This is a genomic window from Arthrobacter sp. LjRoot14 (assembly GCF_964253905.1).
In the GTDB taxonomy this organism is placed as follows: domain Bacteria; phylum Actinomycetota; class Actinomycetes; order Actinomycetales; family Micrococcaceae; genus Arthrobacter.
Genome location: NZ_CAXURL020000001.1, coordinates 4,155,989 through 4,617,361, shown reverse-complemented (window position 1 = coordinate 4,617,361; position 461,373 = coordinate 4,155,989). Strand labels below are relative to the sequence as shown.

Sequence of the window (461,373 nt, the reverse complement as noted above, 5' to 3'; positions counted from 1 at the left end):
GACCTCCATGCCGTCCGCGAGTTCGTCCACGCCGACGGCGGCGACGACGGCAGGAAGGCCGAGGGAGCGGGCGATGATGGCGGTGTGGGACTGGGGTCCGCCGCCTGCCGTGACGAGCGCCAGGACCTTGTTCGGGTCCAGGGTGGCGGTGTCGGCGGGTGCCAGGTCCTCGGCCACCAGAACGAACGGCGTGGCGGAGGCGGGGATGCCGGGTGCGGGCACGCCGCGCAGCTCGGCGACGATCCGTGCGCGCACGTCCAGGACGTCGGTGGCGCGTTCAGCCATGTAGCCGCCCAGGTTATGGAGCATTTCCGAGACGGAGGAGCCGGACTCCCAGATGGCGCGCTCACTCGAGGCGCCGCGGGCAACGAGCTTGGCGGCACCCTTGATCAGCATGGTGTCCTTGGCCATCAATGCCGTGGCTTCCAGGACGGCCTTGCCATCGCCCGTGGCGTGCGCGGCGCGGGCCTTCAATTCGTCGTGCACGGCCTGGGAGGCCGCCTTGAGGGCGGCTGTCGCGTCCTCGGCCGTGACGCCGGCGGGCAGCTGTTCGCCTGCCGGCGGCTCACTGATGGGCTTGGGCATTTGGCGGATGGTGCCGATGATCCGGCCGGGGCTGACGCCTACTCCTTGGAAGTTCTGCACTGAAGGTCCTCGTTCTCTGCCGTAAGCAGGCCCCGCCATTCGTTGCCCGGGCGATTGCCCGGACCGTCGCGACGGCTACGTCCGACGGCTTTTGCGGTGCCTGAAAAAATTGTATGTGATGCACTTCATATAGCGTTGCTATAGGTGCTAGGGTAGCGGTTATGAGTTTCGATGGCCAGCTTCCGCCCAAAGTTCGGTTGCTGCGTGCAGCCGCCGAACTGCTGGCCAACTCCGGGGGCGCGGCAGTTTCCACCCGCCAGATCACCCAGCTGGCAGGGGTCTCCGCTCCCACCCTCTATCACCACTTCGGTGACAAGGAAGGGCTGTTTGACGCCGTCGTCGCGGCGGGTTTCGAAGAGTACGTGGCCGGCGAACGCGACTTCGCGCCGTCCGGTCATCCGCTGGAAGACATCAGGCGGATGTGGGACAACCATGTGCAGTTCGGGCTGAACCAGCCGGAACTGTACCTGGTCATGTTTGGCAACATTCGTCCTGAGAGCCGTCCGGCCATCGTCGCCGATGCCGAGGCGCTCATGGAGGAAATGCTGAACAAAGCAGCAGTGGCAGGGCAGTTGAACGTGCAGCCGCGTGAGGCGGCCAGAAGCATACTGGCGGCGAACGTGGGCGTGACGCTGATGCTGATTGCGGAACCTGCCGCGGAACGCAACCTTGAACTATCCACCATGACCCGTGACGCCATGATTTTCGCGGTGTCCGCGGAGCAGGCCAACGGCGCCGGTCCCGACACGTCCGGTAAATCGTCGGTTGTGGTCGCAGCAATCGCCTTGAACGCCGCGCTCCAGGCATCGCACTCTGACCAGCTCTCCAGCTCGGAACTCAAGCTCTTTCTCGAATGGCTCCACCGGATCTCCACCAGTTCCACCAGTTAGTCGTCGGAAAATATCGGACCATCCTGCGGTGCAGCAGGAATCACGGTTAGGAAATCACATGGCAACAGAGACAGTTGCAAAACCCCGCACAAGCATGCGGGTCCACGTCCAGAGGTTCGGGACGTTCCTGTCCGGAATGATCATGCCCAACATGGGGGCCTTCATCGCCTGGGGCATCATCACGGCCTTCTTCATTCCGGCCGGCTTCACTCCCAATGAGGAACTGGCCAAGCTTGTCGGGCCAATGATCACCTACCTCCTGCCCCTCCTGATCGGCTTCACCGGTGGCCGGATTGTCCACGGCGTCCGCGGCGGCGTTGTGGGCGCAGTCGCGACAATGGGAGTGATCGTCGGTACCGACATCCCCATGTTCATCGGTGCCATGATCATGGGGCCGCTGACGGCGTGGATCATGAAGAAGCTGGACAAGGTCTGGGAAGGCCGGGTCAAGCCGGGCTTCGAGATGCTGATCGACAACTTCTCTGCCGGCATTGTTGCCGCGGCCCTGGCCATCTTCGGCATGCTGGTGATCGGCCCGGTGGTGAAGGCCTTCAGTAACGGCGCCAGCGCCGTCGTCGAATTCCTGGTCAACAACGGACTGCTGCCGTTCACCAGCATCTTCATCGAGCCGGCCAAGGTGCTGTTCCTGAACAACGCCGTCAACCACGGCATCCTGACGCCGCTGGGGACGGAGCAGGCGCTCGCCAATGGCAAGTCCATCCTGTTCCTGCTCGAAGCCAACCCCGGCCCCGGCGTGGGCATCCTGCTCGCCTACATGATTTTCGGCAAGGGCCTGGCCAAGGCCTCAGCCCCCGGCGCCGCCCTGATCCAGTTCGTCGGCGGCATCCACGAAATCTACTTCCCGTTCGTGCTGATGAAGCCCATCATCATCCTGGCCGCCATCGGCGGCGGCATGACCGGCATCTTCACCCTGGTGCTCACCGGCGCCGGCCTGCGCTCCCCGGCCGCCCCGGGCAGCATCATCGCAGTCTTCGCCGCAACCGCCAGCGACAGCTACTTCGGGGTGGCACTGTCCGTGCTGCTCGCTGCCACGGTGTCCTTCCTCATCGCTTCCGTGATCCTGAAGGCCAGCAAGACCCCCGTCGGTGAGACCGAGGAGGACAGCCTGAGCGCCGCCACCTCCCGGATGGAAGCCATGAAGGGCAAGAAGAGCTCCGTCTCCTCCACCCTGACCGGTGCGGGAGCAACCACGGCCGTTATGGCGGGTCCCATCAAGAACATCGTGTTTGCCTGCGACGCCGGCATGGGCTCCAGCGCCATGGGCGCCTCAGTGCTGCGGAATAAGATCAAGGCCGCCGGCTACCCCGACGTCAAGGTCACCAACTCCGCCATCGCCAACCTGAGCGACACCTACGATGTTGTCATCACGCACCAGGACCTCACCGAGCGGGCCAAGCCCGCCACGGGCAGTGCCGTGCACGTGTCCGTGGACAACTTCATGAACAGCCCGCGCTACGACGAGATCGTGGAGCTGGTCAAGAGCAGCAACACCGAAGGAACGGCTGGGGCAGCTGCTCCGGCTGCGGCCGCGGCGCCAGTTGCGACTGCCGCCCCGGCAGCTGCCGAAGCCGCAACGCCGTCGGACATCCTGGTGGCTGACAGCGTGGTCCTCAACGGCACGGCAACCACCCGCGACGCCGCAATCGACGAAGCGGGCCGGCTGCTGCTGGACCGTGGCGCCGTGGACAGCGGCTACATCGATGCCATGCACGAACGCGAGGAATCCGTGTCCACGTACATGGGCAGCTTCCTGGCCATTCCGCACGGCACCAATGCCGCCAAGGACCACATCATGAAGTCTGCCGTGTCCGTGATCCGTTACCCGAACGGCATCGACTGGAACGGCAAGGAAGTCAAGTTCGTCGTGGGCGTGGCCGGCATCAACAACGAACACCTGCAGATCCTGTCCTCCATCGCCAAGGTGTTCACCAACAAGGCGCAGGTGGCCCAGCTCGAGGCGGCCACCACAGTTGACGAAGTGCTGGAACTGTTCGGAAAGGTCAACGCATAGTGAAGGCTGTCCATTTTGGAGCCGGGAACATCGGCCGCGGCTTTGTGGGACTGCTGCTGCACCAGGCAGGCTACGAACTCGTGTTTGCCGACGTCGCGGATGAGCTGATCTCGCAGCTCGCCGCCGCGGACAGCTATGACGTCCACGAAGTGGGGGACAACCCCACGGTCCGTACCGTGGACAACTTCCGGGCGCTCAACTCCGCGACCCAGGAAGCGGACGTTGTGGCGGAGATCGCGACGGCGGACGTCGTCACCACGGCGGTGGGGCCGCACATCCTGAAGTTCGTGGCCCCGGTGATTGCCAAGGGCATCGCGGCCAGGGCTGCCGGGCTGGCCCCGCTGCAGGTGATGGCGTGCGAGAACGCCATCAACGCCACGGACATCCTGCGGGACGAAGTGGCGGCGCAGTGGGACCCCGCTACCGGACCGCTCGAGGCCGCGGCGGTGTTCGCCAACACGGCCGTGGATCGGATCGTGCCCAACCAGGAGCCGGGCAAGGGCCTGGATGTCACGGTGGAGACGTTCTACGAGTGGGTCATCGACCGCACGCCCTTCGGGGAGAATGTGCCGGTCATCCCGGGCGCCACGTTTGTGGACAACCTGGAGCCCTACATCGAACGGAAGCTGTTCACCGTGAACACCGGGCACGCCTCGGCTGCATACTTCGGGTTCGAGGCAGGGCTTGGCAAGATCTCCGAGGCCATGGCTGACCAGGATGTCGCTGCGGATGTGCGCGCTGTCCTGGACGAGACCAAAGAGCTGCTGATCCATAAGCACGGGTTCAACCGTGAGGAGCAGGAAGCCTACGTCGAGAAGATCCTGGGCCGCTTCACCAACCCGCACCTCCCGGATACCGTGAACCGGGTGGGCAGGGCGCCGCTTCGCAAGCTCAGCCGGCACGAGCGGTTCATCGGCCCGGCCGCGGAACTGGCCGAACGCGGAATCGTGCCGGAGGCGCTGCTGGGAGCCATTGCCGCTGCCCTGCGCTTCAATGATCCCGCCGACGCCGAGGCAGCCGAGCTGGCGCAGATCGTGGCGTCGTCCACGGCTGCGGAGGCCACGGAGAAGGTGACCGGCCTGACGCCCGGACATCCGCTCTTTGCGGCCGTCGAGGCGCTGGTGGAAGAGGTCAAGGCGGAGGTTAAGGCCTAGGGCTCCCAGCGGACGCTCTCTCACTTCCTGCCGCTTTTTCACAGACGCTCTCTCACCCCGCCTCGCCGGGTGAGAGAGCGTCTGTGTTTTTGGCGCAGGAAGTGAGAGAGCGTCTGTGGCAGGCTGGCTGTGTGACCTCCGAGCGCTACGACCTGCCCGACCTGCCCAAGCAGCCCGCCCTCCTGACCCTCGACGTCGAGCGCGGCATCTTCCGCCTCCGCCGCGCGACGCGGGCGGACCTCCCGCAGATCCTGGAGCTGCTGGCTGACGACCGGCTGGGTGCAACCCGCGAGGACACCTCGGACATGGGGCCGTATGAGCGTGCCTTCGAGGCGATCGACGCCGATCCTTGCCACCTTCTGGTCATCGGCGAGCTCCTCGAGCAGGGGAAGCCGGCCGGCCCGGTTGTGGCCACGTTCCAGCTGAGCTTCATCCCGGGCCTCTCGCGGCGGGGCTCCTGGCGCAGCCAGATCGAAGCCGTCAGGGTGTCGGCACAGTTGCGTGGACTGGGGATCGGAGCCGCCATGGTCACGTGGGCAGCGGAGGAGTCCCGCCGTCGGGGGTGCTCGCTGATGCAGCTCACCACCCACAAGTCGCGCAGAGACGCCCATCGCTTCTATGAACGTCTCGGCTTCGAAGCCAGCCATGAAGGAATGAAACTCACGCTTTGACGCCCCGTGAGGCAGCCCGGAGTGAGAGAGCGTTGAGGTTTTTCGCGCCAAAAGTGAGAGAGCGTTCGGGTTTTTCCCGCCAAAAGGGAGAGAGCGTTGGTTGATTTTTAGGTACCCTAACTGTTAGGGTACCTAACTATGAGCAACGTTCAGTCCGCGCCCGTCGCGCTGCAGACCCTCGCCCAGGATTTCCGGGAAGCGCTCCGCCACAGCGTCTACCTGGTCCGCCGCCTCGACGCGGAGGGCGAGCTCAGCGCCGCGCAGCTCAGCACGCTCAAGATGCTGCTTGGCGACAGCGTCCGGGTCGGCGAAATAGCCAGGAACCTGGGCGTCCGGGTGCCCAGCGCCACCGAGCAGATCATCAAGCTCGAGAAGGCCGGCCTCGTGCGCCGCGACCCCGATCCGGACGATTCGCGCGCTGTGCGGGTTGTGCTTACCGCGGAAGGCCGTGCCGCCGTCGACTCCGCCAATGAGCGGCGCAATGCCGTCATGGCCGGAATCCTCGAAACCCTCACCGATGATGACCGGCGGGCCCTCGCCGCCGCGCTCCCGGTGATCGAAAAGATCAATGGAACCCTTCACAACTAATACCCACGACTGAGGAGTGCCCTTCATGGAAGGCCAGCTCGCCGCCACGCGGCCAGCAGTAGAAGAAACCCTGGAAGCCGAGAAGGCCTCCTTGCTCAAGCAGCCCAAGGCGGTGTGGGCCACGGCCCTCGCCGCGGTGTTCGCGTTCATGGGCATCGGCCTGGTGGATCCGATCCTCCCGGCGATTGCCAAGAACCTGGACGCCACCCCAAGCCAGGTGTCGCTGCTGTTCACGAGCTATTTCCTGGTCACGGCGGTGGCCATGCTGATCACCGGCTTTGTGTCGTCCCGCATCGGCGGCAAGAAGACCCTGCTGATCGGACTCGCGGTGATCGTGGTCTTCGCCTCGCTGTCCGGAATGTCAGGCAGCGTGGGTGAACTGATCGGCTTCCGCGCCGGGTGGGGCCTGGGCAACGCGCTCTTTGTAGCCACCGCCCTCGCCGTCATTGTGGGCGTCGCCAGCGGAGGCGCCGGAACGGCGATCATCCTTTATGAGGCGGCACTCGGCCTGGGCATCTCCCTCGGCCCGCTCCTGGGTGCCCTGCTGGGCGGCTGGCAGTGGCGGGCACCGTTCTTCGGCACCGCCGTGCTCATGGCAGCGGCCTTTATCGCCCTCATCGCGCTGCTCCCCACCACCCCGCTGCCGGAGCGGAAGGTCAGGCTCCGCGACCCGCTCCTCGCCTTGGGCCACAAGGGGCTGCGGACGACGGCGGCCAGCGGCCTGTTCTACAACTACGGTTTCTTCACCATCCTGGCTTTCACGCCGTTCATCCTCGGCATGGACGCTTACGGCATCGGCGGCGTGTTTTTCGGCTGGGGCGTGGCGGTCGCAGTCTTCTCGGTCTTTGTGGCGCCCGTGCTGCAGAACCGTTTCGGCGCCACCAAGGTGCTCACCGGGACCCTGGCGGTCCTGATGCTGGACCTGGCCGGGCTGGGGCTGGCCGCCGGGCACTCGGTTCCCGCCGTCGTCGTACTGGTGGTGGTTTCAGGTGCGCTGCTGGGCATCAACAACACGGTGTACACGGAACTGGCCATGGGCGTTTCCGACTCGCCGCGGCCGGTGGCGTCAGCCGGCTACAACTTCGTGCGCTGGATGGGCGGCGCCCTGGCACCGTTCGCGGCCGCCCAGCTGGGTGAGCACTTCGGCCCGCAGGTTCCGTTCTTCGCCGGCGCCCTGGCCATGGTGGTTGCCATCGCGATTGCCTTCGGCGGACGCCGCTACCTGGCGGCCCACGAACCCCACGTGGTGTAGCCGGAGCGACAAACCGACAGGCTGCCTGGACGACAGATAGGGCCCATGTTCGTGGTGAACATGGGCCCTATCTGTCCGCTCGCGCGGTCGCGGTCTCGCGCTCTCGCGCTCACGCTTGAGCGGAACCGGCGAGGAGGCGGCTAGACCTTGACGGTGCCCTTCGGCACGAACAGCGTCTCCGCCTGTTCCAGGGACATCCCGTTGGTCTCCGGGACCTTGAACATCACAAAGAAGAACGACGCCGCCGCGAACAGTGCGTACATGGCGTACGTCAGCGGCAGCGAACCTGCCGCCATCACGGGGAAGCTCAGGGTGATGGCGAAGTTGGCGATCCACTGGGCGGCCGCGGCGAGGCCCAGGGCGCGGGCGCGGATCCGGGACGGGAAGATCTCGCCCAGCAGCACCCACACCAGCGGGCCCCACGAGGCGCCGAAGCTGACCACGAAGACGTTCGCGGCCACGAGCGCAACCGGGCCCCAGGCGCCGGGGAGCGAAATTTGCTCGCCGGATCCCGTGGCCGAGGCGAAGGCCAGGGCCATGGCCCCCAGCGAAACGGCCATGCCCACGGAACCTGCCAGCAGGATGGGGCGCCGGCCGATGCGGTCCACCAGGGCGATGGCCACGAGCGTGACCAGGATGTTGGTGACGGACGTGGCCACCGAAATGGTGAGCGAGTCCTTCTCCTGGAAGCCCACAGCCTTCCACAGGGTGGTGGAGTAGTAGAAGATCACGTTGATGCCCACGAACTGCTGCAGCACGGACAGCGTGATGCCGATCCACACCACGGCCTGCAGGCCGAAGACCTTCCCGCGGAGCGAGCCCTTCTGGCCGGCGAGCTTGTCTTCCTCGATGGCGGTCTGGATTTCGCGGATGTGGCGGTCGGTGTCCTCTGCCGGGGCGATGGTCTGGAACACTTTGCGTGCCTCGTCTTCCTTGCCCTTGAAGACCAGGAAGCGCGGGGATTCGGGCAGGGTGTAGGCGATCCAGCCGTAGACGACGGCGGGCACGGCACCTGCGAGGAACATCCACCGCCAGGCTTCGAGCCCGAGCCAGAGAGGCTGGTCCGCGCCGCCTGCCGAGTTGGCGAACAGCGCGTCGGAGAGGAGGGCAGCGAAAATACCGGTGGTGATGGCAAGCTGCTGCAGCGACGCGAGCCGGCCGCGCACGTGCCGCGGCGAGATCTCCGAGATGTACGCCGGGGCAATGACGGAGGCCAGGCCGATGCCGAGCCCGCCCACCAGGCGCCAGAAGATCAGGTCCCAGACGCCGAATGCGAAGCCGGTGCCGGCGGCGCTCACCAGGAACAGGACGGCGCCGAGCTTCATGGCGGGGATGCGGCCGTACTTGTCGGCCACCTTGCCCGCCAGGAAGGCCCCGGCGGCGCAGCCAAGGAGGGCGACGGCCACGGCGAAGCCGGTGACGGCCTCGCTCAGGGCAAATTCGTCCTTGATGGCGTCCACGGCGCCGTTGACAACGGAGGAATCAAAGCCGAAGAGGAACCCGCCCACCGCTCCCGCGATTGCGAGGCCGATCACCTTGCGGGGAACGCCAGGGCGGCCTTCGGTGCTGGATGTGGACATGGATCTCCCTTGGGCTTTTGATGCGTTGGGTTTTTAGCTGTGCGGACATCGTTGACCACGGAACCGGCCCTGCTGGCCGGCGCACACGCGCTAAACAGTGTGCCACTTCACGCTGTGAGGTTCCACTTAGGGGCGGAAACGAAACGGGAGGCAGCCCAAAAGGCTGCCTCCCGTGGCGTACGCCCGGCCGGGCGGCTTAGTGGGCGGCCACCGCTTCCTTTGAAGCCGTCTTCGGGTCCGTCAGCTTCTTCTTCGGCAGCGCGAAACTGATCAGGAAGGCAATCCCGGTCAGCACGGCGGCCGTGAGCATCACGGCGTCGATCGACTGCGCGAAGCCCTCGGTGATGGGGCGGGTGAGGACGGGGTTGGCCGTGTGCAGCCAGCTGGTGTCATTGAGGGAATCGTTGGTGGCGCCGTTCTGGAAGAACTCGTACAGCTTGGCGTTGGCGGGGTCTGCGGCCACAGCAGGGTCCTTCAGGACCTTCAGGTAATCGGCGTTCTGCATGGCGTCCTTCATGCCCGTGGCGATGCGGTCCGCGGCCAGGCTGAACAGCATGGAGATGAACACCGCCGTGCCCACTGCACCACCCATGGACCGGAAGAACGCCGCGGAGGAGGTGCCCACGCCCATGTCCTTCGGCGGAACGGAAACCTGCATGGCCAGCGTGAGCGGCTGCATGCAGAAGCCCAGGCCCAGGCCGAAGAACACCGCGATGACGCCCGGCACCCAGAGCCCGGTGTCCACGCCCAGCGAGAAGCCCATCACGGTGGCGGCCGCGGTGAGCACGGCCGTGCCCATGATGGGGAAGATCCGGTAGGTGCCCGACGCCGAGATGGTCCGTCCGGCGGTGATGGAACCGGTGAGGATGCCCACGGTGAAGGTGATCATCATCAGGCCGGCCTCGGTAGGGGTGAGGCCCTTGACCAGCTGGAGGTACATCGGGAGCATCGCGATGGCGCCGAACATGCCGATGCCGATGATGAAGTTCAGCAATGAGGACAGGCCGAACGTGAGGTTCCGGAAGAGCCGGAGCGGAATCAGGGCGTAATCGCCGGCGCGCTTCTCGGCCAGCAGGAACGCGATGATGCCCACGATGCCCAATCCGATGCAGAGGAGGGACGCCGCAGAGGTCCAGCCCCAGCTGCGGCCCTGTTCTGCCACCAGGAGCAGCGGAACGATGGCCAGCGTAATGGCTGCGGCGCCCCAGTAGTCGATCTTCTGCTTGACGTGCTTGGCGGGCAGGTGCAGGTAGAGGAACACGACCGCCAGCGCGGCCAGGCCGATGGGCAGGTTGATGAAGAACACCCAGCGCCAGCCGTCAAAGCCCAGGATGTTCGCGGACCCGGCGAAGGCGCCGCCCACCACCGGGCCGAGGACCGAGGAGATGCCGAAGACGGACATGAAGTAGCCCTGGAACTTGGCCCGGTCCTTGAGGGCCACAATGTCGCCGATGATGGTCAGTGCGAGGGCCAGCAGGCCGCCGGCGCCCATGCCCTGGATGCCGCGGGCAATGGCCAGCTCGGTCATCGAGTGCACCGAGCCTGCATACAGGGAGCCCGCCAGGAAGATCACGATGGCGGCCAGGTAGAGCGGGCGGCGCCCGAAGATGTCGCTGAGCTTGCCGTACAGCGGAGTGCTCACGGTGGACGTGATGAGGTACGCCGTGGTGGCCCACGCCTGGAGGGAGAGCCCGTCGAGGTCATTGGCGATGGTGTAGATCGATGTCGACACGATGGTCTGGTCGAGTGAGGAGAGGAACATGCCGAGCATGAGACCCACCATCACTGTGATGGTCTGACGCTTCGTCAGGACGTCCCCGGCTACGGGCCCTGCGGCGGTTTTGGACATGACTGCTCCATTACAAAGAAAAGGGGATCAAGCTTGATAGTTGCTTTCAGTAACTATCTTACTTTGCGATTTGTTCCCCTGATCCTGCAAAGCCCCTGCGAAATGAAGAATTAACCTTGGCGTTCCACCAGGATGCCGTCCGGATCGCACCAGATCATGGCGCCCGGGCGCACCGTGACGCCGTCGATCTCCAGTTCCACGTCCGTTTCGCCTGCGCCGGTTTTGGCGCTCTTGCGGGGATTGCTGCCGAGCGCCTTGACGCCGAGCGGCAGGTCGGCCAGGACCTCGCGGTCCCGGATGGCGCCGTTGATGACGACGCCGGCCCAGCCGTTTGCGACCGCGCTCGCGGCGATCATGTCCCCCATGAGCGCCGTCCGCAGGGAACCGGCGCCGTCCACCACCAGCACGGCGCCGTCGCCCGGGGTTCCGAGCGTGGACTTGACCAGGGCGTTGTCCTCCAGGCACCGGATGGTGCGGACCGGCCCGCTGAAGTGCGAGAGGCCGCCCAGCGACTGGAACTGCAGCGCGATGGAGTCGAGTTCCTCGCCCCGTTCGTCGTAAAGGTCGGCAGTGTTGATTCTGCGGCTCTCGGGGATGCCTTCGTTGTCGGGGGTTTCCGGGGTGGCTGCGGAAGCGGTCATTGGTCCTCCTTGGGCTCAGCTTATCGGGGGGCATCACAACCCGCGTGCGGGCCGTGATGCTCACGATAGTCTGATCGGACACCAATCATCAGTTCCTGGGGGAGCCGCCATGAGCCTGTCAGATCTGCCGGGGCACGTCCCGGACCCTTCCGCTGTGGCTTCGCCGCAAGCGGGAGGTTCGACGGCGGCGCTCGCCGAACCGGAGCGGCGCGTCCGTCCGCTCTGGACCACCGGCGTGGTGCTGGTGAATGTTGGGATCAATGCGGCTTTCTTCGGCCCCATCCAGGTTCTGCTCGGCCAGCAGGCCGCGCACTTCAGTGAAGGCGACAAGGAAGCCATCCTGGCGCTCGTCACGGGCGCCGGAGCCGCTGTGTCCCTGGTGGCCAACCCGCTCTTCGGCGCCTTCAGCGACCGCACCACATCAAGGCTGGGCCGCCGGGTGCCGTGGGTTGTGTTCGGTGCTGTACTCGGCGCAGCCGCACTCATTGCCCTGGCCGGCGCCCCGAATGTGGCTGTCATGACCATCCTCTGGTGCCTCGTGCAGGCAGGCTGCAACGGCGCCTACGCCGCCATTACGGCCGCCATCCCGGACCGCGTGCCGGTGCCGCAGCGGGGTGCGGTGGGCGGTCTCGCCGCGATGGGGCAGACGGTGGGAATCCTGATCGGCGCGGTGATCGCCGCCGTCGTCAGCGGGAACTTCGGGGTGGGGTACCTGGTCTGCGCGGCAGCGCTGATTGCCGGCGTGGCACTGTATTTCTTCAAGAGCGACGACGTGCCGCTGCCAGCGGAGGCGCGCCCGCCATTCAGCCTGGCCGGCTTCGCCAGGGGCTTCTGGATCTCACCCCTCCTCTATCCGGACTTCGCCTGGGCCTGGCTGACCCGGCTGCTGGTGAACATCGGCAACCACATGGTCACCCTGTACCTGCTGTTCTTCCTGACGGATGCGGTGCACCTGAAGGAGACACAGGGGATCGAGCCGGCCTTCGGGGTGCTGATCCTCACCGGCCTGTACGCGGTGATGGTGATCGTCACCAGCGTGATCGGCGGCCCGCTCAGCGACCGCATGGGCAAGCGGAAGCCGCTGGTCATCGCCTCGTCCGTGATCATCGCCGTCGCATCGCTGATCCTCGCGTTCGCTCCCAACTGGGCAGGCGCCATTGCGGGCGCCTCGGTCCTGGGCATCGGCTTCGGCGCCTACCTGGCAGTGGACTTCGCGCTCATCACCCAGGTTCTGCCCAGCGCCCTGGACCGCGGCAAGGACCTCGGCGTCATTAACATTGCCAATTCGCTGCCGCAGGTCCTGGCACCCCTCATTGCGTTCCCGTTCGTCACGCTGTGGGGCGGCTACGTTTCGCTGTACGTTGCCGCCGCCGTGATCGGGCTGCTGGGCGCGGTGTTCGTGGTGAAGATCAAAGGCGTGGACTAAAACAGGCGCACCACGACGGCCGCGGAGCCCACCGTTTTGACTAATTGGCGCCATGACCGGTGCCGTATAGTGGACTCGAATTGCTGCGGCAGTGCTGTGATGGGGATCGCCTGACCGCTGTACGAAACCCACTCCCGGAACGCTGCTGATGCTTGAACTCAATCCAGATCTTCCCCCCATGGCTTCGCCGCCGACCCTGCCCAGGCAACAGATCCGCTACGCCCGGATCCTGGATGCCGCTGCAGGATTCGCCCGGAAAGGGCTGGATTCCGTGAGCCTGTCCGAGGTGTCCGCGAAGGCCAACGTCCCGCTGGGAACGCTGTACCGGTACTTTCCTTCCCCCACCCACCTGATGCTGGGCCTCTACCGGAAGCAACTGGGAGAGCTGCAGGTGGGAAGTTGGCCGGAATCCGGCGGAGGCCGCGGCCATTCCGTTGCAGGCGTGATGATGGAGATCTTCCACATGCGGCTGATGCAGCCGGCCGTGGAGCAATGCCTGAGCCAGTGCGTCTACGCAAAGGACAAGGACACCACGGTGCTCCTGCGAGAGATCGACGTCATCGCCGAGCAGGCGGTCACGGTGGCAACCGGCGACGCCGCCAAATCCCGCGTTCTGCTGCTGACCGTTTCGGGCCTGGTGCAGGCAGTCCGCTGCCGCAGGCTGTCACTGTTCGAGGCCGAAGAAGACCTGAAGAAAGCGTGTTCGCTCCTCACCCGGTGCTAACGAAAGACGTAACCGGTCTAGACCACCAAGGCGTTAGTGACGCCGGATTAGAGTGACGTAGCTCACGTGAAACTATGAAAAAACGTTTTATCATGCCGGGTGGTCGGACCAGTGTCCATTCGGCCGCCACGCATCTGTCTACCATTGCAGAACCGGAGCGGCTAGCAGCCCGTACCTTGCAGGAGCTTCACCGCGGCCCCACCATCCCTTGGGCCGCAGAATTTCCAGCCAGCCCATCTTGAGCCTCCTATGTGCTTGAGCCTTCATGTGCCGTGTGCCCACGGCTAGCCCCAGGAGACAACGACGTGTCCACTGAAACCATCACTCCCGCTGACAGCTCCGCCGCTTCCTCCGAGGAGGCAACCGTGCTGACCGACCAGGAGATCTTCGAAGCCCACCAGGGCGGCAAACTGTCCATCTCCAGCACGGTCCCCCTGTCCAGCAAGCGCGATCTTTCCATTGCCTACACTCCGGGTGTCGCCCAGGTCAGCCGCGCCATCCACGCCGACCCGGAACTCGCCAAGACCCTCACCTGGGCCCAGCGCCTGGTGGTTGTGGTCAGCGACGGCACCGCCGTGCTGGGCCTCGGCAACATCGGCCCCAGCGCGTCCCTTCCCGTCATGGAAGGCAAGTCCGCGCTCTTCAAGGCCTTCGGTGACCTGGACTCCATCCCGCTGGTTCTGAACACCACCGACGTGGACGAGATCGTTGAGACCCTGGTCCGCCTGCGCCCCAGCTTTGGCGCCGTGAACCTGGAGGACATCTCCGCTCCGCGCTGCTTCGAGCTTGAGGAAAAGCTCATCGAAGCCCTGGACTGCCCCGTCATGCACGATGACCAGCACGGCACTGCCGTCGTTGCCCTCGCAGCCCTGACCGGTGCCGCGAAGGTGACCGGCCGCGAACTCGAAGGACTCCGCGTGGTGGTTTCCGGTGCGGGCGCGGCGGGTATCGCCGTCGCGGAGATCCTGCTCACCGCCGGCATCCAGGACGTCGTCCTGCTCGATTCACGCGGCGTCATCAACAAGGACCGCGCGGACATCGCGGCCGACCCTGCCAGCAAGAAGGCCCAGATGGCGCAGCGCAGCAACCCGCGCGGCATCACCGGCGGTCCCGGCGAGGCGCTGCTCGGAGCCGACGTGTTCATCGGCGTCTCCTCCTCGAAGCTGGACGAGGAGCACCTGAAGCTCATGAACCACAGCTCCATCGTGTTCGCCCTCTCCAATCCGGACCCCGAAGTCCTGCCGGAGGTCGCCTCACGCTACGCCGCCGTTGTGGCCACGGGACGCAGCGACTTCCCCAACCAGATCAACAACGTGCTGGCCTTCCCGGGAATCTTCCGCGGGGCGCTGGATGCCGGCGCCCGCCGGATCACGCCCGCCATGAAGCTTGCCGCCGCCCGCGCCATCGCCGAACTGGCCGAACCCGAACTGTCCGCCGATTACATCGTGCCCAGCCCGCTGGATCCGCGCGTCGCACCGGCCGTTTCCGCCGCCGTGGCCGCCGCGGTCGAGGCGGAGTAACTGCGGAGCATCCTCCGCCAGGAAGTTCGACGGCGGTGCCTCCCGTGCTGGGGAGGCGCCGCCGTCGTCGTTTTTCAAGGCAGCCGCCGTCCGCGGCCCGCCCGCAGGCAACCCTAGACTGGGGGCATGAACCCCGAGATCCTTGTGACTGTCCTCTGCGGCCTTGCCATCGTCGTGGGGGTGGCCGGCACCGTCATCCCCGTGCTGCCGGGCAGCATCCTCATTGGACTCAGCCTGCTGGCCTGGGCCATCTGGGGCGGCGCCGGAACCGCCGGTTGGGTGGTCTTCGGGGTGGGGCTGGCCTTCGTGCTGGCCGGAATGGCTGCCAGCGCCGTGCTCACGGGACGCAAGCTCAGGGAGCACCGCATCCCCAGCCGCAGCGTGGCGGTGGGGCTGGTCCTCGGCGTGGTGGGCATGTTCCTGATCCCGGTGGTGGGCCTTTTCGTGGGATTCGCTGCCGGACTGCTGCTCAGCGAATCACACCGCACCCGTGATTTCCGGACCGCCATGACCACCAGCTGGGCAGCATTGAAAGCAACAGGCGTTGGCATGCTGGTGGAGTTCGGCCTGGCCTGCCTCGCCGCGAGCACCTGGATCATCGGTGTCTGGGTGGCCGCGGTCAGTTAGCCTCCCAGCGGCTGCCAAGCGTGCACCACTAGCATGGAAGCATGAGCGCCGGACAGACCTCAGGACCGATTTACCGCGACAGCCGCGACCTCACTCCGTTCGGCGACGCGCAGGTCCGCACCCCTGTGCGGGACCTTGCCGACGGCGTGGGCGGGATCCTGCACAGCGCCCTGGGCGGCCGGAACGGTGCCCTCCTCAGCGTGGACGGCCCCGTCCCCAGGCTCAAGCGGCTCCCGGGGAAGGCTGCCAAGACCGTCTATGACGCGGTCTTCCACAACACCGACCCCAACCGGCTGATCGCCGCCGGCCGTGCCCATCCCGGCTGGGCCGGGCTGTGCTACGTCATGGCCGGGCTGCTCGCCTACAAGCAGGGCGGATACCTGCGCGCCTCCGAGCTCCTGCAGCGGGGCCTCACCACCAGGAACGACGACGACGCCAACCAGTTCGCGTCCGGCTACCTGACGCGCGTGGTCACCCGGGTTGAAGTTGCCGAACGCATTGACGTTCCGGTGCTGTTCAGCGAGGAAGCCGTATTCCTGGCACTTTCGCACTCGCTGCGGGAAACGGGCCACCTTGAGGCGGCGCTGCACACCGTTTCCTCGCTGCCGCCCTCGCTGCCGGCCGCCCTGGCCCGCTGTTCGCTGGCGCACTCCCTGGGACGGGACAAGGAAGTGGTGGTCTGGACTGAAGGGCTGCTCAATTCCGATGACCTCGCAGCTGCGCTGCTGCTGCTCCGCGCCCGTTCGTTGCGGCGGCTCGGGGCCCACGCCTCGGCCCAATCCGCCCTGAAGGAAGTTCTGCGGCGCCGCAAAACCCATCTTGCGCTGCGCAACGATGCCCTCACGGACCGCGCTCTGCTGCTGCTGGACAACGGCCGGAAATCGCTCAATCCCCGGGACTGGCTGCGTGGAAAACCCGAACTGGAAACCTTTGAGGTCATCCGCAAGGACGTTGAGGAGCGCAGGCTCTGGGAACAGGAATGGAAACAGCTGGACCGGGAATGATCCCGCAGGGCCGGTACTGATCCTCCGGGCAGCGGGGGGGCGTTGGCAGCCGGGCCCTTGTGGGCGGTGCCGGGTCGCGGTACAACGTACCAATGAGCGATGCAATCGTGCAGTGGATGGAAAAGTACATCACGGCGTGGACCACCAATAAGCCGGAGGACATCCGGGCGCTCTTTACCGAGGACGCCGTGTACGCCACGCGGCCCTACGACCCGGATGCGTGGCGCGGGCACGAGCAGATCGTGGAACGCTGGCTGACCGCGGCGGACGAGCCCGACGAATGGACCTTCGAGTGGTCGCCACTGGGCTCGGACGGTGACCTGCATTTTGTCCAGGGGCGCACCACGTATCTGGGGGACCGTCCCAGCTATGAGAACCTCTGGGTGGTCCGGCTCGGACCGGACGGGCGCGCCGCGGCCTTCACCGAATGGTTCATGGAGCGCAAGGTCTAGCCCGGCGTTGGCGGGTGCTACTGCCAGGCGATCCCGGCTGCCAGGGGAATCAGCTGCTCTGACAGCAGCACCGTCCCCAGCGCCACCATGATGATCCCGCTGGCGAGGGTCACCCGCCGGGCGGCCCCGGGCCGCGAGTGCAGCAGCTTCCGGGACAGCAGTGCCACGCAGGTGTACACGACAGCCACCAGGAGGACGAACGTCAGGCCCAGCAGCGCGGACTGCACCGGAACGGGCAGGGACGCCTCCGGGCTGACGAACTGGGGAACCAGCGCCACGAAGAACAGCAACCCCTTGGGATTGATCCCGCTGGTGCCCACGCCCTGGAGGAAGGTGCGGAACTGGTTGGACTCCGCTGGCGCGGCAGCGCTGACCGCCGGGCCTCCCGCCGTCGAACTTCCCGGGGACGCGACTCCGGCGCCGAAGGTGGCGCCGCGCCATGACCGGATGGTGCCGAAGCCCAGCCACAGCAGATATGCGGCTCCGGCCACGGTCAGCCAGCCGAGGACGCCCGGAAGACCGGCGAGCAAGGCGGCCAGTCCGGCCACCATCAGCACCGTGTGCAGGACATAGCCGCCGCAGAGCCCGGCCACTGCGGGGACGAAACTGCGCTCTTTCAGGCCGGCCGCGATGGAGTAGGCCCAGTCCACGCCGGGCGTGCAGGCCAAGGCGCCGGCCACCACCAGGAATGCAAGGAACAACTGGGAATTCACGGGCGGCCTCCTACGACGTGCTGATAAGAGAAACTCTAGGCAAATCGTCGGCAGAAGTGTTCCCTGATTTACTCAGGAAATCCGTCATGGCGGTAAGATAATTGCGTGATTGACCACATTGACAGAAATATCTTGCGCCACCTCAAAGAGGACGGCCGGATGACGGCCACCGCACTGGCCTCAAAGGTGGGATTGACGGTGGCGCCGTGCCACCGGCGGCTGCGCGACCTGGAGTCGACGGGGGTGATCCGGGGCTACCGTGCGGACATCGACCCGGCCGCCGTCGGGCTCGGGTTTGAGGCGATCGTTTTCGTGACGCTGCGGCAGGTGGACAGGCCCACCATGGAGATCTTCGAGAACCGGGTGGCGGACAATCCCAACATCGTGGAAGCGCAGCGGCTGTTCGGCTCGCCGGACTACCTCCTGAAGGTGATCGCGGAGGATCTGCCCGCCTACCAGCGCTTCTACGACGCCGAGCTCACCTCGTTGCCCGGCGTGGAGCGGCTGACGTCAACGCTGGTGATGAAGAACCTGAAGTCGAACGCCGGGCCGCCGGTCTAGGCTGGGCCTGCCTCAGTCCGTCGGTCCGGTCTCGGCGATTTGTGCCGGTGGGGTGCCAGTCTCCTCACGACGCTACCCAGGCCATTCTCCCTAGGCTGCCGGGCTGACATGGACGATGATCACTTGGGTGTCCTTGGAGCCGTCGTACCGGAGGTCGTAGTTGACCTCCAGCCCGGTGGACGAGCCCGGGGTGATGGAGAAGTCGCTTTTCTTTGCGGGGTCCGCTTCCGCGGAGGCAATCCACCGTTCGGCTGAGGCGCTGTCGATTCCATAGCGCTGGACGCCGTCGCGGATCAGGCTGAAATACTGATCCGCTGAATCGGCCGTGAGGAAATAGGTGACTTCGCTGAAGTCGGGGCGCTTGTTCGTGGTGTTGAAGCGGATCCGGTCCGTTTCGCCAGTGATCTCGCCGCTGGGTGCGGCGATCGTCAGCGCGATCTTTCCTGAGTCGCGGGTGTTGATTTCCGGGCCGTAGCTCTCCTCGGAAACCCGGACGTCCGCCTTCTTCAGGGAGCCCGAACTCATGTCCAGCCGCGCGGTCTTGGTGGCCCTTATCTGTTCCACACCGGCGGCGTCGAGGGTGGAATACTCGGAGGTGCTCATGGTGCTGCTCCCTTGGGGCGTCGGTTCGGTAGCGTTGGGGTTGCTGATCTGGCAGCCGGTGAGGGCGAGGCAGCAGGCCAGGGCAACAAGAGCGGCGGCCTGCCGGCTAAGGCGCCTATATAACGTCGGCTTCGCGGGCGTCACTGGTGCACCTCCGCGTCGAAGCCGGAGGCGAAGCGGTCCATGATGCCCGGAATATTGTTGGTGGGGCGGTACTGGTCCACGCGGTCGTTGAAGTCGGAGCCGATGATCTGCTGGGCACGCGCGGGGTCGGTGGCCAGGAGGTTCTGGTAGGCCGGCAGGGTGTCCTGCTCGATGAGGGCCCAGCGCTGGTCGGCGTTGGCGATATTGCCGTCCGGAAAGCCCGTGGTGAAGTCCGTGCGGAACTGGGCGGGATTGTCCCAATTGGTGAAGGGCACGTTCTCCGGGCCGGGGCTTTCCACGCTGAACTTGTAGGGGAACACCTCGGGGTAGCTTTTCGCGCCCGGGATGGACGGTTCGCCGGCCAGAGTGACCATGTACGTCACTGCCTCCCCGCCAGCGTGGCTGCGCATGGCGTCGTAGTCGTCGGCGATGATTTCGTTTTGCTCGCGGTACAGGAGTGCGGTGTTGCCTTCCTGCACCTGGGCGGGTTCGCCGGAGTCGATCTGTGACCAGGCGCGTGCTGTCGGGTGATCGATCACACCGGAGTCCCGGAGCCGGTTGATTTCGTCCAGTCCGCCAGTCATATAAGCCTGGTGCTGCCGGGCCTGGTCAAGGAAGATCTCCTTGTTCATGTCCAGCATGCTGGTTTCGTAGAACTTGATCTCCTGGTCGGTCATGCCTGCAAGCTGCTCGATCTGATCCAGCATGGGAAGCGGAATGTCCGACGCCGGGTTGTCCACGATCTGCTGGGCGAGGTCCCGCATCATGGCCATGTCCTTGAATCCGCCGGCAAATGACGGGCCGATCATGTTGGCCATGCCCGCCCACTGGAGGTCCGGGTTGGACAGATACGCCTGGCCGTAGAAATCGTAGACCTTCTTGATGGTCTCCCAGTTGTACTCCGTGCCCTTGGAAGTATCCCAGTCGGCGGGGTCGATGCCCATGTCCCGCATGGCCTGCTGGTTCCAATAGTCAGTGAGGAAGGCCGAATACTCCGGCGAATTGTTGCTGATCAGCCCGGAGTCGGCAGCCGCGTCGAGGGCGGCCTTGGCTGCGTCGGGGTTAGCTAGCGCCCAGTTCCTAAACCCGTCACTGTCCAGGTAGTCATAGCGTTCCTCCGGCGTCATGCCGTTGAGCCGGTCCGTCAGTTCCTGGGCGGCGCCGTCCGTCGGAGAATTGCCACCGGTGCCGGGGCCGCCCGAGCCGCCCGAGCCGCCGCCTGCTGAACCGGTGCTGGCCCGGTCCTGCTGCTCGGCGTTCTGCAGCAGCGCTTTGGACGCGCTGTGGATGCCTGCCGCCGCAGCCCTGAGTGTCTTCGCGTGTGAGCCGTTCCAGTCGCTGCGGAAGCGCTCGCCGTCGTTGCCTTTCCAGGGGATGGAGGCGATGGAGCCGCCCAACTGTTGCCCCAGCTGCTCCAGCCGGCTTGCACCTTTCGCCAGATCCTTCGCGAGCTGGCGTAGCTGTGCGACGTCCGCACCGTAGAAGTTCCCCGCCACTTTTCCCCCTGGTTGAAGTCCACGGCAAGCCTAGCGGCTCTGGCCGGACGCGGCGATGGGGAGGACTCCCCGTGGCGGTTCCGGCTTTCAGGCGTCCAACAGTCCGGTGGTTCGGTACGGGATGACCTCGCGCAGGAACATGCTGGTGGAGGTGCGCACGATGCCGGGGCAGAGGCGGATCTCCTCGGACACCCGGTAGAGGTCATCCGGGCTTTTGGCCACCACCCGGATGAGGAGATCGGTGTCGCCGGCCGGCGCGTGGCATTCCAGGACTTCGGGGATTTTGCGCAGCGCGGCGATGGCCTCGTTCAGGTGGCTCTGGTCAAGTTCAGCGCTCACCGCTGCGGCCACGCCGCGGCCGAGCGCCGAAGGCAGCACACGGCTGCTGTTGGGGCGGAGGGCGCCCGACGCCGTCATCCGCTCCAGGCGCGACTGTACAGTTCCGCGCGCCAGGCCCAGCTTCTGTGCCAGCACCATGATGGGCACGCGGGGGTCGTCGTCCAGTGCGGCAAGGATCCGCCGGTCCGTTGGATCGAGTTCCTGCAATCTGACCATTTCCTGCCTGCTCGCGCCTTGATGGTTGATCAGATTGATCAAAGAAGCACCAGCTCGTTGCGCCTACTGTAGGGCTTCTGTTGAAATGATGGCAACAAGGGACGCAGGCTACCGCCGGATCCCGCAGGCTACAGGAGCCCCGGCACACCACCCGGTCCCTGGACAAGGCTTCCCGCAAGGACGCCGCCGCTGATTGACGCTTGTTCACGCATAGTCTTTCCGCAATTTATATTCCGTCAGCAGTGCAACGGGTCCGGAGCCACGCTCCCGGGCCCGGCACGGCAAGAGCCCCTGAGCCACCGATTCCGGATCACCCCGGGGTGTTCGGTAGTTGAGGGGCTCTTGTGTTGTCCGGATTAGGCTGGTGCCATGACATCAGCCGGCCGTTTCGCTCCGAGCCCTTCCGGCGAACTGCACGTGGGAAACCTCCGGACGGCGATCCTGGCCTGGCTCTTCGCCCGCTCCACCGGCCGGCGGTTCCTGATGCGCGTGGAGGACCTGGACCGGGCCCGTGCGGGTGCCGAGGCGGAGCAGCTCCGCGATCTGGCGGCCATCGGCGTGACCTGGGACGACGGCGTCGTGCGCCAAACGGAACGCGAGCCGCTGTATGCGGAAGCGATCGGCCGTCTCGCCGCCGCGGGCCTGACCTACGAATGCTTCTGCACCCGGCGCGAAATCCAGGAAGCGCCGTCCGCGCCGCATGCCCCGCAAGGTGCGTACCCGGGGACGTGTCGGAACCTGGACCCGGCGGAACGTGAGTTCAAGAGAACCATTCGGCCCGCTGCCGTCCGGCTTCGCTCGACCGTGACCGACTGGACGGTGCAAGACAGGCTGCACGGCACATACACGGGGGTGGTGGACGACTTCGTACTGCGCCGGAATGACGGGGTGACTGCCTACAACCTGGCGGTGGTGGTGGATGACGCGGCGCAGGGGATCGACCAGGTGGTGCGCGGGGACGACCTGCTGCCCTCCACCCCCCGCCAGGCCTATCTGGCTTCCCTCTTGAATATTCCAGTTCCGGAATATGCCCATGTGCCGCTGGTGGTGAATTCCGACGGCGCGCGGCTGGCCAAGCGAGACGGCGCCGTGACCCTGGCCGATCTCGCCGCGGCCGGGATGGATGCCGGGCGCGTCCGCGACATCATCCTGGAGTCGCTGGGGCTCCCGGCCGGACCACTGCAGGGGGCCCTTGCCCACTTTGATCCTTCGGCGCTGCCGTTGGAGCCGTGGGTGTGGCCCGGCTTACCGGACGCAGGCGCGTAGGCTGGAACCATGCCAGAAACAGGAACCACGGACGCAAACGTCCCCCAGCCACGATTCACTGTTGAGACGGCCAAGGTCCTCGCCGAAGTTGCCCATAACCGCCAGAAGGACAAGCTCAAGCGGCCGTACCGCGAACATGTTCTCGCCGTCGGCGATGCGCTGGCGGACTTCGACGACGACATCCGGATTGCCGGCTACCTGCACGACATCGCGGAGGATACCCCCATCACCCGGCAGGCTTTGCTGGACATGGGCGTTTCCGAACGCGCCGTCGGCATCATTGAGCGTGTCACCAAGCGGTTGCATGACAACCCGGACGACTACCAGGCCGGCATCCGTTTCATCGCCGAGGACCATGACGCCACCCTGGTCAAAATCGCCGACAACGCCCACAACTCACTGCCCGAGCGAGTCAAGGCGCTGGCGGAAAAGTGGCCGGACAAGCCGCCCGTCACCCGCTATGACGACGCCCGGCCGGTGCTCTACGACGCTGTGCCCGTTGAAGAAATCCGGTTGATCCTGGCCCGCGTCAACCCCTGGTTGCTGGAAGAACTGGACGACCGCCTGGATGAGGCGGACGACACCGATTACGAGAACCTCTCCTACGAGTCCTAGCGGACGCCGTCCCAGAGGGCCCGTTCCCAGGGCCGGGGGTCGTCAACGACTCCCGAACCGGTATTGAACAGCATGGTGGTGCGGCGTTCGAGATCGTAGCCGGGCCACCCCGGATCGCCCGAAGAGGCGAACGAAATCCACGCGGCGTGCATGGCATCAGCCAGTTCCTGCGGCGGGTCTGTTCCAAGCAGCGGTCCGAAGAGCCTGGAATCCGTGTCCAGGGTGTCGAATACGAACGGCACTTCCACGGCGTGGACTGCGCCAAGGCCGGGGGCGGCCCAGGCAAATTCGTACATGTACGTCCGCGCCGACGTCGTAGACGCCGCCTTCGCGTGGGCATCCGCCAGGCGTAGCGCCGGAATCCGCACCCACCAGTCGGTTTCCACGGCGGCAAGCAGCTCGCCGGGAGTACTGCCCGGATAGTGGGACCGGTATTCGCGCAATGCCGTCCACACTCCTGGACTCGGCCAGGTCCCGCTCCGTGACCTTGGCGATTACCCCGGTAATGGCAAGGAACAGCTTCCAGTCCTCGGTATTGCTGCCGACCATAACGTCGACTGTGGAGCCGGCGCCGGCAGCGATCCGTTCGATGGGGCTGCGCGGAATGATGTCGCCGTCGACTGTCGGTTGCCAGAGCATCGAACTGGCAACCACCTCGGGTCCCCAGCGCGCCGGGTCCGGACGGGCCGCCAGGTCCGCCTTTAGCTCCGTCTGCGCCGCGAGGAATCGCTGAACGGGGACCGCGGCCATTGCCTCCCGGGTCTGCGGAACGCCGAGCTTCTCGGAAAGGAATCCGCCGATCCTTTGGGCCGTCTGGGTGGGAAGGGCATGGTGGGCGGCGCCGCTTTGCAGGATGGCCCGACGGAACAGCCCCTCGGCGCGGGGCATCGAGAGGAGAACGCCGATGCTCATGGCACCTGCCGACTGGCCAAACACGGTGACGTTGGCGGGATCGCCGCCGAAGGCTGCAATGTTGTCACGGACCCACTCCAGGGCCGCCACCTGGTCGAGGAGGCCGATGTTGGCCTGCCCGTCCCCGAGGTCCAGGAACCCGTCGGCGCCGACGCGCCAGTTGATCACCACACAAACGACGCCGTCCCTGGCGAAGTTCGTGCCGTTGTACGCCGCCGTAGAGCCGATTTCGAACGCGCCGCCCTGGATCCAGACCATAACCGGCAGGCCGCGGCTGCCGTGGTCCGGTGTCCAGACGTTGAGGTTCAGGCAGTCCTCGCCGGCCAGGGCCGTGTCCCACTCCGTACCCGCACTTTCCGGAGGGGCAAGCTGGAAAGGGGCCGCGCCGTACTGGATGGCGTCCCGCACTCCGCTCCAGGGCTGGACCGGCTGCGGCGGCCGAAGCCGGTTCGCGCCAGCTGTCGACGCCGCGAACGGAATGCCCAGGAAACGGTGCACGCCGTCGGCGATGCTGCCGCGCAGCCGGCCGTGCGTGGTCGTGACTATTGTGTCCATGCCTAGCACCTCACGGCTCGAGGGTTTCCGGCCATAGGGACACTTTGGCAGCCTGCGGTGGTGCTGTTGAAGGGCCGAAGGTCATCCCTTGGCGGTCTAGCCCGTCGAGACCTTCCGCTCCATCTGTTCCAGAGCCGCGGTCATCTTGTGGGTGCCGCGCTTCTCGTCAATGACAATCGAAACGCCCAGCGCCAGCACGATCACCAGCAAGCAGATGGGCACGGAGACCCCGGCAGCGGCGAGCCCCACGCTGCCCGCCAGTGCCGCGAGGACGCCCGCCGCGACGGCAATGACCGTGCGGTCCACGCAGATCATCACGCTGTACAGCCATGTCAGGGAGAGTTTGAACAGCGCTACGGGGACCGCAATGCTGGCCACGGCCACGGCGGCGCTGATGTGCGCCTCATGGTCGATGTAGTAGGCGGCCACGTGCAGTCCGGCGCCGGTTGCGGCGATGGCAGCAAAGATGGGGATGTGGCCGTAGCCGAAGAAGAACGAGCGGTGCCGTTGAAGATGGAGGGCGCGGCCGGCGGGCAGGATGAAGTAGATCCACCACATGGCGAAGGCCAACGCCGTGCCGCCGAAACCCACCAGGGCGGCGTCGACGCTCCAGCCATGGTTTGCCACGATGGCGCGGAGCGTTTCGATGGCACCGATCAGGCATTCACCGAGGGCGATGATGGCCAGCAGGCCGTAGCGTTCTGCGATGTGGTGCGCATGCCACGGGGTCCGCATGGAACGTTCCGCCACGTACGGCGTCGCCATTTCCAGGACGTAGAGGGGGACGGTCAGCAGGATGGTGGTCAGCAGGTCCGCCTGAATGATCAGCACTGCGATCCACCCGAGCTGCACCACGCCAAGGTAGGTGGCGTAGCGCAGGCAGGTCTGGCGGCGGGCCGGGTCCTGCCGCGCGGCACGCAGCCACTGGAACACCAGGGCCAGGCGCATGATCACGTAGCCGCCCACTATGACGGCGTTGTCCACATGGTCGCCCTCCGCCAGCGAGTGGAACAGCGGCTCGATCCCCATGGCCAGAATGAGGACACCAAGCAGCTGGATCATGGTGACCACCCGGAAAACCCAGTCATCCGTGTCGTACGCGCTGGCGAACCAGGTGAAGTTGATCCATGCCCAGATGACGGCAAACATCGTGAACGAGAACCCCAGCAGCCCGGCACCGAAGTGGGCCCCGGCGATCTCGTGGGCGAACTGGCTTCCGGCCACTCCGAACGCAATCACGAAGGTGAGGTCGAAAAACAGCTCCAGCGGAGTGGCTGCCCGGTGCTGCTCATGCGGGTCGCGGCCGCCCATGCGGGCCATGGCATGCCTGAGGGGGTTGGAAGACATGGGTCAAAGATTACCGCCGGAAGCGGACTTTCGCGCTCGAAGCACAAGCCAGACGTAGGCGAGGTCGAAGACGCTGCAGAGGGCGCCGAGGCCCAGGATGAGCGGTGAGTTCCCGAACCAGCCGAACACGACCGTAGGTGCCAGGGTGCCAATCCACTTCCCAACGGCGATCAGCATCGATTGACCCCGCGGGCCGCCGCGGGCCACGAACATCGCGATGAAAAGCCCGGACATCAGCAGGTTCTGCAGGAAGGCCGCATAGCGGGAAGCTCCGCCCGGCCGAACCTCACGAACGTGTACAGGATGGCGACGTCCGCCAGCGCCCACACAATGTTGATGACGCCCTGGACGGAAAGCACTGTCGCCACGGAACGCGAGGCGTAAATTCCCTCCCACGCGAAGTTCAGCGCCAGGGCTGCTGCCGGGATGGCGTAGGTCCTGTCCCGGAATCCGATCCGGATTGCCTCAACGTACACCGCCGTCCAGGCGACGCCGCTGACAACAGTGAGGAACAGGATCATCATCGAACGCGCGTGGGAGGCTTACACCCGGCCCAGCGAGTCGATGTCCTCAAGGAAGTCCTGGTGGACCTCCTTGCTCACCGTGGTGCGGGTGTCCGCAATAGCGTCGAGGTAGTCCTGCGTCGCGGGGCCCTTCCGGACCGCGTCGCGGACGGATACGTCGCCACCGGAAGCCAGCCCGCCGTCGTCGTACACTGCCTTTTCCAGCGCCCGCTGGGAGGCGCTCCGGGCCGCGTACTCAATGTCCGCGGGGGAGAAACCCTCGGTGCGGTCCACCAGCAGCTCAACGTCCACGTCATCCACCACGGTGGCCGGGATGAAACGCTGCCACATGGCCTCGCGGGCCTGCCGGTCGGGCAGGCCGATGGGGATCACGTAGTCGAACCGGCCGTGGCGCAGGAAAGCGGTGTCCAGCGCGCGGATGAAGTTGGTGGCGCACACCAGCAGGCGGCCCGGCTGTTCGCGGAAGGCCGGGATGATCTTCAGGAGCTCATTGGTGACGCCCTGCAACGGAGACGGCGGTTCGCCGGACCGCTGGGATGCGATCTCTTCCACCTCGTCGATGAACACCACGGCATGTTCCAGCTCGGCGATTTCCAGGAAGGTTTCACGGAGGGCGCCGGCGAGGCCCTTCGGATCGGCCGCGAGCCGGGAGGGGAATACTTCCACGAACGGCCATTCGAGCCGGGACGCGATCGCCTTCGCAAACGTGGTCTTGCCGGTGCCGGGAGGGCCGAAGAGGACGACGGCGCGTGGCGGCACCACGCCGAATTCGTCCGCCAGGTCCGCCTCGGCCAGGGGGAGCACCAGCCTGCGTTCCAGCAGTTCCTTCTCGTTGCGCATGCCGGCCACGTTCTCCCAGAGGTCGCGGGCCAGGATGCGGCCGCCAAGAAGGCCCAGGGGCTCGAGCTCCTGGCGCTGCACGGGGATGGTGCGTTCGAAGTAGCGCAGGTTCTTCTTGAGGACGAAGCCGCGGCTCAGGAAGGCCTCCACCCGGGTTTCCGACTCCGGCATCAGCGCGGACAGTTTGTTCAGCCCGTGCGGGGCCATCCGGTTCTCGACGGCGGCCAGCAGCGAGGTGCCGATCCCGCGGCCGCGGTATTCGGGGAGGGTGGCCAGGAAGACGATCCAGCCCTGGTCGTGCGCGGCGCGTCCGATGGCGGCCCCCACCACCATGTCGCCCTGCACCGCCACCACGGCGTGGTCCTTCTCGCAGGAGGCCAGGACCTCGGAGAGCGCGTAGACGGGCTCCACGTTGCTGGCCTTGAGGGATTCCCAGAGGTGCAGGATGCCGTCAAGGTCGGCCGAATGGAAATCCCTGATCCGCCAGGTGGTCATGAGCGTTTCTCCTGTGGTGGTTCGTCCTTGAGCCAGCGTGAACTTCTCCGCTGAGCATATGCGAACCTGCACCCGCCCGGGGTTGCGGCGGCGTTGCATTACGCCAGCACAACCCCGGGCCGCTAGGAAGGGTCATGGGGACGGAAGCTGACCCCGCCGTCGGCAGACTCCAGGAGCCCGGCTGACGTGGCAGCCCATACGCGGACGGCTCCGCCACTGCCGGCCGCCGCGTCAATGGCGTACACCTCGCCTTGGAGGGTGCCCCGCGGAACCCAAGTGCCACCACCGTCCCGGGACTGGTGGACGGCGCCGCCCGGCTCCACCCCCACAACGTCGTTGTTTCCGACTAAAGCTACAAACCGGAGGATCGGGGCCGCCCGGTTCAGCGCCCACGTGCGCCCGCCGTCAGCGGACCGCTGCAGCCCCTCCGCGGTGGTGGCGAGGACTACGTCGCCGCCCGGGCTGCCCGCCAGGGCGGCAGGAACGAAGGAGACGGGGACCTTTTGCCATGACTTTCCATCGGCGCTGATGCGCAGGGCGCCGTCGAACGCAAAGATCCCGGATCTGGTGGTGGTCAGGGCATGGAAGTCTGATTCCCACTGCCTGGACAGCGGCTCCCAGGTGGCGCCATTGTCGGTGGAACGCAACAGGCCCAGCGGGTCCGGGAGCGGAGAGCCCTTCTCCGGGTGCCCGGACGCGTACAACGTGCCCTGGTCCGGGCCGGCAGTGATGCCCATGAGATCGTGGGCGGGTCCGATCCTGACCGCAGGATTTGCCGAGAGGTCGAACAAGCCGTCGTGGGTGGCAAGGAGCGGCTTGCCGGTCTCGTCGTTGACGGCCAGGCCGTGGACGTGGCTGTTGGGCAGGCCTCGCTGAGGTGCCTGCTGACTTGTTTTCCCGGTAGTCGGCTGCTGGCCGACGGAGCAGCCGGCAAGCACCAGAAGGAGGCCCGATACGACGGCGATGAGGCGGCCGCGCCGGGAAGCGTGGAATAGATACAAGACGGGCTCCAGAGGCTGGGGGCGGGTAAAGGCAGGGGGCGCCGGGCCGGGTGTGGTCCCGGTCCGGCGCCGGGGGCCGGCGGGCTAAAGCGTTGCCAGCAGCTCCTGCATCTGCTTGATTTCGGCCTCCTGGGCGGCAACGATTTCCTGGGCGAGCTTCACGGCGTCGCTGTTCTGCCCGTCGGCTATTTCGGCCTTTGCCATCTGCACGGCGCCCTCGTGGTGCGCAATCATCTGGGTAAGGAACAGCTTGTCAGCTTCCTTGCCCTGGGCGGCGTCGAGCGCCTTAAGGTCGTCGTCGCTCATCATGCCGGCCATGCTGTGGCCTGCCTCGCCGTGCCCGGCCATGGCAGTGGGTTCATTCCAGCCCTTGAGCCAGCCGTTCATCTGTTCGATTTCAGGGCCCTGCGCGGCCTTTATTTTGGTGGCCAGCTCTGTGACGGCCGGGCTGACGCCCTGCTTGCCGAGCATCATGTCACTCATTTCCACGGCCTGTGCGTGGTGCGGAATCATGGACTGGGTGAATAGCGTGTCCGCGGAGTTGTGGCCCATGGAGTCAGGGCTGCCCGCCGGCGCGGAACTGGAGCTCATGGCCCCGTGGTCCGCGGGCATCGTTGAGGAGCCGGTGGTGGAGTTCGAGCCGCAGCCGGCGAGTGTGATGACGGCGGCCAGGGCAGCGGCTGAGAGGGTAATTGGCTTCTTCATGTGAATGGTGTCCTTCGGGAATCCGGCATGGGGCGCCGGGAGGGGCGGCTGCCTGGCTTCGTGCGCGGGGGTTCAACGCGGGGAGCAGGCATCCAGGGGCAGGTGGAAGCACCGGAAGCGTCACGGTGCAGCTCCCGTTTTACGTCCGGCTAATGGAGAGTTCGCCGGGCGTTGGGCTGCCGGGCACGTGTGTGTAGGCGTCCGGCACCCGGCCGGTGTCCGCGGCCGGTTCCGGCCCGGCCAAGGATGTGGCGCCGGGGGGCGGCGCGGACACGGCTGCGGTTGCCGGTGCAGGAATGCAGCTTGCGTGGGGGGCAGACATCTCACCGGTTTCGCCGGAGGAGACGCACGACGGCGGCGGTTCAGGTGCGCTGCTGCCCATGGGCCGGGCGGACGCCGGATCCAAGGTTGCGGAGTGCGCCGTGCCGTCCGCCATGGCATTGGGCGCGGCGTGGGTTGCTGTACCCGGCGCCGCGGCGTGGAATGCGTGGGTGGTGCCGGCGGGAACGGCGGACAGGGCGCCCGGACCGTGCTGGCCGTGCGGGGATGCTAAGACGTGCATGCCGATGAAACCGGCCAGGATTGCGAGGACGCCCAGAAACAGGGCGATCCGAAGCGGACGGCTCAGAGGGAGGGAGCGGGAGCCGGCAATGTGAGGCACAACGTTCTCCCTTCCCTTGGTACCGTGCGCAGTGGCTGTAGAGTCCGTACCCTTCAACGAAGGGTGCAGCTCTTAGATTCCCAGCGTACCCATCGTGTTCCGCAGCGTGGCCGCCGAATGCTGCAGGGCGGCAAGTTCGCCGTCGTCCATCGGTGTATGAAGGACGCGGTGGACACCGCCGCGCCCAACGATGCTGGGAAGGGACAACGCCACGCCGGAGATTCCGTAGGGGCCGTCCAGCACGGTGGACACGGGCAGGACGGCGTTCTCGTCCCGGAGCAGGGCTTCCACGATCCGAGCACCGGACAGGCCGATGGCGTAGTTGGTGGCACCCTTGCCGGCGATGACCTTGTAGGCCGCCTGCGTCACCTCGCGGGCCGTTTCGGCAAGGTATTCAGGGGTGAAGATGCGTTCGCCGTCCACTTCCCAGTCCCGGATGGGGACGGGGCCGATGGTGGCACCGGACCAGACAGGGAACTCCGTGTCGCCATGCTCGCCCACCATGCTGGCATGGACGCTGGCCACGGAGACTCCGGCGCGGCGGGCCAGCAGCCAGCGCAGCCGGGACGTATCCAGCACGGTGCCGGAGGAGAAGACGCGCCCCGGGGGCAGGCCGGAGATCTTTTGCGCCGCTACGGTGAGCACGTCGCAGGGGTTGGTCACCAGGACATAGACCGCGTCCGGGGCATGCTGGAGCAGTTGCGGCATGAGCTGTTCGAGGATGCCGACGTTCGTCCCGGCCAGGTCCAGGCGCGTCTGGCCCGGAGCCTGTTTCGCGCCGGCCGTGATCACCACGACGTCGGCGCCTTCCGTCACCGCGATATCGCCGCCGCCGGTGACGGTGGCCGCCGCCGCGGCGAACTGGGTGCCGTGGGCGAGGTCCAGGACCTCCGCTTCGGCTTTGAGGGCGTTGACGTCGAACAAGGCGATGTGGCTGGCCGAACCCCGGATCAGGGCTGCGTAGGCCAGCGAGGTGCCCACGCTCCCGGCGCCCACCACGGCAAGTTTGGATCCTGACATGAGCTACCTCTTCCCCGGTCCCGGAGTGCCAGGACCCGCGCTGGTGTGCAACTGCCCGCAATGGCTTCATGCTACCGATTTAGCAGCGGTCACACATCAGCGCGAACGGACACCTAAGCCCCGGCTCCCAAGCGCGAACGGACACTTGCGGCCGGTGAATCCGAAGATTTCAGGGCCGCAAGTGTCCGTTCGCGCTGTTGAAATGCCTGGCCGGAGTTAGCTCTTGTCCTTCGCCCCCGGGCCCGGGCGGTTGGCCACGAGCGGGTAGGGGCCGGTGAAGCCGTCGCGGACCGCGGCGATCTCCAGGACGCGTTCCCGGCAGAGGCGCCACCCCAGCATCAGCGCAGGGATGACGATGACCAGCGAAGCGATGGTCCAGGTTCCCACGGGGGAGTCGAAGGCCATGAGGACCAGCACTGCCAGCAGGAAGGCCAGCGTGATCCAGCCGGTCACCGGGGCGCCGGGCATACGGAACGCCGGCCGGAGGAGTTCGCCGCGCTTGGCAAGCCGGGCCAGCTGCATCTGGCACATCACAATCACGGCCCAGGTGCTGATGATGCCCAGGGACGCCACGTTCAGGACGATTTCGAAGGCTTCGGCGGGAACGATGGCGTTGAGCACCACACCGAGGACGGCCACGGCTGCGGTCAAGGCGATGCCGCCGTAGGGGACGCCGGCCTTGTTCATGCGGGCGGCGAACTTGGGCGCGGATCCGGCGACCGACATGGAGCGCATGATCCGGCCGGTGGAGTACAGTCCGGCGTTGAGCGAGGACAGCGCCGCGGTGAGGACCACCAGGTTCATGATGGCGTCCACGCCCTCAACCCCGATGGAGCCGAAGAACGTGACGAACGGGCTTTCGCCGGCTTTGTACGCGGTGTACGGCAGGAGGAGGGAAAGCAGCACCAGGGAGCCGACGTAGAACACCGCGATGCGGAAGATCACTGTGTTGATGGCCTTGGGCATGATCTTTTCCGGGTTCTCGGTTTCCCCGGCGGCGGTACCGATCAGTTCGATCGAAGCGTAGGCAAACACCACGCCCTGCATGACGACAATCGCCGGAAGCAGCCCGTTGGGGAACATGCCGCCGTTGTCTGCGATCAGGCTGAAGCCCACTTCCTGGCCGGCCACGGGTGTTCCGAAGATGACGAAGTAGATGCCCACCAGCAGGAAGGTCACCAGCGCCACCACCTTGATGAGCGCGAACCAGAACTCAAGTTCGCCGAAGACCTTGACGGAGATCAGGTTCAGGCCGAGGACCAGGATCAGGGCCGTCAACGCCCAGGTCCACTGGGGAACGTCCGCGATGGGTGCCCAGTATTTCTTGAAGAAGTTCATGTAAAGCGCGACGGCGGTGATGTCCACGATTGCGGTCATCGCCCAGTTCAGCCAGTACAGCCAGCCGGTAACGAAGGCGGCCTTCTCGCCGAAGAATTCGCGGGCGTAGGAGACGAACGAGCCGGATGACGGACGGTGCATCACCAGCTCGCCGAGGGCGCGCAGGATCATGAAGGCAAAGAAGCCGCACACCGCGTAGCTGATGATGAGGGCCGGCCCGGCAGTGGCAAGCCGGCCGCCGGCACCCATGAAGAGCCCGGTGCCGATCGCGCCGCCGATTGCGATCATCTGGACCTGCCGTGGCTTGAGTCCTTTGTGGTAGCCCTCGTCCTCGCGGTGGAGGGAGGCTTCGGAGGCGTGGGCGTGCGCCGGGATGGTGTGGTCGGTGATGACCTGCTTTTGGGCAGTGTCCTGCTGGGGCTGTGTCATGGGGGTCCTTACAAGAGGGGGTGGGGGCTACTTGCTGAGGTTGGCCAGGCGTTGGGGGCTGAGGAGGTCTTCGAGTTGCTCGGCGGTGAGCAGGTTGTGTTCGAGGACGAGTTCGGCGACGCCTTTGCCGGTGGCGAGGGCTTCCTGGGCGATGGCGGTTGCGGTGGTGTAGCCGAGGTGGGGGTTGAGGGCGGTGACGAGGCCGATGGATTGTTCGACCGTGAGGCGCAGGTGGTCGGTGTTGGCGGTGATGCCCCGGATGCAGCGTGCGGTGAGGGTGCGGCAGGCGGCTTCGAGGTGGGAGATGCTCTTGTGGAGGCTGTGGACGATGATGGGTTCGAAGGCGTTGAGCTGGAGTTGTCCGGCTTCGGCGGCCATGGTGATGGTGACGTCGTTGCCGATCACTTCGTAGGCGACCTGGGAGACGACTTCGGGGATGACCGGGTTGATCTTGCCGGGCATGATGGAGGATCCGGACTGGACGGCGGGGAGGTTGATTTCGCCGAGTCCGGCGCGGGGGCCGGAGGAGAGCAGGCGGAGGTCGTTGCAGATTTTGGAGAGTTTCACGGCGACGCGTTTGAGGACGCCGGAGAGGTGGACGAAGGCGCCGACGTCCTGGGTGGCTTCGATGAGGTCCGGTGCGGTGACCAGGGGCAGGCCGGTGATGTCGGCGAGGTGGCGGCAGGCGGCTTCGGCGTAGCCGGCGGGTGCGTTCAGGCCGGTGCCGATGGCGGTGGCGCCGAGGTTGATTTCGTGGATCAGCAGGTCTGCTTCGGCGAGGCGGAGCCGGTCTTCGCCGATGGTGACGGCGTAGGTGCCGAATTCCTGGCCGAGGGTCATGGGGACGGCGTCCTGGAGCTGGGTGCGGCCCATTTTGACGATTGTGCGGAATTCCAGGGCTTTGGCGGCGCAGGCTTCTTCGAGTTCGGCCAGGGCGTCCAGGAGTTCCCGGGCGGCGAAGATGGTGCCGAGTTTCACTGCGGTGGGGTAGACGTCGTTGGTGGACTGGGAGAGGTTGACGTGGTCGTTCGGGTGCAGGCGGGTGTAGTGGCCTTTGGGGTGTCCGAGGATTTCCAGGGCGCGGTTGGCGATGACCTCGTTGGCGTTCATGTTCGAGGAGGTTCCGGCGCCGCCCTGGATGACGTCCACGACGAACTGGTCGTTGAGTTTGCCGTTCATGACGTCGGTGCAGGCGGCTTCGATGGCGTCGGCGCGTTCGGCGTCGAGGAGGCCGAGTTCGTAGTTGGTGCGGGCGGCGGCGAGTTTCACGGCGGCGAGTCCGCGGACCAGGTGCATGTTGGAGGAGAGCGGCTGGCCGGTGATGGGGAAGTTCTCCACGGCCCGGAGCGTGTGCACACCCCAGTACGCGGCGGCGGGAACGTCCCGGTCACCCAGGAGATCATGCTCGGAACGGGAGGCGGCGGCTGATGCGGTTTCGGTCATGGGTATCCTCGGGAGGCGTGGCTGGGGAGATGAGCTGGGGGGACGGGGCGGCTAGGTTGCCGTGATGAAGTCGGTGGCCGTCAGCTGCCCGACGGGGCGGCCGCCGCCCAGGACGGCTCCGCTGGCGATGCCCGCGAGCGGTGAGGTGTCGACGTCGAGCGCTTCCAGTCCGCGGACGGTCACCGGCATGCGGGCGCGGTCCCCGCCGTCGGAAATTTTCAGAGCCAGGGCGCGACCGTCCGGGAGGCCCACGAGCTGGACCCCTTCGAAACCGTCCTTGGCCACCGCTCCGGGGAGCAGGCGCATCAGTTCGGTGACATCGCGGCCTTCGCCCGCCACCATTTCGGGGTGCTGGATCATGGCCCGGCCGACGGCGGCTTCCGGACTTCCGGGATTGGTCACCACTGCGGCGGCGAGGTGGCCGAAGGCGCGGGCCATCCCGCGGAGGGTCAGTGCGAACAGCGGAGTGCCGCAGCCGTCGGTGCTGGTGCGCTCGGGTTCTTCGACGGTGAGTTCCCGGACCGTGGCGGCGACGAGCTGCTGCAGGGGGTGTTCCGGATCCAGGTAGCCGCGGACCGGCCAGCCGTTGATGACGCAGGTTGCGGCCATGGCGGCGTGTTTGCCGGAGCAGTTCTGGGTGAGCCGGGTAGCGGTGCCGCCGTTGCGGAGCCATTCTTCACGTTCGTCCGGCCCGTACGGCAGGTCGGTGCTGTTTTCCAGCGCCTCGAGCGTCAGCCCGTGCATTTCGAGGATGCGGAGGGCGCCGTCACGGTGCACTGCCGCTCCGGAATGGCTGGCTGCGGTGAGGGCCAGGAGGTCGGCGGGAAGGTCGAGGCCGGCACGGACCATCGCCACGGCCTGCAGCGGCTTGAGCGAGGACCGCGGGTAGAAGGGTGCCAGCGAGTCACCCGCCGAGAACAGCGTACGGAGGCCGCCGTCGGCCGATTCATCCGGGGCGGTGGCGATCACCGAGCCGTAGTGGATGCTTTCCACGAGCCCGTCGCGGGTCTGCACGGCCAGGGGAACGTGCTGCGGCAAGGCGGCATTGTCCGGGGTCTGAGCCGGGGCCTGGGCATGGGCGGGCAAGGCAGGGGAGAGCATGGAGTCCTTGGGATCGGTGACGGGCGTCGGGTTGGGAGTTGCGGCTATCGGCTAAGGATGGATTCGAGGGCGGCGCCTACGGCATGCAGGTGTTCCTGCATCGCGGCGCTGGCAGCGACAGCATTGCCGGATTCGATGGCGGCCAGGATCCGCTGGTGTTCCTGGTCGGAGGCGTGCTGCCGGTCGGCCACCATGTTGAGGGTTTCGGATTGGTGCGCCAGGGCGTCGCGGATATCGGAGACCACGTTTTCGAACACCTGGTTGTGGCTGGCCCGGGCAATGGCTGCGTGGAAGCTGGAGTCGAGGGCCACCCAGGCTTCGGGGTCGTCCTCGGCGGCCATGGCGGCCACGATTTCCCGCAGGCCTTCCAGTTCTTCGGCCGTCCGGCGTTCGGCGGCCAGGCCGGCGGCCGGGACTTCGATGTGCGGGCGGGCCTCGGTGAGGTCCAGGGCCGAGTACTGACCGAGGATCAGGTCCTTGGCTACCCGGTTGGCCACCACAAACGTGCCGCGGCCGGTCTTGGTGGTGGTGAGGCCGAGGGCGTTGCAGGAGCGCAGCGCTTCACGGACCACGGAACGGCTCACCCCGTACTGCTGGGAGAGCGTGGCTTCGGAGCTCAGTTTGGCGCCGACCTCGAGCTTGCCGGACTCGATATCGGCGCGGAGGACGTTGAAGACGGCTTCGGCTGCGCTAAGGCGGGCGAGGGGCTGTCCTGCTGTCCGGCTGTCTGACAGGTTCACGCTTAAAATATGGCACGGGTCACACGGGGTGTCAACTGTGTATCGGACCGCCCCGGAACTGTAGATCGCATATTCGGCACGTTCATTCCGATTCGCTCCTGTACAGGGGCGCCCCCCGCCCCTAGACTTGGATTCAGAAGTGAAACGGTACGTTCGTGCCTATCGGAGGGGTCTTAATGGCCGATATGTTCGCTGACCGGCTTGCGGCCGAAGTCAGGGCCAGACGGGCAGCACTGCGACTGACCCAGCACGACCTTGCCCACCTCTCCGGGGTATCCGAGCGCTTCGTCCGCTTCGTGGAACAGGGGAAGCGAAGTGTGCAGCTCGACTCGCTCCTGGCTTTGCTCGAGACTCTTGGCCTGGAGCTTCAGCTGACCACGCGGACACGCCCCGCGGCCCGCGCCATTGACGGAGCCCGCCCATCCGCGGACGGCCCCGCTCCCACCAAGCCGGCGCTCGGGGACCGGTCATGAGGCACCGGGTCGCCGATGTTTACAAGGCCGGCGTCCTGGCCGCCCGGCTGGAGCGGCACGACGGCGGCACCAGGTTCAGCTACCTGCCGGCGTACCTCACGGCGGGAGGTCCCGCCGTCGCCAGTTCCCTGCCGCTAAGCACTGAGCCGGTGTTGTCCGCGGCGGGGGCCGCGCCGCCGTACTTCACCGGGCTCCTGCCGGAGGGCAGGCGGCTGAATGCGCTGCGGCGATCTGTGAAGACCAGCGTGGACGATGAACTGTCGCTCCTGATTGCCGCCGGGGCCAACCCCGTGGGTGATGTGCAGATCGTGGGCCACGGTGAGCCGCTGGATCCGGACGAACACGCCGTCGAGCTTAACCCGAGGGCGCCGGTCGATTTCGACGCGCTGCTGGGGGACTCCGGGCTGATCGACCCCGTGGCGCTTGCCGGTGTGCAGGACAAGCTGTCCGCGGGGATGATCTCCATGCCCGTGGCCAGTGCCGGCCGGCGCTACATCCTCAAACTCAATGCCCCGGAGTTCCCGCATGTGGTGGAGAACGAGCTGGTGATGTTCCGCTACGCCGCCAAGCTGCGGATTCCGCTGAGCAAGGTGCGGCTGATCCGGGACGTCGAAGGCCGGCCGGGACTCCTGGTGGAGCGGTTCGACCGGATCCCGCTGACCGGCGGTGTACACGGCGCGGTGCAGCGGCTCGCTGTCGAGGACGGTGCGCAGGTGCTGGGGCTGTATCCCGCGGACAAGTACAACGTGGCGTACGGGCAGGTGTGCCGCGCCCTGGCGGAGTACTGCGCGGCGCCGCTGCCGGCCCTGCGGAACCTGGCCATCCAGGCAGCGTTCGCCTGGCTGAGCGGGAACGGCGATCTCCACGCCAAGAATGTGTCGATGGTGCAGCAGCCGTCGGGGGAGTGGTCCATCGCGCCGGTCTACGACATCCCCTCCACAGTGGTTTACGGGGACAAAACGCTCGCCCTTACGCTGGACGGCAAGCGGACCGGGATCTCGCGGAAGCATTTCCTGGGCTGGGCCGGCAGCCTGGGGCTGGCGGAACGCGCCGCCGCGCAGGTGCTGGAGCTGGGATTAAAGGCGTCAGGTCCGCTGGTGGCCGACCTCGAAGCGGGTACGGCTTTTGCCGGAACGAACGACGACGGCGCCTCACCGTTTTCGTCGATGGTCACCAGGTCGTGGCTCAAGGAGCTCAAGCACCGTCGAAGGCTGCTGGAAGCGTAAGGCCTAGAGGTGCTGGATCCCGGCGCGCTGCATCGCGTCCCGGTAGATCTCGACGCTCTTGCTCAGCAGTTCTTCCTGCTTGTTCGCGGAAACCGCGAAGGCCCGGCCGCCTAGGGCGCTGGCCTTGTAGATCTTGATTCCGGAGTTCTTCAGGGACTGGTGGTACGTCTTCTCGAAGAGGGTGAGGAACGTCTGGGCGTCCGTGCCGTGGGCGATGATGGCCGAGACGCGCCTGTTGATCTTCAGGAACTGGCGGAAGGGGCGCAGGCCGTCCGTCTTTTCCTGGACGTTGAGGGCGGAGGGGAGATCGGGGTCCCGCACCCAGGGGTAGGCATTCCAGGGCATGACGTAGCGAGGGTCGAGTTCCACGATCTCGTAGATTGACGTGGCCCGCCGGGCTGCTTCATCGTCATTGAAGTGGGATACGAAGCCCGATTCGGTGCCTTTGCCCGGGCTGACATGGAGACTGACGATCCTGCATTCGTCCTCGTCATGGACGGGGTCAATGTACGGGACTATGGAGCCCGGCTTCTTTTCCATGAGTTCGTCGCAAAGCTGGGTTACAGCAGCGATGTTCGGTTCCTGCAGCAGGGCCTTTTTTTCGTCCCAGTCAATCGTCACGATTTCTCCCTCAGCACACGGCGTCCAGAATCAGGCGTCTGGTCCCACTCTACGCTTTTGGCCGGGGTTGATGTTCTGCGGATTTCAGGAATCGGCAGAGGCGGCAACGCATCCGCGCTCCAAAGCAAGAGGCTCCCGACCTATTTCCTGCCGGACCGTACGGGCGTACGCTTAAAGCGCCTGCAGGTAACCGTTCAGATAACGCGGGCCGTTCGGGACATGAGAATGTCCGGGCCGTCTCATAGCGAGATCGCGAAGGTACCTGCAGGTCTTTGCTGTTTAAGCCGGTCGTCGGGAGGCGAATTTCCCGGTAACGGCGGGGCTGTGGACTGGTAGCCGTGCCCGGTGGGCGTTGTCAGTTGGAGCGTGTGCCGGGGTCCAGACAGGGGACGGGAACGCCAGCCGGGGGCTTCCTTGATGTGGTTGCAGGCTTCACAGAGCCCTGCCCCGTTGCGTTGAGTGGTGGTTCCGCCGCTGTGCCACGGCAGGACGTGATCCAGATGCCTGATCGGAGCGTCGCAAAATGGCGTGCGGCAGGTGTGGTCGCGGACCTGGATGAAGCGGCGCAGTCCTGACGGAAAGAGGCGTGCCCGGGAGTCCATCGCCACGAGATCACCGCTGCCCGGGGCGGTATAGAGCCGCCGCAGCCAAACGTTCAGGGAACGTCCGTGGCCCTGGCCTTGGGCAGCGACCTCCCGGGCCCACCCGGCGGGGACCACGCCGTAGCCCGAAAGCCGGGCCGGCTCGCTGTCGCCCTGGAACAGCGTGCGGTCCGTCATGACCAGCTGGATCTCGACCCCGCTGATTCCGCCTGCCGTTCCCGTGACGCGTTCCACCAGCGCATCGGCCATGAGCTGGCCGCGGGAACGGGCGTCTCCGTCGGATCGGAACTTGTCCGCCTGCCTGGTGAGGGCCGCGTGGACGGCCACGCCCTCGGCAACCGGGAGGAATGCCGTCACGTAGCACATGGTGTCCGGCGCGGGACGAAGACTGACATGGCGCTCCGCGGCAGCGTGGCTGGCGCGGTCCGTAACGGACTTCGGATCGCGCCGATAGGCGGCTGACCGCGCCGCTGCGACGACGGCGCGGTCGCCCGCCCCGCTGAACGCCCCGACGTCGGACGCCAACTCCTCGTCGACGGCGCTGCGGTCGGACGAGGACAGGCAGGCCGTCTCACGCACCAGAAGTGTTGCCCGCCATTCATTGAGCTGGCCCGTCTGCAGGCTGGCCAGGGTGTGCGGCATCTCGGTGACCAAAGCCTTCGCCAGTCCCAGGAGCCGGCCGCCTTTGGCCGGTGATTCGCGCCGGGCGAGGGCGATTTGCGCTGCGACGCCGGTGCCGAGCTCTTCGGCGGGGACCCCTGAGCGGGCCTGGTCACGGCGCTGGCTTATGTCAAAAGCAACCGCGATCCGGGCCTGCCGCGCGGCAGCAGCGGACTTCAGGTCCTCCAGCACCCGGAGCTCATCGATCCAACCGGCAGAATCACCGGCAACGGGCGCAACCGAGAGCAAACGGGCCAGCTCCCTGACCACGTCCACCGCTGCCGCCGGGACCACCCCCGGGCCCTTATTGCCGTCCATAAATCAACTTTGTCAGGGACCTACGACAAAAAAGGCGGACCCCGGAAACGAGCCATGCCGGCGGGCCGGATCGATAGGCCGGATGCATAAACAGACCCCCGCCGGAGCGGGGGTCTGTTCGGCGATATGCCCAATCAGTGCTTATCTGTCTAGTGCTGGCCCAGGCCGCCTGCCGCAGGCGGAAGGCCGCCGTCGCGGTTTTCTTCGTCCCTGCGCTCGGCTGCGCTTCTCGTGTCGCTGTCCGCGGTCTCATCCGAGTCGCCTTCGAAATCGACCAGGCCGTTGGTCTGGTCGAAGGGCTTGGCGATCCGGTCGTCGCTCAAGGCGGAACCGGAGCCGGATACCGTGCCGGCCGCTTCCGCGGGCTCCACATAGCCGGAAGCGTCGGTCGCCGGAACGGCTGTAACCGGGGTCCCGGAAACGGGAGCCGTGGTGCGGGTGGGCTCCGTGTCCTTGTCCCGCATGCTAGCGGCCACGCCTGCTGCCGCTGCCGCGGCAACTCCCACGCCCGCAGCGACCTTTCCGGAGACGCCGGCCTTGCCGGAATCGCCGCGTGAAGCCGCTGCCGCCTCCACTCCGGGAGTCCCCGGCGCGGCACCTTCGTTGACGGTCCCGCGCCAGGCGCCGCTTGCATAGCCTTCATCCTCGATGAAGTCCTTGAACCTCTTCAGGTCCCCCTCAACCTGGCGGTCGACAACATGGAGCTTGTCCCCAATGGTCTCCACAATGCCTTCCGGCTGGTATTCGAGGGACAGCTGCACCGACGTCTGGCCTCCGCCCACGTCCTCGAAGGTCACGGTCCCCGCGTTGGTCGCGCCTTCCGTCGCGGCCCACGCCACCTTGCGGTCCGGGACCTGCTCCAGGATCTTCGCCTCCCACTTCCGGCGGACGCCTGCGATTTCAGCCACCCATTCAAGGCGGTCGTCGCTGAGCTGCGTCACGCTCTTTACGCCACCCATGAAGTGCGGAAATTCCTCGAACTGGGTCCACTGGTTGTACGCCGTGCTTGCCGGGACGTTGACCAGAATGCGTTTCTCGACCTTCGTGCTCATGGTGTCTCCTTTGACTAGGACGGGTTGAACGTTGCGTGGCGAAGTTGATGGTTTCGCCAACTAATCAGCATGCTTACTATAACTTTGATGCCGGCATCCGGCTAGAGTTTCTTTGGCGGCCGCCGCCACTCCACGTGTTCACGAGCCAAGGACCCCCATCATGCAGGTCACCAAACGGGCACTCCGGGAAGCCGGTTTCGCCGGCTTCAGGACCTTCGCTGAAGTCGAGGTCAACCGGATCCCGCAGGCACCCGGGATCTTCGCCGTCCTCCAGCCCGAAGGATTCCAGCCGCAGTTCCTGGCCAGGAGCACTGCCGGGGTATTCAAGAAAAAGGACCCCTCGCTGCCCGCGGAAAAGCTCGCCGCCGAATGGGTGGACGGTGCGGAGGTCCTCTACCTTGGAAAGGCCGGACCGGGGAGCAAGGGCAACCGCGGACTGCGCCGGCAGATCCAGGAATTCCTGGATTTTGGCAACGGTAAGCCGCCCGGGCACTGGGGCGGGCGGCTCATCTGGCAACTCGCAGACGCCAAGTCACTGCTCCTCGCCTGGAAGGAGCTTCCCGCCGGCGGGCTGAATGAGGCTGAGGCCAAGTATCACGCAGACTTCCGGGAGGCATACGGCCGCCTGCCCTACGCCAACCTGGTGCAGTCCCGCGTCAAGGGCTAGGCATGAGCCGCGTTCGCGCCGTACGTTGCTGACGGCGCAGCCGGAGAACGACGACGGCGGGCGGCGCTTGGGGCCTTAACTGTCCGTTCGCGCTGGTCAGGCTTCGGACGCAACCGTCCCGCCGTCGTCGTACGTCAAGCCGTCGCCGTACGTGAACCTGCCGGCAACCAGCGTCGCCGCCACCGGCATCGACGCGAAGACCTCGTCCGGCACGCCGAGCGGGTCGTCGTTGAGCACGGCGATGTCTGCGGGATCGCCCACGCTGATCCTGCGCACTCCCCGGGCGGACGCCCCCAGGGCTTCCTCCCGGGTGATTGCCTGCTCCGGGTGCCAGGGGCCGCGTCCGTCCAGGCCGGACCGGGTGGTCGCGGCGGACATCGTAATCCACGGATCCAGGGGCGCCACCGGAGCATCCGAACCCAGCGCCAGCGTGGCCCCGGCAGCCAGCAGCGACCGCAGCGGGAACGCGCGGTCGGTACGGTCACCCCAGTTGGCGTCGGCGGCGTCGCGGTCATCGAGGGCATGCGCCGGCTGGACGCTCGCCGTCAGTCCCAACCGGCCAAAACGGGCGAAATCCTCCTGCCGGACAAACTGGGCATGTTCGATCCGTCCCCGGATGCCCGCGGCCTCGAAGGCGTCCAGCGCCACCTGGTTCGCGGCGTCGCCGATGGCGTGGACTGCGGGGACGAAGCCGGCTTCCCTGGCCCGGACGAGCAGCGCCAGCAGTTCCGGTCCGCTAACGGTGAGCAGGCCCCGCCCGCCGTGCGGATAGGGGTCCACGCAGTAGGCGGTGCGGGTGTTGAGGGAGCCGTCGATCAGCACCTTGAGCGGGCCCACCCGGAGCAGGCCGTTGCCGCCGTGAATGTCCTGCCCTGTCCGCATGGCCTCGCGCCGCGCACGGTCCAGGTGCTCCGGATAGACGCCCGCCTCCACCCGCAGGGAACCGAAACCGCCGCTGACCCGCCGCAGCCACACGTCGCGGTTCCAGGTCATCTCGAAGTCCACGATCCCCACCACCCCGCGGGCGGCGGCCTTCCGCGCCGCCTCATCGACCCAGCCGTCCACCACCGCGTCAGGCAGCCGGCCGAGCTCCCGGGTCAAGGCAAACGCCGCATCCTCCCGCAGCAGGCCGCCGGCATCCACCTCCACCCCGTAGCGTCTCGCGGCAGCGCTGTTCAGCCAGACGCAGTGAAGGTCGTGGCTGATAAGCGCCGCGGGGTGGCCCTGCGTCGCGGCGTCGAGCATCGCCAGGCTGGGTTGGTCCGCCCAGACGGCGTCGCGGAAGCCGACGCCCACCAGCGTCGGGCTGCCGCCGCCGTCGTTCCCGCCGTGCACCGCAACGCCGAGGCTGCTGCCGGCGAGACGGGACCGAACGACGTCGACGGCGTCACTTGCCGACGCGGCGTGCGACAGGTCGATGCGGTTGGCGGCCATGGCCCACTGGGTCATGTGCACATGCTCATCCCACAGGCCCGGGATGGCGTACCGGCCGCCGAAGTCAACGGTGCGGGCACCGCTCCGGTGCTCACCCGCCGCCGTTATCCGGCTGACCACGCCCCCGGCAATGTGGATGTCCGAACAGTCCGTACCACGGGGCTGCCGGACGGAGGCAAGGACGAGATCGGGTGCAGCGGGTTCAGGCATACGGACAGGCTACTAAGAGTTCCCCTCCGCGCGGGTCCTGATCCCGTGGAGCATGCGCCGGGACATGACGAAACTGGCAACCTCCACCACCTCCACCATGCACCGGGCCCACCACTGCCGGTAGGCGTACCGTTCCCGCACCACCAAACGCGTGGTGCCGCCAGGCTGCGGCTGCAGGACAAACGCCCAGGTGAAGTCGAACGGCCCGGGCGGGGATCCGGGAGGAACGCGGAGTACCAGCGCGTTGCCCTGGTCCACCAACCCGATCTCCAGGTCCGCGGAAGCAGCCGGGGCCAGGTGAAAGCGGTCGCCTGCCTTGATGTCCTGCCACTCCGGGTGGATGCGGTCGGCGCTGTGGATGTCCAGTCCGGCCAGGTTTTCCAGGAAGTCGTAGCTGTAGAGTCCACCGCGTCCCTGCCCCATCTGCGCCAGCCAGGGCCACACCTCATTCGCCGGAGCCTGGATGGTGATGGCCCGCGTGGACTGCAGGTCCGCAGTGGACAGGAGGTCGTCGCCCGGCAGCCCGCCGTCGGCTTCGGCGTCCGTGGCGCCCCAGCGCAACTGAAAGCGCCGGAACAGGAAGGCGGATGCCACGAGCCAGGCGAACACTGCGGGCTTGGAAAAAAGTTTCACGGTCCGTGGCTTCGTCATCGGGCAATTCTCCAGACCGCCGGTTCCCCTGTCACGGGCCATAAGCCCCGGGGCGGCAACCGGGGCCGTCCACGCAGGCCTCCGCATAGGGGTCTTTCGTCCCTTACCGTTGCTGCGCCGCGCCGCCATCCTTGATGTGGGGCATCTCACGCCTGCGTTACTCGCGCACGCACCTTGGGGAGGGGAAATGCTTCGCCGATCAACACCAGGTCTCGCTACAACATTGGGGAAGGGCTGGCGCAGTGCGCCTCCCGGACATAGCAGGAGACCCGGCTTCATGAATCAGCACGCCCGAACTGTCCTGGGTACTCGACCCTCCGTACTCTCCCGTCATGGAGCCCAATCCACTACGCACTACGAGCACTCTGACCACCGGCTTAAAGTGGTGGTCCGCATTGAAGCGGACCTGGAGGCTGCCAGTATCGAAGTCCGTGGCGTCGTGACGGGGGCCAACCTTCGCGCCCTGTACGTGGTCGCGCGGCGCACCACTTCACTGCTGCACGGCAAAGAACTCACCATCGATCTTTCCCGTGCCCGGGTCACCGACACGGTCCTTGAACAACTCCGCGAATGCGCCCGCCTGTCCCGGCTGGCATCCGGAGTGGACCGTTCGGTGGTCGCGTGCCACGTGAAGATCGTGGACCCCGGTTTTATCCACAGAGTCAAGGAGGTCGCATGAAAGCGCTCGTCTACGGCGGTCCCGGCGAAAAATCATGGACCGACGTCCCGGATCCCGCCATCCAGAACCCCAGCGACGTAATCGTCAAGGTGGACACCACCACCATCTGTGGAACGGACCTGCACATCCTCAAGGGGGACGTGCCTGCAGTTCAGAAAGGCCGGATCCTGGGACACGAAGGCGTGGGAACCATCACCGAGGTGGGCTCCTCGGTCACCAGCCTAAAAGTGGGGGACCGGGTCATCATCTCCTGCATCAAGTCCTGCGGCCACTGCGCCAACTGCAAGACCGGCCTTTACTCGCACTGCATGGGCGAGGAAGGGGCAGCAGGCATCGGCTGGGTCTTTGGACACCTGATCGACGGTACGCAGGCTGAATACGTGCGCGTCCCGTACGCGGAGAACTCGCTGCACCTTCTCCCCGAAGGGGTCAGCGACGACCAGGCCGTGATGCTCTCCGACATCCTGCCCACCGGCTTCGAAATCGGTGTGCAGTACGGGCGGGTCAAGCCGGGGGACACCGTGGCGGTTGTAGGCGCGGGGCCGGTCGGGTTGGCAGCAATCGCCACCGCCGGGCTGTACGGCGCGGCAACCATCATCGCTATAGACCTTGACGCGAACCGGCTGGAAAAGTCCCGCGAATTCGGCGCCACCGACGTGGTGCTCTCCGGCGCCACCGACTGGAAGGAACAGGTGCTGGCGCTCACGGACGGACAGGGCGTGGATGTGGCCATAGAAGCGGTGGGCATCCCGGCGACCTTCGGAATGTGCACGGAGATCGTGCGCCCCGGCGGCAACGTGGCCAACGTGGGCGTGCATGGCAAGTCCGTCGAACTCCATGTGGAAGACCTCTGGATCCAGAACATCAACATCAGCATGGGCCTGGTCAATGCCAACACCACGCCGATGCTCCTCAAGCTGGTGGCGCAGAAGAAGGTTCCGGCCGGGAAATTTGCCACCCACCATTTCACGTTCGACCAGTTCATGGACGCCTACGACACCTTCGCCCGCGCAGCCGAAACCAAGGCACTCAAAGTGGTGATCACGGCGTGAAATCGGCGCCCGCTCAAGGAGCGGGCGGATAAGACTCCGGGGGGCCATGCAAGAGGCAAGAAAGGACTGGCCATGAAACCAGGCCGGATAGTCATGCTGGTGCTCGGCACCCTCGCCGCCCTGATGGGGCTTGGACTGCTGACAGCTGCCGGCGCCGTCGGATGGGTCAACTTCCAGCAGCGTGACAATGGATTTTTGACCACACCCACAGAGCGCTACGACGTGGCCACGCGTGCCATCACCTCGCCCGGCCTGAACGTCCTGGTGGACGAGGAACTGCCGGACGTCCTGCCGGTGGACAGTGCGGGCCGGTTGCTGCTGCGCGGCACGGCGGCGTCCGGCCAACAGATCTTCATCGGCATCGGACCCCAGGAGGATGTGGCCCGGTACCTGGACAACGTCCGGCATTCCGAAATCACCGAGTTGAAGTCCTACCCGTTCCGCGTCCAGTACCGTGAGGTCCCCGGAGACGCCGTACCCGCTGCCCCGGGCGCCCAGCCATTCTGGTCCACGTCCGCGCAGGGGACCGGAACCCAGCAGATTGAGTGGGACCTGCGCAGCGGCCGCTGGGCAGTGGTGGTCATGAACGCCGACGGCGCCGCTCCGGTTTCCGTGGACCTGCAGGCGGGCGTCCGGTCCGATCTGTTGTGGCCCGTCTTCATCGGTCTCCTGATCGGCGGCATCGTCCTGCTGGCGGTGGGTGTGCCGCTGATTGTTGCCGGCGCCGCAGGGCTCGGCAGGCACGGCCCGCCGCCGCATTACCCGGCGGCCGCGCCCCCGGGCCCCGGGCCCGTGCCAGTAGGCCCGGACGCCCATGCCCCGTACGCCACGGCCGCAGCAGCGCTACCGCCCGGAGGCGGCCGTACGCCGCTGCCCACGGACCCGCAGCCCTCGGACACCTCCCGCTATCCCGTGCGGCTGAATGGCTACCTTGACCCCGGGCTCTCCCGCGGCATGTGGCTGATCAAGTGGTTCCTGGCCATTCCGCACTACATCGTGCTGTTCTTCCTGTGGTTCGCCTTCTTCGTGACCACCATCGTGTCCGGCTTTGCCATCCTGTTCACCGGCCGCTACCCGCGCTCGCTGTTCAACTTCAACGTGGGCGTCCTGCGGTGGAACTGGCGGGTGGCCTTCTACGCCTACGCTGCGATCGGGACGGACCGTTATCCGCCCTTCACCTTGGCGCGGACCGACTACCCGGCAGATTTTGACGTCGAGTACCCCGAGCACCTCTCCCGCGGCCTGGTGCTGGTCAAGTGGTGGCTGTTGGCCCTTCCCCAACTCCTGATCGTCGCCGCCTTCTCAGGCGCGGCAAGCACCTGGGGCGACCGGCGTACATGGGTGGATGGCAGATGGGTGGACGGCACCTGGGTTGATGGAACCTGGGTGGGATACCAGGGCGGCGGCGGGGTCTCGCTGATCGGCCTGCTGGTGATTGTGGCCGGGTTCAGCCTGCTGTTTACGGGGCGCTTCGGCCGTAGGCTTTTTGACCTGCTGATCGGCCTGAACCGTTGGACCCACCGCGTTATTGCCTACGTGGCGCTGATGCGGGACGAGTATCCGCCCTTCCGCCTCGACATGGGGCCGACGGATCCGGCCGACGCTCCGCCGGCAGGCTATCTGCCGCCGCCGGTCCCTGCCTCGCAATCCGCCGTGCCCCCCGGCCCTCCTGCGCCCCCGGCCACGGAACCGCCTCCGCCTCCGGGGCCCCCGCGTGCGGAGCCTCCGAGTGGGTGACCCTGCCATGCCGCAGGAAAACGCTCCCGGGCCCGGCGGTCTCCTGCAGGGCCGGACCGCCCTGGTCTACGGCGCCGGCGGTCCCGTCGGAGGCGCCGTAGCCCGGGCGTTCGCGGCGGAAGGTGCGGAGGTCTTCCTGGCCGGGCGCACAGAGTCCCGTCTCCGCAAAGTAGCCCGGGACATCCGTGAGGCAGGGGGCAGTGCGGATACCGCCGTCGTCGATGCCCTTGACGAAAACCAGGTGGACGCCTTCGTGGACCGGGCCGCAAAGAAGACCGGGCGCATCGACGTCTCCTTCAACCTGATCTCCTACGGGGACGTCCAGCAGCCGCTGATGGAGATCTCCGCCGACGACTTCAGCCGGCCCGTCATCGCAGCTACCCGGACCCACTTCCTCACCACCCGCGCCGCGGCGCGGCACATGATCAGGCAGGGATCCGGTGTGGTTCTGATGTTCGGCGGCTCGGGTCCGCAGACCCTGCCCGGGCTGGGCGGGTTCAAGATTGCGCTGGATGCCATGGAAGGGCAGCGCCGGCAGTGGGCGCTGGAACTGGGCAAGAGCGGCATCCGCGTGGTCACGATGGTGACGGGCGGGATAGTGGAAACACTTCCCTGGCAGACCGAGGGACGCGAAGAGATCGTGGAGGAAATCACCAGGAGCGCGCACCTGAACCGGACAGCAACGCTGGAGGACGTGGGCAACGTGGCGGTGTTCATCGCCTCGGACCGGGCCGGCGCCATCACCGACGCCACAGTGAATATTTCCTGCGGCGCGATTGTGGACTACTGAGCCGTTGCCCTGCTGTCGCGCTCACGTTCCGCCAGGAGCTGCCGCAGTTCATGGAGGATTTCCAGCTGCTGGTTGTTGATGGCCGTGAGCTTCTGGATTTCGTCCTCCGCCTGAACATCCGTGTCGTAGTCGTGCTGGGCCATGGCGGACGCGATGGCATCCTGCCGCTTGGCGGCGATGAGCAGGATGGCGCCCTGCAGGCCTGCCTTCATGGACAGGATGAAAAGTCCAGGGCCTTCTATGCCACCAGGTTGTCCGCGGCGGTGTCCATGTGTTCGCGGATGGTCTTGCGGGCCAGGGAGGCGTCCCCGGTTTCGATGGCGGCCACGATGTCGTGGTGGCGGTCCACGCTCATGTTCGAGACGCCTTTTTCCAGCCCGGCAAACATGATGGACATCCGGATGGAACCTTCCAGCGATTCCCAGGAGTGGAGCAGCGTCTCGTTGCCGGTCAGGCGGCACAGGGTGCGGTGGAATTCGAGGTCGGATTCGATCCGCTCTTCGAGGCTGCCCTTGGCCGCCGCATCCATGGCGCCGATGGCCGCGCGCAGCGAACCGATGACGTGCTGGCGGTCCGGCAGCTCGCACAGGGTGCGGGCGGCCAGTGATTCCAGCGCCGCACGCACGGAGTAGATATCCCGGATTTCCTTGGCATCGAGGTGCCGGACGGAAAGGCGGCCCCGCGGGCCCGCCGACAAAAGCCCTTCCTGCTCTAGCTGCCGCAATGCTTCCCGGAGGGTTCCACGGCTGATCTGGAGCATGTCCGAGAGCTCAGTTTCCACCAGGTGCCGGCCCGGTTCCAGCTCTCCGCTGGTGATGGCGGTGCGCAGGGCGGAAAGAGCCTGCTCGCGGAGGCTCTTTTTCTGCAGTCCCAGCAGGGGTGCTGTCACTCCGGCCATCGTGGCACTTCCTCACTGTCAGTGGTCGACTGTTTACAGTCGGTGCGTTAACTGTTGATGTTACGGCAGAAGCGCGGACCCGTGTGATACCGGGGTCCGCGCTCCTGCCGGTGGTTCCGGCTAGCCCAGTTCTGCGAGGACCTTCGCCACGATCCGCTGGACGGACAGGCCGTAGCGTTCGTGCAGCGTGGGCAGCGCACCGGCGTCGAGGAACTCGTCCGGCAGTGCCACGGGCACCACCCGCTTGCCCAGTCCGGCGGTGACGACGGCGGACGCAACCGTTTCAAACAGGCCTCCGATCACGCTGTGGTTTTCCAGCGTCACGGCGAGGCGGTCGGTGTTGATCTCGGCCAGGACCGTCGCGGCGTCGAACGGTTTTATGGTGGGGGTATGGACGACGGCGACGTCCACGTTGTGTTCGGCCAGCGCCTTGGCTGCCTGCAGCGCCCGCATGGTCATGAGCCCGCTGGAGATGAAGACGACGTCGTTCCCGCCGCGCAGGACCTTCGCCTTGCCGAGCTCGAAGGTGTAGCCGTATTCGTCCAGGACCGTGGGGACGTTCCCGCGGAGCAGCCGCAGGTACGTGGGCCCCTCGCTGGCCGCGAGCTGGGGGACGGCCTGCTCGATGTCGATCGAGTCGCAGGGGTCCACGATGGTCAGGTTGGGCATGCCGCGGAAGATCGCCATGTCCTCGGTGGCCTGGTGGCTGGGGCCGTAGCCGGTGGTCAGGCCCGGCAGGCCGCCCACGATGTTGACGTTCAGGTTCGGTTCGGCGCTGTCGAGGCAGAGGAAATCGTAGGCCCGCCGGGCGGCGAAGACGGAGTAGGTGGACGCGAACGGCACCAGTCCGGTCTCGGCCAGTCCCGCGGCCGCCCCGAAGAGCAGCTGCTCGGCCATGCCCATCTGGAAGAACCGTTCCGGGAAGGCCTGCGCGAAGATGTGCATGTCCGTGTATTTGCCCAGGTCCGCGGTGAGGCCAACGATCTTGTCGTTCTCCTGTGCAGCCTTCACCAGGGCATGTCCGAAGGGCGCGGAGGCCGTTTTCTGGCCGGGATCGGCGAAGGACGCGATCATGGCCGATGTCTTCAGCTTGGGGGCGGGGCCCTTTATTGCTGCGCCCTGCGGAGCGGTGGCGGTGCTCATGGTCCGGTCGTCCCTTCGAATCCTGCGGTCAGTTGTTCGCGGCATTGCTGCCATTCGTGTTCTTCGATGCGCATGAAGTGCGCCTTTTCGCGCTCCTCCAGCAGCGGTGCTCCGCGGCCCACCTTCGTGTCGCACAGGATGACGGAAGGACGCCCGACGGCGGCGGCCTGGGCGGCTGCGTTGTCGAATGCCGCCAGCAGCGCGCCGACGTCGTTCCCGTCCACCCGCTGGGTGTACCAGCCGAAGGATTCCCATTTCTCCGTGACGGGTTCCGTGCGGAGCACGGTGTCCGTCTTTCCGTCCGCCTGGAGGGCGTTGATGTCCACCATGGCGGTCAGGTTGCCCAGCTGGTGGTGGTGCGCGCCCATGGCGGCCTCCCAGGTGGAGCCTTCGTCCAGTTCGCCGTCGGAGAGGAAGTTGTAGACCCTCGCCCGGGAGCCCTGGTACCTCAGCCCCAGTGCCATGCCCACCGCGATGGTGAGGCCGTGGCCCAGCGAGCCGCCGGAGATCTCCATTCCGGGGGTGTAGGTGGACATCCCGGACATCGGCAACCGGGAATCGTCCGAGCCGTACGTCTCAAGTTCTTCGACCGGAACGATGCCTGCCTCGGCCAGTGCGGCGTAGTGTCCGATCGCGTAGTGCCCGGTGGAGAGCAGGAAGCGGTCCCGCGCCTCCCATTCCGGATCCTCGGGCCGGAAGCGGAGCTGGTCGGCGTAGACGGCGGCCAACATGTCCGCCGCGCCGAGCGCCTGGCCCACGTAGCCCTGGCCTTGCACCTCGCCCATGTTCAGGGCGTGATGACGGATGCGGTAGGCGGCGGCGCTGACGCCGGCGACGCGTTCGGTCGTGGGAGCCATGGTTTCCTGGGTGGCAGTCATGTGGGCTTCTTCTGTGGCGGTGGTCATCAGGCGTTTACTGTCTGCGGCGTGCTTTTGGTGGCCTCATCTGCCAGCTGCCGTTCGCGCTTGCCCCAGGTTTCCCGGGTGACGAGTGCGGCCCAGAGCCCGATGGCTGCGTAGAAGCTGAAGAGGAGGGCGGGGCCCATCCAGCCCAGGCTGACGAAGAGGAGCGTGGTGATGAAGGGAGTGAAGCCGGAGACCATGGCGGAGATCTGGTAGGCCAGCGAGGCTCCGGAGGAGCGGGTCTTTGCCTGGAACAGTTCGGGGAACCACGCCCCCTGGGCGCCGGCCAGGGAGTTCTGGCAGACAGCGTAGGAGATGACGATGGTGGCGATGATGAAGATGAACATTCCGGTGTTGACCAGTAGGAACATGGGGATGCCGAACAGGAGCGCGAAGGCTGTGGACCAGATGTACAGCGGCCGGCGGCCGATCCTGTCGGTGAGCCTTGCCCAGGCCATGGTGGCGAAGATGCCGATTGCGGAGGCGATGCAGAGGGCGACGAGCGTCTGGGTCTTATCAGCCAGATGCTGGGTGTGCAGGTAGGAAATCATGTAGGTGATCGATACGGCGTAGCCCGCGGTCTCGGCAATGCGGAGGCCGATGCCCCGGACGATGCTGCGCCAGTCCGTCTTGATGACCTCGATGATCGGGGACTTGACGATGGAACCGCTCTCCTTGACCTCGTCGAAGACCGGCGATTCCGGCACCTTGGAGCGGATGATCAGTCCGACGGCGACGAGCACGATGCTGGCCAGGAACGGAACGCGCCAGGCGAGTTCGCCGCCCAGGTTCACGCTGACCAGGAAGACGAGGTTGGCCAGGAGGAGGCCAACGGGGAAGCCGGCCTGCACAATGCCGGTGTACTTCCCCTTGGACTTCCAGGGCGCGTGCTCGTAACTCATCAGGATGGCGCCGCCCCATTCAGCGCCGAAGGCGAGGCCCTGGACGACGCGGACGAACACCAGCAGCGCCGGCGCCAGCAGGCCGACCTGTTCGTAGGTGGGCAGGAGGCCGATGAGGAACGTAGCCACACCCATGAGGATCAGCGAAGCCACCAGGACGGGCTTGCGGCCGAGCTTGTCGCCCAGGTGGCCGCCGATGACCCCGCCGATGGGGCGGGCAGCGAAGCCGACGCCGAGCGTGGCGAAAGCGGCCAGGGTCCCGGTGACCGGGTCGCCCGTTGGGAAGAACGCCGTTCCGAAGTACAGGGCGGCGGCAGTGCCGAAGCCGATGAAGTCATAAGTCTCGATGACGGCGCCGACACCGGACCCGATGGCGACGCGCTTAGCGTCCTTTGTGCCGTGCACGTGGCCGCGCATTTTCAGAGCCTCATTGCTCATTGCTGAATCCCTTTCGAAGAGCGGGCAACGCTTCCGCACCGCCGCTGTCGACTGTTAACAAATGATATGCCAGTGTGACCCGGGTCATGCTCCAATGTCAACAGTCAATGTTGGAGGTTGACTGTCAACAATGAAACGCCTACAGTGATTCACATCACCCCGCCCGTTCAGAGGATCAATGAAGATGTTCAACTCCCGACTCGGCTGCTCGTCCATCAGCTTCCGCCACCAGGACCTGAGCGCGGCCCTGAGGACCATCGGCGGCCTTGGCTTCGAAGAAATCGACTTGGGCGCCCTGCCCGGCGTCTGCGACCACGTCCCGTATGAACTGGATGCGAACGCCGTCACGGCTGTCACCGCGGAGGTTGCCGCTTCCGGGCTGCGGGTCCGCTCGGTCAACGGGGACATCGGAGACCTCAATGCCGTGCTCGACGCCGGCGGGCAGGACGCCCGCGAACGGCACCTGGAGGCGCTGCTCACCCTCGCGGCCAATACCGGCGCGAAGGCGCTGGTGCTTCCGTGCGGTGCCCTGGGCCACCATCCCTTCCGGAGCGTCGACGAGGACCTGGACGCCATCGCGGCCCAGCTCATCCATGCCGGGCAGCGTGCCGCTGAATTCGGCGTCGAACTCTGGACCGAATCCCTGCACTTCCTGAGGTTCTGCTGGAACCTGGAGCGCGCCGAACTGCTCGCGCACCGGCTGGCGCGCTCGGGCGTGGGAATTGTCATGGACTTCAGCCACATCGTTGCCGCCGGCGAGGACCCGCTGGAATACCTCGAACGGCACGACGGCCGGATTACCCACGTCCATATCAGGGACGCCGTACCGGGCAATATCAACCTCAGCGTCGGAAACGGCCGGGCGGACTTTGCCGCCGGGTTGCGCTCGCTCGCAGCGCGCGGCTACACCGGCCACTTCTCGCTGGAACTGGAAACCCGGGACGTCACCCACGACGAACGCCCCGCGGCCGCCGCCAAGGCAGCCAGCTTCATCACAGACCTTATCTAGAGCACAGCCTCACCCGAATTGCCACCAAGCAACCCAAGGAGCATCACCATGACCACCACCATCCAGCGCACTGCCGTCCTCACCGGGGCCACCTCGGAGCGCGGCATCGGCATCACCACCGCACGCCGCTACGCGAACCAGGGCTGGGCGGTGGTGATCCTGGACCTCGACGGCGAGAAGTCCGCCAAGGTCGCCGCCGAAATCGGCAACGAGTTCAACGTCCCCGCCTTCGGCCACGAGATCGACGTGGCCAATGAGGGCTCCGTCAATGCCGCCCATGCAGCAGTCAAAGCAGAAGTCACCGCCGGCAACCTTCCCCCGGTGGGCGCCCTGGCCAACATCGCCGGCATCACCTCGCCGGTGCCCTTCCTCGAGACCACCCTGGAACTCTGGCACAAGGTGATGGACGTCAACGCCACCGGAACATACCTCGTCACCAAAGCCTTCCTGCCGGACATGATCGCCAGCGGGTGGGGCCGGATCGTGAACATGTCCTCCGTCTCCGCGCAGCGCGGCGGCGGCGTCTTTGGCAAGGTCCCCTACTCCGCCGCCAAGGCTGCCATCCTGGGCTTCACCAAGGCGCTCGCCCGCGAAATCGGCGCCACCGGCGTGACCGTCAACGCCATCACCCCGGGCGCCGTGGACACCAACATCCGCGTGGGCAGCACCGAGGAGCAGGAGGCCGCCATCAACGCCGGCATCCCGCTGGGCCGCAACGCCACCACCGAGGAAATCGCCGCCGTCATCACCTTCCTGTCCTCCGAGGAATCGGCGTACCTCACGGGAACCACCATCGACATCAACGGCGGAAGCCACATCCACTAGCAGTCTCGCCATTCAGAAGACCGAGCGCAGCCTGGAGAGCCCATCATGACCCGAATTTTCAACGATCCGTCCGACTTCGCCGAGGAAGCCCTTGCCGGTTTCTGCGACGTCCACGCCGACCTGGTCCGCCAGGTTCCCGGCGGGGCCGTGCGCCGCCACCGACCCGCCAAACCCAAGGTGGCCGTCCTCGCCGGCGGCGGCTCCGGCCACTACCCGGCCTTCGCGGGCCTGATCGGTACCGGACTGGCCGACGGCGCCGTGGTGGGCAACATCTTCACCTCGCCGTCCGCGCAGCAGGCCTACGCCGTGGCGAAGGCGGCGGACTCCGGCGCCGGTGTGGTGTTCACCTACGGGAACTACGCCGGGGACGTCCTGAACTTCGGGATGGCCAGCGAACGGCTCGCTGCAGAGGGGATCCAGGTGGAAAACGTCCTGGTGACGGACGACGTCGCCAGCGCACCGCCGTCGGAAGCGGAGAAACGCCGCGGCATTGCGGGCGACTTCACCGTCTTCAAGATCATGGGCGCGGCGGCCGAGGCAGGCGCGGACCTGGCCGACGTCGTGCGTCTTGGCCGGAAGGCCAATAGCCTGACCCGCACCATCGGCAGCGCCTTCCATGGCTGCACCTTTCCCGGTGCCGAGGCTCCGCTGTTCACCCTCAAGGACCGCCAGATGGGCCTGGGCCTGGGCATCCACGGCGAGCCCGGGCTGTTCGACACCGAGCTGCCGGCCGCCAAGGAGTTGGGCCGGGAATTCGTCTCCCGGCTGCTGGCCGAAACCCCGCCTGCCGCGGGCGACCGCATCGCCGTTATCCTCAACGGCCTGGGTTCCACCAAGCACGAGGAACTCTTTGTCCTGTGGCTCACCGTTGCCCCGCTGCTCCGTGCCGCCGGCTACACGCTGGTCATGCCGGAAGTGGGTGAACTGGTCACCAGCCTGGACATGTCCGGCGTCTCCCTCACCATCACCTGGCTGGACGAGGAACTCGAGCCGCTGTGGACCGCCCCGGCTGAAACGCCGGCCTACCGGCGGGGCAATGCGGCGCTGCAGTCCGGTGACCGGATGGCGGAGAAAGAGTCCGACGGCGCCGCCGCACCCGATGCCTTCGAGGCCGCCGAAGAGTCGCGCGGCTACGCGGCCAGCTGCCTGGCGGCGCTCGCTGCGGCCCGGGACTCCCTGCACGCGGCTGAAGCGAGGCTGGGGGACATGGACGCTGTCGCGGGCGACGGGGACCACGGGCGCGGGATGGTCCGCGGCATCGACGCGGCCGTGGCCGCAGCGGGGGACGCCATGGCCCGCGGTGCCGGAGCGGGCGCGGTTCTTGCGGCCGCCGGTGATGCCTGGGCCGACAAGGCCGGCGGAACCTCCGGCGTGCTGTGGGGTGCCGGGCTGCGGTCCTTCGGCGAAGCCCTCGGCAACCAAATGGCTCCGGGACCTTCGGAACTGGCCGCGGCTGTCGCGGCTTTCTCGGCACGGATCACCGGCCTCGGCAAGGCGGACATCGGGGATAAGACCATGGTGGACGCCCTGGTGCCCTTCGCCGAGACGTTCAGCCGGCTGGTGGCCGCTGGCGGCAGCCACGCGGCGGCGTCGACCGAAGCGGCATGGGCCGAAGCCGCCGTGGTGTCCACCGCGGCGGCGGAAGCCACCGCCTCCCTGCGTCCGCTCAAAGGCCGTGCCCGGCCGCTCGCCGAAAAGAGCGTTGGCACGGCGGACCCCGGCGCCACGTCACTGGCCATGATCTTCACCGTCATGGGAGTGCACCTCGCAGCGCCGGTTCCATCCCGCCAGCCCGCTGGGACACCGTCATGACTATGGAAGGACAGGCCGTGGGTATCCGACTCATCCTGGGCGCCGACGAAGCCGGCGTGGATTACAAGGACCGGATCATGGAGGACCTGCAGAAGGATCCCCGGGTCACCGAGATCATCGACATCGGCGTCAACCGCAGTGATGCCCCCGAGCAGTTCACCACGCCGTACCCATATGTGGGGATTGCCGCCGGGGAAATGATCAGGGACGGCCTGGCGGACCGGGCAATCCTGTTTTGCGGCACGGGCATCGGCGTAGCCATCGCCGCGAACAAGGTGGAAGGAATCCGGGCAGCCACTGCCCATGACTCCTTCTCGGTGGAACGCTCGGTGCTGTCCAACGACTGCCAGGTGCTCACCATGGGCCAGCGCGTGGTGGGGGTGGAACTTGCCCGCAGGCTGGCCCGGGAGTGGCTGGGCTACACCTTCGATCCCGCGTCCGCCTCCGCGGGCAAGGTCAAAGTCCTGACCGACTTCGAAGGCTGCTGACGCGGGACAGGACTACTCGACATTCACCTTCACGCGCTGCACTACGTTGTTGCCCATGCCCTGGTAGTTCCAGACCTGCTCCAGCGGCTGCGTTGATCCCGTGGCGTCGGTGGCCCGGCAGGCGAGCTCATGCTCGCCCCGGTCCGCCACCCAGGGCAGCGTCCATTCGCACCACGCAAACGGCCCCGCCGGATGTCCGAGATGCGCGGTCACCCATTTCCCGTCAATCCCCACCTCCACGCGGACCACGGATCCTTCACCGGACCAGGCCCTGCCTGTGAGCATCACCGGGCCGGCGGACAGGACCCTGCTGCGCGTGAAGAAGTCCGGGATACCCGGCGGAATCATCAGCGACCGCACCTGGATCCGGGAGACCGGAGTTCCGGCGTCGTCCGCGTCCTTCTGGTAGCGGTACGCCACCGACTGCTGGAAACCCTCGAACGGGTGGGTCAGCACCTGGATGGACTCGAGCCACTTCACGCTGGCCATGCCGTACCAGCCAGGGACCACAAGCCGCAGCGGGTAGCCGTGTTGCGGCGGCAGTTCGCGCCCGTTCATCTCGTACGCCAGGACGACGTCGGGGCGCATCGCCTCCTTGATGGGCAGGCTGCGCGCATACGTCTGCCGGACTCCCCCCTGGATGCCGGCATCGGCGCCGGTGAACACCACTTCGACCGCGTCCTCGTCAACGCCGGCCTGGGCCAGCAGGTACGCGAGCGGGACACCGGTCCACTCCGCGGTTCCCACGCCCTCGAGCCGCCAGGGCTGGCTCAGCGGCCGCGGATGCAGCAGCGAGCGGCCGTTGCCGGCGCACTCCAGCGTGACCGGAATGCTGATGGTCGGGTCGCGGCGGAGCGCCCGGAGGCTGATTTCGACGGCCCGCTGCACGGCACCGCCAATCCGCAGGTGCCAGGAGTCGGCGTCAATGAACGGGATGTCGAAGTGCGTCAGCACGTAGTGCAGCCCCGGCGGTGTGGTGGCCTCCCGCAAGGCCTCCAGCGGCATCGAATGGTTCCGGACGGCCAGCTGCAGTTCCTCTGCGGTGAGCGGGCCGTGGGTGGGTTCTCCTGCGTGCGCCGCGGGCTTCAAGGACTGACGGCGCCGGGAAATCTGCTTCGTCATGGCACAGGTCTACGCCGCTGCCGCCGGTGCGTCAAGCGTGAGCGCTAGAGGTGATGTGCCTCCTCGAGGAAGTCCGCGAGACCCAGGGGTTCCCTTCCTGTGAGGCCGTAAACGTCCGACGTCGGGCCGGCCAGTTCGCCGTTGGCTATGGCCGTGTATGTGCTCACCCAGGCGTCCACCTGCCAGGCCGGTACACCGTAGGACGCACGGGAGGCATAGGCCTCCTCCATGGTTTCATTGTGGTACGTGACAGTCCGCCCTGTGCCCGCAGTAAGGAGGTCCGCGGCCCGCTGCAGTGAAATGTCCTCCGGCCCGGTCAGGTTGTAGGTCCGGCCCACGTGCACCGCCGGGTCACCCAGCACCGCCGCGGCGCACCGGGCGATGTCCGCGCGAGTCACGGCAGCCATGACGCCGTCGCCCGCCGGGCCGCGGATGACGCCGTCTTCCCCGGTGAGCAACGGCAGGAAGTCGAGGTAGAAGTTGTCCCGCAGCAGCGTGTACTTCATCCCGGAGGCCTTGATCCGCTCCTCGGTGGCGTAATGATCCCTGCCCAGCGTGAACGTGCAGTCTGCGGCCGCGCCGAAAAAGGACGTGTACACCACATGCTCAACCCCGGCCGCGGCAGCCGCGTCAACAAACGCGAAGTGCGTCTGGAGCCTGTCCTCCGCCTCCGCGGCGGACACCATGAACAGCGTTTTCACGCCCGCAAGGGAGGCCTTCGCCAGCACCGGATCGGCATACGTGGAGAGCACCGGCACCCCGCCCTGAAGGTCAGGCGCCCGTAAGGCGTCGCGCACCAGCAGCCGCTGCGGCAGCCCGGAGTCGGCGAGGATCCTGGCGACGAGTCCGCCGAGCTGCCCGGTGGATCCCGTGACGGCCAGATCGGGCAGGTCCCCGTCCGGCGGCGGAGCCGTACCGGTGCCCGCGGCGCCTTCCCCGGCTGCCACGGCTAGGCCTCCCGGGACGCGGGCGACTTGGTCTGGGCCGGGTCCCGTTCGGCCAGGGACCCGATGGCGTCGTCGATCTTGTCCATGATGGCCTGGTCCAGCTTGACGCCGGCGGCCGCCACGTTGCCGGCAATCTGCTCGGGACGGGACGCCCCCATGATCGCCGAGGCCACGTTCTTGTTCTGCAGCACCCACGCGATGCTCAACTGGGCCATGGTCAGCCCGGCCTCCTCCGCGATCGGCTTGAGCTGCTGCACTCCGCTCAGGACCTCGTCGGACATCCAGCGTTCGATCATCCGGGCGCCGCCCTTGGTGTCCGTGGCGCGGCTTCCTTCCGGGGCCGGTTTCCCCGGCCGGTACTTGCCGCTCAGCACGCCCTGGGCCATGGGGGACCAGACGATCTGGGACAGGCCCAGCTCTTCGGATGTCGGGACCACCTCGGCTTCAATGACCCGCCACAGCATGGAGTACTGCGGCTGGTTGGAGATCAGCTGGAACCCCAGGTCCTTGGCGAGGGCGTGGCCGTCCCTGATCTGATCGGCCGTCCATTCGCTGACGCCGATGTACAGTGCCTTGCCCTGCCGGACAATGTCGGCGAACGCCTGCATGGTCTCTTCCAGCGGCGTCTCGTAGTCATAGCGGTGGGCCTGGTAAAGGTCCACGTAGTCGGTCTGGAGGCGCGTCAGGGAGCCGTTGATGGACTCCATGATGTGCTTGCGGGACAGTCCCACATCATTGTGGCCCTTGGGCCCGGTGGGGCCGAACACCTTGGTGAAAATCTCCAGGGACTCACGGCGCTCGTCCTTCAAGGCCTCGCCCAGGACCTTCTCCGCCGCCGTGTTGGCGTAGACGTCCGCGGTGTCGAATGTGCTGATTCCCGCGTCCAGTGCCGCGCGCACGCACTGGGTGGCCACATCGTTCTCCACCTGGGAGCCGTGCGTGAGCCAGTTGCCGAACGTGATTTCGGAGATCTTGAAGCCGCTGTTGCCGAGGTATCTGAATTCCATGGTTTTCACCGTAGCCCACTTGGTTGCTCAGGGTAAGGGCTTTCCTCAAGCTACCTTCGCCGGAGCTCCGCGTACTCCAGGGAGGGGACCACGGCGCCGGCGTCCCGCTCCACGAAGTTGGTGCCCGGGGGCACCAACTCGTCGATGGCGTCCAGTACGGATTCGTCCAGCACCGTGTCCGCGGCCTTCAGGTAGGCGTGCAGGTGTTCCTCGCTCCGCGGGCCAATGATCACGCTGCTGACAGCCGGATGGTTCAGTGCGAAGCCGACGGCCAGGTCCACCAGCGGAAGTTCCAGCTTGTCCGCCAGCCTGGCCAGGGAATCTGCGGCGTGCAGCTTGCGCTCGCTCGCCGGGCCGGAAATGTCGTACCGCCCGGGAAGCGAGTGGACACGCGTGGGCGGCCTCCCGGCATCCAGGACAAAGCTCCCGGAAAGCCAGCCGCCGGCCAGCGGACCGTAGGCCAGCACTCCGAGCCCGTACTGCTGGGCGATCGGCAGGACATCGCGCTCGGTGCCCCGGACCAGCATGGAATAGGGGACCTGGTTGGCGACGGGCGGGATGAGGTGGTTGGTGGTTGCCAGCCACTGGGCCTCCACCAGCTGCGCCGGGGTGAACACGGACGTTCCGTAGTAGAGGATCTTGCCTTGGCGGATGAGGTCGTTCAGTGCCGTGATGGTTTCCAGGACGTCGGTGTTGTAGTCAGGACGGTGCGCCTGGTACAGGTCGATCCGGTCCGTCTGCAGGCGGCGGAGGCTGCCCTCCACTGCCTGCATGATCCAGCGCCTCGAATTGCCGGAGTGGGCCGGGTTGGCGCTCATCTGGCCGTGGAATTTGGTGGCAATGAAGACATCGTCGCGGCGGCCCTTCAGGGCGCGGCCCACCACCTGCTCGCTCTGCCCCTGGGAGTAGACGTCCGCCGTGTCCACGGCGGTGATGCCGGCGTCCAGGGCAGCGTTGATGATGCGGATGCTTTCGTCGGCGCCAGTTGGCGCATACCCCTGGGCTGCTCCGCCGGCGGCCGCCGGGTCTGCCGGTGCGCCTTCGCCGAAGTTCATGGTCCCCAAAGTGAGCGGGCTGATCAATGTCCCGCTGCGCCCGAACACCCTTAGCTGGTTGAGGCTCATTCCCGGTTTCCTCACGTTTGACTCCCACGGCCGATTGCTGTGGATCGTCACGAGGCTACACAAAATCGGCCGGGCAAAGGCCGCTGGCGAAGCACTTCTTAGTCCTGCGTAGTCCGGGGTAACGCAGGGGCCGTCAATGACGAATTGTGAATCAGCCGGCGCGGCGGTGCTCAGCCGGCGGGATGCCTTTCAGCGCGCCTGGATGGCCGGCAAGGGAAACCAGTGAGCCGGTGTCCAGCATGGCCATCCGTCCCGGTGCAGGCGGCTTCTCGAAGGAGCGCGGGATGGCCTTGACGGTGGCGTGCTGGTCCGTGGCGGACTCCACAAGGGGCGCGACCGCGCTGACGTCTTCCACCGGGGCATCCGGGCTGGGGAGATCACGCACGGTGACTTTCACCTCGGGCGGTGCCGCGGCCTGGGCCCGGGCGGCAGCACGGGCGTCTGCCCGCGCGACGGCCGCCGCCCAGTCACCGGCAAGGGCGGGAGTTTCCCGGCGGGGAATGCTGGTGCCCGCCGGGTGTTCCTTTGCGCCGCGCAGCTTCGTTTTGCGTGCGACGGACCCAAGGCCCTTCTTCGGGCTGAATGTCCGGCGCGGCACGCGGCCGGCGTTTTCCGCAGGCGACCGGGCGGGTCGGGGCGACCGCGCGGGGCGGCGGCCGAACAACGCCATGACGGTGACGGCTACCAGCCGGCCCAGCCCCGCAATCAGCAGGGTGGCCACGAAGACGAGGAAGAGTCCGATGAACATGACGAAGGCCACACCGAGCGTGCCAAAAAAGGTCAGGTTCAGGGCAATGGTGGTGGGATCTTCCATTTACCTCTCCTCACGGCCTGCAGCGCCTGTGTACGGGCCGTAGCCACCCGCCGATAAGCACCCCTTAACAATACGGACTTTTGCCGGGCAACACGCCCGCATCGAGTCCCGCAACGGGGTTGTGTCGAAGCTGTTATCGGATATGACACAGCCGGTCCCGGCCCTGTCCGGCATATAGTCGGAGGCAGCCAATGGACGGCCCCCGGCCATCCCGAAAGGACTATCCGTGCCCTACCCCGGAAACTGCCCGTGCCTGTCCGGTGAACAGTATGCGGACTGCTGCGGCCGGTTCCATAGCGGCGACGCCGAAGCCCCCACCGCGGAACAGCTCATGCGCTCCCGGTACAGCGCCTTCGCGGTGCAGGACGCCGCCTACCTGCTCCGCACCTGGCATCCGGATACCAGGCCTGCGGAACTCGACCTGGATCCGGCCATGGAGTGGCGCCGGCTGGACATTGTCTCGACCGTCCGCGGCGGACCGCTGGATTCGGAAGGGACCGTTGAGTTCAAGGCCCACTTCCGGCACGACGGCGAGCGGGGAGTCCACCACGAAACCAGCCGGTTCCTGCGGGTGGACAGCCGCTGGTACTACGTCGACGAGGCTACGCCTTAGCGGTCGGCGTCAGCTTCAACCGGAGTGAACCCGGCGCGGTCCACCTTGCGGTGGAACCGCATGCCGGCCATGCCGCCCACCACCGCACCAATCAGGGCAACCACGGCCACCACGATGGCGGCGGTAATTCCGGTGGTGGACAGCTGTCCTTCGTTGACCGGAATCCGCGGGAAGCTGTTGAGGTTCGCCAGGATGTTGAAGCGCTCGCCGGCGATCATGGCCAGCAGCGCAACAAGGATGGCGAAGATCACGGCCCAGACCCACACCATGAATCCTTGTTTGGCGCCGTTGAAGCGGGCCATGCGTCCGGCCACGTAGCCGCCGCAGTAGTAGGCCACAAAGAGGATGGCCAGCAGCACGATAATTCCCACCAGTCCCACGGTCTGGTCTGCGGACGCCTGGTTCACGGCTTCGTTGACGTCGGTGCTGGTGGCGAGCCCGACTGCTGTCCCGGCTGCCGCGACCAGGGCCGTCAGCAAAACGGCCGTTCCCGTCGCTGCCAGCCAGCCAAAGAAAGCGGAGCCGATCTTGATCCCGCCGAACTGCTCCTTCTCGCGGGCAACCACGGTTTCGCGGGTGGCGGCATTCGGGTCGGCAACAACAGCGGGTTCGGCTGTAACAGGCACCGGATAGGCGCGGGTGTCGTCGTCGTAATCCGTGACCGCGTCGTCATTGCGGGCGGGACGCACAGCGTCAGCGTAACTCCGCCGGCCCTCCAGCCTGTCTTCCACGCCGTTACGGTCCGCCCGGCTGGCGGCGAGGCCGTCGGTGGCCTCGCCGCGGGCGCGTCGGGACTGTCTGTCTTCGGGCCCTACTGTGCTCATCAGGCGTTCTCGCTTTCATCGATCGGACCGGGACCATTGTTTGGGCCGGCCACCGTTTTGCGGAGACGTGCATGGTGCTCTTCCCACCACCTAACCACGGCACACCGGTGGTAGCAAGGATGCTTAGCATCTGGGGCGGCGCAAAAACCAGCGTGAATCAGCGGTATTTGCGGTGCAGGTTCTCTTTCACGGATGCCCGGGGAGACGCGTCGGCGATCCATGGCCCGGTGCCTTCGGACTGGTCCAGGACCCCTGCCTCCAGCCAGGTGTAGTCGCCGGCGAGAACCCTCTCCGTGAGCGCGCGGTCGGCGTCGTCCGTATTCCGCCAGAGCTGGTCGAAGTACTCGTCGACGCGGACCCGCGCCTGTTCGCAGTAGGCTTCGGCGAGTTCGTATGCGGTGGCGGCCTGCTCGGGCGCAGTGTGGAGCATGCCTTCAGCCCGCGAACAGCAGGCCGCCATGGCGAACAGCTCGGCGCCGATGTCCACGATCCGGCCAAGGAACGCCTGTTTGTGCTCCAGCTTCGCCTGCCACCGGCCCATCCCGTAAAACGTCTGGCGGGCCAGCCGCCGCGAGGACCGCTCCACGAAGCGCAGCTGCTTGGCGAGCCGGCCGAACTCGGTGTAGGACCGCGGGTCCATCCCGGCACCCGCCACCAGCTTGGGCAGCCACTTAGCGTAGAAACCTGAAGCGCCGACGGCGGCCCTGGCCTTGTCGGACAGGCTGGCATCCGCGGAGGCAAGGTCCCCGGCGGCGGCGAGGTGTGCATCCACCGCCTCGCGGGCAATGAGGAGCCGCATGATTTCCGAGGACCCCTCGAAGATGCGGTTGATCCGGAGGTCACGGAGCTGCTGTTCGGCCGGCACGGCGCGCTCGCCGCGCGCCTCCAGCGAATCCGCCGTCTCGAAGCCGCGGCCGCCGCGGATCTGCACCAGCTCGTCAGCTATCCGGCAGCTGATCTCCGTGGACCAGAGCTTGGCGAGGGCGGCCTCGATCCGGACGTCCTTCTGGCCGGCGTCGGCCATTTCGGCAGACAGCTCGAACACGGCGTCCAAGGCGAAGGCACTCGCGGCGATGAAGGCGATTTTCTTGCCCACTGCTTCATGCTTGCCCACCGGCCGCCCCCACTGGGTGCGCGCGTTGGACCACTCGCGGGCGATCTTCAGGCTCCACCGGCCGGACGCCACACAGAGGGCCGGAATGGAAAGCCTTCCCGTGTTCAGGGTGGTGAGGGCGATCTTCAGGCCCTGGCCTTCCCGCCCGAGCCGGTTGGCCGCGGGGACCCGCACCTGGTGGAAGCGCGTCACCCCGTTTTCGATGCCGCGCAGCCCCATAAAGGCATTGCGGTTTTCCACCGTGATGCCGGGGGAATCCATTTCCACCACGAAGGCGCTGATGCCGCCCTTGTGGACGGTGCCGTCGGAATCCCTGTGCTCCGGGACCAGGGCCATGACCACCACCAGTTCGGCGATCACGCCGTTGGTGGTCCACAGTTTGACGCCGTCCAGAACGTAGGAATCGCCGTCGTCCGTGGGAACTGCGGTGCTGCCCATCCGGGCGGGGTCGCTCCCGACGTCGGGCTCCGTCAGCAGGAATGCCGTGATGGCGCCGGCGGCGCAGCGTGGAAGGTACTCCCGCTTCTGCCCGGCAGTGCCGAACACCTTGACAGGCTCAGGGACGCCGATGGACTGGTGCGCGGAGAGCAGCGCCCCGAGGCTCGGGTGCACCGAACCCAGCAGGGCAAGAGCGCGGCCGTAGTACACGAGGGAGAGGCCCAGGCCGCCATACTCGCGGGGGATCTTCATGCCGAAGACGCCCAGCCCTGCCAGGCCCGCGATGTATTCGTCCGGGATTTTTGCGTTCCGCTCGATCACCCGGCCGGACATGGTCCTGGAGTAGGCGGTGAGGCGGGCCATGAACTCTTCGCCGCGTTCCACGTCCTCGGCCCTGGCTTCGGGCCAGGGATGGATGAGTGAAAGATCGAAACTGCCGAGGTACAAACCCTTGGCGAAGCTGGGCCGGTCCCAGGAGGTTTCGCGGGCGGCCTCGGTGATGGCGCGGGCGTCGGCCTCGGTGGCTTCCGGCCCGATCTTGTCGGGCGCTACGGGAACATCGGCGGCTGGACTGTCAGTGGCAGAGCTCACGGGGCATCTCCTCTAACCGGGGTGGCCGGCTCGAGCCCTGGGTCCGCCTCGGGTGGGGAACCCTTCAGCTGTCCCTCAATGCTACCCGCGGGTAAGTTCCCGTGCTAGGGGCAGGCTGCCCCTGAAAGTCCCCGGGGAGTTCCACGGTGGAGGCGTGGTGCACCATCCGGTCCCACAGGTGGTTGATGCCGTGGACCAATCCCACCAGGGTGCCGGCAACGATGAACCAGGCCAACCGGCCCACGCCCACGAGCACCATGGCCAGGAATCCGGCCGTCATCATGAAGCCCACGATCAGCATTCCAAACACCAGCGTTCCGATGAACACGAACGTGCCTGTTTCAACTGCACTGAGATCGAACTGCATGGTTCCCCCTGCGTCATTGCCTGGATGGATCAATTGGATGGATCGAGTAGCACGAGCGTAGGGTGCGGGCGGCGCGGTCAGCCAGACTCAGCGCGCCGTGGCGGAGGGGTTGATACGGGATCGAAATGCTACCGGTGCGTAGGTCACGGCGCGGTCACTGAAACCCCACCAGTAACACGCGTAACAGAAGGGCGGGGTGGGAGGTGGCCAGGAACTGAGCCGGACCTGCCGCCCGGGGCACTGCGTTAACCTTGTAGTTGGCAGTTTTCGGGTTTTCCGCTGCCCGACCAGTCCTGTGGCAGCTGAAGGAGAGTGCGTGTCCCGATCCGCCCCGTCCACCGCGGACGCGATCAGCGCCCGGCTCCGGGACCTCGAACTCCTCACCAAAGGACCTGCCTGGGCGCTCACCCGGTCCGCGCCGTGGGTCATCGCTGTGCTGCAGGCTTCCTTCACCCGAACCCGTCCCCAGCTTCCGCTGGAACAGTTCCATGCCGACGTCGATGCTTTTCTCGAGCAGCTCCGCCGCCAGGACCCCGGACTGGGCGGAATGGCCAACGGGAAATCCTTCGGCGACGAATGGACCCGTAAGAACTTCCTGACCCGCCGCAACCAGTCGGGGCAGATCGTCTACGAAGTCACCGAGCCCGCGGCCCGCGTCCTCGCCTTCCTGGACAGCCTCTCCAGCGAACGCTCCACGCTGAACGGTTCCCGGCTCGGGACGCTGCTGGGCGACGTAGAAAAACTCGCCAACGAGACCAACCCCGACCAGAGTGCCCGGCTGGAGTCGCTCGAGGATGAGATCGAGGAGCGGCAGCAGCTCATCCAGGACATCAGCTCCGGGGACTTCGACGGACTGCTGGACGATGACGAAGCGGTGGAGGCCGCAGGAAACATCCTGGACCTCGCCGCCAGCCTGCCGGCGGACTACAAGAAGATGCGTGACCGGATCGAGGAACTGGTGGGCGGGCTCCGCAACCAGATCATCGAGGAGTCGCTCAGCAAGGGCGCCACCATGGCGCAGGTGCTGGAAGCGGACAAACGCCTCCGGCAAAGCCCCGAAGGCAGGACGTTCCGCTCATTCACGGCATTCCTGGAGGACCCCCAGCAGCAGCTGCGGTTCCGTTCCGCAATCGGCGAGGTGCTCAGCCGGCAGTTCGCGGACGACCTCAGCCATGAGGACCGCGAAACACTGAAGAACCTGGTCGCTGAGCTGCGGACCCAGCACAGCCAGATCCAGCGGATCTACGGCAAGCTCAGCGAAAGCCTCAACACCTACGTCCAGAGCGATGATTTCCGCCAGTCCGTGCGGCTGCGGAAGGTGCTCCGGGAGGCTGAACAGGCCATCCGCTCGCTGCCCTATGAACGGGAACGCCCCGGCCTGGTGCCCGGACCCGTGCTCTTTAACGCGGGTTTCGAATCCTTGTCGATGGTCAAGCTCTTCGACCCCGACGAGTTCGCGGCGCCCCCCAAGCTTGCCGACCCCATCGCCTTCAGCGACTCGGACCGCGTGCGCTCGCCGCGCACCGGGAAGGCCAAGCCGGCAGCCATCCGCGCCGCGCTCGCCGGGGCGGCCACCCTGCCGGAGGCATGGGAGCAGCTTCCGCCGGAGGAACGCCACATCAACTCCATCCGCGCGCTGCTGTCCCATGCCCTGCACGACGGCGCCGGCTTCGACCGCGCCGGCTGGGACGCCATCGACTTCGAACAGATAGACGGAACCACCCGCAAGGCATTCCTGCCGGTGGTCACCCTCAAGAAGGATTCGCATGACTGAAGAGATTACGACGACGGCGGATGCCGCCGTCGAGCCCGAAGTGCCGGTGGTCGAGCCCGTAGAGACCCCGGAAGCCCACCCCGCTCCCGAACACATCCACGGCGTCCCCTTCGCGGTCACGCCCAAGGACACCTTCGTCGACGGCGCAGCGCTGTTCCCGGGGGACACCGGCGTATTGCCGATGAAGGTCCGCCAGGCCCTGGTGAAGCTGCTGAAAGGCCCCTACGTCGACGGCGGCCGGGACGAGAAACTCTGGACTACGCTGCTGGACAACCAGCTGATCCTGCGCAGCCGCCTGTCCGAGCTGTTCCTGACGCTGCAGCTTGACCACGAACGAAAGGTGGCAGTGCTGCGTCCGGTGGATCCCGAAGCCATCGGCGGCAGCACCCGCTCCAGCATCCTGCGCCAGCAGCGTGCGCTCAGCCGGGTGGAAACCATCGTGCTGCTGCGCCTGCGGCTCCTGCTGGACCGCCACGTCACGGCCCAGACGGACCCCACGATCACGAAGGAAGAAATCGCCGAGCTGGTGGCCCACTACCAGCCGTCCGGCCAGCAGGACGCCCTGCGGGATTCCGACGTCGTCAACCGCGCCATCACCAAGCTCCTGGCCCGCCAACTCCTCATCACCACCGGCCTCGAGGACGTCTACACCATCTCCAACGCCCTCCCCCTGGCCCTCCCCTTCGAAAACATCGGCGACATCCCCGCCCACATAGAGGCGCTGGTGGCGGCCACCGCCGACCCCACAGGCACGGAAGCGCTGCTGGAACTGGACGGCGACCCGGTGGCTGAGCCTGTCGAAACCGATAACGAGGACACTGACGAAGCGGAGGACACCAAGTGAGCATCGCGACCATGCTGCCGATGGGCGAGCTCACCAACCCCGGCCAGATGCGGCTCGCGCTGGTCCAGGTGGTCAACTGGGGCACGTTCCATGGCGCCCACACGATGCACGTGGACCGCAACGGAACCCTGCTGACCGGCAACTCCGGCGTCGGCAAGTCCACGCTGTTTGACGCCATGCTGCGGGTCTTCGATGCGAGGCCGCGTTCCAACGAGGCCGCCGCGCAGCGCTCCGGTGCCGTTGAGGACAAGCGCACCACGTTCACGTACATGCGCGGCAAGGTGGGAGACAAGGCCGTGGGCGAGGGCTCGGCCAGCGCCTTCCAGCGCCCCGGCGCCACGTGGTCCGCCGTCGCCCTCACGTTCGATAACGCGGCCGGCACGAAGGTGACGGTATCGGCGCTTTTTGACCTGCCCAAGAACGGCACGGAGTCGAGTGTCGGCCGGTACTACCTGATCGACAACAAGCCGCTGGACCTTGCGGCGATCGAGGGCATCGCCGAGAAGCGCTTCACCAAGGCTGCGCTGGACACGATCTTTCCGGACGCGCAGGTCTTCGATGTGCACAAGGCGTTTGCCGAGCGTTTCCGCCGCCTGCTGGGCATCAACTCGGACCAGGCCCTGCCGCTACTCCGCGTGATCCAGGCCGGCAAGGGCCTCGGCGGCAGCGTCAACACCTTCTTCCGGGACCAGGTGCTCGACGCGCCCGCCACGCTTGCCGCGGCGGACGACGTCGTCGAGGAATTCAGCAACCTGATGTCCATCCGGCAGCGGCTGGAGGACGTGCGGCAGCAGCGCGACCAGCTGGCCCCGGTGCCGGGCCTCAACAAGGACTACGCGCAGTCCCTGCTGGACGCGAACCGCCTGCGGGAACTCGCCGGTGAAGAATTCGATGCCTACAAGCAGCAGCTCGCGGTGACGGTCCACGAAAAGACCCTGGTCCGTTACAAGGACCTCGCCCAGGCCAAGGCCAAGGACCTGGCCGCGGAGCGCGCGATCCGGGACGGCCTGGCCAAGGACCTTCGCCAGCTCGAGGCGGACTACAACAACCAGGGCGGCAACGCGATCTCGGCGATCGAGCAGTCGCTGGAGAATGCCCGGGTGGGACTCAAGCTCCGCCAGCAGGTGGAGGAAGCAGCGCGGCAGGCGTTGGCCGATGCCGGCCTGGAGCTCGAGTGGACGGCCGCGGGCTGGGAGCAGGCGCACGCCCACGCCGCCGACCGCTCGGCTGAACTGCAGGATGACTCCGAGGCGCTCAAAGAGCTGCGCTTCGAGGCGTTCGACGGCCACGCCACGAAGAAGCGTGAGCTTGCGGCGGCCCAGCAGGAACTCGTCTCGCTAAAGACGCGCAAGTCCCTGCTCCCGCCGTCGAGCATTGAAAACCGGACCGCAATCGCGGCGGCAACCGGCGTGCCGGAGGAGCAGATGCCGTTCGGCGGCGAACTGATCGACGTGGCCGAAGGGCAGGAACAATGGCGGCCCGCCGCCGAACGCGCGCTGCGGAACCTGGCCACCACGCTGCTGGTTCCCGGCGAGCACTTCGCCGCCGTCACCCGGTACCTGAACGATCACTCCGTCCGCGGAGCGCTCCGTGCGGTGGACGTGTCCAAGCCGCTTGCCGGAGGTGCCCTGGCCGTGGAGGACGCGGCCGACGGCGATCTGCTGGGCAAGCTGGACATCCTCACCACCGGGCCCGCGGCCGACGCCGGGCAGTGGATCCGCGAGCGGATCGCGGTCGACTTCGCCTACCCCTGCGTCGAGGATCCGGACGAACTCGCTGCGCTGGACAAGGGCCTGAGCCTGGGCGGCGTGGTCAAACGCAACCGCCACACGGTGGAGAAGGACGACCGCTTCGCCAGCAGGCAGGACTACGTCCTCGGCTTCGACAACGCCTCGAAGCTGGAGCTGGTGGCCGCGCAGGTGGAGGACTTGCAGCAGGAACTGGCGAAGGCGGCCGAACTCGCGCAAAGCCGCGAAGAGTCGCACCAGGGGATGACCCGCCAGCTGGAGGCCCTGCGCCGCATCGCCGAGGACCACCGGCCCTGGGAGCAGGTTTCCGCGGCTGTGGCGGAGGACGAGCTCGGCAAGATCGAGCAGCGCCTCAAGGATGCCCTTGCCGCCCAGGCCGACCTGGAGCCGCTGCGGGCCAACATCGAGGCGGCCCGGCAGAAGCACCAGTCCAGCACCGAGGCCGCGGCGGTCCTGCAGAGCGAATACAAGGCACTTGACCAGCAACTCACCGCCGCGGATTCGCTGCTGGAAGCGGCGCGCAACCGCCTGCGCCAGGCACCGCCGTCGGACGCCACCGTCGCCGCGCTGGAACAATATTGTGCCGACTTCGGCGGCGTTGGCGACGTCACGGAAATGCATGAGCTGGACAACCTTGCCAACCAGGTCCGGACCCGGCTCCTCGCCGAACTGCACGCTGCAGAGTCCCGCGGCCAGGCCACCTCGGAGCGCCTCACCCGAATCTTCGAAGGATTCGTCCGTGAATGGGGCACGGCGATCTCCGCGGACCACGGCACCTCGATCGGCGCCGCCGGGGAGTTCGAAGCCCGGTACCACGCGATCGTCAGTGACGGCCTGCCCGCGCAGGAGGCCGAGTTCCGGCAGTTCTTCAACCAGCGCACGCACGAATCGTTCAGCACGCTGCTGCACCTGCTGGATGAGGAACGCCGGTCCATCACCAGCCGCATCCTGCCCCTGAACGGCATCCTGTCCGAGGTCAACTTCCACGAGGGCAGTTTCCTGGAACTCGACATCAAACAGACCCTGCCGCCCACCGCGAAGCAGTTCAAGGACGCCATCCAGAATGCGCTCAGGACGCGGCACACGCGGCCCTCGCGCGCTGCGGGAGCGTCAGCTTCCGGCCCTGAAACGGACGACGACGCCGAGCTCACCACCCGCTACAAGTCGCTGGAAACGCTCGTGAAGCGGCTGGGTTCGCAGACGCCCGAGGACCGGCGCTGGCGGGCCGAGGTGCTGGATGTGCGCGGGCACCTGTTCATCCAGTGCAAGGAGCACCGCGAAGTGGTGGGAACGCCGTCACACGGAAAGGGCAGGGGCAAGCGGACCGACGTGTTCATGCACGCGGATACGGGTTCCATGTCCGGCGGCGAGCGTCAGCGGTTCACGGCGTTCATCATGGCCGCGGCGTTGAGCTACCAGCTGGGCATCGCCGAGCAGGGCTTCACCACCTACGGCACAGTGATGATGGATGAGGCCTTTGTCCTCGCCTCGGAGGAATTCGCCGGCGCGGGGATCAAGGCCCTGCACGAATTCGGCTTCCAGCTGCTCCTGGCCGCTCCGGAGAACGTGATCGACCTGTCCAGGCACCTGGGCTCCGTCACGGAGATCCTGCGGGACAAGCGCACTAACCGCTCCGGGGTGCTCACTGCTCCCGTCATCGGGCCGCGGGCCGGCACCGAGGGAACCTGGCGCTCCGAGGCGAACCCGGTGGACATCGTCCTGCGCTAACTCCGGCCACCCACCAGGACGCTCTCTCACTTCCTGCAGGTTTTTAGCGGACGCTCTCGCACTTGTCGCCTGTCGTGGCCAGTTCTCGGCATTGATAACAAATCGATGGGTTTATTGGCGACGGTATGGAGCCGCGCTGTCCCTGCGCGCGATTCTGTAGTGCATCGTCACAGATTCCCCGTGGAAGGCACCGTCATGATTTGTGCACGCCGCGTCCCCTTCATCGCCGCCCTCGCGATAGCCGCCGCCCTCGGCCTGGCCGGCTGCGGGGCTGCCGTCCCGGAGGCTTCCTCCGGAGGGGCATCGCCGTCGGGTACCGGCACACCCTCGGAGCCGGCAGGCCCAACATCCGCCCCCGCCACGGCGGGCCCGACGACGAGCGGTGCCCGGCCGCCGTCGTCCGCTCCCGTTTCCGCTGGCGTCGCGACGTATACGTTCCCGGACGGGCGCCTGTCGTTCAAGTACCCGGCCGGCTGGAGGGTTGAACTGTTCACCGGGGCGGGGCAGCCGACACTGTCCCGCACCGCGACCGTGTTCGACGCGGGCGGAACGGAGCAGGTCACTGTGTATTCCGGGCAGGTGGCTGATGCCGTGAGCCACCGGGTGAGCAGGACCGTATTCGAGTCTGAACCTGTCCCGGGCCTCAGCCGGCAGATTGCTCCTGCCGCCAGCTACTCCTTCTATGTGGAGCGGATGGATGGCAGCGCGACGTACCGCATGGACCTGACGCCAGGAGTGCCCGCGGCCGGGGATGGCACCCGGATTGACGGGATCATCCAGATCGGGGACGAGGTACTGGTGGCGGAGGTCCGGTTCATCGAGAAGCCGTTCGCCAGCGACGCGGCAGCAAAGTTGTGGCTGGCAGGGGCGGAGGGGCAGGCACTCAAAGCGCTGTTGTTGAGCATTTCGTACAGCTGACTTCTCCGGCCGGCCCCCGCGCCGGAGGCCGGGTGGGAAAGGGCCTGGCCCGCCCCTCGCCCCGACCGGCCTAGCGTCCCTGGACCCGGTTGATGAACAGTTCCGTCCGCGCTATCAGTCCGTCGACCTGCCGGAGAACGACGGCGGCCGGGTCGGGGTTGATCTCATTGACCGGCGGTTCCACGCGGACGTTCCCGCTGCACAGGAAGTCGGCGCAGATCAGCGTCCCTATGGTGTTGCCGTTCCGGCCTGACTGACCGGCACGTTTGGCAACCCACAACAGGACGTCGTCCCTGGAGAAAACGTCGCGGCATAGTTCGCACAATACGGACCGGCTCTTCTTGGCTCCGCCCTCCGGAGCGCGGAGCATGATCCCCGTTAACCCCGAGGGTCCCGGGACTACGAGGTAGCCGCGGAGCGGCATCTTGGCGTCCCGCCACCCCAAAAAGTCCAGGCTGTCCCAGTCCAAGGAGTCAAAATCCCGGGGCAGGGTGAGTTTGGCGGCCTCGGAACGGCTGGCATTGATGAAAGATGAACGGATCTGCTGGGCAGTGATTTTTTGCATGACAATGAGCTTTCGAAAGCGTAGGGTCCCCGGGGGGAATAGCGGTCTCTTGTCAGCTGAATCCGGGCGCACCAGGGCCCAATGAAGGAAAGTGCCTGGCGGACGGCTAGATGCAGGTCCGGCGCGGGAAAGCTGACGTCGCTGTGGCCGCAAAGCAGGCCATTCCGGCCGCCCCGCTTCCCGCGGCTGCGATGACCTCGACGGTCTTCGGCATGCTCATTCCCCTCGTTGTGCAGGCGGTCCGATTCGGACCTCCTCATTGCCGGGCACCAGAGGCCCGCCCCGCCATCCTCCCAAATGCGCAACGCGTCGGCAACCGCGGACTGCGGCAGGAAGTGAGAGAGCGATGGGGAAAAGGCGGCCGGAAGTGGGAGAGCGTTACGTTCGGGTCTCGCCGCAGGCGTCGACCTGCGCCTGCACAATCGCCCCGTAGTGGGCCACCAGGTCGTCGAAGTCCCAGCCGTCGAACATGCCGAGCGTCCTCACCGCCTCGCCAAAGCCGGTCATGAGCGCGACGACGGTGGAGGCGTAACGCCGGTCCGGCGTCGCATCCTTCAGCAGAGTGGCCATGGCCGCGAGGTACCGTTCGCGCGTTTCTGCGCGGGCGGCGTCGGGCGTCGGGGAGTCCTGGATGGTGAACGGAAGCATGGCCCACGGCTCTTTCAGCCCGCGCTCCCGGCGCATCAGTACGCGGAACACCAGCGTCGCACCCAGCTCGGAGGCCGGGACATCGAGATCGGACAGCAGCGACTCGTCCGGTTTGGCGGCGGCAAACAGCTTCTCCTTGGAGCCGAAAAGCTTCATTACGAGGGCTGCTGAAACACCGGCGTCGGAGGCGATGTCGCGGACCGTCACGCCGCGGTAGCCCCGCTCGCCGAACAGCCTGCCTGCCGAATCCAGGATGGCGTCGCGGCTGGACACCACGGCCGCGCTCACGCGTCCACCAACTGTCCGGCGGGGGCGTCCATCGCCAGGTCCGCGGTTACCGAGCGGTTGTCCACTGCCAGCTTCCGGGCCATTGCCTGGTGGGTCGCCGGGTTCAGCAAGGTCACGATGTAGCGCCCGGCCAAGGGCAGCGGCAGTGAATAGCGACCGTTGGAATCGGTGCGGACCGTGGCCACGTGCTCGCCGGAGGCCTGCAGCAGGGTTACTACCGCGTCCGTGAGGGCAGCGCCTCCCACGGTGGCGGTTCCGGCCAGTTCCAGGCGGTCTTCCAGGTGGAAATTCTGCTGGAGCGTGCGGCCGTCGAAGTCGAACACCTCCGCCATTGGCGCCCAGCCGGCGGCGTTGGCCACCATCAGGTATGTGCCTGCTCCGGGCAGCGCCACGGAATAGTTGCCGTCGCTGTCCACCCGGCTCCAGTCCACCGGTTCGCCGCTTGTCTGCAGGACGGTGACGACGGCGGGAGTGACCGGGCGGCGGTCGGCCGTCAGGACGCGCCCCTGCACCACCAGCTCGATGGCGGCCGGCGCAGGGACCGCGGCCTTGGCTGCGGCCGCGGCGCGCGGGATGAACACGGCAGCCACCATGGAGGCCGCGGACGCGAGTGCCGCCATCCAGAAGACGTCCTTGAATGCCTCGAAGGACGGCAGCCGGGCCGATCCCACGGTGATGGTCACTGAGGTGAGGACGGCGGCGACGGCTGCACTCGACGTCGAGGTTCCAATGGACCGCACCAGGCTGTTGAGGCCGTTGGCCGACGCGGTTTCCGTGATGGGCACGGCCCCCATGATCAGGGTGGGCATCGCGGCGTAGGCGATGGCGGTTCCGATGCTGACCACCGTGGAGCCGATGATCACCGAGGTAATGGAATCGAAGAAGAAGACGCGGCCCACGTACCCCACCACCATGACCGCCGCGCCCGCGATCAGCGCCGACTTCCCGCCGAACCGCCGGATGATGCCGCCGGAAACGGGCGCGAAGACCACCATGGCCAGGCCGGAGGGAACCATGCAGAGCCCGGCGGTGATCACGCTCAGCTGGAAACCGTAACCGGTGGAGGTGGGCAGTTGGAGCTGCTGGGTGGTCAGCAGCATGTTGGCGAACATGGCGAAGCCCACCAGCAGGGATGCCAGGTTGGTCAGGAGGACAGGGCGCCGGCCGGAGGTGCGGAGGTCCACCATCGGCTGGCTGACCTTCAGCTCGTAGGGCAGCCACGCGGCCAGGAGGATGGCGGCGGCGAGGAACAGAAGCAGCACCGGCTCGGAACTCCAGCCCCACGATCCGCCCTTGGAGATGCCCAGGAGCAGCGCTGCCAGTGCCGCGGAAAGAATCACTGCGCCGAGATAGTCGAACCGGCCCGGCGTGCGCACCTTGGATTCGGGTACCACCAGAACGACGGCGGCGAGCAGCAGCGTGCCGGCACCACCGGAAACCCAGAAGATGGACTCCCAGCCCAGGCTTTCGTATAGCAGCCCGGCCAGCGGGAGGCCCAGGGCGCTGCCGATGCCCAGCGTGGCGCTCATCAGGGCGACGGCGGACCCCATCTTTTCCTTGGGCAGTTCGTCGCGCATGATGCTGATGCCCACGGGAATCAAGGCCGAGGAGAACCCCTGCAGTGCCCGGCCGACGATGAGCCAGAGGAAGCTTCCCCCCACGGCGGCCACGATGGAGCCGGCAACCATGATGGCGAGGCAGATCACCATCATTTTCCGTTTGCCGTACATGTCCGCGCTGCGGGACACGACCGGGGTGGCCACGGCGCTGGAGAGCAGCGTGGCGGTGACCAGCCAGGAGGCGTCGTCGGCCGTCACGCCGAGGATCCCGGGGAAGTCCGGAAGGAGCGGCACCACGAGGGTCTGCATCAGCGCCACCACCGTGCCGCTCAGCGCAAGGGCGGCCGTGATGGCGCCGGGGGACATGGATCTATTGCGGGATGGGGGCATCAGGGCGGAACCTTCTGGGCGTGAGGCGGCCACAAGGGGTGAACGCACGTTTACTGTCTTTCAAGTGAACCATTGTTCACCCCGCACCCTCAAGGAATTTTGGCGTGTGAAGCCTCACGTTTTGGTCCGCGGCCCTGGACCAAACGGGCAAGGCGGCCCGATTGAGACAATTACGTTACGCAAACGTTCCGTAATTCACAGAAGGATAGGCTAGCCTTACTTGGGTTCGCATCATTGACCTAAGGAGTTCCGTGACTTCCCCCCTCTTCTCCGGCCCGGGCGCCGGCCGCAGCGGCTTTGCCGCCGGTCCGTCCCGCCGCGTGCTGCTCAAGACCGCCGGCAGGGCAACTGCCGTGCTGGCAGCAGCCGCACTCTCGCTGACCGCCTGCTCCACCGGTCCCGCGGCATCCGGCACCGGCACTGCAGCAGCCAGCCAGTCCGCCAGCTCGCAGTTCCCCGTCACCATCAAGCACGTCTTCGGCGAGACCACCATCGAGTCCCAGCCGCAGCGCGTGGTCACGGTTTCCTGGGTCAACGACGACGTCGCACTCGCCCTGGGTGTTGTGCCCGTGGGCGTCCCCAAGAACGAATGGGGCGGCAACGAGAAGGGTTCCACGCCGTGGAAAGACGCCAAGCTGGAAGAGCTGGACGCCGGCTTCGGCACTGAAAAGGCACCGGTCCAGTTCTCCGAGGCGGACGGCATCAACTTCACCGAGATCGCCAAGCTCAACCCGGACGTCATCCTGGGCGCCTACTCCGGCCTGACGGAAGAGGACTACAAGAAGCTCAGCGAGATCGCGCCGGTGGTCGCCCACCCCGAGATCGCCTACGGCACGTCCTGGCAGGATTCCACCAGCATCATCGGCAAGGCCCTGGGTAAGGAAACCGAGGCCGCCAAGCTGATCTCGGACACCGAAGCCACCATCAAGGACAAGGTCTCCAAGTATCCTCAGCTGGCCGGCAAGAGCTTCATCTACGGCAACCTGGAGCCAGCCAAGAGCGACGGCGTCAACGTATACACCGCGAACGACAACCGTCCGCGCTTCCTCTCGGAGATCGGCATGAAGCTCGCCCCGGTTGTGGAGGAAAACTCGAAGGGCTCCAAGGAGTTCTTCATCCCGTGGTCCGCTGAAAAGGCCAACGAGCTCGAATCCGACATCTTCGTGACCTGGGTTCCTGATTCCGCCACCACCGATTCCATCAAGGCCGATCCCCTGCTGGGCCAGATCCCGGCCATCAAGGACGGCGCCCTGGTTGCCGACTCGGACAACACACTCACGCTGTCCATTTCGGCGTCGTCGCCCCTGAGCCTGCCGTGGTCGCTGGACACGTTCCTGCCCCAGCTGGCCAACGCAGCGGATGCAGTGAAGTAGGCACCCCACCATGACACCAAGTACGACGACGGCGCGCCGCGAGGGCACGTTCAACCCTCCTTCCGGCCGCCCCGCTGCAGGCAAGCAGGCCGCGTGGCTGCTGGCCGCCGTCGTCGTACTGGTCCTTGTTTCCGCGGTATCGCTGGCCGTCGGCGCCCGCGGTCTTCCCCTCGGCACCGTGTGGGAGGCACTCACGCAATTCGATCCCGGCAACGGTGACCACGCGGTGGTCCATGCACGCATCCCGCGCACCGTCCTTGGCCTGCTCGCCGGCGGGGCCCTCGGCCTGGCCGGCGCCGCCATGCAGGGCGTGGCCCGCAACCCGCTGGCCGACCCCGGCATCATGGGGGTCAACGCCGGCGCCGCCCTGGCCGTGGTCACCGGCATTTATGTTTTCGGGATCTCCTCCCTGACCGGCTACATCTGGTTCGCGTTCATCGGCGCCGCGGCCGCTGCCGCCGTCGTCTACCTTGTCGCCTCCCTCGGCCGGGACGGTGCGACGCCGGTGAAGCTGGCCCTCGCGGGCGCCGCACTGAGCGCCGGCCTGTATTCGCTCATGAACGTCATCCTGGTCTCGAGCCAGGACACCCTGGACCGGTTCCGGTTCTGGCAGGTGGGCGGAATCGCCGGACGCGACTGGTCGGTCGTTCTGCCCGGCGTGCCGTTCCTTATTCTCGGTGCGGGCATCGTGCTGGCTACCGGCCGCATCCTCAACAGCCTGGCGCTGGGCGATGACATTGCGCGCGGGCTCGGCCAGCGCGTGGGGATGGTCCGCGGTATGACTGCCTTGGGCATCGTGCTGCTGTGCGGGTCCGCCACCGCCCTCGCCGGGCCCATCGGCTTTGTGGGGCTCGTCATTCCGCACGCCGTCCGCTTCCTGACCGGGCCCGACTACCGCTGGATCCTGCCGTTTTCCCTCGTCCTGGCCCCGGTGCTCCTGCTCTCCGCGGACATCCTGGGCCGGGTGGTCCTGCTGCCAGGCGAAGTCCCGGCGGGAATCATGACGGCCCTCGTGGGCGCCCCCGTCTTCGTGTGGCTCGTCCGCCGCGGGAAGGGGGCCGGACTGTGAGCAAGGCAGACCTCGCGCACGTCGGGCGCGAGCTGGGAGACAACGCGCCCGGTGCTGAGCGCAGTGTCGGGCGCGATGCTGGGCGCGACGCCACCGGCCTGAGCCGGACCGCCATCCTGGCGTTCGCCGTCGTGGTCCTCTTTGCCGTCAGCGTTCTGCTGGGGAGCTACACCGTGACGGTCCCTGACTTCTTCAAAATCCTGCTCGCCCACCTCACCGGCGGCCAGAAGATTCCCGGCGCAAGCTTCATCGTGATGGAAAACAAGCTTCCCCGCGCGGTCATCGGCACCATGATCGGCGCGGCATTCGGACTTGCCGGCGGCCTCTTCCAGACCATGCTCCGCAATCCGCTGGCCAGCCCGGACGTCATCGGCATCAGTTACGGGGCCAGCGCGGCCGCCGTCACGGCAATCGTTGTTTTCGGTGCGTCCGGTGCCGTGGTCTCCGGCGCCGCCCTCGCCGGTGCGCTGGGCGTGGCCGCGCTCATCTATGCCATCTCCCGCGGCGGGTCCCTGGGGTCCGGCGGCGGAACCAGCGGCAATGCGGCCGGCAGCCGGCTGATCCTGGCGGGCGTGGGCATCGCCGCCGCCCTCCACGCCGTGGTCAGCTTCCTCATGACCCGGGCGGACATCCGCACGGCGGCCGACGCCCTGGTGTGGCTCAACGGCTCCCTCAATTCAGCCTCCTGGGACCGTGCCGGTATCCTCGCCCTTGCGCTGCTGGTCCTCATCCCTGCCGCAGCCGCACTCTCCGGCCCCTTGCGCATCCTGGAACTCGGCGATGACGCTGCCGCCGGGCTTGGCATCAGGGTCGGATTCACGCGGCTGGCCGTGGTGGCCGTCGCCGTGGCCCTCGCGGCGGTGGCGACGGCGGCAGCAGGCCCGGTTGCGTTCGTCGCCTTCCTGGCCGGTCCCATCGCCCGGCGCTTCACTGCCAAAGCCAGCCTCCCGGCGTCGGCCTTCGCGGGGGTGCTGATCGTACTGGCGGCGGACTACTTCGCTGCGAATATCGCGCCCCTGCTGCTGGACGGCACCGTCCTGCCGGTCGGCGTGGTCACCGGCGCCCTGGGCGCCCCGTTCCTGCTGTGGCTGCTGGTCACTTCCAACCGAAAGGATGCCTGAGATGGCTGTTCTGCGCGCCACGGACCTCACCCTCAAATACGCCCAGCGCACAGTTCTGGAAGGGCTGCAGGCGGAGATCCCCGAGGGCAAAGTGACCATGATCGTGGGCGCCAACGCCTGCGGCAAGTCCACCCTGCTCCGCGGACTGTCCCGGCTGCTGAAGCCCGCGGCCGGCACCGTGACGCTGGACGGCAAGGACATCCATACCCGCTCCGCCCGGGACGTCGCCCGGACCCTGGGCCTCCTGCCCCAGCATCCCGCCGCACCGGACGGCATCACGGTCCGTGACCTGGTGGGACGCGGGCGCTACCCGCACCAGGGCTTCTTCCGGAGTTGGAGTGCAGGCGACGACGCCGCGGTGCAGCGCGCCCTGGAGGCCACCGAAACGCTTGAGCTCGCCGGGCGCAACGTGGATGAGCTGTCCGGCGGTCAGCGCCAGCGCGTCTGGATTGCGATGGCGCTCGCCCAGGAGACCGATGTCCTGCTCCTGGACGAACCCACCACCTACCTTGACCTTGCCCACCAGGTGGAAGTGCTGGACCTGATCACGGACCTGAACCGCAGGCGCGGCACCACCGTGGCCATCGTCCTGCATGACCTGAACCTCGCGGCACGGTACGCGGACCACGTGATCGCCATGAAGGACGGCCGGATCGTGGCAGAGGGCGCCTCCACCGCCGTGGTCACTGAAGACTTGGTCCGGGATGTCTTCGGCCTGGAATCCCGGGTGCTTCCCGACCCCGTTTCCGGCACGCCGCTGATCATTCCGCTCGGCCGGCACCACACCACTGCAACTGAACTGGAGTTCGTTTCATGAAGACTCGCGACATTGCCGGCACCGAACCCATGACCCTGGCGTTCGACGTGACCGTCACCGCCGTACAGGAACTCAGCCCCAACTTCCGCCGCATCACCTTCGGCGGGTATTCGCTGCGTGACTTCGGTGTCCACGGCGGAACCCTGGACCTTCGCGTGAAGCTGATGATCCCTTCCCTTGGCGAGGACGGCACCCGGCTGCCGCTGCCCGTGTTCCAGATGGAACAGTCCGGCTGGTACCGGGAATGGCTGGCCATGGACCCGGCGACCCGCGGCTCCATGCGCACCTACACCGTCCGGCAGGAACGGCTCGACGCCGTCTACCCCGAGATCGACGTGGACTTCGTGATGCACTTCGACTCGGCGGGCAACGGCGGTCCCGCCGCAAACTGGGCCCTGAACGCCAAACCGGGGGATGCGCTCACCATCATCGGGCCCAACAACCGCGCCGCGCACTGCGTCACAGCGGAGATCTACTCCGGCATCGAATGGCGCCCCGGACTGGCCCAGCGGGTGCTCCTCGCGGGCGACGAAACCGCTGTTCCCGCCATCGGCGCCATCCTGGAAAGCCTCCCGCCGTACATGAGCGGGCACGCCTTCCTTGAAGTCCCCGAAGCCGGCGACTTCCTGGACCTGAAGTCCGCCGCCGACGTCGAAATCACCTGGCTGGCGCGGGGCGCCTCGATCGGCCGCTCACGCCCGCAGGGCGAACTCCTGCAGCAAGCAGTCCGCGCCGCAGTTCCCGAACCGGGCTGGGTGGGCATCAAAGCCGCCTCCGGCGGGGCCGGCCCGGAACCGGAGGACGTGGACGTGGACCAGGAGATCCTCTGGGAAACGCCCGCAAGGATGGAAACCGCGGCCATCGCGGCAACGAAGAACCCCGGGATGCCCGCCGGCGCCATGCCGTTCTACGCTTGGATTGCCGGCGAAGCGGGGGTCATCAAGGAGATGCGGCGCTACCTGGTGCGCGACGTCGGGATCGACCGTAAGCAGGTGGCGTTCATGGGTTACTGGCGGCAGGGGAAAGCGGAGCTCTAAAGTCTCGCCTCCGGCGCCGGCACTAGTCCCGACGCTCTCTCACTTCCTGCAGGTTTTTTCTGATCCCTCTCGCAGATCCTGTCGCCTCATCGCAAACCCTCTCGCAGATCCTGTCGTTCGCCGTTAACCCTGCCGTTTCTTTGGTTGGTTAGGCTGCCGGGATGGGTTCATTTCCTTTGCTTCCGGACAGGGATGGGCGACGGCGGTTTGTTGCCATGGGGGATTCGTTCACCGAAGGCGTGGGGGACCGGAGCAAGCGGCTGCCCAACGGTGTGCGCGGCTGGGCAGACCGGGTGGCTGAGAAGCTGGCTAAGGCCGAACCGGGGTGGGAATACGCAAACCTGGCCATCCGCAGCAAGAGGCTCCGCCACATCATCGACGAACAGCTGGAACCGGCGCTCGCAATGGAGCCGACGCTGGTCACCCTGTATGCCGGCGGAAACGACATCCTCGACTTCGGCACCGATGTGGAGGCGCTCATGGCCGAGTACGAGTCCCTCGTGGCCAGGCTGGCTGCCACGGGTGCCACCGTGGTGCTGTTCACCGGTTTTGACGTCAAGGTTTCGGCTGTCCTTGAGCCGTTGAGGAAACGCAACACCGCCTACAACCGTCATGTCCGGGAAATCGCCGCCAAGTACAACGCCGTGCTGGTGGACTATTGGTGCTTCGAGGCCTTCCACGACCGGCGGATGTGGGATTCGGACCGGTTGCACATGTCCAAGGCCGGTCATAAATACCTCGCCGCCCAGGTCCTGGACCACCTGGGTGTTCCGCACAAGATCAGCCCGCTGGAGTGGGAACCGCCGGACAAACTGAGCCTGCGGGAGTGGGAACAGCGGCAGCGGCGCTGGGTGCACGACTGGGTGTTGCCGCTCTTTGGCCGCAAGCTGCGCGGTGTGACCCTCGGCGACAGCCTCAGGCCGCGCTGGCCGGAGCCCGTGAAGGTTCCCCGGAAGGGCGGACTGAAGAAACTCCTTGAGAAGGCGCCGGAGGCGGCTGCCCCGGAGAACTAGCTGTCCAGGAGGTTTTCGTAACCCGGAGCCACCCTGCCGGCGTGGAATTCCTCGACGTCGAACTCCGCCACGCCGTTCGTGTAGAACGGGTCTTTGACCAGCGCGGCGTCAAGGTTTGCCCGGTCCGCATTGGACAGCAACAGCGCACCGGTGCGGGGGATCTTCCGGCCGGCCACAATGAAAATGCCCTGGTCGAAAGCGTCCTGCAACCACTCAACGTGTGCTTTGAGGTGGAAATCGACGATCTCTTCGGGAACCTTGTAGGTCAGGGAGACTACGTACATGCGGTCAGCCTACCGGTTCCTGCTAAGGAAGCAGTTTCAATGCGCTGTTCCAGTTGTACTCGGGGTGGGCGTCGCTGGCTTGGAGCCCAATGATGAGCAACTGGAAGGCTTCCAGTTGCCGCGCCCGGCGCAACGGACCCACGTCGACGGCGCGCAAACCGGAATCATTGATGAAGCCTGCCACCGCGGCCTTGGCTTCGGCTGAATCCCCGGCCAGCAGGACATCGAGGGTCTGCCCGGCCACCTCTCCGGCGGCCAGCGTGGAGGCGAAAACCGTGTTGAAGCCTTTCACCACGTTCGCGCCCGGAACCAGCGCCTGGATCTCCTCGGCCGCGGAGCTCTCGGCAGGCACGGTGAGGGAATCGAGGGTTTCGTCGTTGACGGGATTGGAAATGTCCACGATCGTCTTGCCGTTGAGTGCCTCGCCGTAACGGCCGGCGATTTCCTTGGACACGTCAAAATGGGTCGCGAGGACAACGATGCTGCCTTCAATGTCCTGTCCGGTGGTCCCGGGGGTCGCGTTCGTTTCGGCAGCCAGGGCGGACGCGGCCACTGCATCGCGGCTAAGGATCTGGATGCTGCGGCCGGCACTGGCCGCTCGGGCGGCGATTCCTGCCGCCATGTTCCCCGTACCGATGATCGTGATGTCAGTCATGGTGCTTCCTCCGATCTGGACGGCGGTTGATCGGGGCAGTCCGGGCTTGAACTGTCAATCAATTTTTCTCCTAGGATGGATCCATGACCGAACCGCGCTGGCTCAACGCCGACGAACGCCGTGCATGGCTGGCCCAGCTGAGCATCAACACCTTGCTGCCCGCGGCACTGGATACGAAATTGCACGCGGCGGGCAAGCTTTCGCTCTTCGACTACAACGTACTCGCCATGCTCTCCGAAGCGGAAGGCCGGTTCCTTCCCATGAGCGAACTCGCCGCGCGGACCAGCGCCTCGCTGTCCCGCTTGTCGCATGTGGTCACCAAGCTTCAGAACCGGGGGTGGGTGGAACGCCGTCCGCATCCGCGCGACGCGCGCGTGACCACAGCCCACCTGACCGACGCCGGCATGGCCACCATTGTTGAGCTGGCACCCGGCCACGTGGAAGCGGTCCGGATGCTGTTCCTTGATGCCCTGACCGAGCGCGACGTCGCCGACCTGGCCCGCATCGGCGAGAAGATCGTGGGCCGCCTGGACGCCGATCACTGGATTTTGCGCGAGTCCTGACGAGCGACAGGAACCAACGCCGGCCACGCCCGTAGTGTTGGTTCCATGGAATCGCCCATCCAGAGCTACCTGCGCCAGATCCACGCCGAGATCGCCCAGCTCAGGGACGGCAAGCCTTACAGCACCATTCCGGCCATGGCCAACGTGGACCCGGACAACTTCGGCATTGCCCTGGCCACTGTGGACGGGCAGGTTTATGAGGTGGGGGACTCCCGCGAGGAATTCACCATCCAGTCCATCTCGAAGCCTTTCACTTACGGGCTGGCCCTGGAGGACCTCGGCAGCGACGCCGTGGACGCCAAGGTGGATGTTGAACCTTCCGGGGACTCCTTCAACGAGATCTCATTGGCCGAAGGGACGGGCCGCCCGGCGAACGCCATGATCAACGCCGGCGCCCTCACCGCCACGTCACTCATCAGGGGATCCGGCGGCCAGTCGAGCTTCAAACGGATCCTCAGCACATACTCGGCGTTCGCGGGCCGTCAGCTTTCGGTCAACGAGAAGGTCTTCGAGTCCGAGATGAAGCACGGCCACCGCAACACGGCTCTGGCGCACCTGCTGCGGTCCTTCAACATCATCGAGGACGACCCCGCGCCCGTCCTGGAGGACTATTTCCGCCAGTGCTCGGTCATGGTGAACACCTTCGACCTCGCCATCATGGCCGCCACCCTCGCAAATGGCGGAAAGAATCCGCTCACCCACAGGCAGGTGCTGGAGATCGGTCCGGTGGAGCGGGTGTTGTCGGTAATGATGACGTCCGGCATGTACGACGACGCCGGTGCCTGGATCAGCAGCGTGGGCATGCCCGGAAAGAGCGGCGTTGCCGGCGGGATTATCGCCGTCCTGCCGGGCCAGGTTGGGCTGGCTGTGTACTCCCCGCCGCTCGATGAACACGGCGGCAGCGTCCGGGGCCTGGCGACTGCCCAGCGGCTGTCCCGGGACATGGAGCTGCACTTCGTCAGGGCGGCGCGCACCGGGCGTTCGGCCATCCTTGCCGCGTACGACGTCACCGAAACGCCGTCGGGCATCCGGCGCAATGCCGAAGCGTCCGACGTCCTCCGCGCCCACGGACACCGGGCCAGGGTGATCGAACTCAACGGTGACCTGCTCTTCGCCGGGAGCGAATCCATGGCGCGCGAGCTTAGCAGCCTGGATGACGACGTCGAGCTGGTGGTTCTGGACTTCCGCCGAACCGACCAGGTGAGCGAGGTGGCGCTGCGCCTTCTCGAGGCGGCGCGTCAGGGCCTGTCCGGCGGGGGCCGCGAGCTGGTGCTGATCGAAGCGGACGGCGCGGTGGCGGACTCACTCGGCGAACGTAAGGGGCACCCGGACGGGGCGGTACCGTCGTTTTCGACCCGGAGTGCCGCCGTCGAATTCTGTGAAAACCGGCTGCTGGCAAAGTACGGGGACGGGCTGCTGCTCCGGGACCACGTTCCTGTTACCGACTCGCCCGCGCTGGCGCCGCTCGATGAGGCGGACGCGCTGGCCCTGCAGGGCCTCATGACAGCAAGGAAGTACGACGACGGCGACGTCATCCGCCGCATTGGCCTGCGGTTCGGCGGCGTCTACTTCATTACTTCCGGCAAGGTCAGCAGTACGTCGCCCGGGCCCACCTCCGACCGGGTCAAGCTCAACACCCTCAGCGCCGGCATGACGTTCGGCGAGCTGGCGCTGGGCAGCGGCAACCGGCAGGAAACGACGGTCAGGGCGGACGGCCCCGTGGAGGTGATGGTGCTCAGTGCCGAGGCAATCTCCGACCTGGAGTCCACAGACCCGAGGCTTGCCATCGCCCTGTGGAAAGCCCTGACCCGGGATGCATACACGCGGGTGGAACAGTACCTGCGTGAATCGGCCGTCCGGATCCGCGAGTAGCCGCCGCTTGGTTGCTCACGGCAACGGATGGCAGACTATCGATATGGATTTTGCCGCCCGCTATGTTGCCTTGGGAGATTCGTTCACGGAAGGTGTCGGCGACGACGATCCGGCACGCCCTAACGGCGTACGGGGCTGGGCGGACCGCGTGGCCGAGCAGCTCGGCGCGGCGGACCCGGCCTTCGGTTACGCCAACCTCGCCATCAGGGGCCGGAAACTCCGCCAGATCATGGCGGAGCAGGTGGACGCCGCCGTCGAACTTAAGCCCACGCTGGTGACCATTTACGCCGGGGCCAACGATATCCTCCGTCCGAAGATCGATATCGACGACCTTTTGGCGGAGTACGACGCCGGCATCCGCAAGTTGAGTGCCACGGGTGCCACCGTGGTGATGTTCACGGGTTTCGACGCCCGTGGTTCCAAGGTTTTCGGCACCATGCGCGGCCGCACCGCCATCTACAACGAGCTGGTGCGCGGCATTGCGGGCGACCACGGCGCCCTGCTGGTGGATTACTGGCGCTTCAGCGAATACTACGACTGGGGCATGTGGGCCAAGGACCGGATGCACATGTCCGCGGCCGGTCACGCGAACATGGCCAAGAGGGTGCTGACGGTCCTCGAACACGATCACTCCATCGATGTGCCGCCCATGACGCCCGTTCCTGAGCTGAGCCGGGCCGATGCCATCAGGGCGAACGCCCGCTGGGTGCGGGAGTTTGCGGGACCCTGGGTGGTCCGCCGGGTCACGGGGAAGTCCTCGGGTGACGGCCTCCAGCCGCGGTACAGCCAGCTCACCCGGCTCTAGCTGCACCCGGAAGCTACCGCCGGAAGCCGGGCGTCGCGAGCAGTTCGCCGCCGGCCCGCACCGCCAGTACTTCGATGTCCCAGCCGTCCGTTGCCCGGTTCAGTATCTGCAGGCCGCCGGCCACGATCGCCGTCGCCAGCACGTCAGCAGTGACGATGTCCGCCGCCACAACGGAAACCTGGCGGAACACCGGCGCAGCCGGGGCTGGACGGGCGCCACGGCCTGGTCCGCCGGCAGCCCAGATGTGGTCTCCCCGCTCCGCGGAACCGGAAGTTGCCAACGCCGGTTTCGCCCCGGCAAAGCCGCCCAACGGGTGGCCGGCAATAAGGGTGCGGCGGTCCTCCGGATCAACAATCCCGGCCCTCCACGGCTCGCGGTTCCCGGATTCCGTGGCCCCCGGTGCGGGGGATCCGCTGACCAGCACGTCGCCGCCGGCGTTCAGGCACCAGTCTCGAAGGCCCAGCGCCAGCAGGGATGTGCCCGCCTCCTGGATGGCATATCCCTTGACGATCCCGGACAGGTCGAGGACGCCGTCGGGCCGTTCAGGGGTGAAGGCCCCTTCGGTCAGCAGCCGCCAGCCGACGGCGTCGGCGTAGAGGCGGCGCATCTCCTCGGACGCGTCCGGGAGTGTGATCTCGGCGCGCGCCAGCCGGCTGGCCTCCGAGTCCGGGCGGTAGAGGCTGAACGTCTCGTCCAGACCCGCGAAAACCCGTTCGACGACGGCGGTGGCCGCTACCAGCTCGTCCGCGCCCGAGGCTGCGGGCACAGTGAGGCTCACCACCGTTCCCATGCAGCTGAAGGTCCTGGCCCGCAATGCGGGCCGCTCCAGCGGCTGTTCCCTGCCGGCGGCCGGCTCCGGTATGGGCTGCCGGAGTCCAGCCCCGGTCTGGTGATCAGAGGTTCGCTGCATCGATGGCCGCCTGGAGTGAGCTCAGGTAAGCGTCGCTGGTCACAGTGGCGCCTCCAATGGTCTGGACGTCCGCTGACTGCGCAGCGAGGACTTCGGCTTTGAGGAGGGGTGCGGCGCGGTTGCTGATCTGGATGGACTTGCGGTCGTCGTCGGTCAGCTGCAGCGCCACGACGTCCGTGATGGCACCGGACTTGACCGTGATCTGGACCTGGACGGCGCCGAAGCGCGTCTGCACCACACTGCCGGCGTAGGTTCCCCCGGCCTTTGCGGCGGCCCCGGTTGTGGGCTCCGCGGCAGTGCCCGAACCTGTCCCGGTGGTGCCGGTGGAGGAGCCGGTTCCGGTGGAGCCGGAGGAGCTCGAGCTCGAGCTTGAGCCGGAGGAACCCGTTGCGCCGGCAGCGCCGGCAGTGCCGTTGGTTCCTGCCGACGTGCTGGCCGCGGCGCTCGGTGCCTCCGCCACGTGGATGCCTGATTGCCACCCCGCAAGAAGGATTCCCGCGGAGGCAAGTGCTGCTGATACTGCTGCGCGGATTCTCACCAGTCAAACCTTTCGTAGTGGAGTTGGTCTTCCTTGACGCCCGCGGCGCGGGCGTCGGCAATTACGTTTCGGGCCCACGCCGCCGGCCCGCAGACATAGACGTCCGCGTTTGCGACGTCGGGGGCATAGTCGGCCAGTCGATGGCCGGCCCGTGTGGCGCTGTCCGGGAGCCAGCTTCCCGTGTGACGGACCGAGCGGGCGCCGGTCAGATGGAACAGGGTGGCTCCCCGGTTCCGGGCAAGTTCCAAGATCTCGTCGCCGAGGTACAGTTCCTGCTCGCTGCGGCCCCGAAGGATCACGGTCGCCTGCCCTGGCGCGAAAGGCGTCGATTCCAGGAGGGCTCGAAGGGGCGTGATCCCGATCCCGGCGCCGATCATCACCACCCTGTCGCGGCTTCGGGCCGCGGTGCTGAAGATTCCGTACGGTCCCTCCACGGCGACCTTCGTCCCCGGTTTTACGACGGCGAGCTGGGCAGATCCGCGTCCAAGATTGCGGACGGTGATCCGCAGCAACCCGCGCCCTGAGGCATCGAACTGCAACGGCTCGGCGGAGAGGCTGAACGGATGAGGGTGCCACCACAGACCCGGGGCCAGGAACCTCCAGATGAAGAACCTGCCTCCGGTTCCGGCCAGTTCGTCAAGGTGCAGCCCGTGCATCTCAATGCTGACCACTCCGGGTGCCACCTGCACCACGCGGCTGACGGTGAGCTGATGCCGGAACGTGGCAACGACGGGCTCAAGAACGCGGTAGTGCAGGAGCGCGGCGCCGGTTGCGATGCATACGGCCAGCCAGTACCAGCGCTGCCAGGTGCCCTCGGCGAACAGCCCGCCTACGCTGAACTGGTGGGGCAGCGACGTTGCGACGGCGGCATAGGTCAGCAGGTGCACCGCGTACCAGAACTCGTAGGGAAAGCGCCTGCGGATGGCCACCAGGGACGTCACCACAACGGCGATGAACAGCGCCATGGAAACATAGGCCAGCCACATGTCCGGCACCAGCACCCAGAGGGACACGGCTTCGCTGACGGGATCCAGCCCTTCGGCCATCCCGTAGCCGATGGCGATCAGGATCCCGTGCGCCAGCAGGAGGTAGAGCGACGGCTTCCCGAGCTTCCGGTGGAATTCCAGGGCGCGGTCGTGGCCAACGGACTGGTCAATGAGGGGAATCCGTGCCGCCAGCAGCAGCATCAGGAGGACCAGGTCCATGCCGGCCAGCCCGGCCACAATGCCCAGGGCGGTGAAAGCTCCGGCGAGTGTCGAGAATCCCGTTGCGCCGCCGTCGGCCAGCCACAGTGCCACGGCGGCTGCAACGGATGCCCAGGCAGCCGTTGTCAGCAGATCGGCGCGGAACAGGCGACGGCGGTGCGCGGCCGTGAAAGTTCCCCGCCCCTTGCGGGAGCCGTTGGAACCGGCGGGCAAAGCCGGCAGGAGTTGTGTGTTCATGCTTCAACATTGCGGCGGGATCCTTTCATTCTGCTGTGAAAAGACTGCGGCGCCGATGTGACTCGAGTACGGTGAGGCTGGCGGCCTTATACACCCGCGGGCGGGCATCGATGGCTACCCGATTGGCCTTTAATTAGTCAAGCTCGTAGACTTGGTAGGCGCTAGGTGGCGCGGAGCGTGTGCAATTGCTCCGGTTGGCGGGATCTGTCCTCAATATCGACAGTCCTCAAGGCCGGTAGTTAGGGGCTCAAGTTGCGTGCACTCCTGTATTCGCCCAGCATCCCGGTACTTCGCAGTGGTTTCCGCTGCCCGGTACTCGTGGCCAATCATGTTCGCCCGTAGTGCGGAAACAGCCGGCTTTCGCCGACTGTCCACGCCTGCGGACCGCCGAATGTGTGAAAGCTGGATGCGGACGCCACCTGTCGCACGGGACGCGGAACGCTGCGGACCGTTTCATTTATTTTCATGAGGAGAGTCGTCATGGCAGCACACTGCCAGGTGACCGGAGCCGAGCCGGGCTTTGGACACAGCATTTCGCACTCGCACCGCCGCAACAAGCGCCGGTTCGACCCGAACATCCAGAAGAAGCGCTACTGGGTTCCGTCCCTGCGCCGTAATGTCACCCTGCAGGTCTCTGCACGTGGCATCAAGACCATCGACGTGCGTGGCATCGACGTTGTCGTAGCCGCCATCCTGGCACGAGGAGTGAAGCTCTAGTGGCTAAGGACAAGGACGTACGTCCGATCATCAAGCTCAAGTCGACCGCTGGCACGGGTTACACCTACGTCACGCGCAAGAACCGTCGTAACGACCCGGACCGTATGGTTCTGAAGAAGTACGACCCCCGCATCCGTAAGCACGTCGAATTCCGAGAGGAGCGCTAAGCACTATGGCTAAGAAGTCAATGATCGCTAAGAACGAACAGCGTAAAGTCATCGTCGAGCGCTATGCTGCAAAGCGCCTCGAACTGAAGAAGGCCCTGGTTGACCCCGCGTCAACCGACGAAGCACGCGAAGCTGCACGCCTCGGCCTGCAGAAGCTGCCCCGCAACGCCTCCCCGGTACGTCTGCGTAACCGCGACATCATCGATGGCCGCCCGCGCGGTACCTTCCAGAAGTTCGGTATCTCCCGTGTTCGCTTCCGCGACATGGCTCACCGCGGTGAGCTCCCGGGCATCACCAAGTCTTCCTGGTAATCCAACACTGCTGCTAAACCAGCACTGCTGATTCCAGTGGTCTAAGAAGGGCCGGCAACCTCACGGTTGCCGGCCCTTCTTGCGCTTAACCGCTATCTCGTCCGGCCTGGATCAGGGGCGGTGATGCAGCACACAGAATCCAAGGACGACGCCGGCGTCCCGGAAAGTGCCCCCGCGGCCCGTTTGGGCCCGGACTGGCGCGGTTTGGCACCCCGTGAGGGGAGCGTTTGCGGTGGGGCCAAAGTAGGTGTATTGTTTTCTAAGTCGCCGAGAGGGGGCCGGCGAGAAGCTGGTTACCGAAGGCGGCCAAAACCCCTTCTAAACAGCCGAAAAACGGTTCGCCACTTGGCGTGCGGTTCGAAGGCGGGGATGGTCTCGATGACCGGCAGATCGCGGAAACGCTGATTTGCTTTGAGTCTTGAGTTCAGGTAAGTTTGGGAAGTTGCTCCGGAGCGATCCACGGCTGGGATGTTGTGGTGGTGCCGGGTGTGTCTGTTGTTTGAGAACTCAATAGTGTGCCAAGTTTGTTGATACCAATTTATTTTATGGATTGGTTGAATTGACTGGATCCGCCACCCCGTGGTGTGGTCTGGTTTTTACAGCTGGTTTCAAATTTTGTGCAGTCTGGTTCCGCGTTTTCCCGTGGTTCCTGGTTGTGTCTGTTTTTGTTTTACTTCAACGGAGAGTTTGATCCTGGCTCAGGATGAACGCTGGCGGCGTGCTTAACACATGCAAGTCGAACGATGAACCTCACTTGTGGGGGGATTAGTGGCGAACGGGTGAGTAACACGTGAGTAACCTGCCCTTAACTCTGGGATAAGCCTGGGAAACTGGGTCTAATACCGGATATGACTCCTCATCGCATGGTGGGGGGTGGAAAGCTTTTTGTGGTTTTGGATGGACTCGCGGCCTATCAGCTTGTTGGTGAGGTAATGGCTCACCAAGGCGACGACGGGTAGCCGGCCTGAGAGGGTGACCGGCCACACTGGGACTGAGACACGGCCCAGACTCCTACGGGAGGCAGCAGTGGGGAATATTGCACAATGGGCGAAAGCCTGATGCAGCGACGCCGCGTGAGGGATGACGGCCTTCGGGTTGTAAACCTCTTTCAGTAGGGAAGAAGCGAAAGTGACGGTACCTGCAGAAGAAGCGCCGGCTAACTACGTGCCAGCAGCCGCGGTAATACGTAGGGCGCAAGCGTTATCCGGAATTATTGGGCGTAAAGAGCTCGTAGGCGGTTTGTCGCGTCTGCCGTGAAAGTCCGGGGCTCAACTCCGGATCTGCGGTGGGTACGGGCAGACTAGAGTGATGTAGGGGAGACTGGAATTCCTGGTGTAGCGGTGAAATGCGCAGATATCAGGAGGAACACCGATGGCGAAGGCAGGTCTCTGGGCATTAACTGACGCTGAGGAGCGAAAGCATGGGGAGCGAACAGGATTAGATACCCTGGTAGTCCATGCCGTAAACGTTGGGCACTAGGTGTGGGGGACATTCCACGTTTTCCGCGCCGTAGCTAACGCATTAAGTGCCCCGCCTGGGGAGTACGGCCGCAAGGCTAAAACTCAAAGGAATTGACGGGGGCCCGCACAAGCGGCGGAGCATGCGGATTAATTCGATGCAACGCGAAGAACCTTACCAAGGCTTGACATGGGCCGGACCGGGCTGGAAACAGTCCTTCCCCTTTGGGGCCGGTTCACAGGTGGTGCATGGTTGTCGTCAGCTCGTGTCGTGAGATGTTGGGTTAAGTCCCGCAACGAGCGCAACCCTCGTTCCATGTTGCCAGCGCGTAATGGCGGGGACTCATGGGAGACTGCCGGGGTCAACTCGGAGGAAGGTGGGGACGACGTCAAATCATCATGCCCCTTATGTCTTGGGCTTCACGCATGCTACAATGGCCGGTACAAAGGGTTGCGATACTGTGAGGTGGAGCTAATCCCAAAAAGCCGGTCTCAGTTCGGATTGGGGTCTGCAACTCGACCCCATGAAGTCGGAGTCGCTAGTAATCGCAGATCAGCAACGCTGCGGTGAATACGTTCCCGGGCCTTGTACACACCGCCCGTCAAGTCACGAAAGTTGGTAACACCCGAAGCCGGTGGCCTAACCCCTTGTGGGAGGGAGCTGTCGAAGGTGGGACTGGCGATTGGGACTAAGTCGTAACAAGGTAGCCGTACCGGAAGGTGCGGCTGGATCACCTCCTTTCTAAGGAGCACCTACAGCAACCCTGCCCCGTGTATGCGGGTGTGGTGGTGTTGTCAGGAGTACGCCCGTTGCGCAGACGATAGTTCTGCGGCGGGTGCTCACGGGTGGAATATCAGCAAATAGCGGCCGCATGGTTTTGTCCTTGCCCAGTACGGATGCTCTTGAGTGTCCTGGAACGGCGGGGGCGGGGCGCAGGCGGTTTAGTGTTTGGCACACTGTTGGGTCCTGAGGCAACAGGACCGGGAGGGTTTCTTCCCGGGTTTGTTTGTTTCTGGTTTCCTGGCTGCATCGATCATGCATGTTTGTGTGTGTGGGGTGTGTGGTACGGGGTTGTTGTTTGAGAACTACATAGTGGACGCGAGCATCTTTTATAAGAAGCAATTTCCAAGAATATGAACCTGGATCTGTCGCTGTTGTCCTTCGGGGCGGTGGTGGTGGTTTTCATGGTTCTCTCGAAAATTAGCGTTTTTGATCTTTTGTGGTCAAGTTTTTAAGAGCACACGGTGGATGCCTTGGCATTAGGAGCCGAAGAAGGACGTAGGAATCTGCGATAAGCCTGGGGGAGTCGATAACCGGACTGTGATCCCAGGGTGTCCGAATGGGGAAACCCCGCCAGGGACGCGAGTTACCTGGTGACCCGCATCTGAACACATAGGGTGCGTGGAGGGAACGCGGGGAAGTGAAACATCTCAGTACCCGCAGGAAGAGAAAACAATAGTGATTCCGTTAGTAGTGGCGAGCGAACGCGGATCAGGCTAAACCGTTCCATGTGTGATAGCCGGCGGGCGTTGCATGGTCGGGGTTGCGGGACTTTCCGTGCTGTCTCTGCCGGGACAGCGAGGTGTGATGTGCAGGCATAGGTGAACGGTCTTGAAAGGCCGGCCAGAGAGGGTGTGAGCCCCGTAACCGTAATGTTGTGTACCGCCTGGGAAGTATCCCAAGTAGCACGGGGCCCGAGAAATCCCGTGCGAATCTGTCAGGACCACCTGATAAGCCTAAATACTCCCTAATGACCGATAGCGGACCAGTACCGTGAGGGAAAGGTGAAAAGTACCCCGGGAGGGGAGTGAAACAGTACCTGAAACCGTGTGCTTACAATCCGTCGGAGCCAGTCTGATTCTGGTGACGGCGTGCCTTTTGAAGAATGAGCCTGCGAGTTAGTGTTACGTCGCGAGGTTAACCCGTGTGGGGCAGCCGTAGCGAAAGCGAGTCTGAATAGGGCGTTGCAGTGGCGTGATCTAGACCCGAAGCGAAGTGATCTACCCATGGCCAGGTTGAAGCGACGGTAAGACGTCGTGGAGGACCGAACCCACTTCAGTTGAAAATGGAGGGGATGAGCTGTGGGTAGGGGTGAAAGGCCAATCAAACTTCGTGATAGCTGGTTCTCCCCGAAATGCATTTAGGTGCAGCGTTGCGTGTTTCTTACCGGAGGTAGAGCTACTGGATGGCTAATGGGCCCTACAAGGTTACTGACGTCAGCCAAACTCCGAATGCCGGTAAGTGAGAGCGCAGCAGTGAGACTGTGGGGGATAAGCTTCATAGTCGAGAGGGAAACAGCCCAGACCACCAACTAAGGCCCCTAAGCGTGTGCTAAGTGGGAAAGGATGTGGAGTTGCGAAGACAACCAGGAGGTTGGCTTAGAAGCAGCCATCCTTAAAAGAGTGCGTAATAGCTCACTGGTCAAGTGATTCCGCGCCGACAATGTAGCGGGGCTCAAGTACACCGCCGAAGTTGTGGCATTCACATTTTATCCAAGCCGCCTCCTTTGTGGGGTTGGTTCAGGAGTGTGGATGGGTAGGGGAGCGTCGTGTGGGCAGTGAAGTCGCGGTGTAAACCAGCGGTGGAGCCTACACGAGTGAGAATGCAGGCATGAGTAGCGAAAGACGGGTGAGAAACCCGTCCGCCGAATGATCAAGGGTTCCAGGGTCAAGCTAATCTGCCCTGGGTAAGTCGGGACCTAAGGCGAGGCCGACAGGCGTAGTCGATGGACAACGGGTTGATATTCCCGTACCGGCGAAAAACCGCCCATGCTGAACAGGGGATACTAACCGCCCGAGACCTGCCCGATCACCCTTGTGGTGTGAGGGTTTTGGTGGAGCGCGGGACCTGATCCTGGGAGGTAAGCGTATTAACAGGTGTGACGCAGGAAGGTAGCCGAGCCGGGCGATGGTTGTCCCGGTCCAAGGATGTAGGGCGAACGGTAGGCAAATCCGCCGTTCATGATGCCTGAGACCTGACGGGACCCCTTTAGGGGGGGATTCGGTGATCCTATGCTGCCTAGAAAAGCATCGACGCGAGGTTTTAGCCGCCCGTACCCCAAACCGACACAGGTGATCAGGTAGAGAATACTAAGGCGATCGAGAGAATTATGGTTAAGGAACTCGGCAAAATGCCCCCGTAACTTCGGGAGAAGGGGGGCCCCAACCTTGATGGACACGTGCTGTCCGGAGGGGATCGGGGCCGCAGAGACCAGGGGGAAGCGACTGTTTACTAAAAACACAGGTCCGTGCGAAGTCGCAAGACGATGTATACGGACTGACTCCTGCCCGGTGCTGGAAGGTTAAGAGGACCGGTTAGCCGCAAGGCGAAGCTGAGAATTTAAGCCCCAGTAAACGGCGGTGGTAACTATAACCATCCTAAGGTAGCGAAATTCCTTGTCGGGTAAGTTCCGACCTGCACGAATGGAGTAACGACTTCCCCGCTGTCTCAACCATAAACTCGGCGAAATTGCAGTACGAGTAAAGATGCTCGTTACGCGCAGCAGGACGGAAAGACCCCGAGACCTTTACTATAGTTTGGTATTGGTGTTCGGAGTGGCTTGTGTAGGATAGGTGGGAGACGTTGAAGCCCGGACGCCAGTTCGGGTGGAGTCATCGTTGAAATACCACTCTGGTCACTTTGGACATCTAACTTCGGCCCGTAATCCGGGTCAGGGACAGTGCCTGATGGGTAGTTTAACTGGGGCGGTTGCCTCCTAAAAAGTAACGGAGGCGCCCAAAGGTTCCCTCAGCCTGGTTGGCAATCAGGTGTCGAGTGTAAGTGCACAAGGGAGCTTGACTGTGAGAGAGACATCTCGAGCAGGGACGAAAGTCGGGACTAGTGATCCGGCGGTACATTGTGGAATGGCCGTCGCTCAACGGATAAAAGGTACCTCGGGGATAACAGGCTGATCTTGCCCAAGAGTCCATATCGACGGCATGGTTTGGCACCTCGATGTCGGCTCGTCGCATCCTGGGGCTGGAGTAGGTCCCAAGGGTTGGGCTGTTCGCCCATTAAAGCGGTACGCGAGCTGGGTTTAGAACGTCGTGAGACAGTTCGGTCCCTATCCGCTGCGCGCGCAGGAAATTTGAGAAGGGCTGTCCTTAGTACGAGAGGACCGGGACGGACGAACCTCTGGTGTGTCAGTTGTACTGCCAAGTGCACCGCTGATTAGCTACGTTCGGATGGGATAACCGCTGAAAGCATCTAAGCGGGAAGCTCGCTTCGAGATGAGATTTCCATACACCTTGTGTGTGAGAGGCCCCCAGCCAGACCACTGGGTTGATAGGCCGGATGTGGAAGCGAGGACTAACGACTCGTGAAGCTGACCGGTACTAATAGGCCGATAACTTACACCACACACCCCTTTCGTGAACGGATTCAAAAGACGTTCACACCATGAAAAGGGGTAAAAAGAAAACAAGACTGCTTGCGTCCACTATGTGGTTCCCAACCAACAAACCCGTTGCGTTGCAGGAACAAAACACAACAAAATAACAACACCACTAATGTTGTAACCACAAGATTTCCCAACCCCTGGCGCACGTGCCGGGGGTCCGGGTAGAAGGGTTACGGCGGTCATAGCGTGGGGGAAACGCCCGGTCCCATTCCGAACCCGGAAGCTAAGACCCACAGCGCCGATGGTACTGCACCCGGGAGGGTGTGGGAGAGTAGGTCACCGCCGGAACATCATTCAGGTCGAGAGCCCCAACCAGGCAACTGGTCGGGGCTCTCCCACGTTAACCACCAAAACCACACCCACACCCAGCACCCCTCCCGACACACCCTCTCTCACATCCGGCACCCCTTTTGCCGGACCCTCTCTCACATCCGGCACCCCTTTTGCCGGACCCTCTCTCACTACCTGCGCCTTCCGGGCACCAGGACCAGGCAACCCCCTCGAACCCCCGCCGCCACCGGGAGAGCGTCCGGAAACAACCCGCCACAACCGGGAGAGCGTCCGGAAACAACCGGCCACAACTGAGAGAGCGTCCGGAAACAACCGGCCACAACTGAGAGAGCGTCGCCGTGCTTTGTGGGCCGCTCTCGCACTGCCGCCCTAGACTTACAGTTCATGAGCCACACACCGTCCGGATACCCGGCCAAGCCGGCCACAATCCTTGACGTGGCCGCGGCTGCCGGGGTTTCGCGCCAGACAGTTACCCGGGCGATGAATGACATGCCCGGGATCAAGGAAGCCACCCGCCAGCGGGTGCAGAAGTTGGCGCAGGAGCTCGGTTACACCCCAAGCCGGTTTGCTAAGGGACTCGTCCAGGGAGCAAGGACCTCAGTCGGCCTGGCAATCCCTGATCTCACCAACCCCTATTTCCCGGCGTTTGCCTCAAGCGTCGTGGAATTGGCCACGCTCCGAGGATGGCACGTGGTGGTGGACGACTACGGTCACGGGGGTCGCAGCGGTCTGGACGCCGTCGAGCATCTGGCGCCACAAGTGGACGCGGTGATCGGCTACCTTGGCGGTTACGCCAACCAGGCGCAGTCCGTTCTGGGCCGTCGTCCGCTGATTGTCTTGGACGAAACGCCCGGAGGCGCGGCCGGTAGCATCAACTTCGACTACCAGCATGCGGCGAGGGTGGCTGTGGATCAACTGACGGATTCCAAGCGTCAGCACATCGCCTACCTTGAGGCGCGGTCAGCCTCTGAAAGTGGCGAACCTGCCCCGTGCACTGTCCGCGGGAAAGCTGTGGCTGGTCGCTTGGACGAACTTGGTGCGTCATGGTCACTCATCGTTGCCGAAGAGACAGCTGAGGCCGCCAGGAAGGCAGCAGCTGCATTTCTTCAGGACCATCCGGAGACCGACGGATTTCTGGCATTCAACGATCTGATGGCCGCCGGGGTCTTGAAGGCCCTTTCCGGTTCAGGGCGCAGGGTGCCCGGGGACTGTGCGGTTATCGGCATGGACGGTATCCCGCTCGGCGAGCTTCTAAGTCCTCAGCTCAGCACAATGGCGCTGGACCTCCGCGAGGTCGGAAGGACCGCCGTCGAACTTCTTGATGGGTTGCTCTCGGGGGAAGTCAACCCAGGATCACAATCATCCCGGAAGACCTTGAAACATCGGCTGGTCGTCCGGGAAACCACCTGACGGCACACTACTGCCGCCGCAGTGGCGGGAATGCGCCCGCCACTATGTGCCAAAGTGCCCTTCCGGCTGCCCGTCGCAACCGTCAAGCTGGAACGGGACTTAGGCGCAGCTGCCCGGGCTGCCGCAGCCCTGCCGCGCGAGTCGCACCCCGGCGGCTCGAGGCCAACTCTTGGACAGGAGCAGGGATGGGACGGCTGGAAAGCAAAGTAGGCCTCATCAGCGGCGGATCGCGCGGGATCGGTGCTGCGATAGCCCGCCGGATGGTTGAAGAAGGCGCAAAGGTGGTCGTCGGTGATGTCCTGGACCAGGAAGGCGCCGCGCTGGCAGCGGAGCTGGGAGACGACGCGCGTTTCGTACACCTCGACGTGACGAGCCCAGCCGATTGGCAGCAGGCGGTACACGCCGCCGTAGCCGAATTTGGCAGTCTCAGCGTGCTGGTCAACAACGCCGGCATTGTGAATTTTGGCCGGATCGATGAGTATCCCCTTGAGGAATGGAGCAGGATCATCGACGTCAACCTCACCGGCGTGTTCAACGGCATCAAGGCCGCGGCCCCGTCCCTCGCGTTGAACAGTTCCGCGTCCATCATCAATATCTCGTCAATTGCGGGCGTCCGCGGATACGAAAGCCTCGCGGGCTATACGGCGTCCAAATGGGGTGTCCGCGGGCTGACAAAGAGCGCCGCCCTCGACCTGGGAGGAGCCGGAACGCGGGTGAACTCGGTGCATCCGGGTGTCATTGAAACCCCCATGACAGCGGGCATGACGTTCGACACCGGCCACGTTCCGCTGCACCGGGTCGGCCAGCCGCGGGAGGTGGCCGACCTGGTTGTGTACCTGGCTTCCGAGGAGTCCTCCTTTGTGACAGGTTCGGAGTTTGTGATCGACGGCGGTGAAACCGCCGGGACCGTGGCGCCCGAGGACGCCGGAGGCTCCCCGGGCTGACCGCGCCGGCCCGGGGTCTGTGGACCCTTTTCAACCACGCTGCATTCGCGTACGATCGATAAGATCGTGAACGTTCACGAAATCCAGCCCGTCGGAGTCGTACACCCTGTGCGCTCTCCGCAGCCAACCCGACCCGAGGACCATCATGCCCGTTGAGCCCACCACATCCAGCCTCTCCTCCGCAGCAGGCAGCGGCGCTGGACCCGGCTCCCGGACAGCGGTCACGCAGACGGTACACGGCCCGGAGCGGGTCCTCGATGTCGCCGCCGAGCAGGTGGCCGCACTCGCTTCCGTAGCCCCGCCGCTGGGCACGATGCCGGCACGTGCCTACCTTGTCAGCGATGCCCCGCGTTTGCCGCTGAACGGTGTGTGGAAGTTCAGGCTTCACGCCGGAATCAGGCAGGCACCGCAGGACGGCTGGCAGTCGGGCGGGGATCGTCCGGATTTCGGCGACCTTCCGGTACCGTCCAGCTGGCCCATGCACGGCCACGGAACACCCTGGTACACGAACGTTCAGTTCCCCTTTGCCGTGGAACCGCCGCATGTTCCGGACGCCAATCCCGTCGGCGATCTCTTCGTCGAGTTTGAGGCAGGCCCGGAGTACTTCCCGTCAGCCGTGGTCCGCTTCGACGGCATAGAGTCGGCGGGAACTGTGTGGCTGAACGGCACCTTGCTTGGCACCACGCGCGGCAGCCGGCTCGCCCACGAATTCGATGCCACGGGTGTGCTGGTTCCGGGACGGAACGTGCTTGCAGTCCAGGTGGCGCAGTTCTCGGCAGCCAGCTATGTGGAAGACCAGGATATGTGGTGGCTGCCCGGCATCTTCCGGGATGTGACGCTGCAGGCGCGGCCGTCGGAGGGACTCGACGACGTCTTCGTCCACGCGGACTACGACCATCGCAGCGGCGAAGGCATCCTCCGCGTAGAGGCGAGCCGGGCAGGGCAGCCGGCTGCCGCCGTCGTACGCATCCCTGACCTGGGGCTGGAAGTGCCTGCCGGGGAGGAGCATCGGCTCCCGGGCATCGAACCGTGGTCGGCAGAGTTGCCGCGGCTGTACGACGCCACGATCAGCACCCCGGGGGAGACAGCCTCGGTGCAATTCGGCTTCCGCACCATCACGATCGAGGATGCCCAGTTCAAGGTGAACGGCCAGCGGATCCTGCTCCGAGGCGTCAACCGCCACGAACACCATCCCAAGCTCGGCCGCGTGGTGCCCAGGGAGGTCATGGAGAGTGAGCTGCGGCTGATGAAGCAGCACAACATCAACGCCATCCGGACCTCGCACTATCCGCCGCATCCGGACTTCCTGGCGCTGGCGGACCAGCTTGGCTTCTACGTGGTCCTTGAATGCGACCTTGAGACGCACGGTTTCGAACAGGGCGGCTGGCAGCAGAATCCCAGTGCCGACCCGCAGTGGCAGCAGGCCCTCGTGGACCGGATGTCCCGGACTGTGGAGCGCGACAAAAATCACGCGTCTGTGGTCATGTGGTCCCTGGGCAACGAGGCCGGTACGGGCGAAAACCTTGCGGCGATGTCCCGCTGGACCAAACTCCGCGACCCCTCCAGGCCCATCCACTACGAGGGTGACTGGAGCTCCGCCTACGTGGACGTGTACTCCCGGATGTACGCAAGCCAGGCGGAAACGGAGCTGATCGGCCGTGGCGTGGAACCTCCGCTGGATGATGCGGACCTTGACGCCCGGCGGCGTGCCATGCCGTTCGTCCTGTGCGAGTATGTCCACGCCATGGGCAACGGCCCGGGGGGCATGTCCGAATACCAGGAACTATTCCACCGCCACCCGAGGCTGATGGGCGGCTTTGTGTGGGAGTGGCTGGAGCACGGTATTACCCGAACGGCTCCTGACGGGCAGGAATACTTCGTCTACGGCGGTGACTTCGGTGAGGAGGTCCACGACGGAAACTTCGTCACTGACGGCCTGGTGGACGCCAACCGCGTGCCGCGCCCGGGCCTGCTGGATTTCAAGAAGGTCATCGAACCGCTAACCATTGACGTGGCAGCGGACTGGTCCGGTTTCTCGCTCACCAACCGATTCGATTTCGCTGACACATCGGGGCTGGAATTCCGCTACTCGGTGGAGGCCGACGGCGTGACGGTCGACGGCGGTTCGGTTGACGTCGCGCCTGTGGCGCCGCACGGATCGGCCGACGTCCGGTTGCCGGCCGGGCTGCTGGCACGCGCGGGGCTGGCTCCTGCTGTGCTGACGGTCAGGGCAGTTCTCAAGGAAGACGCCGCCTGGGCGGAGGCAGGCCACGAAGTTGCGTGGGGCCAGGAGTCTGCCAATGTGCACGTGGTCCCGATGCCGGCGACCACTTCCGCTGTACAGGTGGACGGTGATCTTCTTCGCCTGGGGCCGGCCGTCTTCGATCGCGCGACGGGTTCGCTTGTCCGGCTGGGCGACACCGCCATCGAGGGGCTCCGGCTCCTGCTGTGGCGTGCACCCACAGACAACGATCTCGGTGCGGAGTGGGGAAGCCCGGATCCCCGCCCCGCCGCCACACAGTGGCTGGACGCGGGACTCAACCGGATGCACGGCCGGCTTGTCGGCATTTCCTCCCGGCCCGCGGCAGGCGGCGGGGATGAACTGGTGGTGCGGACGCGGGTTGCCGCCGCCGGCAAGCAGTTCGGTGTGCTGGCCGAATACGCCTGGACCAGTGACGGCTCCAGCGTCAGCGTGCGGACAACGGTCACGCCGGACGGCGCGTGGGTCAACGCAGGCTGGCCAGTGCCGTGGGCGCGCCTAGGAGTGGAACTCGTGATGGGTTCGGCGACCACGTCCGTGGAGTGGTTCGGCCAGGGACCGCACCACAGCTACCCGGATACAGGCCAGGGCACCAAGCTTGGCTGGTACGGCCTGCCCTTGAAGGACCTGGAAGTGGAGTACGTCCGGCCCCAGGAATCGGGTGCCCGTTCCGGCGTGTACTCGGCAGCGTTGGAGCTCGACGCCGGCCGGCTCACCATCGGCGGTGAACCGTTCGCACTCACCGTGCGCCCCTACAGCCTGGCGGCACTGGAAGCTGCCACCCATCGTCCCGATCTTGTTCCGGATGGCCGCAGCTACGTGTACCTCGATCACGCGGTACACGGAGTCGGCACTGCGGCCTGCGGTCCGGGGGTGCTGGAAGGCTATCGGCTCGCGCCGCGGGAGGCCGAGTTCTCCTTCGTCTTTGGTGTGACTCAGTCCACATAAAGTTGTCAGGCGTCGGGGAGCGCCAATAAGCAGCGGAAGAGGCCGGAAATTCGCGGGATTCCGGGGATTTTTGGTCTTGTCTGTGTGTTTGGGGGTGGATTTGTGTGGGGTGCGGTGGGCGTGTAAAGTAATTCGAGTCGCCGCCGCTGATGCGGAGAGATTGCGACCGACCCCCTTCTGAATGGCCTGGAAAACGGCGCTGTTGTGGCGTGCGGTAACCGGGTGGGGACCCTTCCTGTGGTGCTTGTGGCTGGCGGAACGCTGGTTTGCATAGTGTGGCGGGATCGGGTAAGTTTGGGAAGTTGCTCCGGAGCGATCCACGGCTGGGATGTTGTGGTGGTGCCGGGTGTGTCTGTTGTTTGAGAACTCAATAGTGTGCCAAGTTTGTTGATACCAATTTATTTTATGGATTGGTTGAATTGACTGGATCCGCCACCCCGTGGTGTGGTCTGGTTTTTACAGCTGGTTTCAAATTTTGTGCAGTCTGGTTCCGCGTTTTCCCGTGGTTCCTGGTTGTGTCTGTTTTTGTTTTACTTCAACGGAGAGTTTGATCCTGGCTCAGGATGAACGCTGGCGGCGTGCTTAACACATGCAAGTCGAACGATGAACCTCACTTGTGGGGGGATTAGTGGCGAACGGGTGAGTAACACGTGAGTAACCTGCCCTTAACTCTGGGATAAGCCTGGGAAACTGGGTCTAATACCGGATATGACTCCTCATCGCATGGTGGGGGGTGGAAAGCTTTTTGTGGTTTTGGATGGACTCGCGGCCTATCAGCTTGTTGGTGAGGTAATGGCTCACCAAGGCGACGACGGGTAGCCGGCCTGAGAGGGTGACCGGCCACACTGGGACTGAGACACGGCCCAGACTCCTACGGGAGGCAGCAGTGGGGAATATTGCACAATGGGCGAAAGCCTGATGCAGCGACGCCGCGTGAGGGATGACGGCCTTCGGGTTGTAAACCTCTTTCAGTAGGGAAGAAGCGAAAGTGACGGTACCTGCAGAAGAAGCGCCGGCTAACTACGTGCCAGCAGCCGCGGTAATACGTAGGGCGCAAGCGTTATCCGGAATTATTGGGCGTAAAGAGCTCGTAGGCGGTTTGTCGCGTCTGCCGTGAAAGTCCGGGGCTCAACTCCGGATCTGCGGTGGGTACGGGCAGACTAGAGTGATGTAGGGGAGACTGGAATTCCTGGTGTAGCGGTGAAATGCGCAGATATCAGGAGGAACACCGATGGCGAAGGCAGGTCTCTGGGCATTAACTGACGCTGAGGAGCGAAAGCATGGGGAGCGAACAGGATTAGATACCCTGGTAGTCCATGCCGTAAACGTTGGGCACTAGGTGTGGGGGACATTCCACGTTTTCCGCGCCGTAGCTAACGCATTAAGTGCCCCGCCTGGGGAGTACGGCCGCAAGGCTAAAACTCAAAGGAATTGACGGGGGCCCGCACAAGCGGCGGAGCATGCGGATTAATTCGATGCAACGCGAAGAACCTTACCAAGGCTTGACATGGGCCGGACCGGGCTGGAAACAGTCCTTCCCCTTTGGGGCCGGTTCACAGGTGGTGCATGGTTGTCGTCAGCTCGTGTCGTGAGATGTTGGGTTAAGTCCCGCAACGAGCGCAACCCTCGTTCCATGTTGCCAGCGCGTAATGGCGGGGACTCATGGGAGACTGCCGGGGTCAACTCGGAGGAAGGTGGGGACGACGTCAAATCATCATGCCCCTTATGTCTTGGGCTTCACGCATGCTACAATGGCCGGTACAAAGGGTTGCGATACTGTGAGGTGGAGCTAATCCCAAAAAGCCGGTCTCAGTTCGGATTGGGGTCTGCAACTCGACCCCATGAAGTCGGAGTCGCTAGTAATCGCAGATCAGCAACGCTGCGGTGAATACGTTCCCGGGCCTTGTACACACCGCCCGTCAAGTCACGAAAGTTGGTAACACCCGAAGCCGGTGGCCTAACCCCTTGTGGGAGGGAGCTGTCGAAGGTGGGACTGGCGATTGGGACTAAGTCGTAACAAGGTAGCCGTACCGGAAGGTGCGGCTGGATCACCTCCTTTCTAAGGAGCACCTACAGCAACCTCACCCCGTGTATGCGGGTGTGGTGGTGTTGTCAGGAGTACGCCCGTTGCGCAGACGATAGTTCTGCGGCGGGTGCTCACGGGTGGAATATCAGCAAATAGCGGCCGCATGGTTTTGTCCTTGCCCAGTACGGATGCTCTTGAGTGTCCTGGAACGGCGGGGGCGGGGCGCAGGCGGTTTAGTGTTTGGCACACTGTTGGGTCCTGAGGCAACAGGACCGGGAGGGTTTCTTTCCGGGTTTTGTTTGTTTCTGGTTTCCTGGCTGCATCGATCATGCATGTTTGTGTGTGTGGGGTGTGTGGTACGGGGTTGTTGTTTGAGAACTACATAGTGGACGCGAGCATCTTTTATAAGAAGCAATTTCCAAGAATATGAACCTGGATCTGTCGCTGTTGTCCTTCGGGGCGGTGGTGGTGGTTTTCATGGTTCTCTCGAAAATTAGCGTTTTTGATCTTTTGTGGTCAAGTTTTTAAGAGCACACGGTGGATGCCTTGGCATTAGGAGCCGAAGAAGGACGTAGGAATCTGCGATAAGCCTGGGGGAGTCGATAACCGGACTGTGATCCCAGGGTGTCCGAATGGGGAAACCCCGCCAGGGACGCGAGTTGCCTGGTGACCCGCATCTGAACACATAGGGTGCGTGGAGGGAACGCGGGGAAGTGAAACATCTCAGTACCCGCAGGAAGAGAAAACAATAGTGATTCCGTTAGTAGTGGCGAGCGAACGCGGATCAGGCTAAACCGTTCCATGTGTGATAGCCGGCGGGCGTTGCATGGTCGGGGTTGCGGGACTTTCCGTGCTGTCTCTGCCGGGACAGCGAGGTGTGATGTGCAGGCATAGGTGAACGGTCTTGAAAGGCCGGCCAGAGAGGGTGTGAGCCCCGTAACCGTAATGTTGTGTACCGCCTGGGAAGTATCCCAAGTAGCACGGGGCCCGAGAAATCCCGTGCGAATCTGTCAGGACCACCTGATAAGCCTAAATACTCCCTAATGACCGATAGCGGACCAGTACCGTGAGGGAAAGGTGAAAAGTACCCCGGGAGGGGAGTGAAACAGTACCTGAAACCGTGTGCTTACAATCCGTCGGAGCCAGTCTGATTCTGGTGACGGCGTGCCTTTTGAAGAATGAGCCTGCGAGTTAGTGTTACGTCGCGAGGTTAACCCGTGTGGGGCAGCCGTAGCGAAAGCGAGTCTGAATAGGGCGTTGCAGTGGCGTGATCTAGACCCGAAGCGAAGTGATCTACCCATGGCCAGGTTGAAGCGACGGTAAGACGTCGTGGAGGACCGAACCCACTTCAGTTGAAAATGGAGGGGATGAGCTGTGGGTAGGGGTGAAAGGCCAATCAAACTTCGTGATAGCTGGTTCTCCCCGAAATGCATTTAGGTGCAGCGTTGCGTGTTTCTTACCGGAGGTAGAGCTACTGGATGGCTAATGGGCCCTACAAGGTTACTGACGTCAGCCAAACTCCGAATGCCGGTAAGTGAGAGCGCAGCAGTGAGACTGTGGGGGATAAGCTTCATAGTCGAGAGGGAAACAGCCCAGACCACCAACTAAGGCCCCTAAGCGTGTGCTAAGTGGGAAAGGATGTGGAGTTGCGAAGACAACCAGGAGGTTGGCTTAGAAGCAGCCATCCTTAAAAGAGTGCGTAATAGCTCACTGGTCAAGTGATTCCGCGCCGACAATGTAGCGGGGCTCAAGTACACCGCCGAAGTTGTGGCATTCACATTTTATCCAAGCCGCCTCCTTTGTGGGGTTGGTTCAGGAGTGTGGATGGGTAGGGGAGCGTCGTGTGGGCAGTGAAGTCGCGGTGTAAACCAGCGGTGGAGCCTACACGAGTGAGAATGCAGGCATGAGTAGCGAAAGACGGGTGAGAAACCCGTCCGCCGAATGATCAAGGGTTCCAGGGTCAAGCTAATCTGCCCTGGGTAAGTCGGGACCTAAGGCGAGGCCGACAGGCGTAGTCGATGGACAACGGGTTGATATTCCCGTACCGGCGAAAAACCGCCCATGCTGAACAGGGGATACTAACCGCCCGAGACCTGCCCGATCACCCTTGTGGTGTGAGGGTTTTGGTGGAGCGCGGGACCTGATCCTGGGAGGTAAGCGTATTAACAGGTGTGACGCAGGAAGGTAGCCGAGCCGGGCGATGGTTGTCCCGGTCCAAGGATGTAGGGCGAACGGTAGGCAAATCCGCCGTTCATGATGCCTGAGACCTGACGGGACCCCTTTAGGGGGGGATTCGGTGATCCTATGCTGCCTAGAAAAGCATCGACGCGAGGTTTTAGCCGCCCGTACCCCAAACCGACACAGGTGATCAGGTAGAGAATACTAAGGCGATCGAGAGAATTATGGTTAAGGAACTCGGCAAAATGCCCCCGTAACTTCGGGAGAAGGGGGGCCCCAACCTTGATGGACACGTGCTGTCCGGAGGGGATCGGGGCCGCAGAGACCAGGGGGAAGCGACTGTTTACTAAAAACACAGGTCCGTGCGAAGTCGCAAGACGATGTATACGGACTGACTCCTGCCCGGTGCTGGAAGGTTAAGAGGACCGGTTAGCCGCAAGGCGAAGCTGAGAATTTAAGCCCCAGTAAACGGCGGTGGTAACTATAACCATCCTAAGGTAGCGAAATTCCTTGTCGGGTAAGTTCCGACCTGCACGAATGGAGTAACGACTTCCCCGCTGTCTCAACCATAAACTCGGCGAAATTGCAGTACGAGTAAAGATGCTCGTTACGCGCAGCAGGACGGAAAGACCCCGAGACCTTTACTATAGTTTGGTATTGGTGTTCGGAGTGGCTTGTGTAGGATAGGTGGGAGACGTTGAAGCCCGGACGCCAGTTCGGGTGGAGTCATCGTTGAAATACCACTCTGGTCACTTTGGACATCTAACTTCGGCCCGTAATCCGGGTCAGGGACAGTGCCTGATGGGTAGTTTAACTGGGGCGGTTGCCTCCTAAAAAGTAACGGAGGCGCCCAAAGGTTCCCTCAGCCTGGTTGGCAATCAGGTGTCGAGTGTAAGTGCACAAGGGAGCTTGACTGTGAGAGAGACATCTCGAGCAGGGACGAAAGTCGGGACTAGTGATCCGGCGGTACATTGTGGAATGGCCGTCGCTCAACGGATAAAAGGTACCTCGGGGATAACAGGCTGATCTTGCCCAAGAGTCCATATCGACGGCATGGTTTGGCACCTCGATGTCGGCTCGTCGCATCCTGGGGCTGGAGTAGGTCCCAAGGGTTGGGCTGTTCGCCCATTAAAGCGGTACGCGAGCTGGGTTTAGAACGTCGTGAGACAGTTCGGTCCCTATCCGCTGCGCGCGCAGGAAATTTGAGAAGGGCTGTCCTTAGTACGAGAGGACCGGGACGGACGAACCTCTGGTGTGTCAGTTGTACTGCCAAGTGCACCGCTGATTAGCTACGTTCGGATGGGATAACCGCTGAAAGCATCTAAGCGGGAAGCTCGCTTCGAGATGAGATTTCCATACACCTTGTGTGTGAGAGGCCCCCAGCCAGACCACTGGGTTGATAGGCCGGATGTGGAAGCGAGGACTAACGACTCGTGAAGCTGACCGGTACTAATAGGCCGATAACTTACACCACACACCCCTTTCGTGAACGGATTCAAAAGACGTTCACACCATGAAAAGGGGTAAAAAGAAAACAAGACTGCTTGCGTCCACTATGTGGTTCCCAACCAACAAACCCGTTGCGTTGCAGGAACAAAACACAACAAAATAACAACACCACTAATGTTGTAACCACAAGATTTCCCAACCCCTGGCGCACGTGCCGGGGGTCCGGGTAGAAGGGTTACGGCGGTCATAGCGTGGGGGAAACGCCCGGTCCCATTCCGAACCCGGAAGCTAAGACCCACAGCGCCGATGGTACTGCACCCGGGAGGGTGTGGGAGAGTAGGTCACCGCCGGAACATCATTCAGGTCGAGAGCCCCAACCAGGCAACTGGTCGGGGCTCTCCCACGTTAACCACCAAAACCACACCCACACCCACACACCCAGGCCCGGCACCCCTCCCGACACACCCTCTCTCAGATCCGGCACCCCTTTTGCCGGCTCTCCGTGGTTGATGGTGAAACAGGTTCCGTGTCTTGAAAGCTGAAGGGCTCGTAGCCCTGCTGTGATGGATGTTCTCTACGCATTCATCAAGTCAGGAGCTACGAGCCTTGATCGAGCCTACTTCCCCGCGCCCCGATGCTGCCACCGCCATTTTCAACCTGCCCGACTACCGAGTCACCGATACTGAGGTCCTTGCCTTCGGGCAGCGGCGGATCCGCGTCGTGGCCACCGCCGAGGCCGGCTGCCCGTCGTGCGGGGTGATCAGCACCCGCGTGCATTCCCGCCGGCCGCAACGGCTGCGTGACATCCCTGTCGCCGGGCCGGTCGAAGTAGTCTGGGCCAAGCGGAGATTCTTCTGCGATGAGCACCTGTGCCCGCGCCAGACATTCACCGAGGAAACATCCCAGGTCCCGCGCCGGGCACGCTCCACCCGCCGGCTCCGTGAGGCCCTGGTGGCCGCTGTCATCGGATCCGGCAGGGCAGCCGCCGAGGCCGCCGCTTCGTTCGGTGTCTCATGGTGGCTGGTGCAGCGGGCTCTGGATTCCGCGGCGCTGACGCTGCCCGATGTCGACGCCCTGGCACCGCGAATGCTCGGCATCGATGAACACCGCTACCGGTCCGTGCGGTTCTTTCGCGACCCTGCCACCAAGGCCTGGAAACGCTACGAACCCTGGATGACCACCATCGTGGATCTCGACACCGGACAGGTCCTGGGGATCGTGGACGGCCGCGACAGTGAGGGGGTCGGGGACTGGCTGTTCGCCCGTCCGCTTCAGTGGCGCCTGGGCGTGCAGGTCGTTGCCATCGACCCGTCCGCGGCGTTCCGCAAAGCACTGCGGATGTGGTTGCCGCGCACCGCTGTCTCAGTCGACGCGTTCCACCTGGTCAAGCTCGGCAACGACATGCTCACCGAAGTCCGCCAGCGGCTCACACAGCAGGTGCATGGCCGGCGGGGGCGTTCCATCGACCCGGTGTGGGCCAACCGGAGGCTGCTCCTGCGCGCCGGGGACACGCTCTCGGACCGGGCACGGGACAGGCTCAGCACCGTCTTCGCGACCGACGATGCCACCGGAAAACTGCAAGCGGCCTGGCTTGTCAAAGAACAGCTCCGGACCCTGCTGACCACAGGCTCTCTTGCGGACGCTGCCGCCGCGAAAGCCCGGCTGCAGATCCTGGTCGAGCGGGCCGCGCAGCCCGAGACGAACCGGCTCTGGCGCACGGTCTGTCGGTGGTGGAAAGAGATCGAAGTCCTCATTGTCACCGGAGCGACAACCGCGAAAGTGGAAGCCAACAACACCGCAATAAAGCACATCAAAAGGACTGGCCGGGGATTCACCAACGCACGCAACTACAAAACGCGTATCCTGTTGCGCAGTGCAGCCAGAACAGCCGCATGAACATCCCTCACGGCAGAACGTTCACCACGAACCGTGAAGAGCCCTTTTGCCGGACCCTCTCTCACATCCGGCACCCCCTTTTGCCGGCCCCTCTCTCACTACCTGCGCCTTCCGGGCACCAGGACCAGGCAACCCCCTCGAACCCCCGCCGCCACCGGGAGAGCATCCGGAAACAACCCGCCACAACCGAGAGAGCATCCCGGAAACAACCCGCCACAACCGAGAGAGCGTCGCCCGGGGGAGTGCGAAAGGTGAGAGAGCGTCCCGTACCCGTCCCCAGGCGGGTTGCGGCGGCCGTCCGCTGATGGCGAAATACGGGGCCAAAAGGCCTCAAAACCGGTGATTTACCTCAAAAAATGGCGGAAACACGCGGAATTTGCGGACCTGACCGCGGCAAGCTGGTAAGTTTTCGAACAGTGGCTTGTGCGCATGCCGCGTTCAGGCTCCAGAAATCATGACCGTCCAGGAGGACATAAATGGCTAAGAACCGTAGTGAACTTGTTGCAGAGGTAGCAGGCAAGGCCGGCACCAGCCAGGCAGCCGTCAACTCCGTGCTCGATGCACTGTTCGAGGTTTTCGAGACCTCTGTCGCCGCGGGCGAGAAGATCACCATCCCCGGCTGGCTCGCAGTTGAGCGCACCGACCGCGCAGCCCGTACGGGCCGCAACCCGCAGACCGGCGAGACCATCCAGATCGCCGCCGGCCACAGCGTCAAGCTGACCGCGGGCTCCAAGCTGAAGGCTGCTGTCTCCAAGAAGTAGCATCCGGCGTCCAACGCTTGAAAGGGAGCGGTAACCTGAGGGTTGCCGCTCCCTTTGCGTTTATGCCGTCGATTCGCGGCGCAGGCACCCGTAGCGGACAATGGATAGGTGCCCTCAGCAGCAAAATCCCGCCCCACCCATCCGCAGCCTTCCCCCACTCCGGGAAAGACGGGGGTCTCTGCGGGCGCTGCGGGTATTTCCCGGTCATGGCAGTTCGCCGGCCTCGCAGCGCTCTTCCTGGGGCTAGCAGCGGCCCTCTTGTTCTCCGGAGCAGCTGCCGCACGTGAGGTCTCTGATCCCGGCGCCCTGATCCGCTGGGGACTGCCCATCAGCAAGGCCATCCACAACGTCTCGCTGGCCACAGTGATCGGCGGCCTGATTTTCGCAGTCGGCATCCTGCCGCGCAATGCCAACGGTTCCCGGTCCAAGGACACCGCCACAGCAGAGCACCCGGCGTTCTCCCGTGCCTTGGCCGTGGCGGCCGCCGCAGGCGCTGCGTGGACGCTGTCAGCCATTGCGGTGCTGGTGCTGACCTATTCGGACGTTGCCGGCCAGTCGCTCTCCGGTGATGCGGAATTCACCCGCGCGCTGGTCTACTTCATGACGGACATCGAGACCGGCCGGGCCTGGCTCACCGTCACCATCGTTGCCGCAGTGGTGACCACGGCATTGTTCGGGGTGAGGTCCCTGACGGGCCTGGCCATCACGCTGGTGCTGTCGCTGGCGGGCATGGTGCCCATCGCCCTCATCGGCCACTCCTCTAGCTCCAGCGACCATGAAGGCGCCATCAACTCCCTGGCCCTGCACCTGGTGGGCGTTTCCGCGTGGGTGGGCGGCATCATCATGCTGGCCATCCTGTCCGGCATCCTGACGGGAACGGGCGCCAACGCCGGTGCCAAAGCAGCCGGCAAAACGGACATCACCGAGCCCACGCTCCGCCGGTTCTCGTCCCTTGCCGGGTTCGCCTTTGTCCTGGTGTTTGCCTCCGGTGTCATCAATGCAAGCATCCGGATCACCAGCTGGCACGACCTCTTTGGATCCGCCTACGGGCAAATGGTGCTCGCCAAGGCCGTGGCCACCCTGATGCTTGGCGGCATCGGCCTGATGCACCGCCAGTGGGTCATCCCGCAGCTGAACCGCAAGGGCGCTGCGCTGTCCTCCCGGCGGGTGCTCTGGCAATTGGTCATCGCGGAACTGCTGATCATGGGCGCGACGTCGGGAATCGCCGTCGCACTGGGCCGTTCAGCCCCGCCGCAGCCCACCACTTTCGCTCCTGACGCCTCTCCGGCCTTCATCCTCTCCGGCTACGAACTGCCGCCTGAGCTGACCCCGGAACGCTGGCTCACGGAATGGCGCCTGGACTGGCTCTGGATCGCCGTTGCTGCTTTCGGCCTGGTCTCCTACTTCCTCGGCGTGGCCAAGGTCCTGCGCCGGGGCGACAAATGGTCCTGGTTCCGCAGTGCCAACTGGGTGATCGGACTGGTGGTCCTCACCTACGTCACCTCCGGTCCGCCGGCGGTCTACGGGCGCGTGCTGTTTTCCGCCCACATGGTGGATCACATGGCGCTCACCATGGTGGCTCCGATCTTCCTGGTGCTCGGCGCCCCCGTAACGCTCGCGCTGCGCGCCCTGCCTGCACGCGCCGACGGCTCGCGGGGCCTGCGCGAATGGCTGCTGCTGTTCGTGCACTCCAAGTTCTCCCAGCTGGTCACGCACCCGCTCTTCGCCGCGGCCAACTTTGCCGGTTCAATCGTGCTGTTCTACTACTCGGACGCGTTCGGCTACGCCATGCGGGACCACGTGGGCCACGAACTCATGAACCTGCACTTCGCCCTCACCGGCTACATCTTCGTCCTGACCATGATCGGAACGGACCCGCTGCCCCGCCGCGCACCCTACCCGATGCGGCTGCTGCTGCTCCTGGCCACCATGGGCTTCCACGCTTTCTTCGGCGTAGCGATCATGGGAGGCACAGGGCTGTTGGCCGCGGACTACTTCGGCAACCTGGGCCGGACCTGGGGACCCTCCGCGCTGCTCGATCAGCAGATGGGCGGCGCAGTGGCCTGGGGCATCGGCGAAGTACCCACGTTGCTGGTGGCAATCGGCGTCGCCGTGATGTGGTCCCGTTCGGATGCGCGGGAGTCCAAACGGACCGACCGGGCAGCGGACAGGAATAACGACGCCGATCTCACTGCTTACAACGATATGTTTGCCAAGTTGGCTGAACGCGACGCCAAGCTGGCTGAACGCAATTCAAAGCTGGAAGGACGCTGATGAGCGAAACCGTACGGACCCACCACCGGGTCCGCGCCTCCGAACTGGTGGGCCGTAACTGGCTCAACACGGGCGGGAAGTCCCTGGACCTGGAATCCCTGCGCGGCAAGATCGTGCTCCTGGATTTCTGGACCTTCTGCTGCATCAACTGCCTGCACGTTCTCGATGAGCTGCGCCCGCTGGAAGAGAAGTACTCCGACGTCCTGGTGACGGTGGGCGTGCACTCTCCGAAGTTCGAGCACGAGGCCGACCCCGTTGCCCTCGCCGCCGCCGTGGAGCGCTACGAGATCCACCACCCGGTCCTGGACGACCCCGAGCTGGAGACCTGGAAGGCCTACACCGCCCGCGCCTGGCCCACCCTGGTGGTCATCGACCCCGAGGGCTACATCGTGGCGCACCTGTCCGGTGAAGGCCACGCGGACGGTTTGTCCGTGCTGATCCCGGAACTCATCGCCCAGCACGAGGCAAAGGGCACCCTGCACCGCGGCAACGGCCCGTACGTGGCACCGGAGCCGACGTCGGGCACCTTGCGTTTCCCGGGCAAGGCCCTCTTCCTCCCGGCCGGCCGGGGCACCTCAGCCGGCGGAACGTCCGAAGACGCCGCTCGCGGCGCGGGCTCCTGGCTCGTCACGGACACCGGCCACCACCGCCTGGTGGAGCTGGACACGGACTTCCACACTGTGCTGCGCACCTACGGCTCCGGGACCAAGGGACACGCCGACGGCCCCGGCGCCGACGTCGACTCGGTCAAACCCGCCGCACAGTTCAACGAACCGCAGGGCCTGGTCCTCCTGCCGGAAGACGTGGCAGCGAAGACGGGCTACGACGTCGTAATTGCCGACTCCGTCAACCACCGCCTTCGCGGGCTGTCCCTCGCGGACGGAACCGTGACCACGCTCGTGGGCAGCGGCGTGCAGCGCCTGCTCGAGACAGGGCCGGCGCGGGTGGACGAGGATGCGGCAGGCTTCACCGGACGCCTCAGTGACCATCCCCTGGACGTTGCCCTGAGCTCGCCGTGGGACGTTGTCTGGTCCGCCAAGCTCAATGCCGTGGTTGTTGCCATGGCCGGCGTCCACCAGATCTTCAGCTTCGACCCAATCTCCGGAGCCGTATCAATCCTTGCCGGCAACGGCCTGGAAGGGCTCCTGGACGGTGCCGCGCACGAGGCCTGGTTCGCCCAGTCGTCCGGCCTGGCCGAGGACGCTGACGGCAACATCTGGGTGGCAGACTCGGAGACCTCCGCGCTGCGCAAACTCGTCATTGACGACGACGGCACGGTCACTGTGGAGTCCGCCGTCGGCAAGGGGCTTTTCGACTTCGGCTTCCGTGACGGGCCGGCCGGGGAGGCAAGGCTGCAGCACCCGCTCGGCGTCACTGTTCTGCCGGACGGATCTGTTGCCATCGCGGACACCTACAACGGTGCGGTGCGCCGCTACGACCCCGCCACCGGGACCGTGTCCACGCTGGCCCGCGGCCTGTCCGAGCCCTCCGACGTGATTGTGGACCACACGCACACCGTCGGCTCCGAGCCGCTGCTGGTGGTGGTGGAAGCCAACAAGCACCAGCTGATCTACGTGCCCATCCCCAAGGAAGCCCAGCAGGTGGACGAGGGCGCCGTTCAGACGCACCGGCCCAAGAGTCCGGTCGCACCCGGCACCCTGGAGCTGACCGTTCGCTTCACGGCACCCACCGGGCAGAAGCTCGATGACCGATGGGGAGACCCCACACAGTTGAAGATCTCCTCCACGCCGCCCGAGTTGCTGGTGGCCGGCGGCGGAACTTCGGTGGGCCTGCAGCGGACGCTGGAGCTCTCCGCCGACGTTCCCGACGGCGTGCTGCACATTACGGCGCGCGCCGCAGCTTGCGACGGCCCCGAAACGGCCGACGGCGAGATCCCCGACCACGCTGCCTGCCACCTGTACCAGCAGGACTGGGGCATCCCGGTGGTGCTGCAGGCCGACGGCGACACTGAGCTGGTCCTGGACCTCCGCGGCATGGACTGAGGTCCTCCTCAAAAGCACCACAGAAGGCTGCGGCCCGTGACCACGCGTCACGCGCCGCAGCCTTCTGGCGTCTGCGGGCTATTGGCCGCCGCCCAGCCGGGGCCGGCCTAGTAGCTGAGGAGCGGGGTGACCCTGACGGTGTCGCCGTCAACGTCCAGGCGGGTGGTGAAGCTGAAGTCGTGCTCCACATCCAGGTCGCCCACGATGCCGGTGAACAGGTCGGTTTGCTGCGCCTTCAACCGGGCCTTCCCGTCCAGCGGTGCCACCACCCAACGGCCGCCGAAGGGCTCGATGGACACCTTCGGGTACTCGCTGATGCTCCAGTCGATGGTTCCCGGCGTCACGCGGTTGAACGTGGCGTGGTAAAACGGGCAGTCGGGCTGGAGTTTCTGCTCCTTCACGGCTTCCGCGGCGCAGGTATCCAGGAATTCCTTGACCTTGGCGCCCACGGCGTCCTTCAGCGCGGGGGTGGCTTCGGTCAGGAGGCTCAGCGGGGCGGTGGGGACGTCACGTCCGGACACCGTGGCACGGGTGGGCGGGGCAGAGAAGTATTCGCCGTTCAGGCTGGCCTCGTACTCCCCTGGATAGAAGACGGCGAAGGAATTGCGGCCGTTGGGCATGTTCACCGGAACACCGTTGAGGGTGGCCTGGTTGGAGTTGACCACTGTGACTTCCAGGACGGGAAGCTTGGCCGGCACGAACGCCCACTTGTTGAAGAAGAGCCATTCGGTCCCGGTCCGCTCCAGCAGGAACTCGGTGCTGAGCCGGCTGCCGTCAATGGTGTAGTCCATCGGAACCATGACCTGGTTCCCGGAGCGTTCCTGGGTCTCGCCGAACTTCACGTTCGTCACCCGGGAAGCCGCCGTTTGCAGGGCCGTTCCGTCCAGCATGGCGGCGTCGCTCTCCGGGACGGAGGCGCGCAGGAGGCCCAGCGCCTTCTCGCCCTCGCCCTTCTGCAAGGCGTCCAGATATTCCCGTACCGGCTGCTCGGGACTCGCCACCGAGGCGTTCACCAGGTTGACCGCGACGATGGCTCCGGCGATGGCAAGCATCAGGCCCAGCAGCCATCCGGCCGCGATCCTTACCAACGCTTGACTCATCTGCACGCACCTTACGTTACCTGCAAGGCGCGTGAAAGCAGGTGCGGGCGACCTCAAGCATGACGCCGCCCGGTGGCTGTCAGACAGTCCGACGGCGGCCGGCCGGCACCCTTGCCAGCCCCGCCGCGGCGCTAGCGGCGGCTCTACCGGCGGCGCCGGGAGGACGTGCCGAAGACGCCCCGCAACAGTTCCCGGCCCAGTTGGGTTCCGAGCGAGCGGGCCATGCTTTTGAGGCCGCCGCCCAGCGCGCCGCCCAAGGCTCCGGCGAGATCGTCAGCCATGCTTCCGCCTGATTCCTTCCGGGCCTGCGGCGCTGTGCGTTCGCCGCTGCGTGGCCGTTCCGGTACCGGGGCCGGCCTGCTGCTGGGGCGGCCCAGGATTTCCTCCTCGATGCGCCGGGCATCGGCGTCCACTGAGGCCTGGTCCATGGTTTCGGGAACGGGGCTATTGGGCACAAAAATGTCCGGGTTCGGAGTGGGAGGCTGCCCGGGCGCCGCCGCCCCGGTGGGGGCGGCGCCCTTTCCTGAGATCTTCTCGTAAGCGGAGACGTTGTCCACGGCCGTGCCGTATTTTACGAGCAGCGCGGAACCGGCCACGGTGCTCTTGACGAGGTCCTCCGTGCTGGGGCCCATCACTGATTCCGGGGCACGGAGGCGGGTCAATGCCACCGGGGTGGGGGCGCCCTTTTCATTCATCACCGTGATGACGGCTTCACCGATTCCGGCCGAGGTCAGCGTTTCCTCGAGGTCGTAGTCGCTTATCGGGAACGTGGACACGGTGGCTTTCAGGGCCTTGGCGTCTTCCGGGGTGAACGCACGCAGGGCGTGCTGGATGCGGTTTGCCAGTTGTCCCAGGACATCGGCCGGCACGTCCTTGGGGGTTTGGGTGACAAAGAAGATGCCCACGCCCTTGGAACGGATGAGCCGGACAGTGGTGGTGATCGCCTCCAGGAATGCCTTGGAAGCGTCGTTGAAGAGCAGGTGGGCCTCGTCGAGGAAGAAGACCAGTTTGGGCTTGTCCAGATCCCCGGCCTCCGGCAGGTCCTCGAACAGGTCTGCGAGCAGCCACATGAGGAAGGTGGAGAACACCATGGGCTTGGTCTGCAGCGTGGGCAGTTCCAGGCAGGTGATGACGCCGCGGCCGTCAGGGGCGGTGCGCAGCAGTTCGGCGGTGTCGAACTCGGGCTCGCCGAAGAAAGCTTCCATGCCCTGGGCCTCAAGGGTCACCAGTTCGCGGAGGATGACACCGGCTGTCGCCTTGGAGAGGCCGCCCAGCGCCGCGAGCTCGTCCTTGCCCTCGTCCGACGTGAGGAACTGGATGACCGCCCTGAGGTCCTTGAGGTCGATCAGTTCCAGGTTGTTCTTGTCCGCAAAGTGGAAAACGAGCTGCAGGCTGGATTCCTGGGTGTCGTTGAGCTCCATGATCCGCGAAAGCAGGATGGGACCGAAGGACGTGATGGTGGCCCGGACAGGAATGCCGTTGCCGTCACCGCCGAGGGCCAGGAACTCCACGGGAAAAGTCTTGCCCGCCCAGGCCTGGCCGATGCTGTCCGTGCGCGTTTTCAGTTTCTCGCTGCCTGTGGCGGCGGTGGCCAGCCCGGAAAGGTCTCCCTTGATGTCGGCGAGGAACACCGGCACCCCGGCTGTGGACAGCTGTTCCGCCATCATGTGGAGCGTGACGGTCTTGCCTGTGCCTGTTGCGCCGGCCACCAGCCCGTGCCGGTTCATCATGGCCAGGGGCAGCCGGACGGGGGCGTCCTTGTGGAGTTCGCCGTCGACGATTGCGGCCCCCAGCTCGATGGTGGCGCCGTCCAGGGTGTATCCCTTCTGGATGGTGGCGACTTTATCTGCAGTGGATTTGATGGCCATGCCGATAGCTTAGCCGCGGGTGCCCAGATCTTTGCTGAATGCCAGGAACTTGATGGTCCGCCCTTCGGCAGTCAGTCCTTCGGGGCCTGGGCGATCCGGACCATGTTGCCGGAGGGGTCGCGGAAGGCGCAGTCACGCGGCCCCCAGGGCTGGTCGATGGGTTCCTGCATGACCTCGGCGCCGGACGCTCGGACTTTCTCGAACGTTGAGTCCAGATCGTCGCTGCGGAAGACGAGCATGGGCAGGACCCCCTTGGTGAGGAGTTCCTGCATCATGTCCCCGTCCTCCTGGGAACGTCCGGCATGCGGCTCGGAGAGCACGATCTCGAGGCCGGGCTGGGCGACGCTGCCGAGCGTGATCCAGTGGAATCCTCCGGAGGCCACGTCGTTGCGTAGTTCGAGGCCGAGGGCGTCCCGGTAGAAGCCGAGAGCCTTTTCGGTGTCGTTGACGGTGATGTTGCAGTACTGGAGTGAAATGGTCATGCAACCAAGCTATTTGGCGGGCGTCAGAACCGCTTCTTGAATCCTGCTCACTTGTGCGGGGCGCCGGCTGGGCCGCGTGGCGAGCCTGGCCACGCAGCCCGGCATTGCCTCCACCGCGCTGTGTTCCCGGAGTCGGTATGCGCTCGGAGGTTCCCCGACAAGTTCCGCGAAGCGTGAGCTGAAGGATCCCAGCGACGTACAGCCCACCGCCATGCAGGCATCGGTCACGCTCATGCCGCCGCGGAGCAATGCCATGGCCCGCTCGATCCGGCGGGTCATCAGGTAGCTGTAGGGAGTCTCGCCGTAGGCGGCCCGGAACTGCCGCGAGAAATGCGCCGGCGACATCAGGGCCTTGCGCGCCATGGTGGGCACGTCCAAGGCCCGGGCGAAGTCCCTGTCGATCAGGTCCCGCGCCCGGCGCAGATGCGCCAAGTTGGCGAGCTCTTGCGGGGTCATGCCACGAGCGTACGCCGCGGCGCCCGGGAGCGCCACGGCGAAGTGCAGGGCAGGCGCCGGGTTTGACGGTAAAACGGGCCATGGTTTCCCGTTGAAGCGTCGGATTTCGTGCTTGTGCCAGCAACTATTCGGCAGTGCAAATCCGGCGTTCGCCGGCGTCACGGAAACACTTCCAAGGGCTGCGGCGGCCGGAACGAAGCTGCCCGGCCGCCGCGGCCGTCGGGGGAGGCAGGCCTACTCTCCGAGGGCCTTGATGACTTCCTTTGCCACGTCCTCGCTGGACTGCGGATTCTGGCCGGTGATCAGGTTCCGGTCGCGGACCACGTTGGAGCTCCAGGCGGCGCCGTTCTCCACGATCGCCCCCTTGTCCTTCAGCACGTCCTCCACGAACCACGGGGTGTTGGGTCCGGTGCCGCCGTTGAGTTCCTCGTCGTCGGAGAAAACGGTGAGGCGACGGCCCGCGAACGCAAACTTCCCGTCGTCGTCAACGGCGCTGAGGAGGCCTGCGGGACCGTGGCAGAACGGCGCGATGACCTTGCCGGCGCGGTCCGCCTCAGCCAGGATGCGGCCCAGGGCGGCGTCCTTGTAGAGATCCGCCATGGGGCCGTGGCCGCCCGGCATCACCACGGCGTCGTACCCGGAGGGGTCGACGTCGGCGAGCACCAGCGGAGCGGAAAGTTCGGCGTCGATCTTGGCGAGGTACTCGCGGAAGCTGTCCGCCCGGTCCTGGCCGCCGGCAGACTCTGCGGCGAGGCTCACCTCATCCACAGTGGGCTTGGCGCCGCCGGGGGTTGCGATGTGCACCGTGTGGCCTGCGTCGCGCAGTGTCTGGTGCGATACCACCAGCTCCTCCGCCCAGTAGCCCGTGGGGTGCTGGGTGCCGTCCCGCATGGTGAGGGAATCGGCGGCGGATACCACCATCAGAATGTTTGCCATGATGTTGCTCCTGTCCGGCCGGCCCGTTCGGGTCGGCTCCTAAGGGCGCCAACCCGCTAAGCATGCTGAGTATTCCTGCGGGCCGGGGCGCGCAGTAAGCTTTGGCATGGCCACATCACTGCTGAAGATGGTTCTGTCCGTTGCCTCGGCACTTGCCCTGGCCCTGATGGGCGGCAGTCCGGCGACGGCGGGACCGCCGCGTACGTCCGATCGCGTGGGCATCGATGTCTCGTGGCCGCAATGCGGAAAGACCCTGCCTGAGGGGCTGGCTTTCGCGATCGTGGGCGTCAACAACGGACTCGCGAACACCACGAATCCCTGCCTCGGGGACCAGCTTGACTGGGCCGATTCGACGATTGTGGAAGACCAGGTCACTAGCCAGCCGCGCGTCGCCCTCTACGTGAACACCGCCAACCCCGGGCTGGCCGGATCCTGGTGGCCCAAATCCAACTTCTACATGGGCGCCGTTGTGGACAATCCCTACGGGAAGTGCCAGGGCAAGAACGACAAGGCCTGCGCCTACGTGTACGGCTACGCGAAAGCATACGACGACGCCGTGCTCCGCGGCGTTGATGGCCCGGAAGACTACTTCTGGTGGCTGGATGTGGAGGCGGAAAACAGCTGGCAAGCCGATACCGAAGCCAACCGGGCCGACCTGGAAGGAATGACCGCCTACTTCGAAAGCATCGGCGCCGAGGTCGGAATCTATTCCACCGGCTACCAGTGGGGCAGGATTGCGGGGGCGGTCCCCTCCACCAGCAATCTGGCCGGGCTTCCCAGCTGGCTTGCCGGTGCGCGAACCTTGAAGGGCGCCCAGTCCAATTGCTCGTTGGCGGGGCTTACGCCGGGCAGCACAGTGGAAGTGACGCAGTATGTTTCCGGCGGCCTGGACTACAACTACGCCTGCGAATAGCGGCTCGCGAGCGGCGTTACAGGAGTTCATTAGATTGCTTGGAGTCAGTCTCAGTGAAACATGAGTACTGAAGACAAAAAACAGGTATAGAAACACCAAAGTCGAGTGGAGCCTGCTGATGTTTTTGTGAGTGGACGACCCTAGCATCGGGACTATAGATGCGGCCATTGACGGCCGCATTTTCCGTTCGCACCCGGGGGTCACCATGCAACAAGCGTCCACCACGTCCGTATTCGTCCGCCGGCTGGCTGCGGCCGTCGTCCTCCCTGGCGTCCTGACCAGCATGTTGGTGCTGGTACCGGCAGCCCATGCGGCCAACGACACCGCCAGCATCTGCAACGGAGTGGTGAACCAGCTGGCCCATCGCGGCACCGTACAGGAAAACCTGCTCAAGGCGGCAGCCCGCAAGAACGCCGTGTTGATCGCCTCCCTCCAGGCCGAACGCGCCGCGCTGCAGGCCACAGCAAACAGCCTTGCGGCGGAGATCGCCGAGGCGGACAAGGCGCTTGCTGGACTTGAAGCTGAGGAAGAGCAACTGGTGACGGAGGTGGGCTCGGCGGAAACCGAGCTGGCGGGATTGCTGGTCGCACAGACTATGGCGGCCCAGTCGGTCGCGGACGCGGAGAAGGCGCTGGCCGGGCTTGAGGCGGATGTTGCCGCCACCGAAGCGCAACTCACCCCGTTGCAGGAGGAGCTCGACGTCGCCCAAGCCGCGGCTGTGCTTCTAGCGCAGCAGAAAGCTGCCCTGGAAGCCCAGGAAGCGGCGAAGAAGTTGGAGATCAGCGCGGCCGAAGACGAACTCTCGGGGCTCCAGGCGGCAGCAGACGCCGCAGCCGAGGCCTTTGCCGCCAAGAACGCCGAGATTGCGAAAGCACAGGGCGAACTGACGAATCTCACCGGGATAGCCGACGATGCCGCGGCGGCCGCGACCGAAGCGGCCCAGGCCGTCAGCGACGCCGAGGCCGAGCTCGCACGGCTCCAAGGGGCCGGGGATACCGCACAGGCGCAGCTCGAGGCCCAGCAAACTAAGGTTGCGGACGCCAAGTCGACACTCGTTACCCTGCAGTCGACAGCTGCGGCTGCGGCCGACGCCGCAGCGGCAAAAGCGGCTGAGATCAGTGCTGCCCAGAGTGAACTCATGTCGCTGGAGGCTTCAGCCAGCCGGGCCGCTGACGCACTGACTGCCAAGAATGCCGCGATCGCCGCGGCGCAGGAGGCGCTTTCCTCGCTCGAGGCAACCGCGGCAGCGGCCGCATCGGCGCTCGCCGCCAACACTAACAAGGTCACTTCGGTCAACGCGGAAGTCACGACGCTCCAAGGGCAGATTGCGGCCGCGAACACCGCAATCGCGGCCAAGCAGGCTGAGCTGACAACAGCGCAAAGCCAGCTCGCCACGCTGCAGGCCAGCAAGGCTTCACTTGAGTCGGAGATCGCCGCGCTTACGGCGCAGATTGACGCGATCAACGGCAATTCCAGAGCCAAACGGGATCTGATAGCACAGCGGGACGTGAAGCAGGCCCAGCTGAACGATGTGAACGGCCAAATCAGCACCAAGAATGCCCAGATTTCCGGGTACCAGGGTGACCTGGCCGCTCTTCAGAACTCTGTGGATGCGCTGAACGCCCAGCTCTTGGCCAAGCAGCAGGAAAGCAGCGCACTGCAACAACAGGCTGCGCCGCTCCAGACGGCATTGACCGAAGCGAACGCCGCCGTCGCCACAAAGGAGAGCGAGATCTCGACGCTGAAGGCACAACTTCCGGGCCTCGAATCCGCGGTGAGCGCCGCGAACGCCGCTGTTGCTGCCAAGCAGGGAGAACTCACGGTTCTGGAGGGCCAGCTGCCGGCACTCCAAGGTGCTGCAGCCACGGCCGCGGCGAGCGTCACAGCTCAGGAAAAGGTCGTGGCTGATCTGGAAGCCGCAATTCCGGGTCTGGAGACCGGCGTGGCCGAGGCCCAAGCCGCGGTTGCCGCGCAGAAGGCGGTGCTCGCGGGTCTGCAGTCCAACCTGGCAGAAGCGAACGACGCCGTCGCGTCCGCAAACGCGGCCGTGGAGGCCAAGAGGGCGCAGATCAGTGCCTTGGAGGGTGAGTTGCCGGGTCTTCGGACTACGGCGGATGTTGCCAACACCTCGGTTTCGACCAAGCAGGGCGAGATCGCGAAGCTGAATACTGAGATGGACGCATTGGTCAGCCAGTTAACGGATCTCAACGCGCGGATCGCCGCCAAAGAGGCCGAGGTTCTGGATCTGCAGAACCGTGTGGCTCCACTCCTGGAACAGCTCAACAAACTCAACGGGGAGATCAGCGCGACGGAGGCCCAACTCAAGACCCTCCAGGCGCAGCTGACAGCGCTGGACCAGCAGGTGACGACCGCCCAGGGACAGCTGAGCACCCTCGCGGCCCAAAAGAAGACAAACAAGGACGCCATTGAGGCCCAGCGCATAAAGGTCAAGTCCCTTCAAGACCAGCTCGGCGCCATTCAGGGCCAGATAGCAGCCATCGACGGGCAGATCCTGCTGGGCGGCTGCGTAGCGAAATAGCACAAGCGAGCTAAAAGGAGCGGGGTCGCCGGAAACGGCGGCCCCGCTCCTGCGTGTCCGGCGCCACGGCGACATCGAGAAATAACCCGGGCGCCGCCGTCGTTGTCGCCAGTGTGCCTGTTCCGCAACCGGAACGGTGACCGCAACGCTCCGCTACGAAAGGCCGGCTCCTCCGTGACTGTTCCGCTTTCCATCCTTGACCTGGCCACCATCGCTAAGGGCCAGACAGCGGCCGAGAGCTTCGCCGGCAGCGTGGCCATGGCGCAGCGGGCGGAAGAGCTGGGCTACCGCCGGGTCTGGTATGCGGAGCACCACAACATGTCCTCCATCGCTTCGTCGGCGACGAGCGTGCTGATCGCCCACATCGCGGCCAACACCAGCACCATCAGGCTGGGCGCCGGCGGCGTGATGCTGCCCAACCACTCCCCGCTGACCATCGCCGAGCAGTTCGGCACGCTGGAGACGCTGCATCCGGGCCGCATCGACCTCGGCCTGGGCCGTGCGCCCGGCAGCGACCAGAACACCATGCGGGCACTCCGCCGCGACCCGATGTCCGCGGACAGTTTCCCGCAGGATGTCCTGGAACTGCAGGGCTACCTCACCGGCCCCACCCGCATCCAGGGCGTTGAGGCGACGCCGGGCAAGGGCACCAACGTGCCGCTGTACATTCTGGGGTCCTCGCTTTTCGGGGCCCGGCTCGCAGCGCAGCTTGGACTGCCGTACGCCTTCGCCTCGCATTTCGCTCCCAATGCCCTGCAGGACGCGGTGGCCATCTACCGCCGGGAATTCAAGCCTTCGGCCCAGCTGGATGCCCCGCACGTGATTGCAGGCGTCAACGTGATTGCGGCCGATTCCGCCTCCGAGGCCCAGGAGATGTTCCAGGCCACCAAGCGCGCCCGCGTGTCCCTGTTCTTTGGCAACGGCAGGGTGTTCACCGACGACGAGGCGGACATGATCCTCGACTCGCCGCAGGGCCAGCACGTAGCCCAGATGATGAAATACTCGGCGATCGGGACCCCGGATGTGGTGATGGACTACCTGGATGAGTTCGCCGCCCACGCTGACGCGGACGAGCTGATCGTGGCCCACCAGAGCAACGGAACCGAGGCCCGCCTGCGGTCCGTGGAACTCCTCGCCAGCGCTGCGGGGCTGGTCCGCGCCTAGGGCCGCGTCACGCCGTCGGGCGCTACCTTTTGAAAGCGCTCCCCTTGACAACTCTCAACTGAACCGGTTTAGTGGATATCACTGAACCGGTTCAGTGAGTTGTATCATTGAGCCGCCGAGCGAGTAAAGGCGGAATCCATGGCAGTCACCATCAGCGACGTCGCCCACGCGGCCGGCGTCAGCAAGGGTGCTGTCTCCTATGCCCTCAACGGCCAGCCGGGAGTCAGCGAGGGAACCCGGGAACGGATCCTCCAGGTGGCCAAGGAACTCGGCTGGAAACCCAGCCTGCGGGCCAAAGGCCTCTCGTCCGCCAAGGCCTACGCCTTGGGGCTCGTCGTTGCCAGGGACCCCTCCCTGCTCGGAACGGACCCCTTCTTTCCGGCGTTCATCGCCGGCATCGAAACGGCGCTCGCGGAACACGACTACACCCTGGTGCTCAGCGTCGCTACGGGCGCCGGAGCGGAGGAACGCTGCTACCGCAAGCTGGCCGAGAACGGAAGGGTGGACGGGTTTCTCCTCACCGACGTCCGACACGACGACTCCCGCATCCCGCTGCTGCAGGAACTCAAACTCCCGGCGGTCACCTTGAACCGGCCCGACGCGGAATCGCCGTTCCCTGCCGTTTCCATGGACGACTGCGCCGGAATCACGGCAGCCGTCGAGCATCTGGTGGCGCTGGGCCACACCCGCATTGCGCATGTCGGCGGCGGCCAGGAATACATCCACGGCAGGAGCCGCCGCCAGGCGTGGGAAGACGCTCTGTCCGCTGCCGGCCTCCGCGCCGACCTGTTCGTGGAGGCCGACTTCACAGCCGCAGGAGGCATGGCCGCCACCGCCGATCTGCTCCGACGGGCGGACAAGCCCACGGCAATCGTGTACGCCAATGACCTGATGGCGACCGCCGGCCAGTCTTACGCACAAACCCAGGGCCTCACGGTGCCGGGAGATTTGTCCGTCACGGGCTATGACAACGCCGACTTCACCCAGTACCTCAATCCGCCCCTCACCACCGTCTCCACCGATCCCATGCTCTGGGGCCGGGTTGCCGCCCAGGTGCTCCTCAATCAGCTCAGCAACGCCCACGACGGGCAAGACACGGTTCTCCAGGCTCCGACTCTTTTGGTGAGGGCCTCCACCGGCCCGGTACCCGCCCGTTAGTTCGCCCCGCTCCACCTTGCACCCAGCTCCACCCCATGCCCAGCTACACCCCGCACCCAACCCTCTGTTTCCCTAAATAGGAGTCGCAATGAAGCGCTTTTCAACAGCCGCGCGCGTATTGTCCGTGGCCGCCCTGACCATCATGGGCGCAGGCCTCGCTGCCTGCGGCGGGGGAGGGGGAGGCAGCTCCGCCGACTCGGCCACGGCCGCCAAGGGCCCCATCAAGATCTGGTACTCCAACAACGAGTTCGAGGTGAAGTGGGGCAAGGCAATGGTGGAGTCCTGGAACGCCGCCCACCCGGACGAGAAGATCGATGCCCAGGAAATCCCGGCTGGCAAGAGCTCCGAGGAAGTCATCGGCGCAGCCATCACAGCGGGCAATGCCCCGTGCCTGGTCTTCAACACCGCTCCGGTGGCGGTGCCGCAGTTCCAGAAGCAGGGCGGACTCGTCGCCCTCGACTCCTTCCCCGACGGCGCGCAGTACATCAAGGACCGCACCGGCGACCTCGCCGATCAGTACAAGTCCACGGACGGGAAGATGTACCAGCTTCCGTGGAAATCCAACCCGGTGGTCCTGTTCTACAACAAGGACATCTTCGCCAAAGCCGGCCTGGACCCCGAAAACCCCAAGCTCGGCTCGCACGCCGAATTCCTCGAAACCGCCCGGACCCTCGTAAAGTCCGGCGCCACAGCCAACGCCGTATGGCCCTCCCCGGCCAGCGATTTCTTCCAGTCGTGGTTCGACTTCTACCCGTTCTACGCTGCCAACACCGACGGCACTCCGCTCCTGAAGGACAGCAAGGCCACCTTCGACAGCGAAGAGGGCAAGCAGGTCGCCACCATGTTCGCGACCCTCTACAAGGAGAACCTGGCGTCCAAGGAGGTCTTCCAGGGCGACGCCTTCGGTGAGGGAAAATCAGCCATGTCCCTGGCCGGCCCGTGGGCCATCGCCGCATACAAGGACAAGGTCAACTGGGGCGCCGTGCCGGTGCCCGCCGCTGAAGCCAAGGCCGATACGTCCACCTTCTCGGACGCCAAGAACGTGGCCATGTACTCCGCCTGCGAGAACCAAGGCACAGCCTGGGAGGTTATGAAGTTCGCCACCAGCCAGGAGCAGGACGGCAAGTTGCTGGCCGAGACCGGCCAGATGCCCATGCGCAAGGACCTGACCACTGCGTACGCCGACTACTTCACCAAGAACCCGCTCTACACCCAGTTCGCCGAGCAGGCCGGACGCACCGTCGAGGTGCCCAACGTGCCCAACTCGGTTGAGGTCTGGCAGACCTTCCGGACCGCCTACGCCAAGTCAGTGATCTTCGGCAACGAAAGCATTGACTCCGCGTTCAAGGGCGCCGCAGAAAAGATCGACCAACTGGCAGCGCAGAAGTAGCGAGTGATCCCCAATGTCACTCCGATCTTCTGACGGCGGGCCCGCGGCGGGCAGTCCCGCAACGGGCGTGCCGGTTGGACGGACGGCTGACCAGCGGCCGGCGCCCAGGAAACGCAAGAACATCCTGGGCCGCCAGCCGCTGGGGCTGCTGTTCAGCGCCCCGTACGTCATCTACGTCCTGGCTGTCCTGGCCTACCCGCTGGGCTACGCCGTTTACATCTCCTTCCACGATTTCTTCTTCACTGCCCCGCGGGTCAAGGTGGACCGCCCGTTCGTCGGCCTGGACAACTACATCACCGTCCTGTCAGACCCCGCCGTCCAGCGTTCCTTCGCCAACATCGGAGTGTTCCTGGTCATCAACGTCCCGCTGACCGTGGGATTGTCCCTGGTCCTGGCCAACGCCCTGAACCGCGTGACGAAGCTGCGGACCTTCTTCCGGGTCAGCTACTACGTCCCGTACGTCACCGCAAGCGTCGCCGTCGTCGGCGTCTGGCTGTTCCTGTTCCAGCAGAACGGGCTGGTCAATGCGTTGCTGGGGCCACTGGCCCCGAACCCGTCCTGGCTGACCAACTCCTGGCTGGCCATGCCAACGGTGGCGCTGTACGTCACCTGGAAACAGCTGGGATTCTTCATCCTGCTGTACCTGGCCGCACTGCAGAACATCCCGGACGAGCTGTACGAATCCGCCTCGGTGGACGGCGGAAACAAATGGGTCCAGTTCTGGAACATCACGGTTCCCGGCGTTCGCTCGGCCAGCGTACTGGTCACGCTGCTCGCCACCATCACCGGCGCCAACCTCTTTACCGAGCCGTACCTCCTCACCGGAGGCGGCGGCCCGGACGGCGCATCGACGTCACCGGTGTTCCTGATGTACCAGAAGGGCATCCTTCAGGGAAACCCCGACGTGGCGGCCGCCCTGGGCGTCATCCTGGTGATCGGCGTCCTGCTGATTGCCTTGATCCAGAAACGCCTCGTGGGCGGAAAGGAGGCCTGACATGTCGGTCATCGACGCGGCGACCGCCGCCAACAACGAAAACGAAAAGAACGACGACGACGCCGGACTGCCGGGCGCTCTTCCTTCCGGCCGCGGAGGTTCCACAGTTGAAAAGCGCAGGAACCTCGGCGTTGGCAGCTTCGTGCTGCTGGCCGTTGGCGCCTTCGTATTCCTGTTCCCCTTCTACTACATGTTTATTGGCTCGCTGCAGACGTCCCCGGACACTTCAGTGGCGGGTGCATTCCCCAACCCGGCCAACCTCACCGGCGAGAACTATGCCAACATCAACGGTTCCATCGACCTGCTGAAAGGCCTGGTCAACTCCGGGATCTTCACCGGCGGCGTCATCCTGTTCACCGTGGTCTTCGGCCTCCTGGTGGGCTACGCCCTGGCACAGATGCATTTCCGCGGCAAGGGATTCGTCTTCGGCATGATGCTGCTGGTGCAGATGATCCCGTTCCAGCTGCTGCTCATCCCGCTGTACGTCATGATCGTCCGGGACTACGGCCTGGCGGACAGCTACATCGGCATGATCCTGCCGTTCGCGATCAACTCCACCGCCGTCTTCGTTTTCCGTCAGTACTTCATGCAGCTGCCGTCGACGCTGTTTGAAGCCGCCCGGATCGACGGTGCCTCCGAACTGCGGATCCTGTGGCAGATCGCCATCCCGCTGGTGCGTCCGGCAATCGTCACGGCTGTGCTGCTGACCTTCATCGGTCCGTGGAACGAGTTCCTGTGGCCGTTCCTTGTCACCAAGGATTCGTCCATCCAGCCGCTTGCGGTGTCCCTCGCCAACTACATTTCCAACGTCGCCGCCACGGCCTCCAACCCGTTCGGTGCAATCCTTGCCGGCGCCTGCGTCCTCGCGGCACCTGCCATCGCGCTGTTCATCTTCTTCCAGCGCCAGTTCATTTCCACCAATATCGGATCAAGCGTAAAGGGCTAATCAATGACTTCCCCCCACACTTCCGCACTCCCCACCGTTCCCTTCACCCTCACCCGCGCGGGGGTCATCATGTCCCCGGAAGAGGGCAACGACTTTGAAGCGGAAGGCGTCCTCAACCCCGCCAGCGGCCGGGGCCCCGACGGCGAGCTGTACCTTCTGCCCCGGCTCGTCGCCAAGGGTAATGTATCCCGCGTCGGCCTGGCCAAGGTTGTCATCGAAGACGGCGTTCCCACCGGAGTGGAACGCCAAGGCGTAGTGCTCGCCCCGGACGAGGGCTGGGAACGCGGCCTGAACAACGCCGGTACCGAGGACCCCCGCACTACTTGGGTACCCTCCCTGGGCAAGCACCTGATGACCTATGTCGCCTACGGTCCGCTGGGCCCGCGGCTCGCTTTCGCGCATTCCGAGGACCTCCGCAGCTGGGAACGCCTGGGCCCGTGCTTCTTCGAATACAAGGCCGAGCTCTCCATGGACCTGAACCTGTTTCCCAACAAGGACGCCGTGTTCTTCCCGGAACCTGTCAACGACCCTGACGGCATTCCCTCCTATGCGATGCTGCACCGCCCCATGTGGGACCTGGGCTGGATCCGTGACGGCGAAGGCGAGCACCTGCCGGCCGGCGTGACGGACAACCGACCCGGCATCTGGATCTCCTACGTGGCCGTGGAAGACGTGGAAAAGGACATCCGCAACCTGGTGCACATGGGCAAGCACACCCTCGTTGCCCTCAGCGAGTTCCCGTTCGAGGAACTGAAGATCGGTGGCGGTCCCGCGCCGATCCGCGTCGATGAGGGCTGGCTGCTCATCCACCACGGTGTGGCCGGTGCCCTGGAGAAGTCCGCGTTCGACCACCAGCAGAAGGTCAACTACACCGCGGCCGCCATGATCCTGGACGCCAGTGACCCCAGCAAGGTCATTGCCCGCAGCGACAAGCCGCTGCTGGCACCGGAAACCGAAGACGAGATCTCCGGCATCGTGCCCAACGTGGTGTTCCCCACCGCCATCGAGGAAGTGGACGGCCAGCTGTTCGTGTTCTACGGCATGGCTGATTCGAAGATCGGCGTGGCCAGGCTGGACCGCGTTCCGGCCAACTAGCACCAGCCCGCCTGACCACCCCCACCAGGAGTACCGATGACGAACAACGATGTCCGCTCGAAAGCACGAACCAAACCGTTGGCCATCGCTGTGGCCGCGTCGATGCTCCTGGTGGGAGCGGGTGCGGCCTCCGCGGCACCTGGACCCGCCACGGAAGCCGGACCGGCGCTGACCGCGACGGTCCCGGCCGGCCCCGGCGCCCCGGCCGAAACGGGGCCGCTGACCAACACGGCACACCTGGACTTCCTGATGGATACTGTCCCGCTCACCCCGGTGGCGGGCCACACCACCTACAAGCTGGACGAGATGCCGTCCGCCCAGGCGCCGTGGACCTACGCCGACAAAAAAGCGGACGGAAGCTACGGACGCGTCGGCGGCGGAGACCTCGACCCCGCCACGGGACACTGGACCCAGGGCGCCTACAACGCCGATGACATCGCACGTACCGCGGTGGTCTATCTGCGGCACTGGCAGCAGACCGGCGATGCCGCCAGCAAGGAGCGGGCATTCCAGGCCCTGCGCTCGCTGACGTTCCTCCAGACCACGGACGGCCCGAACGCAGGCAACGTTGTGCTGTGGCAGCAGTCGGACGGAAGCCTGACCCCCAGCGCCAAACCGGTGGAACTGCCGGACCCCTCCGACTCGGCGGAGTCATACTGGCTTGCGCGCACCGTATGGGCACTCGGTGAGGGTTTCACGGCGTTCCAGGACGACGATCCCGATTTCGCCGGTTTCCTGCAGGACCGGCTGCACCTTGCATTAGGCTCGCTCAACAAACAGTCCCTTGCAAAGTACGGCACCTATGACACCGCGGACGGCGTGCAGGTGCCGGCATGGCTCATCGCCGGCGGCGCCGACGCCTCGGCCGAGGCCGTGCTGGGACTTTCCTCCTATGTGAGCTCCGTTCCGGGCGATGAGTTGGCGGCCACGGCACTGGACCGTCTCAGCGAAGGCGTGGCCGCAATGTCCTCGGGTTCCGCCAGCCAGTGGCCTTTTGGCGCCATCATGCCTTGGAACAAATCGCAGACGCTCTGGCACGCCTGGGGCGGCATGGCCCCCGCCGCCGTCGCCACCGCCTCCGAAGTGCTCGACCAACCAGCGCTGCTTGAAGCGGCAGTCAAGGACACCGCCCAGTTCACACCCCAACTCCTCGCAGCGGGCGGACCGGACAACGCCTGGAGTCCGACGCCCGGCGAAGCACAAATTGCCTACGGCGTGGACTCCCGGGTCCAAAGTCTCGTGGCCACAGCCCGGGCCGCTGATGCGCCGGGCCTGCTGGACCTTGCCGCGGTCACTGCGGGTTGGTTCTTCGGAGCCAACCCCAGCGGCGCCCCGGCCTACAACCCTGCCACGGGAACAGCGATCGACGGCATAGAGCCGGACGGGCGGGTCAATCCCAACTCCGGTGCGGAATCCACCATCCACGCCCTCCTCACCATGCTGGCGCTGGACGCTGATCCGGCGCTGAAGTCGGCTGCCGTGGGGATCAACCGGACGGTGTCCACACACGGCCTCAGCGTGGTGGAAGCCGAATCGGGCACCATCACCGGCGAGGGAACCGTGGTCAGGCCGTCCTCCGCCTGGACCGGTGAGGCAAACCTCTCCGGCGGCGCCTACGTGGACCTGAAGGCCGGGGCCTCCCTGGACATTCCGCTCCCGGCCTCCGACCAGCCCCATAACATCTACCCCATCGTGAATCGGGGGATAGCCCCGTCCGGCAGCACCGCCTGGACGTCCGCCAAGGGGCCGCTGGGCACCACGGAAAACGGCGGGGCAGGGGAGCAGGGCATCACGGATGCCCCGGGCATCCTCTTCCCCTACTCCCTCAAGCGCGCGCTGTCCGCCGGGCTGACCGCCGTCGTCGGCACCACCAATGGAAACGTTGCGCTGGACGCACTGCTCCTGCAGCCGCAGATCTCCAAGGTGTCGGTGTCCGGGGCCCGCGGCGATTCCACCCTCTATGTGAGCGCGGCAGGGTCCACAACCGTGAAGGAGGTGGACATTCCGGACGGATGCACCATGGTCCAGCGCCAGTATGATTCTTCCGGTCAGCCGGTCGCAGGCGCGAAGAACGACGCCGGCACGCGGTCGGGGCGCGTGACGGTAGCGCCCGGGGGCTTCACCATGGTGACGTTCCTGGGGCACTAGATCCGGCAGTTGCGGTCCGGTGCCGTCGCGGCACCGGGCCGTGAAGCGGCCCGGCACCCGTGTGACAGGAAGATCCGGCTGAGGCCGATGTGACAACACCAGCCTGCACAGAGTCTAATAAGGGCATGACTCATGAGCCGGACGTACGCCGTGCCCTGGTCATTGAGGACGATGACGACATCCGCGGCCTGCTGGTCCACATTCTGACCAAGCAGGGCTTCCAGGTGTCCGCCGTATCAACCGGGCGGGCCGGAGTCGAGCTGATGCAGCGCGAGGGCGCCGAACTGGTGACGCTGGACCTTAACCTGCCTGACATCGACGGCGTTCAGGTCTGCCGCGAGCTGCGCAAGTTTTCCGATGCCTACATCCTGATGATCACAGCCCGCGGCGAGGAACTGGACCGCCTTACCGGGCTCGACACCGGCGCGGACGACTACCTCACCAAGCCTTTCAGCCCCCGCGAGCTCGGGTCCCGGATCACCGCCCTGTTCCGCAGGCCGCGCGCCAGTGCCGTCCACGAGGCCGCAGCCCGGGACGAATTGCGCCGCGCCGTCGAAGTCCAGCGCAGCCTCCTGCCGGCGGAGGGGTTGTCCCTCGACGGGTTCGACATCGCCGGATCCTTCCGGCCCTCCCGCAACGTGGGCGGCGACTTTTTCGATTGGTACCCCAGCGACGGCGGGCTGCAACTGACGCTGGCCGATGCGATGCGATGGGCAAAGGCATGGGCGCCGCGCTGATTGCCGCCACAGTCCGCGCCGTCATGCGTTCCGTGGCCCACCGGAGGCCGCTCAGTGAGGCCTTCAGCTCGGCCGGCAGGATCCTGGAAGCCGACCTCGAACAGTCCGCGTCCTTCGTCACGCTCTTCCACGCCAGGCTCGACGCGGCCACCGGCATCCTGCAGTACCTGGACGCCGGCCACGGCCTTGCGCTCCACATCAAGGCAGACGGAAGCTGCTCACGCCTGCTCACCGGCGGGCCGCCGGTGGGAGCATGGCCCGACCAGGAGTGGGATGCGCATCAGGTTTCGCTGGAGCCCGGCGATTGCCTGGCTGTTGTCAGCGATGGCCTGCTGGACGTCTACCCCGACGTCGATGTTCTCACGGCCGTTGTGGCCGGCACCGTCTCCGGGCCCGCCAGCGCGCAGGCTGCCTGCGACGCCGTCCTGGAGCTGGCGTCGGGCCGCGACGTTTCGGATGACGCCACTGTGGTTGTGCTGAAACGGGCGCGGGCTTAGGGGCCCGCCGCCGGCTCGGAAAATGGGTGCAGGGAGCCTCGGCAAACCCGGGCCGCGCACACGTTACATTCCCGCAATGACAGGGATATTCTGGTGTAACGACGGCATCGGAGACTGGGGGTATGTCCCTCGCCGGACTTTTCTCATCATTGGGGATTATCCGAAGGACGTCGCCTGTGCCTACTCCGCTCAACCAGTCCGTGGCCGATTCTGCCCTCCTGACGCGCTCCCTGCCGCTCGGCCTGCTCCGCGCCTTTGTTCAGTCCGATGCAGCCGACGACGGCCTCACGCCAAACCTGCTCGCTGAACTCAAGATCCTTGCCCGCACTCCCGGGCTGCTGGTGGCCTGCAACTACGGCGGCACGCTCTGCGACGCGGAAGGGATCTCCACCGAAACCCTGCCGCTGGGCAGCGCCGCGATCGCCCTCCGGGCCCTTGCCGCCCTGCCGAACACCCACGCGGCCGTCATCTCCGGCAGGTCGCTGCGGGACCTGGCGGCAGTTTCCAGGCTTCCCGCGGAGGTTCACCTGGTGGGCTCCCACGGCGCCGAATTCGACATGGGCTTCGCCCACGGCCTGTCCCTGGCCACCGAATCGGTGCTGCAGCGGGCCAGCCAGGCCCTCGTTGAAACGATCGGCGCCTACAAGGGGATCAGCATCGAGCGCAAGCCGGTGGCGGTGTCCGTACACACCCGGCCGGCCTCGCCCGCGATTGTTGCCAAGGTGCTGGAGAAGGCCGAAGAAGTGGCCCGCGCCCATGGCCTGTTCTACATTGTGGACGGCTCCGTGCTGGACCTATCCGTGGTGGAACCGTCCAAGGCCGATGCGCTGGAGCACCTGCGCGCCCGCCTGGGCGTGAGCGCCGCCCTCTATGCCGGCGACGCCTCAAGCGACGAACTGGCCATGGCCACCCTGCGCGGCCCGGATATGGGCATCAAAGTGGGGGAGGGCCCCACCGCGGCCGCCCACCGCCTCCGGGACCCCGAATCCTTCGCGCGGGTCCTGGCCATCCTGTTCGAACTGCGGCGTGCCTGGCTTTTCGGGGAGGACGCCGTTGGCCTGGAGCGCCACTCGATGATCGGCAACGGCTCGTCCACGGCGCTGATCACGCCCGAAGCCAAAGTCTGCTGGATGAGCCACCCGCTGCCGGACTCGGGGTCCCTGTTCGCCCATATCCTGGGCGGCGACGCCGCGGGCCACTTCTCGGTGGAACCGGTCAAGGCATCCCAGGTCCTGGGCCAGCGCTATGTGGACAGCACCATGATCGTGGAGACCCGCTGGGCTGACGTCACCGTGACCGACTACCTTGAGCCGGCCCCGGACGGGATCACCAGCCTGGTCCGCGTGCTGTCCGGCAGCGGCGCAGCCCGGATCGTCTTCGCGCCCCGGCCCGACTACGCCAACGCCCCGTTCAGCATGGAGGCGCGGGGCGAGGAACTGCACGTGGTGGGCACTTCCGATCCCATCATCCTGCTGGCTCCCGGCGTCAGTTTTTCCATCACCTCGGACGGCCGCCATGCCACCGCCACCGCGGACGTCAACCTGCGGAACGGCCCCGTGGTGCTCAACCTGCGCTGCGGCGACACCGAGCCCACCCACACCGGGGTGGGCGGCGAAACTGAGCGCCGCGCCGCCGTCGCCCATCACTCCCGGCGATGGGTCCAGGACCTGGACCTCCCGGGCGTCAAGCCGTCGCTGGTGCGACGATCCGCCCTGGTGCTCCGCGCGCTGGTGCACGAACCCACCGGCGCCGTCCTGGCCGCCCCCACCACCTCACTGCCGGAGGGAATCGGCGGCACCCGGAACTGGGACTACCGCTACTGCTGGTTGCGGGACGGATCCATGACCGTCAATGCGCTCGTGGACCTGGGCTCCACCACGGAAGCGCATGGGTTCCTGCGCTGGCTGGGCCGGATCCTGGACAACGCACCCGGACCGGAATGGCTCCACCCGCTCTACTCGGTCACGGGGGCGCCGCTGTCCACCGAGGCCATCATCGAAAGCCTGCCCGGATACGCGGGATCACGCCCCGTCAGGATCGGCAACGCCGCGGACCACCAGGTGCAGCTGGACGTGTTCGGGCCCATCGCGGAACTGATCAGCGCAGTGAGTGAGCGCGAGGGCACGCTGGAGGATTCGCATTGGGAGCTGATGGTCCAGATGGCCTCCGCCGTCATGGCCCGCTGGCACGAGGCCGATCACGGGATCTGGGAAGCGCGCCGCGCCCCCCGGCACCACGTCTACACGAAAGTGATGTGCTGGGTGACCCTGGACCGGGCGCTGCGCACCGCGGCCAGGCACGGCAGGGCGCCGGAACCCGACTGGGCGCCCACCGCCGCAACCATCCGCGAGGAAGTCCTCCGCGAAGGCTGGGATGACGGCGCGGCGTCCTACACCGTCGCGTACGACAGCCCCGACCTCGACGCCGCCGTGCTGCACATCGGCCTGTCCGGCCTGCTGGATGTGAACGACCAGCGGTTCCTGGACACCGTCACCGCAGTGGAACGGGAACTTCGGGTGGGACCCACCGTTTTCCGGTACAGGTACGACGACGGCCTGCCGGGTTTGGAGGGCGGCTTCCATATCTGCACCACGTGGCTCATCGAGGCCTACGTCGCAGTGGGCCGGATCGAGGAGGCCTGGGACCTGTTCGACCAGCTGGTCAACCTGTTCGGCCCCACCGGACTGCTGCCCGAAGAATACGACCCCGGCACCGAAACCCATCTGGGCAACCATCCACAGGCCTACTCCCACCTGGGCTTCATCCGCTGCGCCCGGATCCTGGACCAGCACCAGAAGAACTAGGGTGTTGGCCAGAGTGGAGGCCTAGGTGAGGAGCAGGGCCACGCAGATCATGGCCGGCACGGCCACCACCGTGGTGATCAGGACGGTGTCCTTGGCGACGGTGATTCCTGTCCGGTAGCGGCTGGCCGCGACGAAGACGTTCTGCGCGGTGGGCAGCGCGGACGTCACGACGACGGCAAAGAGGGCCTGCCCCTCCATGCCGATCAGCCGCGCCACCAGATAGGCGATGGCGGGGTGGATGACGAGTTTGAATGCGCTGGCCAGAAGCACGTCGATGCGGCGGCCGGTAGCTGCCTGCAGCGGCCGGGATCCGTTCAGGCTCATGCCGAAGGCGATCAGCATGGCGGGGATGGCCGCCCCGCCGATCAGGTGGATGGGCTGCATGACCAGCTCCGGCACGCGCCATCCGGTTCCCGCCACCACCAGGCCCAGTGCGGAGCCCACGATCATCGGGTTCTTGAGGATCATGAGGGCAAAACCGGCTGGAGTGGTGCGGTGTGAGCTGGTGGTGGCGTCCAGGGCCATCAGGAAGAGCGGGGTAAAGAAGGCCAGCTGGAAGATCAGCAGCGGCGCCACGTAGCTTGCGTCGCCGAGGACATATACGGCAATGGGAATACCCAGGTTGGCGGAGTTCGCCAGGGACGCGCTCATGGATGACATCAGCGATTCGGGAACGGTCCGTTTCAGCAGGAACCGGACGATCACGAAGAAGACTGCGGCCGTGACCATCGCGCCGGCGGCGGTCACCAGCAGGGGAGCGGCAAAGACATCGTGGAGCTTGGCCTTGCTGAGGGTCTCGAACAGGAGCGCCGGGCTCGCCACAAAGAAAGTCAGCGCGCTGAGCACGGAGCGGGCGTTTTCTCCCAGCACCTTCCGGCGGCCCACGAACATGCCCACCAGGATGATGGACCACACCACGAAGAAGCCCGCGAGAACGCCTAGCACCCGGACGTCCCTGGCGGTTTCCCTGGCAGGCGTGGCGGGCGGGGTTTGGCGTTCACCCTCCCAGCCTAATCAGATTTATTCAGCCTGCGGCCGGAGTGTGGGCAGGATCTCGGTATCCGGACGGAGGCTGTTCAGGAGGAGATTGCCTAGTTCAGGGCGGAGTTGTTGAGGGCGAACGGCGGCCGCATGAGGCCGCGGGTGTGCCCCTCAGCGGGGTCGTTGCCGATCTGGACAATCTTGTTGTCCTTGTCCACATGGACCACCTTGGGCGTGTAGGCCTTGGCCTCTTCGGTGGTCATCTCTGCATAGGTGATCAGGATGACGATGTCATTCTCGTGCATCAGGTGCGCAGCCGCGCCGTTGATGCCGATAACCCCGGAACCGCGCTCTCCGGCGATGGTGTACGTCTCCAGCCGGGCGCCGTTGGTGACGTCAACGATCGCCACGAGTTCTCCGGGAAGAATGTCCGCAGCCTCCAGCAGGTCCAGGTCAACGGTGACCGACCCCACGTAGTGCAGATCGGCATGCGTGACAGTGGCCCGGTGGATTTTGGACTTAAACATTGTGCGATTCATAACGTGCCCAGTCTAACGCCCGGTGCCCTTCCGCGCTGTGACGTAGGGAACTTCCGGCCGCCACTGCAGGGTCCATGCGAATCTGATTTCCCCGGAGATCACGCGGACTTGGCCTCCGGCGGGACCGGACCGGCGGGGGCAATCGAGTCGGCTGTTACGGCCAGCACCTCGCGGGCGGCGAGGATGGCGGGCCGCTTGGCGCTGGACCTCCGCACGGACGTGAAGACGGTGCGGTGCGGGTTGCCTGGCAGCAGCAGCAGCTGGGCCGACGTTTCCCTGCCGGTCCAGACAAGGTCGGGCATCAGGCCCACGGCGTTGCCGGACTCGATCAGCCGGATCTGCGCCTGCAGGTCCGCCGTTTCGTACCGGACGTCAGGCTCGAAACCCGCGCTGCGGCAGGCCTGTTCAGCCCAGTGCCGGGACGCCGCACCCCGGGGTTCCATCACCCAGGCAAGGTCCGCCGTGTCTTCGAGCGAGCGGACGGCCGGCAGGCCCTTGTCCGTTCCGGGTACGGCCAGCCGGATGGCGTCCCCGGTCAGCCGGAGGCGGTCCAGTTCCGCGTAGCGCGGGGCGGCGTGGCCGGGGTACTGCTCGGCGATGACCAGGTCAAAGTCCCGGGCCCATGTTTCGTGCAACGCCGTTTCCGGCTCCCGCTGGACCATCTCGATCCTGACTTCAGGATAAGTTGCCGCCATCCGGGTCAGCATGCCCGGCATCAGTGCAAGGGCGGCGGACTGAAAGACAGCTATCCGGACAGTTCCGGAAACGGTGGTCAGGCTGGCCGCCAGATCGGCCTCGGCCTGTTCCAGCGTTTCAAGCAGGTGGGCAGTGTGCGCCACCAGGACTTCGGCTTGCGGTGTCAGCTGGACCCGGCGCCCGGTCTTGCGCAGCAGCTGCACCCCGGCCTCCTTCTCCAGCAGGGCCAGCTGCTGCGAAACCGACGAGGGACTGTACTGGAGGGCGTCTGCCACCTCGGCCAGGGTTCCACGGATCTTGAGTTCACGAAGCAGCCTCAACCGCCGGACGTCGAGCATCGCTGTTCCTTCGCTAAATCTAATGAATATTAATTAGGAGAATTCACTTTATCTAATGCAATTGGGCTTGCATACTAAACAGACTGAGTTACCCCCATCACAGGGCGGATTGATGGGTCCACATCGAAGCAGGAGTCCCTGATGAGTACAAAAGATTTAGCCCAGTCGATCATGCGGCGTAAGCCGATTGACGACATCGAAGAAGAAAATAAACACAGCGGGTTGATGAAAAGCCTGGGTCTGTGGCAGTTGACGGCCATCGGCGTCGGCGGCATCATCGGCGTCGGAATCTTTTCCCTGGCGGGCCTCGTAGCCCACGGCAGCGAAAGCGAGCCGGGCGTGGGGCCGGCGGTGCTCTTTTCCTTCCTGATTGCTGGCCTGGCCTCTGCGGCCGCCGCATTGTCCTACGCGGAATTTGCCGGCATGATTCCGCGGGCGGGCTCGGCCTACACCTACGGCTATGTGGCCCTTGGTGAAGTGATCGGCTGGTTCATCGGCTGGGACCTGCTCCTTGAGTACATTGCGATTGTGGCCGTCGTGGCCATTGGTATTTCCGGCTACTTTGATGCGTTCCTCTCCGGCATCGGCGTCCACATGCCCGTCTGGATGACATCCACCCCGGACGAAGGCAAGGGCGGAATCGTCAACATCCCGGCAATCGTCGTCTGCCTCATCGTGACCTGGATCCTGTCGCGCGGCACCCGGGCGTTCGGCCGGTTTGAGCTGGTGGCGGTGGCCATCAAGGTTGTCCTGATCCTGTTCATCATTGGCCTGGGCATCTTCTATATCGACACGAACAATTACAACCCGTTCATGCCAAGCGGCTTCGGCCCGGTGCTGGCTGGTTCGGCCACCGTGTTCTTCGCTGTCTTCGGCTACGACGCCATGAGTACGGCGGCGGAGGAAGCCACCGACGGCAAGAAGCACATGCCGAAGGCGATCATCCTCTCGCTCATCATCGCCATGCTGCTCTACGTGGCGGCCACGCTGGTCCTCACCGGCATGCAGAACTACAAGGACATCGATCCGAAGGCCGGATTCGCCTCCGCGTTCACCGGCGTCGGCCTGCCGGTCATTGCCACCATCATCTCCGTGTTCGCGGTGCTGTCCATCCTCACCGTGATGCTCACCTTCCTCCTCGGCGTCACCCGCGTGTGGTTCTCCATGAGCCGCGACGGCCTGCTCCCGGGCTGGTTCTCCAAGACCGACCATCACGGCACCCCGCAGCGCGTCACCTGGATCGCCGGTGTTGCTTCGGCCCTGCTGGCAGGCGTCTTCCCGATCAAGGCCGTCGCAGACCTGACGAATATCGGTATCCTGGCCGCCTTCGTGGTGGTCTGTTTCTCCGTGATCGTCTTCCGCTACAAGAAGCCGGACGCTCCGCGCGCCTTCCGGCTGCCCTTCATGCCCCTGGTTCCCGCATTCGGTGTGCTGGCCTCGGCCTTCCTGATGTTCCAGTTGCACTGGGAAACCTGGGCACGCTTCGGCATCTGGCTGGTGGTCGGGCTGATCATCTACTTCGGGTACGGCCGCAAGCACTCACTGATGAACCCGGACAGTCCGCGGCACGAAGAGGCCGTTGAGATGCACCGCCCCCTGGCGTAGCCACCCAACGCTCTCTCACTTCCTGCCACAAACAACCGGACGCTCTCTCAGATCCGGTGCCATATCGACAAACCCTCTCTCACCCCGGTGGGAGGGGGTTCGTCGTTTCCGGCACGAAGTGAGAGAGCGTCCGTCAGAAAGGGGGCCGGAAGTGAGAGAGCGTCGGGGGTGGTTTCCGAACGTTCGGACGGGGTGCGGAGTCATCGGATTTTCTAACCTGTATTGCTCAGAAAACGTCGCTTTATCTTAAGTTACGGCAGGCTCATACTGGTGGAAAGAAGGTCCTCACCAACGGAAAGAACGAGTGTTAGCCATGACCCATATTTCAACGGAGCCCGGTGTCCTCGCCGGAAAGACGGTCACCGAATCGGCCCCTGCGGGCGGTTCCCACGTACCCGAGGCCCAGGCTTTGGCCGGGGAAGCCATCGGTCTGGTGCGCCACTGGTTGACGGAGGCCGCTAAGGTTCCCGTGGACGCCTCCGCTGAACAGCTCGCCGGCGTGCTGAAGGACCCCAACGGGCTCGACTTTACGGTCGGCTTCGTTGACGGCGTGGTCCGCCCGGAAGACCTGCATGTCGCCGCCCGCAACCTGGCAGCCCTCGCCCCGAAGGTTCCCGCGTTCCTGCCCTGGTACATGCGCAGCGCCGTCCGCCTCGGCGGCACCATGGCCCCGGTCCTGCCGCAGGTCGTCATCCCGGTGGCCCGGAAGGTGCTCCGCGAAATGGTGGGCCACCTCATCGTCGATGCCACGGACGCCAAGCTTGGCCCGGCCATCGCCAAGATCCGCAAGGACGGCATCAAGCTCAACGTCAACCTCCTCGGCGAAGCCGTCCTCGGTGAGCACGAGGCCTCCCGCCGGCTCGAGGGCACCCACACCCTCCTGGCCCGCCTCGACGTGGACTACGTGTCCATCAAGGTGTCCTCCACTGTTGCACCGCATTCCGCCTGGGCCTTCGACGAGGCCGTGGAGCACGTCGTGGAGAAGCTCACTCCCCTGTTCACCCGCGCCGCTTCCTTCGCCGCCGGGGGGCAGAAGGCCAAGTTCATCAACCTGGACATGGAGGAGTACAAGGACCTGGACATGACGATCGCGGTGTTCACCCGGATCCTGGACAAGCCCGAATTCAAGGACCTCGAGGCCGGCATCGTGCTCCAGGCCTACCTCCCGGACGCCCTCGCCGCCATGATCCGCCTGCAGGACTGGGCCGCCGAACGCCGCGCCAACGGCGGTGCCGCCATCAAGGTCCGCGTGGTCAAGGGCGCCAACCTGCCCATGGAACAAGTCGAATCCTCCCTGCACGACTGGCCGCTGGCGACTTGGGGCAGCAAGCAGGACTCGGACACCAACTACAAGCGCGTCATCAACTACTCGCTGCACCCGGACCGGATCAAGAACATCCGGATCGGCGTCGCAGGCCACAACCTCTTCGACATCGCCTTCGCGTGGCTGCTCGCCAAGCAGCGCGGTGTGGAGTCCGGCATTGAATTCGAGATGCTGCTGGGCATGGCGCAGGGCCAGGCCGAAGCCGTCAAGAAGGACGTCGGCTCGCTGCTCCTCTACACGCCCGTGGTGCACCCGGCCGAGTTCGACGTCGCGATCGCCTACCTGATCCGCCGGCTCGAAGAAGGCGCCAGTCAGGACAACTTCATGTCCGCCGTCTTCGAACTTTCCGAAAACGAAGTGCTCTTTGAGCGTGAGAAGCAGCGCTTCCTTGCCTCACTGGCAGAGCTCGACGACGAAGTCCCCGGCCCCAACCGCCGGCAGAACCGCAGCCTCCCGGCTGAGCCGATGCCGCATGACTCCTTCGAAAACACTCCGGACACGGACCCGTCCCTGCCCGCCAACCGTGACTGGGGCCGGGCCATCCTGGAGCGCGTTCCGTCCTCCACGCTGGGCAACGCGTCCGTGGAAGCGGCCACCATCACGGACGCTGAAACCCTCAACACGGTGATCGCCACCGCCGTCGAAAAGGGCAAGGCCTGGGGCGCCCTCAGCGGCGCCGAGCGCGCCGCTGTCCTGCACCGCGCCGGCGACATCCTGGAGGCGCGCCGCGCGGACCTGCTCGAGGTCATGGCCAGCGAAACCGGCAAGACCATCGACCAGGGTGATCCCGAGGTCAGCGAGGCTGTGGACTTCGCCCACTACTACGCGGAGTCCGCCCGAAAGCTAGACGACGTCGACGGCGCCACGTTCGTGCCCGCGCACCTCACCGTTGTGACCCCGCCGTGGAACTTCCCGGTGGCCATCCCCGCCGGCTCCACCCTGGCGGCACTCGCCGCCGGCTCCGCCGTCGTGATCAAGCCCGCCAAGCAGGCCCGGCGCAGCGGTGCCGTGATGATCGAAGCACTCTGGGAAGCCGGCGTGCCCCGCGACGTCCTCACCATGGTCCAGTTGGGCGAACGTGAGCTCGGCCAGCAGCTGATCTCGCACCCCGCCGTAGACCGCGTGATTCTGACCGGCGGCTACGAGACCGCCGAACTGTTCCGCTCCTTCCGCAAGGACCTGCCGCTCCTGGCCGAGACCAGCGGCAAGAACGCCATCATCGTCACGCCCAGCGCAGACCTGGACCTTGCGGCCAAGGACGTGGCCTACTCCGCCTTCGGCCACGCCGGGCAGAAGTGCTCCGCCGCCTCGCTGGTGATCCTGGTGGGCTCCGTGGCCACCTCCAAGCGGTTCCACAACCAGCTGATCGACGCCGTCACCTCACTCAAGGTTGGCTACCCCGAGGACCCCGCCAGCCAGATGGGTCCGATCATCGAGCCCGCCAACGGCAAGCTCCTGAATGCCCTCACCACCCTTGGCGAAGGCGAAAACTGGGCCGTTGAGCCGCGCAAGCTCGACGAGACCGGCAGGCTTTGGAGCCCGGGTGTCCGTTACGGCGTGCGCCGCGGATCCTATTTCCACCTCACCGAGTTCTTCGGTCCGGTGCTCGGCGTCATGACGGCGGAGACCCTCGAAGACGCCATCGCCATCCAGAACCAGGTGGAGTACGGCCTGACCGCAGGCCTGCACTCGCTGAGCACCGAGGAAGTGGGACTCTGGCTGGACAGCATCCAGGCCGGCAACCTTTACGTGAACCGCGGCATCACCGGGGCCATCGTGCAGCGCCAGCCGTTCGGCGGCTGGAAGAAGTCGGCCGTCGGCGCCGGTACCAAGGCCGGCGGACCCAACTACCTTGCCGGACTCGGCGACTGGGTCAGCAAAGCCAGCACCGCGGGCGGCGCTGATGGAAGCCCCAAGGCGGCCGTGACCAACTCCGGCGTCCGCCGCGTGTTGGGTGCTGCGAAGGGCTCCCTGGACGCTTCCGCCGTAGAAGCCCTGGGGCGGGCCCTGGCCTCGGACGCCCTTGCCTGGGCCGATGAGTTCGGCACCGCCAAGGATGTCTCAGGACTCAGCGCGGAGCGGAACATCTTCCGCTACCGCTCCCTGCCGGTAACGGTCCGCCTCTCCGAAGGCGAACCGCTCGCGGCCCTGATCAGGACAGTAGCCGCCGGTGTCCTGGCAGATTCGGCACTGACGGTTTCCACCGCCGTCGAACTCCCCGCCCCGGTGCTGGCGGCGCTCACTGCGCTGGACATCACCGTCACGGTGGAGGACGACGCCGCGTGGCTGGCCTCCGCAGCGACGCTTGCCGACGCCGGAAAACTGTCCGGCGGCCGGATCCGGCTCCTCGGCGGCGACGCGAAGGCGCTGGCTGAAGCCACCGGCGGACGGCCGGACCTGGCCATCTACGCCCACCCGGTCACCGAAGCCGGCCGCGTGGAATTGCTCCCGTTCCTGCACGAGCAGGCTGTCAGCATCACCGCGCACCGGTTCGGAACGCCCAACCACCTCTCGGACAGCCTGATCTAAGGGGCTCGGGGCTGCCCCGTCCGGGCGGGATCCAGCCAGAAAACAATAGCCGCCGACAGGCACCCTCGGGTGCCTGCCGGCGGCGATTTACGTTTGCTGACGTGAAGCTGTGCAGGTGAACTGCAGGAGCCGTTGCTAGCCCAGATACCAGCCGGGCGGCACCCACGAGGCCGGCACAGAGTGTGCCGAAAATTCTTCGCATCCCGTGCAGAAGTATGTGACTTCCCCCGGCTTCCGGAGCGTGCCGTCGTGCCGGAACTTTGCCGGGACAAACGTCTCCAGGTAGATGAATTCATCCGTCCCGCAGCGTTCGCAGTAGGGGCTGCCTACAAACTCGGTGTCCACCAGGGTGGCGGCGGGATGCGGTTCGCGCTGAACCAGGTCAGCGTGTGCGCTTGTTTCGTGGTGCACCGGCGTGTTGTGGTGCGTCCCCATGCCCAACGGGCGTACCGTTTTGAGTGAGTGGACTGGATTTGAGACTGAAAGATGCGGGTGGTTCGTGGTTGGCGTCATAGCATGCCTATCCCGAACTTTGTCCGTCAGGCTCCCCCAAGGCAACGTGGGCGGACACGGTTCGTCATCGAATCGTTGTCAGCGGCTTCTGCTTAACCTTTAACAGAATTCAGCATAATTTACGCACGTAATAACTTCAATCACTTACGTGGAATTACCACTTGCGCGGGGCCGACTACCTACTTACTTAGTCAGCTCGGGTGGCCTCCCCCCGTGCAGGTAAAAACGCCTAGGCGGAGCGCTTAATCGTTCGCCCCACAATCGCCTGGGTGAGCGCCTCGATTACCTCGGCATTCGCCAGCGGGTTCCGGATCAGCGTGAAGTCGACGTCTCCCACGGGCGGCAGGTCAAAGCGGCGGGTGATGATCTTCAGGTCGTCCGGTACGAGCGAGGACGGCATCACGGCGACTCCGATTCCTGCCCGTACAGCGGCCAGGACCCCGCTGATCTGCCGGGTGGTGCACGTGATGCGCCAGGTCCGGCCCCGGGATTCGAGGGAGTCGATGGCGAGTTTCCTGCTGAGGCTGGGCGACGGGTAGGCGATCAGCGGTACGGGGTCCCCGGGCTCCAGCACCGTCTGTTCCAGGCCCACCCACGCGAAGGCGTCGTGCTGGACCACCGTGCCGTCCTTGGCGCCGGCCACCCATTTCACGAAGACCAGGTCGAGCTGCCCGGCGTTGAGTTTCCGGTAGAGCTGATCGCTCTGGCCCACGGTGAGTTCCAGGTTGATCTGGGGATAGATCTGGCGGAACTCACGGAGGATGCGGGGGAGCCCGGTGATCGCGAGGTCGTCCGCGGTCCCGAAGCGGAGCCGGCCGCGCATCGCGGACCCGGAGAAATAGCGGGACGCCGCATCGTGGGCCGCAAGGATGGTCCGCGCGAAGCCGGCCATGGCATCGCCGTTGTCCGTCAGCCGCACGTCCCTGGTATCCCGGGCAATCAGGACCCGTTTGGCCGCGGCTTCCAGCTTGCGCACATGCTGGCTGACCGTGGGCTGGGCCAGCCCCAGCCGCTCCGCCGCCTTGGTGAAGCTGAGGGTCTCCGCGACCGCCAAAAAGGAGCGGAGCTGGGCGGGTTCAAACATGGCACTCCTGCGGGCTGGCGAAGCACTATTGCGGTTCGCAATGTTAGTTATAGGAACAATACGCTTCCATAATCTCTTGGGGCCACCATAGCGTGGACGTATCCCGCCCGCCCGCATCTTTGAGGATTCCCTGTGGCACCCCCTCCGCCTTCCACGGCAACCGTCAGCCAGCCCGTCATCGACTCCGCCGCATCCCCGCCACCCCAGACCGCACCGCGGGCCCCGTCACCGCGCCCGCAGGACGTCACCCAGCCGATCGCCGTCGTCAGCGAACGTCTGCCCTGGCGCCACACCTTCATCTCCCTCCGCGTCCCCAACTTCCGCATTTTTGCCATCGGACACTTCATCGCGGTGATTGCGCTCTGGATGCAACGGATCGCGCAGGACTGGCTGGTGCTGCAGCTTTCCGGCTCCGTCACAGCGGTCGGCATCACCGTGGCGCTGCAGTTCATGCCGTCGCTGGTGCTGGGGCCGTGGGGCGGGATGATGGCGGACAGGTTCCCCAAGCGTAAGATCCTCATCCTCTGCCAGTCGGTTGCCGCAGTCCTTGCCGCCGCCCTTGCCATCCTGGCGCTGAGCCAGCGCATCGAGGTGTGGCACGTCTACGCGATCGCACTGGTCCTGGGGCTGGTCACCGTGCTGGACCAGCCGGCCCGGCAGGTCTTCGTCAACGAACTCGTGGGCCCCACGTACCTGCGCAACGCCATCAGCGTGAACTCCACGACCTTCCAGCTGGGCGGCCTGATCGGGCCCGCACTAGCCGGGCTCCTGCTCACCGCGGTAGGTGCCGGCTGGGCCTTCGCGGCCAATGCCGTGGCATGCTGTTCCACGGTGGCTATGCTGCTGCTCCTGCGCAAGGACCAGTTGTTCATCACAGCGCCCGCGCCGAAGCGCAAGGGCATGCTCCGGGAGGGGCTGCACTACGCGCTGAGCAAGCCCACCATCTACTGGCCGTGGCTGATGGCAGGGTTCATCGCCGTTTTCGCCATGAGCTTGCCGGTGCTGCTGGCCGCCTTCGCGGACCACGTGTACGACGCCGGCGCCGGAGGCTACGGCCTGCTGAACGCGCTGGTGGCGCTGGGCGCGCTCGCCGGGGCGGTTACCTCCACCCGCCGGCGGCAGTTGCGGCTGCGGTCGGTGGTGCTGGGCGCCGGAATGTACGGCCTGATGCTCTGCCTCGCGGCCCTGGCGCCGTCCATGGTGTGGTTCGGCGTCGCCATGGTCCTCTCCGGCTTCTGGTGCCTGATGTTCCTTACCGCGGCCAACCAGCTGGTGCAGATCAGTTCCAACATGGGAATCCGGGGACGCGTTATGAGCCTCTACATCATGGTGCTGATCGGCGGGCAGGCCATCGGCGGCCCCATGATGGGCTGGATTGCCGAGCACGTGGACCCGCACACCGCCATCCTGGTTTCCGGCGGGGTGCCGGTCCTGGCAGCGGTGACTGTCGCCGTCGTACTGGCCCGGCGCGGTGAGCTGACCCTCAAAGTGAACCTCAAGGACCGGCGCCACCTCGTCAGGATAGTCAGCCGGAATGCAAAGAAGCCGGGGGGCAGGCCCTCAGGGCCTGCGCCCCGGCCGGCTGCTACGCGTCCAGAGGGGCGTGCGGGTACTCCGCCTGCCGCTGCTGGAACTGCAGCACGTCCTTGTTGAGGATCTTTCCGTCGCGGATTTCTATGGCACGGGCGATCGTCTCGTTTCCGGCCCAGGCCCCGGGGCCGGAGATGACGGTTTCCAGGAAGGGGAGCAGCGCCTCGCTGATCTCCCAGCTGGAGGAGTTCCACAGGTAGGAGGGACTGTGGTCCACGGCGTAGTAGTCAATGTGGTCGCCCACGGTGAGCATGGGCTCGGTGAACGTGGTGGTTTTCGCCCAGCTGAAGCCCATTCCCTCGTCGCAGGAGACGTCCACGATCAGGCTGCCGGGACGGAACGCGCTGAGGTCCTCCTCACGCAGGTACGTTAGCGGAGCGTTAGGGTCCTGCAGCGTGCAGTTGACCACAATGTCGCTCTCGGCCAGGAACGGCGCCAGCGGAACCCTGCCGCGCTCCGTGATGACCTGGCTGAGGAACGGCGCCTGGTCGTCATGGTCGAACTGGGCGATCCGCACCGAGTGGATGGGCGAGCCGACGGCGGCCACGCCGCGGTTCGTCAGTACCTGGACGTCGTGGATTCCGTGGGCGTTAAGCGCGGTGACGGCGCCGCGGGCCGTGGCCCCGAAACCGATGACGACGGCGGAGAGCCGCCGGCCGTAGACGCCCGTGGAGCCGGTGAGGGCCAGGGCATGGATGACCGAGCAATAGCCGGCCAGTTCGTTGTTCTTGTGGAAGACATGGAGGCCGAAGCCGCCGTCACCTGCCCAGTGGTTCATGGCCTCGAAGGCGATCAGCGTGAGCTTCTTGTCGATGGCCAGCTGGGTGATGGCGCGGTCCTGGACGCAGTGCGGCCAACCCCAGAGGACCTGGCCGTCGCGGAGTTCCGCCAGGTCCTCCGGCTGCGGCTTGGGCAGCAGGACGACGTCGGCGTCGGCAATGATCTCGCCGCGGGTGGCAATCCGTCCCACGAGGGAGGCCAGATGGGTGTCCGAAACGCCGAACCGTTCACCGTAGCCCTGTTCGAGGATGATGTTCCGCCGCAGCTCGGGTGCGATGCGGTCCAGGTGAAGGGGGTGGAGCGGGAGCCGGCGTTCGTCAGGTTTGCGCGTGCTGGCGAGGACTCCGAGGCTGAGGTGGTTCACGGAACCGGTCACTTCTTTTTGGGGCTCGCTGCCTTGGTGGCGGTTGCCTTGTCGAGGGAGCTCGGCGGCGCTGCCGCGGCCCTCTTGTCGGCGCGTTTTTCCTTGATGGATTTGCCGGATTTCGCGGATGCTGCTTGACGCGGGGACTTGTCAGCCATGATTGCTCCTGTAGCGGAACCGAAGGGGTTCCTGACTTCTGACGATACAGGTAGCCGCCTAATGCCCGGCGGAAGGATTGGAGCGGCTGACGGGAATCGAACCCGCGTATCAAGCTTGGGAAGCTAGCGCTCTACCATTGAGCTACAGCCGCAGAGGGACCAGCCACATACCTCGGCCAAGTCCCGGTTGCGTCAACCGGATTTACTTTACCCCAGCCGCGCGCACTCCCAGAACAGGGACACGAGCGCCAGGCTGCAGCACCCTTTCGATAACGCTTCGGTCCTTTCGATAACTGTTCGGTTAAGGCACGGCCGCGGCCGCTCCGAAGCCGTCCAGGCTGACTATCCTGTTGGGGTTAGCTGCAGTATCAGGGGAACGGGCTACGCAAGAAAGCTGTCCGACAATCAAGGGATCCCCGTGGCATTTGCAGAGTACGAGGTCGTCGTGGAACGCGATGCCATGACCGTGTACCAGTTCCTGCAGGACGGGCTGAACCTTCCCTCATGGCGGGAAGGGATCCGGACCATTGAATTGCGTTCAGGTGCGGTGGGCGCGTGCGGCGCGGTGTACCAGCAGACCCTCGCCGGACCGGCGGGCCGCCCCATTGCCGCCGACTTCCAGATCACCCAGCTCCGGCCGGGCGCCGAGATCCAGTTCCAAGTGGTCGCCGGGCCGGCCCGCCCGCACGGCGGCTACTACCTGAGCACCGAGGGAACAAAGACCCGGGTCAGGTTCGCCCTGGAGTCGCGGCCCAAGGGTCTGGCCGGGCTGATGGACTTCATGATCCAACGGACCATGAAGTCCGAAGTCGCGCAGTTGGAACGCCTTAAGGAAGTCCTCGAAGCCCGGCCCGTGGAGCCGTAACCCGCGCGCAGGGCAAGGCCGCTATTGCGCGAGGCGCTGTCCCGCCCACGTTCCGGGGATGGACGACGGCGACGCCAGGCTTCCCGTGCTGAGGTCCCAATACTGCACTACATCGCCGGCTCGTCGAAGGGCCAGCCCCGTTGAGTTCAGGCCCGTGACATCCCGCAGCGGACGGATGGCTGTAACGTCCGACCATCCGCTGGCCACCACCGCCCGGGCTTCGGTCCGCGGTACCGGCGCGCCTGAGCCGCGGAAGAGGCGGACGTACCCGTCCGACTGCCGGGCCAACAGGTCCTGGAAGCCGTCGCCGTCGTAATCCACCATTGCCAGCCGGTTCGCTGACACGCCTGACGCCATCAGGCTCCGCTCCACCAGGTCCGCTTTCCCGCGGTTCGGGTACAACCAGAGGTTCCCGGAGCTGTCCAGCGCCACCAGCTGCGGGAGCCGGTTGTTGGCGCACCACGCCCCCACCGTCAAGGTCATTCCGGCCCACCCGGACTTGCCCAATGTCACGCTTGGAAGGAACCCGCCGCCCGCCGAGCCTGCGTGCAGCGTGACCCTTCCATCAGTCCACTGGGCCATGACGTCAAAGACGCCGTCCCGGTCCCAGTCCGTGACAAAGAGTTCCTTGGCGGAGCCGAATCCGGTCCCGATGACCTGTTGTGCGCCGTATTGCCGGTTCCCCAGGGACGGACGGTTGATGAGTTCGCCGGATGCGTTCACCGAGACGAGGTCACCGGGACCCTTGATCGCGGCTGCCGCCAGGTCCGCCGTCGGCGGCATGTGCCGCACCAGCGGATCGCACACGCTGGTGGGCGGTGGGGGCATCGCCGTGCTGCCGCCCGGGCTGCTGGTGGTTCCCGCAGGCAGCGTGCCGTATCCGAAGAAGTCCACCACGCCCCACATGGTGTAGCGGTTGGGCGTGGTCTGCCAGTTGCCGTCCGTGAAGGTGATCCCTATCCCCATCACGTTGAAGCGCGGGTCCTTCAGGATTGCGTTGTGGGCGGGCGAGCCCTTCCACCACTCCACAAGCTGTGCTGCGTCCCGGTCCCAGCGGACGGCAATGACCTCGCCGGCGCCGTTGGTGGGGCTGAGGGCCCGCGAATCGGTCCAGAAGCTGGAGCGGTGCTCGATCACTTCCCTGGACGCGATGCTGTCGGACCACTCCTGGGCCATGGCGGCCACTGTGGCGTGGTACTTCACGGCGGGCAGTCCGAACGAAGCGCGGTAGCTGTTGATGGCGTTGAACACCGCCAGGATCTGGGACGACGCGTCGTCCCGGACCAGGGCCTGCGTGGTCAGTGATTCGGACCGGAGGGCTTCGGCGCCCGCCGTGGGTGCAGGCTGGGTCTGCGGCCCTGCCGGGGTGAGGGCCGCGAGATCGGCGTCGGTTGCGGACAACGGGGGAACGGACGCCGGCTCGGGCGGGGAGTCCGCTGATGACAGAGGCTGAGTGTCGGTGGAGAGTGCACCGACGCCGCCTGCGTCGGTCGTTCCTGAGGTATCGGCCAAAGCGGCAGTTGTGCCGCCCGGGTCCACTGCCGTGATGTCCGGGTCCACGGCGGGGATGAGGCGCCGCCCCGGCGCGTCATCCGCAGTGCCCGTGCCGCCGTCGTACACGAACGACGGCGGGCCGAGGGCGACGCTCTGCGCCTGCCGTGCCGCCACGGAGGACACCTCGGGTTCCGGGCTTGAGGAAGGTCCCCCCAGCTGGCCGGCCGCAGGCGGTATGAGCGCCAGTGCGCAGATCATGGCTGCCAGTGTCCGTGCCGAAATCTTCCTCAAGCCAACCCCAGATCCGTCGGTGCCGCCTCCTTCAGTGGGGAGTGCAACCGTCACAGCCGCAACATCAGACTCATCCTGTATCGGAGATGACGTTCCTTATCAGCAGTAACAGTAACCCCGGACAACGGGCTCGGCAATGGTGCGGTATTTTTGAGTGTGCTGATCTCTGACCGCGATATTCGTGCCGAAATTGATTCCCAACGGATTGTCCTGGATCCGTATGACCCGGTGATGGTCCAGCCGTCCTCCGTGGACGTCCGGATCGACCGGTTCTTCCGGTTGTTCGACAACCACAAGTACGCGCACATCGACCCCGCCGAGGACCAGCCTGAGCTGACGCGCCTCGTGGAAGTGGACCGCGGAGAGCCGTTCATCCTCCACCCGGGCGAGTTTGTGCTGGGCTCCACCTACGAAACCGTCACCTTGCCGGACGACATAGCGGCGCGGCTCGAAGGCAAGTCCTCGCTGGGCCGGCTGGGGCTGCTGACGCACTCCACCGCAGGGTTCATCGATCCAGGGTTCTCCGGACACGTCACGCTGGAGCTTTCCAACATGGCCACTCTGCCCATCAAGCTGTGGCCCGGCATGAAGATCGGCCAGCTGTGCTTCTTCAAGCTCAGCTCCGCCGCCGAATTCCCCTACGGCTCCGGTGAGTACGGCAACCGCTACCAGGGCCAGCGCGGTCCCACCGCCAGCCGCAGCTACCTGAACTTCCACCGCACCGAGATCTGAGAGAGCGTCGCTGAAAAGGCGGCAGGATCTGAGAGAGCGTCGCTGAAAAGGCGGCAGGATCTGAGAGAGCGTCAGATCGGGCGGGCGGCCGGCCGGGGTTTTGCCGGGCGGCGCAGCATCTTCACGACCGGCTCCACGTAGCGTGCCGCCAGCGGGCCCATGATGGCCATGATGAGCACGTAGGCCGTGGCCAGCGCCGCGAGATCGTGCGGCACCACACCGGAAGCCACTGCCAGGCCGGCGATGACGATGGAGAACTCACCGCGCGCAATCAGTGCTGCTCCCGCACGGAACCGGCCCGGCAGGCCAATTCCTGCCCGCTTGGCCGCCCAGATTCCCGTGATCATCTTGGTGGCGGCGGTGAGGACAGCCAGGATCAGCGCCCATCCCAGTACCGGCGGGATGGATGATGGGTCGGTGTTGAGGCCGAAGACCACGAAGAAGATGGCCGCGAAGAGGTCCCGGAGGGGTTCGAGGATCCGCGTTGCGCTGTGCGCCGTGGCGCCGGAAATGGCGATGCCCAGCATGAACGCCCCCACCGCGGCCGAGACCTGCATGGCGGCGGCGAGCCCGGCAACCAGGAGCGCGGCGCCGAGAAGGTTCAGCAGGAACACCTCGGAATTTTCGCTGTGCACTGCCTTGGACACGTGGTGCCCGTGCCGGAGGGCCACTACCAGCACCACGGTGACCACGCCGAGCGATATTCCGACGGTCTGCAGCCCCACCAGGAAACTGACCCCGGCCAGCGTGGCGGTGAGGACGGGCAGGTAGACGGCCATCGCCAGGTCCTCGAAGACCAGGATTGACAGGACCACCGGGGTTTCGCGGTTACCGATCCGGCCGAGGTCCGTAATCACCTTGGCTGCGATGCCGGAGGACGAGATGTATGTGACGCCGCCCATCACCATCGCTCCCACCAGGCCCCAGCCCAGCAGCACGGCCAGGCCCGCCCCCGGAATGAAGTTCAGGACGAGGTCCAGGACGCCGGCCTTCCACGACCGCCGGAGGCCGGTGACCAGCTCAGCCGCCGTATATTCCAATCCGAGCATAAGTAGCAGGAGGATGACGCCGATCTCGCCGGAAAGATGCGCGAATTCGTGCATGCCTTCCAGCTTGACCAGTCCGCCGGCCCCGAAGAACAGCCCGCCCACCAAATACAGGGGAATGGGGGACATCCCGATCCGCCCGGCCAGCCGGGCCAGCAGGCCAAGGCAGAACACGACGGCCCCCAGTTCGATGAGGGTTAGCGCGAGCGGATCCATGCCGCTCAGCCGTTGCGCAGGATATCGGCTGCTGTATCGAGGCCTTCTTGAGTTCCGACCGCCACGAGCAGGTCGCCGGGGTGAAGGACGACGTCCGGCCCCGGAGAGGGGAGAACCTCGCCTTCCCGCATGATGGCGACGATGGAGACGCCGCTGCGGGTGCGGATGCAGGCTTTGCCCATGGGCTGGTTGTGGAACGGTGAGTCCCCGCCGATGGAGAACTGGCGGGTGACGATCCCCGGGATTTCGCGGTGCTCTTCGGACAGCTGCATGGCCAGGCGCTGCCCGCCCAGCAGGTTGCCCAGAGCCGCCGCTTCGTCGGCGGTCAGCGGGATGGACGCCTGGCACGTGTCGGGATCGTCCCAGGTGGAAACGATCAGCTCGGTCTGACCTTCGCGGTATTCCACCACGCCGATCCGGCGGCCGGAAGCCGTCATGAAATCCTTGCGCCTGCCGAGGCCAGGGAGGTCTGTCTCATCCACGTTCATGGCACCAGCCTAGTCCGCGAAGAGGGCGTTGGGGTGTCGAAACCACGAATTGCCGGCGGGACCTCAGTCCGCAGGAACCACGGCGATTTCCACCTTTCCGGGCGCCTTGACCGGCAGCAGCACCAGCAGCCCTGCGAGGAGCACCACCATGATCCCGAGGATGCCCCAGCGCTGGGCTTCGCCAGGTGCCACAAGCGGTGACGCCACCGCGATGCAGAGCGTGAAAAGTGTTGGTGCCAGGAAGCTGACCGCCCGGCCGGTGGTGGCGTAGAGGCCAAAGAGCTCCCCGGATTCGCCATGGGGTGCCAGCCGGGCAAGGTACGCGCGGGAGGAGGACTGGGCCGGTCCAACGAAGAGGCACAGGAACAGCCCGAAGACCCAGAACGTGGTGGTGCCGGCCCAGGCCTGACCGAAGAAGACATAGCTGCCGTTGCCCAGGACCAGGATGACGGTGCCTGCAACCAGGAGGCCGGCAAGCGAGCCGATGATGACGGCTTTCGGCCCGATCCGGTCGTCCAGGAAGCCGCCGATCATGGCACCCACGGCCGCAACAACGTTGCCGAAGATGGCAAAGAAGATGACTTCCTTCAGTTGGAAACCGAAGGTTCCCGCGGCGATGATCCCGCCAAAGGTAAAGACGGCGGCCAGGCCGTCGCGGAAGATGGCGCTGGCAAGAAGGAAGAAGATGGTGTGCGGGCTGGTCCGGTAGATCGCCTTGATGCGGCGTACCAGCAGGCCATAGGAAGCCAGGAACCCCAGCTTCGCACCCTGCTGCGGCCTGGGCAGTTCCGGCACGGCGAACAGGACGGGCAACGCAAAGATGAAGAACCAGAGGGCGGAGAACACCGCCACGAGGCGGATGTTGAGGCTCTCTTCGGTGGACGCGCCGAACCACGCGAAGCTGGGCTGGACGAACAGCTGCAGCACGATCAGCAGGGCGACGATGCCGCCCAGGTAGCCCATGCCCCAGCCGAAGCCGCTCACCTTGCCGATGTTCTTTGGGGTGGAAATCTGCGCGAGCATGGCGTTGTAGTTCACCCCGGCGAACTCGAAGAAAACGTTCCCCAGCGCGATCAGTGTGACGCCCAGCAGCAGGAACTCCGGCCGCGGAAACACGAAAAAGCACAATCCGGTGAGGACCGCGACGGCGGCCGTGTTGACCCCGAGCCACAGCTTCCGGCGGCCGCCGGTGTCCGAACGCTGGCCCGTTACCGGCGCCAGAAGGGCGATGGCCGCCCCGGCAATCGCCAGCGCGCCGCCGAGCACCGCGGAGGCCTGGTCTTCTCCGCCGAAGGCGTTGGAGGTCAGGTACACCGTGAACACGAACGTGGTCATCACGGCGTTGAAGGCCGCCGAGCCCCAGTCCCATGCGGCCCACGCGAGGACCTTGCCCTTGCTGGTGGCCGACGTTCCGGACTCCAGTTCGGACGGGGGCTGGGTGGCCGCGGAAGCGGCGACGGGGTTCATAGGCTGAATGCTATCCGCCCCCGGCGATACGGCGAACCATTTGCAACGGCGAGTGAACAGTCGGCGGAAACTCCCGGCCGCCGGTGAGAATCCGCCCCGGACAGCACGGGCACGTGGCAAAAGTGTTTGCATCCGCTTGATAAACTGTGTGCACCGAACCTGACGAATGACCGCCTGCTCCAACTTTTGACAATCGAATTCCTGACGTTGCGGAGACACCAGTGATCACAGTCCTTGCCGTGCATTTCGCGGTGGCTGCCGTGGCGCCGTTCTTCTTCCGAAAGTTCCGCAGGAACACGTTCTACGGGCTGGCGGCGGTCCCCGCCGGCTCATTCGTCTGGCTGCTCCTGCAGCGCGACGCCGTGTACCAGGGAGCATACGGGCAGGCCTCCGCGGCCCCACCTTTCACGGGCAGCGCCGTCACGGAAATCCTTCCCTGGATCCCGGAACTCAAGATCGAGCTGGCGTTCCGGATGGACCCCTTGGCCTGGATCATGTCACTGCTGGTGCTCGGCGTGGGTGCCCTGGTGCTGGTCTACTGTGCGCGCTACTTCAAGAATAAGGACAGCAACCTGGGCGGTTTCGGTGCCCAGCTCCTGGCCTTCGCGGGGGCGATGTTCGGCCTGGTCACGGCCGATGACCTGCTCCTGATGTTCATCTTCTGGGAACTCACCACCGTCCTGTCCTACCTGCTGATCGGCTACGCCCGCACCCGGCTCTCCGCCAGGCGCTCGGCCCTGCAGGCCCTGATGGTCACCACGGCGGGCGGCCTGGCCATGCTGGTGGGCCTCATTATTCTGGGCTCCAGCGCCGGAACCTACCGGATCTCGGCCATCCTGGAACAGGCTCCCGGGCTGACCACCGGGCCGGCAGCGGGGGCCGTGGGCGCCGCCGTCGTCCTGATCCTCATCGGTGCCGTGACCAAGTCCGCACTGATCCCGTTCCATTTCTGGCTCCCCGGAGCCATGGCGGCGCCCACACCGGTGAGCGCGTACCTCCATGCCGCGGCGATGGTGAAGGCCGGCGTCTACCTCGTGGCGCGGCTGGCGCCGGGCTTCGCGGAGACGGCGTACTGGCTGCCCATGGTGCTGGGACTCGGCCTGGCCACCATGCTGGTGGGCGGGTACCGCGCGCTGCGGCAGACCGACATCAAGCTGATCCTGGCGTACGGCACGGTGAGCCAGCTCGGCTTCCTCACCATGGTGGTGGGCCTCGGCAAGCCCGATGCGGCCCTGGCCGGGTTGGCCCTGCTCCTGGCCCACGGGCTCTTCAAGGCCACCCTGTTCCTGGTGGTGGGCATCATCGACCACCAGTCCGGAACCCGCGATCTCCGCAAGCTCTCCGGCGTCTACAAGTCCTCCCGCGCCCTGGCCGTGGTTGCGGCCATCGGTGCCGCGTCAATGGCCGGCATCCCCCCGCTGGCAGGCTTCGTGGCCAAGGAATCGGTGTTCGAGGCCTTCGTGCACTACGGCACGTCCGCTGATGCGGCGGGCTCCTGGGGCCTGGTGGTGCTCGGGGGACTGGTCCTGGGGTCCATCCTTACCTTCGCCTACAGCGCCCGTTTTATGTGGGGCGCCTTCGCGTCGAAGCCTGGCATCGACCCCACGCCGTTCAAGGCCATCAAGCCGTCCTTCCTCGCCGCCCCCGCCCTGCTGAGCCTGCTCACGATCGTCTACGGCCTGTGGCCGGCGCCGGTTGACGGCTGGATCCAGCCGTACGCCGCGGGATTCGTGCACGACGGCGGCGATCCGGCCACCGCCGCGGGACACCTCGCGCTGTGGCACGGACTCACGCCCGCGCTGGGCCTGACGGCCATCACCTTCGTGCTCGGCCTGGCGATGTTCTACGGCCGCAACCTGGTCGCCAGGGGCCAGAGCCTGGTACCGGCGTGGGTGGACGGCGACCGCGCCTACCAAATGACCATCGGCGCTCTGGATGACGTTGCCGTGTGGGTCACGGGACGCACGCAGCGTGGTTCGCTGTTCTTCTACCTCGCAGTGATCCTCACGGTGGCGTTCACCCTTCCGCTCACCGCCCTGCTCATCGCCGGGAAGCCACTGCCGGACGGGCTGTACTTCATCGATCCCAATTCTCCGCTGCAGCTGGTGGCCGGGGCCGGCATCGTGATCGGGGCGCTGGCAGCCGTGCGGGCGAACAAGCGGTTCCTCGCCGTGCTGATGGTCTCCGTGACCGGCTACGGCATCGCCCTGATGTTCGCGCTACAGGGCGCACCGGACCTCGCCCTGACCCAGATGCTGGTGGAAACCATCATCCTGGTGGCGTTCGTCCTGGCCATGCGCAGCCTGCCGGCCGAACTCCGGGACCGCACAGGCGGCAAGTACCGGGTGATCCGCGTGATCATCGGGGCGGCGTTCGGAGTCACCATGATCTTCGTGGCCATCTACGCCATGGGCGCGCGGGTCGCGACGCCCGTCGCCCTGGAGTTCCCGCGGCTTGCCTACGAAGGCGGCGGGGGACTGAACATCGTCAACGTCACCCTCGTGGACATCCGGGCGTGGGACACCTTCGGCGAAATCTCCGTCCTGGCACTGGCCGCCACCGGCGTCGCCAGCCTCATCTTCGTCAAGGGGCGCGGCGACGGCATCCGGGCCTCATCCTCCGTGGCCGAAGGAACAGTAGGCCGGCGCTCCGGTGCGGGCCAGAGCTCCCGTGACAGCGCCGCGCTGGCCCTGAGCCGCAAATTCGCGGCCTCCACCCGGGACGCCTGGCTCGTGGCAGGGCGCACCATGGCCCCCGAGCGCCGCTCCATCATCTTCGAAGTGGTCACGCGGCTGGTGTTCCACTCGATGATCGTCTTCTCCATCTACCTCCTGCTCGCCGGTCACAACCTTCCGGGCGGCGGCTTCGCCGGCGGTCTGACGGCCGGGCTCGCCCTGACCATCCGCTACCTCGCCGGCGGCCGCTTCGAACTGCGGGAGGCCACGCCGGTGGGCGCGGGAACGCTCCTCGGAATCGGGCTGGCCACGGCGGCGGCGTCCGGAGTGGTGCCGCTCCTGCTGGGCGGGCAGGTGTTCCAGAGCGCCATCATCGAACTGTGGCTGCCGGTGTTCGGCGACATCAAGTTCGTCACCTCCACCATCTTCGACATCGGCGTCTACATCGTGGTGGTGGGCCTGGTGCTGGACGTGCTGCGCAGCCTGGGCGCAGAAATCGATGAGCACTTTGAAGAGAACCCCGAGGGCGAGACCGAAGGGCAGGAACCGGACGGGATTCCCGCCGAAACCACCGGGAGGGGGAAGGCATGAGCGTCAACCTGACATTGCTGACCGTCATGGGCGCGCTCTATGCCTGCGGAATCTACCTGATCATGGAACGCAGCCTCACCAGGGTGCTGCTGGGCCTGATGCTGCTGGCCAACGCCACCAACCTGCTGATCCTGGCCACCGGCGGCTACGCCGGCCTGGCGCCCATGTTCAGCAAGGACACGGACCCCCGCGACTACAACGACCCCCTCCCGCAGGCACTGATCCTGACATCGATCGTGATCTCCTTCGCAGTGACCGCTTTTATGCTGGGCATCATCTACCGGACCTGGGTGCTGGCCCGCCGCGATGAGATCCAGGACGACGTCGAGGACATCCGCGTCGCCGAGACCCCCAGCTTCGACGCGGAGGATGATTCCGAGATTCCGGTGGAGACCTCAGAGTTCCCGCTGACCATGATTGGTTCGGACGGCAGGGGCATCAGTGATTCGGACCTGTCCGCGGACAACGGTTCCGCCGGCAGCGGTTCGGGCCGCGGCACGTCAGGCGGCGGCCCGGAAGGCGGCGTGGCCACCGTGAAGGCCGGCGACCGCAAGATCAAAGCCAAGGACGCCGCTGCGGAAGAGCAACCCGGCTCCCAAAACGTGACACCCGGCCCGGAAGGAGGCGTGAAGTGAACATCGCAAGCTTTGCCCCGCTCGCCGTCGTACTTCCCATCCTCGGTGCCGCCCTGACGTTCGTGCTGATCCGGCACTCCCGGGCCCAGCGGGCCGTCAGCATTACGCTGCTCTCTCTGACGCTTCTGCTGGAATGCGTGCTGCTGGCTTCCGTCTGGGACGGCGGAACCGCGGCCGTCAACATCGGCGGCTGGCTGCCGCCGTGGGGCATCGTGATGGTGGTGGACCAGTTCTCGTCGCTGATGCTGGTGGTCTCCTCCACGGTCAGCCTCGCGGTGCTGGTGTACGCCACAGGCCAGGGCATGGCCGACGGCGACCAGGACGCACCGCTGTCGATCTTCCACCCCACCTACCTGATCCTGGTGGCAGGCGTGTCCAACGCGTTCCTATCGGGTGACCTCTTCAACCTCTACGTGGGGTTCGAGATCCTGCTGACGGCAAGCTACGTGCTGATGACCCTCGGCGGGACCGGTCCCCGCATCCGTGCCGGCGTGACCTACGTGGTGGTCTCCGTGGTGTCCTCCGTCCTGTTCCTGATCGCCATCGCCATGATCTACGGCGCCACCGGAACCATCAACATGGCGGATCTCGCCGTCAAGCTCGCGGACCTGGACTCCGGAACGCGGATGCTGCTGCACGTGATGCTGCTGGTGGCCTTCGGCATCAAGGCGGCTGTCTTCCCGTTGTCCTTTTGGCTTCCTGACTCGTACCCCACCGCACCAGCCCCCGTCACGGCGGTGTTCGCCGGCTTGCTGACCAAGGTGGGCGTCTATGCCATGGTGCGCACCGAGACGCTCCTCTTCCCGGGGGACTCGCTGAACACTCCGCTGATGGTGGCGGCATTACTGACCATGGTGGTGGGAATCCTGGGTGCGCTGGCCCAGAGCGACATCAAGCGTCTGCTGTCGTTCACCCTCGTCAGCCACATCGGCTACATGGTGTTCGGGCTGGCGATGTCCTCGGTGGCCGGGCTCGGCGCGGCAGTGTTCTACGTGGCCCACCACATCACCATCCAGACCAGCCTCTTCCTGGTCACGGGCCTGATCGAACGCCGCGGCGGAAGCTCGTCGATCGACCGCGTCGCCGGCCTGGCCAAGTTGTCCCCGATCCTGGCCCTGCTGTTCTTCATCCCCGCCATGAACCTGGCCGGCATCCCGCCGTTCTCCGGTTTCCTGGGCAAGCTCGGGCTGCTGCAGGCCGGTGTGCAGCTTGGCACCCCGCTGGCCTACGCCCTGGTGATCGGCGGCGTCGTGACCAGCCTGCTGACGCTTCTGGCCATCGCCCGTGTGTGGAACCGCGCGTTCTGGCGCAAACCCGAGGACGCCGAGAACCCGGACCCCGTGCTGCTCGCGGCCCCTGAGGACTCCGACACGGGCGACCGCGCGGGCAAGCGCAACGTCACGCTGCTGCCGCGGACGATGGTGGGATCAACCCTGGGCCTCGTGGCCTTCGGCGTGGCGCTCACCGTCTTTGCCGGCCCGCTCTTTCGGGTGGCGGACCAGTCGGCCGTGGAAATGCTGGACCGGTCCGCGTACATCCAGGCCGTGCTGGGCGAAAACGCCCCCGTGCCCCCGATCGCGCAACCTGAGCCTGTGCAGCCTGAGCCTGTGCAGCCTGAACCTGTGCAGCAGGAGGGGAAGAAATGAACCGCCGACGGATCTCAATCCGGCAGGAACTGCCCCTGCTGGTCTGGCTGGTGTTCGTCTGGGCCGCGCTCTGGCAGGATTTCAGTCCCGGTAACCTGCTGTTCGGTGCGCTGATCGCCGTCGTGGTGGCACGGCTTTTCTACCTGCCCCCGGTGGAGCTGGGCGGCCGCTTCAGCATCGTGCGGGCAGTCCCCTTCGCCCTGGTGTTCCTGGCCAAGGTGGTGGCCGCCAGCTTCCAGGTGCTGTACCTCGCGTTGGCCCGCGGGCCCAGGGTGACCAACGCCGTCGTCGCCGTCAAGCTGCGAAGCCACTCGGACCTGATGGTGACGGCCACCGGCCACGTCATCTCGCTGATTCCGGGCTCGCTGGTGGTGGAGGTGGACCGCTCCACGTCCACGCTCTACATCCACGGGCTGAATGTGCGGAGCGGAGAGGACATTGTGAACCTGCGCAAAGAGGTCCGGGATGCCGAGGCGGCACTGATCAGGATCATGGGCACCCGCGAGGAACTGGCCGCACTGAAACAGGAGGTGGGCGCATGATGGACGTCGTCCTGACCGTAACGGCCGTGATCCTGTCCCTGGCGGCAGCCGGGGCGATTGTCCGGATCGCCATCGGCCCGTCCCTGCTGGACCGGGTGCTGGCCTCTGACGTGCTGCTGGCCATCATCGGTGCCACGCTCTGCATCGACATGGCCGTCAACCGGCACCTGAACAACCTGATGCTGCTCGTGGCGCTGTCCATCATCGGATTCATCGGGTCCGTGACCGTGGCGCGCTTCGTGGCCGACCGGCGGGAGCAGCCCCATGAATCCTGAACCATCCGCCGTGGACACAGTCATTGATGCAGTGTCGGCCGTCTTTATGGTGGTGGGCGCCCTGATGTCCCTCGGTGCGGCGATCGGCCTGTTGCGCTTCCCCGACCTGATGAGCAGGATGCACGCCGCCACGAAGCCCCAGGTGCTGGGACTCTTCCTGCTGCTGGCCTCGGTGGGCCTGCAGCTGCGGACCTGGTGGGTGTGGCCCGTGCTGTTCGTGGCGTGGATCTTCCAGGTGCTCACCGTTCCGGTGTCCGCCCACATGGTGGGCAGGGCGGGTTACCGCACCAAGCACCTGCACAAGGAACTGCTCACCACGGATGAACTGGAGGCCGTAGTGCTGAAGGCAGCCGACAAGAAGGCCGCCACAAGGCAGGAATCAGAAAAGCGCGCCGCCGTCGAGGGTGACGACGGCGCAGCCTAAGGGGCGCCCGCAAGAAGTTCCGGGCCGCCACCCCCGGTGGAGTTTTTGTCCAGATAACGCGACTTGGAGGTCAATTACCTCCCGTTACCTGGACAAAAACTCTCCCGGGTGGGCCTAGACGATGTCCTGGCTCTTGGCGAAGCGGGTGATGGCACGCTGCGTGCCCCGGTTGGCCAGGACCTGGATGATGGCGCTGACAGCCGCCGAGATCAGCGCAAAGGTCAGGGCGCTGCGCAGGGTGGTGGGGACGTCGTCCTTGTCGCCCTTCGGGGGCTTGCGGCCGGTGATCTTTTCCCAGACGACGTCAACGGCCTTGGTGCCGGCGAATCCGGCAAGCAGGCTCACTCCGGTTCCAAGCAGCTTGATGAAAAAACTCACTCCAGTACCCCTTACAGGTGGGAAACAACGGAAACAGGGCTTCCCCTAGCCTAGCCGCATCAACCCGGCCGCATCACCGCGCATTGTGACACCCTCCCCGGGATTTCGCGGGCCCGCGGGTGTAAACTGATCCACGCCCACAAGGGCGAATTGATACGACAGGGGAGCGTCGCCGTCGGGCATCACTGGAACATTCCAGGGAACCGGAGGCGGGCGCTGAGAGTGCGGACAGCCGCAGACCCTCGAACCTGATCCGGTTAGTACCGGCGCAAGGGAGTCGAGTTCTCAGAGTGTCCGGCAGCAGGCGGCGGAAGCCGCGGACGGTCCGGGGAACACTCTCCCCTCCTGTACCTCAGGAGGAAGAAAATGACTGGAATGACGGCCAAGCAGACGCTTGGCAACAGCAAGTGCAACTGGCGCGTGGTGGACATTGTGGTTGCCGCGTTGATCGCAGTAGCCGGAGGCGTGATTTTCTGGGCCTGGTCCCAGGGGGCTGCCGCAGTTTCGCCGCCCATGAACGCCGTCTACCCGCCGCTGACCGGCCTTATCGCAGGCGGCTGGATGATTCCCGCCGTCCTGGGCATGCTGATCATCCGCAAGCCCGGAGCCGCCCTGTTCTGCGAAACAGTGGCCGCCACGGGTGAGCTGATCATGGGCTCGCAGTACGGCGCGTCGGTGCTGTTCTCCGGCTTCGTGCAGGGGCTCGGCGCGGAGATCATCTTCGCGGTGTTCGTTTACAAGAAGTTCAATCTGCCCGTTTCGCTGCTGGCCGGCGCCGCTGCAGGCCTCTTCTGCGGCCTGAACGACTCGTTCGCACCGTGGGGCTGGAACATCGCCTACGCTGCCGGCGACAAGCTGGCCTACATCATCTTCACGGCCATCTCCGGCGCCATCATCGCCGGCGGACTGTCCTGGCTGGCCACCCGCGGACTGGCCCGGACCGGTGTGCTGAGCTCCTTCGCCTCCCGCAAGGCAGCGACGGAGCCTGTCTTCTCCTGATGAACGGACACTGCTCATGACGCCTTCCGACACCGTCCGCCCGGCAGCGGTTACGGCACGCGGCTGGGGCTGGCGGCATGCCGGCCGGTCCCGGCCCGCCGTCCACGGCCTGGACCTGGACATTCAGCCGGGCGAACGCGTGCTGCTGCTGGGTCCCTCCGGCGCGGGCAAGTCCACGCTGCTGCACGCACTCGCCGGGGTGCTCGGGGACAGCGACTCCGGAGCCCACGACGGAACGCCGGATGCCGACGACTCCGACGAGACCGGTTCCCTGCTCATCGACGGTGCCCCGCCGCGTGCTCAGCGCGGCCGCGCCGGCCTCATGCAGCAGGACCCGGAGACGCAGGTGGTCCTTTCCCGCGTGGGGGACGACGTCGCCTTCGGCGCCGAGAACCTTGCCGTGCCGCGCGCGGACATCTGGACGCGTGTCGGAGAGGCGCTCGACGACGTCGGGCTGGCCCACCTGCCGCTGGACCACCCGACGTCAGCTCTGTCCGGCGGGCAGAAGCAGCGCCTCGCGCTTGCCGGGATCCTCGCCATGCGCCCGGGACTGCTGCTCCTCGACGAGCCCACTGCCAACCTGGACCCTGCCGGCGTCCTGGAAGTCCGTGACGCCGTGGGCCGGTGCCTGGACAAGACCGGGGCAACGCTGGTGGTGGTGGAACACCGCGTGGGCGTGTGGAAGGACCTTGTGGACCGGATCGTGGTGCTGCAGCCGGGATCTGCCACGGACACCGCGGTGCTCCTGGACGGCCCTCCGGACCGGGTCCTGGCAGAGGCGCGGGACGTGCTCGTCTCCGCCGGCGTCTGGGTGCCCGGGTACGTGCCCGCCACCCGGGCTCGAACGGGTGACGCAGGAGTGCCGGGTGCCACTGGAACGCAGGGCGAGCCGGGTGCCGGGAACCTCCTGCTGGCCGCCGAAAACCTTGCCGTGTCCCGCGAACGCCCCCGCCGGCGGCGCTTCAAGGCTGTCCCGCCGGTCCCCGTGCAGTCCGGCATCACGGCGCAGGTCCGCGCCGGCCAGGCATTGACCATCACGGGTCCCAACGGTTCCGGAAAGTCCACGTTTGCCCTGACCCTCGCCGGGCTGCTCCAGCCGGTGGAGGGCTCGGTTTCCGCCACGGTCGACCTCAGCCAAGGTGCCGGCATCGACCCGTACAAGTGGAAGGCGGAGCAGCTGATCTCCCGGATCGGCACCGTGTTCCAGGAACCGGAGCACCAGTTCGTCACCGGCCGGGTGCTGGATGAGCTGATGTTCGGCCCGCGGCACCTGGGCCACGGCGAGGACCGCGTGGACGAACTCCTGGAGCGCCTCCGGCTGACCAAGCTGGTGGACGCCAACCCCTACACACTCTCCGGCGGGGAGAAGCGCCGGCTGTCCGTCGCCACCGTCCTGGCCGCGCATCCCCGCGTGCTGATCCTGGACGAGCCCACGTTCGGCCAGGACGCCAACACCTGGGCCGAGCTCGCCTCCTTCCTCTCCGAACTCCTCGACGCCGGCACCGCCGTGGTGTCGGTGACCCACGACCAGGAGTTCAGCGACGTCCTGGGCGGTACCGAGCTGAAACTGGGCGCGCCCGAACCCGGGCGGCCAGGACTGCGCAACCCGAAGGTGGCTGCACCATGAGGCAAGCGCTGACCCTGCAGGCGAACCACGCCCTGCTCACCCGGGCCAATCCGCTGGCCAAGTTCGCCGTCGTCATGCTGATGACCGTGGTGCTGGCGCTGTCCATCGACTGGGTGTCCGCCTCCGTGGCGCTGGCCTTCGAGCTGCTGCTCTTTCCGCTGGCGGGACTGACCGTCGCGTTGCTCTGGCAGCGTGGCTGGCCGCTGATCCTGGCGGCTGCACTGGGCGGCTGGAGCACCTCGATTCTGGCGCCTGACGCCGGAAGGATACTGCTCGACGTCGGCATCTGGTCCATCAGTGAAGGTTCGCTGGAGCTGGGGCTGGGATTTCTGCTCCGGGGGGTGGCGATCGCCCTCCCCGCGGTGCTGTTGATGAGTTGCACGGACCCGACTGACCTGGCAGACGCCCTCGCCCAGAAAGCGAAGCTGCCGCACCGCTTCGTGCTGGGTACGCTGGCCGCCATGCGGCTCGTGGGGCTGATGGCCGAAGAATGGCAGACGATCGGCATGGCCCGGCGCGCTCGCGGTGTGGGCTCGCACGGCAGTCCGGCGCAGCGCCTCCGGGCCACGCTGGGGCAGAGCTTCGGACTCCTGGTCCAGGCTGTGCGCCGGGCGTCACGGCTTGCCGTCACCATGGAGGCTCGGGGGTTCGGCGGCGCGCAGCGGACCTGGGCGCGTGAGTCCACGTTCAGCAAGCTGGACATCTGGGTGGTCCTCGGCGGCGTGCTGATTGCCGCCGCGGCAGTGTCCGCGGCAGTCGGTGCGGGGACCTGGAACATGGTGTTCCTCGAGCAGCAATAGCCTCCGGGGGCCGGCGCCGCATATCGCACGAAGTGAATATTTTGTGAGTTTGAGTGCACTTTCCGGCGTTTCGAATGGCCAAATAGCTCATGCGTGATATTTTCCTTGTATGACTCAAGAGACTGCTGAACACGTTGGCCTGCTGCTCCGCGATGCCCGCGGGGAGAAGGGCTGGACCCAGGGGCAGCTGGCAGCCGAGCTGGGCACCAGCCAAAGCGCCATCGCCCGGATGGAACAGGGCAAGCAGAACCTCAGCCTCAAAATGATCCAGCGGCTCGAGGCCATTGTTGGCCGCAGCATCGTCAAAGTGGGCCGGCCGCAGATGACGCACCTCCGGGTGGAGGGCGGCCGCACGCTGTCCGGTTCGGTGGACGTCAACAGCAGCAAGAACGCCGGAGTTGCCCTTCTCTGCGCCAGCCTCATCAACCGTGGCACCACCACGTTGCGCCGGCTGGCCCGGATCGAGGAAGTGAACCGGATCGTGGAGGTCCTGACCAGCATCGGCGTCGAATGCACCTGGCTCAATGCCAACGATCTGCAGATCCGCCGCCCCGCCGTGCTGGACCTGGATTCCATGGACGTGGAGGCTGCCCGCCGCACCCGCAGCGTGATCATGCTGCTGGGGCCGCTCCTGGACGAGTCCGCGGAGTACCGCCTCCCGTACGCGGGCGGCTGCGACCTTGGCACCCGCACCGTGGAGCCGCACATGCAGGCCCTGCGCCAGTTCGGCCTGTCGGTGGAAGCCACGTCCGGCTTCTATTCGGTGCAGGCACCGCCGGCCGACGGCGACAACCGCACCTTTGTGCTGAGCGAACGCGGTGACACAGTCACCGAAAACGCCATCATGGCGGCCGCCCACCGCCGCGGCACCACGGTGATCCGCAACGCCAGCCCCAACTACATGGTCCAGGATCTCTGCTTCTACCTGCAGGGCCTGGGCGTGGAGATCGACGGCGTGGGGACCACCACCCTGAAAATCACCGGGCTGCCTTCCATCGACGTCAATATCGAGTACTTCCCGTCCGAGGACCCCATCGAAGCGATGAGCCTCATCACGGCCGGCATCGTGACCAATTCCGAGGTCACCATCCGCCGGGTTCCCATCGAGTTCATGGAGATCGAACTCGCCACCCTGGAGCAGATGGGCCAGGAACTGGAGATTTCCGGGGAGTACTTTGCCCGTAACGGCCGTACCCGGCTGGTGGACGTCACCACGAAGCCCTCCGCATTGCATGCCCCGACGGACAAGATCCACCCCATGCCGTTCCCCGGCCTGAACATCGATAACCTGCCGTTTTTCGCCGTCATTGCCGCGAATGCCGAAGGCCAGACCATGATCCACGACTGGGTCTACGAGAACCGGGCCATCTACCTCACCGAGCTGAACAAGCTGGGGGCCCGCGTCCAGCTGCTGGATCCGCACCGGATCTACGTCAACGGACCCACCAGGTGGCGTGCCGCCGAGGTGGGCTGCCCGCCCGCCCTCCGCCCGGCCGCCTGCATCCTGCTGGCCATGCTGGCTGCCCGCGGTGTTTCGGAACTGCGCAACATCTACGTGATCGAGCGCGGGTACGAGGACCTGGCCGAGCGGCTCAACACCATCGGTGCGAAGATCGAGTACTTCCAGGACTGACCCGTTCCGCCCTGTAAGGCAGGCGCCGTTGCGGCGCCTGTCTTACAGGGCGGCACAGGAGCACAATGTATGCATGCGAACTTTCGGGGTTGAGGAAGAGCTGCTGATTGTGGACCCCGTGACCGGGGAGCCGCTGGCGCTGGCGGACGCCCTGCTGGCAGGGCGGACGCTTGCTGCGGACGACGCTCCGGACAAACCCCGGATCCCTGACCCTCACGATCCAAACCGTCACGACGGCGACACCGGGCTCACTGCCGAACTGAAACTCGAGCAGATCGAGACGCAGACCCGTCCGTGCCTGAACTACGAGGAGCTGCTCCTCCAGATCCGCCAGGGCCGGGCCCTGGCCGACAGCGCCGCGAAGAAACACAATGCGCGGGTGGCCGCGCTGGCGACTTCGCCGATTGCCTCCACGACGCACACCACACCGAACCCCCGCTATGCCACCATGCAGGAGCGCTTTGGCCTCACCGTCCACGAGCAGCTGACCTGCGGGTTCCACGTCCACACTTTCGTCGAATCCCCGGAAGAAGGCGTGGCTGTCATCGACCGGATCAGGGACAAGCTGGCGGTGCTGACCGCGCTCAGCGCGAACTCGCCGTACTGGAACGGCGTGGAGACGGGCTTCGAGAGTTACCGCACGCAGGCCTGGAACCGCTGGCCGACGTCGGGCCCGTCCCAGATCTTCGGGACGCACTCCATGTACCGCCGCGTGGTCACCCGGCTGCTGGACAGCGGCGTGCTGCTTGACGAAGGCATGATCTATTTTGACGCGAGGCTCTCCCGCAACCATCCCACCGTGGAAGTCCGGGTGGCGGACGTCTGCCTGCAGGCCGAGGACGCCGCCCTGATCGCCGTCCTGGTGCGGGGCCTGGTGGAATCGGCCTGCAGGGAATGGCGGGCCGGTGTGGACCCGGCGCCCGTACCGACGGTGCTCCTGCGGATGGCCGCGTGGCAGGCGAGCAACTGCGGACTGCGGGGAGACCTCCTGGATTTCGGCACATTCCGTCCCGCTCCCGCAGGGGAAGTGGTGGATGCGCTGGTGGACTACGTGGCGCCCGTCCTGGCGGAACAGGACGAGCTGGAACTGGCCCGGGAAGGCGTGCGGAGAATCCTGGACAGGGGGACCGGTTCGGAACAGCAGCGCCTTGCCATGCAGGAAGGCCTTGCCGGGACCTCGGACGCCGCTGCCGGGCTGGCCGCAGTGGTCGCCCACGCGGTGGACATGAGCATGCGCCGGACCGAAGCCATCACCGCGCGCGAGAAAGCGCCCGTGCTGTTGCGCGTCCGCCAGTCCTGAACAGGTTCCTACTACCCCGGAGCGCGCCATGGAAACCGAATACGCAACAGTCACGGGACATGATGTCACCACCATCACCTGCGTCTGCGGTAACACCGTCAGCGACGAGGGGCTGATCCAGGCCAACTCCGAAGGCATGCCCGTGCACCTTGGCGAGGGAACTCCCGTGCCTGCCGGACTGGCCGAGTGGCCCGGGGACGAGGATCTTTACACACTGTGCCCGGCGTGCGGCCGCGTCTACCACGACACCGTCATCGAAGAGACCGGCACCGCGCCCGTGGCGTTCACCGTGGATGTTGCGGCCGCCCCGATAGCCGAAGCGATCCGCCTGCACTGGGAGCTGGACACCTGACGTTCGGCGCGGCAGGCCGTCGTAGCTTGGCGCTGATCAGGGGCGGGATGGTCAGATCTGCTTGAGCGCCTGCTCCAGGTCACGGATGAGGTCGTCAACATCCTCGAGTCCTACCGACAGGCGGACCACGCCGTCGCTCAGCCCGATGGCGGCCCGGCCTTCCGGCCCCATGGCGCGGTGCGTCGTGGTGGCCGGGTGGGTGATGAGCGTCTTGGCATCGCCGAGGTTGTTGGAGATGTCGATGATCCGCAGCGCGTCCAGCAGCGCAAAGGCTGCTTCCTTCGCCGTGCGGCCCGCCGACGGCAAGAGCTCCAGCGTGAGCACGGTACCGCCGGCCTTCATCTGCTTGGCCGCCAGCTCATACTGCGGGTGGGACTTCAGCAGCGGGTACTTGACCCAGCTGACCGCCGGCTGGTCTTCCAGCCATTCGGCCAGGCGAAGCGCGGAGGCCGAGGAATGGTTGACGCGCAGCGCCATGGTTTCCAGGCCCTTCGTCAGCACCCAGGCGTTGAAGGCGGACAGTGCGGGTCCGGTGTGCCGCATCAGCTGCTTGACCGGGCCTTCGATGAACTCCTTGGTGCCCAGGATGGCGCCGCCGAGGACCCGACCCTGGCCGTCGATGTGCTTGGTGCCGGAGTAGACCACCACATCCGCGCCGAGCTCCCCGCAGCGCTGCAGCAGGGGAGTGGCAAAGACATTGTCGACGACGACGGTCGCCCCTGCCGCGTGTGCCAGTTCGCTGACCGCGGCGATGTCCACGATTTCCTGCATGGGGTTCGACGGCGACTCAAAGAAGACCGCCGTCGTGGGCTCCGAAAGGGCGGCGCGCCACTGCTCCAGGTCCGGGCCGTCCACGAACACCGTTTCCACGCCCCACCGGGGCAGGATCTCGTTCAAAATGACAAAGCAGGAGCCGAACAGCGAGCGGGCGGCAACCACCCGGTCACCGGCAGCCAGCAGGGCGCCCAGTGCCGTGAAGACGGCGGACATGCCGGACGCCGTCGCAAAGCACGCCTCGGTGCCCTCGAGCAGCCGGAGCCGTTCCTGGAAGGTGGCGACGGAGGGGTTGCCGTACCGGGAGTACACAAACCGTTCGTCCTCGCCGGTGAATGCGCGCTCGGCGGCTGCCGCGGATTCGTAGACGAACCCCGAGTTGAGGAAGATCGGCTCGGCGGTCTCCTGGAAATTGGTGCGGTCAAGACCGCCGCGGACAGCCTGGGTGTCAGGGCTCCAGCCGGCGGCGTCGGGATTGAAGGTCACTTAGTTCTTTCCGAGATTGGTGGGCAGGCCGCGGTTCTTCCAGCCGTTGACGGTGCGTTCGCCGAAACGGTCCGGTTCGCCTTCAAAGCCTTCGAGGACGTTGTAGGCGGTGAACCCGGCCCGTGTGGCGGCAATGGCGGCGGCGACGGACCGCACGCCGGAACGGCAGAGGAACACCAGTTCGACGCCGGAATCCTCGGGGGCCTGCTGCTTCAGCTGGTCGACAAAGTCCGGGTTGGGGATGCCGCCGGGGAAGGTCCACTGGATAAAGAGGGGATCGTTGTCCGTGGCTTTGGTGTCCGGGATGCCGATGTGCGCCCACTCGCCCTCGGTGCGGACATCCACCAGGACGGCACCCTGTTCCAGTTTGGCCCAGGCGTCCTGCGGGCTCAGGTCTCCGGCGTAGCTCATGCGTGGCCCTCGAAGCCTTCGCCCGGGAAGTCGGCGTCGAACTCAAGTTCGTCCACTGCGGTTGCCACTGCAGCGTCGGAGCTGGCGACGGCCTCGGGCAGGATCACGGCCTGGGCCACGATCACGCTGGTGCCGTTGAAGGTTGCCGCCGGGCTCCCGTGCAGGACATAGCCGTCGGCCAGGGCCGCGGAGATGCGCTCGCAGAACGAGCGGTCGTCGGGGCCGGTGATGAGCCGGTAGGCCAGCTTTTCCTGCGGCAGTGCCAGGGCCGGTTGTTCCTGGCCGGCGGCGGCCGGTTCGGCTGCCGGGGCCAGCGGTGCGGGTGCGTCGGACACGACGGATCTCCTTCTCTCACGCTTGCAACTCGAATATCGATATGCCGAGTATTCACCTGAGGCACCCCGCCGTGGAAGGAGGGTTGCCGACCGGCCAGTCAGGGCTTGGCACCGGTTCTCATTACTCCCCAAAAACGTAACACTTACGACGGCGGCCCGCACCGCCGTCGTCGTCATCTTCCGTAACGGGAACGCCCGCACCGCGGCTGCGCACCGGCGCCGCATCCGTTCCTGCGCGACCCCTGACTGCAGTTACAAAAGACCCTGCCGGGAGGATAATGACGGGAGATGAACCGCTGTAACGCCGGATGAAATCAGGCAGCCGTGAATGAATCGAATCGGAATACAGTCAGTCCCATGCTGCACTTCGGTTGGTTTGTGGGTCACGGTTTCGGTGTCCAGGGCTGGGGCACGCCCGGCTACGGCATCGGGTACGACTGGAAAAAACCCGCCCTGTACCAGCACGCCGTGCGGGAATTCGAGCGGGCCGGGCTGGACCTTTTTATCATCGAGGACTCCCTCACGGTGCCGGACACCTACGGCGGGAGCGCCGAGGTGTCGCTGGCGCAGGCATCCTTCGCACCCAAGCACGATCCGCTGGCCCTGGTGCCCTACCTGCTCTCCGTCACGGAACACCTGGGCATTGTTCCCACGGTGAGTGCGTCCTTCTATCCGCCGTTCACGGCGGCACGGCTGCTGGCCACCCTGCAGCATTTCTCCAACGGCCAGGTGGGCTGGAACGTGGTGACCTCCGGCAGCGACCTTGCCGCGCAGAACTATGGCCTGGACCAGCAGATCGAGCACGACCTCCGCTACGAGAAAGCGGAGGAATTCGTGGACGTGGTGCGCAAGCTCTGGCGCAGCTGGGAGCCGGACGCCATTGTGGAGGACGCGGACGCAGGCATCTTCGCGGACCACACGAAGGTCCACCCGATCAACCACGACGGCGAGTTCTTCAAGGTCCGTGGACCGCTGAACACCGCACCGATGCCCGAGGAACCGGTGCTGGTGCAGGCCGGGGCGTCACCGCGGGGCAAGGCCTTCGCGGGCGCCAACACGGATGTCGCGATTGCCCTCGCCAGGGGTGCGGACGGCATGAAGGCCTACCGTGATTCGATCCGGGCCGAGGCAGCCGCGGCAGGGCGGAACCCCGACGACGTCAAGGTGCTGTATGTCCTCAAGCCCACCGTGGTGGGCTCCCGCGCCGAAGCGGACGAGCTCCGGGAGCAGCGCCGCCAGCTCACGCAGCGCGACATCGACAGCCAGCTGAACTCCATCTCCTACCTCTCCGTGATCGACTTCAAACAGTTCGACCTTGACGCCCCGCTCCCCGAGCTCACCACGAACAGCAACCAGGGCACCCTGGACCATTTCGCCAAGGCGGGTCCTCCCGGGTCCACTCTGCGCCAGCTCCTGCAGGCCCGCAGCGGCGGCGCAGGGGACAGCATCATCGGCACGGCCGAGGAGATTGCCGACTACCTCGAAGAAACCGGTGTCCAGGTGGGCGGGGACGGCTTCCTGTTCTCAGGTTTCGTTGACCCGGCCACCGTTCACGGCGTGCTGGACCGGCTGGCCCCGGTGCTGCGGCGCCGCGGGCTGCTCCGGACAAGCTATGGCGACGGCGGCTTCCGCCGGAACCTGCTGGACTTCTAGCGCCATGGGCGGCGGCAGCGGAAACTTCCTGATCGGCACGGCCCACCTGCGTGCCCGGGATATCGCCGAGGCCGCGGCTGATCCGGCTGTCCAGTTCGTCCTGAGTGTGGACGCCCTGGAGCTGATCGGGCTTTCGCGCGAGGTGGTGCAGCAGGCCATCGACTCCGGCCACCGCGTCTACGGACTCAATACCCTGCTGGGATCCGGGCGGGACACCGCCGTGGATGAAAAGGCGGTCCTCGCCTACCAGGTGCAGGTGGTGCGGTACCACAACAGCGGGGTGGGCGGGTTTCTCGGCGCCGACGAGGTCCGGGCCGTCATCCTGGCGCGGCTGGTGGGCTTCAGTCGCGGCGGCTCCGGCGTCCGGCCGGAAACAGCCCGCTTTTACGCTGAGATGCTCAACCGCGGGGTGGTCCCGGCGATCCCGCGTGAAGGGTCCGTCGGTTCCGCCGACCTGACCCACCTCGCCGCTGTTGCCGCCGTCGCCATCGGGGAAGGCCAGGCGGTGGCAACGGACGGTCAGCTGCTGCCCGGCGGGCAGGCCCTGGCGGACGCCGGGCTGGCTCCGCTGGAACTCGCGCCCGGCGAAGCCCTGGCCCTGGTCAGCTCCAACTCCTATTCCATCGGCGTCGGGGCGCTGGTGCTGCACCGCCTCCTCCGCCTCGCAGACCTCGCGGACACCGCTCTCGCGTTGTCACTCGAGGCGACGGCAAGGCACGACGGCGGCGGCAACCTCAGCCCGTTTTCGCCGGCTGTGCAGGCGGCCAAGGCAGTTCACGGGCAGGCGGTCACGGCGGCCCATGTGCTGCGGCTCCTCGAGGGCGGGTGGCTGGAGGACCCGGAGCGGGAGGTATCCGTGCAGGACGCGCTGTCTTTCCGCGCGGCGCCCCAGACCCACGGCGCCATCCGTTGGCAGGTCACGGCCCTGGAAGGCGCCCTGGAAGTGGAGCTGAACGGCCGGGGCGACAACCCGCTGACCGACATCGGCTCCGGGCGGATGGTCTCCGGCGGCAACTTCCAGCCCATGCAGCTGGCCCTGGCATTCGAGGCGCTGCGCCTGGGGCTGGCCCACCTCGGGATCAGCAGCGAACGCCGGATCGCCAAGCTCTACCCGCCGCAGCGTCGGATCCGCCAGCGGCACCTCGAGGCCGCCACGAACGGGGCACCGCTGGAGCCGGAAGAGCTGCCCGGACTGCTCTGGTATTCGGCCGCCGGCCTGCTGTCCGAGCTCAAATTCCTCGCGGCGCCGGCAACACTTGGTGCGCCCACGCTGTCTGCCGATGTCGAGGACCACTCCACACTGGCGCCGCTGGCACTCCAGCAGCTGGAGCGTTCCGTCGATGCTGCCGGGAAGCTGCTCGCCATCGAAGCGCTGACGGCGGCGTACCTGCTGGCCGGGGCGGAGGCGCGCGCGGTGCGGCCGCTGGGAAACGGGACGGCCGCCGTCGTCGACCGTCTTTCCGGCCTGCTGGCCCGGCACCTGCCGGCCGCGGCGCTCGTGGACGAGGCGCGCGTTGAACTGGACGCCTTCCTCGGGAACGGCTTCAACAGTGCCCTGAACGGCGGCCCGGAATCCCATGCCGCCGGCGGCACGGAAAGGCAGTGATGAGCACCATGACAGGCAGGCATGCGGTCCGGGAGGCTGATGTTGCGGCGGACGCCGCAGCTGTCCTGGCGCAGGTGGGAAACACGCCGCTGGTGCCCCTGGATGTCCTTTCCAAGGGCCTCGGCAGCACGGTGTACGTCAAGCTCGAATCGGATAATCCGGGCGGCTCCATCAAGGACCGGACAGCATTGAGCATGGTCCGCGCGGCTGAGCGCAGCGGTGAGCTCCGGCCGGGCGCAACCATCGTGGAGAGCACCTCGGGGAACACCGGGATCGGGCTGGCGCTGATCGGTGCCCTCACCGGACACCCCGTGGTGGTGGTCACCGGGGACACCATCTCATCCGAGAAGCTCGCCGCGCTGCACCGTTACGGCGCCAGGGTGGTGGTGACGGACTGGACCGCGCCGTCGGAGTCGCCGGAGAACGCACGGGCGGTCGCGGCCCGGATCACGGCAGAAAACCCGGGCGCCTGGCGGCCCCAGCAGTTCGACAATCCGGCCAACCCGCTGGCCCATTACGAAGGGACAGCGCCGGAGATCTGGCAGCAGACGTCCGGGAAAGTGACACATTTCGTGGCGGGGATCGGGACCGGCGGCACCATCAGCGGCAACGGCCGGTACCTGAAGGAAAAGACCGGCGGCCATGTTGAGGTAATCGCCGCGGATCCTGTTGGGTCCGTGTACAGCGGTGGCCACCCCGGCGAGATCCTGGTGGACGGCGTGGGCAACTCCTGGCCGGAAGCCGAGTGGCCCAAGATCTTCGACCGCGGCATTGTGGACCGCTTCCTGCGCGTCCCCAACAATGAGGTGTACACCACGGAGCACCGGCTGCTGAATGAAGAAGGTCTGTCCGTGGGGCCCTCTTCCGGTCTTGCGGTGGCTGCAGCGCTCAGGGTCGCGCGTGCCGCGCCGCACGGGTCCGTGGTGGTGGCGATAGCTCCCGACGCCGGCAGCAACTACCTGAGCAAGGCCTTCAATCCGGTATGGCTGGCCGACAACCACATCCATCTGGCCGCGGAATTCGTGGAGGAGTAGCTCGCGTACTTAGCATCACGACTCGGATACAGCTAGAGACAGGCAGCCCGGTCTCGTTGTACGCTTTTGAAACGTTCGCGGTTCCCGCATCCTCGAATCAGTATGCGGTGCAGTCACGGACGGGTCCCGGGCTCAGCCGGGACCAGCACTTATAAAGGAATAACCAATGTCAATGGATGAGACTTCTTTTCCAGCATTGACCGATGGAGAATCGACTGCTTTCCGGGGACCGCAGTCGATACCGCCTTCGGACGTGAGTGATCCGACGATCCGCGGACAGGCACGGGACATCATCGAGTCTGTACTGGGTGACGCCACTCCGCAGAGCGAGTGGGCACGTGAGCAGTTGCGGGACCGGATGGAATCGTACCCGGGTAATCCCGAACGCGCCCTCCTGGAGCACCTCATGGCTACACGGAGCATCACGGACGAGCAGTCGGATGACTCCGAGGATGCCCTTCCCAGCCCGGACTTGCCGACTCCCGATGAGGACTACGGCAATACGGTGCTCTTCACCCGCCGGAGCAGGCGCCGCATCGAGGCGATCCTCGGCGACAGGATGCTCCTCACCGCGTTCCAGCCCATCCACGAACTTCCCAGCCGGAACGTCGTGGGTGTTGAGGCGCTGACGCGTTTCGTCAGTGACGACGGCGCGAGTGCGGACCACTGGTTCAATGAGGCCGCTGCCGTAGGCCTGGGACCGGACCTTGAGTTCGCCGCCCTGCAGGCCGCCCTTGTTGCCGCGGAACAGTTGCCGGCCCACGTCTACGTGGCTCTGAACCTGTCACCGGTCACCTGCCTGGACCCCCGGCTCCGTGCGTTCGTGGAGCAATCCCAACTGGCCGTGGACCGGATCGTCATTGAATTGACGGAACGGCTCGCCGAGCATGAATACGATCCCGTCGTGGCAGCGTTGGCGCCCCTTCGTTTGCGCGGACTTCGGGTGGCTGTCGACGGCGCCGGGGCGGGTTTCGGTTCGATGAGCCAGGTCACGCACCTCAGCCCGGACATCATCAAGCTCGACCGTAGCCTCATCGCGGGAATCGACCATGCCGCGGGCCAGAAGACCCTGGGCGCGGCCATGGTGGAGTTTGCCCGGCAAATAGGCGCGGACCTGGTTGCCGAAGGAATCGAAACCCAGGCCGAGCTCACGGCGGTCATGGACCTGGGAATGGCCTACGGGCAGGGATACCTCCTGGGCCGCCCCTCGGTCCAGCCGCTCGACTGGGCCGCCTGGCGAACCCCCTCCGATCACGAGGCCTCCATTTCAGGGTCCGCCGGCCCGGCCACTTAGACGCTCTCTCAGTTCCTGCCGGTTTTTCCGGGACGCTCTCTCAGTTGTGGCTTCCTGAGCCGGGACGCTCTCTCAGTTGTTGCTGCCTGCAATCCTGCGCAGCACCGTTGGGCGAGGGGTGGGTATAGTGCCCGCTATGGATGACAAGGGAACTTTGCACCGCTACCTGCGCACGCGGCGCGCGGACCTCCTGGCCAAACTCGACGGGCTGGATGAGTACGACGCCCGGAGACCCCTGACGCCGACCGGCACCAACCTGCTGGGCCTGGTGAAGCATGTGGCCAGCGTGGAGCTCGGATACTTCGGCGAGGTCTTTGCGCGCCCGAGTCAGCGGAACTTGCCCTGGGACGCTGAGGACGCGGAACCCGACGCCGACATGTGGGCTGGTCCGGAGGAAACCCGGGAGCAGATCATTGAACTCCATCGGTTCTCCGCCGAGCACAGTGACGCCACGATTGACGCACTGCCGCTGGACGCGCCCGGCGAGGTGCCCTGGTGGCCGGAAGAACGCAGGCACGTGACCCTCCACCAGATCCTCGTACACATGTGTGTGGAAACCGCCCAGCACCTGGGCCACGCGGACATCCTCCGCGAGCTCATCGACGGTTCAGCCGGCCAGCGGCCGGGCGACCCGAACCTGACGACGCGCACCCCCGCTGAGTGGGCTGCGCACCGCTCGCGGATCGACGCGGCTGCCCGCACGGCAGCGGATCAAGTGAGAGAGCGTTCGGGTAAAACCGGCAGGATGTGAGAGAGCGTTCGGTGGGGGCGGCGGCAGCTATTCGATGGTGGCGAACAGCTCGTTGAGCTCGTCGGTCAGCTGTTTCCGGAGCGCGGGCGTGCCGATTTCCTTGCCGTCGATGTGGTTCACGGGAGCCAGCAGCCGGATGCTGGAAATCAGCCACACGGCGTCGGCATCGAAGAGGTCCCTCGGCTCCAGCGGGCCGTAGCCGAGTTCCCAGCCTGCAGCCTTGGCGGCAGCAAAGAGCGCGCCCTGGGACGTTCCCGGGAGGATGCCGCTGTCCAGCTGCGGGGTGATGAGGCGGCGCACCGTGCGGGTGCCGCCGTCGCCGTCGTCGACTGTGTCAAGGTGCGCCAGCAGGACGGTGGACGTGGGGCCTTCGAGGACGCGGCCGTCGGACGAGGTGAAGATGACATCGTCCGCCCCCTGGTTGTGGGCGTACCGCAGTGCCGCCATGTTCACCGCGTAGGAGAGCGTCTTGGCGCCCAGTAGCAGCCACGGCGCCCGTTCACCCACTTCACTGTCGTAGCCGCGGTCCAGGAGGATGACGTCAATCCCGGTCTCGCGCTGGCGCCGGCCGGCGGCGGGGACGGGCGAAGCCTGGACCCAGCAGGTGGGGCGTGCTCCGCCCTCGGCGCCGCGGGTGCAGATCAGCTTCACCACCGTCTCGTCTTCCTCCGGTGTGCCGGCGGGATGCTGGGACCGGTATTCGGCCACCGCCGTCGCGATGGCCCGGCGCCAGGTGTCCTCGCCCGGGATGTCCAGTTCCAGCGCGCGGGCCGAACCCTGCAGCCGCCGCAGATGGGCGTCCAGCTTCCGCGGGTTTCCCCCCACGGCCAGCATGGACTCAAAAACACCGTCGCCGCGGGTGGCACCCTGGTCCGTGGCCATCAGCTGGGGCTGCGACGCATCGGCGATCCGGCCCTCGTCGAACCGGGGGTCAAGGAATACGAGCACGGTGGCCGGGGCAGCAGCAGTCATGCCTCAAGCTTAGCCGCGGCCCCGGAGTCCGGACGCGGGATAGGCTGTGCTGGATGCCTCTCCGGAACCGGTCCGGCGGGCGAGTAACCGTGGGAGTCTGTCTGTGTTGTGGCCGTTTCCGCTGGTGGGCACCGCGCCTTACTGGCTCGTGCTGGCGCTGAGCATTGTTGACCTGATCATCCGGGTGCTGGCGTTGGGAATCATTCCGGGGAACCGCCGTCCCACCACGGCCATGGCCTGGCTGCTGGGAATCTTCTTTGTGCCCGCCCTCGGCCTGATCCTGTTCCTGCTCTTTGGAAACTTCAAACTCTCCCGGAAGCGCCGGGCACAGCAGGATGCCGTGAACAAGCGGGTCCGCGCCGGCACCTCCCAGCTGGCCGCCGTCGAAAGCGAATACGACGGCCCGGAATGGGTGGCGTCGGCGGCGGAACTGAACAAGACCCTTGGTTCGCTGCCCATGGTGGACGGCAACAGCGTGGAGCTGCTGCCCGGTTACCCCGACTCGATCAAAGCCATGGCCGCCGCCGTGCGCGGGGCGAAGAACTTCGTCAACGCCGAATTCTACATCATGAGCACGGACCACATCACCGACGATCTGTTCGCTGCCCTGGAAGAGGCCGCGGAACGCGGCGTCCAGGTCCGGGTGCTGTTCGACCACCTCGGCACCCTGCGGATCAAGGGCTACCGGAAGCTGATCAAGCGCCTCAAAGCGAGCAAGATCCAGTGGCGGCCCATGCTGCCGCTGCGTCCGGTACACGGCCAGTGGCGCCGGCCCGACCTGCGCAACCACCGCAAGATCATGGTGATCGACGGCGAAATCGCCTTCACGGGTTCGCAGAACCTGATCGAGCCCTCCTACAACAATCCCCGGCACCGAAAGGTGGGGCGCGAGTGGGTGGAGCTGATGGCCTGCCTGCGCGGGCCGATCGTCACCACGCTCAACGTGGTCTTCGCCACCGACTGGCTCAGTGAGACGGACGAGTCACTGGAGGACCAGCTGGCCCACCAGCCCGAGACGGCAGCGGGCGCCGTGACCGCCCAGGCCGTGCCCAGCGGTCCCGGCTTCATCACCGAGAACAACCTGCGCCTGTTCAACACCCTCATCTACTCCGCGCAGCACAAGATCTCCATCTGCAGCCCGTACTTCGTCCCCGATGATTCGCTGCTCTACGCGGTGACGACGGCGGCGCAGCGCGGGGTCGACGTCGAACTTTTCGTCTCGGAAAAGGGAGACCAGTTCCTGGTCCACCACGCGCAGCAGTCCTACTACGAGGCGCTGCTGGAAGCGGGCGTGCGGATCTACCTCTACAAGGCGCCGTTCGTGCTGCATGCGAAGCATTTCACCATCGACAACGAAGTGGCCGTTCTGGGGTCAAGCAACATGGACATGAGGTCCTTCTCGCTCAACCTGGAGGTTTCGGTGATGCTCCTTGGCGCCGACATCGTAGCCAAGATGCGCGCCGTGGAGGACACCTACCGGGACATTTCCCGCGAACTGACGCTTGAGGACTGGATGGAGCGGCCCATGGCGGTCAAGTACGTGGACAACGTCGCACGGCTCACGGCCACGCTGCAGTAGCGCCGCCCCTCGGCAGGGGCTGCCCCCGCAGCAGGCGGTGCCTGCAGCACCAGGGGTCAGCTTTCCGGGAAGTCCGCGCCGAGCGCGGAGAGGACTCCGTACGCCTTGGTCCGGATTTCGTCGTACTCCTCCTGCGGCGAGGAATCCGCCGTGATGGCACCGCCGACGCCGAGGCTCAGGTCAGAGCCGCCGGCACCGTTTGCGCGGATCACCAGCGTCCGGATGGCCACCGCGGTGTCCATCGCCCCGCTCAGGGAGAAATAGCCGATGGCGCCCGAATAGACCCCGCGCGGCGCCCCTTCCAGCCGGTCCAGGATGGCCATGGTGCTGATCTTCGGCGCCCCCGTCATGGAGCCCGCGGGAAAGCACGCGGCGACGGCCTCGGCGCGCGGCAGCCCCGGCTTCAGCCTCGCATCGATGGTGCTGACCATCTGGTGGACCGTGGCATAGCTCTCGATCGCGCAGAGCCTGCTGACGGTGACAGACCCTGCCACGGCGAAGTGGCTGAGGTCGTTGCGGAGCAGGTCCACGATCATGATGTTCTCGGCCCGGTCCTTGGGGGAAGACTCCAGGTCCTCGCGCAGCTCCCGGTCCCGGACCGGTTCCGCGGCCCGCGGGCGGGTGCCCTTGATCGGCTCGGCGCGCATGCCGCCGTCGGCCGCTATCCGCAGGAAACGCTCCGGCGACGTGCTGGCCACGGTGAGACCGCCGAACCGCAGGTAGCTGGCAAACGGCGCAGGGTTTCTCCGGCGCAGCGCCAGGTAGGTGCGCCAGGGGTCCAGCCCGTCCGGGCCGGCCGGCACCGCCGCACTGACGGCCGTGGTGAGGCACACCTCGTAGGTGTTCCCCTCGGAGATTTCACGCTGGGCTTCAGCGATCTTCAGCTTGTAGGCGTGCTCGGTATCGCGGCCTGTGAACGCGGGGGCGGGCTTTGTTCCGGGCACGACGGCGGCGCTGGCGCCCGGTTCCGAGGGGGCGCCAGCCGTCGCGCCCGCGGCAGCCGCCGCGACGGCCGAGCGGGCCAGGTCCATCCACTCCGCGGCATCGGGCGTCTCCAGGGCCAGGAGCCACACGCTGCCCTCTTGATGGTCCAGGACCACGGCCCGGCCGGCGAAGATCATGGCGGCATCGGGGATGTCCGACGGAACGTCGCTGCCGCCGGTTTCACGCTTGAGTTCGTAGCCCAGGTAGCCCAGCCAGCCGAGGGTGAATTCGCAGGGGTAGCCTTCCGGCGCCCGGAGCGCCCGGCGCCCCCAGACGGCGTCGAGCCAGCGGAAGAACGGTCCGGCGGTGGAAACAGTGGCGGTGCCGGTGGTCAGCCGGGTCACGCCGGAACGGTGCCGGACGTCCTGGCCGAAGCTGCCGCCGTCGTCCGCCATGATGCTGAAGCGGCTGCGCTCGGCGGGCGGTCCGTCCGTCCTGAGCGAAGAATCCAGCCACACGGCATTCGGCGAGCGGCCGTAGAGGGCGTCGAAGAGCCGGGCGGCGTCGGGAACGTAGTCCAGCCGCTCGGCATGGAGCTGAAGGCCGCGGCGGGCCGAGAGCTCTGGCAGCAGCACGGCCGCAAGGGCCGGAAGGTACTGGAGCGCCCGGAGGACATCATCCGGGGCGGTGCCGTCAGCCAGGTTGAGCACCCGGATGTCGGCATGGTCCTGCACCGGGTCCGTTGCCAGCCACTCATCCTCCTGCGCTGCCCACTGGTCCCAAAACGGTTCGTAGGTGCTGCCGTCACGTGCCAGGGCGCGGCTGCGGCGCTCGATGTCGGAGGACTCTGCCCAGACGACGGCGTCCAGCAGCGGGCGGGCGGATGCCGCCGCGGCGCCCACACCCTCCACGATGACGATCTCTGCCGGGAGTGTTGTGCGCGACTTGCCGTCGTAGTGGTTCTCCCAGTCCCAGCTGACCCATTCGGCAGCTTCGCCGCGGCTGAGAGGGGCCAGCACGGTAGTGACATAACGTTCGATGCCGGCCGCCAGGCCGTTCCAGCCGGGATAGACGTCCTCGAGGTGGAACAGCGACACCTTGTGATGCTTCCGCAGTCGCGCGGCAAGCTCGATTGCGAGGGTGGTTTTTCCTGCGCCGGACCGGCCGTCGACGGCAATGATCACGGGTGCAGGGGTCATGAAATAGAGCGTACCTGCTGCCCGGGCTGCTTCTGTTGCTGCACTTCCCGCCGGACGTGGTCAACGATTCCGGGAACAGCGGCTTTGATGAGGTCCCAGGTGATGTCGAAGTCGGCATGCCCGCCGTACCAGGGATCTTCGATGCCCTGGTCCAGGAGGTCCCTGCCGGAGACGGCCGGGTCGAAGCTGCGCAGCATCCGGATCCGCGCCAGCGCCTCGCCGTCGGGGGCCGTCGCCCGGAGCCAGCCGTAATGGTCCACGTCCAGGGCGAGGATCAGGTGGCGGTCACGGAACCATTCGGGACGCCACTCCCGCGCCACGTGGGCGTTGGAGGCGAGTTGGTGGGCGGCCAGCTTGCGGGCGGCCCGGGGATCGATGGGGCGGCCGGCCTCATAGGCTGTGGTTCCGGCGGAATCCACCACGACGTCGCCGGCGAGCCCCGCTGCTGCGAAGGCCTTGGCCAGCATCAGCTCGGCCATCGGGGACCGGCAGATATTTCCGGTGCACACCGCGATGATCCGGTATGGGCTCGACATTGAGGACATGGAGCAAGCATGGGGGATGGTGCCCCTTCTTGGCTAGTCACAGGCAGCGCGTATTACGCTTCAGTCAATTCTGTTTCGGATTCCGTCATATTTACCGTAGGCACTGCAGATGCGGGAACAGATTGAGTGGCATCCCAGTTATCAGTACTGAGGAAGAAAAATGAGCACTACATGCACTGCACTGGTCATTCCGGCCCGGTTGGGCGATGCCCTAAGGATCGTCGCGTTGGAGGCGACTACCGACGCTCTTCAGCAGCTGGTGGGAGGACACCTGGAGTCCGTCAGCCGCGGTGACTGGCACGTTTACCTGAACGCCGAAGGCCACCTCATGAACCTGCCGCCGAACATCCGCGCAGCCCAACTTATCCGAGAGGCGGGCCTGGACCTGTCCGATGCTGCCAGGGGTACGGCTGTGTTCCTTGGCAGGACTGAGCGCGGCGGCGAAGCGGACGTCCCGGAGCACCTGCTGCGGCGGGCCGCGGAAATGTTCGGTTCCCCGCTGGCCGCCTAGGCCGGCCGCCTGCTCAGAGGCCGGCCAGTCGTGCCACCAGGGCGTACATCCCCCAGAGGCCGGCGCCCAGGAGGAGGCCCAGATAGGCCAGTACAAGCCTGGTGTCGCGCAGGTAGCAGTTCGACTTTGTCAGCCCCTTCCGGCGGGCTTTCCAGTATCCGACGAATCCGATGGCCGCGAACACCGCCAAGGCAGCCGGGCCGGCCAGCCAGCCCAGGAGGGCGATTGTGGCGAAGACGCACAGCCGCAGCGGATCGAATGGAGCGCCGGCCTGCGGATCCGGGCCGGCGTCCGGCTGGACACCGTGGGCGCCGTGCCGGGTGGCGTGGGCGCGCACCAGCTGCGACGGCAAAGGGCCGGAGGCGATGCGCTTCGCGTCGGAATCGGAACTCATCATCATCCTTAGAGCTGGCGCACCGGTAGCAGCTGCTGGCCCGTGGCAGTGCTCATCCGTTGCTTGGACAGGGACGGCCAGGCCTGGACGGCGCAGAACGGAGCGCACTGGTGATCGCCGGCGTCGCTCTTGGTTCCAACGTGCACGCAGCATTGGGTGAGCCGCTCCTCGATCATGGTCGAAATGTCCATAAACGGCTTGACCATGATCCGCGTGATGCGTTCGCCGAGAAGCCGGCGCAGCCGTTGCTGCTGGCCCGGGAGCTTTCCGGCCGCCAGGGTAGTCAGTGTGCCGATGCCGAGGTCGCACTGGGTGCAGATGTTCTTCCAGAGATCCACTGTTTTCGGGTGGGACAACGATGACTGTTCGCTCAGCAGGTCGAGCAGCGAGGACTTCATGAGGGTGCGCAGCTCGAGCGGGATGGTGCTGTCGGCGATGCGGTTGGCGATGCTGTCCGGATTGAGCTCCAGCCAGGCGAGCAGCTGATCGTGCCCGATGAGGGCCGTCAGCGACCGCCACACGCCGGAGTCGTCCTTGAGCATGTAGCCGACGGACGCGCAGTGCGGATGCGAGCACGGCAGGGCTGTCAGGTCATGCCAGGAGACCACCCCGTTGGTTTGCTCCGCCAGCCTTTCGAGCACGCCCGTGTGGGTGAGCCGGTCCAGGGGATCGATGCCGTGTCCGCGGCCGGAGCCGAACACCGGCTGCAGCGCGACTCCGCCCACGAACGGGGTTTCCAGCGCCCGCATGACGACGGCGCCCACCTCGCCGTCGTTGACGCCGAGCGTCGCCGTCATGGTCAGGGTGGTGAAGACGCCCGCCTCGGACAGACGCGAGATCGCCGCATCCTTGAAGCGGGTCAGATCGCCACCGCGGTGATGGATCGATGCCTCTTTGGAGGGCCCGTCGTACTGGAGGTAGACCTCCACCCGGTCGCGGTGCCTGGCCAGCAGCGCCAGCAGTTCGTCGTCGGTCGCGATCAGCATGCCGTTGCTGTTCACCATGATCCGGACGATCGGACGTGCAACCAGCTCCTCCAGAAGCTCGGCGAGATGGGGGTAGAGCGTGGGCTCGCCGCCGGAGAGCATCAACACGTCAAGGCGCCCGTTCTCCCGGGCAAGCCGTGCATCGATATTCGCGAGCACCTCGGTGAGCGGCGCCACCCCCTGTAATTGCGGGCCGGACGAGGTGAAGCAGGTGGGGCAGCGCAGATTGCAGTGCTCGATGATGTCCTGCAGGAGGATGCACGTGTGCTGTGTCTGCATGGCGGGAAGCCCGTAGGCGTAGGCCTCGGGTACCGGGCGGAAGTTGTCCGCCTGGTCGGGGATGTGCTGCTTGGTGGGTGCCTGCCATTTCTCCAGGTAGCGCAGGATTTCCGGCGATTCGTCGTACAGCGTGCGCACCAGGCCGTGGTCGGGGCAGCCGCGTTCGAGCCAGACGCGGTCGTCACGGATCAGCAGCACCCCGGACAGGCGCCGCACCTGGGCAAGCGGAGGGTTGGTCTCATGGCAGCGCGGGCAGAACGCCGTGACGTAGCGGTGAATCCGGTCGCCGCGCAAGGGCTGTCCGGGGCCGGGAAGCGTCCGTCCTGCGGCCAAGGGTGAAGGGCTCATGTCAGGCTCCCATCTGAGCGAGGGATCCGACGCAGAGTCCGCCGCCAAGCAACGTGAACATTCCGAGGCCAATCAGAAGCCCGGCGCCGAAACGCGATGTCCGCCGCCTGAGCGCAAGCAGTATGGCCACCAGCAAGTACACGACGATCGGTATGAACGCGGCTAGCCCGCCGAGGCCGAAGGAGCCCCATGCGTAGGGACCGACGGCCATAAGGGACCCGACGTAGACCACATAGAGCGCCACGGCGCCAAGCACGATGCCGAGCGCCATGGAGCCGCCGGCCGGTTGTTGCACCGGGCCATGGCCGCCAGGTAAGTCGTGACCATCCGCCGGCGGGTTCTGAGGCGGGGATGGGGCAGGTTTCCGGGGCGGGTTCCCGGGAATGTCAGGGGAGTCCTCGCTCATGCCACTCTTCCTTTCAGCTCCGGGCGGAGCGGTTTCCCGAACACCCGCCGGATCCGCCAGCCCAGCAGGGGGAGAACCGCCAGCAGGAACCACTGGGGGCGGCTCATTCCCAGCCAGATCACCTCATTGCCACGAACAAATTCCACCCCGAACCTGAACAACGCGTAGGCGGTCACATAACAGATGAAAAGGTCTCCGGGATGCGGGAGGCGGTCGCGAAAACGCCACATGACGGCGAGCGCGGCGGCGTGGAACACAATCTCGTAGGCAAAGGACGGATGGAGTCCGGCCCCGGCGGGCCCGCCGATCAGCGCAGCCTGCGCGGGGGTGAGCACGATGCCCCACCCGCCGCCGGTCGGAGTGCCCGGCAGTTCGGTGAGGAGGCAGCCGACCCGCCCTAGAACCATCGCCAGCGCGACAGCGGGTGCGAGCAGGTCGCCGGTGGCCTCTTTGTAGCCTGTGAGCCGTTTGCCCAGATGGACCCCGAACCATGCGCCGACCAGGCCGGCGAGGATGCTGCGGTCGCCGTTGCCCCACCAGTCCGCCAGGGAGACCTGCCGGGAGATATCCCAGGTCAGCACGCGTGATCCGATGGCCCCGAAGGCGACGGCGAAGCCTGCGATGGGCCACAACCGGGGATCAGTCAGGCCGCGACGGCGCTTTTCGTAGGCGTAAAACAGCAGGGCTGCGACGATTCCGAGCCCTGTCAAAACGCCGTGCACAAGCCCATCTCCCGCGAAGGGAAGCCCGATCATGTGCAGAGTGTAACAGCGGGTGCTCAGGCTGCTTTGACCACGGGGAGCTCGTCCCAGTGCGTGGTGTACCTGGGCGAGAGCATGGTGCGCTGCATGGACCAGTCCGGCCCGCGCCGGATTCCGGCATGGCCCAGACCCACGGATCCGCGTCCGTAGCGGCGGGTGATGTCCTCCAGCAGGGGGCCGATGCCGCGTTCTTCGTGCGGGTTGGCAAACGCCGGCAGGGGTGACTGCTGGCCCGAGGGGCGCAGGTCGGTGACCATGATGCCCGCGCGGACGTATTTGGTCCCTTCCTGGATCCGGGGGAGCAGGGCATGCGCGGCCCTGGTCAACAGCACCGGATCCGCTGTGGGCATGGGCAGCGTGACGCAGACCGACGGGCAGGACGTGTCCAGCGGGTTGTAGTGCGAGGTGCCGGCGAAGGCTGTGAGGATCTTGGCCTGCAGGCTGTGCTTGGCCAGGCGGGCGCTGGCTTGCTGGCCGTAGACGCTCATGACCTGTCGCAGGTCCGCGGCGGTGGTGATGGGCGTGGAAAACGATCGGCTGAAGATGAGCTGGTCACGTCCAATGCGCTCTGCTTCCATGGGGATGCACGCGGTGCCCTGCAGTTCCAGCACCGTGCGCATCAGCACCACCGAGAAGCGGTCGCGGATCCGGACGGGATCGGCGCGGGCAAGGTCCAGGATGGAATGGATGCCCAGGCTGTTCAGGCGTCTGGTGAGCCGGGCGGCCACGCCCCAGAGTTCGATGACGGATACCCGGCCCATCAGCGCTTCGCGGGCCGGGGCCGGCATGGAGTCCCAGTGGCACACGCCGTTGAGGCCGGGGTTGTTCTTCGCCCATTTGTTGGCCAGCTTCGCGAGAGTCTTGGTATTGGCAATTCCCACGCAGACCGGCACCCCGACGTTGCGGCGGACAGCCGTCTTGATGGTTTGTCCGAGACGCAGGAGTTCGTCCGGGGTGCCTTTGACTCCCAGGAAGGCTTCATCGATGCTGTAAACCTCCAGCCAGGCAGAGTAGCGGCCCAGAAGCTCCATCACGCGGGCGCTGATGTCCCCGTACAGCTCGTAGTTGCTGGACTTGGCCACCAGACCCCACTCCGTGGCCCGGGGTGCGATCTTGAACCAGGGTTCGCCCACCGGGATGCCCAGAGCCTTTGCTTCAGGGGACCGGGTGACCGCGCAGCCGTCGTTATTCGAGAGGACCACCAGGGGGCGGCCTTCCAGGGAGGGATCGAAGGCCCGCTCGGCCGAGGCGTAGAAGCAGTTGACGTCCACCAGGGCAATCTGCCGGGCCGTGTCCTGCGCTCGCCTCTCAGGCATGGCCCGCGACTCAGACATGGTGCAGACACCGCGTGGCCACGCCCCAGATCACCAGGTCCGACAACGCCGGGACCCTGATATCCGGATACCGGGGGTTGTCCGCCTGCAGCACCACTCCGGATGCCGTAACCCTGAGCCGCTTGATGGTCAGTTCACCGTCCAGGACCGCTATGACCACTGATCCGTCCTTGGGGTCCAGGGCACGGTTGACGATCAGCTCGTCGCCGTCGCTGATCCCGGCCCCCTCCATCGAGTCTCCGGACACCCGCACGATGTAGGTGCTGGTGATGTCCTTGATCAGGTGTTCATTGAGGTCGATCCGGCCGTCAAAGTAGTCCTGCGCCGGCGAAGGGTACCCCGCTGCGACGGGTACAGGAGAGATCAATACCGACAGCAGGGATGTGCCCGCGTCTATCACGCGGGGACCGATAACTATGCCCACAACACACCTTTATTCGAATATATGTTCGATACTTCAGTGTAGACCCAGGCTCCGACATTGGATATTCTCTGCGAAATTTTCCGGCACCGACCACTTCACGCGAGTATCAGCGCCTTTCGCGTCGGCGGGTTACCGCGTAGCCACCGTGAGCGCATCTCCCATCCCCGGTGAAGGAGTTCTCCGTTCGCACCCGAGGAAAGACCCCCGCCCGGAAATGCCGGGCGGGGGTCTTGTGCGGTTGGTTCGGCCGTCAGCGTCGGCCGGCCGCGGGATTAGCGGGCCGAAGCCGTCTGTGCCGACTGATCCATAGCGGCCCAGGCGGCGTAGCTGCCGTCGAGTTCGACGACGTCGTACCCGGCCCGGCGCAGCGCGCTGGCGGCTACGGAGTTCCGCACGCCCGACTGGCAGTAGGACACGATGGTGCCGGCGGTGGGCAGTTCATCCAGGTGCCACATGACGCGGCCGCCGCTGAGCTGGTACGAGCCCGGAACGTGCCCCGCCTTGTGCTCGGTCTTGTTGCGGACATCCAGGACCATGGCGGCGTCGAAGCCCTCGAGTTCCTCGGGCTGGATCAGCTTCGGCGTGAAGGTGGGCAGCCCGTCGATGCCGGTCAGGTAGCCCGCCACGTTGTCGATGCCCACGCGGACCAGGTGGTCCCACATGTCCTGGGCCTGTTCCTGGTCCTTGGCCAGGAGCACCAGCGGGTTCTTATCCGTCTCGGGGTTGACCACCCAGGCGCCGTAGCTGGCAACGGACTTGCCGGCCGGAACGTTGAGGGACCGGACCACGGTGCCCCGGTGGACCTCGCCGTTGGAGCGGGTGTCGATGAAGGTCAGGGTGTCTTCTGCCAGGCTCCTTGCGACGTCGGCCGCGTCCAGTTCCTGCAGCGGCGCGCGTTCGCCCATGACGGCGGGGCCTTCGCGGTTTTCGCGCTTCATGCGGCCGAAGTAGGCGTGTGCGTCCGGCTGGCCGTCGAGCAGCTCGTCGATGAATCCCTGCTCGTCGTTGGCGGCGAGGTAAGGGCCCCACCAGGCGTAGAGCCGCTCGTAGCCCACCGTGGATGACGGGATGGCGCCCAGGGCCTTGCCGCAGGCGCTGCCGGCGCCGTGTCCCGGATAGACCTGGACGAAGTCGGGCAGGGTCAGGAACTTGTCGCGCAGGCTGGCGAACAGCTGCTTGGCACCCAGGAAGCGGGTGTCCACGCCGCCGACGGCTTCGTCCAGGAGGTCGGGGCGGCCGAGGTCGCCGGAGAAGACAAAGTCGCCCGAGAGCAGGTATCCGGCCTCGCTGCTGAATGCGCCGTCCGTGATCAGGAAGGACAGGTGTTCCGGGGTGTGCCCCGGAGTGTGGAGCGCCTGCACGGTGATGTTGCCGATGGTGATCTTGCTGCCGTCGAACAGGCGCTCACCGTCGAAACCGTACTGCCAGTCGGGGCCGCCTTCGCCGGAGACGTAGATCTTTGCCCCGGTGGCGGCCGCGAGTTCACGTGTGCCTGAGAGGTAGTCGGCGTGGATGTGGGTCTCGGTAACGGCCACAATCTTCATGCCGTTGGCTGCGGCGAGGGAGCGGTAGGTGTCGATGTCACGGCGGGCGTCGACAACAACTGCCTCGCCCTTCCGCTGGCAGCCAATGAAGTAGCTGGCCTGGGCGAGGTCTTCATCGTAGATGCGCTCGAGAAGCATGGGTTCTCCTTCGTAAAAGTTGGGGGGTGGGGGAGGGGAATTCTTGTTGATCTACTCAAAAGCATAATACCCCTGGGGGTATACCGCAAATGGTGTGGCGCTGTGGTTTTGAAACCGTCAGCCGGTGCTTCGGGCGCGCCATTTCGCCAGTTTCTCCAGTGCAGATCTCCAGCGTCCGGACGGAAGTTCGTCTGGCGCCGGTGGTGCATAGCTCACCGGGTGGCCTTCCCGGTACCACTCCGTGATGCCGCCCGCGATGTTGACCGCGTCGTGGCCCTGGGCAGTGAGGAGCGCAGTGGCCTTGCTGCTGCGCTTGCCTGAACCGCACAGGACGTAGAGCGTGCTGTTTGGCAGGTCCTGCTGCCGGAAGGGCAGTTCATCGAGGGGGATGTTCAGGCTGCCCGGGATATGGGCGACGGCATATTCATCCTGGCGCCGCACGTCCACCACCACCGAGCGGGGCCAGATTGCCGCCAGATCGCCGGGCGTAATACTGCGCATCGGCTTCTGTGGATATTCGTCAGGACTGATGCTGCGCTGCTTGCGCGCGCAGTTCCGTCATATCGAGGTTCTTGACGCCCTGGATGACCTGCTCCAGTCCGGCCGCATTGAGTGCGCCTGGCTGGGAGAAGACGAGGGTCTTGTCCCGGAAGGCCATCAGTGTGGGGATGGACGTGATGCCGGCAGCGGCCGCCAAGGCCTGCTCGGCTTCCGTGTCCACCTTGGCAAAAACGACATCCGGGTGCTTCTGGGACGCTGCGTCGTAGGTGGGGGCGAACATGCGGCAGGGGCCGCACCAGCCGGCCCAGAAGTCGATGAAGACAATGTCGTTGTCCTCAAGCGTCCGGGCAAGCGATTCTTCCGTGATGTCGATGGTTGCCATGCTGGATTCCTTAGGTGTGGCTTGTGGCTTGTGGCTTGTGGGTCAGGGGAGGGGCTGTGGCTGCGGATGAGGCGGGCCGGTTAGGCGGCGGGGAGTCCAGCGCGGCTCCACGCGATCATGCCGCCGGTCATTGTGTCGGCGCTGAATCCGGCGCCGTTGAGGGCATCTGCCACGCGGGCGCTTCTGTTGCCGCTGCGGCAGACGACGATGATGTGAACGGCGGGGTCCAGCTCGGACAAGCGGGCCTGCAGCTGCCCCATGGGGATGTGCATGGCGCCGGGGATCATGCCTTCGGCGACTTCGAAGTCTTCGCGGACGTCGAGGATTTGTGCGCTGGCGCGCCGCTGTTCAGTTTCGGTGACGGTGATTTCAGCCATGGCGGGTTCCTTTCCGGGGTGTGGGGTGGATGGTTAGCGGACGGGTTCGCCGGCCTGGCGCCAGGCCCCGATGCCGCCGCGGAGCGAATATGCCTCGAAGCCCTTGCTGGCCAGCAGGCGCGCAGCGGAGGCTGAGCGGACTCCCGACTGGCACATGGCGACGACGGGACGGCCCTTTTGCAGGCCCGTTACGTCGGCCTGCAGCTTGTCCAATGGCAGGTGCCTGGCCTGGGGTGCGTGGCCGCTTCGCCATTCCTGCGCGGAGCGCACGTCGATCAGCACCGCCCGCGATGCCAGGAGCTCCTTGGCCTCGGCCACCGAGACGGTTTTGTACGGTTTGCTGAAGGCCTTCTTCAGCGAGTCGATCAGGCCCATTGGGTTCTCCTTCTTGGGGGTTTTTTGCTGGCGGGCCGACGGATGCCGGTCAGGCTGTGACGGTGCTGGCCGTGACCCAGGCGGCCACAGCGAAGATGAGGACGGCGAACGAAATGCGCACGTGCCTGTCTTTGAGTAGACGGGCCAGGCGGGCAGCGCCGAGCGATCCGAGGATGGCCGGCACCGTGAAGGCAAGGACCGTGGACCACTCGATGGTGAAGCCGGCGGCGTGTGCTCCGAAGCCTGCGGCGGAGTTGATGACAATGATGGCCAGCGAGGAAGCGACGGCCTGCTTCATGCGCAGCCCCAGGAAGAGCGTGAGGGCCGGCGTGATGAGGAATCCGCCGCCAACTCCCAACAACCCGGTCAGGAAGCCGACCAGCAGCCCGACGCCGACGGCCTTGGGGGCGCAGGAGCGGAAGGCCCGCGCTGGACCGGTGCTACAAGAGCCCTCCAGTTCTTTGGTGCGCATCAACATGCGGACGCCGGCAACCACCATGATGCCCGCGAATGCCAGCATCAGTACGTTCGGATCCAGCAGCCGACCCACGGCCGCGCCTCCCCAGGCGGCCGGGATGCCGGCCGCTCCGACCAGGAGGACAACGGGCCAGTTGATGCCTTCGCGGAACCTTGGCAGGAGTGCCGCCAGCGAGGAGAGGCCCACCACCAGCAGGGAGGTGGGGATGGCCTCCGCGGGGCTTAGGCCCACTCCGTACACCAGGGCAGGGACGGCGATGATCGAGCCGCCGCCCCCGACGACGCCGAGTACAACCCCGACGAGTAGCCCCAGGGCCAAAGCTGGAATCATGCCGCCTGCGCCCGGTCCTGATTTGCCTGCACCCCTGCCGATGGCAGCTGCAGGATGGCGGACTCACGGGTGGGTTCCTTGGCAGCCTTGTTCCATGGCATCGCCGAGAGGGCCTGGCCCATGGCGCAGGTGTTGGTTGCTGCGGAGAATGTCAGGCCCGTGCCGATGGCTCCTGCGAGCAGCCGGATTTTGGGCGAGACGAATTTTCCGCCGGCCAGGCCCAGCACTACCAGGGAGCCGGCCGCAAGGCGGACCTGGCGCTCCAGGTCCCAGCGGGCCTTGCCGCGGACAACGTTTCCGCCGGCAGCTGCGAAGCCCGGCACGCCGCCGGTCAGTACGTAGGCGGTGCCGATGCCGGCGCCGCCGAGGCGCTGCCGTGCCTGTTCGGCCCGCGCGCCGGACTGGCAGACAAGCACAACACGGCTTCCCAGCCGGGTGGCCAGTTCGTCGGTGTGCTCAGAAAGCAGTGGGAGCGGAACGTTGTACGAACCGCGGATGTGCAGGGATTCGAATTCTGCGGCCGATCGTACGTCGATCACCACGAGGTCCTTGTGTTCCTGAAACCACGTCTGCAGCGTTTCCGGATCAAGGGCGGTGACCGCGGGGGCCGGTGAAGCGGAGGCGGATGCCGAAGCGGAGGGGCGTGTCATGGATGTCCTTTCAAGACGGATCAGGCAAAAGCTGAATACCCCACCGAGTATTACAGATACCCCCAGGGGTAGTCAAAACACCCCGGGGGGTATATCCTGAAGTGCATACATCCCTTATCCGGAGGCACCATGGAACTCGATTCAACCGACCTCGCGCCGGTCATCAACCGGCTCAAGAGGGCCCAAGGGCAACTGGCCGCAGTAACCCGAATGCTTGAAGAAGGCCGCGAGTGCAAAGACGTCGTGACCCAGCTGGCCGCGGTGTCAAAGGCACTGGACCGTGCGGGATTCGCCATCATTGCCAGCGGGCTTGAGCAATGCCTTGTCCGCAAGGATGCGAGCATGGACACGAAAGAGCTGGAGAAGCTCTTCCTCTCCCTCGCCTGAGCCGCAGCCAAGCCGCAAAACCACCGACAAGAACACCCAACCGTTCGGGCCTGCCGGCCACGTCCAAGGAGACAATATGACCTATGCCCACACTGTGACCGTCCCGCTGTCCTGGAGCGACGCCGTCGAACAGACGCGGGAGGCGCTCGCCGCACAGGGGTTCGGCATCCTTTCGGAGATCAACGTCCGCGCGACCTTTGAGGCCAAGCTTGGTGCCGAAGCCGCGGAAGCACTCGGCGACTACGTCATTCTGGGTGCCTGCAACCCTGCCCTGGCCAGCCGTGCGCTTGCTGCCGAGCCGGACCTCGGCGCATTGCTGCCCTGCAACGTCGTGGTGCGCCGCGGCCGGGACGCGGACATGACAACCATCCAGGCCATTGATCCGCAGACCATGGTGCAGCTCAGCGGCAGTCCCGCCGTTGCGGAAGTGGCCAACGACGCCGACGCCCGGCTGCGCGCCGCGCTGGAAGTGCTGGCGTCGGTAAAGAGCCCCGGCTGAGCAGTTCCCGGCACGGACTCTGGTTATTTTCGTCACGGTTTCTGCGTCCTGCCGGAATCCTGGTTTGGCTGGCCCCATACTGAGATTGACGCGGTGAAGTCCGGCGCCAAACCAGTCAGGAGGAAGAGCATTGAACACTGTGATGACCGTAGTGACGAACGAGTATTTCCCTGCTGCAGCGGTGCTCTTCGGAGTCGTTCTTTTTTGGACAGTGGCCTTCTTCGGCGGACTCTCCCTCCTCAGTACCAGCCAGCCGCCCATTGCAACCCTCACGTGGCTGCTCTTCGTCTACACCGCAGCGGTTCTTTCGCCCTTGGCAGGACTCCTGGCCATGGTGGACCTCGTCCGCCGCTGGTGGCGCAACCGCTCCGCACGCGCCGCAGGCCGCGTGGCCGGAACCCCGTCTGCATAGCGCAACCGGGGGAAAACGGGTAGCGTCCACTCGCACGCAGCGGGGCGTAATCTCCTAAAATTGTTATGGGGCCGGCGGCGAAAAGCCCGCTGAGACCCGGGCTGTCCCCAGTCGCCGTCGGCCCTTCCGAACGGCGTGGTTACGCTGTGGGGCGGGATGCCCGGCGCCGGTTTCGTGCGTCACCGGATGCCTGCCTGCCGTAAATGCAGACCACGCTTTCGGAACCCAAGGAACAGACCCATGACCCCCGGCAACACCTCCCCGAAACACCGGCCCGGCACGAAGAGCGCCATAACCTTGGGCCTGCGGCAAAATCTTGCGCAGTTCATGATCCTGGTGGCGGTCAACGCCCTGGTGGGCGGGACGCTGGGCCAGGAGAGGACCGTCCTGCCCCTCCTGGCCGGTGAGGTCTTCAAGCTGGACCTGTACACCAGCGCATTGACGTACATCCTGGCGTTCGGGGTGGCCAAGGCGGGCACCAACTACTTCGCCGGAACCCTGTCGGACCGTTACGGGCGCAAGCCGGTCCTGGTGGCGGGGTGGCTGGTTGCGCTGCCCGTCCCGCTGATGCTGATCTTCGGGCCGTCATGGGGGTGGATCGTCGCGGCCAACGTCGTCCTCGGCATCAGCCAGGGGCTGACCTGGTCCACCACGGTGATGATGAAGATGGACCTCGTGGGTCCGTCACGCAGGGGCCTGGCCATGGGCCTCAATGAGGCGGCCGGCTACCTCGGCGTCGCCGGGACCGCCCTGGCCACCGGCTACATCGCCTCCACCTACGGGTTGCGCCCCGGCCCGTTCCTGCTAGGTGCTGCGTTCATCGCCGTCGGCCTGGGGCTTTCCGTGCTCACCGTACGGGAAACGCACCACCACGCCCGGGCTGAGGCCGCCAACCATGTTGCGGTCCACGAGGGGGCGCACGGACAGCTAAGCAACCGCGAGGTGTTCACCCTGACGAGCTTCCGAGACAAGTCGCTGTCTTCCGTGAGCCAGGCGGGCATGGTGAACAACCTGAACGACGGCCTTGCCTGGGGGCTGTTCCCTGTCCTCTTTGCGGCCGCCGGACTAACGATCGAACGCATCGGCATCCTCGCGGCGGTGTACCCGGCCGTGTGGGGCGCCGGCCAGCTGGTGACCGGCGCGCTGTCGGACCGGATCGGGCGTAAGCCGCTGATCGTGGGAGGCATGCTGGTGCAGGCAATCGCGCTCGGCATGGTCGCCTTTGGTGCCGGCTTTGAAACCTGGCTGGCCGCGGCCGTTCTGCTGGGGGCGGGGACAGCCATGGTCTACCCGACGCTGCTGGCCGCCATCGGAGACGTGGCCCACCCTGAATGGCGGGCCAGGTCGGTGGGGATCTACCGGCTGTGGCGCGACGGCGGCTTTGCGGTGGGCGCCCTGCTGTCCGGAATCATCGCCGACGCCTACGGCATCCCCGCGGCGGTCGCCGTCGTTGCCGCCCTCACCGGAGTATCCGGTGTTGTGGTGGCAGTCCGGATGCGCGGCGCCGACCACAAGCCCTCATTCCGCTAGGCGGTTGCTTCCCGGCGCCACTCAGCTAGTCTATAAGTGCACGTTAGTGCACATATGCACTTGAGGAGTCCAGTGTTCGCGGTTCTTCGCAACGGAGTCTACGCCCGGTTGTTCTGTGCCCAGATCGTGGCGTTGGCGGGGACGGGCCTGTTGACCATCGCCCTCGGACTGCTGGCGTACGACCTTGGGGGCAGGAACTCCGGGGCCGTCCTTGGTATGGCGCTAACCATCAAGATGCTGGCCTACGTGGGACTGGCCCCGGTGATCACCGCGCTGGTGGCCCGCTTGCCCAGGAAGCCCGTTCTGATCGCCGCCGACCTGGTACGGGCGGCCATGGCCCTGTGCCTGCCGTTCATCACGGAAACGTGGCAGATCTACGTGGTGATCTTCCTGCTCCAGTCCGCGTCCGCAACTTTTACGCCGGCTTTCCAGTCGCTGATACCAATCATCCTGAAGGATCCCCGGGACTACACGTATGCACTTTCGCTGTCCCGGCTCGCCTACGACATGGAAGCCTTGGTCAGCCCGGCCGCCGCCGCTCTGCTGCTGACCGTTATGAGCTACAGCAATCTGTTCCTCGGTACGGTTGCAGGCTTCGTGGCCTCGGCGACCCTCGTCGCCATGACGGCCGTTCCCCGGATCACTGCGCCCGGGGGTCCCCAGCCTTCCTTGTGGCACCGGACCACGCTGGGAACGCGGATCTTTTGGCGCGACCGGCGGCTGAGATCCCTTCTGGCGCTGAACCTGGCAGTGTCCGCACCGACCGCCCTGGTGCTGGTCAATACGGTGGTCTATGTCCGGGACGGCCTGCACCGTCCCGCATCCGATCTCGCGGTCGCCCTTGCCTGCTTCGGTGCCGGCTCCATGGCCGTCGCCCTGGCCGCCCCGCGGCTCCTTGACCGCTTCGGAGACCGCGCTGTCATGATGACCGGCGCCTCCCTGATCCCGCCGTCCCTCGCCGGTGCCGCCGCGGTGATGTTCCTGGCGTCTCCGGAGACGGGATGGTGGCCGTTGCTGGCGCTGTGGCTCCTGCTGGGAGCTGCCACTTCCGCCGTTATTACGCCGTGCTCCCGGTTGCTTCGGGAGGCCTCCACCGCGAGCACCCTTCCTTACGTCTTCACGGCTCAGTTCTCGCTCTCCCACGCCTGCTACATCCTGAGCTACCCGCTGGCAGGCTGGATCGGCGCCGCCGCGGGCCTTGGCTGGGCTGCAGTGGCGCTGACAATCCTTGCGATACTTGGCAGTGCAGGAGCCTTCCTGTTCTGGCCCGGGAAGACTCCTCTAGGACCAGACCCAGCCGCCATCAAGGAGCAGACCGTTGAGCAGCCAGCCGAGCAGTCCGTTCAGCGCCGGAACGGATGAGCCCTCGCTCGTCCACCCGGTCACCCCCGGCCCGGAGTTGCTTGAAAATGCCGCCGCCACGCTGCGGATGCTGGCCGAGCCCACCCGCCTGCATCTGCTGTGGCAGCTTTCGCAGGGCCCCAAGAGCGTCACTGAACTCACTGAGGCGGCGGCCGTCCCGCGGACCGTAGTCAGCCAGCATCTGGCCAAGCTGCGGCTCAGCGGAATGGTGGACGGGAGGAAGGACGGCCGTCACGTCATCTACTCGCTCCACGACGGCCACCTCGTCCGGTTGATCCGGGAGACCATCAACCACGCGGACCATCGAACCACGGGAGAACCGTTCCACGACTGACCCCGCTGCGGTATTCTGGCTTCGGGTTATGCAGGCAGCCTCCGGATTCTTCGTTGAGGATGTCCCATGCGCCGCAAACTACACGCAGACAGAGGCCGCCATGCCGGCATCGCCGAACGGCGTGTCATCAAGGCGTACGCCTCCTTGTCCGCTGTCCCCACGGGTGAGCTCGAAGCGCTGGCCGGCCTCCTGAAGAACAGCGGAAACACCCCGGGCCCGAGTCACGCCGGCCTGGTGGGGCCGGTGGTCATGGCAGAGCTGGCGCGCCGGAACCAGACCGAACGCGAAGGGAATACCCGCCCGGACGGCCCGGCCCGGTAGGCCTGGACAGGCCGGCCCACTAGGCCCAGGACCTCACTCGGGCAGTCCGGCGCCCCACAGTGCTTTGCGGAGCAGTGCCTTGAGCTGGGCCGATTCCTCCGCGGGCAGCCCGTCCAGAACTTCCGCTTCAGCCCTTCGCGCAGCCTCGCCGGCCTGCTCGAGAAGCCGTCCTCCCTTGGCGGTGGCCGTAACGGTCTTTGCCCGGCGGTCCTGCTTCCCGGGCGCCCTCGCCACCAGGCCACGCTTCTCCAGCTCATCCACCAGGGCCACGATCTGGCTGGGGTCCAGGCTGAGGAAGTCGGCCATTTCGCGTTGCGTCGGCTCCAGTCCGCTGTTTGCCAGGATCAGGACGGAGTAGGAGCGCTCCTTGAGGTCGAATTCGGCCAGCGCCCTGTTATTCACAACGGACCCTGCGGCATGCAGCTTGGCCAGCAGGAATCCGAGGTCCTGGCTGATGGACGCGGCGACCAGCTTGTGGGCCTGTTCGGTGCGCTGACCGCCCTGTGTCTCGATCGTCATGCCCAACTCCAATAATCCTCAAAATAAATCGTTGACATTTTCAACTATCCATAATTTCATGGATATAGAACAGCATCCCACGCCGATGGCGGGAATGCACAAGGTCAGCTAGCAAAGGAGCAGCCATGAGCCTGTCAGGCAAAGTAGCAATCGTCACCGGGAGCGGCCGGGGCCTGGGCCTGGCCTACGCCCGGGAGCTCGCCCGGCAGGGCGCCGCCGTCGTCATCAATGACGTGGACGCCGAGGTGGCTGCGGAAGCGGTCCGGACCATCGAGGCCGACGGCGGGAAGGCCGCCGCCGTCGTTGCTCCCGTCGGCAGCTCGGAAGTGGCCAGGCAGCTGGTGCAGGCGGCCATCACGGAGTTCGGCCGCCTCGACATCCTGGTCACCAACGCGGGCATCCTGCGGGACAAGAGCCTGCTGAAGATGACCGACGAGGATTTCGACGCCGTCATCAACGTCCACCTCCGCGGCACCTTTACGTGCGTCCGGGAAGCGTTCGCCTACTTCAAGGAGAACGGTATTGCCGGCCGGATCATCACCATCGGATCGCCCACCGGGCAGCGGGGGAACTTCGGCCAGACCAACTACGCCGCCGCCAAGGCAGGCATCGTGGGCATGGTCCGCACCTGGGCCCTGGAAATGAAGAAGGCCGGGGTAACAGCCAACGCCGTCATCCCGGTGGCGGCCACAGCCATGACCAAGACCGTCCCCTACTTCCAGAAGGCAGTGGAAGCGGACGAGCGCGGGGAGGCCATGCCGGCTTTCTTCCGCCACGAACTCGGGTTTGGAACGGCCGACGACGTCTCCGGGCTGGTAGCCTTCCTCGCCTCCGATGAGGCGGCCGGCATCACCGGCCAGGCCATCGGCGCCGGCGGCGACCGGCTTCAGCTCTGGACCCACCCCGAGGCCGCGGCCACCGAATACCGTGAGGGCGGCTGGCGCTACGAGGACCTCGTGGAGAACTTTGGCCCGCTCTTCGGCGGCAAGCTGCAGGGGGTGGGCGAGGAATTCCTCCCGCTGCCCGAGGACCTGAAGCCGGAGGCACGGCCTGCCGCAGCTCCCGTGAAGGTGGGCTAGCCATGGCTGCCACCCGCTACGAGCTCGGCATCGACGCCGCGAAGCTCGACGCGATCGACATGCACGTCCACCTCGAAGTGGACGGCCACGGCCACGAGTCACTCCCGCCTGCGCTCACCGAAGCCTCGGCCAAGTACTTCAAGTCCGAGGACCGCACCCCGTCGCTGGACCGCATCGCCGAGGTGTACCGGGAACTGAACATGGCCGCCGTCGTATTCACTGTGGACGCAAGGACCCAGCTCAAGCACGAACCCAACAGCATTGAGGACCTGATCGCCGGCGCCGCCCGGAACAACGACGTGCTGATCCCTTTCGGCAGCGTGGATCCCCGCACCGGCACCGACGCGATCCAGGGCGCGAAGCACCAGGCCATCGACCTCGGCGCCCGCGGCTTCAAGTTCCACCCCAGCCTGCAGGGCTTCGACCCCTCGAACGAGGAGTTCTATCCGCTGTGGGAGACGCTCCAGGAACTGGGCCTGCCAGCCATCTTCCACACCGGGCAGAACGGCATGGGCGCAGGCCTTCCCGGCGGGTACGGCATCAAACTGGGGTATTCCAACCCGCTCCTGCTGGACGCCGTCGCCGCGGACTTCCCGGAACTACAGATCATCATGGCGCACCCCTCCGTGCCGTGGCAGGACGAGGCAAACTCCATCGCCACGCACAAGGCCAACGTGTTCATCGACCTCTCCGGCTGGTCGCCCAAGTACTTCCCGGAGTCACTGGTCCGCATGTCCAACTCGGTCCTGCAGGACAAGGTCCTGTTCGGCACCGACTTCCCGCTCATCACGCCGCAGAAGTGGCTGAGCGCCTTCGCGGACCTGCCGCTCAAGGACGAGGTCCGGCCCAAGATCCTCCGGCACAATGCCGTGCGCCTGCTCGGACTGGGCGGCTGAGATGAGCCTCGATACCGATACAGGGACCGTGGCGGCTGCCCGCCTCTACGGCGCCTGCGACTACTACGACGCCGAGTCCCTCCTCACGGAGGACGAGCGCCGCGTGCTGGGACGGCTGCGGAACTTCCTGGACCGGGAAGCGCAGCCCCTGCTGGCCGACTACTGGGAACGCGGGGAGTTCCCCACCCAACTGGCACAGCCGCTGATCGATCTGGACCTGATGGAACCGGCGGAACTCACGGGCGCAAAAAGCAGCCCTGCCCGGGGCATCTACCAGGGATTCCGGATCTTCGAACTCGCCCGAACGGACGCCTCGCTGGCCACCTGGTACACGTCCCAGGCCGGACTCTTCCGCACCGCCATCCGGGTGGGCGCCTCGCCGGAGCAGCAGGCCGAGTGGATGCCGAAGGTCATCGACTTCTCCCTCAAGGGCGTCTTTTCCCTCACGGAACCGGACTCCGGTTCCGACATCGCCGGCGGGCTGTCCACCACAGCCCGCAGGGAAAGGGATTCGTGGGTCCTGGACGGCGCCAAGCGCTGGATCGGCGGCGCAGTCAGTGCCGACGTGCTGGCGGTCTTCGCCCGGGACCAGGCAGACGGGCAGGTCAAGGCCTTCCTGGTTGACCGCGAAGCGGACGGCGTGACGCTGGAAAAGATCCACGGCAAGACTGCGCTGCGGATGATGCAGAACGCGCACATCACGCTCGACGGCGTCCGCGTGCCGGAATCCAGGCGGCTGCACAACGTGAACTCCTTCAAGGATGTGGCCGCGATGCTCCGGGCCATGCGTTCGGACGTTGCCTGGATTGCCACCGGGATCCAGGCCGGGGCGTTCGAAGCCGCCCTCCGCTACGTCACCGAACGCACGCAGTTCGGCCGCCGGCTGGGCTCCTTCCAGCTGGTCCAGGAAAAACTCGCCCGGATGCTCGGCAACGTCACGTCCTCCCTGTCCCTCGTGGTCCGGCTCACCGAACAGCAGGCACGCGGAATCTACCGCGACCAGGACTCCGCGCTGGCCAAGATGCAGACGTCCCTGCTGATGCGCGAGACCGTCGCCTTGGCCCGCGAAGTAGTGGGCGGCAACGGAATCACGCTCGAAACGGATGTGGCCAGGTTCCACGCCGACGCCGAAGCCGTTTACTCCTACGAAGGCACGCACGACATCAACGCCCTCATCATCGGCCGCGCCCTCACCGGCGAAAGCGCCTTCACCCGCTGACCGCGAGCGGCGCTCACTGAACGGCGCTCACTGAATCGAACAACACCCCAAGCCCGAAGGCGGCAGCACCGCACCGCCGTCGTACTTCCGCAACTCCAAAAACCGCCCCAGGAGGCAAAGATGCCCAATCTCGTCGTCGACTTCGACAAACTGCTCACGCTCGCCGGAACCGATCTCGGCGTGACCGAATACCGCGAAATCACGCAGGAACAAATCAACAAATTCGCCGACGCCACGGGCGATGACCAGTGGATCCACGTGGACCCGGAGCGCGCCAAGGACGGCCCGTTCGGCGCCCCGATCGCCCACGGGTTCCTCACGCTCTCACTGATCATTCCGTTTTGGGGCGAGCTGTTCGACGTCGACGGCGTCACCACCAAAGTGAACTACGGCCTGGACAAGGTCCGCTTCACCTCGCCGGTGAAGGTGGGCTCGCGGATCCGCATGCAGGCCACCATTGCCGAGGTCACCGAGGTCAAGGGCGGCGCCCAGATCAAGGTCGCCAACACGATCGAGATCGAAGGCCAGGAACGCCCCGCCGTCGTGGCCGAATTCCTGGCCCGCTTCTACAAGTAAGCCGCATTCCCTGTAACAAACCCCCTTTTTATCCCTCTGTCCTAAAGGAACAGCCATGTCTGGACTCACTCAGCTTCAAGCCATGGGTACGGCCGAACGCCGCAAGGAAGCGCGCACGGTCATCGCCTCCAGTTATCTGGGCAGCACCATCGAGTACTACGACTTCCTCCTCTACGCCACGGCCGCCGCCGTCGTCTTCCCGAAGGTCTTCTTCTCCGGGATGGACGAATGGGTAGGCGTGGTGGCGGCCTACGGCACCTTCGCCGCCGGGTACGTGGCGCGCCCCCTCGGCGGGGTCATCTTCGGCCACTTCGGCGACAAGCTGGGCCGCAAGGGAATGCTCATCGTCTCCATGCTGGTCATGGGCGTGGCCTCCACCCTGATCGGCCTGGTCCCGGGCGCCTCCGTGGCGGGGCCGTGGGGCGCCGTGATGCTGGTGATCCTCCGCGTCTTCCAGGGCATCGCCGTCGGCGGTGAATGGGGCGGCGCCGCGCTGATGGCGCTGGAACACTCGGAGTCCGGCAAGCGCGGCTTCGCGGCGTCGTTCGTGAACGCCGGGGCCCCGACGGGTGCCGTCCTGGGCACGTTCATCATGGGCGCGTTCTCCTCTCTGCCGAACGACCAGTTCCTTGCCTGGGGCTGGCGGGTGCCTTTCCTGCTTTCCTTCGTGCTGCTGGGCGTGGGCATGTTTGTCCGGCTGAAGGTCTCCGAGAGCCCCATCTTCAAGGCAGCCCTCGAACAGGAAAAGCGCGTGCAGGCCGAAGCGGCACGGGCGGAAGGCACAAACGGAGCCGGCGGCACCGTCCCGGCCCGCCGCGAAATTCCGCTCCTCCAGGTGCTCCGCCGGCCCAAGACCCTCATCTTCACCATGCTGGCCGGAGCCGCGGGGTTCGCCCTGCAGGTGGTGCTGGCAACGTTCGCGGTGACCTTCGCCGTCTCCAAGGGCGCAGACCGCCAGGGCGTGCTCTACGCCTACGCCGCGGCCTCCCTGGTCTCCATCGTGTTTGTGGTGTTGGGCGGAAGGCTCTCGGACAAGCTGGGCCGGCGGCCGGTGATGGTGGGCGGACTCGTGGTGTTCATCGCCTACCTCGTGCCGATGTTCCAGCTGCTGTCCTCCAACAACATCATGCTGATCTTCGTGGCATTCGCCGTGGGCCTGATGATCCACTCCATGCTGTTCGGGCCGCTCGCGGCTTTCGTTTCCGAACAGTTCGGCACAACGTCCCGCTATACGGGCGCCTCGCTGGGCTACCAGCTGGCAACGCTGCTCGGTGCGGGGTTCACGCCCGGCATCGTGGCGCAGATCTTCAAGGATTCCGGCCAGAACACCGGCTCTGTGGTCTGGTACCTGGCCATCATGTCCGTGGTGTCGATCGTCTTCATCCTGCTCACCCGGGAACCCAAGAACAACGATCTCCAGACTGTCCGGCTCTGATCCGGCCGCCAGGGACTACCGTCTAATTAGAAAGGATTTGCCGTGGAAAATTTTGGCATCGGCTCGTGGCTGCAACGGCGCCGCCCGAAGTCGGGCAACAAGGCAGCAATCATCGCCGGAGACCGGGAGGTCAGCTACGAGCAACTGGCGGAACGCTCGGCCCGGCTTGCCAACGCCCTCCGTGACCGCGGCGTGGCCCGCGGGGACCGGGTGGCCTACCTGGGGGAGAACGATCCGTCTTTCCTGGAGACACTCTTCGCCTGCGGCCTGGCCGGAGCCGTCTTCGTCCCCCTGAACACGCGGCTGGCCCCGCCGGAAATCCAGTACCAGCTCCGCGACTGCGGTGCGGTGCTGCTGGTGCACGCGGCGAGCCTCTCGGACCTGGCGGTCCGCGGCGCGGACGGGACGGCGGCGGGCCGGCGGATCGCAGTCGACGACGTGCCAGGAAAGCACGACGGCGGCGCTGCCGCTGCGCAGGGGCAGCAGCCGGCGGAACGCTACGAGGACGTGGTGGCGTCCGGCGCGGAGGCGGCACCGGACGAGCCGGTGGGCCTGGACGACGGCGCCATGATCCTCTACACCTCAGGCACCACCGGGCACCCCAAGGGCGCCCTGCTGACCCACGGGAACATCACCTGGAACTGCATCAACGTGATTGTCGATTTCGACTTCGCCTCCACCGACGTGGCCCTGATGATCTCCCCGATGTTCCATGTGGCGTCGCTGGACATGGGCGTCCTGCCCACGCTGCTCAAGGGCGGGACCGTGGTCCTGGAACCCCGTTTCGATCCGTTGCGGACGCTTCAGCTCATCGAACGGCACCGGGCCACCACCATCAGCGGGGTGCCCACCACCTACCAGATGCTCTGCGAACACCCCGCCTGGGAAACCACGGACCTGAGCTCCCTGAACAAGCTGACCTGCGGCGGGTCGGCGGTGCCGCTGCGCGTGCTGGACGCCTACGAGAAGCGCGGGCTGCGCTTTTCGAATGGCTACGGGATGACCGAGACGGCGCCGGGCGCCACCACGCTGCCGGCGGCACGGTCCCGGGACAAGGCCGGATCGTCCGGCCTGCCGCACTTCTTCACCGAGGTCCGGATAGCAGACCTCGCCGGACCTGAGGCGGAGCCGGCGGCGCCGGGCACAGTGGGGGAGATCCAGATCAAGGGCCCCAACGTCATCCACGAATACTGGAACCGGCCCGACGCGACGGCCGATTCCTACACCGCGGACGGCTGGTTCAAGTCTGGCGACATGGGCTACAAGGACGGCGACGGATTCGTGTTCATCTCGGACCGGCTCAAGGACATGATCATCTCCGGCGGCGAGAACATCTATCCGGCGGAAGTGGAGCAGGCCATCACCGAGCTGGAGGCCGTGGGCAGCGTCGCGGTGATCGGCGTGCCGGACGAGAAGTGGGGCGAAGTGCCCCGGGCCGTGGTGCTCCTGCGGGAGGGGGCGCAGCTGAGCGAAGAGCAGCTGCGGGCGCACCTGGACGGCCGGCTGGCCCGCTACAAGATCCCCAAGTCGGTGGTGTTCGTGGACGAGATGCCGCGGACGGCAAGCGGCAAGATCAGGAAGGCGGACCTGCGGAAGCTGACCCCCGCGAACGGTCAGTTGCAGTAGCGCGAACGTGCAGTAGCGAGAACGGGGCCGGGCGCGAACGGACAGTTGCGGCCCCGTCCCCGAACCGGGAATAATCTTCGTAGCTAGAGACTTGAGTCAATTGCACTCAACTTTACCTACGGAGGGTACATGCCAACGTTTTTTGGACCTGCCGGTACCGGCAGCGGTTCGTTTGACGAGTTCCTTGCGCGCTACCTGCAGGGCCAGCGCGCGGCCCGGTCCGGGCGCCCCACGGACATCACCCGGCTGCTGAGCCGCCGCACCCACGAAGTGCTCTCGCTCGCCGGCCAGTTCGCCGTGGACCTCGGACACGGCGATGTGGATGCCCTGCACATCCTGCGGACGATGGCCGGGGCGGAACCGGCCACCAGCTACGTGCGCCGCGCCGGGGCCGACCCCGCGGCAGTGGCCAAGGCGGCTGAAGAACGCCTGCCGGAGAAGTCCGGCCGGGCGGCGACAACCGCTCCTGCGCTGACACCGTCCGCGCAGCGCGCCCTGCTCGATGCCTACCAGGTGGCCCGGGCGTTCGGGTCAACCTACATCGACCCGGAGCACCTGTTCTTCGCGCTGGTGCTCAACCAGGACGCGCCCGCCGGGCAGGTTCTCGCCGCGGCCGGTATCACGCCGGAGTCCTTCCAGACCGGGGCACGCGAGGCGGCCGGCACCGAGCCGTCCGGAGCCGGCGCCCCGGAAGCTGCTGCATCCGCAGGCGCTCCCGGCGCCACTTCGGAAACTCCGACGCTGGACACCTACGGGACTGACCTGACGGCCCTGGCGCGCTCCGGCGGCCTTGACCCGGTCATCGGACGCTCCGACGAAACAGCCCAGACCATCGAGGTCCTTGCCCGGCGCACCAAGAACAACCCGGTGCTGATCGGCGAAGCGGGCGTGGGCAAGACGGCCATCGTCGAGGGCCTTGCCCAGGCCATTGCCGCCGACACGGTGCCCGAACAGCTCCGTAACAAGCGGGTCATTTCGCTCGATCTCCCGGCCATGCTCGCCGGGACCCGCTACCGGGGCGACTTCGAAGAGCGGCTGACCAAGGCGATGTACGAAGTCACCGCGAACCCGGGTCAGTTCATCCTGTTCATCGACGAGCTACACACCGTCATCGGTGCAGGCGGCGCGGGCGAAGGCGGCATGGACGCGGGCAACATCCTGAAACCGCGGCTTGCCCGCGGCGAACTCCACGTGGTGGGAGCCACCACCCTGAACGAATACCGCAAGGTGGAGAAGGACCCCGCGTTCGAACGCCGCTTCCAGCCCGTGCAGGTAGGGGAGCCTTCCATCGAAGATGCCGTGCAGATCCTTTCCGGGCTGCGCGAGCGGTATGAAGAACACCACGGTGTCCGCTACACCGACGAGGCTGTCAGGGCCGCCGTCGAACTGTCCGCCCGCTACGTGACGGACCGGTTCCTTCCCGACAAGGCGATCGACCTTATCGACCAGGCCGGTGCCAGGCTGAGCCTCAAGCTCGGGTCCCGACAGGACGCTGCCGGCCTCCGCGAGCGGCTGGACGCGCTCGAGGAATCGAAGAACGGCGCCATTGCCGCGGAGGACTTCGAAGCGGCCTCCCGGTTCCGGGACGAAGCGAAAGCCTTGAAGGAGAAGCTCGACGGCGGCGCGGCCAGCCGGGAAGCCGACGGCGGCGGGTCCGCCGTCGTGGATGAAGCGGAGATCGCCGAGATCATCTCCCGCGCTACCGGCATCCCGGCAAGCCGGATCACCGAGGGTGACCGGGAACGCCTTGCCAGGCTGGAAGAAGACCTGCACCAGCGGGTGGTGGGCCAGGAGGACGCCGTAAGCCTGATTGCGAAGTCCGTTCGCCGCAACCGCACGGGCATGGGTGCCGCAGGCAGGCCAATCGGCAGCTTCCTGTTCCTGGGCCCCACCGGTGTGGGCAAGACCGAACTCGCCAAAGCGCTGGCGGGCTCGCTCTTCGGCAGCGAGGACTCCATGATCCGCTTCGACATGAGCGAGTTCGGTGAACGGCATACCGTGAGCCGCCTGGTTGGTGCCCCTCCGGGCTACGTGGGCTACGACGAGGCCGGGCAGCTGACCGAGCGGGTACGGCGCAATCCGTACTCGATCGTGTTGCTCGACGAGGTCGAGAAGGCCCACCCGGACGTGTTCAACCTCCTCCTGCAGGTCCTCGACGACGGACGCCTGACGGACGGGCACGGGCGCACCGTGGACTTCCGCAACACGGTGGTCATCATGACTTCGAACCTGGGCTCGGAGTTCCTGGCAAGCAAGGCGGGACCCACCGGGTTCACCGCGGCGGGAGAGGGAGGCGCGTTCGGCTCGGAGAAGGCCCTGCGCGACCGCGTGCTGGCGCGGCTACGTGAATCGATGCGGCCGGAGTTCCTTAACCGCATCGACGAGATCGTCCTGTTCCGCAAGCTCGACCAGGCCCAGCTGCGCCAGATCGTGCGGCTGATGCTGAACGACACCGAAGCCCGCCTGCGCTCGCAGGGCATCGGCCTGGTGGTCAGCGAGGACGCGGTGGACTGGATTGCCGAGCGGGGCTACGAACCCGAATACGGTGCCCGGCCCATGCGGCGCGTGATCCAGCGCGAACTCGACGACCGGATCGCCGACCTGCTGGTGGGCTCAGGCCTCGCGGCCGGGGGACAGGTCACCGTCTCCACGGACGGGCCGGAGCTGGTGGTGGCTGCCGGCAGCGCGGAGGTTCCGCTGGCCGCCTAGTTAGTGGATCAGCGCCAGCATGACGCCCACGGCCACGAAGAGCACCCCGAACGTCCGGTTCAGGATCTTCTGCCCGTGGGCGTTGTGCGTGAAGCGCTGGAAGGACTTGGCTGCGGCGGCGAAAAAGAACCACATCACCAGAATGTCGATGACCACCACGGTGGCGGTGAGGACGAGATACTGGGGCAGCAGCGGCTGCTCGGGCCTGATGAACTGGGGCATGAAGGCCAGGAAGAAAACGACGGCCTTGGGGTTCAGCAGATTGACCCACAGGCCCCGGCGGAACATGGATGCTGCCGGTTCATTCCGGAGCTCGGCTGCCTTCTCCTGGTCCAGGTCCGGCTTGTGCAGGAACTGCCGGATGCCCAGGTAGACCAGGTAGGCCGCGCCGGCGTAGCGGATCACGTTGAATGCCACGGGCGAGCTGGCCACCAGGACACCCACGCCCAGGGCCACGATCAGCACGTGGATCACCAGTGCGGCCTGCTGGCCCAGGATTCCCCAGATTGACCGCCGGAAACCCGAATTAAGGGAGTTGCTCATGGTGTTGATGGCACCCGCTCCGGGGGTGAAGCTGATCAGGACGCCGGCGCCGGCCAGGGCCAGCCAAAGGGAGGGTTGCACCCCTCCAGTTTAGTGGCGCTGGACTGGGGGGCGGACGCCGTAGCTGAGGATCATGTTCCCCTTGCTGGTCCGCTGCGAATCCTGCAGCTCCAGCCGCGTCACCGGGTCCCCGTCCTCAAACAGCCGCCGGCCGCTCCCGGCAATGACCGGGTGCACCATGAGCATCAGCGAGTCGAGCAGCCCCGCGAACAGGAGTTGCCGGGTCAGCGAGATGCTGGCGAACACGGCAATTTCGCCGCCGTCGCCTTTCTTGAGGTTGGCTACGAACTCCTCGAGCGGTGCGTCCATAAGCCGGGAATTCTGCCATGAGAGTTCGCCCGACAAGGTCCTGGAGGCCACGAACTTCTGCAGGGGATTGATGAACGCGCCGAAGTCGGCGTCAGCGGCCGCGCCGGGCCAGTAGCCGGCCCACTGCTCGTAGCCCACCCGGCCCAGTAGTCCGGTTTCCACCCTGGCCATCATGTCGTTCATCCCGGTGCCGAGTTCCTCGTCGAAACTGTCGAACTGCCAAAGATTGGGGGATTCAACCACCCCGTCCACAGAGTAGAAAAGGCCGGCGGTCAATTTGCGCATGGGGATTCTCCTCGCTGATGGTCTTCCTGCATCCTAGCTACGAGCGCAGCCACCTATGCCCGCGCGATGACTTCGCCGTTGGGGATCAGGAACCAGCCGTCGTCGGTGGAACCCCAGCGGTGCCAGCCCGCGGAAATCCGGGCAAGGTCGGCGGCGTTGGCGAAGCCGTATTCCAGGGCCTGGTCCGCGAACGCCGAATGCAGCACGCGCTCGCCCCAGACCCGGGCCTGCCAGCGGCGCTGCTGGCCCGTGGCATACAACCAGTTGCTGCTGGAGGGGGCCACGTCCGTGAACCCTGCGGCCTGCGCCCACGAGACCAGCCGGCGTCCGGCGTCGGGTTCCGCGCCGTTGCGGCGGGCAATGCGCTGGTACAGCTCCATCCATTCGTCCAGTTCCGGGACGGCGGGGTACCAGCTCATGCCGTGGAAATCGGCGTCGCGCACTGCCACGATGCCTCCCGGCTTGGCGACCCGGCGCATTTCGCGCAGGGCCTCCACGGGGTCCGTCAGGTGCTGGAGCACCTGGTGGGCGTGGACGACGTCGAACGTTTCGTCGTCGAAATCCAGGTCGTAGATGTTTCCGGCCACGAACCCGACGTTCTCCACGCCGCGTTCGGCCGCAAGCGCGGCGGCGTGTGCGATCACGTCGGGGGCGCGGTCCAACCCGGTGACCTGCCCCGGCGCCACGAGGCCGGCGAAGTCGCAGGTGATGCTGCCCGGTCCACAGCCCACGTCCAGCACGGAAGTGCCCGGGGTGAGGTACGGGATCACGAACGCGGCGGAATTCTCTGCGGTCCGTGAGGCATGGGCGCGGACCACGGACTCGTGGTGTCCGTGCGTGTACACGTCTTCAGGCTGCTGTGCACTCATAAGGAAACGCTACCGCTCTGCCGGGAAAATGCGCGGCAATCGAGCGAACCAAAACAGGCCCCGTTATTCCGGCGCCGCCACACCAGGTCCCGTTTGCCCGGCCGTACCCGGCTCCGCCGCTTCCTGTGCCGCGCGGATAGTCGCCCGGGTCATGGATTCCATGAAGCGTGCCGCCACCTCGAGCTCCGCGGGCGTGAAGTCAGCCATGGCGGCGCCCATGTGGCGGGCCAGCGGGAGGAACATGGCGCCGCCGTCACGGTAGGCCTTGGGCGTCATCCGGAGCTGGACCTGCCGGCGGTCGGAGCCCAGCCGCTCGCGGACCACATGGCCGGACTGGTCCAGCCGGTCGATCAAGGCTGTGGTGGCGGGGGAGCTGAGGTGGAGTTCCTTCCGCAGGACGCCGGGTGTGACCACCGTGCCCTTGGCGGCATGCCGCATGATGACGGCCAGGGCGTTCAGGTCCGTGCGATGCATGTCATTCCGCCCGCCCGCTGTGTCCACGTAGCGGTTGGCTTCCAGCGTGAACTCCTGAAGCAGCAACACGAGCGCCGGGGGGCCGCCGGGAGTGCCGACTGCGTCGTCGTCTGCCATCCCTGCCTCCATCTATTTCCCGGGCTGTTCTTTACGGCCGCCGTCCTGAGGATCTTACTTCAGCCCGATGATCCGTCAGCCTGACGTTGCCTCAGGGCCGGGCGGTCATTCCCGTCAGGGAGGAGATCTTCAAAACAAGCTAGTCTGGCACTTATCTCCACAGCGGAGATAATCTATGCTGGAATCAACTCTACTCCGTCCACGACCTCCAGAAGGAACCATGAAACCCAAACCCCGCTCCCGGGAGCGCGTCCCGTTCTGGCTGCGATGGCTGGTGCCCGTCCTGCTTGTGCTTACCTGGCTGGCCATCGCCGGTGTTGGCGGCCCCACGTTCGGCCGGTTGGAGGAAGTGTCCTCGAACGACCAGGCCTCGTTCCTGCCCTCCGGTGCGGAAGCCACGGAGGCCCAGGACTGGCAGGCCAAGTTCAGGGACTCGGACGAGATCCCGGCTGTCATCGTCATTGAAAACGATTCCGCCCTTACGCCTGCCCAGCTGGGTGAGGCTGCCGCCCTCAAGGCCAAGCTTGAGGAGTTGCAGGCAGGCGGCGCGGTCATCGGGCCCATCCCGTCGGAGGACGGGAAAGCGGTTCAGTTCCTGGTGCCCATTTCATCCTCGGGCGAGGTCAAGGAGATCGTCCAGGAGCTCCGGGACGAGGTCAAGGCATCGGCCCCGGAAGGAATGCAGACCTTCGTGACCGGCCCCGCGGGACTGACCGCTGACCTGGTGAGCGCCTTTGCCGGAATTGACGGCATCCTGCTGCTCGTGGCCCTTGGGGCCGTCTTTGTGATCCTCTTAATTGTCTACCGCTCCTTGCTGCTGCCGATTGCCGTGCTCTTCACTTCAGTGTTTGCGCTCTGTGCAGCCATCCTGCTGGTTTTCGGGATGGCCAAGCTCGGCTGGATCCAGCTGAACGGCCAAAGCCAGGGCATCCTCTCCATCCTGGTCATCGGTGCTGCAACGGACTACGCGCTGTTGTATGTGGCCAGATTCCGCGAGGCGCTGACCCACACCACCAACCGCACCGCCGCCGTCCTTACGGCATGGAAGGCCTCTTTCGAGCCCATCCTGGCCTCCGGCGCCACCGTGATCATCGCCCTGCTGTGCCTGCTTTTTTCCGATCTCAACTCCAACAAGGCCCTTGGGCCGGTGGCGGCAGCCGGCATCCTGTGTTCGCTCTTTGCAGCCCTCACGCTGCTCCCTGCCCTGATGGCGTTGCTGGGCCGTACGGCCTTCTGGCCGTTCCGGCCCAAGCTGGTGCCCGAGGCCGAACGTGAACCTCAGTTCGTCACCGGCCTTGAGGGCCAGAAGGGGCTGTGGCGCGCTACCGGTTCCCTCGTGTCCCGCCGGCCACGTACTGTCTGGGTTGCCTCCGTGCTGCTTCTCCTGGTGGCGTCCGCAGGCATCCTGCAGCTCAAAGCCAACGGTGTGTCCCAAACCGACGTCATCCTCACCGCCTCCAACGCGGTGGACGGCCAGGACGCCCTGGCGCGCCATTTCGACGCCGGCTCCGGCAGTCCCGCGGTGATTGTCGCCGACGAAGCGAAGGCGCAGGAGGTGCTGGACAAGACCAAGGCGACTGACGGCGTCGGCGACGCCTACCTCCTGGGTGAAGGAAGTGTTCCGATCACAGGCGCCCCGGGTGCCCCGAGCGCGCCCGATGTCCGCGAGGGGAAGGTGCTGATCAATGCAACGCTGAACTACGCGGCCGATTCCAGTGGCGCCGAGAACGTCGTGGTGAAGCTCCGGGAAGACCTCAAGAAGATCGACGCCGGCGCGCTGGTGGGCGGCGTGACCGCCACGGCCCTGGACACCAACACCACTGCCCAGCGCGACCTGGTGGTCATCATCCCCGTGGTGCTCGCCGTCATCCTGGTGATCCTCATTCTGCTGCTGCGCTCGGTGCTGGCCCCGGTCCTGCTGGTGGCCTCGGTGGTCCTTTCCTACGCCGCCGCCATGGGCGTATCGGCACTCGTGTTCAACAACATCTTCGGGTTCCCGGGCGCCGATGCCACGGTGCCGCTGTTCGGCTTCGTGTTCCTGGTGGCCCTGGGCGTGGACTACAACATCTTCCTGATGAGCCGGGTCCGGGAGGAATCACTCAAGCACGGAACCAGGCCCGGAATCCTGAGGGGCCTCGGAGTGACGGGCGGCGTCATTACGTCCGCGGGCGTGGTCCTCGCCGCGACCTTTGCGGCGCTGGGCGTCATCCCCATCATGTTCCTGGTCCAGCTCGCCTTTATCGTGGCCTTCGGCGTCCTGCTGGACACCGTACTGGTCCGTTCGCTGCTGGTCCCGGCGCTTTCCTACGATCTGGGCCGGCGGATCTGGTGGCCGAGCAAGCCGGGGCGGCTGGAGGAAGACGAACGCGCGCTCGCCGGATCGCGCGGCGACGAGGGAAGCCTGGAGACCGACCTGGAGGGCGCCGGGCGCAGGTAGTCGCGCTGCGGCGTCACGCCTGGGCCCGCCACCACGCCACCGTTGCCGCCGCGGCTTCCGGCAGCGGAGTCGGATGCAGGCCCAGGCCGGCCTCGCTCACCCGCGAGTCCATCACGAACGGCTGCTCGAACTGGTAGAGCATCTCGGCCAGCTCCCGGGTGTCGGAGGAGAAGCGTCCCATGGCCCTGAGGAGCCAGCCGGGTACCGCACCCATTTTGGGTGCCGGCGCCCCGCCGGCTTCCGCGAAGGCCGCTGCCAGCTGGCGCTGCGTGACGGCCGGTCCCGTGGGTGCGTGCCACACCCGGTTCCACAGGGACGGCGTCTGCGCGGCACGGATCATGGCGGCGGCAAGGTCCGGCACATAGGTGAAGGCGTGCGGCTGGTCCGCGTTGCCGATCACCAGCAGCCTCTTTCCGGCCAGCACCGCCGGGACAATGCGTTCGCCGGCGTGGGAGGTCCGCACCCGAGGCCCGAAGAAATCGCCCGCCACTACACTGACGGTGTTGGCGGGGGACGCGGCGCGCGCCTTGAGCAGGGCTGTCCGGACACCGCGCTTTCCGCCCTGCGCCTCCCGCGGGCTGTCCTCCGCCATGACCTCGCCGGGCCGGCTATAGGAGTAAAGGCTCTCAGGAAATACGACGACGGCGCCCGCCTCGCCGGCAGCCGCCAGCACGGTTTCTTCCGCCGCCGGAAGTTCCCGCATCCACGCCGCCGCAGTGTAGGCGGAGCCGTGGATGCAGTGAAAGACGGCGGACGCCCCGGCGAAGGCCTCGCCGAGCAGCGCAGGGTTGGAGACGTCCAGGGACATTCTCTCGATGAGGGCGTGATCCGGGCCGCTGCCGGAGCGCGTCAGGACCCGCACCCGCTTCCCCTGGCTGGCAAGCTGCTCCGCCACGGTCCAGCCAACGGGGCCGGCGCCGGTCACTACATAGAGTTCGGGCATTGGATTCTCTTTCCTTGGAAATCTCAGTCTGCGCTTGCTTGAGCGCCCAGCTTCTGAGAGCAGTGCTCTCGAAAATAAGAATGGCCCGTCAGGCAGTTCATGTCAAGAGCACCGCTCTCTATTGTTGACACTGCTCTGAGCCGTGGAATGCTGGAGGCATGCCAGCTGTCGATGCCCCCACCCCGGCCCTTCGCACCCCGCGGGAGCGCGCCAGGGCGCAAACCGTTGCCGATATTGTCCGGTTGGGCCGGGAGCATCTGGCCCTCCACGGAGCGGCTGCGCTGTCGCTTCGGGCTGTGGCCAGGGAGCTGGGCGTGGTGTCCTCCGCCGTGTACCGGTACGTGCAAAACCGGGACGAACTCCTCACCTTGCTGCTGATCGACGCGTACGGCGAGCTGGGCGACGAAGTGGATGCCGCCGTCGGCCGCGTTGCGGAGGGTGACTTTCCCGGGCGCTTCCGGGCGCTGGGACGCGCCGTCCGCGCGTGGGCCCTCCGTGAGCCCGCCCGCTACGCCCTGCTCTTCGGCAGCCCGGTGCCCGGCTACCGGGCCCCGGCGGAGCGCACCATGGAACCGGGGACCCGGGTGATCTACAGCCTGATGGCCGTCCTCGACGGCGCGTGGCAGGCCGGCGCCCTGGAGGCGGACGGGCCCGCAGCTGTGGCGCCTCCGGCCACGGTGCCGCCCGCTCTGGCTGCCGACTTGAAGGTGATCCGCGAAGAGCGGGGCCTAGGGCTTCCGGACAGTCTGCTGGCACGCGGGGCGCTGGTGTGGACATCCCTTTTCGGGGCCATCAGCTTCGAAGTATTCGGCCAGTACGGCGAGGGAACCTTCTCTGCCAAGGACGCGCTGTTTGAGCATCACCTGCAGGTGCTGGCCGGCATCGCCGGGCTCGAATAGAAGCTGCTGCATCGTGCGGCAGCAGAGTGGCAGCTACCACTTTGTGAGCGCTAACAAATTTTCCTTGTATCTCAATTTACAACGATATAAAGTATGTCTCAGCCCACAGCCGCCAGGCCCGGCCCGGCTCAGCCGGGCCGCAGCAGCCCGGGCGGCCGGCGATCTTTTCCAACGGCTACGTCCAAAGGAGTGACGGTGAAGCAAGTTGATTCACGCCCGATGCAGATGACACGCAGGCAATTGCTGCTCGGAGGCGGTGTGCTCGCAGGCAGCCTTTCGCTCGGCGCGAGCCTGACTGGCTGCGGAGGCGCGGCCCAGGCGGCGGCGAACGATATCCGGTTCTGGCACCTCCTCTCCGGCGGGGACGGCATCAAAATGATGGCCATGATCGACAAAGTCAACGCGGACCACCCTGACTTCAGGATCAAACCCACCGTGCTCGCGTGGGGTGCGCCGTATTACACCAAACTGGCCATGGCCTCCGCGGGCGGACGGCCGCCGGAGGTGGCCGTGATGCATGCGGCCCGTGTGCCCGGCTACGCTCCCGGCGGACTGCTGGACGCCTGGGACCTGGACCTTTTGGCAGAGTTCGGCGTGCGTCCGGAGGACTTCGGCCCGAGAATCTGGGAGAAGAGCCAATTCAATGGCCAGGTATTTTCACTGGCGCTGGACTCGCACCCGTTCGTGATGCTCTATAACACCGAGCTGGCCGACAAAGCCGGAGTGCTAGGAAAGGACGGCCGGCTGGCCGGGATCTCCTCGCCGTCGCAGTTCCTCGAGGTCAGCCGCGAACTGCAGCGGGTCACCGGCAAACACGGGCTCTCCTACGGGTACCTGGGCGACGGCGCGCAGATGTGGCGCCTGTTCTATACCCTCTACCGCCAGCACGGCGCTGACTTCGTCCTGGATCCCGGCAGGCCGGCGCAGGTGGAGCGGGACGTGGCCATCGACTGCCTGGAATTCATCACGTCACTGCTGGACAACACCATTTCCACCAAAAGCGGCGACGGCGGCACGGCCATCGCGGAGTTCGCCAGCCAGGGTTCGGGGCTACTTTTCACCGGCGTCTGGGAGCTGCCCACCATGAAGACAGCAGGCGTTCCGCTCGGTGCCAGCACCATTCCCACCCTTTTCGGAACGCCGGCGGCCTTTGCCGACTCCCACTCGTTCGTGCTCCCGCACCAGGCCACGCTGGACGAGACCAAACGCCGCGGCGTGTACCAGTTCGTCGCGTCGATGCTGAAGGGCTCCCTGAGCTGGGCGGAGGCCGGCCATATTCCGGCCTACCAGCCGGTGGTGAAGTCCAAGGAGTACGCAGCGCTGACCCCGCAGGCGGACTACGCGCACGCAGCAGACATCATCAACTACGACCCCGAAGCCTGGTTCACCGGTTCCGGGTCAGACTTCCAGGGCTATTTCGCCGAAAACGTCCAGAACGTGTTCCTTGGACGGGACAAGGCCGCGGACGGCTGGGATGCCTTCATGAAGCGCATCAACACGGTTCTCGCGATGCCGAACCCGGTGTGAGCACCAGACCCGGCGCGGCAGCCGAACCCCGTTTGAGCACCAACCCGCCTGTGACAAAGGAGTCCCCATGAGCACCGCCCGCACCATAGCGCCCGCCGCGAGATCCCGGCGATCCAGGCGTGACAATATCCACGGCTGGGCTTTCTCTGCCCCGTTCCTCGTCTTCTTCCTGATGTTCCTGGTCTGGCCCATGATTTCCGGCGCCGTCATGAGCCTCACCGGTAAGTCCCTCACCGGCGCCAACAGCGGGTTCATCGGCCTGGCCAACTACACCGAGGCGTTCGCCGACTCGGACATGTGGCGCTCGCTGGGGAACACCCTGTACTTCACGCTGATCAGCACCGTACCCCTCGTGGTCATCGCCCTGGCGCTGGCAGCAATCGTCAACATGGGCCTGCCGGCGCAGTGGCTGTGGCGGCTCTCCTTCTTTTCCCCGTTCCTGCTGGCCTCCACCGTGGTGTCGCTCTTCTTCGCCTGGATGTACAACCCGGAGCTCGGCCTCTTCAATGATCTGCTCGCCAAGCTGGGGATACCGCCGGTGGCCTGGCTGAACGATCCCGCCGTGGCGATGTGGGCCATCGTGATTGCGACCGTGTGGTGGACCGTGGGCTTCAACTTCCTGCTGTACCTGGCGGCGCTGCAGAACATCCCGCAGCAGCACTACGAGGCCGCCTCGCTCGACGGCGCCGGCGGCTGGCGCCAGTTCTTCTCCATCAGCCTTCCCCAGCTGGGCCCCACCACGGTGATGATCGTCATCCTGCAGATCCTCGCGTCCCTGAAGGTCTTTGACCAGATTTACCAGATGACCGAGGGCGGGCCAGGCGGGGCGACCCGTTCCATCGTCCAGTACGTCTTCGAGGCCGGATTCACGGGCTACCGGCTGGGCTATTCGGCAGCCATTTCCTACATCTTCTTCGGCCTGATCCTGGTCATTGCGCTGGCCCAGGTCTTCATTACACGGAAAAGGAGCGCCTAGCCATGGCTACCACCACACTTTCCAAGCCTGCACTCCAGCCCAAGGGGTCCGCCGGGGCGGCGCCAAACAGGCGCACGAAGACGCCGCTGTCCCGCATCCTGGCCACCGTCATCGTGTCGGTCCTCGCGGTAGCGTGGCTGGTGCCCTTTGCCTGGGCAACTGCTACCGCGCTGAAGAGCGAAACGGAAGCCGCGTCAACCCCCATCAGCTGGATACCGGCGTCGGGCTTCACGCTCGATGCCTTTGCCAAAGTGCTGCAGAGCGGCAACATCCCCACCTGGACGCTCAACTCGCTATTCACGTCCGCGGCGATCACCGCCATCACGCTGGTGATTTCCGCGTCCGTGGCCTACGCCATTTCGCGGATCGATTTCCGCGGCAAGAGGATGCTGATGGGAGTGATCGTGGCCTCCATCATCATTCCGCCGCCGGTCCTCATCATCCCGCTGTTCCAGCAGATGCAGTCGCTGAACCTGATCGACACCTACTGGGCGCTGATCCTGCCGCAGGTGATCCACTCGCCGATGGTGTTCGTGCTCAAGAAGTTCTTTGACCAGATCCCGCGAGAGCTCGAGGAGGCGGCGCTGATGGACGGCGCCGGAAGGCTGCGGATCTTCACCACGATCGTGCTGCCGCTGTCCCGGCCCATCCTGGCCGCCGTGGCCATCTTCGTGTTCATCGGGGCCTGGAACAACTTCCTCTGGCCGTTCATCGCCACCAACGAGAGCTCGCTGCTCACCCTGCCGGTGGGCCTGCAGACCATCAAGAGCGCCTACGGCATCCAGTACGCCCAGAACATGGCGTCCGCGCTGCTGGCCGCGCTGCCGCTGATCGTGGTGTTCCTGTTCTTCCAGCGCCAGATCATCAGGGGCGTGGCCACCACCGGCCTCGCCGGCACCTAGACCCGGCACCCCGTCCGACCGCTGCAACACCCACCAACCCTCACCAGGACTGGAGTAAAAATGTCCCGCGCACGCATCACCATTGACCGCGACTTCACCGTAGGCGACGTTCCCCGCCGCATCTTCGGATCCTTTGTCGAACACATGGGCCGCTGTGTCTACACAGGCATCTACGAACCGGGCCATCCCCGGGCCGACGAGCGCGGCTTCCGCCGCGACGTCCTGGACCTCGTCAAGGAGCTCGGCGCCACGGTGGTCCGGTATCCCGGCGGCAACTTCGTCTCCGGCTACAACTGGGAGGACGGCGTCGGACCCGTGGCGGAGCGGCCGCGCCGGCTCGACGGCGCCTGGCACACGCTGGAAACGAACGCCTTCGGCCTGCACGAATTCGTGGACTGGTCCCGTGAAGCCGGGGTGGAGGTCATGGAAGCGGTCAACCTCGGCACCCGCGGCGTGGATGCCGCCCGCGAACTCGTGGAATACGCCAACATTCCGTCCGGCACACGGCTGTCCGACCTGCGCCGCAAGAACGGCCATGAGGATCCGTTCAACATCAAGCTGTGGTGCCTGGGCAACGAGATGGACGGTCCCTGGCAGATCGGGCACAAAACTGCGGAGGAATACGGCAGGCTGGCGCAGGAAGCCGCCAAGGCCATGCGCTTCGTGGACCCGGACATCGAACTCGTGGCCTGCGGCAGCTCCAACTCGGGCATGCCCACCTTCGGCGCCTGGGAACAGACCGTCCTGACCCACGCTTACGAGCAGGTGGACTACGTCTCGCTGCACGCCTACTACCAGGAGCACGACGGCGACGCCGGCAGTTTCCTGGCCAGTGCCGTGGACATGGACTACTTCATCGAATCCGTGATCGCCACCGCGGACGCCGTCCGGGCCAAGGGCAAGCACAAGAAACACATCAACCTCTCCTTCGACGAATGGAACGTCTGGTACACCCGTCCCGGCGATGCCGACAGCCCCGCCGAAGTGGGCAGGCACGGCTGGCGCGAGCACCCCCGCGTCATTGAGGACAAATACAACGTGACAGATGCGGTGGTCGTCGGGACCTTCCTGAACTCCCTGCTCCGGCACGGTGACCGGGTCAAGATCGCCAACCAGGCGCAGCTGGTCAACGTGATTGCCCCCATCCTCAGCGAAGAAAACGGCCCGGCGTGGAAACAGACCATCTTCCATCCGTTCGCCCGTATGGCCGAACTGGCACACGGGCAGATCCTGCGGCTCGCGGTCGACTCCGACAAGTACAGCAACGCAAAATTCGGCGACGCCGACCTGGTGGACGTCAGCGCCACCTGGAACGAGGAAACCGGGCGCATCGCCTTGTTCCTCGCCAACCGAGGGCTGGAGGAAGCCGCCGACGTCGAGGTGGTCCTCCGCGGCTTCGATGCCCGGAAGGTGGTCCGGGCCGACGTGCTGCGGATACCCGACGGCGCGGACCGGTTCATTACCAACACGCAGGACAACCCCCATGCCGTGGGCCTCACCCCGCTCGAAGGTGTCAAGGCTGCCGGCGGTGAAGTCCGCGCGAGCCTGCCCGCGCTGTCCTGGGCGGCAATCGAACTGGAGGTCGTGCGCAACTGAGTTCCCCCTGTTGGAGCGCCGGGCGGATGGATAGACTGCCCCTGCACCCGTCCGGGCGCCCGATGCTTCCAGGAGGGAACCGTCAGTGTCAGAGAACAGTGAAAAGCCACAGAACAGCGAAAACGAAGCGGAACAACAGCGCAGCACCGAACCGGCGCCTGCAGCCGAAGGTGACAGCGGCCAGTACGTCGACGGCGACTACGGCAAGGCAGGACTTGCGCATGAGGCCGAAGCTGCAAGCGGCGACGGCGAATATCCCGAAGGCGATTACGGAACCGCCGGGGAAGTCGAGGAACCTGCCGGCGCCGTGGAAGGCGAGTACGAAGCCGGCGACTACGGCAAGGCCGGCACGGCCGGGGAGAACCTGGTGACTCTGGAGGAAGCCGAGTACCCGGACGGCGACTACGGCAAAGCCGGCACTGCCGGTCCGCCCCCCGGTACCGCCGGCCCGGCGGATACTGCCGAGGAGACCGGCGACATTCCCTGACAGCCCTGACCGGCGGCCGGCTGACCCCGGCCGCCGGTTTCACGCACAGCGAAACCTCAGCCATGCCGCCGCAATATCCGGCGGAAATCCGCGCATTTTCGACCCTAGCAGTGCTCCTTGTACTCCCACATCCCGCTGGCGATCCAATGAGTTGAGCCTAGTTGACTCAACTTTGGATTGACTTAAATCCCGCCCTGAGTAGAGTTGAGTGTAGATCGCTCAATCAGTGGGCGTGCCTGAATCTCGACCAGCGTTTCCAAGGAAAGAAGGAAGCAACACATGTCACGTGCAGTAGGTATCGACCTCGGAACCACTAACTCCGTCGTCTCCGTTCTCGAAGGTGGCGAGCCCACCGTTATTGCCAACGCCGAGGGTGGCCGCACCACGCCGTCCGTCGTTGCGTTCTCCAAGTCCGGCGAAGTCCTGGTCGGCGAGATCGCCAAGCGCCAGGCCGTCAACAACATCGATCGCACCATCGCCTCCGTCAAGCGCCACATGGGCACTGACTGGAACGTCGCCATCGATGACAAGAAGTACACCGCGCAGGAAATCTCCGCGCGCATCCTGATGAAGCTGAAGAACGACGCCGAGTCCTACCTCGGCGAAAAGGTCACCGACGCCGTGGTCACCGTTCCCGCGTACTTCAACGACGCGCAGCGCCAGGCCACCAAGGAAGCTGGCGAAATCGCAGGCCTCAACGTCCTCCGCATTGTCAACGAGCCCACTGCTGCGGCTCTGGCCTACGGCCTGGACAAGGGCAAGGAAGATGAACTCATCCTCGTCTTCGACCTCGGCGGCGGAACCTTCGACGTCTCCCTCCTGGAAGTCGGCAAGGACGAAGACAACTTCTCCACCATCCAGGTGCGCTCCACCGCCGGTGACAACCACCTCGGCGGCGACGACTGGGACCAGCGCGTAGTCAACTACCTGCTGAACCAGCTCAAGGTCAAGGGCATCGACCTCTCCAAGGACAAGATCGCCCTGCAGCGCCTCCGTGAAGCCGCCGAGCAGGCCAAGAAGGAGCTGTCCTCCTCCACGAGCACCAATGTCTCCCTCCAGTACCTCTCCGTCACCCCCGACGGCCCGGTCCACCTGGACGAGCAGCTGACCCGTGCCAAGTTCCAGGACCTCACCAAGGACCTCCTGGACCGCACCAAGAAGCCGTTCCAGGACGTCATCAAGGAAGCCGGCATCAAGCTCTCCGAGATCGACCACATCGTGCTCGTGGGCGGTTCCACCCGCATGCCCGCCGTGTACGAGCTCGTCAAGGAACTCGCCGGCGGCAAGGAGCCCAACAAGGGCGTCAACCCGGATGAGGTCGTCGCCGTCGGCGCCGCGCTGCAGGCCGGTGTCCTGAAGGGCGAGCGCAAGGACGTGCTGCTGATCGACGTCACCCCGCTGTCCCTCGGCATCGAAACCAAGGGCGGTGTCATGACGCACCTGATCGAGCGCAACACGGCCATCCCCACCAAGCGGTCCGAGACCTTCACCACGGCTGACGACAACCAGCCGTCCGTGGCCATCCAGGTCTTCCAGGGCGAGCGCGAGTTCACCCGCGACAACAAGCCGCTGGGCACGTTCGAGCTGACCGGCATCGCTCCGGCTCCGCGCGGCGTCCCGCAGGTCGAGGTCACCTTCGACATCGACGCCAACGGCATCGTCCACGTCTCGGCGAAGGACAAGGGCACCGGCAAGGAACAGTCCATGACCATCACCGGCGGCACCGCGCTCTCCAAGGAAGACATTGACCGCATGGTCAAGGATGCCGAGGAGCACGCAGCCGAGGACAAGGCCCGCCGCGAGGCAACCGACACCCGCAACACCGCCGAGCAGCTCGCGTACTCCGTGGACAAGCTGATCGCGGACAACGCCGACAAGCTGCCTGAAGAGGTCAAGACCGAGGTCCAGGCCGACGTCGACGCCCTCAAGAAGGCCCTCGAAGGCACCGATGACGCCGCCGTGAAGACCGCTTTTGAGAAGCTGCAGGCTTCCCAGAGCAAGCTCGGCGAAGCCATCTACGCACAGGCCGGTTCGCCGGACGGTGCCACGGGTACCGCAGGCGCAGAGGGTGCCGCGGGCTCCGAAGGTGCCAAGGCTGGCTCTGCTTCCGATGAGGACATTGTCGACGCCGAGATCGTTGACGAAGACGAGAAGAAGTAATCATGCCGCACCACGGTAACGAGGAAGAGCACAACTCTTCCGCAGGCCAGCAGCACGAGCGCGAGAGCCGGGAAGACGAGCGCCAGGAGAACGAGCCGCAGAAACCGGTGATCCACGACAACCGCAAGGTTGATCCGAAGACCGGCCAGGCCCGCCACCCTGACCAGGAACACGCACCCGCAGGGAACACCGGTTCCGGGGACGCACTGTCCCAGGCCGAGGACATCCTCAACAGCGTTGAGGTTCCGGCCGAGGAATCGGTGGCCCAGGGCGTAGGCGCCGAGGAGGCGGAGGAACTCAGGAACGATCTCCGCCGCCTGCAGGCCGAATACGTCAACTACCGCAAGCGCGTGGAACGCGACCGTGCCGTGGCAGGGGAGATGGCCGTCATCGGCGTCCTGAACTCGCTGCTTCCGGTGCTGGACGACGTCGACGCCGCCCGCCAGCACGGCGACCTGGCCGACGGCCCGTTCGCCGCGATCGCCGCCAAGCTGGAGAGCGCGCTGAAGACCTACGGCCTGGTGCGCATCGATGAGACCGGCGTGGAGTTCGATCCCACGATCCACGAGGCCCTCATCCAGCAGCCCGGCCAGGATGTCGAAATCGACACCGTCAGCCAGGTCCTGCGCTCCGGCTACAAGTCCGGCGAGCGGGTCCTCCGCGCGGCACAGGTTATCGTCGCAGTTCCGGCGTAGTAACCAACGACAGACGGATGAGGGGGCCCCGCCCCCTCATCCGTTCGTCGCTCAGCGGTAATCTCGCCTTAACGCTTTTTGTACTTTTGAAAGGAAACGCCATTGGCTAGCCAGGACTGGGTCGACAAGGACTTCTATAAGATCCTTGGAGTCGCCAAGGACGCTTCCGACGCCGATATCAAGAAGGCTTACCGGAAGCTTGCGCGGCAGCACCACCCGGACACCAATGCGGGGAATGTTGCGTCGGAGAAGAAGTTCAAGGACATCTCCGAGGCGTACTCCGTGCTCTCGGATCCGGATGAGCGCCAGCAGTATGATGCCATCCGTGCCATGGGCGGCGGTGCGCGGTTTGCTCCGGGCGGCGGGGGCGGCGCAGCGGGCGGTGCGGGCTTCGAGGACCTCTTCGGCGGCCTCTTCACCGGCGGCGGCGGACGCCACTCCGGGGGCTACAGCACCTCCGGCGGCATTCCGCCGGAGTTCGCCGACCTCTTCGGCGGACAGTTCGGCGGACCCGGTTCCGGTGCAGGGTTCCAGCGCGCCCCGCAGAAGGGCGCCGACCGTACTGCCACCACCACCATTTCCTTCGCCGGTTCCATCCGCGGCACCACCATCGGCCTGCGCGAGCCGGACGGCGATGTGATCGACGTCCGAGTCCCGGCCGGGATCAAGGACGGGCAGAAGGTCCGCGTGCGCGGCAAGGGACAGTACGGCCCGGCGGGCAACGGCGACCTGATGGTCACCGTCAACGTCAAGGGCCATGACTTCTATACGCGCGACGGCGACAATCTCCGCATCCATGTTCCGGTCACCTTCCCGGAAGCTGCGCTGGGTGCCGACATTGAAGTACCCACGATCGACGGCGAGAAGGTCAAGGTCCGTGTCCCGGCAGGGACGCCGTCCGGCCGGACGCTGCGCGTCAAGGGCCGCGGGGTGAAGCACGCGAAGGCCACCGGCGACCTGCTGGTGACTATCGACGTCGTGGTTCCGCAGAAGCTGACCAAGGAAGCGGAGGAAGCCGTGAAGGCGTTCGCCGCGGCCACCGACGGCCAGGACGTGCGGGCGGGGCTGGCAGCCAAGGCACGCCTCTAGGAAACGCACGTGCACGGACTGGGACTAGCGGGAGGAGCCGGCCATGGACATTGATTTCGATCAGCCGATCTTCGTGATCTCTGTGGCTGCGGAGCTGGCGGACATGCACCCGCAGACGTTGCGGCAGTATGACCGTCTGGGCATCGTCTCGCCCAGCCGCGCGCCCGGCAAATCCCGGCGGTACTCCCAGCGGGACGTCAATGTGCTTCGCGAGGTGCAGCGGCTCTCCCACGAAGGGGTGTCGCTGGAGGGCATCAAACGCATCCTCCAGCTGGAAAACCAGGTGGCTGCGCTGCAGCGCCGCGTGACCGAACTGACCGAGGAGCTCGGCCGCCGCCGCAGCCCGCTGGATTCGCGCATTTTCGCGGCCGGAGCAGCCGGCGACGTGGTGAGCCTGGCCCGCGGCCAGCGTCCCCGCGCCCGCTCCCAGGCCGTGGTGGTGTGGCGGCCCCGCCCCACGGAGTGACCGCGGGCGGGAGCGCGCTGTTGTTCTTGACAGCTCCGGGATGCCGGAACAGAGTGGATGGTTACGCCTGTTCACTGCCAGTCTTCACTGTCCCGGAAGGAACGCCTCATGGCCTTTGTCTCTGTTGGAAAAGAAAACAGCACCACCGTTGAGCTCTACTACGAGGACCACGGGCAGGGACAGCCAGTGGTCCTCATCCACGGTTACCCGCTGGACGGCGCATCGTGGGAACGGCAGACCAGCGCGCTGCTCGAGGCTGGCTACCGGGTCATCACCTATGACCGCCGCGGCTTCGGCAAGTCCAGCCAGCCCACCGAGGGCTACGACTACGACACCTTTGCCGCCGACCTTAACACCCTCCTCACCGAGCTCGACCTGGCCGATGCCGTGCTGGTGGGCTTCTCGATGGGCACCGGCGAGGTGGCCCGCTACCTCAGCACCTACGGCTCGGACCGGGTTTCCAAGGCCGTCTTCCTCGGCTCCCTCGAGCCGTTCCTGCTGAAGACGGAAGACAACCCCGACGGCGTTCCCCAGGACGTGTTCGACGGCCTGCTGAGTGCAGTGAAGGAAGACCGCTACGCGTTCTTCACGGAGTTCTTCAAGAACTTCTTCAACACCGACGACACCCTGGGCAGCCGCCTCAGCGAAGAAGCGCTGCGTGCCAACTGGGCCACTGCCAGCAAGTCCTCCGCGCACGCCTCCGTGGCCGCCCAGCCCACCTGGCTGACCGACTTCCGCGCCGATATCCCGAAGATCGATGTCCCTTCGCTCATCGTCCATGGAACCGCGGACAACATCCTGCCCATTGACGTGGCCGGCCGCCGGTTCAAGGATGCACTGCCCAACGCAGACTACGTGGAGATCGAGGGGGCGCCGCACGGGATGTGTTGGACCCACGCGAAGGAAATCAACGAGGCACTCCTGGCCTTCCTGAAGAAGTAGGAGTGCGTGACGCGATGCTGATCTGACCGAAACAGGCAGGGGACCGGACGCCGGACTGAGTACTCGCGTTTGCGGTACTTGGGACGCCTGCGGCGACCCGGGCCGGCAGAATAGAGTACACACTACTGGTGACGGACCGCAGCCGCAGCGGCTTGAATGGACCACAGCTTGGTCTCACAGCTTGGTCTCTGGTCTCTGGGGGTTTTCTCATGTGTGTTTTGTGCGTTCCCATGGTGTTTTGTCCGCGCCTTGCCATACAAGGCGGCGTCCGGTGAGCGCGGGGATGGAATCCGTTGCCATGTTCGCCGGGTCGATGGCCGGTTTGGTCATCCTGTCCCTGGGGCAGGCAATGGTGGTTGCCTGCCTCTGTTTTGACATGGTCCGTGCTCTGTCCGTGCCCAGGTCCCATCGGCGCTACATCGCCAGCACCGTCTTCCGGACGCTGGCACTGCCGTCCGTCCTTGTGATGGGCATCAGCGTCCTGGTTGACGCCGTGTTCTGGTCATGGATGGACGTTGCCATGGGCGTCTTCGTGATGGTGATGATCATCTTCCGCCTGCACCACGACAAGGACGAGGACAACTGGTGGAAGGGCAAGGGCACGAAACTCGCCCGCTGGGCCCGGAAGCAGCTGTCCGCGGGAAGGTCCCTGGCCCCGGCCATGGGGTGAGGGAGCGCACCGGAAAGGCGGCCCCCGGGACAGTTCCCGAACCGGGGAGCCGGTCAACCGTCAGTCGTTGAACAGGCCGGCCAGGTCTTCGGCCGTCAGGGAACCGCCGGAGAGCGCGTCGCCTTCCATGACGTCCGCGAACAGCTGCGACTTCTTGGCCTTCAGCGCCATGACCTTTTCCTCGATGGTGTCCTTGGCAACCAGCCGGTAGACCATCACGTTGCGGGCCTGGCCGATCCGGTGGGTGCGGTCCACGGCCTGCGCCTCGGATGCCGGGTTCCACCAGGGGTCCAGCAGGAAGACGTAGTCCGCCTCGGTCAGGTTCAGGCCGAAGCCGCCGGCCTTCAGGCTGATCAGGAACACGGGGGCGGAGCCGTTCTTGAACTCGTTCACCACGTCGGAGCGGTTGCGGGTGCCGCCGTCGAGGTAGCAGAATTCGATCTTCTCCTCGACGAGCCGTTCACGGACCTTGCCCAGGAAGCCGGTGAACTGGCTGAAAATCAGGGCGCGGTGCCCTTCGGCCACCAGGTCTTCGAGCTGCTCGAAGAGCACGTCCAGCTTGCTGGACCGGACGCCGGACAGGGACGGGTCCACCAGCGATGCGTCCAGGCTGAGCTGACGGAGCAGGGTGAGCGACTGGAAAATGGTGAAGCGGTTCTTGTTGACGTCCTCAATAAGGCCAAGGATCTTCTGGCGCTCCCGCTGCAGGTGGGTCTGGTACACCTTCTGGTGCCGCGGGTTCAGCACCACCTCCAGGATCTGCTCCTGCTTGGGCGGCAGGTCGTGGATGACCTGTACCTTGGTGCGGCGCATCATGAGCGGACGGACACGACGGCGGAGCTTGTCCAGCTGCCCCTTGTCGCCGTTCTTTTCCACCGGCTTCTGGTAGTACTCGGCGAACCGGCTGGGGCTCGCGAACAGGCCGGGCGCCACGATCGAGGTGAGCGCCCAGAATTCCATCAGGTTGTTTTCCAGCGGCGTGCCGGTGATGGCCAGCTTGAATGCAGCCGGCAACTTGCGCGCGCACTGGTAGGCCTTGGACTGGTGGTTCTTCACGAACTGCGCCTCGTCCAGCACCAGGGCGGCCCACTCCCGCGACGCATACGCTTCGTAGTCGATCCGGAACAGGGCGTAGGACGTAATCACGATGTCCGCGCCGGCCATGGCCTCAGCCGGGTCCACGCCGTTCTTCGCGAAAGTCTCGCCGATGGCGCGGACGGTAAGCCCGGGAGCGAACCGCGCGGTTTCGGCCTCCCAGTTGCCCACCACGCTGGTGGGGGCCACCACCAGAAACGGTGCGGCGCCGTCGGCCGCTTTCCCCTCAGCCGCGGCGGCTTCCTTCGCTGCGCAGACCAGCGCGAGGGCTTGGACGGTCTTGCCCAGGCCCATGTCATCGGCAAGCACCCCGCCCAGCCCGTGCCGGTAGAGGAAACTCAGCCAGTTGAAACCCTCCAGCTGGTACGGGCGAAGCTCGGCATTCAGGGTTGGCGGCAGGGGAAGCCCCTTGATGCCGCCTTCCAGCAGTCCGCCTACGGCCTCGCGCCAGGCGGCGGCCTGCTCGTCCACAACGCCAAGGTGTGCGAGTTCGTCCCAGAGCCCGGCCTGGAACCGGCTGATCTGCAGCGGCGCGTCCTTGTTGTCCTGAAGGGACCGGGCCTCCTCTATCAGGGCCCGCAGCTGGTGGAGTTCCGGAAGATCCAGCGAGAAGTAGGCGCCGCTGGGCAGGAGCATCTTGGTCTGGCCGGCGGCGAGGGCGGAGAACACTGCCGCGAAGGAAACGGGCTGGCCTTCGAGGGAGATCTGGATGCCGAGATCGAACCAGTCGCGCTGGTCCGTGGCCTTGGTGGAGATGGCCACCACGGGGGCTTCTTCGGCCTCCCGGTAGTCGGCGATCTCACCTGAAGTGTCCACCACTACGTCCGGGGTGTTGCGGAGCCGTGGTAGCACTTCCTCGGTAAAGGCAAGCGTGTCCAGCCCGCTCAGCTCGGCAGAAGCAGCAAGCCGCGGGGTGCCCCAGCCTCCGGTGGCGGATTCCCCCAGCTTGGGAACAACCTCCCAGGGCTGGCCCACCGCCTCGAGGATGCGGGCCTCAGTGGGGTCGTCACGGTAGCCGTGGTCGCCCGGATGCCGCCAGAGGGGCTGTGCCGTGACCAGGTTCCCTGACGCGTAGTGCCATTCCCAGTGCAGGCGGACTTTGTGGTCGGCGCCGTAGTTGGCCAGGAGCGACAAGGTGGGAACAGCCAGCGTGGGCAGTTCCACGGACTGGTCCGAGGCGGTGACGCGGGCGGCCTGCTTCAGCTTGGGGTAGAAGCCGGTGAGGAACCGGGTCTCGTCCCGCGCCGGGATGTGCAGCGTGCTGCCGGCCGTGACGAATGTCAGGAGTTCTTCGCTCAGCCCGCTTTCCAGCGGAGCCAGGGTAATGATCGATCCGTTGCCCGTGCCGGGAAGGGCGTCAGCTCCGGACGTCAGGAAGATCCCGTGCGCCGGACGGCCGATCGTGCCCACGGACGCCGGATCAACCACCTCCCCCTCTACGGTGATGGTGGGCGCCAGTGTCAGCCCGCCGTCGTCGGACGTCTTCCCATTGGCGACGGCGGACGGCTCGACGGCGGCAAAACCGCCGGTTTCCCCGCCGGACGTGTCGAAGCGGGTCAGGTTAAGCCCCACCGCGGCCGGCTCCTCCACGAACCGCACCGGCTCCTGGCTGCCGGCATGGACCAGCGCGACGCCGATCTTCCGGGCCTGGGCCAGCAGGCTCCACAGGTTCTTCCCGGCATAGGTGTTCAGCCCCAGCCAGGGCGCGGTGGAGTTGTGCTGCCGGTTGGCGAGGGCGGTGTGGGAGGCAAGGAATTCCTGCATCCACTCCACGTGGGCCTCGTTGCATTCACGCCGGTAGTTGAGGTAGCTCAGGGTGTTCCAGGAGACGTCGCCGCGGATCCACTTGCCCTTGGCCCCCATGATCACCGGGCGCGCTTTCAGCTGGCGCACGCTGCGGAGCGGATCACGGCGGCCGGTGTAGGAAAAGTGCGGGGCCGGCTCTTCGATGTCGAACTGGAGCGCCAGCGGGATGCCGTTGGTGGACGGGGTGATCCCGGGCCGGGCAATCAGCGGGCCAAGGGCCTGCTCCCAGTCAGGCATGTCCTGCGCCAGGGGTTCACGGGACAGCCGGGTGGACTCGGCCGGGGCCAGGAGCTGGACGCGGATGGCGGGGCTGTCCTCGGCCGCAAACAGCAGCGCGGCCACATGCTTGCAGTCCTTCCGCACCGGGCAGCTGCACACCCCGACGGTGCAGCTCCAGCCGCCCGCCTTGCGGACCAGCTTCGCGGTGGTCGAGTAGGGCGCGTCCGAACCGCCGCGGACCTTGCCGAGCATCAGGCCGGTGGCGGCATCAAAGGAGATCCCCGAGACCCGGCTGCCCATGGCGTAGGCGAGTCCGGCCGCGAGGGAGCGGTCGTTGATCGCGGGGGTCTGTATTGCCAGTGCCGCACTCTCGTCCGGTTGGGATGGCATGGTGCGCGCTACTTTCAGCAGGTCAAAAATCTGCAGGTTATCTGATCCATCTTACCGAGCCGGAAGAGGCCCTGAAACTTCGCCCAACGTTCAGCTCATCCTCAACCTCCGGACCGGTGCGCCACGTAGCGTGAAAGGGTCCTGAGCACCACCCGCTTTCAGCAGTGAGGATCTTCCATGAGCACCGGTCAGCCCGCCAGCAAGCACCCCGTCGTCCTGGCACCCGAAAGCGCCGAGGCGGCCAACGAAGACGTTGTGGACTCCAACGTGACCGTGGTCAACGCCATGTATGCGGAGCTCCTCGACGCTCCGGAAATCGCGCCGAACGCGCTCCGCAGCTACTACGTCGACTTCTACCTCACCCAGGCGCTGGCCGGCGGCTTTGCCCAGTACGTCTTCACGGTGCCCGAGCGCGACGAGATCGACGCCTACGTCCGCGAAGGACTGGAAGGTATGGGCGCCACCGCCCACCTGGCCCTGTTCAACCGCACCGCCGCGGCCTTCGACGCGCTCTCCGAGGACGACGCTGACGCGTACTTGGATGGGGACACGGAGGCCTTCAGCAGCGCCGATGACGACGGCGGGACCGCCGCTCCGGAGGCGGTCCGGGAACTCGAAGAGCTCGACGACGAATTCGAGTCGCTGCTGGAGACCGAGGACATCCTCGCGCTCAACGCCGCCTGGCTCCGCGGCCAGGAAGGCCTGCTGCTGCTCGACGGGGAGCAGCTGGAACTGCACATCGCCGAACGCGTGGCCCGGATCCCCAACCTTGCGGAACGCCAGGCAGAAGCGGCGGAAGAAGCCCTGGAAAACGCGCCGGAGTTCGAACTGATCATTCGCGAACTGTGCGACGTCGCGGGCCAGGAGCTGCAGAAAATCACCATGGGCGATCCCAACTACGAGCACAACGGCGAAACCGTCCTCGCCTGGCACTTCACCACGGACCAGGGCGACTTCATCATGGTGGAGGATGACGAGGAGGCCTACATGATCAGCCCCTCGACCAAGGAGATTGTGGCCGCCGTGGAGTTCGAAGAGGCCGACGCCTAGCGTCCCGGCACCGCCCTGCCGGGACCGCAGCGGTAACGCGGAAGCGCGGCCCCTGTAAAATTGAGCGAAATCAGACCAACATGCACAAACGCCGGCGCCGGCTTATACCGGCGGCGGCGTTTGTGCATCACGATGATCGGTGGACATGTCGCTCAGGTTTCTCCCCAGCAAACTCACGCCCCGGGCCCTATGGGCCGCGGTGGCCGCTGCCTTGGCGCTCGTCCTGGCGGCGGTGGCCATCGTGGTGGGTGCGGGGCAGCAGCCGGGCCCGGGCAGCCCCGCCGCGGACGCGCTGGCAGACGTCGCTGCGGCCCAGGCGGAGGCCAAAAAAGACGCCGGCCGCTATGGCTCGTTCTGGCTGGCCGGGGGCGACCGCAGCCTGGAAAGCCTGGCGCACCCGCTCCGGACCGACGGCGTTTCCGACCTCCGCGCCATTGAATGCGCCGACGGATGGGTGGCCGCCGCCCGGGCGGGGCAGGACGTCCTGGTACGTTCCAGCAGTCAGGACCAGGCGGTACGGGCAGGTTCCGCGGACATCCCCCGCCCGGACTGCGTCACAGCCGCTGCAGTGGAGGCCATGCTGACCGACCTGGGCGCCGGGCCCGAGGTTCCCGCGCCGGCGGAGTCCGCGTTCGCGCGGCCGGACGAAGCCTCCGCCTACCGCCCCGGCTACCACATCACCCCCCGCGAAAACTGGATGAACGATCCGCAGCGGCCGTTCTGGCTGGACGGCCTCTGGCACTACTACTACCTCTACAACGCCGGCTACCCGGAGGAGAACGGCACTGAGTGGTACCACCTCACCAGCACCGACCTGGTGCACTGGAAAGACGAGGGGGTGGCCATTGAAAAGTACAAGAACGGCCTGGGGGACATCGAAACGGGGAGCGCCGTGGTGGATTACGAGAACTCCGCAGGGTTCGGCAAAGGCGCTGTCATCGCCGTCATGACCCAGCAGGACGACGGCATCCAGCGGCAGTCGCTGTTCTACTCCACTGACAAGGGCTACACATTCAAGCCCTACGACGGGAACCCGGTGATGGACAACCCGGGGGAGCAGCACTGGCGCGACCCGAAGATCATCCGTGACGACGCGAACAACCAGTGGGTGATGGCCCTGGCGGAGGGCGAAAAGATCGGCCTGTACGCCTCCGCCAACCTGAAGGAATGGCGCTACCTGTCGGCCTTTGAACGCAAGGGCCTGGGAATTCTTGAATGCCCCGAATTCTTCCAGCTCGACGTCGACGGCGATCCCGCCAAACGGACCTGGGTCCTTGCTGCCAGCGCCAACGGGGCAGAGGAAGGGAAGTCCACCGGCGTCGTCTACTGGACCGGGACGTGGGACGGGACCCGGTTCGAGCCATCGGACCAGAAGCATCAGTGGCTGGATGACGGCTCCGACTTCTACGCCGCCGTGACCTGGGACGATCCACGGCTGACGGAAAGCCAGCGCATGGGGTCGCGCCACGCCATCGCGTGGCTGAATAACTGGGCCTATGCACGCAAACTACCCACCGACGACTGGCACGGCGGCGCCGACACTTTGGTCAGGGATATCCGGCTGAAGACGGTCTCCGGCAAGCCCACGCTCGTCTCCACCCCCACGAGTGCGCTGAAGTCGCTGGAAGGAGACACCGCCACCGTGGAAGACCGGAAACTGACTCCGGACGGTGCCGCCGGGCTTCCCGCTCCTGACCGCGGAGCATACCGGCTAGACCTCACGCTCGAACGCGCGGCAGGCGACGACGGCTCCGAGGCCAAGGTGGAGCTGCTGGCCGAAAACGGGGTCTTTGCCACGGTGGGCTATGACTTCGAATCGGGAACCGCCTTCGTCACGCGGGACGGGGCCGCCAAGGAAACGGCAGGCCTCGCGCCCGATTACGGCGTGCTCCGGCGCGCGGAGTCCGCACCGCGCGAGGGCCGGGTCCGGCTCGAAATCTACGTGGACCATAGCTCCGTGGAAGTGTTCGTCAACGACGGCGAGAGAACCCTCACGTCACTCGTCTTCCCTGCCGGGGCGCCGAACGGCCTGAGGGCGCTGACGAAGGACGGGACGCTGACGCTCAGGTCCTTCAGCTACACACCGATGGCGGCCACATCCTGACCCGGGCCTGATTCTGCCCGCCGCTTTCCGGGTTGCCGCGTTCCGGGCACGTTACGCGTCGTCCGCCGCGCCGGTCCGGTACGAGGCGAGGAACGCGGCGATCCGGCGCACTGCTTCCTCAATGTCTTCCACGGACGGAAGGATGACAAAGCGGAAGTGGTCCGGCCGGGGCCAGTTGAACGCCGTGCCGTGCGAGACCAGGATCTTCTGTTCACGCAGGAGGTCCAGGACGAACTGTTCGTCGCTCTTGAACGGGTAGAGCTCCGGGTCAAGGCGCGGAAACAGGTACATGGCCGCCGCCGCGGGGACGCACGTGACGCCCGGAATGGCGGTGAGCAGCTTATGGGCGCGGTCCCGCTGCTCGCGGAGGCGGCCGCCCGGCCGGACCAGGGCCTCGATGCTCTGATAGCCGCCAAGGCACGTCTGGATCGCGTGCTGGGCGGGGACATTGGGGCACAGGCGCAGGGAAGCCAGCAGCTCCAGGCCTTCCCGGTAGGCCAGCGTTGCGGCAAGCGGGCCCGTGACGGCCACCCAGCCTGCGCGGTACCCCGGCATCCGGTAGGCCTTGGAGAGGCCACTGAACGTCAGGACGCAGATGTCCTCGGCCACCGAGGCCGTATGGATGTGCTGCGCATCCTCGTACAGGATCTTCTCGTAGATCTCGTCCGAGAACAGCACCAGGTGGTGTTTGCGCGCCAACGCGGCAAACTGTTCCAGGACGTGACGCGGGTACACGGCTCCTGTGGGGTTGTTCGGGTTGATGATCACGATTGCCTTGGTGCGCTTGGTGATCTTTGCTTCGACGTCGGCCATGTCCGGCCACCAGTGTTCGTCCTCGTCGCACAGGTAGTGCACGGGCTTTCCGCCGGTCAGCGTGACGGCCGCCGTCCACAGCGGGTAGTCGGGGGCCGGAATGAGGATTTCATCGCCGTCTTCCATGAAGGCCTGGAGGCACATGGAAATGAGCTCGCTGACGCCGTTGCCGATGAAGATGTCCTCGACGCCGATCTGCATCAGGCCGCGGGTCTGGTAGTACTGCGAGATGGCCGTGCGCGCGGAGAAGATTCCCTTGGAATCGCTGTAGCCCTGCGCCCCGCGCAGGTGGTGGATCATGTCCACCACTACGGACTCGGGGGTCTCCAGTCCGAACGGCGCGGTGTCGCCCAGGTTCATCTTCAGGATCCGGTGCCCTTCGGCTTCCATCTCCTTCGCCGCCTGGAGGATGGGCCCGCGGAGTTCGTAGCGGACGTTCTGGAGTTTGCTGGAGTGTTGCATGGGACGCATGCTTGATCATTTCACAGCGCCGGGCGCTGGGCACGGGCCGCGTATCGCGCAGGGCTGCGTTGCAGCCCCGGTCCCCGGCCCGGGCGGTCTACACTGTGGTCAGCGCCCTTGAAGCAGCCCGGGGGATTCCTTATCTGTGCCGGGGGACAGACTGTTGAAGCGTATCCATGCAAGCGGCCCGATTGACTCGCCGCAACCGGCGGCAGGGCCGGGCAGTGACAGGCCGCCAGAGGAGGGCGCATCACCGGCCCGGGATGCGCTGTTGGCAGACCGGATCGACCGGTTTTTCGGCCGGCTCGGAGTCCGGGGCCGTGTGGTGATGGGCCAACTGCCTCTTTCCGTTACCTTGTTCCTGGTTGTGGTTGCTGCCGCGCTCTTCAGCCCGGCAACGCTGGCGGACGACGCGTTCAGGATTGCCTTGCTGGCACATGCCACGTTGCTCGGCCTCTGCCTGGCCGTTCCCTGGGGGAGGCTGCACCCCGAAGCGTTCACGCTGATGCCGGTCCTGGACTGCGTTGCCATCGGATTCACGCGGCAAGCCGGCGGCCCCAGCTTCAACGTCCTGAGCCTGCTGCTGGTGTTCCCGGTGGTCTGGCTGTCCGTGAGCCGGCACCGGCACCGGGTTGTCCTGGCAGTCCTCGCCAGCGTACTCAGCACCGTCGTCCCTGCCGCCGTCCTGGGGGCGGACCCGGCTCAGGGTTCCATGATCCGGACAATCTTCCTGCCGCTCCTGATGGCTGCCATCGCGGTGACGGCCCACGTGGTGGCCGGCGCCCTTGACCGGCAACGCGCGACGTTGGTCCGGAAGGACCGTGACCTGGCAGCGACCCTCGCTGAGAGCGTCCGACGCCAGCGGCTGCTTGATGCCGTGCTTTCAGCCGTTGATGTGGGTGTCTGGGTGGTGGACGCAAACGGTCAGGATGTGCTGACCAACAGGGCGATGCGGACCGACCCCTCGTTGGCCCGGCTGATCGCCGCGACGGGATCCCCGCAGCTCTTTTATGGTGACAGGACCACCCCCGTGCCGCCGGACGGGTTCCCGGCAGTGCGGGCATCCCGCGGTGAGGCGTTCACCAATGAGCTGTACTGGGCGGGCGGGGATACCGGGCAGCGGGCCTATTCCGTGAGCGGCCGCGCCATCCGGTCCCTGGACGGGGACAACACGGGGGCTGTGGTCACCTTCGCCGACGTCACCACGCTGATCAACGCCCTCGCTGCCAAGGACAACTTCGTTGCCACGGTGTCCCACGAGCTGCGCACGCCGCTGACGTCAATACTTGGTTACCTGGAACTGGTCATTGACGAACCGGGCCACGAGGACATAGAGGCTGAGCTGCGGATCGTGGAGCGGAATGCCGGCCACCTTCTGGGCCTCGTGAATGACCTGATTGCCGTCGCTTCTGAAAACGTGGAGCTCGTCCTGCAGGAGACGGACGTCGCAGGTATCCTCGCCGCCGCCGTGGCCGCCAACCACGAGAAGTCTGCACTCTGCGGAGCGGCCCTGGTGCTCGACACGGAAGGACCGCTGACTGCCCGGGTTGACCCGGTCAGGATCCGCCAGGTGGTGGGCAACCTGATATCGAACGCGGTGAAGTTCTCACCGGACGGCGGAAGGATCACCGTCCGGGCGCGCAGGAACGGCGAGGAACTGGTCTGCTCGATCACCGACAACGGCATAGGTATGACGAAGGAAGATCAGGAACAGGCCTTTGCCAAATTCTTTCGATCCGCCCGGTCCCGCGATACGGCCATTCCGGGAGCAGGCCTTGGCCTTCCCGTCAGCAAGACCATCATCGAAGGACACGGAGGATCAATCAGCCTCACCAGCGCGCCGGGAAAGGGCACAACGGTGTCCTTCGTCCTTCCCGCGGCCTCCGGCCCGGCCGGCTCCCGCAAAAGAATTTTCGGCACCGCGTAACTTTTCCGGAACATGCAGCGATGTAAGGGGAGTGCGGACCGCGTCCGCACAGCTTGAGTGGCCGGATCCAACCTGGCCGTTACTGACACTGTTGTATATGTTTTCGGAGGGTTTCATGTCCTTGTTCACTGTTTTTGCCACTAGTAAGGTTGCCGCGAGCGCATTGGCGGCCGGTACGCTGGCGGTCGGTGGCACCGGCGCAGCAGCCTTTGCCGGAGCCCTTCCTACTGACGTTCAGCAGAGCGCCCACGAACTGCTCGGCGCCCCCGCCCCGCACGTCGGCGGCGTCTCAGGGACCGCCACGGCCGGCGCCACCGCCGAAGCTTCCGCTTCCGCCACGCCGTCCGCTTCCGCTTCGGCTGATGCTGCAGCAACCGGCTCCGATGAGGACGCCAGCGCTGAAGCCTCGGCAACCGCCGTCGGCCCGGACGCCACCGGCCCCGCCGCCTACGGCCTGTGCACCGCCTTCACCAAGGGCGGCCTGGACGCATCCTCCACCGGTTTCAAGTCGCTGGCCATCGCCGCTGAGGGCGAAGCCAACGTCGAAAGCTACTGCGCGGACGTAACCGCCGCAGGCAAGGCAGCTGCCGAGTCCGAGGGCAGCAAGGTTGAAGGTGCGGGCTCCGGCGAGGCCGCAGCAGACGTTCAGGCTCCGGAGGTGCCGGAAGCCCCTGAGCTGCCCACCGAGGCAGCAGTTCCGGCCACCCCGGAAATCCCCGCCGAGGTCCCCACCCAGCTCCCTGAGCTGCCCACCTCAGCTGGCCGTCCGTAACGCAGCCGCCTATGGTGGACCGCGGGACTTCTCGCTGTGGCGGAAGTCCCGCGGTGCAACCGGCCCGGGTTCGCAGCCTTCCGAACCTCGGACAGATGTGAGCGCATTGAGCGGGATGGAGGAGCCTTAGGGTGCTGGACACTTTGGCAGATGAATACGTGCACACGGACGGGACCGACCCCGCCGTGTTGTTCACCCTTGTCTACCGAAAGTTCTCCGGCGCAGTGCTTGGTTACCTCAGGGCTCGCGGAGTGGATGATCCCGAGGCGGTCACCCAGGACGTGTTCCTGGCCTTCTATCCGAAGCTTGACGGACTGAGCGGCGGACTGCAGGGCGCCAAGTCGCTCATTTTCTCCATTGCGCATGCGCGGATGGTGGATTATTACCGCCGCAACGAGCGCACTCCGTCCCTCAGCCCCTACGAGTCCGAACTCGACGGCCGCAGCTCGGCTTCAGCCGAGGAACTGGCGCTCGCGAAAGTGGACGCCGGTGGCGCCGGAGCCCTTCTTGAAGGACTCAGCCCGGACCACCAGGAAGTCCTCGCCCTGAGGGTGGTGGCGGACCTGTCCGTGGAACAGGCCGCCGAGATCATGGACAGGACCCCCGGGGCCGTCAAACAGTTGCATCGACGGGCGCTCATCGCCCTTAGGGAACGCGCCTCAATAGGAAGCCAGGCACATCATGAGTGACAACTCCTCATCCCGGAACCAGCGGATCATCGACGAACTGCTGGCCGACGCCGGCATGGAAGACGCAGGCGAACTGCGCCCCGTCCTGCTGGAACTGCGTGCACTGGCCGCCGACAGCCCGCGGCCGTCCGCCGCGGTGGAAGCGCTGATGGCGCCGGCCGCAACGCTGACAGCACTTCCCGCTGTTCCTGCCGAACCTTCCGACGCCCGCACGCTCGCCATGGCACTGCCTGCCACCTCTTCCGCCGAGCCCGCACCCGCCGGTCCGGCCCTGGACGAGCTGGCCGCCCGACGACGGCGCAAACGCCGGCTGCCGCTTACGGCGCTTTCCGTCGCCGCTGCCCTGGCCGCCGGGGGCGCCGCTGCGGCAGCCTCCGATGAAAACTTCCGCCACACCCTGGGTAACGTCGGACATGCCGTCACCTTCTTCGTGGGGACCATGACGCCGGGAGGCGGGGGAAGCACGCCCGGCCAGCCGGTGCCGGGTACCGGTGGAACGGCGCCTGGCGCACCCGCGCCCGCCTCGCCGGTGCCTTCGCCGAGGGACGGCGGATCAGTCTCCGGCGTGCAGCCCGGGCAGGGCAGCGCCGGGGAACCCGCCGCCCCCTCGCCGGGCACCGTCCCCACGCCCGGACACACCCTGCCGGGGAAACCCGATCCCCGCGACCCGGCCAACGTTCCGGGGCTTGGACAGCTGCCCTCGGGCAAGCCGCTTCCAACCGCCCCCGTGAGCCCCGGCCCGTCCGACCTTGTTCCCACATCGCCGGTGGAGCTGCCCGTCCCGGAGTTGCCGGCTCCCTCCCCGGTCCGCTAGCCGCGTCGCCGGCCGGGGCTCTGTGCTGAAACCCAGACTCTGCGTTAACCCGTTGGCTAGTAGCCGCCGGCAGCGGGCTTCAGCATGTCGCCTGAAGGGCCCACCAGGTACCAGACTCCGTTCACGCCCTGGCCGGTGATGTCACCTGCGGCTTTGTCCTTGACGTAGTAGTAGACCGGCAGGCCGTTGATCGTCACCTGCTTCTTTCCCTCCGGCGTAGCGATGGTTGCCACCGTCCCCGTAACGCCGTCAACGGCCGGCGCGTCCGATTCCGTGAGGACCGGCGGCCACGCGGCGATGCAGGCTCCGGTGCACGCACTGGCGCCTGAATCCTTCACGTCCTTGGTGAAGAAATAGACGCTCATCCCTTTCGCATCCACCACGATCCGGCCCGCCGCCGATGACGCAGTCTTCAGTTCAGCCGCTCCGGCGGGGACGGGGGCTGACGAGGTTTCTGCGGGGGCGGAGGCCGCCGTCGTACCCTGCGCAGTGGTTGGCGCCGAGGTCCCGGTTCCGCCGCCGCAGGCGGTGAGGGCCGCGGCCAGCGCCACAACGTACAGGCCTGTTCCCCAATGCTTCTTCATGTCCGGCTCCTTGGATTCGTGCCGGCCAATAGGTGCGATATCAGTGCGGGCCGGCGCTATCCGGTACGACGTGCCAGGGAACAGAATGGTTCACAAGCAGAATCGTTCTGAAAGGTGCCCACATGCCCCGGGCGGCGGTGAACCATTTCGGGCCGGACGGCGTCATAACTGGGGAACGGCGGGCGTCCGGCCGGCCGCGGCAGCACGAGGCAGCACACACAATGCAGGGCACCGTCAGCACAGCGGGAGGGGCGGGGATGCCGCTCGATGAAGACGTGGTGGCAGCGATCTACCGGGAGCACGGCCCGGCGCTGCGGCGCTTTGTGCTGAGCGCCTGCAGGGATCCGCAACTGGCTGAGGACGTGGTCCAGGAAACCGTGCTCCGGGTCTGGCAGCAGGCCCCGGAGATTACCGGCAGCCTGCGGAGCTACCTCTTCCGCACCGCCCGGAACATCATGATCGATAACTACCGCAAGGCCCAGCGCCGTCCCCTCGAAGCGGCCGAACGGGACGTGGCAGACCCCGCGGAAGCCACTGAACGCGTTGACGAACTGCTCAACCGCGTACTGATGGAGGAAGCCCTGCTGCGGCTGAGCGCCGAACACCGGGACGTCCTGGTGGCACTGCACTACCGCCGCTGCACTGTCGCGGAAACGGCCGTGGAGCTGAGCATTCCCGCCGGTACGGTGAAGTCCCGTGCGTTCTATGCGGTGCGGGCGCTGCGGACCATCCTGGACGAAATGGGGGTGCAGCGGTGAGCAGTGCGGACGTGCACCAACTGCTGGGAGCCTACTTGCTGGGCGGTCTGGAGCAGGCTGACGTGTCGCGGTTCGACCAGCATCTGGCCGGGTGCGCGGAGTGCCGGCGGGAGCTGGACGAACTCGCCAGCCTCCCGGCCCTTCTGGACGCCCTCCCCGTTGCCGACGCCGTCGCCCTGGCCGGGCCGGCGCCCGCGGCGGCAGCCCCGGAAGCCACTGCGTTGGGGGCAGTAGCTTCCGCAGGGGAGCCCGCCGCGCTGCTGGACGAGCTGGCAGCACGGCGGCGGAAATCACGACGGCGGTGGGCGGCTTTCGTCGGGGCGGTGGCCGCCGCGTGCCTGGCGGCGGGGGTGTTGGCCGCTCCGCTGCTCAACCAGCCTCCCCGGCCGGATGCCAGCTATTCAGTGGAGGCCCCGGGCGGCCTCCAGGTCCAGCTTGCCCTGGTGAAGAAGGCGTGGGGGACGGAGGTCTCGTTTTCCGGGACCAGCCTGCCCACCCAGGGCACCCTGTCCCTGTGGGTCAAGGGCCAGGACGGCACCGAAGACCGTGCCTGCAGCTGGTCCGCGACGCCCGGGGGCCGGTCCAGGATCACCGGGGCAACACCCACCCAAATCAGCCGGATCAGCAGCGTGGAACTGCGCAACGAGGGCCAGAAGACAGTGGCTGTCATTTCCATGGTGGACGGCTCGTCCGGAGCCCATTGACGCGCTCTGCACCCGGTGGGACGCTGGGCACATGGTCCGCGGCAGGACCGGGCGTTTTGCCCGGATTCAGCCCTTTGGCATCGACAAGGTGGCAGCCGCCGTCGGTGGTGATCCCGACGTGCTCCGGATGGAGAACCTGGACACGGACATCGCGCCGCCGCCGTCGGCCATCATCGCCACCCGCGACGCTGTGGGAAACAAAGCCGCCAACAGCTGGCTGCCCTTCACCGGCACGCTGGCCCTCCGCCAGGCCGTGGCGCACCGGCTCAGGCAGCAGACCGGGCTCTCTTACGATCCCCGTTCCGAGGTGGTGATCACCGGCGGCGCGCTCGCCGGAATGCTGAGCGTACTCCTGGCAACCGTGGACCACGGCGACGAAGTGATCCTCACGGATCCCACCTATGCGGGCATGATCAACAGGGTCCGGCTTGCAGGGGCCATCCCGGTGTTCGTTCCGCTGATGGTCTCAGGGGGGCGCTGGCGCCTGGATCCGGCGAGGCTTGCCGCGGCGGTTTCCGCGCGCACCCGGGCCATCCTGTTAATGAGCCCCGCCATGCCCACCGGCCACGTGCTCAACGACGCCGAATGGGGTGCCGTGCGTGATGCCTGCCTGCACGCGGATTGCTGGCTGCTGTATGACGCCGCCATGGACCGGATCCTGTTCGACGGCCTGCCGTACCGTCATCCTGCGTCGTTCCCGGAGCTGGCCCCGCACACCATCACCATGGGCGGCGTCTCCAAGAACTACCGCATGATCGGCTGGCGCGTCGGCTGGGTTGCCGGCCCCCCGGAGGTGATGGGGGACGTGGCCCTCGCCGCGATCTACAACACTGCCGTGGCCAGCGGTTTCAACCAGGCCGGGGTCCTCGCCGCACTGACCAACAGCGACGACGGGATCACCGGTGCCGTGCGGGAGTGGCAGTCGCGCCGGGACTTGGTGACCGACGAGTTGGCCGGGCTGCCCGTGGTGGTGCCTGAAGGCGGCTGGTCGCTGTTGTTGGACGCCGAGGCGCTGGGGATGCGGGCGCCGGAGTTGTCCAGGCGGCTCCTGGTGGCGGGCCGGATCGCCGCCACCCCCATGACGGCGTGGGGCCAGGACGTGGCTCCCCGGTACGTACGGCTGGTCTACGCCACCGAACCGGTGGAGCGGCTGCGCGGTATCGGTGCGCGTGTCAGGGCCGCCCTCGAGGGCCCGGAACCGGTTCGCGGGTTCGGCCCGGCGACGGCGTGACGTCACGCAGTTCGCGGCCCGGAGCCACGAACTCGGGCGACTTCGCGGGGTGCTAGGACTGCAGGGCGCGGAACTCCGCCACGAGCTGCGGGTCCTCGCACGCCCGGGCGAATGCTTCGATGCGCTTTTCGATCTCACGGCCCAGCAGCCGGCTGCCGATCCGCTCCGCCACGGGACGCAGCCACGCCGGCCGGCAGGTAAAGGTGTACTTCCAGACGGCCCGGGTGCCGCCGTCGGCCGGGGTGAAACGCCAGCCGCCGCCGAAGTTGCCGAAAAACCACGGCCCGGACACCATGGTCATGCCTACGTTGCGGGGCGGTGCGTAGGAGACGTATTCGCTCACCATCACCAGCCCCATCTTCGAGACAGTCCGGGTGCGGACGCCCTTGCCGGCGGCCCGGGCGCCGTCCAGCCAGCCCTGAGCCGAAATGAACGGATCCCACTTCAGCCGGAAGTCGCCTGTGGTCTGGGAGAACGCAAAGGCGGTCTCAGGGTCGAGTCGGATGAATCGTTCGGCGCGTACCTGGGGCATGCGTCCACCCTAGTCGGGCGGGTGCCCGGGCAGCTCACATCTTCGCCAGCTTTGCCCGCATTATCGAGTACACGCCGTAGCAGATCAGGCCGATCCCGGCGGCGGCCAGCAGGTACAGCCCGAACGGCTGGTCACGCAGCGCCTTCAACCCGCCGTCGAGCCCGGTGGATTCCTCCGGGTGTGACCGGATGGTGGCAATGACGATCAGCAGGCCCACCAGCAGCAGTGCGAAGCCCTTCGCGACGTAACCCACCACGCCCAGGGCGGTCACCGCGGTTCGCATGGTGCCGGGGGCAGGCATCCTGAGGTTCTTTTCGAACGACTTCCGGACGCCGCGGATCCCGTACACGATTCCCGTGACGGCCACCGCTGCGCCGATGACGATCAGCAGCGCTATGCCGCCGGGGGCCCTCATCAGCGCGATGGTGAAATCGCTCGTGGACTGGCTGTTGTCCTTTCCGGCGCCGATGGCGAATGAGGCCAGCGTGACGGCGAAGGCGGCAAAGACCACGGCCTGGCCTGCCGCCTTGAGCTTCTTGCCGATCTTTTCGCGCTTCGGCAGGTGGCTGAAGTCGAAGATCGCATCGCTGGTCTGCCAGATTGCCAGCGCCACGCAGGCGGCGAAGCTGCTCCACAGCAGGATGGGACCGGCTGGCTGGCCGGAGAGTTCCTGCACGGCACCGCTGACGTCAGCCTTGCCCTGGCCGCCCATGGCCAGGCGGATGGCGATGGCGCCCACGAGGAAATGCAGGATGCCGCTCACTGCGAACCCTGCGCGGGCCATGAGCTCCAGCGGCCGCGAATTGGTGACTTCCTCAGCCGTCCCGGCGGCTTCTCTCAGTTCTTTTTTGATGTCCGGACCCTCGTGCAGTTCTCGTGGCCGCGGGTCTGTCCCGCAGGCGGTGGTTAAAGGCCAATCGTGCCACGGGAACCGGTTCCGGAACAGCTCGCGGTCCGGTGCCGGGCGCGACAGTAGGCTGGGACGATGGCCACCGGCAGTCCAGCGAAGACCCTGATCCGCGACGTCCGTCCCTGGGGCGGCGAACGCTCCGACGTAACGCTCGACGGCGGGGTGATCGCCGCCGTCGTCCCCCACCTCCCGGAGCGGGAAGCGGTGCACGGCGCGGCGCCGTCGGCAGGACGGGGAACCGCCGCGGCGGCCGGTCCGGGCGCCACCGTGGTGGAGGGCCGCGGGCGGCTGCTGCTCCCCGCGTTTTCCGACGTCCACGTGCACCTGGACTCCAACCGGCTTGGCCTGCCGTTCCGCGAACACACCGGCGGACCGGGCGTGTGGACCATGATGCTGAACGACCGCAACAACTGGCGCCGGGCGGAGACGCCCATCATCGAGCGGGCGGCCACTGCACTGGGAATGATGGTGGCTCGGGGAACCACCCGCGTGCGGACGTTCGCGCAGGTGGATTCCGACTGCGGGCTGGAGCGCTTCGACGCCGTGGCAGCGGCCCGGGAGCGTTTCAAGGACTCGGCCGATGTCCAGATCATTGCTTTTCCGCAGGCCGGGCTGCTGCTGGAGGACGGTTCGGCCGCGATCCTGGAACAGGCCCTGCGCGAGGGAGCGGACGTGGTGGGCGGAATCGACCCCTGCACGCTGGACCGGGATCCCGTCCGGCACCTGGATATCGTGTTCGGGCTGGCGGAAAAGTACCAGGTTCCGGTGGACATCCACCTCCACGAGCCCGGGGAGCTGGGGGCGTTCAGTGCCGAGCTGATCGTGGAGCGTACCCGGGCCCTGGGCATGGAAGGGCAGGTGACCATCAGCCACGGTTACGGGCTGTGGAGCATGGGCGAAGCGAAAACCCGCCACCTGGTGGAAATGTTCGCGGACGCGGACATTTCCACCGCCACCGTGGCGCCGGGCACCGGCCCTGCCCTGCCGCTGCAGCAGCTGGTTGAGGCGGGGGTCCGGGTGGGCCTGGGGGAGGACGGCCAACGGGACTACTGGAGCCCTTACGGCAATGCGGACATGCTGGACCGGACCTGGCAGCTCGCGTTCACCCAGGGCTTCCGGGCGGACGAACTGATCGAACATTGCCTTGCCGTGGCCACCGTGGGCGGCGCGTCCATCATGGGCGCACTGCCCCGGCTCACCGCCGTGGCGGACCGGCCGGGCCTGGCCGCGGGGGACCCGGCCTCGGTGGTGGTGCTCGACGGCGAGACGCCCGCCGCGGCGGTCATGGACCGGCTTCCGGACCGCACCGTGATCCACCGCGGCAGGGTGGTGGCGGACGGACTCAGGCTGCTGGCGGGGCCCCATGGGGAGTGATGCCCATGGCACCCCCTGGCGCAACATGGCACGATATGGACCAGCCACCACCTCGCAACTGCATCATTCTCTGGGGAGACATCATGACTTTTTACGGTGCTGACGTCAGTCAGCTTCGCGCCTTGGCCAAGGCCGCAGACAAAGCTGCTTCACTGCTCAGCACCAGGGCGTCCTCGCTGCAGAGCCAGATCCTTGCTGCCCCCTGGAAAGGCGGCGACGGCGAGCGTTTCCGGCAGGAGTGGACGGGCAGCCACCGTCCCAGCATCGAACGGGTGGTTGCAAGCCTCCGGCAGAACTCGAAGGTCCTGCTCCAGAACGCCGCGGAGCAGGAAAAGTCCTCGGCGGCCGGCACGGGCGGCACCAGCGCGGGGCCGGGCGGCCTGAAGGGCCTGTTCGACCAGATGAAGAACTGGGCGCAGGAGAAGCTCGAGGCTGCCCGCGAGGCGGCCGAACACCGCGCCGACCTCCAGGGCCAGCTGGACACGATGGCCGGGGCCAGCCCGGAGGAACAGGCGAAGTGGTGGGACAGCCTCTCGGCGGCGGACAAGAAGTACCTGATCGAGGGCGAAGGCCCGGACGGTCCGCTGGCCAAGGACCTGATGGCCATGGACGGCGGGATCCCGGAATCAGCGCAGGACCTCGCCCGGCAGCACCTGCTGGAGCTGGCCAAGGAAGACATCCCGGTCTACACGGAGACGGGCAAGGCCTCCATCGAAGCCCGTGTCCTGTGGGTCCACGGCGGCGCCGAGGTGGGCACCGAAGTGGTGGAAAACGCGGATGGCTCGGCCACCGTGAAGGTCTACGGCAACATGGGCCTGGGCGTGAACGACGCTTCCGGGTCCGCCGGTGCCACCCTGACCGGCGAGGTGGCCCGCGAATACACGTTCGACAGCATTGAAGAAGCCATGGCGGCGCGGAACCAGATGTACGCGGACCTCCCGCCGGACAGTGTGGGTGACATCAAGGACGTGGCCGGCAACCCGCCGGACTACATCCTGGACACCCTGAACGAGGCCGCCTCAGACAATGGCTCCAACGGCCACGAGGACAAGGCCAAGGGATCGCTGAGCTTTGAGGCAGGGGCCGATTCGGCCGATGCCGCCGCCTCCGCGAAGCTGGAACTGGCCTATGAAAAGAACCTCAGCGACGGGACGTCCAAGGGCAGCGTGGAAGTCTCCGCGAAGGGCAACCTGGACCTGGACGGGCGGACGTTCGAGGCTTCGGGCAAGGGCGGCCTGGAGCTGAACATGGACAAGGACAACAACCTCAGTTCGGTGTCCCTGTCCATGGAGGGCACCGTGGCGCAGGGCGTCAAGGAGGGCATGGATGTCAAGGCCGGCAGCGTCGAGTCCAGCGTGACGGCAGGCACCCAGGGCACCGTCAAGATCGACATCGACTACACGCCGGAAAACAGCGCCGTGATCGACAGCTACATGAAGAACGTGGCGCTCGGGAACGACGCCGCTGCCGCCCGGGACGCAGCAAAGCTCTACGAGGCGGGCTCGGCCACGGTCCAGGTTAACAGCGTGGTCACGGCGTCCAACGAGGCCGGTTTCGACGTCAAGGCCGGCGAGGTCAAGGTCAGCACGGAAAACCAGGTCAGCACGAACGTCAGCACGTACCAGAAGGTCCCGAACGACACCAAGCTCTCCCGGCTCTAGTTTCGCCTGGCCTATCAACGCCGCCGCTGCCCCATAAACACTGAGTTACCGCTGAAGGAGCAACACCAGCCATGACAGTTCACATCGAATCCCCGCTCGGTTTCACCGCGGACTTCCCCGAGCACACCCTGGTCCTGGACGACTCCACCGCCGGCCCCAACACCGAACAGTACGGCCTGCTGGGAGACGTCCTCGTCACCGTCATCAAGGATGACACCTCCGTGGAAGGTCCGGCCGAGGCCAACGGCTGGGCGCACCTGATGTCGGCCCACTACCTTGACGAGCGCGGCGGCAACCTGCTGACTGAGGGCGAACTGAACCTTCCCGGCAAAGCCGCCTACGCCGTCGTCGTCGGCTATGACGACAAACGGGGCGACGCGAAGGCGGCCGCCACCGTGGGGGTGTGGGAAAAGGACCAGTTCATCGGCGTCGTGGTGATCTGGCCCTATGTTGACCCCCAGCTCGAGCCGCGGATCGGCCTCCTCAAAGACGTGGTCGGCGCCATCAAGGTGAGCTGACCGGCGCCAGCCCGCGGGAATCAGCGGAGGGGCGTTGCGGTGCGGCGGCCATGCTGCATCATAGCCGCCGGTAGCAAAGATCGAAGATGAGGCGGCCTGCTTCGTGGGCCTTGTTTTCGAAGCTTGTCCGGATGCGGCCCTCGAAGCGCGGCGCCCAGCCCCCGGTTTCGTCCACGCCTTCGTTGGGTCCGGTGTGTTCGGTGCTTACCGGGGCACGGCCCTCCTTGACGGGCGCGCCGCCCACCAGGGATTCGACGCCGGACTGCCACACCTGGGTGAGCGGGCTTTCGGGACCCCGGCGCTCGCCGTCGTGCAGGTTCACGAAGTCGGCCGACCCGGCCATGACGTCGCGGACGTGCACCGCGTAGTTGGACCAGTCGGTGGCTACGCGGAACAGGCCGCCCGGCTTCAGGGCGGCGGCGACGAGCGCGGCGAACTCGGGCTGGATGAGCCGGCGCTTATGGTGGCGTGATTTGTGCCAGGGGTCGGGGAAGAAGACCCACACCTCGCTGACGGAGCCTGCCGGGAGCATGGTGGCCAGGACTTCCGGAGCGTTGGCTTCCACGACGCGCACGTTGCTGAGCTTGCGGCTGTTGATCTTGATCATCGTGTTCGCGAGCCCGGGGGTGTAGACCTCCACGGCCAGGAAGTCCCAGTCCGGGTTCTCCTCCGCGGCGTGGCAGACGGCGTCGCCGAGGCCCGAACCGATCTCCACGATCAGGGGCGCCGTGCGGCCGAACTCCGCTTCGGCGTCGAACACGTAGTCCGGGTGCACCGAGGTGTTGGCGATGTGCCGCGGCACGTCCACCGCCCAGCGGTCCGAGTGCTCTTCCCAGGCCTGCTGGCGGCGGCCCTGCAACCGGGTTCCGCGGCGCACGAAGCTGACCGGCCGGCCGCCGTAGGTGCCGAACGAAGCCTGGCTGCCGGGGGTCACGGGCCGGGAGGCCTGCGACTGCCCGGGGGCTGATTCAGAGGCTGCGTCCGGTGACTGGGCAGCGGAAGGCTCGGGGGTTTCTGGGGATTCACTCATCCCCTCCAGAATAGTTGAGTTTTTGTCCAGATAACGTGCCTTGGGAGCGCTCCAACCCGCGACAAGTGGACGAAAACTCCACTGGCCGGGGGTGCCTCCTTGCCTTTCGAGCCGGCATCAGTCATGCGAGACTGTCCAGCATGACTGATGCCATGCGCAACTATTGGGACAGCCAAGCCGAAACGTTCGACGACGAAGCGGACCACGGGCTCCCTGACCCAACCGTTCGCAGCGCATGGGAGGCGCTGCTGCTGCCGCTGATCCGGCAGCCCGCCAGCGAGGTGGCCGATCTTGGCTGCGGCACCGGCAGTCTTTCTGTGCTGCTGGGCAACGCCGGCCACAGGGTCTGCGGCGTGGACTTTTCACTGCGGATGGTAGACATCGCCCGGGCCAAGGCCGCTGGCGCCGGGGTGCCTGCGGAGTTCGTTCTGGGCGACGCTTCAGCTCCGCCTCTGGCACCTGCGGCTTTTGACGTGGTTCTGGCCCGCCACGTCCTCTGGGCACTCCCTGATCCGGATGCCGCCCTTGCACGCTGGTCCCGGTTGCTGCGCGGACCCGGCACCTTGATCCTCGTGGAAGGGCTGTGGGGGACCGGCGCAGGGATTCCGGCGCAACGCTGTCTGGAACTGGTGCGCGGCCACCGCACGAATGCCACCTTGACCATGCTCACGGACCCGGCGCTCTGGGGCAAGGAGATCACGGATGAGCGCTACTTGATAGTCAGCACGTGCTAGCTGCGGCCTCTGCCTGCCGCGGGCCTGCAAGAATGGGCCGGTGACCGAAGCTAAGAATGCCGCCGCGAAAACCGACGCTTCCGGGCGCGCCCGGAGTCAGAACCCCGGCACCCTGGTGGACGCCGAAATCGACGAGCTCCCCGCCGCAGAGCCCACCCGCGTCGGCAGCCGCCGCGGACTGGTTTACCTCGGCGTATGCCTGGTGCTGATCGGGCTGAACCTGCGGACGGTGTTCTCCAGTTTCGCCGCGGTGCTGCCGGAAATACGGTCCGACGCCGGCCTGCCGGGCTGGGCAGTGGTGGTCCTCACCACCGTGCCGGTGACACTCCTGGGAGTATTCGCGCCACTGGCGCCCGTCCTCGCCCGGCGTTTCGGTGCCGAGCGGGTGCTGCTTGGAGCCATGGCGGTGCTCACCGCCGGGTTGCTGCTGCGCCCTGTCGACCTGCCGGGCGCCGGTCACCTGCCCGCCCTCCTTGCCGGAACAGCTGCCTGCGGCGCCGCGATAGCCCTGTGCAACGTGCTGCTGCCCGGCCTGGTGAAGCGCGACTTCCCGCACCGGCTCGGGCTGATGGGCGGCCTTTACACCACGGCGATCTGCGCCTCGGCCGCCCTGGGCGCAGGGTTCACCTACCCGGTGTTCTCCGCCTCGGCGGAGTGGACGGCGGCGCTGTGGTTCTGGGCGCTGCCCGCGGCCGTCGTATTTCTCCTGTTCCTTCCGCTTGCCCTTCGGCAGCGGCACCCGCGGCACCAGGCCGTTGCCGACGGTGTGAACGTGTGGCGCTCGGCGGTGGCCTGGCAGGTCACCATCTTTATGGTGCTGCAGGCCATGATGTCCTTCAGCGTGTTCGCCTGGCTGGCACCCATCCTGCGGGAGCGCGGAGTGGACGGCGGGACGGCCGGGCTGATCGTCTCCGCGTCCATCGTGCTGCAGATGCTTGGTTCGCTGTTCGCCCCGGCGCTGGCCGCGCGGTTCCGCGACCAGCGGGCCATCAACACGGTGGTGGCGCTGATGACCGGCGGCGGGTTCGCGCTCAGCATCTTCGGGCCGCTGGACTTCATCTGGGTGTGGACCGGGCTGCTGGGCCTCGGGCAGGGCAGCCTGACCGCGGTGGCGCTGACCATGATCATGCTGCGCACCCGTGACGGCCACACGGCAGCCCACCTGTCCGGCATGATGCAGGGTGTGGGCTACGGCGTCGGGTCCACGGGCACGCTGATGGTGGGACAACTTCATCAGGCCACGGGGTCCTTCGCCGCCGCCGGGGTGCTGTTCCTCGTGGTCGGGTCGCTCGCCGCAGTGTTCGGGTACCGGGCCGGACGGGACCGCTTCATCGGGGGTTAACAGGCTGAGGGGGCGGCGTCCGGATGTCCTGTCAGTTCAGTTCGGTGGCTCCGGACCGCGGCTGCAGCGCGGTCCAGATGATCACGGTGGCCACCAGCGCGATGGAGATCAAACCAAGCCCGGAATAGCCGACGGCGGCCAGCACCGGGCCGGCCAGCGCACCGCCGGTAGCCGCGGCTGCGTTCATGCTCAGGTCCGAAACGCCCTGGATGGCCGGCCGGTCCTGCACCTGTGCCGATTCGGCCACCAGCGCGGACCCGGCAACCACCGAGGCGGACCAGCCAAGCCCCAGCAGGATCAGGCTTGCGGTCACGGCCGGGCCGGAATCCGACGCGAATCCGGCCAGCACCAGCGAAAACAACAGCATGGCCTGGCCCAGCAGGATGGTGCGCAGCCGGCCCGCTTTGTCCGCCATCCAGCCGAATACGGGGGACAACCCGTACATGCCGGCGATGTGCAGGCTGATCGTCAGGCCAACCACTGTGAGGCTGGCCCCGTGGTCGCGCAGGTGGACGGGCGTCATGGACATGAGCGCCACCATGGTGGCGTGGCTGAGGGCGACGGCGGCCACCGCATACCTCGCCCGGGGGTTGCTGCGCAGGATCCGCAGGCCGCTCTTGGGCTGGGGCGCTTCGAGGTCGGGCACGCGGGAAGCCATCGCGGTGAGGAGCGGGTCCGGCCGCAGGCCGGTTGCATAAACGACGGCGGTTGCAAGCTGGGCGGCCACGGAAAAGGCGAATGCGCCGGTCAGCGGGGGCAGGCCGAGCGCGGCACCCACCACCTCGCCGGGGCCGAAAAGGTTCGGGCCCAGAACGGCTCCGATTGTTGTGGACCAGACCACGATCGAGAGGTCCCGGCCCCGCGACCCGGGGAGTGAAAGATCGGTTGCGGCGAAACGTGCCTGCAGGTTCACCGCGGAGCCCGCTCCGAGGAGCATGAGGCCCAGCAGGAGCAGCGGAAAGACGGCAAGTGCCGTGGCAGTGATGGCCACGATGGCGCCGGCGCCGGCAATGAGGGCGCCCGTGGACAGTGATACCCGGCGCCCGCGGGCCTGGGCAAGCCTGGCCAGGGGGACAGCGGCGAGGGCGGCGCCGAGGGTGCTCATCGTGGCAGCCATTCCGGACCACGCGTTGGATCCGGAGAGCTGGGCTGCCAGCAGGGAACCCAGGGAAAGCGTCGCGCCCATGCCGATGCCGCCGAGGATCTGGCCGCCGACCAGGACGGTGACAACGCGGCGCTGCAAGCTGCGGTCTTCCGGGACGGGGTGGGGCAGGCCGGGCTGGGCCGGGCTGGCGGCGTGGCCCGGCGTTGCCCCGTGCAGCTTCCTGCTTACAGGCCGGTCCTCTGCGTTCATGCTGATCCTTAGCTGCGTGTCCTTGGCGGGAAGGGGCGGCCGGAGCACGTCCGGCCGCCCCCGGGCGGTTCCAGCCCCTTAGCCGCAGAGCTGTCGCAGAACCTTAGTTGCAGAGCTGTCCGAAGGTGGCGCCGGCCTTCTGGTAGCCCGCCTGCAGCTCGGCCACCTTCCCGGCGTCGGGGTTCTCCTTGGCGTTCTCGTCCGCGTAGTCCAGGATGGCCTGCACGGCGGGCTTCATCTCGTCTGAGGCCCCTCCGACGAGCGGGCGGAGCTTGTTGCCCAGAATGATCATTCCCGTCTTGCCGGCGTTGGCGCTGGGGTCCGTCACAACGATCTTGAGCCGGTCGCAGGTTTCAGCGGTGGTCAGTTTTGCCGGCGCGGAGCAAGCGGAAGCGGAGATGATGAGCCCGGCGGCGAGCAGGGCCGTGGTGAGTTTCTTCATGGTTCCCTTAATAGATGACTGTCGGTCGATTGTACGCAGGTCCCGCTGGGCCTCCGGTGTGCGTACCCGGCCTGTGACGCTGCGGGGAACGCTAGTGCGTCAGGTCCTTGCCCTTGGTCTCCGGGATGGTGAAGACAAACGCGATGCCGATCAGCAGCAGGAGCACGGCGTAGACGTTGAACAGGTTGGCCTGTCCGACGGTGCCGAGCCAGGTCTGCAGGTAAGGGGCTGTGCCGCCAAAGACGGCAACGCAGATGGAGTAGGGGACGCCGACGCCGACGGTGCGGATCCGGGTGGGGAAGAGCTCGGCATACACGGCCGGAACGATGGCGGCGCTGGCTGCGATGAAGAACAGCATCACGGACATTGTGACGGCCAGCTGCCAGGGGGAGTCCTTCAAGAGCCAGGTCATGGGGAAGTGCAGCAGGGCGGCGCCGGCGGAGCCCATGATCAGGACCGGTTTGCGGCCGATCCGGTCGGACAGTTTGCCCCAGAACGGCAGGGCGGCGATGAAGACGATGTTGGCGATCACGCCGGCCCAGAGGGCTTCGCCGCGGTCCATCTTCAACGTGGTTGCGGCGTAGCTCGGCGCCACGACGCCCCAGATGTAGTAGCTCACGGTGAGGCCCACCGTCAGGCCGATGACCTGCAGGGCCTGCTTGCGGTGCCGCCAGATCTGCGGCCACATCGGCTCATGCTTCTCGGTGGGAGTCTCGGACTCGAAAGCCGCCGTCTCCTTCATCCTGGCGCGCATCACCAGGGCATAAACCCCCAGGGCGCCGCCGATCAGGAACGGGATGCGCCAGCCCCAGGCGTTCATGTCGGCCTGGCTAAGGACGTTGGACAGGATGGCGCCGAGCAGGGTCCCGGCCAGGATGCCGGCGGTGCCGGAGGTGTAGATGAGCGTGGCCCAGAATCCGCGCTTTTCCTTGGGCGCCATTTCTGAGAGGTAGGTCTGCGACGACGGCAGCTCCCCGCCGTGGGCCAGGCCCTGGATCAGGCGGGCCACCAGCAGCATCACGGACGCAAAGGCGCCAACAGCTTCGAAAGTGGGGGCGACGCCGATCAGCAGGCTGCCGAGCGCCGCCAGGCCGACGGCGAACGTCATGGACGTCTTGCGGCCGATCCGGTCACCGATCCACCCGAACACGAAGCCGCCGAACGGGCGGGCCACGAAGCCGACGGCGAAGATCGCCAGGGTGGCGAGGAAGGCCGACGTCGGATCCGCTTTGCTGAACAGCGCGCTGGCGATAAACGGCGAGAACGTGGCGTAGATCGCCCAGTCGTACCATTCAACGGCGTTGCCTATGCCGGTGCCGATGAGGGTCCGCAGGTGGGACTTGTGAACCTGGACCTCGGCTGGCATGCCTACGGTGGAAGTCATGTGGGGCTCCAAAAAGTGGTGGGAAGGTCAGTTGCCGGCAGCCGCAAGGGCCGCGATGCGGGAAACAGCGAGCTCCGCGTAGAGCGCTGCGCCGTCGGAGAGGACGCCGTCGTGAAAGGTGGCGTAGGGGGAATGGTTGAACGGGGTGGACGTGTGGTCCGCACCCGGGGCAACGGCGCTGAGCCCGATGAAGGTTCCGGGCACCTCCGCCATCACCCGGGAGAAGTCCTCCGAGCCGCTGAGGGGGGTGGCCCAGCGGGTGAGGCGCGAATCTCCGAACAGCTCCTGGATGGTCCTTTCGGCAGTGTTCGTCTCGTCCGCGTCCGTGACGCTGAGCGGGTACTCGGAGCGGTAGTCGACGTCCACCTCGAGGCCGTGGGCGGCGGCGATGCCTTTGAGGAGGACCGGAATGGCCGTCATCATCCGTTCCCGGGATGCATCGGAGAAGGTGCGGATGGTGGCTTCGAAGCGCGCGGATTCAGGGATGACGTTGCGCTTGGTGCCGGCCTGCAGGAGGCCGACCGTGAGGACTACGGGATCGAACATGTTGAACTGGCGGGTGATCATCACCTGCAGGGCGGTCACCATTTCGGCAACGGCCGTAACGGGGTCCTTTGCGGAGTGCGGCGCGGAGCCGTGGCCGCCGGCGCCCAGGACGGTGACGAAGAGTCCGTCGGATGCGCTCAGGATGACGCCGGGCTTGGTGCAGAACTGCGCGTGCGGTTCAAGAGCGGAGAACACGTGCATGGCGTAGGCGGCGTCCACGCGCCGGCCGGCAGCGTCCAAGACGCCTTCGCGGATCATGTGGGAGGCGCCGTCGAAGCCTTCCTCGCCGGGCTGGAACATCAGGACAACGTCGCCGGCGAGCTCGTCCCGGCGGTCCGCCAGCAGCCGGGCGGCGCCGGCCAGCATGGACGTGTGGAGGTCATGGCCGCAGGCATGCATGGCGCCGTCGATGCGTGACGTGAAGTCCACGCCGGTACGTTCGTGGACGGGCAGGCCGTCCATGTCCGCACGGAGCAGGACCGCCGGCTTCTCGGCCGACGCGTGCGGCGCGCCGCCGCGCAGGACTGCAGTGACCGACGTCGTGCTCTCACCAAGGGTGATTTCATACGGCAGGCCGTCCAGGGCCCTGAGCACCTTTTCCTGGGTCCGGGGGAGGTCCAGACCGATCTCCGGCTCCCGATGCAGTTCGTGGCGGAACCGGGCAATTTCGCCCTGCAGTTCCTTGGCATCGGCGGTGATCGACATGTGCTCTCCTCATTTCCGAACGATTGGTAAGTGACCTGCGTCCATTCTGGAGTGAGCTGGTTCACAACCAGGGAAATAGCTCGAAAAAATCAAAAGTAAGATGGAATCTGCAGGATTCGCGCATGGGAAAAGGTGGTGGTGCCAGATGGATGTCAGCGAAGACGATCTCGAACTGATCAATGCGCTGCAGATCGCGCCCCGTGTCAGCTGGTCTGATGCCGCCGGCGTCCTGGGGGTGCATGCCACCACCCTGGCGGCCCGCTGGGACAGGCTTCGGGCTGCCGGCGCCGCCTGGACAACAGCCCACCTGATCGGCGACCCCAAGCAGATGTGCCTGGCACTGGTGGACGTGGACTGCGAAATGCGGCAGCGCGCTGACGTCACGGCGTCGCTCGCGGCCATCCCGGAAGTGGTCACAGTGGAGGAAGCCGCCAGCAACCGCGACCTGATGCTGACGGTGATCACACCCACCCTGGACCGCTTCAGCGACACGGTGGTGCCGCAGTTCAAGGAGATCCCGGGACTGCTCAAATACCAGACCTCACTCTGCACCCGGCTTCATGTGGGCGGTTACGCCTGGCGGCTCAACGTTCTGAGCAAGGCACAGCAGAGCGCCTTCAACGCACTCGCCGGACCCGAGGCGGCCGGCTCCGTGCCGCCCGCCGCTACGGGAGCCCCGCTGCCGCAAAGCCACCTGGACCTGATTCCGTTCCTTGCGCAGGACGGGAGGGCAACGGCAGCGGATATCGCCCGCAGCCTGGGCCGGAACCCGGCCACCGTCCAGCGGCAGCTGAACCGCCTGCTCTCCAGCCAGTTGCTGTCCTTCCGCTGCGAAATCGCGCAGAAGTACTCCGGCTACCCGGTCACGTGCCAGTGGTTCGCCAATGTGCCGCCCGGCCGGCACGAGGCCGCCGCGGCCGAACTGCGCAGCCTCCGCAACGTCAGGCTTGCCGCTTCCACCACCGGCCGGACCAACTTTGTGATCATCATGTGGCTGCAGTCATTGGCCGAGGTGATGAATGCCGAGCTGGCCCTCCAGCAGAAGATCCCCGGGATTGAACTGGCGGAAAGCGTGGTGGTCCTGAGCGCCGCGAAGCGGGTGGGCTGGATGCTTAACCCGGATTCGACCGCCACCGGTGCGGTTGTTCCATCCGTCGGGCTGGGACTGGAGGCTTAGCCTTCGTCGCAGAACAGGTGGTACCAGTTGTCGGCGCCGCGAGTTCAGGATGACCCTGAACGGCACGGCCCGGGGTGTTTAATGGCATGCACCAACCATGTCTACTGATCAGGCAACCACCGTGCAACGAAGCGCCCCCGCCGACGCCCCCGAGAAGGCCGGAATCCTGCACCGCCGCTACCTGCTGGTGACGGCCGGTGCATGCGCCCTGGTGTTCCTGGCCGCCTTCGAGTCCCTTGCCGTGACCACCATCATGCCGCTGGTCAGCCGCGAACTGGACGGCGCCGCCTTGTACGCCCTGGCCTTCGCCGGGCCGCTCGCCACCGGTGTGATCGGCATGGTGGCGGCCGGCAACTGGTCCGACCGCCGCGGACCGGTGGGTCCGCTGTACGCTTCCGTGGCCCTGTTCGTGCTGGGGCTGCTGATCGCCGGAACGGCAGGAAGCATGGCGGCCCTGGTGGGCGGACGGCTGGTGCAGGGCCTTGGCGGCGGCGCCATGACCGTGGCGCTTTACGTTGTGGTGGCGCGCGTTTATCCGCCCGTGCTGCACCCGAAGATTTTCGCCGCCTTTTCCGCGGCTTGGGTCATTCCGTCCCTGGTGGGCCCCTTCGCGGCCGGAATCGTGGCCCAGGCGGCAAGCTGGCACTGGGTGTTCCTGGGTGTGGTGGGCCTGGTGGTGCCGGCGCTCCTGATGATCGTTCCCGCGCTGCGTGGACTGCACCGCAACCCTGCCAAGGCCACCCCTGCCGATGCCGATGCACCGGAAGGAACCACAAGTGCCCAGCGGTGGTCCTACGGCCGGCTCGCATGGGCGGCGCTGGCGGCGCTGGCCGTTCTGGCGCTGAACCTGTCCGCGCAGGTCCCGGGGGTGGGGGGCTATCTGGCGGCGGCCGCCGTCGTGATCGCACTGGTGGCGGTGCGCCCGCTGGTGCCCCGCGGCACCCTGCTTGCCCGGCGGGGGCTGCCGAGCGTCATCCTCGCGCGCGGGCTGGTCTCCGCGGCATTTTTCGGCGCGGAGGTTTATCTTCCGTACCTGCTGGTGGAGCGATACTCCTTTTCCCCGACGTTCGCCGGGCTGACCCTCACCGGCGGTGCACTGGCGTGGGCCGGTGCCTCTGCCGTCCAAGGCCGGATGGGCGGCAGGCTCAGCAACGTCAGGGCCATGAAGATTGGGTCAGTGATGGTGCTCGGCGCCGTCGTCCTGGCCTTGGTGACCACCGTCCTAAGCTGGCCGGCCGCCGTCGCGATTGCGGGCTGGATGTCCGCCGGCTTCGGGATGGGCCTGATGTATCCGCGGCTTAGCGTGATGACCCTGGCCATGTCCACGCCGGACACCGAAGGGTTCAACAGTTCGGCCATGTCCATCTCCGATTCGCTTGGTGGTGCGTTGGCCCTGGCCACCACCGGGATAGTGTTCAGTGCTTTATCCGTAACTGCAGCGGGAACGGCAACGACGACGGCGGGCGGAGTTTCGGGCGCCTCCTTCGCGGGAGTCTTCGCCCTCACGGCCGCCATCGCCGTCGTCGCTGTGGTTGTTGCGCCGCGGGTGGCGGCGCGGAAAAAGTCCTAGCTCAGGGCGTTGACTCGTGCCTTGTCCGAATCGGACTCGGCCTTCCACTCTTCAATCCGGGCCTGCTGCAGCGGTGTCTTGCGGTTGAAATGCCAGGCCGCGCCCAGGATCAGGAACCAGAGGGGGGCCACCACCAGGGCAAGCCGGGTGTCATCGGCCTGGGCAAGAGCCACCAGCATGAACACGAAGAATGCCAGCACCACGTACGGCATAAAGGCGCCGCCGGGCATCTTGAACGCGGACTGGGCATGGAGTGCGGGCCGGCGGCGGCGGAACACGATGTAGCTGACCAGGATCATGGACCAGACAAACATGGTGAGCACGGAGGCGACCGAGGTGACCACGGTGAAGGCGCCGATCACGGAGTCGCCCGAGTAGAGCAGCACCAGTCCGGCGAGCAGGAAGATGCAGGAGAACAGCAGGGCGTTCTGCGGGACCTTGCGGACGCTCAGCTTGCCGAAAGCCTTCGGGGCGTTGCCGTCCTGGGCCAGGCCGTAGACCATGCGGGACGTGGAGTAGATGCCGGAGTTGGCACTGGAAGCCGCGGAGGTGAGGACCACCAGGTTGATGACCACTGCCGCGATTCCCAGGCCGGCCAGGGTGAACATGCCGATGAACGGGCTGCTGGCGGCGTCGATGGTCCGCCACGGGTTGACCGCCATGATGACCACCAGGGCGCCTACGTAGAAGAGCAGGACGCGGATCGGAATGGAGTTGATGGCCCGCGGAAGGTTCTTCTCCGGGTCCTTGGTTTCGGCTGCCGCGGTGCCCACCAGCTCGATGCCGGCGAAGGCGAAGATGGCGATCTGGAAGCCGAGGATGAAGCCGAACATGCCGTGCGGGAACATGCCGCCGTCGTTCCAGATGTTGGCGAGGCTTGCCACTGCGCCGTTAGGGGAGGTGAAGTGCGTTGCGATCATCACGATGCCGGTGCCGATCAGCGCCAGGATGGCAACCACCTTGATGATCGCGAACCAGAACTCGGCTTCACCGAAGGCCTTGACCGTGGGGAGGTTCAGCAGGATCAGCACGACCGGCGTGATCAGGGCCGGGATCCACAGCGGCGTGCCGGGTGCGAGCTTGTCCACGTACCCGGCGATCGCGACGATGTCGGCCACACCGGTCACCACCCAGAAGAACCAGTAGGACCAGCCGGTGAAAAAGCTCGCCCAAGGGCCCAGGAGGTCGCCGGCGAAGTCGCTAAAGGACTTGTAGTTCAGGTTGGAGAGCAGGATTTCGCCCATGGCGCGCATCACGAAGAACAGCATGGAGCCGATGATCATGTAGACGAAGATGACGGACGGGCCGGCCAGGGAGATGGTCTTGCCGGAGCCCATGAACAGGCCGGTGCCGATGGCGCCGCCAATGGCCAGCAGCTGGATGTGGCGGTTGCCCAGTGCCCGGGCGAGGTGCGGTTCCTGGCTGTGGCCTCCGCTGGCGGTTTCCGTTGCAGTGTTCCTGGCAACCGTGGTGGTGCGTTCAGACATCAGTGCTTCTTTCCTTGTCTCAGGCGGACTGCGCCGCAGGCGGTCTGCCGTCCGGCAGGCTGCACCGCCGCCGTCCGCACGGAGCCGCCACGAATGTGACGGAGGTAACAGTTGGGGGTGTGGATTAAGACTAGAGGCCGGTGGGCGGCCCCTCTTTCGAGGCGGGGCAAGCGGCGCCGCCGGGCGGGGCACCGGAAAGCCGACGGCGGGCGGCCCCGATCGTTACTCGGCTTCCACGGCGGGAAAGGGCATGCCCCGGCTTGGTGCCGGGCTGTGCTGCCATGGCCGGGGCCCCCTGTCGTCGTCTCCCGGGGCGGCGGATCAGCCGCTGTCTGCGTCGCTTGCGCCTCGACAAACGTCGAGCCTCAGGGCATCAACTGTAGTCCGTTGTTGGACGTAACAATGATCGGCTGCCGGGAGCGGGGCCCGCTACCGCGGCGTCGGCTGGGGACCTGAGATCGCGGCCACCTGCACGTCCACGGTGACGGACCGGGGCTCAAGGTGCCGGCGGACGGCTGCCGCCACTTCCCGGCAGACCTCCGGAGCCCGGTGCGCGGAACTGACGCCGATCCGGGTCCTGACGTCCGCCGTCGTGCCGTTCGCATCCTCAACGGCCAGGACAAGGACGGGCGGGAGCTGGACGCCGGTGGCAGCGCCCAGCGCTGCACCCGCAATGTTTTGCCATGCCGGGCGGGCCGGATATACGGCAGTGACGCCGTCCACGGAGCGGATGACCTCATAGAGCCCGTCGGCTGCGGGCAGGGGCTGGTTCATGGCTGGGGCTCCTCTGTAACGGGCGGCGTGGCTGCACGCGGCTGCAGGACGTCAGAGACCGCCAGGTCGATCGCCGCGATGTTCAGTTCCGTGTGGCGGGCGAGTGCGGCGGCGAGGTGTTCGCGGAGCGCCGCGGCCTTGCCCATCATCTGGTGGCCATAGAGGACAGCCAGTTGGACCTCCACCGTCACCGGAGCGCCGGGCACTGTGACATCCCCGCGGAGCCGGCACTTGCCCACGGCGATCCCTTCGACCGTGTCACCCACGGCGCGGACCAGGGCCGTGATGGCGCCCTCTGTCTGGGACAGGGTGTCCGCGGGGTGCTCCGGCCGCAGCGGAATCGTGCGGCCGGGACGCACCTCGAGGCGCAGGTTGTCCAGGATCGACTGCATCCAGTCGTCCGTCCCTTTGCCTGCAGCCGCGATTTCCTCGCCGAGGAATTCGGTCCCCAGGTCTTTGAGGTTGCGAAGGGAGGCGAGTGCCGCCTGGCAGTCCGGGCATTCGGCCAGGTGCCGGGGATCAGGGATGTCTCCGGTGTCCAGATAGGTGCTGAGCTCTTCGAGGCTGTGCCCGCATTCGAGGTTCCTGTCCGGGATGCTCATCGCCATTCCTCCATTTCGCGGGCCAGGGTGACCCGCGCCCGCGCCAGCCGGCCGCGGACGCTGTCGGCACTGATGTTCAACGTCGAGGCGATTTCCTCATAACTCTGGTCCCCGAATTCCTTCAGGACCCAGCAGCGGCGCTGCTCTTCCGGGAGCCGGGCCAGGGCTGCCTTCAGGGCGGCGACCCGGGAGCCGTTCACGGCGGCAGATTCGGGATTGTCGTGGTTGCCCGCGCCGCCGGCCGCGGCTTCATGCTCCGCGGCCAGCTCCGGGTGGACCTTCCGCCGCCTTAAATGGTCGATGCTGCGGCTGCCCGTGATGCGCAGCAGCCAGCCCTTCACCGCCCCGTTGTCCCGCAGCGTGTCCAGCTGCTTCCAGGCCTGCATCAGCGACTCCTGGACAACGTCGTCGGCGTCAGCGAAGGACCCGGTGATCCGGCGGGCGCATGCCCGCATCTGAGGTCCGTACCGCCGGGCCAGGGCTTCAAATGCGGCGGTGTCCCCGTCAGAGGCGCGCCCGGCAAGGATGGCATCCGGAACGAGTTCCAGGCCATGCGGCACGGATGTTGGACCGTCCAATTGATTCTGCTTTCCTCTCCGGCGCGGCGGGTTTCAGAGGGGGCGGCCCCCACCGTGGGTGGCGGCCGTCCCGCTCAGCCTTTGCCCAGGCCGTCCTTGAGCTTCTGGGCCGCTGCCTTGATGCTGCCGCCGATGTCAGCTGCTGCGTCCTTGGCGGTCTCGGCGGCTTCGCCGAGCTTCGCCCGGGCCTGGTCAGCCTGGCCTTCGCGCTGCAGGTCCTCGTTGCCGGTCAGCCGGCCGGCCTGCTCCTTGGCGCCGCCGAGGTGGTTGATGACGGTGTTGCGTCCCTTGTCTTCGAGTCCCATGGGATGTCCTTTCGTGATGGTTCGGGCTTGTGCCCGGTTCCGGGTGATCGTCGATTCAGTTGGTGGTGCGGGTGCGGCTGTCAGCGGGCGCGGTCGGGCCGGGCCAGGCGCGTCCTGGTCCCGGCAGTGATTCGGACCAGGGCGGGAACAGGATGGCCCAGCAGCCGGTCGAGTCCGGCGACGAGCTGTTCGGCGGTGTCCGTGAGCTCCCGCGGACACGCGCCCTGGCGTGCCCGGATGGTGAGTTTTATGCTGGATTTCCCGCCGGCGGCGCCCCGGCCCCGCCAGGCGGTAACGGAGGCGGCCAGCACCAGGCGGTTTCCCGCCAGGGCTTCCGCGACCAGCCGGGACACCAGGCCTGTTTCCACGGTGGTGGTTCCCTGCCCGGCGTCGGGCGCTTCCGCCACAATGCGGGTGCGGCCGCCGCCTTGGGAGGCTGCCCAGCAGATCATCAGGGCCGCCCCCAGCAGCAGAATTCCGACGGCGGCAATGGTCCACCAGCTGGTGGCGCCGTCCGGCAGCGGGGCGGCCGCAAGAAGTTCGCGGATCCGGGCCCATGATTCCCGTCCTGTTGCAGCCCATTGCGCTGCAACTCCGGGAAGAGTCCCGGCGGCAGCGGCGAGGGCGCCGGCCGCAGTCAGCAGCAGTCCGGTGAGCGCAAGGAGGACGCGGTTCAGGGCGCGGTGTGTTCCTGTCATTGGCCGAGCACCCCCTTGGTGGTGACACGGACGCTGCTGCGCATGCGGCGGCGCAGCGCGTACGTGGCGAGTTCGCCGTCGACCGCCGCCTTGACGGCGCCGGCGTCAACCGGAATGCCCGACGTCGGCTGGATGGTGACGCTCACGCTCCGGCTGCCGACGGTGGTGGAGACCTGGCCCGGTGCAAGGCCCGCTTGCCGGCGCGCGGCCCGGGAAAGCGCCGCGGCGATGACTTCATGGTCGGCGACGACGGCTGCACGGCCGCTGCCGAGCGCATGCCGGGCGCGCCGACCTGGTGCGACAGCAAGCATCAGGAACAACAGGCCGGCCAGGCCGAGTCCGGCGCCCGCGGCAGTCAGCGCTGAGGGGGCCGCGGAGCCCGCAGTGCCCGCTAGCCACCGTCCCGCATCCAGCGGCCGCGCGATGACGGCCGGCTGCCCCGCCGCGGACAGTGCTGTTTCCAGCGCCATCCAGAGCAGGAGCCCGGCCGCAGCGGCTGCCGTGGCTGCGGAAGCGACGGCGCGCGAGGAATGCATTTCACGGCGGACCATCCTGCTGATGTGTAGTTTTTCGCTCATAGCAGTGCCTTTCCGCCTGTCCGGTGGGAATCCGTGAGCCGGATATCCACGCGGCTCACTGTTGTTCCGGTGACTGCGCCGGTGTGCTTGATGATGGTTGCCCTGGCCAGGTCCGACTGCTCAAACACAGTGGGTGCGCCGGGCACCCCGTCCGCGTCCGCGGCGGCCAGTTCGAGGAGGGGAGGCGCCGGCAGCGGAACCGCCACCGTGATGGCGAGCAGTCCGGCGTCGTCCCGCAGGCTTGCCTTGACCGTGCCTGCCGGAAGTCCGAAGGCCTGCGCCGCCACAGCCTCAACAGCTAGTGTCAGCGCCCTGGCCGTGATCCTGGTGTGGCCCCGCTGCTGCGACTCCTGACTGCAAGTCTCCGGGCGGGGCCTCAGCCCGGTGCTCATAAGGACGAGCGCTTGCCGCGCAGGGCGTCCAGGACTCCGCGCAGGTCCAGCCTGCCTTCGGCCGCACGCCCCGCGGCCGCGCCGGCACCCATCAGGAGGGCGGCCAGCAGGAAGCCCCAAAAGCCGAAGGCCAGGGCCACCACCGCGAGGACGGCTCCGATGGCGGCTCCGGCAATTGCGGGGCTCAAGCTACCCGCGATTCACGGGCAGCCTGGTCAGCCTGGTCCTCGTCATCCGACGGGACGTGGATGTCCGTGATAGTCACGTTGACCTCCGTGACCTCCATGCCGACGAGGTCTTCGATGGCGGTGTACACGGCGTCGCGGGCCTCATCCGCCACCTTCTGCAGTGCGTGCGGGTACTCCACCACCAGGGTCACGTCCACGGCCACCTGCGTCTGGCCTACTTCAACGTTTACACCCTGGGTGAGGTCCTTCTGGCCCACGCGTTCCCGCAGGGATCCGATGGCGCGGGCCGCGCCGCCGCCGAGGGCATACACGCCGTCGATCTCCTGGATGGCGATGCCGGCGATCTTGGCCACCACGCCGTCGGCGACCGTGGTGGCGCCGCGGCCGTCCTTGCCTGCGTGCTTGACCTGCGTGGCGGGTGCTGCCGGTGCCGGAGCCTGGGACTTGGTCACGTCGGCGGGGGTCTTGGCCTGGGTCTGGGTCGTCAATACAATCACTCCTGGTCATCTGAGGCGGGCACCGCGGTGGTGCCGACATCAGTAAGACGCAACCTCCGCAGCAATCCTCACGCTCCGCTTTGCGTGAGCTGCATCACATTCATTCGGTCCCGTGCCGCCCCGGGGCGGCTTCGAGCAGAGGGCTGCGGCGTGCGGGTGCTAGACTGGTGGAACTTGATGTGCAGTGATGCCCACTTTGATTCGGTTCATCAACCGGATCCCCCGAAGGATTTGTCCGGCAGGGAGTGGGTTTTTTTCATGTGAGAGGCACATCCTGCGTCGATGAACGCGTTCTATTTGGTCCCGGCCGCCGCTACCGCAAGGTTTGCAGCAGCCCGGTTGATCACCTGACTTTTCTTCGGCGAACCCCTGGGCCAACCGGCACCGGGGGCCGATATCCGCACGGATACCGCCTGAAAGACCTTTGAAACACATGACTACTTTTGCTGCCCTCGGCACGCCCAAAGAACTTGCCGACACCCTCACCGCACAGGGAATCACCGAGCCGTTTCCCATCCAGGTCAAGACCCTCCCGGACACCCTGGCCGGACGCGACGTCCTGGGCCGCGGCCGCACCGGCTCCGGCAAGACCATCGCCTTCGCCATCCCGCTTGTAGCACGACTCGCTGAGCGGGAAGCCAAGCACTTCCGCAAGCCTGGCCGCCCGATGGGCCTGGTCCTTGCGCCGACCCGCGAGCTGGCCACCCAGATCAACGCCACCATCGAGCCGATGGCGAAGGCCATGGGCCTGAACACCACAGTGATCTACGGCGGCATCTCCCAGGCGCGCCAGGAGAAGGCGCTGCGCGCCGGCGTCGACATCGTTATCGCCTGCCCGGGCCGCCTGGAGGACCTGATCCGCCAGCGCATCCTGACCCTCGAGGCCGTCGAGGTCACCGTGCTCGACGAGGCCGACCACATGGCCGACCTCGGCTTCCTGCCGGTGGTCAAGAAGCTCATGGACATGACCCCGAGCCAGGGCCAGCGGCTCCTGTTCTCCGCCACGCTGGACAACGGCGTGGACAAGATCGTCCAGCGCTACCTGTCCAACCCGCTGACCCACTCCGTGGACGATCCGCAGGCCGCGGTGACCACCATGGAACACCACGTGCTCGTCGTTAACGACCAGACCGTCAAGAAGCAGCTGATCGTTGAACTCGCTTCGGGTGCCGGCCGCCGCGTGCTCTTCATGCGCACCAAGCACCACGCCCGCAAGCTTGCCAAGACCCTGACCGACGCCGGCATCCCCGCCGTCGACCTGCACGGCAACCTTTCGCAGAACGCCCGTGACCGCAACCTCGCCGAGTTCTCCTCCGGCGACGTCCGCGTCCTGGTGGCCACCGATGTCGCCGCCCGCGGCGTCCACGTGGACGACGTCGAACTGGTGATCCACGTTGACCCGCCCACGGAGCACAAGGCATACCTGCACCGCTCGGGCCGTACGGCCCGCGCCGGTTCCGACGGCACCGTGGTCACGCTGACCCTCCCGGAGCAGCAGTCCGACGTCAAGAAGCTCATGAAGGCTGCCGGCGTCGAGGTCAACTTCGAGCGCGTCACCGCCAACTCACCCCTGGTTGCAGAACTGGTGGGCGAAATGGCCGACAAGATCGATCCGCGCACCCGCGCCGCACTGCTCGCCGCCAAGGCTGCGCAGCACGGCGGCGGCACCTCCACCGGTGCGAACGCGGAGCGCAAGCGCGCCCGCCGCTCCACTCAGGCTGCACCCACCGCGGGTGGCCGCGGTGGACGTGGCGGACGCGGACGGGTCTCGGCCGAGGCTCCGCGCACTGATCTTCCGCGTTCCGAGCGCCGTGCCGTGGCCTATGAAGGCCAGGCCGCTGCCCGCAACGCCGCTGAGCGCGTGGCGGAGAAGAACCAGGACCGCGCCGATGCTGAGCGCGCCGAGCGCCGCAATGCACGCGGCCGCGGCCGTGCCACTGCCTACTCGCACCACAACGACGTTCCCGCTGCAGGGGGCCGTGCATCGGCCGGCCGCGGGTCTGACGCACGTACGTCCGACGGCCGTGGCGACGCCCGCGGCGGCGCAACCCGCACCAGCGCTCCCCGCACCGGTGCGCAGCGCGGTGGCGCTCCCCGCACCGGCGGAGCAACGGGCGGCCAGCGCAGCGGACGTCCGGCAACGGGCCAGCGCGCCGCTGGTGGCAGCAAGTCCGGCTCGGCCGGCGGCAACGCTGCAGTCTGGTCATCCAACACGGGCGGAACCTCGGGCGGATCCTACGCAGGCGGCGGCAACGGCCGCTCCGGCGAAGGCCGTCCGGCACGCAGCGGCGGACCCCGCCGCGCGTCCGCTCCGGCCTCGAACGAACGCCGCAGCCGCTAAAGCTCGCGTTTTCGCTACCAAAAGTAGCGGGCGACACGCAAAATGCCGGTCGCTGCGGGTATATCCGTAGCGACCGGCATTTAGCGCAGCGTAAATCACGAAGCGCAGCGCAAATCACGAAGCGCAGCGCCAGCCTGAAAGCGTAGCGAAAGCTACCAGCCGCGGGCGCGCCACTCCTCAAGGTGCGGGCGCTCCGCGCCGAGGGTAGTGGGTTTGCCGTGGCCCGGATGCACCACGGTGTCATCCGGGTACACGTCAAACAGCCGCTCGCTCACATCGGTGATCAGTTGGGTGAACCGCTCCGGATCCTTCTGGGTGTTGCCCACGCCTCCGGGGAACAGTGAGTCGCCGGAGAAGATGTGCGCCGGCCCTTCCGGGTCCTGGTACACCAGCGCCACCGACCCCGGCGTGTGCCCCCGAAGGTGCACTGCCGTCACGTCGAAACCGTCGAAGTTGCCCACGTCACCGTGGTCCAGCAGGACGTCCACCGGTACCGGCAGCTCCGGGGCGTCATCAGTCCCGGCCGCCGTCTTCACTCCGGTGGCCGCCACGAGGCCCGGCAGTGCACGGACATGGTCCCAGTGCTGGTGGGTGGTGGCAACGAGCGCCAGCTTCGGTGTCGCGGAGGTATCCGCGGCGGCGTCCGCAAGCAGCCCCTGGATGGCGGCCAGATCATCGGCCGCATCGATCAGGAGCTGTGCACCGGACGCCTTGCCGGTGAGCAGATAAACGTTGTTGTCCATCTCGCTGACCGAAATCCGGCGGATGGTGATGTCACGAAGGTCGTGAATGAGGGAATCCATGGGGCTCAGTCTACGGAAACCCTATTCGCGGCCCTGGGACACCCACTTGGGGTCCGCAGAGCGGGAGCCGACGACGGCGTCCGCGGCGGCGTCGAGCTTCTCCAGTTGCGCACTGGTGAAGGTGAGCGACAGCGCACCCAGGTTCTCGTCGATCCGTTCCGCCTTGCGCGTGCCCGGGATGGGAACCACGGGCAGGCCGAGCTTTTTGCCCTGGGCAAACAGCCAGGCCAGGGCCACTTGTGCCGGAGTCGCCGGCTTACCGGCGACGGTGAGCTCGGCTGCGACGGCCTGAACCGCGGCCACCACTCCCTGGTTGGCATCCGCCGCGTCTGCGGCGAAGCGGGGAATGTTGCGGCGGAAGTCGCCGCTCCCGAGCTTCGAAGCGTCCACTGTGCCGGTGAGGAATCCCCGGCCCAGCGGCGAATATGGCACGAAACCCACCCCAAGCGCGGCCGCCGCGGGAACAACGTTGCGTTCCACATCGCGGCTCCAGATGGACCATTCGCTCTGGACCGCTGCGATCGGGTGGACGCTGCTGGCCTCCCGCAGCTCTTCGGCCGTCACTTCCGACAGGCCGAGGTGCCGCACCTTGCCTTGCTGCACCAGCGCCGCCATGGCCTCCACGGTTTCCACAATCGGAACGCGGAGGTCGCGGCGGTGCATGTAGTACAGGTCAATGGTGTCGGTGCCCAGGCGGCGGAGGCTGGCTTCCACCGCTTCCTGCACATAGGCGGCGTCGCCCCGGATGTCGGTGTAGCCGGTGGACGGGGTGCCCACCAGCCCGAACTTGGTGGCCAGCTGCACTTCGCCCCGGCGTTCCTTGAGCAACCGGGAGATCAGATCCTCGTTGCTGCCGCCGCCGTAGATGTCTGCGGTGTCGATGAAGCTGACGCCCGCATCCACCGCGTGGTGCAGGGTTCGCAGGGCCTCGGCCTGGTCCACTTCGCCGTAGACCGGCGTCAGGGCCATGCCGCCAAACCCCAGGGGGCTGACGTTCAATCCGTCGCCGAGGTGGACCAATTCTGCGGATGCCGGTGCCATAAAGGTCTCCATTTCGCTGCTGTGCGTATTCCGGGAAGTGCCGTCCTAGCCAAGAACCCCGGCGGGAAGGCCAGTATTCCTCATGAATCGAGGGCTTGCTCGAGCGTTGCCGGGCGGGGCTGAAGGCGGGCGTCCGAAGCAAGGAGCGTTTCGATCGCCTCGGCGGAACCCGGCCGGGCCAGGAAGTAGCCTTGGCCCATCCGGCAATCCAGGGCGCGGAGCAGGTCCAGCTGCCCGGGCTCCTCCACCCCTTCGGCGATCACTTCGAGGGAGAGCATGCGGGCCAGTCCCAGGATGCCTTCGAGCATCGCCGCCGACTGCGCCTCGGACGCTTGCCGCCCAAGAAACGAACGGTCGATCTTGAGGATGTCCGCCGGCAGCACAGCCAGGGAACTCAGCGAGGAATATCCCGTCCCGAAGTCGTCGATGGCCACACGCACGCCGGTCTCCTTCAGGGTTTTGAGTGCGGCGATCCCGCCGTCCGTGCTGCCGGCAAGGGCTGTTTCGGTGACTTCGAGCACCACCTTGTCCGCCTGCGCCGCGGGGTCGGCAAGGATGCGTGTGATGGCGGCCAGGTTCCGCGGGTTGGGAAGCTGGATGGTGGAGAGGTTGATGGCAATCCAGAGGTCTCCGCACTGCGGCAGGGACTTCCGCCAGCTGGCCGCCTGGCGGCTCGCGTTATCCAGCACCCAGCAGCCGACGGCGTCGATGTCGCCCGTCTCCTCGGCGAGCGGAATGAACTCTGACGGCGCCAGCAGCCCCAGCGTGGGGTGCTCCCAGCGCACCAGCGCTTCCACGCCGAGGATGGCTCCGCTGTCCAGATCGGCAATGGGCTGGTATTCGAGGCGGAGCTGACCGGCGGGCACGGCGGAGGCCAAGTCCCGTTTGAGGGCGGCGCGGTACGTCATATGGTCGTAGCCTTCGGCGTCGAAAAGCTGGAAGCGGGCCTTTCCGCCGTGCTTGGCCAGGTACATCGCGAAGTCCGCCTGCCGCAGCAGCTCGGCAGCGTCTGTGGTTTCCGGACGGCGCTGCGCCGCGCCCATGCTGGCCGTGACGGTCAGGCGGTCGTCGCCGACGAAGAACGGTGCGCGCAACGCCCCGTGGATCCGTTCGGCGATCCCGGCGGTGACGGAGCCGGCGTCGTCGTCCATCACAACGATCGCGAACTCGTCCCCGCCAAGGCGGGCAACCACGTCGTCGGAGCGGACGCAGCCCTTGAGGCGGGCGGCCAGCTGGATGAGCAGGGCATCACCCCGCTCGTGTCCCAGCGAATCGTTGACCTCCTTGAAGTCATCGATGTCGATGAACAGCAGTCCCTCGTTCCGGTTCCTGCGGGTGCTTCCGGCCCCAAAGGATGCCGTGAGGCGTTCCATCAGGGCCGCCCGGTTTGCCAGGCCGGTGAGGGGGTCGTGGGTTGCCCGGTGTGTGAGGGCCTCATGGCTGCTGTGGACGGCGGCGGCCATGCCGTTGAACGCCTCCGCCAGTTCGCCGAGTTCGTCGCGGCGGAAGACTTCGATGCGGTGGTTGTAGTTTCCGGCCTGCAGCTTGCGGACACCCTGGTGCAGGCTCCCAACCGGGCGCATGAGGTCCTTGACCATCCTGCGGCGGAAGTACACCGTAGCGCCCACTGCCACCACGAACAGGAAGCTGCGCGCGATAACCAGGAACCGCTCGAGTTCGGCGCTGTGCGCGAGTCCCTTGTCCATTTCTGCCAGGGAGTAGCGCCGGATGTCCGCCAGTTGGCTGCGGATTCCTGCGCTGGAGGCGGCCAATGCCGGGGTCTCCTCCACGTGGCTGCCCCGCAGTGAAAGCATCCCGCTGCCCCACAGGCCATGTTCCGCCAAGGCTTCCTGCCAGGACTGCCGGGCCGCGGCAATCGTTTCCCGCACTTCTGTTTCAGCCGGCAGGACGGCGGCGACGTCCTCGAAGACGCGGGAAATCTCCTCCTGCTGCCCGAGGAAAGCGGAGCGGTCCACGGGGGCACCCGAGAGCAACTGGTGCCCCGATTGCTCGTGGGCATCGAGGGCGGACCGGAGGGTCTCTAGTTTGTCGAGCTCCAGTTGCAGCCGGGCTGACGTTTCCTGCACCTGGTCCATCAGGCCCCGCACACCCACGATCGTGACCACGGCGCCGATCAGCAGTGCGGCGAGCATAAGCAGGAACGCCCTGGACCATTCGCGCCGCAGGCTCCAGGTGCGCCCGGACGCGGCAGGCCCGGTTGCGGGGCCCTCCGGGGGCGTGGCCGCTGGTCCTGAAGCATTGTCCGGCGCTTGCGCATCCATGTGCTGTTGTCCTCTGCGTCCAGGAGCCACGGGGGACCCAGCCACCGGCTGAGACCCGATGATGGTCCGGTGATCCTAGGAGCAGGCTAACAGGGCTGCGCTGCCTTGGACCGTTTGCCGCTGAAATAAGACTCCGGGGAACTCCGGTCCGGCCGGCGGTGAACGAACGGGAGACCCTAGGACCAGGGAATGATCCGGTCCGCGGCAGCACGGGTGGATTCGATCAGCCGTGCGTTTGCTTCGTCGGAGCCGCCGGCCCATTGCTCCGCGGCAGGCCGGTCCATGCCAAAGTGCACATGCCGGTCAACCAGCCGCTCGAGCCGCAGGCCCGGGGGAGTGTCCATGAACCAGACCTGGTCCAGCTGCGCCCGGACCTGCCGCCACACCGGATGGTCCGCCAGCAGGTAGTTCCCCTCGGTGATCACCAGCGGCACCGAGGCCGGAACGCCGATGGAGGCTGCCACGGGCTCATCGATCTCCCGGCGGAAATCCGGCGCGTAGACCACCGGCTCGTCCCGCCGCGCGAGCCGCCGCAGCAGCGAGAGGTAACCGCCGGCGTCGAACGTGTCTATTGCCCCCTTGCGCTGCCGCAGCGGCGTGCCGTCGATGATCGCGTTGCCCAGGTGGAAGCCGTCCATCGGCACCACCACGGCCAGGTCCGGGCCAAAGAGCGTGTGCAGGGCGGCCGCGAAGGTCGATTTGCCGGACCCCGGCGCGCCCGTGATGCCGAGCAGCGTCCGGTTCCCGGACGCCAGGCGGCCGCGCAGGTCCGCCACGGCCGCCCTCACCTCCGGGTGCCGGAGCGCGTCCGGCGGGATAGATGACATGGCCACCAGCCTAATTCGCCGTTACCTGGCCTGGAACACCGCCACAGTGCGGGCCGGGATGGTGAAGGTCCCGGACTGCGCATCATATGCGGCCGCCTTGACCACGGAATCGACACCCCCTGCCTGCGCCGGGTGGAGGGCGTAGGCGGAACCGGCCGTGCCGGACACTGTCTGGCTCGTGGCCTCATCCGAGGCATTGAACACCACCACGAGTCCGCGCAGGTTCGGGTCCACGTCCGTCCCGGCTGAATCGTCAATGCGCATCACAACGACGCCCGGGGTTTGTTCCGGGCCGCCTCCCGGGAAGGACACCTTCTGCTGGACCAGTCCGGCGTCGCCCAGGTGGAACAACGGCGTGCTCTTGCGGATCTGCAGCAGTTCCTCGGCCCGTTGGCGGGCTTCTGCGATGTCCGCGGTAGCCGGCTTCTGGGCCGGATCTGCCAGCAGCGGGCGCATGTAGCCGTACTTGTCCTCGTTGTCAGCCTTGGGCGGCAGGCCGCGGCCGAAACCGTTGGTGGCATCCGTGTGGTCCAGGACGTTGAACCAGTCACCGGAATCGTAGCTGTTGCGGTCCAGGGACTTGCTGCGCAGTGACTCGCCTCCGGCGTGCCAGAAGGAGATGCCCTGGCCGAAGGCCGTGGTGCTGAGCGCGAGGGTCTGCATCCGGGTGCGGTCGGCCATGGGCGTGTCCTGCGGCAGTTTCAAGGCGAGGGCGTCGAACAGCGTCTCGTTGTCGTGGGCCTCCACGTAGGTGATGGCCTCCTGGGGATCGCTCGTGTACCCCGCCGGGGCGCCGTTGTACGGTACGTCCGAACCCTTGACGGCGGCGCCGGTGCGGTCAATGAAGGAGTAGTCCTTCAGGTTGCCGGTCAGGCCCACCTTCACCAGGTCCTGTGCGAGGAGGAGGGCGGCCTTCTGCTGTTCGGGCGTGCCGTTGGCCGGGGAATCGTTGGGATCCGTGAACAGTCCGGAAGCGAACCCCTGGACGCGCGGATCGGGGTCGAACGGGCCTCCGCCGCGTACGGCGTCGCGCAGGCGGTCGTTGAACGTGCCGATGCCGGTCCCGGCCATGTTCGCCTGGGTGGCCTGCACGAACCTGGCGTTGTTGGCCACCTCGCCGAAGTTCCAACCCTCGCCGTACAGGGCGATGTTCTTGCCGTCCACGCCGTCCTTGGGCAGGGTCAGCTTGTCCAGGGCAGCCCTGACATCCAGCATGTTCTGCTTTGAGTGGTGCCCCATGAGGTCGAAACGGAAGCCGTCCAGTTTGTAGGTCCTGGCCAGGGTGACCAGCGAGTCGACCATGAGTTTGCCCATCATGGCGTTCTCGGTGGCCGTGTTGGCGCAGCACGTGGACGTCTCCAGGGATCCGGTGGCGGCGTTCAGGCGGTGGTAGTAGCCCGGGACAATCCGGTCGAGGTTATTGCTCCCGGACTGTCCTGCGCTGGAGGTGTGGTTGTAGACGACGTCCTGGATTACCCGTGCGCCCGTGGTGTTCAGGGCGGCCACCATCCCGCGGAATTCAGTGATCCTGGTGGGTCCGTCAGGGTTGGTGGCGTAGGAGCCTTCCGGCGTTGTGTAGTGCAGGGGATCGTAGCCCCAGTTGAACCCGTCCTTGGCGGCAGTCCCGGCCACGCAGGCCTGCTGTTCCTCTGAGTCGGCGGGAAGGGCGGCGAGGTCGCAGAGCGGTTCGCGCTGTTCGCTGCGGCGTTCCTCGATGGTGCCGATGTCGTTGACGGGCAGCAGGTGGACCGCGTTCATCCCGGCGTCCACCAGTTCCTGCATGCGCTTCATGCCGTTGCTGCCGGTGTCCGTGAACGCCTTGTAGGTGCCGCGGTGCTCGGCAGGAACGGCTTCGTCGCTGATGGAAAAGTCGCGCACGTGCAGTTCGTAGAGGGAAAGGTCCTCCGGCTTGCTGAGCGCGGGCTTTTGGAGTCTGGCCCAGCCGGCCGGTGCCAGCGACTTGTCATCCAGATCCACGAACAGGCTGCGTTCGGAGTTGGCGGAAAGGCCCACGCTGTAGGGGTCCGTGACGAGGTTCCGCTCAACTTTGCCGGTTTCCGGGACGAACACCTCCACTTCGTACAGGTAGTAGGCGCCGTTCCAGTCCTTGTCCCCGGTAACGGACCATACGCCGTCCTTGCCGGGTTTCATGGCCGTGGTGGCCACGGGTTCGCCGCCTGAGCCGGACGCGTAGGTGCGGACGGTGACGCTGCGGGCCGTGGGGGCCCACAGCGAAAGCTCCGGGCGCTTGCCCTTCCAGGTCAGTCCGAGTTCCCGCTCTGCGGCTCCGGGGTAGAGCGAGTCCAGGACGCCGGGAACCTGGACCCCGGTGGCGGCTGTGACCTTGCCGTCCGGGCCGATCGCGGCCACCAGCAGTTGGCCTTTCAACAGTTCCTTGGCCTGGCGCGCATCCGCTTCCGTCAGGCGGAGGGAGGCAAGGCCCGCCAGGTGCGGATACTTGGCCGCAAGGCCTGCATCCAACCCTTTGGCGTTGAGCTCGAGCGGAAGGGAGGAACCGCCGGTGACCTGTCCGTCCGCAACTGCCAGACCGCCGTCGGGAGCGTTGTAGAGCCGGTAGCTCGTCCCCTCGGCCGCGGGGGCCTTCCATGCGATGGTGTCCGCCGTCAGCCAGTGCGCCCCGGCCTCGGCTCCGAGCGCGTCCGGCACGTCGTCCGTGAGGGTGTGGCTGGCGTGGTCGTAGGTGAACGTCACCGGTCCTCCCGGCGCGGTGAGCGCGATGTCGCCGCCGCCCGCCACTCCTCCGGCCCCGTAGTTTTCGTCCCATGAATTGTTGAGGGCGACCTTCATGGCGTAGGTGCCGGGCGGGACATCGAAGGTGGCCCGGTACAGCGCTGCGGATCCCTCGACCGGCAGCAGCCTGCTGGCGGTGCACTCCGGCTGCCAGTCGCCCGGGCAGCCGATTTCGGACTGCAGCGATCCTACAAGGGCCACCGTGCCGGGAGTGGCGGTGTGGTCCGCAAAAGCGGGGAGGGCGAGGCCGCCCAGGGTGAGGGGAGTGACGCAGGCTGCGGCCAGCGCAGCCAGGAGCTTCCTGTTGAGGGCGGGCGGCTTCCGGACGGCTGTTCCGGTGAAGGAGCCTTATGAGCACGACAGCGGGCCGCGCAGACCCTGACGCCCCGGAGCGACCCAAGCTGGAGGACCTCGCCCGGAAGGTGGGCGTCAGCATCGCCACCGTGTCCCGCGTGGTCAACGGCCGGAAAGGCGTTTCGCGTGAGGTGCGGCAGGCGGTTCTCGCCGCGATGGACGACCTTGGCTACGAGCGCCCGGACCGTGCGCGGAGCACCACCCGGGGCCAGGTGGGGATTATCGTCCCGGACCTGACCAATCCGATCTTTCCGGCCATTGCGCAGACGGTCGTATCGCTCCTGTCCCAGGAGGACTTCATCCCGATTCTCTGTGCGTTGCCGGGCGGGGGACGTTCAGAAGATGAGTACATCGAGATGCTTGTGGCGCAGGAAGCGTCCGGAATCATTTTCATCTGCAGTTCACACGCCGACGGCCAGGCCAGCCTGGAGCGTTACCACCGGCTGCGCGGCCGCGGCATCCCCTTCGTCCTGGTCAACGGTGCCCGCCCGGAACTGGCGGCCGCCTCCGTGTCCAATGACGACGCCGCGGCAATCAGCACCGCGGTGCAGCACCTCGCCAGCCTGGGGCATCGGAAGGTGGGGCTGGCCATCGGCCCGCACCGCTTCATCCCCAGCAGGCAGAAGCTGGCCGGATTCCGCTCCGCCCTCGCCGAGTACCTGGACATCGAGGATCCGGAACCACATACGGCCACCAGCATGTTCACAGTGGAAGGCGGGCAGAGCGCGGCGAACGAGCTCCTGGACTCCGGCCACACGGCCATTGTGTGCGCCTCCGACATCATGGCACTCGGCGCCATCCGGGCGGCCCAGGCAAGGGGGCTGCGCGTCCCGGAGGACGTGTCCATCGTCGGTTTCGATGACTCCCCGCTGATGGCCCTGACCAACCCGCCGCTGACCACGCTCCGGCAGCCTGTCGCGGCCATCGCGCACGCCGCCGTCCACGCACTGGCGGCCGACATTGCCGGCGAACACTCCACGCGCTCGCCGGTGGTCCTGGCGTCCGACCTGGTGGTGCGCGGCTCTACCGGTCCTGTGGCAGAATCTTCAACCCCGCCGCGCAGCCAACGATCCCGGCGATGAACAGCAGCTTGAGCGGGCTGGCAGGCTCGACACCGGTGGCCATGGCCCAGCCCACTGTCAGGGCGGCGCCGATGCCCACCCACACGGCGTAGGCGGTCCCGAGCGGGATCGATTTCACGGCGATCCCCAGCCCCGCCATGCTCAGAGTTGCGGTGACGGCAAAGACGGCAGTGGGCAGTGCCTGGGAGAAGCCGTCGGACAGTCCCAGTGCCGTGGCCCAGACGGCCTCCAGCACGGCGGAACCGAGCAGAATCAGCCACGCAATGGCATTCCTGGTCATTACGCCACCACCTTCAGGCCCACCACGGATGCCGCGATGCCGGCGAGCAGCAGCAGCCGCGCCGCCGTCGCGCGTTCCACTTTAGTGACCATCGCGTAAGCGGAGGTCAGCACTACGCCGACACCCACCCACACCGCGTAGGCGGTGCCTGTGGGGATGGACTGCATAGCGATGGCGAGGCCGCCGGTGCTGGCGATGACGGAAACCAGGAAGACTGCCGCGGGCAGCACACGCCGGCGGCCTTTGGCCTGGGACGTCCGGTGCAGCGCTGCGGCCCAGACGGCCTCGAGGGCGCCGGACAAAATGAGGATTAACCACGACATGACAGATCCTTTGGCCAGTCTTGTCGCGTGCCGGGTACTGAACCGTCGTCCGGAGGCTCCGGACGGGAACCTTGGTCCCAGCGTAGCAACGCCCGACGGCGGGCGGCCACCGTTGGTGGCTAAGCTCACCGGGGCTTCGCAGGCCGGTGTCGTAGCTGCGCGCTAGCTGTTGCCGCCAGCGGCAGCGGAATCCGTTCCACCACCCGCGGTGCAAGGAGGAGCTGCCTTTCCGGCGGGCTGGGGGCTGCAGGGACGGAACCGCCCCCGGTTCGGGCGGCGCCCGTTCCGGCAACGGGGCCGGTTCCGGCCAGCTCGTCAGCCAGAACGCGGATAATGTGGCGCGCTGCCTCCTCCACGGGCTGGGCGACGCTGGACAGTCCCAGGGCGGCAGCCACGGGAGTGTTGTCAAAGCCCACGACGGCGGGCCGGCCGGCAGGCAGCCCGGAGCCGGAACTGCCAAGCCGTGATTCCCGCAGCGTCTCCGCGGCACCCAGCGCCAGGGAGTCGCTGGAACAGACGACGGCGGTGGCTCCCCTTGATGCCAGTAGTGCTGCTCCGGACGCGCCGCCGGCAACGGTGTCCTCGGTTTCCACGCTGAGGGCCGGCACATCCGAGCCCCGTCCTGCCTCGGTCATGGCGCGCTCCCAGCCGTGGCGGCGGTCCGCGCCCACCGGATCGCCCGTGTACCAGCCCAGGAACCCGATCCGCGAGTGGCCCTGCGCCAGCAGCATCCTCACGGCCTCTTCCGTTCCGGCGGCCCCGTCCACGTCCACCCAGGGGTGGTCCGCCGCTGCGGGGTGCCCGGCGGCATCCCAGGGCCGGCCGAAAACGGCGAAAGGCGTGCCGCGTTCCTGCAGCCACCGGGTCCGGGGGTCGTCGGGGGTGCTGGAGGTGAGGATGAATCCGTCCAGCCCGGCGACGTCCAGAAGTTGTTCGTACTGGCGGATTTCGTCCCGGTCCGAGTCGGCGCAGAAGAGCGTGAGCCGGTAGCCGGCCGACTGGGCTGCTTCCGTGAGCGCGTGCAGGAACCGGTCCAGGACGGCGCCGTTGATGCCGTCCGTGGCGGGAAGGAGCCGCATGCCGAAGTTCATGGAACGCTGGGTGCGCAGTTGGCGGGCGGCGGCGCTGGGCCGGTAGCCGGCCGCGACGATGGCGGCCTGGACGCGTTCCCGGGTGGCGGGCTTGACCTTGTGCGGGGCGTTCAGCACGTTGGAGATGGTCTGCCGCGACACGGCAAGTTCGCCGGCCAGACTGGCGAGGGTGGGCCGGGGCAAGCGGGGCTCCTTGGGACGCGGGTACTGGGTGGGGACAGGCGTGCGGTGGCCGGCGGGCGTCCCGGCGAAGGCGCGCCATGGCGGTCTTTTCCTTCACAGAGTAACGTGTGAGACGATTTAACCGCACAAATTTGATCGATCAAATTATGGCTCCCAGGTTCACGCCCGGTAATGCGGACGCCAGCCTCCGCCCCCACACCCAGCAGCACAGGAGTTGTTTCACCGTGGCCTCTGAACAGCCATACCTGCACAATCTTTCCGGCGTTTTCAGCGCTCCCATCCAGGCATGGTCCGACGCCCATGGACAGATCCGGCACACCGGCGCGCAGGGTATTTACTGCGGTGATGACCGCGTGCTCAACACCGCCGTCCTCACGGTGGACGGACGGGAGCCTGAATGGGTGTCCACCCAGCTGCGTTCCTCCAAGGAAACCGACTACATCTACTTTGTGCGCGCGGACGCCGAGGTGGCGGACCCGCTGCTCTCCCTGGTGCGCACGCGCTCGGCGCAATCGGGCCGCATCCGTCCCGGCGAGGACACCGAGAGCCTCACCGGTTGCTCCGGCCGGGTGGCCGAGACGCTGCGCCTCGAGTCGGCCATGCGGGAGCCGGTGTCGCTGACGGTCCGGCTGACCCTTGGCGCGGACAACACCACGATGGAAGACATCAAGCAGGGCGCGCGTGGCGGCGCCCCGGTGGAGCCGCAGGGGACCACGTGGTCCTGGCGGGACAAGGACACCACCCTGGCGCTGACGGCGGACGACGGAACCGTCGGCGTCCAAGGCAGCACGGTGACCATCGACTGGGTCGTGCAGGTATTTCCCGGGGTGCCCGTGGAGCTGGCCTGGGCGGTGGACCTGACGGACGAGGATTCCCCGATGCTCGCCGCGGACGGGGACCCCATCGTGGCTCCGGCCTCAAACGACCCCCGGCTCAGCAGGCTCCTGGAACGGTCCGTCAGCGACCTCAACAGCCTGCGCCTGGCGCACTACTCGCATCCGCATGACACGTTCCTGGCGGCCGGCGCCCCGTGGTTCTTCACCATGTTCGGGCGCGACTCCATCATTGCGGCGCGCATGCTGCTGCCCATCAACACGGCCATCGCCGGCGGTACGCTCCGCGCGCTCGCCGGCCGGCAGGGCACCGAGACGGACCACACCACGGCCGTCCAGCCCGGCAAGATCCTGCACGAGGTCCGCCGGACCGTCCTGACCATGGCCGAGAGCGGTCAGGCCCTGCGCCTGCCGCCGGTGTACTACGGGACCATTGACGCCACGCCGCTGTGGATCTGCCTCCTGCACGACGCCTGGAAAGCCGGCATGCCGGATGCCGAGGTGGAGGAACTCCTGCCCAACCTCCAGGACGCCCTCGAATGGCTCCGGGACCATGGCGACCTGGACGGGGACGGCTTCCTGGAATACCTCGACGCCTCCGGCCAGGGCCTGGTGAACCAGGGCTGGAAGGACTCCGGCGACGCCATCCGCTGGCACGACGGCTCACTGGCGAAGGGGCCCATCGCGCTCGCGGAGGTCCAGGCCTACGCTTACGAGGCCGCCGTGGTGGGCGCGGAAATCCTGGACGCTTTCGGACGCCCCGGGGCACAGGAATGGCGGGACTACGCCGCAGGCATGGCCGAGCGCTTCCGGGCGCAGTTCTGGTGCGAGGACGAACTGGGTCCCTACCCGGCGCTCGCCCTGGATGCGGACAAGCGCCCGGTGGACGGCGTGACCTCCAACATGGGCCACCTGCTCGGCACCGGAATCCTCAATGAGGAGGAGCAGCGGATCGTGGTGCGCCGCGTCATGGACCCCACCATGTTCTCCGGCTACGGCGTACGGACGCTGTCCACCACTAACGGCGGCTACTGGCCCACCCGGTACCACGCGGGCGCAGTCTGGAGCCATGACACGGCCCTGATCATCAGCGGCATGCTGGCGGACGGCTTCCCGGATGAGGCAGCGCAGCTCGCCGCCGGACTGCTGCACGTGGCCGAAGCCAACGACTGGCGGCTACCGGAGCTCTTTGGCGGCCACGGCTCGGACACCATGCGCACCCCCGTGCCGTTCCCCGCGAGCTGCCGCCCGCAGGCCTGGGCCTCGGCCAGCTCGGTGGTGATCGCCGCTGCGCTCGCCCCGAACGGGCGGCAGGCACAGCGGGAGGACCTGCAGCCGTCCGCCGCCAGCCTGTAACGCGGCCTAGCTGGTAACGCGGTCTATCGACACGACTGCCAGGAAGCCCCGGCCCAGGATTTCCGGCGTGCCGGAGTCGGAGCCGACGACGGCGTCATAGCGGCCCAGCGTCTCCGGCTCGCCGGCAGCCGGGGCTGCTTCGGGTGCTTCGCCGTCGCCCGGGGTGTCGCCGCCGCCGGCGGTGCCGGGGCTGACGGTGGCCTGGCCCTGCAGCAGGATCCCGAGCTGGCCTTCGAAGACGGGGTGCGCGCGCTTCTTGGAGAGTTCGATGATGGATGTGTACCCCTTGAACGCCCCGTTCCGGGTAATCACGTTGAGGTCGCGGATGTCGCCCGTGGGAAGTGCGCCGGCGGTGTTGGCGTCGCCGGAGAACCGGAACGGCCGGTACTTCTCCAGCGGATGTTCGGCGCCGTCAACCGTCAGCAGGAGGAGTTCGCCTTCGATGACGGTGAGCACCCGGTCCATGCCGGGAAAAGCGGAGAACCCGCCGGCCTTGGACACCTCGGCGATGCTCACCCGCCAGTCCCACGCGCCGTCCTGGGCGGAGGCAGCCTTGGGATGGCTGGCCAGTTCGCGGGTGACCCCGCCCTTGTTGCGCCACGGTTCGGCCCTGAGTTCGGCATAGCGGATGATCTCCATCCGACCAGCCTAGCGGCCGGGGGCCGGACGGCGTCGGCACGGACGCGGGTGAAGGGGTGTCGGTGGGGGTTTCGCGGACTTGCTAACGTCAGGTGGAGGAATTACGGCAGGAGGAGCCAAGGATGTTCGTCAAGGTGTGCGGGTTGAGTACGCCGGAGTCGGTTCGGGAAGCGGCCGGCGCCGGTGCGGACGCCGTCGGCTTTGTCCTGACCAGGAGTCCGCGTGAGGTCACGCCCGCCCGCGCGCGGGAGCTTCTGGCCGACGTTCCGGCCGGCACCCCGGCCGTGGGCGTGTTCCGCCACGAGCCGGTGGCGGACGCTATCGCCGTCGCCCGCGACGCCGGCCTGGACTGGGTCCAGCTCCACGGGGACCGCACCCCGCAGGACGTCGAAGCAGCGCACGACGCCGGCATGAAGGTGATCAGGGCCGTCACCATGGGTGCCCCACCGGAAGCATTCGGCAGCTGGGGCGAGGAACTGCTGCTGATCGACGCCGCTGTTCCGGGCTCCGGCGAGGCCTGGGACTACGCCTCGGTACAGGCCAAGGGGCTGGCCGGCCGGAACTGGCTGCTGGCAGGGGGCCTCGACCCCGTTAACGTCGCCCGGGCCGCGAAGGAAGCCGGTGCATGGGGAGTGGATGTCTCCTCCGGCGTCGAAAGCTCGCGCGGGGTAAAGGACCTGGCGAAGATCCGGGCGTTCGTGCTGGCGGCGAAGGCGTAGCACCCTTCCGCCGGAGTGCACGGCGTCAGCCGGAATGGATGGCGCACGGTTCTTGTTGCCGCAGTCATGAAGCGCATCGGATTTCTTTCCTTCGGCCACTGGGGCAACGTTGAGGGGTCCCGTACCCGCACCGCCCGGGATGCGCTGCTGCAGGGCATCGACCTCGCCGTGGCAGCTGAGGAGCTGGGGATCGACGGCGCCTTCTTCCGGGTGCACCACTTTGCCCGGCAACAGGCCTCCCCGTTCCCCCTGCTGGCCGCCATCGCCGCCCGCACCAGCAGGATCGAAATGGGCACGGGCGTCATCGACATGCGGTACGAAAACCCGCTGTACATGGCCGAGGAAGCGTCCGCTACGGACCTGATCAGCGGCGGGAGGCTGCAGCTCGGGGTCAGCCGCGGTTCACCCGAGCCGGCCCGGGACGGAGCGGCAGTGTTCGGCCATGTTCCGGCCGACGGCGAGAGCCCGGCGGACATGGCACGCCGGCACACCGCAGTGTTCCGCCATGCCATCACCGGCGCCGGAGTGGCCGAAGGGGATCCGCGCTACGGCGGCGGACCCGGCAAGCTTCCAGTCCAGCCGAACTCGCCTGATCTTGGCCGCCGGATCTGGTGGGGTGCCGGATCCCGCGCCACCGCGGTGTGGACCGCGGAGCAGGGGATGAACCTGATGAGTTCCACGCTGCTGACCGAAGACACGGGTGTGCCGTTCGACGAGCTGCAGGCGGAGCAGATCAGCATGTTCCGTGCCGCCTGGGCCGGCGCAGGCCATCAGCACACGCCGCGGGTTTCGGTCAGCCGCAGCGTGCTGCCGATCGTGGACGAGGAGGACCGCCAGTACTTCGGGCTCAGCGCCCTAAGGGAAAAGCGGGACCAGGTGGGAATCATCGACGGGCTCGTGGCAAGGTTCGGGAAGAGCTACGTGGGCGAGCCTGAGGCGATCGCCGAGGAACTTGCGGCAGACGCCGCGGTGCAGGCTGCCGACACGTTGCTCCTCACCGTCCCCAACCAGCTGGGCGTGGACTTCAACGCCAAACTCCTGGGCACCGTTGCCCGCCACATCGCCCCCGCCATCGGCTGGCAGCCCAAGTGGTCCCCGGCCGCGGCAGCGGACGCGGTGCCGGGCGGGGAGGCTAGCCGTGGCTAAGGGTCTTCGCTAGCATTCAGCAGGGGAGCACCCCGAAGAACCCGGCGGGCCACGCCCGCCAACCGAGTCAAAGGAGACCCGTTGTGACTCTGCCCCAAGGTATTACCCCCGGCATCTGGACACTCGACATGTCCCACAGCGAAATCGGGTTCACGGTCCGCCATGCCGGCATCAGCAAAGTCCGCGGCCGCTTCACCGATGCCTCGGCCGATGCGCACGTGGGCACGTCCCTGGCTGCGTCCAGCCTGCACGCCACCGTCAAGACGGCGAGCTTCGACTCCGGCGATGCCAACCGTGATGCCCATGTGCGCGGGGCGGACTTCTTCGACGTCGAGCAGTTCCCTGAGATGACTTTCCGGGCCACCGGCATCGAAGGCGACGGCGAGGACTACACCGTCACCGGTGACCTCACCATCCGCGGTATCACCAAGCCTGTGGAACTCGAGGTGGAATTCACCGGCGTGGCTGTCGATCCGTTCGGTGCCACCAGGGCGGGATTCAGCGCCGAGGCCGAAATCAGCCGCAAGGAGTTCGGACTGACGTGGAACGCGGCCCTCGAAGCCGGCGGGCTGCTGGTCAGTGACAAGGTCAAGATCAACGTGGAGGCGGCCCTGGTCAAGCAGAGCTAGGCCGGAATCCCGTGGCCGTCCGGCGCAAGCCGGGCGGCCACGGCGGCTCAGGTCCGGGCCGGCTCAGGTCCATGGCATGCGGAGGACCAGGGAAAACAGGGTGGCGTAGTCGTAGCTCGTGGAACTGTTGGACATGAGCACGACTGCCCTGCCCCGTTCCGGGTAAAGGCGCATGATGTTCCAAAACCCCAGCCCCGTGCCGAAGTGCTCCACATAGGATCCGTGGGGCCCGTGGGAGTGTTTCCGGAACCAGCCTGCGGAGTGGTCAAACCCCTTTCCCCGGACATGGATTTGGCGCATTGCCCGGGCCGTGGATTCCTGCAGGATGCGGCTCCCGCCCGCCCCGCCGGCAGCCCCGGACACCGTGGTTCCGAAAGCCGAGGTTCCGGAAGCCGTGACCAGGCCGTCGTTGAGGTGCAGCCGCGCAAACCCGGCCGCGTCCAGCACTGTTCCCACCAGGCCCCCGTAGCCTGCGCCGTCAACCAGGAAAGGGTTCAGCGAAGAATAGTCGCCGTGCCGTGGCCCCAGCGTTCCGGGCGGGAGAATCTGTGCCAGCGCCGGTGCGAGCGGGCGGGGGAGCCGGACATAACCCGTGGCCGCCTGACGCCCTGGCGGATACGAGAAACCGGTTGAATCCATCCCCAGCGGGATGAGGATCTCGCGTTGGACATAGCTTGTGAACGGCTCGCCGGAGACCTGGCTGATGATCTGCGCCGCCACAAGGTAGCCGACGTTGGAGTAGTGTCCGGTGCCTCCCACCCGGTAGCGGAACGGCCTGCGCCGGGCCATCAGTTGCCGCAGCATCCGTTCCTGGTCCGGCCCCGGCGTGTCCGCCGGGTGAATCCACCTCACGGGCAGCGGATTGCCCAACCCCGCCGAATGGCTGAGCAGCTGCCATACGGTGGGCTGGGCCGGGCCGGGAGCGCGCAGCCAGGGCAGGTACTCATGGACTGGTGCGTGCAGGTCCAGGCGACCCTGATCGGACAGCCGGTGGGCGGCAGTGGCTGTCACCGGTTTCGTCATCGAAAACCACGGATAGGCCGTGTCCGCAGTTGCCGGCGTCAGTGCCGACACATCCGCATACCCTGTCCCGCCCGAATACAGCACGCGGTCCCGCGATACGACCGCCAAGGACATTCCCGGCACGCGGGCCCTCCCTGCTACATCAGCCAGGGCCGCCCGGAGCGCGGTCAGATCCATTTGTTGTGCCGGAAGGCCGCGTAGAGGATCACGCCCATGACCGCCATCAGGCCCAGCGCCATGGGGTAGCCAAAGACCCAGTCCAGCTCGGGCATGGTGCGGAAATTCATCCCGTAAATGGTGCCCACCAGGGTTGGGGCGAAGAGGATGGCAGCCCACGAGGAGATCCGTTTGACCTGCTCGCTCTGCGCGAAGCTGGATTCCGTGAGGCGCCGCATCTCATCGTTCTGCCTTTGCGCCACCAGCGCCGCGTTGACCGTGAGCGCGTTCTGCAGCAGGGCCCTGAAGGAGGCAGTCCTCTCGCCAAGGCGCAGGACGTGGTCCAGGACGTCGCGCAGGTGGTCCTGCAGTTCGGGGCCGGGCCGATGTTCCGGTGTTCCAGTGAGCAGGGCCTGCAGGATCCCCGCCAGGGGACTGGTGCCGCGCTGGAACATAATGACCTGGCGGGAAAGTTCGTATATCCGGCGTGACACGTCGGGGTCGCCGCCGAAGAGGTCATCCTCGATTTCGTCGATGTCGTTTTCCAGCCCGGCGGCCACCGGCTCGTATTCATCCACCACCTGGTCCAGGATGGCGTACAGCACGGCGTCCGGCCCCAGCGTCAGGAACTCGGGCTGCGATTCCATCCTGCGGCGGACGCGGGCAAGGTCCGGTGACTCGGCATGGCGGACGGTGACCACAAAGTCCGTGCCCACAAACACGTGGATCTCGCCGAACTCGACCTTTTCGACGTCGTCGAGATAGCGGGCCGGGCGAAGCACCAGGAACAGGGTTTCGCCGTAGTGCTCAAGTTTGGCCCGCTGGTGCCCGGTCAGGGCGTCCTCCACCGCCAGGTGGCTGAGTTCGAACTCGTCTGCCACGGAACGCAGTTCCTGCGAGTCCGGCCGGTACAGCCCGATCCAGGCCATCCCCTCACGCTGCCGCAGCAGGAAGTAGGTCTCCTCGAGCCCTTCCGGGTCGGTGGTCCGGCTGCCATTCACATAGACGGCATTGTCAACAATGGTCACGCTGCGCCTCCTTGTGCGGACCGTCCCTTGCTGTGACGTTAGCCCTTCACCGGGACGCTGCCAACAGTATGCGCCCGGGCCGCCGTGACGCCGTGACGGGGCAGCGTAAGGATTTCGTAAAGACCGGGTTAAGCCGGAATCGCACGGTGCTACGCTCCGTGATGCGTCGAACAACAGGCACGTTATAGAGGCACGGCGCCTGAAGCCCTTCGCATGCCCGCCGATGAGAGGATTTTCCAATGGCGGTACCGCTGAGAGGGTCGGCAAAAGCGGGCACGGACATCCGGCCCGGGGACAGCCGCATCAGGCGCCTGCTCCTGCACCCGGTCAGGTCGGTGCCGGTGGCATTCCTTGCCGTCATCATGCTGGGAGCCGGGCTGCTCCTGCTTCCCGCCTCGCATTACCCCACCGACTCCGACACAACGATGCCCGCCCTGTTCACCTCGGTTTCCGCCGTCTGCGTGACAGGGCTGATCACTGTGGACACGGCCACGTTCTGGACGCCCTTCGGCCAGGCAGTCATCCTCGGGCTGATCCAGGTGGGCGGCTTCGGCATCATGACGCTGGCAACCCTGCTCGCACTGCTGGTCCGCAAGAATCTCGGCCTCCGCGGGCAGCTCGTGGCGCAGTCCGAAACCCACACCTTGAACTTCGGCGACGTCCGGTCCGTGCTGGTGCGGGTCGCCAAAATCATGGCAACCATCGAGGGCAGCACGGCGGCGGTCCTGACGCTCCGGTTCTGGTTCGGGTATGACGCCAACCCGGCCACGGCACTGTGGCACGGCATCTTCCACGCAGTATCCGCTTTCAACAACGCAGGCTTTTCGCTCTACAGCGACAACCTCGTCGGGCTCGCTGAAGACCCGTGGATCATCATCCCCATCTGCGCGGCAGTGGTGGCCGGCGGCCTGGGTTTCCCGGTCATCATCGCCCTGATGGGGGACGGGTTCCGGTTCAAGGAGTGGACGGTCCACGTGCGGCTGACCGTCTACGGCACCCTCATGCTGCTCGCCGCCGGCTTCGTGCTCTTCGCCGCCTTCGAATGGAACCGGCCCGAAACCCTGGGGTCGCTCAGCACCGGCGGAAAGTTCCTCGGCGCACTGGCCGGCAGCGTGTTTCCGCGCACCGCGGGCTTCAACAGCATCGACTACGGGGCCGCCACGCCGGAAACCCTGATGGTCACCAACATCCTCATGTTCATCGGCGGCGGGAGCGCCGGGACCGCGGGCGGTATCAAGATCACCACCTTCCTGATCCTGGGATTCGCCATCTGGAACGAGGTGCGGGGCCGTGAGCAGGTCACCATCGCCCACCGGTCCATCAGTTCCTCGGCACAGCGCCAGGCGCTTTCCGTTGCCTTGCTGGGGGTTGCCGCGGTCATCGCGGGAACGCTCCTGCTCCTGATGTTCACCGACTACAGCCTCGAAAAGGTGCTCTTCGAATCCATTTCCGCCTTCGCCACAGTGGGGGTGAGTACCGGCATCACCTACCACCTGCCGGCCAGCGCGGAGTGGGTCCTGATGGCGCTGATGTTCATCGGCCGCATCGGGACCATCACTGTGGCCTCTGCCCTTGCCCTGTCTGCGCATCCGCGGCTCTACCACCTGCCCGAAGAGCGGCCGATCATCGGCTGAAGCTGCGTGGCCCGGAATTCAGGGCCCGGTCAGGGCAGTCCCCTACTTCCGATCACTCGCCCTCGGTGGACAATGGCTGTATGAAGACATTGCTCAACATCATTTGGCTGGTCTGCGGCGGGCTCTGGCTGGCGCTCGGGTACTTCTTCGCGGGGATCATCTGCTGCCTGCTCATCGTGACCATCCCCTGGGGCATCGCGTCCTTCCGGATTGCGTCCTACACGCTGTGGCCCTTCGGCCGCATGGTGGTGGACAAGCCGGGCGGCAACGGCGTGTTCTCACTGCTGGGCAACGTGATCTGGCTGGTGGTCGCAGGCATCTGGATCGCGATCGGCCACGTGGTGACCGCGTTTGCCATGGCCATCACCATCATCGGGATCCCGCTGGCCATCGCCAACCTGAAGCTCATCCCGGTTTCGCTGATGCCGCTCGGCAAGCAGATTGTTCCCTCCGACAGGCCGTTCGTCACCAGCTACCGCTAAACACCAGCTACCGCTAAGCCCGGCGGAACGCGCCGCCGTCGAGAAATGCGACGGCGGCGCTTCCGTTGAGTTCAGCAGCGATTTCCACGTCCTCCTGGTAGCCGCCGAAAACGAGCTCCCGTCCGCTGGAGGACTCCAGCAGCGTGCCACCAAGCCGTGGCTCCGCAGCCATGAACGCGTCCATCGCCCACTGCGCCTCCGGGGAGAACCCGCTCCGGCGGTGCTCTGGCAGCGCGGCCAGGAAGGCCCCCGCTCCCAACTGGTCCTCCAGCGCGGGCCGGAGCCCGCCGTCGGGCCATTTTTCCCCGGCCGCGATGACGGCGATCACCGCTGCGGGCGGAAGGTTCCGGGCCGCCCACTCGGCGGTCGCGCGGGCGTTGCGGAGGCATACCGCGGCCACCCGCGGTACTGTTCCCGCCAGGGAGTGGGCCAGCGCGGAGCCGTTGGGCGAGGGAAGCACCACCCTGTCCAGGGCCGGCGCGGAGCGCAGGCTGGCAGGGGAGAGGCTCACCCCGCTCCCGCCGCGCCGGCCGGCGAGGACCGCGTCCTGCGCCGCGGCGAAATCAGCGGCGGTGCCGTCCTTCCAGCGGTAGGGGAACACCTCGGCGCCGCGGTCCACGGCGACGCTCACGCACGTGGTGAAACACAGGACATCCACCACCACGGCCAGTTCGGCTCCTGGCGCCACGGCCATGGCGCCATCGGGACCCCATTCAAAGCGGACGGTAAACGGCAGTTGCCGGTGCGCGGCCTGGACCTCGCTCACGCGAGCTCGCCCGCCAGGTTTCGCCGGGCGGGGTCAAGCCAGAGCTCACGGCCGCGGGCCGTGTTGAAGAGCGGGTCCAGGTCCAGCAGGTGACGCACGACGGCGGCGCGTCCCGCCGCGAAGTCGGCGTCGCCGATGTGCGCGAAGTCTTCCCGGACGGCGCTGAGGTAGCGGCCGTAGGCCTTGGGTTCGCCGCCGAGAACCGACAGGTCCGCGTCGCAGAGGAGGGCGCCGTCGTCGTCCCCCGGTTCCGGACGGTGGTCGGCGGTGAGCCGGACCAGCCGCCCCACCTCGTACGCCTCATCCTCGGACAGTCCGGCGTGCAGGAGCCTGTCCTCGGCCAGCCGCGCCGATTCCTCCTCGTCCTGTCCGGCGATCCCGCGGTAGACGGCGTCGTGGAACCAGGCGGCGAGAACCACGGTGCGTGGCGGGTCGGCCGGCTCGGTGAGCACGTCCAGGGCCTCCAGGACGGACAGCAGGTGGGTGCGGCCGTGGTACTTCCGGTGTTCCTCGCCCCACCGGTCCAGCAGGTCCAGGAACAGGGCGTCGTGGCCGGGCAGCACGGCGTTCCAGCGGTTCAGCAACGGCACCTTGAGGGCCTTGCCGCGCTGGCGGGCAGGGATGCGGAGCCCGGAGGCAATCAGCTTGCGGACCAGGATCCTTGCCTCTACGGGGATGGCACCGGCCTCCACGAGCGAGTCGTACCTGGCCTCGGAGACGTCGTAATGGTCGCCGTCGAACGCCCGCTCCGGAATGCCGGCTGCCTCCGCGAAGCGGTGCAGCTCGTCGAGGGAGGTGTCCGAGATCAGGTGTGAAAAGTGGGTTCCGTGGGCTGGCCAGAGCGGCGGATCCAGGTAGATGGCCATGGGGGAAATTCTAGTGCCGCGTTTTCCTGCGCGCCGTTCGAACCGGTGACGCGTAAGCGGCCCCTGCGGGCCGTGCCGCTTCGACCGGCGGTCCACCGTGATGGACGCCGCCACGAACGCCCGCATCCGCACATCGACCCACACCTAAAACCCCGACGCGACCACTACTTCAAAACCTGACTACCGGGCGTCGGATGTCACTGACGTCTGTGATCGACACTTCCTACGCAGGGGCGGGCGGAATGTTCTGGTTGCCGCGGAACACGTTGTCCGGGTCGAAGTCGCGTTTTACCCGGGACAGCCGGTCGAAGTTTTCGTTCCCGAAGGCTGCGCGGACGCGGGCCTGGCCTTCGTCGCCGATGAAGTTCAGCCACACCCCGCCCGTGGCGTAGGGGGCGATGTCGTGACGGAAATGCTTCACCCACGCCCTGGCCTCTTCGCCCTCCTCCGGTGTTTCACCCAGGCCGAACGGGTGGCTGACCCAGCTGGCGTTGCGGTTTAGCAGCGGAGTGGCCGCCGCGGCCGGTCCGCCCACCGCACCTCCCCAGTGCGCAATCAGCTGCTGGGAGTGCTGGCCGGGCAGCCTGCGCGCGGAATCGATGATGACGTCCAGGGCGTCGTCGGAGAGTTCATTGTGGTAGTCGGCGCTCCAGTAGTTGTACATGCCCGGGGGATCGTCCAGCGAGCACTGGAAGTCGGCGTAATTCGTGTCTCCCAGCAGATCCACTGCGGGGTCCAGCGCACGGTACGGCCTGGCCCGTTCCGCGCCTTCGCCGGCGTCCCCGGCGTAGAGGTACACCACGGCAATAGCCATCTTCCCCACCATCTCCGCGGGAACAAACGGCTCAGGCGGGGCTGTCAGGTAGATGAGGGTTGCGCATTCCTCGTTGGGTGCCGCCAGGGCAAGTTCCCGGAAGCCGCGGCTGACGTCGGTGGCTGCGTCCCCCGGCCAGAGCATGAGCCCTGCATGGACCTTCGGGCCCAGTTCGTGGAGCCCGAACGTGAAGGAGGTGGCCACGCCGAAGTTGCCGCCTCCGCCGTGCAAAGCCCAGAACAGTTCACGGTTCTCCCGTGCGCTGGCGGTCACCTGGTCGCCGCCGGCAGTGACCAGGTCCACCGAGACGAGGTCGTCGCAGGCAAAGCCGAAGGCCCGCTCCAGCCAGCCGGAGCCGCCGCCCAGCGTGAAGCCGGCGAGCCCGGTGGTGGAGACGCGGCCGCCCGTCAGGGCCAGGCCGTGCTCCTGTGTTGCGCGGTCGAACTCACCGCAGGTGAGGCCCGCTCCGGCGGTGACCGTGCGGCTTTCCGGATCCACCCTGACCGATTTCATGGGGCGGACGTCCACCACCAGGCCGCCGTCGTTCATGGACATCCCGGCCACCGAGTGGCCGCCCGCGCGGACGGCCACGGGCAGTTCGTTGTCGCGCGCGTGCTGGAGGGCCCGGGCAACGTCGGCGGGGGTGCCGCATTGGGCAATGACGGCCGGGCGCCGGTCGATCATTGCGTTGAAAAGCTTCCGGGATTCGTATAGTCCGGACTGTCAGGCTTGATCCATTTCATGGCAACGCTCCTCGGCGCTGGCGGCTTCGCCCCCAGGAAAAATCGTACTGCGGCCGGGATTGGCGGGCTACGGCTGAGGCTTACAGAAGAGCGCGCAAACCATTACCGAACCGGATATGCGGATAAATCATGCTTTCAAAACCGCATATGAGGTAATAAGCTGGACAAATGCCCACCATACGCATTGCGGAAGCAGCCCGGTTCCTCGGTGTCAGCGACGATACCGTCCGCCGCTGGACCGAGAACGGAAGCCTCACTCCGGTGAAGGACGAATCCGGCCGCCTGGCCGTGGACGGTTTCGAGCTGGCGACACTGGCCCGCGAGCAGGCACAGCTGCCGGATGACCCCGCCCGGGTGGGCAGTTCGGCGCGCAACCGGTTCGTCGGCCTGGTCACGGGAATCACCGCGGACAAGGTCATGGCCCAGGTGGAACTGCAGTGCGGGCCATTCCGCGTCGTGTCCCTGATGAGCAGCGAAGCTGTCCGCGAGCTCGGCCTGGAGCTCGGTTCCGTGGCCACGGCCGTGGTCAAGGCCACCACCGTGATCATTGAAACGCCGCAGGGAAAGAGCATCGTGTGAACACCAGGAAACCGCGCGTTGCAGCACTGCTGACAGCGGCGGCGCTCACCGCAGGCCTTGCCGCTTGCGCTCCGTCAGCGTCGACGTCGGCCGGCCCTGCGGCCGGCGCATCCTCGGATACGGCCGGGCAGCTTTCCGGGACCATCACCGTTTTTGCGGCAGCTTCGCTCAAAGTCACCTTCACAACGCTCGCGGACGAGTTTGAGAAGAAGAACCCGGGCACCAAGGTGACACTCAGCTTCGCCGGTTCCTCGGACCTCGCCACGCAGATCAGCCAGGGTGCGCCCGCTGACGTGTTTGCCTCCGCAGACACCACGAACATGGCCAAGCTCGCCGACGCGGGACTCCTTGACGGCGCAGCGACGAACTTCGCCACTAATGTCCTGCAGATCGCGGTCCCGCCGTCCAACCCGGCGTCGATCGCTTCCTTCGCGGACCTGGCCAGGCCCGGCGTCAAAGTGGTGGTCTGCGCGGGCCAGGTCCCGTGCGGTGCCGCGGCGGACGCCGTTGAAAAGGCTGCCGGCGTCACGCTTGCCCCGGTCAGCGAGGAATCATCCGTCACCGACGTCCTGGGCAAAGTGACGTCGGGTGAGGCCGATGCCGGCCTAGTGTACGTCACCGACGTCAAGGCCGCTGGCACCAAGGCGAAGGGAATCCCGTTCGCGGAAGCCGGCAAGGCCGTCAACACCTATCCCATCGCCACCATAGGCGCCAGCAGGAACAAGCAACTGGCCGCAGCGTTCGTCGCCATGGTGGCCGGCGCCGACGGCAGGAAGACCCTCGCCGACGCGGGCTTCGGGGCTCCCTAAGGATGGACCGAGCCAACGTGAGCGGTTACCACGGTCTCCCGCGCTGGATCTATGCCATCGCAGCGGCAGGCGGACTTTTCGTTCTCCTGCCGCTGGCCGCGATGGCTGCCAAGGTCAACTGGCCCCAGTTCATCCCGCTGGTCACGTCCGAATCCTCCCTGACGGCCCTGGCGCTCAGCCTGCGGACCTCGGCCGCGAGCACCGTCTTGTGCATCGTCTTCGGAGTGCCGCTTGCCCTGGTGCTGGCCCGCTCGAGCTTCCGGGGCCAGCGGCTGCTGCGCGCCTTCGTGCTGCTGCCACTTGTGCTGCCGCCGGTGGTGGGCGGCATCGCGCTCCTGTACACCTTCGGCCGCCAGGGCCTGCTGGGCCGCAGCCTTGAGGCCGCCGGGATCCAGATTGCGTTTTCGACGACGGCGGTGGTGCTCGCGCAGACCTTCGTGGCACTGCCGTTCCTGGTGGTGAGTTTGGAAGGCGCACTGCGCACGGCCGGCGGACGGTACGAGGCAGTGGCGGCCACGCTCGGCGCCCGCCCCACCACTGTGCTGCGCCGCGTCACCGTGCCGCTGGTGCTGCCAGGCCTGGCCTCCGGCGCCGTGTTGTCCTTCGCCCGGAGCCTGGGCGAATTCGGTGCGACGCTCACCTTTGCCGGGAGCCTGCAGGGGGTGACCCGGACGCTGCCGCTGGAAATCTACCTGCAGCGGGAAACGGATGCCGATGCCGCCGTCGCGCTTTCCCTCGTCCTGGTGGCTGTCGCCGTGACAGTGGTGGGACTGACTTACCGGCGCCCGGGGCAGCAGAGCCAACGCAGTTCGCCGGCGGACAGCACCGCCAGCCGGCTGGGCGACGGGCGACCGGCCGATGGAAAACTGGACGGTGCCCGGTGAGCTTCCACATGCAGGCAACCGTGCGTGCCCGCGGGTTCGACGTCGGGCTGAGCCTCGCGCCGGGCGAAACCGTTGCGGTGCTCGGCCCCAACGGGGCCGGGAAATCGACCCTCCTCAACGTCATCGCCGGGCTGCTGCGGCCGGATACCGGCCGCGCCGAAATCGACGGAAAAGTGCTGTTCGACCTCGACGGCGGCGCCACCGCCTGGACTGCGCCGCACCACCGCGGCACGGCCCTGCTCGCGCAGGAACCGCTGCTGTTCCCGCACCTCAGCGCCTTGGAAAACGTGGCCTTTGGGCCCCGCAGCGCGGGGACGGGAAGGAAAGCGGCGCGGGAATCGGCCCGGAAATGGCTGGCCGATGTGGACGCGGCGGAACTGGAAGCCCGGCGCCCCGCCGAACTCTCCGGCGGCCAGGCCCAGCGCGTGGCCGTCGCACGGGCGCTCGCGGCCAACCCCGAAGTACTGCTGCTGGACGAGCCCATGGCCGCCCTGGACATCCACGCCGCCCCGCTGCTCCGCAGGCTGCTGAAGAAGGTCCTGGCCGGGCGCCGCGCCATCATCATCACCCACGACGTCCTTGACGCCCTGATGCTGGCCGACCGGGTGATCGTGCTCGAAGGGGGCCGAATCGCCGAGGAAGGGCCCACCCGGCCGGTCCTGCAGCGGCCCCGGAGCCGGTTCGCCGCCGGACTGGCCGGGCTCAACCTCATTCAAGGGACGCTGACCGCCACAGGGATCCGGACCGCGGAGGGCCGGGAAGTGGCCGGGCACCTGGACCAGGAATACCTCCCGGACGGTACCGGGGCGGCCGCCCTGGCCGGTCAGCCCGGCGTGGCAGCCTTCCGGCCGTCGGCCGTTTCCGTGTTCCTGACGGACGCGCACGGCAGTCCGCGGAACTCGTTCGCCGTCGCTGTCACCGACCTGGAGCAGCACGGGGACCAGATCCGGGTGCGCGCCGGCGGCATGTCGGCCGATATCACGCCTGCTGCCTCCGCGGACCTGGGACTGGCGCCGGGAATGACCGTCTACTTCGTCATCAAGGCGGCAGCGGTAGCCGTCTACCCGGCCTAGCAAACTCCCACAAACCGCCGCAAACGGCACCAAACGCGTGAGTAGTCTCATAAAACTTGGGGGTCCGCCGCACCGCGTTGATACCGTCGAAAGCCAAGCCAGACTCAATACGACCCCTGGCCCCCGCCTCCGCGCGCCACAGCGCGGCCGGGAGACCCGGCGTCTGGACCGCAGCCTCAAAAACTGAAATGGGACCAATGAGCCACAACTCCTCAGCGCACCCCGGCGCAGCGCCGGCAGCGGGCGCACCCTCACCGCCAAGCCAGTCCCCGGCGCAGGACGCCGCGCCGGAACGCACCACCCGGGTCAACAAGACCGTCTTTTTCGGCTCGGCCGCGGGCGTGGTGGGCATCGCGCTCTGGGCCATGCTCGCCAAGGACAACGCCGAGGCCGTCATCGGGTCCATGGTGGGCTGGGTGTCCACCAACATGGGCTGGTACTACTTCCTGATCGTCACGGCCGTGGTGGTTTTCGTCCTCGTGGCCGCGCTGTCACGGGTGGGCAAGACCAAGCTCGGACCGGACCATTCCAAGCCCCAGTTCGGCATGTTCACCTGGGCCGCCATGCTGTTCGCCGCCGGCATCGGGATCGACCTGATGTTCTTCTCCGTGTCCGAACCGGTCAGCCAGTACCTTGCCCCGCCGCAGGGCGAAGGCGGTACCGCTGAAGCCGCCCGGCAGGCCCTGGTCTGGACCCTGTTCCACTACGGCATCACCGGCTGGGCGCTCTACGCGCTGATGGGGCTGGCGCTTGGCTACTTCGCGTACCGCCACAATCTTCCGCTGAGCATCCGTTCCGCGCTGTACCCGATCTTCGGCAAGAAGATCGAGGGTCCGCTGGGGCATGCCGTGGACATCGCCGCCCTGCTCGGCACCATCTTCGGCATCGCCACTTCGCTGGGCATCGGCGTGGTCCAGCTCAACTACGGCCTGAACTTCATGTTCGGCATCCCGGAGAACCTCGCCGTGCAGATCGGCCTGATCGCCCTGTCCGTGGTGATGGCCACCGTCTCGGTGGTGTCCGGCGTCGAGAAGGGCATCCGGCGGCTGTCCGAACTCAACGTGATCCTGGCCGTGGCCCTGATGCTGTTCGTGCTGGTGACCGGCAAGACCAGCTTCCTGCTGGACGGCATCGTGCAGAACGTCGGCGACGTCATGAGCCGCTTCCCGGCCATGACCCTGGACACCTTCGCGTACGACCGGCCCACCGACTGGCTGAATGCCTGGACCCTGTTCTTCTGGGCCTGGTGGATCGCCTGGGCGCCGTTCGTCGGCCTGTTCCTGGCGCGCATCTCCCGCGGCCGCACGATCCGCCAGTTCGTGCTCGGCACCATGACTGTCCCGTTCCTCTTCATCCTGCTGTGGATCTCCGTGTTCGGGAACTCCAGCATCGACCTGATCATGAACGGCAACGCGGCCTTCGGCGAAGCCGCCATGAGCCACCCGGAGCGCGGCTTCTACAGCCTGCTGTCCCAGTACCCCGGCGTTCCGGTGACGGCCGCCGTCGCCACCTTCACGGGACTGCTGTTCTACGTGACCTCCGCGGACTCCGGAGCCCTGGTGATGGCCAACTTCACCTCGCACCTCAAGGACGCCGACGCCGACGGTCCCGAATGGATGCGCGTGTTCTGGGCGGTGGCAACCGGCCTGCTGACGCTCGCCATGCTGATGGTGGGCGGCGTGGCCACCCTGCAGAACGCCACGATTGTGATGGGCCTGCCGTTATCCCTGCTTCTGGTGTTCATCATGCTGGGGCTCTACAAAGCGCTGCGGGTGGAGAATTCGCTCAACGACAGCTACCGCGCCAGCCTTCCGGGCATCATCACGGGCCGTGCGGGCGAACAGCGCGGCGGCCGCAGCTGGCGGCAGCGCCTCACCCGCGCCATGAGCTATCCCGGCCGCCGGCAGACCACGCGGTTCGTCGAAACCGTGGCCGTGCCGGCGCTCCGGGAGGTCAGCGAGGAACTGAAGGCCCAGGGCGCAGAGACCGCGCTTTCGGTGTCCACCGTGGAATCCTGCGGGATCGACAGTGCGGACCTGCAGCTCGCCATGGGCGACGAGCGGCCCTTCAAGTACCAGATCTACCCGGTGCAGTACGAGACGCCGTCCTACGCCACCCGGCGGGCGGACCCGGACGACCACTACTACCGGATGGAAGTGTTCTCCCTCGAGGGCAGCCACGGCTACGACCTCATGGGCTACACAAAGGAACAGGTCATCACCGATGTCCTGGACCACTACGAACAGCACCTGGAATTCCTGCACCTGAACCGTGCAGCGCCGGGCAACACCGTCCTGGTCGAAGACCAGGTGGCCAAAGACAATTGGGAATCAGACTTCGAAACGCAGGAGGCAGCGAAATGACCACCGCAACGCTATTCATCGGCGGCACCTGGAGTGCAGCGTCCGACGGCGGCACCCGGGAAATCCGCTGCCCGGCCGACGGCGAACTGGCCGGCATCGTCTCCGAGGCCAACGCCTACGACGCTGTCCGCGCCGTGGCGGCTGCCCGGGCGGCGTTCGACGGCGGCGAATGGGCCGGCGTCCCCGCCCTGGAACGCGGGTCCTTCCTGCTGCGCGTCGCCGCGAGGCTGCGGGAGCGCAAGGACGAGTTCGCCCGCGCCGAAACGCTGGACACCGGCAAGCGCCTGGTGGAGAGCGAAATCGACATGGACGACATCGCCAACTGCTTCGAGTACTTCGGCAAGATCGCGGGCCAGGACTCCGGCCGGCTGGTCGATGCGGGCAGCAGCACCGTGGTCAGCCGGATCGAATACGAACCGGTGGGCGTCTGCGCGCTGATCGCACCCTGGAACTACCCGCTGCTGCAGGCCGCCTGGAAGATCGCCCCGGCGCTCGCGGCAGGCTGCAGCTTCGTGCTCAAGCCGAGCGAACTGACGCCCCACACCGCCATCCTGATGATGGAGGTGCTGGAAGAGCTGGGACTGCCGTCCGGCGTCGCCAACCTTGTCCTGGGCGACGGGAAAACCGTGGGTTCCGTGCTTTCCGGAAACCCGGACGTTGACCTCGTCTCCTTCACGGGCGGGCTCGAAACCGGCAAGACCATCGCCGCTTCGGCCGCCGCCACGGTCAAGAAGGTGGCGCTGGAGCTGGGCGGCAAGAACCCCAACATCATCTTCGCTGACGCCGACTTCGACGCCGCCCTGGACAACGCTCTCAACGCCGCCTTCGTGCACTCCGGTCAGGTCTGCTCGGCCGGCTCGCGCCTGATTGTCGAGGAATCCATTGCCGAACGGTTCGTGGACGAGCTGGTCCGCCGTGCGGAGCAGATCCGCCTGGGCGGCCCCTTCGATCCCGACGCCGAGACGGGGCCGCTGATCTCCGCTGCGCACCGCGACAAGGTGACCGCCTACGTGGACAAGGGCGTGGCCGAGGGCGCACGCCTGCGCTGCGGCGGGAAGTGGGGCGATGGCGAGCTCAAGAAGGGCTACTACTACCTGCCCACCGTCCTGGACCAGGTCACCAGCGGCATGTCCGTGCTCAAGGACGAAGCCTTCGGTCCGGTGGTCACGGTGGAAACCTTCAGCACCGAAGAAGAAGCCGTCCGGCTGGGCAATGACACCCACTACGGCCTGGCCGGCGCCGTCTGGACCCAGGACGCCGGCAAGAGCCAGCGTGTGGCCCGCAAGCTGCGCCACGGCACCATCTGGATCAACGATTTCCACCCCTACCTGCCGCAGGCGGAGTGGGGCGGCTTCGGCCAGTCCGGCGTCGGACGCGAACTCGGACCCACGGGCCTGGCCGAATACCAGGAAGCCAAGCACGTCTATCACAACATCGATCCGCAGGTGACGGGCTGGTTCGCGGACCACGGAGCAGCCGGGAACACAGGCGAGAACACAGTCACTGCAGAGGGGAACTAAGCGCATGACAGCACTGGACAAGACTGACTTCGACTACATCGTGATCGGCGGCGGGTCCGCCGGCGCGGCGGCGGCCTCCCGGCTGAGCGAGGACCCCTCGGTGGAGGTGGCACTCGTGGAAGCCGGCCCGGACGACCGCGGCGTGGACGCCATCCTCCAGCTGGACCGTTGGATGGAACTGCTGGAATCCGGCTACGACTGGGACTACCCCGTGGAGGAGCAGGAAAACGGCAACTCCTTCATGCGCCACGCCCGCGCCAAGGTGATGGGCGGCTGCTCCAGCCACAACTCCTGCATCGCTTTCTGGGCGCCCCGCGAGGACATCGACGAGTGGGAGCAGAAGTTCGGCGCCACCGGCTGGAACGCCGAGACGGCCTACCGCCTGTACAAGCACCTGGAGACCAACGAGGACGCCGGACCGGACGCGCCGCACCACGGCGACAGTGGCCCGGTCCACCTGATGAACGTACCGGCGGAGGACCCCTGCGGCCGCGCCTTGCTGGACGCCTGCGAGGAAACCGGGATTCCCCGGGTCCGCTTCAACTCCGGCGAAACCGTGATCAACGGCGCCAACTTCTTCCAGATCAACCGCCGCGCCGACGGCACCCGCTCGTCGTCGTCCGTGTCCTACATCCACCCCGTGGTGGACCGTCCCAACTTCACCCTGCTGACCGGGCTGCGGGCCCGCGAGCTGAAGTTCACGGCGGACAACCGCTGCACCGGCGTCGATGTCGTGGACAACTCCTTCGGTAAAACGCACACCCTGACCGCCCGGGCCGAGGTGATCCTGTCCGCCGGGGCCATCGATTCGCCCAAGCTGCTCATGCTGTCCGGGATCGGCCCGGCCGCACAGCTGGAAGAGTTCGGCATCCCGGTCCGCTCCGATTCCCCCGGGGTCGGCGAACACCTTCAGGACCACCCGGAAGGCGTCATCCAGTGGGAAGCCAGGAAGCCCATGCCGGAGACGTCCACACAGTGGTGGGAAATCGGGATCTTCACCACCACCGAAGAAGGCCTGGACCGGCCGGACCTGATGTTCCACTACGGCTCGGTGCCCTTCGACATGCACACGCTGCGGCAGGGCTTCCCGACGACGGACAACGGCTTCTGCCTGACGCCCAACGTCACGCACGCCAGGTCACGCGGAACGGTCCGGCTCCGCAGCCGCGACTACCGGGACAAGCCCAAGGTGGATCCGCGGTACTTCACCGATCCGCACGACATGCGCGTGATGGTTGCCGGCATCCGCAAGGCCCGCGAAATCGTGGCGCAGCCGGCCATGGCCGAATGGGCGGGCAAGGAGCTCTATCCCGGCGAGGCCATTCAGAGCGATGCGGAAATCACTGACTACATCCGCAAAACCCACAACACGGTCTACCACCCGGCGGGAACCGTGAGGATGGGCGCGTCGGACGACGTGATGTCCCCGCTGGACCCTGAACTGCGGGTCAAGGGCGTGACCGGACTGCGTGTTGCGGATGCCTCGGTGATGCCGGAGCTGACCACGGTGAACCCGAACATCACCACCATGATGATCGGGGAGCGCTGCGCGGAGCTGGTGAAGGCCGCGCGGGCACAGGCCTCCTAGGGCGTTTCGGATTCATTCTTTACGTCGCGCCGCACAGGGTGCTGGCTGGTGATGGACACGCGGTTGAACGCGTTCATGGTGATCACCAGCCAGCTCACCGCCGAATATTCGGCCGTGTTCAGGTGCTGCCGCGCGTAGGCGTCCTCCCGTTCACGGGTGTGGGCGTCCGGCAGGGTGGTGATGGACTCGGCCAATGCCAGGGCCGCGCGCTCCTTTTCCGTGAACAACGCGGTGTCCCGCCAGGCGGACAGCACGGCGAGGCGCTGCGTGGTTTCGCCTTTCTTCAGCGCATCGGCAACATGCATGTTCAGGCAGTAGGCGCAGCCGTTGATCTGCGAGATGCGGACGTTGAGCAGCTCCGTCAGCTCCCTGCTGATGCCGGCTTCGTCGGCGGCCTCCCGGGCCTTCAGGCCGAGTCCGTTCAGCGCACGCCAGACGGCCGGGCTTTCCTTGTCAATGAAGATGTGCTGGGTGGTGGGGTTGCCGGCATCATGAGTCTGGTCCATGGCTCCCAGAATACCCATCACGGCTTGACGGATTTTGTCATAGTCGTGACACAACCTCGATAGCGCTGTAGTGTTTTCACCGGACCGCTTGCCCGCCCCGCGGCGGGCGGCGGTCCACCAGAGAAGTTCCTGTATGTCGGGCCGTGCGCATGCCGTGCGCCGGCTCCCATGCCAGCCGAAGGGCGGTTCCTTGGGGGAGCCGCCCTCCTGCATGTCCGCCTGCGGGGCTAACGTTTCCCCGGCCGCAGTCCTACCATGTGAAAATGCGTTGTCGCCTGAGTTTCCAGGGCCGCCGCACCCTACGGGTGATGTTCGCCGTCGCGCTTCTCATTGCCCTGCCGTTGGCGCCGGCGTTCGGGTCGCGGGCCCCCGCTTCGCCAGCCTCCGCTTGGCCTGCTTGGGATCCGCCGGAGCCGGGCCCGGGCGGCACGAACATTGCCGGCGGCGAGGCCGTTGCCATGTCCGACGCCCCCTTCGCCGCCCAGATCGCCTACGACACCGCCGGTACCAGGGTGGGCTGCACGGGCAGCCAGATTTCAGCGGAGTGGGTGATTACTGCCAGGCACTGCGACTCTGCGCGACTTCAGTCGGTCCGCCTCGGCACCCCGTACCTGGGGGCCGGCGGTTCGGTGCGGACGGTCGCTGCCCGGTACCCTTCGACGGCGGGCGACGTGCTCCTGCTCAAACTCTCCACCCCGCACCCCGGACAATATGCCAGCCTGTCCCGAACCATCCCGGCGCCCGGCTCGGACGCGCGGGTATTCGGCTGGGGTGACCAGGCTGAGGGGTCGGGGGCCATGTCGTTCCAGCTCAAGGCTGCCGGTGCCACCGTGACGGGGCAGGGCTCGGACGCTTTTGGCGGTCTGTCGGTGCGGACGCGGTCCCGGACGGGGCACCCGCTGTCCGGTGACTCCGGAGGGCCCCTCATTGTCGGCGGGAAGCTGGTTGGCGTGCTGTCGACGTCGAGCGTCCTGCCGGGCGGCAACCCGTCCGGGTTCGCCGGCCTCTACAACGACCATGCCGCCGTCTCGCGCCACCTGGGCTGGATCGCGGTCATCACCGGCGTCACCCCGTCCTGACAGTCGGACGCCTTAGCTGCCGGTCCTGCCGGTGCCCGCCAGTGGGGGGCCGATCGCCCCTAGACAGCCATTTCGCCGTCGGCAAACATGGAGCGTAGGGCCCCTCTGCAAAGTTGAGTCATGTACACTCAACTTTAAGAGTTGATCTATCCCCGAAAGGAGCTCTCTTTGGACGCCAAGTTCACCACCAAGAGCCAGGAGGCTCTTTCGGCAGCAGCCATGAACGCCTCCACGGCAGGAAATCCCCAGGTTGAGCCTGCCCATCTGCTCAAGGCGCTGATGGACCAGCGCGAGGGCGTCGCCGTCGCGCTCCTCCGCGCCACCGGCGCCGATCCGGATGCCGTCAGCGTCCAGGCAAGCACCGCCATCAAAGCATTGCCGGCGTCGTCCGGCACCTCGGTGCAGCAGGCCCAGCTGTCCCGCACCGCCCTGCAGGCCATCAAGAACGCCCAGAACGAGGCGGACAAGCTGGGGGACACCTTTGTCTCCACCGAGCACCTGCTGCTCGGGCTCTCCGCCGGCAGTGACGCCGTCGGCAAGCTGATGCGCGACGCCGGTGCCTCCCATGAGGCCCTGCTCGCCGCCCTGCCGGGTGTCCGCGGGGACCGCAAGGTCACCAATGCCGATCCAGAGAACACCTTCCAGGCCCTGGAGAAGTTCGGCACGGACCTCACTGCGATCGCCCGCTCCGGCAAGCTGGACCCGGTGATCGGCCGCGACGCCGAGATCCGCCGCATCATCCAGGTGCTGAGCCGCCGCACCAAGAACAACCCGGTCATCATCGGCGAACCGGGCGTCGGCAAGACCGCCGTCGTCGAAGGCCTGGCCCAGCGGATCGTCGCCAACGACGTCCCGGAAAGCCTGCGCGGCAAGACCCTCATCGCCCTGGACCTCGCCTCGATGGTGGCCGGGGCCAAGTACCGCGGCGAGTTCGAGGAACGGCTGAAGGCCGTCCTGGAGGAGATCAAGAGCTCCGAAGGGCAGATCGTCACCTTCATCGACGAGCTCCACACCGTCGTGGGAGCAGGCGCCTCCGGTGACTCCTCCATGGACGCCGGCAACATGCTCAAGCCCATGCTGGCCCGCGGTGAGCTGCGCCTGATCGGAGCCACCACGCTGGACGAATACCGCGAGAACATCGAGAAGGACCCCGCACTGGAGCGGCGCTTCCAGCAGGTGTTCGTGGGTGAGCCGAGCGTGGACGACACCATCGGCATCCTCCGCGGCCTGAAGGAACGCTACGAGGCCCATCACAAGGTGTCCATCGCGGACTCCGCACTGGTCGCCGCAGCGACGCTGTCCAACCGCTACATCTCCGGCCGGCAGCTCCCGGACAAGGCGATCGACCTCGTGGATGAGGCGGCGTCACGGCTGCGCATGGAGATCGATTCCGCACCGGAGGAGATCGACCAGCTGCGCCGCCAGGTGGACCGGCTGACCATGGAGGAACTTGCCCTTGCCAATGAGAAGGACGCCGCGTCCGTGGAACGCCTGGCCGCGCTGCGGGCGGACATGGCGGACAAAAAGGAAGCGCTGTCTGCGCTGAACGCCCGCTGGGAAGCTGAGAAGGCCGGCCTCAACCACGTCGGTGACCTCAAGGCCCGGATCGACGAGCTGCGCTCGGCTGCGGAGAAGTACCAGCGCGAAGGAGACCTCGCGGCGGCCTCCCGTATCCTGTACGGCGAACTTCCCGCACTGGAACGCGAGCTGTCCGCTGCCGCCGAGGCGGAAGCCGCCCGGGTTGCCGGCGGTGGAGCCAAGCAGGAACTCATGGTGGCGGACGAAGTTACGGCCGGTGACATCGCCGAGGTGATTTCGGCGTGGACCGGCATCCCGGCCGGCCGCATGCTGCAGGGCGAGAGCCAGAAGCTGCTGCACATGGAGGAAGAGCTCGGCAAACGTCTGATCGGCCAGAAGAAGGCCGTCACTGCAGTGTCGGACGCCGTCCGGCGCGCCCGCGCGGGCATCAGCGATCCCAACCGGCCCACGGGCTCGTTCCTGTTCCTTGGACCCACCGGCGTGGGCAAGACCGAACTCGCCAAGGCCCTGGCGGAGTTCCTGTTCGACGACGAGCGCGCCATGGTGCGGATCGACATGTCCGAGTACGGCGAAAAGCACTCCGTCGCGCGGCTTGTCGGTGCCCCTCCGGGCTACGTGGGCTACGAGGAAGGCGGCCAGCTGACTGAAGCCGTCCGCCGTCGTCCGTATTCCGTGGTGCTGCTGGACGAAGTGGAGAAGGCCCACCCCGAGGTGTTCGACATCCTGTTGCAGGTGCTCGACGACGGCCGCCTCACCGACGGCCAGGGCCGCACCGTGGATTTCCGCAACGTTATCCTGGTGCTGACCTCGAACCTCGGCAGCCAGTTCCTGGTGGACCAGACACTGGATGCCAACGCAAAGCGCAGCGCCGTGATGGCCACCGTGAATGCGTCCTTCAAGCCGGAATTCCTGAACCGGCTGGACGAAGTGGTGCTGTTCGACGCCCTGGACGTCGAAGAGCTGGCCCGGATCGTGGAACTCCAGGTGGCTGAACTCGGCGGAAGGCTGCGCGAGCGCCGCCTGGACCTGGAAGTCACCGACGGCGCCCGCGCCTGGCTGGCCATGACCGGCTTCGATCCCGCCTACGGCGCCCGGCCGCTGCGCCGGCTGGTGCAGCGCGAGATCGGCGACCGGCTGGCCAAGGCCATCCTCGCCGGGGAAATCGCCGACGGCGACATTGTGCTGGTGGACACCGCGGCCGACGTCGACGAACTCACCATTGCCAGCCTGGGCGGACAGGAAGCGCCCGACGGCGGTGCCCTCGCCGGCAGCGGGCTGTCAGTGCGGCGGAAGGGCTAGCAGCGCTAGGGCGGGTGGAGGCGGTCAGGGGCGGTCCTAGGGGAGCAGGGATTCCATGATGATGTTGCCCTTGTCCGCCGTGACGTAGCAATCCACCCGCCGGTCGCCCTTCTCCCAGCTGGTGTCGCTCGGGTAGGCGTTGCGCTGCATGAGGACGTAGTTTGCCACGGCGTCGGTGAGGCCGGCGTCCTGGCAGATCTCGCGGCCCTTTTGCCGCAGCGCGGCGATGCCCGGATAGGAGTCCGATTCCGGGTACCGGTACAGGGCGACCAGCTGGGCCGAGTGGCCCGTGGTGCAGGCCACCACCCGGGATTCCGTGGCTTCGGGATCGAAGTTCTCGAAGCAGTCGCCCAGCTGGTAGTCCAGGGCGCTCACGCCGTCCTGGGGAAGCTGGCTCCGGGTTGCCGGCGCCGACTGGGACGTTTCCGGGGCGGCCGGGGCCGGGTCCTGGCCGGCGGCCTGCTCGTTTGCGCTGGCGATCAGGGTGGCCAACCACCAGATGAAGAGGCCCAGCAGTACAAGTCCGGCCACCACGAAGCCGGCTTTGAACAAGGTCTGTTTTTGCTCGGAGGCCTGCTCTGCGGTTCTCCTGGTGTTGCTGCTGGTCGGCGGCCTGGCAGGCGGAGGCGGCACCACGGGCGGCGTTCCGGCGCCCGGGGATGTCTTGCGGTTCCCGTCGCTGGTGTCCGTTGCGTTCTCGTCATTCACGTGAAGATTCACCCTTCCCGGCGTCTTTTTCCCCGCCTTGGGCCGTGGCTGCGGCCGCCGGCGGGGAGTCGCTCAAACGACTCTACCGAAGAAAAACCGAGGGCCGCAGAAGGCCCGGACCTGCGTAAACGTGGCTGCTGTCCGCCGGGGGCCCGTTCCGGGGAGCAGTTACCGCTGAAAGCATGTAATCTAGGTGTACGACAAATTGACCAAACATTCCGGGGCCTCACTAACGCCAATGGTGACCACCTCCGGTCCGAGTACAAAAGGGGGTCACGCCATGGGGCGCGGCCGTCAAAAGGCAAAAGCTACCAAGCAGGCTCGGGATATTAAGTACTATTCCCCGAACACTGACTACACTGCTCTTCAGCGCGAGCTCAAGAGCTCCGAGGGTCGTGCACCGAGCCGTTTCTCGAGTGAGCCGGTAGAGCCGGATTATTCGGCCTATGTGGATAAGTACGCGGATGATTTGGAAGAAGACGACGACGAGGTTGACACCCGTCGAATCGGTTAGTTGTCGCCCGCTGAACCTGCCGTAAGGCACTCAGCGGCGTGCCGCCGTCGTTCATTCACCACAGTGATCCGTACGATGCTTCGGCTCTTCTTTCCCAGCACCCCCGGGTGCTGACCTCAGATATCAGGCCCGTCAGGGCGCGCCGTCTTCCGGTGTGCCCTGACGGGCCTTTCTGCTGTGCGCCTACACTGTTGGGGTCGAAGGGAAACAATTTTATGACCGAGCGCAGCACGTACGACGCGGGCGAGATCTGCTGGACGGACCTGCAGGCCAAGGATGTGGAAGCCGCCAAGTCCTTCTACGCAAGCGTGTTCGGATGGCGCTTCGAGGACCTGCCCACACCGGACGGGCGGAGCTATTCGAAGGCTTACCTGGGCCATGACCTCATCACCGTCATTGCGCCGCAGAATCCCCTCCAGGAGGCATCCGGGACCGCCGCGCAGTGGAACATCTACTTTGCCGCGGGTGACGCCGGCGCCATAGCCGAGGAAACCCCGCACGCGGGCGGCACACTGGAGTTCGGGCCCGAGGACGTGGGGGACACCGGTGTGATGGTGTTCGTTGCGCCGCCCGGGGGCGGCACCACCGGGGTGTGGCAGCCGGGAACGCATACCGGCACCGCCCGGTACAACCAGGCCGGGGCGCTGGCCTGGGCTGAACTGCTGACTCCCGAACCGCAGGCAGCTGTCGCGTTCTTCCAGCAGCTGTTCGGGCACGATGTCACCGAATACCCGCAGGACGACGGCGGGACGTACACCACGCTGATGGTGCACGGCGCGGAGGTGGCCGGCATTGCCAGGGTTCCCGGCGATGCCCAGGACACGCTCGAACCCGGCTGGCAGGTGTACTTCGGCGTATCAGACGTCGCGGAAGCGGTGGCAGCTGCGGTGGCGGCAGGCGGCGTGGTCCTCGTTGAGCCGGACGACATCGACGAGGCCGGAACCATCGCCACACTGAGAGACCCCCAGGGCGGGGTATTCAGCGTGCTGGAGGTTTAGCCGCCGTGCGCCTAAACGCCGAGTGCCCCGCAACTGCCGTTCTCAGTTCTCTCTAAACGGCGGTTGCGGAGCACCCGGTGGGTTGCTCAGGCGAGGTGCTTAGGCGTAGGCGTTCACCAGTCGGACTGCGCCGCCGTCAACACCCTTGGCACCCTGGACGTAGTCCGGGCCGGTCTTCACGATCGAGTCCGAGTTCTCTTCCACGGTGCCCATGATCCAGGACGGCAGGCCGCGGTCGTTGAGGCGGTTCACGGCGGCGTCGGCGGCTTCGGGGGAGACAATCGCCACCATGCCCACGCCGAGGTTCAGGGTGCGCTCGAGGTCGGCCAGCGGGACGTTGCCCAGTTCCGAAACGAGCTTGAAGATGGCGGGGAGTTCCCAGGTGGCGCGGTCCACCGTGGCGATGAGGCCCTGGGGGAGGACGCGGGCCAGGTTGGCTGCGAGGCCGCCGCCGGTGACGTGGCTGAAGCCGTGGACGGCCGCGCCGGCCGTGACCGGGAAGGTGCGGGCCAGGTCCAGGCAGTCAGCGGCGTAGACGCGGGTGGGCTCGAGCAGTTCCTCGCCCAGCGTGCGTCCGAGTTCGGAGACCTGGCGGTCCAGGGCCCAGCCGGCGTGGTTGATGACCCGCCGGACCAGGGAATAGCCGTTGGAGTGCAGGCCGGAGGAAGCCATGCCGATCACCACGTCGCCGGCGCGGACGCGGTCCGGACCCAGCAGGGCGTCGGCCTCGACAACACCGGTGGCGGCACCGGCGACGTCGTACTCGTGCTCACCCAGCAGGCCCGGGTGCTCTGCGGTTTCGCCGCCCACCAGGGCGGTTCCCGCCACGGAACAGGCTGCTGCGATGCCGCGGACGATGTCCGCGATGCGCTCGGGGACCACCTTGCCGCAGGCGATGTAGTCGGTCATGTAGAGCGGTTCGGCGCCCACCACCACGATGTCGTCCACCACCATGCCCACCAGGTCGAAACCGATGGTGTCGTGGATGTCCATGGCCTGGGCGATGGCCACCTTGGTGCCCACGCCGTCCGTGGACGTGGCGAGCAGCGGCCGCTTGAAAGTGAGGAGCCTCGAAACGTCGTAGAGTCCGGCAAAGCCGCCCACCCCGCCGATCACGGAGGAATTATGGGTGGCCTTGACGGCGTCCTTCATGAGTTCGACGGCGCGGTCTCCCGCTTCGACGTCAACACCGGCAGAGGCGTAAGTGATGCCGGCGTTCTGGGCGGAGGAAGATGCGGAAGTCATACGGACTCTTTCTTGTCAGCGGTCAGACGGTCGGCGTCGGTCAGCAGGTTCTCGAACTCGGCGTCCGGTCCCGGATCGCAGCCCGTAGCGCCGGGCTTCCCGGCCGGGTCCTCTTCGGAATCAACGGCAACCGCAGGGGCGGCTGTGGTGGCGGATCCTGCCGCGGGCAGGCCGCCGAGGTCCGTGCGCTCCAGCAGGTTCTTGCCCAGTTTGTCCGAGCCCGGGAGCTCGATGGGATACTTGCCGGTGAAGCAGGCGGTGCAGAGGCGTTCGCGCGGCTGCTGGGTGGCGCCGATCATGCCGTCTTCGGAGATGTACGCCAGCGAATCGGCGCCGATTGCCTGGGAAATTTCCTCAATGGTGGCGCCGTTGGCGATCAGTTCCGCGCGGGACGCGAAGTCGATGCCATAGAAGCACGGCCACTGGACCGGCGGGGAGGAGATCTTCACGTGCACCGCGGCGGCCCCGGCTTCCCGGAGCATCCGGACGATGGCGCGCTGGGTGTTGCCGCGGACGATCGAGTCGTCCACCACCACAACGCGCTTGCCGCGGATCACGGATTCGAGGGCGTTGAGCTTGAGGCGGATGCCCAGCTGGCGCAGGGTCTGCGAGGGCTGGATGAACGTGCGGCCCACGTAGGAGTTCTTGACGAAGCCGTGCGCGAACGGGATGCCGGATTCCTCGGCGTAGCCCACGGCGGCCGGGGTTCCGGATTCGGGGACCGGGATGACGATGTCCGCTTCCTGGGTGTTTTCACGGGCCAGCTGGCGGCCCATCTCCACGCGGGACTCGTACACGGAGCGTCCCGCGATGGCGGCGTCCGGACGCGCAAGGTAGACGTATTCGAAAACGCAGCCCGCCGGCGTCGGCTCCGCAAAGCGCTGGGACCGCACACCGTCTTCGTCAATGGCGATGAATTCGCCGGGTTCGATTTCCCGGATGAAGCTGGCGCCCACCGTTGCGAGGGCCGACTGCTCCGAGGCCACTACCCAGCCGCGCTCCAGCCGGCCGAGGACCAGCGGGCGGATGCCATAGGTGTCGCGTGCCGCGTAGAGGGTGCCTTCGTCCATGAAGACGAAGCAGAAGCCGCCCTTGATCTTGGGCAGCAGCTCGATGGCGGTCTGTTCGAGGGACTTGCCCTCTTCACCCTCCAGCAGTGCCGTCACCAGGGCGGTGTCCGAGGTGTTGCCCTGCTTCATTTCGCCGCTGAGCTGGCCGCCGTTGCGTTCAATGATCATGGCATTGAGCTCGGCGGTGTTGGTGAGGTTGCCGTTGTGGGCCAGTGCCACGGTGCCCGTGGCGGTAGCGCCAAGCGTGGGCTGGGCGTTGGCCCAGTGGCTGGCGCCGGTAGTGGAATAGCGGCAGTGGCCGACGGCCAGGTGCCCGGTCAGGGTGTTCAGCGTTGTCTCGTCGAAGACCTGGGATACGAGGCCCATGTCCTTATAGACGTTGATCCGCTTGCCGTCGCTGGTTGCTATGCCAGCCGACTCCTGACCGCGGTGCTGCAATGCATACAGCCCGTAATAGGTGAGTTTTGCTACTTCTTCACCTGGTGCCCAGACCCCGAAGACGCCGCAAGCGTCCTGGGGGCCTTTTTCGCCAGGGAGAAGATCATGAGAAAGTTTTCCATCGCCGCGTGCCACTGGTCGATTATCTCACGTCATGGGGTAGGACTTTTCCGGCTGCCCGTTTATGACTGACGGCCGGCCGGGGTGCCGCTGTCATCGCCGTCGTCTGCTTCGTTGCCCGGGGCGTCCTCCGGGACGGCCTCGACGACTGCGTGTTGGGCGCGGCGGACGCTGAGCCGGTCCAGCAGGAGGGCAACGATGGCGCCCAGGATCACGCCGCCGGCGCCGAAAAGGACCAGGAAGAAGCCGAAGACTGAGCTGGGTTCGTAGCCCGGGTCTCCGGGCAGCGCGAACGCGATGACCGCCGCAACGATGATGCCCACGAGTCCGCCAAGTATGAGGAACGGCACGTATTTGGGTGCTCGGCGCACGGTGATTTCGCGCCTCTCGGCGGGGGTGTCTTCAGAAGCCATGCCCTCTAGCCTACTGCCCCGTGTGGAACGGGTTGGCCGCCCCCGCCAGTCCCGAGTTTTTGTCCAGATAATGGGCTTTCGAGGAGCGTTTGGCCGCGGTATCTGGACAAAAACTCGTCAGCTGCCGCGGTACGTCGAGTAGGCGAAGGGGCTCAGGAGCAGCGGCACGTGGTAGTGCTCGCCGGCGTCGGACACCGTGAACACCAGGTCCACTTCCGGGAAGAACGTGGCCGTGCCCACGCCTTCGTAGTAAGCCCCTGTGGCGAAGTTCAGCCGGTACGTCCCGGCCGGGAGCAGTTCCGGACCGAGGTCCTTCGCCCGGCCGTCACCGTCGGTGGTGCCCGACGCAACGAGGTTCCAGTTTCCGCCGTCGCGCGCGTAAAGCCCGACGGCGACGCCGGCAGCCGGGCGCCCGGATCCGGTGTCCAGGATGTGGGTGGTCACCTGTGAAACGGTCATTCGCTGATCACTCCTTCGAGCCGGAGCAGGGCGATTTCGCGCAGCTGCCCGGCCACTATGGCGTCTTCTTCTTCGGCGGTGTGGTTGAGGCGCTCGTGCAGCGCCGCCAGGATTTCCGGCGCGGTGCGGCCGGCTGCCCGGATCAGGAAGACCCGGCCGAACTTCTCCTCGTAGGCGCGGTTCCCCTCGGCCAGTGCCGTGGTGACGTCCGTGTCCGCCGGATCCACTCCGGCCTGCTCCGAGCGGGACATGGATGCCTCCGTGGTTGAGGCCGTGGGCCGTTCCCCGATCCGCGGGTGGTGGGCCATGGCGGACTCCACCTCGTCCGGTGTAAACGGGGCGGCGGCGTCGCGGGCAAAGTCCAGCAGGGCCTTGCTGCTGGCAAAGGGTCGTGCGTCCGCGATCTGGTCCACCCAGCGCTGGACGTCGATGCAGGGGCGAAGTGCCGCGGTGACTTCCGCGCGGTCCGCCCCGTTGAATACGGCAAGCTGCATGCTTGTTCATCCCTCGTGCAAATGCTGGCATCCATGGCGTCGGCTATGCGGAAAAGGGAGTACCCCGGTGCAGGCGCCGCCGCGGATCCGGTCAGGGCCGCTGCGTTGCCTACATTCCACATCATGGAACTGTTATTTCAGCATGCGTAATAGTCAACCCGAAATTTGCGGTTGGTGTCAAGAGACTACCTCACCCCTGTGAGCGGCAATCCGCTCCGCTAGACTCCTGCTGGGGGGATTGTGGCGCTTGGCCGGATGTCCTGGAGGTGGAAGGGACTCGCGTGGCTCAAGCAGATGGGCACAGCCTTGCTAGCGCTGACTTTAAACGGCGCTCAGTGCTGGGGGAGTACGGACTGCTGGAGGAGAATCCCAGTGCCAGCGCGGCACGCGCACTGAACTTCCTGGTGGACCTTGCCGCGAAGCTTTGCGGCGTACCCTTCAGCGTCGTCAACATCATCACTCCCGAGCAGCAGGTCCAGCTCGCAGCTGCGGGCCTGAAACCTCGGCTGTGCGCCCGCGAAGACTCGATGTGCGCCAGGGCCTTCCAGCAGGGCCGCACCACCGTGGTGCCCGACGCTGCCGCCGACCCCAGGTTTGCGGCCAATCCCTTTGTGACCGGAGAAATCGCCAGCGTCCGGTTCTACGCCTCCTCCCCGCTGCTGACCGGTTCCGGGTTCGCGCTGGGCTCCCTGTGCGTCTTTTCCGAAGCGCCCGCCACCCTCTCCGCCGAACAAACCGCCATGCTGGATGTCCTCGCAGCGCAGGTGGTGGAAGTGCTGGAACTGCAGCACCGCACCCTGCAACTGCAGCATGCCCTGGAAGAACTGGGCCGCAGCAACCGCAAGCTCGCTGATTTTGCCGGCCGGGTCAGCCATGACCTGCGGATCCCCCTCACCACCATCCTTGGCTATGTGGAACTGAGCGAGGACGACGAGGACATCCGTCCGGGCAGCCCGGCTGCGGGCTACCTCGAACACATCCGAGACAGCGGGCGGCGGATGCTCTCCATGCTGGACGGTGTCCTCAGCTACTCCCAGGTGGGCGGAATGCTGCGTCCCCGTCCGGTGTCCCTCAAGGACACCGTTGCGGCGGCGGTCAGCGACCTGGGCGACGGGTTCAGTCCTGACGCCGGGCTGGACTGCGAGGACGCGGAAGTCATGGCTGATCCGGCGCAGCTGCGGTCCTTGCTGCAGAACCTCCTGGGCAATGCCTCCAACTACCGCAGCCCGGCGCGCGATCTCAAAGTCAGGGTCTACGCGCTGGCAGATGACCGCGGAGTCACTGTCCGGGTGTCGGACAACGGCAAGGGCATCAGCGCCGCCGACCGCGAGCGGGTCCTTGAACCCCTGGTCCGGCTGCACCGCCCCGGTGACGCCCCCGGTTCAGGCCTGGGGCTGGCCACCTGCGTGCGCATCGTCCAGTCGCACGGCGGAGAACTCTCGCTCACGGAAACCCCCGGCGGCGGAACAACCGTCTCGGCCCTCTTCCCGAAAGACGGCCCGCATGGATCCGCTTAAAGCCTTCCTGAGGGCCGCGCTCCTGGTGCTCGCCCTCGTGCTCTTCCTGCCGGCGGGGGCCGCGCAGGCTGCCGTGGCAGCGCAAGCCGGCGTGGTTGCGCAAGCCGCCGTCCCGGCGTCGAACACTAACAGCGGGGAGGACCTCGGTGCCTCATCGGGAAAGCCGCTCCTGGGCGGCGTCCTGGAATGGGGCGAGGACGACGCCGCCGGGTTCGCCGGCCGGTTGCAGGCAACCCCGGCGGTCCTCGGTCACGACGTCTCCTTTCCCATCACGCGCGGTGAGAAAGGCTACCTGCGGGAGTTCCTGGCCCAGAGCGCCGCCTCCGGGGCCCATGCCCTGCTCACCGTGAATCCCGCGGTGCCCCTCAGGGAGGTGGACGCAGCCGGTGCCGCAGATTTTGCCGGGCAGCTTGAGGAACTCGCGCAGGGTTTCCCCGGGAAGCTGCTGATCCGCTTCGCCCCGGACATGAACTCAAGCTGGGTGTCCTGGGGTCAGCAGCCCGGGGACTATGTGACGGCGTTCCGTGCGGTGGCCCAGGCGTTCGAACCGGAACCAAATGCGGTGATGGTGTGGCAGCCGTTCCAGGCGCGCGACTATCCGTTCACCAGGAACCGTGAAGCCCCGGCACCCGGCACTCCGGGTTTCCCTGCACTGGACACCAATTCCGACGGCGCCTGGAACGGGGCCGACGCACCCTACGCCCCGTACTACCCGGGAGACGACGCGGTTGACTGGGTAGGACTGACGGCACTGCATGACGACACGGGCGGCGGAGCTGCCGTCAACACACTGCCTAGGGACGGGGAACTGGCCTCCCTTTTGAACGGGACCGCCCGCGGGGCCGCCTCCGCTGAGGGCGCCGGTTCCGACGGCGGTGACTCCGACTTCTACGAGTCCTACGCAGTGAAGCGGGACAGGCCGCTGCTGGTCCAGACGGCGGCCTACTTCAGTCCGACGGCGGGCGGCCCGTCGGAAGCCGACATCAAGTCCGGCTGGTGGAAGCAAGTGCTGGGCGAGGCAGCGCCGGGCAAGCTGGAGCGTATTGCCGCCGTCGTGTGGGACGAGAAAACGGAGGTGGGGGACGCCGGCAACACCATCATTGACTGGCGCCTCACCCGGAACCCGGACGTGGCAGCCGCCGCCGGGGCAGCCGTCAAGGAATCCACGCTCGTCACCGGGCCGGTCACCAGGATTGTGGAGGGGCTGGGCGGGGCGCCCGGCAACACCCTGTCCGGTGCTCCGGCGGGGATTGCGGCGGCCGCCCTGCTGGCCGGTGCGATCCTGCTGTGGTTCCTGCCGATGCGGTTGCGCCCGGCGAAGGGCTGGACGTATTCGGACAAGTCCTCGCGCGATTCCCGGGTTGACCTGATGCGCGGGCTGGCCATCCTCTTTGTGGTGGTGAACCACGTGGGCATGACGTCCCTCTTTCAGCTGTTCACCCAGGAGACGATCGGCTTTGTCTCCGGCGCCGAGCTGTTCGTGCTGCTGTCCGGGCTGGTGCTGGGGATGGTCTACGGGCCCAAGGCCCAGGACAACATCGGCGAGGTCGCCCAAAAAACCGGCAGGCGGGCGGGCAAGCTGTACGTCACGGCGCTGGCAGTTGTTGTCCTGGTGTTCGCCCTCAGCCTCATCCCGGCCTTCAATTCCGACGTGCTGACCACGTTCACGGACCAGGGGACCGGCGGCGCCGGCAGGTCGGGAGCGGGCCGGACTTACGACCTCTACACCGGTATGCAGGGCCTGTTGCAGTTCCCGGTCTCCGGGGCCGTCATCCCCGCGGTGCTGCTCCTGCAGTTCGGGCCATGGCAGTTCAACGTCATGGGACTCTACGTGATCATGCTCCTGGTCAGCCCGCTGATCCTGCTCGCCCTGGCCCGCGGCAAGGTGCTCTGGGTACTCGCGGCCACCACCGCGCTCTACGTCGCAGGCACTTTGTTCCGGTTCAGGGTCCTGCCGTCGCAGTTCGAGGATTCCTTCCCGCTGATGGTGTGGCAGGTCCTGTTTGTGCTGGGCCTGGTGGGCGGCTACTACCGGCGGACCATCGTGGCCTGGTTGTCAGCGCACCGCTGGGTGGTGGGTCTCTGTGCCGCCGTCACCGTGGCCTTCGCCCTGATGTCCTGGGCCAACCCGTACCTGGCGAACGAATACGATGTGCGGCTCGCGCTGACGTCCGACGCGGACTACCGCGCCGTTTACGACCGGTTCTTCGGGCGGACCTACCTGGAACCGGGGCGGCTCCTGAACGTGCTCACCCTGCTGGTGACGGTCTACGCGCTCCTCACGGCCTACTGGAGGCCGATCGAACGCGCCGTCGGCTGGTTGCTGATTCCGCTGGGGCGGGCCACGCTGTACGTCTTCATCATGCACGTGGTGCTGATCGCCGTGGTGGCGAACATCCCGGCACTGCAGCAGGGGAACATCTGGCTCAACACCGCCGCGTACGCCCTGATCGTGGCGCTGCTGTGGGTGATGGTCCGGACCAAGTTCCTGTTCCGCATCATCCCCACCTGACGCTCTCTCAGGCCGGGGCCGGGGAGGCGCCGCCGAGGCGGGCTGTGACGCGGTCCGCGGCTGCCTTGCAGGATTCCCCGAGGCGTTGCAGCGTGTCCGGGGAGACCCGGAAGCGCGGTGCCGGGATGAGGACCGCCGCCACGATGTCGCCGCGGTGGTCGAACACGGGGGCGGCCAGCCCCACTTCGTCCAGGGACGACTCCCCGTAGTTGGTGGCCCAGCCGCGCCGGGCGACGTCGCCAAGCCGGATCAGGTACGCCTCCAGGCTGGTGTCGTCCAGTCCGGGGTAGGCAATTTCGCCGCTGCGGAGCAACACGCGCACGCGCTCGGCAGGCTCGGCGGCGAGGAAGACCTGCACGGAGGCGCTGAGGGCATCGTTGTACCGGGCGCCCAGCGGGGTGGTGTGCTTGATCTGGTGGTGGCTGGCAATTTGCTCCACGCACATCGACTCGGAGCCGTTCCACACCATGAGGGCGCTTGTTTCGCCGGTCTGCTCCGTCAGTTCGCGCAGGACGGGGTAGGCCACGCGGCGCTCTTCGAGTTCGGCCAGCAGCGGTCCGGCGACGGCGATGAGGCCCAGCCCCAGCCGGAACCTGCGGGTCTCCGGGTCGCGCTCCACCAGGTGTTCCTGTTCGAAGGTGGCCAGGATGCGGGAAACGGTGCTCTTGTGCAGGCCCACGCGGTTGGCGATCTCGGTGACGCCGAGCAGCGGCTCGTCCGCGGTGAAACTTCGAAGCACGGCGATGGCGTTGACGATGACGGACGTGCCCTTGGCGTCGCCGTTGCTGCTGGATTCGGAAGCTGCTGCAGAGGTCATGGTGTGCACCATCATTCCGTATGTAAGCAGGAAAGCGGCGCCACGAAGGACGTGGCGCCGCTTTCCGGCGGTGGCAACTCCGGTGCTTGTTAGGCCCCGATGATGTTGTATTCCGGACCGAACGGGAACTTGGTGATGTTCTCCGCGCCGTCCTCGCCCACCACTAGGATGTCGTGCTCGCGGTAGCCGCCCGCACCCGGCTGACCGTCAAGGACGGTGATCATCGGCTCCATGGACACCACCATGCCCGGTTCCAGCACCGTATCGATATCCTCGCGGAGTTCCAGCCCGGCTTCGCGGCCGTAATAGTGGCTCAGGACGCCGAAGGAATGGCCGTAGCCGAAGGTGCGGTTGGCGAGCAGTCCGTAACCGACGTAGATCTCGTTGAGCTCCGCGGCGATGTCCTTGCAGACGGCGCCTGGCTTGATCAGTTCCAAACCGCGCTTGTGGACCTCGACGTTGATGTTCCACAGCTCCAGCGAGCGGGCATCCGGTTCGCCGTAGAACAGGGTGCGTTCCAGCGCGGTGTAGTAGCCGGAGGTCATAGGGAAGCAGTTCAGCGACAGGATGTCGTGTTCCTGGATCTTGCGGGTTGTGGCCCAGTTGTGCGCGCCGTCGGTGTTGATGCCGGATTGGAACCAGACCCAGGTGTCGCGGATTTCCGAATCCGGGAAGGTCCGGGCGATTTCGTGGACCATGGCCTCGGTGCCGATCAGCGCGACCTCGTACTCGGTGATGCCTGCCGTGATGGCGTTGCGGATGGCTTCGCCGCCGAGGTCGCCGATGCGCGCCCCGTGCTTGATGACCTCGATCTCCTCGGCGGACTTGATCATCCGCTGGCGCATGGCGGCCTGGGCCACGTCCACGAGGGCTGCGGAGGGGAAGGCGGCCTGGATCTTGTTGCGGTTATCCAGCGGCAGCGAGTCGTCCTCGACACCGAGGCGGCGCGGGTTGATGCCGCGGGTGCGCAGGACTTCCTGGATGGCGAAGATGTAGTTGTCCCGGCGCCAGTCCGTGTAGATGACGTTGTCGCCGTAGCTGCGCCGCCACGGCATGCCGGCGTCGATATTGGCCGTGACGGTGACGGTGTCATCCTTAGTGACCACCATGGCGTAGGAGCGGCCGAAGGTGGTGAAAAGGAAGTCGGAGTAGTACTTGATGGAGTGGTAGCTGGTCAGGACGACGGCGTCCAGGTCCTTCTCGGCCATGATGCGGCGCAGGCCGGCGAGGCGGCGCTCGAACTCAGTGTCGGAGAACGTCAGCTTGACCTTGTCGCCGTTTTTCAGGACTTTGAGCCGCTCCAGTTCGGCGACGGACGTTGCGTTCTCGGATGTTGTGGTGGTCATAGTGGTGTTGCCTTTCCGTGGTGCAGTTACGTGAGGTGAGTGGAAGAAGTTTGGCTATTCGTGGCGCAGCGGTTCTTTGCAGGTTTCCCGGGAGAGCGAAACGGCGATCAGGGAGATCACCGCCGCGGCGACGAGGTACCAGGCCGGTGCCAGATCGCTGGCGGTGGCAGCGATCAGGAGGGTTGCCATAAACGGGGCGGTGCCGCCGAACAGGGCGTTGGAGAGATTGAAGCTGACCGCGAAGCCGCTGTAGCGGACACGGGTGGGGAACATTTCGGCCAGGAAGCTGGGGAGCGTTCCGTCGTTGAGGGTGAGCATCGCACCCAGCAGGATCTGGACCAGGACAATGATCAGGAAGTTCCCGGTCCCCAGGAGGGCGAACGCCGGCACCGTCAGCACGATGAAGGCAACGGATGCGCTGATGAGCACCTTCTTGCGGCCGTAACGGTCCGAGAGCATCCCGGTGAGGAAGATGAACCCGATGTACGTGATCAACGCGATGGTGGTGGCCAGGAAGGATTCGGTTGCGCCCAGGCCCAGCTCTGAGGACAGATAGGTGGGCATGTAGCTGAGGATCACGTAGAAGCCGACGGCGTTCAGCAGTACAGCTCCGACGGCCTGGAGCAGCTGCCGCCAATGGTTCCGGAACAGGCTGGAAACTGGTGCCTTGACGGCCTCGTCCTCCGCTGCCATTTCGCGGAACACCGGGGTGTCCTCCAGCTTGGTGCGGATGTAGCGTCCGATCAGTCCCATCGGGGCAGCCAGCAGGAATGGCAGGCGCCAACCCCAGCTATGCATCGCGTCGGAACTGAGCAGGACTGTCAGCAGGCCCGCCAACAGGGAACCCAGGAGCAAGCCTGCTGCGGTGCTCGCAGGAACCACTGCGGCGTAGACGCCCCGCTTGTTAGCGGGGGCGTATTCGACCAGGAACGCCGATGCTCCGGCGTACTCCCCTGAGGCCGAGAAGCCCTGCACGACCCTGATGATCAGCAGCAGGATCGGGGCCCAGAGGCCGATTGTGTCGTAGCCCGGAATAAGAGCTATGCAGAATGTCGCCCCGGACATGATCAGGATCGACAGGGAGAGCGCGGTCCGCCGGCCCACCCTGTCACCGATGTGGCCCCAGACGAACCCGCCGAGCGGGCGGACCAGGAATGAAATCGCGAACAGGGCGAAAGTCAGCAGAAGCCCGGTCTGGGGGTTTGATTCAGGGAAGAAGACCGTCGCGATCGTGACGGCCAGGTAGCCGTAAACGGCGTAGTCGAACCATTCAACGAAGTTGCCGATGAAGCTGGCCGCGATGACCCTGCGGCGGGTTTCCTTGCTGACATCGTTGTCAGCAGGTTGGAAATGCTGGCCGCTCAACGTGCTGCGGCCGGCGCGGGGGCCTTCATGCAGGCCATCCTGCTCCGCGCCCGGTCCTCCCGCAAGAGCGGGAGAGGAAGTTTCGTTACTCATGTATCCACCAAATTGTTTGTGGTTGCATTCAGCGCAACGCTGTTGCACCAGATTAGGCGTGACGTGTAACACAGTCAATACCTTCGCGTTTCCAAATTGTGAAATTTCCGGCATGAAAGTGCAGGGCGAGCGCACTCGGCGAGCCTGGACGCAGGACATTCGTTGCACTGAAAGCGACACGGTTGCGCTTTGTGATGCGGGTGCAGAAGTCCGCCCCGACGATGCGATGGAGCCCGGGCGTAGTACTTCGGCGACCTATTGACACCCCCGTGTGACGGCTGTCATATTTTCCAGTACGCGCTATGTGCATCGTGTTGTGTAATACGCAATTGACGGATTCTGAGTCCGGGGCAGGGTCCTCCAGCGGGTCGCCGAGCTGCTGGAACGCGACAAGGCCGACTACGCCAGGGCGGAGGTACCTGCAGTGGGGCGGCGTCATCTTCGTCGGTGCAGTCGCGATTGGCGGGGCGTTGCTCTACCGTCTGAGGATCAGGCACCGCACGGGCGTCCTGGCGGAGCACGCCGCAGTGCCCGCCGCAGCCCGGGCAGTAGCGCACGCCGCCGTCCCGGGCCCGGCCCGGATCAGGTCCGGGTTTCGGGCGCCGGCCAAGGCCCCGGCCAGGGCGCCGATCAGGGCCTTGAGCCGCTGGAAGAAGATTTGGAACCGCAACGAGTCAGCTAGATTGGCAATGGGTGCCGTTGCCAGCGAGCCCCCCGGGCTCAGGAAAGGAACACAAGAATCATGGTTCACAAAGTAAAAGCCGTTGTCGTCAAGGAGAAGAACGCTCCGGTTTCGCTGGAGACCATCCTGGTGCCGGACCCGGGGCCGGGTGAAGCACTGGTGGACATCCTCACGTGCGGGGTGTGCCACACGGACCTGCACTACAAGCAGGGCGGTATCGGTGAGGACTTCCCCTACCTGCTGGGCCACGAGGCTACCGGCGTGGTCAGCGCGGTGGGACCGGACGTCACCGAAGTGGCCCCCGGCGACCGCGTGATCCTGAACTGGCGCGCCGTGTGCGGAGAATGCCGCGCCTGCGCCAAGGGCCAGCCGCAGTACTGCTTCAACACGCACAACGCGACGCAGAAGATGACGCTGGAGGATGGCACGGAGCTCTCGCCCGCGCTGGGCATCGGGGCGTTCGCGGAGAAGACGCTCGTCGCCGCCGGGCAGTGCACCAAGGTGGACGACGACGCCGATCCCGCCGCCGTCGGGCTGCTCGGCTGCGGCGTGATGGCAGGCATTGGCGCCGCGATCAACACCGGTGAGGTCAAGCGCGGCGAATCCGTTGCCGTGATCGGCTGCGGCGGCGTGGGCATTGCCGCCATCGCGGGGGCCAAGCTGGCCGGCGCCACCACCATCATCGCGGTGGACATCGACGCCAACAAGGTGGAAATGGCCAAGTCCCTGGGCGCCACCCACGGAGTGGACTCCAGCAAGGAAGATCCCGTCGAAGCCATCCGGGCCCTCACCGGCGGCAACGGCGCCGACGTCGTGATTGAAGCGGTGGGCCGCCCCGAGACATACAAGCAGGCGTTCTACGCCCGCGACCTCGCCGGCCGCGTGGTGCTGGTGGGCGTCCCGACGCCGGACATGAAGCTGGAGCTGCCCCTGCTGGATGTTTTTGGCCGCGGCGGTTCCCTGAAGTCCTCCTGGTACGGCGATTGCCTGCCGTCCCGGGATTTCCCCATGCTGGTGCAGCAGTACAAGCTGGGCAACCTGGACCTGGACGCGTTTGTCTCCGAACGCATCACCATCGACCAGGTGGAGGAGGCCTTCGAGAAGATGCACGAGGGCAAGGTGCTGCGTTCCGTGGTCGAAATCAGCCCGTCCGCCGAGACCGCGCGCACCGCCCCGGAAGCGGCCGCCGTATGAGCGTGACCATCGAGAACCTGGTCACCTCGGGCACGTTTTCGCTCGACGGCGGCACCTGGGATGTGGACAACAACGTCTGGATCGTGGGGAACAGCGAAGAGTGCGTGATCATCGACTCCCCGCATGATGCGGAGGCGATCATCAGCCAGGTCCGCGGCCGGAAAGTCCTGGCCATCCTGCTGACGCACGCGCACAACGACCACATCGGGGCGGCGCGTGCCGTGGCCCGGGCCGTGGGCGCGCCGATCTACCTGCACCCTGATGACCTGGTGCTGTGGGAGCAGGTCTATCCCGACGTCAAACCGGACCGCTACCTCGCGGACGGCGATGTGTTCCGGGTGGGCGGGGCAACCCTGCGCGCCCTCCACACCCCGGGCCACTCGCCCGGGTCCACGTGCTTCCAGCTCGAGGATGAGGGGACGGTGTTCACCGGGGACACGCTGTTCAACGGCGGCCCGGGCGCCACGGGCAGGTCCTACAGCGACTACCCCACCATCCTCGCGTCCATCCGCCAACGGCTGCTGACCCTGCCTGCCGCGACGGTGGTCCGCACCGGCCACGGTGACAACACCACCATCGGGGCCGAGCGCGAGACGCTGGCCAAGGTAGACCAATGAAACCTCCCAGGTTCGGCAGGCAGCCGGCCCCGGTCGCGGACATCAACGAGGACGACCTTGAAGTCCACCCGCCGAAGAGGGAAGCGGCCGGCGTCAAGGCTGTGATGGTTGCGCTGGAGCGCGCCGTGGCGCAGGCCGGGGTGTCCCGGACGGCCCATTCGCTGCTCCGGCTGAACCAGCGCGGCGGCTTCGACTGCCCCGGCTGCGCGTGGCCTGAATCGGACAAGAAACGCAAGACGGCGGAGTTCTGTGAGAACGGCGCCAAGGCCGTGGCCGAGGAGAACACGCTGCGCACGGTCGGCGCCGAATTCTGGGCGAAGCACTCCATCGCCGAACTGTCAGGGAAAACGGAGTACTGGCTGGGCAACCAGGGCCGGCTCAGCGAACCGGTGGTGATCCGCGAAGGCGAAACGCACTATTCGCCCATCTCCTGGGCGGACGCGTTCGAGCTGATCGGCGAGCACATCCGGGCCAGCACGCCTGACCGCTGCGTCTTCTACACCTCCGGGCGCACGGCGAACGAGACGGCGTTTATGTACCAGCTGTTCGCGCGGGCGCTGGGCACCAACAACCTTCCGGACTGTTCGAACATGTGCCACGAATCCTCCGGCTCGGCGCTGAACCCGACCATCGGCATCGGCAAGGGCACCGTGTCGCTGGACGACATCCATGACTCCGAGCTCATCTTTGTGGTCGGGCAGAACCCGGGCACCAACCATCCCCGGATGCTCTCGGCGCTGAAGGAGTGCAAGGACAAGGGCGGCAAGGTGGTGGCGGTGAACCCGCTGCCTGAGGCCGGGCTGTTCAACTTCAAGGACCCGCAGACAATCTCCGGTGTGGTGGGCGGCGGCACACCGCTGGCGGACGAGTACCTGCAGATCAAGGTGGGCGGCGACCTGGCCCTGTTCCAGGCCCTTGGCCACCTGCTCCTGGCCGAGGAAGAGCGGAACCCGGGTTCCGTCGTCGACCGTTCCTTCGTTGACGCGCAAACGGACGGCTTCGACGCCTACCGCGAAGCCCGCGCTGAGCTGGACTGGGACGAGACGGAGAAAGCGACCGGATTGGCCCGGAAGCAGATCGAGGACGTGGCCGGGATGCTGGTCCGGTCCAAGGCCACGATCTTCTGCTGGGCCCTCGGCGTCACGCAGCAGCCCCACTCGGTGGACACCATCAAGGAAATGGTCAACGTCCTTCTCCTGCAGGGCAACTTCGGCAAGCCCGGCGCCGGCGCCTGCCCCGTCCGCGGACACTCCAACGTCCAGGGCGACCGGACCATGGGCATCTGGGAGAAGCCGAAGGAATGGCTGCTCGAAGCACTGGACAAGGAGTTCAACATCCAGTCACCGCGCGGCCACGGCTACGACGCCGTGGAAGCGATGGAGGCCTTCGAACGCGACGACGTGGACGTCTTTGTGTCCATGGGCGGCAACTTCTCGCTGGCCTGCTCCGACACCGAAACCCTGGAAGCCGGGATGCAGCGCATCGGCCTGACCGTGCATGTGTCCACCAAGCCGAACCGGTCCCACGTGGTGCACGGGCGCACCTCGCTCATCCTGCCCACGCTGGGCCGGACGGACAAGGACGATAAGCACCCGGGCGGCGCCCAGTTCCTGTCCGTGGAGGACTCCATGTCCGTGGTCCACTCCACCCAGGGCAGGCTCCACCCGGTCTCTGACCACCTGCTCGCGGAGCCGGTGATCATCGCCCGGATGGCCGACGCCACCTTCGGCGAGGACCACCCGGTGGACTGGAAGGCCATGGCCGCGGACTATGACGTGGTCCGGGACCACATCTCCCGCGTCATCCCGGGCTTCCAGGACTTCAACGAGCGGATCCGGACCAGGAACGGCTTTGTGCTGCCCAACCCGCCGCGGGACACCCGGTCCTTCAAGACGGACATCGGCCGCGGACGCTTCACGGTCAGCCCGCTGGAATACCTGACACCGCCGGAGGGCCACCTGGTCCTCCAGACCATCCGCAGCCACGACCAGTACAACACCACGTTCTACGGCGTGGATGACCGGTACCGCGGGATCTCGGACGGGCGCCGGGTGATTCTGGTACATCCGGAGGACCTGGCCGAACTCGGCTTCAAGGACCGGGACCTGGTGGACGTGGTCAGCACGTTCCGCGGGAACGACCGGCAGGCGGACAAGTTCCGGCTGGTGGCCTACCCGACGGCGAAGGGCTGCGCCGCGGCGTACTTTCCCGAAGCCAACGCCTTGGTCCACAAGGAAAACGTGGCCCGGGAATCCAACACCCCCGGGTTCAAAGCCATGTTCGTCCGCTTCGTGCCGCACCCCGCGGAAACCGCGGCGGATGCCCCGGCGGAGCGCAGCGAGGCAGCTGCCGCGGCGGTCGGCTAACAGTACGGGCCGGGAGAGCTAGCCCTCTCCGAGCACTGCCCACCCGTAACCGGGCAGGCCCACGGCGTCCCGGTCCGGATGCCGGTGGGCCCGCCCGGCCAGCAGCCCGCCCGAACCGGACGGCACGGGCAGGTCCGCCGGCGTGCCGGAAAGGTTCAGGGCGACTGTCAGCACTCCGCCGGCGCAGGCGCCGCTGTCAGCGCTACCGGCGCCTGCGCCGCTGTCGCCACGGACCTGGTAGACGAGGCTCTCGTTGCTGAGCGTCAGGACCGTGGTGCGTGCCCGGTGCAGCCAGGCATGCCGCCGTCGGAGGCTGATCAGTTCCTGGTGCAGGTGGTACACCGGCCAGCCGGCCGCTGCCAGTTCTGCGGGGCCGGCGGGGAACGCCGGACGGACGGCGTCGTCTCCGCCGGCGCGCTCCTCCTTGACGCCGCGGAAGGCCTGCTCGTCGCCGTAGTAGATGCAGGGCGTCCCGCCCACGGTCAGGAGGACGGTGAGCGCCAGCGCCAGCTGGTCCGGGTTCGCCAGCTTGCTGGCCAGTCGGGTGACGTCGTGGTTGCCCACGAACGTGAGCGGCACGAAGGTGTCCAGGAACCCGTTGTGCCGCTCGAGCGCGGATGCGAGTTCGTAGAAGTTGGCGTCGTTGAGTGAACTCCAGACGGCCTTCCACAGTTCGTACTGCGTGACCGAGTCGAGGGTGCTCCGCTCCACCTCCTCGGCGAAGTCGCCGTGGATGTACTCGCCCACGAAATAGGAGTCCGGATACTCGCGGCGCACCTCAGCCAGCACCGGGGCCCAGAACGCCGGCGGCACGGCGTACGCCGCGTCGAGCCGCCAGCCGTCCGCCCCGCGGGCCAGCCAGTGCTTCATCACGTCCGTGACCAGGGCGGCGACCCCCGGTTCGTCGTGGTTGAGGGCCACCAGATGATGGTGGCCCTCGAAGTCCTCGTAGTCCGGTTCGGTCCCCGGCGTCCATCCGGAGTCCGGCCACTGCAGGCGGAACCATGAGGCGGCAGGAGACCCTGGACCGTCCGTGAGCACATCCTGGAACGCCCCGAAGCTGCGTCCCACATGGTTGAAGACGCCGTCCAGCAGGACTTTCAGCCCGCGGGCGTGGCACTGGGCGATGAGCTCGTCAAAGTCCGCGTCGTCGCCCAGCCGGGGATCGATCCTGAAGTAGTCCGTGGTGTCATAGCCGTGGGTTTCCGAGGCGAAGACCGGCCCCAGCGCGAGCCCGGACGCTCCCAGTTCCAGCACGTAGTCCAGCCAGGGGACCAGCTGGCCCAGCCGATGGGCCACAGGCTCGTCCGGCTCCTTGGACGCCCGCTCTGCGGCAGTCTGCTCCGCGCCGACAAAGCCGATCGGGTAGACCTGCCACCAGATTGCGTGTTTGACCCAGTCCGGTTCCGTCATGGGGATCCACCTTTCGTCAGCTTCCCAAGATACTCGGTTAGCTCCCGTGCCGTACCTTGAGCGAATCCTTGCATTTCTTTGAGCCGACGCTGAGCTACGTTCGCCACACTCGAAGGGAAGGGTCAAGTAAGAGTCAGTCTGCGTACCGGGGATGGTGAAGGTCCGCATGGAAAGAATTCAAAGCGGGGAGAAACTGCTGGGTGAAGCCCTGGCCAGGGCCGCCGTCGGACTCGTGCGGGAAGCCCCCGGGTACAAGAGGCGGGCCCTGCACTACCTGAAGCATTCGTGGAAGGTGTACTCCCTTTCCCGTGCCCTGGCCAAGGCCCTGGAGGACTCCCGGGAGGCCTCCAGCTGGCCCGGCGACCGGCTCCAGGTGGGCTCGTACATGTCCGAACGGGTCGAAAAAGTCACCCGGCTCATTCAGCGCGAAGCCAAAACCTACGCGGCCGGCTAGGACTTCGGCCCCGCCAGCCCCAGCCGTCCGCCCCGGCCGCCAGCCCCGGCCGCCCGCCGTCGTGACCCTGTTTAACCGCGAACGACGGCGACACTCCGGGCTCGCCGGTGTGTCGCCGTCGTTCTGGCGTAATAGAGGGTCGGGACGGCCGGGAGGCCGTCCCGAGCCGCCGTCGAACTAGTCGAACTAGCCGCGCAGCCGCTCCATGCCGGGGTCGAACAGCGGCTCGGCCGAGACGGTGGCCGCGATGCGCCGGCCGAAGTATTCAACCTCCACGGCGTCGCCCTCGGACACCGCGGCAGGCAGCCAGGCGTACGCGAGGGGCTTGCGGATCGAGTAGCCGTAGGCGGCGCTGGTGACATAGCCGGCGGCCTCGCCGTTGACGTACACCGGTTCCTTGCCCAGGACCAGGGAGGTGCCGTCGTCAACGGTCAGGCACCGCAGCACCTTGTCCGCGGGCTGTTCCTTCCGCGCGGCCAGGGCCTCACAACCCACGAAGCCCGTCTTGTCCTTGGCAATCGAGAAGCCCAGGCCGGCCTGGTAGGGGTGGTGCTCCGAGGTCATGTCCGTGCCCCACAGCCGGTAGCCCTTCTCGAGCCGCATGCTGTTGAACGCGCCGCGCCCGGCTGCGATGATGCCGTGTTCCTGGCCTGCCTCGAACAGCAGGTCCCACAGCTTCAGCCCGTACTCGGCGGTGGTGTACAGCTCCCAGCCGAGCTCGCCGACGTAGGAGAGCCGCATGGCCGTGACGGGGATGCCGCCCACCGAGATTTCCTTGGTGCGGAAGTATTTCAGGCCCTCGTTGGAGAGGTCGTCCGCGCTGAGCTTGCCGATCACTTCACGTGCCAGCGGCCCCCACAGCCCGATGCAGCAGGTGCTGCCGGTGATGTCCGAGACGTGCACCCACTGCGCCGGATCCGCGGCGGACTGCTTCCTGGCCTCGACCCGGAGGTAGTCGAAGTCCACGTTGCTGTTCACGCCGAGCTGGAACTGTTCCTCCGCGAGCCGGGCGACGGTCACGTCGCTGCGGACGCCGCCGTCGTGCTCCAGCAGCAGGCAGTACGTCACGGCACCCGGCTTCTTGGCGATGTTGCCCGTGCTGAGCCGGTGCAGCAGCGCCTGGGCGCCCGGTCCGTTGACGGCCAGCCGCTTCAGCGGCGTCATGTCGTAAAGCCCGACGGCGGTGCGCGTCTTCCACGCTTCAGCCGCCGAAATGGGGGAGGAGAACATGGCTGACCACTCGTCCCGCTCCGGTGCCTCCCATTCGGCCGGAAGTTCCTCGAGCAGCCCGCGGTTGGCCTCGAACCAGTGCGGGCGCTCCCAGCCGGCGGACTCGAGGAAGAACGCTCCGAGCTCCTTTTGCCGGACGTTGAACGGGCTGACCCGCAGGTCCCGCGGGGACTCCTTGGGCTGCAGCGGGTGCAGGACGTCGTAGATTTCCACGAAGTTCTGCTGGGAGGTTTCGCTGACGTACTCGTCGCTGGTCTGGACCTTCTCGAAGCGGGTGAGTTCGCAGCCGTGCAGGTCGGTGCGGGGCTGGCCCTCGATGAGCAGCTCCGCCATGGCCTTGGCCACACCGGCCGAGTGGGTGACCCAGACTGCTTCGGCCACGAAGAAACCCGCTAGGTCGGGGGACTCGCCCATGAGCGGGCCGCCGTCGGGGGTGAAGGAGAAAATGCCGTTGAAGCCGTCCTCGATCTGAGCCCCGCGCAGGGCCGGCAGCAGGTCCTGGCTGTCCTCCCAAGCGGGCAGGAAGTCTTCCAGAGTGAACTCCAGGCGGGAGGGCATGCGGTGGTCCGACATTTCCTCTGCGGAGACCTTCGGCAGGGCGGACATGTCCACCGGCATGGGGCGGTGGGCGTAGCTGCCGATGCCGATGCGGTCGCCCCATTCGCGGTAGTACAGGTCCCTGTCCTGGTAGCGCAGGATGGGCTTGCTGGCGCCCTTGGGGAGCTCGTTGACGCCCTCGAGTTCGGGCAGCGGGGTGCTGATGGCGTACTGGTGGGCCAGCGGGAGCAGCGGGACTTCCAGGCCCACCATCTTGCCGAGCTCCCGTCCCCAGAACCCGGCGCAGGAGACGACGATGTCCGCCGGGATCACGCCGTCGGCCGTTTCGACGCCGGTCACCTTGCCGCCCTCCTGGGCGATGCCGGTCACGGTGGTGGAGCCGAGGAAGGTCACGCCACGCTCGCTGGAGCGCTCGATCAGCAACTGCACGGCACGGGCAGCCAGGGCCAGCCCGTCCGTGGGGATGAGCAGGCCGCCCAGGACCTCGCGGCCGCCGGTGAGCTTACCGGTGTTCAACAGCGGGTAGATCTTTTCGCATTCATCAGCGTCGACGATCCGGCTTTCGACGCCCCAGGAGGTCATCACCCCCATCTTGCGCTTGAGGTCGGCCAGGCGTTCGGGGGTAGTTGCCAGTTCCAGGCCGCCCACCTGGTTGAAGCAGGACTGGCCGTCCTTGCTCAGGGAGAGGAACTTGTTGACCGTGTAGGTGGCGAATTCGGTCATGGTCCGTGACGGGTTGTTCTGGAACACCAGGCCCGGCGCGTGCGACGTGGAGCCGCCGGCAAGCTCCAGCGGGCCCTGTTCCACCACCGTGATGTTGGTCCAGCCCCGGGTGGCGAGTTCGTCGGCAAGATTGGTTCCGACGATGCCGGCGCCGATAATGACAACGCGTGGTGATGCGCTCATGGGTTGATTCTCCTGTTTTTGCGTAAGAGGCGTTGGCGTTAGCGGAAGACGACGGTGCGGGTGTTGTTGAGCAGGACCCGGTGCTGGCAATGCCACTTGACTGCGCGGGACAGCGCCTGCGATTCGGCGTCCCTGCCTACAGTGACCAGCGCATTCGGGTCCAGGCTGTGGTCCACGCGGAACACTTCCTGCTCGATGATTGGACCCTCGTCCAGGTCTGCGGTGACGTAATGCGCGGTGGCTCCGATGAGCTTCACGCCGCGGTCATAGGCCTGGTGGTAAGGCTTGGCACCCTTGAAACCGGGCAGGAAAGAATGGTGGATGTTGATGGCACGGCCGCGGAGGCTGGCGCACAGCTCGTTGGACAGGACCTGCATGTAGCGTGCAAGGACCACCAGGTCCGCGTTGTACTCGGCCACCAGCTCCAGCAGGCGCGCTTCAGCTTCGGGCTTGGTAGCGGCCGTTACCGGGACGTGGATGAACTGCAGGCCGGCGGCTTCCGCCATGGGGCGAAGGTCCTCGTGGTTGGACACCACGACGGCGATCTCCGCACCCAGGCTGCCGGCGCGCCAGCGGAAGATGAGGTCGTTGAGGCAGTGGCCGAACTTTGAAACCATCACCAGCAGGCGCTGGGGGCGGCCATCGTGGATGGTGAAGTCCATGCCGAACTCATCGGCGATGGCGGCGAACTCCGCGCTGAGGCCTTCCGCGGAAACTTCCTTGTCTCCCGGAGTGAAGGCCGTGCGCAGGTAGAGCTTGCCGCTGATGTGGTCATCGAACTGCTGGTGTTCAACAATGTCGAAGCCGCGATCAGCGAGGAATGCTGTGATGGCCCGGACGATTCCGGGGCGCTCCGGGCACGCAAGGGTAAGGACATACTGTACGGTGTCGGTGCCGCGGACGCCGGCAACGTCGCCGGCCTCCACCGTCGCGTTACCGGTGGGGCGGCCTTCGAGGACTGTGGTCATGGTCTACTCCTAATTCTTTGCGGGGGCTTGGGTGTCAGCGGGGGAAGCCGCGCAGCGGCCGTCGTCAGGACAGCGCTGGTCACATTGATGCTTGGTAACGAGATCGAACTGGACGCCGCCGTGCTGGTCCACGCCGCTGCGAATGGCGCGCTCCACTACGGAGTCCGCCAGTCGGCGCCGGAGGGACAGCGGATCCCGGCGCAGGTCCTTGACCAGGGCGAAGCACAGCAGCAGCATGACCAGCACAAACGGCAGGGCAGCCACGATGGTGATCCGCTGCAGGCCGGAGAGCGCCTCCGAGGGTTCATCACCGCCGGCCAGCATCATGACGGCGGCTACTGCGCCGGTGAGCAGGCCCCAGAAGATGACCAGGCCGCGCTTCGGGTCGGAGGACCCGTTGGAGCTCAGGGATGCCATGATGATCGATGCGGAATCGGCTCCGGTGATGAAGAAGATGGCCACCAGGACCATGGCGAGAACCACTACTGCTGCGGTGAGCCAGGCAGGCATGGACATGTTCCGGACGAGGTCGAACAGGGCGCCGTCAAAGTCGATGGACGGTGACCCGCTGGCCATGGACACGAGGCCGGCCGTGCCTGCCTTGTCAGCGTCCTCCTGGATCTTGAAGGCCGTTCCGCCGAAGATGCCAAACCAGATGACGCTGACGATGCTGGGGACCAGCAGGACGCCGGTGACGAACTGCCGGATGGTGCGGCCGCGGCTGATGCGGGCGATGAACATGCCCACAAACGGCGTCCAGGACACCCACCAGGCCCAGTAGAAGATCGTCCAGCCGGACATCCAGGTGCGCAGGGCCTCGTCACCGACGGCCTCGGTGCGGGAGGACATTTCGGCCAGGTCCCTGGCGTAGTCGCCCACCGCGGCCGGGATGAGGTTGAGGATGAACAGCGTTGGCCCCGCGATGAAGACGATGAGCGCCAGGACAACGGCCAGGACCATGTTGATATTGGACAGCCACTGGATGCCGCGGCTGATGCCGGACACCGCCGAGGCCACGAAACACGCAGTCAGGACGGCAACGATGGCCACCAGGACAGGGGTGCCGATCTCGCCGATCCAGCCGTTCGAGGTCAGGCCGCTGCCGATCTGGAGGGCGCCGAGGCCCAGGGAAGCGGCCGTGCCGAAGAGCGTGGCGAAGATCGCCAGGATGTTGATGAACTTGCCCACCGGCCCTTCTACCGTCCTGATGCCGAACAGCGACGTAAACGCTGCCGAGATCAGCTGGCGGCGGCCCAGGCGGTAGGTGCCGTAGGCCATGGCAATGCCGACGACGGCGTACATTGCCCAGGGGTGCAGGGTCCAGTGGAAGATGGAGGTTGCCATGGCCGTCTGGATGGCTGCCGGCGTCCGTCCGTCCACCGTTCCCGGCGGCGGAGAGATGTAGTGGTACAGCGGCTCGGCCACGCCGTAGAACATCAGGCCGATGCCCATGCCGGCGGCGAACATCATGGCAATCCATGACACGGTCCGGAACTCGGGCTTCTCGCCGTCCTTGCCGAGGGGAATGTTGCCCCACTTGCCCAGGGCCAGCCAGAGCACAAAAACAACGAACAGCGAGGCCAGGACCATAAAGAGCCAGCCGGTGTACTCCATGACCCAGTCGAGGGCGGCTGTTGACGTGGCTGCCAGGCTGTCCCGGCCCAGGAAGCCCCACGCCACGAAGGCCAGGGCCAGGACCCCGGTGATGCCGAAGGTGGCCTTATCGAGGGTGAGTTTGCGGTTCCGCCGCTCTGCCACGGCCTGCTCGGCTTTGGTCTGGCGGAGTTCCTGCATGATCTGCTCGGTGTCCCCGGCATCGTGTGAATCGTGGGAGGAAGGAGAGTTCTCGGGTGTAGGAACGAGCTTGGGCTCCTCCAGCTCGAGGCGGGGTTGGGCATCCGTGCGGATGTCGCTGTTCAAAGCCATGTCAAGTCCTTTGGTTTGAATTCATGGGCTGAAGCTGTACTCCGGCGTCCCCAAACCGGGCGGAAGATCGGGGCCTTCCTGGCATTCATTGTTCAAGGTCAGCTTTGCTTCCATCGCGGCGGTTGTTCCGTAAGGATCAACACGTCTCGCCATAAGCAACAGAGTGACCCGTATCACAGTCACGTGTCAAGGTTTTCTGAAGTCTTAAGCCCTATTTCAGGCAATCCGGCCGGGCCTTGACAGTGGAACGGGACAGGGGCTAGGCATCGATAACCAGGTCCGTCTGCGCCGTGGAGCAGCAGGGCAGGAACTTGCCCGCAGAGATTTCCCGCGCCCGGATCCCTCCCTGGTGGTTCATCTCGATCTCCCCTGAAAGCTTGACGACCTTGCAGGAGCCGCACATGCCTTCCTTGCAGTTCGCGCCAATCCTGACGCCCGCACGCTGGGCCGCCTCGAGGATGCGCTCGGTGGGATCGATCCGGACATTGATGCCGGTACGCATGAAGGCCATGGTGAGGCTGCCTGTCCCCACCGTGCCGAAGCTCGAGGCGTCAGGGGAACCGGCTTCCGGCGCCAGGCCCGGGCTGTCGACGGCGGGGTCGGAGCCGGGTGCCTCCGGGTCACTGATTTCCAGCGGCAGCCCCGAGGCCTGCAGAGTCCCGTCGGCGTCGTAGCCAGGCTCATAGAGCCCGAACGCGGCGGGCTGGCTTTCAAAGTAGTCCTCGGCGGATTCGGCGATCTCCTCGGCGATCTCCTCCGCGACGTCGGCTGCAAGTGCCACTTCCGCCTGGTATTCAAGGAGCGTCTGGCGGTCTCCCGAGAAGAACTCCATGTATATGGAAGTGTCATCGACGCCGACCTTTTGGAGGAGCTCGGTGGCGGTATTCAGGTAACCCTCGGGACCGCATGCGTACACCTGGCGGCCGTTGGCATCGGGGGCCACCTCCTCGAGCATGGCCGCCGTCAGCCTTCCGCTGAGCCCTTCCCACCCCTCGGGTACGCTGCGGTCGCCCAGGGAGTAGTGGACCTTGATGCGTGAGTCCACGGAAGCGATATAGGCCAGTTCCCGGTGGAAGGCAAAGCCTCCAGCATCCGAGCCGTGGTAGAGCACCACAACATCGGCGTGTCCGGGCAGGGAGTGGATGGTCCGCACCATGGACATGATGGGAGTGATGCCTGCGCCGGCAGCAAGCAGGAGATACCGTGCCCGTCGGTCGGCATCGGGCAGGTGGAATGCTCCCACCGGTCCCAGCATCTCAAGAACGGTGCCGGGTTTGACGTTCTCGTGCACCCAGGGTGAGGCCAATCCCGTGGGGTCGCACTTGACGGTAATGCTGAAAGTCCACGGCTCGGTGGGCGAACTGGACAGCGAGTAGCTGCGGTCCACCGGTTCCTGGTCCTCGCCATTCACGGGAAATGCGACGTTCACGTACTGGCCGGCACGGAACGCCAGGGGGGCACCGTCGCATCGGCGGAACACGAAGGTCATCATGGCCCCGGCCTCGGGAACGGTCTCGACGCATTCGGCCTTGAACTCCTGCGGATGCCATGGGCCCAACGCCCGGGCTGCCCGTGCGGGTGTCTCGGGGCTTCCCATCACCCTGTTCCACGGCATCTCAAGACCGCGAATACGCTGTGGTTCCTGGATTGCCGTTTCAGTTAGGAGTTCAATCATGCCAAGTGCTCCTGCACGCGCTGCACGTACCAGTTGATGAATGCCTCGACCTGGTATTCGCTCTTCATGTACGGACCGGGCTCGTAGGCGGGACTGCCGGCACCCTGCTGGCACAGCTCCACGAACGCCTTGTCCTGCAGGTTTGTCTGCTTCCAGGTGTAGGTGAGTTTGTCCAGGTCGTAGTCGACGCCTTCCACGGCGTCGTCAGCCACCAACCAGGTGGTGCGTACGAGGCTTTGGTGTTCGTTGATGGGAAAGACACCGAACGTGATGACGTGGTCGCCAAGGAAATGGAACCAGCTGTTGGGCTGCAGGTGCATCGAGCAGCGGCCAAGGCGGAAGTCGGGCAAATCACCCAGCAGCTTCTTGGAAAGCCTCCGCCCGTCCGCGGAGAACGACTCACCCTCTCCATCGAGTGATTCCCGTGAGATGCGGATTCCTGCGATACGCGTGTCAAGCTGCTCAACCACCTCGTAGGGAAGGCCGTAGCGGCGGCAACGCTCCTCGAGGGAGGACTGAGCCTCCTTGTTCCGGTTCCACACTTCCTCAAGATGGGGCGGGATCAGGCCCTCCGTCAGGCCCCAGGTGGGGAAGAGGGAGCAGGCGAGCTCAGGGTGGCCGTCGCAGTGGTAGCACTCACGGTTGTTCTCCATGACGAGCTTCCAGTTGCCCTCTTCGATGATGTTCTGCTGGTAGGCGATTTTTGTCTTCGAGAGATCGTGGGGCGCCAGGTAGGGCTCAAAGATCTTTGCGGTTTCGTCGAAGTCCGTCGGCGCATCATCGGCAATGCAGACGAAGATGAGTCCGGCGACCTCGCGGCCGTGGGCGCGCTTGAGGCCGAAGCAGCTCTTGTCGAACTTCGTTTCCCCCGGCGCGGAGGCATGGATCAAATTACCTTCCGGGGAGTAGGTCCAGGAGTGGTAGCCGCAGACCAGGTTTCCGGTTGACCCGGCAGCTTCGGTGAGAACGCGGGCGCCGCGGTGGCGGCATACGTTGTGCAGGACGTTCACGGCGCCGTCGTCGTTGCGCAGCACAATCAGGGAGTAGGGCCCGTAGTCGACGGTGACGTAGTCGCCCGGCTCCGGCAGTTCGGCGGTGCTCGCGGCAAAGATCCAGTGCTGGCCGAAAATGGCCTCCATGTCGATGTTGAAGATCGAGCGATCGGTGTAGAAGGGGGCATCGAGGGAGTAGCCGGTGCGCCGGAACTCAAACAGCGCGGTAATTTCTGCCAGCTGCTCGGCCGGCAAGGATGCAGCGAGTTTTCCGCGTGAATTGAGGGGGACGTTCACTGAAGCAGTCATGGGTTTCCTCCCGGGAGGCATGGGTAGTGGGTGTTGCGGCGGCCATGCGTGGGCGGGTGCTAACGGCCGGTCGAAGTACTTGTAATGATGAGATTAGGGTCACGGGAGCTGCAACAAAAGCGCGTGATTTTGAAGATAACCATGCAGAATAGATGCATGATCGATCCACGGCTCATAACACTTCGGGTGTTTGCCCGGTGCGGCACTATTGGCGCAACCGCGGAGCTCACGGGTTATTCTCCCTCCGCTGTCTCCGCGCAATTGCGGGAGCTCCAGCGCGTGCTTGGAATGCAGCTGCTGACGAAGGACGGCCGGGGTGTGCGTCTTACCGCCACGGGACGCTTTCTGGTGGCGGGCTCGGATCCCCTCATTGCCCAATGGGAGAAGCTGCGCGCCGCAGCCATGGAGGCTGGCGACCAGGTGCAGTCCCACTTTGGCCTCGGCGGATTCTCCTCAGCAGCCGCCCAGTTGCTCGCGCCGCTGGCCGCCACCCTGCGCTCAACACGCCCCCTGCTGGAGGTGCAGGTTCTTGAGGCTGAACCGGCACGCTGCTTCGACTTGTTGATTGCGGAACGAATCGACCTTGCAGTTATCGTCGCCATGCAGTCCGACAGTTATGGTGAGGACGATCCGCGCTTCGAGCAGAGAGTTCTGCTCGACGATCCACTGGACGTGATCATTCCCGGTGACCATCCGCTGGCATCACGCCAAACAGCGACGCTTGAAGAGCTGGCATCGGAACCCTGGATTACGGAGGCCGCCGGTTCCACGTACCATTCCCTCTTCACCGCGGCGTTCACGGCAGTCGGGGTGACGCCGCGGATTGCCCATGAAGCCGTTGAATGGGAAACCCACATCGCGTTCGTGGGAGCGGGGCTGGGCGTCGGCCTGCTGCCCCGGCTGGCGCCTTTGCATGGTGCCGAAAACGTGGTTCGGTTACGCATCACCGGTCAGACGCAACCCACGCGCCGCATCGTCGCAGCGGTGCGCAGGGGCAGCATCGCCTCACCCCTGATCCAGGAGTCGCTCGGCATCCTGCAGTTCAACGCCAACCGGATTCTCACCGACCGGCTCAACGAGGACCTCTGAACACTGCCGGCGCGGGGCGTCCTGGAGCTGATGCCTTAGCGGCGGGTGTAGCCCATTTTTGCGCTGATCTGCAGCCCTGCCTGCTTCAGCGCCTCGAGGAGGCCCGGTGCTTTTTCCGGGTCGAAACGGAAGGCCGGCCCGGAAATGCTGACCGCGCCGATCACCGCGCCCAGGTGGTTGTACACCGGCACGGACATTGAGTTGAGGCCGATTTCGAACTCTTCGCGGACCACGCCGTAGCCTTCGCGGGCTACGTCGATCAGCTGGTTCTCCAGCTTGGCCCGGTTGGTGATGGTCCGCGGCGTGCGGGCCGGAAGCCCGGTGTCCTTCAGGATGCGGTCCCGGTCGTCCGCGGACAGCGCCGCCAGGAGGACTTTGCCGCTTGAGGTCGCATGGAGCGGTGTCAGGCTGCCCACCCAGTCATAGGTGGCCAGTGTGGACGGACCCATGGCCTGGTCCACGTTGACGGCGTAGTTGGAGCGCAGGACGGCCAGGTTCACCGTTTCCTTGAACTCCTCGGCCAGCCCTTCCAGCACAGGCCGGGCTTCACGGACCAGGCTGAGCCGTCCGGGGATGGAGCTCGCCAGCCTTAGGATGCCGAAGCCCAGCTGGTACTTTCCGCGCTCGCTGTTCTGGTGGACCATTTCACGGCTCACCAGCGAGCCCAGCAGCCGGGAGACGGTGGACTTGTGGATGCCCATCTCTTCGGCGATTTCACTCACGCCCGCATGGCCGTCCCGCGCCAGGATCTCCAGGACTGCCATTGCCCGGTCCACTGACTGGACGCCGCCGTGCTGGCCCGAGTCCGCGTCGACGTCGGATCCGGGGTCGTTCTTCGAAGCCATGATCCATACCCTCAAGTAGTTTCTGCGGCTCGCTTACCCGCCACAAGGCCGCTTAGAGCGACCTCTCGCTTAGTTCCACATTTTCGATCCTATGCCGAGACCGGCGCGTCAGGCGGCATTGCGTTGATCGCGGGGACGTCACTGCAGGTCCAGGCGCATCAGCACCCGGGGAAAGCCGTTAATCACGGAGTCAGTGGGGGCAGACATGGTGAACCCGGCCTGCTCGAAGAGGCTCCGCGTGCCAACGTAGGCCATGGTGAGGTCCACGTGTCTGCCCTCGTTGTCCACCGGATAGCCCTCAATGGCGGGGGCCCCATGGCTTCGGGCGAACTCGACGGCGCCCTTGAGCAGGTGGTGGGAGATCCCTTTGCCGCGGTGCCCGGGCCTCACCCGGATGCACCACACCGACCACACGTCGAGGTCGTCGAGGTGCGGGATCTTGCGGTTGCGGGCAAAGCTGGTGTCGGCGCGCGGATGGACGGCCGCCCAGCCCACCACTTCGTCGCCGTCGTACGCGAGAACCCCGGGCGGCGGGTCCTGCCGGACCAACTCCTTGACGACTTCGCCGCGCTCCGGGCCATGCAGTGCAATGTTCTGTTTGGAGGGGATGCGGTAGCTCAGGCACCAGCACACGGTCGCATCGGGCCGTTTGGGGCCCACTATCGTTTTCACGTCCTCGAACAGGTCCGCCGGACGGATTTCGATCGCCATGTCTACCGCACACCGTTGCTGTGGGCCATGGCGATCGCTTCGGTGCGGGAGGTGGCGCCCACTTTCCGGTAGATGTTGCGGAGGTGGAACTTCACTGTGTTCTCGCTGATGTGCAGTTTCGCGGCGATGGCCCGGTTCCGCTGTCCGGCGGAGAGCAGTTGGAGCACCTCAAGTTCGCGGTCCCCGAGCTTCCAGTCGGAAACGTCGGCCAGCGGGCGGGCCGGCGGATCAAGGGGGAGCGAGATGGCGACGTCGGCACCCCAGCCGGGCATCACATCCACGGACATGCTGCCGTCAAGGGCTTCCACGCGCTGGGCGAGGCGCGCCATGGCGGGTGCCGCGCCGGAGCGCTCGCCGGGTCCGTCGTCGCGGACGTTGACCAGCAGGTTCTCGCCGTCGCAATCCCACTGCGTTCGGATCCGCCGCACTCCCGCCTGGTCCACCATGGCAAGGACCAGCCCGCGGACGATCGCGCGGGCCGCATGCGCCACTTCGCCGGGCAGCGCGCGGCCGTTGACGGGCGGCTCGATGAACTGGACGTCGATGCCGCTGAAGTTCATGAGCGGCTTCAGGTCCTCGCGCAGCCGCTGGAATGCGGTGGCGACGGGTTCCTCCACGAGGTCGGTGGTGCGGTCGCTGAGCGTGCGGAGTCCCACGAGCGCCTTGGCGGCGACGTCGGTGGCGGACCTTCGCGCGGCGTCGTCGCTCAGTGCGGGCGACCGCAGCGCGGCGAGCAGGGTTTCGAGAGTGGTGGAGTGGTGATCCACCAGTTCCGCCGTTACCCTCACCCGCTCGGCCGAGGCCGCGCGGGATTCGATGAGGTACGACGGCGGCGCGTCCGCCACCTTTTCCCTGATCCGCTCCGCTGCCAGCGTCCAGAAGTAGCGGAGCATGCGGTCCGCTACGTCGTGCCCGGCGGGGTCCGGAAGCCGCTGCGGATCGGCGAGGATCAGCAGGGCGTTGCTCGGTGAAGACAAAGCGAGGACCGTGCGCTCTTCGCCGCCGAGCACGGCGTCACCCTGCCACGCATCGCCCGTGCCTGACCCGCTTGCGCCGGAGAGCGACGCCCGGATGTGGTCCAGTTCTGCGATGGAGACCCGGCTGATGATCGACTCGTCGCCGGCCTTCTTCTGCGGCCGGCCCGTGCAGTCCTCGGTGAAGATGACCAGGGCGCTGCTTCCCAGATAAGGGAGGGTGGCCTCCCGCAGCCGCTGCGCAATGGTGGCCAGCGGAGCAGTGGACAGGGCGGCAACAGCTTCGAGCAGGACTGTATCGGGCGCTTCCACCTGCCCAGTCTACGGCGCCACAGGAATCCACCTATCCCTTTGTGTAGTAAAGACCGTTCAATCATGGCGTTGGAACCACCTATAGGACGGGTGAGGATGAACAGGTAGCAACTTTCGTGAAGGAGGAACCAGCTGATGAGCGTCATCGCCGAAACCGATCCGGCAGCCCTGGCCGGTGCGTCCCGGGCCTTTGGCCGCAACAGGGAACTGGTCCAGGACGAAATCAGGGACGTATCCGGACGCGTTGATCCGGATCAGGTGGCGGCGCTCGTCACCGAGCTCCGGCTGGCCGGCAGGATCTTCGTGACCGGAGCCGGCCGCAGCGGGCTCGTCCTGAAAATGGCGGCCATGCGGCTCATGCACCTGGGACTGGCGGTGCACGTGGTGGGTGAGACCACCACCCCGGCCATCGGCCCAGGGGACCTGCTGCTCGCGGCCTCCGGTTCCGGCACTACCGCCGGCGTCTTCAAGGCGGCGGAAACCGCGGCCGGCCAGGGCGCACGGGTCGCCGTCTACACAGCCGACGCCGGTTCCCCGCTCGCGGAAGTTGCTGCCGCCGTCGTACTTATCCCGGCCGCCCGGAAGACGGACCACGGCTCGGCCGTGTCGCGGCAGTATTCCGGCAGCCTCTTTGAACAGGTGCTGTTCACCACCACCGAAGCCGTCTTCCAAAGCCTCTGGGACGAGGACGCTGCCGCTGCCGAGGAACTCTGGCGGCGCCACGCGAACCTCGAATAGGCCGCACCCCGTTACCACCCGCCCCGCCTCAACCAAGAACCCCAATCAGAAAAGAGACACCACGTGAAACTGCAAGTCGCCATGGACGTCCTGACCGTCGAAGCCGCCCTCGAGCTCGCGGGCAAGGTTGCCGAATACGTTGACATCATCGAGCTCGGCACCCCGCTGGTGAAGAACGCCGGCCTGTCCGCCGTGACCGCCGTCAAGACCGCCCACCCGGACAAGATCGTCTTCGCGGACATGAAGACCATGGACGCCGGAGAGCTGGAAGCCGAGATCGCCTTCGGCGCCGGTGCGGACCTGGTGTCCGTCCTCGGTAGCGCGGACGACTCCACCATTGCCGGAGCGGTGAAGGCGGCGAAGGCCCACAACAAGGGCATCGTTGTTGACCTGATCGGCGTCGCGGACAAAGTCACCCGCGCCAAGGAAGCCCGCGCACTCGGCGCCAAGTTCATCGAGTTCCACGCAGGCCTCGACGAGCAGGCCAAGCCGGGCTACAACCTGAACGTGCTGCTCAGCGCAGGGGAGGAAGCCCGGGTGCCGTTTTCCGTGGCCGGCGGAGTAAACCTCTCCACCATTGAAGCCGTACAGCGCGCCGGTGCGGACGTCGCCGTCGTCGGAGGATCCATCTACAGTGCAGAGGATCCGGCACTTGCCGCCAAGCAGCTGCGCGCTGCGATTATCTAACGAGTATTCCGCGCGCTCTTCGGTGTATGACCGCGGCAGGATTCGAGTAGTCCCGGCCGTTCCGTCCTGTCTGCGGCCATGCCACACTTGATGGACTATCGATTGACTGGGGGGATCCACGTCAGGAGATTGTCATGCGACCATCGATGCCCGCCAAGACTTCGTGCCGCAGGTTGGCGGTGAACAACGCATGATGATCGGCTGGGCCTACCTTATGGCCGCAATCATGACAGTGGACTCGCTCCTGCTGGGCCTGCTGCTGCTGAACGTGAAGTGGCCGAAGAGCTGGAAGAGGAACGGCTGACCCGCCCTGCCCGGACGCCTTCGACCATCCACATGCTCTCCCGGCCCGCATTCACAGCCTGCCGACAGGATCCGAACAGCCGCGCCTTACCTTGGCGCTGCATCTTTGAGTGAAGGACGGTGCAAACCGGCCGTTCTACCCAAAGAGCCGTTCACGCGGCGGATCGAGGAGACATCAGATGTCACGCACGAAGAGAATCACGCTCGGCCTGACGGCCGGGGCACTGGCGCTCGGCGCCGGACTGGGAGTCACCGGGATGGCCTCGGCGGCCGAAACCCCGAGCCCAAGCGCAACGGCCCAGAGCACAGCGTCCACCGACGGATCAACCGCCACTGACGGCGGCATGCGCGGCGGTCACAAGGGCGGCGACCGCGGCCAGCTGGCTGCCGACCTGGCCACCAAGCTCGGCGTGGAGGAGGCCAAGGTGACCGAGGCGCTTCAGGCTTTCCGGGATGCCAACAAGCCGACTGACGGAACCAAGCCGGCCGAGGGCACCAAGCCGGACCGTGCCGCGATGGACGCGGCGATGGCCAAGGCCCTGGCTGAGTCGCTCGGCGTCGAGGAATCCAAGGTCACCGCAGCCTTGGAGGAAATCCGCACGGCCGGCCAGGCCGAACGGGCGGCCGAACTCAAGACGCGGCTTGACCCGGCTGTCACCGACGGCAAGCTGACCCAGGCCGAGGCGGACGCCGTCACCAAGGCCGTGGAAGCAGGAGTGATCGGAGGCGGCGGCCACTAGCAAGCAGGCGAGAGCAGGAAGCAGGGCAGGACGCTCTCTCACTTCCTGCTGTTTTATACGAGACGCTCTCTCACTTTCTTGAAGAAAGTGAGAGAGCGTTTCGGGTTTTTATGGCGAAAGGTGAGAGAGCGTCTCGGGTTTTATGGCGAAAGGTGAGAGAGCGTCCGCAGGGGTGCTGCTTAGAGGACCTTGCGGATGGTCTCTTCGAAGCTCGTGACGTGGTGCAGGGCCAGCTCGCCCGCTTTGTCGGCGTCGCCCGCGGCCACTGCCTTGAGCAGTTCCACGTGCTCGGTGATGTGGCCGCTCACCGAAGGAACCTTGTCCAGGACCAGGCACCAGATGCGGGTGGCCAAGTTGTCGTAGCGGATCAGGGTGTCTTCCAGGTGTGGGTTGGCTGCCGCTTTGTAGATCAGCCGGTGCACCGTCAGGTCATATTTCATCAGCTCGCGGGACTCGGCAGGGCTCGGATCAAGCTCCGCGATGATCGTGGCAACGTCCAGCAGCTCGCGGCGCATGGCGGCGTTTGCCCTCGTGGCAGCACTACGCGCCGCCAGCGGCTCCAGCAGCTCCCGGACCTCGGAGACGTCGGCCAGTTCCGTGAAGTCCACGGTGGTGGCAAAAGTTCCCCGGCGCGGATAGGACACCACCAGGTGGTCCAACTCCAGCCGCTTGATCGCCTCGCGCACAGGGGTGCGGCCAAACCCGAGCTCGGCCGCCAGCTGGCCATCATTGATGGGTTCGCCCGGCCGGATCTCCAGCATGATCAGTTTGTCGCGCAGCTGCCGGTAGGCGGCCTCCGCCTGGGACAGGACTTCGTCCTCGGCGGGTGGCAGGGCAGGAAGTGCATTCAAGGTGCCGCTCCGTTCATCGCTACTCAGTTCTTCACCACTCAGCTTCAGCACTGAGCGATCGGGTTCCAACCGGAAGCTCAGTGCCACTTTGCTTCCCGCTATTGACTCTCCTGTGATCCCAATCATACCATTGACCTCACACTGATATATCAGTCATAGCAATAGTGGTATTTCAAAGGAGCATCCGTGGTTGAGCAGTTGAACGAGCGACTTTCCGCAGTCGATCCCGAGGTCCAGCAGGCCATCGCCAATGAGCTGGGCCGCCAGCAGTCGACGCTGGAAATGATCGCCTCGGAGAATTTCGCCCCGTCCGCAGTCATGGAGGCACAGGGGTCGGTGCTGACCAACAAGTACGCCGAGGGCTACCCGGGCAAGCGCTACTACGGCGGCTGCGAGCACGTTGACGTGATCGAGCAGCTGGCCATTGACCGGGTGAAGGCCCTGTTCGGCGCCGAGTTCGCCAACGTCCAGCCGCATTCCGGCGCCCAGGCCAACGCCGCCGCCATGTTCGCGCTGCTGAACCCGGGTGACACCATCATGGGACTGGACCTTGCCCACGGCGGCCACCTGACCCACGGCATGCGGATCAATTTCTCCGGCAAGCTATATAACGTGGTCCCGTACCACGTGCGTGAATCGGACCTCCGGATCGATATGGCCGAGGTCGAAGCGCTGGCCCTGGAGCACCGCCCGCGGCTGATCGTCGCCGGCTGGTCCGCCTACTCCCGCCAGCTCGATTTCGCCGAGTTCCGCCGCATCGCCGACCTCGTGGACGCGTACCTGATGGTGGACATGGCGCACTTCGCCGGCCTGGTGGCAGCAGGGCTGCACCCCAATCCGGTGCCGTATGCCGACGTCGTCACCACCACCACGCACAAAACCCTCGGCGGTCCCCGCGGCGGCGTCATCCTGGCCAAGGAGGAATACGCCCGCAAGATCAACAGCGCCGTGTTCCCCGGCCAGCAGGGCGGCCCGCTGGAGCATGTCATCGCAGCCAAGGCCGTGGCCTTCAAGCTCGCCGGAACCCCGGAATTCAAGGAACGCCAGGAACGCGTCCTGCAGGGATCCAAGCTGCTGGCCGAACGGCTCCTCCGCGACGACGTCGCCGCGGCCGGCATCTCCGTGGTGAACGGCGGCACCGACGTGCACCTGGTCCTCGTGGACCTCCGCAACTCCGAACTCGACGGCCAGCAGGCCGAAGACGCCCTGCACCGGATCGGCATCACGGTCAACCGCAACGCCGTACCGTTCGACCCCCGCCCGCCGATGGTTTCCTCCGGCCTCCGGATCGGAACGCCCGCCCTGGCCACCCGCGGCTTCGGCGCCGCGGAATTTACCGAGGTTGCGGACATCATCGCGACGGCGCTCATCGCCTCGGCTGCCAACGGCACCATTGGTGACCAAACCGTCGTCGAACTCCGAGCCCGGGTGACCGCCCTCGCCGAACAGTTCCCCCTTTACCCGCATCTTTCCCAGAACGACGGCGGCGAGATCGCCGCGTTCGAATCAGACATGATTGGAGCAGCCCAGTGAGCACCCAACAGCTCCCCGAGCACCCGGATTTCCTCTGGCGCAACCCGGAGCCCAAGTCCTCCTACGACGCCGTGATTGTGGGCGGCGGCGGGCACGGCCTGGCCACGGCCTACTTCCTGGCCAAGAACCACGGCATGACCAACATCGCGGTCCTCGAAAAGGGCTGGCTGGCCGGCGGCAACATGGCACGCAACACCACCATCATCCGGTCCAACTACCTCTGGGACGAGAGCGCTGCCATCTACGAGCACGCCCTGAAGCTCTGGGAGATCCTGCCGGAGGAGCTCGAATACGACTTCCTCTTCAGCCAGCGCGGCGTCATGAACCTCGCCCACACCCTCGGCGACGTCCGCGAAAGCATCCGCCGCGTGGGAGCGAACAAGCTCAACGGCGTGGATGCTGAATGGCTGGAACCGGACCAGGTCAAGGAACTCTGCCCGATCCTCAACATCAGCGACAACATCCGCTACCCGGTCATGGGCGCCACGTACCAGCCGCGTGCCGGCATCGCCAAGCACGACCACGTGGCCTGGGCCTTCGCCCGCAAGTGCGACGAACTGGGCGTGGACATCATCCAGAACTGCGAAGTCACCGGCTTCCTCAAGGACGGCGACCGCGTGGTGGGCGTCAAGACCAACCGCGGCACCATCAACACCGAAAAGGTGGGCCTGTGCGCTGCCGGCCACAGCTCGGTCCTGGCGGAAATGGCCGGCTTCCGGCTCCCCATCCAGTCCCACCCGCTCCAGGCCTTGGTCTCCGAACTGCACGAACCGGTCCACCCCACCGTGGTGATGTCCAACCACGTGCACGTCTATGTTTCCCAGGCCCACAAGGGCGAACTGGTCATGGGCGCCGGCGTCGACTCCTACAACGGCTACGGCCAGCGCGGCTCCTTCCATGTGATCGAGAACCAGATGGCCGCCGCCGTCGAACTGTTCCCCATCTTTGCCCGGGCCCACGTGCTCCGGACCTGGGGCGGAATTGTGGACACCACGCTGGATGCCTCGCCGATCGTGGGCACCACCCCGGTGGAGAACATGTTCGTGAACTGTGGCTGGGGCACCGGCGGCTTCAAGGCCACCCCGGCTGCCGGACTCACGTTCGCGCACACCATCGCCACGGGCACTCCGCACAAGCTGAACAAGCCGTTTGCGCTGGAACGCTTCGAAACCGGCGCCCTGATCGACGAACACGGCGCAGCCGCCGTCGCCCACTAGCCGCCGTCCCATAGAAAGAAGACGCACATGCTGCTTATCTCATGCCCCAACTGCGGCTCGCGCGACGAGACCGAGTTCCACTACGGCGGCCAGGCCCACGTGCCGTACCCGGAGAACCCGAACGACATGAACGACCGTGAATGGGCCGAGTTCCTGTTCTACCGCGACAACACCAAGGGCACGTTCGCTGAGCGCTGGCTCCACAGCACCGGCTGCCGCCAGTGGTTCAACATGCTCCGCGACACCGTCAGCTACGACATCCAGGCCGTCTACCCGATGGGTTCGCCCCGGCCGGACGTGTCCGTCCCGGCCGTCGCTGACACCGGCACTGCCAGCACCGCCGCTGACAGCACCACTACGGGGGACACGGCGCCCAGCACCTCTGCAACCAGCATTTCAGCAACCAGCACCACCCCTGGCACCACCGCCCCGGAAGGAGCAACCAAGTGACTTCCCAGAACGCCCGCCTCGCGGCCGGCGGACGCATCGACCGCAGCATCTCCTGGCGTTTCACCGTGGACGGCGAGGAATTCACCGGCCACCCCGGCGACACGCTGGCCTCGGCGCTGCTCGCCAACGGCCGGATCGCCGCCGGCAACTCGCTGTACGAGGACCGCCCCCGCGGCATCATGTCCGCCGGCGTGGAGGAATCCAACGCGCTGGTGCGGGTCGAAGCACGGTTCCCGGGCCACGTGGCCGAGTCCATGCTCCCCGCCACCACCGTCACCCTGGTGGACGGCCTGAAGGCGGACCTGCTCAACGGCCTGGGCCGCCTCGATCCCGAGGAGGACCGCGCCGAGTACGACAAGAAGTTCGTTCACACCGACGTCCTGGTGATCGGCGGGGGCCCCGCCGGCCTGGCCGCGGCCCGCGAGGCCGTCCGCACCGGCGCCCGCGTGATGCTGCTGGACGACCAGCCCGAACTGGGCGGCACGCTCCTGTCCGGTTCCACCGCACCGGAGCTCGCTGAGACCATCGAAGGCAAGCCGGCCCTGGAATGGGTGGCTGACGTGGAAGCCGAGCTCGTCTCCGCAGCCGAGTGCACCGTCCTGAACCGCACCACGGCCTTCGGCGCCTACGATGCCAACTACGTCGTCGCCGTCCAGAACCGCACCGACCACCTCTCCAGCCCGGCCGCCCCCGGCGTATCCCGGCAGCGGATTTGGCACATCCGTGCCAACCAGGTGGTGGTTGCGCCCGGCGCCCACGAACGCCCGCTGGTGTTCGAGAACAACGACCGCCCCGGCATCATGCTCGCCTCGGCCGTCCGCAGCTACCTCAACCGCTACGCCGTGGCCGCCGGGCAGCGCGTCGTCATCAGCACCACCAACGACAGCGCCTACGCCCTGGCCTCGGACCTGCGGGCTGCCGGCGTCAAGGTCGCCGCCGTCGTGGACGCCCGTCCCCGCCTCACGGAGGTGGCAGCCGCCGCCGTCGAGTCCGGCACCAGGGTACTGATCGGCAGTGCGGTGGCCAACACCTCCTCTGGAGAAGGCACAGCGGACGGCCGGCTGACCGGCGTCACCGTCCGCAGCATCAACGACGACGGCGAACTCACCTCCGGCATCGAAGAGATCGCCTGCGACCTGCTGGCAGTCTCAGGCGGCTGGAGCCCGCTGGTCCACCTCCACTCGCAACGGCAGGGAAAGCTGCGCTGGGACGATGACCTGGCGGCATTCGTGCCGAGCACCGTGGTCCCGAACCAGCAGACCATCGGCTCCGGCCGCGGCAGCTTCGAACTCGAGGACTGCCTCGCCGAAGGCATCTCCGCCGGAGCGTCGGCGGCCATCGCCGCCGGCTTCAGTGCCGCCGTCGAACCTTCCGTCATCGGCGAGCCCAAGGCGTCCGCCCCCACCCGCCAGCTGTGGCTGGTACCGGGCCAGGAAGGCACGCCGGATGACTGGCACCACCACTTCGTTGACTTCCAGCGCGACCAGTCCGTGGCTGACGTGCTGCGGTCCACCGGCGCCGGCATGCGGTCCGTGGAGCACATCAAGCGCTACACCTCCATCAGCACCGCCAACGACCAGGGCAAGACCTCCGGCGTCAACGCCATCGGCGTGATCGCCGCGGCACTCCGCACCGCCGGCGAAGCCTCCCGGGGCATCGGCGACATCGGCACCACCACCTACCGCGCCCCGTTCACCCCCGTGGCCTTCGCGGCACTGGCCGGACGCCAGCGCGGCGAGCTGTTCGACCCTGCCCGCGTCACCTCGATCCATCCGTGGCACGTTGCCAAGGGCGCACTGTTCGAGGACGTGGGGCAGTGGAAGCGTCCCTGGTACTACCCGCAGGCCGGTGAGGACATGGACGCCGCCGTGCTGCGCGAGTGCGCCGCCGTCCGTGATTCCGTGGGCTTCATGGACGCCACCACGCTCGGCAAGATCGAGATCCGGGGCAAGGACGCCGGTGAGTTCCTCAACCGGATCTACACCAACGCCTTCAAGAAGCTCGCCCCGGGCTCCGCCCGCTACGGCGTGATGTGCATGGCGGACGGCATGATTTTCGACGACGGCGTGACCCTGCGCCTCGACGAGGACCGGTTCTTCATGACCACCACCACCGGCGGCGCCGCGAAGGTGCTGGACTGGCTGGAGGAATGGCTGCAGACCGAATGGCCTGAACTGGACGTGCACTGCACCTCGGTGACCGAACAGTGGAGCACCATTGCCGTCGTCGGACCCAAATCCCGCGCGGTGATCGCCAAGGTGGCACCGGAACTCGCCGCCGGCGGCGGGCTGGAGGCGGAAGCCTTCCCGTTCATGACGTTTCGCGAAACCACCCTCGCCTCCGGTGTGCAGGCCCGGATTTGCCGGATCTCGTTCTCCGGCGAACTGGCCTACGAAATCAACGTGCCGTCCTGGTACGGGCTGAACACCTGGGAAGCCGTGGCCGCCGCCGGGGCCGAATTCAACATCACCCCGTACGGCACCGAAACCATGCACGTGCTCCGCGCCGAAAAGGGCTACCCGATCGTCGGCCAGGACACCGACGGCACCGTCACCCCGCAGGATGCCGGGATGGAATGGGTGGTCTCCAAGGCCAAGGAGTTCATCGGCAAGCGCTCCTACGCCCGTGCCGATGCCAAGCGCGAGGACCGCAAGCACCTGGTCAGCGTCCTCCCCGTGGACGGAACGCTGCGGCTGCCGGAAGGCACCCAGCTCGTGGAAAAGGGCATCTCCACCAACCCCGCCTATGGCCCCGTCCCGATGCAGGGCTTCGTGACCTCGAGCTACCACAGCGCCGCACTGGGCAGGTCGTTCGGGCTGGCCCTGATCAAGAATGGCCGCAACCGCATCGGCGAGACCCTCGTGGCCGCCGCCGGCGACCAGCTGGTTGACGTGGTTGTCGCAGAAACCGTACTTTTTGACCCCGAAGGGACCCGCAAAGATGGCTAACACAGCAGCACTCGAAGGCATCAATGGACTCCGGGACATCCGCCGCAGCCCTGCCTCCCACCTGGCCGAAGCGCTGGAGGCCGGCTCCGTGGCGGGAACGGTTGTCCTCAAGGAAGGCCCGTTCCAGACCATGGCGGGGATCCGCGTTGACCCCCGCTCTGAGCAGGGCTCACGGATCGCGTCCGTTGCCGGCGGCCTGCCCGCACGGTGCGGCGAAGTGGCCGGCTCGGACAGCATCAGCGTCCTGTGGCTCGGCCCGTCCGAGTTCCTGGTGGTGGCACCGGAAGACGCCCACGACTCCCTCGGCGGGGACCTGATCGGCTCCCTCACGGCAGCCCTCGGCGACGCTCCCGGCCAGGTGGTGGACCTCTCCGCCAACCGCACCACGTTCGAGCTCTCCGGCCCGCGTGCACGGGCAGTCCTGGAGAAGGGCTGCGCCCTGGACCTGCACCCGCGCAGCATCACCCCGGGAACTGCCCTGAACACCGAGGTGGGCAACATCCCGGTGGTCCTGCTGAAGAACGGCGAGGACAGCTTCCGGCTGTTCCCGCGGGCTTCGTTCGCGGACTTCCTGGGCCGCTGGCTCCTGGACGCCATGAGGGAATACGCCTCTCCCGAGGTGCCCTGATGGCGCTGAGCGCCCTGGACCTCTTCTCCGTTGGCATCGGGCCGTCGTCGTCACACACGGTCGGCCCGATGCGGGCGGCGAAACTGTTCGCCGACGGGCTCAAAGGTGACGGCCACATGAGCGCCACCGTCCGGGTCCAGGCGGAACTGTTCGGATCGCTCGGCGCCACCGGCAGGGGCCACGGCTCCGACAAAGCCGTGGTCCTGGGCCTCCAGGGCCTGGACCCGGAAACGGTGGACACCTCCACCGCGGACGACCAGGTGGCCGCCGCCGCGCTCGACGCCGAACTCCGGATCGGCGGGGACCACCGGGTGGATTTCAACTGGGACGAGGACGTGGTGCTGCACCGCCGCAAATCCCTGCCCGCCCACCCCAACGGAATGACGTTCCGCGCGCTGGACCACACCGGCGCCGTGCTCAGTGAACGGAGCTTCTACTCCATTGGCGGCGGTTTCGTTGTTGACGGCGACGCCGACGCCGGAGACAAAGTGGTGGCGGACGACACGCCGCTGCCGTACCCTTTCACCACGGCCGACGAACTCCTGGAGATCTGCCGCCGCGAGGGAATGTCCATCTCCGACGTTATGCTCGCCAACGAACTCGTGTGGCGCAGCGAAGCGGAACTCCGCGAGGAGCTGCTGAAACTCTGGGCTGTCATGCGCGAATGCGTGGACAACGGCTGCGCCGCGGAAGGGATCCTTCCCGGCGGGCTGAACGTCAGGCGCCGGGCGCCGTCGTTGTTCAAGACCCTGACCGCGGACACCGGCGTCACCGATCCGCTCCGGGCGATGGAGTGGGTGAACCTCTTCGCCCTTGCCGTCAACGAGGAAAATGCCGCCGGCGGGCGGATCGTCACCGCCCCCACCAACGGCGCGGCCGGAATTGTGCCGGCGGTGCTGCACTACTACACCAAGTTTGTCCCAGGAGCCGACGACGACGGTGTGGTCCGCTTCCTGCTGGCGGCGGCCGCCGTCGGGATTCTTTTCAAGATCAACGCCTCCATCTCCGGCGCGGAAGTCGGCTGCCAGGGCGAGGTGGGCTCGGCCTGCTCCATGGCGGCCGCCGGACTGTGCGAGGTGCTGGGCGGCACGCCGGAACAGGTGGAAAACGCCGCCGAGGTGGGAATCGAACACAACCTGGGCCTGACCTGCGACCCCGTGGGCGGCCTGGTGCAGATCCCGTGCATCGAACGCAACGCCATTGCCAGCGTGAAGGCCATCAACGCCGCCCGCCTTGCCCTGCACGGGGACGGCAGCCACAAGGTGTCCCTCGACAAAGCCATCAAAACGATGCGCGAGACAGGAGCCGACATGAAAACCAAGTACAAGGAAACCTCCCGAGGAGGCCTCGCCGTGAATGTGATCGAGTGCTGAGCCATGACTGCCATCGAGACTGAAACCTCCACGGGCCCGTCCGTCGCGGAGCCGGCCGTGACCACCGTGGAGCATGTCCTGACGCTCGACTGCAACGAGTCGCCGGGCATCGTGCACGCCGTCTCCGGCTTCCTGCTGGAACACGGCTGCGACATCATCGACAACCAGCAGTTCGGTGAACGCTCCGAAGGGCACTTTTTCATGCGGGTGCACTTTGCGTCCGACGGCGATGCCTCCACCGCGGAGACCCTGCGGACCGCTTTTGCCCCTGTGGCTGAACGTTTCGGGATGAGCTGGCGGCTGGAGCCGCACGGTTCAAAGCGCCGCGTGCTGATCATGGTGTCCAAGTTCGGGCATTGCCTTAACGACCTGCTGTTCCGTGCCAGGATCGGCGAGCTGCCGGTGGACGTGGTGGCGGTGGTGTCCAACCACACCGACCACCAGGCGCTGGTGGAATGGCACGGAATCCCGTTCTTCCACGTGCCCGTCACCGCCGCCACCAAGCCCGAGGCCGAGGCACGGCTGCTGGAACTGGTGGACGAGTTCGACGTGGAACTGGTGGTGCTGGCCCGCTACATGCAGGTCCTCAGCGACGGGCTCACCCGCAAGCTGGACGGGCGTGCCATCAACATCCACCACTCGTTCCTGCCCAGTTTCAAGGGCGCCAAGCCGTACCACCAGGCCTACGCCCGCGGTGTGAAAACGGTGGGTGCCACGGCGCACTACGTCAACGGCGAGCTGGATGAGGGACCCATCATCGCCCAGCAGGTGGTGGAGGTGGACCACACCTACGGCCCGGAAGACCTGGTGGCCGCCGGCCGCGACACCGAGTGCAAGGCGTTGTCTAACGCGGTGCGCTGGCACTGTGAGGGCCGGGTGATCCTGCACGGCAACAGGACCGTGGTGCTCCGCTAGGCCCCGCCCCCTCCGCAACCCGCGACGCTCTCTCACTTCCGGTCGGTCTCACCGCGACGCTCTCTCACTTCCGGTCAGTTTCACCGCGACGCTCTCTCACTTCCGGTCAGTTTCACCGCGACGCTCTCTCACTTTCTCCAGGAAAGTGAGAGAGCATCGCGGTTTTTCTTGCGTTAAGTGAGAGAGCGTCCGTTCACGCGCTGGTCTCTTGCTACAGCGCGGCCAGCCGGGTGGCGAGGTGCAGCGCGGCGAGCCGGCCGGTTCCGCGCGGATCCCCGCCGCACAACTCAAAGATCCGTTGCAAGCGGTGATGCATCGACTGCCGCTCAACATGCAGTTCGCGGGCGGCCTGCGCAGTGTTGCAACCCGAGTCCAGCCAGGTTGCCAGGGTTGCGAGCAGCTGGGAGTTGCGCCGCGCGTCGTGATCCAGCAAGGGCCCCACCTGCTGGCGGACGAAATCCTGCCGTGTGCCCTGGTCCAGATGCTGCACCGCCAGGCGCTCCACCGCCAAGTCTTCGACGTCGATCACCACGCCTTCCGCGTCCGACGCCGGCCGGGCCGCCGACCGAAGCGAGCCGTTCACGGCGAGATCCAGGGCGCTTTTCGCCTCCGACAGCGACCACGGCGCGTGTTCGATCCCGGCTGCCAGCGGACCCACCGCCGTCATGGTTCCCGCCTCGACCGGGAGCTCCCTGAGTGCCGCCACGAGCCGGGCCCGCGCGGCCGCCGCCCCGTCAAAAGGGAGGGCGGCAAGCGCCAGGAGCTCGGCATTGTCCACATAGCTGGCGCTTTGCTGCGCCGACCGCTTGAGGATATTGTCCATGGCAGCCCGCAGCTGCTGCGAGGTGGAGGACCGGACGACGACGGCGACAACCGTCGCAGAGGGAAGGATCCCTGCGGCGGGGGAGAGTTGCTGAAGCCGCCAGGGCTGGCTGCCGGAACTGACGGCACGCAGCAGCGCCGTTCCGGCCACTTCTTTCAGCCCAGGCGGCATCCGCTGCAGCAGCGCGAGCGACAGGATGTCCACGCAGCGACCGCCGGCAACGCGCGCGAGGTTGACGTCGCCGTCGGCCGGTACGTTGATGAGCAACCTCGCGGAGGGCACGCCGCGGACCGGCACATCAATGCTGATCAACGTGCCGCCGCTGCCCGGCCCTGCCGTGCGTCCGGGCTCTGCCGGGGAGCCGGTGCCGGACTCGGGGCCCTCCTCCGGCTGGGAATCGGCGCCGTCAGCCGGACGCGTGCCGGCGTCATCCGGCCCGGCGTTGCCCAGCGTCACGCCGGACACCGACGAGAGCTCCAGCGTCGCATCGATGATTCCGGCCAGCACGGCGAGGATCTGGTCCAGGCTGCTCCCGTGGGCCAGCTCAACGGCCATGGCGTGGCTGGCCTCATCCGCGCGGCGCAGATGGGCCACGGATTCACTGACGAGCATCGAGTTGATCGCCTGCATGATGCCCACGAACGGCACCACCTTGCGGAATTCAATAAGGGGAAGCCCGGCGGTTTCCGCCGCCTGGATCATCGACGACGGCAGTGAAGCGAGCCGCTGGCCCGTTTCCACCGCCAGCGCACCGACCCCGCGCTCTGCCAGCTGCCGAACATACTCCACCCGGCGGGCGTCCGAGGCAGTAACCAGCGCATCGCCGCCGGTAAGAAGCAGCTCGCCGCCGCTAAGTAACGGCGCGATGTCCAAGACTTCACTGGAGTGCACCCATCGCAGCTGCGTACCCGCCACGGCGCCAGCACCGGCGCGGATCACGGGATCGGCGGCTGTGAGGGTGGCATGTTTCAGGATCTCACTGAGCTTTATTGGCATTACGCTCCGTCATGCAAATGGGTCTTTTGATGTACATATCGTATCTTGTTGCCTGTGGTCTGCGGCACATACTCTGGCTGTATCCCCTTTCTCCGACGGAGGCCCCACATGCAAAACAACTCCACTGCAGTCCCGGCCGGCCACGTGCCCGCAGCCGGCGAAGACGTCGAAGCGTGGCTTCAGCCCATCCCCGAATCACAGCGGACCCGGAAGGTTTCCGGACAGTTCTGGATCTGGGCGGGAGCCAACCTGGCGCCCATCAACTGGGTGCTCGGCGCCCTGGGCATCCACCTCGGACTTGGCTTCGCCGACACCGTCACCGTTCTGGTTTTGGGGAACCTGATCGGCATGCTCCTGTTCGGCTGCTTCGTACTGCTGGGCCAGAAGACCGGTGCAACCGGCATGGTGCTGGCCCGTGCGGCATTCGGCCGGCGCGGAAACTACCTTCCCGCCGCCATCCAGGCGCTGCTGGTCATCGGCTGGTGCGCCGTCAACACCTGGATCATCCTGGATCTTGTGATGGCACTCTTCGGCACCCTCGGCTGGGTGGACCCGACGGCCCACAACTACGCCTGGAAGATCGGCGTCGCCACCGCCATCATGGCCGCGCAGGTTGCCATCGCCTGGTTCGGCTACAAGGCCATTGCGGCTTTTGAAAAGTGGACCGTGCCGCCCACCATCATCATCCTCGCCGTGATGTCCGCCGTCGCCTGGTTCGGTATGAAAATCAATTGGTCCTACGCGGGGCCCGCCGGCAACATCCTCGAAGGCTCGGACCGGATCGCTGCCATGAGCGCCGTTATGACGGCCATCGGCATCGGCTGGGGAATCACCTGGTTCACCTATGCCGCCGACTACTCCCGCTTTGTGAGCACCGAGGTGCCGAAGCGCAAGGTCTACCTGGCATCAGTGCTGGGGCAGTTCATCCCCGTCGTCTGGCTCGGAGTCCTGGGCGCCAGCCTCGCAACCAACAGCGGCGAGATCGACCCCGGAAAACTCATTGTGCAAAACTTCGGGGTCCTCGCGCTTCCGGTGCTCCTGATGGTCCTGCACGGACCCATCGCCACCAACATCCTGAACATCTACACTTTCTCGGTCGCGACGCAGGCCCTCGACATCACCATCAGCCGCCGCAAGCTCAACCTGTTCGTCGGCGTCTTCTCGCTCATCGCCGTCGTATTCTTCATCTTCCAGGAGGACTTCGCCTCCGTCCTGGACGCCTGGCTGATCGGTCTCGTGGCGTGGGTGGCCGCCTGGGGCGGCGTCATGCTGGTGCATTTCTTCTGGATCGAGAAGCGCTGGCCCGGCGAGGCCTCGCGGTTGTTCGACGGCGTGGGCACTAAGCGGCTCCCCGGAGTCAACTGGGCGGGCGTCGTGTCCCTCCTGGTCGGCATTTTCGCCACCTGGCTGTTCATGTACGGCCTGGTTCCTGCAATGCAGGGCCCCATCGCAGTGGCACTGGGCGGCTGGGACCTGTCCTGGCTCGCCGGCGGCGTCAGCAGCGCAGCGTGCTACGCAGTTCTTGGCCCCCGGGTCCACCGGAAGTTTCTGGCTGGCGCCGCCTCTGAGCCGGTCCCGGTAACGGTCCCGGAGACGACCGTCCCGGACGCTGCAGCCCGCCCGTCAACCACCCCAGTTTCGCTGTAGAAAGGATTCGGACCATGGAATTCCCCGCTCTCCCGGACTCCGCCCATCCCATCACCTGGCCCGAAGGTTACCGGGCGGCCGCGTCCTTCACGTTCGATGTGGACGCGGAGTCCTGCACCATCGCCCACGATCCCACCAGCACGCGCCGGATGTCGCTCATGACGCACCAGTCCTACGGGCCCAAGGTTGCTGTGCCCCGGCTGCTGCAGATCCTGCAGCGCCAGGACATCCAGGCCACCTTCTTCATTCCCGGATTCACCGCTGAAAGCTACCCCGACGTGGTGCGCCGGATCGTGGACGCCGGCCACGAGATCGCACACCACGGCTACCTGCACGAACCCATGCGGGGGATCGATGCGGCCACCGAGGCGCGGTATATCGACCGCGGGCTGGAAGCGCTGGCCAAGGTCGCCGGTGTACGGCCGGTGGGTTACCGGGCTCCGTGGTGGGAACTGAACTGGCACTCGCCGGCGCTCCTGGCAGACCGCGGCTTCCTCTACGATTCAAGCCTGCTCGACGGCGATGCACCGTACCGCTTCAGCGTCGCCGACGGCGATTCCAGGGATCTGGTGGAAATTCCGGTGGACTGGGCGCTCGACGACTGGGAGCAGTACGCCTTCTACCCGGGAGTCACCGGCAGCGGCGTCATCGAAAGCCCCGCCAAGGTCCTGGAAATGTGGACTCTGGAAGCGCAGGCGCACCATGCGGCCGGGAGCTGCTTCGTACTGACCAACCACCCGTTCATCTCCGGCCGGCCTTCGAAAGCCGTGGCACTGGAACAGCTGATCAGCCGGGTCAAGGACATGGACGGAATGTGGGTCACCACGCTGGCGAAAATCGCCCAGCACACCCGGGACACGGTCACCGAAGTCCACAGCCACGCACGGATTGAGGTTCCGGAATTCCCCGACGCCGGCGCCCGCTTCACCCCGGCGCAGGTGCGCCAGCCAGCGCTGGCCGCTGAACCGGCCTGAGCCCACCCGCCGGAACGCTCTCTCACTACTTACCGAAAAAGCCGGAACGCTCTCTCAGTCGATACAGAAAAAGCCGGAACGCTCTCTCACGCGGTGAACTGGTCCCCGATAGTTGGACTGGCTAAATCGGATTCTAGGCCGCAAGGGTCTGGGCTCGGTATTGCACCGGGCTCAGGCCCTTGAGCCTTGTGGAGATTCTTTCGTTGTTGTACCAGCGGATGTACTCGGGAAGTGCCGAGGCCAGGGCGTCGGTGCTGAGGAAGCGGACGTGGTGGAAGAGCTCTTCTTTGAGGTGTCCGAAGAAGTTTTCCATGACGGCGTTGTCGTAGCAGTTGCCCTTGCGGGACATCGACTGCGCGGCGCCGGCATCTTTGAGAAGGATCCGCCATGAGGCGTGTTGGTATTGGACGCCTTGGTCCGAATGCACCAGCGGCTGCTGCCCCGGCTCAAGACGGGCGAGGGCGCTGCGGAGCGAACTGTTGGTCAGTTCCAGGTTCGGCGAGCTGCCAACGGAATAGGAGATGATCTGTCGGTCGAAGAGGTCCATGACTGGTGAGAGGTAGAGCTTCCGGTCCCCGACGCGGAACTCCGTCACGTCCGTGACCCACTTCTGGTTCGGAGCGTCAGCATCAAACTTCCGGTTCAGCAGATTCGGGGCAATAGCGCCCTGCTCACCTTGGTAGGAGTTATAGCGCTTCCTTCGGCGGACCTTACAGAGCAGCTGCAGTGAGCGCATCAGTTTCAGCACGGTCTTCTTCGCAACCGCCCACCCTTGCTTGGTTAGCTCGCTGTGGATGCGGCGATGGCCGTAGCGGCCATGGTTTGTCGTGAAGATCTCCGTGACTGCGGCCTTGAGTGCTTCCTTGGGGTCTGGAGATCGAAGCCGGGCCTGGTGGTAGAAGAACGTCGAGCGGGCCAGGCCCGCGACCGGCAGCAGGACCGGGAGAGGGTAGTCAGCCTTGAGGGCAATGAGGGCCTGAACCTTCACTGTCGTTCCTGAGCCCTCAAGGCCCGCAATTTTCCCAGATATGCCACCTCCGCGCGGAGTCGTTCGTTCTCCCGGCGCAACCGTTCCAGTTCGGTTAACTCGGCCGGTGGAGGTGGAGCTGCGGACTTCGCGGGCCTGCCTTTGGCCCTGGGACGTAATGCCTCCGCACCATCACGGCGATACGCCCGGACCCACTTTTGCAGCAACTGACGCGAGGACAAGCCGGCCTCCACAGCCAGGTCCTGGCCGGCCTCGCCCGCGAGGAACCGCTCCACTAAGGCCAGCTTGAACTCGAACGAGTACGACTTCGCCGGTTTGCTCACCAGCACTCCTTGCCCATGAATCCTCCACCGCCCATACAGCGCCCTAACGGGCACCCACGGCGCATCCAGCAAACGCGCCGCTGCCCGATACCCGATGCCTTTCTCAAACCACGCTACCGCCGCCTCGCGCTGGACCTCAGACAACAAACTATTTGCACGCATAAAACTGCTCCCCGGAAGTCGGAACTGAATTTCTCAGTCCAACTTCCGGGGAGCAGTTCACGGTGAGTGAGCGTTCCGGCTTTTGTTGCGATAAGTGAGAGAGCGTCCGCCCGGAACGTGCAGGAAGTGAGAGAGCGTCCGGGGAGGCCGGGTGGGGCGAAGCTAGACGCCCAGGGTTTCCTTCAGCGCCGCCACGTGGCCCTGGGCCTTGACCTGGTACTGGGCCAGCTTCACTTTACCTTCGGGGTCGAGCACCACGGTGGAGCGGACGATGCCCTCAGTGACCTCGCCGTCGCGCAGCTTCTCGCCCCACGCGCCGTAGGCCAGGGCCACGGAGTGGTCCTCATCGGCCAGGAGCGGGAAGGTCAGGGCAAAGTCGCCGGTGAAGTGGGCCAGCTTATCGGGGGCGTCGGGGGAGACGCCCAGGACCTCGTAGCCGGAGCCCTGCAGGGACTCGAGGCTGTCGCGGAAGTCGCAGGCCTCGGTGGTGCAGCCGGGCGTGGCTGCTTCCGGGTAGAAGTACACAATGACGTTCTTGCCGCGGTAATCGGCCAGCGAAGTCGGCTTGCCTTCGGCGTCCGGCAGGGTGAAATCCGGTGCCTGGGTTCCGGGCTGGAGCTTGGTGGTCAGAGTGGGGCTCATAATGATCCTTCGGGAGTCTGTTTGCTGACAAAAAGAGCTGCGTGCTCAGCGGGACGGGGCAGACGGCTGTATGGCACAACCACCGGTTCAGATGCAGTATTCCGCTGGTCCGCGCACTTTGGTGTGCGGGCCCGGGACGAACTGGTAGCCGCCGCCGCGGACCGTGGCGATCGCATGCCGGCCTCGGCGCAGCTTCCGCCGCACCCGGCCCACGTACACATCGATGGAGCGAGAGGCCGCCGCAGGGGAATCGAACGACTCCAGGAACAGCCGCAGCTCCTCCCGGCTCACGGTCCGCGAGCAGTTTTCCACGAGGTAGCGGAGCAGCTTGAACTCGACGCCGGTGAGCGCCACAAGCTTGCCGTCCAGCCGGACCTCACCTGCGGCGAGGTCCACGGACACCAGGCACGCGGGACCGGCCGACGGCGGGAGGGGAGTTGCGCCGTCGTCGTCCTGTTCCGGGGAGTCCTCCGGAACGGACGACGACGGCACCCGGGTTCCGCTGCCGGCTGGCCCGTGCGGTCCCCCCGGCGGGCCAGCCTGGGCAGCGGAAGTTGCAGCTCCGGCGGCGGGCCAGACGTGGACTTCCGCCTCCGGAGCAATCTTGAGGGCACGGGCCAGCAACAGTTCCGCGGCGCGCGCCATGACGGCGTCGTCAATGTCCTGGTCGCCGTCCGGGGTTACCCAGACGGCCAGGCCATGGGCTTTGAGCTGCGTACCAGCCTCCGCCGGACCGGGCCGCTGCGGGCCCGTCGGCGTCGGGCCCGCAGCGCATATGCCGCGCGGGGAATGTACCTGGACAGCCATGGCGTGGTGCCTTAGACGCCGCCGCGGCGGATCAGCTTGCCGCCGGGGGTCTGGCCGTCGATTTCATGTCCGCGCAGGAATGTCTTCCGGACCACGCCGGAGAGCGCCTTGCCGTCGTACGGCGTGATGGGGTTCTTGTGCTTGAGCTTGGAAACGTCCACCACAAAGGCCTCATCCGGCGCGAAGACCGAGAAGTCCGCGTCGAACCCGAGCGCCAGCTGGCCCTTGTTGGACAGGCGTGCCAGGGCGGCAGGCTTCTCGGCCATCCAGGAAACAACCTGCTCCAGCGGGATGTTGCGGTGCCGGGCCTCGGTCCAGATCAGCGACAGGCCAAGCTGCAGCGAGGAGACGCCGCCCCAGGCCACGGCAAAGTCGCCGTTTTCCAGGTCCTTCAGGTCAAGCGTGGAGGGGGAGTGGTCGGAGACGATGCAGTCAATGGTGCCCTCCTGCAGGCCCTTCCACAGCAGCTCGCGGTTCGATGCCTCGCGGATGGGCGGGCAGCACTTGTAGGCGGTGGCGCCGTCGGGGATCTCCTCGGCCATCAGGGTGAGGTAGTGCGGGCAGGTCTCCACGGTGAGGTGCACGCCGTCGCGCTTGGCGCTGGCGATCATAGGCAGCGCGTCGGAGGAGGACAAGTGGAGGATGTGGGCGCGGGCACCCGTCCAGCGGGCACGCTCGATCACCTCGGCGATGGCCTTGTTTTCGGCGCCGCGGGGGCGGGATGCGAGGAAGGTGGAGTAGTGGTCGCCGCCCGGATGGGGTGCGCGGTCAATGGCGTGCGAGTCCTCGGCGTGGACGATCATGAGCGAGTCGAAGGACTTGAGCTCGGCCATGTCCTCTTCCATCTCGTCCGCCTCGAGGTGCGGGAACTCGTCTACACCGGAGTGCAGCAGGAAGCACTTGAAGCCGAACACGCCTTCGTCGTGCAGCGGGCGCAGGTCCGCCTTGTTGCCGGGCACGGCGCCGCCCCAGAATCCGACGTCCACGAACGCCTGGTCCTCGGCCACTTCGCGCTTGAGCTTGAGGCCTTCCACCGTGGTGGTGGGCGGGATGGAGTTCAGCGGCATGTCGATGATGGTGGTGACACCGCCGGCCGCGGCGGCACGGGTGGCGGAGGCGAAGCCCTCCCATTCGGTGCGGCCGGGCTCGTTGACGTGGACGTGGGTGTCCACCAGGCCGGGGATCAGGGTTTCGTCGTCGGCGAGTTCGATCACTTCGGCGCCGGCCAGGCCGTTGCCGAGCGGTTCGATGGCCACGATCTTGCCGCCGCGCACGCCCACTTCACGCGGTGCGATGCCGGCGGTGGTGAGGATGCGCTGCCCCCGGATAACGAGGTCAAAGCTTTCTTCAGACATTGAGGGGCTCCTTAGTGCGGGCGTTGTTCGCTGGCGCGGCGGAATCAACCGTGGCGGCGGCCCGGGTCAGGTCCGCCAGTTCCGCGCCGATGTGCTTTCCCAATTGTTCAAGCAGGGGTGCTGCTTCGGCTATACATATTTCTACCTTGGCCTCCAGCGAGGTCAGGGGGTAGACCTGCCGGAAGCCGGAATCCTTCTGCTGCGCCGGTGTCAGGGTGGTGCGTCCGCAGACGGCCACCACCGGAACGCCGGCCCGGGCCGCAGCACGCGCCACGCCCATGGGCGTTTTGCCCAGCAGGCTCTGTTCGTCCAGGCTGCCTTCGCCGGTGATCACCAGATCGGCCCCGGCCAGCCGGTGGGCGAGCCCGGTGAATTCAAGCACGACGTCGATGCCAGGCCTGCGCGTCGCGGCCAGGACTGCGATGGCTGCGTAGCCCACGCCGCCCGCCGCTCCGGCGCCCGGTGCGTCCGCGGCCTTCAGCGCGCGGGGCCCGATTTCGGCGGCGAGGACATCCACAAAGTGCGCCAGGGCGGCGTCGAGTGTTGCTACGTCCTCCGGGCTGGCGCCCTTCTGCGGGCCGAAGACCGCCGGGGCGCCTTCGGCTCCGAGCAGCGGGTTGTCCACGTCGCTGGCCAGGACGAATCGCGTCTCGTCCAGTCGCGAATCGAAGCCGGAGAAGTCAATCCGGTCCAGCCTGGCAAGGGCGGCCCCGCCCGGCGGCAGTTCGTTGCCGCCGGCGTCGAGGAGCTGCGCGCCGAGTCCCTGCAGGACGCCGGCGCCGCCGTCGGTGTTGGCGCTCCCGCCCACGCCCAGGATGATCTGCCGGCATCCGGCGTCGAGCGCTGCCCGGATCAGTTCTCCGGTGCCCAGGCTGGTGGCGCCCCTGGCGCTGGCGGAATCCGGGCGGCCGGGTGACCCACCTTCTGCGGGGAGGACCGCAAGGCCCGACGCGGCGGCCATTTCGATGACCGCCTCGCGGCCGCGGACCGCGAAGTCCGCCCGGAGCGGCTGCCCGGTGGGGCCGCTGACCATGGCGCTCCGCCGGGTGAAGCCGGAGCCGACGGCGGCATCGAGGGTGCCCTCGCCGCCGTCGGCCACCGGAATCCGGAGGACGTCAAGGTTGTGGCCGGTTGCCGACTGCAGCCCGGCATCCAGGTGCCGGGCCACCTCCGGGGCGGACAGCGAGCCCTTGAACTTGTCCGGTGCGATCACGATCCGCATGATTAGGCCTGCATCGCCAGGATGGCGGTGGGGGCGTCGGCGCTGGTCTCGGCCAGTTCCTCGAACTCGTTCACCGCGTTGATTTCCACGCCCATGGAGATGTTGGTGATCTTTTCCAGGATCACTTCAACCACCACGGGAACCTTGAACTCGCCGGCCAGTGCCTTGGCCTTGTCGAAGGCGGCACCCAGGTCGTTCGGGTTCTCCACCCGGACGGCCTTGCAGCCCAGGCCCTCGGCCACCTTGACGTGGTCCACGCCGTAGCCGTTTGTTTCCGGGGAGTTGATGTTCTCGAACGCCAGGGACACGTTCTGCTCCATGTTGAAGCCGCGCTGGGACTGGCGGATCAGGCCGAGGTAGGAGTTGTTCACCACCACGTGGATGTAGGGCAGGTTGAACTGCGCGCCCACGGCCAGTTCCTCGATCATGAACTGGAAGTCGTAGTCACCGGACAGGGCCACAACGGTCTCGTCCGGCTTGCCGCGGACCACGCCCAGGGCGGCCGGGGCGGTCCAGCCCAGGGGACCGGCCTGGCCGGCGTTGATCCACTTGCGCGGGCCGAACACGTGCAGCATCTGGGCGCCGGCGATCTGGGACAGGCCGATGGTGGATACGTACGTGGTGTCGCGCCCGAAGGACTTGTTCATCTCCTCGTAGACGCGCTGCGGCTTGATGGGGATGTTCTCGAAGTGAGTCTTGCGGTGCAGGGTGGCCTTGCGTTCCTGGCATTCGGCGGCCCAGCCGGAGTAGTCCGGCAGGGATCCGGCTGCCTGGCGTTCGCGGGCCAGTTCAACCAGGCCTTCCAGGGCAGCGCCGGCGTCGGATGCGATGCCGAAGTCCGGGGAGAACACGCGGCCGATCTGCGTGGGCTCGATGTCGATGTGAACGAACGTGCGCCCGGCCGTGTAGGTCTCGAGGCCGCCGGTGTGGCGGTTGGCCCAGCGGTTGCCGATGCCGATCACGAAGTCGCTCTGCAGGTAGTTCTCGTTGCCGTAGCGGTGCGAGGTCTGCAGTCCCACCATGCCGGCCATGAGCTGGTGGTCGTCCGGGATGGTGCCCCAGCCCATCAGGGTGGGGATGACGGGGATGTTCAGGGTCTCGGCCAGTTCCACCAGCTGGGCGGAGGCGCCGGCGTTGATGATGCCCCCGCCGGCCACGATCAGCGGGTGCTTGGCAGCGGTCAGCATGTCCAGGGCCTTTTCCAGCTGCTTGCGGGATGCCTTGGGCTTTTCCACGGGGAGGGGCTCGTAGGTGTCGATGTCGAACTCGATCTCGGCCAGCTGCACGTCGATGGGCAGGTCCAGCAGCACGGGACCGGGGCGGCCGGAGCGCATCAGCTGGAAGGCCTTCTGGAAGGCGCCGGGAACCTGGCCGGGTTCCAGGATGGTCATGGCCATCTTGGTGACGGGCTTGGCGATGGACTCGATGTCCACGGCCTGGAAGTCTTCCTTGTGCAGCTTGGCCACGGGGGCCTGGCCGGTGATGCAGAGCATCGGGATGGAATCGGCCCACGCGGCGTACAGGCCGGTGATCATGTCCGTGCCGGCGGGGCCGGAGGTGCCGATGCAGATGCCGATGTTGCCGTCCTTGGCGCGGCTGAAGCCGTCCGCCATGTGGCTGGCACCTTCAACGTGGCGGGCCAGGGTGTGGCGGATGCCGCCGTGGGCGCGCATTGCGGAATAGAAGGGGTTGATCGCCGCGCCTGGCAGGCCGAACGCCTCTGTGGCGCCCTCCTTTTCCAGGATCGCGACGGCAGCGTCTACGGTGCGCATCTTGGTCATTGTGTACTCCTAGGGGAAGTCTTGGGGGTGCCCTCTGCGGGCTGATTTTGGGTGTGCTGAAGTGAGTTTTTGTCCAGATACCGGGAGATAAAGGGCTACTTGGGCCGATTATCTGGACAAAAACTCGGGAGGGAGGGCGGAGGGTGGGGTTACTTCCGGCCGCTGAGCTGGAGGACCTGCTTGAAGAGGCCCGAGTGGTCGAGGCCGCCGTCGCCCTGGTTGACGGTGGCGGCGACGAGCTGTGCGACGACGGCGCCGAGGGGAAGGGCGACGTTGGCTTCGCGGGCTGCGGAGGTGACGATGCCGAGGTCCTTGTGGTGCAGGGCCAGGCGGAAGCCGGGGTCAAAGTTGCGGTCCAGCATCTTCTGGCCCTTCTGCTCGAGGACCTTGGAGCCGGCCAGGCCGCCGCCGAGGACCTTGAGGGCTGCATCGGTGTCCACGCCGTAGGCCTCGAGGAAGGCGATGGCCTCGCCGAGGACCTCGATGTTGACGGCGACGATCAGCTGGTTGGCTGCCTTGACGGTCTGGCCGGAGCCGGCGGGACCGACGTGGACGATGGTCTTGCCGACGGCGTTGAGGACGTCCTGCGCTGCTTCGAAGTCGGCCGCTTCACCGCCCACCATGATGGAGAGTGCGGCGTCGATGGCGCCCTGTTCGCCGCCGGAGACCGGGGCGTCGAGGGCCCGGATGCCGGCCGACTTGGCGTCATCGGCCAGCCGCTTGGCCACGTCCGGGCGGATGCTGGATGCGTCGATCCACAAGGTGCCCTTCTTCGCGTTGGCGAAGACGCCGTCCTTGCCGCTGACTACACCTTCGACGTCGGGGGAGTCCGGCACCATGGTGATGACGACGTCGGCGTCCTTGACGGCGTCCGCGATGCTCGTGGCGCCCTTGCCGCCTTCGGAGACAAGCTTGTCGATCTTGTCCTGGCTGCGGTTGAAGCCGGTGACGGTGTGGCCGGCCTTGACCAGGTTGATGGCCATGGGCAGGCCCATGATTCCGAGTCCGATGACTGCAACGTTGCTCATTGTGGTTCTCTTTCTGAAGTCTTTGATTTAGCGGGAAGCGTGTTCGCGGATGGCCCAGCTGAAGGCCGTTTCCTGCGGTTCCTTGTATTCGAGGCCGATGTAGCCCTCGTAGCCGAGTTCGCGGCTGCGGGCGATCCATTCGCCGAGGGGAAGCTCGCCGGTTCCGGGAGCCCCGCGGCCGGGGTTGTCGGCGATCTGGATGTGGCCGAAGTCCTTTGCGTGCTTTTCGATGACGGCGGCGACGTCGTCTCCGTTGACGGCCAGGTGGTAGAAGTCGGCGAGGAGCTTGATGTTCTCGGCGCCGGAATCCTGCTTGACCCGGGCAATGACGTTGAGGGCGTCCTGGGCCTTGAGGAGCGGGTACCTGGGGGCGCCGCTGACCGGTTCCAGCAGGACGGTGCCGCCGATGCGGGCGACGCCTTCGGCTGCTGCGGCGAGGTTCTTGACCGCGAGCTCGTCCTGCTCTTCAGGGGTGAACTCGTCCTGGCGGTTGCCGTAGAGGGCGTTGAAGGCCTTGCAGCCCAGGCGCTCACCGATGCCGGCTACGACGTCGATGTTGTCCTTGAACTCGGAGCAACGACCCTTCCAGGAGACCAGGCCGCGATCGCCGCCGGGCATGTTGCCGGCGTTGAAGTTCAAGCCCGTGAGCTGAACGCCGGCATCCTTGATGGCGGTTTCGAACTCGTTGATCTGGGCGTCCGTGGGGACGGAGGACTCGAAGGGCCACCAGAACTCGACGGCGTCAAAACCGGCTGCCTTCGCGGCGGCGGGGCGCTCGAGCAAGGGCAGCTCCGTCAGGAGGATGGAGCAGTTCACTGTGTACGTCATCGTAGGTCCTTCCGAGGAGGGGCTTTGATCTATCTTCCCCTTGGCTTGCCTCTGCCGGTCCCGGCTGAGGTGTTTCCGCTTTGTGGAATTTAGATTCTGCTTTATGAAAAGTTTAGGGAAGGCGGGGGTGTGAGTCAAGGGGGAGGGGACAGGTGCGGGCATGAGGCAAATCGAAAGGAGGGAGTTCGGGGCCGCCTCCGTTGCGCCGACACGTGAGCCATGCCCCGCCCCGCTTGATTCTGACATCGCCGTTCGCCCCTGCGGCTATGCTGAGGAACGCCGGTAAGGCATGGCAGTGGTGTGGCGGCAAGGACCATTGCCACTGGTCGCGGAAGGACAATCGAATGGCGCGAGCGACAGTCCAGGACGTCGCCCGAACGGCGGGAGTGTCCGTAGGGACGGTGTCCCGTGTTTTAAACGGAAGTCCGGCTGTCAGCGAGTCGAGCAAGGACAAGGTCAATGCCGCAATTCGTCAGCTCAGCTATCGGCCGCTTGCCTCGGCCCGGGACCTTCGCCGCGACCGGACAATGCGTGTTTTGGCCCTTGCCAAGAACCTGGACTCTTTGGTGATCAGTGAAGTCTTCCGGGGTGTGGGCGATGCTGCCGCGGGCTCGGGCTATGTCAGCCTCATTGCGGCGACGTCCGGGGATCTGGAGCGCGAACAGCAATTGGTGGACATGCTGCGGAACGGCTCCGTGGACGGGCTGGTGCTGTTTTCTCCGACAATGTCGGATCAGGAAGTTAATGCCGTTGCCGAGCAAATGAGCGTGGTCCAGGTCTGTGAGATCGTCGACGCCGAAGCGGCCTTCGGCGTGTCCATCGACGACCGTCAGGCCGCTTATGACATCACCCGGCACCTGATCGACACCGGCGGCAAGAGACTGGCCATGCTCGCCCACAGAGGTGCCCGCTCGGGCCGGCTGCGCGAAGAAGGCTTTCGCCAGGCGCTCACCGAATCGGGCTTGGCGCAGGACCGGATCCTGTTCGGCGAAGGCAATTTCGGCTTCCACTCAGGGCGCAGTCTTGCCCGGAAGCTACTGGAGGCGGGGGACCTTCCGGACGCAGTGTTTTGCGGCACTGACATCGTCGCGGCCGGGTGCGTCCGTGAACTCACCGACGCAGGGTTGCGGGTTCCCGCCGACATTGCTGTGGCAGGTTTTGATGACTCGGCGCAGGCGGAGATGTGCGTCCCGGAACTGACCACGGTCCGGCAGCCGGCCTATGAGATGGGCCGTGTGGCATTCGCCGAGCTCCTCGAGCGGATGACGGTGCCGGGCGCCCACCGCCGCGGCCGGACTTTCCTCCCGTACGAGCTCGTGGTGCGGGACTCCACCAAGGGCTAAAGAAAGGGGTTGACAGCCTCGCGTGGTCCCTGTCACACTACTTTGGAATCGATTCCACGGCCGCAGGGCCCTATATTTTTCGCAGCTTTGGAATCGATTCCAAAATTCAATGAACCATCGGCAAAGAAGCCCTGTTCAGCGTGCGCGGCAGCCGCCGCCCCCTGAGCTTCCCACCGCCCACAGACCCCCAAAGGAGCCACTTGTGGACTTGAATCGACCTGCTTCTCCGCTCCAGGAGGACACCGTGTCATCACAGACATCCGCACACATGACCGAACTGCGCGCAGGTTCCCTGCGGACACGCCTGGTGACTGTCGCCGCAGCGGCTATCGCTGCGGGCCTCCTGATCAGCGGTTGCGGCGGGGGAGCCGCGCCCCAGGGTGCGGAACAGGCGGCAGCTGCCGATCCGGCGTCGGGCGCTAATGCCAGCGGCAGCGTCAATATCTGCGGCGTCAAGGACGCGTCGGGTATCTACAAAGGCACTGCGGAGGCATTCACCAAGGCGAACGGCAAGGTCACGGCCAAGTACACCGAGATAGGCGCCACCACAGACGAGGCCCGCACCCAGATCGTCCAGCGGCTCGAAGGTAAGTCCACTGAATGCGATATCTTGCTCACTGACGTCATCTGGACCTCCGAGTTCGCCTCCCAGGGCTGGCTGCTGGACCAGACCAAGCTGGTAGAGGCCAACAAGGACCGGCTCATTCCGTCCACGGTGGAGACCACCAAGTACCAGGACAAGTACTGGGCCTCGCCGTTCTTCACGAACGCCGGACTGGTCTACTACCAGAAGGACAAGGTGGCCAAGCCTGAGACCTGGCAGCAGCTCTATGCAGAAGCAGCCAAGGCTCCCGGCAACGGATACGTCTACCAGGGCAAACAGTACGAGGGCCTGACGGTGAACTTCCTCGAGATGCTCTACAGCGCAGGCGGCGAAGTGCTCGACGACAAGGGCGAGGTGGCCATTGATTCGCCGGAGACCCGCAAGGTCCTCGATTTCATGAGCAACGGGCTCAAGAACGGCTCAGCTGACCGCGCCGTCCTGACCTACAACGAAGACCCCGCCCGTCTCGCTTATGAGTCCGGCAACTTCGGCTACCAGCGCAACTGGCCGCATGTGTACCGCCTGCTCAACGCCACATCGCTGGCCGGCAGCTTTGGCGTGGCGCCGCTGCCCGCATGGGAAGGCGGCAAGGCGTCCGGCGTGCTGGGTGGCTGGAACCTGGCCATCTCCGCCCACGCCACGAACCAGTCCGGGGCCGTGGCGTTCATCGACTTTGCCACCACGCCGGAATGGCAGAAGCACGTGGCCATGGATTACTCCCAGGCCCCGGTCAATGAAGCCGCCTATTCTGATGCGGCAGTTCTCCAAAAGATGCCCTTCGCCACCGAACTGCTCGCGTCCGTCAAGGGTGCCAAGCCCCGCCCGATCTCCCCGGTCTACCCGCAGATCTCCCAGGCGATCTACAAGAACGTCTATGCCGTCCTTTCCGGTACAGCCTCCGCCGAGGACGCCGTGAAAAAGATGGCCGAGGAGATCACCACCGCCAAGGCGAGCTTCTAAACATGGCCAATAAGACACTTGTTCCCGGTCGCGGAGTGAACGGCCGCGACCGGGCCGAGCGGCGGCTGGCGGTCCGCATGACCGCCCCCTCCCTGGTCATCATGGCCCTGGTGGCGGCGGTCCCCATTGGCTACGCGATCTGGCTCTCCCTGAACCAGTACAGCGTCCGCACTGCAGGCCTCTCGCGGTTCGTCGGTCTGGAGAACTACATCTCCGCCCTGAGCAGCTCTGAATGGTGGGCTGCCTTCGGCCAGACCTTCCTCTTCGCCGGACTTTCGGTCTCCTTGGAACTGGTGCTCGGTACGGCCATGGCCTTGCTGCTCAACCTCGCGTTCAAGGGGCGCGCCCTCCTGCGCACCGTGGTTCTGCTGCCCTATGCCATCATCACCGTGGTCAGCGCCATCACGTGGCAGACGATGTTCCAGCCAAACATGGGCCTGGTAACCAACGTCCTCTCCGCCCTCGGACTGCCCGGCGGCGACGTCGTCTGGCTCGGCGAGCACGGATACGCCATGGCCGTGATCGTTCTGGCCGACGTCTGGAAGACCACGCCGTTTGCGGCACTCATCATCCTGGCAGGCCTGCAGGTCATCTCCTCCGAGACCTACGAGGCCGCAGAACTCGACGGCGCCAGCAAGTGGCAGGCATTTGTACACATCACCCTGCCGCTCTTGCGTCCTGCAATCGTCCTAGCGGCGATCTTCCGCACCATGGATGCCCTGCGCGTCTTCGACCTGCCGTTCGTGCTCACCCGCGGCGCGAACGGCACCGAGTCCATGTCGATGCTGGCCTACACCCAGTTGCGCGAAAACCGGCTCGTGGGCGAAGGGTCGGCGCTGTCCATCCTGACCTTCCTGACCGTCATGGTGGTCTCCGTCATTTACGTCCGCTTCGCCGGCGGCAACATCCGCGAAGTCGCCAAGGAGGAACAATGAGCACGCTGACTGCAGAACGCCCGACGGCGGAACCCGCCACCCGCCCCAGGGCACCGAAGCGTCGACTCCGGGGCGAAGCGAAACTGCACCCCCTTGTTTGGGTGTTCGTCGTAGCCGTCATGGGCTTCTCGCTTATCCCGTTTTACTGGCTGGTCAACACCTCGCTCAAGAAGGGGGCGAGCCTGTCCCAGGGCGAGCTCTTCCCGAGCCAGCCCACCTTTGAGAACTACCTTGTGGTATTCCAGAACCCCGAGTTCCTCCTGGCCCTGCGCAACTCGGTGATTATCGCCGTCGTCACCACCACAGTGGCACTGGTGTTTGCATCGTTCGCTGCTTATGCCCTGGCCAGGCTGAAGATGCGCCGCAAGGCCCTGATCCTGACGCTGATCCTCTCGGTGACAACTTTCCCGGCCATCGCCATCGCGGCCCCGCTGTTCTCCATCTGGCGGGAAATCGGCCTGTACGACACACTCCTTGGCCTCATCATCCCGAAGCTGACGTTCGCCTTGCCGCTGGCGATCTACACGCTGACGTCCTTCTTCAAGGAGATCCCGCGGGAACTCGAGGAATCCGCGTACATGGATGGCGCCACGCCGTTCACGGCCTTCCGCAAAGTCATCCTGCCCCTGGCGGTCCCCGGCCTGGCCACGACAGCGATCCTGGTGTTCATCTCGGTCTGGAACGAATTCCTCCTTGCCGTCACGCTGACCACCTCGCCGGAGGCCCGCCCGGTCCCGGTCGCGATTGCCTTCTTCAGCGGAACCAGCGAGTTCGACCAACCGCTGGGCACCATCAGCGCCGCGTCGGTGATCATCACGGTCCCGCTCGTCATCCTTGTGCTCTTGTGCCAGAAACGCATCGTTTCGGGCATGACGGCCGGCGCCGTCAAGGGCTAGCCACCACTGGCTGCAGACCATCAACAGACTCCAACCGGAATCACAGAAAGAACAGGAACAACGTGAGCATTCAGCAGCAGGCCCCGTCCGCAACCCTCAAGGTGGGAGTTGTGGGTATCGGTTGGGCCGGCCAGCAGCACCTCAAGGCGTACAGCAACATCGACGGCGTCGAAATTGTCGCCGTCGCAGGCATGGAAGCAGAACTCCTTGCCCGGCTGAAGGAGGAGTACAGCATTCCCCATGCCTTCGCCCGCTGGGAAGACATGATCGAGCTTGAGGGCCTCGACGCCGTCAGTGTCGCCGTGCCCACTTTCCTGCACGCACCGATCTCGATTGCAGCCTTGGAACGCGGGTTGCACGTGCTGAGCGAAAAGCCGTTGGCCCGCAATGGCGTGGAAGGGCAGGCGATGGTGGACGCAGCCCGCGAGGCCGGGCGGGTCCTGGACGTCGCGTTCAACCACCGCCGCCGCGGCGACATCCAAGCCCTCAAGGAAGTGATCGACGACGGCACGCTGGGCCGCCCGTACTACGCCAAAGCATCCTGGCTCCGCCGCCAGGGCATTCCGATGCTGGGCAGCTGGTTCACCAACCCGGAGCTCGCCGGCGGAGGTCCGTTGGCGGACATCGGCGTGCACGTCCTGGACTACGCGCTGCACCTCCTTGGCGAACCCAAAGTCCTGGCCGTCTCGGCCTCGACCCATTCCGAACTCGGTCCGCGCGGCCTTGGCGGCAACGCCCGCTACACCGCCTCGAACTCCAGCCACAAGTTCGAAGTGGAAGACTTCGCGTCCGCCTTCATCCGGCTGGAAGGCGGAGGGACGCTCATCCTGGAAGCCGGATGGGCCAGCTACCGCGACGAACGGGACCTGATGGACTTCACTGTCTACGGAACCGACGGCGGTGCCGAGCTGCGCTCTGTCGGCGCTTCCGAGAATCCCGTGGCCGACGTGCACGTTTTCACTGAAAAGGACGGCGAAAACGCGGACTTTGAAGTGGTGGCCGAACCCGGACGCGCCCATCAGGCCGTCGTCGATGACTTCGTTGCCGCCGTGCGCGGCGGCGAGACAGTGTGGGGCAGCCACGATGGGTCACTAGCCCTCAGCCGCGCCCTGATTCTCGATGCCTGCTACAAATCCGCCCTCGAAAAACGTGAAGTGGTGCTCTGAAATGTCTGATTCAAAACTCAGGATTGTTGTCTGGAACGAGGCCGTGCACGAGGCCCGCAACGAGCCTGCAACCATCGGCGAGATGTACCCCGAAGGGATCCACGGCGCCATCGCTGCCGGGCTCCGTTCCTGCTACCCGGACTCCGAAATCTCCACAGCTACGCTGGCCGATCCCGAGCACGGGCTCTCCGAAGAGGTCCTGGAGCAGACCGACGTGTTGCTGTGGTGGGGTCACATCGCGCACCAGGAAGTCAGCGACGAGGTGGTGGAGCGAGTGCAGCGCCACGTGCTGGGTGGCATGGGCCTGGTAGTCCTGCACTCGGGGCACTTCGCCAAGATCTTCACCAGGCTGCTGGGCACCACGTGCTCGCTGAAGTGGCGCAACGAAGGCGAACGCGAACTCGTGTGGACGGTCAAGCCTTCCCACCCGATCGCGGCCGGCATCGAAAGCCCCATCGTCATCCCCAAGCAGGAGATGTATGGCGAACTGTTCGATATTCCGGAACCCGATGACCTGATCTTCATCAGCTCCTTCGCCGGCGGCGAGGTGTTCCGTTCCGGTGTGACGTTCTCGAGGGGAAAGGGCCGAATCTTTTACTTCAGTCCCGGCGACCAGGAATACCCGGTGTACCACCAGCCGCAAATCCAGAAGGTCATCGCCAACGGCGTTGCTTGGGTGGCCCAGCCGGAGCGGTTCCGGGAGGCACCTGAGGTCTCCAACCCCGCCCGGGGCTGGTTCGAGCAACCTTAGGCCCTTCTACTTTCGCAAAATACTGACTTCCTAGGAACGACTACATGACCACCTCCGCACACTCATCCCGCCCTTCGCCGCCGGTTTCGCGCCCGCTCGGCGTGGCCGCCATTGGTTACGCCTTCATGGGGAAGGCCCATTCGAATGCGTGGCGGAACGTGGCCAGTTTCTTCGACGTCCCGGCCATCGAGCAGAAAGTGCTCGTAGGCCGGGACGGCACCCAGGTGGCCGAAGCCGCAGCCAAGTACGGCTGGGCCGAGTCCGCCACGGACTGGCGTGCCGTCATTGAACGGGACGACATCGACATCGTGGACATTTGTGCCCCGGGCTGGATGCACGCCGAAATCGCCATCGCTGCACTGGCCGCCGGTAAGCACGTCCTCGTGGAAAAGCCGCTCGCGAACACCATCGCGGAGGCCGAGGCCATGACGGCAGCCGCCGCTGAAGCCCGGGCCTGCGGTGTGCAGTCGATGATCGGCTTCAACTACCGCCGTGTCCCTGCCTTGGCACTGGCACGCGAGCTCATTGCGGAAGGCCGGCTGGGCACTGTCCGGCACGTTCGCGCCGCTTACCTGCAGGACTGGCTCTCCGACGCCGAGTCTCCCATGACGTGGCGGCTCCGCAAGGAAACGGCCGGATCCGGAGCGTTGGGTGACATCGCCTCGCACGCCATCGACCAAGTCCAGCACCTCACCGGTCAAACCGTCACTGAGGTGACCGGAACGTTGAGGACTTTTGTCACCGAACGTCCCGGCCCCGGCGGTGCGGAGAAAGTGACAGTCGACGACGCCGCCTGGGCCACCCTTGGTATGACGGGGAACATCAGCGCGTCCGTGGAGGCATCCCGGGTTGCCACGGGTCAAAAAAACTCGCTCAAGCTCGAAATCTACGGTTCCCTCGGGTCGCTGACGTTTGACCTCGAGAACCTGAACGAACTGAACTTCCTCGATGCCGGCCTTCCCGTCCGGGAGCAGGGATTCCGGCGGATTCTCGTGAACGAGCCCGAGCACCCGTACCTCGAAGCGTGGTGGCCGCAGGGCCACATCATTGGGTGGGAGCACACGTTCACCCACCAGATCCGGGACTTCCTCCTTGCGATTCGGGACGGAAGCCAGCCGTCGCCGTCGTTCGACGACGGGCTCCAGATCCAGCGCGTCCTGACCGCGGTCGAAGAGTCCGCCAAAAACAGGAGCACCGTCACAGCGGTTGCAGCCTCCACCGGACGATGCGTCCCGCGCTGGGAGAAGGACGACCCGGACGACCTTTACGCGGCGCTGCCGGGCGTTGTCTCCGGCGGCTGAGCTTCTTCCACGCTTCAGGCAGCTATCCGTGCCCGCCCGCCCTCACGGACAACTGTTGTGTAGGCGGGGCGAAGTAAAGCGGGCGGTTCCTTTCGGAGCCGCCCGCTTCATCTGTTTGTCTCTTAGTGCCGCTTGAAGGCGTGCCTGAATTTTTCGCCGGCCTGCTTGAGGTCGGCCTTGATTGCCTGACCCCTGCCTTCTGCCCTCATCCGGCGGTTGCCGCTGGCCTCGCCGGCGGCTTTCTTTCCCTTGCCGTGAAGTCGCTCCGCGGCGTTGTGGATCCTGTCACCCAAACCCATTGCGGTCCTCCTTGTGGTGCGGCCCATGCGGCTGGTTGCCGCAATTCCCGCCACTTAAATTGTAGGAAGAAAAGACCCAAGGTCCATGGCGTCCGGGAAGTAGGCGGAAGGGGGGTCCTCCCGAACGGCCACCCCGACGGCGACCGGAACTTCGACGTAGACGGTCACCGGAACCTCAACGCCAAGCAAACGGAATGCAACATTTTCTCCCATTTCGCACCGTCAAGTCCTTGACCGATCCAGTCACGCCCTGATAAACCTTAGATGCGGAAAGCGCTTTCTCTGCCGCCCGAATCCCTTCCTAACGCTCCACGGGTCGCGGACGGTGCAGAAATGAAACGATACAAAACCCCTTGGTGGCAGACTCAGCTGCCGCCAGCATCAAAGGAGATGTTCTTTGGCATACCCCGCGAAATGTTCCCTTCCCCAAAAGGCCGGACGGTTCAGAAAAACGGCGCCAGTGGCCGCCGCGGCAACTCTGGCGGCCGCCGCCCTCGCATTCACCGGCGTCCCGCTGGCCCAGGCGGACCCCACCCAAGCGGCCCCCGCCAAGACCGATGCCAGCCCGGCGAACCCCGCCCAGGCGGCCCAGTTCCCGGCCCAGTCAGGCAAGTCCGCGCTCAAACGCCAGGTGGAAAACCTGGACCGTGCGCCCGTGGCGGTTCTCACGGACCAGGGCGTCACGCTCAGCTGGCGGATGCTGGGCCTGGACCGGGACAGCATCGGTTTCCATGTGATCCGCGACGGCGTGCAGCTCACGGTGGACCCCATCCGGAACGCCACCATGTACGTCGATCCGGAGGGCACTGCGTCCTCCAAGTACGTCATCAAGGCGGTGGGCAACGGTGACGGGCAGAACCAGCTCACCGGGGAGTTCACTCCGATGGCGCAAAACTACCTGGCCATCAAGCTGGACAAGCCGGCAGACGGCGTCACCAAGGACGGCAAGCCCTATACCTACTCCGCCAACGACGCCAGCGTGGCCGACCTGGACGGCGACGGCAAGTACGAGATCCTCCAGACGTGGGCGCCGTCCAACGCCAAGGACAACTCGCAGTCCGGCTATACCGGCAACGTCTACGTGGACGCCTACAAGATGGACGGCACCAAGCTGTGGCGCATCGATTTGGGCCATAACATCCGGGCGGGCGCGCACTACACCCAGCTGCTCGCCTACGACTTTGACGGCGACGGCAAGGCCGAGCTGTCGATGAAGACCGCGGACGGCACCACGGACGGTGCCGGCACCGTGATCGGCGACCCGTCCGCGGACTACCGCACCACCGCCGGGTACGTCCTGTCCGGTCCTGAATTCCTGACAGTCTTCAACGGCGCCAGCGGCACCATCATGGACACCGTCAACTACGACCCTCCGCGCGGCTCCGTGGCCGCATGGGGCGACGGCTACGGCAACCGCGTGGACCGTTTCCTCGGCGCGGTGGCGTACTTGGACGGCGAGCACCCGTCCATGATGTTCAGCCGGGGATACTACACCCGGACTGTTCTGGTCACCTATGACCTTGTCAACGGCAAGCTGGTCAAGCGCTGGAAGTTCGATTCCGACGTCGCCGGCGCCGAATACAAGGGCCAGGGAAACCACAACCTGTCCGTGGCTGACGTGGACCAGGACGGCAGGGACGAGTTCGTCTTCGGCTCCATGACCATCGATGACAACGGCCAGCCGCTGTACAACACCAAGCTGGGCCATGGCGACGCCATCCACACGGGGGACCTGGACCCGTCCCGGCCCGGCCTGGAGACCTTCGCTGTGCACGAAAGCATGAGCCAGAGCGGCAACCGGGGTGCCACCTTCCGTGACGCAGCCACAGGTGAAGTCCTCTGGAGCATTCCGGCCATCAAGGACACCGGACGCGGAGCCGCGGGGGATATTGACCCCCGCTATGAGGGCGCCGAAGGCTGGGCGATTGGTGGCAGTGCCGCCTGGAACTCGCCGGTGGGGCAGTTGATGTCTGCGAAGGGTGAACTGATCGCGGAGAACATCCCGGCCGCGAACTTCCTGGCCTGGTGGGACGGGGACCTGCTGCGCGAAATCGTGGACCACGACTATGACGCCGCCACGTCGGTCGGCGTGCCCACCATCTCCAAGTGGAACTGGGAGACCGAGACGAGCGACCGTCTCCTGACCGCCACGGGAGCCCGGACCAACAACACCACCAAGGGCAACCCGTCACTGCAGGCTGACCTGCTGGGTGACTGGCGCGAGGAGCTGGCCTTCCCGTCCGGCGACAGCACCGAGCTGCGGATCTACACCACCACGTCGCCTACAGAGGTGCGGCTCCGTACCCTGATGCATGATCCGATGTACCGCACCGGGGTGGCTCGTGAAAACGTGGCCTACAACCAGCCCCCGCACCCGAGCTTCTTCATTGGCGAAGGAATGGAAACTCCGGCGATGCCGTCGGTCACCTACGTCGGCGCCGACAAGTAAGCCGGCGAGTAATACGACGGACGGCTAAAACGGCCGACGGCGGGACAGGGCACCGCCCGCATCGTGCGGATGCGGGCGGTGCTTTGTGCCGGCTCAGTGCTGGCCCAGGCCGCCTCCCATCGGCGGGAGGTGGCCGTCGTGGCGGTGCTGTTCCCGTAGCCGTTCGGCCGCGCTGAAGTTCTCGCCCTCTGCCGTCTCGTCGGACTCACCCTCGAAGTCCACCAGCCCGTTGGTCTGGTCAAAGGGATGCGCGAACCGGTTGTACTCCGGGCTCGCGCCGGCCTGCGTGCCGCCGGGAACCGGTGCCCGCCAGGCACCTGTCGCGTGGCCTTCATGCTCGATGAACTGCTTGAACTTCTTGAGGTCGTGCTCCGCCTGGCGGCCCACTATGTGGAGCAGGTTGCCCACCTTCTCAACAAAGCCCTCGGGCTGGTATTCCAGGGTGAGCTTGAGAGAGGTCCTGCCGCTCCCGGCGTCGTCGAACTCCACGGCGCCGGAGTTGGTGGCACCTGCGGTAGCCGCCCACGCCACCCGGCGGTCCGGGACCTGCTCCAGGATTTTGGCTTCCCATTCCCGGCGGACCCCCGCGATGCGGGCCACCCATTTCAGGCGGTCATCACTGAGCCGGGTGACGCTCTCCACGCCGGGCATAAAGTGTGGGAAGTCCTCGAACCTGGTCCATTGCTGGTAGGCCTCGCTCACCGGCACGTTGACCAGAATCTGCTTTTCCGCTCGTGTGCTCACGGCGTCTCCCTTGGTTGAAAACGACTCAGTTGGAACGTATTTGGCTGGAACGGAAGAGCCAGGGGCTTGGCGCCCCTGGCTCTGTACGGATCAGACGACGCTCCGGTCAGCGGATGACGGCTACGTCGCTCCTCTCCCACTTGGTCCAGTCGGACCAGTCGTTGCCGCTCTTCACCCGGAAGGAGACTTCCTGGTACACGCGGTCCTTGCCCTTGTCCTTGTCGACCGTGTCCTTCTTGCTGAGGGTCATGCGCTCATCGTGCCTGTTGAACTCAAGCCTCCTCCATTCGGAACTGCCGAGCCTGTCGTCGCGCCCATGACGGTCCTTTTCAAAGCGCTTCTGGCGGACATCCACGATCTTGTTGCCGTTGCAGTGGATCCTGATCTTAAACTCCGCGACGTTCTTGCCCGCGTCCGTTGGCTTCAGCGGGTCAACGGTACAACCGCGCAGCGACGTCGAAGCGTCGGCAGGCACAGCCAGTGCAACGGGTCCGCCAATAAGACCCAGCGAAACAGCCGAGATCAAGGCGAATCGGGTTCCGAAGGGGCGGGATTTAGTTGGGGTAGTTGTGGACATTTCTTTTGCTCCTCAAAAGGATGCGGGTGGAACATTTTCGGGCAGGACTAGTAAGCCGCGATTTCACTCCCCCGTGAAGCGGCGACCAGTTCCATCCGGTTTCAAACAGCACGCCCGGTCTCTAACGGGGGGCTTGACTCCGGGCTCTTACCATCTGAATTCGTGGCCCGGTAGTACAATCGTGCGCCCGCTTTTCGTCAAACGCCAGTGCCCTTGCGCCCCTATTTTCCCGCGTTTTTACTGGGGAAAGCCGGGTCTATTCCGGACATTTCGCATCCGGAAACCTCGCCTCTGCGCGGCGGGGGGCCATAGGCTGGCAGGGTCGGCCGGCCGTTAATGCAGGCCGGGAGAACCGAGGCCAACCACCAACGAAAGGCTCCATCATGACCGACCCCCAGGACGCCGCAACCGATCCCGCAAACCTGATCGGCCCCGGTGATCCCGACGCCGTTGACCAGCAGCAGGCCCATCCGGGCGCCGGTGCAGCGAAGAACATCCGCGAAGAGCAGCAGACGCAGGCGGCAGGCACCGTACCGGCGTCGTACGTGGGCAGCGGCGAGTCGGACGCGGAACGCAAGCCGGAGGATGCGACGGCGGATGCCGGCACCTGGGATGACCAGGTATAGGGCGGCCCCGCCGGAGCTGGCATCAGATTCCATTCTGCGGTTAAACAATTCCGCAGTACGGATTTAGCATTCCGGAAACACGGGGTCCCTAGCGTTGCCTATGACCTGAAGGCGTCCAGCGCGCCTTTTCCCCGTTGATTGGCAGCCCTGATGAAACTCCCCTCGCCCCTGGTGCCCGACGCAAGCAGTGCGGCCCCGAAGAAGCCGCTCTATAAATCGCTCTTCTTCCAGATTCTGGTTGCCGTGTGCCTGGGCATCGGGATCGGCCATTTCTGGCCGGATCTCGGCTCGGCCCTGCGGCCATTGGGTGACGGTTTCATCCAGCTGATCAAGATGATCATCGCCCCGCTGATCTTCCTGGTGATTGTCACGGGCATCTCGGCCGTGGGCGACGTGAAGGCCGTGGGGAGGGTGGGCGTGAAGGCGCTGCTGTACTTTACCGGCGCCACGCTCTTCGCCCTGGTGTTCGGCCTGGTGGTGGGCAATATTGTTCAACCCGGCGCGGGCCTGAACATCGACCCGAACACGCTGTCCCAGGATGCCCTCAACGCCAAGACCGGAACGGCCCCGCCCAAGGACGCCGGCGCGTTCCTGCTGGGCATCATTCCCACCAGCGTGGTGGGTGCCTTCGCTTCCAACAGCCTGTTGCAGGTGCTCTGCTTTTCGGTGTTCTTCGGCGCAGCCATCGTGGTGGTGGGCCGTGAACGCTGCCTGCCCGTGGTGACGCTCCTGGAGACGGTGCTGGAGCTCTTCTTCAAGATCATGGGCTGGGTGATGCGTGTTGCCCCGGTGGGCGCGTTCGGCGCCATGGCCTTCATCATCGGCCAGTACGGACTCGGCTCGCTGAGCACTTACGCGCTGCTGATCGCGGCCTGCTACGGTGCGGCCATCATCTTCATCGGGCTGCTGTTCGTGGTGGCCTGGGTATATCCGCGAGTTCCGCTGTGGCAGTTCATCAAGTACAGCCGCGAGGAGTTCCTGCTGGCGCTGGGCACGGCGTCCACCGAGTCCGTGCTGCCGCGCATCATGACCAAGCTGACCAACGCCGGCTGCTCCCGGGCCACCACGGGACTGGTGGTGCCCACCGGCTACTCCTTTAATCTGGACGGCGCCGCGCTGTACCTGTCCATCTCCCTGCTGTTCCTGGCCCAGGCCTTCGGGCACAAACTAGACCTTGGGCAGCAGCTCGCGGCCCTGGGCATCCTGATGCTGACGTCCAAGGGCATGGCGGGCGTCCCCGGTTCGGCCTTCCTGGCGCTCTCGGCCACCGCAGCCGCCCTTGGCATCTTCCCGGTGGCCGGCGTGGCCTTGCTCCTGGGCGCAGACCGCCTCATGGACTCCATGCGTGTCTCGGTGAACCTGCTGGGCAACTGCGTGGCCACGTTCGTGGTGGCCAAATGGGAAGGCCAGTTCGACCGGGAGGCCATGCTCCGCGCCTTTCGCGGGGAAGCGGAGGAAAGCACGACGGCGGACGGGTCACCTGAGGTTCCGTCCGCCGCCGTGCCTGCCTACAGTTCCCGGAGCTAGCCGTTCGCCATGGCGGCTTCGTAGGAAATCCGCTTCTCGGTTTCCCTGGCCTCAATCCGCTCCGCCTCGAGGAGGACTTGCTCGGCGTCTTCCCGCCTGACCACCACCACACCGTCAGCGTCAGCCACGACGATGTCGCCGGGGGAGACGACGACGCCGGCGATCGCCACCGGAATCTGCAGCCTCCCCGGTCCGAACTTGTAGGGTCCGGCCGGCGTCACGGAACGGGCAAACACCGGCAACCCGCAGTCCGCCAGGGCGTCGGCGTCGCGAACGGCGCCGTCAATGACGAACCCGGCGATTCCCATGCTCTTGGCCCGGATGCCGATCAGGTCCCCGATGAGGGCGCGGGAAACGTCGCCCCCGCCGTTGATCACAATGACGTCCCCCTGCTGGGCGCCGTCGAGCGCCTTGTGGATGAACAGGTTGTCGCCGGGACGGGTCCACACCGTGAAAGCGGGGCCGGCAAGTTTGGCGCCGGTCCAGATGGGGGAAAGCCCGGAAGCCACCCCGATCCGTTCCTGGGCGTCTCCGATGTTGGCTGCCGGTACAGCGCCGAGGCGTCGGACCAGTTCGTCGGAAGGCAGTTGGCCGACGGCGGTGAAATCAGGTGTTGCACTCATGCCGTCGCCGGCCTTTCTGTTGGTGTCCACAGTTACTTCTGCTGGAGGAGCTCGTCGATGACGGGCTTGATGGTGTTCTCGCGCTCTTCCCAGAGCTTGGCTACGTCGCTGCTGGACTTCCACGCCGGCGCGGTGGCTGCGCCCTTGAGCTTTTCCTGCACAGCCGGGGTTTCGATGGCTTTCTTCAAGGCAGCTTCGAGCCGTGCCACGATTTCCTTGGGCGTCTCGGAGGGGACAGAGAGTGCGAAGTTGCTGGCCATCGGGTCGACGTCATAGCCAGCGCTTTTCATAGTGGGAACTTCGGGCGCAAACGGGCTGGGGTCGTCCTCGACGACGGTCAGGAGCTTGATGTCCCCGGACTTGTATTGGCCGAAGAAGCTGGAGACGCCGCCGAGGGCGAAGTCGGTCTCGCCGGAGACGATGGCGGCAACCTTGTCCGCGCCGCTGTTGTAATGCACGATGTTGAAGTCCAGTCCCAGCTGGTTTTCCAGCAGGCGAAGGTTGATGTGGTCATCGCCGGCGCGGGAGTCGGTGCCCACGGTGATCTTTCCCGGTTGCGCCTTGACCGCATCGAAGAGTTCCTTGATGCTCTTGTACTTGCTGTCTTTGTTAACACCGATCACCACGGAGTTGGTGGCAAAGGATCCGATGGGCGTGAAGCTGCCGCGGTCGAAAGCTGCCTTCTTGCTCGGATCCAGATAGCGTCCCAGGATAGACGGGATGTTGGTGTTGCCGAACGTGAGTCCGTCCGCCTTGGCGTTGGCCACATAGTTCAGGCCCACAACCTGGCTGCCGCCTTCCTTGTTGACCACCTTGATGTTGGCGCCCAGGTCTTCCTGCATGACGGGGGCCACGATGCGGGCGAGAATGTCGTTGCCGGCACCTGCGGCGGAGGGCACAATCCATTCGATGGTGGAGCCGGCCTTCGGGAAGTCGGCGGCTTTGCTGGAGGTGCTGCTGTTTGCCTGCCCGCCACAGGCGGTGAGGGCGAGGGCAACAGCGGCGGCAAGGGCAGTGGTGGTCAGGGCAATGGGTTTCTTCATTTCGCAAGCTCCTTTGGTGCGACAGGGGTGTGGGACTTTTTCTTCAGCATGGAAGCAATGAGGGGGCGGACCGCGCCGAACAGGATGGCGACGACAATGACGCCGATGAGGGTGAGGCTGATGGGGCCTTCCATAAACACGCCGTAGTCGCCGAGGGAGAGGGCGAGTGACCGCTGGAAGTTCTCCTCGAGCATGGGACCGAGGATCAGACCGAGCACCAGCGGCGTGAGCGGGACCTTGACCAACTGGAAGATGTAGCCAAGGACGCCGGCTCCCAGCATGATCAGGATGTCGAACGGGCTGCCGTTGATGGAGTAGGTGCCAAGGAACATAAAGGCCAGGATGGCGGCCATCAGGTAGTGGAACGGCACCTTCAGCACGGCGATCCATACCCGGGCCAGTGGCACGTTGAGGATGAGCAGGATCAGGTTGCCCACGATCAGGCTGGCGATGATGGCCCAGGCCACGTCGGGGTTGTCGCGGAACAGTAGCGGTCCCGGAATCAGGCCGTTCATGGTGAATGCGCCGGCCATGATGGCCACGGTGGCCGACGTGGGGATGCCTAGCGTGAATAGGGGGATCATCGAGGAGACGGCCAGGGCGTTGTTGGCTGCCTCCGGGCCGGCGATGCCTTCAACGGCACCCTTGCCGAACTCGGACCGCCGCCTGGACAGCTTCTTCTCGGCCGCGTAGGAGGCCAGGGAGGTTGCGGCCCCGGGGGATCCGGGGAGCAGGCCCATGAAGAAGCCGATGACCGAACCGCGCAAGGACGGAAGCGCGGAGCGCTGCAGGTCGGTCCGCGTGGGCAGGAGCCGGGCGACCTTGAGGGGGCTCGGTACGCCGAGCGGTCCCTTCTGCGCCTGTCCGAGTACTTCGCTCAGGCCGAAGACGCCCATCACGACGGCGACCAGTCCCACGCCGTCGAACAGTTCCGGCATGTCGAAGGTAAAGCGGGCAATGCCGACGCCGGAATCGACGCCCACGGTGGCGATGGCCAGTCCGGCGGCGGCGCTCAGCAGGGCTTTCGCCGGGTTGGAGCCGGCGAAGCTGGTGATAAGGGCGAATCCGAGCAGGGAAACCAGGAACAGTTCCGGGGCGCCGAACTCCAGCGCCAGCCGGCTGAACGGTGCCACCACCACGAATCCGATGACACCGATCAGCCCACCAACAAACGATGCCAGTGCGGCGATGACCAGGGCCGGACCGCCGCGGCCCTTCTTGGCCATCTGGTACCCGTCCAGGGTGGTGGCGATCGAGGAGGCTTCGCCGGGAATCCGCAGCAGGACCGCCGTCGTGGTTCCTCCGTAGGCAGCGCCGTACAGGATGGCGGCCAGCATGATGATGGCGGAGGTGGCATCCAGCCCGAAGGTGACCGGGATGAGCAGCGACACTGCCGCTGCGGGGCCGAAGCCCGGAAGGACGCCCACCAGCATGCCCAGCACACAGCCGAGCAACGCGAAGAGCAGATGTTCCGGGGTGAACACTGTGGCGAGGCCGCCCAAGAGCTGATCAAAACCCATGGTTCACAGCCCCAATCCGGCGAGGAATTCGAAGCTGGCGGTGGGGAGTGCCGTACCGAGCCACACCTCGAAGACCAGGCGGGACGCGAGGGCGGCTCCGAGGGCCACCGCCACCGAGATCCACAGCTTCCGCTTGCTGACGAAGTAGAGGATGGTACCCAGCTGCAGCGTCATGACCACGGTGTAGCCGAGGAACGGAAGCAGCAGCGCGGCGAGCAGGATGGACCCGGCAATGATGCCCACCCGCGTCCAGCCCTGGCGGTCCGGGAAGTCGGCAATATCGGGTTCGTCGCTGTTGTCATCATCGAGCAGGGACACCAGCGCCGACTCCGACTCGTGGTGGGGCGGCACTGATTCCACGACGTCGCCAGCAACCGGTGCCGGCTCGGCGGTGCGGCGCGCGGCGACGAGCTGAAGGATCCAGAGGACGCCTGCCAGCGCCATCAGCGCTCCGGCGACGGCGGGGAAGAAACCGGCACCCACACCGGAGTTGTTGGTCAGTCCGTACCCGGCACCCACACCGGCGACGGTTAGACCCCCGGCCAGGGCCGCCGAGGCGACTGTCCATTCAAGCGCAACGGGTGCGTTGAGGGTTTGCATCTTTGTTGTCCGCCTCTCTGCGGCAAAGTGGAGAATGTAGGGGTCGCAAGTTCCGGCATGAACCTCACTTGCAATCTTGCACAGGATTGCATGTCTATGAGAGAGTGTCAAGCATCACAGGTTTCCAGCAGGGTTCTCAAAGGAGAGTCATCTTGAGTTTCAAAGCGGTAGTGGCCAGCAGTGCGGTCCAGCTCAGCGCCTCCGAGGAGCGCGTCATGAACGTGCTGATGGGCGACCAGATGTCCGGGATTACTGCTGCGGAGGTGGCGGACCGGGCAAAGACGCATGAGTCAACAGTTGTTCGGCTGGCAAAGAAGCTCGGTTACCGCGGCTACCCCGAGCTTCGGAGCGACCTGCGCAGGGATGAAGAGACAACGGAGACCAGCGGGACCATCATGCGCGGGGAATCCGGTTACGATCTCTCCGCCTTCATCTCGGATGAGATCCGGGCCCTGAAACGCCTGCCGCATTTCGTCCCCCAGGAGGACTTGGAGGCGGCCGCGCGGATCCTGCACGAGTCGCGGACCGTCTACCTTTTTTCAAACAACGACGAGAGGTCAACCCTGGATCTCCTGTCACGGCGCCTCAGGCGCCTCGGGCTGACCACTGTGATGCTCGCCCCGACCCCCAAGGATCTCGCGGAACGGTTCGTCAGCTTTGACGAACGCAGCACGCTGATCTCCCTCGCGCTGCGCGAAGCGCCGAGACAGCTTGCCACCCTGACTGCCGAAGCCGCCCGCAGGGGAGGAAAATCCATCGTGATCTCCGATGTTCCCGGCTACAGGTTCCGCCCCAGTCCGGACCACCTCATTGCCGCCCGGCGGGGCGACGACACGGAGTACCGCACCCAGCTGATTCCCGTGGCGCTGGCCTACGCCCTGCAACTGGCGATTTTCCACCTCGATCCGGCCCGGTACCAGGCGGCGCGGGACAGTATCGATGACCTGACCCGGCTGTTCGGCGGGACGGACGAAATACCCCTTCGGGCGTGAGCGCGCTGGCCTGGCGTCGGGCCCTGAGTGCCCAGGCCGTCTTGGCGCAGGCCGCATGGGTGGGTATCCGCTTGATGATCGGCTACCGCGCCCTTGCCCTCGGCGCCGATCCCGTGTTCCTGGGTTTGCTGGCCTCGACGTTCGCCCTGCCTGCCCTCCTCGCAGCACTGCCGGCAGGCCGGATCGCGGACCGCCGCGGCGGAACGGGGATGGCGTTTATTGGGCTGGTCTCGGCGGCTGCTGGAACGGGAATGCTGTTCGCAGTTCCCGGGCTGCCGTTTCTTCTCCTGGCCAGCGCCTTCATTGGCCTCGGTCATCTCCTGGTGATGGTGGGGCAGCAGACGTTCGTGGCCCACGTCAGCGTCAAAGGATCAACGGACAGCGCCTTCGGGACGCTGACGGCGGCCGCTTCGATCGGCCAGCTGATCGGCCCGCCCGCGGTGACCTTCGTTGCATCGGCGGGGGCCGCCGGCGGGGCTGCGCCGGACACCAATCTGGGGCTCCTCATGTGCCTGGGCTTCAGCGTGCTTGCCACCCCTGCCTACTTCTTCCTGCGGCGCACCGACGGTGATCTACGCAGGAAGCGCCGCACTGTTAACAGCCAACCCGTAAAGATCGGCGGTGTGCTGAAGACTCCCGGAATGTGGCGGTCCCTCGCCGTCAGCGGAGCCGTGCTGGTCACCGTGGACCTGATGTATGCGTTCGTGCCGGTCTGGGCCACGGAGCAGAACATCAGTGCCACCGCCGTCGGACTCCTGTTGGCCCTCCGCGCCGCCGTTTCCGTGCTGAGCAGGCTTGGCCTCATCCGGCTCATTGCCAGGTTCGGGCGGAAGATGCTGCTGATTGTCTCGATAACCGCAGCTGCCGTTGCGCTGCTGGCGCTGCCCCTGACCGGGGTTTACGGTGCCATTGCCGTGATGGTGGGCCTCGGCCTGGGACTCGGCATACCCCAGCCCCTGACCATGGCATGGGTTACCTCCCTGACGCACGCCTCACACCACGGGGCGGTGCTGGGCCTCCGGCTGACGGTGAACCGGTTCGCGCAGATTTCGCTGCCCATCGCTATTGGCGCCGCCGCCGCACCGCTGGGCGTAGTCGGGATATTTTGGGCCAACGCGGCGCTGCTGGTCGGCGCGATCGTGGTGGTGGCCGGGTCCGACGCCGGCTCGGGTGCCGGCACCTCAGCCGTAGACCCGGCCGACGGCGGCTGACCGGAATCCGGCGCACGACGGCGGAGCGGATGCACCGCCGTCGTCCGCCTTGCGGAACGGGGCTGGTTTGACCGCCGCAGGACGGGCAGACTGAACGCATGAAACCGCTTTCTCATGAAGACCACGTTCCGGCCGGCGGGAGCGCCAAACCTCCAACGAACTATGCCGTCATTGGCGGAGGCTACCGGGCAGGCTTCTTCCTCCGTGTGGCCCAGGCGCTTCCGCACCTCTTCCGGGTGTGTGGCGTGGTGGCCCGGCGCGAGGAAAGCCGGGCAGCGGTGGAGACGGAGTGGGGCGTCCCGGTGTACCCCACCCTGGCGGCACTCCTTGACGAGGCGACGCCCGACTTCGCGGTTGTATCCGTCAGTGCCGGCGCCGCCCCAGGTGTCATCGCTGATGCCGCATCGCGGGGCCTCCCCGTGCTGACGGAGACGCCGCCGGCGCCGGACCTCGAGGGGCTCCTGTCCCTGTACCGGCTGGTGGAGGACGGCGCGCGGATCCAGGTTGCCGAGCAATACCACCTCGAACCGCTCCTCTCGGCGCAGATCGCCGTCGCCCGCTCAGGCCGGCTGGGCAGCGTTGCGGAGGCGTTCGCCTCGGTCTGCCACGGGTACCACGGGGTCAGCATCCTCAGGCGCCTGCTGGGGATCGGCTTCGAAAACGCCGAGGTGACCGCCCACGAGTTCCGCTCGAGGATGCAGGCCGGACCTGACCGCTCCGGGGATCCGCAGGAAGACCATCTGATCGATGAGGCCCACGTGTCCGCGCGGCTGGACTTCGGCGGCAGGCTGGGCGTCTTCGATTTCACCACCGATCAGTACCGCTCCTGGATCCGCTCCCCGCACGTGCTGGTCCGGGGCGACCGTGGCGAGCTCCGCGACACCGAGCTGCGCTACGTGGAGGACTTCCGGACGCCCATGCGCGGCGAGATCCGGCGCGTCGGTGCCGGGCACGCCGGCAACCACGAAGGCATGTTTCTCCGCGGCCTGGTGGAGGGCGGGAACTGGCTCTACCGGAACCCGTTCCTGCCCGCCCGGCTCGCCGACGACGAACTTTCCGTTGCCGCCCTGCTGCAGGGCATGGCGGACTACGTCCACGGCGGCCCCGAGGTCTACAGCCTCGCCGAGGCCTGCCAGGACCAGTACTTTGCCCTCACCATCCAGCAGTCCGTGGAAACAGGAAAAAGCATCCGGACCGAAACCCAGCCCTGGGCCGCCGCTTAGCTTTACTTAGCGCACCTGCTGGAGTGCCGGGAGGTGTCCGCCGATCAAGGCCAGGTTCTGGATCACCGCCAGGCCGAACTGCGCAGCGTCGTTGGTGGACACGGTCAGGGCCTCGTCCACGGGCGTGAGGACGTAGGGCGGTTCGATCTTTCGCAGCATGAACGCTTCCTGGTGGTTGAGGTTTTCGCCGCCTTCCGCGAAGCTGTCCCACGCGCGGCGGGCCAGCTCGGCGTCACCCAGGCGGGCGGCCGCGTAGGCGGTGAGCCGGCTGTGGGCCTGCGTCAGGTAGGTGCCGTCCAGGGGCCGGCCCACCTCCCGGGCCTGTTCTTCGGGTGTGGCCAGGAACAGCCTGCAGTACTGCAACCAGGCGCGTTCAAACCCGGCGTCCGGGACCAGGCTGACCAGTTCGCTGCAGATTTCCACCAGCCCGAACACGGCGCTCAGGTGCGAGACGCTGATGACTTCGCGGCCGGCGTCGAACCTTCCCTGATCCAGGTCGTACAGGGCTTCGCCCGTGAGGAAGCCGTATTTCAGGGCGCCGATGTCCGCCATTGTCCCCAGCAACCGGTCCCGTGAGCGCGGATTGCCGGTGCGTTCCCAGTCGGTCAGCCAGGTGGCGGCCAGCGATCCCCAGTCGGTTCCCAGGCCCACGGCCAGGGCGCTCCGGTCCGGCCGGTACGTGGCGATGTCCGGGCGCACCTTCCGGGTGGGGTCCAGGCCCAGGAAGTTCTGGTCGCTGTCCACCAGTTCGGTGAGCAGGTCGCCGGTGCGTTCGTCTGCCGTCAGGTAGTAGTAGAACCGCCGGTAGGCGGGGGTGCTGATCCGCAGCTGCTTGGCGCTGCATCCCCAGTGCTGGACGTTGTGCCGGGAGCCCAGGCCCCGCCATTCGCCCAGGTGGTACACATCCACTTCGCCGGTGTGGCGGGTCATGGCCTCGGCGAAACGGAACACGTCCGCCCGGCCGGACCGCAGGTACATGTACCAGAGCCACAGGTCGGGGGAGAGTTCCGAGTTGTCCCAGGCGTACCCGCCCACGTCGTAGCGCCAGACGTGCCGGTCGGCGTCGTAGGTGTGCATCACGTCGCCGTAGTTCCAGAACCCGTACCAGCGGCGCTGCTCCACCTGACCGGTGTAGAAGTCGAACAGGAAGTCCAGCTTGTCCTCCAGTCCGGCCCGCTCGGGCGTGCTGCGGTCCACGGGCGACCAGTCACCGAACACGCCCGCCGAGTGCAGGTACTCAGGGGTTGCCTGCAGGAGCGGCGGGGTGGAGGTGGCCTCCGCATCGGCGGCGAGGGCAACGGTGTCCGGGGTGGAGTCGTACGCGAACAGGGTCAGTTCGTGGGTGCGGGCAATGCCGCTGGGGGTGCCGAATCCCGGTTCGTAGTCCTCGTAGGTGATTTCCAGGCCCTCGAGCTGTTCCTCGAAGGTGTCCTGCCCCAGCCCGTCATGGTAGAACCGCAGGTCCATGGGCTGCGCCTCGGGGGAGTACAGCCACGCCGTCACGGCGGCCTCGGCGGTGGCGGCACCGCGGATGTCCAGCTGCCCCGGGTGGGACTGCCAGAAGTTGCGGATGCCGACGCCGAAGCCGCCGCGCGGACCGCTCAGTGAGCAGAAGCCCGCTGCACGCGTGCCGCCGGAGATTCCCACCCAGCCGTGGCCCTCGCCGGTCCGTTTGCGGAGCTCGAAGCCGTCCGCGCTCAGCTGGGTCAGGGTGTAGTCGTTCCACGCCGGGATCAGGTGCAGCCGCCTGGACACCAGTTCACTCCACTCCTCCAGCGGCGGAGTGGCCCGTCCGTCGATCTGGGCACGACGGACGGCTTCGCCCGGGTCGCGGCGCAGGCCGGTCAGGCCGCGCACCGCCTCGGTGAGGAAACCGCCGTCGGCCCCCGCGATGCGCACGTGCCTGTCGTGCAGCTGGTCCTCGAGCGGCACCGTGAACCGGACGCCGAGTCCGGCCAGGAAGTCATGCTCGGCGTCGCCGTCCCAGATGAAGGAGTGGACCATCCGCACGCTGCGGGCTCCGGCGTAAAAGTAGAACCGGACCACGAAGGGCAGCCAGCTCCGCCCGTCACCCTCTCCGCCGTCCCCGTCGTCCGGGCGGTGCGTGCCTTCCAGCCGCACCACCGCGCGGACCGGACCGCTTTGTTCAAGCACGACGGCGGTCACCTCACCCGTGAAGGCCTGCCGGTTGACGGTGCCGGGGTCGTCCGGGACACTGTCCTGAAGCAGGCTGACCAGTTTGCCATCGCGGGCCACCACGGTGCCGCCGCGGGAGAGGGTGGCGAACAGGGATGAGCCGCGTCGGTTGATGACCATGTCCAGCGTGCCGGTGGCGACGGTGACGGATTCTTCCGTTTCCGTCACGGCGATCTCCTGGCCGGATGCTGCCTCTGGTGAGGGCCCGGCCTCCGGTGAGGCGCCGCCGTCGGACGTCACGCGGTAGTGGGCGGAGGGCGCGTCGGTGGCCGGCAGTGCAATGCCTGCCCATTTCAGCGAGCCGTCCGGCCACGTTGCCAGCGGCCAGGCCTGCGAGGCGACCGGCTGCCCGTCGGCGTCCGAGACGGAGATTCCGCCGACGCCGGCCAGCGAACCCCGGGCGAAGGGCATGCCCCAGGTGGTGCCGCCGGAAAGCTCCGCGGGAGCATCGCCGTCGAGCCAGTTGAGTGCTGCTTCGGTCGTCATTGTCCGTCTCCTTCGACAGCGCGTGGGCCAGGCAGCATCGAAGGCTGCTTCACATCGCGCTTGTATCGTTTCAAAATACCTGCGGAATCCGACCCTCGGCCCGGGGTGGGTGGTGGTTGGGGACAAGTCGGAAACCGCTTTCCGATCAGTTCTAACAGTACGCAACGGTGCAAGTCAATGATTTTTGTGGCACACCTGTGCGCTTGTGAGCGTTTATGTGTGACGCTATGTGCTCGTCTCGGACCGCTGGGCGTCGCCGCGGCCGGCAGTGTCGATCGCGCAGAAACGGTTGCCCTCGGGGTCGGCCATGATCACGAAGTCCGCGTCCGCGGGCCGTTTGCTCCACTCGACGCGGGTGGCGCCCAGGTCAAGGAGCCGCTGCACTTCGCCGCTCTGGTCCTCGGTGTAGAGGTCCAGGTGGATGCACGGCGGGATGTGGACCGACGACGGCACGCGGTCCAACGATATGCAGGTGCCCGAGCCGCCCGGAGGCTGCAGGATCACGAAGTCGTCCTCGGGATCGTGCCGCGGTTCAAATCCCAGGGCGGCCTGCCAAAAGGCCATCTGGGCCGGGAGGTCATCAACGCGGATCACGATCGAGCCAATGCTCAGCATCCGGCCAAGCTACACCGACGAAAAGTGGCCCGCAACGCTCCGGGGATCCGTCCCTCCACTAGGCTGGCAGCTAAGAACCCTCCCGGCAGGCCGCGCCGACCTGCCCCGAGCCGACGGAGCTGTTGGAGAACCATGACCCGGAAGATCACTGTCAGCCTGCCCGATGCCGTACTTCGCGAATACCTGACGCCCCACCCGGATGTCACGGTGCTGGAGTGGGACTTCTCAGGCGAACCGCCGCAGGCGCAGATCGACATCGTGGTGCCGCCGTACATGGGCGGGACGCGGATCCTCCGGAATCTTGAAGCCGTGGAAACTGCCCTGGTGCAGAGCCAGTCGATCGGGTACGACGGCGTGGCGGACTCCCTCCCGGCCGGCCGGGTGTTTGCCAACGCGGCCGGTGTGCACGAGACCTCCACCGCGGAACTGGTCCTCGCCATGATCCTGGCCAGCCAGCGCGAGTTTCCGCGTCTCCTGCGCAACCAGCAGGACGGCGTCTGGGAAACCCGGCCCACCGCCAGCCTGGCCGACCGGCGCGTTCTCATCGTGGGCTACGGCGGGGTGGGCAAGGCAATCGAGCAGCGGCTCATCCCGTTCGAAACCAGCGTCACCCGGGTGGCCAGCCGACCGCGGACGGACGGGAACGGCGTGATCCACGGGATCACCGAACTGCCGGAACTGCTGCCGGAGCACGACATTGTGGTGGTGGGTGTCCCGCTCAGCGACGCCACCACGCACCTTATCGACGACGCCTTCCTGGCGGCAATGCCCGACGGCGCGCTGCTGGTCAACGTGGCGAGGGGACCGGTGGCGGACACCGAGGCCCTGGTCTGCCACACCGCGTCGGGACGGATCCGCGCCGCGCTGGACGTCACGGATCCCGAGCCGCTGCCGCAGGACCACCCGCTGTGGGGCACGCCCGGCGTCATCATCACCCCGCATGTAGGCGGGGCAAGCTCCGCCATGCGCCCCAGGATGGGCCGCCTGCTGCAGCGGCAGATCGACCTCATGCTGGCAGGGGAGCCTCCCGTCAACGTGGTGCTCGGCGGCTGAGCTACCGCCGGCCCCGCTGCAGACCCGTCAGTAAAGCCTCGCCGGTCTGCCTCCAGATGCCCTGGCCGGCTCTGTCGGTGGAATCTTCCGCCGCGGCTTGGGCCACCAACCAGTCCCCGAAATGCGTGATGTCCCTGCCAAGGGACGCCGCTACCGCATCGCAGGCAAATCCCACAGCGGTGGAACCGTCAGTGAGCTGGACCGATCCCAGGAGCATGGGTTCGGGAAGCTCCGCGAGGAACGATCCCAGCGCGGCCTCGGACAGTAGCCACCGCTCTGCTGCCAGTTCCGCTCCGTCGTCGGAACGGACGACGCCGGGCTTCGGCGGCTGAGTGTCCAGCGCCACCATCCGGTAACGGGCCGCCAGGGTTACCGGGCCGTCCCAGAACCCGCCCCGCCGTTCCAGCTCGGCCACCAGCGGCTGGCCTTTGCGGTGGGCACCCACCACCACGAGCGGCACAGCCTGCGCGCCGGCGGCCACGGGCCACGGCAGCCGTTCTGCGGCGGCAGGGTTAAGTGCGGCACGGCTGGGTGCTGCCCCGGAGGCAAACAGTGCCGGGAGGTCCGGTGTCCTTTCGATTCTTCGGGCGATATCGGCCACCACGCCGTCGTCGAACGTCCTTCCCACGACGGTGAGTCCGAACTGTGCTAGCCCATCGCCTCCGGCGTCCGCGACGGTGCCGGCAGGCACCGCGACCGCACACATATCGAAGAGGTTGCAGAAGTTGGTGTACGTACCCATGCGCGAGTTCACGCCCACGGGGTCCGCGGCGACCTCGGCCAGCGTTGGATGGAACGGAGTGGTGGGCACGATCAGCGCATCGAACCCCTCGAGCCGGGACAGTGCTTCGCGCCTCAGCTCCTCCAGCGCCGCAGTGTCGCTGACGTACTGATGCGCGGGTACGCGGCCTGCCGCGGTGATGATGCCGGTGACCGTCGGGTCCAGCCCAGCCGCGGCGCTGCGTCCGGACTGGTCACCCGCGATTGCGGCGTCGATGAAGGACCCGACGGCGGCGTGGCGCTCTGCCACGAGGGCGCCGTCGTACAGCAGCCTGGCCGCCTGCAGGAAGACGTCCAGTTCGATCGGCTCGGCGTCCACACCGGTGGAGCGCAACCGCTCGATCTGGGCGCCGAACTCCGCAGCCCATTCCTCCGGCAGCGCCGGAAGTGACGCCGGATAGGCCACCCGCGGACGGGACGGCGCGGCGAGGCGCACGTCCGCAGGCCAGGTCCGCGATTCCCCGGCCATGATCCCCATGGCCAGTTCAGCGGTAGCCAGGTCGCGGGCCAGGATGGTGGCGGTGTCCCAGGACCGGCAGGCGGGCACCATTCCAGCCGTGGACACCACGTTGAGGGTGGGCTTGATGCCCACGATTCCCTGCAGCCCCGCCGGAACCCGGCCGGAGCCGGCGGTGTCCGTCCCGATCGCTATGTCCGCCAGCCCCAGGGCCACAGCCACGGCGGACCCCGAACTGGAGCCGCCCGAGATCCGGTCCGGCCGCCGCGCATCACGGACCGCGCCGTACGGGCTGCGGGTTCCCACGAGCCCGGTGGCGAACTGGTCCAGGTTTGTTGAGCCCAGCACCAGGGCGCCGGCGGCGCGCAGCCGGGCCACTGCCACGGCATCTTCGGCGGGCTCGTAGCCGAAACCGGGGCACGCCGCCGTCGTGGTGACCCCGGCGACGTCCACATTATTTTTGACCGCCAGCAGGAGTCCGGCCAGGGGAAGTTCCCTGCCGGACGCCGCGTCGGCGTCGATGCGGGCGGCCTCCGCCAGCAGGTCCTCACGGCCCCGGACCCGGATCCAGATTTCGGGACGGTCGACGGCGTCGATCGCGGCGAGTGCCGCCGTCACCCGGGCGGTGGCTGATCCGCTGATGCCGCTCATGCTGCGCTCCCTTCGAGGACGAGCTCTTTTTCGTTCAGTTCCGCCGCTTCGAGGACCACCAGGGGTTCGCCTGCCACCACCTGGGACCCTGCGCTGGGCAGCACCCGGTGCACGATCCCGTCGCTGGGCGCGGTGAGGACGGTTTCCATTTTCATGGCTTCGATGGAAACCAGCGGCTGGCCCGCCACCACCTTGTCCCCGGGTGCCACGTCCACCTTCCAGACGCTCGCCGCGAAGGGCGAGCTCACCAGGGTTCCGCCGTCGGGAACCACCACTTCCTCTGACGGCGGCGCGATGGCGACGGCCTTTTCCGCGCGGTCGAACTCGCCGGCGTCTTCCCAGACCTGGCGTTCGATGGCGAAGGCTTTCTCCTGCCGTGCCCGGAAAGCGGCGATCGAATCGCTGTTCTCATCGAGGAAGTCCTCGTGGTCGGCCAGGGAGAAGGTTCCGTCCTCGATCTCCACGCCCCGGCCCCGGCCGACGGCCATGTCGGCCCGCAGGTCCAGGAGTTCCTCCGGGCTGACGGGGTACCAGGAGATCCGGTCGAAGAACCTCAGGAGCCACGGCGAGCCCGGCTCGAACGGGGCGGCGGCGGCGTGCCGGGACCAGACCTGCGTGGTGCGGCCGACGAACTGGTAGCCGCCCGGACCCTCCATGCCGTAGATGCACATGTATGCGCCGCCGATGCCCACGGCGTTTTCCGGGGTCCAGGTCCTGGCAGGGTTGTATTTCGTCGTGACCAGGCGGTGCCGCGGGTCCAGCGGCGTTGCCACGGGAGCGCCGAGGTAGACGTCGCCCAGCCCGAGCACGAGGTAGTCCGCGTTGAAAACGGTGTCGAAGACGTCGTTCACGGAGTCCAGCCCGTTGATCCGGCGGATGAACTCGATGTTCCACGGGCACCAGGGAGCGTCGTCCCGCACGCCCGCCATGTACCGCTCGATTGCCTCACGAGTGGCAGGATCGTCCCAGGAGAGCGGAAGCCTGACGGTGCGGCTCGGAACGACAAGCTCCGAGCTGGCAGGGAGCGCAGTTTCGATCTCCCGTACGATGCCCAGCAGGCGCGAGGTGGGGAGGACCGACGGGTCCGCTTTGACCTGGAGCGAGCGGATGCCGGGTGTCAGGTCCACGATGCCGGGAATCCGCAGCTTCTCGAGCTCCTGGTGCAGGGCGTGGACCCGGGCGCGGAGGCCGAGGTCAAGCACCATGTCGCCGTATTCCACGAGGAGGTTGTCGTCGCCGGAGCGGCGGTACGTGACCGCCGGGCGGCCGTCGCCTTCCGGCGCGCGGCCGAGAACACCGTCGTCGCCGTCGCCCTGTGAGCGGCCGTTGCTGGAAGCGGGGAGGATCAGCTGCTGCCGGGCCGGGCCAAGCTCTTTGGCGGACGGTGCCTGGACGGTCTTCACCGGAACGAAACGGACCGTGTCGCCGGGGCGGAGCTGGCCGAGCTTCCAGCGCTCGCCGGTCACGACGGTGACCGGGCAGACGAAGCCGCCGAGGCTGGGCCCGTCCGGGCCGAGCAGGATGGGTGTGTCCCCGGTGAAGTCCAGGGCGCCCACCGAGTAGGCCGTGTCGTGGATGTTGGAGGGGTGCAGGCCCGCCTCGCCGCCGTCGTTCCGTGCCCAGCGCGGCTTCGGGCCGATGAGGCGGACGCCGGTCCTGGCCGAGTTGAAGTGCACCTCGTAGGACGCTGCGAACAGGTCGTTGATGTCCTCGCGCTGGAAGAATTCCGGAGCTCCGTGCGGTCCTTCCACCACCATGAGCTCCCATTGCGTGGTCAGGGCCGGGCGGCTGTCCGCCGGGACCGGCGCGGGCACGGTGTCGGGTGCCGCCCCGGCCACGGTGCGGAGCACGTCGCCGGCGCGGAGCACGCGGCCGCCGTGGCCGCCGAACTGGCCGAGGGTGAAGGTGGAAGCGCTGCCGAGGTAGGTCGGGATGTCGAGGCCGCCCTCGAAGAGGATGTAGCCGCGCAGCCCGGCACCCTCAGCCGATCCGACGTCGAGCACGCCGCCCGCGGGGACCGTAACTGGTTCCCAGGCCGGAACAGTTTGTCCGTTGACGGTGACGGCCACCTCCGCGCCGGTGACGCAGACGGTGGTGGCGTGGGTGACGCGCAGCGCCGGGCCGGCCATGGTGAATTCAAGTCCGGGTGCCCCTTCCGGATTGCCCAGCGCCTTGTTGCCCAGCCGGAAGGACAGGTCGTCCATGGGGCCGCTCGGCGGCACGCCCACCTGCCAGAGGCCGGTCCGTCCGGGCCAGTCCTGCACGCTCGTTTGCAGGCCGGGGCGCTCCACGGTGATGCGGGGTTCGGGGTCGCCCACGCTGTCCAGGGTGCTGGTGGAGTGCGTGGCGGTGCGGACCACGTCCAGGCCGGTGACGGCGCGCAGCATGCCGAGGTTGGTTTCGATGCCGTCCATGCGGGTTTGCGTCAAGGCGTCCGCCAGGGAGTCGAGGGCTTCGTCCCGGCTCGAGCCGAAGGTGATGAGCTTGCCAAGGAGCGGGTCGTAGTTGGTGGACACCTCGCTGCCGGTTTCCACCCACGCGTCAACGCGGACGACGTCGGAGCCAGGGTATTGGGCGTTGGTGACGGTTCCGGCGCTGGGCTGGAAGTTGCGGGCCGGGTCTTCCGCGTAGATCCGTGCTTCCACGGCGTGCCCGGTCACCGGGAGGCTGTCCGGGAGACCGTCCAGCACTGGCTGCTGCTGGGCCAGGGTGAGCATCCATTCCACCAGGTCGACGCCGGTGACGGCTTCCGTGACAGGGTGCTCCACCTGCAGGCGGGCGTTCACTTCGAGGAAGGATGCTTCCTGCCGGACGGGGTCGTAGACGAACTCCACGGTCCCGGCGGAGCGGTAGCCCACGGAGGCGCAGAGTGCGCGCGAGCTGCGGTGCAGCTCGTCGCGTAGTCCGGCCGGAAGGTCCGGCGCGGGCGCCTCTTCGAGGACTTTCTGGTGCCGGCGCTGCAGGGAGCAGTCACGGTCCCCGAGGCTGACCACGCGGCCTTCGCCGTCGCCGAAAATCTGCACCTCGACGTGGCGGGCGTGTTCGATGTAGCGCTCGGCGAAGACGCCTGCGGTGCCGAAGCTTGAGCTGGCGAGCCGGGCCACCCGGGCGTAGTTCTCGGCCAGTTCGGCTTCGGTGCGGCAGACGGCCATGCCGATGCCGCCGCCTCCGCCGGTGGCCTTGAGCATCAGCGGGAAGCCGATCGTGGCGGAGGCTGTGATGGCTGCATCAAGGTCCTCGAGCAGCCCCGAGCCGGCGATCATGGGCACTCCGGCGCGCTGGGCGGCGTCCCGGGCGGTGTGCTTGGTGCCGAAGATCCGCAGCTGGTCCGGGGTAGGGCCGACAAAGACGAGCCCGGCGGCTTCCACGGCCTCGGCGAACCCGGCGTCCTCGGACAGGAAGCCGTAGCCGGGGTGGATGGCGCCGGCGCCGGTGGTCGCAGCCGCAGCCAGGATGGCGTCGACCCGGAGGTAGGACTCCTTGGCGGGTGCCGGCCCGAGCAGGACGGCTTCATCGGCGAGGCGCACGTGCTTGGCGCCGCGGTCCGCCTCGGAGAACACGGCCACGGTGCGCAGCCCGATCTTTTTGGCGGACTCGATGATCCGGCAGGCGATTTCGCCGCGGTTGGCGACGAGCAGGGTGTCGAAGCGGTTCATCGGGAGGCCTCCGGACGGGTGACGATCATGCGCACGGGCGTGGGGTTGAAGCCGTTGCAGGGGTTGTTGATCTGGGGGCAGTTCGAAACCAGGACCAGGGTGTCCGCCTCGGCGCGCAGTGCCACGCGTTTGCCGGGGGCGGAGAGCCCGTCCACGATGCCGAGGGCACCGTCCGGGTCCACGGGTACGTTCATGAACCAGTTGATGTTGGAGACGAGGTCCCGCTTTCCGAGGCCCCATTTGGAGCCTTCGATGAGGAAGTTCTCCACGCAGGCATGCTGTTCGTGCGTGTGTTGGCCATAGCGCAGGGTGTTCGATTCCTGTGAGCAGGCGCCGCCGATGGTGTCGTGGACGCCTACTTCATCGGCCGCGACGGTCATCAGCGCTTCGCCGCTGTCCGCCCGCAGCACGGACCCGGTGGTCAGGACAATGGATCGCTGCGCGGCGATGGTTGCGGCGGCGGAGTAGCGCGTGGCGGTGTCGCCCGCAGCGTAGAGGAGGCAGTCCACGGCCTGGTTGCCGTCAAGGTCCACGATGGTGAGGACGTCCCCTGCTTCCACCACGGCGGACCACGGGCCGCGCGCTTCAACGTATTCGTCGAGCACGACGTGTCCCGGGACCAGGGCGGCGGTTGCGGCGTCCGGCTGGAAAGTGAGTGTGGGCGTGTTCATGCGGAAGTCCTTGCGGTGAAGTCGAGTTCAGTGTTCTGGAGGGCAAGCAGGTGCTCGGGGCCGGGGGTGAATCCCAGGTTGCCGGCGGCAAGGGCGGCGAGGGCTTCGGTCGCCTGCCACGCAACGATGTCCACGGTGCTTCCGGTGAAGTCCGGACGCGGGTCCAGCGGGTGGGCGGTGTTGGCCAGCACCAGGACAGTGTCCATGTGCAGGAGGAGTTCGACGGCGGTGCCGGCACCGGCGCTGCCGGTGAACCGGATGGTGCCGTCCGCGTCCACGGCGGTGCCCTTGAAGAAGGAGATCGACGGCGGCACTTCCCGCTGGCTGATGCCGTGCTTGAGGGCGCCGAGGGTCAGCAGTTCGCGGCCTGCAGGTGAGGCGCTGTGCGCGGAGCCTGCACCGTATTTGGCCTGGTTGCCTGCGAGGCTGGTGGTTCCGGTGAGGGCATCGTGCCTGCCGGAGGAATCGGCCACGACGGTGGCCATCCTTCTGGCAACTTTTCCAGTCTTCCCGCTGCCGGCGCGTTCCAACAGTGGCACAAAGGCAGATATACGATGGATTCGGGCCAATAGAAGGAAGAGGTGCGGGATGAGGATCGCGGTGTACGCCTTCGACGGGGCAACCATGTTTCACCTTGCCGTTCCGCAGATGGTTTTTGACGAGGTGGCCCGCCAGGGCCTTGCCGCGTGGGAGACGGTTCTCTTTTCTGACCAGGCAGGCGGGATCACAACCGCTGAGGGCTACCGGCTGGGCGAGGTGAGGGGGCCCGAGGCCGCGGAAGAGGCGGACATCGTGGTGGTGCCGTCGTGGTTCGACGACGGGCGCATCCTGAGCGATTCGCTGCGGCAGGTGCTCCTCGGCGCGCACGCCCGGAGCGTGCCGGTTCTGGGACTGTGCCTTGGTGCGATCCCGGTGGCAGACGCGGGGCTGCTCGCGGGGCGCCGGGCTGTCACGCACTGGCAGGCATTTGATTCCCTGGCGGTGCGGCACCCCGATGTCCCGCTGGACCAGTCGGTGCTCTATATAGACCACGGAGACGTCCTGACCTCGGCCGGAACCGCTTCTGCGTTGGATGCCTGCCTGTACGTGGTGCGCACACGGCTCGGGGCAGAAGCAGCGAACAAGGTGGCGCGAAGCCTGGTCATCGCGCCGCACCGTGAAGGCGGTCAGGCGCAGTACATCGATCGCCCGGTGCCGGAACGCTCCACGGATGATCCGGTCTCGCGACTGCTGGAATGGGCTCTGGCACGCCTGGGTGAGCCGCTCACCGTCGACCTGCTGGCGGCGCAGGCGCACCTGAGCCGCCGGACTTTTGTCCGCGCCTTTCGGGCAGCAACAGGAACGACGCCGGCCGCCTGGATCCGCGCCCGCCGCCTTGACGCAGCCCGGCGGCTCCTCGAGACCACGGACTTGTCGATAGACCAGATCTCCGCCGACTGCGGATTCGGCAACGCGGTCACCCTGCGCCAAAACTTCGCCGCCGCCTTTTCCACGACGCCCACGGAATACCGGCGGCGGTTTGATACGCGGCCTGAAAGAGTTCTCTAGAGCGCTGCTCCGATCCTTGACTCCGGAAGTGACTCCCTGGTTGTCGCGGACAGGGCTGTCAACGTTGTCAGGGCCACAGCCGCGGTTGGAGTCTAGTGCCTGCGCAGCAGCTGCCGGGTTCCGGATTTCAGAAGTGGCCTGACGCCCGTTTCTGTATTCGCGGGCCGATGTCCAAACAGGACAATACCCAGCGAGGCGAGGACGATGACGCCACCCAGTATCTGCCCAACTGCAAGGGATTGCCCCAGGGCTGCCCAGCCCACCAAGACGGCAACCACGGGGCTCAGCAGGCCCAGGAATGACAAGGACCCGGCCGGCAGCATCTGTATTCCGCGGTACCAGACGGTGTAGGCAAAAGCCGTGCCCACCAGCGACAGGTAGGCAAAGCCTGCCACATTTTCCAGGCTGAATCCCTCATCCGGCAAACCCTCAACCAACAGCAGGAGCGGGATCAGTACGATACCGCCGGCCACCAGCTGCCAGGAAGTTACGGCCAGTGGCGCATCGGGCTGGCCCCACTTCTTGCTCAGCACAATACCCAGCGCCATCGAAGCGGCTCCACCCAGGGCGGCGAGCACGCCAACCGGGTCCGGCTGCGCCTGCGACTGAACGACGAGCAGGGCGACGCCGAGGATGCCCGCCGCTCCGGCCGCCACTACCGCAAGAGTCAGCCGTTCGCTGAGGAAGCGGCTGGCCAGGAAAGCGACGATCAGCGGCTGGACTGCTCCGACAGCGGCAGCCAGGCCCCCCGGGAGCAGATAGGCGGCGACGAACAGCAGAGCAAAGAACGCACCGATATTGAGGGTGCCCAGCACGGCCGACTTCCACCACCAGGCTCCTTGCGGCAGGCGCCGGGTCAGCAGTAGCAGGACCAGACCTGCAGGCAGGGCTCGCAGGATAGCACCGAGGAGCGGTCTTCCGTCTGGTAGAAATTCGCTGGTGACGATGTAGGTGGTACCCCATGCCATCGGGGCGAGGGCGGTAAGGGCAAGAACGGCTGATCTTTTGCTAAGCACTTAGCTATTGTAGCTAAGTGCTTAGCTACTTGCTACCCTCAATTTCATGAGAGATGGCGTGGATCTGATTCTTGACCAATGGCGGCGCGAGCGGCCTGACCTGGATGCTTCTCCCATGGCCGTTTTGGGGAGGCTGGCCAGGACAGCGAAAGCTGTGGAATCCACTCTCCAAATGACGTTCGCCCGGCATGGCTTGGACGGCGGCTCCTTCGATGTGCTGGCAACGTTGCTGCGGTCCGGTGAACCCCATGAACTTTCGCCCCTTGAGCTGACACAAGCGGCCATGGTTACTTCCAGCGCAACCGCCCAGCGGCTGAACAAGCTCGTGGAGCGGGGGCTGGTGTCAAGGAAGAAGGACCATATCGACTTGCGGTCTACCCGTGTGCAATTGACTGCGGAGGGAAAGAAGGTGATCGAGGGTGCCCTGCCCGATCACCTGAGGACGCAGGAGGCGTTGCTGCAGGGGCTGGATGCGGGGGAGCGGGCCCAGTTTATCGGGCTCCTCCAGCGGGTGGAGCTGAACACCCATGGGTTTGAAGCAGGGCAGTCATAAAACACCACACGGGAGCCAAAGCTATGCGCCTTACTCATATCGAGTTGCCGTCCACTAACCTTCGTGCGGCCGCTGAGTACTACGGGGACGTCCTTGGGCTCCCCGTCCACGAATCCAGCGACTATGTGAGAGTCGGTGTCGGTACCACCCAGCTTGAGTTCGTCAGGGGGCCGGTCAAGGCCGGGGCAAATCACCTGGCAATTACCATCCCCAGCAACCAGTTCGCCGATGCCAAACGGTGGCTGTCCGCAAGGACTGAAATCCTTAGCCTCGACGGCCGGGATGAGTTCCCGCTGGGAGAGCCATGGAGTTCAGAATCGATCTATTTCAGGGGCCCTGACGGGATCGTTCTGGAGCTGATTGCGCGCCACAAGCTGGACAATCCCTCCTCGAGCGGATTCAGTGCCGCGAGCCTGCTCAGCGTCAGCGAAGTTGGGCTGGCTGTACCGGACGTCGGCCAGGCGATGCAGGACATTGAGGAAACTTTTGGTATCCGGTCATTCGCCGGGGATGCAGAATCTTTTCACGCAGTGGGAGACCATAGCGGGCTCCTCATCCTTGTTGCCGCGGGCCGTCGATGGTTCCCCACAAGCGACGCTGCGTCCGCCTTCGGACACATCGGCATCGAAATGGACGGTACGTCCAGTCCCGGAACCATGGAGTCTGCCGCCGGCTGGAAACTGATGTCGCGGAGCGACCCAGGCTCGTAGCTGAACCCAGCCTCTGTCAGGCCGAAGGAATAGCGCCCCAAGCGATACGCAGTTCAACGGCTTGTAGATCTGGCACAAGCCGGCTGCAGCATCAAAATCGTGCATGAGCCCATGAGTGAAACCGTGCTCCAGCGCCTCACCGGACAGCCGGGCATCGAACTGCGTCGAGACCTCCCGTCAGGATGTCTACCTGCAGTACCGGAAGAACTTCGAGGAGATGTGGACGGCAGCCAAATAGCCCAATGGATCCAACATGGGTTCAACCGACCGTGCGGCAAATACGCCGTCCGTGAACCCGCCCAACTTCTCCTCCGCGGGCACGTCCCCAGCCCAGCCAGCGGGCGTAAACTGACCTTCGCACCACCTCTTGTGGACACTGTGTCAGGAGCCGCTTTGCTCTGGAAACTGCTTGTTGAATACCTGCGGCCGCACCGGCAGCTGCTGATCGCCGTCGTCATTTTCCAGCTGGCGCAGTCCATCGCGTCCCTTTACCTGCCCACGCTCAACGCGGACATCATCGATGAGGGTGTGGCCAAGGGGGACACCGGCTACATCCTGCGGGTGGGCAGCCTCATGCTGTTCATCACCATGCTGCAGATCGCGTGCGCGGTGGTGGCCGTGTACTTCGGGGCGAAGGCGGCCATGGCCCTGGGCCGGGACCTGCGCGGGGCCATCTTCACCCGGGTGGGGGAGTTCTCCGAGCAGGAGGTCACCCGGTTCGGGGCGCCGAGCCTGATCACCCGCTCCACGAACGACGTCCAGCAGGTCCAGCAGCTGGTGCTGATGTCCGCCACGCTGATGGTGGCCGCGCCGATGCTCAGCATCGGCGGGGTGATCATGGCGGTCCGGCAGGATGCCCAGCTGTCCTGGCTGATCGCCGTCAGCGTCCCGGTGTTGCTGATCGCCGTCGGGCTGATCATTACCCGGATGGTGCCGCTGTTCCGCAAGATGCAGGTGCGGATCGACACCGTGAACCGGGTGCTCCGCGAGCAGCTCACCGGCATCCGGGTGGTGCGGGCGTTCGTGCGCGAGGACATCGAAACAGCCCGGTTCGCGCAGGCCAACGAGGACGTCACGGACACCGCGCTCCGGGCCGGCCGGCTGATGGCGCTCGCGTTTCCCACCGTGATGCTGGTGCTGAACGTCTCCAGCGTGGCGGTGATCTGGTTCGGCTCGTTCCGGATCGAGGACGGCTCCATGCAGGTGGGCACGCTGATCGCCTTCCTGAGCTACCTGCTGCAGATCCTGATGTCCGTCATGATGGCCACGTTCATGGCCGTGATGATCCCGCGCGCCGCGGTCTCGGCGGACCGGATCGGCCAGGTGCTCACCACGGAGTCCAGCGTGCGGCCGCCCGAGCATCCGGTCACCGCTGCCGCCGGCCGGGGCGGTGCGGGCAGCGGCGAGCTGGAAATGCACGACGTCGGGTTCGCCTACCCGGGTGCCGAGCAGCCGGTCCTGTCCGGCATCAGTTTCACGGCCCGGTCCGGGCAGACGACGGCGATCATCGGCAGCGCCGGGTCCGGCAAGACCACCCTGGTGAACCTGCTGCCGCGGCTTTTCGACGCGACCACCGGTTCAGTGAAGTTCGACGGCGTGGACGTCCGCGAGCTGCAGCCGGACCAGCTGTGGGGGCACATCGGGCTGGTGCCGCAGCGGCCGTACCTGTTCTCCGGCACGGTGCGCAGCAACCTGCTGTACGGCAAGCCCGATGCCACCGAAGATGAGCTGTGGCGGGCGCTGACTACCGCGCAGGCGCAGGAGTTCGTCCGGGAGATGGAGGGCGGGCTGGATGCGCCCATCTCACAGGGCGGCACCAACGTCTCCGGCGGGCAGCGGCAGCGGATCGCGATCGCCCGGGCGCTGGTGAAGCGGCCCGAGCTCTACATTTTTGACGACTCGTTCTCCTCGTTGGACACCGCCACGGACGCCCGGCTGCGGCAGGCGCTGAAGCACGACACCTCCGGCGCCACCCTGGTGATCATCGCCCAGCGGGTGTCCAGCATCGCGGACGCGGACCAGATCCTGGTGCTCGACGACGGCAGGATCGTGGGCCACGGAACGCACGATGAGCTGCTGGAAACGTCGGAAACGTACCGCGAGATTGTGTCCTCGCAGCTCGCAGCGGAGGAGGCGGTATGAGCACCACAGGCAGGCCGGCAGGCGGGGCACCCGGCGGGACTGCCGCCGTCGAACGCATCCCCAGGCCGCGAGGCGGCCCCGGGCACGGCGGACCGTTCGCCGGGATGAACGTCCCCGCCGAAAAGGCGATGAACTTCTGGCCGTCCGCCAAGCGGCTGCTGGGCACGCTGCGGCCGGAGCGGCTGTGGCTGGTGCTGGTGATTGTGCTGAGCGTCGCCGCGGTGGCGCTGTCCGTGATCGGGCCGCGGCTGCTGGGCGAGGGCACCAACCTCATCTTCGCCGGTGTGGTGTCCAAGCAGCTTCCTGCGGGGGTGAGCAAGGCGCAGCTCATCGCGCAGCTCCGGGCCGCGGGGGAGAACCAGAAGGCGGACATGCTCAGTGCCATGGCGCTGACGCCCGGGCAGGGGATCGACTTCACCGCGCTGGCCAACGTGCTGCTGTGGGCGCTGGTGCTATATGTCCTGGCGTCCGCGTTCATGTGGATCCAGGCGTACATACTCAACGGCGTGGTGCAGCGGACGGTGTACCGGCTGCGCGAGCGGATCGAGGCGAAGATCAACCGGCTGCCGCTGCGGTATTTCGATTCGATCCAGCGCGGTGAGCTGCTCAGCCGGGTGACGAACGACGTCGACAACATCTCCCAGAGCCTGCAGCAGTCCATCAGCCAGGCGGTCACCTCGTTGCTGACCGTGCTGGGTGTGCTGGTGATGATGTTCCTGCTCTCGCCCACGCTGGCGCTGATTGCGCTGGTCACGATTCCGCTGACGCTGGTGACGACGACGATGATCGCCAAGCGCTCGCAGAAGCTGTTCGTGGCGCAGTGGAAGCACACCGGCGAGCTGAACGGGCAGATCGAGGAGACGTACACCGGGCATGCGCTGGTGAAGGTGTTCGGCCGGCAGCAGGAGGTGGGGGAGCGGTTCCGGCAGAAGAATGCGGAGCTGTATGAGGCGAGCTTCGGCGCGCAGTTCATCTCCGGCCTGATCATGCCGGCCATGACGTTCATCGGGAACCTGGTGTATGTGGGGATCGCCGTGGTGGGCGGCCTGCAGGTGGCGTCCGGGGCGATGCAGCTTGGCGACGTGCAGGCGTTCATCCAGTACTCGCGGCAGTTCACGCAGCCGCTGGCGCAGCTGGGGTCCATGGCCAACCTGCTGCAGTCCGGCGTGGCGTCGGCCGAGCGGGTGTTCTCGCTGCTGGATGAGGAGGAGCAGTCGCCGGAAGCTGCTGGCTCTGCGCCCGACGGCGGGCGGGGGCGGCTGGTGTTCGAGAACGTCTCGTTCTCCTATTCACCGGACAAGCCGCTGATTTCGGAGCTCTCGTTGGTGGCCGAGCCGGGTCAAACGGTGGCGATCGTGGGCCCCACGGGGGCCGGGAAAACGACGCTGGTGAACCTGATGATGCGGTTCTACGAGATCGATGCGGGACGGATAACGCTCGACGGCGTGGACATCACCTCCGTTTCCCGGCGCGAGCTGCGCTCGCGGATGGGCATGGTGCTGCAGGACACGTGGCTGTTCGGCGGGACGATCCGGGACAACATTGCGTATGGACGGCCTGACGCCACCGAGGAGGAGATCCTGGAGGCGGCGACGGCGACGTACGTGGACCGGTTCGTGCATTCCCTGCCGGAGGGTTATGACACGGTGCTGGAGGACGAGGGCGGCAACGTGTCGGCGGGCGAGAAGCAACTGCTCACGATTGCGCGGGCGTTTTTGGCGCGGCCATCTGTTTTGATTTTGGATGAGGCGACTTCTTCTGTGGATACCCGGACCGAGGTGCTGGTGCAGAAGGCGATGAGTGCCCTGCGGTCCGACCGGACTAGCTTCGTGATCGCGCACCGCCTGTCCACGATCCGCGACGCCGACCTCATCCTGGTGATGGAGGCCGGGCAGATCGTGGAACAGGGGACGCACGCTTCACTGCTGGCTGCGGGCGGGGCTTATGCGCGTTTGTATGAGGCTCAGTTCGCGGCGCCGGTTGCGGAGGTTTAGGTATCGTGCAAATGAGCATCCCGACCGCTTCCGCTTCGACCTGATGCTCATTCACATGCGATTAAATCGCGGTACGTCATCTTCAACCTTAAGATGGGCAAGTTCCAGCCAGATAGTCAGGCGATTCGGCGGCCTGTGTCAGATTGGGATTCAAGAGTGTCCGCTGGGGGCGTTCGGGAAACAGCTTTTGGACCCTTTTCTGACAGTGTTTGAATGACTGCCTGACGTTAGCTTGGGGTGTGCCCTTCACTGACGAGAAGCCCTCGGAGTTACACCATCCGAATGCGCCGCGGGCGGTTGAAGCTTGAGTGCGCAGATCTAGTTCCCCCCAACACGATCGCCGTCAGATCCAGGTACGGCGGATGTACGTTCCTGGTTGTTGTTCTACGACGCGCCGGCTGTGGGCTCCGTCCTGCATCAGCCACAGTAGAGATCCGTCGGCCATGACAGCTTCGACGCGGCCGCGGTCGGTTACGCTGCCGCGAGTGTGAACTTCGACGTCTTGGCCGGTCAGCACAGTCCAGTCGTCAATAGGCTGCCACGATGCGAAAGAGTGGATGTTTGTTTGGTCTTGATTCGGCGTCATGCTTGTTGGCATCTCGTCCTCGAGCTTCATAGCAGCAGGATGCTGAGCAAATTTGTGACGGGTAGCAAAGCGTTCGGATGATGTTTGTATTTTGAGCGCTTAGCCGAACAGGACGGCTGCTTCGTCGTAGCGGTTTTGTGGGACGGTCTTGAGCTGGCCCAGGGCCTCCTCGAAGGCGACATGTTGGATGTCTGTTCCCTTCAGGGCGACCATGGTGCCCCAGTAGCCTTCGACCACGGAGTCGATGGCGGCCATGCCCAGCCGGGTGGCAAGGACCCGGTCGAAGGCTGAGGGGACGCCGCCGCGCTGGATGTGGCCAAGGATCGTGGCACGGGTTTCGATGCCGGTGCGGGCTTCCAGCTCCGGGACCAGCTGGTCCGCGATGCCGCCAAGCCGGGGGCGGCCGAAGGCGTCCAGGCCCCGTTCAGAATGGGCCTCATCCATATGCTCGGGAACGAAGCCTTCGGCGACGACCACCAGGGGTGCGCGGCCGCGGTGGTGGGCTTCCTTTACCCACTGGGTGATTTGCTCGATGCTGACTTTTTGTTCCGGGATCAGGATGGCGTGGGCGCCTGCGGCCATGCCGGCGTGCAGCGCGATCCAGCCCACGTGGCGGCCCATCACTTCGGCGATCATGCAGCGGTGGTGGGATTCGCCGGTGGTGCGGAGCCTGTCGATGGCCTCCGTGGCGATCTGCACGGCGGTGTCGAAACCGAAGGTGTAGTCCGTAGCGTCCAGGTCGTTGTCAACGGTCTTGGGAACACCGACGATCTTCAGCCCGGCATCCGTAAGGCGCTTGGCGGCCGCCAGCGTGCCCTCACCGCCGATTGCGATGATGGCGTCGATGCCCAGGCGGTCCATGTGGGCTTTGATGACCTCCGGGCCGCCGCCGTTGTCGAAGGGGTTGGTGCGGGACGTGCCAAGGATGGTGCCGCCCTGCTTGGCGATACCGCGGACCATGGTGCGGGGGATGTCGATGATGTCGCCCTCCACCACGCCGCGCCAGCCGTCGAGGAAACCCACGAATTCGTGGCCGTGGATGGCGATGCCCTTGAGTACGGCGCCGCGGATGACCGCGTTCAGTCCGGGGCAGTCACCACCGCTGGTGAGGATTCCAATTTTCATGCGTGATTCCTAGGTTCAGTTGCCATGTTGGAAAGGGGCCATCAGAAAAGCCCAAGACAGGCATGAGGCTGATTTCGCCTATCGCCTTCGTGTACTACCAGGTTGTTCGTTCGTAGCTCATGCCGTAGGGAACATTTGGGTCAAGGCTTACGATGACCGTTCCCGGAGCCGTCCGGGTTACCAGAATTCCCTGCTTCCGGTACCTCGCACGAGCAGAGAGTTGTTGGACGGCGGCCTCCACGGCGGCCTCCAAGTGGGATCGCGTGTGGACGTGGATGGTGATGGAATCGTGCTGCGTGGGTACATGCTCGTGGAAGTCGGTGCAGGTGGAATTCTCTGTCTGCATTTATCCACTGCTCCTATTGTTCATTCGGGGTTGGATATATAGCCTTGGGGGTTGTTCTTTTGCCAGCGCCAGTGGTCTTTGCACATTTGGTCCACGGTCTTGGTGGTGGACCAGCTGAGGTCGGCCAGCGCGGAGGTGGCGTCGGCCCAGAAGGCAGGGAGGTCTCCGGCGCGGCGGCCGGTGATGTCGTAGGGGATGGGCTTGCCCACGGCCTTCTCAAAGGAGCGCAGGACCTCTAGGACGGAGGAGCCCTTGCCGGAGCCGAGGTTCCAGCGGAACACGCCGGTGGTGTCCGCGATATGGTTCAGGGCCGCTATGTGCCCTTCCGCGAGGTCCACCACGTGGATGTAGTCGCGCAGGCAGGTGCCGTCGGGGGTGTCGTAGTCGCCCCCGAAGACTATGAGCTTGTCGCGGCGGCCCACGGCCACTTGGGCGATGAACGGCACCAGATTGTTGGGGATACCCTGCGGGTCCTCGCCAATCCGTCCGGATGGGTGTGCACCCACCGGGTTGAAATAGCGCAGCAGGGCTATGTGCCAGCGCGGGTCGGCAGCGCCGAGGTCGGAGAGGATGTCCTCGATCTGTTCCTTGGTGCGCCCGTAGGGGTTGTTGGCCCCGATCTCCATCTTTTCCACATAGGGGATGGGGTTGCGTTCGCCGTAGACGGTGGCGGAGGAGCTGAAGACGATGGAGCGGACGTCATGCCTGTCCATGACGCGGATCAGGTTCAGAGTGCCTACAAGGTTGTTGTAGTAGTACTTCAACGGCTCCCGCACAGATTTGCCCACCGCTTTGAGGCCAGCGAAGTGGATGACGGCGTCGATGGCTGCGCCGGCAAAGACCTTGTCGATGGCTGCCTCGTTCACGAGGTCGACGTGGTGGAACTCTGCGGTCTTGCCGCTGAGTTCCGCTACGCGGCGCAGCGATTCCTCGCTGGAGTTGACCAGGTTGTCGATGACGACCACGTCGTGGCCGGCTTCCTGCAGGGAAAGAACGGTGTGGGAACCGATGTAGCCCGTGCCCCCTGTGACCAGGATTTTCATGAGCGGGTGTGGGTTGGGTTGGCTGGTATCGCTTCGATGTTCCAGCTCGCGGTATGACTCTGCCCCGGGAGGAGGACTATGAGGTCTGTCCTGGTGTTGAAGGCATTAGGCGGACAGGTCATTGGTTCTACTGCCAGGCCGGCTCTGCTGGATTCCGCATCTGGGAGGTCGGCTGTGTGTATCTGCACCCAGGGGCAGTCCCGACCCCATGTCATCGAAGTTCCGGACCCGTCCCATGTAGTCAGGCGTGCGGTTGAGTAACCTTCGTTGTCACGTACGAGATCAGTGAAGGCATGGTCGAGTGTTATGGAACCGATGGGGCGGGGGGCAACAAAGTCGTAGTGTCGGTCCTCTGAAACGTCGCTAACTCCTGTAGGTATCAAAAGGTCCGGGGTGACTTGCTGCACTTTTCGTGCGGGCAGCTCGAGAATCCAGTCGTCGACCCGGCCCTCCCCGGCGACCAAGTATGGGTGCCCGGCGGCCCCGTAAGGTGCTGAGCCGGGGCCGGTGTTGGTGGCTGTAACAGTGGTGTGCAGCCCGGAAAAGTCCAGCTGGTAGGACACCTGTACGTCCAGGCGGAAGGGGTAACCGCTCCTCGCTTGAACGACGGTGGACAGAATGGCCGAGGACTCGTCGGATTTAACCGGGCACCAGTCTTCCCAGGCCAATAGGCCATGAAGTGCGTGGCCCCGGCTCGGTTCGTTGATACCGAGCTGGTATTCCACGCCTTCGAATTCATACCGTCCCGCGATAACCCTGTTAGGCCAAGGCACCAATACTGCCCCTCGGTAGGCGGGGCGGACCTGATGTTCCGAAAAGGGGAGAATCAGGTCCCTGCCGTTGTAGCGCAAGGAGCGTAACGATGCACCGACGCTGGCTATTTCGGCGGTGTAGGGGCCGCAGCGCAGCGTGGTCTGCCTACCTGAGATCGGAACGGTATCGGCGCTCATCCTGGACATCACGAGGCTGGTCATTCGGAGGCCGCCAGGCGGAAGGTGAGCGTCCGCGCCTCCGGCGCCAAGGCGGACTCGGGCCAGACATCCGGGCCACACGAGCGAGTGCCGAGCCCGTGCTGGGCCGCGTCGAGGTATAACCATGAACGCGTGGCCGCGGGCAGCTCATGCGGGTGCCGGGCCGCGGCGAGCTCCTGGGCCGTGTACCGGCTCAGGGTGAAGCCCGGCAGGCGGCCCCGCGAGTCCGCGAACGCGTCTACCCGTACCCACGGCTCCGAGCCCCGGAGCAGGTCGAGGGAGCGCATACCTCCGCGGTGACCGGTCTCCTGCGGGCACGCATACGGCACGGCGAGCTGATCGATCCCGGCTGCGTACCGTCCCACAAGCGCGGCTTCGAGGCTGTCAGGGTAGGACTCGTGCGGTCCCAGCCCGAACCATGACGCCGCGTCCACGTCGGCGGGCAGCCCGAACCGCACACCGACACGGGGCCACACACCGTCCCAATCGGAGGATGGCAGAATGTCCACCCGCAGCCACAAACCTTCGGGGTCGAGAATCCATTGCTCCTCGACGGTGACGGTGCGCACCTGGTCCGCCGCGGCGTACCGGGTGCGCACGCGGAGGGCACGGTCATCGAGCACTTCGACTGCCTCAACACGCCCGTGCAGCCGGTCCAGACCGGCCGCGTGCCAACGCGCTGCCGACGAAGGCCCGGGAGCTCCTACACCCGGGATGCCGTCTGCGTCTGGTGCCCAAGGGTCGGTGTCGATGTATCCGCCCCGGGATTCGCCGCGGTCATTGTCCGTGGGCGCCCGGAACAGCTCAAGCCGGGGCCCATCCACAGGGAGGCCAGCGAGTGTAACGAGCCGCCCTTCATCGAAGACTGCCGGCCCGAGCTCCAGGAGCCCGGCGCCTTCTCCCGGCCGCCAATTTCCGCCCAGGAGCCCGGCTGCAAACGGCAGCGGGCGCCTCGCGGGCGACGCGAGGCGGCCCTGCGCTGAGGCGACTTCGTGCCCGGAATGCGCCCACCCGGCATCCTGCTCGAGGACCGCCTCGACGGTCACCCATACCTCTCCAGTGCATCCCTCGGCGGACACCGGAAGGGGGACCGCGGCCGAGGCGCCAGGGGTGAGTGGGCCGCCGTCGAGCCCATCGACGGCGAGCTCACCGGAGGCGACTGGTTCGCCGTCGTCCTCGATCCGCCAGCGAAAGACCATGTCTCCCAGATCCGCGCTGTGTCGCAGGTTGGTCACCCGTATAAAGGGCTTGCCGCCCGGCTCGAGCCCGTCAAAGGCAAGTCTCACGGGCGCCACGACGGTCTTGAACTCATATAGTCCCGGCGAGGGCGTGGAGTCGGAGAGGATGAGGCCGTCGAGCACGAAGTTGCCGTCATGGATTTCCTCGCCGAAGTCGCCGCCGTAGGCGAAGTATTCGGTGCCGTCCGCGGTACGGGCGGCGATACCGTGGTCGCGCCACTCCCAGACGAACCCGCCGTGCAGCCGCGGGTATTTCGCGATGAGGTCCTCGTACAGCGATATGTTCCCGGGCCCGTTGCCCATTGCGTGGACGTACTCGCACAGAATAAACGGCTTGGTCCGCTGCCGCGCCCCCTCGGCAGGGGAGCAGCCCAGCAGCGGTGTGGTGTCGCCGTCGCGGCCGATTGTCTCCACCTCGGGCAGTGTCGCGTACATGCGGGAGTACACGTCGGTGTACGCGCCGGCGTAGTCGTTCTCGTAGTGGACTGGTCTGCCCGCATCCCGTGCATGCACCCACGCGGACATAGCGGCGAGATTCTGTCCTGTGCCGGACTCGTTGCCGAGGGACCACATGACGATCGAGGGACGGTTCTTGTCCCGCTCCACGGTCCGTTCGATCCGGTCAAGGAGCGCCTCGCGCCACATCGGCTCGTCGCTCGGGTTCCGGGCCCAGCCGTGCCGCTCGAACCCGTGCGTTTCGAGGTCGCACTCGAGGATTACCCAGAAGCCCATCTCGTCCGCGAGCTCGAGCAGTCGCGGGTGGGGCGGGTAGTGGCTGGTACGGATTGCGTTGACGTTGGAGCGCTTCATGAGCGCGAGGTCCTCGCGGGCGAAGTCCTCGTCGAAGACGCGGCCGAGCGTGGGGTGGGTCTCGTGGCGATTGACACCGTGGAACACCACTTTGCGTCCGTTGACCAGAAATTGGTCTCCCACGATTTCTACGGTGCGGAAGCCGATCCGCAGTGACACCGTCTCGGCCTTGCTGGCCACGGTCGCATCGTAGAGCCGCGGGGTTTCGGCGGTCCAGGGCTCGACGGCAGAAACAGGTACCGGTGCAACATCACCGGGATTGGCCCACTCGACGTCGATGCCGAGCTCGGGTACGCGGAGGCGAACAGGGTACGACGATGCCGGCGCTTTCACTTCCGGTTCCAGGGTCCCCGCCCCGTCGTTGTAGCCGGTCCGGAGCCACACGTCCTCGATGCCATCGGCCGGGCGGGACAAGAGGGTCACCGATCGGAAAATTCCCGGCAGCCACCACTGGTCTTGGTCTTCGAGGTAGCTGGAAGCGGACCATTGATGGACGCGGACTGCGATGGTGTTGGTACCTGTGCTGACGGCGTCGGTGACGTCGAACTCCTGGGCGAGGCGACTTCCGGCGCCCCATCCGATCTCTGTGCCGTTGACCCATACCTTGTACCGGGATTCGACGCCGTCAAAGCGCAGGACGACGCGGCTCTCGCCGCCTGTGTCGTCGGCCTTCCAGCCGTCGGGCAGCTCGAACGTACGGCGATAGTCCCCGGTGGGGTTTTCGTCGGGGACGAACGGCGGGTCGATTGGGAACGGGAACTGCACGTTCGTGTAGATCGGGCGGCCGTACGATCCGTCGCCCTGGAGCACCCAGTGGGAGGGTACGGTCAGCGACGCCCACGAAGAGTCGTCGTACTCCGCAGCGGCCATCGCCTCCGCGGCCTCCCCCGGGGACAGCACCCCACGCCCGCCGGGTGTTCCGGGGACTCCCTTGAGGAGTCGGAATCGCCATTGCCCGTCGAGGGACAGGGACGGGGCGTCGGTGTGAAGCCAGGAACGGGCCGGTTCTCGCCGTCCTTCTCCCGGGCCCGGGTCGGTGACGTAGGCGGTGGAGGCTGTGGCCTCCGCTGGACGGGGGCTCATTTGACGGCTCCTTCTGTGAGGCCTCCACGCCAGAAGCGCTGAAGGACGATCATGGCGATGGCGAGCGGGATGACAGACAGCAGTACGCCGCCGGTGGTCAGCTGGTAGAACTCCGGGAGCCGGTCTGCCTGGCTAAGCCAGTTATTCAGACCTACCGTGATGGGGAACAGCTTCGAGTCGGAGAGCATCACCAGCGGCAGGAAGTAGTTGTTCCAGATGCCCACGAGCTGGAACAAGAACACCGTCACCAGGGCGGGAGTGAGAACCCGCAGCCCCACGGAGTGGAAGATGCGAAGTTCGCCCGCGCCGTCGATTCGCGCAGCCTCCAACAGCGCCGGATCCACTGTTGCCTGCGCATAAACCCGACACAGAAACAGGCCAAACGGCGAGACGAGTGAGGGCAACAGGACGCTCCAGTACGTGTTGGCGATGCCGAGCTGGCTGAAGAACAGAAACAGGGGCAGGGCTGTGGCGGTGCCGGGGACGAGGACGCCTCCGAGGACGAGCCCGAAGATGAGACTGTTGCCCCGGAAGTTGTACTTGGCCAAGGCGTAGCCGCCAGCAGCGGCGAAGTACGTCGCGGCCAATGCGCCAACCCCTGCATACAGAATTGAGTTGAGGAACCAGCGCACAAAGACGCCGTCCCCGTAGGAGAGGACGTTCGCCAGGTTGTCCCATAGGACGAAATTAGGCGCGAACAAGAAACCGTTGGTCGCGAACAGGTCTCCGCTGGTCTTGGTCGCAGCGACCACCACCCAATAGACCGGGACCAGGAAGTAGAGCGCGGCTACGACAAGCAGCCCCGTGACAAGAATCGTTGTGGAGCCCGGGCGTCGGCGCCGCGTCACAGGTGGCTCCCCGGCGACGCTCTGGGGCCGGCTAAGGGTGGGAGTGGCAGTCATGAGGACTTCCTGTTCGTGAACCGGAGGAAGGTGAAGGAGAGGATGAAGGCCGCGAGGGCAATGAGCACGGCCTGGGCTGCGGCGACGTTGTAGTCGTTGTATGCAAAGGCAGTGGTGTAGGCGGAGAGGTTCGGGGTGTATTGGCTGTCGACGGCCGGAGCCACAGTCTGAAGGACTTGCGCCTCGGCGAAAAGTTGAAGCGTGCCGATGATCGAGAACACCGTTGTGAGCACGAGAGCGGGCCGGATAAGCGGCAGCTGAATGGTCCACGCGACACGGAAGGGCCCGGCACCGTCCACGCGCGCAGCTTCATATATCTCGCCGGGGATCGACTTAAGCTGGGCTATGACGATGAGCATGTTGTAGCCCGTGTAGCTCCACGTAACGATGTTGGCGATGGACCACAGCACGGTGTCCGGGCCGAGGAAGTTCACGGTGAGGCCTACGGACGTGGCAGCGTCCACGAGCGGGCTCAGGCCCGGGACGTAGAGAAAAGACCAGAGAATGGTCGCGATGACACCCGGCACGCCGTACGGCATGAAGTAGGCCGCGCGGAAGAACCCGGGCCACTTAGCCGAGGCCGACTCCAGCAGGAGCGCAAGGACTGTACATAGGGCGATCATGACAGGAACCTGGACCACGCCGAAGAGCAGTACGCGGCCGATCGAGGCGAGGAAGCTACCGTCCCCGAGGGCGCGGGCATAGTTCTCGAACCCCGCAAACCCGGAGTGGACGCCCGTCTCGCCGAAGAGGCCACTGCGGGTCACTTTCGTAAAGCTCGAACCGACAGCAGCGATGATCGGGAAGATGAACGTGAGGGCAAAGAGCGCCAGGAAGGGCGCGAGCAGTATCCAGGGTGCACGGGTGACGACGCGGCGCTGCTGCCTTGCCCGTCCGTGCCCCTCCCGCTGGACTGCTGACGGATGTGCTTGTGCGGTATCTGCCGTGGCGCTCATGCCTGCTCCTTCCTAATCGTCAGACCTTTGTTCCTGAAGGCGGTCATGATCTGCTGCTCGGCGGCTGCTACGGTGTCGACTAGGCTCGTGCCCGATGCCTTACGGCGGAACCCGTCGCCCAGGATGTTGAAAGACTGCGTGGTGACGGGCCACCAAGACCAGTCCATGTTCTGCGACTTACTCGCCGGCACGATCACGTCCTGGTTGTAGTTCTGCCCCCCGAAAAAGTCGGAGGGCCTCTCGCGCTTTGCACCGATGATGCCCGGCACGGGCGACCATCCGATGCCACTGTTGGCGATCTCGGCGTCGATGCCGGCCTGCGTGGACGTCATCCAGACAGCGAACTCGAGGGCCTCGCGGGGGTGCTTGCTGTTAGCCAGGACCGCCGCGGTGGAGCCGCCGAGGTAGCTTGAGCCATACCCTCTGGGGTCCCAAATGGGCATGGGCGCCACGCGCCACTTGCCCGCTCCGCCGCTGACGCTCTGCACAAGGGCATCGGCCCAGCTGCCGCTCGTGAGCGACGCGAGCTCCCCCTTCGCAGCCGCCGCGTACCAGCCGGGGGTGAAGGGTCCATAGGCGGTGGTGACGATGCCGTCGTCGATTGCCCGGTCAAAGAAACGCGCGACGTTCAGCGTTGAGTCGTCGGTCATGTTGATGACCCATCCGTCCTCGGCTGGGCGCAGCCAGGAAGCGCCAGCCTGTGCGGCGAAAGAGACGAAGTAGGAGGTGTCCGCGAGAGAAAAGCAGTCGATGTAGGCGTTGGCACCGCGGAGTTCCTTCCCAACGGCTGCCCACTCCTCCCAAGTCACCGGTGCCGCCGCGCCTACCTTGGCCAGGACGTCGGGGCGGTAGAACGTGGCCATCGGCCCCGAGTCCTGGGGGATGCCGTAGACGCCCCCGGAGAAGCTCACCTGGCTCCAAAGTGCGGGGTCATAAAGGTGTGCGTATTCACGGGCACCGTAGCGCGAGAGATCCACGAGCCCGTTGACGAGCATGAACTCAGGAACGGTACGCATTTCAACCTGCGCTAGGTCAGGGCCGCCGCCCGCCGCTAGCGCGGCGTAAAGCTTGGAGTACCCACCACGGTTGCCGCTGGGGATCCAGACCGTCTCAACCTGGACATTGGGGTGGCTCGCGTTCCAGATATCGGCGACCTTCTGAACATTCTTGAGCCAAGACCAGTACGTGAGTGTCACCTTCTCACCGGTACTGGCCGCAGGAATGGCAGGTGCGGCATTGACGGAAACAGTGCCCGGAGTGGCGCATCCGGTGAGAAGGGCAAAGGCGGAGGCGCCGAGTCCACCGCAAAGGAGTTGTCGTCGTGTCAGAGATGGCATGAGTCCCACTTCGTTATGGTCAGCGCCGCGGACACGGCGCCGGGGCCGTGCGGCCCGACGTGACAAGGCTAACACAAAAGCTGAGTGGATGCTCAGTTTTTAATGAAACTAGACTGGATTCCATGACTAAGAAGGCGAACGCACGCTCAGGCCCGCGCGGCCCCTACGCCAAGACCGCTGAGCGCCAACGGCAAATTCTTGAAGCCGCCGTAGAGGTCTTCGGGTCACGGGGCTACAACGGCGGCAGCATCCAGGACGTCGCGGACCGGGCAGGGATCAACCAGACCACGCTCCTCCACCATTTCCCCACCAAGGCTCAGCTGCTCGTGGCGGTGCTCGAGTACCGCGACCGGATCTCCACGAGCACCCCGGGCACACGGGAGCGGTTTGCCGAAACCATCGTGCGGCAGGCGAAACACAATGAGCGGATTCCCCACCTCGTAGAGCTCTACTCCGTCCTCTCCGGAGAAGCCACGACTGAGGACCACCCGGCCCGTAACTACTTCGTCCAACGCTTCGCCCGGCTTCGGAAGGAATACAGTGGGGAGCTGCGGTACCTCGCGAGCATTGGCCGGCTTCGGCCGGGCGTCGACCCAGATGTCGCGGGCCCTACCATCGTGGCTCTATGGGAAGGAATTCAAACCGAGTGGCTCCTCAATCCTGACACCGTGGACGTGCCCGGCATCCTCAAGGGCTACCTCGACCTGATCCTTGTGCCGGAAGAAAATGCAGGGTGGTCATCTGGTACCGAGACCCCCGTGGAAGCGCTGAATACACTTTGAAGACGATGCTTCACTAATCGGTTCCCGATAGAGGCGGCCGCCGTTCCCCGCCACGGGGCCACGGCAACGCCGAGAATGGATATTCGGTCAAGTAGCTATCGGGTAATGCCACGAAGCAGGAGCCGTGTGAGGGTTCCCGCACGCCTTGCCCGTAAAAGTTTCTCTGAGGTCGCCTCGCCCTAGAGCAGCGTTGGACAGGGTGACGGGGAGCGCGGGCAAGTTGCGGCGCCGGTCTGGCGTCAGAATAGCGCGAAATTCCGCATTGTTGACGGTGGCTCATGATGTTCTCAGATCCCACCCTGACAGTTGGAGGGGCAGGAAACCGAGCTGCGGTAGCCCGAGAACTATCAAAATAGTCCGAAGAATCAGGTCTTGATGGAAGTCGCTTAGCGAAGGGGCGGGTGATGTCACCTCCTGCGGTTCGTCAGGTGTCTGAGAACCAGGCCGGAGCTCCACCTACGGGGCAAGTCTTCCCACGTCAGGCGCCCCGACGTCAGGTTGGGGTGTACTTCAACCTGAGAGGGTCTAGGCACGCTGGCTCGTTTTTCACCTCAGCCAAAGAGGAGGCTGGCTTCGTTCCATCGTTCCTGAGGTACGGTTTTGAGGCTTCCTACTGCGGTGTCGAGGTCAACTGATTCGATGGCTGTGCCTTTGAGGGCCACCATGGTGCCCCAGCGGTTGTTGGTGACTGAATCGACTGCTGCCATGCCCAGCCTCGTGGCCAGGACGCGGTCGAATGCTGAGGGGACTCCTCCGCGCTGTATGTGGCCAAGCACTGTGGCGCGGGTTTCGATTCCGGTTCGTGCTTCTATTTCGGGAGCGAGCTTTTCGCCGATTCCGCCCAGCCGCGGACGCCCAAATGTATCGAGCCCGCGCTCGGAGTGTGCAGTCATTTGGCCCTGTTCGATGAATCCCTCAGCTACGACGACAAGCGGAGCCCGGCCGCGTCGCTGGGCGTTCTGGACCCAGGTTGCTATCTGGGCTGCCGTTACGGGTTGTTCGGGGATGAGGATGGCATGGGCGCCCGCGGCCATGCCTGCGTGGAGGGCGATCCAGCCGGCATGTCGTCCCATGACTTCTGCGACCATGCAGCGGTGGTGTGATTCGCCGGTGGTCCGGAGCCTGTCGATGGCTTCCGTGGCGATCTGGACGGCGGTGTCGAACCCGAAGGTGTAGTCGGTTGCTGCCAGGTCGTTGTCCACGGTCTTGGGAATGCCGACAAGGTTCAGTCCCTCTTGGGACAGGCGCGCGGCCGCAGCCAGGGTCCCTTCCCCGCCGATGGCAATGAGGGCATCGATACCCTGTGAGTCGAGGGTCGATTTAATCTTGAAGGCGCCGCCGTTGGGTCCGTCGAATGGGTTGGTCCGTGAGGTTCCCAAAATGGTGCCTCCCTGCTTGGAGATCCCCCGTACCTTGTCTCGGGGAAGTTCCAGGACGTCCCCGTCCACTACTCCGCGCCATCCGTCACGGAACCCGACGAAGGTGTGACCGTCGGCTTTGATGCCTTTGAGTACGGCCCCCCGGATGACCGCATTCAGTCCGGGGCAGTCGCCCCCACTGGTCAGGATACCTATCTTCATGCTGGAACTTTCTTCAGTGGAAAGCGGACGTGAATCACCGCCCAGATCCTGTAAAGGGCCAATGGCGGAGCAATGCTGGGATTAGGAAAAGATGATGGGACACGCAAGGGCAGCCCTAGAGTAGCCAAAGGGACTTAGGCAGAAACCTTTGGTGCAGTGGCCAGAGCTGTCTCGACATCCGCGAGCAGTTCCTTCCAGCTGGCCACGAACTTGTCCAGCCCTTCCGCTTCAAGGAGCGCGACGACCTCGTTGTAGGAGACTCCCACGGCTTCCAGTTCACTAAGGACCGCGGAGGCTTCTTTGAAGTTGGCGGAAACGGTGTCGCCGGTGATGACTCCGTGGTCGAAGGTGGCGTCCAGCGTCTTCTCGGGCATGGTGTTCACCGTGACGGGGGCGACGAGTTCGGTGACGTACATGGTGTCCGGGTAGACCGGGTCCTTCACGCCGGTGGAAGCCCAGAGGGGGCGCTGGGGGAGTGCACCGGCTGCGGCCAGCAGGCCCCAGCGTTCGTTAGCGAAGAGCTCTTCGTAGACCTGGTAGGCCAGGCGGGCGTTGGCGATGCCGGCCATTCCCTTGAGTGATCTGGCCTGCAGCGTGCCGATGGCGTCGAGGCGCTTGTCGATTTCGGCGTCCACGCGGGAGACGAAGAACGAGGCCACAGAGTGGATCTTGGAGAGGTCGTGACCGTTTTCCTTGGCCTGTTCCAGGCCGGCCTGGAAGGCGTTGATCACGGCGCGGTAGCGCTCCAGCGAGAAAATCAGGGTCACGTTGACGCTGATGCCCTCGGCCAGGGTAGCGGTGATAGCCTCGAGGCCCTCAAGCGTGGCCGGGATCTTGATCAAGACGTTGTCCTTGTTGACCCTCTTGTACAGGTGCTTGGCTTCAGCGATGGTGCCTGCCGTGTCCCAGGCCAGGCGCGGGTCAACCTCTATGGAAACACGGCCGTCCACACCGTTCGTGGCGGCGGCGATCGGGGCGAAGAGGTCGCAGGCGTCCGCGACGTCGGTGGTGGTGATCTCGAAGATCGTCTCCTCCACGCTGGCGCCCCGGGCGGCGAGGCCGGCGATGGCAGCGTCGTAGTCGTTGCCGGACGTAATGGCAGCTTGGAAAATGGAGGGGTTGGTGGTCACGCCGACCACGTTCTTCTCTTCGATGAGCTTGGCCAGGGTGCCGGTGTCCAGGCGTCCGCGGGAGAGGTCATCGAGCCAGATGGAAACTCCGGCGTCGGAGAGCTGCTGGGTGGGAGTAGTCATTGTCTTTTATCTCCTGGGATTTGGGAGGTGGGAGGGGCAGAAACGTCCGATTATGCTTCTTTGTTAGCGCCGCTTTGTGATGGTCATTGGCTTTTGTCTGGTTGGGGGAGCCTGTGCTACCAGGTGGGGCGCTGGCGCTGAGTCCCGGGGAGCTCCGGGAGTCAGCGCCAGCATTGCCTGGATGACTTGCCGAGACGAAGACTAAAGGCCTTCGTTGCGGCGGCTAGCTGTGTGCGTCGTGGTCTGTCTGCAGGACCTGTACCAGTGAATCCAGGGCTTCATCGGCCCCGTCTCCTTGGGCCCGGAGCACGACTGTGGTGCCGTGGGTTGCCCCGAGCCCCATCAGCGACAGCATGCTTGAGGCATCAACGGCTTCGCTTTCCGGGACGCCTTCCAGTGCGATGGTCACTTCGAGGGGGAGGTTGCCTGCTGCTTCGGCAAAGATCGCGGCGGGCCGGGCGTGCAGACCCACCCGGCTTGCGATGGTGGTGTTGCGTTCTGTCATCGTGGTGGTCCTTTTGGTGATGAGTTTGCGGTGTCAGAAAGGGGTGCCTTCACGTTCACTTCAGGCGAACGGGTGAGGTGCACTGTAGCGGCGTGTGCAGAGGGGTTACACCGATCTCTTGGTGGCTGCTTCTTTGGCGGCTGCTTTTTCCGCTGCTTCTGCTGCTTTTTCTTCGGCGATCCAGACGTCGCGCTTTGCGCCGGGTACCCAGCCGGTGTTGACGACCTTGAGTTGGAAGATGATGGCTGAGCCGACCAGAGCCACGGCGATCAGGATGGTCAGGACGACTCCGAGTGTTGTGCCGCCCCGGAGGCTCAGGCCGATGAGGGTGCCGAACCAGCCGAAGTCGGCATCACCGAATGTGCTGTTGGACAGGCCAAACTGGCCGAGCACGAGGAGGAGGATGGCGGGGAGGATGGTGATGATGATGCCGTTGACGAAGCCGCCAAGGGCGGCACCGCGGCGTCCGCCGGTGGCGTTGCCGTAGACGCCAGCGCCGCCGCCGGTGAAGAAGTGCGGAACCATGCCGGGGAGGATGAGCGCGAGCCCGAAGACGGGGTTCAGCCACACCGCCAGGACACCGAGTGCGAGGAGTCCGCCGGCGAATGAGCTGAGGAACCCGATCAACACAGCGTTGGCGCCGAAGGGAAAGACGATGGGAATATCCAGTGCCGGTTTGGCGCCGGGAACCACTTTTTCCGCGATTCCCTGGAAGGCGGGGACGAGTTCGCCCAGCACGGTGCGGACGCCGTAGAGGATGATCGCGACGCCGACGCCGAACTGGAGTGCCTGGGCGAAGCCTGCCATGACGAAATCTCCGGCGTCGGTGGCCTCGAAGATCGCGAGTGCCTTGTCCAGGGGGAGTGCGATGAGGCCCCAGATGGTGAAGACCATGTAGATCAGGACCATGGACACGGACGTGGCGACCATGGAGTCCCGAAGGAATTTCAGTCCCTGCGGGAACTCGATGTCCTCGGCCGATTTGCTGCGGCGCCCGACGGCCTGGCCGGTTGTGGCTGCGGCGATGTAGCCCAGTGACCCGAAGTGGCCGATGGCGATCGCGTCGTTTCCGGTGATCTTCTTCGTCCAGGGGTGAAGGAACGCGGGCATGACCACCATGATCACTCCGAGGAGGACAGCGCCGATCAGGACGACGAGCCAGCCCAGGTTTTCGCCGAACCCGACGGAGAGGACGACGGTGATCATGGTGGCCATGAACACCATGTGGTGCCCGGTCAGGAAGACGTACTTCAACGGGGTGAACCGTGCCAGGACCAGCATGATCACGAAGCCGAGGGTCAGTACATAGGCACTTTGGGCTCCGAACTGGTCCTGGGCCATCGCGGTGATGACCTCGTTGGTGGGGATGACGCCTTGCGCGCCGGTCACCGCGAGGATGAGCTTGCCGAGCGGGTCAAGGGAGCCGACGACGACGGTGGCTCCTGCGCCGAGGATCAGGAAGCCGACGGCTGCTTTCAGTGCCCCGCCGATGACTTGTCCTGCGTTGCGCCGCAGCGCCATCAGGCCGACGGCGGTGATGATGCCGATGAGATAGGCGGGCACGTTCAGGATCTGTTGACCGATGAAATTGAGAATGACGACGAGCCAGTCCATGATTTGTGCTCCTTTCCGGGTGGGGTGTGGGGTGGTTGGTTACTGGACGGCTTCGCTGAGCTTTGTTTCGATTTCGTCGAGATCGAAGAAGTTGTCGATGATGATGACCTTGGCCGGGACCTGTCCGAGTTCGCCGGCGAGTTCATCGGAGGTGAGGACGACCTGGGCTGTCTGCGCCGCGCCCTTCGCTACCCCAATGTCGGCGGCTTCGACCTCGGCGTCGATCCCGAGCTTCGCGAGGACTTTTTCGGCGTTCATCTTGAGCAGGATTGATGTGCCAATGCCCATTCCGCATACTGCAACGATTTTCATGGTGGTGCCTTTCGTAAGGGTGGATCTGGAGTTGTTGTTTGTTTCGGGGTTCAGGAGGATGCGGCGGCAGCTTCTGTGAGGATCGTGCGGACTTCGTCGTCGGTTGTTGCCGCGTCCAGGCGGACCCGGACTGCTTTGTTGGAGAGGACTCCGGCCATGGCTTTCAGGACTTCGATGTGCGTGTGGTGGTCGGTGGCTGCCAGGCCGATGACCAGAGTGACCGGATCATTTTTTGGGTGCCCGAATTCGACCGGGGTGTCGAGGCTGACCCAGCTGAGTCCGCCGTGAAGGACCGCGTCGGACGGGCGTGCGTGGGCGAGGGCGATGCCGGGCGCGATAACAATGTAGGGGCCGTGCTCCTCGACCGCGGCAATCATCTGGTCCGTGTAGTCGTTGGTCGTTGCACCTCCGGAGACGAGTCCGTCTCCGGAGAGGCGGATAGCGTCACGCCAGTTCGTTGCGGTTGCTTTTGTCGAGATGGAGCAGAGGGATTCGGCGAGGTTGAGGGCCACGATGGGACCTTTCTGTGTGTTTTTGGGCATGGGTCATCACTTGGACGGCATTCGGGTGTTGAAGGAGGTGCGGGGGCATGACGGCATGAAGTGCCGTCAGCGGGGGGAGCTGGGGGTAGTGCGGGCGTGTTAGCTGCCGGGAGGGCGGTTAGATGCCTTTTCCGCCGGAGTCCCGGACGACCAGTCGGGGGGTGAGGCGTACTTCGCGGGGCTTGAGGTCGGGTTCGCGGATCCTCTGGAACAGCATTTCGGCTGCCAGGGTGCCGAGTTCTTCGATGGGCTGTGCCATGACCGTCAGGCGGGGATCGAACAGGTCAGCCCAGGGGAAGTCATCATAAGCCACCAGCGCCACGTCATCCGGTACTCGCAGGCCCAGTTCGCGAAGGGCTTTCATGGCACCGATGGTCATTTGGTTGTTGGCTGTGATCAGCGCCGTTGGCGGTGATTGCAGTGCCATCAGTGCCTTGATCGCCTGCGCGGCGGGTTCGGCCTCTGAGTGGCCGTCCCGGATCAGTCCCTGGTCCAGTCCGATCCCTGCCCGTTGCAGTCCGAGAATGTAGCCGTCGAGCCGCTCGATGGTGGTGCGGAGCCCAGGCCGTCCGGAGATCATGGCGATCCGGCGGTGGCCGCGTTCGGTCAGGTGCCGGACAAGCTCCGCCGTGGGTTCGGTGTTTTCCACGCCGATGGCGTCCACGGGCTGTGAGGGGTCCAGTCTTTCCGGGACCCGGTCAATGAGGACGGTGGCAATTTTCCGGCGGGAGATCTGGCGCAGGGCCTCCTGCGGGTCAGCGGAGGGGGCGAGGATGATCCCTGCCGGACGCTGTGCGAGCAGATCCCTGACGGCGCGCAGTTCCCGCTGGGGGTCATCGTGCGTGTCGGCCAGGACCAGGCTGTAGCCCAGCTCTGTCACATGTTTTTCGATGGAGTGGACAACTTCTCCGAAATACGGGTTGGACATTGCTGAGATGGCAAGGCAGATGGTGTGTGTCTTGCCGGTACGCAGGGATTTCGCGATCCCGTCATTGACGTACCCGGTGGCCTCGATGGCCGCGGTGACGGCCTTCTCGGTTTCCGGGGCGATACGGCGGGTTTTGTTCACGACGTGGGAGACCGTGGTCTGTGAAACGCCTGCGACTTGTGCCACTTCGCTCATGGTCACCATGTGATCTCCTTTCGCCGTCCTTATTGTTCCATCCGCCGTCAGCTCCGACTGCATGGTGCCTGGTTGGGCCGTCATGTGAGCCGGACGATGAGGTCGGCGGAGCCCCTGGTGGTCCGGATGAACTCCGCGTTGGGTTCATCGGACCGGTGGACCCATTCCACGGCCTTGGACAGGGCCTTGCCGAAATGGACATGCCGGTCGATGAGTCTGGTCAGGCGGAGCTCGTCGGGGGTTTCCAGGTACCAGACCTGGTCCAGTTCTGCCCGGACCGCCTTCCACTTGGGGTCGGGAGCGAGCAGGTAGTTCCCTTCGGTGATGACCACGGGATGTTCCCTGGGCACGGGGATGGACGCGGCGATGGGTTCTTCCAGTCCGCGACGGTAGGCCGGTGCGTAGACCACATCTTCCTCGCGGGATCTGATCCGCTGCAGCAGGGAACGGTACCCGCCGACGTCGAACGTGTCGATGGCTCCTTTTCGGTCCAGTTTCGGGGAGTCCTTGATGACGTCGTGACCGAGGTGGAACCCGTCCATGGGAACCACCACGGCGCGGTCGCTGCCCAGCGCCTGCGCGAGCTGTTCGGCGAACGTGGATTTCCCGGCACCGGGCGCCCCGCACAGGCCAAGGATGATCCGTCCACCGGGCACCAGTGCCGTCAGGATCCGTTGCACCAGCTGGTCAACATTGGCCTCCAGGGTCTCCGGGACCGGCTGCTGCTTGCTCAGCTCCATGAATGTAGCTCCTTGTGGATTGGTGTCTGCGGCTGGCCGGGGCCCGGTCAGCCGCAGGGGGCATCAGAACGCGAATTCGTCCACGTTTGCGGGGGTGACGATCTTGGCCGGTCCGAGGATGACGGTCTTTTCGTCGCCGACGGTGTAGGAGCCCAGCGTGCCGGCATCGAATTTTTCGCCGGCTTTCCCGGTCACGGTGCAGCTGGCGGCGGCCTTGGCGGCGTAGAAGGAGAGGTAGCCCAGATCGGTGACGTTCCACCAGATGTCCTGGACGTTGCCGGTCTGGATCTGCTTCTTGATCAGGGACGCCGGTGCAAGACCGGTGAGCTTGACCTTGCCCAGGGCGCCGATTTCATCAAGAGCCGTAGCTGCCGCAGGTAGGGAAATGCCGGCCGGGACGATGATCCCCTTGAGGTTCGGGTGGGTGGTGACCAGTTCCTTGGCCCGGTTGGCGCTGACATCTGCCTTCTCTTCGCCGTAGACAACGTCGACGAGCTTCATGCCGCTGAACTTCGCCTCACTGCCAAGTCTTTTCTTGATGTCCTCGATCCAGGCGTTCTGGTTGACCGCTGTCTGGGTTGAGGAAAGGATGGCGAATTCGCCGGTGCCGTCCAGGAGGTCGCTCATGCTGTCCAGCATCCCGGTGCCCAGTTCATCGGTCTTGGCCTGGTTCACAAACAGGGACCTGGCATCGGGGGCGACGTCGGAATCGAAGGTGATGACCTTGATTCCCTGGGCCTGTGCCTTCTTCAGTTCCGCGGCGGCACCGTTCAGGTCGCTACCTGAGATGGCGATGACGTCAACTTTTTGGGAAATCAGCTGCTGGACAAAGGGAATTTGGGCCGCGCCTGTTGCCTCGCTGGGGGAGGTGTAGACGACCTTGTTCGAGCCGCCCAGTTCGGTGGCAGCCTTCTGAGCGCCGTCCCTAACAGTGGTCATGTACGGGTCATCGCCGAGCTTGGGGATGTAACCGACGGTGATGTTGTCCTTGGGGGTGCAGGTGGCCGACCCGGAGGCGGCGGTTCCGCCGGAGGGTGTGCAGGCAGTCAAGGCAAGGCTGGCGAGGCTCAGAACGGCGAGGCCCGACAGGGCAGCGCGTGCAGGTGTACGCATGAAAAAATCTCCTATGATTTCGTGGGGTTGAGCTGTTTATTTGGTGGGTAGAACGGTTGTGGCCGGTTCGGGGGCCGGGTTGCCCAGTTGCTGGGCACGTGTCCTGCGGCTGGCGAGCAAGGCTGAGGTGCGGTTGGCGATGTTTGCCATGAGCAGGGAAACGATGAGGACAAGTCCGACGACGGCGGCTTGGCCGTAGGCGCCGAAGTTCTGCAGCTGGAGCATGCTGCGGATGGCGATGACGACGACCAGGGCCCAGAACACGCCTGTCATTTTTCCTTTGCCGCCCAGGAAGCTGACGCCGCCCAGGAACACGACGGTCACGACGTCCAGTTCGTAGCCGATGGCGCCGTCCGGCGCTGCTGAGGAGGTGATGCCGACGTGGATGATGCCGGCTAGGGCCGCGACAAGCCCGGAGGTGACGAACAGCTGGAAGATGATCCGGGATTTCCTGACGCCGGAGTACGAGGCCGTGTCGGGGTTGCCGCCGATGGCGAAAACGCGCCGCCCGAACGGTGTCTTGTGCAGCACGATGTAAAAGACCGGCGCCAGGAGCAGGAACGGGAGGATGGCTGCCGGGATGTAGGTGCCGAGGATTGAGTCGTTGCCGAGGGAGATGATTTCCGGAGGCATGTTGCTGATCGGTGTGCCCCCGACGAGCACATAGCAGAGCCCGCGGAACAGGGCCAGGGTGCCCAGGGTAACCACCAGGGACGGCAGGCCCAGGACCGCGACGAAGAAGCCGTTGAGGGCGCCGCAGGCAAGCCCGACGGCCAGTGCCACGCCGGCCGCAACCATCGTGGATCCGCCCGACTGGACGGTGAGGCCGAAAGCGATGCCTGCCAGACCCGCAGTGCTGGCAACCGAGATATCAATTTCGCGGGCGATGATGAGGAACACCAAAGGCAGCACCATCAGCGCTTTCGCGGCCATGCGGGCAACAGATGAGCCCAGGTTGTAACCGTCCGCGAAACCCGGGGTGGTGACGGCGGCAATGATGATCAGGGCGATGGCGAAGGCTCCGAGCAGCCCTTCCCAGGACAGAAGCCGGGACTGAAGGCGCTGCGGCCACCCGGCGGCGGTGGTGGTTGTTGACATGGTCAGTGTCCTTTCGCCTTGTTCCGGCGGCTGTGGAGTACGACATCCACGGAGACTGCAGCGATAATGGCGGCTCCGTAGACTGCCTGGAGGTATTGGTCCGGTACGCCCGCGATGGTCAGGACCTTCCTGATCGCCAGGAGCCCGACCGTGCCGATCAGGACGCCGACAACGGTGCCGGATCCGCCCCTGAGGGCGACTCCGCCGACAACGACGCCGGCGATGATCGCTGTCTCGAGTCCGAAGGCGACCTGTCCGTCCACGAAGGGGTAGTAGGAGGCCCACATCGCGCCGACGGCGCCGGCCAGCAGTCCTGAGATGGTGAAGGCGGCCAGGGTGCGGCGCTTGGCGGGGATGCCGATCAGTTCCGCGCCGGCTGGGTTGGACCCGGCGAAGTACGTTTCGCGGCCCTTGGCGGTCCACCAGAGAATGAATCCGGCCAGGGCGAACACGACGATGGCGCTCAGTTGCACGGGCGAGATGCCCAGGAGGGGCTCTTTGGTCATGGTGAGCCACTCCGCTGGAACCTGTTCGGGCTTGACCCGGTCTCCTGAGGAGATGATGCTCAGGACGCCCCGGTACAACGCCAGTGTTCCCAAGGTCACGACGATCGAGGGAACACCCCCGTAGGCGATGACTGCCCCGTTGAAGAGACCGCAGAGCAGCCCTACCGCGAGAGCGACGCCGATGCCCAATAGGATCGGAGCGTCCGGCGCTGCCCTCATGGTGGCGGCGGAGGCGTAGGCGGCAAGGCCCAGGGTCGAGGCCACGGAAAGGTCAATGTTCCGGGTGAGGATCACCAGCATTTGGCCGATCCCCACGATCCCGAGCATGGCCGAGTAATCGGCGAGGTCGTGCAGGTTATCGCCGGAGTAGAAGTTGGTGTTGAGCAGGCTCAGTGGTGCCACCACGGCCGCCAGTGCCAGCAGCAGTCCAAGTTCCCGGCGTCCCAACGCCTGCCGTATCCACGAGAGGCTGCGGCCCCACGCCGTATCCGCGGCCTGTTGCGGCAGTGCTGGCGTTGGCTTAGGCGGTTCTTTGGTTGAGGTGGGTTCCGTTGCGGGTTCCGGGGTGCTTCGGGTGGAGGCGTGCAGGCCGGTCGCTGCCAGGCCGATGTCGTACTGGTTGGCGTGTTCGCGGTCGAACTCAGCGACGAGGTCGCCGTGTTTCATCACGTAGATCCGGTCGCACGCCCCCAGAAGTTCGGGCATGTCCGAGGAAATCAGCAAGATGGCGATCCCCTGGGCGGAGAGTTCACGGATGATCCGGTGGACTTCGGCTTTGGCCTGGACGTCGATGCCCTGCGTGGGTTCATCCAGGATCAGCAGCTTCGGCTGGGTCGCGAGCCATTTGGCCAGGACCACCTTTTGCTGGTTGCCGCCCGAAAGATTGCCGATCGGCTGGTCGTAGCCGGCGAACTTCAATTTCATCCGCTCCAGCGGGCCCTGCACCATGGCGAGTTCGGCTTTGGTGCTGATCAGGCCCCATTTTGTGGCCTTGCCGACAACAGGCAGCGTCGCATTGTCCAGGATGGTGAAGTCTTCAACGATGCTTTGGCCGCGGCGGTCCTCCGAGACGTAGGCGATTCCTTCAGAGATGGCATGGGCCGCTGACCTGATGGTCCGTTCGTGGCCGTTGAGCAGGATCTTGCCTGACGTGGGTCGTTCCATCCCGAACACGGCGCGCGCCACTTCAGTGCGGCCGCTTCCGATCAGCCCGGCCATTCCCACGACTTCTCCTGCCCGGACGTTTAGATCAATATTCCTGAACTTTCCGTCGGAGGTGAGTCCCTGAAGTTCCAGGACGGTGTCTCCCAGGACGGCAGCCGACCTTTCATACAGGTCACCCAAGGCGCGGCCGACCATGAGCTTCACAATTTCTTCTTCGGCGACTTCCGATGTGCGGCGAGTATCGACGAAGGCACCGTCACGGAGCACCGTCAGGCGGTCTGAAATCCTGAAGATTTCCTCCAGCCGGTGACCGACGAACATCATTGCCACGCCCTGCTCCTTGAGGCGGTCGATCACCTCGAACAGGCGGTCGACTTCGGCCGTGGTCAGGGCAGCGGTCGGCTCGTCCAGGATCAGGACCTTCGCGTCGGAGACCAGGGCCCTGGCGATTTCGACGAGCTGCTGCTCGGACACCCGCAGGGATCCCACGGGCATCGTGACGGGCCGTTCGAGCCCGAGCTTGGCAAGGACCTTTTGAGCCTCGGCCTTCATCCTGGTGTGGTCCAGCAGGCCGGTACGGGAACGCAGCGGCTGCCCGGCGAAAACGTTCTCCGCGATGGACAGATCTGCGAAGAGGCCGGGGTGCTGATGAACCACCGCCACTCCGTGCTTGTGCGCCTCCAGGGCGGTTGAAAAGTGGACGTCTTCCCCCGCGATGCGGACGGTGCCGCCGTCGGGTTGGTAGACGCCGCCAAGCATCTTCACGCACGTGCTCTTGCCCGCACCGTTTTCCCCCACCAGGGCCAGAACTTCCCCGGTGAACAACTGGAAAGACACATCCGAGACGGCGACAGTGTGGCCGAAGATTTTCGAAACGCCTGCGAGCTCGGCAGCCGCTACCGGGCTGTACGGCTCAAGGTCGCGCACCCCGTCGATGCCGGGAGCATGGGTTGTCCGTGTTACATCCACGATGATGTCCTCCAAGAAATTCACGGCCGGGCAGGTCGAGAAGCATTCGAATGCGCATTCGTATGCGCAGTCAGGCAATCGTATGCGCATGTGAACTGGATTACAAGACGGGATGCAATATTTACCCCAGCAAGGGGAGGCGGGCGCGTTCAGCTTCGCCTCCTTGGGCAAAAGGAACCGGCAGCCGCAGCTGGCAGAACCGCTTGCTGCCAAAAGCGCCGGAGAACCTCTGACGGACAACGCCCACCGTCTGGCGGGGGACTTCACAGCTGATGATGGTCGGGTTACTCGTCCAGCCTCACTGTCCCGCCTTGTCCTCTGCCGCGCAGGACGAGGATGACCCCGGATACAAACGCACGAAGCAGCGGCGGTACATCCGCCTAAGTGCGCCAGACCTTAAAAGCAGAACTGACTGAGCGGCCGTCTACGTAAACGGCTATAAGCGAGTGCATTGACACGTTTTCCGAGCCACTGCCCCGCCCTTTTTCAAGCGCCGATAACGGGCCTTCTGTCAGCCTACTGGCGGAGGTATTGGCGGAGTCCGGGGATTGCGAAGTCCACTTTGCCGTAGCCCGCGGATTCGATCAGGCCCGCAGCGATGAGCCTGTTCCGGTACTTGGAAATGACGTTGGGCTTGGCTTTGAGGATGGCGCCGATCTGACCGGCGGCAGAGGGGCCATCCTGGGCGGCCATCGCGTCGAGAAACTCGCGGTCTCTATCCGAGATGTCCGACAGTGCTGACTCTACGACCACGAAGGTGTTCCGTCGTTGGGCGGCAGCGATTCCACGCTGAACGCTCGTCTCGCCCAGTGTCCATCCTGCCTTGTCGGCTTCGAGCCAGAGGTAGTAGCCCACGAGCTGGATCAGGAAGGGATACCCTTCTGTCGCTTCAGCGGCTTGATTGATGAGGTCGGGGGAGATGCTGATGTCTCCCTGGCTGAAGAGCTCGCCGTACGATGCGGTGACTTCGGCGATGGCTGCTTCATGGAGATTGATCCTGTCGGCCCGCCGCAGGAAGGTGGCAACGCCTTCATTGAGGAGGTCGGACACCGCTGATGGCAGGCCGGCGAAAATCAGGCCGATGGGCAACCCGTCGCGGATGAAGTGCTGGGCGTCGGCGGCCAGCTGGGCGATTTCCGTCCTGTCGACGGCATGGATCTCATCGATGGTGATGACGAGTCCTGTGCCTTTCGCATCCAGCAGGCGCAGCAGTTCGTTCCCGGCCCGGCGCCAATCGACGGACCGTTCCGGGGGGAGTTGGGTTGTCGGTCCGAACCCTGCTGCTGAAAAGGCGGTGATCTTCCGGGATGGAGGCCCATCTCCGAGTTCGTCAAGGAGGCGGAGCATGTCGTCGCCGACCCCGGAGAGGAAGCCTGGCGTGGCTGTCCGGGAGATCACGGCCCACCCGTGATTCCGGGCGATGCCTTCGGCTTCGCTCAACATGACCGTCTTGCCGATGCCACTGGAGCCGGTGATGATGGTCAAGAGCCCCGGGGCGCTGATCCGCGGCTGGACCCGCCCGTCCTGCGTGGCCCAAGAACTCGCGCTCCGCTGCCTTTTTGACCAGGTCGAGATCATCCAAGACCTGTACGACCTGGACCTTCCGGACGGCTGGCGGGGCCTGCTGGAACAACACCATGCTCGAAGACACGGACAGCGAAATGCTCCGGTCCTGACGCCAGGAGCAGCCGCTTTTCGGCCACTCCCCCGCCCGTTGGTTAAATGCCGATAATTATGATTACGTAAAGTAAGTAGGCTGATAGTTGCATGCGAGCTGTATTTCGCGACCACCGTACCTGTCAACGTTTGGCATTTCAACACGCCGTCGCACCAGCGACGCGCTGGACATTAAGTGTGGCTAAGTACTCCACAGGGTGTGAATTTCATCCGCAAAAACGCCGGGATTCCGGACGTCGGGCAGCCCCGAGCCTGTGGATTAAAAGTGCATTAAATGACATCCTTGTAATACATCATCTTGGGGTTCCACTGAGCCCTCCGCACTACATGTAGTGTTCTACATGTGCCTGAAGTTGGGCGCGAAAAAGCCTCAGGGTAATCCCGCCCTAAGGCTAGAGGCTACCGACTGAGGCCATTTTCGTTTCCCATGCGACCGGGATGAAAAGAGCCTACATCCTCAAGACTTGCTCAAGACAATGTTTCGGCGAGTCTTACGGAGTGTCGGAAGCCACACCTAGCAACTAGGAGTGGCATGACCATTTCACTTGAACGCGCACAGCTCGACGACCTGGAAAAGGTGCTTGGTGCCGGCATTTCCTCTCTGGACATCTCGGCAGAGGAACGGGCTCAGGTAATTGCCCGCTATAACAGCCTGGGTCAGACCCTCAGCGAACACTGGGCCGAATCAACGGCCGAGAACGCGGTGTATGTCCAAGGCTCTTTCGCGCTAGGAACTGTGACCCGCAGGATTCACCGCAATGACGACGTCGACATCGATCTCGTCGTAGTACGCGGCATTCAGACCTCGTCAACCACTCAGGCGGCGTTAAAAACAGACGCTGGCACCGGCCTGCGCAAGTTCGTTGCATCTTCACATCCCAAAGCATTGCTAGAAGAGAGCGAGAGGTGCTGGACGCTGGAATATCCGGGGATGCACATGGATGTACTTCCTGCAGTTCCCGATGCATCCTCGGAGCGCGGGTCGGACGACGGGATCCTAATCACTGATCATGACGTCAGGTCTTGGCTCCGCTCCGATCCACTTGGCTACGCAAACTGGTTCCGGGACGTTGCGCTTAAGGAGGTGCTGGCCAAGGAAGCTTTCCTGGCCGAACGGGGGGTCGATGTCGCGGATGTGCCGGAATGGACGCGCAAGACAACGCTTCAGCTAGCTGTCCAGGCACTAAAGCGGCACCGGGACATCTACTTCACGGGCCGCCTGCAGAACCGCCCTTCGTCTATCATCATCACCACGCTAGCGGCGCATGCCTATCAGCTTGATCAGCTTGGCGGGAGCCTGTTCGATGTCATGAGGGCTATCGCCACCAATCTTGTCGACCACATTGAGGTGATCAACGGACAGTACGTGATTGCGAATCCGGTGATGCCGGAAGAAAACTTCGCCGACTGTTGGGTCAGTGAGCCTTGGCGGGCCGCGGCGTTGTTTGAATGGGCGGAGGCTGTATCCGAGGACATCAATGGAATCGCTGCACGCAGCGGCAATGACAATGTCCTAAAAGGGGTCCGGATGGTTCTTGGCGAGCATGCGGCCCTGGCCGGCGCCCGCGCTCTTAGCTATCCGCATGTTGAGGCCCGACGCTCTGGCAAACTTCGGACACAGAATGGGTTGGGAACCTTAACGGTCACTGGCCCCGCAAGCTCCACCCGGCCGGTCAAAGACCATACATTCCACGGGGGCCGGATGTGAGGAACGCAGGTCTTAGCCTTCCCCAACAAGCACTGGCTCTCAAGAGCGTGTATACCGGCAGCACCGTGCGGTTATGCCCAGGAAGCCTGGTCTGGCGTGGTCGACTGAAACCGTCAGCACTGTCAGCGCAATACCTGACCGAAGTTTCCCTCCAAGCAGGCGGGAATCCGGTAGTCAACATTATTGAGCCTTCGCTGCGACCAGATGAACACAGTCGCCTTCCGCACATTTGGGATGACGGGTCGCTATGCCTCAACACTGCAGGCCAGTGGTCTCCGACCATGCTCCTAGTCGATACCGTCCTCCCCTGGTCCTCGGAATGGTTGTTTCATTACGAGATGTGGAAAGGCACCGGCATATGGTTCGGCGATGGGGTCGCTGAAGAAGAGCCTGAGGCCCAGTCAAAGCTGTTGCACCCCCTAATTCCTACACAGGCGGGTGGAGAATCTGGCAAGGAACAGGCCTAATTGCGGCCGGCCAAAGACCCGCTCCTCAACCCAATCGGGAAGCGGCTTACTCTCTGGCACTCGGCCGACAAGCGCGCCGCCTCGGCTGCGATCGCACCTTGGCCAGCCAGCCAAGCAGGTTGGCAAGGGAAGACATGTGGAACGTGGAGGACTGGAACGATGATCGACTTTGCAAATTAGGACTTGGTGGGCATTGCTGGGCGAAAGGCACCTGGGAGTGAGAGTAGACGTTAACCTGGACTTAATCCGGGAGGAGTTCGGGCGGGTGGTTTACACCCATAAAACCCACGAAAAGGCTCGCGAACTGTGCACCCGCCACGCGACAGCTTCAAAGTGCGTGAACATCGTTCTAAATGCCCTGACCTTCGGGGGAGTATTGACGAGCGTTACAAGCGAGAACCGCGACCTCCTTTTCGTGGCATTGTTCTTTGCAACCTTGACAGCGGGCTATACCTTGTATCAGCTCAGCTTCAACCCCACCCAAGAAGCTGCGGAACACCGTGACGCCGCAAAGCGCCTCCTCAAAATCCGCGATGGCTATATCCACTTGCTAGCTGACGTAGAAGGGAACGCTTTGTCGGCCAAGGAGATCCGAAATCAAAGGGACGGTCTCAGCGCGCAGTCACAGAAAGTTTTCCTGACCGCCCCCGACACCAGCTCCAAAGCGTATAGCCTGGCTCGGCGAGCTTTGAAGGAGACTGAAGATTTTACTTTCTCCGACGAGGAAATCGACAAGTTCCTGCCTATGAATCTCCGCAGGACCACACAGAACCGAGTCTCGTAACAACCTACCCAGCCGGAGGTCGTCGCGGCCGCGGCGCCTTCCGTTGGAGCGGTCCCCCGTCGCCAGTGCGCTAAGCGTCCATGTCAACTGGTCGATCATGACCGGAGGACTCCGTTTCATCTCGCTGGAGTCTTTCAGTACCGAGGTCTGGGACTGCGTTCCTGCGGCCGGCCCCGGTCCGGCTCGCCCACCAAGAGTCATCGCATATTGACTGTTGTCCGGCAAGAGCCTGAAACTCAGAGTGACAGGTCCAAAGTTGGAGGCGCCGGTGGTCGGACAGCGGATAGGGTACGTGCGGGTGAGCACGCTGGACCAGAACGAGAAACGACAGCTCGACGGCCAGGTCCTTGACCGGGTCTTCACGGACAAGGCATCCGGCAGTGACACAGCCAGGCCACAGCTCACGGAATTGCTGCGGTTCGCCCGCGACGGAGACACCGTAGTCGTGCACAGCATGGACCGGCTCGCCCGGAACCTTGATGACCTACGCGCCCTCGTTCAGGGCCTGACACGCAAAGGCGTGCGGGTGGAGTTCGTCAAAGAGAGCCTGGTCTTCACCGGCGAGGACTCCCCGATGGCCAACCTCATGCTCTCCGTCATGGGTGCCTTCGCTGAATTCGAACGCTCCCTCATCAGGGAGCGGCAGCGGGAAGGCATCGCCCTGGCCAAGCTGCGCGGCGCCTATAAAGGTCGGAAGAAGACTTTGACGCCGGAGCGGGCGGCCGAGCTGGTCCATCGCGCAGGCAACGGTGTTCCGAAAGCCGTTCTTGCTCGTGATTACGGGATCAGCAGGGAAACGGTTTACCAGTACCTGCGACACACCGACCTGGAATGAACCGCTCCCCCGCCCGCGCCGTCGTGGTGCCCTGGCCAATGCGGCGTTGACGGAACGCTCATTATCGGCGTTCGGTTCCGGCTGTCACTAAACGAGAGAATTCTGCATCTATTCGCCATCAGGGAGATCATGGGTTGGGTGTCGGCTGGGCGTCGGGACCATCCATGTGGGATTACCGAGGGGGAAGAATAGATGTTCGATGACGGAGACGCGTAGCACCAGGGCGGCGGACCGCAAGCATCTGCGATTGACCGTGCCGATCTCCTTTGCCGGCATAGGTGCTATTTATTACGGAATCAGCATGCTTAGCCTTGCTAACGGCAATATGACCACTGCCCTCGCCGTAGCGGCTAATGTAGATTTCTTGCCCGCGATAGCGGCGATGTCACTACGCGCCGTTCCCGCCGTTGCCCTACCAGTTGTGATTTTCATCTTCTATCGCCTTCGCGACATCCAAACCGAAGCTGAGGACCAAGCCGTCATTGTTGTACTGACGCTAGTAGCCTGGCTCACTGCACTTTTCTTTTCGTCGGTGATTACCATTGGCGCATGCTTGCTCATGCTGGTGATGCACCTTATCTACGTGCTAAGCCACAAGAAGAACTGGAAGAAGAAGTTCAATCGCGGTCGCTTTGACTTTGAGCTGGCCGGCGTCATGATGCTGTCTCTGATTACAACGACCGTAATCTGGGGTCCATCTTGGCTGACCCGCGAAACAACAACCATTGCCGGCAAAGAACACCTCGTATCAGTCGTCAAAGAGACAGACGAGCTGATCTACTACCTCGACAGAAAATCGAATCGGCTGGTCTATGCAAAGCCAGCCGATTTGACCAACCGTGCATTCTGCGGTGGCGGCGATTTCGACACCATGAACTCACTGGTGAATTTGTTGATGTACGGCCCCACCTACCCGAACTGTCCCAATCCGAGCAAGCTTTAGATCGGCCACAACGCAAGGACAACGCCCGCCCTACGTGTCAGATGATCCGCGCTGGCCGATGAGCTCCTCGGGCGCCGTCGACGCGGCGGCCCAGCGGACGGGTCTGGTGCCACGGGCCTGCGGGAAGCAGCTTGACCACTGCGGAGCGCTACGGCTAGCTCCTATCGCGCCTTAAACCACTCCCCCAGCTTGACGAAAGGCCGGTTATCGGCCAGTTCTGATGCGTTAGTTCACGGGCGCTGCCCTTACGACATAGCAAGCCCCCGCCGTAGTACACGGACACACAGCGCAACGTTCCGGCCCCCACACGTAATCTGTTTAGATGCCTCGTTTTGCGCTTGATATTGAGTCCGTTTCCCGTCCCGTTCGCGCCCAGGCGCTCCTGGACGCCGTGAACCACCGGGTCGTCATCGCCGATGGGGCCATGGGCACCATGCTGCAGGGCCGGGAACTGTCCCTTGAAAAGGACTTCCTGGGCCTGGAAGGCTGCAACGAGATCCTCAATGACACCCGCCCGGACGTCCTCGCGGACATCCACGACGCGTACTTCGCCACCGGCATCGACGCCGTCGAAACCAACACCTTCGGCGCCAACTGGTCCAACCTCTCCGACTACGGCGTCGACGACCGGATCGAGGAACTCGCCCGCAAGGGCGCAGCGATCGCCCGCGAACGCGCAGAAGCGGCAGAAAAAACAGACGGACGCATGCGCTGGGTCCTCGGCTCGATGGGTCCGGGCACCAAGCTCCCCAGCCTGGGCCACACCAGCTACGACTACCTCAAACAGACCTTCGCCTTGCAGGCCGAGGGCCTCATCGACGGGGGAGCCGACGCCTTCCTCATCGAAACCAGCCAGGACCTCCTGCAGACCAAAGCCGCGGTCAACGGCTGCAAGCAGGCCATCGTGACCCGCGGCATCCGGCTCCCCATCTTCGTCGAAGTGACCGTCGAAACCACCGGAACCATGCTCATGGGATCCGAGATCGGCGCCGCACTTACCGCGCTCGAGCCGCTCGGCGTCGACGCCATCGGCCTGAACTGCGCCACCGGGCCGGACGAGATGAGCGAGCACCTGCGCCACCTCTCCAAGCAGTCCTCCGTGGCCATCGCCTGCATGCCCAACGCCGGCCTCCCGGTGCTTGGCCCCAACGGCGCGCACTATCCGCTGTCACCCAGCGAACTCGCCACCGCACACGAGCAGTTCGTCCGCGAATTCGGCCTGGGCCTGGTGGGCGGCTGTTGCGGTACGACGCCGGAACACATGGCCGCCGTCGTCGAACGCCTTGCGCCCTTCCGCACCAGCGCCGCCGTCACCGGCGGTGGGAGGGGAACCGACGGCGGCCGCGTTCCCACCGAGCGTGAAGCCGGCATCGCCTCCCTCTACCATCACGTGCCGTTCGACCAGGAATCCGCCTACCTCGCCATCGGTGAGCGCACCAACGCGAACGGGTCGAAGGCGTTCCGCCAGGCGATGCTGGAAGAGCGCTGGGACGACTGCGTCGATATCGCCCGCGAACAGGTCCGCGTTGGCGCGCACCTGCTTGACGTCTGCATTGACTATGTGGGGCGCGACGGCGTGGCCGACATCAAGGAGATCGTGTCGCGGTTCGCCTCGGCCTCCACCCTTCCGCTGGTCATCGACTCCACCGAACCGCCGGTGCTGCAGGCCGGGCTCGAACTCATCGGCGGCCGCCCGGTGGTCAACTCCGTCAACTATGAGGACGGCGACGGCCCGAACAGCCGCATCGCGCGCATTATGCCGCTGGTGAAGGAACACGGCACCGCCGTGATCGCCCTGACCATCGACGAACAGGGCCAGGCCCGCACCACCGAAGGCAAGGTGGCCATCGCCTCCCGCCTCGTCGACGCCCTGGTGGGCGAATGGGGCATGCGCGTCGAGGACATCATCGTGGACGCCCTGACCTTCCCCGTCGCCACCGGCCAGGAAGAAACCCGCCGCGACGGCATCGAAACCATCGAGGCCATCCGCCAGATCACCACCAAGTACCCCGGCATCAACACCACCCTCGGCGTCTCCAACGTCTCCTTCGGCCTCAACCCGGCAGCGCGCGTGGTGCTGAACTCCGTGTTCCTGCACGAAGCCGTCCAGGCCGGCCTGTCCAGCGGCATCATCGACGCCGCCAAGATCGTGCCGCTCGCCTCCCTCCCGGAAGAACAGCGCAAAGTGGCCCTGGACCTCGTCTATGACCGCCGCGAATACGATGCCGACGGCAACGTCACGTACGACCCCCTGGCCATCATGCTGGACCTGTTCGCCGGCGTCGACACCGCAGCGCTCAAGGACCAGCGCGCAGCGGAACTCGCCGCCCTGCCCACCGGCGAACGCCTGCAGCGGCGCATCATCGACGGCGAAGGCAAGGGCCTGGAAGCTGACCTGGACCTTGCCCGCAGCGAAGGCATGTCACCGCTGGCCATCATCAACGACCAGCTGCTCGAGGGCATGAAGGTGGTGGGTGAGCGCTTCGGCGCCGGCGAGATGCAGCTGCCGTTCGTGCTGCAGTCCGCCGAGGTGATGAAGAACGCGGTGGCCCTGCTTGAGCCGCACATGGAGAAGTCGGACGCGTCGGGCAAGGGCACCATGGTGATCGCCACCGTGCGCGGCGACGTGCACGATATCGGCAAGAACCTGGTGGACATCATCCTCACCAACAACGGCTACAAAGTGGTCAACATCGGCATCAAGCAGGGCATCGCCGAGATCATGGCCGCCGCCGAAGAGCACGACGCCGACGTGATCGGCATGTCCGGGCTCCTGGTGAAGTCCACGGTGGTGATGAAGGAAAACCTCGCGGAACTGCAGTCCCGGGGCCTCGCGAAGAAGTGGCCCATCATCCTCGGCGGCGCAGCCCTGACCCGCGCGTACGTGGAGCAGGATCTGGCGGAGCAGTTTGAAGGAACCGTCCGGTACGCCAAGGACGCCTTCGAGGGCCTGGCCCTCATGGAACCCCTGGTGCAGGTGGCCCGCGGCGCCGATCCTGACGCCGTCGGCCTTCCGCCGCTGAAGAAGCGGATCCATAAGGGAGGCCCGAAGTTCACGGTGACCGAACCGGAGGCCATGCCCGGCCGTTCCGACGTGGCCGCCGACAACCCCGTGCCTGCGCCGCCGTTCTGGGGCACCCGCATTGTGCGCGGCGTGGCACTCCACGACTACGCGGCGTTGCTCGACGAGCGCGCCACGTTCATGGGGCAGTGGGGGCTCAAGCCCGGCCGCGGCGATGACGGCGCTTCCTACGAGGAACTGGTGGAACTCGAAGGCCGGCCGCGCCTGCGCTACTGGCTGGACCGCATCCTCGCCGAGGGAATGCTCGACGCGTCCGTCGCGTACGGCTATTTCCCGGTGGTCGCCGAAGGGGAACAGGTGGTGGTGCTGCACCACGGGGAGGATCACGACGGCGTGCTCGGCACCCCGGGCCTGCTCGCCCCCGATGGCGGTTCAGGCGGTCCGATCGGCACCGAGCGGCTGCGTTTCGACTTCCCGCGCCAGCGCCGGGACCGGCACCTGTGCCTCGCCGACTTCGTCCGTTCGCGCGAATCGGGGCAGGTGGACGTCCTGCCCGTGCAGCTGGTCACCGCCGGTTCGAAGATCGACGAGGTCACGTCCGAGCTGTTCAAGGGCAACCACTACCGCGACTACTACGAGCTCAACGGCCTGGTCATGCAGCTCACCGAGGCACTGGCGGAATTCTGGCATGCGCGCATCCGCTCCGAGCTGGGCTTCGCGGCCGAGGAGCCCAAGGACAAGGCAGGGTACTTCAAGCTCGATTACCGCGGTGCGCGGTTCTCGCTCGGCTACCCCGCGTGCCCTGACATGGAGGACCGCCGCAAGGTGACGGAGCTGCTGCGTCCCGAGCGGATGGGCGTGGTCCTCAGCGATGAGCTGATGCTGCACCCCGAGCAGTCCACGGACGCGTTCGTGTTCCACCACCCGGAGGCGAAGTACTTCAAGGTGTGAGTTGGAGCCGGATCGGGGGCGGGGACGCAGCGCCTCCGGGGTAACCGGTCCAAAGCTGCTTAGTGCAATGCCGCTGTGAAAGGCTGCAGTCATGGACACCTCTTCTCGGGAACATGACCTCGTGATCTACGGAGCGACGGGTTTCGTTGGCAGACTGATTGCCGCCTACATTGCCGGGCATGCACCGGCCGGTTTCCGAGTTGGGCTTGCGGGCCGGTCCATGTCCAGGCTTGAGGCGGTTCGGGCGGAGTTGCCGGCCGCGGCGCACGGGTGGGCCCTCATCGAAGCCGCCTCGGAGGACGCGGACTCAATCGCCGCCCTGGCTGCGAACACACGCGTGCTCTTCACAACCGTCGGTCCATACGCGAAACACGGACTGCCCGTCGTCGAGGCCTGCGCCCGGGCCGGTACCCACTACGCCGACCTCGCCGGTGAGGTGTTCTTCATCCGGGAGGCGATCGATCGCTACGACGCTCTGGCCAGGACGAGTGGGGCCAGGATCGTGCACTCCTGCGGCTACGACTCTGTGCCGTCCGACCTCGCCGTACTGCTGCTTCATCAGGCGGCAGAAGCCGATGGCGCTGGCGGTCTGGTCGAGGTGCAACTCGTTGCTAAGGCCAGGGCCGGCATCAGCGGGGGCACCCTCGAATCGATGCGCGGGCAGCTCGATGCGATGCGATCGAGCACCGCCCTGAGGTCACTAGCCGCGGACCCCTACGCCCTGAGCCCCGACCGCACACGGGAGCCAACGACACCACAGCCGCCTGACGCCGGTCCTGTGCGCCGTTCCGCTGACGGCACCTGGACCGCGCCTTTCATCATGGCCCCGTTCAACACCCGGATAGTGCGCCGCAGCAACGCATTGCAGCGCTGGGCCTACGGGCGCTCCCTTCAATACGGCGAGGTGATGGGGGTGGCCCCCGGACCGGCAGGAGCGGTCATCGCCAGGGCAATGGCACTCGGGCTCAGGGCATTCACGGGCGCGATGGCCTCCCCGCCTACCCGGAAGGTGCTCGACCGCTGTCTTCCGGCACCGGGTACGGGTCCGAGCACCAGCACGCAGCGCGCGGGCTGGTTCCACTCCCAGGTGACCGCCCGCACCGAGGACGGCCAGCGTTACCAGGCGATTGCTGCTGGCCCCGGTGATCCCGGCTATGCCGCCACCGCCGTGATGGCAGGGGAGACAGCACTCGCTCTTGCCCTCGACGGCGACCGGCTGCCGCCCGCGAAAGGGTCGCTGACACCGGCCACTGCACTCGGCAACGTGCTCATAGAGCGACTCCGCGCGGCCGGCCACACTTACCAGGTAACCAAACTCGCCTGAACCCGGATCCTGCAGGTCACCTGAAAAGAAGGCTGCAAAACCGGGCGGGGGAGGGGCCCGCGGCGCCTGTCAGGAGCGGGTGTCGAGGTAGTGCAGAATCGCCCGGGCTGTTTCCTCCGGGGCGCTGACGTGGGGGCAGTGCCCGGTGGCCTGGAGCTGCACCAGAGTGCTGTGTTCCAGATTCTTGTGCAGGTAGGCGCCCACTTCCGGCGGGGCAAGCCGATCGTCGGAGCACTGCAGGATCAGGCAGCTGGTGCGCAACTTTTTCAGTTCAGGGCGGGTGTCGGAAAAGAAAGTTACCCCGGCGAAGTGCCGTGCGATGGTCGGATTTGTCCGGCAGAAGCTGACACGCAGGTCCTCCGCTAGTTCAGGCTCCTGCGGGTTGCCCATAACCATGGGGGCCAAGGCCGCGGCCCACGCGAAGTAGTCACTGTCCAGAGATGCCAGCAGGCCCTCGATGTCTTCCCGCGAAAAGCCGCCCACGTAGCCGTCGTACGGGTCATCCGTATGACGGGGCGAAGGAGCAAGCAGAACCAGGTGGGAGAAACGGTTGGGGTCCTGCACAGCGGCGATCACGGCGATCATCGTGCTGACACTGTGGCCCACCAGGATGACGTCCTCAAGGTCAAGAGCGGCGCAAATCTCCAGCAGGTCCGAAGCGTACCCGTTGAGGGATCCGTACTTCTCCCAGTCATAGGCGCTGATGTCAGAGTGTCCTGCACCAACATGGTCAAAAAGCACCAGCCGGTAATCATCAACGAAATAGGGCAGCAGCTTCCGCCACATAGCCTGATCGCAGCCGAAACCGTGGGCAAACATCATCACAGGCCCGTCATCCCGGCCCGATATGGTGACATTGTTCCGGCCTATTACCGCAGCAACTCCTTCTTTCACATTCTCACTGACCCTGCATCGGGCGGCGTCCTGTCCCAGACTATCCACGGGGAATAGCGAATCCTAGGGATCCCCGCACTATGACCTTCAAGGCGACGTCCGTTCAGCCCATTGCGTGCGACGCGGCTTACGCGACTCCCCGACAGGGACCTGTGTCGGGTGTCCTCAAACTCCAATGTGTAGCCGGTCCTCGGACTGGGTGGATTCAGCCTGGGCGGATTGAGCCTGCACGGCCTGCCCGCCGGGTCCAGGAACCATGCCGGAGACCGGCTTCACCCGCCGGAGCGCGGCGAGGATAGCCCGCCCCACCACGGCGATACCGATGATGGTGGTGACGGCACGCAGGGTGTCCCAGCCCGCCGTCGACGTCAACAGCGAGTAGAGCAGGAAGCTGCTGAGGTTGGTGCCCAGCGGCGCGCCGGGCACGTAGGAAATGCCGGTGCCGGCACCGACTGCGAAGGGCCAGAACCACAGGTTGGTCAGCAGGCCGAACAGGTAGGACGCCACGACGCCGTAGCCGCACAGCATCCACAGTTCGGCTCTTCCCCGCACCCGGCGGGGGAGCAGGCCGGCCCCCGCGCCCACCCACGCGCAGGCGAAGAGCTGGAACGGCGTCCACGGCCCGAGGCCGCCCCACAGGGCGCTGGAGAGGGCGATGGTGGCGGCGCCCAGGAGCATGCCGAAACGGGCGCCGAAGGCCCGGCCGGCCAGGATCAGCAGGATGAAGACCGCCTCCACGCCCCCGACGCCGGTGCTCGCCACCCGCACCGCCGAACCGACGGCTGCCAGGACGCCGAGCAACGCCACCGTGTGTGCGGAGCGGACCGAGCCGTCCATGGACACAACGATGGCGACCGCGGCGAGCGGCGCAATGGCCAGCGCCGCGTAGGGGAGGGCCGCGGCGGCATCCTCCGGGAAGGCCGCTGCGAGCAGCGGCCAGCAGAATGCTGCCAGGGCCAGAACGTTTGCGGCTGCGAGGACGGCGAGCTCGACGCCCCGCGGCATCCGGATGCGGCGCCGTTTTTCCGCGCCCTGCGAGCCTGTCCGTCCTCCGGTGACCGTTGGTGCCAGTCCGGCGCCCGCCGTCCGGGGGAGCGGCAGGGGCCGTTCCGGCGCCTCGGCCGGTGCAGAGGAAGGCGCGACGCCGTCACGCATCGGGAGGATCCGGGCGCCCAGGCTGTGGGCAAAGTCGAGGTCGTGCGTGGCGATCAGGACGGCCGCACCCGAGTCCGCTGCAGCCCGCAGCGCGGCCAAAACAGCTGTGCGCGCCGCAGGATCGAGTCCGCGCGTCGGCTCATCGATCAGGAGCACCGGGGGATCGTCCATGGTCTGCAGTGCGATGGCAAGGACCCTGCGCTCTCCTGCGGAGAGGTCCCGGGGATGCTCGTGCCCAATGGGAATCCGGACGTCTCCCCGCAAACGGGCAAGGTGTGACGCCGCAGAGCCGGGCCCGGGCTGTCCGTCCTTCTTTCGGCGCGCAAGGCGCCGTTCGGCCGCGCGGAGCTCGCCCGCGACCGTATCCCGAGTGAACAGGTCGTCCGAGGCGTCCGGCACCAGGGCGACGCGCCCGCCGTCGACCGTGCCGCCGTCGCGCTTTCCTGCACTGACCGTTCCTTCACTCACCATGCCCTCACCCAGGGCGAGCGCCACCAGGAGGGACGACTTCCCGGCACCGTTCGGCCCCACCAGGGCCACTACTTCACCGCGGTGCAGGGTCAGGGATGCGTCGCGCACCAGCGGCTTGCCCTTGCGGTGCACCGCGAGCTTGGCGGCCGTCAGTACGGGCGCGAAGTCCGCTGGCAGTGCCGGCGCTGGACCGGCGTCGACAGGGCCCGACGGCGAGGGCGCGGCTCCCGGTACCAGGGCGCCGTCGTCGATGGTCCACCACGAGTCGGCGACCGGGACGAGCGGCTCCGCGCGGTGCTCCGCCACGATGACGCAGACGCCGGCGTCGCGGGCGAGGGCGTTGAGCACGGTGATGACGTGTCCGCGTGCTGCGGTGTCAAGGTCGGCCAGGGGCTCATCAACCAGGAGCAGGGCCGGTTGCTCCACCACCGCAGCGGCGATGGCTACGAGCGTTGCCTCGCCGGCCGAGAGGGTGCTGACATTCCGGTCCAGGAGCGCCGACACCCCGATGCTCTCTGCCACCTCCAGCACCCGGGCCTTGGCGGTACCGGATGCCATGCCGCGCAGCTCGAGTGCCAGGGCGATCTCGTCCCGGACCCGGGTGGTGGCGAACGCGGCGCGGGGATTCTGCAGGACAACGCCGATAAGGCGGGCAGTATCGCGCGGCGGCGTGCTGGCACGGTCCGCTCCGGCAACGCGAACGGTGCCGGACATGTCGCCGCCGTCAACGTGCGAGAGGAGGCCGGCCATGCCCCGCAGGATGGTGGACTTGCCGGAGCCCGTGGGCCCGGTCATGACCGTGATGGACCCGCTCGACGGCGTGAAGTCGGCGACGCGCACCTGCGCGTCACCAATGCGGAACTCGGCGTCCCGGAGGAGGAGCGGTGTTTCGGTACTGCTGCCGGGTTGGTCTGCCGCCCGGCTCCCGAAACCGCGCAGCTCCAGTGCCGCGGCAACCCGGGCCGCGTGTTCAAGGGTGCGCTCCAGGACGGGAACCAGGGCGCGGGGTCCGAAGCGTTCGCCCCGCAACCGGAAAGCCAAGCGTACGGAGGTGACGGCGTCGGAGAGTGCAGGGAGCGCGGCCCAGGCCACCACAAGCGTCCGGGCCATGCCCTGCATGGGGCCCCGTCGGGCCAGGTGCACGAAGCCGCGGGCCACGTCCACCCAGGCGTTGAGCAGGCCGAAACCAAGGAACATTGCGGCAATCGGCAGGGCGGACAGGACCGCCGCCCACAGCCCGGGAGCCGTGACCGGACCGAGGAGGACCACATGGGCGTACGGGGCAGGCAGCCGAATCGCCGGCAGGTCGAGCAGAACCGGCTCGGCAATGCCTGCCCCGTTGAAAAGGACGCGGTAGATGACCCGCGCCACGATGAAGACGACGGCGAGGGCCGCCCCTGCACGTAGCGGCGCGGGTCGAAAGGTCATGCCGCGGGTGCGGCCGGTGCGCCGTCGACCGTGAAGAGCAGTTCCAGGCTCTCTCCGGGGCTCACCTTCAGGGTGGCGAGGCCTTCCTGGGCGTATGCCCAGTCACCGGAAGCCGGCTTAACCCAGAGAGCCCAGTAGGCAAAAGCGGCGGGCATCTTGCCGCAGTCTTCCCGGTACGTGCCGCCCTTGTGGGTGATGTCGAAGTCTGCTGCGGGCACACCGTTCACCCGGCACGCCAGTTCCTTGGGATATTGGGCGGTGCCTTCGGTTTTCACCTTTGCCTCTTCGAGCGCCTTGGACGCGAGGATCGGCGCGTCCGCGGGGACACAAACGGACGTATCAGCGGCATCCTGCTTCAGGGCGCCCGAATCGACGATGACCTTCACGCCGGCGCAGGTCTCGCCGTCGGTGGATGAGGCGGCGCTGGATGAAGACGTCACCGGGGACGCCGGCGCGGAGGTGGTGGGCTGGGTGGCGGCCGGCGTGGAACAGGCGGCGAGGGTAAACAGGAGACCTGCGGCGGCGAGGGAGCTCGCGGCGGCGGTGCGGATCTTAGTCAAAGTCACATGTCAAGGGTAGGGCGTGGCCTCTCCGGATCGGGATGCCGTCGCGTTGTGTGACGTCAAGTCACGCACAGGCACGCGGCATTGACGCAAAAGGGCCGACGACGGCGCCCGGGCGGGTGCCGTCGTCGGCCCTTCTCTTGGGTGGTGCTAAGCCTCCGTCGCGCCCACCTTGACTGGGCGCGCATCCTCCGGGGCTTCGTGCTGTGCTGCTGCGTACTGCGGGGCGCCCGACGACGGATGTGCTGCGACTGCCGCGGCGTGCTCGGCCAGCACCCCGGTCTGGTGGCGGATCTTCAGGCGGTAGAGCAAGGCACCTCCGCCGGTCACTGCGGCTACGAAGATCACTCCGCCCCACTGCAGGTACCACTCGAACGGCGGCACCGAGTTGTAGATTTCTGCCCGCGGCCAAACCAGGTTCAGCGTCATGGCCCCGCCCCAGAAGACCGCGAGGATGTTCACGGGCAGTCCCCACTTGCCCATGCAGAAGCCGGGCTCGGAGCCGTCTGTGGCGAGCGGCCACTTCTTCAGGAACCGGTTGCGCAGCAGGGGAACGGTAACCAGGAGGTAGGACAGGTAGATCAGGACGATGCTGATGCTGGACAGGATGGTGAAGATGGCCGGCTGCGTGACGTTGACAAGCAGCGGGATGATGGCCATGACGCCGATCACGATGGCCGCGACAGTGGGGGTCCTGCGGACCGGATCGACCTTGCTGAGCTGCCGGCTGAAGGGCAGGTTGTTGTCCCGGGCCATGGCGAACATCATGCGGATGGCTGCGGCGTGGACGGCGAGGGTGCAGACCACCACGGCCACCACGATGCAGGCGAGGAAGGCCTTGCCGAAAGGGCCGCCCAGGACGGAGAGCACAATGTGCTGCAGGCCGCCGTCGGCAGCGCCCACCTTGGGGTCGGTCAGGTCCGGCGCGGCCAGGATGCCGAAGAGCAGGATGAGTCCGCCCAGCACGAACGAGGCCGTGACGGCGCGGAGGATCGCCTTGGGCGCGGTGCGCTTGGGGTCCTTGGTTTCCTCGCCGAGGGAGCTGGCGGTGTCGAAGCCGTACATGACATAGCCGGACGCCATGGCGCCGATCAGGAAGACGCCGAAGAAGCCGAGGTCCTGGCCTTCCCCGAACCCTGCTGTGTCAAAGAAGACCTCGGGTCCCCGCACCGCATGCCACCCGAGCGCGAGGATCAGCAGCACGGCCGCGATCAGTTCGACGAACACGCCGATGCTGTTGATCCTGGTCATCAGCTTCACGCCGAACGCGTTGATGAGCGTAGAGATGGTGATCATGATGGTGGCCAGCACCACGCCGTTCATGGCGAAGTCGTAGGGGCCCGTGCCGTCTCCGACGAACTGGAAGCCGGACCACAGCTGCGGCAGGGTGAGCTGCAGGGCCAGTGCCACTGACCCCAGCGCCATGATGGAGGACAGCATCAGCAGCCAGCCGGCCAGCCAGGACGACGTCCCTGAGGAGAGCCGCTTGGCCCAGTTGTACACCGATCCGGCAACGGGGTACCGGCCGGCCAGTTCGGCAAAGCACAGCGCCACCATCAGCTGCCCTGCGAAGACGAGTGGCCAGGACCAGGCGTAGGCAGGGCCGGCCATGGAAAAACCGAAGTAGAACAGCTGAAAAACACCGGTGAGGATGGAGATGTAGCTGACGCCCGCGGCGAAGCTGGCAAACTTGCCGATGCTCCGGTCCAGGGTCTGCGTGTAGCCGAATTCGTCCATGCCGCTTGAATCAATACTCTTGCTGGGTTCCAAAATGTGAACTCCTATGTCAGAAAAGTACGACGTCAAAAAAGTACGCTCGATGCAACCCGCGGCCGCCATTGGACGCGGGCGAATTCAAATAGCCTCCGGAACTTGCCGCTCAGGCGAAGGAGGGGCTGAGCTCTACCTCTTTCCTTGCAGCGCCGGTGTGGCCGGCGCGGCTGAGATCGGCCCGGATCAAATCAGCGCAGCGCTCGCCGATCATCATGACGGTGATGTTGGGATTGACGGTGACGTGCTCGGGCATGACGGAAGCATCCGCCACGCGGAGGCCGGTGACGCCCTTGACCCGCAGCTCGGGATCAAGCGGTGACATGTCGTCGTCGGGCGGGCCCATCCGGACGGTGCCCACCGGGTGGTACACCGTGTTGTGGGTCTTGCGGATGTAATCCTGCAGTTCCTCGTCCGTCTGCGCCTCGACGCCGGGCGAGAGCTCGCGGCCGGTCCATTCGGCCATGGCGGGCTGGGCGGCGATTTCACGGGCCTTGCGGATGCCGGCCACCATGACGCGCATGTCGTGGCCGTCGGGGTCCGTGAAGTAGCGCGGGTCCACCATGGGCTTGTCGCGGAAGTCGCGGCTGCGCAGCCGGACGGTGCCGCGGGAGCGGGCGTGGGTGACGTTCGGGGTGAGGCTGAAGCCGTTCTCCGTGGTGGGGTAGCCGTGCCGCAGGGTGTTCATGTCGAACGGGACGGAACCGTAGTGCATCATCAGGTCCGGGCGGTCCAGGCCGTCCTCGGTGGGGGTGAAGATGCCGATCTCCCACCACTGCGTGGAGGTCTGCACCATGGGCTGTTTGGCCTCGAACTGGACTACTCCTTCGGGGTGGTCCTGGAGGTTTTCGCCCACGCCGGGGGAGTCCGCCAGCACCTCGATGCCGTGCTGGGCCAGGTGCGCTGCCGGGCCGATACCGGAGAGCATCAGCAGCTTGGGGGAGTCGATGGCACCGGTGGACAGGACCACCTCGCGGTGTGCGGAGAGCAGGTGGGTCCGGCCGAAGGCGGAGTCCACCACGTCCACGCCGGTGCAGCGCTTGTCCGCGTCGAACACCAGCTGGCGTGCGCGGAGGCCTGTGAGCAGGGTGAAGTTGGGGCGCTCGATGATGGGGTGGATGTAGGAGACCGAGCTGGAGGCCCGGGTGCCGTCGGCGCGGCGGTTGATCTGAAAGAAGTTGGCGCCGTTGACCACGGTGGCTCCGGTGTTGAACTTGGCACGGGGAATGCCGGCCTGCTCGCAGGCGTCCAAAAGTGCGACGCCGGCAGGATCCACCGGGGGCACGTTCATCAGGTGCACGGGTCCGGAGTCCCCGTGGTGCGGCGCATCGGGCCCGGCGTCCTCGTTCGTTTCCAGCCGCTGGTAGAGCGGCCAGGCAGCGTCGGCGTTCCAGCCGTCGGCGCCATACTTGGACTCCCACTCGTCCAGGTCCTCGCGCGGTGCCCAGAAGGCGATGCAGGAGTTGTGGCTCGAGCAGCCGCCCATCACCTTGGCGCGGGCGTGGCGCATGAAGGAGTTGCCGTTTTCCTGCGGCTCCACCGGGTAATCCCAGTCGTAGCCGGATTCCAGCAGCTCCATCCAGCGGTCCAGTTGCAGGATCTCGGGCAGGTTGCGGTCATCCGGGCCGGCCTCCACCAGGGCTACGGTCACGTCCGGATCCTCGCTCAGCCGGGCGGCGACGGCGGCACCCGCAGATCCGCCGCCGATGACGACGTAGTCGAACCCGCGCTCGCCGAGGTCTTCAATGTTGTCGAAGTGCATCTATTTCTCCTTGCCGTGGTCAGCAAACCAGCCGGTGACCTGGGGGCTGGTGTTCTGGTAGATGTGCTTGGCTTCCTGGTATTCGGCCAGGCCTGTGGGGCCCAGCTCGCGGCCGACGCCGGACTGGCCGAAGCCGCCCCACTCAGCCTGCGGGAGGTAGGGGTGGTAGTCGTTGATCCAGACCGTGCCGTGCCGCAGCCGGGATGCCACGCGCTGCGCCTTGCCGGCATCCTGGGTCCAGACCGCGCCGGCCAGGCCGTACACGGTGTCGTTTGCGGTGGCCACGGCTTCGTCCTCGGTGCGGAATGTCTCCACGGTAACCACGGGGCCGAACGCCTCGTCCACGACCACGGACATTCCCCGCTGGACGCGGTCCAGGACGGTGGGCTGGTAGTAGAACCCGCCGTCGTACTTTTCCCCCTGCGGCGCCGCACCGCCGGTGCGCAGCCGCGCACCCTCCTGGATGCCGCGCTGGACATAGGCGTGGACCTTGTCGCGGTGGGCTTCGGAAATCAGCGGCCCGGTTTCGGCGGCGTCGTCGAAGGGGCCGCCCAGGCGGATCTGCTCCGCACGGCGGACCAGCTCGTCCACGAACCGTTCGGCAATGGATTCCTCGACGATCAGCCGCGCCCCGGCGGAACAGACCTGCCCGGAGTGGACGAACGCGCCGTTCAGGGCATTGTCGACGGCGGCGTCGAAGTCCGCGTCCGCGAACACCACGTTGGGGTTCTTCCCGCCAAGCTCCAGGGCCACCTTCTTGACTGTCCCGGCGGCGGCCGCGGCGATTCGCTTGCCGGTTTCCAGCCCGCCCGTGAAGGAGACGAGGTCGACGGCGGGGTGCTCCGAGAGCGGCGCGCCCGCCTCCGCGCCGGCGCCGGTCACGAGGTTGGCCACGCCGTCCGGCAGGCCGAGGTCCTGCAGCAGCTGCATGGCCAGGATGGCGGTGGACGGGGTCAGCTCGGAGGGCTTAAGGACGAAGGTGCAGCCGGCGGCCAGCGCAGGCGCGATCTTCCACGCCGCCTGGAGCAGGGGGTAGTTCCACGGGGTGATCAGGCCGCAGACGCCCACGGGTTCATAGACGATTTTGCTGACGACGCCGGCGTTCCCGGCGTCGACGATGCGGCCCGCCTGCTGCCCGGCGAGCCTGCCGAAGTACTCGAAGCAGGCGGCGATGTCGTCCATGTCGATGCGGCTTTCCACCATGCGCTTGCCGGTGTCCAGCGACTCCGCGCGGGCGAACTTTTCCCGGCGTTCGCGCAGCCCGGCGGCGACTTTGAGGAGGAAGGTGCCCCGCTCGGGTGCCGGGACGGAGGACCACACGCCGGAGTCGAAGGCTGCACGGGCTGCGGCGATGGCGCGTTCGGCGTCCTCGCGGCCGGCCTCGGACACTGTGGCCACCAACTCGCCGTCGGCGGGGTTACGGATAGCGCGCACAGCGCCGGAAGCGGCCGGCTCCCATCCACCGTTGATGAACAGGGTGGATGCTGTCTCGGTTCCTGCGGTTCGAACGACCTCATGGGCTGGTGTGGCGTAAGTCATACGAGGGACAGTAATGCACATTGAACGAGTGTTCAATACTTTCTTGAACAGTTGTTCAATGCTACTTGGGGGCTGACTCCTGAACCGGTGCGAAGGCGATATCTTCCGTGCGGGCGATGCTTCGCTGGATGGAGGCCTCGTCAACGCCGAGAAGAGCCGTCAGCCACATGCCGTTTTGGATGACCACAATGTCAGCCGCCCGCTCCCTGCAGGCCTCCCAGGAGAGACCGGGCTGGGCGTTGGAAACGAGTGCGGCGAGGCCGTCGAGATAGCGGTCGAAGGCCTCGGCGTTGATCTGTGCATAGCCCTCGTCCGCCTGGGCGAGGGCCCAAAGGTGCAGGCGGAGGGACAGGTAGCGGGTGGTCAGCAGGTCAGCGGCGGCCACTCGCCGCAGGGCCTTGCGCAGCTGTTCCTCCGGGTCTGACGACGGGTCGGGCGCCACCAGCAGGAGGTCGTGCTCGTCCACCCGGCGCAGGGCCGCCCGTATCAGGCTCGTCTTGTCGTCGTAGTAGTAGTTCACCAGGCCGAGTGCGACGCCGGCCTCCCGGGCCACGGCCCGCATGCTCACCCCCGAGATCCCATGGCGGGACAGCAGGTCCAGCGCCGCCTCGAGAATGCGCGACTGCCTGTCCATCTGTTCGCCGGAGTTCACGGCATTGGTCCCCATCTGGCCAGACTATTGCCTCAGCCGTACCGAGTGCACATTCGGTGGCGTTGGGCCGGTTTAGTGATGTTCAGGTTGAGGGTACATTCTGAAGGCATGACAGAGATTCGCTGGCTGGAGGCGTTCGTTGCGGTGGCCGAAGAACTGCACTTCGGCCGTGCCGCGCAGCGCCTGCACACTTCGCAGTCCCCGCTGAGCCAGACCATTCGGAAGCTCGAGGCGGATCTGGGGACACGTCTGTTTGAGCGCAACACCCGAAGCGTGGCACTGACGCCGGCCGGGTACGCCCTACTGCCGCGCGCGTATCGCGTACTTCAGGAGATGCGCCTGGCGCGCGAGGCCGCCCAGGCCGAAATCGAGGGAGTCCGTGGCACCATCAGAATCGGATTCTCCGGAGCCGTGAACCACCTGACCCTCCCGCCGCTGACCCGTGCCGTGCGCCGGCGTCACCCCGACATCAAAATGGTCCTGACCAGCCGTGTGCGCACGGCGGACGGACTGGCCAGCGTCGCGAACGGCACCCTTGACCTTGCCTTCGTGGGCCTTCCCGAAACCCCGGTCCCCGCGGTGATGACGCGGTTGGTCGCCAGCGAAGAAGTCGGCGCGGTGCTGCCGCTGGACCATCCGCTGGCACACGAAAAATCCATCCCCTTGCAGGCACTGGCGTCCGACGATTTCATCTCTCCGCCCCTGGACGGCTCGTCCTCCATGACCGAAGCGATGCTCGCGTCCTGCATGGCGGCCGGCTTCCGCCCCCGCATTGTCCAGGAGTTGTCAGACCCCTACATGGTGCTGACGTTCGTGGCTGCCGGCGTGGGGGTCACGCTCATGAGCAGCGGGATAGCCGGCATCATTCCTTCCGGCGCAACGTACGTGGCCCTGGATCCGCCGCAGCACTTCATGAACCACGCCATCGCGTGGTCCGAGGAAAATGACTCCGCCGTGTTGGCGGCTGTGCTCGCCGTCGTCGAGGAAATCTTTCCTGGGACCGCCAACTGACTCCCGCCCCATATAGTTGAATTGCAACATAGTGATAGATGATTTTAGTCGTGGACTAACTAAGTGATCGCAGCCACACTGGATGGAGAAGCCGCATAGCGCGGCAAACCGTTTCGCAGCCGGCCCACCCCAGGAGCCCCCGAGACGGTCCCGTTACCTGAAGGGAACACCATGTCAGTGTCGACATTGGCGCCAGCACGCCCCAAGAACAATGCGAAGATCGCAGCAGTTTCGGGATTCGTGGGCAGCGCGCTTGAGTACTACGACTTTTTCATCTTCGGCTCGGCCGCAGCCCTGATCTTCGGCAAGCTCTTCTTCGCCCCCGGTCCGTCCGCAATGCTCTTGTCCTTCGCCACCGTTGGTGTGGCCTATGTTGCACGTCCGCTAGGGGCAGTGATCTGCGGACACCTCGGTGACAAATTCGGCCGCAAGAAGGTCCTGCTGCTCACCCTGCTGCTGATGGGCACCTCAACCTTCCTCATTGGCTGCCTTCCCACATACAGCGACATTGGAATGGCAGCACCGATCCTCATCGTGGCCCTCCGCCTTCTGCAGGGACTCTCGGCCGGCGGCGAATCGCCGGGGTCAAGCTCCCTCACCCTCGAGCACGCACCTGACAGGAAGCGCGCCTTCTACACGAGCTGGACGATGAGCGGCATCATGTTCGGCATCGTGCTCTCCACGCTTGTGTTCATTCCGGTGGCGTCCATGCCCGAGGACCAGCTGCTTGCCTGGGGCTGGCGCATCCCGTTCCTCGCCAGCGCAGTGGTGACCGTCATCGCCTTCGTGCTCCGTCGACTCCTGGAGGAGCCGCCGGTCTTCGAGGACGTCAAAGCGCAGGACGAAGTGGTCAAGGTTCCGATTGTCACCCTGTTCCGGCACCACTGGGTCACCGTCATCCGTGTCACCGCCATGTCCCTTTTCACCATCATCAACACCATCATCAATGTGTTTGCGCTGTCCTACGCCACGTCTGTGGTCGGTGTTGAAAAAGGGCTGATGCTGACCGTAATCGCAGTGGCCAACCTCGCCGCGGTGGCCATGGGCCCGCTGGCCGGCATCCTCTCCGACCGCATCGGCCGTAAACCCGTCTTCGTCACCGGCCTGGCGCTGCAGATAGCGATGATCTTCGTGTTCTTCTCGGCCCTGTCGTCGGCGAACGTTCCGCTGATCTTTGTGACCGGCATCCTTCTGATCGGCGTTGCGTACACCGGGTCGAACTCCATCTACCCCGCCTTCTTCCCGGAGCAGTTCCCGGTCAAGGTCCGTTACTCCGGTATGGCCATCAGCCTCATGTTCGGGCTCCTGCTGGCAGGATTTGCCCCGGTCATTTCAGAGCTGCTGATCGGTGGCGACAAGGCCAACTGGGTTCCAGTGGCAACGTTCGCCGCCGTGGCCTGCGCCATCTCCGCCGTCGCCGCACTGATGGCACCCGAGACGTTCAAGACTCCGACGGCCCTGCTGGGCCTGAAGAAATCCGACCCAAGGCGCCACGCGTCGTCGTCCGTGACCCAGGAGCCCGCAGCACCGCAGGCCAGCACGGCTGAGGACAACTCCCGCGCGGTTGCCGATAAGGCACGGGCATGAGCCAGCAAACACTGCCGGGCGTTTGGGCTTTCCGCCCGCGTGAAGCCCATAGAAACCATCGGTTCGTCGTGGGTTTGCTCGGTTCCGGCATCGGCGGATCGCTCACCCCGGGCCTCCACGAAGCGGAAGCAGACAGGCTGGGCCTTGCCTACACCTACCGCGTCATCGATCTGGACGCCCTCGGACAACCAGCAGAAAAGTCAGCGGCGCTGGTGCGGCACGCAGCCGATCTTGGATTCGACGGCCTGAACGTCACCCACCCGAGCAAGCAATTGGTGCAGGACGGCCTTGACGAGCTTTCGCCTGAAGCCCGTATCCTCGGTGCCGTCAACACCATCACCTTTCACGACGGAAAGACCGTAGGCCACAACACGGACCACACCGGCTTCATCGGCGGCCTCCGGGCCGGCCTCCCGTCCGCCGCTACCGGCTCGGTGGTGCAGATCGGTGCGGGGGGAGCCGGCGCGGCAGTGGCCTTCGGGCTACTCAGCTCCGGAACCAGGCACCTGGTCATCGCCGACATTGAACCGGCAAAGGCCGAAGGCCTCGCCGCCAGGCTGGCCTCGCACTTTCCGGACAGCCGGCTCTCCGTGACCCGGACCGATGCCGTCGCCGGAAGCATCCAGGAAGCCGACGGGGTAGTGAACTCAACGCCCATCGGCATGACAGGGCACCCCGGCGTGCCCGTTGATCCCGACCTGCTCCACCCCGGGCTCTGGGTAGCGGACGTCATTTACCGGCCGCTCGAAACCCAACTGATCCAGGCGGCGCGCCGCAAGGGCTGCTCTGTCCTCGACGGCGGACGCATGGTGGTGGGTCAGGCCGCCGCCGCCTTCGAGCTCTTCACCGGCATCCCCGCCGACGCCGGCAGCATGCTGGCCACTTTCCGGCAGGCGGTCAGCTAGGCATGGATTCCCAGACACCCGGCACCATCGCCGAGTCCCGCTGCCTAGTGGTCGGGGCAGCCAGCGGCATCGGTCTCGCGACGGCGGCGCGCCTCAGGGCCTCCGGCGCCGCAGTGGTAGGTGCTGACCTGCCCACGGCCGCCTGGCCCACAAGACCAGGCACCTCATCACTCGCCATGGACGTCACCGACCCGGCATCTGTTGCAGCCGGCGTCTCCTCGGCAGCGTTGGAGATGGACGGGCTCGACGCGGTAGTGAACTGCGCCGGCATCCTGGGGCCAGTGGCCCCGGCAGCCGCCACATCAGTCGAAGACTTCGAACGCATCATGAAGATCAACCTGACAGGAGCGTTCATTCTCTCGCAGGCCGTCCTGCCTGGGATGGCCAAGGCAGGCTACGGACGGCTACTCCATATCTCCTCGACCGCCGGCAAGGAGGGCGTGGTCAATATGCCCGCGTACTCCGCCAGCAAGGCAGGGATCATGGGGCTCGTCAAGTCACTCGCCAAGGAGTTCGCGCTCTCCGGCGTCACCGTCAATGCCCTCGCCCCGGGCAACGTGGTCACCCCGCTGTTCGCCGAAGTTCCGGCCGAACAGCAGGCAGCCCAGGCCGCCAAAATACCCATGGGCAGGTTCGGGACCCCCGCCGAAGCGGCCGCCCTCATCGAATTCATCATTTCACCGGCGGCCTCCTACACCACCGGCTCCGTTTTCGACCTGTCCGGCGGCCGGGCCACGTACTAGCGCGCCCACACTCCCGCCGGACCGCATCACACTTTCCTACCAGCACCAGAAGGATGGCACCTGCTGATGACCAACCCGTCACCTGTCACCGCCCGCCCCCTGCGCATCGGAATCGCAGGATGCGGGGCGATCTTCCGCAACCACCTGGAGGCGTTCCGCGCCCTGGACGACGTGGTCATCGTCGGCGTCTGCGACATCGACCTCCAGCGCGCCCACAACACAGCCGAAGCGTGGGAAATCCCCGCAGCGGTCAACACGGTCCAGGAACTCCTGGACCTTGGCCTGGACATCGTCTCGGTCTGCACCCCGCACCCCAGCCACGAGGATGTGGTGCTCCAGGCCGCCGCATCAGGAGTCCACGTTCTCTGCGAAAAGCCCATCGCCACTGAATTGGCGTCCGCAGAGCGCATGGTGCAGGCCTGCGATGACGCAGGCGTGAAGCTGGGTGTGCTCTTCCAGCGGCGGTTCTGGCCCGCCGCCCAGCGCATCCGCGCAGCGATCGACGACGGCATCCTGGGCCGGCCCATCATGGGCCAATGCTCGGTGATGCTACACCGCGAACCGGAGTACTACTCCCGCGACGCCTGGCGCGGGACCTGGGCCAGCGACGGCGGCGGGGTCCTGATGACCCAGGCCATCCACTACATCGACCTGCTGCAGTGGTTCATGGGAGACGTGGCCGAGGTCTACGGGAAAATCAACACCTACAAGCATGGCGGGCACATCGAAGTCGAAGACTCAGCGACCGCCGTCATCACGTTTACCTCCGGCGCCATGGCCACCCTCGAAGCGTCGACGGCGGTGTCCCCGAGCCTGGGCGTGCAGATCCGGATCACAGGGGAGACCGGCGCCTCCGCTTCACTGACCGAATTCCCGGAAGGCAGCGACGGACGCGTGGACCTGTGGGCTGTATCCGGTTCGATCAGCACCGAGCCGGCATACCCCGCGGGCATTGATCCGAACGTCAGCCTGGCCACGATCAACGGCCAGCTCATCCCGCACCACACTGCGCAGGTCCGCGACTTTGTCCGGAGCATCCGCGGCGGCGGGGAACCGGCCATCACCGGCCAGGACGCGACGAAGGCCTTGCGGATACTGCTGGCCGTCTACGAGTCGTCCCGGACGGGCAAACCAGTCCGCTTCGCCCCGCTGCCCGACAGCACACCACCCCTCGCGCAGATTGCGGGCTAAGGAAGAGCAATGGAAAAGAACACACGCTACGCAGCCCGGCCACTGACGCTGGGCCGCAACGGCCGCAAACCAAGAACACTTCGCAACCGGCTCGCCTCCGCACCGATGGAGCGCAACTATGGCACCACCGATGGGCACATCACCGAGCAGTACATTGACTACCTGGTGACCCGCGCGAAGGCGGGCCTCGGCATGGTCGCCACCGAGGCCACCTACATCCGCGCCGACGGCAAGGGCCGCACCCACCAGCTGGGCCTGCATACAGATGAGATGATCCCGGGCCTGCGCAAGCTCACGGACGCCCTGCACGCGGAAGGCGCGCTCGCCGCCGTCGAAATTAACCACGGCGGCCGGACCGCCCAGACTGCCCTCTCCGGGTACAAAAACGTCGCGCCCTCACCGGTGGCGTGCGAAGTAGCCGGCGGCGAAGTCCCCCGTGAACTCACCGTCGAGGAGTGCCATGAGCTGGTGGAGGCCTACGCCCAGGCCGCCCGCCGGGCGGTGAGCGCCGGTTTCGACGTGATCAACATCCACGGCGCCCACGGCTACCTGATCCACCAGTTCATGTCACCCATCTCCAACCACCGCACGGACGAGTTTGCCGCACCCGAACGTTTCATGAACCTGGTGATCGACGCTGTGCGGGCGGCGGTCCCGGACACTATCGTGGGCATGCGCGTCTCCGTTGTGGAGGGCCCTGCGGACGGCATCTCCGCCGAGCAGCAGGTGGCCATCATCGCCAAAGCCCATCTGGAGCACCTGGACTTCCTGGACATCTCTGCCGGCAGCTACGAAGCCGGCGAATGGATCGTGCAGTCAGGCGAGTGGAAGCCCGGCATCCTCGCCGGCTACGCCAGGGCCTACCGGCAGTTCGGGCTGCCGTTGGGCATGGCCGGCCGGCTGAACTCTCCGGCCATCATCGAGGAAGTGCTCCGCGAGGAAACCTGCGACTTCGTCAGCCTGGCCCGGGCCATCCACGCCGATCCCGCGTTCGTGGGCGGCGTCCTCCGCGGTGAGCGCTACCGCCCCTGCATTGCCTGCAACGTCTGCATCGACAACCTCGGACTGGGCCAGGTGACCTGCACCGTCAACCCTGCGGTGGGACGTTCCCGCGTTCCCGTTCCCACACCTGCCGTCCGCGAACGTTCCCACGTCGTAGTAGTGGGCGCCGGTCCCGCAGGCCTCACGGCCGCCCGGGAACTCGCCGAAGCAGGAGCACAGGTGACCGTTCTCGACGACGGCTCCCGTGCCGGCGGCCAGTTCGCCCTCGCGGAACGGATGAAGTCCACCCCGGACTTCCACCGCTTCACGGAGTGGTCGGCCGAGGAGAATGCGCGGCTTGGCGTCGACGTCCGGCTGGGTTCGCATGTGGACACCGACCACCTGGAGGGCCTTGTGCGCGACACTGCGGCAGACGCCGTCGTGCTGGCCACCGGCGGCCTCCGTCCCGGCGCCCGCTTTCGTGGCGGAGACTCCGCGAATGTCATGGATGTGCGCGCCTGGCTCGCAGCCCACCCCGAGGTGATTGACGCGGACGCGCCGCAGCCCGTCCTTCCGGGCGCCGTGACGATCTGGGGTGCGGATTCGGTTGCCATGAGCGTTGCGGACACGCTGGCTGACCGGGGGACTGCCGTTCTGCTCATCGGGCCGCAGGCGGCCCTCGCGCCCGAGTCCGGCCGCCGGGCAAAAATCCTGGCTGTGCCGCGGATTGAAGGCAATCCCCGGGTGCGAATCCGGCTCGAATCAACCATCGAAGAGTACGACGGCGGCCGGGTCCGGATCAGCGGCCCGGGCGTTGCCCCTGGCGGAGAGTGGCTTGACGCACCGGGACCACTCCTGGTTTCGCGTTCGGTCATTCCGCTGGACGGCACCGTCGCGGCGGACATCCGCGACGCTGAGCTGAGCCGCCGGGCCGGAGTGCCGGTGACCCTGGCAGGGACCGTAGTGGACCAGACGCCCGCCATCGCCTCCAACGCCGTCAAAAGCGGCTACGACGCAGCTCAGCGGATCGCCGCCCTCCTGACGGCAAGCGCCACCCCCAACAACGAACTGAGCCTGAACGGAGCACAGTCATGACCCGAAACGTACACAGGCCCGTCGGCCTGGCCCAGCTGTCCCTGGTCAACACCGCGCCGCCTGAACTGGTGGGAGTCGCAGCCCAGGCAGGCTTTGATTTCATCGGGGTCCGGGTGCGCCCGGTGACGCCAACGGAACGGCCCTACAATCTCCAGCCAGGATCAGCCATGCTGCGCGAAACCTTGTCCAGGATGCAGGACACCGGCGTCACTGTGCGGGATATCGAATTTCTGCTGCTGGACGGCAGCGACCAGCGGGAGGCCTGGCTGCCCATGATGGAAGCGGGCCAGGCCCTGGGAGCAACTTCCCTCACTGTCGCGGGAGCCGATTCGGACAGCGCACGGCTGGTCCACACCCTGGCCCGAATGACCGAGGACGGACGCGGCTTCGGAATCACCCCCACCCTTGAAGCGATCTCCTACCAGCCCGTCGCCTCGATCGCCCAGGCCGCGGACATCGCCCGCCAAGCCGGCTGCCGGATCGTTGTGGATACCCTGCACTTCCACCGCTACAACGGTCCGGGAGCTGCCGCCCAGTGGGAGGAGCTGCGCGCCAACGCAGACCTTGTGCCGCTCCTGCAGCTGTGCGACGGACCGGCAGCACGGCCGGGCAGCCGCGAGGCGCTCGTCGTAGAGTCGCGGTCTGAGCGGGCGGTCCCCGGCGAAGGCGAGTTCGGCCTCGTGGAGGCGGTTGCCGCATTGCCGGTCAGCCTTCCGGTCAGTGCGGAGGCGCCCTCGGACCGGCGCGTGGCTGAGCTCGGCGAGCTCGGCTGGGCACGCATGCTCAAATCAGGTGTGGACGCCGTGCTGGCCGACGCCGCAACCCGCCGGGAACCGGGAACGCTCCACGCGGCGGCCTCGAAATGAGTCCCACCACGGCAGAGGTTACGACGGCGGAACTTACGCCGGGTGTGCGCATTCCGCTCGTCGGCCTGGGAACCTGGCCCTTGACGGGTGAGGACGCCGCGGCTGCGGTGCACCAGGCCATCAGCAACGGCTACCGGCACATTGACACGGCCGAGAACTATGGCAACGAGGCGGCCGTGGGGGAGGGCTTCCGCCGCAGCGGCATCGACCGCAGCGACCTGTTCCTCACCAGCAAGTTCAACACCCAGTGGCACAGCCGCACCGGAGTGCGCGACGCCGTCGGCGCGGCAATGAAGCGGCTCGGCACCGACTACCTGGACCTGTTCCTGGTTCACTGGCCCAACCCTTCGCAAGGGAGGTTCGTTGAAGCCTGCGAAGGACTGCAGGAACTGGTCCATGACGGCTCGATCAGGGCCTGGGGTGTCTCGAACTTCAAACCCGCGCATCTACGGCTGGTCCGGGACGCAGGCCTTTCCGTGCCGTTGAACCAGGTCCAGGTGGATCCCGAGCACGGACGAACGGCGCAGCTGGCCTACCATCGCGAGCATGGAATAGTCACTGCCGCCTACAGCCCTCTGGGCCGCAACGGGAGCTTTCTGGAGCAGCTGGCTGTGCGCCGCCCAGCCAGGGAGCTCGGCACGACTCCGGCCCAGATCGTCCTCCGCTGGCATGTCCAGCACGGCCGGGTGGCTGTGCCGAAGTCCGCGGACAACCAACGCCAGCGGGAGAACCTGGACGTCTTCAGTTTCGCCCTGACCCGGCAGCAAATGGCTGCAATTGATGCACTCGAAACCGGTGCACCGCCGCGCCTGGACTCCGACACCTACTTCCACTGAGAAAGCACCGAAAATGACTACACCAGCAAATCCATCATCTGCCCTCCCGAGCCTGGACTGCGATGTCCTGGTGGTCGGCTCCGGCGCGGGCGGTCTGTCCGCCGCCGTGACGGCCGCCTACCACGGGCTGAAGGTAGTGGTTGTTGAAAAGGCCGACGTCTGTGGCGGTGCGACATCCTGGTCCGGGGGGTGGGCATGGACCCCCGGCAACCCGCTGGCCAAGGCCGACGGCGTCCAGGAGGACCGCGAACAGTTCCGCACCTACCTGCGCCACCGGCTCGGCCGGAACTATCAGGAAAACAGGGTAGAGGCATTCCTGGAGGCGGTCCCTCATATGGTGGGCTTTTTCCAGGACAAAACCAGCCTCCAGTTTGTGCCGGGAGCCAGGATCAAGGACATTTACGGCAGCACTCCTGGAGCGGGCACAGGGCACCGCTCAGTGGGACCGAAGCCAATGAACGCCCGCCGGATCAAGCCCGAACTGCGCGCCAAGATGCGCCACCAGCTCTATGAGACATCTTTTCTGGGCATGGGCATCATGGCAGGTCCGGACCTGACAAAGTTCCTTTCCGCCTCCCAGGGCAACATCCGGGGCATTTTCCACGCCGGCTGGCGGGTAGCCTTCCACCTCCTGGACCTCCTCACGCATCGCCGCAACATGCAGCTGGTCAACGGGACCGCGCTCACCGGCCGGCTGCTGAAGTCCGCCGATGACCTGGGCGTGGAGATCCGCGTTTCCACCCCGGCCAGGCACCTGCTGACCGACGGGGCAGGCAAGGTGACGGGCGCCGTCGTAAGTTCCCCGGACGGAGACCTGCAGATCAACGCCTCCCGTGGGGTTGTCCTGGCCGCCGGCGGGTTCCCCCACGACGTAGCCCGCCGCAAGGAGCTTTTCCCCAGGACCCCCACCGGCCGGGAGCACTGGACACTCGCGCCGAAGGAAACCACCGGCGACGGTATCACCATGGCCCAGGCGGTGGGCGCCCGCTTCGAGACCGATGTGGAGTCCCCGGCCGCCTGGTGCCCTGTCTCCCTGGTCCCGTACCGCAGCGGACGCACCGGAACGTTCCCCCACATCATGGACCGGGCAAAGCCGGGCAGCATCGGCGTCCGCCGGGACGGCAAAAGGTTTGTCAATGAGGCCAACGGCTACTACGACTACATCGAAGGCCTGATCAACGCCACCCCGGAGGGTGAACCGGTGGAAGCCTGGCAGATTGCCGACGCCGCGTTCGTGCGCAAGTTCCCCTTGGGTATGGCCAAGCCGCTGCCGGTGCCGCTGTTCCCCTACCTGCGGTCCGGCTACCTCAAAAAGGGCAACACCCTCGAGGAACTGGCGGCAGCCTGCGGCATCGATCCGCAAGGGCTTGCTGCGACCGTCGCGGAATTCAATGACAACGCCCGCAAGGGCGTTGACCCCCACTTCGACCGCGGCGCCAGCGAATTCAACCGCTACGGCGGGGACCCCAAGAACACCCCGAACCCCTCACTGCGTGCCCTGGAAAAAGGGCCCTTCTATGCCGTCAGGATTGTTCCCGGATCCTTCGGTACCTTCGCCGGGCTCACTGCCGATTCGCGGGCACGGGTACTGGACAACCATGGCAAGCCCATTGGTGGCCTGTACGTCGCGGGCAATGACCAGGCCTCCGTTATGGGCGGGCACTACCCCGCCGGCGGGATCAATCTGGGTCCGGCACTGACCTTCGGTTACATTGCCGGCCGCGACCTCGCCAAGGCCACACACTACGAGGACGACGGAGTTGCAGCACCCGAAGCAACCACAGGACAAGAGGGCAACCTCGCCTACCGCCGCGCCTGAAAAGCGCGAGCGGTTCGGCCCTACCGGGATGACGCTCGAAGGCCTATCTTTGAGCTGCCACAGCCCGAGCGAAAGGAACGATGATGTTCACCTTGCAGATCAGCTATCCAGTCCGGGACTACGAGGCTTTCAAGAAAGTCTTCGACAGCGATCCTGCAGGGCGGGCGGCCTCGGGCGCCAGATCTGTCCGCCTGTTCCGGGATACGGAGGACCGGAACAACGTGGCCGTGCTCCTTGACTTCGACACCAAGGACTCTGCGAACGCCTTTCTGGAAAAACTCCGCAGCGACGTGTGGGACAAGCCGGAGGTGATCGGGCAGCTGATGACGGCAGCCCCCTCAGCCAGGATTCTGGAGGAGACGGCCCGCGAGGGCCAGGGCGCAGGCTGACCGCTGCCCCGCACGGCGGCCTTGTGTGCAGCAACGCCAAACGTAAGCGGACGACGGCGGGACCTCCCGCCGTCGTCCGGCCCCTTCTGGTGCGGCCGGTCAGGATGTGGACCGGGTATCGAACGCTGCCGCCGATTCCCGCAGGAGGCGCGCGACTGTGTCCACGGGCATGTTGGCTGACCGCCGCCGGTCGAACCGTCGCAGGACGATGCGTCGCGTGCCCAATCCGGGGACGTCCAGGACATCCACCCCGTCATGGCGGACGCCGCTCAACGCCAGGGTGGGTGCGATCGCAATACCCTCGCCCGCAGCCACGAGTGCGAGGGCTGTCAGCGTGTCCTGGTACTGATGGACCGTCTCCATCCGGGCACCCGTTGACTGGCGAAGGCGACCGAGCACCGCCGCGTTGGCGGCGGACGGTTCGACGCCGAGCCACGGAAAGGGCAGCCCGGCAAGATCAACGTTCTCGGTGGTGAGCAGGGCACCCGAGGGAACCACCAGCTTCCATGGTTCGTCAAGGAGGGGCTCTTCGATCATTCCGGCGGAAAGTGAACGTTGCTCGGCGGTCGTCGAGTCGAGCTCAACCACGACGGCGTCGAGCTGGCGCTGACGCAGCAGCCGCATCAAGGCGGGGAAGTCGTCCTCAACGATCCTGATCGCTAATTGCGGGTACTGGGTGCGCCACTCGGGCAGGCGCGGGATCACCACCGTCCGAACAAAGCTGGTGAATCCGCCCACGCGCACGACTCCTGCGACCTTGGCCCCGCCTTCGATTCGGGCGCGGGCAACACTGAGTGCGCGTTCAATCTCTTCGCCTGCTTCGGCAACTGCCAGGCCGGCGGGCGTCAAAACTGAGCCCTTGGGTGTGCGCACCACCAAGGCGTGGCCCGTCTCGTCCTCCAATTTGGTGAGCTGCTGTGAGACTGCCGAGGGCGTAAGTCCCAGCTCGTCCGCGGCTGCCAGCACGCCGCCCGTACGAGCAATTGCAAGAAGAACGCGCAACCGGCGCGGATCGATGTCCATGTTAAGTAGTTCTAAACCAGGTCTTCAGTGGAATGCAATTGCTCTAAAGGTGGGCCGTCCTCATAATTGCTGTTGAAATGACAGGCCCGCGGGGGATATCCGGGCCGGACTTCCAAGCACACGCATAGCCCGCCGTCTTCATTCCGCCAGCGGATGGCAGCCGGGCATCACCTCGAAAGGACATCATGGAACTGCTGTGGGAAATCGCAGGTTGGTCGGGGGCAGTTCTGATCCTGTCGGCGTACCTGTCTGTCTCCATGGGTTGGTTGAAGGCCGGCAAGCGCTTCCAGGTGGCTAACCTCATCGGTGCATGCGCCTTCATCGTCAACGGTGCGGTCCACGAAGCGTGGCCCTCCGTGGTCACGAACATTGCCTGGTGCCTTATTTCCGCCATCGCGATTCTTCGCATGCGTGCCACGGACGATTCTCCGGTGGCCGCGGTTGAGGCCCCGCAGGTGCAATTTCCAGGCGTCCCCGACACGACCGGACAAATCGCTGTTGTCGAGGCAATCACGTCTGCGGTTCATGGCGACGTCGCCGGACGTGCGGCTGACTGCCACGCCAGCCTGCGTGACGGGTGGACAGCGGACTCCGCGCACCTGAGCAGCGCCGCCGGGGCTCGCTGACGGCGTTCCCGCTGACGTTGACGTCGCCGCTTGTAGTTCGTCATTGTGGTGCCAGCGCAACAGGGCCACCATGAGGCTATGGACGCTCAATCAGCTCAAGCGGTGGAACTGAGCCTTCCCCAGGCTTTCCTTCTCTTGGCTACGAACGACAACAACGGCAAACCTGAAGTGCCGGTGTTCGCACTCAGGACCACTGTGGCAGGGGCAATATTGGCCGAGCTGGCGCTGCTCGGTGCGATCGAGCTGCAGGGAAAGCACGTCAGGGCCACCGGGACCGTCCCTCAAACGGACTTCCAGTACGAGTTGGAACTGATCCGCGGCAAATCCCGGCCCCACACTCCGAAGGGGTGGGTCGCCATATTGGAGGGCCGCGCCGAAGTGCGGCGTGTCTATGAGGGCATGGCGGCACAGGGCATCGTGGAACATGTCGGCGAAAAGCACTTGGGCCGGTTCCGGGCCGTGCGGTACCGCGAGAAGGACCACGCTGCGGAGGCGGCGCTCCTGAAAAAGATCGAAGCGGCACTCAGCGGTGCGGCGTCCGATCTCGAGGCCCCTGAGGCCGGGGCTACTGATGCTGCGGTGCCTGATGCCACGGCGGCCGATGCCGCTACTTCCGGTTCCACGACGCCTGATGTTGCGAAGCCTGCCGCCAAGCCTGAGCCTAAGGGGCCGGATGTCAGGACCACAGTGCTGATCGCCCTGCTTCAGGCGGCCGGACTGCTCGGCAAGCTCTTCCCGGCAGCAGACCTCACCCGGGCAAACGAGCT

Annotated in this window: 402 protein-coding genes, 1 tRNA gene, 6 rRNA genes, 2 pseudogenes and 3 riboswitches (2 of these 414 only partly in view); of the genes and pseudogenes, 212 read left to right on the top strand and 199 right to left on the bottom strand. The window is 66.0% G+C overall.

Annotated elements, in window-relative coordinates; translation table 11 throughout:
• Positions 1-645 carry the 5' portion of a phosphoenolpyruvate--protein phosphotransferase gene (gene ptsP / locus ACSQ12_RS20950; protein WP_436066771.1) on the bottom strand. It extends 1,041 nt beyond the left edge of the window, so only the first 645 of its 1,686 coding nucleotides appear in the window; the start codon lies at positions 643-645; its stop codon lies off the left edge, out of view.
• Positions 646-806: 161 nt separating this feature from the next.
• On the opposite strand from ptsP, the gene ACSQ12_RS20945 reads away from it, so the two are divergent.
• The 6 genes from ACSQ12_RS20945 to ACSQ12_RS20920 all read left to right on the top strand — a co-directional run bounded on the left by ACSQ12_RS20945 (position 807) and on the right by ACSQ12_RS20920 (position 7,232).
• Positions 807-1,535, top strand: a complete 729-nt coding sequence (locus tag ACSQ12_RS20945) for a TetR/AcrR family transcriptional regulator (protein WP_011693828.1) — start codon at positions 807-809, stop codon at positions 1,533-1,535.
• A 58-nt stretch (positions 1,536-1,593) separates the two neighbouring features.
• On the top strand, positions 1,594-3,567 hold the full coding sequence (locus ACSQ12_RS20940; RefSeq protein ID WP_436066770.1) for a PTS mannitol transporter subunit IICBA: 1,974 nt from the start codon (positions 1,594-1,596) through the stop codon (positions 3,565-3,567).
• On the top strand, positions 3,567-4,721 hold the full coding sequence (locus ACSQ12_RS20935) for a mannitol-1-phosphate 5-dehydrogenase (RefSeq protein WP_436066769.1): 1,155 nt from the start codon (positions 3,567-3,569) through the stop codon (positions 4,719-4,721). Before ACSQ12_RS20940 ends, ACSQ12_RS20935 begins: the two co-directional genes overlap by 1 nt.
• A 131-nt stretch (positions 4,722-4,852) precedes the next feature.
• Positions 4,853-5,392, top strand: coding sequence for an N-acetyltransferase family protein (locus tag ACSQ12_RS20930; RefSeq protein WP_436066768.1), 540 nt, complete (start codon positions 4,853-4,855; stop codon positions 5,390-5,392).
• Between the two features lie 138 nt (positions 5,393-5,530).
• Entirely contained in the window at positions 5,531-5,980 is a 450-nt protein-coding gene (locus tag ACSQ12_RS20925) for a MarR family winged helix-turn-helix transcriptional regulator (RefSeq protein ID WP_436066767.1), read from the top strand.
• 25 nt (positions 5,981-6,005) lie between these two features.
• Positions 6,006-7,232, top strand: coding sequence for an MFS transporter (locus tag ACSQ12_RS20920; RefSeq protein WP_436066766.1), 1,227 nt, complete (start codon positions 6,006-6,008; stop codon positions 7,230-7,232).
• 140 nt (positions 7,233-7,372) lie between these two features.
• Here ACSQ12_RS20920 and ACSQ12_RS20915 read toward each other — a convergent pair whose 3' ends face one another.
• The 3 genes from ACSQ12_RS20915 to rraA form a co-directional block, all read right to left on the bottom strand.
• Entirely contained in the window at positions 7,373-8,812 is a 1,440-nt protein-coding gene (locus tag ACSQ12_RS20915; RefSeq protein WP_209741936.1) for a sugar porter family MFS transporter, read from the bottom strand.
• A 196-nt stretch (positions 8,813-9,008) separates the two neighbouring features.
• Positions 9,009-10,661 (bottom strand): MDR family MFS transporter, encoded by a 1,653-nt coding sequence (locus tag ACSQ12_RS20910; RefSeq protein ID WP_436066765.1) that lies wholly within the window; start codon positions 10,659-10,661, stop codon positions 9,009-9,011.
• A gap of 110 nt (positions 10,662-10,771) precedes the next feature.
• Entirely contained in the window at positions 10,772-11,302 is a 531-nt protein-coding gene (rraA, locus tag ACSQ12_RS20905) for a ribonuclease E activity regulator RraA (protein ID WP_209741938.1), read from the bottom strand.
• A gap of 109 nt (positions 11,303-11,411) precedes the next feature.
• Here rraA and ACSQ12_RS20900 point away from each other — a divergent pair, with 109 nt between their 5' ends.
• The 6 genes from ACSQ12_RS20900 to ACSQ12_RS20875 all read left to right on the top strand — a co-directional run bounded on the left by ACSQ12_RS20900 (position 11,412) and on the right by ACSQ12_RS20875 (position 17,055).
• On the top strand, positions 11,412-12,728 hold the full coding sequence (locus tag ACSQ12_RS20900) for an MFS transporter (RefSeq protein WP_436066764.1): 1,317 nt from the start codon (positions 11,412-11,414) through the stop codon (positions 12,726-12,728).
• Positions 12,729-12,876: 148 nt separating this feature from the next.
• On the top strand, positions 12,877-13,452 hold the full coding sequence (locus ACSQ12_RS20895) for a TetR/AcrR family transcriptional regulator (RefSeq protein WP_209741940.1): 576 nt from the start codon (positions 12,877-12,879) through the stop codon (positions 13,450-13,452).
• Positions 13,453-13,757: 305 nt separating this feature from the next.
• Complete coding sequence (locus tag ACSQ12_RS20890) at positions 13,758-14,972, top strand: NAD(P)-dependent malic enzyme (protein WP_209741941.1); 1,215 nt, start codon at positions 13,758-13,760, stop codon at positions 14,970-14,972.
• A gap of 126 nt (positions 14,973-15,098) precedes the next feature.
• A complete protein-coding gene (locus ACSQ12_RS20885) occupies positions 15,099-15,599 on the top strand; it encodes a DUF456 domain-containing protein (RefSeq protein ID WP_209741942.1) in 501 nt (166 codons plus the stop codon).
• Between the two features lie 41 nt (positions 15,600-15,640).
• Positions 15,641-16,603, top strand: coding sequence for a hypothetical protein (locus ACSQ12_RS20880; RefSeq protein WP_436066763.1), 963 nt, complete (start codon positions 15,641-15,643; stop codon positions 16,601-16,603).
• A 92-nt stretch (positions 16,604-16,695) separates the two neighbouring features.
• Positions 16,696-17,055 (top strand): nuclear transport factor 2 family protein, encoded by a 360-nt coding sequence (locus ACSQ12_RS20875; protein ID WP_340532412.1) that lies wholly within the window; start codon positions 16,696-16,698, stop codon positions 17,053-17,055.
• 17 nt (positions 17,056-17,072) lie between these two features.
• On the opposite strand, the gene ACSQ12_RS20870 is transcribed toward ACSQ12_RS20875, so the two are convergent.
• Positions 17,073-17,768, bottom strand: coding sequence for a LysE family translocator (locus tag ACSQ12_RS20870; protein ID WP_436066762.1), 696 nt, complete (start codon positions 17,766-17,768; stop codon positions 17,073-17,075).
• A gap of 105 nt (positions 17,769-17,873) precedes the next feature.
• Between ACSQ12_RS20870 and ACSQ12_RS20865 the strand changes: the two genes are divergently transcribed.
• Positions 17,874-18,329 (top strand): Lrp/AsnC family transcriptional regulator, encoded by a 456-nt coding sequence (locus ACSQ12_RS20865; protein WP_436066761.1) that lies wholly within the window; start codon positions 17,874-17,876, stop codon positions 18,327-18,329.
• Positions 18,330-18,419: 90 nt separating this feature from the next.
• Here the strand turns inward: ACSQ12_RS20865 and ACSQ12_RS20860 are convergent, their stop codons facing one another.
• From ACSQ12_RS20860 to ACSQ12_RS20850, 3 genes are all read right to left on the bottom strand, one after another.
• The gene (locus tag ACSQ12_RS20860; protein WP_436066760.1) at positions 18,420-18,932 is read right to left on the bottom strand and encodes a hypothetical protein; all 513 of its coding nucleotides are present in this window, start codon (positions 18,930-18,932) and stop codon (positions 18,420-18,422) included.
• 140 nt (positions 18,933-19,072) lie between these two features.
• Positions 19,073-20,572 carry a WXG100 family type VII secretion target gene (locus ACSQ12_RS20855; RefSeq protein WP_436066759.1) on the bottom strand — a complete coding sequence of 500 codons (1,500 nt, stop codon included), beginning with the start codon at positions 20,570-20,572 and terminating at the stop codon, positions 19,073-19,075.
• Positions 20,573-20,659: 87 nt separating this feature from the next.
• Positions 20,660-21,127 carry an Lrp/AsnC family transcriptional regulator gene (locus ACSQ12_RS20850; protein ID WP_307864356.1) on the bottom strand — a complete coding sequence of 156 codons (468 nt, stop codon included), beginning with the start codon at positions 21,125-21,127 and terminating at the stop codon, positions 20,660-20,662.
• Between the two features lie 369 nt (positions 21,128-21,496).
• Here ACSQ12_RS20850 and gluQRS point away from each other — a divergent pair, with 369 nt between their 5' ends.
• Complete coding sequence (gluQRS, locus tag ACSQ12_RS20845; RefSeq protein WP_436066758.1) at positions 21,497-22,393, top strand: tRNA glutamyl-Q(34) synthetase GluQRS; 897 nt, start codon at positions 21,497-21,499, stop codon at positions 22,391-22,393.
• Positions 22,394-22,402: 9 nt separating this feature from the next.
• Positions 22,403-23,008 carry a phosphohydrolase gene (locus ACSQ12_RS20840; RefSeq protein ID WP_209741950.1) on the top strand — a complete coding sequence of 202 codons (606 nt, stop codon included), beginning with the start codon at positions 22,403-22,405 and terminating at the stop codon, positions 23,006-23,008.
• On the opposite strand, the gene ACSQ12_RS20835 is transcribed toward ACSQ12_RS20840, so the two are convergent.
• The 15 genes and pseudogenes from ACSQ12_RS20835 to ACSQ12_RS20765 all read right to left on the bottom strand — a co-directional run bounded on the left by ACSQ12_RS20835 (position 23,005) and on the right by ACSQ12_RS20765 (position 36,119).
• Positions 23,005-23,160, bottom strand: a complete 156-nt coding sequence (locus tag ACSQ12_RS20835; RefSeq protein WP_436067046.1) for a hypothetical protein — start codon at positions 23,158-23,160, stop codon at positions 23,005-23,007. The genes ACSQ12_RS20840 and ACSQ12_RS20835 overlap by 4 nt on opposite strands.
• Positions 23,161-23,175: 15 nt before the next feature.
• Positions 23,176-23,376 (bottom strand): annotated as a pseudogene (locus ACSQ12_RS20830) (carboxylesterase/lipase family protein); the annotation flags it as partial.
• Between the two features lie 151 nt (positions 23,377-23,527).
• Positions 23,528-24,475: pseudogene (locus tag ACSQ12_RS20825) on the bottom strand (carboxylesterase/lipase family protein); the annotation flags it as partial.
• A gap of 96 nt (positions 24,476-24,571) precedes the next feature.
• Positions 24,572-25,822 carry a low temperature requirement protein A gene (locus ACSQ12_RS20820; RefSeq protein ID WP_436066757.1) on the bottom strand — a complete coding sequence of 417 codons (1,251 nt, stop codon included), beginning with the start codon at positions 25,820-25,822 and terminating at the stop codon, positions 24,572-24,574.
• Between the two features lie 3 nt (positions 25,823-25,825).
• Entirely contained in the window at positions 25,826-26,056 is a 231-nt protein-coding gene (locus ACSQ12_RS20815) for a hypothetical protein (protein WP_436066756.1), read from the bottom strand.
• Complete coding sequence (locus ACSQ12_RS20810) at positions 26,056-26,346, bottom strand: hypothetical protein (RefSeq protein WP_436066755.1); 291 nt, start codon at positions 26,344-26,346, stop codon at positions 26,056-26,058. The genes ACSQ12_RS20815 and ACSQ12_RS20810 overlap by 1 nt, the downstream gene beginning before the upstream one ends.
• 18 nt (positions 26,347-26,364) lie before the next feature.
• Positions 26,365-27,681, bottom strand: coding sequence for an ATP-binding protein (locus tag ACSQ12_RS20805; RefSeq protein ID WP_436066754.1), 1,317 nt, complete (start codon positions 27,679-27,681; stop codon positions 26,365-26,367).
• 122 nt (positions 27,682-27,803) lie between these two features.
• Positions 27,804-28,682, bottom strand: coding sequence for a F510_1955 family glycosylhydrolase (locus ACSQ12_RS20800; RefSeq protein WP_436066753.1), 879 nt, complete (start codon positions 28,680-28,682; stop codon positions 27,804-27,806).
• An 84-nt stretch (positions 28,683-28,766) separates the two neighbouring features.
• Positions 28,767-29,387: a DUF305 domain-containing protein gene (locus ACSQ12_RS20795; RefSeq protein ID WP_436066752.1), complete on the bottom strand. Its 621-nt coding sequence runs from the start codon at positions 29,385-29,387 to the stop codon at positions 28,767-28,769.
• A gap of 139 nt (positions 29,388-29,526) precedes the next feature.
• On the bottom strand, positions 29,527-30,048 hold the full coding sequence (locus ACSQ12_RS20790; protein WP_436066751.1) for a hypothetical protein: 522 nt from the start codon (positions 30,046-30,048) through the stop codon (positions 29,527-29,529).
• A gap of 72 nt (positions 30,049-30,120) precedes the next feature.
• On the bottom strand, positions 30,121-31,068 hold the full coding sequence (locus ACSQ12_RS20785; RefSeq protein ID WP_436066750.1) for an L-lactate dehydrogenase: 948 nt from the start codon (positions 31,066-31,068) through the stop codon (positions 30,121-30,123).
• Between the two features lie 216 nt (positions 31,069-31,284).
• Positions 31,285-32,835, bottom strand: a complete 1,551-nt coding sequence (locus tag ACSQ12_RS20780; RefSeq protein WP_436066749.1) for an amino acid permease — start codon at positions 32,833-32,835, stop codon at positions 31,285-31,287.
• 27 nt (positions 32,836-32,862) lie between these two features.
• On the bottom strand, positions 32,863-34,278 hold the full coding sequence (locus tag ACSQ12_RS20775; protein ID WP_436066748.1) for an aspartate ammonia-lyase: 1,416 nt from the start codon (positions 34,276-34,278) through the stop codon (positions 32,863-32,865).
• Between the two features lie 51 nt (positions 34,279-34,329).
• A complete protein-coding gene (locus ACSQ12_RS20770) occupies positions 34,330-35,379 on the bottom strand; it encodes an asparaginase (RefSeq protein WP_436066747.1) in 1,050 nt (349 codons plus the stop codon).
• 44 nt (positions 35,380-35,423) lie between these two features.
• Positions 35,424-36,119, bottom strand: a complete 696-nt coding sequence (locus ACSQ12_RS20765) for a FadR/GntR family transcriptional regulator (RefSeq protein ID WP_436066746.1) — start codon at positions 36,117-36,119, stop codon at positions 35,424-35,426.
• Between the two features lie 176 nt (positions 36,120-36,295).
• Here ACSQ12_RS20765 and ACSQ12_RS20760 point away from each other — a divergent pair, with 176 nt between their 5' ends.
• Complete coding sequence (locus tag ACSQ12_RS20760; protein WP_436066745.1) at positions 36,296-36,592, top strand: type II toxin-antitoxin system Y4mF family antitoxin; 297 nt, start codon at positions 36,296-36,298, stop codon at positions 36,590-36,592.
• Complete coding sequence (locus ACSQ12_RS20755; protein ID WP_436066744.1) at positions 36,589-37,818, top strand: type II toxin-antitoxin system HipA family toxin; 1,230 nt, start codon at positions 36,589-36,591, stop codon at positions 37,816-37,818. Before ACSQ12_RS20760 ends, ACSQ12_RS20755 begins: the two co-directional genes overlap by 4 nt.
• A 3-nt stretch (positions 37,819-37,821) precedes the next feature.
• Here the strand turns inward: ACSQ12_RS20755 and ACSQ12_RS20750 are convergent, their stop codons facing one another.
• From ACSQ12_RS20750 to ACSQ12_RS20740, 3 genes are all read right to left on the bottom strand, one after another.
• The gene (locus ACSQ12_RS20750; RefSeq protein ID WP_011693794.1) at positions 37,822-38,439 is read right to left on the bottom strand and encodes a uracil-DNA glycosylase; all 618 of its coding nucleotides are present in this window, start codon (positions 38,437-38,439) and stop codon (positions 37,822-37,824) included.
• Between the two features lie 239 nt (positions 38,440-38,678).
• Positions 38,679-40,019, bottom strand: a complete 1,341-nt coding sequence (locus ACSQ12_RS20745) for an HNH endonuclease (RefSeq protein WP_436066743.1) — start codon at positions 40,017-40,019, stop codon at positions 38,679-38,681.
• 149 nt (positions 40,020-40,168) lie between these two features.
• Positions 40,169-41,071 (bottom strand): SRPBCC family protein, encoded by a 903-nt coding sequence (locus ACSQ12_RS20740; protein WP_209741967.1) that lies wholly within the window; start codon positions 41,069-41,071, stop codon positions 40,169-40,171.
• A 160-nt stretch (positions 41,072-41,231) separates the two neighbouring features.
• Between ACSQ12_RS20740 and ACSQ12_RS20735 the strand changes: the two genes are divergently transcribed.
• Complete coding sequence (locus ACSQ12_RS20735) at positions 41,232-41,738, top strand: hypothetical protein (RefSeq protein ID WP_436066742.1); 507 nt, start codon at positions 41,232-41,234, stop codon at positions 41,736-41,738.
• A gap of 96 nt (positions 41,739-41,834) precedes the next feature.
• Here ACSQ12_RS20735 and ACSQ12_RS20730 read toward each other — a convergent pair whose 3' ends face one another.
• Entirely contained in the window at positions 41,835-43,382 is a 1,548-nt protein-coding gene (locus ACSQ12_RS20730; RefSeq protein WP_436066741.1) for an amidohydrolase, read from the bottom strand.
• A 12-nt stretch (positions 43,383-43,394) separates the two neighbouring features.
• Positions 43,395-44,033, bottom strand: a complete 639-nt coding sequence (locus tag ACSQ12_RS20725) for an SRPBCC family protein (protein ID WP_436066740.1) — start codon at positions 44,031-44,033, stop codon at positions 43,395-43,397.
• 277 nt (positions 44,034-44,310) lie between these two features.
• Between ACSQ12_RS20725 and ACSQ12_RS20720 the strand changes: the two genes are divergently transcribed.
• The 4 genes from ACSQ12_RS20720 (at position 44,311) to ACSQ12_RS20705 (ending at position 48,291) form a co-directional block, all read left to right on the top strand.
• Positions 44,311-44,712 carry a hypothetical protein gene (locus ACSQ12_RS20720; RefSeq protein WP_436066739.1) on the top strand — a complete coding sequence of 134 codons (402 nt, stop codon included), beginning with the start codon at positions 44,311-44,313 and terminating at the stop codon, positions 44,710-44,712.
• Complete coding sequence (locus ACSQ12_RS20715) at positions 44,709-45,764, top strand: zinc-dependent alcohol dehydrogenase family protein (RefSeq protein ID WP_436066738.1); 1,056 nt, start codon at positions 44,709-44,711, stop codon at positions 45,762-45,764. Before ACSQ12_RS20720 ends, ACSQ12_RS20715 begins: the two co-directional genes overlap by 4 nt.
• Positions 45,765-45,836: 72 nt before the next feature.
• Entirely contained in the window at positions 45,837-47,501 is a 1,665-nt protein-coding gene (locus ACSQ12_RS20710) for a DUF4389 domain-containing protein (RefSeq protein WP_436066737.1), read from the top strand.
• Positions 47,494-48,291 (top strand): SDR family NAD(P)-dependent oxidoreductase, encoded by a 798-nt coding sequence (locus tag ACSQ12_RS20705; protein WP_436066736.1) that lies wholly within the window; start codon positions 47,494-47,496, stop codon positions 48,289-48,291. Before ACSQ12_RS20710 ends, ACSQ12_RS20705 begins: the two co-directional genes overlap by 8 nt.
• Here the strand turns inward: ACSQ12_RS20705 and ACSQ12_RS20700 are convergent.
• The 5 genes from ACSQ12_RS20700 to ACSQ12_RS20680 all read right to left on the bottom strand — a co-directional run bounded on the left by ACSQ12_RS20700 (position 48,285) and on the right by ACSQ12_RS20680 (position 52,574).
• Complete coding sequence (locus ACSQ12_RS20700; RefSeq protein WP_436066735.1) at positions 48,285-48,503, bottom strand: hypothetical protein; 219 nt, start codon at positions 48,501-48,503, stop codon at positions 48,285-48,287. The genes ACSQ12_RS20705 and ACSQ12_RS20700 overlap by 7 nt on opposite strands.
• 26 nt (positions 48,504-48,529) lie before the next feature.
• A complete protein-coding gene (locus ACSQ12_RS20695; protein ID WP_043485402.1) occupies positions 48,530-49,189 on the bottom strand; it encodes a GntR family transcriptional regulator in 660 nt (219 codons plus the stop codon).
• A 120-nt stretch (positions 49,190-49,309) separates the two neighbouring features.
• Positions 49,310-50,332: a transketolase family protein gene (locus ACSQ12_RS20690; RefSeq protein WP_436066734.1), complete on the bottom strand. Its 1,023-nt coding sequence runs from the start codon at positions 50,330-50,332 to the stop codon at positions 49,310-49,312.
• The gene (locus ACSQ12_RS20685) at positions 50,329-51,237 is read right to left on the bottom strand and encodes a transketolase (protein ID WP_436066733.1); all 909 of its coding nucleotides are present in this window, start codon (positions 51,235-51,237) and stop codon (positions 50,329-50,331) included. The genes ACSQ12_RS20690 and ACSQ12_RS20685 overlap by 4 nt, the downstream gene beginning before the upstream one ends.
• A complete protein-coding gene (locus ACSQ12_RS20680; RefSeq protein ID WP_436066732.1) occupies positions 51,237-52,574 on the bottom strand; it encodes an MFS transporter in 1,338 nt (445 codons plus the stop codon). The genes ACSQ12_RS20685 and ACSQ12_RS20680 overlap by 1 nt, the downstream gene beginning before the upstream one ends.
• Before the next feature lie 184 nt (positions 52,575-52,758).
• Here ACSQ12_RS20680 and ACSQ12_RS20675 point away from each other — a divergent pair, with 184 nt between their 5' ends.
• The 4 genes from ACSQ12_RS20675 to ACSQ12_RS20660 are packed head-to-tail and all read left to right on the top strand — an operon-like array spanning position 52,759 to position 56,708.
• The gene (locus tag ACSQ12_RS20675; RefSeq protein WP_436067039.1) at positions 52,759-53,583 is read left to right on the top strand and encodes a sugar phosphate isomerase/epimerase family protein; all 825 of its coding nucleotides are present in this window, start codon (positions 52,759-52,761) and stop codon (positions 53,581-53,583) included.
• Between the two features lie 48 nt (positions 53,584-53,631).
• Positions 53,632-54,408, top strand: coding sequence for an SDR family NAD(P)-dependent oxidoreductase (locus tag ACSQ12_RS20670; protein ID WP_436066731.1), 777 nt, complete (start codon positions 53,632-53,634; stop codon positions 54,406-54,408).
• Between the two features lie 45 nt (positions 54,409-54,453).
• Entirely contained in the window at positions 54,454-56,220 is a 1,767-nt protein-coding gene (locus ACSQ12_RS20665) for a dihydroxyacetone kinase family protein (RefSeq protein ID WP_436066730.1), read from the top strand.
• Positions 56,217-56,708 (top strand): ribose-5-phosphate isomerase, encoded by a 492-nt coding sequence (locus ACSQ12_RS20660; RefSeq protein WP_245198927.1) that lies wholly within the window; start codon positions 56,217-56,219, stop codon positions 56,706-56,708. The genes ACSQ12_RS20665 and ACSQ12_RS20660 overlap by 4 nt, the downstream gene beginning before the upstream one ends.
• A 12-nt stretch (positions 56,709-56,720) precedes the next feature.
• Here ACSQ12_RS20660 and ACSQ12_RS20655 read toward each other — a convergent pair whose 3' ends face one another.
• From ACSQ12_RS20655 to ACSQ12_RS20635, 5 genes are all read right to left on the bottom strand, one after another.
• Positions 56,721-57,830, bottom strand: a complete 1,110-nt coding sequence (locus ACSQ12_RS20655; RefSeq protein ID WP_436066729.1) for a sulfite oxidase — start codon at positions 57,828-57,830, stop codon at positions 56,721-56,723.
• Between the two features lie 44 nt (positions 57,831-57,874).
• Positions 57,875-58,777, bottom strand: a complete 903-nt coding sequence (locus ACSQ12_RS20650; protein ID WP_436066728.1) for an SDR family oxidoreductase — start codon at positions 58,775-58,777, stop codon at positions 57,875-57,877.
• Between the two features lie 2 nt (positions 58,778-58,779).
• Positions 58,780-59,784 carry an aldo/keto reductase family protein gene (locus ACSQ12_RS20645; RefSeq protein WP_209741983.1) on the bottom strand — a complete coding sequence of 335 codons (1,005 nt, stop codon included), beginning with the start codon at positions 59,782-59,784 and terminating at the stop codon, positions 58,780-58,782.
• 50 nt (positions 59,785-59,834) lie between these two features.
• A complete protein-coding gene (locus tag ACSQ12_RS20640) occupies positions 59,835-60,908 on the bottom strand; it encodes an aldo/keto reductase (RefSeq protein ID WP_436066727.1) in 1,074 nt (357 codons plus the stop codon).
• A 151-nt stretch (positions 60,909-61,059) separates the two neighbouring features.
• Positions 61,060-61,722 (bottom strand): hypothetical protein, encoded by a 663-nt coding sequence (locus ACSQ12_RS20635; RefSeq protein WP_436066726.1) that lies wholly within the window; start codon positions 61,720-61,722, stop codon positions 61,060-61,062.
• Positions 61,723-61,948: 226 nt separating this feature from the next.
• On the opposite strand from ACSQ12_RS20635, the gene ACSQ12_RS20630 reads away from it, so the two are divergent.
• Entirely contained in the window at positions 61,949-62,335 is a 387-nt protein-coding gene (locus tag ACSQ12_RS20630) for a YchJ family protein (protein WP_436066725.1), read from the top strand.
• On the opposite strand, the gene ACSQ12_RS20625 is transcribed toward ACSQ12_RS20630, so the two are convergent.
• From ACSQ12_RS20625 to ACSQ12_RS20615, 3 genes are all read right to left on the bottom strand, one after another.
• Positions 62,332-63,162: a hypothetical protein gene (locus tag ACSQ12_RS20625; protein ID WP_436067038.1), complete on the bottom strand. Its 831-nt coding sequence runs from the start codon at positions 63,160-63,162 to the stop codon at positions 62,332-62,334. The genes ACSQ12_RS20630 and ACSQ12_RS20625 overlap by 4 nt on opposite strands.
• Before the next feature lie 154 nt (positions 63,163-63,316).
• A complete protein-coding gene (locus ACSQ12_RS20620) occupies positions 63,317-65,302 on the bottom strand; it encodes an acyl-CoA dehydrogenase family protein (RefSeq protein ID WP_436066724.1) in 1,986 nt (661 codons plus the stop codon).
• A 64-nt stretch (positions 65,303-65,366) separates the two neighbouring features.
• Complete coding sequence (locus tag ACSQ12_RS20615; protein WP_209741987.1) at positions 65,367-65,669, bottom strand: hypothetical protein; 303 nt, start codon at positions 65,667-65,669, stop codon at positions 65,367-65,369.
• Between the two features lie 316 nt (positions 65,670-65,985).
• Here ACSQ12_RS20615 and ACSQ12_RS20610 point away from each other — a divergent pair, with 316 nt between their 5' ends.
• The 4 genes from ACSQ12_RS20610 to ACSQ12_RS20595 all read left to right on the top strand — a co-directional run bounded on the left by ACSQ12_RS20610 (position 65,986) and on the right by ACSQ12_RS20595 (position 72,681).
• Positions 65,986-67,443, top strand: coding sequence for a DUF3375 family protein (locus tag ACSQ12_RS20610; RefSeq protein ID WP_436066723.1), 1,458 nt, complete (start codon positions 65,986-65,988; stop codon positions 67,441-67,443).
• Positions 67,436-68,287, top strand: a complete 852-nt coding sequence (locus ACSQ12_RS20605) for a DUF4194 domain-containing protein (protein WP_436066722.1) — start codon at positions 67,436-67,438, stop codon at positions 68,285-68,287. The genes ACSQ12_RS20610 and ACSQ12_RS20605 overlap by 8 nt, the downstream gene beginning before the upstream one ends.
• A complete protein-coding gene (locus tag ACSQ12_RS20600) occupies positions 68,284-71,763 on the top strand; it encodes an ATP-binding protein (protein WP_436066721.1) in 3,480 nt (1,159 codons plus the stop codon). The genes ACSQ12_RS20605 and ACSQ12_RS20600 overlap by 4 nt, the downstream gene beginning before the upstream one ends.
• Before the next feature lie 195 nt (positions 71,764-71,958).
• The gene (locus ACSQ12_RS20595) at positions 71,959-72,681 is read left to right on the top strand and encodes a hypothetical protein (RefSeq protein WP_436066720.1); all 723 of its coding nucleotides are present in this window, start codon (positions 71,959-71,961) and stop codon (positions 72,679-72,681) included.
• Between the two features lie 70 nt (positions 72,682-72,751).
• On the opposite strand, the gene ACSQ12_RS20590 is transcribed toward ACSQ12_RS20595, so the two are convergent.
• The 3 genes from ACSQ12_RS20590 to ACSQ12_RS20580 all read right to left on the bottom strand — a co-directional run bounded on the left by ACSQ12_RS20590 (position 72,752) and on the right by ACSQ12_RS20580 (position 76,164).
• Positions 72,752-73,246: an FBP domain-containing protein gene (locus ACSQ12_RS20590; protein WP_436066719.1), complete on the bottom strand. Its 495-nt coding sequence runs from the start codon at positions 73,244-73,246 to the stop codon at positions 72,752-72,754.
• 378 nt (positions 73,247-73,624) lie between these two features.
• Positions 73,625-74,182, bottom strand: coding sequence for a TetR family transcriptional regulator (locus ACSQ12_RS20585; protein WP_436066718.1), 558 nt, complete (start codon positions 74,180-74,182; stop codon positions 73,625-73,627).
• On the bottom strand, positions 74,179-76,164 hold the full coding sequence (locus tag ACSQ12_RS20580; RefSeq protein ID WP_436067037.1) for an MFS transporter: 1,986 nt from the start codon (positions 76,162-76,164) through the stop codon (positions 74,179-74,181). Before ACSQ12_RS20580 ends, ACSQ12_RS20585 begins: the two co-directional genes overlap by 4 nt.
• A 218-nt stretch (positions 76,165-76,382) precedes the next feature.
• On the opposite strand from ACSQ12_RS20580, the gene ACSQ12_RS20575 reads away from it, so the two are divergent.
• From ACSQ12_RS20575 to ACSQ12_RS20550, 6 genes are all read left to right on the top strand, one after another.
• Entirely contained in the window at positions 76,383-77,504 is a 1,122-nt protein-coding gene (locus tag ACSQ12_RS20575; protein WP_436066717.1) for an iron-siderophore ABC transporter substrate-binding protein, read from the top strand.
• A gap of 10 nt (positions 77,505-77,514) precedes the next feature.
• On the top strand, positions 77,515-78,573 hold the full coding sequence (locus tag ACSQ12_RS20570; RefSeq protein ID WP_436066716.1) for a FecCD family ABC transporter permease: 1,059 nt from the start codon (positions 77,515-77,517) through the stop codon (positions 78,571-78,573).
• Positions 78,570-79,694: a FecCD family ABC transporter permease gene (locus ACSQ12_RS20565; protein WP_436066715.1), complete on the top strand. Its 1,125-nt coding sequence runs from the start codon at positions 78,570-78,572 to the stop codon at positions 79,692-79,694. Before ACSQ12_RS20570 ends, ACSQ12_RS20565 begins: the two co-directional genes overlap by 4 nt.
• Before the next feature lies 1 nt (position 79,695).
• A complete protein-coding gene (locus tag ACSQ12_RS20560) occupies positions 79,696-80,511 on the top strand; it encodes an ABC transporter ATP-binding protein (RefSeq protein WP_436066714.1) in 816 nt (271 codons plus the stop codon).
• Complete coding sequence (locus ACSQ12_RS20555; protein WP_436066713.1) at positions 80,508-81,548, top strand: siderophore-interacting protein; 1,041 nt, start codon at positions 80,508-80,510, stop codon at positions 81,546-81,548. Before ACSQ12_RS20560 ends, ACSQ12_RS20555 begins: the two co-directional genes overlap by 4 nt.
• 161 nt (positions 81,549-81,709) lie before the next feature.
• Positions 81,710-82,561 (top strand): SGNH/GDSL hydrolase family protein, encoded by an 852-nt coding sequence (locus ACSQ12_RS20550; protein ID WP_436066712.1) that lies wholly within the window; start codon positions 81,710-81,712, stop codon positions 82,559-82,561.
• Here ACSQ12_RS20550 and ACSQ12_RS20545 read toward each other — a convergent pair.
• Positions 82,558-82,845: a YciI family protein gene (locus ACSQ12_RS20545; RefSeq protein WP_390251612.1), complete on the bottom strand. Its 288-nt coding sequence runs from the start codon at positions 82,843-82,845 to the stop codon at positions 82,558-82,560. The genes ACSQ12_RS20550 and ACSQ12_RS20545 overlap by 4 nt on opposite strands.
• 22 nt (positions 82,846-82,867) lie before the next feature.
• Entirely contained in the window at positions 82,868-83,500 is a 633-nt protein-coding gene (locus tag ACSQ12_RS20540; protein WP_436066711.1) for an NADPH-dependent F420 reductase, read from the bottom strand.
• Positions 83,501-83,583: 83 nt separating this feature from the next.
• On the opposite strand from ACSQ12_RS20540, the gene ACSQ12_RS20535 reads away from it, so the two are divergent.
• Genes ACSQ12_RS20535 through ACSQ12_RS20525 form a run of 3 tightly spaced genes read left to right on the top strand, consistent with a single transcriptional unit; the run spans position 83,584 to position 86,740 of the window.
• Positions 83,584-84,063: a MarR family winged helix-turn-helix transcriptional regulator gene (locus ACSQ12_RS20535; RefSeq protein WP_436066710.1), complete on the top strand. Its 480-nt coding sequence runs from the start codon at positions 83,584-83,586 to the stop codon at positions 84,061-84,063.
• A 45-nt stretch (positions 84,064-84,108) separates the two neighbouring features.
• Positions 84,109-85,935, top strand: a complete 1,827-nt coding sequence (gene glsA, locus ACSQ12_RS20530; RefSeq protein WP_436066709.1) for a glutaminase A — start codon at positions 84,109-84,111, stop codon at positions 85,933-85,935.
• A 43-nt stretch (positions 85,936-85,978) separates the two neighbouring features.
• Positions 85,979-86,740, top strand: a complete 762-nt coding sequence (locus ACSQ12_RS20525) for an SGNH/GDSL hydrolase family protein (protein WP_390251620.1) — start codon at positions 85,979-85,981, stop codon at positions 86,738-86,740.
• Between the two features lie 13 nt (positions 86,741-86,753).
• On the opposite strand, the gene ACSQ12_RS20520 is transcribed toward ACSQ12_RS20525, so the two are convergent.
• From ACSQ12_RS20520 to ACSQ12_RS20510, 3 genes are all read right to left on the bottom strand, one after another.
• On the bottom strand, positions 86,754-87,530 hold the full coding sequence (locus ACSQ12_RS20520; RefSeq protein WP_436067036.1) for an FAD:protein FMN transferase: 777 nt from the start codon (positions 87,528-87,530) through the stop codon (positions 86,754-86,756).
• A gap of 103 nt (positions 87,531-87,633) precedes the next feature.
• Positions 87,634-88,188: an FMN-binding protein gene (locus tag ACSQ12_RS20515; RefSeq protein ID WP_436066708.1), complete on the bottom strand. Its 555-nt coding sequence runs from the start codon at positions 88,186-88,188 to the stop codon at positions 87,634-87,636.
• Positions 88,185-89,630 (bottom strand): ferredoxin reductase family protein, encoded by a 1,446-nt coding sequence (locus ACSQ12_RS20510; protein ID WP_436066707.1) that lies wholly within the window; start codon positions 89,628-89,630, stop codon positions 88,185-88,187. Before ACSQ12_RS20510 ends, ACSQ12_RS20515 begins: the two co-directional genes overlap by 4 nt.
• A gap of 480 nt (positions 89,631-90,110) precedes the next feature.
• Here ACSQ12_RS20510 and rpmB point away from each other — a divergent pair, with 480 nt between their 5' ends.
• The 16 genes from rpmB (at position 90,111) to ACSQ12_RS20430 (ending at position 115,122) form a co-directional block, all read left to right on the top strand.
• Entirely contained in the window at positions 90,111-90,347 is a 237-nt protein-coding gene (rpmB, locus tag ACSQ12_RS20505; RefSeq protein ID WP_011693744.1) for a 50S ribosomal protein L28, read from the top strand.
• A complete protein-coding gene (gene rpmG / locus ACSQ12_RS20500) occupies positions 90,347-90,514 on the top strand; it encodes a 50S ribosomal protein L33 (RefSeq protein ID WP_011693743.1) in 168 nt (55 codons plus the stop codon). The genes rpmB and rpmG overlap by 1 nt, the downstream gene beginning before the upstream one ends.
• A gap of 5 nt (positions 90,515-90,519) precedes the next feature.
• Positions 90,520-90,825, top strand: a complete 306-nt coding sequence (gene rpsN / locus ACSQ12_RS20495; RefSeq protein ID WP_011693742.1) for a 30S ribosomal protein S14 — start codon at positions 90,520-90,522, stop codon at positions 90,823-90,825.
• A gap of 675 nt (positions 90,826-91,500) precedes the next feature.
• Positions 91,501-93,024: ribosomal RNA gene (locus tag ACSQ12_RS20490) — 16S ribosomal RNA — on the top strand.
• Positions 93,025-93,504: 480 nt separating this feature from the next.
• A 23S ribosomal RNA gene (locus ACSQ12_RS20485) occupies positions 93,505-96,642 on the top strand.
• A gap of 211 nt (positions 96,643-96,853) precedes the next feature.
• A 5S ribosomal RNA gene (gene rrf / locus ACSQ12_RS20480) occupies positions 96,854-96,970 on the top strand.
• Together the 16S, 23S and 5S rRNA genes form the textbook arrangement of a ribosomal RNA operon.
• Before the next feature lie 387 nt (positions 96,971-97,357).
• Positions 97,358-98,383, top strand: a complete 1,026-nt coding sequence (locus ACSQ12_RS20475) for a LacI family DNA-binding transcriptional regulator (RefSeq protein WP_436066706.1) — start codon at positions 97,358-97,360, stop codon at positions 98,381-98,383.
• A 185-nt stretch (positions 98,384-98,568) separates the two neighbouring features.
• Positions 98,569-99,327: an SDR family oxidoreductase gene (locus tag ACSQ12_RS20470; RefSeq protein ID WP_436066705.1), complete on the top strand. Its 759-nt coding sequence runs from the start codon at positions 98,569-98,571 to the stop codon at positions 99,325-99,327.
• Between the two features lie 145 nt (positions 99,328-99,472).
• On the top strand, positions 99,473-102,535 hold the full coding sequence (locus tag ACSQ12_RS20465; RefSeq protein ID WP_436066704.1) for a glycoside hydrolase family 2 TIM barrel-domain containing protein: 3,063 nt from the start codon (positions 99,473-99,475) through the stop codon (positions 102,533-102,535).
• Positions 102,536-103,070: 535 nt separating this feature from the next.
• Positions 103,071-104,594 (top strand): 16S ribosomal RNA (locus ACSQ12_RS20460).
• A gap of 481 nt (positions 104,595-105,075) precedes the next feature.
• A 23S ribosomal RNA gene (locus ACSQ12_RS20455) occupies positions 105,076-108,213 on the top strand.
• 211 nt (positions 108,214-108,424) lie between these two features.
• Positions 108,425-108,541 (top strand): 5S ribosomal RNA (gene rrf / locus ACSQ12_RS20450).
• A 253-nt stretch (positions 108,542-108,794) separates the two neighbouring features.
• Positions 108,795-110,084: an ISL3 family transposase gene (locus ACSQ12_RS20445; protein ID WP_436064951.1), complete on the top strand. Its 1,290-nt coding sequence runs from the start codon at positions 108,795-108,797 to the stop codon at positions 110,082-110,084.
• A 476-nt stretch (positions 110,085-110,560) separates the two neighbouring features.
• Positions 110,561-110,845, top strand: a complete 285-nt coding sequence (locus ACSQ12_RS20440; RefSeq protein WP_011693739.1) for an HU family DNA-binding protein — start codon at positions 110,561-110,563, stop codon at positions 110,843-110,845.
• Between the two features lie 108 nt (positions 110,846-110,953).
• Complete coding sequence (locus ACSQ12_RS20435; RefSeq protein ID WP_436066703.1) at positions 110,954-113,119, top strand: cytochrome c oxidase assembly protein; 2,166 nt, start codon at positions 110,954-110,956, stop codon at positions 113,117-113,119.
• The gene (locus tag ACSQ12_RS20430) at positions 113,119-115,122 is read left to right on the top strand and encodes an NHL domain-containing thioredoxin family protein (RefSeq protein ID WP_436066702.1); all 2,004 of its coding nucleotides are present in this window, start codon (positions 113,119-113,121) and stop codon (positions 115,120-115,122) included. Before ACSQ12_RS20435 ends, ACSQ12_RS20430 begins: the two co-directional genes overlap by 1 nt.
• A 107-nt stretch (positions 115,123-115,229) precedes the next feature.
• On the opposite strand, the gene ACSQ12_RS20425 is transcribed toward ACSQ12_RS20430, so the two are convergent.
• The 5 genes from ACSQ12_RS20425 to ACSQ12_RS20405 all read right to left on the bottom strand — a co-directional run bounded on the left by ACSQ12_RS20425 (position 115,230) and on the right by ACSQ12_RS20405 (position 119,964).
• A complete protein-coding gene (locus ACSQ12_RS20425) occupies positions 115,230-116,222 on the bottom strand; it encodes a hypothetical protein (protein WP_209742013.1) in 993 nt (330 codons plus the stop codon).
• Positions 116,223-116,365: 143 nt separating this feature from the next.
• Complete coding sequence (locus tag ACSQ12_RS20420) at positions 116,366-118,090, bottom strand: helicase HerA-like domain-containing protein (protein ID WP_436066701.1); 1,725 nt, start codon at positions 118,088-118,090, stop codon at positions 116,366-116,368.
• Between the two features lie 71 nt (positions 118,091-118,161).
• Positions 118,162-118,572, bottom strand: a complete 411-nt coding sequence (locus tag ACSQ12_RS20415) for a VOC family protein (protein WP_436066700.1) — start codon at positions 118,570-118,572, stop codon at positions 118,162-118,164.
• 9 nt (positions 118,573-118,581) lie between these two features.
• Positions 118,582-119,028 (bottom strand): helix-turn-helix transcriptional regulator, encoded by a 447-nt coding sequence (locus ACSQ12_RS20410; RefSeq protein WP_436066699.1) that lies wholly within the window; start codon positions 119,026-119,028, stop codon positions 118,582-118,584.
• A gap of 234 nt (positions 119,029-119,262) precedes the next feature.
• Positions 119,263-119,964, bottom strand: a complete 702-nt coding sequence (locus ACSQ12_RS20405) for a type 1 glutamine amidotransferase domain-containing protein (protein WP_436066698.1) — start codon at positions 119,962-119,964, stop codon at positions 119,263-119,265.
• Positions 119,965-120,070: 106 nt separating this feature from the next.
• Between ACSQ12_RS20405 and ACSQ12_RS20400 the strand changes: the two genes are divergently transcribed.
• The 12 genes from ACSQ12_RS20400 to ACSQ12_RS20345 all read left to right on the top strand — a co-directional run bounded on the left by ACSQ12_RS20400 (position 120,071) and on the right by ACSQ12_RS20345 (position 136,349).
• A complete protein-coding gene (locus ACSQ12_RS20400) occupies positions 120,071-120,877 on the top strand; it encodes a hypothetical protein (RefSeq protein ID WP_436066697.1) in 807 nt (268 codons plus the stop codon).
• Between the two features lie 205 nt (positions 120,878-121,082).
• A complete protein-coding gene (locus tag ACSQ12_RS20395) occupies positions 121,083-123,416 on the top strand; it encodes a chromosome segregation ATPase (protein WP_436066696.1) in 2,334 nt (777 codons plus the stop codon).
• 174 nt (positions 123,417-123,590) lie between these two features.
• Positions 123,591-124,580, top strand: a complete 990-nt coding sequence (locus ACSQ12_RS20390) for an LLM class flavin-dependent oxidoreductase (RefSeq protein ID WP_436066695.1) — start codon at positions 123,591-123,593, stop codon at positions 124,578-124,580.
• Between the two features lie 138 nt (positions 124,581-124,718).
• A complete protein-coding gene (locus tag ACSQ12_RS20385) occupies positions 124,719-125,738 on the top strand; it encodes a LacI family DNA-binding transcriptional regulator (protein WP_436066694.1) in 1,020 nt (339 codons plus the stop codon).
• A gap of 88 nt (positions 125,739-125,826) precedes the next feature.
• A complete protein-coding gene (locus tag ACSQ12_RS20380) occupies positions 125,827-127,128 on the top strand; it encodes an ABC transporter substrate-binding protein (RefSeq protein ID WP_436066693.1) in 1,302 nt (433 codons plus the stop codon).
• 13 nt (positions 127,129-127,141) lie between these two features.
• A complete protein-coding gene (locus ACSQ12_RS20375) occupies positions 127,142-128,122 on the top strand; it encodes a carbohydrate ABC transporter permease (protein ID WP_011693717.1) in 981 nt (326 codons plus the stop codon).
• Position 128,123: 1 nt separating this feature from the next.
• Complete coding sequence (locus ACSQ12_RS20370; protein ID WP_011693716.1) at positions 128,124-129,068, top strand: carbohydrate ABC transporter permease; 945 nt, start codon at positions 128,124-128,126, stop codon at positions 129,066-129,068.
• Positions 129,069-129,071: 3 nt separating this feature from the next.
• The gene (locus ACSQ12_RS20365) at positions 129,072-130,163 is read left to right on the top strand and encodes a glycoside hydrolase family 130 protein (protein WP_011693715.1); all 1,092 of its coding nucleotides are present in this window, start codon (positions 129,072-129,074) and stop codon (positions 130,161-130,163) included.
• 36 nt (positions 130,164-130,199) lie between these two features.
• Complete coding sequence (locus ACSQ12_RS20360; protein WP_436066692.1) at positions 130,200-132,311, top strand: hypothetical protein; 2,112 nt, start codon at positions 130,200-130,202, stop codon at positions 132,309-132,311.
• A gap of 125 nt (positions 132,312-132,436) precedes the next feature.
• On the top strand, positions 132,437-133,048 hold the full coding sequence (locus ACSQ12_RS20355; RefSeq protein ID WP_436066691.1) for a response regulator transcription factor: 612 nt from the start codon (positions 132,437-132,439) through the stop codon (positions 133,046-133,048).
• Complete coding sequence (locus ACSQ12_RS20350; RefSeq protein WP_436066690.1) at positions 133,033-133,545, top strand: PP2C family protein-serine/threonine phosphatase; 513 nt, start codon at positions 133,033-133,035, stop codon at positions 133,543-133,545. The genes ACSQ12_RS20355 and ACSQ12_RS20350 overlap by 16 nt, the downstream gene beginning before the upstream one ends.
• Before the next feature lie 176 nt (positions 133,546-133,721).
• Positions 133,722-136,349 (top strand): trehalase-like domain-containing protein, encoded by a 2,628-nt coding sequence (locus ACSQ12_RS20345; RefSeq protein WP_436066689.1) that lies wholly within the window; start codon positions 133,722-133,724, stop codon positions 136,347-136,349.
• Positions 136,350-136,370: 21 nt separating this feature from the next.
• On the opposite strand, the gene ACSQ12_RS20340 is transcribed toward ACSQ12_RS20345, so the two are convergent.
• The 3 genes from ACSQ12_RS20340 to ACSQ12_RS20330 all read right to left on the bottom strand — a co-directional run bounded on the left by ACSQ12_RS20340 (position 136,371) and on the right by ACSQ12_RS20330 (position 138,903).
• Positions 136,371-137,294 carry an AEC family transporter gene (locus ACSQ12_RS20340; protein WP_436066688.1) on the bottom strand — a complete coding sequence of 308 codons (924 nt, stop codon included), beginning with the start codon at positions 137,292-137,294 and terminating at the stop codon, positions 136,371-136,373.
• A gap of 146 nt (positions 137,295-137,440) precedes the next feature.
• On the bottom strand, positions 137,441-137,869 hold the full coding sequence (gene panD / locus ACSQ12_RS20335) for an aspartate 1-decarboxylase (RefSeq protein ID WP_011693710.1): 429 nt from the start codon (positions 137,867-137,869) through the stop codon (positions 137,441-137,443).
• A gap of 98 nt (positions 137,870-137,967) precedes the next feature.
• Positions 137,968-138,903: a LysR substrate-binding domain-containing protein gene (locus ACSQ12_RS20330; RefSeq protein WP_209742037.1), complete on the bottom strand. Its 936-nt coding sequence runs from the start codon at positions 138,901-138,903 to the stop codon at positions 137,968-137,970.
• 141 nt (positions 138,904-139,044) lie between these two features.
• On the opposite strand from ACSQ12_RS20330, the gene ACSQ12_RS20325 reads away from it, so the two are divergent.
• The gene (locus tag ACSQ12_RS20325) at positions 139,045-140,508 is read left to right on the top strand and encodes an amino acid permease (RefSeq protein WP_209742038.1); all 1,464 of its coding nucleotides are present in this window, start codon (positions 139,045-139,047) and stop codon (positions 140,506-140,508) included.
• 313 nt (positions 140,509-140,821) lie between these two features.
• Positions 140,822-144,361, top strand: a complete 3,540-nt coding sequence (locus ACSQ12_RS20320; protein ID WP_436066687.1) for a bifunctional proline dehydrogenase/L-glutamate gamma-semialdehyde dehydrogenase — start codon at positions 140,822-140,824, stop codon at positions 144,359-144,361.
• A 135-nt stretch (positions 144,362-144,496) separates the two neighbouring features.
• Here ACSQ12_RS20320 and ACSQ12_RS20315 read toward each other — a convergent pair whose 3' ends face one another.
• The gene (locus tag ACSQ12_RS20315; protein ID WP_436066686.1) at positions 144,497-144,874 is read right to left on the bottom strand and encodes a hypothetical protein; all 378 of its coding nucleotides are present in this window, start codon (positions 144,872-144,874) and stop codon (positions 144,497-144,499) included.
• A 229-nt stretch (positions 144,875-145,103) separates the two neighbouring features.
• On the bottom strand, positions 145,104-145,958 hold the full coding sequence (locus ACSQ12_RS20310) for a LysR substrate-binding domain-containing protein (RefSeq protein ID WP_209742041.1): 855 nt from the start codon (positions 145,956-145,958) through the stop codon (positions 145,104-145,106).
• Positions 145,959-146,090: 132 nt separating this feature from the next.
• On the opposite strand from ACSQ12_RS20310, the gene ACSQ12_RS20305 reads away from it, so the two are divergent.
• Positions 146,091-147,611: an MFS transporter gene (locus tag ACSQ12_RS20305; RefSeq protein WP_436066685.1), complete on the top strand. Its 1,521-nt coding sequence runs from the start codon at positions 146,091-146,093 to the stop codon at positions 147,609-147,611.
• On the opposite strand, the gene ACSQ12_RS20300 is transcribed toward ACSQ12_RS20305, so the two are convergent.
• From ACSQ12_RS20300 to ACSQ12_RS20290, 3 genes are all read right to left on the bottom strand, one after another.
• Positions 147,544-148,704 (bottom strand): N(5)-(carboxyethyl)ornithine synthase, encoded by a 1,161-nt coding sequence (locus tag ACSQ12_RS20300; RefSeq protein ID WP_436066684.1) that lies wholly within the window; start codon positions 148,702-148,704, stop codon positions 147,544-147,546. The two genes, ACSQ12_RS20305 and ACSQ12_RS20300, sit on opposite strands and share 68 nt — an antisense overlap.
• Positions 148,701-148,850, bottom strand: coding sequence for a hypothetical protein (locus ACSQ12_RS20295; RefSeq protein ID WP_198011525.1), 150 nt, complete (start codon positions 148,848-148,850; stop codon positions 148,701-148,703). Before ACSQ12_RS20295 ends, ACSQ12_RS20300 begins: the two co-directional genes overlap by 4 nt.
• A 78-nt stretch (positions 148,851-148,928) precedes the next feature.
• Positions 148,929-149,002, bottom strand: a tRNA-Gly gene (locus ACSQ12_RS20290).
• Between the two features lie 266 nt (positions 149,003-149,268).
• On the opposite strand from ACSQ12_RS20290, the gene ACSQ12_RS20285 reads away from it, so the two are divergent.
• Entirely contained in the window at positions 149,269-149,715 is a 447-nt protein-coding gene (locus ACSQ12_RS20285) for an SRPBCC family protein (RefSeq protein ID WP_436066683.1), read from the top strand.
• Positions 149,716-149,736: 21 nt separating this feature from the next.
• Here ACSQ12_RS20285 and ACSQ12_RS20280 read toward each other — a convergent pair whose 3' ends face one another.
• Positions 149,737-151,500 carry a CAP domain-containing protein gene (locus ACSQ12_RS20280; protein WP_436066682.1) on the bottom strand — a complete coding sequence of 588 codons (1,764 nt, stop codon included), beginning with the start codon at positions 151,498-151,500 and terminating at the stop codon, positions 149,737-149,739.
• A gap of 156 nt (positions 151,501-151,656) precedes the next feature.
• Here ACSQ12_RS20280 and dcd point away from each other — a divergent pair, with 156 nt between their 5' ends.
• Entirely contained in the window at positions 151,657-152,232 is a 576-nt protein-coding gene (dcd, locus tag ACSQ12_RS20275; protein WP_043430109.1) for a dCTP deaminase, read from the top strand.
• 71 nt (positions 152,233-152,303) lie between these two features.
• Here the strand turns inward: dcd and ACSQ12_RS20270 are convergent, their stop codons facing one another.
• The 3 genes from ACSQ12_RS20270 to ACSQ12_RS20260 form a co-directional block, all read right to left on the bottom strand.
• Positions 152,304-153,494, bottom strand: a complete 1,191-nt coding sequence (locus tag ACSQ12_RS20270; protein ID WP_436066681.1) for a cation:proton antiporter — start codon at positions 153,492-153,494, stop codon at positions 152,304-152,306.
• 5 nt (positions 153,495-153,499) lie between these two features.
• A complete protein-coding gene (locus ACSQ12_RS20265) occupies positions 153,500-153,982 on the bottom strand; it encodes a cation:proton antiporter regulatory subunit (protein ID WP_209742048.1) in 483 nt (160 codons plus the stop codon).
• A gap of 63 nt (positions 153,983-154,045) precedes the next feature.
• Entirely contained in the window at positions 154,046-155,449 is a 1,404-nt protein-coding gene (locus ACSQ12_RS20260) for an MFS transporter (RefSeq protein WP_436066680.1), read from the bottom strand.
• Positions 155,450-155,670: 221 nt separating this feature from the next.
• Between ACSQ12_RS20260 and ACSQ12_RS20255 the strand changes: the two genes are divergently transcribed.
• Genes ACSQ12_RS20255 through mnhG form a run of 6 tightly spaced genes read left to right on the top strand, consistent with a single transcriptional unit; the run spans position 155,671 to position 162,237 of the window.
• Entirely contained in the window at positions 155,671-158,715 is a 3,045-nt protein-coding gene (locus ACSQ12_RS20255) for a Na+/H+ antiporter subunit A (protein WP_436066679.1), read from the top strand.
• Positions 158,712-159,350, top strand: coding sequence for a Na(+)/H(+) antiporter subunit C (locus ACSQ12_RS20250; RefSeq protein ID WP_209742051.1), 639 nt, complete (start codon positions 158,712-158,714; stop codon positions 159,348-159,350). Before ACSQ12_RS20255 ends, ACSQ12_RS20250 begins: the two co-directional genes overlap by 4 nt.
• Positions 159,347-160,996, top strand: a complete 1,650-nt coding sequence (locus tag ACSQ12_RS20245) for a Na+/H+ antiporter subunit D (RefSeq protein ID WP_436066678.1) — start codon at positions 159,347-159,349, stop codon at positions 160,994-160,996. The genes ACSQ12_RS20250 and ACSQ12_RS20245 overlap by 4 nt, the downstream gene beginning before the upstream one ends.
• Positions 160,993-161,538: a Na+/H+ antiporter subunit E gene (locus ACSQ12_RS20240; protein ID WP_436066677.1), complete on the top strand. Its 546-nt coding sequence runs from the start codon at positions 160,993-160,995 to the stop codon at positions 161,536-161,538. The genes ACSQ12_RS20245 and ACSQ12_RS20240 overlap by 4 nt, the downstream gene beginning before the upstream one ends.
• Complete coding sequence (locus ACSQ12_RS20235; protein WP_209742053.1) at positions 161,535-161,813, top strand: monovalent cation/H+ antiporter complex subunit F; 279 nt, start codon at positions 161,535-161,537, stop codon at positions 161,811-161,813. Before ACSQ12_RS20240 ends, ACSQ12_RS20235 begins: the two co-directional genes overlap by 4 nt.
• Positions 161,803-162,237 carry a monovalent cation/H(+) antiporter subunit G gene (mnhG, locus tag ACSQ12_RS20230; protein ID WP_436066676.1) on the top strand — a complete coding sequence of 145 codons (435 nt, stop codon included), beginning with the start codon at positions 161,803-161,805 and terminating at the stop codon, positions 162,235-162,237. Before ACSQ12_RS20235 ends, mnhG begins: the two co-directional genes overlap by 11 nt.
• A 114-nt stretch (positions 162,238-162,351) precedes the next feature.
• Here the strand turns inward: mnhG and ACSQ12_RS20225 are convergent, their stop codons facing one another.
• On the bottom strand, positions 162,352-162,615 hold the full coding sequence (locus ACSQ12_RS20225; RefSeq protein ID WP_011693690.1) for a DUF4235 domain-containing protein: 264 nt from the start codon (positions 162,613-162,615) through the stop codon (positions 162,352-162,354).
• 150 nt (positions 162,616-162,765) lie between these two features.
• Positions 162,766-162,908, top strand: a riboswitch (TPP riboswitch).
• A 73-nt stretch (positions 162,909-162,981) separates the two neighbouring features.
• On the opposite strand from ACSQ12_RS20225, the gene ACSQ12_RS20220 reads away from it, so the two are divergent.
• The 6 genes from ACSQ12_RS20220 (at position 162,982) to ACSQ12_RS20195 (ending at position 169,326) form a co-directional block, all read left to right on the top strand.
• On the top strand, positions 162,982-163,614 hold the full coding sequence (locus tag ACSQ12_RS20220; RefSeq protein ID WP_436066675.1) for an ECF transporter S component: 633 nt from the start codon (positions 162,982-162,984) through the stop codon (positions 163,612-163,614).
• Between the two features lie 16 nt (positions 163,615-163,630).
• Complete coding sequence (locus ACSQ12_RS20215) at positions 163,631-165,241, top strand: ABC transporter ATP-binding protein (protein ID WP_436066674.1); 1,611 nt, start codon at positions 163,631-163,633, stop codon at positions 165,239-165,241.
• Positions 165,238-166,041, top strand: a complete 804-nt coding sequence (locus ACSQ12_RS20210; RefSeq protein ID WP_436066673.1) for an energy-coupling factor transporter transmembrane component T family protein — start codon at positions 165,238-165,240, stop codon at positions 166,039-166,041. The genes ACSQ12_RS20215 and ACSQ12_RS20210 overlap by 4 nt, the downstream gene beginning before the upstream one ends.
• A 109-nt stretch (positions 166,042-166,150) precedes the next feature.
• Positions 166,151-167,674 (top strand): UDP-N-acetylglucosamine 1-carboxyvinyltransferase, encoded by a 1,524-nt coding sequence (locus ACSQ12_RS20205; RefSeq protein ID WP_436066672.1) that lies wholly within the window; start codon positions 166,151-166,153, stop codon positions 167,672-167,674.
• Between the two features lie 73 nt (positions 167,675-167,747).
• Positions 167,748-168,974: a glutamate--cysteine ligase 2 gene (locus ACSQ12_RS20200; RefSeq protein ID WP_436066671.1), complete on the top strand. Its 1,227-nt coding sequence runs from the start codon at positions 167,748-167,750 to the stop codon at positions 168,972-168,974.
• Positions 168,975-169,002: 28 nt separating this feature from the next.
• Positions 169,003-169,326 carry a hypothetical protein gene (locus ACSQ12_RS20195; RefSeq protein ID WP_209742060.1) on the top strand — a complete coding sequence of 108 codons (324 nt, stop codon included), beginning with the start codon at positions 169,003-169,005 and terminating at the stop codon, positions 169,324-169,326.
• A 51-nt stretch (positions 169,327-169,377) separates the two neighbouring features.
• Here the strand turns inward: ACSQ12_RS20195 and ACSQ12_RS20190 are convergent, their stop codons facing one another.
• Genes ACSQ12_RS20190 through ACSQ12_RS20180 form a run of 3 tightly spaced genes read right to left on the bottom strand, consistent with a single transcriptional unit; the run spans position 169,378 to position 171,263 of the window.
• Entirely contained in the window at positions 169,378-170,586 is a 1,209-nt protein-coding gene (locus ACSQ12_RS20190) for an O-succinylhomoserine sulfhydrylase (RefSeq protein WP_209742061.1), read from the bottom strand.
• The gene (locus ACSQ12_RS20185; RefSeq protein WP_043485100.1) at positions 170,587-170,997 is read right to left on the bottom strand and encodes a rhodanese-like domain-containing protein; all 411 of its coding nucleotides are present in this window, start codon (positions 170,995-170,997) and stop codon (positions 170,587-170,589) included.
• Positions 170,994-171,263 (bottom strand): DUF1737 domain-containing protein, encoded by a 270-nt coding sequence (locus ACSQ12_RS20180; protein ID WP_436067035.1) that lies wholly within the window; start codon positions 171,261-171,263, stop codon positions 170,994-170,996. The genes ACSQ12_RS20185 and ACSQ12_RS20180 overlap by 4 nt, the downstream gene beginning before the upstream one ends.
• 82 nt (positions 171,264-171,345) lie before the next feature.
• Positions 171,346-171,458, bottom strand: a riboswitch (SAM riboswitch).
• A 231-nt stretch (positions 171,459-171,689) separates the two neighbouring features.
• Between ACSQ12_RS20180 and ACSQ12_RS20175 the strand changes: the two genes are divergently transcribed.
• From ACSQ12_RS20175 to ACSQ12_RS20155, 5 genes are all read left to right on the top strand, one after another.
• The gene (locus ACSQ12_RS20175) at positions 171,690-172,985 is read left to right on the top strand and encodes an NtaA/DmoA family FMN-dependent monooxygenase (RefSeq protein WP_436067034.1); all 1,296 of its coding nucleotides are present in this window, start codon (positions 171,690-171,692) and stop codon (positions 172,983-172,985) included.
• A gap of 4 nt (positions 172,986-172,989) precedes the next feature.
• The gene (locus ACSQ12_RS20170) at positions 172,990-174,591 is read left to right on the top strand and encodes an aromatic amino acid ammonia-lyase (RefSeq protein ID WP_436066670.1); all 1,602 of its coding nucleotides are present in this window, start codon (positions 172,990-172,992) and stop codon (positions 174,589-174,591) included.
• An 8-nt stretch (positions 174,592-174,599) separates the two neighbouring features.
• On the top strand, positions 174,600-175,625 hold the full coding sequence (locus ACSQ12_RS20165; RefSeq protein WP_436067033.1) for a PLP-dependent cysteine synthase family protein: 1,026 nt from the start codon (positions 174,600-174,602) through the stop codon (positions 175,623-175,625).
• A gap of 253 nt (positions 175,626-175,878) precedes the next feature.
• The gene (locus ACSQ12_RS20160; RefSeq protein WP_436066669.1) at positions 175,879-176,919 is read left to right on the top strand and encodes an EAL domain-containing protein; all 1,041 of its coding nucleotides are present in this window, start codon (positions 175,879-175,881) and stop codon (positions 176,917-176,919) included.
• A 136-nt stretch (positions 176,920-177,055) separates the two neighbouring features.
• Entirely contained in the window at positions 177,056-177,670 is a 615-nt protein-coding gene (locus ACSQ12_RS20155; protein WP_436066668.1) for a DinB family protein, read from the top strand.
• A gap of 27 nt (positions 177,671-177,697) precedes the next feature.
• Here the strand turns inward: ACSQ12_RS20155 and ACSQ12_RS20150 are convergent, their stop codons facing one another.
• Positions 177,698-178,642 carry an aminodeoxychorismate lyase gene (locus tag ACSQ12_RS20150; protein WP_209742067.1) on the bottom strand — a complete coding sequence of 315 codons (945 nt, stop codon included), beginning with the start codon at positions 178,640-178,642 and terminating at the stop codon, positions 177,698-177,700.
• A 103-nt stretch (positions 178,643-178,745) separates the two neighbouring features.
• Between ACSQ12_RS20150 and cls the strand changes: the two genes are divergently transcribed.
• On the top strand, positions 178,746-180,221 hold the full coding sequence (gene cls / locus ACSQ12_RS20145; protein WP_436066667.1) for a cardiolipin synthase: 1,476 nt from the start codon (positions 178,746-178,748) through the stop codon (positions 180,219-180,221).
• 56 nt (positions 180,222-180,277) lie between these two features.
• Here the strand turns inward: cls and pabB are convergent, their stop codons facing one another.
• Both pabB and ACSQ12_RS20135 read right to left on the bottom strand, forming a co-directional pair.
• Positions 180,278-182,344, bottom strand: a complete 2,067-nt coding sequence (gene pabB, locus ACSQ12_RS20140; RefSeq protein ID WP_436066666.1) for an aminodeoxychorismate synthase component I — start codon at positions 182,342-182,344, stop codon at positions 180,278-180,280.
• Entirely contained in the window at positions 182,341-182,889 is a 549-nt protein-coding gene (locus ACSQ12_RS20135) for a low molecular weight protein-tyrosine-phosphatase (RefSeq protein ID WP_011693672.1), read from the bottom strand. Before ACSQ12_RS20135 ends, pabB begins: the two co-directional genes overlap by 4 nt.
• Before the next feature lie 160 nt (positions 182,890-183,049).
• Between ACSQ12_RS20135 and ACSQ12_RS20130 the strand changes: the two genes are divergently transcribed.
• Positions 183,050-183,400 carry a DUF3846 domain-containing protein gene (locus ACSQ12_RS20130; RefSeq protein WP_436066665.1) on the top strand — a complete coding sequence of 117 codons (351 nt, stop codon included), beginning with the start codon at positions 183,050-183,052 and terminating at the stop codon, positions 183,398-183,400.
• 13 nt (positions 183,401-183,413) lie between these two features.
• On the opposite strand, the gene ACSQ12_RS20125 is transcribed toward ACSQ12_RS20130, so the two are convergent.
• The 13 genes from ACSQ12_RS20125 to ACSQ12_RS20065 all read right to left on the bottom strand — a co-directional run bounded on the left by ACSQ12_RS20125 (position 183,414) and on the right by ACSQ12_RS20065 (position 193,107).
• Positions 183,414-183,794, bottom strand: a complete 381-nt coding sequence (locus tag ACSQ12_RS20125; RefSeq protein ID WP_436066664.1) for a hypothetical protein — start codon at positions 183,792-183,794, stop codon at positions 183,414-183,416.
• Positions 183,795-183,802: 8 nt separating this feature from the next.
• Entirely contained in the window at positions 183,803-185,407 is a 1,605-nt protein-coding gene (locus ACSQ12_RS20120) for a radical SAM protein (protein ID WP_436066663.1), read from the bottom strand.
• Position 185,408: 1 nt separating this feature from the next.
• Complete coding sequence (locus ACSQ12_RS20115) at positions 185,409-185,813, bottom strand: hypothetical protein (RefSeq protein ID WP_436066662.1); 405 nt, start codon at positions 185,811-185,813, stop codon at positions 185,409-185,411.
• Positions 185,810-186,568, bottom strand: a complete 759-nt coding sequence (locus ACSQ12_RS20110) for a prolipoprotein diacylglyceryl transferase (RefSeq protein ID WP_436066661.1) — start codon at positions 186,566-186,568, stop codon at positions 185,810-185,812. Before ACSQ12_RS20110 ends, ACSQ12_RS20115 begins: the two co-directional genes overlap by 4 nt.
• 23 nt (positions 186,569-186,591) lie before the next feature.
• Entirely contained in the window at positions 186,592-187,890 is a 1,299-nt protein-coding gene (locus ACSQ12_RS20105) for a Y-family DNA polymerase (RefSeq protein WP_436066660.1), read from the bottom strand.
• 10 nt (positions 187,891-187,900) lie between these two features.
• Complete coding sequence (locus tag ACSQ12_RS20100; RefSeq protein WP_043485064.1) at positions 187,901-188,332, bottom strand: LexA family protein; 432 nt, start codon at positions 188,330-188,332, stop codon at positions 187,901-187,903.
• 272 nt (positions 188,333-188,604) lie between these two features.
• Positions 188,605-190,014 carry an MBL fold metallo-hydrolase gene (locus tag ACSQ12_RS20095; protein ID WP_436066659.1) on the bottom strand — a complete coding sequence of 470 codons (1,410 nt, stop codon included), beginning with the start codon at positions 190,012-190,014 and terminating at the stop codon, positions 188,605-188,607.
• Positions 190,015-190,131: 117 nt separating this feature from the next.
• Positions 190,132-190,515, bottom strand: coding sequence for a rhodanese-like domain-containing protein (locus ACSQ12_RS20090; RefSeq protein ID WP_436066658.1), 384 nt, complete (start codon positions 190,513-190,515; stop codon positions 190,132-190,134).
• Positions 190,516-190,534: 19 nt separating this feature from the next.
• Positions 190,535-190,897 (bottom strand): thioredoxin family protein, encoded by a 363-nt coding sequence (locus ACSQ12_RS20085; protein ID WP_436066657.1) that lies wholly within the window; start codon positions 190,895-190,897, stop codon positions 190,535-190,537.
• A gap of 80 nt (positions 190,898-190,977) precedes the next feature.
• Positions 190,978-191,274 carry a rhodanese-like domain-containing protein gene (locus ACSQ12_RS20080; RefSeq protein ID WP_436066656.1) on the bottom strand — a complete coding sequence of 99 codons (297 nt, stop codon included), beginning with the start codon at positions 191,272-191,274 and terminating at the stop codon, positions 190,978-190,980.
• Positions 191,275-191,307: 33 nt separating this feature from the next.
• Entirely contained in the window at positions 191,308-191,649 is a 342-nt protein-coding gene (locus ACSQ12_RS20075) for a rhodanese-like domain-containing protein (RefSeq protein WP_436066655.1), read from the bottom strand.
• A 49-nt stretch (positions 191,650-191,698) separates the two neighbouring features.
• Entirely contained in the window at positions 191,699-192,457 is a 759-nt protein-coding gene (locus ACSQ12_RS20070) for a sulfite exporter TauE/SafE family protein (protein ID WP_436066654.1), read from the bottom strand.
• Positions 192,454-193,107, bottom strand: coding sequence for a rhodanese-like domain-containing protein (locus ACSQ12_RS20065; RefSeq protein WP_436066653.1), 654 nt, complete (start codon positions 193,105-193,107; stop codon positions 192,454-192,456). Before ACSQ12_RS20065 ends, ACSQ12_RS20070 begins: the two co-directional genes overlap by 4 nt.
• 129 nt (positions 193,108-193,236) lie before the next feature.
• Here ACSQ12_RS20065 and ACSQ12_RS20060 point away from each other — a divergent pair, with 129 nt between their 5' ends.
• From ACSQ12_RS20060 to ACSQ12_RS20030, 7 genes are all read left to right on the top strand, one after another.
• Positions 193,237-193,494: a metal-sensitive transcriptional regulator gene (locus ACSQ12_RS20060; RefSeq protein WP_209742084.1), complete on the top strand. Its 258-nt coding sequence runs from the start codon at positions 193,237-193,239 to the stop codon at positions 193,492-193,494.
• A 76-nt stretch (positions 193,495-193,570) separates the two neighbouring features.
• Positions 193,571-193,993, top strand: coding sequence for a DUF302 domain-containing protein (locus ACSQ12_RS20055; protein ID WP_436066652.1), 423 nt, complete (start codon positions 193,571-193,573; stop codon positions 193,991-193,993).
• A gap of 139 nt (positions 193,994-194,132) precedes the next feature.
• Positions 194,133-194,405, top strand: a complete 273-nt coding sequence (locus ACSQ12_RS20050; protein WP_390248204.1) for a hypothetical protein — start codon at positions 194,133-194,135, stop codon at positions 194,403-194,405.
• 240 nt (positions 194,406-194,645) lie between these two features.
• The gene (locus ACSQ12_RS20045; RefSeq protein WP_436066651.1) at positions 194,646-195,935 is read left to right on the top strand and encodes an MFS transporter; all 1,290 of its coding nucleotides are present in this window, start codon (positions 194,646-194,648) and stop codon (positions 195,933-195,935) included.
• A 72-nt stretch (positions 195,936-196,007) separates the two neighbouring features.
• Positions 196,008-197,297, top strand: coding sequence for an MFS transporter (locus ACSQ12_RS20040; RefSeq protein WP_436066650.1), 1,290 nt, complete (start codon positions 196,008-196,010; stop codon positions 197,295-197,297).
• Complete coding sequence (locus tag ACSQ12_RS20035; protein WP_436066649.1) at positions 197,254-197,631, top strand: ArsR/SmtB family transcription factor; 378 nt, start codon at positions 197,254-197,256, stop codon at positions 197,629-197,631. Before ACSQ12_RS20040 ends, ACSQ12_RS20035 begins: the two co-directional genes overlap by 44 nt.
• Positions 197,632-197,697: 66 nt before the next feature.
• The gene (locus ACSQ12_RS20030) at positions 197,698-197,952 is read left to right on the top strand and encodes a hypothetical protein (protein ID WP_436066648.1); all 255 of its coding nucleotides are present in this window, start codon (positions 197,698-197,700) and stop codon (positions 197,950-197,952) included.
• 33 nt (positions 197,953-197,985) lie between these two features.
• On the opposite strand, the gene ACSQ12_RS20025 is transcribed toward ACSQ12_RS20030, so the two are convergent.
• Positions 197,986-198,471: a MarR family winged helix-turn-helix transcriptional regulator gene (locus ACSQ12_RS20025; protein ID WP_436066647.1), complete on the bottom strand. Its 486-nt coding sequence runs from the start codon at positions 198,469-198,471 to the stop codon at positions 197,986-197,988.
• 125 nt (positions 198,472-198,596) lie between these two features.
• Here ACSQ12_RS20025 and ACSQ12_RS20020 point away from each other — a divergent pair, with 125 nt between their 5' ends.
• The 7 genes from ACSQ12_RS20020 (at position 198,597) to ACSQ12_RS19990 (ending at position 208,011) form a co-directional block, all read left to right on the top strand.
• On the top strand, positions 198,597-199,550 hold the full coding sequence (locus ACSQ12_RS20020) for an SDR family NAD(P)-dependent oxidoreductase (protein WP_436066646.1): 954 nt from the start codon (positions 198,597-198,599) through the stop codon (positions 199,548-199,550).
• A gap of 2 nt (positions 199,551-199,552) precedes the next feature.
• The gene (locus tag ACSQ12_RS20015) at positions 199,553-200,446 is read left to right on the top strand and encodes an amidohydrolase family protein (protein ID WP_436066645.1); all 894 of its coding nucleotides are present in this window, start codon (positions 199,553-199,555) and stop codon (positions 200,444-200,446) included.
• A 1-nt stretch (position 200,447) separates the two neighbouring features.
• A complete protein-coding gene (locus ACSQ12_RS20010) occupies positions 200,448-201,665 on the top strand; it encodes an acyl-CoA dehydrogenase family protein (protein ID WP_436066644.1) in 1,218 nt (405 codons plus the stop codon).
• A 120-nt stretch (positions 201,666-201,785) separates the two neighbouring features.
• Complete coding sequence (locus ACSQ12_RS20005; protein WP_209742095.1) at positions 201,786-202,241, top strand: MaoC family dehydratase; 456 nt, start codon at positions 201,786-201,788, stop codon at positions 202,239-202,241.
• A gap of 55 nt (positions 202,242-202,296) precedes the next feature.
• Positions 202,297-203,676 (top strand): MFS transporter, encoded by a 1,380-nt coding sequence (locus ACSQ12_RS20000; protein WP_436066643.1) that lies wholly within the window; start codon positions 202,297-202,299, stop codon positions 203,674-203,676.
• A gap of 42 nt (positions 203,677-203,718) precedes the next feature.
• The gene (locus ACSQ12_RS19995) at positions 203,719-205,302 is read left to right on the top strand and encodes an acyl-CoA synthetase (RefSeq protein WP_436066642.1); all 1,584 of its coding nucleotides are present in this window, start codon (positions 203,719-203,721) and stop codon (positions 205,300-205,302) included.
• Between the two features lie 129 nt (positions 205,303-205,431).
• Positions 205,432-208,011, top strand: coding sequence for an ATP-dependent Clp protease ATP-binding subunit (locus ACSQ12_RS19990; RefSeq protein WP_436066641.1), 2,580 nt, complete (start codon positions 205,432-205,434; stop codon positions 208,009-208,011).
• Here the strand turns inward: ACSQ12_RS19990 and ACSQ12_RS19985 are convergent, their stop codons facing one another.
• The 4 genes from ACSQ12_RS19985 to ACSQ12_RS19970 all read right to left on the bottom strand — a co-directional run bounded on the left by ACSQ12_RS19985 (position 208,012) and on the right by ACSQ12_RS19970 (position 210,668).
• Positions 208,012-208,635 carry a LysE family transporter gene (locus tag ACSQ12_RS19985; RefSeq protein ID WP_209742099.1) on the bottom strand — a complete coding sequence of 208 codons (624 nt, stop codon included), beginning with the start codon at positions 208,633-208,635 and terminating at the stop codon, positions 208,012-208,014. It abuts the gene before it with no gap.
• Positions 208,636-208,644: 9 nt separating this feature from the next.
• A complete protein-coding gene (locus tag ACSQ12_RS19980; RefSeq protein WP_436066640.1) occupies positions 208,645-209,208 on the bottom strand; it encodes a dihydrofolate reductase family protein in 564 nt (187 codons plus the stop codon).
• 53 nt (positions 209,209-209,261) lie between these two features.
• Positions 209,262-210,077 carry a methyltransferase domain-containing protein gene (locus ACSQ12_RS19975; protein WP_209742101.1) on the bottom strand — a complete coding sequence of 272 codons (816 nt, stop codon included), beginning with the start codon at positions 210,075-210,077 and terminating at the stop codon, positions 209,262-209,264.
• A 63-nt stretch (positions 210,078-210,140) separates the two neighbouring features.
• Complete coding sequence (locus tag ACSQ12_RS19970; protein WP_436066639.1) at positions 210,141-210,668, bottom strand: MarR family winged helix-turn-helix transcriptional regulator; 528 nt, start codon at positions 210,666-210,668, stop codon at positions 210,141-210,143.
• A 220-nt stretch (positions 210,669-210,888) separates the two neighbouring features.
• Here ACSQ12_RS19970 and ACSQ12_RS19965 point away from each other — a divergent pair, with 220 nt between their 5' ends.
• On the top strand, positions 210,889-213,105 hold the full coding sequence (locus ACSQ12_RS19965) for an MMPL family transporter (protein ID WP_436066638.1): 2,217 nt from the start codon (positions 210,889-210,891) through the stop codon (positions 213,103-213,105).
• A 13-nt stretch (positions 213,106-213,118) separates the two neighbouring features.
• On the opposite strand, the gene ACSQ12_RS19960 is transcribed toward ACSQ12_RS19965, so the two are convergent.
• Positions 213,119-214,048, bottom strand: a complete 930-nt coding sequence (locus ACSQ12_RS19960) for an NAD-dependent epimerase/dehydratase family protein (RefSeq protein WP_436066637.1) — start codon at positions 214,046-214,048, stop codon at positions 213,119-213,121.
• Between the two features lie 158 nt (positions 214,049-214,206).
• On the opposite strand from ACSQ12_RS19960, the gene ACSQ12_RS19955 reads away from it, so the two are divergent.
• The 12 genes from ACSQ12_RS19955 (at position 214,207) to ACSQ12_RS19900 (ending at position 226,457) form a co-directional block, all read left to right on the top strand.
• Positions 214,207-214,947, top strand: coding sequence for a TetR/AcrR family transcriptional regulator (locus ACSQ12_RS19955; RefSeq protein WP_436066636.1), 741 nt, complete (start codon positions 214,207-214,209; stop codon positions 214,945-214,947).
• A 195-nt stretch (positions 214,948-215,142) separates the two neighbouring features.
• Positions 215,143-216,474, top strand: a complete 1,332-nt coding sequence (locus tag ACSQ12_RS19950; RefSeq protein WP_436066635.1) for an extracellular solute-binding protein — start codon at positions 215,143-215,145, stop codon at positions 216,472-216,474.
• Positions 216,475-216,541: 67 nt separating this feature from the next.
• Positions 216,542-217,450 (top strand): carbohydrate ABC transporter permease, encoded by a 909-nt coding sequence (locus tag ACSQ12_RS19945; RefSeq protein ID WP_436066634.1) that lies wholly within the window; start codon positions 216,542-216,544, stop codon positions 217,448-217,450.
• Between the two features lie 2 nt (positions 217,451-217,452).
• Complete coding sequence (locus tag ACSQ12_RS19940; protein WP_436066633.1) at positions 217,453-218,352, top strand: carbohydrate ABC transporter permease; 900 nt, start codon at positions 217,453-217,455, stop codon at positions 218,350-218,352.
• 60 nt (positions 218,353-218,412) lie between these two features.
• On the top strand, positions 218,413-219,948 hold the full coding sequence (gene arfA, locus ACSQ12_RS19935) for an arabinosylfuranosidase ArfA (protein ID WP_436066632.1): 1,536 nt from the start codon (positions 218,413-218,415) through the stop codon (positions 219,946-219,948).
• An 85-nt stretch (positions 219,949-220,033) separates the two neighbouring features.
• Positions 220,034-220,435: a hypothetical protein gene (locus ACSQ12_RS19930; RefSeq protein ID WP_436066631.1), complete on the top strand. Its 402-nt coding sequence runs from the start codon at positions 220,034-220,036 to the stop codon at positions 220,433-220,435.
• A 279-nt stretch (positions 220,436-220,714) separates the two neighbouring features.
• Positions 220,715-222,595, top strand: coding sequence for a molecular chaperone DnaK (gene dnaK / locus ACSQ12_RS19925; RefSeq protein ID WP_209742110.1), 1,881 nt, complete (start codon positions 220,715-220,717; stop codon positions 222,593-222,595).
• Positions 222,596-222,597: 2 nt separating this feature from the next.
• Positions 222,598-223,290 (top strand): nucleotide exchange factor GrpE, encoded by a 693-nt coding sequence (locus tag ACSQ12_RS19920; protein ID WP_436066630.1) that lies wholly within the window; start codon positions 222,598-222,600, stop codon positions 223,288-223,290.
• 102 nt (positions 223,291-223,392) lie between these two features.
• Entirely contained in the window at positions 223,393-224,379 is a 987-nt protein-coding gene (locus tag ACSQ12_RS19915) for a DnaJ C-terminal domain-containing protein (RefSeq protein WP_209742112.1), read from the top strand.
• 43 nt (positions 224,380-224,422) lie between these two features.
• The gene (locus tag ACSQ12_RS19910) at positions 224,423-224,845 is read left to right on the top strand and encodes a heat shock protein transcriptional repressor HspR (RefSeq protein WP_209742113.1); all 423 of its coding nucleotides are present in this window, start codon (positions 224,423-224,425) and stop codon (positions 224,843-224,845) included.
• Between the two features lie 108 nt (positions 224,846-224,953).
• Positions 224,954-225,787 carry an alpha/beta fold hydrolase gene (locus ACSQ12_RS19905; protein ID WP_209742114.1) on the top strand — a complete coding sequence of 278 codons (834 nt, stop codon included), beginning with the start codon at positions 224,954-224,956 and terminating at the stop codon, positions 225,785-225,787.
• Between the two features lie 283 nt (positions 225,788-226,070).
• A complete protein-coding gene (locus tag ACSQ12_RS19900; protein ID WP_436067032.1) occupies positions 226,071-226,457 on the top strand; it encodes a hypothetical protein in 387 nt (128 codons plus the stop codon).
• Between the two features lie 60 nt (positions 226,458-226,517).
• Here ACSQ12_RS19900 and ACSQ12_RS19895 read toward each other — a convergent pair whose 3' ends face one another.
• Positions 226,518-229,967 carry an SNF2-related protein gene (locus ACSQ12_RS19895; RefSeq protein WP_436066629.1) on the bottom strand — a complete coding sequence of 1,150 codons (3,450 nt, stop codon included), beginning with the start codon at positions 229,965-229,967 and terminating at the stop codon, positions 226,518-226,520.
• 177 nt (positions 229,968-230,144) lie between these two features.
• Here ACSQ12_RS19895 and ACSQ12_RS19890 point away from each other — a divergent pair, with 177 nt between their 5' ends.
• Positions 230,145-231,017: a DMP19 family protein gene (locus ACSQ12_RS19890; protein WP_436066628.1), complete on the top strand. Its 873-nt coding sequence runs from the start codon at positions 230,145-230,147 to the stop codon at positions 231,015-231,017.
• A 145-nt stretch (positions 231,018-231,162) separates the two neighbouring features.
• A complete protein-coding gene (locus tag ACSQ12_RS19885) occupies positions 231,163-233,121 on the top strand; it encodes a glycoside hydrolase family 32 protein (protein ID WP_436066627.1) in 1,959 nt (652 codons plus the stop codon).
• Between the two features lie 51 nt (positions 233,122-233,172).
• On the opposite strand, the gene ACSQ12_RS19880 is transcribed toward ACSQ12_RS19885, so the two are convergent.
• Positions 233,173-234,405 carry a pyridoxal phosphate-dependent aminotransferase gene (locus ACSQ12_RS19880; RefSeq protein WP_436066626.1) on the bottom strand — a complete coding sequence of 411 codons (1,233 nt, stop codon included), beginning with the start codon at positions 234,403-234,405 and terminating at the stop codon, positions 233,173-233,175.
• Positions 234,406-234,667: 262 nt separating this feature from the next.
• Between ACSQ12_RS19880 and ACSQ12_RS19875 the strand changes: the two genes are divergently transcribed.
• The 4 genes from ACSQ12_RS19875 to ACSQ12_RS19860 all read left to right on the top strand — a co-directional run bounded on the left by ACSQ12_RS19875 (position 234,668) and on the right by ACSQ12_RS19860 (position 238,598).
• Entirely contained in the window at positions 234,668-236,323 is a 1,656-nt protein-coding gene (locus ACSQ12_RS19875; protein WP_436066625.1) for an ATP-binding protein, read from the top strand.
• A gap of 115 nt (positions 236,324-236,438) precedes the next feature.
• Entirely contained in the window at positions 236,439-237,095 is a 657-nt protein-coding gene (locus ACSQ12_RS19870) for a protein tyrosine phosphatase (RefSeq protein WP_436066624.1), read from the top strand.
• A gap of 131 nt (positions 237,096-237,226) precedes the next feature.
• Positions 237,227-237,784, top strand: coding sequence for an RNA polymerase sigma factor (locus tag ACSQ12_RS19865; RefSeq protein WP_209742125.1), 558 nt, complete (start codon positions 237,227-237,229; stop codon positions 237,782-237,784).
• Complete coding sequence (locus tag ACSQ12_RS19860) at positions 237,777-238,598, top strand: hypothetical protein (protein ID WP_436066623.1); 822 nt, start codon at positions 237,777-237,779, stop codon at positions 238,596-238,598. The genes ACSQ12_RS19865 and ACSQ12_RS19860 overlap by 8 nt, the downstream gene beginning before the upstream one ends.
• 56 nt (positions 238,599-238,654) lie before the next feature.
• On the opposite strand, the gene ACSQ12_RS19855 is transcribed toward ACSQ12_RS19860, so the two are convergent.
• Positions 238,655-239,182: a COG4315 family predicted lipoprotein gene (locus ACSQ12_RS19855; protein ID WP_436066622.1), complete on the bottom strand. Its 528-nt coding sequence runs from the start codon at positions 239,180-239,182 to the stop codon at positions 238,655-238,657.
• A 257-nt stretch (positions 239,183-239,439) separates the two neighbouring features.
• On the opposite strand from ACSQ12_RS19855, the gene ACSQ12_RS19850 reads away from it, so the two are divergent.
• Genes ACSQ12_RS19850 through ACSQ12_RS19840 form a run of 3 tightly spaced genes read left to right on the top strand, consistent with a single transcriptional unit; the run spans position 239,440 to position 241,875 of the window.
• On the top strand, positions 239,440-239,940 hold the full coding sequence (locus ACSQ12_RS19850; RefSeq protein ID WP_209742128.1) for a sigma-70 family RNA polymerase sigma factor: 501 nt from the start codon (positions 239,440-239,442) through the stop codon (positions 239,938-239,940).
• Entirely contained in the window at positions 239,937-240,644 is a 708-nt protein-coding gene (locus ACSQ12_RS19845; RefSeq protein ID WP_436066621.1) for an anti-sigma factor family protein, read from the top strand. Before ACSQ12_RS19850 ends, ACSQ12_RS19845 begins: the two co-directional genes overlap by 4 nt.
• 31 nt (positions 240,645-240,675) lie before the next feature.
• Positions 240,676-241,875, top strand: a complete 1,200-nt coding sequence (locus tag ACSQ12_RS19840) for a pyridoxal phosphate-dependent aminotransferase (RefSeq protein ID WP_436066620.1) — start codon at positions 240,676-240,678, stop codon at positions 241,873-241,875.
• Positions 241,876-241,927: 52 nt separating this feature from the next.
• Here ACSQ12_RS19840 and ACSQ12_RS19835 read toward each other — a convergent pair whose 3' ends face one another.
• Both ACSQ12_RS19835 and ACSQ12_RS19830 read right to left on the bottom strand, forming a co-directional pair.
• A complete protein-coding gene (locus ACSQ12_RS19835; protein ID WP_436066619.1) occupies positions 241,928-242,407 on the bottom strand; it encodes an SRPBCC family protein in 480 nt (159 codons plus the stop codon).
• A gap of 34 nt (positions 242,408-242,441) precedes the next feature.
• Entirely contained in the window at positions 242,442-243,248 is an 807-nt protein-coding gene (locus ACSQ12_RS19830) for a DUF1206 domain-containing protein (RefSeq protein ID WP_436067031.1), read from the bottom strand.
• A 144-nt stretch (positions 243,249-243,392) separates the two neighbouring features.
• Between ACSQ12_RS19830 and ACSQ12_RS19825 the strand changes: the two genes are divergently transcribed.
• The 3 genes from ACSQ12_RS19825 to ACSQ12_RS19815 all read left to right on the top strand — a co-directional run bounded on the left by ACSQ12_RS19825 (position 243,393) and on the right by ACSQ12_RS19815 (position 246,870).
• Complete coding sequence (locus ACSQ12_RS19825) at positions 243,393-244,691, top strand: amidohydrolase family protein (RefSeq protein ID WP_436066618.1); 1,299 nt, start codon at positions 243,393-243,395, stop codon at positions 244,689-244,691.
• A gap of 83 nt (positions 244,692-244,774) precedes the next feature.
• A complete protein-coding gene (locus tag ACSQ12_RS19820; protein WP_436066617.1) occupies positions 244,775-246,352 on the top strand; it encodes a hypothetical protein in 1,578 nt (525 codons plus the stop codon).
• Positions 246,353-246,423: 71 nt separating this feature from the next.
• The gene (locus ACSQ12_RS19815; protein WP_436066616.1) at positions 246,424-246,870 is read left to right on the top strand and encodes a hypothetical protein; all 447 of its coding nucleotides are present in this window, start codon (positions 246,424-246,426) and stop codon (positions 246,868-246,870) included.
• Positions 246,871-246,928: 58 nt separating this feature from the next.
• On the opposite strand, the gene trmB is transcribed toward ACSQ12_RS19815, so the two are convergent.
• A complete protein-coding gene (gene trmB / locus ACSQ12_RS19810; RefSeq protein WP_436066615.1) occupies positions 246,929-247,900 on the bottom strand; it encodes a tRNA (guanosine(46)-N7)-methyltransferase TrmB in 972 nt (323 codons plus the stop codon).
• 140 nt (positions 247,901-248,040) lie between these two features.
• Here trmB and ACSQ12_RS19805 point away from each other — a divergent pair, with 140 nt between their 5' ends.
• Entirely contained in the window at positions 248,041-248,634 is a 594-nt protein-coding gene (locus ACSQ12_RS19805; protein WP_436066614.1) for a class I SAM-dependent methyltransferase, read from the top strand.
• Between the two features lie 40 nt (positions 248,635-248,674).
• Positions 248,675-249,976: an MFS transporter gene (locus ACSQ12_RS19800; RefSeq protein ID WP_436066613.1), complete on the top strand. Its 1,302-nt coding sequence runs from the start codon at positions 248,675-248,677 to the stop codon at positions 249,974-249,976.
• A 31-nt stretch (positions 249,977-250,007) separates the two neighbouring features.
• On the opposite strand, the gene ACSQ12_RS19795 is transcribed toward ACSQ12_RS19800, so the two are convergent.
• The 4 genes from ACSQ12_RS19795 to ACSQ12_RS19780 all read right to left on the bottom strand — a co-directional run bounded on the left by ACSQ12_RS19795 (position 250,008) and on the right by ACSQ12_RS19780 (position 254,407).
• The gene (locus tag ACSQ12_RS19795; protein ID WP_436066612.1) at positions 250,008-251,330 is read right to left on the bottom strand and encodes an MFS transporter; all 1,323 of its coding nucleotides are present in this window, start codon (positions 251,328-251,330) and stop codon (positions 250,008-250,010) included.
• 103 nt (positions 251,331-251,433) lie between these two features.
• Positions 251,434-251,772, bottom strand: a complete 339-nt coding sequence (locus ACSQ12_RS19790; protein WP_209742137.1) for a hypothetical protein — start codon at positions 251,770-251,772, stop codon at positions 251,434-251,436.
• 91 nt (positions 251,773-251,863) lie between these two features.
• Positions 251,864-253,156, bottom strand: a complete 1,293-nt coding sequence (locus ACSQ12_RS19785; RefSeq protein ID WP_436066611.1) for an MFS transporter — start codon at positions 253,154-253,156, stop codon at positions 251,864-251,866.
• Between the two features lie 27 nt (positions 253,157-253,183).
• Entirely contained in the window at positions 253,184-254,407 is a 1,224-nt protein-coding gene (locus ACSQ12_RS19780; RefSeq protein WP_436066610.1) for a M20 metallopeptidase family protein, read from the bottom strand.
• A gap of 145 nt (positions 254,408-254,552) precedes the next feature.
• Between ACSQ12_RS19780 and ACSQ12_RS19775 the strand changes: the two genes are divergently transcribed.
• Positions 254,553-255,584 carry an Lrp/AsnC family transcriptional regulator gene (locus tag ACSQ12_RS19775; RefSeq protein WP_436066609.1) on the top strand — a complete coding sequence of 344 codons (1,032 nt, stop codon included), beginning with the start codon at positions 254,553-254,555 and terminating at the stop codon, positions 255,582-255,584.
• 97 nt (positions 255,585-255,681) lie between these two features.
• Positions 255,682-257,154 (top strand): MFS transporter, encoded by a 1,473-nt coding sequence (locus ACSQ12_RS19770; RefSeq protein WP_436066608.1) that lies wholly within the window; start codon positions 255,682-255,684, stop codon positions 257,152-257,154.
• Here ACSQ12_RS19770 and cycA read toward each other — a convergent pair.
• The 10 genes from cycA to ACSQ12_RS19720 form a co-directional block, all read right to left on the bottom strand.
• Entirely contained in the window at positions 257,151-258,641 is a 1,491-nt protein-coding gene (cycA, locus tag ACSQ12_RS19765) for a D-serine/D-alanine/glycine transporter (RefSeq protein ID WP_436066607.1), read from the bottom strand. The genes ACSQ12_RS19770 and cycA overlap by 4 nt on opposite strands.
• 429 nt (positions 258,642-259,070) lie before the next feature.
• The gene (locus ACSQ12_RS19760; RefSeq protein ID WP_436066606.1) at positions 259,071-259,415 is read right to left on the bottom strand and encodes a hypothetical protein; all 345 of its coding nucleotides are present in this window, start codon (positions 259,413-259,415) and stop codon (positions 259,071-259,073) included.
• Positions 259,412-260,017, bottom strand: a complete 606-nt coding sequence (locus ACSQ12_RS19755) for an Asp23/Gls24 family envelope stress response protein (RefSeq protein ID WP_436066605.1) — start codon at positions 260,015-260,017, stop codon at positions 259,412-259,414. Before ACSQ12_RS19755 ends, ACSQ12_RS19760 begins: the two co-directional genes overlap by 4 nt.
• Positions 260,014-260,595 (bottom strand): RNA polymerase sigma factor, encoded by a 582-nt coding sequence (locus ACSQ12_RS19750; protein ID WP_436066604.1) that lies wholly within the window; start codon positions 260,593-260,595, stop codon positions 260,014-260,016. The genes ACSQ12_RS19755 and ACSQ12_RS19750 overlap by 4 nt, the downstream gene beginning before the upstream one ends.
• 74 nt (positions 260,596-260,669) lie before the next feature.
• A complete protein-coding gene (locus ACSQ12_RS19745) occupies positions 260,670-260,900 on the bottom strand; it encodes a CsbD family protein (protein ID WP_209742145.1) in 231 nt (76 codons plus the stop codon).
• Positions 260,901-260,980: 80 nt separating this feature from the next.
• Positions 260,981-261,598, bottom strand: coding sequence for a hypothetical protein (locus ACSQ12_RS19740; protein WP_436066603.1), 618 nt, complete (start codon positions 261,596-261,598; stop codon positions 260,981-260,983).
• Positions 261,595-262,176 carry a DUF6286 domain-containing protein gene (locus tag ACSQ12_RS19735; RefSeq protein ID WP_436066602.1) on the bottom strand — a complete coding sequence of 194 codons (582 nt, stop codon included), beginning with the start codon at positions 262,174-262,176 and terminating at the stop codon, positions 261,595-261,597. Before ACSQ12_RS19735 ends, ACSQ12_RS19740 begins: the two co-directional genes overlap by 4 nt.
• Positions 262,173-262,463 carry a hypothetical protein gene (locus ACSQ12_RS19730; protein ID WP_436066601.1) on the bottom strand — a complete coding sequence of 97 codons (291 nt, stop codon included), beginning with the start codon at positions 262,461-262,463 and terminating at the stop codon, positions 262,173-262,175. Before ACSQ12_RS19730 ends, ACSQ12_RS19735 begins: the two co-directional genes overlap by 4 nt.
• Positions 262,464-262,564: 101 nt before the next feature.
• Positions 262,565-262,756 (bottom strand): DUF2273 domain-containing protein, encoded by a 192-nt coding sequence (locus tag ACSQ12_RS19725; RefSeq protein WP_436066600.1) that lies wholly within the window; start codon positions 262,754-262,756, stop codon positions 262,565-262,567.
• Complete coding sequence (locus ACSQ12_RS19720; RefSeq protein WP_436066599.1) at positions 262,753-263,244, bottom strand: Asp23/Gls24 family envelope stress response protein; 492 nt, start codon at positions 263,242-263,244, stop codon at positions 262,753-262,755. Before ACSQ12_RS19720 ends, ACSQ12_RS19725 begins: the two co-directional genes overlap by 4 nt.
• A gap of 442 nt (positions 263,245-263,686) precedes the next feature.
• Here ACSQ12_RS19720 and ACSQ12_RS19715 point away from each other — a divergent pair, with 442 nt between their 5' ends.
• On the top strand, positions 263,687-265,594 hold the full coding sequence (locus ACSQ12_RS19715) for a DEAD/DEAH box helicase (protein WP_436066598.1): 1,908 nt from the start codon (positions 263,687-263,689) through the stop codon (positions 265,592-265,594).
• 152 nt (positions 265,595-265,746) lie between these two features.
• Here ACSQ12_RS19715 and ACSQ12_RS19710 read toward each other — a convergent pair whose 3' ends face one another.
• The 5 genes from ACSQ12_RS19710 to pulA form a co-directional block, all read right to left on the bottom strand.
• On the bottom strand, positions 265,747-266,397 hold the full coding sequence (locus ACSQ12_RS19710) for an MBL fold metallo-hydrolase (RefSeq protein ID WP_436066597.1): 651 nt from the start codon (positions 266,395-266,397) through the stop codon (positions 265,747-265,749).
• A 21-nt stretch (positions 266,398-266,418) separates the two neighbouring features.
• Positions 266,419-267,438, bottom strand: coding sequence for an aldo/keto reductase (locus tag ACSQ12_RS19705; protein ID WP_436066596.1), 1,020 nt, complete (start codon positions 267,436-267,438; stop codon positions 266,419-266,421).
• 80 nt (positions 267,439-267,518) lie between these two features.
• The gene (locus ACSQ12_RS19700; RefSeq protein ID WP_436066595.1) at positions 267,519-269,720 is read right to left on the bottom strand and encodes a putative bifunctional diguanylate cyclase/phosphodiesterase; all 2,202 of its coding nucleotides are present in this window, start codon (positions 269,718-269,720) and stop codon (positions 267,519-267,521) included.
• Positions 269,721-269,896: 176 nt separating this feature from the next.
• Positions 269,897-270,547, bottom strand: a complete 651-nt coding sequence (locus ACSQ12_RS19695) for a nucleoside/nucleotide kinase family protein (RefSeq protein ID WP_436066594.1) — start codon at positions 270,545-270,547, stop codon at positions 269,897-269,899.
• A gap of 21 nt (positions 270,548-270,568) precedes the next feature.
• A complete protein-coding gene (pulA, locus tag ACSQ12_RS19690; protein WP_436066593.1) occupies positions 270,569-273,499 on the bottom strand; it encodes a pullulanase-type alpha-1,6-glucosidase in 2,931 nt (976 codons plus the stop codon).
• Positions 273,500-273,648: 149 nt separating this feature from the next.
• Between pulA and ACSQ12_RS19685 the strand changes: the two genes are divergently transcribed.
• Positions 273,649-274,734, top strand: a complete 1,086-nt coding sequence (locus ACSQ12_RS19685; protein ID WP_436066592.1) for a LacI family DNA-binding transcriptional regulator — start codon at positions 273,649-273,651, stop codon at positions 274,732-274,734.
• On the opposite strand, the gene ACSQ12_RS19680 is transcribed toward ACSQ12_RS19685, so the two are convergent.
• The 3 genes from ACSQ12_RS19680 to ACSQ12_RS19670 form a co-directional block, all read right to left on the bottom strand.
• The gene (locus ACSQ12_RS19680) at positions 274,676-275,014 is read right to left on the bottom strand and encodes a DMT family transporter (RefSeq protein WP_436066591.1); all 339 of its coding nucleotides are present in this window, start codon (positions 275,012-275,014) and stop codon (positions 274,676-274,678) included. The two genes, ACSQ12_RS19685 and ACSQ12_RS19680, sit on opposite strands and share 59 nt — an antisense overlap.
• Positions 275,014-275,337, bottom strand: coding sequence for a DMT family transporter (locus ACSQ12_RS19675; RefSeq protein ID WP_390247997.1), 324 nt, complete (start codon positions 275,335-275,337; stop codon positions 275,014-275,016). The genes ACSQ12_RS19680 and ACSQ12_RS19675 overlap by 1 nt, the downstream gene beginning before the upstream one ends.
• Before the next feature lie 9 nt (positions 275,338-275,346).
• Positions 275,347-275,412: riboswitch (guanidine-III (ykkC-III) riboswitch) on the bottom strand.
• A gap of 50 nt (positions 275,413-275,462) precedes the next feature.
• Positions 275,463-276,611 (bottom strand): LacI family DNA-binding transcriptional regulator, encoded by a 1,149-nt coding sequence (locus ACSQ12_RS19670; protein ID WP_436066590.1) that lies wholly within the window; start codon positions 276,609-276,611, stop codon positions 275,463-275,465.
• Between the two features lie 224 nt (positions 276,612-276,835).
• Between ACSQ12_RS19670 and ACSQ12_RS19665 the strand changes: the two genes are divergently transcribed.
• Entirely contained in the window at positions 276,836-278,800 is a 1,965-nt protein-coding gene (locus ACSQ12_RS19665; protein ID WP_436066589.1) for a glycogen debranching N-terminal domain-containing protein, read from the top strand.
• A gap of 6 nt (positions 278,801-278,806) precedes the next feature.
• On the opposite strand, the gene ACSQ12_RS19660 is transcribed toward ACSQ12_RS19665, so the two are convergent.
• Positions 278,807-279,439 carry a HutD/Ves family protein gene (locus ACSQ12_RS19660; protein WP_436066588.1) on the bottom strand — a complete coding sequence of 211 codons (633 nt, stop codon included), beginning with the start codon at positions 279,437-279,439 and terminating at the stop codon, positions 278,807-278,809.
• 122 nt (positions 279,440-279,561) lie between these two features.
• Here ACSQ12_RS19660 and ACSQ12_RS19655 point away from each other — a divergent pair, with 122 nt between their 5' ends.
• The 3 genes from ACSQ12_RS19655 (at position 279,562) to ACSQ12_RS19645 (ending at position 281,933) form a co-directional block, all read left to right on the top strand.
• Positions 279,562-280,158 carry a phosphoribosylanthranilate isomerase gene (locus ACSQ12_RS19655; protein ID WP_436066587.1) on the top strand — a complete coding sequence of 199 codons (597 nt, stop codon included), beginning with the start codon at positions 279,562-279,564 and terminating at the stop codon, positions 280,156-280,158.
• Positions 280,159-280,224: 66 nt separating this feature from the next.
• Positions 280,225-281,304 carry an LLM class flavin-dependent oxidoreductase gene (locus ACSQ12_RS19650; RefSeq protein WP_436066586.1) on the top strand — a complete coding sequence of 360 codons (1,080 nt, stop codon included), beginning with the start codon at positions 280,225-280,227 and terminating at the stop codon, positions 281,302-281,304.
• An 83-nt stretch (positions 281,305-281,387) separates the two neighbouring features.
• Positions 281,388-281,933: a YceI family protein gene (locus tag ACSQ12_RS19645; RefSeq protein WP_436066585.1), complete on the top strand. Its 546-nt coding sequence runs from the start codon at positions 281,388-281,390 to the stop codon at positions 281,931-281,933.
• A gap of 63 nt (positions 281,934-281,996) precedes the next feature.
• On the opposite strand, the gene ACSQ12_RS19640 is transcribed toward ACSQ12_RS19645, so the two are convergent.
• Positions 281,997-283,133, bottom strand: a complete 1,137-nt coding sequence (locus tag ACSQ12_RS19640; protein ID WP_436066584.1) for a serine hydrolase domain-containing protein — start codon at positions 283,131-283,133, stop codon at positions 281,997-281,999.
• Positions 283,124-284,140, bottom strand: a complete 1,017-nt coding sequence (locus ACSQ12_RS19635) for a magnesium and cobalt transport protein CorA (RefSeq protein WP_436066583.1) — start codon at positions 284,138-284,140, stop codon at positions 283,124-283,126. Before ACSQ12_RS19635 ends, ACSQ12_RS19640 begins: the two co-directional genes overlap by 10 nt.
• Positions 284,141-284,379: 239 nt before the next feature.
• Between ACSQ12_RS19635 and ACSQ12_RS19630 the strand changes: the two genes are divergently transcribed.
• Together ACSQ12_RS19630 and ACSQ12_RS19625 are read left to right on the top strand one after the other, a co-directional pair.
• Complete coding sequence (locus ACSQ12_RS19630) at positions 284,380-285,774, top strand: TrkH family potassium uptake protein (protein ID WP_436066582.1); 1,395 nt, start codon at positions 284,380-284,382, stop codon at positions 285,772-285,774.
• An 80-nt stretch (positions 285,775-285,854) separates the two neighbouring features.
• Positions 285,855-286,256 carry a YccF domain-containing protein gene (locus ACSQ12_RS19625; protein WP_011693578.1) on the top strand — a complete coding sequence of 134 codons (402 nt, stop codon included), beginning with the start codon at positions 285,855-285,857 and terminating at the stop codon, positions 286,254-286,256.
• A 13-nt stretch (positions 286,257-286,269) separates the two neighbouring features.
• Here ACSQ12_RS19625 and ACSQ12_RS19620 read toward each other — a convergent pair whose 3' ends face one another.
• From ACSQ12_RS19620 to ACSQ12_RS19610, 3 genes are all read right to left on the bottom strand, one after another.
• Positions 286,270-287,022: a 2-phosphosulfolactate phosphatase gene (locus tag ACSQ12_RS19620; RefSeq protein ID WP_436066581.1), complete on the bottom strand. Its 753-nt coding sequence runs from the start codon at positions 287,020-287,022 to the stop codon at positions 286,270-286,272.
• The gene (locus tag ACSQ12_RS19615; RefSeq protein WP_436066580.1) at positions 287,019-287,888 is read right to left on the bottom strand and encodes a DUF4031 domain-containing protein; all 870 of its coding nucleotides are present in this window, start codon (positions 287,886-287,888) and stop codon (positions 287,019-287,021) included. Before ACSQ12_RS19615 ends, ACSQ12_RS19620 begins: the two co-directional genes overlap by 4 nt.
• A 223-nt stretch (positions 287,889-288,111) precedes the next feature.
• Positions 288,112-289,386: an FAD-binding oxidoreductase gene (locus tag ACSQ12_RS19610; protein WP_436066579.1), complete on the bottom strand. Its 1,275-nt coding sequence runs from the start codon at positions 289,384-289,386 to the stop codon at positions 288,112-288,114.
• A 227-nt stretch (positions 289,387-289,613) separates the two neighbouring features.
• On the opposite strand from ACSQ12_RS19610, the gene ACSQ12_RS19605 reads away from it, so the two are divergent.
• The 7 genes from ACSQ12_RS19605 to ACSQ12_RS19575 all read left to right on the top strand — a co-directional run bounded on the left by ACSQ12_RS19605 (position 289,614) and on the right by ACSQ12_RS19575 (position 298,261).
• Entirely contained in the window at positions 289,614-290,024 is a 411-nt protein-coding gene (locus tag ACSQ12_RS19605; protein WP_209742180.1) for a TOBE domain-containing protein, read from the top strand.
• Positions 290,021-290,833: a molybdate ABC transporter substrate-binding protein gene (modA, locus tag ACSQ12_RS19600; RefSeq protein WP_436066578.1), complete on the top strand. Its 813-nt coding sequence runs from the start codon at positions 290,021-290,023 to the stop codon at positions 290,831-290,833. Before ACSQ12_RS19605 ends, modA begins: the two co-directional genes overlap by 4 nt.
• 2 nt (positions 290,834-290,835) lie before the next feature.
• Complete coding sequence (locus tag ACSQ12_RS19595) at positions 290,836-291,717, top strand: ABC transporter permease (RefSeq protein ID WP_436066577.1); 882 nt, start codon at positions 290,836-290,838, stop codon at positions 291,715-291,717.
• Entirely contained in the window at positions 291,714-292,790 is a 1,077-nt protein-coding gene (locus tag ACSQ12_RS19590; RefSeq protein WP_436066576.1) for a sulfate/molybdate ABC transporter ATP-binding protein, read from the top strand. The genes ACSQ12_RS19595 and ACSQ12_RS19590 overlap by 4 nt, the downstream gene beginning before the upstream one ends.
• Before the next feature lie 188 nt (positions 292,791-292,978).
• Entirely contained in the window at positions 292,979-295,153 is a 2,175-nt protein-coding gene (gene betT / locus ACSQ12_RS19585; RefSeq protein ID WP_436066575.1) for a choline BCCT transporter BetT, read from the top strand.
• On the top strand, positions 295,150-296,673 hold the full coding sequence (locus ACSQ12_RS19580; protein WP_209742185.1) for an aldehyde dehydrogenase family protein: 1,524 nt from the start codon (positions 295,150-295,152) through the stop codon (positions 296,671-296,673). The genes betT and ACSQ12_RS19580 overlap by 4 nt, the downstream gene beginning before the upstream one ends.
• A gap of 4 nt (positions 296,674-296,677) precedes the next feature.
• Positions 296,678-298,261 (top strand): GMC family oxidoreductase, encoded by a 1,584-nt coding sequence (locus ACSQ12_RS19575; RefSeq protein ID WP_209742186.1) that lies wholly within the window; start codon positions 296,678-296,680, stop codon positions 298,259-298,261.
• On the opposite strand, the gene ACSQ12_RS19570 is transcribed toward ACSQ12_RS19575, so the two are convergent.
• The gene (locus tag ACSQ12_RS19570) at positions 298,258-298,767 is read right to left on the bottom strand and encodes a carboxymuconolactone decarboxylase family protein (RefSeq protein ID WP_209742187.1); all 510 of its coding nucleotides are present in this window, start codon (positions 298,765-298,767) and stop codon (positions 298,258-298,260) included. The genes ACSQ12_RS19575 and ACSQ12_RS19570 overlap by 4 nt on opposite strands.
• A gap of 263 nt (positions 298,768-299,030) precedes the next feature.
• On the opposite strand from ACSQ12_RS19570, the gene ACSQ12_RS19565 reads away from it, so the two are divergent.
• Positions 299,031-299,846, top strand: coding sequence for a S1 family peptidase (locus ACSQ12_RS19565; protein ID WP_436066574.1), 816 nt, complete (start codon positions 299,031-299,033; stop codon positions 299,844-299,846).
• Between the two features lie 168 nt (positions 299,847-300,014).
• Entirely contained in the window at positions 300,015-302,684 is a 2,670-nt protein-coding gene (gene clpB / locus ACSQ12_RS19560; protein ID WP_436066573.1) for an ATP-dependent chaperone ClpB, read from the top strand.
• Positions 302,685-302,720: 36 nt separating this feature from the next.
• On the opposite strand, the gene ACSQ12_RS19555 is transcribed toward clpB, so the two are convergent.
• Positions 302,721-303,392, bottom strand: a complete 672-nt coding sequence (locus tag ACSQ12_RS19555) for a septum formation family protein (protein ID WP_436066572.1) — start codon at positions 303,390-303,392, stop codon at positions 302,721-302,723.
• A 280-nt stretch (positions 303,393-303,672) separates the two neighbouring features.
• Between ACSQ12_RS19555 and ACSQ12_RS19550 the strand changes: the two genes are divergently transcribed.
• Positions 303,673-303,906: a DUF3073 domain-containing protein gene (locus tag ACSQ12_RS19550; protein ID WP_209748114.1), complete on the top strand. Its 234-nt coding sequence runs from the start codon at positions 303,673-303,675 to the stop codon at positions 303,904-303,906.
• A 215-nt stretch (positions 303,907-304,121) separates the two neighbouring features.
• The gene (locus tag ACSQ12_RS19545) at positions 304,122-304,904 is read left to right on the top strand and encodes a VOC family protein (RefSeq protein WP_436066571.1); all 783 of its coding nucleotides are present in this window, start codon (positions 304,122-304,124) and stop codon (positions 304,902-304,904) included.
• 99 nt (positions 304,905-305,003) lie between these two features.
• On the opposite strand, the gene purM is transcribed toward ACSQ12_RS19545, so the two are convergent.
• From purM to uraD, 5 genes are all read right to left on the bottom strand, one after another.
• Positions 305,004-306,149 carry a phosphoribosylformylglycinamidine cyclo-ligase gene (gene purM / locus ACSQ12_RS19540; protein ID WP_436066570.1) on the bottom strand — a complete coding sequence of 382 codons (1,146 nt, stop codon included), beginning with the start codon at positions 306,147-306,149 and terminating at the stop codon, positions 305,004-305,006.
• A complete protein-coding gene (purF, locus tag ACSQ12_RS19535; RefSeq protein ID WP_436066569.1) occupies positions 306,146-307,792 on the bottom strand; it encodes an amidophosphoribosyltransferase in 1,647 nt (548 codons plus the stop codon). The genes purM and purF overlap by 4 nt, the downstream gene beginning before the upstream one ends.
• A 47-nt stretch (positions 307,793-307,839) precedes the next feature.
• Positions 307,840-308,190 (bottom strand): hypothetical protein, encoded by a 351-nt coding sequence (locus tag ACSQ12_RS19530; RefSeq protein WP_436066568.1) that lies wholly within the window; start codon positions 308,188-308,190, stop codon positions 307,840-307,842.
• A gap of 117 nt (positions 308,191-308,307) precedes the next feature.
• Complete coding sequence (gene uraH, locus ACSQ12_RS19525; protein WP_436066567.1) at positions 308,308-308,649, bottom strand: hydroxyisourate hydrolase; 342 nt, start codon at positions 308,647-308,649, stop codon at positions 308,308-308,310.
• Positions 308,646-309,143, bottom strand: coding sequence for a 2-oxo-4-hydroxy-4-carboxy-5-ureidoimidazoline decarboxylase (uraD, locus tag ACSQ12_RS19520; RefSeq protein ID WP_436066566.1), 498 nt, complete (start codon positions 309,141-309,143; stop codon positions 308,646-308,648). The genes uraH and uraD overlap by 4 nt, the downstream gene beginning before the upstream one ends.
• Positions 309,144-309,424: 281 nt before the next feature.
• On the opposite strand from uraD, the gene ACSQ12_RS19515 reads away from it, so the two are divergent.
• Both ACSQ12_RS19515 and opgC read left to right on the top strand, forming a co-directional pair.
• On the top strand, positions 309,425-310,660 hold the full coding sequence (locus ACSQ12_RS19515; RefSeq protein WP_436066565.1) for a GAF domain-containing sensor histidine kinase: 1,236 nt from the start codon (positions 309,425-309,427) through the stop codon (positions 310,658-310,660).
• On the top strand, positions 310,647-313,172 hold the full coding sequence (gene opgC, locus ACSQ12_RS19510) for an OpgC domain-containing protein (RefSeq protein ID WP_436066564.1): 2,526 nt from the start codon (positions 310,647-310,649) through the stop codon (positions 313,170-313,172). The genes ACSQ12_RS19515 and opgC overlap by 14 nt, the downstream gene beginning before the upstream one ends.
• Before the next feature lie 7 nt (positions 313,173-313,179).
• Here the strand turns inward: opgC and ACSQ12_RS19505 are convergent, their stop codons facing one another.
• From ACSQ12_RS19505 to ACSQ12_RS19495, 3 genes are all read right to left on the bottom strand, one after another.
• A complete protein-coding gene (locus ACSQ12_RS19505) occupies positions 313,180-313,989 on the bottom strand; it encodes an IclR family transcriptional regulator (RefSeq protein ID WP_245198960.1) in 810 nt (269 codons plus the stop codon).
• 89 nt (positions 313,990-314,078) lie between these two features.
• Positions 314,079-315,335: an aminopeptidase P family protein gene (locus tag ACSQ12_RS19500; protein ID WP_436066563.1), complete on the bottom strand. Its 1,257-nt coding sequence runs from the start codon at positions 315,333-315,335 to the stop codon at positions 314,079-314,081.
• 54 nt (positions 315,336-315,389) lie between these two features.
• Positions 315,390-316,793 carry an MFS transporter gene (locus ACSQ12_RS19495; RefSeq protein ID WP_209742199.1) on the bottom strand — a complete coding sequence of 468 codons (1,404 nt, stop codon included), beginning with the start codon at positions 316,791-316,793 and terminating at the stop codon, positions 315,390-315,392.
• Positions 316,794-317,535: 742 nt separating this feature from the next.
• Here ACSQ12_RS19495 and ACSQ12_RS19490 point away from each other — a divergent pair.
• The 3 genes from ACSQ12_RS19490 to ACSQ12_RS19480 are packed head-to-tail and all read left to right on the top strand — an operon-like array spanning position 317,536 to position 321,652.
• Complete coding sequence (locus ACSQ12_RS19490) at positions 317,536-318,669, top strand: S-(hydroxymethyl)mycothiol dehydrogenase (RefSeq protein WP_436066562.1); 1,134 nt, start codon at positions 317,536-317,538, stop codon at positions 318,667-318,669.
• Complete coding sequence (locus tag ACSQ12_RS19485; RefSeq protein ID WP_436066561.1) at positions 318,666-319,286, top strand: MBL fold metallo-hydrolase; 621 nt, start codon at positions 318,666-318,668, stop codon at positions 319,284-319,286. The genes ACSQ12_RS19490 and ACSQ12_RS19485 overlap by 4 nt, the downstream gene beginning before the upstream one ends.
• Positions 319,283-321,652: an FdhF/YdeP family oxidoreductase gene (locus tag ACSQ12_RS19480; protein WP_436066560.1), complete on the top strand. Its 2,370-nt coding sequence runs from the start codon at positions 319,283-319,285 to the stop codon at positions 321,650-321,652. The genes ACSQ12_RS19485 and ACSQ12_RS19480 overlap by 4 nt, the downstream gene beginning before the upstream one ends.
• 18 nt (positions 321,653-321,670) lie before the next feature.
• Here the strand turns inward: ACSQ12_RS19480 and ACSQ12_RS19475 are convergent, their stop codons facing one another.
• Entirely contained in the window at positions 321,671-323,065 is a 1,395-nt protein-coding gene (locus ACSQ12_RS19475) for an alpha-amylase family glycosyl hydrolase (protein WP_436066559.1), read from the bottom strand.
• A gap of 166 nt (positions 323,066-323,231) precedes the next feature.
• Between ACSQ12_RS19475 and ACSQ12_RS19470 the strand changes: the two genes are divergently transcribed.
• Positions 323,232-323,519: a hypothetical protein gene (locus ACSQ12_RS19470; protein WP_209742204.1), complete on the top strand. Its 288-nt coding sequence runs from the start codon at positions 323,232-323,234 to the stop codon at positions 323,517-323,519.
• A gap of 186 nt (positions 323,520-323,705) precedes the next feature.
• Here ACSQ12_RS19470 and ACSQ12_RS19465 read toward each other — a convergent pair whose 3' ends face one another.
• The 5 genes from ACSQ12_RS19465 to ACSQ12_RS19445 all read right to left on the bottom strand — a co-directional run bounded on the left by ACSQ12_RS19465 (position 323,706) and on the right by ACSQ12_RS19445 (position 332,083).
• The gene (locus ACSQ12_RS19465; RefSeq protein WP_436066558.1) at positions 323,706-326,213 is read right to left on the bottom strand and encodes a GcvT family protein; all 2,508 of its coding nucleotides are present in this window, start codon (positions 326,211-326,213) and stop codon (positions 323,706-323,708) included.
• A 38-nt stretch (positions 326,214-326,251) separates the two neighbouring features.
• A complete protein-coding gene (purU, locus tag ACSQ12_RS19460) occupies positions 326,252-327,181 on the bottom strand; it encodes a formyltetrahydrofolate deformylase (RefSeq protein WP_436066557.1) in 930 nt (309 codons plus the stop codon).
• Positions 327,182-327,190: 9 nt separating this feature from the next.
• The gene (locus ACSQ12_RS19455; protein ID WP_436066556.1) at positions 327,191-329,107 is read right to left on the bottom strand and encodes a BCCT family transporter; all 1,917 of its coding nucleotides are present in this window, start codon (positions 329,105-329,107) and stop codon (positions 327,191-327,193) included.
• Between the two features lie 259 nt (positions 329,108-329,366).
• Positions 329,367-330,782, bottom strand: a complete 1,416-nt coding sequence (locus ACSQ12_RS19450; protein WP_436066555.1) for a ferredoxin reductase — start codon at positions 330,780-330,782, stop codon at positions 329,367-329,369.
• Complete coding sequence (locus ACSQ12_RS19445; RefSeq protein WP_436066554.1) at positions 330,779-332,083, bottom strand: aromatic ring-hydroxylating oxygenase subunit alpha; 1,305 nt, start codon at positions 332,081-332,083, stop codon at positions 330,779-330,781. The genes ACSQ12_RS19450 and ACSQ12_RS19445 overlap by 4 nt, the downstream gene beginning before the upstream one ends.
• A gap of 156 nt (positions 332,084-332,239) precedes the next feature.
• Here ACSQ12_RS19445 and ACSQ12_RS19440 point away from each other — a divergent pair, with 156 nt between their 5' ends.
• Positions 332,240-333,172: a LysR family transcriptional regulator gene (locus tag ACSQ12_RS19440; protein WP_436066553.1), complete on the top strand. Its 933-nt coding sequence runs from the start codon at positions 332,240-332,242 to the stop codon at positions 333,170-333,172.
• Between the two features lie 35 nt (positions 333,173-333,207).
• Here the strand turns inward: ACSQ12_RS19440 and ACSQ12_RS19435 are convergent, their stop codons facing one another.
• The 3 genes from ACSQ12_RS19435 to ACSQ12_RS19425 form a co-directional block, all read right to left on the bottom strand.
• Positions 333,208-334,017 (bottom strand): IclR family transcriptional regulator, encoded by an 810-nt coding sequence (locus ACSQ12_RS19435; protein WP_436066552.1) that lies wholly within the window; start codon positions 334,015-334,017, stop codon positions 333,208-333,210.
• Between the two features lie 138 nt (positions 334,018-334,155).
• Positions 334,156-334,728 (bottom strand): GNAT family N-acetyltransferase, encoded by a 573-nt coding sequence (locus ACSQ12_RS19430; RefSeq protein WP_436066551.1) that lies wholly within the window; start codon positions 334,726-334,728, stop codon positions 334,156-334,158.
• Between the two features lie 2 nt (positions 334,729-334,730).
• Positions 334,731-336,014 carry a helix-turn-helix transcriptional regulator gene (locus ACSQ12_RS19425; protein ID WP_436066550.1) on the bottom strand — a complete coding sequence of 428 codons (1,284 nt, stop codon included), beginning with the start codon at positions 336,012-336,014 and terminating at the stop codon, positions 334,731-334,733.
• 135 nt (positions 336,015-336,149) lie between these two features.
• Here ACSQ12_RS19425 and hxlB point away from each other — a divergent pair, with 135 nt between their 5' ends.
• The 4 genes from hxlB (at position 336,150) to ACSQ12_RS19405 (ending at position 338,482) form a co-directional block, all read left to right on the top strand.
• Complete coding sequence (hxlB, locus tag ACSQ12_RS19420; RefSeq protein WP_436066549.1) at positions 336,150-336,752, top strand: 6-phospho-3-hexuloisomerase; 603 nt, start codon at positions 336,150-336,152, stop codon at positions 336,750-336,752.
• A 63-nt stretch (positions 336,753-336,815) separates the two neighbouring features.
• A complete protein-coding gene (gene hxlA / locus ACSQ12_RS19415; protein ID WP_209742215.1) occupies positions 336,816-337,439 on the top strand; it encodes a 3-hexulose-6-phosphate synthase in 624 nt (207 codons plus the stop codon).
• A gap of 163 nt (positions 337,440-337,602) precedes the next feature.
• The gene (locus tag ACSQ12_RS19410; protein ID WP_354298644.1) at positions 337,603-337,743 is read left to right on the top strand and encodes a hypothetical protein; all 141 of its coding nucleotides are present in this window, start codon (positions 337,603-337,605) and stop codon (positions 337,741-337,743) included.
• Between the two features lie 178 nt (positions 337,744-337,921).
• Positions 337,922-338,482 (top strand): hypothetical protein, encoded by a 561-nt coding sequence (locus ACSQ12_RS19405; RefSeq protein ID WP_436066548.1) that lies wholly within the window; start codon positions 337,922-337,924, stop codon positions 338,480-338,482.
• A 179-nt stretch (positions 338,483-338,661) separates the two neighbouring features.
• Here the strand turns inward: ACSQ12_RS19405 and ACSQ12_RS19400 are convergent, their stop codons facing one another.
• Positions 338,662-339,333: a GntR family transcriptional regulator gene (locus tag ACSQ12_RS19400; RefSeq protein ID WP_436066547.1), complete on the bottom strand. Its 672-nt coding sequence runs from the start codon at positions 339,331-339,333 to the stop codon at positions 338,662-338,664.
• A gap of 186 nt (positions 339,334-339,519) precedes the next feature.
• Here ACSQ12_RS19400 and glyA point away from each other — a divergent pair, with 186 nt between their 5' ends.
• From glyA to purU (ACSQ12_RS19365), 7 genes are read left to right on the top strand one after another with little or no spacing between them, the layout of a single operon-like run.
• Positions 339,520-340,866: a serine hydroxymethyltransferase gene (gene glyA, locus ACSQ12_RS19395; protein WP_209742218.1), complete on the top strand. Its 1,347-nt coding sequence runs from the start codon at positions 339,520-339,522 to the stop codon at positions 340,864-340,866.
• Positions 340,863-342,083: a sarcosine oxidase subunit beta family protein gene (locus ACSQ12_RS19390; RefSeq protein ID WP_209742219.1), complete on the top strand. Its 1,221-nt coding sequence runs from the start codon at positions 340,863-340,865 to the stop codon at positions 342,081-342,083. Before glyA ends, ACSQ12_RS19390 begins: the two co-directional genes overlap by 4 nt.
• 27 nt (positions 342,084-342,110) lie before the next feature.
• Entirely contained in the window at positions 342,111-342,533 is a 423-nt protein-coding gene (locus tag ACSQ12_RS19385; protein ID WP_436066546.1) for a sarcosine oxidase subunit delta, read from the top strand.
• The gene (locus ACSQ12_RS19380; RefSeq protein ID WP_436066545.1) at positions 342,530-345,481 is read left to right on the top strand and encodes a sarcosine oxidase subunit alpha family protein; all 2,952 of its coding nucleotides are present in this window, start codon (positions 342,530-342,532) and stop codon (positions 345,479-345,481) included. The genes ACSQ12_RS19385 and ACSQ12_RS19380 overlap by 4 nt, the downstream gene beginning before the upstream one ends.
• Positions 345,474-346,109: a sarcosine oxidase subunit gamma gene (locus tag ACSQ12_RS19375; protein ID WP_436066544.1), complete on the top strand. Its 636-nt coding sequence runs from the start codon at positions 345,474-345,476 to the stop codon at positions 346,107-346,109. Before ACSQ12_RS19380 ends, ACSQ12_RS19375 begins: the two co-directional genes overlap by 8 nt.
• Positions 346,109-347,482 (top strand): L-serine ammonia-lyase, encoded by a 1,374-nt coding sequence (locus tag ACSQ12_RS19370; protein WP_436066543.1) that lies wholly within the window; start codon positions 346,109-346,111, stop codon positions 347,480-347,482. Before ACSQ12_RS19375 ends, ACSQ12_RS19370 begins: the two co-directional genes overlap by 1 nt.
• Positions 347,483-347,485: 3 nt before the next feature.
• Complete coding sequence (purU, locus tag ACSQ12_RS19365) at positions 347,486-348,397, top strand: formyltetrahydrofolate deformylase (protein WP_436066542.1); 912 nt, start codon at positions 347,486-347,488, stop codon at positions 348,395-348,397.
• A 211-nt stretch (positions 348,398-348,608) separates the two neighbouring features.
• On the opposite strand, the gene ACSQ12_RS19360 is transcribed toward purU (ACSQ12_RS19365), so the two are convergent.
• Positions 348,609-350,216: a PucR family transcriptional regulator gene (locus ACSQ12_RS19360; protein WP_436066541.1), complete on the bottom strand. Its 1,608-nt coding sequence runs from the start codon at positions 350,214-350,216 to the stop codon at positions 348,609-348,611.
• 108 nt (positions 350,217-350,324) lie between these two features.
• Between ACSQ12_RS19360 and ACSQ12_RS19355 the strand changes: the two genes are divergently transcribed.
• Both ACSQ12_RS19355 and ACSQ12_RS19350 read left to right on the top strand, forming a co-directional pair.
• Positions 350,325-351,863: a purine-cytosine permease family protein gene (locus ACSQ12_RS19355; RefSeq protein ID WP_436066540.1), complete on the top strand. Its 1,539-nt coding sequence runs from the start codon at positions 350,325-350,327 to the stop codon at positions 351,861-351,863.
• A 14-nt stretch (positions 351,864-351,877) separates the two neighbouring features.
• Positions 351,878-352,837 (top strand): polysaccharide deacetylase family protein, encoded by a 960-nt coding sequence (locus ACSQ12_RS19350; protein WP_209742227.1) that lies wholly within the window; start codon positions 351,878-351,880, stop codon positions 352,835-352,837.
• Between the two features lie 133 nt (positions 352,838-352,970).
• Here ACSQ12_RS19350 and ACSQ12_RS19345 read toward each other — a convergent pair whose 3' ends face one another.
• The 9 genes from ACSQ12_RS19345 to ACSQ12_RS19305 all read right to left on the bottom strand — a co-directional run bounded on the left by ACSQ12_RS19345 (position 352,971) and on the right by ACSQ12_RS19305 (position 361,973).
• Positions 352,971-353,825 carry an IS3 family transposase gene (locus ACSQ12_RS19345; RefSeq protein ID WP_436065425.1) on the bottom strand — a complete coding sequence of 285 codons (855 nt, stop codon included), beginning with the start codon at positions 353,823-353,825 and terminating at the stop codon, positions 352,971-352,973.
• Positions 353,822-354,148, bottom strand: coding sequence for a helix-turn-helix domain-containing protein (locus ACSQ12_RS19340; protein WP_436065424.1), 327 nt, complete (start codon positions 354,146-354,148; stop codon positions 353,822-353,824). The genes ACSQ12_RS19345 and ACSQ12_RS19340 overlap by 4 nt, the downstream gene beginning before the upstream one ends.
• Before the next feature lie 324 nt (positions 354,149-354,472).
• Positions 354,473-354,952, bottom strand: coding sequence for a thioredoxin-dependent thiol peroxidase (gene bcp / locus ACSQ12_RS19335; protein ID WP_436066539.1), 480 nt, complete (start codon positions 354,950-354,952; stop codon positions 354,473-354,475).
• Positions 354,953-355,039: 87 nt separating this feature from the next.
• A complete protein-coding gene (locus ACSQ12_RS19330; RefSeq protein WP_436066538.1) occupies positions 355,040-355,759 on the bottom strand; it encodes a winged helix-turn-helix domain-containing protein in 720 nt (239 codons plus the stop codon).
• Positions 355,760-355,770: 11 nt separating this feature from the next.
• Entirely contained in the window at positions 355,771-357,114 is a 1,344-nt protein-coding gene (gene allB, locus ACSQ12_RS19325) for an allantoinase AllB (protein ID WP_209742230.1), read from the bottom strand.
• Positions 357,107-358,336 carry a glycerate kinase gene (locus ACSQ12_RS19320; RefSeq protein WP_436066537.1) on the bottom strand — a complete coding sequence of 410 codons (1,230 nt, stop codon included), beginning with the start codon at positions 358,334-358,336 and terminating at the stop codon, positions 357,107-357,109. The genes allB and ACSQ12_RS19320 overlap by 8 nt, the downstream gene beginning before the upstream one ends.
• A 2-nt stretch (positions 358,337-358,338) precedes the next feature.
• The gene (gcl, locus tag ACSQ12_RS19315; RefSeq protein ID WP_436066536.1) at positions 358,339-360,117 is read right to left on the bottom strand and encodes a glyoxylate carboligase; all 1,779 of its coding nucleotides are present in this window, start codon (positions 360,115-360,117) and stop codon (positions 358,339-358,341) included.
• Positions 360,118-360,266: 149 nt separating this feature from the next.
• Positions 360,267-361,145: a 2-hydroxy-3-oxopropionate reductase gene (locus ACSQ12_RS19310; RefSeq protein WP_436066535.1), complete on the bottom strand. Its 879-nt coding sequence runs from the start codon at positions 361,143-361,145 to the stop codon at positions 360,267-360,269.
• A 27-nt stretch (positions 361,146-361,172) separates the two neighbouring features.
• Complete coding sequence (locus ACSQ12_RS19305; protein WP_436066534.1) at positions 361,173-361,973, bottom strand: hydroxypyruvate isomerase family protein; 801 nt, start codon at positions 361,971-361,973, stop codon at positions 361,173-361,175.
• 344 nt (positions 361,974-362,317) lie between these two features.
• On the opposite strand from ACSQ12_RS19305, the gene ACSQ12_RS19300 reads away from it, so the two are divergent.
• The 7 genes from ACSQ12_RS19300 (at position 362,318) to ACSQ12_RS19270 (ending at position 369,929) form a co-directional block, all read left to right on the top strand.
• A complete protein-coding gene (locus ACSQ12_RS19300) occupies positions 362,318-363,316 on the top strand; it encodes a LacI family DNA-binding transcriptional regulator (protein WP_436066533.1) in 999 nt (332 codons plus the stop codon).
• Between the two features lie 268 nt (positions 363,317-363,584).
• Positions 363,585-364,880, top strand: coding sequence for an ABC transporter substrate-binding protein (locus ACSQ12_RS19295; RefSeq protein WP_436067030.1), 1,296 nt, complete (start codon positions 363,585-363,587; stop codon positions 364,878-364,880).
• Positions 364,881-364,882: 2 nt separating this feature from the next.
• A complete protein-coding gene (locus tag ACSQ12_RS19290; protein ID WP_436066532.1) occupies positions 364,883-365,815 on the top strand; it encodes a carbohydrate ABC transporter permease in 933 nt (310 codons plus the stop codon).
• Positions 365,812-366,711 (top strand): carbohydrate ABC transporter permease, encoded by a 900-nt coding sequence (locus ACSQ12_RS19285; protein ID WP_436066531.1) that lies wholly within the window; start codon positions 365,812-365,814, stop codon positions 366,709-366,711. The genes ACSQ12_RS19290 and ACSQ12_RS19285 overlap by 4 nt, the downstream gene beginning before the upstream one ends.
• Positions 366,712-366,773: 62 nt before the next feature.
• The gene (locus ACSQ12_RS19280; RefSeq protein ID WP_209742238.1) at positions 366,774-367,877 is read left to right on the top strand and encodes a Gfo/Idh/MocA family protein; all 1,104 of its coding nucleotides are present in this window, start codon (positions 366,774-366,776) and stop codon (positions 367,875-367,877) included.
• A 1-nt stretch (position 367,878) separates the two neighbouring features.
• Entirely contained in the window at positions 367,879-368,628 is a 750-nt protein-coding gene (locus tag ACSQ12_RS19275) for a ThuA domain-containing protein (protein WP_436066530.1), read from the top strand.
• Between the two features lie 44 nt (positions 368,629-368,672).
• Complete coding sequence (locus ACSQ12_RS19270; protein ID WP_436066529.1) at positions 368,673-369,929, top strand: Gfo/Idh/MocA family protein; 1,257 nt, start codon at positions 368,673-368,675, stop codon at positions 369,927-369,929.
• 122 nt (positions 369,930-370,051) lie between these two features.
• On the opposite strand, the gene ACSQ12_RS19265 is transcribed toward ACSQ12_RS19270, so the two are convergent.
• Positions 370,052-370,228, bottom strand: a complete 177-nt coding sequence (locus ACSQ12_RS19265) for a CsbD family protein (RefSeq protein WP_043430082.1) — start codon at positions 370,226-370,228, stop codon at positions 370,052-370,054.
• 397 nt (positions 370,229-370,625) lie between these two features.
• Between ACSQ12_RS19265 and ACSQ12_RS19260 the strand changes: the two genes are divergently transcribed.
• Positions 370,626-372,677: a rhamnogalacturonan lyase gene (locus tag ACSQ12_RS19260; protein ID WP_436066528.1), complete on the top strand. Its 2,052-nt coding sequence runs from the start codon at positions 370,626-370,628 to the stop codon at positions 372,675-372,677.
• A 93-nt stretch (positions 372,678-372,770) separates the two neighbouring features.
• Here ACSQ12_RS19260 and ACSQ12_RS19255 read toward each other — a convergent pair whose 3' ends face one another.
• Together ACSQ12_RS19255 and ACSQ12_RS19250 are read right to left on the bottom strand one after the other, a co-directional pair.
• Complete coding sequence (locus ACSQ12_RS19255) at positions 372,771-373,421, bottom strand: SRPBCC family protein (RefSeq protein ID WP_436066527.1); 651 nt, start codon at positions 373,419-373,421, stop codon at positions 372,771-372,773.
• Positions 373,422-373,527: 106 nt separating this feature from the next.
• Positions 373,528-373,998, bottom strand: coding sequence for a hypothetical protein (locus tag ACSQ12_RS19250; protein WP_436066526.1), 471 nt, complete (start codon positions 373,996-373,998; stop codon positions 373,528-373,530).
• A gap of 383 nt (positions 373,999-374,381) precedes the next feature.
• Between ACSQ12_RS19250 and ACSQ12_RS19245 the strand changes: the two genes are divergently transcribed.
• Both ACSQ12_RS19245 and ACSQ12_RS19240 read left to right on the top strand, forming a co-directional pair.
• Positions 374,382-374,624: a hypothetical protein gene (locus ACSQ12_RS19245; RefSeq protein ID WP_436066525.1), complete on the top strand. Its 243-nt coding sequence runs from the start codon at positions 374,382-374,384 to the stop codon at positions 374,622-374,624.
• Positions 374,625-374,774: 150 nt separating this feature from the next.
• Positions 374,775-376,151, top strand: a complete 1,377-nt coding sequence (locus ACSQ12_RS19240) for a cation:dicarboxylate symporter family transporter (protein ID WP_436066524.1) — start codon at positions 374,775-374,777, stop codon at positions 376,149-376,151.
• Here ACSQ12_RS19240 and ACSQ12_RS19235 read toward each other — a convergent pair.
• From ACSQ12_RS19235 to ACSQ12_RS19220, 4 genes are read right to left on the bottom strand one after another with little or no spacing between them, the layout of a single operon-like run.
• Positions 376,148-376,804 (bottom strand): RraA family protein, encoded by a 657-nt coding sequence (locus ACSQ12_RS19235; protein WP_436066523.1) that lies wholly within the window; start codon positions 376,802-376,804, stop codon positions 376,148-376,150. The two genes, ACSQ12_RS19240 and ACSQ12_RS19235, sit on opposite strands and share 4 nt — an antisense overlap.
• A gap of 2 nt (positions 376,805-376,806) precedes the next feature.
• On the bottom strand, positions 376,807-377,817 hold the full coding sequence (locus tag ACSQ12_RS19230; protein ID WP_436066522.1) for a Bug family tripartite tricarboxylate transporter substrate binding protein: 1,011 nt from the start codon (positions 377,815-377,817) through the stop codon (positions 376,807-376,809).
• Complete coding sequence (locus ACSQ12_RS19225; RefSeq protein ID WP_436066521.1) at positions 377,814-379,337, bottom strand: tripartite tricarboxylate transporter permease; 1,524 nt, start codon at positions 379,335-379,337, stop codon at positions 377,814-377,816. Before ACSQ12_RS19225 ends, ACSQ12_RS19230 begins: the two co-directional genes overlap by 4 nt.
• A 3-nt stretch (positions 379,338-379,340) precedes the next feature.
• On the bottom strand, positions 379,341-379,937 hold the full coding sequence (locus tag ACSQ12_RS19220; RefSeq protein WP_436066520.1) for a tripartite tricarboxylate transporter TctB family protein: 597 nt from the start codon (positions 379,935-379,937) through the stop codon (positions 379,341-379,343).
• A gap of 152 nt (positions 379,938-380,089) precedes the next feature.
• Between ACSQ12_RS19220 and ACSQ12_RS19215 the strand changes: the two genes are divergently transcribed.
• From ACSQ12_RS19215 to ACSQ12_RS19205, 3 genes are all read left to right on the top strand, one after another.
• Entirely contained in the window at positions 380,090-380,929 is an 840-nt protein-coding gene (locus tag ACSQ12_RS19215; RefSeq protein WP_436066519.1) for a MurR/RpiR family transcriptional regulator, read from the top strand.
• A complete protein-coding gene (locus tag ACSQ12_RS19210) occupies positions 380,926-382,140 on the top strand; it encodes an MFS transporter (protein ID WP_436066518.1) in 1,215 nt (404 codons plus the stop codon). The genes ACSQ12_RS19215 and ACSQ12_RS19210 overlap by 4 nt, the downstream gene beginning before the upstream one ends.
• Before the next feature lie 98 nt (positions 382,141-382,238).
• Complete coding sequence (locus ACSQ12_RS19205) at positions 382,239-383,363, top strand: Gfo/Idh/MocA family protein (RefSeq protein WP_436066517.1); 1,125 nt, start codon at positions 382,239-382,241, stop codon at positions 383,361-383,363.
• Positions 383,364-383,369: 6 nt separating this feature from the next.
• On the opposite strand, the gene ACSQ12_RS19200 is transcribed toward ACSQ12_RS19205, so the two are convergent.
• Both ACSQ12_RS19200 and ACSQ12_RS19195 read right to left on the bottom strand, forming a co-directional pair.
• Positions 383,370-386,045, bottom strand: a complete 2,676-nt coding sequence (locus ACSQ12_RS19200; protein WP_436066516.1) for a Tat pathway signal sequence domain protein — start codon at positions 386,043-386,045, stop codon at positions 383,370-383,372.
• Positions 386,046-386,270: 225 nt separating this feature from the next.
• Positions 386,271-386,660, bottom strand: a complete 390-nt coding sequence (locus ACSQ12_RS19195; protein WP_436066515.1) for a VOC family protein — start codon at positions 386,658-386,660, stop codon at positions 386,271-386,273.
• 132 nt (positions 386,661-386,792) lie between these two features.
• On the opposite strand from ACSQ12_RS19195, the gene ACSQ12_RS19190 reads away from it, so the two are divergent.
• Positions 386,793-387,713, top strand: a complete 921-nt coding sequence (locus ACSQ12_RS19190) for a 2-hydroxyacid dehydrogenase (RefSeq protein ID WP_436066514.1) — start codon at positions 386,793-386,795, stop codon at positions 387,711-387,713.
• Position 387,714: 1 nt separating this feature from the next.
• On the opposite strand, the gene atzF is transcribed toward ACSQ12_RS19190, so the two are convergent.
• From atzF to ACSQ12_RS19170, 4 genes are read right to left on the bottom strand one after another with little or no spacing between them, the layout of a single operon-like run.
• Positions 387,715-389,601 carry an allophanate hydrolase gene (atzF, locus tag ACSQ12_RS19185; RefSeq protein ID WP_436066513.1) on the bottom strand — a complete coding sequence of 629 codons (1,887 nt, stop codon included), beginning with the start codon at positions 389,599-389,601 and terminating at the stop codon, positions 387,715-387,717.
• A complete protein-coding gene (uca, locus tag ACSQ12_RS19180; RefSeq protein ID WP_436066512.1) occupies positions 389,598-393,257 on the bottom strand; it encodes an urea carboxylase in 3,660 nt (1,219 codons plus the stop codon). Before uca ends, atzF begins: the two co-directional genes overlap by 4 nt.
• Complete coding sequence (locus ACSQ12_RS19175; protein WP_209742250.1) at positions 393,254-393,928, bottom strand: urea amidolyase associated protein UAAP2; 675 nt, start codon at positions 393,926-393,928, stop codon at positions 393,254-393,256. Before ACSQ12_RS19175 ends, uca begins: the two co-directional genes overlap by 4 nt.
• On the bottom strand, positions 393,925-394,413 hold the full coding sequence (locus tag ACSQ12_RS19170) for a DUF1989 domain-containing protein (RefSeq protein WP_436066511.1): 489 nt from the start codon (positions 394,411-394,413) through the stop codon (positions 393,925-393,927). Before ACSQ12_RS19170 ends, ACSQ12_RS19175 begins: the two co-directional genes overlap by 4 nt.
• A 103-nt stretch (positions 394,414-394,516) precedes the next feature.
• Between ACSQ12_RS19170 and ACSQ12_RS19165 the strand changes: the two genes are divergently transcribed.
• Positions 394,517-395,476: a GlxA family transcriptional regulator gene (locus tag ACSQ12_RS19165; RefSeq protein ID WP_436066510.1), complete on the top strand. Its 960-nt coding sequence runs from the start codon at positions 394,517-394,519 to the stop codon at positions 395,474-395,476.
• Between the two features lie 92 nt (positions 395,477-395,568).
• Here ACSQ12_RS19165 and ACSQ12_RS19160 read toward each other — a convergent pair whose 3' ends face one another.
• Positions 395,569-396,492, bottom strand: a complete 924-nt coding sequence (locus tag ACSQ12_RS19160) for an EamA family transporter (protein WP_436066509.1) — start codon at positions 396,490-396,492, stop codon at positions 395,569-395,571.
• A 58-nt stretch (positions 396,493-396,550) separates the two neighbouring features.
• Here ACSQ12_RS19160 and ACSQ12_RS19155 point away from each other — a divergent pair, with 58 nt between their 5' ends.
• The 4 genes from ACSQ12_RS19155 (at position 396,551) to ACSQ12_RS19140 (ending at position 401,891) form a co-directional block, all read left to right on the top strand.
• Positions 396,551-397,045, top strand: a complete 495-nt coding sequence (locus ACSQ12_RS19155; RefSeq protein WP_436066508.1) for a MarR family winged helix-turn-helix transcriptional regulator — start codon at positions 396,551-396,553, stop codon at positions 397,043-397,045.
• A 23-nt stretch (positions 397,046-397,068) separates the two neighbouring features.
• Positions 397,069-397,755, top strand: a complete 687-nt coding sequence (locus ACSQ12_RS19150; RefSeq protein ID WP_436066507.1) for a VOC family protein — start codon at positions 397,069-397,071, stop codon at positions 397,753-397,755.
• A 393-nt stretch (positions 397,756-398,148) separates the two neighbouring features.
• Complete coding sequence (locus tag ACSQ12_RS19145; RefSeq protein WP_436066506.1) at positions 398,149-399,897, top strand: ABC transporter ATP-binding protein; 1,749 nt, start codon at positions 398,149-398,151, stop codon at positions 399,895-399,897.
• A complete protein-coding gene (locus ACSQ12_RS19140) occupies positions 399,894-401,891 on the top strand; it encodes an ABC transporter ATP-binding protein (RefSeq protein WP_436066505.1) in 1,998 nt (665 codons plus the stop codon). Before ACSQ12_RS19145 ends, ACSQ12_RS19140 begins: the two co-directional genes overlap by 4 nt.
• A gap of 343 nt (positions 401,892-402,234) precedes the next feature.
• Here ACSQ12_RS19140 and ACSQ12_RS19135 read toward each other — a convergent pair whose 3' ends face one another.
• From ACSQ12_RS19135 to ACSQ12_RS19095, 9 genes are all read right to left on the bottom strand, one after another.
• Positions 402,235-402,507, bottom strand: a complete 273-nt coding sequence (locus ACSQ12_RS19135; protein ID WP_166842944.1) for a hypothetical protein — start codon at positions 402,505-402,507, stop codon at positions 402,235-402,237.
• Between the two features lie 69 nt (positions 402,508-402,576).
• Entirely contained in the window at positions 402,577-403,602 is a 1,026-nt protein-coding gene (locus ACSQ12_RS19130; protein ID WP_028271809.1) for an ATP-dependent 6-phosphofructokinase, read from the bottom strand.
• A 94-nt stretch (positions 403,603-403,696) separates the two neighbouring features.
• The gene (locus ACSQ12_RS19125) at positions 403,697-403,948 is read right to left on the bottom strand and encodes a hypothetical protein (RefSeq protein WP_043438973.1); all 252 of its coding nucleotides are present in this window, start codon (positions 403,946-403,948) and stop codon (positions 403,697-403,699) included.
• Between the two features lie 20 nt (positions 403,949-403,968).
• Entirely contained in the window at positions 403,969-404,991 is a 1,023-nt protein-coding gene (galE, locus tag ACSQ12_RS19120; RefSeq protein WP_028271808.1) for a UDP-glucose 4-epimerase GalE, read from the bottom strand.
• Positions 404,988-405,941, bottom strand: coding sequence for an aldose 1-epimerase family protein (locus ACSQ12_RS19115; protein ID WP_028271807.1), 954 nt, complete (start codon positions 405,939-405,941; stop codon positions 404,988-404,990). The genes galE and ACSQ12_RS19115 overlap by 4 nt, the downstream gene beginning before the upstream one ends.
• A gap of 20 nt (positions 405,942-405,961) precedes the next feature.
• Positions 405,962-409,093, bottom strand: a complete 3,132-nt coding sequence (locus tag ACSQ12_RS19110; RefSeq protein ID WP_174182142.1) for a glycoside hydrolase family 2 TIM barrel-domain containing protein — start codon at positions 409,091-409,093, stop codon at positions 405,962-405,964.
• Positions 409,090-409,995, bottom strand: coding sequence for a carbohydrate ABC transporter permease (locus ACSQ12_RS19105; protein ID WP_028271805.1), 906 nt, complete (start codon positions 409,993-409,995; stop codon positions 409,090-409,092). The genes ACSQ12_RS19110 and ACSQ12_RS19105 overlap by 4 nt, the downstream gene beginning before the upstream one ends.
• Positions 409,992-410,951, bottom strand: coding sequence for a carbohydrate ABC transporter permease (locus tag ACSQ12_RS19100; protein WP_028271804.1), 960 nt, complete (start codon positions 410,949-410,951; stop codon positions 409,992-409,994). Before ACSQ12_RS19100 ends, ACSQ12_RS19105 begins: the two co-directional genes overlap by 4 nt.
• Positions 410,948-412,288: an ABC transporter substrate-binding protein gene (locus ACSQ12_RS19095; RefSeq protein ID WP_028271803.1), complete on the bottom strand. Its 1,341-nt coding sequence runs from the start codon at positions 412,286-412,288 to the stop codon at positions 410,948-410,950. The genes ACSQ12_RS19100 and ACSQ12_RS19095 overlap by 4 nt, the downstream gene beginning before the upstream one ends.
• Positions 412,289-412,410: 122 nt before the next feature.
• Between ACSQ12_RS19095 and ACSQ12_RS19090 the strand changes: the two genes are divergently transcribed.
• Positions 412,411-413,070: a TetR/AcrR family transcriptional regulator gene (locus ACSQ12_RS19090; protein WP_028271802.1), complete on the top strand. Its 660-nt coding sequence runs from the start codon at positions 412,411-412,413 to the stop codon at positions 413,068-413,070.
• 551 nt (positions 413,071-413,621) lie between these two features.
• Here ACSQ12_RS19090 and ACSQ12_RS19085 read toward each other — a convergent pair.
• The 12 genes from ACSQ12_RS19085 to ACSQ12_RS19030 form a co-directional block, all read right to left on the bottom strand.
• Entirely contained in the window at positions 413,622-414,650 is a 1,029-nt protein-coding gene (locus ACSQ12_RS19085) for an ATP-dependent 6-phosphofructokinase (RefSeq protein ID WP_436066504.1), read from the bottom strand.
• Between the two features lie 134 nt (positions 414,651-414,784).
• Complete coding sequence (gene tal, locus ACSQ12_RS19080; protein ID WP_436066503.1) at positions 414,785-415,903, bottom strand: transaldolase; 1,119 nt, start codon at positions 415,901-415,903, stop codon at positions 414,785-414,787.
• A gap of 223 nt (positions 415,904-416,126) precedes the next feature.
• Positions 416,127-416,408: an HPr family phosphocarrier protein gene (locus ACSQ12_RS19075; protein ID WP_436066502.1), complete on the bottom strand. Its 282-nt coding sequence runs from the start codon at positions 416,406-416,408 to the stop codon at positions 416,127-416,129.
• 105 nt (positions 416,409-416,513) lie between these two features.
• Positions 416,514-418,022: a PTS ascorbate transporter subunit IIC gene (locus ACSQ12_RS19070; RefSeq protein ID WP_436066501.1), complete on the bottom strand. Its 1,509-nt coding sequence runs from the start codon at positions 418,020-418,022 to the stop codon at positions 416,514-416,516.
• 39 nt (positions 418,023-418,061) lie between these two features.
• Positions 418,062-418,334, bottom strand: coding sequence for a PTS sugar transporter subunit IIB (locus ACSQ12_RS19065; RefSeq protein ID WP_436066500.1), 273 nt, complete (start codon positions 418,332-418,334; stop codon positions 418,062-418,064).
• Between the two features lie 50 nt (positions 418,335-418,384).
• Positions 418,385-418,876 carry a PTS sugar transporter subunit IIA gene (locus ACSQ12_RS19060; protein WP_436066499.1) on the bottom strand — a complete coding sequence of 164 codons (492 nt, stop codon included), beginning with the start codon at positions 418,874-418,876 and terminating at the stop codon, positions 418,385-418,387.
• 118 nt (positions 418,877-418,994) lie between these two features.
• Positions 418,995-420,008 (bottom strand): LacI family DNA-binding transcriptional regulator, encoded by a 1,014-nt coding sequence (locus ACSQ12_RS19055; RefSeq protein WP_436066498.1) that lies wholly within the window; start codon positions 420,006-420,008, stop codon positions 418,995-418,997.
• Positions 420,009-420,079: 71 nt separating this feature from the next.
• Complete coding sequence (locus tag ACSQ12_RS19050) at positions 420,080-420,739, bottom strand: nucleoside/nucleotide kinase family protein (RefSeq protein WP_436066497.1); 660 nt, start codon at positions 420,737-420,739, stop codon at positions 420,080-420,082.
• A gap of 63 nt (positions 420,740-420,802) precedes the next feature.
• A complete protein-coding gene (locus ACSQ12_RS19045) occupies positions 420,803-421,852 on the bottom strand; it encodes a rhamnose ABC transporter substrate-binding protein (protein WP_436066496.1) in 1,050 nt (349 codons plus the stop codon).
• A 36-nt stretch (positions 421,853-421,888) separates the two neighbouring features.
• Positions 421,889-422,950: an ABC transporter permease gene (locus tag ACSQ12_RS19040; RefSeq protein ID WP_436066495.1), complete on the bottom strand. Its 1,062-nt coding sequence runs from the start codon at positions 422,948-422,950 to the stop codon at positions 421,889-421,891.
• A 2-nt stretch (positions 422,951-422,952) separates the two neighbouring features.
• Positions 422,953-425,589 (bottom strand): ATP-binding cassette domain-containing protein, encoded by a 2,637-nt coding sequence (locus tag ACSQ12_RS19035; RefSeq protein ID WP_436066494.1) that lies wholly within the window; start codon positions 425,587-425,589, stop codon positions 422,953-422,955.
• A 516-nt stretch (positions 425,590-426,105) separates the two neighbouring features.
• A complete protein-coding gene (locus tag ACSQ12_RS19030; RefSeq protein ID WP_436066493.1) occupies positions 426,106-427,074 on the bottom strand; it encodes an AAA family ATPase in 969 nt (322 codons plus the stop codon).
• Positions 427,075-427,798: 724 nt separating this feature from the next.
• Here ACSQ12_RS19030 and ACSQ12_RS19025 point away from each other — a divergent pair.
• The 6 genes from ACSQ12_RS19025 to ACSQ12_RS19000 all read left to right on the top strand — a co-directional run bounded on the left by ACSQ12_RS19025 (position 427,799) and on the right by ACSQ12_RS19000 (position 437,300).
• Positions 427,799-428,974, top strand: a complete 1,176-nt coding sequence (locus ACSQ12_RS19025) for a nucleotidyltransferase domain-containing protein (protein WP_436066492.1) — start codon at positions 427,799-427,801, stop codon at positions 428,972-428,974.
• 684 nt (positions 428,975-429,658) lie between these two features.
• A complete protein-coding gene (locus ACSQ12_RS19020) occupies positions 429,659-430,225 on the top strand; it encodes an SLATT domain-containing protein (RefSeq protein ID WP_436066491.1) in 567 nt (188 codons plus the stop codon).
• Between the two features lie 268 nt (positions 430,226-430,493).
• A complete protein-coding gene (locus ACSQ12_RS19015; protein ID WP_436067029.1) occupies positions 430,494-431,060 on the top strand; it encodes a recombinase family protein in 567 nt (188 codons plus the stop codon).
• Positions 431,061-431,259: 199 nt separating this feature from the next.
• Positions 431,260-432,003 carry a hypothetical protein gene (locus ACSQ12_RS19010; protein ID WP_436066490.1) on the top strand — a complete coding sequence of 248 codons (744 nt, stop codon included), beginning with the start codon at positions 431,260-431,262 and terminating at the stop codon, positions 432,001-432,003.
• A gap of 322 nt (positions 432,004-432,325) precedes the next feature.
• Positions 432,326-435,976, top strand: coding sequence for a methionine synthase (gene metH / locus ACSQ12_RS19005; protein WP_436066489.1), 3,651 nt, complete (start codon positions 432,326-432,328; stop codon positions 435,974-435,976).
• Positions 435,977-436,067: 91 nt separating this feature from the next.
• Entirely contained in the window at positions 436,068-437,300 is a 1,233-nt protein-coding gene (locus tag ACSQ12_RS19000) for a saccharopine dehydrogenase family protein (protein WP_436066488.1), read from the top strand.
• Between the two features lie 69 nt (positions 437,301-437,369).
• Here the strand turns inward: ACSQ12_RS19000 and ACSQ12_RS18995 are convergent, their stop codons facing one another.
• The 7 genes from ACSQ12_RS18995 to ACSQ12_RS18965 form a co-directional block, all read right to left on the bottom strand.
• The gene (locus ACSQ12_RS18995) at positions 437,370-438,194 is read right to left on the bottom strand and encodes an alpha/beta fold hydrolase (RefSeq protein WP_436066487.1); all 825 of its coding nucleotides are present in this window, start codon (positions 438,192-438,194) and stop codon (positions 437,370-437,372) included.
• 165 nt (positions 438,195-438,359) lie between these two features.
• Entirely contained in the window at positions 438,360-441,248 is a 2,889-nt protein-coding gene (locus tag ACSQ12_RS18990; RefSeq protein ID WP_436066486.1) for an ATP-binding cassette domain-containing protein, read from the bottom strand.
• Positions 441,245-441,814 (bottom strand): hypothetical protein, encoded by a 570-nt coding sequence (locus ACSQ12_RS18985; RefSeq protein ID WP_436066485.1) that lies wholly within the window; start codon positions 441,812-441,814, stop codon positions 441,245-441,247. Before ACSQ12_RS18985 ends, ACSQ12_RS18990 begins: the two co-directional genes overlap by 4 nt.
• Before the next feature lie 147 nt (positions 441,815-441,961).
• A complete protein-coding gene (locus tag ACSQ12_RS18980) occupies positions 441,962-443,548 on the bottom strand; it encodes an APC family permease (protein ID WP_436067028.1) in 1,587 nt (528 codons plus the stop codon).
• Positions 443,549-443,690: 142 nt separating this feature from the next.
• Positions 443,691-445,343, bottom strand: coding sequence for a GMC family oxidoreductase (locus ACSQ12_RS18975; protein WP_436066484.1), 1,653 nt, complete (start codon positions 445,341-445,343; stop codon positions 443,691-443,693).
• Entirely contained in the window at positions 445,344-446,882 is a 1,539-nt protein-coding gene (locus ACSQ12_RS18970) for an aldehyde dehydrogenase family protein (RefSeq protein ID WP_436066483.1), read from the bottom strand.
• A 61-nt stretch (positions 446,883-446,943) separates the two neighbouring features.
• Complete coding sequence (locus tag ACSQ12_RS18965; RefSeq protein WP_436066482.1) at positions 446,944-447,549, bottom strand: TetR/AcrR family transcriptional regulator; 606 nt, start codon at positions 447,547-447,549, stop codon at positions 446,944-446,946.
• 93 nt (positions 447,550-447,642) lie between these two features.
• On the opposite strand from ACSQ12_RS18965, the gene ACSQ12_RS18960 reads away from it, so the two are divergent.
• From ACSQ12_RS18960 to ACSQ12_RS18915, 10 genes are all read left to right on the top strand, one after another.
• Positions 447,643-448,545 carry a LysR family transcriptional regulator gene (locus ACSQ12_RS18960; protein ID WP_436066481.1) on the top strand — a complete coding sequence of 301 codons (903 nt, stop codon included), beginning with the start codon at positions 447,643-447,645 and terminating at the stop codon, positions 448,543-448,545.
• A 171-nt stretch (positions 448,546-448,716) separates the two neighbouring features.
• The gene (locus ACSQ12_RS18955) at positions 448,717-450,132 is read left to right on the top strand and encodes an MFS transporter (protein ID WP_436066480.1); all 1,416 of its coding nucleotides are present in this window, start codon (positions 448,717-448,719) and stop codon (positions 450,130-450,132) included.
• Complete coding sequence (locus ACSQ12_RS18950) at positions 450,129-451,037, top strand: shikimate dehydrogenase (protein WP_436066479.1); 909 nt, start codon at positions 450,129-450,131, stop codon at positions 451,035-451,037. The genes ACSQ12_RS18955 and ACSQ12_RS18950 overlap by 4 nt, the downstream gene beginning before the upstream one ends.
• 2 nt (positions 451,038-451,039) lie before the next feature.
• A complete protein-coding gene (locus tag ACSQ12_RS18945; RefSeq protein WP_436066478.1) occupies positions 451,040-451,780 on the top strand; it encodes an SDR family NAD(P)-dependent oxidoreductase in 741 nt (246 codons plus the stop codon).
• Positions 451,781-451,846: 66 nt separating this feature from the next.
• Positions 451,847-452,971 carry a Gfo/Idh/MocA family protein gene (locus ACSQ12_RS18940; RefSeq protein ID WP_436066477.1) on the top strand — a complete coding sequence of 375 codons (1,125 nt, stop codon included), beginning with the start codon at positions 451,847-451,849 and terminating at the stop codon, positions 452,969-452,971.
• A 9-nt stretch (positions 452,972-452,980) separates the two neighbouring features.
• A complete protein-coding gene (locus ACSQ12_RS18935) occupies positions 452,981-455,047 on the top strand; it encodes an FAD-dependent oxidoreductase (protein ID WP_436066476.1) in 2,067 nt (688 codons plus the stop codon).
• Positions 455,044-455,913, top strand: coding sequence for a sugar phosphate isomerase/epimerase family protein (locus tag ACSQ12_RS18930; RefSeq protein ID WP_436066475.1), 870 nt, complete (start codon positions 455,044-455,046; stop codon positions 455,911-455,913). Before ACSQ12_RS18935 ends, ACSQ12_RS18930 begins: the two co-directional genes overlap by 4 nt.
• Entirely contained in the window at positions 455,910-456,749 is an 840-nt protein-coding gene (locus ACSQ12_RS18925; RefSeq protein ID WP_436066474.1) for an aldo/keto reductase, read from the top strand. Before ACSQ12_RS18930 ends, ACSQ12_RS18925 begins: the two co-directional genes overlap by 4 nt.
• A 13-nt stretch (positions 456,750-456,762) precedes the next feature.
• Positions 456,763-458,568 (top strand): FAD-dependent oxidoreductase, encoded by a 1,806-nt coding sequence (locus tag ACSQ12_RS18920; RefSeq protein ID WP_436066473.1) that lies wholly within the window; start codon positions 456,763-456,765, stop codon positions 458,566-458,568.
• An 80-nt stretch (positions 458,569-458,648) separates the two neighbouring features.
• Positions 458,649-458,957: a hypothetical protein gene (locus tag ACSQ12_RS18915; RefSeq protein ID WP_436066472.1), complete on the top strand. Its 309-nt coding sequence runs from the start codon at positions 458,649-458,651 to the stop codon at positions 458,955-458,957.
• Positions 458,958-459,056: 99 nt separating this feature from the next.
• Here ACSQ12_RS18915 and ACSQ12_RS18910 read toward each other — a convergent pair whose 3' ends face one another.
• A complete protein-coding gene (locus ACSQ12_RS18910; protein ID WP_209742294.1) occupies positions 459,057-459,980 on the bottom strand; it encodes a LysR family transcriptional regulator in 924 nt (307 codons plus the stop codon).
• Positions 459,981-460,165: 185 nt separating this feature from the next.
• On the opposite strand from ACSQ12_RS18910, the gene ACSQ12_RS18905 reads away from it, so the two are divergent.
• Both ACSQ12_RS18905 and ACSQ12_RS18900 read left to right on the top strand, forming a co-directional pair.
• Entirely contained in the window at positions 460,166-460,606 is a 441-nt protein-coding gene (locus ACSQ12_RS18905) for a CBU_0592 family membrane protein (RefSeq protein ID WP_436066471.1), read from the top strand.
• A gap of 78 nt (positions 460,607-460,684) precedes the next feature.
• Positions 460,685-461,373 carry the 5' portion of a GOLPH3/VPS74 family protein gene (locus tag ACSQ12_RS18900; RefSeq protein WP_436066470.1) on the top strand. The gene runs 85 nt beyond the window's last position, so the window shows 689 of its 774 coding nt (coding positions 1-689); it begins with the start codon at positions 460,685-460,687; the stop codon falls past the right edge of the window.

Coding starts and splice junctions, on each gene's coding strand:
- ACSQ12_RS20945 (WP_011693828.1), top strand. CDS start 807: ATGAGTTTCGATGGCCAGCTTCCGCCCAAAGTTCGGTTGCTGCGTGCA.
- ACSQ12_RS20940 (WP_436066770.1), top strand. CDS start 1,594: ATGGCAACAGAGACAGTTGCAAAACCCCGCACAAGCATGCGGGTCCAC.
- ACSQ12_RS20925 (WP_436066767.1), top strand. CDS start 5,531: ATGAGCAACGTTCAGTCCGCGCCCGTCGCGCTGCAGACCCTCGCCCAG.
- ACSQ12_RS20920 (WP_436066766.1), top strand. CDS start 6,006: ATGGAAGGCCAGCTCGCCGCCACGCGGCCAGCAGTAGAAGAAACCCTG.
- ACSQ12_RS20915 (WP_209741936.1), bottom strand. CDS start 8,812: ATGTCCACATCCAGCACCGAAGGCCGCCCTGGCGTTCCCCGCAAGGTG.
- ACSQ12_RS20910 (WP_436066765.1), bottom strand. CDS start 10,661: ATGTCCAAAACCGCCGCAGGGCCCGTAGCCGGGGACGTCCTGACGAAG.
- rraA (WP_209741938.1), bottom strand. CDS start 11,302: ATGACCGCTTCCGCAGCCACCCCGGAAACCCCCGACAACGAAGGCATC.
- ACSQ12_RS20900 (WP_436066764.1), top strand. CDS start 11,412: ATGAGCCTGTCAGATCTGCCGGGGCACGTCCCGGACCCTTCCGCTGTG.
- ACSQ12_RS20895 (WP_209741940.1), top strand. CDS start 12,877: ATGCTTGAACTCAATCCAGATCTTCCCCCCATGGCTTCGCCGCCGACC.
- ACSQ12_RS20885 (WP_209741942.1), top strand. CDS start 15,099: ATGAACCCCGAGATCCTTGTGACTGTCCTCTGCGGCCTTGCCATCGTC.
- ACSQ12_RS20880 (WP_436066763.1), top strand. CDS start 15,641: ATGAGCGCCGGACAGACCTCAGGACCGATTTACCGCGACAGCCGCGAC.
- ACSQ12_RS20875 (WP_340532412.1), top strand. CDS start 16,696: ATGAGCGATGCAATCGTGCAGTGGATGGAAAAGTACATCACGGCGTGG.
- ACSQ12_RS20860 (WP_436066760.1), bottom strand. CDS start 18,932: ATGAGCACCTCCGAGTATTCCACCCTCGACGCCGCCGGTGTGGAACAG.
- ACSQ12_RS20850 (WP_307864356.1), bottom strand. CDS start 21,127: ATGGTCAGATTGCAGGAACTCGATCCAACGGACCGGCGGATCCTTGCC.
- gluQRS (WP_436066758.1), top strand. CDS start 21,497: ATGACATCAGCCGGCCGTTTCGCTCCGAGCCCTTCCGGCGAACTGCAC.
- ACSQ12_RS20840 (WP_209741950.1), top strand. CDS start 22,403: ATGCCAGAAACAGGAACCACGGACGCAAACGTCCCCCAGCCACGATTC.
- ACSQ12_RS20835 (WP_436067046.1), bottom strand. CDS start 23,160: ATGCACGCCGCGTGGATTTCGTTCGCCTCTTCGGGCGATCCGGGGTGG.
- ACSQ12_RS20820 (WP_436066757.1), bottom strand. CDS start 25,822: ATGTCTTCCAACCCCCTCAGGCATGCCATGGCCCGCATGGGCGGCCGC.
- ACSQ12_RS20815 (WP_436066756.1), bottom strand. CDS start 26,056: ATGTCCGGGCTTTTCATCGCGATGTTCGTGGCCCGCGGCGGCCCGCGG.
- ACSQ12_RS20810 (WP_436066755.1), bottom strand. CDS start 26,346: ATGATGATCCTGTTCCTCACTGTTGTCAGCGGCGTCGCCTGGACGGCG.
- ACSQ12_RS20805 (WP_436066754.1), bottom strand. CDS start 27,681: ATGACCACCTGGCGGATCAGGGATTTCCATTCGGCCGACCTTGACGGC.
- ACSQ12_RS20795 (WP_436066752.1), bottom strand. CDS start 29,387: ATGAAGAAGCCAATTACCCTCTCAGCCGCTGCCCTGGCCGCCGTCATC.
- ACSQ12_RS20785 (WP_436066750.1), bottom strand. CDS start 31,068: ATGTCAGGATCCAAACTTGCCGTGGTGGGCGCCGGGAGCGTGGGCACC.
- ACSQ12_RS20780 (WP_436066749.1), bottom strand. CDS start 32,835: ATGACACAGCCCCAGCAGGACACTGCCCAAAAGCAGGTCATCACCGAC.
- ACSQ12_RS20775 (WP_436066748.1), bottom strand. CDS start 34,278: ATGACCGAAACCGCATCAGCCGCCGCCTCCCGTTCCGAGCATGATCTC.
- ACSQ12_RS20770 (WP_436066747.1), bottom strand. CDS start 35,379: ATGCTCTCCCCTGCCTTGCCCGCCCATGCCCAGGCCCCGGCTCAGACC.
- ACSQ12_RS20760 (WP_436066745.1), top strand. CDS start 36,296: ATGGCCGATATGTTCGCTGACCGGCTTGCGGCCGAAGTCAGGGCCAGA.
- ACSQ12_RS20755 (WP_436066744.1), top strand. CDS start 36,589: ATGAGGCACCGGGTCGCCGATGTTTACAAGGCCGGCGTCCTGGCCGCC.
- ACSQ12_RS20745 (WP_436066743.1), bottom strand. CDS start 40,019: ATGGACGGCAATAAGGGCCCGGGGGTGGTCCCGGCGGCAGCGGTGGAC.
- ACSQ12_RS20740 (WP_209741967.1), bottom strand. CDS start 41,071: ATGAGCACGAAGGTCGAGAAACGCATTCTGGTCAACGTCCCGGCAAGC.
- ACSQ12_RS20735 (WP_436066742.1), top strand. CDS start 41,232: ATGCAGGTCACCAAACGGGCACTCCGGGAAGCCGGTTTCGCCGGCTTC.
- ACSQ12_RS20730 (WP_436066741.1), bottom strand. CDS start 43,382: ATGCCTGAACCCGCTGCACCCGATCTCGTCCTTGCCTCCGTCCGGCAG.
- ACSQ12_RS20725 (WP_436066740.1), bottom strand. CDS start 44,033: ATGACGAAGCCACGGACCGTGAAACTTTTTTCCAAGCCCGCAGTGTTC.
- ACSQ12_RS20720 (WP_436066739.1), top strand. CDS start 44,311: ATGAATCAGCACGCCCGAACTGTCCTGGGTACTCGACCCTCCGTACTC.
- ACSQ12_RS20715 (WP_436066738.1), top strand. CDS start 44,709: ATGAAAGCGCTCGTCTACGGCGGTCCCGGCGAAAAATCATGGACCGAC.
- ACSQ12_RS20710 (WP_436066737.1), top strand. CDS start 45,837: ATGAAACCAGGCCGGATAGTCATGCTGGTGCTCGGCACCCTCGCCGCC.
- ACSQ12_RS20700 (WP_436066735.1), bottom strand. CDS start 48,503: ATGAAGGCAGGCCTGCAGGGCGCCATCCTGCTCATCGCCGCCAAGCGG.
- ACSQ12_RS20695 (WP_043485402.1), bottom strand. CDS start 49,189: ATGGCCGGAGTGACAGCACCCCTGCTGGGACTGCAGAAAAAGAGCCTC.
- ACSQ12_RS20690 (WP_436066734.1), bottom strand. CDS start 50,332: ATGAGCACCGCCACCGCTCCGCAGGGCGCAGCAATAAAGGGCCCCGCC.
- ACSQ12_RS20685 (WP_436066733.1), bottom strand. CDS start 51,237: ATGACCACCGCCACAGAAGAAGCCCACATGACTGCCACCCAGGAAACC.
- ACSQ12_RS20680 (WP_436066732.1), bottom strand. CDS start 52,574: ATGAGCAATGAGGCTCTGAAAATGCGCGGCCACGTGCACGGCACAAAG.
- ACSQ12_RS20675 (WP_436067039.1), top strand. CDS start 52,759: ATGTTCAACTCCCGACTCGGCTGCTCGTCCATCAGCTTCCGCCACCAG.
- ACSQ12_RS20670 (WP_436066731.1), top strand. CDS start 53,632: ATGACCACCACCATCCAGCGCACTGCCGTCCTCACCGGGGCCACCTCG.
- ACSQ12_RS20665 (WP_436066730.1), top strand. CDS start 54,454: ATGACCCGAATTTTCAACGATCCGTCCGACTTCGCCGAGGAAGCCCTT.
- ACSQ12_RS20660 (WP_245198927.1), top strand. CDS start 56,217: ATGACTATGGAAGGACAGGCCGTGGGTATCCGACTCATCCTGGGCGCC.
- ACSQ12_RS20655 (WP_436066729.1), bottom strand. CDS start 57,830: ATGACGAAGCAGATTTCCCGGCGCCGTCAGTCCTTGAAGCCCGCGGCG.
- ACSQ12_RS20645 (WP_209741983.1), bottom strand. CDS start 59,784: ATGGAATTCAGATACCTCGGCAACAGCGGCTTCAAGATCTCCGAAATC.
- ACSQ12_RS20640 (WP_436066727.1), bottom strand. CDS start 60,908: ATGAGCCTCAACCAGCTAAGGGTGTTCGGGCGCAGCGGGACATTGATC.
- ACSQ12_RS20635 (WP_436066726.1), bottom strand. CDS start 61,722: ATGGAAGATCCCACCACCATTGCCCTGAACCTGACCTTTTTTGGCACG.
- ACSQ12_RS20615 (WP_209741987.1), bottom strand. CDS start 65,669: ATGCAGTTCGATCTCAGTGCAGTTGAAACAGGCACGTTCGTGTTCATC.
- ACSQ12_RS20605 (WP_436066722.1), top strand. CDS start 67,436: ATGACTGAAGAGATTACGACGACGGCGGATGCCGCCGTCGAGCCCGAA.
- ACSQ12_RS20595 (WP_436066720.1), top strand. CDS start 71,959: ATGATTTGTGCACGCCGCGTCCCCTTCATCGCCGCCCTCGCGATAGCC.
- ACSQ12_RS20590 (WP_436066719.1), bottom strand. CDS start 73,246: ATGCAAAAAATCACTGCCCAGCAGATCCGTTCATCTTTCATCAATGCC.
- ACSQ12_RS20570 (WP_436066716.1), top strand. CDS start 77,515: ATGACACCAAGTACGACGACGGCGCGCCGCGAGGGCACGTTCAACCCT.
- ACSQ12_RS20560 (WP_436066714.1), top strand. CDS start 79,696: ATGGCTGTTCTGCGCGCCACGGACCTCACCCTCAAATACGCCCAGCGC.
- ACSQ12_RS20555 (WP_436066713.1), top strand. CDS start 80,508: ATGAAGACTCGCGACATTGCCGGCACCGAACCCATGACCCTGGCGTTC.
- ACSQ12_RS20550 (WP_436066712.1), top strand. CDS start 81,710: ATGGGTTCATTTCCTTTGCTTCCGGACAGGGATGGGCGACGGCGGTTT.
- ACSQ12_RS20545 (WP_390251612.1), bottom strand. CDS start 82,845: ATGTACGTAGTCTCCCTGACCTACAAGGTTCCCGAAGAGATCGTCGAT.
- ACSQ12_RS20540 (WP_436066711.1), bottom strand. CDS start 83,500: ATGACTGACATCACGATCATCGGTACGGGGAACATGGCGGCAGGAATC.
- ACSQ12_RS20535 (WP_436066710.1), top strand. CDS start 83,584: ATGACCGAACCGCGCTGGCTCAACGCCGACGAACGCCGTGCATGGCTG.
- glsA (WP_436066709.1), top strand. CDS start 84,109: ATGGAATCGCCCATCCAGAGCTACCTGCGCCAGATCCACGCCGAGATC.
- ACSQ12_RS20525 (WP_390251620.1), top strand. CDS start 85,979: ATGGATTTTGCCGCCCGCTATGTTGCCTTGGGAGATTCGTTCACGGAA.
- ACSQ12_RS20520 (WP_436067036.1), bottom strand. CDS start 87,530: ATGGGAACGGTGGTGAGCCTCACTGTGCCCGCAGCCTCGGGCGCGGAC.
- ACSQ12_RS20510 (WP_436066707.1), bottom strand. CDS start 89,630: ATGAACACACAACTCCTGCCGGCTTTGCCCGCCGGTTCCAACGGCTCC.
- rpmB (WP_011693744.1), top strand. CDS start 90,111: ATGGCAGCACACTGCCAGGTGACCGGAGCCGAGCCGGGCTTTGGACAC.
- rpsN (WP_011693742.1), top strand. CDS start 90,520: ATGGCTAAGAAGTCAATGATCGCTAAGAACGAACAGCGTAAAGTCATC.
- ACSQ12_RS20475 (WP_436066706.1), top strand. CDS start 97,358: ATGAGCCACACACCGTCCGGATACCCGGCCAAGCCGGCCACAATCCTT.
- ACSQ12_RS20470 (WP_436066705.1), top strand. CDS start 98,569: ATGGGACGGCTGGAAAGCAAAGTAGGCCTCATCAGCGGCGGATCGCGC.
- ACSQ12_RS20465 (WP_436066704.1), top strand. CDS start 99,473: ATGCCCGTTGAGCCCACCACATCCAGCCTCTCCTCCGCAGCAGGCAGC.
- ACSQ12_RS20440 (WP_011693739.1), top strand. CDS start 110,561: ATGGCTAAGAACCGTAGTGAACTTGTTGCAGAGGTAGCAGGCAAGGCC.
- ACSQ12_RS20430 (WP_436066702.1), top strand. CDS start 113,119: ATGAGCGAAACCGTACGGACCCACCACCGGGTCCGCGCCTCCGAACTG.
- ACSQ12_RS20425 (WP_209742013.1), bottom strand. CDS start 116,222: ATGAGTCAAGCGTTGGTAAGGATCGCGGCCGGATGGCTGCTGGGCCTG.
- ACSQ12_RS20420 (WP_436066701.1), bottom strand. CDS start 118,090: ATGGCCATCAAATCCACTGCAGATAAAGTCGCCACCATCCAGAAGGGA.
- ACSQ12_RS20415 (WP_436066700.1), bottom strand. CDS start 118,572: ATGACCATTTCACTCCAGTACTGCAACATCACCGTCAACGACACCGAA.
- ACSQ12_RS20410 (WP_436066699.1), bottom strand. CDS start 119,028: ATGACCCCGCAAGAGCTCGCCAACTTGGCGCATCTGCGCCGGGCGCGG.
- ACSQ12_RS20405 (WP_436066698.1), bottom strand. CDS start 119,964: ATGGCAAACATTCTGATGGTGGTATCCGCCGCCGATTCCCTCACCATG.
- ACSQ12_RS20400 (WP_436066697.1), top strand. CDS start 120,071: ATGGCCACATCACTGCTGAAGATGGTTCTGTCCGTTGCCTCGGCACTT.
- ACSQ12_RS20395 (WP_436066696.1), top strand. CDS start 121,083: ATGCAACAAGCGTCCACCACGTCCGTATTCGTCCGCCGGCTGGCTGCG.
- ACSQ12_RS20385 (WP_436066694.1), top strand. CDS start 124,719: ATGGCAGTCACCATCAGCGACGTCGCCCACGCGGCCGGCGTCAGCAAG.
- ACSQ12_RS20380 (WP_436066693.1), top strand. CDS start 125,827: ATGAAGCGCTTTTCAACAGCCGCGCGCGTATTGTCCGTGGCCGCCCTG.
- ACSQ12_RS20375 (WP_011693717.1), top strand. CDS start 127,142: ATGTCACTCCGATCTTCTGACGGCGGGCCCGCGGCGGGCAGTCCCGCA.
- ACSQ12_RS20370 (WP_011693716.1), top strand. CDS start 128,124: ATGTCGGTCATCGACGCGGCGACCGCCGCCAACAACGAAAACGAAAAG.
- ACSQ12_RS20365 (WP_011693715.1), top strand. CDS start 129,072: ATGACTTCCCCCCACACTTCCGCACTCCCCACCGTTCCCTTCACCCTC.
- ACSQ12_RS20360 (WP_436066692.1), top strand. CDS start 130,200: ATGACGAACAACGATGTCCGCTCGAAAGCACGAACCAAACCGTTGGCC.
- ACSQ12_RS20355 (WP_436066691.1), top strand. CDS start 132,437: ATGACTCATGAGCCGGACGTACGCCGTGCCCTGGTCATTGAGGACGAT.
- ACSQ12_RS20350 (WP_436066690.1), top strand. CDS start 133,033: ATGGGCGCCGCGCTGATTGCCGCCACAGTCCGCGCCGTCATGCGTTCC.
- panD (WP_011693710.1), bottom strand. CDS start 137,869: ATGAATCGCACAATGTTTAAGTCCAAAATCCACCGGGCCACTGTCACG.
- ACSQ12_RS20330 (WP_209742037.1), bottom strand. CDS start 138,903: ATGCTCGACGTCCGGCGGTTGAGGCTGCTTCGTGAACTCAAGATCCGT.
- ACSQ12_RS20325 (WP_209742038.1), top strand. CDS start 139,045: ATGAGTACAAAAGATTTAGCCCAGTCGATCATGCGGCGTAAGCCGATT.
- ACSQ12_RS20320 (WP_436066687.1), top strand. CDS start 140,822: ATGACCCATATTTCAACGGAGCCCGGTGTCCTCGCCGGAAAGACGGTC.
- ACSQ12_RS20315 (WP_436066686.1), bottom strand. CDS start 144,874: ATGACGCCAACCACGAACCACCCGCATCTTTCAGTCTCAAATCCAGTC.
- ACSQ12_RS20310 (WP_209742041.1), bottom strand. CDS start 145,958: ATGTTTGAACCCGCCCAGCTCCGCTCCTTTTTGGCGGTCGCGGAGACC.
- ACSQ12_RS20295 (WP_198011525.1), bottom strand. CDS start 148,850: ATGGCTGACAAGTCCCCGCGTCAAGCAGCATCCGCGAAATCCGGCAAA.
- ACSQ12_RS20270 (WP_436066681.1), bottom strand. CDS start 153,494: ATGGATCCGCTCGCGCTAACCCTCATCGAACTGGGGGCCGTCGTGTTC.
- ACSQ12_RS20265 (WP_209742048.1), bottom strand. CDS start 153,982: ATGAACGTGGATGAGACAGACCTCCCTGGCCTCGGCAGGCGCAAGGAT.
- ACSQ12_RS20260 (WP_436066680.1), bottom strand. CDS start 155,449: ATGAACCCCGTCGCCGCTTCCGCGGCCACCCAGCCCCCGTCCGAACTG.
- ACSQ12_RS20250 (WP_209742051.1), top strand. CDS start 158,712: ATGAGCGTCAACCTGACATTGCTGACCGTCATGGGCGCGCTCTATGCC.
- ACSQ12_RS20240 (WP_436066677.1), top strand. CDS start 160,993: ATGAACCGCCGACGGATCTCAATCCGGCAGGAACTGCCCCTGCTGGTC.
- ACSQ12_RS20235 (WP_209742053.1), top strand. CDS start 161,535: ATGATGGACGTCGTCCTGACCGTAACGGCCGTGATCCTGTCCCTGGCG.
- mnhG (WP_436066676.1), top strand. CDS start 161,803: ATGAATCCTGAACCATCCGCCGTGGACACAGTCATTGATGCAGTGTCG.
- ACSQ12_RS20220 (WP_436066675.1), top strand. CDS start 162,982: ATGACTGGAATGACGGCCAAGCAGACGCTTGGCAACAGCAAGTGCAAC.
- ACSQ12_RS20215 (WP_436066674.1), top strand. CDS start 163,631: ATGACGCCTTCCGACACCGTCCGCCCGGCAGCGGTTACGGCACGCGGC.
- ACSQ12_RS20210 (WP_436066673.1), top strand. CDS start 165,238: ATGAGGCAAGCGCTGACCCTGCAGGCGAACCACGCCCTGCTCACCCGG.
- ACSQ12_RS20205 (WP_436066672.1), top strand. CDS start 166,151: ATGACTCAAGAGACTGCTGAACACGTTGGCCTGCTGCTCCGCGATGCC.
- ACSQ12_RS20200 (WP_436066671.1), top strand. CDS start 167,748: ATGCGAACTTTCGGGGTTGAGGAAGAGCTGCTGATTGTGGACCCCGTG.
- ACSQ12_RS20195 (WP_209742060.1), top strand. CDS start 169,003: ATGGAAACCGAATACGCAACAGTCACGGGACATGATGTCACCACCATC.
- ACSQ12_RS20185 (WP_043485100.1), bottom strand. CDS start 170,997: ATGAGCTACGCCGGAGACCTGAGCCCGCAGGACGCCTGGGCCAAACTG.
- ACSQ12_RS20175 (WP_436067034.1), top strand. CDS start 171,690: ATGCTGCACTTCGGTTGGTTTGTGGGTCACGGTTTCGGTGTCCAGGGC.
- ACSQ12_RS20170 (WP_436066670.1), top strand. CDS start 172,990: ATGGGCGGCGGCAGCGGAAACTTCCTGATCGGCACGGCCCACCTGCGT.
- ACSQ12_RS20165 (WP_436067033.1), top strand. CDS start 174,600: ATGACAGGCAGGCATGCGGTCCGGGAGGCTGATGTTGCGGCGGACGCC.
- ACSQ12_RS20155 (WP_436066668.1), top strand. CDS start 177,056: ATGGATGACAAGGGAACTTTGCACCGCTACCTGCGCACGCGGCGCGCG.
- ACSQ12_RS20150 (WP_209742067.1), bottom strand. CDS start 178,642: ATGACTGCTGCTGCCCCGGCCACCGTGCTCGTATTCCTTGACCCCCGG.
- pabB (WP_436066666.1), bottom strand. CDS start 182,344: ATGACCCCTGCACCCGTGATCATTGCCGTCGACGGCCGGTCCGGCGCA.
- ACSQ12_RS20135 (WP_011693672.1), bottom strand. CDS start 182,889: ATGTCCTCAATGTCGAGCCCATACCGGATCATCGCGGTGTGCACCGGA.
- ACSQ12_RS20130 (WP_436066665.1), top strand. CDS start 183,050: ATGAGCACTACATGCACTGCACTGGTCATTCCGGCCCGGTTGGGCGAT.
- ACSQ12_RS20125 (WP_436066664.1), bottom strand. CDS start 183,794: ATGAGTTCCGATTCCGACGCGAAGCGCATCGCCTCCGGCCCTTTGCCG.
- ACSQ12_RS20120 (WP_436066663.1), bottom strand. CDS start 185,407: ATGAGCCCTTCACCCTTGGCCGCAGGACGGACGCTTCCCGGCCCCGGA.
- ACSQ12_RS20115 (WP_436066662.1), bottom strand. CDS start 185,813: ATGAGCGAGGACTCCCCTGACATTCCCGGGAACCCGCCCCGGAAACCT.
- ACSQ12_RS20110 (WP_436066661.1), bottom strand. CDS start 186,568: ATGATCGGGCTTCCCTTCGCGGGAGATGGGCTTGTGCACGGCGTTTTG.
- ACSQ12_RS20105 (WP_436066660.1), bottom strand. CDS start 187,890: ATGCCTGAGAGGCGAGCGCAGGACACGGCCCGGCAGATTGCCCTGGTG.
- ACSQ12_RS20095 (WP_436066659.1), bottom strand. CDS start 190,014: ATGCTTCTCGAGCGCATCTACGATGAAGACCTCGCCCAGGCCAGCTAC.
- ACSQ12_RS20090 (WP_436066658.1), bottom strand. CDS start 190,515: ATGCGCAGTATTACGCCCGGCGATCTGGCGGCAATCTGGCCCCGCTCG.
- ACSQ12_RS20085 (WP_436066657.1), bottom strand. CDS start 190,897: ATGGCAACCATCGACATCACGGAAGAATCGCTTGCCCGGACGCTTGAG.
- ACSQ12_RS20080 (WP_436066656.1), bottom strand. CDS start 191,274: ATGGCTGAAATCACCGTCACCGAAACTGAACAGCGGCGCGCCAGCGCA.
- ACSQ12_RS20075 (WP_436066655.1), bottom strand. CDS start 191,649: ATGGGCCTGATCGACTCGCTGAAGAAGGCCTTCAGCAAACCGTACAAA.
- ACSQ12_RS20070 (WP_436066654.1), bottom strand. CDS start 192,457: ATGATTCCAGCTTTGGCCCTGGGGCTACTCGTCGGGGTTGTACTCGGC.
- ACSQ12_RS20065 (WP_436066653.1), bottom strand. CDS start 193,107: ATGACACGCCCCTCCGCTTCGGCATCCGCCTCCGCTTCACCGGCCCCC.
- ACSQ12_RS20060 (WP_209742084.1), top strand. CDS start 193,237: ATGGAACTCGATTCAACCGACCTCGCGCCGGTCATCAACCGGCTCAAG.
- ACSQ12_RS20055 (WP_436066652.1), top strand. CDS start 193,571: ATGACCTATGCCCACACTGTGACCGTCCCGCTGTCCTGGAGCGACGCC.
- ACSQ12_RS20045 (WP_436066651.1), top strand. CDS start 194,646: ATGACCCCCGGCAACACCTCCCCGAAACACCGGCCCGGCACGAAGAGC.
- ACSQ12_RS20030 (WP_436066648.1), top strand. CDS start 197,698: ATGCGCCGCAAACTACACGCAGACAGAGGCCGCCATGCCGGCATCGCC.
- ACSQ12_RS20025 (WP_436066647.1), bottom strand. CDS start 198,471: ATGACGATCGAGACACAGGGCGGTCAGCGCACCGAACAGGCCCACAAG.
- ACSQ12_RS20020 (WP_436066646.1), top strand. CDS start 198,597: ATGAGCCTGTCAGGCAAAGTAGCAATCGTCACCGGGAGCGGCCGGGGC.
- ACSQ12_RS20015 (WP_436066645.1), top strand. CDS start 199,553: ATGGCTGCCACCCGCTACGAGCTCGGCATCGACGCCGCGAAGCTCGAC.
- ACSQ12_RS20010 (WP_436066644.1), top strand. CDS start 200,448: ATGAGCCTCGATACCGATACAGGGACCGTGGCGGCTGCCCGCCTCTAC.
- ACSQ12_RS20005 (WP_209742095.1), top strand. CDS start 201,786: ATGCCCAATCTCGTCGTCGACTTCGACAAACTGCTCACGCTCGCCGGA.
- ACSQ12_RS20000 (WP_436066643.1), top strand. CDS start 202,297: ATGTCTGGACTCACTCAGCTTCAAGCCATGGGTACGGCCGAACGCCGC.
- ACSQ12_RS19990 (WP_436066641.1), top strand. CDS start 205,432: ATGCCAACGTTTTTTGGACCTGCCGGTACCGGCAGCGGTTCGTTTGAC.
- ACSQ12_RS19980 (WP_436066640.1), bottom strand. CDS start 209,208: ATGCGCAAATTGACCGCCGGCCTTTTCTACTCTGTGGACGGGGTGGTT.
- ACSQ12_RS19975 (WP_209742101.1), bottom strand. CDS start 210,077: ATGAGTGCACAGCAGCCTGAAGACGTGTACACGCACGGACACCACGAG.
- ACSQ12_RS19970 (WP_436066639.1), bottom strand. CDS start 210,668: ATGGCAGACGACGACGCAGTCGGCACTCCCGGCGGCCCCCCGGCGCTC.
- ACSQ12_RS19965 (WP_436066638.1), top strand. CDS start 210,889: ATGAAACCCAAACCCCGCTCCCGGGAGCGCGTCCCGTTCTGGCTGCGA.
- ACSQ12_RS19960 (WP_436066637.1), bottom strand. CDS start 214,048: ATGCCCGAACTCTATGTAGTGACCGGCGCCGGCCCCGTTGGCTGGACC.
- ACSQ12_RS19955 (WP_436066636.1), top strand. CDS start 214,207: ATGCCAGCTGTCGATGCCCCCACCCCGGCCCTTCGCACCCCGCGGGAG.
- ACSQ12_RS19945 (WP_436066634.1), top strand. CDS start 216,542: ATGAGCACCGCCCGCACCATAGCGCCCGCCGCGAGATCCCGGCGATCC.
- ACSQ12_RS19940 (WP_436066633.1), top strand. CDS start 217,453: ATGGCTACCACCACACTTTCCAAGCCTGCACTCCAGCCCAAGGGGTCC.
- arfA (WP_436066632.1), top strand. CDS start 218,413: ATGTCCCGCGCACGCATCACCATTGACCGCGACTTCACCGTAGGCGAC.
- dnaK (WP_209742110.1), top strand. CDS start 220,715: ATGTCACGTGCAGTAGGTATCGACCTCGGAACCACTAACTCCGTCGTC.
- ACSQ12_RS19920 (WP_436066630.1), top strand. CDS start 222,598: ATGCCGCACCACGGTAACGAGGAAGAGCACAACTCTTCCGCAGGCCAG.
- ACSQ12_RS19910 (WP_209742113.1), top strand. CDS start 224,423: ATGGACATTGATTTCGATCAGCCGATCTTCGTGATCTCTGTGGCTGCG.
- ACSQ12_RS19905 (WP_209742114.1), top strand. CDS start 224,954: ATGGCCTTTGTCTCTGTTGGAAAAGAAAACAGCACCACCGTTGAGCTC.
- ACSQ12_RS19900 (WP_436067032.1), top strand. CDS start 226,071: ATGGAATCCGTTGCCATGTTCGCCGGGTCGATGGCCGGTTTGGTCATC.
- ACSQ12_RS19895 (WP_436066629.1), bottom strand. CDS start 229,967: ATGCCATCCCAACCGGACGAGAGTGCGGCACTGGCAATACAGACCCCC.
- ACSQ12_RS19890 (WP_436066628.1), top strand. CDS start 230,145: ATGAGCACCGGTCAGCCCGCCAGCAAGCACCCCGTCGTCCTGGCACCC.
- ACSQ12_RS19885 (WP_436066627.1), top strand. CDS start 231,163: ATGTCGCTCAGGTTTCTCCCCAGCAAACTCACGCCCCGGGCCCTATGG.
- ACSQ12_RS19880 (WP_436066626.1), bottom strand. CDS start 234,405: ATGCGTCCCATGCAACACTCCAGCAAACTCCAGAACGTCCGCTACGAA.
- ACSQ12_RS19870 (WP_436066624.1), top strand. CDS start 236,439: ATGTCCTTGTTCACTGTTTTTGCCACTAGTAAGGTTGCCGCGAGCGCA.
- ACSQ12_RS19860 (WP_436066623.1), top strand. CDS start 237,777: ATGAGTGACAACTCCTCATCCCGGAACCAGCGGATCATCGACGAACTG.
- ACSQ12_RS19855 (WP_436066622.1), bottom strand. CDS start 239,182: ATGAAGAAGCATTGGGGAACAGGCCTGTACGTTGTGGCGCTGGCCGCG.
- ACSQ12_RS19850 (WP_209742128.1), top strand. CDS start 239,440: ATGCCGCTCGATGAAGACGTGGTGGCAGCGATCTACCGGGAGCACGGC.
- ACSQ12_RS19840 (WP_436066620.1), top strand. CDS start 240,676: ATGGTCCGCGGCAGGACCGGGCGTTTTGCCCGGATTCAGCCCTTTGGC.
- ACSQ12_RS19835 (WP_436066619.1), bottom strand. CDS start 242,407: ATGCCCCAGGTACGCGCCGAACGATTCATCCGACTCGACCCTGAGACC.
- ACSQ12_RS19825 (WP_436066618.1), top strand. CDS start 243,393: ATGGCCACCGGCAGTCCAGCGAAGACCCTGATCCGCGACGTCCGTCCC.
- ACSQ12_RS19820 (WP_436066617.1), top strand. CDS start 244,775: ATGACTTTTTACGGTGCTGACGTCAGTCAGCTTCGCGCCTTGGCCAAG.
- ACSQ12_RS19815 (WP_436066616.1), top strand. CDS start 246,424: ATGACAGTTCACATCGAATCCCCGCTCGGTTTCACCGCGGACTTCCCC.
- trmB (WP_436066615.1), bottom strand. CDS start 247,900: ATGAGTGAATCCCCAGAAACCCCCGAGCCTTCCGCTGCCCAGTCACCG.
- ACSQ12_RS19805 (WP_436066614.1), top strand. CDS start 248,041: ATGACTGATGCCATGCGCAACTATTGGGACAGCCAAGCCGAAACGTTC.
- ACSQ12_RS19795 (WP_436066612.1), bottom strand. CDS start 251,330: ATGAACGCAGAGGACCGGCCTGTAAGCAGGAAGCTGCACGGGGCAACG.
- ACSQ12_RS19790 (WP_209742137.1), bottom strand. CDS start 251,772: ATGAAGAAACTCACCACGGCCCTGCTCGCCGCCGGGCTCATCATCTCC.
- ACSQ12_RS19785 (WP_436066611.1), bottom strand. CDS start 253,156: ATGACTTCCACCGTAGGCATGCCAGCCGAGGTCCAGGTTCACAAGTCC.
- ACSQ12_RS19780 (WP_436066610.1), bottom strand. CDS start 254,407: ATGTCGATCACCGCCGATGCCAAGGAACTGCAGGGCGAAATTGCCCGG.
- ACSQ12_RS19775 (WP_436066609.1), top strand. CDS start 254,553: ATGGATGTCAGCGAAGACGATCTCGAACTGATCAATGCGCTGCAGATC.
- ACSQ12_RS19770 (WP_436066608.1), top strand. CDS start 255,682: ATGTCTACTGATCAGGCAACCACCGTGCAACGAAGCGCCCCCGCCGAC.
- cycA (WP_436066607.1), bottom strand. CDS start 258,641: ATGTCTGAACGCACCACCACGGTTGCCAGGAACACTGCAACGGAAACC.
- ACSQ12_RS19760 (WP_436066606.1), bottom strand. CDS start 259,415: ATGAACCAGCCCCTGCCCGCAGCCGACGGGCTCTATGAGGTCATCCGC.
- ACSQ12_RS19755 (WP_436066605.1), bottom strand. CDS start 260,017: ATGAGCATCCCGGACAGGAACCTCGAATGCGGGCACAGCCTCGAAGAG.
- ACSQ12_RS19745 (WP_209742145.1), bottom strand. CDS start 260,900: ATGGGACTCGAAGACAAGGGACGCAACACCGTCATCAACCACCTCGGC.
- ACSQ12_RS19740 (WP_436066603.1), bottom strand. CDS start 261,598: ATGACAGGAACACACCGCGCCCTGAACCGCGTCCTCCTTGCGCTCACC.
- ACSQ12_RS19735 (WP_436066602.1), bottom strand. CDS start 262,176: ATGAGCGAAAAACTACACATCAGCAGGATGGTCCGCCGTGAAATGCAT.
- ACSQ12_RS19715 (WP_436066598.1), top strand. CDS start 263,687: ATGACTACTTTTGCTGCCCTCGGCACGCCCAAAGAACTTGCCGACACC.
- ACSQ12_RS19710 (WP_436066597.1), bottom strand. CDS start 266,397: ATGGATTCCCTCATTCACGACCTTCGTGACATCACCATCCGCCGGATT.
- ACSQ12_RS19705 (WP_436066596.1), bottom strand. CDS start 267,438: ATGGCACCGGCATCCGCAGAATTGGTCCACCTCGGCGACGGATTGAAC.
- ACSQ12_RS19700 (WP_436066595.1), bottom strand. CDS start 269,720: ATGGATGCGCAAGCGCCGGACAATGCTTCAGGACCAGCGGCCACGCCC.
- ACSQ12_RS19695 (WP_436066594.1), bottom strand. CDS start 270,547: ATGTCATCTATCCCGCCGGACGCGCTCCGGCACCCGGAGGTGAGGGCG.
- ACSQ12_RS19685 (WP_436066592.1), top strand. CDS start 273,649: ATGAGCACGACAGCGGGCCGCGCAGACCCTGACGCCCCGGAGCGACCC.
- ACSQ12_RS19680 (WP_436066591.1), bottom strand. CDS start 275,014: ATGACCAGGAATGCCATTGCGTGGCTGATTCTGCTCGGTTCCGCCGTG.
- ACSQ12_RS19675 (WP_390247997.1), bottom strand. CDS start 275,337: ATGTCGTGGTTAATCCTCATTTTGTCCGGCGCCCTCGAGGCCGTCTGG.
- ACSQ12_RS19660 (WP_436066588.1), bottom strand. CDS start 279,439: ATGGAGATCATCCGCTATGCCGAACTCAGGGCCGAACCGTGGCGCAAC.
- ACSQ12_RS19655 (WP_436066587.1), top strand. CDS start 279,562: ATGTTCGTCAAGGTGTGCGGGTTGAGTACGCCGGAGTCGGTTCGGGAA.
- ACSQ12_RS19650 (WP_436066586.1), top strand. CDS start 280,225: ATGAAGCGCATCGGATTTCTTTCCTTCGGCCACTGGGGCAACGTTGAG.
- ACSQ12_RS19640 (WP_436066584.1), bottom strand. CDS start 283,133: ATGGATCTGACCGCGCTCCGGGCGGCCCTGGCTGATGTAGCAGGGAGG.
- ACSQ12_RS19630 (WP_436066582.1), top strand. CDS start 284,380: ATGGCGGTACCGCTGAGAGGGTCGGCAAAAGCGGGCACGGACATCCGG.
- ACSQ12_RS19625 (WP_011693578.1), top strand. CDS start 285,855: ATGAAGACATTGCTCAACATCATTTGGCTGGTCTGCGGCGGGCTCTGG.
- ACSQ12_RS19615 (WP_436066580.1), bottom strand. CDS start 287,888: ATGGCCATCTACCTGGATCCGCCGCTCTGGCCAGCCCACGGAACCCAC.
- ACSQ12_RS19610 (WP_436066579.1), bottom strand. CDS start 289,386: ATGATCGACCGGCGCCCGGCCGTCATTGCCCAATGCGGCACCCCCGCC.
- ACSQ12_RS19605 (WP_209742180.1), top strand. CDS start 289,614: ATGCCCACCATACGCATTGCGGAAGCAGCCCGGTTCCTCGGTGTCAGC.
- ACSQ12_RS19595 (WP_436066577.1), top strand. CDS start 290,836: ATGGACCGAGCCAACGTGAGCGGTTACCACGGTCTCCCGCGCTGGATC.
- betT (WP_436066575.1), top strand. CDS start 292,979: ATGGGACCAATGAGCCACAACTCCTCAGCGCACCCCGGCGCAGCGCCG.
- ACSQ12_RS19580 (WP_209742185.1), top strand. CDS start 295,150: ATGACCACCGCAACGCTATTCATCGGCGGCACCTGGAGTGCAGCGTCC.
- ACSQ12_RS19575 (WP_209742186.1), top strand. CDS start 296,678: ATGACAGCACTGGACAAGACTGACTTCGACTACATCGTGATCGGCGGC.
- ACSQ12_RS19570 (WP_209742187.1), bottom strand. CDS start 298,767: ATGGACCAGACTCATGATGCCGGCAACCCCACCACCCAGCACATCTTC.
- ACSQ12_RS19565 (WP_436066574.1), top strand. CDS start 299,031: ATGCGTTGTCGCCTGAGTTTCCAGGGCCGCCGCACCCTACGGGTGATG.
- ACSQ12_RS19550 (WP_209748114.1), top strand. CDS start 303,673: ATGGGGCGCGGCCGTCAAAAGGCAAAAGCTACCAAGCAGGCTCGGGAT.
- ACSQ12_RS19545 (WP_436066571.1), top strand. CDS start 304,122: ATGACCGAGCGCAGCACGTACGACGCGGGCGAGATCTGCTGGACGGAC.
- purM (WP_436066570.1), bottom strand. CDS start 306,149: ATGACTTCCGCATCTTCCTCCGCCCAGAACGCCGGCATCACTTACGCC.
- ACSQ12_RS19530 (WP_436066568.1), bottom strand. CDS start 308,190: ATGGCTTCTGAAGACACCCCCGCCGAGAGGCGCGAAATCACCGTGCGC.
- uraH (WP_436066567.1), bottom strand. CDS start 308,649: ATGACCGTTTCACAGGTGACCACCCACATCCTGGACACCGGATCCGGG.
- uraD (WP_436066566.1), bottom strand. CDS start 309,143: ATGCAGCTTGCCGTATTCAACGGGGCGGACCGCGCGGAAGTCACCGCG.
- opgC (WP_436066564.1), top strand. CDS start 310,647: ATGGATCCGCTTAAAGCCTTCCTGAGGGCCGCGCTCCTGGTGCTCGCC.
- ACSQ12_RS19505 (WP_245198960.1), bottom strand. CDS start 313,989: ATGACCTCTGCAGCAGCTTCCGAATCCAGCAGCAACGGCGACGCCAAG.
- ACSQ12_RS19500 (WP_436066563.1), bottom strand. CDS start 315,335: ATGACCACCACAACATCCGAGAACGCAACGTCCGTCGCCGAACTGGAG.
- ACSQ12_RS19495 (WP_209742199.1), bottom strand. CDS start 316,793: ATGAGTAACGAAACTTCCTCTCCCGCTCTTGCGGGAGGACCGGGCGCG.
- ACSQ12_RS19490 (WP_436066562.1), top strand. CDS start 317,536: ATGGTTCACAAAGTAAAAGCCGTTGTCGTCAAGGAGAAGAACGCTCCG.
- ACSQ12_RS19485 (WP_436066561.1), top strand. CDS start 318,666: ATGAGCGTGACCATCGAGAACCTGGTCACCTCGGGCACGTTTTCGCTC.
- ACSQ12_RS19480 (WP_436066560.1), top strand. CDS start 319,283: ATGAAACCTCCCAGGTTCGGCAGGCAGCCGGCCCCGGTCGCGGACATC.
- ACSQ12_RS19475 (WP_436066559.1), bottom strand. CDS start 323,065: ATGACGGAACCGGACTGGGTCAAACACGCAATCTGGTGGCAGGTCTAC.
- ACSQ12_RS19470 (WP_209742204.1), top strand. CDS start 323,232: ATGGAAAGAATTCAAAGCGGGGAGAAACTGCTGGGTGAAGCCCTGGCC.
- ACSQ12_RS19465 (WP_436066558.1), bottom strand. CDS start 326,213: ATGAGCGCATCACCACGCGTTGTCATTATCGGCGCCGGCATCGTCGGA.
- purU (WP_436066557.1), bottom strand. CDS start 327,181: ATGACCACAGTCCTCGAAGGCCGCCCCACCGGTAACGCGACGGTGGAG.
- ACSQ12_RS19455 (WP_436066556.1), bottom strand. CDS start 329,107: ATGGCTTTGAACAGCGACATCCGCACGGATGCCCAACCCCGCCTCGAG.
- ACSQ12_RS19450 (WP_436066555.1), bottom strand. CDS start 330,782: ATGATTGAACTCCTAACTGAAACGGCAATCCAGGAACCACAGCGTATT.
- ACSQ12_RS19445 (WP_436066554.1), bottom strand. CDS start 332,083: ATGACTGCTTCAGTGAACGTCCCCCTCAATTCACGCGGAAAACTCGCT.
- ACSQ12_RS19440 (WP_436066553.1), top strand. CDS start 332,240: ATGATCGATCCACGGCTCATAACACTTCGGGTGTTTGCCCGGTGCGGC.
- ACSQ12_RS19435 (WP_436066552.1), bottom strand. CDS start 334,017: ATGGCTTCGAAGAACGACCCCGGATCCGACGTCGACGCGGACTCGGGC.
- ACSQ12_RS19430 (WP_436066551.1), bottom strand. CDS start 334,728: ATGGCGATCGAAATCCGTCCGGCGGACCTGTTCGAGGACGTGAAAACG.
- hxlB (WP_436066549.1), top strand. CDS start 336,150: ATGAGCGTCATCGCCGAAACCGATCCGGCAGCCCTGGCCGGTGCGTCC.
- ACSQ12_RS19405 (WP_436066548.1), top strand. CDS start 337,922: ATGTCACGCACGAAGAGAATCACGCTCGGCCTGACGGCCGGGGCACTG.
- ACSQ12_RS19385 (WP_436066546.1), top strand. CDS start 342,111: ATGCTGCTTATCTCATGCCCCAACTGCGGCTCGCGCGACGAGACCGAG.
- ACSQ12_RS19375 (WP_436066544.1), top strand. CDS start 345,474: ATGGCTAACACAGCAGCACTCGAAGGCATCAATGGACTCCGGGACATC.
- ACSQ12_RS19370 (WP_436066543.1), top strand. CDS start 346,109: ATGGCGCTGAGCGCCCTGGACCTCTTCTCCGTTGGCATCGGGCCGTCG.
- purU (WP_436066542.1), top strand. CDS start 347,486: ATGACTGCCATCGAGACTGAAACCTCCACGGGCCCGTCCGTCGCGGAG.
- ACSQ12_RS19360 (WP_436066541.1), bottom strand. CDS start 350,216: ATGCCAATAAAGCTCAGTGAGATCCTGAAACATGCCACCCTCACAGCC.
- ACSQ12_RS19355 (WP_436066540.1), top strand. CDS start 350,325: ATGCAAAACAACTCCACTGCAGTCCCGGCCGGCCACGTGCCCGCAGCC.
- ACSQ12_RS19350 (WP_209742227.1), top strand. CDS start 351,878: ATGGAATTCCCCGCTCTCCCGGACTCCGCCCATCCCATCACCTGGCCC.
- bcp (WP_436066539.1), bottom strand. CDS start 354,952: ATGAGCCCCACTCTGACCACCAAGCTCCAGCCCGGAACCCAGGCACCG.
- ACSQ12_RS19330 (WP_436066538.1), bottom strand. CDS start 355,759: ATGGCTGTCCAGGTACATTCCCCGCGCGGCATATGCGCTGCGGGCCCG.
- allB (WP_209742230.1), bottom strand. CDS start 357,114: ATGTCTGAAGAAAGCTTTGACCTCGTTATCCGGGGGCAGCGCATCCTC.
- ACSQ12_RS19320 (WP_436066537.1), bottom strand. CDS start 358,336: ATGCGGATCGTGATCGCACCGGACAAGTTCAAGGGCTCGCTGTCCGCC.
- gcl (WP_436066536.1), bottom strand. CDS start 360,117: ATGACCAAGATGCGCACCGTAGACGCTGCCGTCGCGATCCTGGAAAAG.
- ACSQ12_RS19310 (WP_436066535.1), bottom strand. CDS start 361,145: ATGAGCAACGTTGCAGTCATCGGACTCGGAATCATGGGCCTGCCCATG.
- ACSQ12_RS19305 (WP_436066534.1), bottom strand. CDS start 361,973: ATGACGTACACAGTGAACTGCTCCATCCTCCTGACGGAGCTGCCCTTG.
- ACSQ12_RS19300 (WP_436066533.1), top strand. CDS start 362,318: ATGGCGCGAGCGACAGTCCAGGACGTCGCCCGAACGGCGGGAGTGTCC.
- ACSQ12_RS19295 (WP_436067030.1), top strand. CDS start 363,585: ATGACCGAACTGCGCGCAGGTTCCCTGCGGACACGCCTGGTGACTGTC.
- ACSQ12_RS19290 (WP_436066532.1), top strand. CDS start 364,883: ATGGCCAATAAGACACTTGTTCCCGGTCGCGGAGTGAACGGCCGCGAC.
- ACSQ12_RS19285 (WP_436066531.1), top strand. CDS start 365,812: ATGAGCACGCTGACTGCAGAACGCCCGACGGCGGAACCCGCCACCCGC.
- ACSQ12_RS19275 (WP_436066530.1), top strand. CDS start 367,879: ATGTCTGATTCAAAACTCAGGATTGTTGTCTGGAACGAGGCCGTGCAC.
- ACSQ12_RS19270 (WP_436066529.1), top strand. CDS start 368,673: ATGACCACCTCCGCACACTCATCCCGCCCTTCGCCGCCGGTTTCGCGC.
- ACSQ12_RS19265 (WP_043430082.1), bottom strand. CDS start 370,228: ATGGGTTTGGGTGACAGGATCCACAACGCCGCGGAGCGACTTCACGGC.
- ACSQ12_RS19250 (WP_436066526.1), bottom strand. CDS start 373,998: ATGTCCACAACTACCCCAACTAAATCCCGCCCCTTCGGAACCCGATTC.
- ACSQ12_RS19245 (WP_436066525.1), top strand. CDS start 374,382: ATGACCGACCCCCAGGACGCCGCAACCGATCCCGCAAACCTGATCGGC.
- ACSQ12_RS19240 (WP_436066524.1), top strand. CDS start 374,775: ATGAAACTCCCCTCGCCCCTGGTGCCCGACGCAAGCAGTGCGGCCCCG.
- ACSQ12_RS19230 (WP_436066522.1), bottom strand. CDS start 377,817: ATGAAGAAACCCATTGCCCTGACCACCACTGCCCTTGCCGCCGCTGTT.
- ACSQ12_RS19225 (WP_436066521.1), bottom strand. CDS start 379,337: ATGGGTTTTGATCAGCTCTTGGGCGGCCTCGCCACAGTGTTCACCCCG.
- ACSQ12_RS19220 (WP_436066520.1), bottom strand. CDS start 379,937: ATGCAAACCCTCAACGCACCCGTTGCGCTTGAATGGACAGTCGCCTCG.
- ACSQ12_RS19205 (WP_436066517.1), top strand. CDS start 382,239: ATGAAACCGCTTTCTCATGAAGACCACGTTCCGGCCGGCGGGAGCGCC.
- ACSQ12_RS19200 (WP_436066516.1), bottom strand. CDS start 386,045: ATGACGACCGAAGCAGCACTCAACTGGCTCGACGGCGATGCTCCCGCG.
- ACSQ12_RS19195 (WP_436066515.1), bottom strand. CDS start 386,660: ATGCTGAGCATTGGCTCGATCGTGATCCGCGTTGATGACCTCCCGGCC.
- ACSQ12_RS19190 (WP_436066514.1), top strand. CDS start 386,793: ATGACCCGGAAGATCACTGTCAGCCTGCCCGATGCCGTACTTCGCGAA.
- atzF (WP_436066513.1), bottom strand. CDS start 389,601: ATGAGCGGCATCAGCGGATCAGCCACCGCCCGGGTGACGGCGGCACTC.
- uca (WP_436066512.1), bottom strand. CDS start 393,257: ATGAACCGCTTCGACACCCTGCTCGTCGCCAACCGCGGCGAAATCGCC.
- ACSQ12_RS19175 (WP_209742250.1), bottom strand. CDS start 393,928: ATGAACACGCCCACACTCACTTTCCAGCCGGACGCCGCAACCGCCGCC.
- ACSQ12_RS19170 (WP_436066511.1), bottom strand. CDS start 394,413: ATGGCCACCGTCGTGGCCGATTCCTCCGGCAGGCACGATGCCCTCACC.
- ACSQ12_RS19165 (WP_436066510.1), top strand. CDS start 394,517: ATGAGGATCGCGGTGTACGCCTTCGACGGGGCAACCATGTTTCACCTT.
- ACSQ12_RS19150 (WP_436066507.1), top strand. CDS start 397,069: ATGCGCCTTACTCATATCGAGTTGCCGTCCACTAACCTTCGTGCGGCC.
- ACSQ12_RS19140 (WP_436066505.1), top strand. CDS start 399,894: ATGAGCACCACAGGCAGGCCGGCAGGCGGGGCACCCGGCGGGACTGCC.
- ACSQ12_RS19135 (WP_166842944.1), bottom strand. CDS start 402,507: ATGAAGCTCGAGGACGAGATGCCAACAAGCATGACGCCGAATCAAGAC.
- ACSQ12_RS19130 (WP_028271809.1), bottom strand. CDS start 403,602: ATGAAAATTGGAATCCTCACCAGCGGTGGTGACTGCCCCGGACTGAAC.
- ACSQ12_RS19125 (WP_043438973.1), bottom strand. CDS start 403,948: ATGCAGACAGAGAATTCCACCTGCACCGACTTCCACGAGCATGTACCC.
- galE (WP_028271808.1), bottom strand. CDS start 404,991: ATGAAAATCCTGGTCACAGGGGGCACGGGCTACATCGGTTCCCACACC.
- ACSQ12_RS19115 (WP_028271807.1), bottom strand. CDS start 405,941: ATGAGCGCCGATACCGTTCCGATCTCAGGTAGGCAGACCACGCTGCGC.
- ACSQ12_RS19110 (WP_174182142.1), bottom strand. CDS start 409,093: ATGAGCCCCCGTCCAGCGGAGGCCACAGCCTCCACCGCCTACGTCACC.
- ACSQ12_RS19105 (WP_028271805.1), bottom strand. CDS start 409,995: ATGACTGCCACTCCCACCCTTAGCCGGCCCCAGAGCGTCGCCGGGGAG.
- ACSQ12_RS19100 (WP_028271804.1), bottom strand. CDS start 410,951: ATGAGCGCCACGGCAGATACCGCACAAGCACATCCGTCAGCAGTCCAG.
- ACSQ12_RS19095 (WP_028271803.1), bottom strand. CDS start 412,288: ATGCCATCTCTGACACGACGACAACTCCTTTGCGGTGGACTCGGCGCC.
- ACSQ12_RS19090 (WP_028271802.1), top strand. CDS start 412,411: ATGACTAAGAAGGCGAACGCACGCTCAGGCCCGCGCGGCCCCTACGCC.
- ACSQ12_RS19085 (WP_436066504.1), bottom strand. CDS start 414,650: ATGAAGATAGGTATCCTGACCAGTGGGGGCGACTGCCCCGGACTGAAT.
- tal (WP_436066503.1), bottom strand. CDS start 415,903: ATGACTACTCCCACCCAGCAGCTCTCCGACGCCGGAGTTTCCATCTGG.
- ACSQ12_RS19075 (WP_436066502.1), bottom strand. CDS start 416,408: ATGACAGAACGCAACACCACCATCGCAAGCCGGGTGGGTCTGCACGCC.
- ACSQ12_RS19070 (WP_436066501.1), bottom strand. CDS start 418,022: ATGGACTGGCTCGTCGTCATTCTCAATTTCATCGGTCAACAGATCCTG.
- ACSQ12_RS19065 (WP_436066500.1), bottom strand. CDS start 418,334: ATGAAAATCGTTGCAGTATGCGGAATGGGCATTGGCACATCAATCCTG.
- ACSQ12_RS19060 (WP_436066499.1), bottom strand. CDS start 418,876: ATGCCCAAAAACACACAGAAAGGTCCCATCGTGGCCCTCAACCTCGCC.
- ACSQ12_RS19055 (WP_436066498.1), bottom strand. CDS start 420,008: ATGGTGACCATGAGCGAAGTGGCACAAGTCGCAGGCGTTTCACAGACC.
- ACSQ12_RS19050 (WP_436066497.1), bottom strand. CDS start 420,739: ATGGAGCTGAGCAAGCAGCAGCCGGTCCCGGAGACCCTGGAGGCCAAT.
- ACSQ12_RS19045 (WP_436066496.1), bottom strand. CDS start 421,852: ATGCGTACACCTGCACGCGCTGCCCTGTCGGGCCTCGCCGTTCTGAGC.
- ACSQ12_RS19040 (WP_436066495.1), bottom strand. CDS start 422,950: ATGTCAACAACCACCACCGCCGCCGGGTGGCCGCAGCGCCTTCAGTCC.
- ACSQ12_RS19025 (WP_436066492.1), top strand. CDS start 427,799: ATGACCATTTCACTTGAACGCGCACAGCTCGACGACCTGGAAAAGGTG.
- ACSQ12_RS19010 (WP_436066490.1), top strand. CDS start 431,260: ATGACGGAGACGCGTAGCACCAGGGCGGCGGACCGCAAGCATCTGCGA.
- metH (WP_436066489.1), top strand. CDS start 432,326: ATGCCTCGTTTTGCGCTTGATATTGAGTCCGTTTCCCGTCCCGTTCGC.
- ACSQ12_RS19000 (WP_436066488.1), top strand. CDS start 436,068: ATGGACACCTCTTCTCGGGAACATGACCTCGTGATCTACGGAGCGACG.
- ACSQ12_RS18990 (WP_436066486.1), bottom strand. CDS start 441,248: ATGACCTTTCGACCCGCGCCGCTACGTGCAGGGGCGGCCCTCGCCGTC.
- ACSQ12_RS18980 (WP_436067028.1), bottom strand. CDS start 443,548: ATGGACGAATTCGGCTACACGCAGACCCTGGACCGGAGCATCGGCAAG.
- ACSQ12_RS18975 (WP_436066484.1), bottom strand. CDS start 445,343: ATGCACTTCGACAACATTGAAGACCTCGGCGAGCGCGGGTTCGACTAC.
- ACSQ12_RS18970 (WP_436066483.1), bottom strand. CDS start 446,882: ATGACTTACGCCACACCAGCCCATGAGGTCGTTCGAACCGCAGGAACC.
- ACSQ12_RS18965 (WP_436066482.1), bottom strand. CDS start 447,549: ATGGGGACCAATGCCGTGAACTCCGGCGAACAGATGGACAGGCAGTCG.
- ACSQ12_RS18960 (WP_436066481.1), top strand. CDS start 447,643: ATGACAGAGATTCGCTGGCTGGAGGCGTTCGTTGCGGTGGCCGAAGAA.
- ACSQ12_RS18955 (WP_436066480.1), top strand. CDS start 448,717: ATGTCAGTGTCGACATTGGCGCCAGCACGCCCCAAGAACAATGCGAAG.
- ACSQ12_RS18950 (WP_436066479.1), top strand. CDS start 450,129: ATGAGCCAGCAAACACTGCCGGGCGTTTGGGCTTTCCGCCCGCGTGAA.
- ACSQ12_RS18945 (WP_436066478.1), top strand. CDS start 451,040: ATGGATTCCCAGACACCCGGCACCATCGCCGAGTCCCGCTGCCTAGTG.
- ACSQ12_RS18940 (WP_436066477.1), top strand. CDS start 451,847: ATGACCAACCCGTCACCTGTCACCGCCCGCCCCCTGCGCATCGGAATC.
- ACSQ12_RS18935 (WP_436066476.1), top strand. CDS start 452,981: ATGGAAAAGAACACACGCTACGCAGCCCGGCCACTGACGCTGGGCCGC.
- ACSQ12_RS18930 (WP_436066475.1), top strand. CDS start 455,044: ATGACCCGAAACGTACACAGGCCCGTCGGCCTGGCCCAGCTGTCCCTG.
- ACSQ12_RS18925 (WP_436066474.1), top strand. CDS start 455,910: ATGAGTCCCACCACGGCAGAGGTTACGACGGCGGAACTTACGCCGGGT.
- ACSQ12_RS18920 (WP_436066473.1), top strand. CDS start 456,763: ATGACTACACCAGCAAATCCATCATCTGCCCTCCCGAGCCTGGACTGC.
- ACSQ12_RS18915 (WP_436066472.1), top strand. CDS start 458,649: ATGATGTTCACCTTGCAGATCAGCTATCCAGTCCGGGACTACGAGGCT.
- ACSQ12_RS18910 (WP_209742294.1), bottom strand. CDS start 459,980: ATGGACATCGATCCGCGCCGGTTGCGCGTTCTTCTTGCAATTGCTCGT.
- ACSQ12_RS18905 (WP_436066471.1), top strand. CDS start 460,166: ATGGAACTGCTGTGGGAAATCGCAGGTTGGTCGGGGGCAGTTCTGATC.